Genomic DNA, 461,373 nt, shown 5'->3' with positions numbered 1-461,373 from the left:
TGACCTGGACAATCAGCGCTGTGGTGCCCAGGAAATGCTGGAATTGCTGGAAATTCCAGCCATTCAGAGACGCTTCCAGATTGATGAAAAGGGCTTTGAACTCCTGCGCCGATGGATCGCTGAATCAGGCATTCGTTGGGGATTAAGCCCTGAACACCAGAGTGGCTTTGGCGTCCCGCCAAGAGAAAGTAACTCCTGGCTCTTTGGCCTCAAGCGGATGCTGCTGGGTTATGCGCTGCCAGAAGATGCCGGACTTTTCTCGGGCATACTGTCAATGGATTCTTCACAGGGAATGAATGCGGTTCTGAGCGGAAAGTTGGCAGCTTTTGTTGAAGAAGCCTCTGAACTGATTCTGCAACTTAACGAATCTCGCTCCATTGAAAGCTGGACACTTTTTATCAATCAGATACTGGAAAACTTCTTTCAACCCGATGAAGAAGACGAATACGCACTGAAACTGGTCCGAAGCTCACTGGAACACCTGACAGAGCAAGTTCGGGATGCAGGTTATAGCGACAGGTTATCCCGGCCTGTCTTACTGGATTACCTGACAGAACGACTCACCAGCGAACGGAGCAGCCAGAAATTCCTTTCAGGCCGAGTCAATTTCTGCACCCTGATGCCCATGCGATCCATTCCTTTTAAAGTGGTGTGTCTGCTGGGTATGAATGACGGTGCTTATCCAAGAAGCATTGCTCCAGCCGGTTTTGACCTGATGACAGAAAGCCCCCGACGGGGTGATCGCTCTCGCCGTGAAGACGACCGTTACCTGTTTCTGGAAGCCTTGCTATCGGCCCGCCAGACTCTCTACATCAGTTATACGGGTCGAAGCATTAAAGACAACAGTGAACGTATACCCTCAGTACTGGTAACGGAACTGCAGGAATATTGCAGCCAGTTTTTCACCGATAGTGAAGCTTTTCAGAACCTGATCACAGAACACCGGCTACAACCCTTCAGTCAGGAGAACTTCACCCCGGACAGCGGTCTGTTCAGTTACGCCAAAGAGTGGTTACCGAATGCCAACAATCCTACTGAATCATCCGCTCCTTTTCTGGCTTCACCACTAAGCACTCGAGAAACGCCGGAAGCACTTGAAGTCCCGGAATTATTGAGATTCTTTCGTAATCCCAGCCAATATTTCTGTAACCGAAGATTAAAAGTTTTCTTCGAGCAGGAAGACACCCTGCTGGTGGAAACCGAACCTTTTGCCCTGGATGCACTGGACACCTATTGGCTCAAAACGTCCATGCTGGACACTCTTCTTGCAGATAACAGGCTGGACAGCCTCCGGGAAAAATTAAACGCCACTGGCACACTACCCCATGGTGCCTTTGGTGAGCTGCTTCTGGAAGACCAGCAGAATACCGTCTCACCACTCGTGGAAAAGCTGAAAGATGCCACCCTTGCCCCCCTGGATGATGTTGAGGTTAATCTGTCAGTAGCCGGTATCAAGGTCACTGGCTGGCTGAAACAGCATTACTCATTTGCAGGTCAGAATTCCGGATTGCTGCGCTACCGGGCTGCAGGGCTTAAGGCAAAAGACAAACTCTTCGCCTGGATTGAACATCTCTTGTATTGCGCTTCCCTGGAAAGTGAATCACATAGCGGTGGCCATACCCGGTTAATGGGACTGGATGATGAGATCCTGTTTACCCCCATTGCCCGACAACAGGCCAGAGCCTACCTTGGCGATCTGGTGTCTCTCTACCTGCAGGGGCAAACCCGACCTGTTCCCTTCTTCCCAACCACCTCACAGGCGTGGCTGGAAAAAGAAGACGACGAAGAAAAAGCACGCAAAGCGGCTGAAACGGCCTTTTATGGGGGTTTTAAGATTTATGGCGAAGTTGAGAATGTATACATCCACAGGACGTTTCCTGAACTGGAACCCATCTTTGACGAATTTACTAACCTGAGTCGTCTTATTCTTGAGCCCATGGCCCGGACGATAGAAGTGGTTTCAAAAGGAAGCCGCAAATGACTGATACCACTCAACAGCCTGCAGCGGAAAGCCAGCCCATGGCAGAAATAGCCAATCCACCACTACAGCTGGATGCCCGAACCTTCCCCCTGCATGGAAACCGCTTGATCGAAGCCAGTGCAGGAACAGGCAAAACCTACACAATTGCCAACCTTTTCCTCAGGCTGGTCCTTGGCCACGGACCTGAGCATAACCATAAAATATCAGCCCACTGTCAGCCTTTAACAGTGGACCAGATCCTGGTAGTCACCTTCACCGAGGCAGCCACTGAAGAGCTGAGAGACCGAATTCGTGCCCGGCTTCACCAGGCCAGAGAAGCGTTTGAAAAAGGTCTGAAGGATGATGACTTCATAGCAACATTGATGAACGACCTTGATCGTCACTCAGAAAGAGCAAAACTATTGCTGGCCGCAGAGCGTCAGATGGATGAGGCAGCGGTATTCACCATACACGGCTTCTGTCAGAGAATGCTGAAACAACATGCCTTTGAAAGTGGTACGCTGTTTACCAATGAGTTAATTACCGACGAATCCCACCTGCTGGAGCAGTCAGCCGCAGACTTCTGGCGCACCGAACTTTACCCACTGGACAAGCCTCTGGCACGACTGGCGCGATCTGTCTGGAAAACCCCCGGCGATCTGCTTAACGATCTGCGAGGGCTATTGGGTAAACCGGGGCTGCAAATCAAAACCGGTGCAATGCCTGATAACCTTGAACGTTTCAACCAAAAGTTTGTTGAACCCGCTGTGGCCATCAGAAATTTATGGCGTGACGATCGCAATGCCATAGAAGATCAGCTGCTGTCTTGTGGTCTCACTAAAAGAAGCAAACCTTTCACGCGAATAGCTAAAATGGCGGCTTTTGCCGATAGTGATGCCCTCTTCCCGGTTCTTGGTAAAAACGAGAGCTGGGAAATCTATGGCAGGGAGATTCTGGAAAAGGCCCTGTCCAAAAAAGGCCAGCTGCCCGGGCACAGGGTTTTTGGCCTCATCGAAGATCTGCTGGATCAGCCCTTCAGCATACAGGATGCCTTCAAAAGCATGATGCTGGCCAGAGCCCTGTCCAGCATTCAGCAGAGAAGCCTGTCGATCAAAAACCTGAAGCATCAGATGTCTTTTAACGACCTTCTGACCCGCCTCCATCTGGCACTGCACCAAGGTTACGGCGAACAGTTGGCAAACAGGCTGCGAATCCAGTTTCCGGTGGCCATGATTGATGAGTTTCAGGATACCGACCCACTGCAGTATGCTATTTTCAGCCTAATCTATCCCGGTGATTCCAGCCCCAACCGTGATGCCGGGCTGTTTATGATAGGCGACCCAAAACAGGCTATCTATGCTTTCAGGGGCGCCGATATTTTCACTTACATGCAGGCAAGAAAGCAGGTTTCGGCTCACTACTCACTGGATACCAACTGGCGTTCCAGCAGCAATATGGTGCAAAGTGTGAACCGGATTTTTGAGCAATGTCTCAAAACATCCGCTGACACAGGTCGCCCACCTTTTATCTACCAGGACATTCCCTTTTTATCCGTCAAACCTTCACCGAAAGCCGACCGTCAACGTCTGTTGGAAGCAAACTCTGAGGTTCCGGCTCTGACAATCTGGTGGCAGGATAATGAAGGCACTACGGTGGGCAAAACAGATTATGAGCAGACCATGACTCTGGCGACAGCCAGTGAAGTCAACCGATTGCTGAGCCAGGCTCAGGCTGCCATTCATTCAGACCAACAGCAAAAGTCTTTAAAAGCCGGAGATATTGCCATTCTGGTAAGAACTGGCCGACAAGGCCTGATGATCAGGGAAGCCCTGGCAAAACAGGGGATTCCCAGTGTTTATCTGAGCAGCAGTGACTCGGTGTTTACCTCAAATGAAGCGGTTGATGTGCTGAGAATTCTCACCGCCTGCCTCAATCCGGGCCACGACAGAACCTTGAGATCCGCCCTGGCAACGCCATTGTTGGATCTGACGGCTGAGGCCCTGGATGCACTGAATGAAAATGAGCTTGCCTGGGAAGAAGCCGTTGAAGAGTTTTCCAACTACCACCAGATCTGGATGAAGCAGGGTGTTTTGCCCATGCTCAGAGTCATGGTGCAAAAACGCAAACTGGCAGAAAAGCTGTTAGCAAAAGACCATGGCGAGCGACGTCTGACAGACCTGCTGCATGTGGGTGAGCTGCTGGCAGCAACCAGCCTTGAGCTGCAGAGCCCCCACGCTCTGCAGAGATGGCTGTCTGAACACATCAGCAAGCCGGACACCCATGCCGATGAGCAGCAGCTGCATCTTGAAAGCGAACGCAACCGGGTCCAGATTGTCACCATCCATAAATCCAAGGGGCTGGAATACCCTGTCGTGTTTTTGCCCCATATCTGCAGTTTCAGGGAAGCGGAAGAGCCGGTTTATCATGACAGCCAGCACACCACCTTAGACCTGTCTGGTGATGATCAGGCCCTGATTAAAGCCGATGAAGAAAGACTGGCTGAAGACATTCGATTGTTGTATGTAGCACTCACCCGTTCAGTTCATCGTTGCTACATGGGCATGGCTCCCGTCAAAAGTGGTTCGGGACGAAAAGGTGATCTGACCGATCTGCACAGAACCGCCATTGGCTGGTTGTTGAACGGCCCTGAAGAGCTTGATTATGCGACGCTGGAGCAACAACTGAAACATCTGGCCGAAAGCCACCCTGGCATTACTTTCCAGCCCGTTGAAGACCTTCAGCTACCTGATTACCAGAGCGAATCTGAAGAGACTCCTCATCTTGTCGCAGAAGAGTTCAGGGGTGACATCCAGAAGAACTGGTGGGTCACCAGCTACTCCGCATTGTCCAGAACCTCGCAGTCTCATAAAAAAGAGCAGAGTCACCACAAAGCTCAGGAGCCTGATGCCTCTCTGGAAACAGCCGGTCTGGATATCGAAGTAACCAATGAGGCAGAAGCAGCTTTTAGCAATGAGCAAGAGCCCGAAGCGGAAACATTGGATATTTTCACATTTCCAAAAGGCGCTCGACCCGGTACCTTTCTGCACGCCCTGTTCGAAAACCTCGAAGATCTGACAGCAGATACACTGAATGACCTGCCCCGGGATTTATCTGGCTATGTGCTCGAACAATTGCAAATGGAAGGCTTTGATGAGAAGTGGTGCCCTACCCTCGAAAATATGCTGGATCATTGCCTGAAAGCACCATTGAACGACAACGGACTCACTTTGGGTGATCTGCCCAAGCGTTGCAAAAAAGTCGAGATGGAGTTTTATCTGCCGGTGTGCAGGCTCAGAGCCAGGGAACTAAACGCCATCCTGCAGTCAGAAGACAGACTGTCAGCCGAGGCGGGATTACTGGACTTTGTAACCGTGAAAGGCATGTTAAAAGGCTTTATCGATCTGACCTTTGAACAAGATGGCCGCTGGTATGTTCTCGATTACAAGTCAAACTGGCTGGGTGACCAGCTCGTCGATTACACCCGGGAGAACATGCAGAAAGTCATGATTGAGCACCGATACGATCTTCAATACCAGCTCTATTCACTGGCATTGCACAGGCTACTGAGTAGCAGGCTGCCAGATTATGACTTTGAGCAACATTTCGGGGGGGGTTATTACCTGTTTCTCAGGGGTATACGAAAAGATGAGCCAGGCCAGCCGGGCATTTTCCACTGTCGCCCCAGTAAAATCCTGATTGAAAAACTGGATCGTCTTTTTTATGGAGACTCTGCCCTAAGTGAAGAAGGCTCCACCAAAACCGGAGTCTCTTCATGATCAATGCCATTAAGCATCTTTACCAACAAGGCAAGATTCGCCCCCTGGATTACCAGTTTGCCCGTTTTATTCATGAACTGGACGACACGCCCTGTGTTGTAATGGTGGCAGCCCTCATCAGTCATGAGCTGGGTCGAGGCAACCTCTGTCTGGAGTTCAGTCATTTATTCCATAAGCCATTGTTCGAATTGAGTCTGGCAAACAGCAATGCACTCAGGGCTTTAGCAGACATTGACAGTCAATCCGAAGACAAGCTGATCAGTCTTCTACTCTCAAGTCCGGTTATCAGCAAGGGTGAAACCAATTCGCCTCTGATTCTGGACGCTAAGCGACTCTATCTCTATCGATACTGGCAACATGAGTGTCTGGTTGCCCGACACCTGCTCAAAGAGGGAAAACAGTCAGAAGACTTTCAGGAAACCCGAGCCATTCTGGATCGGCTGTTTCAGCGAAACTATTCCGCTCTTCTTGAGAATCGTCCCGATACCAGCGATTCGAAAGCCCTCCAGGAATACCTCATAAAATGGCTCGATGTAGAATTTCCTGAGGCCATTGACTGGCAAGAATGTATCCAGACGCTGCTGTCTGCCAGAGAGACTGGAGACCTTAAGGTTTTCGATCAAACAATCCCGCAACACTATTGCCTGAACTGGCAGAAAGTTGCAGCGGCCATGGCAGCGACTCAACCCCTGGTCATCATCAGCGGTGGACCCGGTACAGGTAAAACAACAACGGTCACAAGACTGCTGGCCATGCTGGTTGAGAAAGGACTGAAGAGTGACAAAATACCGGACATCCGACTGGTGGCACCCACTGGTAAAGCCTCTGCCCGGCTCACTGAATCGATGGGGGGCGCCCTGCCCGCTCTTCACTGCAATGAAGAGGTGCGTAAGTTGATCCCAACTCAGGCAGGAACGATTCATCGGCTCTTGGGTGTTATCCCTAACCGCCCGGAATTTCGCCACAACGCCAACAACCCACTGCATCTGGATGTTCTGGTGGTGGATGAAGCCTCCATGGTTGATCTGACACTCATGCGTCAGCTGCTGGACGCACTGCCTGACCATGCCCGAGTTATTCTGCTGGGTGACAGAGATCAGCTGGCTTCTGTGGATGCTGGCAGTGTGCTGGGTGATATTTGTTCCGCTGCCGAAGGTGGTTACTCACAGGCCCAGGCTAATACACTGGAACAATTAACCGGCTTTGATCTGAAATCATGGACAAGACAACAAATGTCCACAGTAAAAGAGAACGATATGACAGCCTGTTTTTCAGAAAAAAGTCGGGCTATCAATGACCGCTTCTGTCAGCTTCAGAAAAGTTACCGATTTGATGACCGATCGGGCATAGGCACGCTGGCCAAAGCCGTCAATAAAGGCGACACCAGACTTATAAAGAAGATATTTCAGCAAACATTTGCTGATATTGCCCTGCACCCTGTAGACGATAGCAGCTACTCCCAACTGATGTCACTCTGTGCACAGGGCTATACCCTCTATCTTCAGGCCATTAATGATCAGCAAGATGAAAAAACAGTTCTCGCTGCCTTTAACCATTTTCGCTTGCTCTGTGCATTGCGGGAAGGACGCTGGGGTGTTGAAGGACTCAATGATGGCATTCGCTCAGCTCTGGCAAGGAGCAACCTGATTCCATCAGAAGGCTTATGGTATCCGGGCCGCCCGGTTCTGATTACCCGAAATGCCCATGACCTCGGCCTGTACAACGGTGATATTGGCATTGCTCTTCCTGATTGCAATGGCCGCCTGAAAGTGGTCTTTGAATTACCCGACGGTAGCCTCAAACATCTATTGCCCAGTCGCTTGCCAGAGCACCAGACGGTCTTTGCCATGACCATACACAAAAGCCAGGGGTCAGAATTCCCCCACACCGTCATGGCACTTCCAGAACAGATGACACCGGTTCTTACCCGGGAACTGGTTTATACCGGCATCACCCGGGCCAAGGCCAGACTGGATCTGTTTGCACTGCCGCAGATTCTGGTCAAAGCCATTCAACAGAAGACCCTGCGTTCATCAGGATTGAAAGACCGACTCATTAACCATTAAAGCCCCTGAAATTGCTGTTATGACCAAGAAAATCTACGTTATTTACACCGGCGGCACCATCGGCATGAAACCCACTGATTCGGGTTATGCCCCCTCTGGTAATATGCAGGCGCTTCTGGATGAAAAACTGCCTCCCCATGTCCGTCAGGGTCTGCCCGACTTTGGCCTGGTGGAGTATGGGGAGTTGATCGACTCCAGTAATATCCGCCCAAAAAACTGGAAGCAGATAGCAACGGACATTGCTGATCACTATGAAGACTACGATGGTTTTGTAGTTCTGCACGGTACCGACACCATGGCATTTTCCAGCTCCATGCTGTCTTTTATGCTTCGCAATCTGGATAAACCGGTTGTCTTTACCGGCTCCCAGATCCCTCTGTGTGAACCTCGTAGTGACGGACTGGAAAACTTTGTCGGCGCCCTGAGTATCGCCGCTGATGAGCGCATCAATGAAGTATGCCTGTACTTTAACGGTCGTTTAATGCGCGGCAACCGGGCTCGCAAACAAAACGCCTATCTTTTTGATGCTTTTGACTCTCCCAACTTCCCCTGGTTGGGACGTGCCGATATCAATATCGAGATCAATGATCTACTGTTGTTGAAGCCTGAAAAAAAACCAGAATTTCATCTTGAATGCTCTGAAGATACCCAGGTCGGCATTGTGCAACTCTTCCCCGGTATCACAGCCCAGTGGCTGGAAGCGGCCCTGAACCAGCCTCAAAAAGCCTTTATCATAAGGACTTATGGCGCAGGGAATGGCCCTGATGACGACCCGGCCCTGCTGAACGCACTGAAAAAGGCGACAGATGCCGGAAAAATCATCGTCAATCTGACCCAATGCCACAGGGGCGCTGTCCATCAAGGCAGTTATGCCGCAGGCTCTGCACTGGCCAAAGCGGGGGTAACTGGTGGTCTGGACACCACGACTGAAGCCATGTTCTGTAAGCTTCATCACTTACTGTCAAAAGGCCTCTCAACACAAGAGATCAGAGAACTGGTCGGAAAGAGTATTTCTGGTGAGCTGACGATCTGAAAAAAGATGAGGACTTTCGAGTCCTCATTCAGTCGCTATCATGGCAGCTGCCAGTCGATGGGCTGAACGCCTCTGGAAGTCAGATAATCATTAGCCTGCGAGAAAGGTCGGCTGCCAAAGAAGCCCCGATGTGCTGACAGTGGCGAAGGGTGCACAGTCTGCAATACCCGATGTTTGCTGCGGTCAATGAATTGCCCTTTACGCTGGGCATAACTACCCCAGAGGATAAACACCAGCCCTTCTCTCTTATTGTTCAGCTCTGCAATCACTCTGTCGGTAAACTGCTCCCAGCCTCGCTTTTGATGGGAAGCAGCCTGCTTGTGTTCAACAGTCAAGACGCTGTTGAGCAGCAAAACCCCTTGCTCAGCCCAGTGTTCGAGGCAACCGTGACTGGCTGGGGGAATCCCGAGATCATTTTGCAGCTCTTTGTACATATTGATCAGTGAAGGAGGAATACGAACATCTGGACGCACCGAGAAACTAAGTCCATGAGCCTGACCCGGGCCATGATAGGGGTCCTGTCCAAGAATCACCACCTTGACCTGTTCAAAAGGTGTCAGCTCCATAGCCCGAAAATATTCACTGCCCTTAGGATAAATCGTTTTACCAGCGGCCTTTTCATTCAACAGAAAGCTACGCAAAACCTGCATATACTCCTTGTTGAACTCACTCTGCAAATGAGACTTCCAGGAGGGCTCCAGTCTGATTTCCTGCATAGGACTTCCCCGGTTCTGTAAATATTAACAATAAGAGTTGAATGATAATCGAGTCAGCAAGTAACTGACCAGTTGGTTTTGCATATAGTGGCGAGTGGATTTCTTCATCCCTCGTGGCACAGCCACGACCCCATAGCCAGGGCAGGTTAACAGAATTGAAACGCAGAAGGATCGATTAAGACGTCGCCCAGAGAGGCAGAACCAACAAGGCAGGCACTTATACATACGATTGATGTTAAACTGACTTGATAAAATAGTTTCGTACACCCGTTAGCAGAGAGGTGTACGGTATTTTTAACTTTACAGAATGCCTGTTGACAGTCCGTGATTAATCAATGTTTGAACATCAACATTATCTGGCGATGTAGTCTTTCTTTAATCGGTGTCATATCCAGTCCACCTTTCTGCAACAGCCCCTCATACTCAACCTGCGCAATGAACGAGGCAAGCAGTTGTGCATCGGTTTCTGGCTGTGAAGAGCCTGTGCGCCTGAAGAGTGAAGTCAGGCTGTTCAACAGATAGGTCTGATGTTTAAAAGCGATGGGACGCAAATTTTCATTTCTCAGGCACTCCAGCTGGAAAGCCCGCTCTGCGATCAGGTAATCACGATGCTCAGTCAGCTGGTTGCCAACATAATCAACGGCCAGATCCAGCATCTGATCAACAAACTGATCCCTGGAATCACTGGAGTCATCCAGCAGTGAAAGCGCTTTTTGCAGCTGATCATCAGACTCTTCCCAGAATGCCTTGAAAGTTTCAGCCCCCATTTCCACAAACAGGGTAAAGGTGTCTGTTATGAGGTCGGAAATATCTTTGAAGTAATAAGTAGTCGCAGAGAGAGGTACTTGAGCTTCTTTTGCGACTGCGCGGTGTCTTACACCACGAACGCCATCTCTTACTACGATTCTCAGTGCTGCCTCCAGTATGGTTCGACGGCGCTGTTCACTATTGGCCCGACTGGTTTTACGCCCTTGGTATTTCAGAGTTCCATTTCCGAGAGCTGCTCCTTCATTCCGGGCCATCTGCGTTAGGACGCAGTTTCTTTCGTCACTGTACGTTGCTTCCATGATTAAATGCCTTGCAGTTGCCTGTTAGTCTTAAGACGTTTGAAACCATCGCTTGAAAGAGAGGTTTCAGCTACGCCAATCTTCTTGTACTTCAGCCTGAAAATGACGGTTAAAGTGTCATTGTCCAGGCTTGGTCAATGGCCGCTGAAGACTGGGCTGCAGGCTAGGAGGCAGACAGATCAACTGTCTGCCATGATTCCAGCCGGGATTACTGCTGGGGTCGCATGTGCGGGAACAACAGTACATCACGGATAGAAGGTGCATCAGTAAACAGCATGACCAGACGGTCTATGCCGATACCTTCGCCCGCCGTTGGCGGCAAACCGTACTCCAGAGCGTTGATGTAGTCTGCATCGAAATGCATGGCTTCATCATCACCAGCGTCTTTTTCTGTGACTTGCTGATGAAAACGCTCAGCCTGATCTTCAGAGTCGTTCAACTCGGAGAAACCATTGGCCACTTCACGACCGCCCACGAAAAACTCAAAGCGGTCAGAAATGAATGGATTGTCATCATTACGACGAGCCAGAGGCGAAACCTCTGTCGGGTATTCGGTAATGAATGTCGGATCCATCAGCCGGTGTTCAACCGTTTCCTCAAATATTTCGATCTGAACCTTGCCCAGGCCCCAGGTACCCTTGACCTCGATACCCAGCTTTTCCGCAACCCGGGTTGCTGAATCAATCGTATCGATGTCAGCAGCCTCAAGATCCGGATTGAAGTGCAGTATAGAATCGAAAACGGACATACGCACAAATGGCTTGCCGAAATCGATCTCCTTACCCTGGTAAGTCACTGAGGTTCCACCGGTCACGTCTTTTGCCAGACGCTTAAAGAGGGCTTCCGTGTGATCCATCATATCAATGTAGTCTGCGTAAGCCTGATAGAACTCAATCATCGTAAATTCAGGGTTATGACGTGTAGACAATCCTTCGTTACGAAAGTTCCGATTAATTTCAAACACTCGTTCAAATCCGCCCACCACCAGACGCTTCAAATAGAGCTCTGGAGCAATACGCAAGTACATATCAATATCCAGCGCATTATGATGAGTCACGAACGGACGAGCGCTTGCACCACCCGGTATCACCTGTAGCATCGGGGTTTCCACTTCCATGTAATCCTGCTCATGGAAATAGTCACGAATCACCTGAACAATACGGGAACGAACACGAAATGCTTCCCGGGACTCTTCGCGGGTAATCAGGTCCACATAACGCTGACGATAACGCATTTCGGTGTCAGTCAGACCCTTGTGCTTCTCGGGCAATGGGCGCAGGGATTTGGTCAGCAACTCAACCTGCTCCATGTCGACATAAAGATCCCCCTTGCCGGAACGCTGCAGGGTGCCTTCAGCACCGATGATGTCACCCAGGTCCCAGGTCTTGGCTTCCTTCAGCACTTCTTTAGCCAGCACCTTGCGATTCACGTACACCTGGATACGACCAGACATATCCTGAATTTCCATGAATGCACCACGGTTCAGCATGATACGGCCAGCTATCTTGACCTTCTTTCCAGCTTCCAGCAGCGCTTCCTTGCTGGCATCTGCAAACTCTTTTTGAAGATCAGCAGCCAGTGCATCACGACGGAATTTGTTTGGAAAAGCGACCCGTTCAGCACGAATGGCAGTGAGTTTTTCTCGGCGAAGAGCCACCAGCCGGTTCTCTTCCTGGGTATCTAAGATCTGTTCTTCAAACATAGTTTCTCCGGTTCAACCCCAGGGGGGGGCGGGAGTTAACAGTTGCCTGCTACTCCTTTGCGTAAACTTTTGCGTAAACTGTTCTCTGCCAACGGCTGACTTTAAAGGCCTTTCTTGAGACTTGCCTCGATAAACTTATCGAGATCTCCGTCAAGAACGGCCTGGGTATTTCGGGTTTCCACGCTGGTTCTCAAATCCTTGATTCGGGAATCATCCAGAACGTAGGAACGAATCTGACTGCCCCAACCAATATCGGACTTGGAATCTTCCAGAGCCTGGGCGTCAGCACTGCGCTTCTGCATCTCCAGCTCATACAGCTTGGCTTTTAACTGCTGCATAGCCTTGTCCTTGTTCTGATGCTGGGAACGCTGATTCTGACACTGCACCACAATACCGGAGGGCTCGTGAGTAATACGAACCGCAGAATCGGTGGTGTTTACGTGCTGACCACCGGCACCACTGGAGCGGTAGGTATCAATTCGAAGGTCGGCCGGATTAATCTCAATCTCGACATTATCGTCTATCTCCGGAGAGACAAAAACCGATGAGAAGGAGGTATGACGACGGTTACCAGAATCAAATGGAGACTTTCGTACCAGACGATGCACACCTGTTTCTGTTCTCAACCAGCCAAAAGCATATTCACCAGTAAACTGAACCGTAGCCGACTTGATACCAGCTACTTCGCCCGCAGATACTTCAATGATTTCTGTTTTGAAGCCTTTCTGCTCACCCCATCGCAGGTACATCCGCAACAGCATATTGGCCCAGTCCTGGGCCTCGGTACCACCGGAACCCGACTGAATGTCCAGATAGGCATTGTTGGGGTCCATTGCTCCGGAAAACATACGCCGGAATTCCAACTCTGCCAGTTTTTCGCCCAGCTGGTCCAGCTCTTCCACAACGCCTTCGACGCCGTCTTCGTCCTGCTCTTCTACCGACATTTCCAGCAGTTCAATGGAATCTGCCAGGCCTGATGTCAGCTGATCAATGGTAGCAACGATGCCTTCCAGCATGGAACGCTCTTTGCCCAGGGCCTGGGCACGCTCCGGTTCATTCCAGACATCCGGATCTTCAAGCTCCCGCTCTACTTCCTGCAGACGCTCACTCTTGTGAGCGTAGTCAAAGATACCCCCTAAGCACGTCAGTACGCGCTGTCAGATCCTTAATACGCTCCTTGATAGGGTTTACTTCAAGCATGGTTTATCGCTCAATATCGTTCAGTGTTCGATGAAAAATCGGGAAATATCACTTCGGCTGCCGGTATTGACCATGAGTAAGGCAAATGCCTGAACAGGAACAGAACCGGATGGCTTGCCCCGGGCAGTGACAGGAAAGAATGATTTCCACAATAAAAAACAGCCGAACATTCTACCTGATCAGCCCAAGTGTTGGAATGAGAGAAAAACAAAAGCTAGCCCCCGAATGTCTGGCCAGGAGACTATTCAGGGAACCTTTTCAGCATCTGGCAGTCAAATGTAATGAGAACAGAAAAAAAGCAACCAACAAGAGGTGTACATCATGATCAAACAGAAATTGACGGCCCTGGCCCTGATACTGCCCCTGACCGCTGTAGCCCTGTCCGGCTTTGCTGATGAAGAAGAGCCAAAGCAGGATGAGAGCAATAAAAGCGAGAAGGTTCTGATCCTTCAAAGCCTGATGGCTAAAAATGAAGAGACAAACACCGAAGAAGAGTCTGCGGAGGATGAAAAAACATCGACAGAACAAAACAACCGTTTTGAACTGCTGTAAAAAGATGGCGAAGCCGGAACAAAGTCAAAAGCTGGCATCCGGCAACTGCTTCTGCCGTCGATGAACCCCATCGACAGCAGAAGCAACGCTCTCTGCAAGATTCAGAAAACTGTATGCTCTATGGCTCTTCTGAAAGGCGGCAGAGAGTCCAGAATCATACGACCATACCTCGCTGTGACCACTCTTCGATCCAGCAGGGTGATCTGGCCGGTATCCTGCTCTGTTCTTAACAAACGACCGCAGGCCTGTACCAGCTTGATGGCTGCATCTGGAACGGTTATTTCCATAAACGGATTCCGGCCCTGAGCCTCAAGCCATTCTGACAGTGCCGATTCCACAGGATCATCGGGAACCGCAAAAGGAATTTTGGCGATAATAACATGCTCACAATATTCACCAGGCAGGTCGATCCCTTCCGCCAGACTGGCCAGACCGAAGAGAATACTGTCTTTGCCTTCATCAATATGCTTGCGATGCAGTTTCAGAAGTTCCGCCCGGGAATAATCATCCTGCAAAAGGATCTTCTTGCGCCAGGCATCATCGAGACCAAAATGCACATCTTTCATCTGCTTGCGTGATGAAAAAAGTACCAACGTACCTTTTTGTCTGGCCATCAGATCGGGCAGCTTCTCAACGATTTCTTCCGTGTGCTCTTCACTCTGACGAGGATCAGACAACATACCCGGTACCACCAGCTGTGCAGCGAGACTGTGCTGAAAAGGGCTGGGAACCACAACGCAACGGGATTCAGACGGAACCCCTGAGCGCATGCGGAAACGATTGAAGTTGCCCAATGAAGTGAGTGTGGCCGACGTAACAATCGATGCATAACCCGGATTCCAGAGCGTCTGCCAGAGTGTTGCCGAAGAAAGTATTGGGCTGCTGAAAACCTCCAGTTCCTCACCAAAGGGCCCTTCACTCCACTTCAGCCAGCGGGCACTGGGTGGCTCACCCTCAGGGTCTTTCATGGTGTAGGTCAACCAGAGCTTAAACTGGTTTTCCAGACGCATTTGCATTGCACCCATTTCCGGATACAGTTGCTCGGCCTGCCAACGGTCAATACCCGGGACATCACCGTCCATGGCATCGTCCAGTTCCCTGGTAATTTTTTCTACCATACCACTGCAACGACTGAAAACGGCTTTGAGTACTTCAGCCTGCTGACGGAGTGCTTCAGGTATTTTCCCTTGCTCAAAGCGATAGACAGCAACCGTCGTATCACCCTGAATTCGAGGTTCAAAGGTTGCAACACCCTGTAACAGAGTATGGGTGTGACCCAGGGCATTCACCAGTTCATCAAACTCAGGCATGAGTTTTTCGAGTCTTTCACCCAACTCACCGGGCAAGGCGTTTTGGGACAGGGTTTTCTGTAGAGACTTACTGGCTTTCTCCAGCCAGCTGGCCGTTCCTTTTATTCTCGAATGACAGGCGAAATGATCGATCGCCTTGTCAGGCAGATGATGGCCCTCATCGAAGACGTAAACGGTATCTTTCGGATCAGGCAGAATAGCGCCACCGCCCAGGGCCAGATCAGCCAGCACCAGATCATGATTGGTTACCACCACATCGGCCTGTTCAAGATCTGCCCGGGCTTTATAGAAAGGACACTGATTGAAATAGCCACAGCGGCGGCCACTGCACTGGGAATGATCCGTGGTAATCATTCGCCATTGTTGATCTTCCAATGCATCGGGCCAGCTGTCGCGATCACCCTCCCAACTGGAAGCGGCAAAGTCTTCCAACATAGTTTGATAGAGCTTCAGGGAAGTCTCGTCCTGCGCCAGTGTGAAACCTTCTGCGGCAAACATATCCATTAATGAGGCCGTTGACTGCTCTTCCTGCAACAACCGATCAAGCTTGCTAAGACAAGCATACCGCCCACGACCCTTGGCCAGGGTAAAAGAGAACTTAAGTCCGGTTTTCAGGATAATATCGGGCAGGTCCTTGCCGATAATCTGCTCCTGCAGCGTCACAGTGGCTGTAGAGATTACCAGTCTTTTATCAGCAGCCTGCGCCATCACCACAGCAGGCAGAACATAGCCCACCGTTTTACCGGTACCGGTACCAGCCTCGACGACAATCACGGAAGGATCCGAGGTTCTGCGCCCTTCACTGTCGGTCTTGACCTCACCCAGGGAACGGGCGACTTCTGCAATCATCTGTTTCTGACCGGGCCGGGCCTTCAGCTTTTTGCTGGTCAGAAACGTGCTGTAAGCCTTCTGGATCTTTTTTTTCTGTGAATCTTCAAGCACTGTGCTGATCACCCACCGGCTGGGTTGGAATTTTTTTCATCAGACTCATCAGGTGAAAGCCGCCAAAGATCAGAATCATGTAGCGATCTTTCATGGACAGCGGCGCGCCCATAGCGGCAAAACGGCGACTGAAGAAGAAATGCTCTGCCGTGTGCAACAGCAGCAACAGGGGCGCAGCCCAATTCAATACGGACCCCATGGGTTCTGCCACGGGCACAAAGAGATTCCACAGTGCTGAAAGCCAGAATAAAACCACCACCGCTTTGCCAAAGCCCATGTATCTGATCCTGTAATTTAAGTAAAATGATATTCTATCGAAAACCCATCACTCCTGCTCGAAGAATTCTATGACTGAAAACAGCCCTGAGCTTAAAAACAGCCTTGAGCACAAACATCCTTATTCAGACGCCTCTATCAACCATTGCCCTTGTGGTTCAGGCCAAACCTATAAAGCATGCTGTGGCCCTTACCATTCGGGGCAAGCGGCTCCAACCGCAGAAGCCCTGATGCGTTCCCGCTTTTCAGCCTATTATCTTAAAAACACGGATTATCTGCTGGCCACCACCTGGCAGCGCCAGATCAATGGCTTGGATAAAGCCGACATTCACCGAGAGACAGACGCCACCCGGTGGACCCGACTGGACGTGGTCAGCACTGAAGCTGGCGGCAGTGCTGACAGCCGGGGAAAAGTGGAATTCAAAGCCTGGTTCCTGAACCCCGCCACCGGCAGGGAAGAAGCGCACCATGAGCACTCAGACTTCATCAGGGAACAGGGTCACTGGTATTTTATTTATCCGGATATACCTGCCAGACTGCCTGGAAGAAACGACCCTTGTCTCTGCGGCAGTGGCAAAAAATACAAAAAGTGCTGCGGTTGATTCTCTCTCAGCTTTATCAAAAGACAGCAAAATTTAATTAAGAGAGGTGAGGTGAAACTTGTTTTTAATTGCTAAACCTTCCGGTTCAACCTGCCAGTACACTGTCGTTCTTGTGTTGCTCTGCTTACTGTTGCTGCCCTTACAACTACTGGCTTTGACTTGTCACAAATGCGGCTTCAATTACAATCGAAAAGACTTCTCGTTCTGCCCAATGTGTGGGGAAGAAGCTGAAAATGAAGATCTTCTGCATCGCACAATGCCTTCCCAATCAGCAGCGCCAGTAAGTCCTGGTGCACAGGTGGATGAATCGCTGAGAAATCTGGAGTTTGCCGTAAAAGTATTTAGCCGTGCAGCCCCCAATATCCCTGAAAATTTTGTATTATCCCCTGATAGTCTTTTTCAGACACTGGCATTGTTAGTATTAAATGCGGGTCCTGACGGTGCGATCGAGCAATGGCGTCAAAATTGTCTGAGTGAGGATCATTCTAAGCCATCCGGTGCAGCAGCCCATGAACAGAACAAAAACCCTTCTTAACAAAAAATAAGACACCCATAAAAAAAAGGCCTCGTCAGAAAAAAAATAAGACACCCATAAAAAATGTCTCTTCAAGGGAAAAAATAAAAAAATAAGACATTCAAAAATCTGTACTCCCAAAAAGGATCAGAAAAATCTATCTTCAAGTAGCGTATCAACGAGCCACACAGCGCCACCCAACGAACAGAGGCTGTTCAAGCCATAATTCAGACAAAAAAAAATAAGACACCCATAAAAAATGTCTCTTCAAGGGAAAAAATAAAAAAAATAAGACATTCAAAAATCTGTACTCCCAAAAAGGATCAGAAAAATCTATCTTCAAGTAGCGTATCAACGAGCCACACAGCGCCACCCAACGAACAGAGGCTGTTCAAGCCATAATTCAGACAATGCAAATTCATTCCGACATAAGTCGAAGAGAGATAAAGAGAGGGTCTTTGACGTCTTAACTGATTTCTACGCTAACCTGTCAGGTACAAACGACTGCAGGCGTTTAAACCTCGAAGCCACTTCTGTCCGGCTTCAAGTGCATAAGCCTTCATCGCCTCCAGACGGCCAACTGCCCGATAAAAACGATTATTCCATTGCATGGTTTTCAGCCACTCATCCGGATCAATGTCCAACCTTTGAAGAATCGGAGGGGTACACGACGGGATGGAACCTTTCTTGTCTGCCCTGACAATGCGGCCACTCCAGTCAACCAGTTCCAGATAATCGTGAAGAAGGTATGGAAGGGCAACATCCGTATTCTGGCCCTGCAAACAAAAAAGTTTCAGGGTCAGCGGCTGATTTTTAGTCTCAGAGTGTGTAACCTGCTCCACGCGTTCCTGAATCGACGTGTAGTCTGATTCTTCCGGTGTTTCTACCTTACCAGCCCGAATCGGATTCAAGTCAACGTAGGTCATGCAGGTCAGTAACGCTGCTTCGTCCAGCAATGCCTGGCTTTTAAAGCGTCCTTCCCAGAAGCGTCCTTTACATTCGTCTTCTTTGTTGGCCTCACGAGCAAGATATTCATTCAGGCAGCGCATAAACCAGCTGATATCCGTTAAACGACGCCGGTATTCCTCAGCATATTCATCAATACGGGCCAATTCAGCGCTGCTCAGTTTGTCAGCAGCCAGATGCCTTTGCACCAGAAGTGGACCTCTGAACAAGGTCGTCCAACGATGCAGCACTTCATTCCGTGACCAGCTCCTGGCAGATGACTGATTGATATGCAAAACCACATGATAATGATTCGACATGACAGCGTAAGCGCAAACTTCGATAGCAAAGACTGAAACCAGTTCCTGAAGTTTATCCACCACCCATTGGCGGCGATGCTCGTAATTCTTGCCAGTCAGGTGGTTCTCTCCGCAGAGGTAAGCCTGACGAACACATCTTGCCATACAGTGGTAATAAGGCGTTGAGCCGGGGTCAATCAGAGTATTGCGGGCCTGAGCCATGAACTCACCTGTCTGGGTAAAAAATCAGTGATGGGTGAAAAAGTAGACCAGGTGGATGGTAAAGCAAATTTATGGGTGTCTTTTTAATTTAATTTTTTTAATTTTAATGGGTGTCTTTTTAATTTTTTGTACTGGGCAAGCTGCCCGAACCAGAAATGCCCCACAGATATTGCTGACGAGGCAACTTTTTAAACTGACCGTCAAATCCAATGGCTATGTAATTACCCGACGAGTGGATTGAATTCTGGATGGGATACAACCAGGAAACTATCCTATAGTAAGCGCCAAATAAACCAGCGTACTGGCTGCCGCCCCCAAGATTTCTTATTCTTTGCCTGTCTTAACATTCCAGGGGAGAAGCTGTTCCAGTTTCTCAACGGTATCGGCGTAAGGCAGCTCTTTTAAAATATGGTTCAGGTAATTGAAAGGCTCCAGACCATTCACCTTTGCGCTTTCAATCAGGCTGTATAAAAGGGCACTGGCTTGCGCCCCTTTTGGCGTGTCTGCAAACATCCAGTTCTTGCGGCCAATAGCGAAGGGGCGGATGGTGTTTTCCGCTGCGGCATTACTGATATCCAGGTGGCCGTTGTCACAGTAAACGACCAGTTTTGGCCATTGGTTCAATGCATAGCTCATGGCTTGGTGCGACAGGCTGCCCGGGTCTAGCCTGGTTATGTTTTTCTCCAGCCATACATGAAAGTCGTCCAGTAGTGGCTTACTCTTTTGCTGACGCAGGATGGCTTTTTCTGATGGAGGAAGATCTCCTATTTCTTTCTCAATGGCGTAAAGCTTACCGATTTTGCCTAAAGCGACATTCGCCTTGCTAACGCGGGTGTTTTTCACCTTTTTGCCCGGTTTGGCTTCGCCCTTCCTGGCATCCAGAAATTTCCTGCGAACGTGGTCGAAGCAACCCGCCTGGGTGATGCCTTCTTGTTTGCATACAGCGTCGTAACTGGCATACCCGTCAGTTTGCAGGTAACCGCTGAACCCTTCGAACAGACGCAGGGGAACCTCCTTGCCTCTTGAGGGATCGTATTCAAACACCACCGATGTTTGTCCGGGTGGCCCACCAAGGCTGACCCACATATATTTGTCAGAGTTGATGGACTTGCTGGTTTCCTTGATCACCTGAATTCGGGTTTCGTCAGCATGGATCACCGAACCGGTCTTTTGATGATCTCTCATCAAATTGATGAGTGGCCGCAGTTCTGTAGACAGCCGAATCAAAGAGTTGGCCATCGTCGTCCGGGTGACAGAGCCACCGTATCGCTTGAGGATATTCTCTTGCCTGTACAAAGGCAGTGCGTCGCAGTACTTGGAGACAATGATCCAGGCCAGTGTGCAAACAGAGAGTGAAGATTTGGGCAGTGGGTGTTTTGGCAGCTCTGCAACTTTAATGACCCGCTTCTCCTGTCCATGCTCATCGACTTCTGGAAAGACTGCTTTCTCTTGCAGAATTTCTTTCACCTGAACCTTGGTCGGAACGATATCAAGCTCTTCACGGACTTTGACAAAGAAGGTATCAATGGCTCCGGCTTTTTCTTCTTCACTGAGTTCAGAGCGTTCCTGCACTCTGGGCAGAGACTCTGAAAATGACTTGCGCCCTGTTTTCTTTTTGCGTGGTTTTGGAGGCTCTTGCTCTGGCTGACCTTCAGCTTCGTCTTGCTCTCCGGTGCAGCCTTCCAGCTCCACCTCGTTGAAAATGTCGACCTGGCTGTTGTTTTTTTCAGTGCTTCTTCCGTACAGGCGGGATCGGGAGAGCCTCAGGTACTCTTCCAGTTGCGCAATGCGTTTTTTTTGAGAATCGATGACCTCTGACTTCTTTTGAATAATGTCGTCTTTTTCAAGAAGGGCATTTTCTTTTTCAAGAAGGGCATTTTCTTTTTCAAGAAGGGCATTTTCTTTTTCAAGAATGACACTTTCCTGCGAATGGATCGCCTCAAACAAGGCGACCATTTCAGGGTTAGTCTCAGCCTGATGAAAGGGCAAATCCAGTGCGGATTTCGGCTGAAAAATCAGAGTGTCGGCGGTCGATTTCATGGTCGCTATTTTACCATAAAACCCTGAAAAACAGGACTAAAAACAGCTCTCATAATGCCTTTTTTTATGGGGTTGCATGGCATTGAGATTGTAGCCGTCCAGCAGCCAGTTTAATTGTTTCCCGGTTAATGTAACCAGCTCTTCGTCCGGTTTGGGCCAGTGGAATTTGTCCTCAGACAGGCTCTTGTAATAAAGCACAAAACCATTATCTTCCCAGAACAGGCACTTGATTTTATTACGCTGCCGGTTGGTAAACGCATATAAATAGCCGTCAAAGGGGTTGTGCCCCAGCTCTTGTTCAACCAACACAGCAAGCCCACGAAATGACTTGCGAAAGTCAATCGGCTCCCGGTAGAGAAACACCTTTGGTAATACCTCTGACGGTCGCATAACCGGGGTGTTCATAGCATATCCCTCACCAGTTGCTCACAAAGCGACAGGTTACTTTCATCAATACCGGACACTGTTACACCACTGGGTAGGGTGATGGAGAGTGGTGTTATCCGAGAAGGCGCACCAGGTTCTGGTTGGGGTGTTACCTGGACAAAGCCAGAGTTGTTCGGGGTCGGTTTTACGCTGGGGGTTGTGTCGAGTTTACGCTTCCAGTATCCGAATTTGGATACCCTTATACCATGCTGTTGGCACCACGCACTCTGAGTCAAACCTGAATCCCGCCACGACTGAACACGCTCTAGCCATTCACTGTCTGCGGGTAATTTCTTTGACATATTGGCCTCCTTATATCGGGAGGCTAATCATTTCAAATGGGGTTTTGATTCTGAAGGGCGTGGGTTTATTTGGCGTTTACATCCTATATTGAATTTCGGATTTCGTATTCAGTTGATCGCATCCATAGGGCAAGGGTTCGGTAGACAGAGAGGTTATGGCAAGTAAAAAACCTTAAACCAAGGTAAGAAGGTACAGACGTGGTTTTGCTCAGTCATTTTTTCAATTCAGTCTGTCATTACAGGATCCTTCTGGTATTGCTCTGCTTATTCTATTTATCGTTGCCAGCCTCACACCTTCTGGCTGTGACTTGTGGAAATTGCGGTCTGGATTACGATGATGAAACCCTTTCATCCTGCCAAACACCGTCGTGTAACATAGAAGCTGAGAGTGAGCCCCCTCAACATGACACAGCACCTCCTGAAAGGGCAACACCAGTTAACCCTGATTCAAATCCTGTTGCACAAGTGGATGGATCCCAGGGAAATTTTGATTTTGCAATGAAGGTATTTTACCAGGCATCAGCAAATATCCTTAAAGATTTTGTCATGTCCCCTGACAGCCTTTTGCAGACAATGACGCTGTTACTGTTACAAGCGGGTACCAACAGTACGGACGAGCAATTGCGTCGAATTTATTGGCCAGGCTATGATTATGAGCCATCCGGTGCAGGCGCAACAGCCGGTGGAAAGAACAAAGACCCTTCTTCGATTATCATGCTCGCAGCCAGTCAACCTGAGGCTTTGGCAGTTTATAGAGAAAGACTTAAACAAGTCGACAATACTCCTGGTAATGTCGACTGCACCAATCGCGGACAAACCCAAACCCTTGGCCAACTGCTTAACAGACTATTTTGCCAATTAACCCATGGTATTGTTCAAGATTATTGCACTCCCGATGCTTACTCCTTTCAGTTATCTTCCTCCATAGAACACGCATGCTATTTATACTTCATAGGGATGTGGAGAAAGTCTTTTGGGACCGATAGTGCCTATTTATTTAACTTACCCAATGATCAAGCAGACGCTTTAAAAAGAATTATCGAAGGAAAAACCAATCCTTCTCAATACGCACGTCACAATAATTGGAAAGCATTTAACTTTCCCTTCCGGGAAGACAATGAAATAATTTTGGTTTTACCCCCGGCAGGGGTGTTTCTTTATGGGCTAAAGTGTAACATAATATCGGCCTTGGTATCCTCGTTCGACTCCAAGGAACCCTTTTCATCCAGTTCAACGACAACTACCGAATTCCCACCCTCTGAAGTTGATAAAAACACTGACTTGAGTGAAGCTCTAAGTCGATCGGGTTCAGGTTTACTTTCTATTGCTAGCAGTGATCTGGGCTCAGGAGCTATGCCAGATCTGACAGTTCGTTCGAATATGCTTAGTGAACAGGGTACCCGGGGCGCAGCTTTAACACACGCTGATTCTGACAGAAACCATGAGAGAGATACAATACAACCAATCCGGTTCGATCTGCCCTTTATTTATATCTTGCGTAATAGAATAACAAAAAGAATCATCTACATTGGTCGGTTATTTTATCCCAGAGACGCCTCATGATTGTGAACCCGCTGACCGGGATCAGGAGAGCCTCATAAATCCCTCGCTGATTTCCTCGCAAGCGAAGGTCAATGGGACTTCCAAAGATTTAATGAGGGATATAAGCAATCAAAAGACAATGGACATTTGTTTTATACGACGTCGACACTCTATGTCCTTCAAATTGTTTTAGTTTTTATCTGGACGCTGATCAGAAAACCACCCTATATTGGACTATGGATTTCACACTCGATTGAGTGTTCGGCAAAATAACGTTCCATAAAAAAACAGGAAGGTTATTCCAGCTCACCCTAAAACTTCAGGCAGCATGGTACAAGCGTGGTTTTACTCAGAAAATCTTCCGATCCAGACTGCCATTACAGAGTCGACCTGGTATTGGTCTGTTTACTCCACATATTCTTATTGCCTTCGCAACTTCTGGCTGTGACTTGTGAGCAATGCGGCTTCAATTACGATCAGGAAGACTTTAAATTTTGCCCAACAGCGTCATGTAATAGAGAAGCTGAGAGTCAGCCCCCTCAACATGACACAGCACCTCCCCAGGGGGCGACAGGAGTAAACCCTGATTCAGATCCTGGTGCGCAAGTGAATGGATCCCAGAGAAATCTTGATTATGCCATCAATGTACTTGGCCATGTTGCCGCAAATATTCGTGGAGATTTTGTCATTTCCCCCGATGGCCTTTTTCAGACAGTGGCAATGTTGCTGCTACATGTGGGTGCTGACGGTGCGGCCGAGCAATTGCGTCAAATTTATGTGGGAGAGTATTCTTCTGAGCCAACCGGTGCAGCATCATCACGCGCTACAGAATCCGGACAGGAGAAAAACCGGAATATGACTGACTGGCTCGCAGCCAGTCAGCCTGATCCTCTGGCAATTTACAGAGAGAGACTTGAAGAAGCAAACCGCCATGCTCGTAGTAATGTCAACTTCACCAACCGTGGGCCTATAAAAAACTTAGCCCTGTTGCTCAACAGTCTATTTTGCCAGTTAACCAGCGGTATAATTCAACGTTTCTGCAACTCCAACGTCTGGCCCCGATCCTGGTCCACAGAACTCATAAGTGCTTATTACTTCATAGGGCTGCGTGAAAGGTCTTTTGGGACCCAAAATGCAGCAGGTTTATTTACCTCATTACCTAACGACCAGGCCGCCACTTTGCGTAGAATTGTGGATGAAGAAATCAGACCTTCCCAATACGCCCATCACAATGATTGGGAGGCATTTTCCTTTCCCTACCCCAACTGGGGAAATGAAGAAATGGTATTGATTATACCACCGGCAGGGATAGTGCTTTATGGACTAAGTTCAGAAATAATAAAGGCATTATTATCGTCATTAGACTCCGAAAAATCCATTTCAACGACAACTCACGGACTTCCACCCTCTCGCGTTGATACAAGCACTCACTTGAGCGAAGCTTTAAGTCGTTCAGGTTCAGGTTTACTTTCAGTTGTTACCAGTGATCTGAGTTCAGGAGCTATACCAACGATGCCTGCTCGTATGAATGTGTATAGTGACCAGGCAGCCCCGGACGCAACCTTAACGCACACTGATTTTGAGAGAACACACGAGGGAGATACAATACGACCAATCCAATTTGATCGACCCTTTATTTATATCTTGCGTAACAGAATGACAAAAATAATCATCTATATTGGGCGGATATTTTATCTCAGAGACACTTCATGATCCTGAACCCGTTAATCGGGATCAGGAGATCCTCTTGGCTCCCTCGCTGATTTTGTATAAAGTCAACACACTCTGATTTGAGACCAACCCTAAAATTAAGTCAACAAGGTACAAACGTGGTTTTACTAAGCAAATATTCCGATAGGGTCTGGCTTTCGATAAAGGCATTGACTCAAACAACTTTACATTCTCTTTTTACAAATACACTCAGCTTAGGAACCATGCTATCGGAGCCTGTACCTGTTTTAATTAATGTGTTTAATCAACACAGCGCCATAGAAGTTAACGAACAAGGAACCGAAGCCGCTGCTGTAACACACATCGGTTGTTCGAGAGGATTTAGTATGAATAGCCCTAAGCCCATTGAATTTACACGGCCATTTATTTATATATTGCGTAATAAAATAACAAAAAAAATCATCTTCATCGGGCAGATACTTGATCCCCGGAAATCAGGAGCAGGTACTTCAGGATCGGGTACCCAGTAATCGGGGTTGGGGGAGCCTCACGACCCCCCCACCCTTTGTTGCAAACGAAGAAGAATGTGGCTTAGAAAGATTTTAATCTTCAAACTGATTTGTTTTTTTGGCGCTAACCAGGAAACCATCCTATATTGAGTGCCTGATTTAACACTAGGTTGACCATTCTGCAGGGTAGCGGTTCATAAGATAGGGACGATATTCCTAACCGAAGATTAAGACGACAAGGTACATACATGGCTTCACCAGGCAAGGCTTCCAATATAGCCAGGCAATGCAGGTCCGTCTCAGTGTTATCCTGTTTGCTCTGCTTCCTGTTCGTACCCTCACAACTTCTGGCAGTGAACTGTATAAAGTGCGACCGTGAGTACAGTGATGACTTATTTAAAGAATCTGAACCCTGCTATTTATGTCGAACAAAAGACGGTTCTGATTCTGCTGATGAGGGTCATGATTTAAATCCCGGTGCACAGGCAGATGAATCACACGGGACTCTGGGTCTTGCCATAGATATATTCAGGCGTGCAGCACAGGCAACTCCTGAAAATCTGGTCCTGTCCCCTGATGGCATTTTTCAGACACTGTCACTGTTACTGATGGGGGCCACTGATGAAACCCGGCAATTGCTTCAAAAGTGTCTGGGAGAGGATTATTCTGAGCCATCCGGTGCCACAGCATCAGGCGCGACAGCCTCTGGACAGGACCAATACTGTATTGCCAATTGCCTGCTTGTCTCCAATAGGCATACTCTTCAGGAAACTTATAAAAAAAAGCTTGAACAAATAAACGCCGATATTCGAGATAACGTCAACTTCTCCGACCGTGCATCATTACAAAGCCTTGCTCAAGAACTCAACGATCTATTTTGCCAATTAACCCATGGATTGGTTCGAGAATTTTGCCAGGACAATGATTGGCATTCCAATACTTCCATGGCACTCATAAATTCTGTTTACTTCAAAGGCCTCTGGGAAACGTTTTTCAGGAAACGAATTGGAGGATCAACATTTACTTTACCCGACAATCAAAGAGTTGTTTTAGACGGGTTTATGGATGGAACAATTAATGCTGACCAGGAGGCTGAATATAATGATTGGAGGGCAGCTGCCGTCCCCTACCAGGGAGATCATGAAATGATTTTGGTTTTACCCCCGGAAGGGATAATGCCCCACGAGGTATCGCCAGAAATAATAATGGCACTATTCTCATCATTAGACTCCAAAGAGCTATTATTTTCAAGCTCATCAGTTCCTCTTGGTCTTGGACTCCCGACTTTTAGTGTTGACTCGGACACTAAATTGATAAATACATTAGCTCAAACAACTTTACACTCTCTTTTTACAGGCACACTCAGCTTAGGATCTATGCTATCCAATCCAGCACCTGTTTTTATTAATATGTTTAATCAACACAGCGTCATAGAAGTTGATGAACAAGGAACCGAAGCCGCAGCTGTAACACACGTCGGTTTTTTTACATCAACGGGTATGAGTTTTCCGAAGCCCATTAACTTTACACGACCATTCATTTATATATTGCGTAATAAAATAACAAAAAAAATCATCTTCATTGGACAGATACTTGATCCCCGGACTTGAAAGAAGACTCTTCAGGTTCGGGTCCCAATAATTGACATGGGGAGCCTCACGACTCCCCCTCACCCTTTCTTTGCAAGCCAGATGGAATAGGGTTCTCAGAGATTTTTGGGTAAATAGCCATCGGTAAACATTGAATCTTTAAATTTTACAGCATCAATTCCCTCTGACCCTTGAGCAGGTATAGTTTTTTAGGCACTCACCAAAAAACCACCCTATATTGTATTACGTATTCCGTTCACCACTCCTCAGGGCAACTGTCCAGTGAACAGGAAGATCATCTTGAGACAATCCCTGAAATCGGGAAGTTATGAGGTGCCAACATGGCTCGAGTAATGAAATCTCCCGCTATAGCCTTGCAGCACAGGCGCATTTTGCTCTTGGTCAGTTTGCTTTATTTCCTGTTGCTACCCTCACAACTCTGGGCTGCGCCCTATGACCACTTCGACGACAACGAAGATCCTGAAAAATCTTCACCCTACCCGGTGTTTCAAGAAGAGGATTCTGACGACGAGCTTCACGGTGAGACAATGCCTTACCAATCGGTAACACCAGAAAACCCTGATTCAGACCTTGGTCCGCGAGCGGCTGAGTCCAACCGGGATGTGGAGCTTGGCATAAGTCTATTTATTCAGGCAGCAAAAGAAACTCCTGGAAATTTTCTTATCTCCCCTGATGGCCTTTTTCGCGCGCTGGAACCAGTACTCATGGGGGCTTCTGGAGAAACTAGGCAATTGCTTCAAAGCTACATGGGAGATAAATATTCTGAGCCATCCCCTGCAGCAGCAACCGCAACATCTTCTGCACAGGACGACTACTTCGTCTCGAACACTATACTCTTGTCCGAAGAACTTGCAGTTCAGGAGAATTATCGTGGGAGAGCTAAACAAGTAAACGTCGATCTTCGTGAAAGGATCAGGTTCTACGACGGTGTATCTTTAAAAATCCTTGCTGATGAGCTCAACAGACTATTTAGCAAATTAACCCATGGCATGGTTCCAAAATTTTGCAGCGCCAACGAATGGTCGGCAGATACCACCTTGGGACTCGTAAGTTCTGTTTACTTCAAAGCGCTTTGGAAAGACTCTTTTAAAGTCGATATGACAGGTTTATTTACTGTACCCGGCGAAGAATGGAGAGCCATTTTGGACAAATGGCTGGTGGGTGAAATCAGTTCCTCCCAATACACAAGTCACAAACATTGGCAAGCAGTCACCGTTCCTTACCGGGGAACCCATGAAATGATTTTTGTTTTACCTCCCGAAGGGATAATGCCCCATGAGATATCAGCAGAAATAATAATGGCATTACTTTCATCATTAAACTCCGAAGAATCATGTCCATCATGTTCAAAAATCTCTATCGGACTTCCACCCTTTAAGGTTGATTCGGACATGAATTTGAGCTATTTCTTAAGAAAAACGCCTCTACGTCCTGTTTTTACAGCCGCCGTCCTTGATAAAGGCCCCCTCCAATTGGGAGCTATGCTACGTGATCCTCGAGGTGCTTCTATTAATATGGTTCGTCAACATTGCGCAATTGAGGTCAATGAAGCTGGGACCCGAGCCGCAGCTATCACACGCGTCTCTTCAACGAGATCGTTTGGAGCAGGAGGTCATGATAAAAAATCCGTCAAATTTGATCGACCATTTAGTTATTTCTTGCGTGATAAAAACACAGGAAGAATCCTCTTTATTGGGCAGATACTTGATCCTCGTAAATCAGGAACAGGTACTTCAGGATCGGGTACCCGGTAATCGGGACAGGGGGAGCCTCGCGACTCCCTCGCCCTTTGTTGCAAGCGAAGAAGAATGTGGCTTTGAAAGATTTTAATCTTCAAACTTTTTTTTATTGGCGCTAACCAGGAAACCATCCTGTATGATCATCTTGAGACAACCCCTGAAATCATGAAGTTATAAGGTGCCAACATGGCTCAGGTAATTAAATCTCCCGATATGGCCTTGCAGCACAGGCGCATTCTGCTCTTGGTCAGTTTGCTTTATTTCCTGTTGCTATCCTCACAACTCAGGGCTGTGACCAATGACAACTGCGACATCAATCAGGATCGTGAAAAATTTTCAGCCTGCACGGCGTTTCATGAAGAAGATTCTGACGACGAGCTTAAAGGTGACACAATGCCTTTCCAATCGGCAACACCAGAAAGCCCTGATTCGGATCCTGGTAGACGGGCGGCTGAGTCCAAGGGGAATCTGGAGCTTGCCATAAGTGTATTTAGTCAGGCAGCAAAAGTAACGCCTGAAAATTTTCTTATCTCCCCTGATGGCCTTTTTCGAGCTCTGGCACCACTACTCATGGGGGCTACTGGAGAAACCAGGCGGTTGCTTCAAAGCTACCTGGGAGATAATTATTCTGAGCCATCCCTTGCAGCAGCACCAACCGCAACATCTTCTGCACAGGACGAATACTCCATCTCGAACACTATGCTCTTGTCCAGTGGACTTGAACTTAAGGAAACTTATCGTGAGAGACTAAAACAAGTAAACGTCGATGTTCGTGATAACATCAACTTCTTCGACCGTCTATCTTTAGAAAGCCTTGCTGATGAGCTCAACAAACTATTTAGCCAGTTAACCCATGGCATGGTTCCACAATTTTGCTACGCCGACCAATGGTCGCCAGATACCACCATGGCACTCATAAATTCTATTTACTTCAAAGGGCTTTGGGAAAGGTCTTTTAATGTCCGAAAAGCTAAATTTACTTTACCCGACGGTCAGAGAGTCAATTTGAACGAATTTATGGTGGGTGAAATCAGTTCCTCCCAGTACACAAATCACAATGATTGGGAAGCAGTCACCGTTCCTTACCAGGGAGCCCATGAAATGATTTTAGTTTTACCTCCCCAAGGGATAATGCCCCATGAGATATCAGCAGAAATAATAATGGCATTATTTTCATCATTAAACTCCGGGGAATCATGTCCATCATGTTCAAAAATCTCTATTGGACTTCCACCCTTTAAAGTGGATTCGGACATTGAGTTGAGCGATTTTTTAAGTAAAACAGCTTTACACCCTCTTTTTACAAGACCCCTGGAATTAGGCGCTATGCTATCCAATCCTCTAGCTGTTTCTATTGATGAGGCTCATCAACATTGTGCGATTGAGCTTAATGAAAATGGGACCCGAGCCGCAGCTGTCACACACCTTATTTCTACGAGATCGACCAAGGACAATCAGAGAAAATCCGTCCAATTTAATCGACCATTTCTTTATGTATTGCATAATAAAATAACAAAAAGAATCCTCTTTATTGGGCAGACACTTGACCCTCGAAGCACTTCGGAATCGGGTACAGATACCCATTAATCGGGTAAGCGGAGCCTCAGGATTCCCCTCACCTTTTGTCGTGGGCAACGGGGGAGTCGTTTAATTGCGAGCAACCAGTTTCTTCACACACTCTGGTCCCTTGTTAGAAACATGATTTACCGTTCTGCCCACTTTATAAAAAGACAGTTTACTGACCGTTTCAGTCGGTTTGCCCAGACTCGCAAGAACCGTCTTATAGCGCTCACCCAGCCACTCCTTAGCCTGTTTTTGTTGCAGCAAAACCGGCATTCTCTCGGTCAGCGGTGTAATATCACTGATAGCAGGACGAGTAAGAATCGCGCAGGACTCGAAACTCAACTGGTCGTCCACAGGATAACTCTCCCAGAGACCGGCAAACAGGCACAAACCACCCGACTTTGGACGTATATACCATGGCTGACTGTGATCCCCTACCCTCTGCCAGTCGAACCAGCCATCGGCCAGAATCAGACAACGCTGCTTTCTGAGGGCGCTGCGAAACATTGGTTTATCGGCAGCGGTTTCGATTCTGGCATTGATCTGGGCTCTGGAAAAATCCTGCAGCCAGTGAGGAACCAGACCCCACTTAACCCGCGCGGTTTCAACACCGCCCTGCTCATTATTTTTGACAATAAGTACCTGTTCACCAGGCGCAACATTATAGGAGGGAATATTGACTTCCGTCTGGCGGATACCCAGACACCCCAGGTTGATCTGATCAGCCATCAGCGTGTAACGACCACACATAATCATTCTTCCTGAATGTGATCAGATTCTTCCAGAACGGGGGACGCCTTGAGGTAATCCTCGATCATTTCTTTGGCCAGACCGGCATCGTAGTCGTCTACATAGAGAGCCAGCAGACCGGTAGCGGGTAGTTCACCCACGGCACCCGCCAGATAGCTACCTCCCAGATGGCAGGCAATGCCATGGCTCTCCAGAACATCCTTGAGGCATTGAGCCTCAAGGAGATTTTCAGGGCTGAATATCTTGATCATACTTTTAATAAAAACACGACTATCGTCGTAAAGCAAGCTTACTTCAGGTAGACCGTCCTGATCTGGCTGACCAGCTCGTTCGCTTTAGCTCTCTGGGCAGGGGTAAGCAGTTCAGACAGCTCCTGCTTCTGTTTACGGGCCGCTGTCAGAAAGTCCCCCTCGGAATCTTCCAGACTCAGGGCAGTCCACATATAAGCAGCAATCAGGTTGCGGTCTGTGCCTGCCCCTTTATAATAGGATTTCCCCAGTTCGTACTGAGCCTCTGCACTCTTGCCCTGTCGACCTGCGGCCCGTTCGATCAGTTGAAAACCTTTTTTGGGATCTTTAGCTACGCCCCCCAGACCCTCTCGATAGGCCTTGCCCAACAAAAGTTCTGCCTGAACATTACCTCTGTTCGCCAGAGGTTCCAGCAGAGAAAGGGTTTGACTGGGATTTTCCGGCCTGACTTTACCAGCAACCAACAGGCTGCCCGCTTCAAGCACGGCCTGTTCATCACCTGAGCTGGCCCGCTTCAACAGACTGGAAAAGTCAGCAGCCCAGCCACTCAGGGAAAACAGTAATGTAATGGCCAGTAGCCCACCCTGGCACTTTCTACTCAATAACATCTATTACCTCTAGCCATTTTGAGCAGTCGACTGCCCAATGATTGCATTTTTGAAACACTGATTTTTTCGATTGCGCAGAGTATACACACTCAAGACAGGGAATTCTGCAAGCTTTCAATTATCAATAACCCGTTAAACCCACATCAACAAACATTCATACGTACGGCTATTCTCAAACCGTTACAAAGTGCCACACCCCGGCTACAGACCCTTTGTTTTAATAACTATATACTCATGGTTTTACTCACCGCTGTTATAAAAGGCAACCACCCGGAACAGATGGAACGTTTTGAAGAAATCCGCCCCTATCACGATCAGGAAGTAAGGCCCGTCCTGGACCGCCTGTTGCAAGACCCTGAACTTATTCAGGCACTGGTGCGTCATCAATACCCTGACATGCCAGTTTTCCTTAATGGCATTGCAGGCTGGCTGACAGCCATGGGATTGCGCTACAAACTAAAGAACATACATGACATTGATGGACTGCAACAGGTCATTGAACCTTACCTGACCCGTGTCATTGAAGGCAGTACTTCCGGCATCAGCTTTTCCGGACTGGATCAGCTCAACAAAGAGCAGGCTTATCTGTTCCTGTCCAATCACCGGGACATTGTCATGGACCCGGCTTTTGTCAATCTGGCTGTTTACAAACAGGGCATGCAAACCGTTCGAATAGCCATTGGTGACAACCTGCTGCAAAGACCTTTTGTCAGCGACCTGATGCGTCTTAACAAAAGCTTTATCGTCAAACGCTCTGTGGAAGGCCGCCGGGAAAAACTCAGGTCTTATCAGACACTGTCAGCCTATATTCATCACTCCATAGATACCGGGCATCCCGTCTGGATCGCTCAAAGTGAAGGCCGGGCAAAAGACGGTGACGACAAAACCGACTCTGCTATCATCAAAATGCTCCACATGAGCCGAAAGGCTGCGGAAACCTCTTTTGCCGACAGCATTCGCTCCATGAACCTGGTACCGGTTTCGATTGCTTACGAATACGACCCCTGCGATATGGCCAAAGCCAGAGAACTCCACGCCACTGAAACCTGGGGTAATTACGAAAAATTTAAAGGAGAAGACCTGCAAAGCATAGTGACAGGCATCGAAGGCTTCAAAGGCAAGGTTCATGTGGCTTTCGGTACACCGCTGTTCGACGAGTATGAAAATGCCAATCAGGTTGTTGAAGAGGTAGATCGTCAGGTTCATCAAAACTACCATCTGTTCGCTTCCAATCTGATTGCCTTTGATCGGCTCCGCAGTGGCTATCCCAATGTCACAGAGTGCACTTTAGAAGCTCTGTTTGAAAGGTTTTGCCCGGAAGAATCGCTCGACGATAAAGTCACAGACTTCAATGATCGCATAACCCAGTGCCCGGAGGCTCATCAACCCTGGTTCCTGAGGATGTACGCCAATCCTGTTATCAATCATTTTGCTGGAAAACGACATGTCTTTGCATAAGCTTTGTTTTTTTGTCCCTGAAAGTCATCTTGAATCAGTGAAGACTGCCGTCTTTGCTGCGGGTGCCGGTCGTTATGAAAAGTACGACAACTGTTGCTGGCAAACGTTAGGTCAGGGACAGTTCAGAGCGCTGGATGGCAGCGATCCTTTTATCGGTAGCCAGGGTAAGCTGGAAACCGTTCAGGAATTCAAGGTTGAAATGATCTGCGAGGACCAGTATCTGAAAGCCGCCATTGCAGCGTTGAAATCGGCACACCCTTATGAAGAGCCAGCCTTTGAAAGCTGGCCGCTTGGAGCCTGAGTCTAAAAGCCGGGAAACGCCTCACCGAGAAAACGAATAAAGTTTCTTTTAGCCTTGTGCTTTTCGCGCAGCTCTTCAAACCAATGACTGAATGCCCGCTGCTGATTCAGTCCAGTCAATATCTGCTGACACTCGGCCATTAGCTCGACCGCCTCTTTATAACTATTATTCGTTTTTTTCTGTAGACAAGCTTCAACCAGCTTCCCATAGAGAGCAAAAGAGCGTTCTCCATCCTGCCGAAAATGTTTCCTCAGCTCGTAGAGCAATGCCACATCCGGTTCTGAATCTGTAACCAGTTGCCAGGCCGACTCCAGATCGGACTCGGCAAGAAAAGTCATCATCAGTGTGTTTAACACACGGTGGTGGAGATACCCCTTAGTACTAACGACACGCTCTTTCATCCAGTCTATGGCTTTTTGCCGCCAGTCTTGCTGACTGTTCAGGTCTTGTGAAAGCTCCTGCAAATACTCAAAAGTGGACAGTGTTGGTGACTCTTTAAATTGCTCCCAAACATCCTGCAAAGCTTCAGAGCTTCGCCCCGTTTTCAAAAGCAGCAACTGTTGCAGTTCATGAATCTCAGCTGATTCACCGAAACGACTGCTCTGCCGAGCTCTATCAAGATAATTGTGGACTTCGTCATGCTCATCCAGCTCCAGATAACAGCGCGCAATAACCAGATAGTCTTTCTCAGTCATGGCAATCTTTTTATAGAGCTGAATCAATGTCTTGTAGTCATTTTCCAGTTCGGGTTCGACTTGCAGGACACTGAGCAACCGTTCATAAATGAGGCGATCCCGCCAGTTATCACTTTTCAGCCTGGGTAACTCATCCCAACGAGCCCGGGCGATCTCCAGGAAAGTCTTCTGACACTCTGGCGTCATAACTTCACTGAAATCATCCGGGACGCGGCCATGCCATTCATCTTCATCCTTGAGCAGCAACTCCAACAGATGCTGAGCCTTGGACGCTTCAGACCAGTTCAGTGAAGCAAAGGCCTCAACATACATCCTCTGTAACTGAGCGACAGCCTCAAACCTGAAACCTCCGGAATCATCCACTGTCTCCAGCGCACGGACGATTCGTGACATAGCATAGTCCAGCAACGCCAACTGATCAGTAGCTGCCAGCTTTTTTAAAGGTGGTTCAAGATTAAAGAGAACCTGTTCGACATTGGCAAAATACTGCCTGACTTGAGCGTATCTAAAGTAATGTCGATTGTAGGGGATAGCGGCGGTTATTCGTTTACGGATGGTTTTTCGGTCCATAATGCCCAGTGCTGTTTCAGCCTTGAGCAACCAGTGCTCTCGCACTGAACGACTGGCGTCTATCATTTCAACAAAGTGCCCCACCAGTTCTTCTTTGGGCATCTGCAATAAATAAGCGGCCAATACGTCTGTGGCCTGTGCGCCTTTTTTCACCCGGGGAACAGAGACTTTATCTCGCAACACCATAGCCACAGCAACACAGTGTTTGCAAAAGTCGATGCCATCAGAAGCCGGACAGTTACAACTGCCGTCCAGGGCACTCTGGGTATAAACCAGATTGACCTGATAAACCTCGCTGCCCATAACACTGGCTGAAATCCTCTGGCCCCGGATCGTCAGGTCTGTGACCCGTCCTTCCTGGTAGTACCCCTTCCCCCGGGAAAAAGCTTTCTCGCCTGCCAGTTTCACTAACTGCTGATCGGTAATTTCCGGCTTGTCATTCACGCTGCTTCAACCTGGTAAAATACCCCTGAAATTCAGGAAGCCACTCTACGGCCCGGCAGGGCAATATCTTCCATCCGCTGAGGGAAATCACCTGTCTGACGATCACTGAAGTAATGGCGAAGGGTGCGACTGATGGTGTTGAAAGCCAGCTGATCCCAGGGAATCTCTTCTTCACTGAAAAGGGCCACCGCTTCACTTTCTTCACCGGCGCTGTATTCGGGTTTATCAAGATGAGCCAGAAAAAATACCGAGAGTTGGCTCACATGAACAATATTAAACAGGGTATATAGTGATTGCAGAGTAACCTCGGCTCCGGCCTCTTCCATGGTTTCCCGCAGGGCAGCCTGCTCAAGGGTTTCTCCCAGCTCCATAAAACCGCCGGGTAATGTCCAGTAACCCCTGCGTGGTTCGATAGAGCGTTTGCAAAGGAGCACTTTACCTTCATAGACTGGCAGACAACCGGCAACGATTAACGGATTTTGATAGTGAATTTTGCCACAGTTGTCACAAACATCACGTAACCGGTTATCGCCACAAGGAACTTTCTTACTGACCTTAGCACCACACTCACTGCAGAAATTCACTGTTTTTCCTTCTAACTATGAAAATCTTTCTTCACCTTAACCTGATTCATACCTGAAGTCACTTGAATCAGAGTTGGTGTAGAAAATGCTTATCATTTCTTTACCAGATGGATCATGCCGTAAAAAATATCTGTGTTATGATCTTTTCAAAGCCTGAAAAATTAGTGTTGCACCCACGGAAGCTTAGCTCTGCCTGGTGTTACTGGCAGTCTGGTACCCAAGGTCGATAACAATAATGTTCCAACGGCGCCTTTTTTCAATGTCACTAAGTACTCAGCCTTACGGAATCGAATACTTCCGGCTTATTGGGCAGGTGCTCTGCAAGGCGCAACGCCGGGAGCATAGCAAGCTATGTGACCAGGATTGCAACGCAGTCTGAGTGCCTGAACAATGAGTCGGAAAATATGATTCCGTATGGTTGAGTACTTATGTTTTCTGAGCATCTGAATGTCGCCAAGAAAGCCAGAGATTCACTTGTTATATGTTGATTACAGATATAGAACGAAGACTCCACAAACATCAGCCAAGAAGTATAGACACTCCTCTACCGGAAGCCGCAGTACTGATACCTCTGGTGACTAATGGCCAGGGACAGGCCACCGAAATAATCCTTACCCGAAGGGCTTCGCACATGAACAAGCATAGCGGTGAAGTGGCATTTCCCGGTGGCAAACGGGAAGATGACGATCATAATCTGATTCAGACCGCCCTGAGAGAATCCCAGGAAGAGATTGATCTGAACCCTGCTTCCGTCCATATATTGGGCACCATGGGTCCAGTTATTTCCCGCTTTGGCATCAAGGTGATCCCTGTCGTCGGTTCTGTACCGGAAAACCTGTCACTCAGCGCAAACATTGAAGAGCTGGACCGCATTTTTCACGTCCCACTGGAGTTTTTCACCAATCTGGACAACCTGCAGTTTCACCATTGGAGCATGAACGATAAAACCTACTCCATGCCCTCTTATCAATACGATGAATATCTGATCTGGGGATTGACGGCCATTATGCTGGTAGAATTTCTGAATGTGGGATTAAACACCACTATTCCACTGGATGCCCCTCAGTTTCATGCCAGCCACAGTTTTACGCAAAACCGCTAACTTTCGGATGGCCTGAGGTTAAAGTCCATTTTACAGAATAAGTGACTCAGGTTAAGCAGTGAAAATTTTCACTGCTTTTACTCGATTGTCCTTGACCTGCATAATCTCAAACCGGTATTCGCCTACTTTGAGACAGACACTGGACTCCGGTATAAACTGCATCATCTCGGTGATCAAACCATTAATTGTTCTGGCATCCCCGGTGGGTAATTTCCAACCCAGAGAACGGTTAATGTCTCTTATGGATGCAGAACCATCAATGATGTAAGTGCCGTCTTCCTGAGGGGTAATATCCTGGCTGGAGTCGGAAACATCGGTAGTAAAGTCACCCACAATTTCTTCCAGAATATCTTCCAGCGTCACCAGGCCCAGAACATCGCCATATTCATCGACTATCAGCGCTACACGCTCTTTTGACTTCTGGAAATTAAACAGCTGGGTATGCAGGGGGGTGCTTTCAGGAACATAATAAGGCTCTGTGGTTTCCTGCAGGAGAAGCGCTTTGTTGACTTCTTCCTGACTCAATAGTCGCGCCACCTTTCGCATATGCAACATGCCCACAAGATTGTTCACATCGCCACGATAGACTGGCAAGCGGGTGTGCTGACAGGCCCTTAACTGCTCCAGGATATCCTTGATGTCATCGTCAATATCAATTCCGAAAATTTCATTTCGGGGTACCATGATATCGTCTACCCGGACTTTCTCCAGATCCAGAATACCCAGTAACATTCCCCGTCTTTTCTGCGGCAATAACATGCCGGGGTCGGTCACAATGGTGCGCAGCTCTTCAGCGTTCAACTGATCCTCGGCAGCCTGACCGGGTTTGATACCAAAAGGTCTCAGCAGGAAACCACAGACCCAGTTTAAAACGACCACCATGGGATAGAAGAGTTTCAGCAGCGGCGTCAGAATAAAAGAGGCAGGAAAAGCAATCTTTTCAGGATAGAGCGCGGCAACTGTCTTGGGTGTTACCTCACCGAAAATCAGTACTGCCACCGTCAGACCCAGAGTAGCAATTGCAATACCGCTATCCCCCCAGAGTCTCACTGCCACCAGAGTGGCCAGGGCAGAAGCCAGGATATTGACAAAGTTGTTGCCAATCAGAATCACACCAATCAGTCTGTCGGGGCGTTCGAGCAGTTTATGAGTCCGCATGGCCGCTTTGTGATTCTTGCGAACCAGATGGCGAAGGCGATAACGGTTGATCGCCATCATGCCGGTTTCCGAACTGGAAAAAAAAGCCGACAGCAACATTAAAAGGGCCAATATGGTTAAAAGAAGACTGGTAGATGCTTCGCTCAAGGCTGAAATCGCTCGTTAAGATTCTGTTTATGAAAGCGCTGATTCTAACGTTTCATACTCTAAACCCCAAACACTTTTATCGCTCTTCCTGACTCAAATAGAGCAAGGTCAAAAAAAACAATGTGGCCACCCTGAAGCCTGGCTGAATACCACTCCAGCTGCGAGACTGCCAGGCCAGAAACCACTCTCCCGAAATTCCCATAAAGGCCAGAAACCAGAGCATGATGCCCAGAGTCAAACCCAGCAGAGCCAGACACTTGCTTTCATGGAAATTCTCACCGTGCAGATTGAAGAACATACAAGCGACACCCGTCCAACATAAAAGGGTTATAATGGCTTCAATAGCAATAATCAGTCTGTAAGCAATTTTCCAGACCATGGGATCATGAATTGCTCGCCATTCTGCCTGAGCATGGTTCCCGGTTGTATCCATACTCATCACATGCTGGACATAAAGGTAATTGCTCTGGTAGTCCATCAGATTATTAAACACAACCAACGTACTAAATAGAGCAACACCCGCCGTCAAGAAAATTTTACTGAGCTTGGTGGCTATTATCATTTTCATAGCCATAAACAATAGACCGACTTACAGACATCTCAAGCTGCCGGAAAAAAAAAGAAGTACCAAGAGAGATTAAGAGGAGCAGGAAACAGAGTCTGCCCCGAAAAGGCTCATCTAACCAGGATAAAGTCAACAACCGTCCGCCAGCCAAAGTAAGCCACCAACAACAGGACAAAACCGGCAACCGTCCAACGCATGGCCTTTTGTCCTCGCCAGCCATTGACCCAGCGCCCAATCAGCAGTGTCGTAAACAGCACCCAGGCCACCAGAGAAAGCACTGTTTTGTGGAACATATCACTGGCAAACATATTATCGATATACAGGAAGCCTGAAATCAGCGAGAGGGTCAGCAGGATCACTCCTACAGATAGAAACTCGAACAGCAATTTTTCCATAGTCTGCAGGGGCGGCAGGGCTTTTAGCAGACGCTTTTGATTGTGACTCCTCAGCTGCTTCTCCTGATAGGCCAGTAGCAGTGACTGACACACGGCCACCATCAACAAACCATAGGCCAATACCGACAGCAGAACATGCACCACCATCAGGGTGGGTGAATGAAAAATGTGTTCCAACGGAGCCAGCCAGTCCGCCAGAACCGAGATGATGGTAAAAGGCAGAATCGTAACCAGCAGACTTTCAGAAGGCTTTCGCAAACTGCTGAGCAGTACTACCAGTGTGACTATCAGTGTCGTCAAAGAACCGATCGTGAGAATACCAAGGTTGGTCCCTTTATCGGTGTGAATAGAAAAATAGAGCGAAAAAGCATGTAAAGCAGCTCCGACTGTGGTTGCCAGCAACACCACCTTTCGAGCGCCACCGCGACCAGTAATTCTTCCCCATTGGCAGACCATTCCCACCGCATAAAAAATAATGGCACCGATGCTGACGAGCATGAAATTCATTGATTCTTTTATAACCTCCATCTGAAATTTTCCTGATGGCGAAACCGTCACAAAGCCACTTAGGAAGATGCAAACCAGAGCTTGCCATGTCCAAATCTACACAAGAACCACTTTGTTTTCATCCATCAAGTGGAAATACTGTCTCTGCCGGGACCCGATACTGCCCCTTTTGCGCTGGATTGGATATAATGACTGCCAATTACGTACTTGCACCTTACTTCAAGGTATTTCCAAGGTAACTGGATGTTCGAGAATTTAACCGAACGCCTGTCGCAGACGCTTCGTAACGTCACCGGCAAGGCGAAACTGTCTGAAGACAATATTAAAGATACCCTGCGCGAGGTTCGCAAGGCTCTGTTGGAGGCTGACGTTGCGCTGCCGGTGGTCAAAGAGTTCATCAACCGGATCAGAGAGCGGGCGATTGGTCAGGAGGTACAGGCCAGCCTGAGCCCCGGCCAGGCCTTCGTCAAGATTGTTCAGGCAGAACTGATTTCGGTCATGGGCGAAGCCAATGACCAGCTGAACCTGTCGACCCAGCCACCTGCCGTCCTGCTGATGGCCGGTCTGCAGGGTGCCGGTAAAACCACCTCTGTGGCGAAACTGGGCAAGTTCCTCAAGGAACGCCACAAAAAATCTGTGATGGTCGTCAGTGCCGACATTTACCGTCCGGCAGCGATCAAGCAATTGGAAACGCTGGCGGGTGAAGTCGGCGTCGATTTCTTCCCATCCAGCAGCGAACAAAAACCCGTTGATATTGCCACAGCAGCCATTCAGGAAGCTCGCCTGAAACACATTGACGTGGTCATTGTCGATACCGCCGGTCGTCTGCACATCGACAGCGATATGATGGCTGAAATCCAGGCATTGCACGGTGCCATTAATCCTGTCGAAACCCTGTTTGTGGTTGACGCCATGACCGGCCAGGATGCCGCCAATACCGCCAAAGCCTTTGGTGATGCGCTGCCCCTGACCGGTGTCATTCTGACCAAGGCAGATGGTGACGCACGCGGAGGTGCCGCCCTGTCAGTTCGCCATATTACCGGCAAGCCAATCAAGTTCATGGGTGTCGGTGAAAAGACAGACGCTCTGGACCCCTTCCACCCTGACCGTATCGCTTCCCGAATCCTGGGCATGGGTGACGTTCTCTCCCTGATTGAAGAAGCTGAACAGAAGCTCGACAAAAAGAAAGCCGACAAACTGGCCAGCAAACTGAAAAAGGGTAAAGGCTTTGACCTGGAAGACTTCCGTGACCAGCTTCAGCAGATGAAGAAAATGGGCGGCCTTGCAGGCGTTATGGACAAACTCCCCGGCATGCCGGGTATGCCAGCCAACATGCCCGGCCAGATGGACAACAGGATTTTTGTCCAGATGGAAGCAATCATCAACTCCATGACCCCGGCTGAACGTGCAAATCCGGATATTATGAACGGCTCTCGCAAGAAGCGCATTGCCTCAGGTTCCGGCACCCAGATCCAGGACATCAACCGTCTGATCAAGCAGCACAAGCAGATGAGCAAGATGATGAAGAAAGTCACCAAGAAAGGCGGCATAAGCAAGCTAATGCGCGGCCTCGGTGGTATGAAAGGTCAGATGCCCGGCGGCATGGGCGGCATGATGCCTCCAGGCGGCGGTAAGAAGTTTCCATTCTAGCCCTTCCCGAAAACTTTATGGCCAGCCTGACCCACTCGCTCCCTCGCTCTGAGGCTGTCGCAAAACTCTAACAACTCGTTCCCACGCTCTGCGTGGGAATGCATACCTCCCCTGAAAAGCGGACTCACGCGAGATGGGTATGGGTTCCCACGCTGGGACCCACAGGACCTGAAAGCAAGGGAACCAGAGTCAAATCATAACAAGCCCGTCGTTTTAGCCCACAGAAACTGCCCTCCCCTCATTCCATAAGACTTTCCGCAACAAGATAAGTGTCGGGCATATTGTCAGCGGGACAGTTATTCCTTAGAATATGCGCCCTTCATGGCTCACTGCATGTGCTCCATGAACCTGAAAGCGGTGAATGCTGCTTTCAGAGACAAGTGTTGCCGGACATCACGATTACAGGAAATTATTCCATGGTAACAATTCGTTTAGCTCGCGGCGGTTCCAAAAAGCGTCCGTTCTACCACCTGACTGTTGCTGACAGCCGTAAGGCTCAAGGTGGCCGTTTCATCGAGCGTGTAGGTTTCTTCAACCCCACTGCCCGTGGTCAGGAAGAGCGTCTGCGTGTGGATCAGGAGCGTGTTGAGTTCTGGCTGAGCCAGGGCGCTACCGTATCCGACCGCGTTAGCAAGCTGCTGAAAGACGCCAAAGCAGCCTGAGGTCAGATTTGAACAACCCTGAGCCGTTTAGAACAGCCCCGGGCCGTTTAAACAACCACCTCAAAAAGGAACAGAACCAGTGAAAAAAGCATCAGCAACCGCTCAACCCAAACAGGTTGTCCTCGGAAGTATTACTGGTGTGTACGGAGTAAAAGGCTGGGTGAAAGTGTATTCACACACCAATCCCATGACCAATATTCTGAACTACAAACACTGGATTTTGCGCCAGGATGGTCGCCAGCAGACCATTGAAGTCGATCAGGGCCGCCGTCAGGGCAAGGGACTGGTCGCACACATCGCCGGATGCGATGACCGGGATATCGCCCGCCAGTTCACTGGCTCAGAAATCCTCATCGCTGAGAGCGAACTGCCCCCACTGGCTGATGACGAGATATACTGGCATCAGCTTGAAGGTCTGGAAGTGAAAACCGCTGACGAGGCGGGCAAGGAGCTTCTGCTGGGCAAAGCCAGCCACCTGATGGAGACAGGAGCCAACGACGTATTGGTCATCAAAGCCTGCAAGGGCAGCATCGACCGACGCGAACGACTGGTCCCCTGGTTACTGGATCAGGTGATTATGGAAGTGAATCCGGAAGCAGGATTCATTCGGATTGACTGGGATCCGGAATTTTAACCGTTATGAGTGAAACTGACATGGACAGCCCTGGTCTGATTAAAAGCCCAGAGCCTGCGGACAGCCTTGAGCCATTAAACAGCCCTGAGCCGTTAGACAGTCCTGAGCCGCAGAACAGCCATGAACAATCACCCGTAACAGCAGATATGTGGTTCGGTGTAGTCACCCTCTTCCCGGAAATGTTTCGGGCCATTACCGATCACGGCATATCCGGCCGTGCTGTAAAGGAGGGAATTGTCTCGGTAGAAACCTGGAATCCCAGGGACTTCACCCACGACAGACACCGGACTGTGGATGACCGACCTTACGGCGGTGGTCCCGGCATGTTGATGAAAATTCAACCTCTGCGTGACGCCATCCATGCAGCCAAGAAGGCTGCAGGAGCCGATGCCACGGTAGTATACCTGTCTCCCCAGGGACGCCTGCTTGACCAGGCCGGGGTTCAGGAGCTGGCCGCCAGAAAGCGGCTTATTCTGGTATCGGGGCGGTATGAAGGTATTGATGAGCGTGTAATCAACGAAGAAGTCGACGAGGAATGGTCGATCGGTGATTACGTGTTAAGTGGTGGCGAACTCGCCTCCATGACTCTGATTGATGCAGTTTCACGCTTTGTACCGGGCACCCTGGGTCACAAGGATTCCGCATTAGAGGATTCCTTTGCTGATGGCCTGCTGGATTGTCCGCACTACACCCGCCCTGAGGTTTTCAAGGGGCAGAGAGTGCCGGAAGTCCTGTTGTCTGGGGATCATGCAAAAATTCGTGCATGGCGCCTCAAACAGGCACTGGGCAGAACCTGGTTGAGAAGACCGGACCTGTTGCAAGACAGAAAACTGACCCGTGAAGAGGAAAAACTGTTGTCTGAATTTATTCAGGAGCATCATTCTTCGGATAGCCACAGCAAGGCAGACTCGACGAGCGGAACACTTGACTAACGGGAGCAAGATTTAAAATGAGCAAGAACAGAATCATTGAAGCGCTCGAACAAGAGCAGATGACCAAGGAAATCCCGAGCTTCGGCCCTGGTGATACCCTGGTCGTACAAGTTAAGGTTAAAGAAGGTAACCGTGAGCGTCTGCAGGCGTTCGAAGGTGTCTGCATTGCCAAGCGTAATCGTGGCCTGAACTCCGCTTTCACCGTTCGCAAGATTTCCAGCGGTGTTGGCGTTGAGCGTGTTTTCCAGACATACAGCCCTCTGGTCGCTTCTATCAATGTGAAGCGTCGCGGTGACGTACGTCAAGCCAAGCTGTATTACCTGCGCGCTCTGAGCGGTAAAGCGGCTCGTATCAAGGAAAAGCTCAACTAAGGGACGCTTTTCGCCTCGCGCGGAAAAACTCTTTAGGGTTCTCCAAAACCCTGAGCATGACGCCCAGGGTCATAAAAGTTCTGACAATCCGGCAACCTTGTCAGTCCATAAAAAAAGCGACGAAAGTCGCTTTTTTTATGCCTTCAAAACAGAAAACAGCTTTTCATTTTCAGGCTTGTACTGTTTTCTTTACGATCCTTCCATATGCCGCAATAATGGAGACCTGAACCTGATATACAGATAATAATGGCCAATACCTCCATCGAACTGTTTCTCAACCACCTCTGGCTTGAGAAAGGCCTTAGCGAAAACACCCGCACGGCCTATAAAAACGATATAGAACAATTCGCTTCCTGGCTTTCTCAGAACAGACTCACACTTGAGAAATCATCTACTTCGGACCTGAGAAACTATCTGGCCTGGCGACACCAGCAAAAGTTTCAACCCAGCTCAACAGCCAGAGCACTATCCAGCCTGCGCGGCTATTACCGTTACCTTTTAAGAGAAAACATGGTCAGTCAGGACATTACTCAAAATATTGAGATGCCCAAACAGGGACGGCCTCTGCCCAAATCCCTGACAGAGACTGACGTTGAAAACCTGCTTGCAGCCCCTGATCTTGATACCGATTTAGGAGTTAGAGATCGATGTATGCTGGAGCTACTTTACGCCTGCGGACTCAGAGTATCGGAGCTGGTCAACCTCAACCTGAATCAAATCAACCAAAGGCAGGGCATCGTTCGTATTCAGGGCAAGGGTAATAAAGAGAGGCTGGTGCCTATGGGTGAAGAGGCCCTGAACTGGCTTCACCTCTACCTGAAAGACAGCAGACCCTTTCTGATCAGTGACCCGGAGAATCGGGTACTGTTTCCCGGCCGAAACGGCAGCCCGATGACACGTCAGACCTTTTGGCACCGGATCAAACAACATGCCATAACAGCTAACATTCAAAGCACGGTTTCCCCCCACGTTCTTCGACACGCCTTTGCTACCCACCTGTTGAACCATGGAGCCGACCTCCGGGTGGTCCAACTGCTACTGGGACACAGCGACCTTTCAACGACCCAGATATATACCCATATTGCCCGGCAGCGGTTGAGCGAACTGCATGAATCTCACCATCCCAGAGGCTGAATGCAGGTTCAGCCTTTTTAAACAGTAAAATACAAGACTAAGCTTCATTTGACAGACACCCATTGAACATCCGAATCCGGCTTCATCAGACCCAAAAAAAACAGATATTAAGTATTTAAAAGCATCACTATTTAGCAATTATAAGACCTAAGCCTTTTAATTTAGCCATTCGGATTAAAATCAGAAAACATTGTGTAGGCTTGCGCTTTGAACTTACCGGATACCATCAGGCTCTACCTGAGACCCTGGGCAGTTACAGCACTGCTGGTTTTGCCTTCTGCCATCCTGTCAACAGCCCAGGCAGCTGACAGATATGAAAAGTTAGCTAACATGTGTCGTGCCTGCCATGGTCAGGATGGTAGTAATAAGTTCAATACCATCCCGAATCTCAAGTGGCAGAATCGCCAGTACCTTTTCGCTCAATTACAGGCTTTCAAAAGCGGTAAACGACAGGACATCACCATGACTAAAGTCGCTCAACTGTTAAGTGAAGAAGATATGCTGCGTCTGGCTGACTTTTTCTACGAAGGCAAAAAGCCTTGAGCATACCCAAAGCCTCTGCAATCTGAACAAACCAGACACCAAAAGGTTAACCGGATACCAGACAATGAACAGAAGAAAGTTTCTACAGCAGGCACTGACCGCATCCGCTGCTTCCATTCTGTCTGTGAGGTGGGTTTTTGCTCAAAACCGTCCCCCGGGTCTGGAGCCTGTTGACATCTCAACAATGAAATGGGTCAGGGCGGAAGATCTGCCAGATTATTACACGGTATTGAATACCAACCCGTTAAATGCCCATCCTGCTGAGCATCTGCTGGACCCGGCAGTCACACCGGCAAACATAGCCTTTACACGCTGGAATGGTCAGATGCCGGATTTTGACAAGATAGACCCGAAGACCTGGACATTTACTGTCGACGGGGAATCCGTCGTCAAATCCAGGACTTATACCATTGATGAACTCAAAAGCAGGTTCAAACACCACAAACAGAACCTGGTTCTGGAATGTGGCGGCAATAGCCGTAAAAATTTTTTTCCCAACACCAAAGGCAACCAATGGAATAACGCTGCCGTTTTTTGCTCACAATGGACCGGCGTCCTGCTCAGCGATGTACTGAAAGACTGTGGCGTGAAAGACGACGCAGTTTACACCGGTAACCATGGGATTGATAAACAACTGAGCGGCACAGGACCTGCGATTTCGCGGGGTGTACCCATTGCCGCAGCCATGAATGATAACGCCCTGATCGCCTGGGCTATGAATGGCGAAGATATTCCATTTCGCCACGGTTTCCCCCTGCGCATTGTCTTTGCTGGCCGCCCGGCTTCTGTCTCCCAGAAGGCAGCCACAGGTATCAGTGTTCGTAACAAGGTGCATGATGGCACCAAGATGGCAGCACCGGCCTATCAGGTTCCCAGATACCCTATAGCACCCGGAGAGAAAGTGCCCAATGAAGATTATGAAATTATCGAAGAGATGATCGTCAAATCTCTGATCACTTTCCCGCAGAGCGGGATTGAACTGTCACTGGGTAAAACCCAGGAAGTGAGGGGGCACGCCTGGGCCGGTTTGCGAAAAGTCGTCAAGGTTGAAGTCAGTTATGACTATGGTACTCGCTGGCATCAGGCCGAATTGAGTCAACCGGTCAACAAGGGTGCCTGGCAACAGTGGCGCATAAATCTGAAGCTGCCAGAGCAGGGTTACTACGAAATCTGGGCCAAAGCCACGGACAGTGAAGGAGATTCCCAGCCTGTGGTACAACCCCAGTGGAATCCGAAAGGCTACCTCTTCAATGGCTGTCACCGAATTGCTGTGAGGGTTGCCTGATGCCGGACTTAAAAAAGCTCAAAATATTGATAGTCTCGGCGTTACTTTGTGGAGCAAGCCTGGCCGCACCCGATGAAGTGCCAAAAAAAGAGTACCCGGTTGATCCCGGGTCCGGACTGATAATGGCTCCGGGCTGGGAGATGGTTAACGCTCAGTGTAACGTCTGCCATAGCAGTCTTATTATCAGCCAGAACAGTGGTGACAAAAAAGCCTGGCGTGAGACCCTGCAGTGGATGATAGATACCCAGGGACTCTGGGATCTTTCTGAAACCTGGGAACCGATCCTGGACTATCTCAGCACCAACTATGGTGTGGCATATATTGATAGGGAGACTTTTCGAAGGCTCCCCCTGGACCCGGCATTAATGCCTCCACCCAGAAAGTAAAGACCCAACTCCGAACGGGTCATGGTTTATGTCGCCGCCTGTTAGAGCACTCACCACTCGTTCCCACGCTCTGAGGGTGTCGCAAAACACTGATTCCCACACTTTCAGGCCCTGTGGGTCCCAGCGTGGGAACGAGTTGTCTTCACTCCCGTCATTCCCGCGAAGGAGGCTGTCGTAGTCGGGCTGGTCTGTGACACCTTCATAATCGGCGAGGATGGCCAACAGAGGCTATGTTGGACGCTCTGCAGAAGTTCAAGAGACCTGACGGAACACAAAAGGAGATATCACAACCAACCAGTAGTCAATTTTCTGATTCATGACAGCTAAAACTGACAATTCCAATAAAGTGTCTAAACTTCTGCCCCAGAACCTACGATCATATTGGCAGTAGCTACCTGACTTGCTTCACACTGTCGGTCGAGAAAAAAACAATACCCAGGAGGATGACTCATGCGCCTAAGCACCCTGATCTTATCTGCCACTCTGGCGACTGCCCCCTTTTTGCGGGCTGCGCCATTAGCAGACCAGGTCACTCAAGAAGTACAAAATGCCATTACCAGTGAACTGAAAGGTCTGGATCCCAACATTCCCATTAAAAAGATTGAAAAGACTGGCTGGGAAGGCGTGTTCAGAATAACGCTGGAAGGCGGCAGCGTGATCCATTCCAATGAAACCGGCAAACTCCTGCTGCGTGGTGACATGCTGGAAATTAACAATGGCCAGATCGTTAACCTGACAGAAGAACTCCGTAATAAAGCCGTGGCAGACCAACTGAAGTCTCTGAAAAAAGAAGATCAGATTGTCTTTTCACCCGAAGAGGTCAAAGGCGTTGTTTATATCTTTACAGATACCGACTGTGGTTACTGCCGAAAGCTCCACCAGGAAGTGCCTGAACTCAATAATATGGGGATAGAAGTACGTTATCTGGCTTTCCCCAGAGGCGGAAAACAATCCCCCGCCTACGCCAAAATGGTTAATGCCTGGTGTTCACCTGAGAGAACGCAAGCCCTTTCAGAGCTGAAAAACGGCAAAGAGATTACTCATCAAGCTTCCAAAGAAGACAAAGATCAAACCCGATGCGAAGTTCTCGTTGAAGAGCAATTCGAGCAGGGCCTGAAGCTGGGTGTGAGCGGAACCCCTGCTCTGTTTCTTGAGAGCGGCAAAGCCATACCCGGTTACCGCCCAGCGGTGGAGCTTGCCAAAATTATGGGCATTACACCTCCTCCTGCCCCTGAACCAGCTCCTGACACTAAAGCTGACTCTGCGCCAAAGTCATAGAGTACTTCAGGGTGCGAACCTGCTTCGCACCTGCTTCCCAAATCAGTCATACCGCCATACATTAATAGCCTCTGATCGTCAGCAGGAACAGCGAAGAACCTGCAAACAGTTCGGGCAAACTATCGCTCTTAAGGCCGGTTTATGGCTATAATCCCCCATCCATTGATAATAAATCAGAGCGCTTTCTGTTTCTGAAAGCCGTCGACACAGACAGTGAGTTGAGATCAGCTCACGGGGGATAACAGTTTGAAACCGGTCAAAGTAGGAATATGTGGCCTGGGTACCGTAGGCAGCGGTACGTTTAATGTACTGACACGCAATGCCAGTAGCATTGCTGCACGAACTGGCAGACCCATTATTGTAGAGCAGATTGGTGCCCGTCGGGACAATCCTGCTGCTGATACCTCGACCACCCAAGTCACCCGTGACATCTTTGATGTCGCCCGTAATCCCGAAGTGGATATTCTTGTCGAAACCATTGGCGGATACGATGTTGCCAAGGAGTTGATTCTCACAGCGATCCAACACGGCAAACATGTTGTTACGGCCAACAAAGCGCTGATAGCCGAACATGGCAATGAGATCTTTCAGGCAGCCCGTGAAAAGAATGTCGTGGTTGCCTATGAAGCGGCAGTGGCTGGCGGCATCCCTGTCATCAAGTGCCTGAGAGAGGGTCTGGCAGGCAACCAGGTTAAATGGCTGGCCGGCATCATCAATGGAACCGGTAATTTTATTCTGACTGAAATGGGCGACAAAAATCGTTCATTTGAAGAAGTACTCGCCGAGGCCCAGGCCCTGGGGTACGCAGAAGCTGACCCCACCTTTGATGTAGAAGGCATTGATGCCTGCCACAAACTGACCATTATGGCTTCTATTGCCTTTGGTATCCCTCTGAACTTTGAGCGCGCCTATACAGAAGGTATCAGCCGTATAACTCCGGCCGATATTCAATACGCGCAAGAGCTGGGCTACCGCATAAAACATCTGGGCATTGCCCGACAGACTGATGAAGGCGTTGAACTCAGAGTTCATCCGACCCTGATTCCGGCTTCCCGACCACTGGCCAATATCAACGGCGTTCTGAACTCTGTTGTAATCAATGCAGATGCCATCGGTGAAACCATGATGGTGGGACCCGGTGCTGGCGCCGAGCCAACAGCCTCTTCTGTTGTTGCCGATATTATGGACATTGCCAGAGCACTGGCAACGCCAGAAGCAGCCCCTAACCCACTGGGTTTCTCCGAAGATCAGTTACAAAGCATTCCAGTTCTGGCCATCGGTGAAACACTGAGTCCCAATTATCTGCGCATCCATGCTGACGATCACCCTGGTGTCATGAATGCCATTACCCGGATTCTCAGTGACCGTGGGATCAATATGGATGCCATCACCCAAAAAGCGATCCGTGAAAGCGATGGCTTCGCTGACATTGTTATCCTGACCCAGACCATCAAAGAATCGGAGCTGGATAAGGCCATTGCCGAAATTGAAAGCCTGAGCGATATCCAGGCACCTGTCACACGCATTCGTGTTGAGACCATGGCTTGAAAACTGTCGTTTGTCAGACAGCTACAGATTAAGTCCTGAGTGCATAAGCCCCGGAAGGAGTGAGATTCAAGTCTCACCCTTCATGGGAAAGCAGCCATGAACTCATAAACAATAGATGGAATAGACCGTGAAATACATCAGTACCCGGGGACAGGGTGGAGAAAAGAGTTTTAAGGAAGTACTTCTGGCCGGTCTGGCCGAAGACGGTGGCTTGTACATCCCTGCCGAACTGCCCCAGTTTGATCAAGATAAAATCCGCTCACTGAGGGGCCTGCCTTACAACGAACTGGCCTTTGAAGTGATTAAACCTTTTGTGGCAGGTGAAATTCCTGACCCCAAACTGAAGGAAATGATTGATGACAGCTACGCAACCTTTGCTCATGAAGCAGTTGCACCGCTAACTCAACTAAAAAGTCACCAGTGGGTCATGGAGCTGTTCCACGGCCCTACCCTGGCTTTTAAAGATTTTGCCCTGCAACTGCTTGGCCGATTACTGGATTACACTCTTACCGAAAGAGGTGAACGTGCTGTCGTTCTGGGTGCCACCTCCGGTGACACAGGTTCGGCAGCTATCGAAGGCTGTCGGCACAGTAAAGCGCTGGATATTTTCATCCTTCACCCCTACCAGAGAGTCTCTGAAGTCCAGAGACGACAAATGACTACTATTTTGGACAACAACGTCAACAATATCGCTGTTCAGGGTAACTTTGATGACTGTCAGGCGATGGTCAAACGGTGCTTTGCCGATCAGTCCTTCCTGCCAGACTCGCCAGGAAAAAAGACCCGCCTGGTGGCTGTCAACTCCATCAACTGGGCCCGCATCATGGCTCAGGTCGTATACTACTTCCATGCAGCATTGGAGTTGGGTGGCCCGGACAGAGAGGTTTCCTTCTCGGTACCCACCGGCAACTTCGGTGACATCTTCGCAGGTTACATCGCCCGGGGTATGGGACTGCCAATCAATAAGCTGATTGTTGCAACTAACCGTAACGATATTCTGCACCGCTTTTTCCAGAGCAACGATTACAGCAAACAAGGCCTCGAACACACCCTGTCGCCCAGTATGGATATTATGGTGTCAAGCAACTTTGAGCGCCTGCTGTTCGACCTTCAGGATCGTGATGGCCAGGCCCTTGCCGCACAGATGGCAGCCTTTGAAGAAACCGGCAAGCTCTCGGTTTCAGAACAGCGCTGGCAGAAAATCCGCGAGTTGTTCGACAGCAGTCGTAGTGCCGACCAGGATACCTGCAATGCCATCAAAGACCTGTTTGATCGCACTGAATACCTGGCCGACCCTCATACTATTACCGCTATCAGAGCACTGACAGAAGTTGAAACGGACAGCCGTATTCCCAATGTCGTTCTGGCAACCGCTCACCCTGTGAAGTTTCCCGAAGCCATTGAAAAAGCCGGACTGGACGCCCCGGAGCTGCCACATCATCTGAAGGACCTTCTGGAACGTGAAGAGCGTTATGAGGTTCTGCCTGACGACCTGAACGCTGTGAAAAGCTTTATTCAGAATCATCTGGCACAATAAAGCTTACCGCAGGCAGCTTATCCTGAGCTGCCTGCTCTCATTTAGCCAATAACCCTCCTGTGCTCTGACGCTCTCTGTGATAGAGTAAACCGATACTTTTTACTGCAGACAGCCCAGAACTTCCATGCCGCTTCAGATCATTAGACGCACCAGCACCCCTCTCTCTTTAACTGATGGCATAGACCCGCTTCTCGCCCGAATATACAGTGCCCGGGGCATCAGCCACCCTTCGGAAATCAATCGTCAGCTAAAGGGTCTTCAGAGCTATAAAAGTCTCAAGGATATTGAAAAAGCAGCCAGTCTTCTGACTGACGCTGTTTATGGCCAGCAACGTATTTTAATCGTCGGAGACTTTGATTGTGACGGAGCCACCAGCAGTGCGCTGGGTGTCCTGGCCATGAGAGAAATGGGTGCAATAGTGGATTACCTGGTGCCTAACCGATTTGAATATGGTTATGGTCTGACACCGGAGATTGTTCAGGTCGCCAGACAATATCAGCCTGACGTTCTGGTCACCGTCGACAATGGCATCTCCAGCATAGAAGGCGTAGCAGCTGCAAAATCTCTGGGCTGGAAGGTCATCGTCACGGATCACCATCTGGCCGGCGAACAGATTCCTCAAGCCGACGCTATCGTCAACCCCAATCAGCCTGACTGCCCTTTCATCGGTAAAAATACCGCCGGGGTGGGCATTATTTTTTACGTCATGTGCGCACTGAGAACCGAGTTGCGCAGGCGGGGCTGGTTTGCAGGAAAAACCGAGTTCAACCCTTTTCAATTACTGGATCTCGTTGCCTTGGGTACCATTGCTGACGTTGTCAGTCTGGACGCCAACAATCGCATTCTCGCCTATCAGGGTCTGGCAAGAATTCGTGCTGGCCATTGTCGTCCGGGGATTCAGGCACTGATTGAGATCTCAGGCCGACAACAATCACGCCTGACCTCTTCCGACCTGGGATTTGCCCTGGGACCTCGCCTCAATGCAGCGGGACGCCTGGATGACATGTCCACCGGTATCGAATTATTACTGACAGAGCGTATCGAGACAGCACGGGAACTGGCTGCTGAGCTGGACGGTCTTAACCGGGACAGAAAAGAGATTGAAGCAGGAATGCAAGTAGAGGCCATGAGCCACTTGTCCAGCCTGAAACTGGATCAGCATTCCGACTTGCCCTGGGGGGTCAGTCTTTTCCGCGAAGGCTGGCATCAGGGTGTGGTAGGCATTCTGGCCTCAAGGGTGAAAGAGAAATTACACCGCCCGGTGATCGCCTTTGCAGAAGCCGACAATGACGAAATCAAAGGTTCGGCAAGGTCCATAAAAGGTTTGCACATGCGCGACGCTCTGGACAGTGTTGCCCGGGAAAACCCCGGCCTCATCATCAAATTCGGCGGTCATGCCATGGCAGCAGGTCTGAGCATTTATAAAAAAGATTTCGAGACGTTCGCGGCTGCTTTTGACCGGATTGTAAAACAGGAGCTCTCTGCTGAGCAGCTTGAAGCAGAGATCCATACCGATGGCGAACTGGGTGTCTCCGAGCTGACAATGGATACGGCTCAACTGCTACGCGATAGCGGGCCATGGGGACAGAATTTCCCGGAACCTTCATTCGATGGCCGGTTTCAGATCATTCAGCAGCGGCTGGTAGGCCAGAAACATCTGAAAATGGTGCTCAAGCTGCCTTCGTCAGAATATTATGTAGATGCCATTGCCTTCAACATTGACCCGGGGCAGTGGCCAAACCAGAACATAACAACCGTTAAAGCGGTTTATAAACTGGACATTAACGAGTTTCGGGGTCAACAGAGCCTTCAGTTGATTGTTGACCACCTTGAATCAGCCTGATAGCAGGGGGACTGCCCTCATTGGCATATCATTGTTCTTTGCAGGTTTCTCAACTATTTTAGTGACAAGATAACTCTTTCCAGAAGACACAAGAAAAATGACTGAGCCCCGAAATTTCAGTATTGCTGCCCCCCTGATTGTTTTAATCATTTCACTAGGTTTATTGATTCCCGGAATCACCCAACCCATGATCACACTTCAAGCGGATATGAACCGACAGGCCCTGGTCAAGGAAGGTCAAAAAATTATGGAACAACAGTCCATTCACCCGGCACTGCTGACTATGGCCAACCAGTTTCTCTCTAATCTGAAGGTGGAAGGCCAGAGCCGGGTTTATGACAAGACCCGAAGCATTCTTGGCACTGCCAGCGACCTCTGGAATTTTGGCTACAAATTTGTCGCCATTCTGATTCTTACCTTCAGTGTCCTGATACCTGCTATCAAAAGCTTACTCTTGCTGGCATCCTGTCACTCGCCATCACGAAGAGTTGCACTTAAAGTCAACGCTGCGCTCGGTAAATGGTCTATGGCAGACGTGTTCGCAATGGGGATCATCATTGCCATGCTGGCTGCCAACGCCACTGCGTCGGAAAGCGCTCTGCTGAATTTTCAGGCAGAACTGCACTGTGGATTCTATCTCTTTGTCGCCTACTGCCTGGTTTCAGGATTGACAGGGCAGCTGTTATTGAAAGAGCAGCCATAAACTGCTCAATCTTCCATCTCACTTACCTGAAGTTCGAGCGCATCAATCGAAATTTTAATTTCGGCCAGACAGATGATCAGGGAAATCAATAAAGCCAGCAGGCTTATACCAAAAATGATAAAACCCACCTGATATTGACCCAGGTGAAGAAGAAACATAACCAGAACACAGCAGATAAAGCTGACAATTCCAGCCCCCTGCATGTGTTTGATGAGTATCATTCGTCGCCTGAGGTTTTCCATCTGCCCTTTGATGTGAGGGTTATCCGGATGTTTCTTGAACTCACCGTGAAGATTTCTGATCAATGTAGCCAGCGCCAGAAACTTGTTGGTATAGGCAAGGAACAATAGAGAAATGGCCGGAAACAACAGGGCGGGAGTTGTCAGATTCAGCTCCATGGGACCTTATCAGAGTTTAAATATTGAGAGATACCATACTATATCCTTCTACCCCTGCGTTCAAACAACTCCAATTGCTGCATCTGCCCCGAGGTTCTCAAATCCAGCAGCCTTACGCCAACACCCAGTAGACGAACAGGTTTATTCCCCCTTTGCCAGGCTCGAATCAGCAATGCCTGGAAGTGTGCCTCGGGTGCCAGATCATCGGACTCTATCATTTCCTCAAGTGTTGTCTGGGTGAAATCGTTGAACTTCACTTTTACAAACCGCTTGGTGACCGAATATTCATTCCTGATTGCCTGAAAACGTTGCGACAGATCCTCAACCAGGGGTTTTACCTGAGTCAGTATCGACTGTTCGTCCTGCAAATCTGCATCAAAAGTGTGCTCAACAGATAACGACTTCCGTCTTCTATCCAGCTCCAGTGCACGATTGTCCTCGCCTCTGGCAAGCTCCCAGAGGCGCTCGCCGAAACTGCCAAACCAACGACACAACTCAACCGGAGAGTATTGTCGCAACATGCCACAGGTCATAATCCCTTTGCTATGTAGCTTTTGAGCAGTGACCTTACCGACACCGTGTATCTTCTCAACCGGTAATTCAAAAACAAAATCCTGAACCTGGTCAGGCGTGATCACACAAAGACCGTTTGGCTTGTTCCAGTCCGATGCCACCTTGGCCAGAAATTTGTTTGGAGCCACACCAACAGAGACAGAAATCCCCACCTCTTCCAGGACAGACTGCATAATCTCCCGGGCCATAAGCGTGCCACTGCCCTGGCAGTGACTGGAGAGGGAAACATCCAGATAGGCCTCATCCAGCGACAAGGGCTCAATCATCTCAGTGTAACGATGAAAAATGGCATGCATCTGCCGTGAAGCGGCTTTATAGACATCAAACCGGGCTGGCAAAATAATCAGATCAGGACAAAGCCTGAGTGCTCGATAGGAGGCCATAGCAGAATGCACGCCCGACTTTCGCGCCGCATAACTGCATGTGGCAATCACTCCCCGACGTTCAGCTTTACCCCCCACAGCAAAAGCCTTGCCTTTTAGCGTGGGGTCATCCCTCTCCTCTACAGAGCAGTAAAAGGCATCTGCATCAACATGGAGAATTTTTCTCTGAACGGATTGATTCGTTTCCTGCATACTGTGATCGAAAAATAGTGCGAAAAAATTGAATCTGCCTGTAAAGACTAACGACAGGAGAAGTAGGAAACAATGATTTCTTACTGACTTTTTATACGACTTTGATCGGTCTCTTCACTCTGGACATGTCTGATACCAATCGTATTTTCTAACTCCCGCAATGAGCATGGAGATTTGAGCCTTAAGACAAGGCGGCGTGAGGAGTCATAGCCTTAGCTATGGCGACGATCGCCAACGCAGGATTAAGGCTCAAATCTTCAGCGCAATAGGGAGTTAGAAAGTTCGATTGGTATGACCTCAAAAATGTTCAGCAAAGTCTTAATGACGCAGAAAGATGCCATGTCACCCCAAGAGAGATGTCGCAACGCTGAATATTTAGGTATTTTCAAATGATCGATAAAAAACGAGGGAAATTTCCGGTCTGCTTCAGCCCGGTTCTATCCAGCAATCAGGAAAAACGACAATATTTTCACTGATCAGGGTTCTCAGAATAGATCAGACCTTATCTCCAGAAATAAGCAGAGTAATGATTTTTAGCCCGTTGGCTGGCATATTTCGGCCCATGCTCTCGCAAGACATTATTGAGCTTTTCTTTATTAACTGAAAGTGGCTGAACCGGTAGAAGATAAAACTCCAGTTTGTAGCTGAAGGATGGATTGATCACAAAGTAGTGGTTTTTATAGCCAAACACCAACTCAACCACTCGAACAGCGTATTCGGGATGTAACAATACATAATGATGCAAGAACTCCCAGCGAATGTCCTCAGCGATCTCATCATTCAAGAACATCTCCCTCAGACTATCTACTGTTTTTTTCCTCTGAAATACTAACGAATCACACGAACCTAACTGCCGGGCCCAGCGAACAAACTGTTGCAGTCGGTTGCTTAATAACTGGCAGCATTCGCTGGAAATCCTGAACCCACCGCAGTAAAACATTGAGAAAAGGCAATGTTGAAAGGCAAATCTGTCAGCTGCTGTTGCAACATCGCGATTAAGGCGTTGTGCAAGCAAGTTGAAGTCCCACTGATCTCCTTCAAAAATACGTAAGTCCTCTAAATGTCTATCCAGATTATACATGGAATCTAACGCAATCATCAGTTTTTCAAAGGCATGCTGCATGGTTTGATGCAATTTCATTCGCGGGCATTCGACGACAATTTCACCCGCTATGGCATTGCAACTTACCTTCATACCACCAGCATTTTTATTCAGTTCGATCGCTTTCAGCAACTGCACCAGAAACCACATACGCTTTAACTTGGCGCTGACATCGACACCATCATTGCCATCAAATTGGTCAGAAAACTTAAGCCGCAAGGTTCGTCCTTTTCCCCCCTCTGCGTTTTCCAGTAGCTCGATAAGGCACAGATGAACGCCAAGCTTCAGGTTAACAATCGTGGCACTGTCCATACTGAAGACAGTCCCCGTAGACCCGGAATTTTCAATGGATGATCTGTCGGACGGCCTCAGTAGCGATACTTTGTCACTCGGGGTCGTGCAGTCAACATAGGTGATTTTCTTTACTCTCGATACCCTGCCCTGAACCGAATCCAGAGCAATCGGAGCCAGCGCGTTTACGAAACGCTGATGCAAGGCAAAAATCAGTTCATGAATACTTCTGACCTGCTCAGCCTCTTTAAGATTCAATGATTGCAGAACGGATTGTAGTTGCTGACAGTCTGTAACCCACTGACGGAAGGACCCCTGCCTTTTTTCAGCAGCTTTCAGGGGCAGCATAATAGCCTCCAGGCCTGACAGGACGCTCTCTTTGACTGTCATGAACCGTTTGATTAATTGTCGTGCTTCATCCTGCAAAGGTCTGACACTGCTTCTCCCCAGCTGCAAGAATGCATGGTAGCCATCCAGAAATGCTTCAGCCCCCTGAACCAGCCGATTTACCCTGACTCTGATCTCTGCCAGCAACTCTGCCCGTTGCGGCGACATGCTCAGTTTTATGGGATTTGCCAGACAATCCAGTCCGCCACCGGAGGCAAAAAATGCCAACAAACGGGCATTTTGATCCGTGAGCCACTGAAAACCGCTGGCGATATTAAGGAATGTGCCTTCAGGGGGGGACAAATCACTCCGTGACGGGACGGCTCCGGTGAGCGGCACATCAGAAAATGCAGAGGACAGACTTCTGTGACTGGCAAGTTTACCGCTAAGGTCACCAGCAACAATAAAGGCGCCAGGCTTTCCTTTGAAGCGGGCAAAGGCGAGCGTCGCCTGTTGGCCAACCTGAGCGGCCACGACCGCAAACTGCCCACCGGCCAGCATCAAGGTTTTCCTTCCTGTTTCATAACGATCGCGACATGATCGTTGAAGCCTCCTTCGGCAAAGACAAACCCCCCTGCCCGCTTCAGGAACTCTGGCTCAAGCATCCAGTCTGCAGCGTGTTGGGCCACAACAATGGCACCCTCTGGCATAGAGTCCGCCGCTTGTTCTTCAGCCTGCCAGAGTGTTCCGGTGCAATGGCCTTCGCTGACGCCCTGACCAACGGTCAGGGTCTTTTTGGGTATCGGCATCGCAAAATCCATGCCGCCAGAAAGCCGGGTAACAGGGCGCACCTGCAACAGGAACAGGTTACCCTGATGATCAATGGCAAACTCCACATCCACGGGGCAAAGCAACAGGTTCTCCAACTCCGTCACCGCCTGACTGAGTTTTACCACCAAATGATCACTGAGTTTATGAATACTGTCGTCTGATTGGTCGTCCGCATCATAAATTTCTGTTTCCAAATAGCCGTTATTGTTTTTGTGCAGGGCGAAGTGACTTGAAACCTTGCCGGGAAAGTATTGAAAGTGTTCAGCGCCTTCCTTGTGATAAATATCGATACGGTGGGGCGTATTACCGGACTGACCTGCCACTACGCCTCTGGGCTGACCCTTTGTGTACTCAATCCTGACGGTATCATTCTGAAAGGATTGAAAGCTCATGATGACTCCACCATATCGACAGTCAATACACTGTTGGATGATCAGCGCCATGGGTTGCGGTATGCCTTCGGGACAGACTTCAGGACGGTAACCTGAGGCCATGACCTTGAGACAGGTTCTGAAAACATCGCCTCCTGCCTGAATGACAGAGAGGTATTTGCCCGCCTGGGCATCGCCGTAGTTATCTTCATTGATGCCAGAACTGCGAACAATAACGGGCTGTGATGCAGAGAGTCGGTCCACCTGACGGTATAGCTCCCTGATTTTTCGGGCCGCTTCAGAATCTTTAACCCGTTCGTAAAAGTCATCACTGGCAATAAATGTTGCCATACCTGACAGCCAGTCATCCCTTTTGGTTTGCTCTGAAGGCGGCAGGGTATTGAGGTATTCCCGGAGGTTCTTCAGGCTGGTCTTAGCCAGCGGTTCAGCAACAAACCCGGGCAAATAGTGGTCTAACCGATGGGTATCAAGAGGGTGTTGTTCCAGCGCATTCATGATTTGAGCAGTCACACATTCGAAGGGCGGAACAGACAGACCGGCTGCTTTCATGCGCCACAAAAACATCCCCTTGCCCCCGAGCAGTTCCCGTTTGCAGGAAGAATGGTAAGCAGCCTGATCTGAAACAGCTGAATGACAGTTGCGCTTGACCAGCAACCTTGGGTCGGGTGTACCACTGATATCAAGATTATCGAAATACCTTTTAGCTGGATGACCAGCCTCATTGGATCGAGTGCCAGCTCCGGTATTCTGAATTGGATTGGTTGTCAGGCTTTCAGGACATGATGCTCTGAAAGTAACATGATTCATTAGACATCCCTCTCATAATGTTCACCTATGACTCAATAGCTGATGAGTCATTAATTAATTTCGTTGGACATTGATATTTTTATAAAGTTCATGAAGTTTTCACGAAATTCGGGATTGCTTTGTTTCGCTGGCAAAGAATAAGGGAGAAATACTATCGGCAATTGCCATTTGCCAATTGAATAATGTCTTTATCGCTTCGGAGCCCTTCACCGGCATAACACAAAACTCCGGGAGATTCTGCGACAGCGGCCATAACGATATCTCTATCATTCCTCAGCACCTCATTCAAATATCTCAGTTCCATGGGATATTTTGAAATGACGGGTAATACAAAGTCTTTATCATTCCAGACTGGTTGGCTGGCATATTCCAATCCATGTTTGAGCAGGGCATTCCTGACCTTTTCTTTGTGATCCCCAAGCGGTTGGCCTGGTGCCGCATAAAACTCCAATTCGTGACTGAACGATGGCTTAATAACAAAGTATTGATTTCCCAGGTCATACACTTGCTCAACCAATCTGGTAGCACTTTTAGGTTCGAATAATAAAAAATGATGTAACAGCTCCCTGCGGATGTCCTCACTCATCTCTTCAGTCATAAAGATGTCCTGCAGACTCTCTTCGGGTTCTCTATTAAAAAACAATGACCACTGATGCGCGCCTAACCGCCGGGCATGATGGGTAAGCTGTTGGTGGTGGTTGCTTAATAAACTGCAGAAAGCGGCAGTAGTGTAGCGGCCACCCCTGAGCCAATAAAACATTACGAAAAGGCAATGTTGAAAAGCGAATCTATCTGCGTCTGTCGCAACACCACGATCAAGACGTTGTGCAAGCAAGTTAAAGTCCCACTGACCGCCTTCAAAAATGGGTGAGCACTTCAACCGAATATCCATATTATACATAGCACGTAACACAATGATCAGCTTTTGAAAGGCATTCTGCATGGTTTTTGGTAATTTCATTCGGGAGCATTCGACAATAATCTCACCCGCAACTGCGTTGCAACTTAGCTTCATGCTGTCAGCATTTTGATCCAGTTTGATCTCTTTCAGTAATTGCGCCAGAAACCACATGCGTCTGAACTTGCCGGATTTATCACGGTCCTCAGGCCTGTCAAATTGATCAGAAAATGTCAGCCGCAAGGTTCGACCTTTCCCCCCCTCTGCACACTCAAGCAGCTCGATAAGGCCCACATGACTTCCAAGTTCCAGGTTAACAATCGAGGCTTCATTCATAATGATGACAGTCCCTATAAGCCTTAACTCTTCCATAAGTGCTCTGAGGACCGGACTCAATATCGGTGTTTTTTCACCCGGGATCGTGCAATCAACGTAGTTGATTGCCCTTTTCCTTGTCAGATTGCCCTGACCCGAGGCCGAAGTGACCGGTGCCAGCCCTTTTATGAAGCGCTGATGCAGGGCAAAAATAAGCTCATGGACACTCCGGACCTGGTCAGCCTCACCGGGGATGAGTGCCTTAAGACAGGATTGCAACTGATGGCAGTCTGTCACCCATTGACTAAAAATTATCGGGGATAGCTGTCTTTTTTCAGTAGTCTGCATTGGCAGGATGAAACGCTTTAACCCTGATCCGATGATCCGTTTCAGTGTTTCGAACCGGTTGCTCAGTTGCGGTAATTCTTCCTGCAGTGATTTGAGTTGAGGTGAATCGCTTTTACCCGCCAGCGACAAGAATGCCCTGTAGCCATCAAGCAGTTTTTCAGCCCCGTAAACCAACCGATTAACGATGTCTCTGATCTCTTCCATAATCTTGAGTCGTTGCGGCGACATGCTCAGTTTTATCGGGTTTGCCAGACAATCCAAACCGCTGCCGGAGGCAAAAAATGACAGCAGGCGGGCATTTTGATCCGTGAGCCACTGAAAACCACTGGCAACCTTAAGGAAAGTGCCTTCAGGGGGGGACAAATCATCCCGCGACGGGACGGCTTTGTGTAACTGCACATCAGCAAAAGCAGAGGCCAGGCTTCTATAACTGGCCAGTTTTCCGGTAAGGTCACCGGAAACAATAAAGGCACCCGGCTTACCCTTAAAGCGGGCGCAGGCCAGCGTCGCCTGTTGGCCTTCCCCGGCGGCTATAGCTGCAAACTTTTCACCGGCCAGCATTAACGTTTTTCCTCTCTCTTTCATGAGGATCGCTGCATGATCATTGAATCCTCCTTCAGCCATGAAAAAACCTCCCGCCCGCTCCAGAAACTCAGGCTTCAGCATCCACTCTTCAGCATGGTGGGCCACGACAATGGCTCCCTGTGGCATAGAGTCGGCCTGTTGTTGTTTGGCCAGCCAGAGGGGACCGGTGCAAAAGCCTTCGCTGACACCCTCGCCAATGGCCAGAGTCTCTTCGGGTACAGGCATGGCAAAATCCATACCACCAGAAAGTCGGGTAACAGGACGCACCTGTAACAGGAAAAGTTGACCCTGATGATCGATGGCAAACTCCAAATCCACGGGGCAGAGCAACAGGTCTTCCAGCGTTGTCACCGCTTCCATGAGCTCTGAAACCGTTTCATCACTGAGTTTCTGTCCGCCGTCGTCTGATTGAGCACCAGCATTATCAATTGCTACTTCCGAATAGCCGTTATTCTTCTTTTGCAGGACGAAATGACTTGAGATCGTGCCGACAAAGTATTGATAGCTGTCAGCTTCTTCTTTACGATCCTTGCGATAAATATCAATGCGGTGGGGCCTGTTACCGGACTGCCCTGCTACCACACCTCTGGGTTGACCTGGTGTGTACTCAACCCTGACGGTATCATCCTGAAAGGATTGAAAGCTCATGACGACGCCACCATATCGACAGTCAATACACTGTTGGATAATCAGCGCCATGGGTTGCGGTATGCCTTCGGGACAGACTTCAGGACGATAACCTGAGGCCATGACCTTGAGACAGGTACTTAAAACATCGCCTTCTGCCTGAACGACAGAGAGGTATTTGCCCGCCTGGGCATCGCCGTAGTTATCTTCGTTGATGCCGGAACTGCGGACAATCACGGGCTGTGATGCAGAGAGTCGGTCCACCCGACGGTGCAGCTCCCTGATTTTTCGGGCCGCTTCAGAATCTTTAACCTGTTCGTAAAAGTCATCACTGGCAATAAATTCTGCCATACCTGACAGCCAGTCATCCCTCTTGGTTTGCTCTGAAGGCGGTAAGGTATTGAGGTATTCCCGGATGTTCTTCAGGCTGATCTCCGTCAGCGGTTCATCAACAAACCCGGGCAAATAGTGGTCTAAAAGATGGGTATCGAGAGGGTGTTGTGCCAGCGCATTGATGATTTGAACAGTAACACATTCGAAGGGCGGAACAGACAGACCGGCTGCTTTCATGCGCCACAAAAACATCCCCTTGCCCCCGAGTAGTTCTCGTTTACAGGGAGAATGCTCAGCAGCCTGATCTGAAACCGCTGAATGACAGTTGCGCCTGACCAGCAAGCTTGAGTCGGGCGTACCACGGGTATCAAGATTATCGAAATACCTTCTGGCTGGATGAACAGCCTCATTGGATCGAGTACCTGCTCCGGTATTCTGATCAGGATTGGTTGTCAGGCTTTCAGGACATGATGCTCTGAAAGTAACATGATTCATTAGACATCCCTCTCATAATGTTCACCTGTGACCCAATAGTTGATGAGTCAATTAATTACTGTCCTTGGACATTGATATTTTTATAAAGTTCAACCGTCGGCCAAAAGCACGCATTAGAAAAAAAGCCAATAAGCTGGCAAAACGGCTTGTGCCGGTCAACGATGTCAGAATTGATCAGACCTTATTCGCAGATTACTCGACGTATTCACGAACTTCGGGGTTTCTTTGTATTGCTGCCTCAATAAAATCCTCACCATCTTCAAATTCGAAAGCAACAAAATTGAAAACATCAGAATTCTGTTCAATCAAGTCCAGCATATAGTCACGATCCTTCAATAGCGTTTTATTGGCATATCTCAAGATATTAAAATTGATAGCCACTAAGGTTTTAATTATGTTTTTATCGCTTCGGATTCTTTCACTGGCATATCTGAGGGCTGCCGGATAATTTTTGATAGCGGCCATTACAACTTCTTCATTATCCTGTGGTTTCGGGCTGGCGTATCGCAGTTGATAGCCTTCTTGGGTGACTGCAGCCAGAACGACCTCGTTATCACTCTTCAGTTCTTCACTCAAATGTATCAGATTATAGGGGTTTGATGAAATGGCTGCTAATGCAAGGTCTTTATCATTTCGAATCCGTTGGCTGGCATATTTCAATCCTCCCCTGAGCAAGACACTCCTGATCTTTTCTTCGTGATCCCCAAGCGACTGCGCCGGTGGAAAATAAAACTCCAGGCTGTAAAGATAGGACGGCTTGATCACGTAGTATTGATCTTTCAAATCAGGATACACAAGATCAACCCATCCCATAGCCTTACCGGGATGTAACAATAAAAAATGATGCAGCAGCTCCTTGCCGATGTCCTCAGCGTTTTTATCACTCATCAATACTTCCCGAAGATTGTCCTTCGAATTAATGAGCCGTCGACTATGACCAATAAAGTCTTGTTGATGACTGTTTAATAACTGGTAGCAACCGGGATTAATGCCATTTCTGTGACTATCAACCATTAAGAAAAGGCAATGTTGAAAAACGAATCTATTGGCTTCTGCCGAAAAATCGCTATCAAGGCGTTGTGCAAGCAAGTTAAAGCTCCACAGATCTTCTTCAAAAATGCTTCTTAGCTCTAAAAACTCATCCAGATCATAAATGACATCTAACGCCGTTATCAGCTTTAAAAAGGCATCCTGCATGATTTCAGGTGATGTCAATCGGGAGCATTCGACGATCATTTCTCCCGCTGCAGCGTTGCAACTCAGCTTCATGCTATCAGCATATTTATCCAGTTCGATCGCTTTCAGTAACTGCGCCAGAAACCACATACGTTTCAACTTGCCGGGTGCATCACTGCCATCAGTGGCATAAAATTCCTCAGAAAATGTCAGCCGCAAGGTTCGCCCTTTTCCGCCCTCTGCGTTTTCAAGAAGCTCAATAACGCTCGCAGTATTATCTAAATCCAAATTAACAGTCAGGGTATTATCCATACGGATGGCAGTCCCTTTAAGAAGCCTTAACTCTCTCAGACCTGCCCTGCAGGACGAACTCAATACCGGTGCTTTTTCACCCGAGCCATCCGCTGTCGTACAGTCAACATAGATCACGCCCTCGTCCATGGCCAGCATGCCCTGAGCCGAGACCGGAGTATCTGGTGCCCGGGACTTTACCAGGCACTCGTACAACGCAAGCATCAGGCCATTGACACTCAGGACCTCTCCGGTCTTCATGGGATAGAGTGCCTGAATACAGGACAGGACGACTTCTCTGTCACTCTTCAGTGCTTCACTCACATATTCCAGATTATATGGATGTACGGCAATGGCCGCCAATACCAGATCTTTATCATTTCGAACCCGTTGGCTGGCATATTTCAGTCCTCGCCTGCGCAAGACATTTTTAATCTTTTCCGTTTGATCCCCAAGCGACTGAACCGCTGGAACCTCAAAATTCTGGCTGTAACTGAGGGATGGATCGATAACAAAGTATTGATCTCTCAGGCTATACACTTCCTCAAACAATGGAGTAGCTTTATTGGGCTCTAACAATAAAAGATGCTGTAAGAGTTCCCTGCGGTTGTCCTCAGCGATCCTGTCACTCATTAACACTTCCCGAAGATTGTCCTTTGATTGAGCTAAGCGTCGACTATGCTGAATAAACTGTTTTTGGTGTTTCCTCAATAACCGTTTTAATAACCGGAAGCAGTCCTGAATAATGCAATCTCGACTCCCATAAACCATTAAGAACAGGCAGTGTTGAAAAGCGAATCTGTTGGCTTCAGCCGCAACATCGCTTCCAAGGCGTTGTACTAACAAGTTAAAGCTCCACTGATCTCCTTCAAAAATGGCTGTTGACTTTAGGTCCATATCCAGATTCTTGATGACACGTAAAGCCGTTATCAACTTTACAAAGGCATCCTGCATGATTTCACGTGATTCCATTCGCGGACATTCAACAATCATTTCACCTGCTATGGCATTGCAACCCAGCTTCATACTACCAGCGTGTTTATTCAGCTCGATCACTTTCAGCAAGTGCGCCAGAAACCACATACGTTTCAATTTGCCGGGGGCGTCACGGCCATCAGCCCTGACAAACTGGTCAGAAAATTTCAGTCTCAAGGTACGTCCTTTCCCCCCCTCTGCATGTTCAAGCATTTCGATAATGCCCATATGATGTCCTAACTCAAGGTTAACAATCAAAGCATCATCCATACTGATAACCGTCGCTGAACGCTTTGACTTTTTGAGGGATGCTTTGCAGGGGTAACTCAATAGTGGTCCCATTTCATCCGCGCCACCCGGAGTCCTGCAATCAACATAAGTGATGTCCTTTTTCCTGGATATCCTGCCCTGACCCGAAGCCAGAACGACCGGTGCCATTGCCTCTACAAAGCGCTGATGCAGGGTAAAAATCAGTTCATGGACACTTCGGACCTGATCAGCCTCCCCGGGGTTGAGTTCTTGAAGACAGGATTGTAGCTGATGGCAGGCGGCCAGCCACTGGCGAAAAGTTCCAGCAGGTACCAGGCCTTTTGCAACGGATTGCAGGGGCAGGATGACATCCTCTAGCCTTGACCGGATAATCTGTTTCAGCGTCCCGAACCGATCGATCAATTGCTGTGATTCTTCCCACATTGACTTGAGCTGAGATGAATCACCTTCATCCGCCAGCCACAGGATTGCCCGGTATCCCTCCAGCAAGGCTTGCGCACCAAAAATCAGCCGATTTATGCTGTCTCTGGTCTCTGACAATAGCTCTGATCGCTGTGGCGAAATACTCAGTTTGATTGGGTTTGCCAGACAATCCAGTCCGCCGCCGGTGGCAAAAAATGCCAACAGCCGGGCATTTTGATCCGTTAGCCATTTAAAACCGCTGGCCACCTCACAGAATGTGCCTTCGGGGGGGGACAAATCATCCCGTGAGGGGAGGTTTTTTGCTACCGGCATATCAGAAGCAGCAGAAGGCAGGCTTCTGTAACTGGCCAGTTTACCGGTCATGTCACCGCTCACGACGAAAGCACCGGGCTCACCGTCAAAGCAAGCACAGGCCAGTGTCGCCTGCTGCCCATTATGATTCACTACTGACGTATACTTTTTACCGGCAAGCATTAAAGCTATTTTTTTCTGTTTCATGAGGATGGCTACATGGTCATTGAATCCTCCTTCAGCAAAGACAAAACCCCCTGTTCGCTTCAGGAACTCAGGCTCAAGCATCCAGTCTTCAGCGTGCGGGGCCACGACAATAGCTCCGTATGGCATAGAGTCTGCCTCTGGTTTTTTGGCCAGCCAGATGGGGCCGGTGCAATAACCTTCGCTGACGCTCTCGCCAGTGGCCAGGGTCTCTTCGGGTATGGGCATGGCAAAAACCATGTCGCCGGAGAGTCGGGTAACAGGGCGTACCTGCAACAGGAATAGCTGTCCCTGATGATCGATAGCAAACTCCACATCCACGGGGCAGAGCAACAGGTTTTCCAGCTCTGTTACCGCCTCCCTGAGTTTTGAAATACTGTCATCAGTGAGTGAATGCCCAGTGACCTTTGATTGCGGATTGGCATCATCAATTCTTGTTTCCGAATAGCCGTTATCATCCTTGTTCCTGTGCAGGATAAAGTGACTGGAGATGGTCCCGGGAAAGTATTGGTAGCTGTCAGTTTCTTCTTTAACACCCCCGCGATAAATATCAATGCGGTGAGGCCTGTTACCGGACTGCCCTGCCACCACGCCTCTGGGCTGACCCTGTGTATACTCAAGCCTGACGGTATTATCCAGATAAGATTGAAAGCTCATGGCGACACCACCATATTCGCAGTCAATGCACTGTTGGATGATCAGCGCCATGGGTTGTGGTATAGCTTCGGCGCAAACTTCAGGTTGGTAAGCTGAAGCCATGACCTTAAGGCAGGTTCGCAAAATATCCTCTTCTCCCTGAACTAAAGAGAGGTATTTGCCCGCCTGGGCATCGCCGTAATTATCTTCATTGATGCCAGAACTGCGGACAATAACGGGCTGCGATCTGGTGAGTCTGTCCAGCTCGGTGCGCAGATCCCTGATTTTTTGAGCTGCTTCAGAATCTTTAACCTGCTGGTAATAATCATCACTGGCTACAAATTCTGCCAGACCCGTCAGCCAGTCATTCCTTTTGGTTTGCTCTGAGGGCGGCATGGCACTGAGGTATTCCCGGATGCTCTTCAGGCTGGTCTCGGCATCCGGTTCACGGTCAATCCCGGGGAGATAGCGGCCTGAAAGATGGCTATCCAGAGGGTGTTTGTCCAGAGGGTATTGTGCAAGCGCATTCATGACCCGGACTGTCACACATCGGAACGGTGGAACAGACAGACCGGCGCTCATCATGCGCTGCAAAAACATTCCCTTGCCCCCAAATTCTTCCCGTTTGGCGGATGAACGATCAGCAGGCTGATCTGAGACAGCTGAACGGCAGGTGCGCTTGGCTAGCGGCGTCCGGTCCGGAACGTCACCGGGATGAAGATCACTGAAATGCCTTTTGTGTGAATGCTTAGCCTCATTATCCTGATCAGGAACAGTTGTCAGGCCACTGGGACCTGGTATGTCTCTAGCAGGAGGTAACATCAAAATATCCCTCTCAGGTTCTTATTCATCCATGACTTTATCGCTATGGCATAAAACGTTTGGTACTTTTGACAATGATATTTTTATGAAGTTCACCACTCAGGCTGAAGAGCACAACAGGAAAACGGCAATAATACCAATCGTACTCTCTAACTCCCGTGATGAGCATGGAGATTTGAGCCTTAAGACAAGGCGGCGTGAGGAGTCATAGCCTTAGCTATGGCGACGATCGCCAACGCAGGATTAGGGCTCAAATCTTCAGCGCAATAGGGAGTTAGAAAGTTCGATTGGTATAAGTACCTGGCCAGACGATTTGAACCGGTCAACGTTTTCAGAGCCAATCAGACCTTATCCGAAAGTTTCCTGATGTATTTAATAACTTTGGGGTTTCTGTGTCTTGCTGCCTCAATAAAATCCTTATCCTTTTCAAGCTCTGAAGCAACATATTTGAAAGCTCGATGATTTTTTGCAATTAAGTCCAGCATAAAATCGCGATCACTCAATACACTTTCACTGGCATATTCTGAGTATTGAATATCATTGGCCATTGCGATTTTAATAATATTTTGATTGCTTCGCATTTTTTCACTGGCATACCTCAGAGCATCTGGATATTGTTCGACAGCCGCCATTACCACCCCGACATTATTCTTAAGTTCTGGACTGGCATGTTGCAGCTGACTGCCATCTCGAGTGACTGATGCCATGACGACATCACTATCATCCCTCAGTTCTTCATTCACGTATTGCAGTTGTTCGGGATGTTTTGTAATGGCGGCTAGTACAAGTTCTTTATCATTCAAAACCCGTTGGCTGGCATACATCAACCCATGCATGAGCAGGGCATTCCTGACCTTTTCTTTATGATCCCCGGACGGCTGCCCCGGTGGAGCATAAAACTCCAATCTGTAACTGCAAGATGGATTGATCACAAAGTATTGATTTTCCAGGCCATACAGACGTTCAACCAATCGAGTGGCGTAACTGAAGTTTACCAATAAAAAATGATGCAGGAGTTCCCAGCGAGTGTCCTCAGCGATCTCATCACTCATTAACATTTCCTGCAGGCTGTCCTCCGATTTTCGTCGCCAAAAAATTGCCCGCGCGCACTCACCTAACCGCTGTGCATGCTCAGCAAAACGTTGACACTGATCGCTCAATAACTCCTGGCAAGCGGGAGTGATGCTCCAACCTCGCTGGTGAAACTGTAAGAAAAGGCAATGTTGAAAGGCGAATCTATCGGCTTCTGTCGCAACATCTCGATTAAGCCGTTCTACAAGCAAGCTAAAGTCCCACTGGCCTCCTTCAAAAATAACCTTTTTATGAAACCGTCGATCCAGTTCAGCCATTGAATCTAACACAATGATCAGTTTTTCAAAGGCATGCTGCATGGTTTCACGTGATGCTATTCCCGTGCATTCAACAGTGATTTCACCTGCTACAGCATTGCCATTCAGATTCATGCTATCGGCATCTTTGTTCAGCCCGATCGCTTTCAGTAACTGCACCAGAAACCACATACGATTAAACTTGCCGGTTTTTTCAACACCATCAGATATATTGAATTGGTCAGAAAATTTCAGTCGCAGAGTTCGTCCTTTACCTCCCTCTGCATTCTCAAGCAGCTCGATAAGGCCCACGTGAGATCCTAACTTGAGGTTAACAATCAAGGCTTCATCCGTACTGATGACAGTCCCTGGAAGCCTCAACCCGTCCAAGGATGCTTTGCCTGACAGTCCCAATAGCGGTAACTCTCCACCCGGAGTGGTAAAATCAAAATAGGTGATGTGCTTATTTGTAGATACCTTGCCCTGAACAGAAGCCAGAGTGACGGGGGCCAGTGCCTCTACAAAACGTCGATGCAAGGCAAAAATCAGCTCATGGACACTCCGTACCTGTTCAGCCTGCTCAGGGTCCAGTGCCTGAAGACAAGATTGCAGCTGATGGCAATCTGCCACCCACTGACTCAGGATGCCCGGGGATACATCCCCTTCTTCAGCGGCCTGGATTGGCAGGATAATACTATCTAACACTGATCCTATGGTCTGTTGCAGCGTCTTGAAGCGTTTCTCCAGTTGCTGTAATTCATCCCGCAATGACGTGGTCAGGTATGGTCGACTTTCCAGAGCCAGACCCAGAAATGCTTTGTATCCAGCTAACAGTGCTTCAGATCCATGAATCAGCCGCTTCACGCTGTCTCTGGTCTCTGCCAATAGTTTTAAGCGATCTGGCGACATGCTCAGTTTTACCGGGTTTGCCAGGCAATCCAGTCCACCACCGGAGGCAAAAAATGCCAAAAGCCTGGCATTTTGATCCGTTAGCCATTTGAAGCCGCTGGCGACATGACAGAACTTGCCCTCAGGAATTGATAAATCCTCCCAGGACGGAATCGCATTCGCGGAAGGCAGATCAGAAAAAACGCTGGACAGGCTTCTGTGGCTGACCAGTTTTTCTGTCATGTCACCGGCAACAATAAAGGCTCCGGGCTTGCCTTTAAAGCGGCCGCAGGCCAGTGTCGTCTGTTGGCCATTGTCAGTGGCAAATACCGGACACTGATCATTGGCCCGCATTAAGGTTATTCTTTGCTGTTTCATGAGGATCGCTACATGATCATTGAATCCTGCTTTGGCAAAGACAAAGCCCCTCACTTGCTTCAGGAAGTCAGGCTCAAGCATCCAGTCTTCAGCGTGGTCGGCGACGACAATGGCGCCTTGTGGCATAGCGTCTTTTGCTCTTTTTTCAGCCCGCCAGAGGGGACCGGTGCAATAGCCTTCACTGATGCTGTCGCCAATGGCCAGGGTCTCTTCGGGTATGGGCATGGCAAAAACCATGTCGCCAGCGAGCCGGGTAACAGGGCGTACCTGCAGCATGAACAGGCGCCCCTGATGATCAACGGCAAACTCCACATCCACAGGACAAAGCAACAGGTTTTCCAGCTGTATCACCGCCTCCATGAGTTCTGAAACCGTTGCATCCGTGAGTTGCAGTCCACCGTCGCATGATTGAGCATCAACATTATCAGTTATTGTTTCCGAATAGCCGTTATTGTTCTTGTGCAAGACAAAGTGACTTGAGATTGTCCCGGGAAAGTATTGATAGCTGACAGCATCTTCTTTGCGATCCTTGCGATAAATGTCGATGCGGTGGGGCGTGTTACCGGTCTGCCCTGCCACCACGCCTCTGGGTTGACCCGATGTAAACTCTGCCCTGAGGGTATTATTCTGAAAAGATTGAAAGCTCATGGCGACACCGCCGTGGCGACAGTCAATGCACTGTTGGATGATCAGGGCCATAGGTTGCGGTATACCTTCGGAGCAGACTTCAGGCCGGTAAGCTGAAGCCATGACCTTAAGACAGGTTCGCAAAATATCCTCTTCTCCCTGAACTAAAGAGAGGTATTTGCCCGCCTGAGCGTCGCCGTAATTATCTTCATTGATGCCGGAACTGCGAACAATCACGGGTTGTGATGCAGAGAGTCCGCCCACCTGACTGTGCAGCCCCCTGATTTTTCCGGCCGCTTCAGAATCTTTAACCTGTTGGTAATAGTCTTCGCTGGCAATAAATTCTGCCAGACCCGCCAGCCAGTTATTCCTTTTGGTCTGCTGTGAAGGTGGCAAGGCATTGAGGCATGCCCTGATGTTCGTCAGGCTGATCTCTTTCTCTGCCTCAAGTTCACATGCAATCATTGGGAGATAGCGGGCTAAAAGTCTGCTATCCAGAGAGTGTTGCTCAAGCGCGTTCATGACCCGGGCTGGCACACATTCAAATGGCGGAACAGACAAACCGGCTTTTTTCATGCGCCACAAAAACATTCCCTTACCCCCCAGTTCTTCGCGGTTGAGGGGAGTCTGATCTGAAACAGATAAACAACAGTGACGTTTGGCTAAAGGCGTATTGCTGATGGAAACGCCACTGGAATCAGAATCATCGAGATGCTTTTTGGGTGAACTATCAGTTCCTCTGGATGGACTGCCAGCCCGGTTATTCTGACTTGAATAAGCTGTCAGGAGTCCATCATTCGATTTATCAGAATTGACATTTAACATTAAGATATCCCTTTCATAAATAACCGGCACATCAATAAAGTTCAACCTTCAGTCTGAAACAGGCACCAGTAAAAATGGCAATAAGCCGTTAAGGTCAAGGTTGTCAGAATAGATCAGAGCTGATTCACAAAATTATTGATCGTACCTAAAAGCAAAGTATTCATTTCGCAGCCGTTGACTGGCATATAGAAGCCCATTCCTCTGAAAGGCTTTCTCGACTTTCTCTTTATGCTCACTGAACAGCTGATCAGTTGAAACGACAAAATTCAACTGGTAATCTTCTGATGGTTCGATAATAAAACTTTTACCCTTCAAATGGGGATACACATCCTCAACCAACGGAGTCACCCATCCGGGATCTACTAATAAAGAATGATGCAAAAGTTCCCTGCGAGTGGCCTCACCGATATCATCACTCATCAGCACTTTTTCATAAGCATTCTCCAAATTAACTAACCGCCGGGAATGATCAATAAATTGCATCTGCTGGTGGTTTAATAACCGGTAGCAACTGGGAAGAATGTCATATTGCTGACTAAGAACCATTAAGAAAAGACAATGTTGAAAGGCGAATCTATCTGTTTCTGTCACAACATCACTATCAAGGCGTTGTGCAAGCAGGTTAAAGTTCCACTCAACCTCTTCAAAAATGCTTTTATCCTCTAAAAAAAGATCCAGATTCTGAACAGCACGTAAAGCTGTTATCAGTTTTCCAAAGGCCTCCTGCATGGTTTCAGGTGATGTCATTCGGGGGCATTCGACAATAATCTGCCCTGCAACGGCGTTGCAGCTTAGCTTCATGCTATCAGCATTTTTGTCCAGTTCGATGGCTTTCAGTAACTGCACCAGAAACCACATACGTTTCAACTTACCGGGTTCTTCACTACCATCCGATGGATGAAATGCGTCAGAAAATTTCAGCCGCAAGGTTCGTCCTTTCCCCCCCTCTGCCTTTTCAAGCAGCTCAATCAACCCCCAGTGTTCGCCAAACTTCATGTTAACAATAAATGCTCCCTCCATAGTGACGACCGTCGCATGACGCACTAATCTCTTGAGGGATGTTCTGCAGGATGCACTGATCAGCGGGACTGTTTCACCCGGGGTCGAGCACTCAACATAAGTGACGTTCTTATCCATAGATATCTTGCCCTGACCCGAGGTCAGTGTGACCGGTGCCAGCGCCTCTACGAAGCGCTTATGCAGAGCAAAAATCAGCTCATGGACACTTCGAACCTGCTCAGCTTCTCTGGGGTTGAGTGCTTGCAGACAAGATTGCAGCTGGTGGCAAGCAAACACCCACTGCCGAAACACTAACGGGGAAACCAGTCTTTCTTTAGCGACTTGCATTGGCAGAATGACACTGTCTAACTTTGATTCCACGGTCTCTTTCAGCTCCACAAACCGTTCCCTCAGGAGTGGAAATTCATCCTGCAATAACTTGACATGGGGTGAATCTTTTTTCCCGGCCAGCCGCAAGAATGCCTGGTAGCCCTTCAACAGGGCTTCAGCTCCATAAATCAGCCTGTTAACCCTGTCTCTGGTCTCTGCCAGTAGCTCTGAACGTTGTGCCGACATGCTCAGTTTTATCGGGTTTGCCAGACAATCCAGTTCGCTGCCGGAGTTAAAGAATGACAGGAGCCGGGCGTTTTGGTCGGTGAGCCATTGAAAGGCACTGGTGACCCTGGAGAATGTGCCTGGAGGGGGGGACAAATCATCCCGTGACGGGAGAGTTTTTGCTAAGGGCATATCCGCAAAATCAGAGGACAGACTGCTGTGACACGCCAGTTTTTCGGTACAGTCACCGGCGACAATAAAGGCGCCGGGCTTACCCCTGAAACGGGCACAGGCCAGCGTCGCCTGTTGGCCAACAAGAGTATCCATTGCCGCAAACTGACCAGCAACCAGCATCAAAGTTTTTCGTTTCTGTTTCATGAGAATGGCTACATGGTCATTGAATCCTCCTTCGAGAAGGACAAAACCCCCTGCCCGATCCAGGAACCCGGGCTCAAGCATCCAGTCTTCAGCGTGGTGGGCCACGACAATGGCTCTCTCTGGCATAGAGCCTGCGTGTCGTTTTTTGGCCAGCCAGATGGGTCCGGTACAGTAGCCTTCGCTGACGCTTTCGCCAATGGCCAGGGTCTGTTCGGGTATGGGCATGTTAAAATCCATGCCGCCAGAGAGTCGGGTAACAGGGCGCACCTGTAACAGGATCGGACGACCCAGACGATCGATGGCAAACTCCACATCCACCGGGCAGCACAGCAGGTTTTCCAGTCTTGTTACATAGTCACTGAGTTTTGAAACCATGTCATCAGTGAGTGCATGTCTGGCGTCGTCGGATTGGGCATCGGCATCAAAAACCTCAGTTTCCGAATAACCGTTATCATTTTTTTTCAGGATAAAGTAACTGGAGATCCTCCCTGGAAAGTATCGGAAACTGTTAACTTCTTCTACGCGATCCTCACGATAAATATCAATACGGTGGGGCCTGTTACCGGACTGCCCTGACACGACACCTTTGGGCTGACCATATGTGTACTCAAGCCTGACGGTATTCTCCTGAAAGGATTGGTAACTCATGGCAACCCCGCCATATCGACAATCAATGCACTGTTGGATGATCAGTGCCATAGGTTGGGGTACGCCTTCGGAGCAGACTTCAGGCCGGTAAGCTGAAGCCATGACCTCAAGGCAGGTTCGCAATACATCCTCTTCTCCCTGAAGTTTCGAGAGGTATTTGCCCGCCTGGGCATTGCCGTAGTTGTCTTCATTAACGCCAGAACTGCGAACAATAACCGGCTGTGATGGGCAGAGTTTTTCCAGCTGACAGCGCAGGTCTCTGATTTCCCGGGCTGCTTCAGAATCTTTAAGCTGTTCGTAATAGTCATCACTGGCAATAAATGTTGCCAGACCCGCCAGCCAGTCTTTCCTTTTGGCTTGCTCAGAAGGTGGCAAAGTAGCGACGTATTTCCTGATCTGCGACAGGCTGGTCTCTGCCTCCGGTTGATCAGGAATCCAGGGGAGATAGGGGGCCAGGCAGCGGCGATCCAGAGGCTCATGTTCAAGTGCATTCATGACCTGGATTGTCACACATTCAAAGGGTGGAACAGGCAGGTCGGCTTCCTTCATGCGCTGCAAAAACATTCCCTTACCCCCCAGCTGATGGCGGCTGGGGGGAGAATAGTCATCAGCCTGATCTGAAACAGGTGAACGGCAAAGACGATCGGCTAACGATGTCTGGACGGGAACGCCAGTGAGATCAGGATCACTGAAATAGCTTTTGTGTGGACTCTCGGCCCCGTCGGATAGACCCTCAGCCCCGGGAATCTGATTTGAATTCGTTGCCGGAGTCGGAGAATCTGCCCTTTGATAACAAGCGGGTAACATCAAAATATCCCTCTCATGTTAATATTCATCCATGTGACTCAATGACTGGGAGGTCAATAAACCTTTGACAATAGTTTTTTTATAAAGTTCACCCCTCAGGCTGAACCACGCAATAGGGGGAACAACAATGAGCTGTCAACACAGTTGGCACTGTTTAAGTACTCAGCCATACGGAATCGAATATTTCTGGCTTATTGGGCAGGTGCTCTGCAAGGCGCAACGACGGGAACATAGCAAGCTATGTGACCAGAGTTGCAACGCAGTCAGAGTGCCTGAACAATGAGTCAGAAAATATGATTTCGTATGGTTGAGTACTTAGCGTTGTCAGAATAAATGAAACCTTGTTCGGAGATTACTTGAGGTGTCGAATCACTTCGGGGTTTCTTTTTTTTGCTGCCTCAATAAAAGCCTTATATTGTTTAAGCTCATCAGACGCATACAAAAAAGCAAAAGAGTCCTGTTCAATTAAGTCCAGCATACACTCCCGATCATTCAATAATGTTTTCCTGACATTTCGTAGAATTTCAATATTAACGGCTATCAGGTTTTTAATAATGTTTTTATCGCTTCGGATTCTTTCACTGGCATAAGACACAGGTCCTGAATAAACTGCGACTGCAGCCCTGACTATCTCTTCATTATCCCGAAGTCTCGGGCTGGCATATTTGAGATGTATACCATCCCGTTTGATTGCAACCATGACAATTTCATAATTATCCCGAAGTCTCGGGCTGGCAAATTCCAGATAACTGCCATGAATAGTGACTGCAGCCATGACAATTTCATAATTATCCTGAAGTTTCGGGCTGGCATATTTCAGAGAAAAGCCATTTTGAGTGACTGCAGCCATGACAATTTCATAATTATCCCGAAGTCTCGGGCTGGCAAATTCCAGATAACTGCCATGAATAGTGACTGCAGCCATGACAATTTCATAATTATCCTGAAGTTTCGGGCTGGCATATTTCAGACAAAAGCCATTTTGAGTGACTGCAGCCATGACGACCACTTTATCACTCTTGAGTTTTTCACTCGCATATTTCAGGTTATCTGGATGTCTTGCAAGGGTCGCTAATACAAGGCTTTTATCATTTCGAACCTGCTGGCTGGCATATGTCAGCCCTTCCTTCACCACAACGTTCCTGACCTTTTCTTTGTGATCGGGAAGCGGCTGCCCCGGTGGCACATCAAACATCAGCGTGTAATCCCATGATGGCTTAATAATATAGTATTGGCCTCTCAAACGAGGATAGACAAGCTCAAACAATGGAGTCGCCTCATCGGGATTGAGCCATAAAAAATGATGCAGTACCTCCCTGCGGGTGTCCTCATCCACCTCATCACTCATTAACACTTCCGAAAAATTCTTCTCCGATAGAAAGAACCGCCGACTATGATAAACAAACTGCTGTTGATGGTCGCTTAAGAACGAGTAGCAAGCATCTGAAATACCGATCGCAACGGAGTAATGTAGTGAGCATAAGCCATGTTGAATTAAGCATTGTTGAAAGGCGAATCGATCGGCTTCTGTCACAACATCGCTATCAAGGCGTTGTGCAAGCAAATTAAAGCTCCACTGATCTCCTTCAAAAAGGGCTATATTACGTATGTACAGATCCAGACTATAGGTTGAATACAATGCCATTATCAGTTTTTCAAAAGCCTGCTGCAGGATTTTACGTGATGACATTCGAGAGCATTCAACAATCATTTCACCCACTGCAGGATTGACACTGATCTTCATACCATCTGCCTCTTTATCCAGTTCAATTGCCTTCAGCAACCGCGCCAGAAACCACATACGCTTCAACTTGCCGGGTTCCTGATAGCCATCAGGGCTCCGAAACCGGTCTGTAAACCTAAGCCGCAAGGTTCTTTCTTTCCCTCCTTCTGCGCATTCAAGTGCCTCAATAAGGCCTAAATGATGCCCAAGCTCCAGGTTAACCAACAAGGCATCATCCAGACTGACGACAGTTACCGGGTGCCTTGATTGTTCAATCAATGCTTTGCCGGACTGCCTCAATAACGGCACCTTTCCACCTGAGCCGCCCGGAGTCGTGCAATCGACATAGGTGATTTTCTTTTCTGTAGATATCATGCCCTGCCCCGAAGCCAAAGTGACCGGTGCCAGTGCCTCTACAAAGCGCTGATGCAGGGTAAAAATCAGCTCATGGACACTTAGGACCTGCTCAGCTGCGCTGGGGTTGAGCGCCTGAAGATCGGATTGTAGCTTATGGCAATCGGCCAGCCATTGACGAAAGATACCGGGGAATGGCCACCCTTCTTCAGCGGCTTGCATGGGCAGAATGACACTCTCCAGCCCTGATTGGATAGTCTTTTGCAAGGTCTCGAACCGGCTGATCAGTTGCTGCAATTCATCCCGCAATAACTGAACCTCGGGCGAACCTTTCTCACCCGACAGCTGTAAGAAGGCCCAGTAACCCTGCAACAAGGCTTCGGCCCCATAAACCAGCCGATTTACGCTGACTTTAGTCTCTGCCAGTATCCTGGATCGTTGTGGCGACATGCTGAGTTTTAGCGGGTTTGTCAAACCATCCAGTCCGCCACCGGGGGCAAAAAATGCCAGCAGGCGGGCATTTTGATCCGTGAGCCATTTGAAACTGCTGGCAACCTGAAGGAATGTACCTTCAGGAAAGGACAAATCATTCCGTGAGGGGACGGCTTTGGCTAGCGGCACATCAGAAACAGCTGAGGACAGGCTTTTGTGCCTGGCCAATGTTCCGGTAAGGTCACCGGCAACAATAAAGGCACCGGGCTTATCGTTAAAGCGGGCACAGGCCAGCGTCGCCTGTTGCCCAACCTGAGCTTCCACTGCCGCAAGCTGCCCACCGGCCAGCATCAACGCTTTTTGTTCTTGTTTCATAAGGATCGCAAAATGATCATTGAATCCTCCTTTGGCAATGACAAAACCACCAACCCGCTTCAGGAACCCAGGCTCAAGCATCCAGTCTTCAGCGTGTGGGGCCACGACAATGGCACCCTCTGGCATAGAGTCTGCCTTTTGTCGTCTGGCCAGCCAGAGCGTTCCGGTGCAAAAGCCTTCACTGACACCGGCACCTGTGGCAATGGTCTCTTCGGGTATGGGCAGGGCAAAATCCATGCCACCAGAGAGTCGGGTAACAGGGCGCACCTGCACCGGGAACAGCTGCCACTTACGATTGATGGCAAACTCGGCATCCACGGGGCAGAACAACAGGTTTTCCAGCGTTATCGCCATCTCTCTGAGATCTGAGACCGTTTGATCACCAAGTAACTGTTCACCGTCGTCTGGCTGGGCACCGACATTATCAATTCTTGTTTCTGAATAACCATGATTGTTTTTGTTCAGGACAAAGTGACTTGAAATCGTACCGGGAAAATATTGATAGCTGTCAGGGCCTTCCTCATGAGAAATATCGATACGGTGAGGCGTGTTACCGGACTGCCCCGCAACCACACCTCTGGGCTGACCCTGAGTAAACTCAACCCTGATGGTTCCATCCTGAAAAGATTGAAAGCTCATGACGACACCGCCGTATTGGCAGTCAATACACTCCTGGATGATCAGAGCCATGGGTTGTGGTATGCCTTCGGGGCAGACTTCAGGGCGGTAGCCTGAAGCCATGACTTTCAGACAGGTACGCAAAACATCGTCTTCTTCCTGAACCAAAGAGAGGTATTTGCCTGCCTGGGCATCGCCGTAATTATCTTCGTTGACGCCAGAACTGCGGACAATAATCGGTTGTGATAAAGAGAGATTGTCCAGCTGACGACGCAGGTCTGTGATTTGTTGGGCCGCTTCAGACTCTTTAACCTGCTGATAAAAGTCATCACTGGCAATAAATTCCGCCAGCCCCGTCAGCACCCCGGCTCTTTTGACGGGTTCTGAAGGTGGCAGAGTATTGAGGTATTCCCTGATGAGCGTCAGGCTGCTGTGCACACCCGGCTCACAGGCGATATCGGGAAGATAGCGAGTTAAAGAGTGAGGATCCAGAGGGTGTTGTTCAAGCGCATGAACGAGCTGAGTTGTCACACATCTGAACGCTGGAACACGCAGACCAGCTTCCTTCATGCGTTGCAAAAACAGTCCCTTACCCCCAAGCTGATGCCGGATGGGGGGAGAATAGTCATCAGCCTGATCTGAAACAGATGAACAGCAGGTGCGTTTGCCAAGGCACGTCGGGTCTGGAATGGAAGTGCTATCAGGATAACTGAAATAACTTTTGAGGTAATTAACAGCCCTGCCGTATAAACTACCAACCCTGCCGGATGAACTACCAGTCCCGGTAATCTCATCTGGATTCGTTGTTGGACTCCGAAGCGCTGACATATGAGAATTAGCAGGTAACATCAAGATATCCCTCCCATGTTAATATTCATCCATGATTCATCTAGCAGCCTGTCGGACTTAAGACTGTCCTACTGCGGTTGCAATAAATTGGTCTAAAAATCCCTGTTTCTTCGTCAAATAGCTCGCTATTCTCCTCAGAAACAGAGATTTTTATCCTCAATTTCTTGCAATCCTCGCTACGGACGCTTAAGTCCGACAGGCTGCTAGAAAAAACATCAATTAATCTTTTGACAATAATTTTTTTATAAAGTTCAACCTGTACGATCCTTCAACACCGCTTTACTGACATATCTTAAGTTATCAAAACTGACAGCCATTAAGGCTTTGATAATGTTTTTTTATCGCTTCGAATTCTGTCACTGGCATATTCCAGGGCTGCTGAATCATGTTTGATAGCGGCTTTGACAACCTCTTCATTATCCCGCAGTTTGGTGCTGGCGTATTGCAGGCTACAACCATCTCCGCTGACTGCAGTGAGGACGACCTGTTTATCACTCCTCAGCTTTTCACTGACATATTTCAGGCTATACGGATGTATTGCAAGAGCCGCTAACATAAGGTCTTTGTCATTTCGAATTCGTTGGCTGGCACATTTTATGCCATGCTTGAGCAAGAAACTCCTGACCCTTTCTTTTTGCCCCCTGAGCAACGGCATCGGTGGCACATCAAACTCCAGACTGTAACTATAGGAACGTTTGATAATGTAGTATTGATCTTTAAGATGAGGATACAAAAGCTCAACCCATTGACTGGCGTTACCAGGATATGACAATAAAAAATGATGTAATAGCTCCCTTAAGATATCTTCAGAGACCTGATCACTCATTAATAGTTCCCAAACATTGTCCTTCGATTTGACCAGACATCGACCTTGATCCATGAACTCTTGTTGATGCTTGCTTAATAACGGGTAACACTCTGGAGCAATGCCATCTCGGACACTATTAACCATTGAGAAAAGGCAATGCTGAAAGGCGAATCTATTAGCTTCTGCCGAAGCATCGCTGTCAAGGCGCTGCGCAAGCCAGTTAAAGCTCCACCGACCTCCTTCAAACAGAGTTATCCGACTTAAGTATTGATCCAGACTAACTAATGAATATAATGCCTTGGTCAGTTTTACAAAGGCCTCCTGCATGTTTTCACGTGATCTCATGCGAGTGCATTCAACGATAATTTCACCCGCTACAGCGTTACAACTTGTCTTCATGCTACCCGCATTTTTATTGAGTTCGAACGCTTTCAGTAACTCCACCAGAAACCACATACGTTTTAATTTGCCGGGTGAATCACTGCCATCATCACTGTCAAAAGAGTCAGAAAATTTCAGCCGCAGGGTTCGTCCTTTCCCCCCCTCTGCACGATCAAGTAGCTCGATAAGACTCACATGAGTGCCTAACTTCAGGTTAACAATCAAGGCTTCATCCATACAGACGACAATCGCTTTACGAAACAATAATCCTTCGAGGGATGCTTTGCAGGCTGGACTCAGTAGCGGTGCCGTTTCACTCGGAGTCCTGTGATCAATGTAGGTGATGCGCTTTTCCCGAGAGACCCTGCCCTGACTCGAGGCAAGAGTGATCGGTGCAAGCGCATTTACGAAGCGCTGATGTACAGCAAAAATCAGTTCATGGACACTCTGTACCTGCTCAGCCCTCCAGGGGTTGAGAGCTTGAAGATAGGATTGCAGCTGATCGCAGTCTGCCAGCCAATGACGAAACATTACCGGAGATAGCTGCCCGTCTTCAGCAGCTTGCATTGGCATAATGATACTCTTCAAGCCAGATAGGATGGTCTGTTTCAGCGTCTCAAAGCGGTTGGACAGGTGCAGAAATTCATCCAGCAATGGCTCAACCCGGGATGAACTACTGTCGCCCGCCAGCCGCAGGAATGCCTCATAACCCTGCAACAGCTTTTCAGCTCCATAAATCAGTCGGCTTATGTTCTCTCTGGCGTCTGCCAGTAACTCTGATCGTTGCGGCGACATGCTTAGTTTTATGGGGTTTGCCAGACAATCCAGTCCGCCGCCGGAGGCAAAAAATGCCAGCAGGCGAGCATTTTGATCCGTGAGCCATTGAAAACCGCTGGCGACCTGACAAAGTGTATCTTCAGAGGGAGACAAATCAGCCCGCGACGGGACGGCTTTACCCGGCAGCACATCAGAGAAGGCAGAGGATAAATTTCTGTGACTGGCCAGTTTTCCGGCAAGGTCACCGACAACAATAAAGGCGCCGGGCTCACCGTTAAAGCGAGCGCAGGCCAGTGTCGCCTGTTGGCCATCCTGAGCGATCACAGCCGCATACTCATCACCGGCCCGCATCAAGGCTATTTTTTCCTGTTTCATGAGGATCGCTACATGATCATTGAATCCGGCTTCGGCCAGCACAAAACCTCCTGCCCGTTTCAGCAAGCCGGGCTCAAGCATCCAGTCTTCTGCCTGCCGGGCGACGACAATAGCGCCCTTTGGCATAGAGTCTGCCTGTGTTTTTTTAGCCAACCAGAGTGGCCCGGTGCAGAAGCCTTCACTGATGCCCTCGCCAATGGCCAGAGTCTCTTCGGGTATGGGCATGGCAAAAACCATGTCGCCGGAGAGTCGGGTAACAGGGCGCACCTGCAACAGGAACAGACGATCCTGATGATCGATAGCAAACTCCACATCCACGGGGCAGAGCAAAAGGTCTTCCAGTTTTGTCACCGCATCCCTGAGATCTGAAACCATTTTATCAGTAAGTTCCTGTCCACTGTCGTCTGATTGAGCATCGGCATTAGCAATGATTGTTTCCGAATAGCCGTTATTATTCTTATGCAAGACAAAGTGACTGGAGATTGTTCCGGGAAAGTACTGATAGCTGTGAGCTTCTTCTTTGTGATCTTCGCGATAAATATCAATGCGATGGGGCCGGTTACCGGACTGCCCTGCCACTGCGCCTCTGGGCTGACCACGTGTGTACTCAACCCTGATGGTATCTTCCTGAAAAGATTGAAAGCTCATGACGACACCGCCGTATCGGCAATCAATGCACTGTTGGATGATCAGTGCCATGGGTTGTGGTATGCCTTCGGAACAGACTTCAGCCCGGTAACCTGAGGCCATGACCTTTAGGCAGGTGCGCAATACATCCTCTTCTCCCTGAACTTCCGAGAGGTATTTGCCCGCCTGGGCATCGCCGTAGTTATCTTCGTTGATGCCGGAACTGCGGACAATAACAGGTTGTGATCTGGAGAGTTTGTCCAGCTGATGGCGAAGAGTCCTGATGTGTCGGGCCGCTTCAGAATCTTTAACCTGTTCGTAATAGTCATCACTGGCAACAAATTGCGCCAGACCCAGCAGCCAGTTATCCCTTTTGCTTTGCTCTGAAGGCGGCAAGGCATTGAGGTGTTCACGGATGTTCTTGAGACAGGTCTCTGCCTTCAGTTCACGGTCAATCCCGGGGAGATAGCGGTCAAGGTTATCCAGAGGCTGTTGTTCAAGAGCACTCATGACTTGAGCAGTAACACATTCGAACGGTGGCACAGACAGACCGGCTTTCTTCATGCGCTGCAAATACATTCCCTTGCCACCAAGTTGTTTCCGGCTGGCGGCAGAACAGTCAGCAGCCTGGCCTGAAACAGGGGAACAGCAGGTGCGCTTGTTTAGCCACGTTGGGTCGGGAACGTCACTGAGATCAAGATGACTGAAATACCTTTTGAGGCAACTACCAGCCCCGCTGGATGAACTACCAGCCCCGGTATTCTGCCCTGGGTTCGTCTTCGATATTTGAGGATCAAAAGTTTCAGGCAACATCAAGATATCCCTCTCATATTAATATTTATCCATAATTCAATGGCTAACGCCTAAAAAATCACCTATCTCACATTTGACAATAATTTTTTTATAAAGTTCAGCACTCAGGCTGAACCAGACAAAAGGTCAAACAACAATGAGCTGTCAACACAGTTGGCACTGTTTAGCGTTGTCGGAACAAACGCGTTAACTCTCTTAAGGGCGAGTCACCATAGGCTGTCCGTCGTCGCTCTTGACTACTATAAATTGGACATAGGCAGTTCCTATCGATGACTTATAGGGAGTACCATTGCCAAGGTCATAGGCACTGACGGTAATTTCGTGTACCAGACATGCGCCTCGAGAAGGTGCAGTAAATGCCCCCCAGGAAGCGAGTGCATAGGTTTGTGTCTCACATTCCCAAGCGGATCCGCCAATGTATTTGATTTCACCATATACCTCGAGGTCAGTTTTATTAACGATACGGACATGAGACCAGGCAAAAACCTGAGTTGCAAACAGAAGCAAGATGCCCGCGATCATGCTTCCTGACTGTTTTACCTTTAACATATTTCGTAGCCTTAAGACTTAAATGCCTGATTATATCACTCAGGCTTCTGACCCGCTCTCAGGGCAGTATCCGTGCCGCCGTCTGCTTAAACGACACACTGCAAACCAGAAACCACCAGACCGGGTTATATCATCCTTACCGGAGATATGCGTTGCGTAAGGCGAGGTGTTGACTCACTTCGGGGTTTCTGTTTTTTGCTGCCTCAATAAAAGCCTCATTCTGTTTAAGCTCGGGAGCAACAAAAATAAAAGCAGCAGAATCCTTTGCAATTAAGTCCAGCATATACTCAGGATCCTCCAATATCGTTTTATTGACGTATATCAGGTTATTAATGTTGATAGCTATCAAGGTTTTAATAATGTTTTTATCGCTTCGAATTCTTTCACTGGCAAATTTCAGAGCGCCTGAAGAATTTGTAACAGCGGCTATGACAACCTTCTCATCATCCTGAAGTGTCGGGCTGGCATATTGCAGATAATAACCATCTTTAGTGACTGCATGCATGACGACCTCAGCAACACTCTTCAGCTCCTCACTTACATATTCCAGGCTATGTGGATGTATTGCAAGGGCTTCTATCACAAGGTCTTTATCATTGCGAATCCTTTGGCTGGCACATTCCAGTCCATCCCTGTGCAAGATATTCCTGACCCTTTCTTTATGATTACCAAGCGCCTGAACCGGTAAAAAATCAAACTTCAGGCTGTAACTGCAGGATAGCTTGATAACAAAGTAATGATCTTTCAAATGAGGATACACAAGATCAATCCATCGATTAGCCTCACCGGGATCTGACAATAAAAAATGATGCAGTAGCTCCCTGCGGGTGTCCTCAGGGAGTTCATTTCTCATTAATACGTCGCCAGGATTACCCTCCAATTTAAACAACCGATGACCATTATCAATAAACTGTTGTTGATGACTGCTTAATAACAAGTAGCAACTGAGATCAATGGCATATCGGTAACGTTCAGCCATTAAGAAAAGGCAATGTTGAAAGGCAAATTTATTGGCTTCTGCAGCAACATCGCTATCAAGGCGTTGCGCAAGCATGTTAAAGCTCCACTGCTCCCCTTCAAAAACAGGTCTTGGGCCTAAAAACATATCCAAAGATCTAACAGCCTCTAATGCCCTTATCAGTTTCACAAAGGCACCCTGCATGACTTGAGTTGATGTTATTTGCGGGCATTCGACGATCACTTCAGCCGCTGCGACGTTGCAACCAGGCTTCATGCTGGCAGCATTTTTATCCAGCTCTATCGCTTTCAGTAACTGCACAAGAAACCACATACGTTTTAACTTGCCAGGTGCATCACTACCATCAGAGTAGGAAAAATTGTCAGAAATTTTCAACCGCAAGGTACATCCTTTTGCCTCTTCTTCGTTTTTAAGTAGCTCGATAACGCCTACAAGATCGGTTATCTTAAAGTTAACAATCAAAGTATCGTCCATACTGGTAACAGTTCCTTCAAAAAGTCCTGATTCTCCAAGGACTGCTATGCAGGACCGATTCAATAACGTTGACTTTTCACCCGCGCCACCCGGAGTCGTGCAATCAACATATATGACCTTATCATCTCTGGATAGCATGCTCAGAGCTGAGGCCCTGGTAACCGGTCTCCGGGCCTCTGTCACGGACCTATACAAGTCAGAGACCAGGTGATTGACACTGCGTACCTCTTCAGTCTTCAAAAAATTGAGCGCTTTAAAACAGGTTAGAACGACTTCTTTATCACACTTCAGTTCTTCACTCACATATTTCAGGCTGTATGGATGTACGGCAATGGTCGCTAATACAAGATCTTTATCATTGCGAACCCGTTGGCTGGCATATTTCAGTCCCTGCCTGCTTAAAACATTCTTCATATTTTCTCTTTGAGCCCCAAGGAACTGAATGGGTGAAACCTCGAAATTTACACTGCAACTGCAGGATGGATTGATAACAAAGTACTGATCTTCCAGCTCATACACCTCTTCAAACAATGGCGCAGCGTCATCAGGCTTTAACAACAAAAAATGCTGCAAGAGTTCCCTGCGGGTGTCCCCGGGGATCTTATCACTCATTAACGTTTCCAGAGGGGGGGGTATTGATTCAGCAAGACGTCGACTATGACGAATAAACTGTTCTTGATGATTGTTCAAGAACTTTATTAATAATCGGTAACAATCCTCATTAATGTTATGTCGAGCAGAATAAGCCATTAAGAAAAGGCAGTGTTGAAAGGCAAATCTATGGGCTTCTGTCGTAACATCGCTATCAATGCGTTGCATAAGGCTGTTAAAGCTCCACTGATCTCCATCAAAAATGGCTGCTGAGTTTAAGTCCATATCCAGGTTTCTAATGACAGATAACGCCGCTGTCAGTTTTACAAAAGCTTCCTGCATGATTTGAGGTGATTTCATTCGGGGGCATTCGACAATCATTTCACCCGCTACGGCATTGCAACTGAACTTCATAGGACCCGCTTGTTCGTCCAGATTGATCGCTTTCAGTAACTGCATCAGAAACCACATACGTTTCAATTTGCCGGAGCCATCACTGCCATCAGCTGTGGCAAACCGGTCAGAAAATTTCAGCCGCAGGGTACGTCCTTTCCCGCCTTCTGCTTCTTCAAGTAGCTCGATAAGGCCCACATGATGTCCTAGTTGTAGGTTAACAATCAAAGCAGCATCCATAATGATGACAGTCGCTTCACACTCTGATCTTACGAGGCATGCATTGTAGGAGTGAGTGAATAGCGGTACCTTTTTAGCCGAGTCACCCGGAGTCCTGCAATCTACATAGGTGATGGGCCATATCCTGGTGATCTTGCCCTGACCCGATGCCAGGGTAACCGGTGCCAGTGCCTTGACGAAGCGCTCATGCAAGGCAAAAATCAGTTCATGGAGACTTCGGAGCTGCTCGGGCGCATTGGGATTGAGTGCCTGAAGAGATGACTTTAGTTGCTGACACGCCGTCAACCAGTGTCGAAAAATGCCCATGGATTTCTGACCTTCTTCACCGACTTGCAGGGGAAGGAGCATCATTTCTAACTCTGATTGGATTTTCTCTTTCAACGTCTTGAACCGGCTGGTCAGTTCCGGTAATTCATTCAGCCATGGCCCGATTTCGGATGGGTCCTTTACGCTCGCAAGCTGCAGGAATGACTTGTACCCATTCAGCAATGCTTCAGCCCCATGAATCAGCCGGTTTACACTGTCCCTGGTCCCTGCCAGCAACTTTGAGCGTTGTGACGACATACTCAGTTTTACCGGGTTTGCCAGACAATCCAGTCCGCCGCCTGAGGCAAAAAATGCCAACAGGCGGGCGTTTTGATCTGTGAGCCACTGAAAACCGCTGGCAACCTGATCGAATGTACCTTCAGCGGGGGACAAATCCTGCCGTGACGGAACGGCTTTGGTTAACGGCACCTCAGAAACAACAGAGGTCAGGCTTCTGTAACTGGCCAGTTTTTCGCTGAGGTCACCAGCAACAATAAAGGCTCCGGGCTTACCTTTAAAGCGTGCACAGGCCAGCGTCGCCTGTTGCCCAACCTGAGCTTCCACTGCCGCAAGCTGCCCACCGGCCAGCATCAACGTTTTTCCTCCCTGTTTCATGAGGATTGCTACATGATCATTGAATCCTCCTTCGGCGATGACAAAGCCTCCTGCCTGCTTCAGGAACTCAGGCTCGAGCATCCAGTCTCCAGCATGATGGGCCACGACAATGGCACCCTCTGGCATAGAGTCTGCCTTTTGTTCACTGGCCAGCCAGATGGGTCCGGTACAGTAGCCTTCGCTGACGCTCTCGCCAGAGGCAATAGTCTCTTCCGGTATGGGCATGGCGAAATCCATGTCGCCAGAGAGTCGGGTAACAGGGCGCACCTGCAACAGGAACACGCGACCCCGGTGATCAATGGCAAACTCCGCATCCACGGGGCAGAGCAACAGGTCTTCCAGTTCTGTCACCGCGTCCCTGATATCTGAAAGCATTTTATCCGTGAGTTTCAGTCCACCGTCGCCTGATTGAGCATCGACAGTATCAATTCTTGTTTCCGAATAGCCGTTATTGTGCTTGTACAGGATGAAGTGACTTGAGATGGTCCCAGGGTAGTATTGAACGTCTTCGGCACCTTCCTTGCGATAAATATCGATGCGGTGGGGCGTATTACCGAATTGTCCTGCCACTACGCCTTTGGGCTGACCCTTTGTGTACTCAACCCTGACGGTTTTATCCTGAAAGGATTGAAAGCTCGTAAAGACCCCGCCGTATAGGCAATCAATGCACTGTTGGATAACCAGCGCCATGGGTTGTGGTATGCCTTCGGGACAGACTTCAGGCCGGTAACCCGAGGCCATGACCTTAAGACAGGTTCGCAAAATATCCTCTTCCCCCTGAACTAAAGAGAGGTATTTGCCCGCCTGGGCATCGCCGTAATTATCTTCATTGATGCCGGAACTGCGGACAATCACGGGCTGTAATTTGGAGACTTTGCCCAGCTGAGAGCGCAGAGCCCTGATTTGTCGGGCCGCTTCAGAATCTTTAATCTGTTCGTAATAGTCATTACTGGCAATTAATTTCGCCATACCCGACAGCCATTCATCCCTTTTGGTTTGCTCTGAAGGCGGTAGGGCATTGAGGTATTTCCTGATGCTCGCCAGGCTGGTTCCCACCTCCGGTTCATAAATAATTCCGGGGAAGTAGCATTCTAAAAGATGGGCATCCAGAGGGTGTTGTTCAAGCGCATTCATGACTTGAGCACTAACACATTCGAAGGGCGGAACAGACAGACCGGCTGCTTTCATGCGCAACAAAAACATTCCCTTGCCCCCGAACTGTTCCCGTTCGGAGGGAGAACAGCCAGCAGCCTGTTCTGAAACAGCTAGACGGCAGAGACGCTTGGTTAAAGGGGTTTCGCTGATCGAAACGCCAGAGGGAACAGGGTTATCGAAATGCCTTTTGGTTGCACTGCGACCGCTGTTGGATAGACTGCCAGCCCCGGTGTTCTGATTTGAACAGGTGCCCGGGCTTCGGGGATCTAATTTGCCAAAATTTTCAGATAAAGGTAACATCGCGACATCCTCGTCATACTAATACCAATCGTATTTTCTAACTCCCGCAATGAGCATGGAGATTTGAGCCTTAAGACAAGGCGGCGTGAGGAGTCATAGCCTTAGCTATGGCGACGATCGCCAACGCAGGATTAAGGCTCAAATCTTCAGCGCAATAGGGAGTTAGAAAGTTCGATTGGTATAAGTACTCATCCATAATTTAATTGCCAGAAATTCAATGTATCACCCTGTTCAGACAATGATATTTTTATAAAGTTCCCCCCGTCAGACTGAAATACGAAATAAAAAGAATGCCAATAAGCTGGCAACAGGGTTTGCACTGACTAACTTTTCAGAGCCGTTCAGACCTTATCCAAAAGCTCTCTGGTGTATTGAATAACTGCGGGATTTCTTTGTTTTGCTGCCTCGATAAAAGCCTTATTAAGTTTAAGCCCGGGAGCAGCAAATTCAAAAGCACGTGGATTTTGTTCAATAAAATCGAGCATAGAATGGTAATTATTCAACACCGTATTACTGGCATATGCCAGGTAATCAATATTATGAGTAATGACACTTTGAATAATGTTTTTATCACTTCGGATTTTCTCACTGGCATACCTCACAACTGCTGGACGCTTTGCGATAGCCGCTATCACCACCTCATCATAATTTGGGAGTTCCGGGCTGACGCAGCTCATACAATAGCTCTTCTGAGTAACTGCGGCTACGATGACATCTTTATCACTCTTCAGTTCTGCACCTACATATTTCAGGTTAAATGGATGTACTGCAATGGCTTCTAATACAAGGTCTTTATCATTTCGAACCCGTTGGCTGGCATATTCCAGCCCATCTTTCAGCAAAGCTTGCCTGACCTTTTCTTTAATATCCGAAAGCGACTGAAACGGTGGAACAACAAACGTCAGCGTGTAAGTGTGTGATGGCTTGATAATAAAGTATTGGCCTCTCAAATGGTGATAAAAATCCTCAACCGGGCCAACAGAGTAATAGGGATCTAGCAATAAAAAATGATGTAAGAGTTCCCTGCGCATGCTCTCATTCATGTCATCACTCATAAATATTTCCTTCAGACTCGCCTCCGGTTTTTTCCCTGAATAGACTAAAGACCGACACTCCCCTAATCGCTCAGTATGATGAACAAACTGTTTAAGATCGTTACTGAGTAACTGGCAACAAGCGGGACTCATCCAATAATCGTTCTTATAAAACATTGAAAAAAGGCAATGTTGAAAGGTGAATCTATCAGCTTCTGTCGCAGCAACGGGATTAAGACGTTGTGCAAGCAAGTTAAAATCCCAATGAGGTTCTTCAAAAATGTCTTCGTAATCAAAGAGAATATCAAGATCAGTCATAGAATCTAAAACAACCATCAGCTTTTCAAAGGCATACTGCATAGCTTGAGGTGATTGCATTTGCGTACATTCGACAATAACTTCACGCGCTACCGCATTGTAACTGAGCCTCATGGGATCAGCATTTTCATCCAGTTCGATGGCCTTCAGAAACTGTGTCAGAAACCAGACCCGCTGTAACTTGCCGGATTTATATAAGCCACCAGGTCTATCGAATTGGTCAGAAAATTTCAGCCGCAAGGTTCGTCCTTTCCCACCCTCTGCGTTTTCAAATAATTCGACAAGGCTGACATGAACGCCTAATCCCAGATTAACCAACAAGGCATCATCCATAATGACAACAGTCCCTGAAAGCTCTAATTCATTCATAATGGCTTTACCGGTTGGACTCAATAGCGACGCATTTTCATCAGGATTACCCTGGGTCGTGTAATCAACATAGGTGATTCGCTTATCCCTGGATAACCGGCCCTGACCCGAGTCCAGAGTGATCGGTGCCAGTGCTTTTATAAAGCGCAGATGCAGCGCAAAAATCACTTCATGAACACTTCGGAACTGCTCAGCCTCCCTGGGATTGAGTGCTTGAAGACAAGATTGCAGTTGTTGGCAAGCTGACAGCCAATCACGAAACGATAACTGCCGTTCTTCATCGTCATCCTGGGGCAGGATGATAGCCTCCAGCAATGATTGGATGGTCTGTTTCAGTGTCTTGAACCGGTTGCTTAATAGTGGTACTTCATCCTGCAATAACTGAACCTCTGATGAACTGCTGTTTCCCGCCAGCAGCAGGAATGCCCGGTACCCTTCCAGCATTGCCTCAGCGCCATGAACCAGCCTGTTTACACTGTCTCTGATCTTTGCCAGTATCCCGGATCGTTGTCGAGACATGCTCAGTTTTACCGGATTTGCCAGACAATCCAGTCCGCCGCAGGAGGCAAACATTGCCAACAGACGGGCATTCTGATCTGTGAGCCATTGAAAACCGTCGGCAACCTGAAGGAATGTGCCTTCAGGGGGGGACAAATCATCCCGTGACGGGACGGCCTTTGCCAACGATAAATCAGAAAATGCAGAGGACAGGCTTCTGCAACTGGCCAGTTTTCCGCTAAGGTCACCGGCAACAATAAAGGCTCCGGGTTTTTCGTTAAAGCGGGCGCAGGCCAGCGTCGCCTGTTGCCCAACCTGAGCGACCACTGCCGTAAACTGGCCACCGGCCAGCATCAAAGCTATTTCTGCCTGTTTCATGAAGATTGCTACGTGATCATTGAATCCTCCCTCAGCAATGACAAAACCACCAACCCTCTTCAGAAACTCAGGCCCAAGCATCCAGTCTTCAGCATGGTGGGCCACGACAATGGCTCCCTCTGGCATAGAGCCTGCCTCTGGCTGACTGGCCAACCAGAGTGGACCGGTGCAGAAGCCTTCGCTGACGCCCTCGCCAATGGCCAGGGTCTCTTCGGGTATGGACATGACAAAATCCATGCCACCAGAGAGGCGGGTAACAGGGCGCACCTGCAAAAGGAACAGACACCCCTGATGATCAATAGCAAACTCCACATCCACAGGGCAGAGTAATAAGTTTTCCAGCTCTGTCAGCCACTCCATGAGTGTCGAAACCGTGTCATCACTGAGTTGTTGTCCAACGTCGCCTGACTGGGCATCGGCATTATCAATTCTTGTTTCCGAATAGCCGTTATCGTTCTTTTGCAGGATGAAGCGACTTGAGATCGTCCCCGGAAAGTATTGAGAGCTGGCAGCTTCTTCTTCACGATCCTCGCGATAAATATCAATACGGTGGGGCCTGTTTCCGGACTGCCCTGCCACTGCGCCTCTGGGCTGACCCCGTGTGTACTCAATCCTGACGGTATCATCCTGAAAGGATTGAAAACTCATGGCGACTCCGCCATATCGACAATCAATGCACTGTTGGATAATGAGCGCCATGGGTTGCGGTATGCCTTCGGGACAGATTTCAGGCCGGTAAGCTGAAGCCATGACCTTGAGACAGGTTCGCAAAATATCTTCTTCTCCCTGAACCAAAGAGAGGTATTTGCCCGCCTGGGCATCGCCGTAATTATCCTCATTGATGCCAGAGCTGCGGACAATAACCGCTTGTGATGCAAGGAGTACACCCAGCTGACGGCGCAAACCAGCTATTTGTCGAGCCGCTTCAGAATCTTTAACCTGTTGGTAATAATCATTACTGGCAATAAATTCTGCCAGACCCGACAGCCAGTCATCCCTTTTGGTTTGCTCTGAAGGCGGCAAGGTATTGAGGTAGTCACGAATGTTCCTCAGGCTGTTCCCTGTGTCCCACTCATGGACAATCCCGGGAAAATAGCGGTCTAAAAGATGGCTATCCAGAGGGTGTTGTTCAAGCGTATTCATGACTTGAGCAGTCACACATTCGAAAGGCGGAACAGACAGACCAGCCTTTTTCATGCGCCACAAAAACATCCCCTTGCCCCCGAGTTGTTCCCGATTCTGAGGCGAGTAGCCAGCAGTCTGATCTGCAACAGATGGACGGCAGTGACGCTTGGTCAGGGGAGTTTCGCTGGTCGCAACGCCACAGGGATAAGGATCACTGGAATGCCTTTTAGATAAACTGCTAATCCCCTTGGATGAACTGTCGGCGCCAGCATCCCGATTTGGATCAGTTTTCGGGATTTGACCCTCTGAACGGCCAGAATGAGCAGGAAACATCAAGACTTCCCTCCGTTATTGATATTCATCCATGATTCAATCGCTGACGAATAAACAAATCTCTTTCTATTGACAATAATTTTTTTGTAAAGTTCAGCCTGAAGCACGCAACAGGATAAATAAGTACCTGGCCAGTTGGTTTCACATATTATCGCGAGTGGATTTTTTCATCCTTCAAGGCGCAACGACGGGCGCGTAGCCTTAGCTACGCAACCAGCGTTGGAACGCAGAAGGATGTAAAAAGCCGCCGTCCAGAATATGTGAAACCAACTGGTTAGGTACTTAACAACTCGGTTTGTACTGGAGGGCGTTATCTGATGAGAAAATTGTTGCTTGCCTGCTTAAAAAAACCGGTAGCAACTGGCTGATAATCAAGCTTAGAGGATGTTACACAGAATGCTATGGTCCTCAGCGTTTTCGGGCTGATTTTTCTGTTGTGAACTTGCACTCCCAGTATTAATACACATTCTTAAAGTCTTCTCGGAGAGGTATTGAACAACATCAGGGTTCCTGTAGATTGCTGATCGGATAAAATCCCTATCGCGCCTGAGTTCATCTACAGCATAATTGAAAACACAACAATGATGTTCAATCAGGTTCAGCAGATACTCGCGATCACTCAGTATTCTTTTACTGGCACATTTTAAGTTCACAATATTATCATCGATAACCATTTTTATAATGTTTTTATCACTTCGGATTCTTTCACTTGCAAAACTCAGCGCTGCTGGATAACTGGCGATAGCGGTCTTTACAATATTTTCATCATCCCGCATTTCCGGGCCAGCATCATCCAGCCAAATGCCATGCTCTTTGACTGCAGTCATGACAACCTCTTTATCATTCTTCATTTTTTCACTAGCAAACTCAAGGTCTCCTTGACGTTCTGCAATGATTGGTAATACCAGGTCTTTATCATTCCGAACCCGCTGACTGCCATATTGCAGTCCGTGCTTCAGCAAGGCTTTTTTGAATGTTTCTTTATCACCAGAAAGCCACAGATCCGGAGGGACTTCAAAACTTAGCCGGTAACTGTAGGATGATGGTTTTATAACATAGTATTTATCTCTCAAATCGGGATAAATATCTTCAACCAATGGAGCCGTTCTTTTGGCATCGAGGAATAACAAATGATGTAAAAATTCCCTGCGGGTTTCTTCAGTGATCTCATTGCTCATCAATATTTGCCGATAGTCATCCTCCGATTTATTACGACACTCATCAAACCGTTGGGCATAATTAATAAATTGCTGGTAGTGATCGGGTAATAACAGCAAATAATCAGGATTGTAGGAGAAATGCTTCTCATAATACATTGCGAAAAGGCAATGTTGAAAGGCGAACCTGTCAGCTTCTGCCGCAACATCGCCGCTCAGGCGTTGTGCCAGTGAGCTAAAGTTCCACTGATCTCCTTCAAAAACCTTAATGTACTGCATTTTACAATCCACATTACACATATCACGTAATACAATAATCAGTTTTTCAAAGGCATCCTGCATGTTTTCAGTTGCTTTTATTCGAGTGCATTCGACGATAATGCCTCCTGCTACCGCATTGCAAAACAGCTTCATGCTATCAGCATTTTCATCCAGTTGGAGCACTTTCAGTAACTGCACCAGAAACCACATACGCTTTAACTTGGCGGTTGTATCAACACCATCATCTTTATAAAACTGGTCAGAGAATTTCAGCCGTAAGGTTCGTTCTTTGCCTCCCTCTGCGCATTCAAGCAGCTCAATAAGGCACACATGACTTCCAAGCTTCAGGTTAACAATCAAGACATCATCCATGATGACGACAGTCCCTGAACAAGCAAACTTTTCAATTAATGCTTTCGAGGACGGCCTCAATAGCAGTGCCTTTTCTCCCGGGTTGCACTGAGTTGTGTAATCAAGGTAGGTAATATTCGCTTCTTTTGATAGCTTGCCCTGACCGGAAAGCTGAGTGATCGGTGCCAGTGCAGATACAAAGCGCCAGTGCAAGGCAAAAATCAGCTCATGAACACTCCGGACCTGCTCAGCCTCTTTAGGATTCAGTGCTTGCAGAGAGGATTGCAGTTGCTGACAGGCAGTCAGCCATTGATGAAATGTTATCTGCCTGTTTTTACCATCATCCAGAAGCAGGATAATAGCCTCCAAACTGGATCGGATGGTTTGTTTCAGCGCCTCGAGCCGGTTGCACAATGTCGGTATTTCATTCCGCAATAACCGAACCTCGTAAGCACCTGTTTTTCCCGCCAGCAACAAGAACGCATGGTAGCCATCCAGAAAAGCTTCAGCCCCCTGAACCAGCCGATTTACCCTGACTCTGATCTCTGCCAGCAACTCTGAACGTTGTGGTGACATGCTCAGTTTTATGGGATTTGCCAGATAATCCAGTCCGCCACCAGAGGCAAAAAATGCCAACAAACGGGCATTTTGATCCGTGAGCCACTGAAAACCGCTGGCGACATTAAGGAATGTGCCTTCAGGGGGGGACAAATCATCCCGTGACGGGACGGCTCTGAGCAGCGACACATCAGAAAATGCAGAGGACAGGCTTCTGCGACTGGCAAGTTCACCGCTAAGGTCACCGACAACAACAAAGGCGCCAGGCTCACCTTTGAAGCGGGCAAAGGCCAGCGTCGCCTGTTGGCCAACCTGAGCGGCCACGACCGAGAACTGTCCACCGGCCAGCATCAAGGTTTTTCCTTCCTGTTTCAGAAGGATCGCGACATGATCATTGAAGCCTCCTTCGGCAAAGACAAAACCCCCTGCCCGTTTCAGGAACTCTGGCTCAAGCATCCAGTCTGCAGCATGGTGAGCTACGACAATGGCCCCCTCTGGCATGGAGTCTGCCGCTTGTTCTTCAGCCAGCCAGAGTGTTCCGGTGCAATGGCCTTCGCTGACGCCCTCACCAATGGTCAGGGTCTCTTTGGGTATAGGCATCGCAAAGTCCATACCGCCAGAAAGCCGGGTAACAGGGCGCACCTGCAACAGGAACAGGTTACCCAGATGATCGATGGCAAACTCCACATCCACCGGACAGAGCAACAGCTTTTCCAGCTCTGTCACCGCCTGACTCAGTTTTGCAACCAAATGATCACTGAGTTTATGAACACTGTCGTCTGATTGGGCGTCCGCATCATAAATTTCTGTTTCCAGATAGCCATCATTGTTTTTGTGCAAGACAAAGTGACTTGAGACCTTGCCGGGAAAGTATTGAAAGTTTTCAGCGCCTTCCTTGCGACAAATATTAATACGATGGGGCGTGTTACCGGACTGCCCTGCCACTATGCCTTTGGGCTGACCCTTTGTGTACTCAATCCTGATGGTATCATCCTGAAAGGACTGAAAGCTCATGACGACTCCACCATATCGACAGTCAATACACTGTTGGATGATCAGCGCCATGGGTTGCGGTATGCCTTCGGGACAGACTTCAGGCCGGTAACCTGAGGCCATGACCATGAGACAGGTTCTGAAAACATCGCCTCCTGCCTGAATGACAGAGAGGTATTTGCCTGCCTGGGCATCGCCGTAGTTATCTTCGTTGATGCCGGAACTGCGGACAATCACGGGCTGTGATCCAGAGAGTCGGTCCACCTGACGGTGCAGCCCCCGGATTTTTCGGGCCGCTTCAGAATCTTTCACCTGTTCGTAAAAGTCATCACTGGCAATAAATGCTGCCATAGCTGACAGCCAGTCATCCCTTTTGGTTTGCTCTGAAGGTGGCAAGGTATTAAGGTATTCCCGGATGTTCCTTAGGCTGGTCTTTGCCAGCGATTTATCAACAAACCCGGGGAAATAGTGGTCTAAAGCATGGGTATCGAGAGGGTGTTGTGCCAGCGCATTCATGATTTGAGCAGTCACACATTGGAAGGGCGGAACAGACAGGCCCGCTTCTTTCATGCGCTGCAAAAACATCCCCTTGCCGCCGAGTTGTTCCCGATTGGGAGGAGAATAGCCAGCAGTCTGATCAGCAACAGATGGACGACAGTCACGCTTGGCCAGTGGAGTTTCGCTGGTCAGAGCGCCCGAGGGACCAAGATCACTGAAATGCCGCTTGGATAGGCTGCGAGCCTCACTGGATGGACCGCCAGCGTCGGCATTTCGATTTGGATCAGTTTTCAGGATTTGACCCTCTGAACGGCCAAAATTAGCATGAAACATCAAGATATCCCTCTATTATTAACATTCATCCATGGTTCAATGGCTGTGGCATTAATCAATTACTTTGTTTGGACAATACTATTTTTATAAAGTTCAGCCTGAAGCACGCAATAGGATAAATAACAACTCGGTTTGCACTGGAGGGCGTTATCTGATGAGAAAACTGTTGCTTGCCTGCTTAAAAAAACCGGTAGCAACTGGCTGATAATCAGGCTTAGAGGATGTTACACAGAACGTTATGGTCCTCAGCGTTTTCGGGCTGATTTTTCTGTTGTGAACTTGCACTCCCAGTACTCAGACACATTCTTAAAGTCTCCGCAGAGAGGTATTGAACAACATCAGGGTTTCTGTGGATTGCTGATCGGATAAAATCCTTATCGCGTTTAAGTTCATTAGCAGCAGAGTCGAAAGCACGATAATTATGTTCAATCAAGTTCAGCAAATAGTCGCGATCACTCCGTACTCTTTTGCTGGCACATTGTAAGCAACAGATATCATCAACAATTGCCATTTGTATAATGTTTTTGTCGCTTCGGATTCTTTCACTTGCAAAACTCAGTGCTGGTGGATAACTGGCGATAGCGACCTTTACAATGTTTTCATCATCCAGCATTTCCGGGCTGGCATATCGCAGCCAAACGCCATGCTCTTTGACTGCAGTCATGACAACCTCTTTATCATTCTTCATTTTTTCACCAGCAAACTCAAGGTCTCCTTGACGTTCTGCAATGATTGGTAATACCAGATCTTTATCATTCCGAACCCGTTGACTGCCATATTGCAGTCCGTGCTTCAGCAAGGCTTTTTTGAATGTTTCTTTATCATCAGAAAGCCACAGATCCGGAGGGACTTCAAAACTTAGCCGGTAACTGTAGGATGATGGTTTTATAACATAGTATTTATCTCTCAAATCGGGATAAATATCTTCAACCAATGGAGCCGTTCTTTTGGCATCGAGGAATAACAAATGATGTAAAAATTCCCTGCGGGTTTCTTCAGTGATCTCATTGCTCATCAATATTTGCCGATAGTCATCCTCCGATTTATTACGACACTCATCAAACCGTTGGGCATAATTAATAAATTGCTGGTAGTGATCGGGTAATAACAGGAAATAATCAGGATTGTAGGAGAAATGCTTCTCATAATACATTGCGAAAAGGCAATGTTGAAAGGCGAACCTGTCAGCTTCTGCCGCAACATCGCCGCTCAGGCGTTGTGCCAGTGAGCTAAAGTTCCACTGATCTCCTTCAAAAACCTTAATGTACTGCATTTTACAATCCACATTACACATATCACGTAATACAATAATCAGTTTTTCAAAGGCATCCTGCATGTTTTCAGTTGCTTTTATTCGAGTGCATTCGACGATAATGCCTCCTGCTACCGCATTGCAAAACAGCTTCATGCTATCAGCATTTTCATCCAGTTGGAGCACTTTCAGTAACTGCACCAGAAACCACATACGCTTTAACTTGGCGGTTGTATCAACACCATCATCTTTATAAAACTGGTCAGAGAATTTCAGCCGTAAGGTTCGTTCTTTGCCTCCCTCTGCGCATTCAAGCAGCTCAATAAGGCACACATGACTTCCGAGCTTCAGGTTAACAATCAAGACATCATCCATAACGACCACAGTCCCATAACAACTACACTTTTCGATTAATGGTTTCGAGGACGGCCTCAATAGCGGTACCTTTTCTCCCGGGTTGCGCTGAGTTGTGTAATCAAGGTAGGTAATTTTGTTTTCTTTTGATAGCTTGCCCTGACCGGAAAGCAGAGTGATCGGTGCCAGTGCATCTACAAAGCGCCAGTGCAAGGCAAAAATCAGCTCATGAACACTCCTGACCTGCTCAGCCTCTTTAGGATTCAGTGCTTGCAGAGAGGATTGCAGTTGCTGACAGGCAGTCAGCCATTGATGAAATGTTATCTGCCTGTTTTTACCATCATCCAGAAGCAGGATGATAGCCTCTAAACTGGATCGGATGGTCTGTTTCAGCGCCTCGAACCGGTTGCTCAATGTCGGTATTTCATCCCGCAATAACTGAACCTTGTCATCATCTGTTTTACCCGCCAGCAACAAGAACGCATGGTAGCCATCCAGAAATGCTTCAGCCCCCTGAACCAGCCGATTTACCCTGACTCTGATCTCTGCCAGCAACTCTGAACGTTGTGGTGACATGCTCAGTTTTATGGGAATTGCCAGATAATCCAGTCCGCCACCAGAGGCAAAAAATGCCAACAAACGGGCATTTTGATCCGTGAGCCACTGAAAACCGCTGGCGACATTAAGGAATGTGCCTTCAGGTGGGGACAAATCATCCCGTGACGGGACGGCTCTGAGCAGCGACACATCAGAAAATGCAGAGGACAGGCTTCTGCGACTGGCAAGTTCACCGCTAAGGTCACCGACAACAACAAAGGCGCCAGGCTCACCTTTGAAGCGGGCAAAGGCCAGCGTCGCCTGTTGGCCAACCTGAGCGGCCACGACCGCGAACTGTCCACCGGCGAGCATCAAGGTTTTTCCTTCCTGTTTCATAACGATCGCGACATGATCATTGAAGCCTCCTTCGGCAAAGACAAACCCCCCTGCCCGTTTCAGGAACTCTGGCTCAAGCATCCAGTCTGCAGCATGGTGGGCTAAGACAATGGCTCCTTCTGGCATAGAGTCTGCCGCTTGTTCTTCAGCCAGCCAGAGTGTTCCGGTGCAATGGCCTTCGCTGACACCCTCGCCAATGGCCAGGGTCTTTTTGGGTATAGGCATCGCAAAATCCATGCCGCCAGAAAGCCGGGTAACAGGGCGCACCTGCAACAGGAACAGGTTACCCAGATGATCGATGGCAAACTCCACATCCACCGGGCAGAGCAACAGCTTTTCCAGCTCTGTCACCGCCTGACTGAGTTTTGCAACCAAATGATCACTGAGTTTATGCTCACTGTCGTCTGATTGGGCGTCCGCATCATAAATTTCTGTTTCCAGATAGCCATCATTGTTTTTGTGCAGGACAAAGTGACTGGAGACCTTCCCGGGAAAGTATTGATAACTGTCATTGCCTTCCCTACCCTTGCGAGAAATATCGATACGGTGGGGCGTGTTACCGGACTGTCCTGCCACTATGCCTCTGGGCTGACCCCGTGTGTACTCAATCCTGATGGTATCATCCTGAAAAGATTGAAAGCTCATGACGACTCCACCATATCGACAGTCAATACACTGCTGGATGATCAGCGCCATGGGTTGCGGTATGCCTTCGGGACAGACTTCAGGCCGGTAACCTGAGGCCATGACCATGAGACAGGTTCTGAAAACATCGCCTCCTGCCTGAATGACAGAGAGGTATTTGCCTGCCTGGGCATCGCCGTAGTTATCTTCGTTGATGCCGGAACTGCGGACAATCACGGGCTGTGATCCAGAGAGTCGGTCCACCTGACGGTGCAGCTCCCGGATTTTTCGGGCCGCTTCAGAATCTTTAACCTGTTCGTAAAAGTCATCACTGGCAATAAATGTTGCCATAGCTGACAGCCAGTCATCCCTTTTGGTTTGCTCTGAAGGCGGCAAGGTATTGAGGTATTCCCGGATGTTCCTGAGGCTGGTCTTTGCCAGCGATTTATCAACAAACCTGGGGAAATAGTGGTCTAAAGCATGGGGATCGAGAGGGTGTTGTGCCAGCGCATTCATGATTTGAGCAGTCACACATTGGAACGGCGGAACAGACAGGCCCGCTTCTTTCATGCGCTGCAAAAACATCCCCTTGCCGCCCAGTTGTTCCCGATTGGGAGGAGAATAGCCAGCAGTCTGATCAGCAACAGATGGACGACAGTCACGCTTGGCCAGTGGAGTTTCGCTGGTCAGAGCGCCCGAGGGACCAAGATCACTGAAATGCCGCTTGGATAGGCTGCGAGCCTCCCTGGATGGACCGCCAGCGTCGGCATTTCGATTTGGATCAGTTTTCAGGATTTGACCCTCTGAACGGCCAAAATTAGCATGAAACATCAAGATATCCCTCTATTATTAACATTCATCCATGGTTCAATGGCTGTGGCATTAATCAATTACTTTGTTTCGACAATAATTTTTTTAAAAAGTTCAGCAATCAGCCTGAAACAAACAACAGAAAAAACAACAACACGGTTGGCACTGGCAGAAGTTGTCTGGATAAGTCAGACGTTAATCGCAGATTATCTGGAGTATTCTCGAAGCTCGGGGCTTCTGAGGGTTGCTTCATCCATAAAAACCGGATCAGCTTTAAGCTCTGAAGCAGCATATCGGAAAGCTTGATGATTCTTTGCAATTAACTCCAGCATATATTCACGATCATTCAATAACGTTTCGCTGGCATAACAGAGAGCTCTGGGATTTTTTTTGACAGCGGCCATGACTATAGCTCTATCATTCCTCAGCTCCTCGCTCAAATATTTGAGCTCTAAGGGATATTCTGAAATGAAGGGTAATACAGAGTCTTTATCATTCCAAACCCGCTGGCTGGCATAATCCAATCCATGTTCCAGCATGACATTCCTGACCTTTTCCTTATAGTCCCCAAACGGTTGACCTGGTGACAAATAAAACTCCAGTCTGTAACTGTAAGACGGCTTGATAACAAAGTATTGATTTCCCAAGACATACACTTGCTCAATGAATCTGGTAGCGCTTTTGGGCTCAAACAATAAATAGTGATGCAAGAGCTCCCTGCGGGTGTTCTCACTCATCTTATGACTCATTAAGATTTCCTGCAGACTCTCTTCCGGTGTTTCATGAAAAAACAATGACGACTGATACGCACCTAACCGCCGGGCATGATGGGCAAACTGCTGGTGATGGTCGCTCAATAACTGGCAGCAAACGGCAGTATAGTGCCAACCATTCCAATTCCGATAAGACATTACAAAAAGGCCATGTTGAAAGGCAAACCTATCGGCTTCTGTCGCAACATCACAATTAAGACGTTGCGCAAGCAGGTTAAAGTCCCACCGACCTCCTTCAAAAATGGGTCTGGAACGCAAATCAAGATCCAGATCAAACATAGCACGTAACACAATGATGAGTTTTTCAAAGGCATACTGCATGGTTTGACGTAATTTCATTCGGGAGCATTCGACGATCATTTCACCCGCTACGGCGTTGCAACTCAGCTTCATAGGATCAGCATTTTCATCCAGTTTGATTGCTTTCAGTAATTGCGCCAGAAACCACATGCGCCTGAACTTGCCGGATTTATCAGCGTAATCAGTTCTGTTAAATTGGTCAGAAAATGTCAGCCGCAGGGTTCGTCCTTTCCCCCCCTCTGCCTGTTCAAGCAACTCGATAAGGCCCACATGACTGCCAAGTTTCAGGTTAACAATCAAGGCTTCATCCATGGTGATAACAGTCCCTGAAAGCTTTGACTCTGCAATAAGTACTTTGTCGGACGGCCTCAGCAGCGGTGCCTCTGCACCCGGTGTCGTGTAATCGACATAGGTGATTTCCCCTTTTCTGGACAGAATGCCCTGACCCGAGTCCAGAGTGACCGGAGCCAGCGCTTTTACGAAGCGCTGATGCAGAGCAAAAATCAGCTCATGGACACTTCGCACCTGCTCAGCGCTTTCAGGGTTGAGCGCTTGAAGACAGGATTGTAGCTGATGACAGTCTGCCACCCACTGACGAAAGCTTACCGAGGATACCTTCTCTTCTTCAGCGGCTTGCATGAGAAGAGTGATACGCTCTAACCCGGATTGAATGGTCTGTTTCAGCATCACGAACCGGTCGATCAGTTGTGGTAATTCATGCCGCAATGACTCGACTCTGTGTGAACTTTTCTTAACAGCCAGTTGCAAGAATGCCCCGTACCCATCCAGCAGCGCTTCAGCCCCATAAACCAGCCGATTTATGCTGTCCAGGGTCTCTGCCAGCAGCTTAGATCGTTGTGGTGACATGCTCAGTTTTACCGGGTTTGCCAGGCAATCCAGTCCGCCGCCGGAGGCAAAAAATGCCAACAGGCGGGCATTTTGATCCGTGAGCCACTGAAAACCGCTGGCGACCTGACGGAATGCGTCTTCAGAGAGGGACACATCATCCCATGACGGGACGGCTTTTTCTTGCGGCACATCAGAAACAGCAGAGGATAGACTTCCATGACTCACCAGCTTCCCGGTCATGTCACCGGCAACAATAAAGGCACCGGGCTCACCGTTAAAGCGGGCACAGGCCAGTGTCGTCTTTTGTCCAACACGGGTGACCAGGGTCGCAAATTGATCACCGGCCAGCATCAGGGTTTTTCGTTGCTGTTTCATCAGGATCGCTACATGATCATTGAATCCTCCTGTGGCAGTAACAAAGCCTCCTGCCCGCTTCAGGAACCCGTGCTCAAGCATCCAGTTTTCAGCGTGTCGGGCCACGACAATAGCGCCCTCTGGCATGGAGTCTGCCGCTGATTCTTCAGCCAGCCAGAGTGGTCCCGTGCAATAGCCTTCGCTGACACCCTCGCCAATGGCCAGGGTCTCTTCGGGTATGGGCATGGCGAAATCCAGGCCGCCGGAGAGTCGGGTGACAGGACGCACCTGCAACAGGAAAAGGCGACCCTGATGGTTTATGGCAAACTCCACATCCACGGGGCAGAGCAACAGCTTTTCCAGCTTTGTCACCATCACCCTGAGGTCTGCAACCATGTCATCAGTGAGTTGTTGTTCAACGTCGTTTGATTGGGCATCGGCATCATCCATTCTTATTTCCGAATAGCCGTTATTGTCTTTACGCAGGATGTAATGACTTGAGATGGTCCCGGGAAAGTATTGATAGCTGTCGGCGCCTTCCTTGCGAAAAATATCAATACGATGGGGCCTGTTACCGGACTGCCCGGCCACTATCCCTCTGGGCTGCCCCCGTGTGAACTCAACCCTGACGGTATCATCATCAAAGGATTGAAAACTCATGGCGACTCCGCCGTGCAGGCAGTCAATACACTCCTGGATAATCAGCGCCATGGGTTGCGGTATGCCTTCGGAACAGACTTCAGGCCGGTAAGCTGAGGCCATAACCTTTAGACAGGTTCGCAAAATATCCTCATCTCCCTGAACTTCCGAAAGGTATTTGCCCGCCTGGGCGTCGCCGTAGTTATCTTCATTGATGCCGGAACTGCGGACAATAAGCGGCCCTGATGTTGATAGTCCGTGATCCCTGATGTGTTGGGCCGCTTCAGAATCTCTAACCTGCTCATAAAAATCATCACTGGCAATAAAGTTCGCCAGACCTGCCAGCCAGCTGTCTCTTCTGATTTGTTCTGAAGGCAGGAACGCATTGAGGCATTCCCTGATGTTTGCCAGACTGATCTCCGACTCCGGTTCATTGCCGATCCCGGGGAAATAGGGTTCCAGACGCTGGCTATCCAGAGGGTATTGTTCCAGCGCATTGGTGACCTGAGTTGTCACACACTGAAACGCCGGCACAGACAAACCGGCTGCTTTCATGCGCTGCAAAAACATTCCCTTGCCGCCCAGTAGTGCCCGGTTGGCAACAGAACAATGAGCAGCCTGATCTGCAACAGGTGAGTGGCATTTGCGCCTGGCTAGTGACCTTGTATCGGGAATGACAACGGGTTCAGTATCACCAAAATACCTTTTGGCTGAACTATAAGCCTTAGTATTCTGATCGGGGGTTGCCAGACTTTGAGAATCTGATCTGCCAGTGGTTGCAGGCGGTAAAGGTAACATAAAGATATCCCTCTCATGTAAATCCATGATTCAACAGCGAGTCATTACCTTCACGTTCGACAATAAGGTTTTTATAAAGTTCCCCCGTCAACGCATTAGAAAAAAAACAACATTTCCTCATGGTCTCAGACGGTTGATCTGTTAGCGCATAACACTTCAGTCTGTAACTTTAAGACGGCTTGATAACAAATATTGACTTCCCGAGCCATACACTTGCTTAATCAATCGGGTAGCGCTTATGGGCTCGAAAAATAAAAAATGATCTAAGAGTTCCCTGCGAGTGTCCTCACTCATCTCATCACTCATCAAGATTTCCCGCGCAGTTTCTTCACATTTTACCCGAGTTTTCAATGACAAAAGATAAACAAATAACCGATGAGCATAATCAATAAATTGTTGCTGGTGTTTGCTCAATAACTGGCGCCAGGCGGCAGTTTTGTGCCAACCACTATTACTCCGATAAGACATTAAGAAAAGGCCATGTTGAAAGGCGAATCTATCCGCTTCTGTCGCAACATCACGATCAAGGCGTTGTGCAAGCACGTTAAAGTCCCAATGGCTTCTTTCAAAAATGGGCCTGTTCTGCAACCGAACATCCAGATCATACATAGCGTGTAAGACAATGATCAGTTTTTCGAAGGCATACTGCATGGTTTGACTTAATTTTATTCGAGAGTATTCGACGATCATTTCACCGGCTACGGCGTTGCAACTCAGCTTCATGGGATCAGCATTTTCATCCAGTTTGATCTCTTTCAAAAATTGCGCCAGAAACCACATACGCCTGAACTTGCCGGAATTTTCAGCGTTATCATCTTTGTCAAATTCGTCAGAAAATGTCAACCGCAGGGTTCGTCCTTTCCCCCCTTCTGCCCGTTCAAGAAACTCGATAAGGCTCACGTGACTGCCAAGATGCAGGTTAACAATCACAGCTTCATCCATAGTGATAACAGTCCCTCGTTTCCTCAATGCTTTAATTAATGTTTTGCAGTAGGGGCTCAGTATCGCTGCCTCCTCATCCAGGTTACCCCGAACTGTGCAATCAACGTAGTCAACAAAACCTTCCCTGGAAAGCCTGCCCTGACCCGAAGCCAGACTGACCGGTGCCAATGCCTCCACAAAACGCTGATGCAGGGCAAAAATCAGTTCATGGACACTTCGCACCTGCTCAGCGCTTTCAGGGTTGAGTGCTTGAAGACAGGATTGTAGCTGATGACAGTCTGCCAGCCACTGACGAAAGCTTACCGGGGATACCTTCTCTTTTTCAGCGGCTTGCATGGGAGGAGTGATACGCTCTAACCCGGATTGAATGGTCTGTTTCAGCATCCCGAACCGGTCGCTCAGCAGCGGTAATTCTTGCCGCAATGACTCGACTCTGTCTGAACTCTTCTTAACAGCCAGTTGCAGGAATGCCTCGTACCCATCCAGCAGCGCTTGAGCCCCATGAACCAGTCGATTTACGCTGTCCAGGGTCTCTGCCAATAGCTTTGATCGTTGTGGCGACATGCTCAGTTTTACCGGGTTTGCCAGACAATCCAGCCCGCCGCCGGAGGCAAAAAATGCCAACAGGCGGGCATTTTGATCCGTGAGCCATTGAAATCCGCTGGCGACCTGACGGAGTGCGCCTTCTGAAAGGGACAATTCATCCCATGCAGGGATGGCTTTTGCTGAAGGTTCATCAGAAACAGCAGAGGATAGAATGCCGTGACTCAACAGTTTCCCGGTCATGTCACCGGCAACAATAAAGGCACCGGGCTTACCGTTAAAGCGGGCACAGGCCAGCGTCGCCTTTTGACCAACCTGAGCGACCAGGGTCGCAAACTGGTCACCGGCCAGCATCAGGGTTTTGCGTTGCTGTTTCATCAGGATCGCTACATGATCATTGAATCCGCCTGTGGCAGTAACAAAGCCTCCTGCCCGCTTCAGGAACCGGTGCTCAAGCATCCAGTCTTTAGCGTGTCGGGCCACGACTATGGCTCCCTCTGGCATAGAGTCTGCCGCTTGTTCTTCAGCCAGCCAGAGTGTTCCTGTGCAATAGCCTTCGCTGACACCCTCACCAGTGGCCAGAGTCTCTTCAGGTATGGGCATGGCGAAATCCAGGTCGCCGGAGAGTCGGGTGACAGGACGCACCTGCAACAGGAACAGACGACCTTGATGGTCTATGGCAAACTCCACATCCACGGGGCAGAGCAACAGTTTTTCCAGCTTTATCACCATCGCCCTGAGGTCTGAAATCATGTCATCAGTGAGTTGATGTTCAACGTCGTTTGATTGGGCATCGGCATCATCCATTCTTATTTCCGAATAGCCATTATTGTCTTTGCGCAGGATGTAATGATTCGAGATGGTCCCGGGAAAGTATTGATAGCTGTCGGCGCCTTCCTTGCGAAAAATATCAATACGATGGGGCCTGTTACCGGACTGCCCGGCCACTATCCCTCTGGGCTGCCCCCGTGTGAACTCAACCCTGACGGTATCATCATCAAAGGATTGAAAACTCATGGCGACTCCGCCGTGCAGGCAGTCAATACACTCCTGGATAATCAGCGCCATGGGTTGCGGTATGCCTTCGGAACAGACTTCAGGCCGGTAAGCTGAGGCCATAACCTTTAGACAGGTTCGCAAAATATCCTCATCTCCCTGAACTTCCGAAAGGTATTTGCCCGCCTGGGCGTCGCCGTAGTTATCTTCATTGATGCCGGAACTGCGGACAATAAGCGGCCCTGATGTTAATAGTCCATGATCCCTGATGTGTCGGGCCGCTTCAGAATCTTTAACCTGCTCATAAAAGTCATCACTGGCAATAAAATTCGCCAGACCCGCCAGCCAGCTGTCTCTTCTGGCTTGCTCTGAAGGCAGCATCACATTGAGGCATTCCCTGATGTTTGCCAGACTGATCTCCGCCTCCGGTTCATTGCCGATCCCGGGGAAATAGGGTTCCAGACGCTGGCTATCCAGAGGGTATTGTTCCAGCGCATTGGTGACCTGAGTTGTCACACACTGAAACGCCGGCACAGACAAACCGGCTGCTTTCATGCGCTGCAAAAACATTCCCTTGCCGCCAACTAGTGCCCGGTTGGCAGGAGAACAATGATCAGCCTGATCTTGAACAGGAGAACAGCATTTGCGCTTGGCTAGTGACCTTGTGTCGGGAACGCCAGTGGCTTCAGGATCACCAAGATACCTTTTGGCTGGACGATCAGCCTCAGTCTTATGATTGGGGTCAATTGCCAGACTTTGAAAATCTGATCTGCCAATGGTTGCAGGTGGTAAAGGTAACATAAAGATATCCCTCTCACGTTAATATTCATCCATGAATCAACAACTGGTCATTACCTTTACATTTGACAATCATGTTTTTATAAAGTTCCCCCGTCAGCTTCAGGCACGCAGTAGAAAAAACAACAACAGGCTGGCAACAGGGTTGGCACTGGTCAGCGTTGTCTGAATCGATCAGACCTTGTTCGCAGATTATCTGAGGTATTTACGAAGTTCGGGGTTTCTTTGTTTTGCTGCATTAATGAAAGCTTCATTATCTTTAAGCTCGGAAGCAGCATAATGGAAAGCTTCATGATTCTTTGCAATTAAGTCCAGCATATACTCAGGATCACTCAATACCGTATCACTGGCAAATGTTAAGGCATCAATGCCATCAGCAATTGCCACTCCGATAACGCTTTTATCGCTTCGAAGTCTTCTACTGGCATAACGCAAAGCTCCCGGATACTTTTCGACAGCGGCTATGACAATCTCTCTATCATCCCGCAGCTTTTCATTCAAATTTCGCAGCTCCAGGGGATGTTCGGACATGGCGGGTAATACAAAGTCTTTATCATTTCGAACCCGTTGGCTGGCACAGTCCAGACCATGCTTCAGCAGAGCACTCCTGACCTTTTCTTTATGATCCCCGAGCGGTGGGCCCGGTGGCGCATAAAACTCCAATCTGTGACGGAAAGATGGATTGATAACAAAGCATTGATTTTCCAGGTTATACACTTGCTCAACCAATCGGGTGGCGCTTATGGGATTTAATAATAAAAAATGATGTAATAGCTCCCTGCGGATATCCTCACTTATCTCATCACTCATTAACATTTCCCGCAGGCTGTCCTCCGGTTTTTCCCGGAGAAATACTGAGAACTGACAGGCACCCAGGCGCCGGGCATGATGAATAAACTGTTGGTAGTGTTTGCTTAATAACCGGCTGCAGGCAGCAGTAATGTACCAACTACCCCCACTCCGATAAGACATTACAAAAAGGCAATGTTGAAAGGCGAATCTATCCGCTTCTGTCGCAACATCACGACCAAGGCGCTGTGCAAGCCGGTTAAAGTCCCACTGGCCGCCTTCAAAAATAAGTTTATCCCCGAACTGACGATCGAGATTATACATGGCACGTAACACAATGATCAGATGTTCAAAGGCATACTGCATGGATTTACGTGATTTCATTCGCGGACATTCGACGATCATTTCACCCGCTGCGGCATTGCAGCTCAGCTTCATGCTACCCGCATTTTCATCCAGCCTGATCTCTCTCAAAAGTTGCGCCAGAAACCACATACGCCTGAACTTGCCGGATCTACCATAGTCAAAAGGTCTATCAAATTTGTCAGAAAAGGTTAGCCGCAAGGTTCTTTCTTTACCTCCCTCTGCCTGTTCAAGTAGCTCGATCACGCCCACATGACTGCCAAGATTCAGGTTAACAATTATGGCTTCATCCATACTGATAACCGTCCCTGAGAGCCCCAACTCTTCCATGTATGCTCTGCCGGTCGGCCTCAATAGCGGTTCCTCATCACTTGAGGTTGTACAATCGACATAGGTAATTTTCCTTTCACTGGACAGTCGGCCCTGACCCGAGGCTATTGTGACCGGTGCCAGTGCCTTTACGAAGCGCTGATGCAGGGCAAAAATCAGCTCATGGACACTCCGGACCTGATCAGCCTGCTTGGGGTTAAGTGCCTGAAGGCAAGATTGCAGCTGCTGGCAGGCGGCCAGCCAGTGACGAAAAGCGCCCTTGGATTTCTGGTCTTCTTCACCGGCTTGCGAGGGGAGAATGATACTCTCCAAACCATATCGGATGGTCTTTTTCAGAGCCTCGAAGCGGTTGACCAGTTGCGGTAACTCTTCCCGCCATGACTTGAGCGGAGATAAATCACTGTTACCCGCCAGCCCCAGGAATGCCCGGTACCCAGCCAACAGTGACTGAGTCCCAAGCACCAGCCGATTGACGCTCTCCCTGGTCTCAGCCAGTAGCTTTGATCGTTGTGGCGACATGCTTAGTTTTATCGGGTTTGCCAGACAATCCAGTCCGCTGCCGGAGGCAAAAAATGCCAACAGTCGGGCGTTTTGTTCCGTGAGCCATTTAAATCCGCTGGCAACCTCAAGGAATGTGCCTTCAGGGGGAGACAAATCCTCCCGTGAGGGGATGGCCTTTGCCAGGGGTGCATCAGCAACAGCAGAGGCCAGGCTTCTGCGACTGGCCAGTTTTCCGGTAAGATCACCAACAACAATAAAGGCTCCGGGCTCACCGTTAAAGCGGGCGCAGGCCAGCGTCGCCTGCTGGCCATTCTGAGGGGCCAATGCCGCAAACTCTTCAGCGCACCGCATTAAGGTTATTTTTTCCTGTTTCATGAGGATCGCTACATGATCATTGAATCCCGCTTTAGCAAAGACAAAACCCCCTGCTCGCTTCAGGAACTCAGGCTCAAGCATCCACTCTTCAGCGTGGTCGGCCACGACAATGGCTCCCTTTGGCATAGAGTCAGCCGCTTGTTCCCGGCCCAGCCAAAGTGTTCCGGTGCAATAGCCTTCGCTGATGCCCTCACCAATGGTCAGAGTCTCTTTGGGTATGAGCATGGCAAAATCCATGCTGCCAGAGAGTCGGGTAACAGGGCGCACCTGTAACAGCAACAGGCAACCCCGGCGATCAATGGCAAACTCCACATCCACAGGACAGAGCAACAGGTCTTCCAGCTTTGTCACCGCCTCTATGAGTTCTGAAACCGTTTCATCAGTGAGTTTCTGTCCACCGTCGTCTGATTGAGCATTAACATTATCAATTGATATTTCCGAGTAGCCGTTGTTCTTTTTGTGCAGAACGAAATGACTTGAGATCGTCCCGACAAAGTATTGATAGCTGTCAGCTTCTTCTTTACGATCCTCGCGATAAATATCAATACGGTGGGGCCTGTTGCCGGACTGCCCTGCTACCACACCTTTGGGTTGACCGTATGTGTACTCAACCCTGACGGTATCATCCTGAAAAGATTGAAAGCTCATGACAACCCCGCCGTATTTGCAGTCAATACACTGCTGGATGATCAGTGCCATCGGTTTTGGTATGCCTTCGGGACAGACTTCAGGCCGATAAGCTGAAGCCATGACCTTAAGGCAGGTACTTAAAACATCCTCTTCTTCCTGAATTAAAGAAAGGTATTTGCCCGCCTGGGCATCGCCGTAGTTATCTTCATTAATGCCAGAGCTGCGCACAATCACGGGCTGTGATTTAGAAAGCTCTTCCAGCTGGCGGCGCAAAGCCCTGATTTGCCGGGCCGCGTCGGAATCTTTAACCTGTTGGTAATAGTCATCACTGGCAATAAATTGCGCCAGACCCACCAGCCATTCATCCCTTCTGGTTTGCTCTGAAGGCAGCAAGGCATTGATAGACTCCCGGATGCTTTTGACACTGGTTTCAGCCAGGGGTTCACAAACAAACTCCAGTAAATAGCGGTCTAAAAGATGGGTATCCAAAGGGTGTTGTTCAAGCCCATTCATGATCTGGGCAGTAACACATTCAAAGGGCGGAACAGACAGACCGGCTTTTTTCATGCGCCGCAAAAACATTCCCTTGCCCCCAAATTGTTCCCGGTTGCCGGCAAAACAGTCAGCGGCCTGATCTGAATCAGGTGAACGGCAGGTGCGCTCGGTCAGTGACTTTGGATCGGGAACGACAGTGGTATCATGACCAGCCAAATAGCCTTCGGATGAACCATTAGCCCCTATGGATGGAATTGCAGTCCCGGCATTCTGATCCGGATTCGTTGTCAGGCTGCAAAGGTCTGATTTATCAACTAGAGCAGTAGGTAACATCAAGAAATCCCTCTCATATTAATATCCATCCCAGAGTTATTGGTTAGCATTGAATCCTCCCTGCCCTAAAGAGGGTGTCGCAAAACTCTCTCCAGCGTGGGAACGATTTGACTCCCGTCATTCCCGGCTTCATTCTCGTCATTCCCGCGAAAGCGGGAATCCACACTGACTGACCACCAGAACCATACTGACCGGTGCCCCCCTGGCCTTGTCATCCCCGAGAAGGCAGAGATCCACCGTCGGCGCTGGATTCCCGCCTTCGCGGGAATGACGACCTAAGAGCATGGGAACGAGCTGTTGGAGTTTTGCGACACCCTCTAAAGGACGGGGATTCCTACGGCTAGACGGTCATGCCCGACCGCAGTGTATACCTTACCCTATAGCGGCGGCATACACCTTATTCGACAATCTGCTCTACCTTTCGGATTGTCTAGGCGACCCCGTTAACAAACACGGGCAGAAAGCGGAAAGTATTTTACTTTTCCTGTCAGGTAGCGTAACCGCTAAAAACACCTGACGGATAGTAAAGTAGCACAAGGGGCTTGCTCTGCAAGCCGAGCTTTCATCCCCGTCATCAAAGTACGGGGTTTTACGCTCATTCGATAACTGCCTTTCACCACAGCGACTGATATTTACCTAAGTACCCGTCTGAGAACCTCAACCACCCTGGCTTGATTGCCACTATGGTGTCGGGAGTTAAAGATAACATAAACCTTATAATTGCTTTTCACAAACGACTAATGCACGATTGTAGGAGGCATTATGAGTATAAGAAAAGCAATGGACACAACGGTTACACGGACGACATTCTGCTATTCATACCAGCGCATCTCATCCACAAGACAGCTTAGAGGAAGTGGGATAAAACGCCAGCTTGAAGCAAGTCAAAAGATCTGTGAGGAAAAAGGCTGGAGGTTAGACACCTCTTTTCACCTCACGGATGTTGGAAAATCCGCTTATCATGGCAGGCATTTAGACGATAAAGCGGCGCTAGGTGGTTTTTTGAAGGCTGTGGATGATGGGCTGATCAAACGGCCTGCTGTTTTATTGGTTGAGAGCCTGGACAGGCTCAGTCGCGAAAATATCATGGATGCTCTGGAGTTATTTATCCGGATATTGAACTCAGGGATTACCATCTATACCTCTGTTGACCGAATTACTTATAACCGTGAGGATATCAAGTCAAACTTCGGCCCCCTCATTATTTCAATAACCATCCTGTGCAGAGCCCATGAGGAAAGTCTGATCAAAGCGGAGCGAACAAAGAAAAGCTGGAAGTATAAACGACAAAAAATTGCTGACGGCGAACTTGGCCATAAAAATATTTATCCCTGGTGGATTGATATCTCATTGGGAAAGCCTGTTGTCATTAAGAGCAAGGCAAAAATCGTCAAAGAGCTATTTCACCTCTGCACTGAAAAAAACTTGAGCTATGCCTCAATCACACAAATGATGGAAGAGAAATATGGCGAGGAATATAGATTCCCTTCAGCAACTTTAAACAATATTTTTAGCTCAAAACGAGTGTTAGGTATTTATGAGCCTGGAGAAGTTTTTTATACCAATGGTGTTAAAAAAGTTGCTGATATAAATGACGAAATTAAAGCATATCCAGCAATCATTGATGAAAACACATTTTATGCTGCACAGGCAGCCATAAAAAGCAGATTGACAAGAGAGTTGGGCAGGCCCAGCAAAACGCAGTATGTCAATTTTTTTAAATCCATGATGTTTTGTCAATGTGGCAGTTCTTTTGTGGTCTCGACATCTGGCCGAAATGACTACCGTGTCTATCGGTGCAATAACCGATACCGCTACAAGAACTGCGAAAACAAAACCTGCTTGAATTCTAATCACTTTCAGCAAGTACTAATGAAGGTCATTGCTGTCATTGATAAAGACGATATGCTGGTGAGTGCATCGAACAATAAAAAGGCGACACTGACAAAGACACTTGCCGCATTGCAGGCTGAGCTGCATGAGAAACAACAAAGGATAGAAAACCTGGCAGAGCTGGTGGAGGCTGGATCAAGATCAGGGGTTCAGAGAGTGGTCAAACTTGAAAATGATATTGAAGCCATTAACGAGAAAATAGGCCGGATAGAAAATGACTTGGACGCTCTTACTTCTCCGACAATGGCTGCAAGTATTGATCACATCAATGCTTTCCATAAACGGTTCCAATTAGGAAAGGCCACCAAAGAAGATCAAATACCATTTATCGAAGCACTGAGGGGGACCGTGGAGAAAATCGTCATCCAATTACCGGAAAAAGAAGGTCAGCGAGCCATTGCGATTATTCACCTTCTATCCGGTGTTAATATCAGGATTACGGTATTTAAAGATTACTCCGCCGACGTTTATAAAGGGAAAAAACGCATTCTTAAGCTGGAGAAAGGCAAGTAACATGGTTACATGCCTTGCTCTTCCAACCATTCAAGAATCAGCTTTTCGACTTCATTAGAGCCGTTAAGCTTTTTCTTTTTTATGGCTTTCTCAAATCGGATTACCAGCTGTTCGCTGAATTCAAAGCAGTGGATCATAGTTTCATCTCTTTCGCATTTTTGCACAATATCCATATTTTGGGCTCCTAAAAATCAATGTCCGTATCAAATACATCAAAGTGGTCAGTATTAAATGCTGGTGGTTTTGGCCTGCTAGCCGGGTTGTCGTTCCACTCACTTGGGGTGCCTGCTTTTACTGTGAAATCGTAAGCCTTTACCCGCTGCCATCGTCCTTCCTGGATCACTTCTATGCGACAGGGTTCTTGTCTATCCTGAATCTCATTGATTCGATGCAGAGCGTCCTCGGTTAGCTCAGGACAGGCTTCATGACCAAAGCGTTTCACCCACCAGATCACGGCTTTCTGTCGTGCATAACCGCCATGTTCAAAGCAAACCCATTCACGGATGGTTTCCAGACCACATCGATAAGAGACCTGCATTGAAGGTGGCTTACCGTTTTTCTCGTGCAGGTTGTATAGGATTTCATCCACATCCAGCCATTCCGGTTCAATCTGGTTGGCTAGCAGTGCAGCGTTGGAAGCTTCTGCTTCATGCTTCTCCTGTTCCGGGAATTCATAGTTGCAGGCGGGGCAAACCCTCATGCCTGCAAGAATTAGCTCAAAACATTCCGGACACTCCTTAACCGGCGGTTCTCCGGAAGCTTTGCCAGCTTTTATGTGGTCAACGGTTATACGGTCAATCGGTCCGTGGCGTTCGACATTGCCGCCATAATCCAGAACCAGACAATCCGTCTTGCCGGTTTCCGGGCTGATGCGAAGACCACGGCCTAATATCTGTACATACAGGCCGGGTGATTTGGTGGCTCGAAGCAGAGCGATCATATCGGTTAAGGGCGCGTCGAAACCGGTGGTCAGAACACCCTGGCTGGTGAGAGCTTTTATCTTTCCTGATTTGTAGTCAGCCAGTATCCGGGCACGGTTTTCTTTTGGGGTTTCTCCAGTGATGCATTCGGCCTCGATCCCTTCATCTATCAACAGTTTTTTCACCTGTTCCGCATGAGCCACACTGACGCAGAAGATCAGCCATGCCTTCCGCTCCTGACCGTACTGGATAATTTCAGCCACGGCTTTTTCGGTGACATCGTTCTTGTTGACTGCTTCCTCCATATCACTGGTGAGATAATCGCCCTGCCGGGTTCTGACTCCATCAAGGTTAATCTTGTCCTTTCCAGCCTTGGAGCGCAGGGGAGATAGAAAACCATCGTCAATTAATCGCTGAATATCGGTCTCATAGACAATTTCATCAAACAGTGGGTTCTTGCCTTCCGTGAGCAGGCCCTGTTTCATTCGGTAAGGTGTGGCGGTGAAGCCGACGATTTTGAGCGCCGGGTTGATTTCCCGCAGGCCTGCAATCAGGCGCGAGTACATGGTCTCCGAGCTTTCGCTATTAAGAAGATGGCATTCATCAATAATAAGCAGATCAAAGTGTCCCAGCTCTACCGCTCGTTTATGAACACTCTGGATACTCGCAAATAGTATCTGAGCATCGGTATCTCTGGACTGCATTGAGGCCGAGTAAATTCCCGTTGGTGCCTCTGGCCATTGGGCGATAATCTTTTCATGGTTCTGCTCAATGATCTCTTTTACATGGGATAGAATCAGAAACCGCTGGTCAGGCCAGTACCGCAAAACACCATGGATAAAGTCAGCAATGATCACTGACTTGCCGCCACCAGTACTCACGCAAACCAACGGATTGCCATCAGAGGCACTGAAATATTGATAGATGGCATCAATGGCCTCCTGCTGATACCAGCGGAGTTCAAAAGCCATGGTCAAAGCCCTTCATCTGATTGATGATCTTATTGGCAACCCGCTCGGTGGCTTTACGATCAAAAGACGTTGGTTTACTGTCGTCAGCCTCCCTTGCCATTAGCATCTTATCTGCAATGGTGTAAGCAAAGTTCACCGCAGGCTCTATGGCAGTTCCACGTTTGCAGACGAACTCTCCCACCAATGCAGCAATGGCAAACAAATCCCTGAGCTGGATGGTTTGGCTTTGAAATTGCTCTAACTGTTTTTCCAGATCATTGATGGTTTCATCACAAGCCGCCTGAGCGTATTGATCAAAAGAAGCCGTATCTTCTATCAGGTAGTGGGTAACCCGAGGGTAGAAGTTACCTTGTTGATAATCCGTTATGCAGAGCCCGCTGTCTGGATTAAGGCCGATCAGATCAATCTGATCTGCAGCAGGTGGTTTGCTGACTGGTATGAAGCGATAGCGTTTTGAATGATCCATTTCTTGGTGTCCTTTCTTGTTCGAGTGCAACAGGTTGCGGAGCCTGGTGTCCGTTGATAATTAGCGATTTCTGAAGCGGCCGACGACAGGGTGCTCCTTGTAGCAGCGGGATATCTGTTTGGCTTCTTCTTCCACCAATGCTGCAGCGGTCATAAAATCCTCAATATTGTATGAGCGGACTGGATATCGCTCGCCCTCTGCGGATTGGGTGATGTAATAAACTGGCGGAAGTTTGAAGTAGCGGACAGTCTTTTTCACAAAGGAAAAGCTGTAGGGGATAAACTCCTGTAATACCGAAGCGCAAGCATAACCTTCTGGTGGTTCAGTCAGGTGGATACGGTTGGTTGGGTCTTCCAGTTGCTTCTCAATATCATCAATTTTCTGTTCTACTGATAACAGTCGCGCTGAATCAATCTCGGTTGCATATTGTGGTTGAACCCTGCCAGTCTCAAGGTCAAACCAGCGTTGCAATGCTTTTGCCCGACGCTGCACATCATAACCAGTAATCAGAACCTCAAACTCAAATCGTGGTAGTAAATATTCAGTTTGCTTCCGATTACTGCCATCTAAGTAGGTCTGCTCATATTTGAGCGCATCTATTCCAAGCTCTTTGAACATCACCTGGATATCCCGCTTAACATTCCGGTGAGCCTTGCCAGTCACGACCGCAATCTCCCGGCTGGACATGGTCTGTTCTTTCTGACTACTTACACTTTGCTGGTTCACACTAAATGAAATGACTTTATTCATAATGGCTTTCCTTATTGGTTGCTTTGAATGGTTCCATCAAACTGCGTTTTCAACCCTGCCAGCTTTTTATCAGTCAGCAGGCTCTTGTCTTCTACTGCCTGAATTTCTTGAGAGGAGAACTGGCCTTTATCTCTGCCAGTTATGAATTCCTCACCCGTTGATTTCAGGCGGTAGCGTATCCAGAACTCACCGCTATCAATGGGCTCAGCGAATTGCTCTAACAGGTACGGGTTATAAAGGTGGAGCTCACAACCGGATTTCTGAACAGACTCGGGTATGTCCATATCGTGCCGGGCGCAGTGCCACTGCTCATCTTCTACCGGGGTGCTGTGCAGGCAGGTACGACAATTAACGGCAGGTGCCTCTTGGCTATGGCAGATTGAATGATGGTCACAGAATTTGCAGAGGTACCAACTAGGGTCTTCGCTGATTTTGCTCAGAGGGCGGTCACTGGCAATAATACATTCCGCTCTCTCAACGACAGCTTTACCAATAACAGGATCAAGCCGAATCCGCTCACCATAAAGCTCATCTGTATTTTTATTCACGGCTATATAGAAGGCTCTGGTCAGCTGAGGATTGGCCAGATACATATAGACTTGCATCTGAATAAAGTGCTCTGGCTTGGCTTCCTCTACGCCTTTTTTAACCAGGTTATTAAAAGACTTCTCATTGTGGGTTTTCATCTCGATCAAGTGCCAGGTCTTGGGGGCTTCAATAAAACCCTGACCCACACCATCAAATGAACCACCAAAATGCCCATTGCAGGCAGAAACCCTGAACTGTTTACCGGTGGCCGGATCGGTTTCAAATACTTTGATGCCTACATTGCGCAGGTCAGACACAAACCGTTCTTCTGCCAGATGGCCCGTCTGAAAAAGTCGCAGCAATTGGCCACCATGCTTTACATCAGAGCACCATCGAAAGGTATACCAGAGCGCCCGGTCACAGGGGCGACCAATAATAGAACCACCCAGATGAGCCCGGAATGCATCGCCCTGGTCGTCCTCATAATGCTGGACAATTGCCTTGATGGTTGTACGGTTGGATTCGGGGATTTTCACAATGATTCACCTTCCCAGGCTCCGGGCCTGGTTCTGCTTTCTGTTTAACCGTCTGGCAATTTCCTTGAATGAAGGGGGCAAGCCCCCTTGGTGAATGATTATTTTTGTCCCCACGGTGGTGCGGCGTACTGAGTTGCTGGGTGAGGCGCTTGTTGAGCGGGGGCTGGATTGTGGGCGGGTGTCTGCTGCTGAGGTGCTGGAGCACTCTGCATTGTCTGGCCACCCACATTGATCCATTTTTTCACTTCATTTTTAGGGCCGTAGCCCGGATCATTCTTAACCACCACCCGAATCCGAACTACTTGATTCAATAGTTGATCAGTGTCGCTGATCATGGGCTGGCCGATAGCGTGAGCGATCCGGCTTAGCTCCTTCCTGCCGATTTCCTCTGCCTTGGGACTACGATTTTCAATATTGTGTTGTGACCAGAGTTTCCGACTCTCATACTGCCCTTCCATAATGGTGTAGGTCAGCTTCACCATACGACCGCCCGTTTTGGTATTTTCCAGCGACGATTCAGTGATCATGGTCAGGTACTCGCCAGCCGGTAATGGCTCAAACTCATCGGTTGGATCGTAGTCACCAGCGTTAAAACCTAACTGTGCCATGGGTAATCTCCTTGTTTATTGGCTTGAGTTATTGGTCAGTGCGTCACTAAATGCCTGCCAGTTCAGGGGGAGTTCTGCCGGCAGACCATAGCGATTTTTGGCAACGAAACTCGGACGAGCTTCGGTATAGAGGTAGCGTTGGCCAGTGCTGATGCCACGGGTTTTCACCTTATTGAAACCGCCTTCTTCCTTCTCAATGACGGTTTTGTAATCCGCGAACATCACACAATCGACGGATTCCTGGATAAGGTCGCTGGCACGTTTATGGAGTTTGATCTGGTAGCGGTCATAACTGTCGGTCATCGGGCTTTCAAACCGCTTGATCTCCGAATGGGCAATCAAGATGAAGGCGATACCCTTTTCATTACGCAGGGCATCCAGACCTTCCAACAGCTGGCGCCACAAATCCAGCGCCAGAAGAAAGCCCTTGCCGTAACCGAAGTCCTCAACAGACTGGTAACGCTCACCTTTTGGCCCCACATAGGTTTCACACAGATGCTGCCAGACCAGCGGTTCCAGATGGTCGAGGCTATCGATAATGACGGTTTGATAGTTGTGTTCGGACGTATACAAAGCAGAAAGCGCATCCAGCACATCCTGAAATGAGGTCATCATGGGGAAAGCATCTACCTCTAACTTTCCCAAACCATCCTCAGTCTGAATAAAGATAGGATTAGGCGCACCACAACCTAATGTAGTTTTGCCGACACCGGCTGGGCCATGCACCACAATGCGTGGAGCTTTAATACCAGAGGAACGGCTAATGGATTCCAGGGAGATGGCCATCACTTCACCTCCAGTCGTTCATATTTCACGGCTACTTTCTTGGGTTTGGTGGTAATGGCCTCCGCCACCATGTTGTAGTGGGCGGGATCAAGACCCCGCAGGCTTTTCAACTGGCGGGTATCTACCTCCAGTTTGGTTCTGACCACTTTTTCAGCAATATGAGTTGGGAGCCGGTTTTTCAGTGTTTGCCACTTCTCTACATCTAATGCGCGGGTGAAGCCCGAGACGGTGGTGACTTTGTAGTAGTCACCCTTTACGGAGTAGCTGCCCTCATCTTTTACACCCACGAACTCACATAACTGCTGTTCAATCGTCAGGCGGTGGTCCTTTGCCTGCTGTTCAGCTTGCTTGGCCAGCTCTAACTCGTAGGCGAGTTTGTCCAGCCGTGAAGCATCATTGCTTTCGGTCATCGCAATTTCCTATTGTTTAGCGGGAGGGGTGGAACTCAGTCAGTCACTGAGCAGCTCGCTGAGTTCCGGGATGGACGTCACCGCCACTTGCTGATCATTGGTCAGATCAATCAGTAACTCCCCGAGACGAAAACGACGGGGGATGACTGTCAGCTGATTGGCTGGCACTTCTGAATCATTGAGTTGGCGGTTGTAGTCCTGGATCACATCAAGCAGAGCCTCAACAGCGGACTGAGACTCGGAATGGACAGCGGTGATTTCTTGAGAGAGGCGTTGGGCTTCACCGTGTAGCGAAACCACTTGTTCTGCAAGTGTGCTGATTACATCCTGAACAGCTGAAAAATCCGTTTTGTTCATGACTGATTAGGCGATCTGTTATTTATTGTTAAATACAGACTGCCTATCAGATAGTAGAATGTCAATGTTTGTTTAATATTTTGTAGTGATCTGTTTTAGTATTGCTTGACCATAGTAAACGTTCCGATCACTGTGCCGTGATACTTCAGGCTTTCTACCTGCAAGCGAGGTGAATTGGGGTTGAGGAACACCACGGTATCCTGACCGTTGACCCGTTCATAGATGCCGAGCATGATCTCTTTATCTTCCAATACACAGATATTGCCTTCTTTCATAGGCAGTTTGGGATCAACGTAAATCATACTTCCAGTGGGAAAAGTGGCACCAGAGCGACCTTGACTATCCATGGCACTACCACGCACTTCCAGAGCGTAACTCATTGGGCTGCAAGGAACAGGGCAGAACATCAATGTCGTATTTTCATGGCAGGCATTCTCATCCATCCAGCGGTTAATGGCTTCATAGGACAGCACGGGTACGCCGCGCCCTTCAGGCTTATTAATGTCACTTCCCTTGGCCAGGTACTCTTTGGGAACGTCCAGTGCCGCAGCAATCTTGTACTGAATTTTGGCTACATTGTAATCGGTGTAGTTGCTGGAATCCCCGAGCCAGAGAGAGATGGTGGCGCGGGTAACACCCAGTGCTCTGGACAGGTCCGATTGTGACATTCCTCTTTCTGCCAGTAACTCTTTGGTGCGCTGCTTCCAATTCACGTTTCTTTTCCTTATTGGTTTTGGCAAATATTGACGAACTGTTGTCTATAACCATTATGGGGAAAAAATAGCGCCTTAAACATACTGTATAAATAGCCAATATTTTATTAAACATTTATTGACAATTTAAACAAGCAAATTCAATAATTTGATTTCCATAACTTCCAAAAGGAACCGGAAGATGGTGATCAAACGAGAACCTACGCAACCGAAAACCCCGGGGCAGTTGATCCGGGCCTATCGCCTTGAACGGGGCATCAGCATGGAGCAGATGGCGGAATTCCTCTGCTGCTCAAAAGGCGAACTCTCCCAGATAGAGAATGGTCATAAGTCCATTTCCCGCATGAAGCAGTTGCTCTGGTCCTGCATGGTGCCGCACTGGACGCCTGAGATGCTGCAATCCGTCAAGCCCCGCTCATAAACCCCGTATTGCATAACAAATAAAAAGGAACTCATTGTATGGAAGCGAGCTTGCCCAACACCGCAACAGAAGCCTGGAAACTGAACGAAGCCGGTTTATCCATTGTCCCGCTCGGCTCTCCATTTGAAGAACCTCCTGCCTGGTTTGTCGATGGCCGTTGTTCTGGGGATAAAGAGAAAGCAAAAACTGAATGGCCAAAAGCCCCCCGGTTTCGCTGGAAGCAATACCAGGAAGAAGCACCGGATGACAGTGCCATCGAGAACTGGATCAAACTCTACCCACACACCAATTGGGCAGTAATCACCGGATATGGTGTCGTAGTCGTCGATGCAGACAGTGCTGAAGCGGTGCAGTTTATCGAAGAAGGCGCCATTACCCGCACACCATTAAGAGCCATCACCAGTAAAGGCAAGCACTACTACTTTCAGGTCAATTCGGACTATCCCGTTCATAACTCCGTGAGAAAGAACAAAATCGATTTGCGGGGCATTGGCGGTTATGTAGTGGCTCCCGGCAGTACCCATGCTGACGGTACGCTTTATCAGTGGGAAACGGATGGGTATATGGATATAGCCGACCTTCACGATCTGCCTATGCTCTCCCCGGATGATATTGCCACCATCAATGGTTTTAATGGCCAGGCTGCTGAAGAAAGACCAACGGGTAATCTGGGGTTCTCTACTGATCAGTACCCATTACCACACGACGGAAGTAATCTGGCAGAAGGTCAGGGTCGCAATAATGCCGCCGCCAGTATGGCCGGACAGTTGCTGCGCCAGAATTTCTCTCTCAGGGAAGTGAAGGCAATCCTTGATCAATGGAATCAGTCCAATCATCCACCCTTGTCTGATGCAGAGCTGAATACCACGATTGCCAGCATTTCCTGCACCCATAACAACAATAACCCCGGTTCGTCTATTCTTGTTGAGCCACTGCCCGTTACTAAACCTGAGTTTGCCTTCAGCCATGTTAAAGAATTGGTCAAGGGCGTGAAGCCGATTAACTGGCTTATCAAGGGCTTTCTGGAAATGGACAGCTTGTCACTGATGTTTGGTGAGCCAGCCTGCGGTAAATCCTTTTCTGCCATCGATCTGGCGTGCTGCGTTGCTACAGGCAAAGACTGGCATGGCAAGCCGGTCAAACGTCCGGGGCCCGTGTTCTATATCGCAGGAGAAGGCTTTAATGGTCTTTCCCGGCGTTTAATGGCATGGCAGGTATCCCATGGTTACAACCTGCGTAATGCCCCGATTTATATCAGCCAGTGCGCTGCCTCCCTCACGGACCTGGGTAATGCCCGGCTGGTCAGTGCCAGCATTGAGGAAATTGTGGAAGAAACCGGGGGTGTAATTCCCTCCATGATTGTTATTGATACTCTGGCGAGAAACTTCGGCCCTGCTGACGAGAATGCCACCAAGGAGATGAATACCTTTATCAACCACATCGACCAATTGCTCCGGGCCAAGTATTCCTGCAACGTGCTGATCGTTCACCATACAGGAGTTGGTAGTAAGGATCGGGCTCGTGGTAACAGTGCTCTCAAAGGTGCACTGGATGCTGAGTATGCAGTGGTGAAATCAGACGACGAAATCACTATAACCGCCAAGAAGATGAAGGACGCAGATGAACCAGACCCCATCAAATTTCTGTTTCACCCTGTCCGGCTGCCCTTCGTGGATGAGGAAGGTGAGCCTCAATACAGCTGTGTTTTAAAGCATTATGACCCGAATATGACCGACGGGTTCAAATCCAAAAATGCCCCTGAAAACCGGATTGGAGAGCGTCAGGTCAAAATTATTGAAGCCCTGAATCGCCTAATTGAAAACGCACAGGAGACTCTTCATAAAAGTGGTCGTGATCCGTTGAATGCTCGGATAGAACTTCAAAACCTCAAGGATGATTGCTATGAGCAAGGTTTTATCTGTTCCAAGCACTGGCGGAGAACCATCGATACGATGATTTACCGGGGCTTTTTAGCGGTTGATGCGCCTTTTGTTACGGTCACTGAAAAGGGGCAGGAGGCAATCAAAAGTGACTAGTCAAACTGATCAAAATCTAACCAAAAAAGTACCCCCTACTGGCATTTTTTAGATGGCCTTATATTTTAACCCCCTCCATCCCCCTGGACCCCTTTATTTTCAAGGCCTCCAGGTAGGTTGATGCCTTTAGCCGACCCACACCCCCCACCCCGCTCTCTCCTTTAGGAGAGCGGAGGTAAAAGGGGGAGGGGCGAGGGAAGCATGGCGAAAGCATAAGGGCGGGAGGTTCAAGAGACAATTTCAAGGATAAGAAGAGAAGAAAAGTTATGGACAAAATTATTATAGGAATTGATCCGGGGCTTACGGGAGGTATAGCAGTTCTGGACAGTCAGAATAAGGAACTCATCAAATTGGAAGATATGCCCATTATCCCTGAGGGAGGAAAGAAAAAAGTAAGCGGTCATGGCCTGATGAAAATCATTGGTGGCTATTCCCGGCAACAGGTAGAGATGGTCTATCTGGAAAAAGTAGGAGCAAGACCCGGACAAGGCGTGGTCTCCATGTTCAATTTTGGCCGTTCCTATGGCGCTGTGGAAGCCGCTGTCAGCTTAATGGGTTTTCCTCTGACCTATGTGACTCCCCAGCGTTGGAAACGCTCTGCAGGTCTGATGGGTGCTCACAAGGATGCCTCTCGGGGAAAAGTGTTAGACCTCTATCCAGAGGCCGATGTTCATCGAAAAAAAGACAATGGTCGTGCTGATGCTGTGCTCATTGCCCGATATGGAGACTCAGCATGAAATTCTATTCAGCAAGACAGGCTATTCACGATGCCTATGCCATTCACTTTACCAGCAAAGGGTTTGAGGCTAATCCGTTGGCATTTCGGGCTGGTAGTCAATCGAGCAAGTTGGACAACAACCTGCTGATCTGCAATGCCGTGGAAGCTGGTAAGGTGATAGCGGCAGTGGAAAACCTTGATGAGCCATTTCGTTCCTGGGCAAAGTGGGCGTACGGGCCAAGAACGGAGCACTGGTTACCTGAGCAAAGACGTTTCTTTGAATGGTTGGAGCAGGATGTTACAGAGAAACTGGCGGAGAGTGAGCGGGATTATCGGGAGGCGACACAACAGAAGATCAGAGATGTGGTGGCCTATACCGTTCTGGATTATCGGAGTTATGTGACTAATGGTCGGCATCTCTACCCTGTCAGTTTGGTGATAAAAAAATGTCGGATTTGTCGGCAGAATTGGAGGCGTGATTTCCAAATTTGGCATGAATATTACTGGGCTCTATGCGATAAAGACTTGGATAGAGAAGCTTTAGTTGCTATCAGGCTGGATTCAACCAATAAGCAAAGCTCCATTATCTATTGATGTTGTTATTGAGATGTAACAGTTTAAATCATATATTGGTTCGAATAATTTTAAGCAAGGAAAGGATAACAGTGAAACCAATAAAAATTCTGTTCTTTATGGTATTTTCAGCTCTGATATTGACAGGTTGTGGCTCTACCTCAAAACGAGGTTATACCAATCCTAATTTTTCGCTGTCAGAGGTTGATCGTATTGCAGTCTTGCCGTTTGATGGTGTTCCAGATGCCAATACTGCTGCGGATATGATCGCAATGGTCATAGCAAATAGAGATGTTTTTGATGCTGTAGTTGATCGCGCTCAGACAGGCGCAATTGTTTCTGAACATCGTTTACCTTCAGAATTGCTTGATGAAAATACAATAATTGCCAAGAAGAGATTGATAAATGCTGATGCCCTCTTAAAAGGGAGGGTAACACGCTTTGCACAGGGCGAAGCTCAATTCCCATTAGCCACGCCTACAAAAATAGCAATGTCTCTGAAACTGATTAGTGCTGAAACAGGACAAACAATTTGGACGCAATTATACTCCAAATCTTCAGCTACCAGGGGGGTGTTAGCTCCAAGCGTAGATGAAATGATGATTGACATGGCAGAGGAAATTGCAAACGATTTAGCTGATCTAAAATAGCATTATCTGTAAGTTGAACTTGCCAATGATTACTGAATAGGGCATAGTTTCTCAAAATGCAAAACCTCACCCAGAAATGGCGTGGGGTTTTTTATTGCCCCAATTTTTTCCCTGTGCAGGACGCACTCATGACTGACCTCTCCGACCGTCTGGATCGCATCGATGTGAAGCTGGACAAGCTGAGCGAGGCAGTATCCCAGCTTGCTCGGATTGAAGAGCGTATCGCCCACCAAAACGACAATATGAATCAGCTGGATTCCAAACTGAGTGAGATGGAAGCCCGGATCAGAGCACTGGAACTCCAGGGCAGTTCCCGTGGTGTCCTGTTGGCCGGTATTGAACGACTTGGCTGGTTGGTTGTGTCTGCACTGATTGGCCTGGTGGCCTTCTTTTTCAAAAAATAGCCTTCAGGAAATGAAGCGATGATTCCAAGGACGGAAACTAATTTCATTGTGATTCATTGCTCGGCAACCCGGGCAGATCAGGAAGTCACAGCAGTCGATATCCGACGCTGGCATGTGGAAGAGAATGACTGGCTGGATATCGGCTATCACTGGATTATTGAACGGGATGGCAAGCTTCAGCATGGCAGACATTCTCAGGTTCAGGGTGCTCACGTTCGAGGTCATAACCATGAATCCATTGGTATCTGTATGGTGGGTGGCATCAACCAAAATGGCGAACCGGAAGATAACTTCACATCTGCCCAGTGGTTGATGCTGGAAATGTTGGTTGAATCTTTACAGCTGCGTTATCCAGAGGCTCAGGTCGTTGGCCATTACTATTTCACGCCTTACAAAACTTGCCCGAACTTTGTCGTTGAGCACTGGCTGGAGACTATCAAATGAGCTGGGCTGCTGCTATTCCGGTCTTAAGTAAAGTTATTGAGCGAATCATTCCTGATCCTGACAAAGCGGCCCAAGCTAAAAACCAACTGGTGGATATGGCGGTCAAAGGGGAGCTGGATGAACTGGTTCAGCGTGCCGGGGTTATCAAGGCTGAGGCTCAGGGTGATGGTTGGCTACAACGATCCTGGCGTCCCATTGTGATGCTGGTATTTACTGCCCTGATCGTCGCTCGCTGGCTTGGCTGGTCGGCACCGGATTTATCAGAAGCGGTTGAACTTAAACTGTTCTCTATCGTTCAGTTGGGTATTGGCGGGTATATCGCCAGCCGGGGCATTGAGAAGGTGGCAGACAAAATAAGGCGCTAAGGATGGCAGCGAAAAAATACAAAATGTTGGACCGTAAGGTCAGCGAACTGATTCCGTATATTAACAACTCCCGGGTTCACGATGAAGAGCAGATCATCCAGATTTGTTCGTCTATCAAGGAGTTTGGCTTTACCAATCCAGTGTTGATTGATGAGGAAAATGGTATTATTGCTGGCCATGGTCGTTTGATGGCAGCGAAGAAACTGAATCTCAAAACCGTTCCCTGTATCGTGCTTGCTGGTTTGTCTGAGGCCCAGAAGAAGGCTTACGTCATAGCGGATAATTCCATAGCTCTGAACTCAAGCTGGAATATGGACGTACTATCCAGGGAAGTCGAAGCCCTGCAAGCGGAAGACTTTGATCTGAATCTGCTCGGTTTTAAAGACGATTTTATAGTAACGCTCTTTGATGATCCTGCCCCTGAACCAGAGCAGAAACCCAATGGTGAGGAATACACCGAAATCTTCAATATCCTGGTAGAGTGTGACAACGAAGTCCATCAGCAGGAAATCTACGACGAACTGACACAAAAGGGACTGAAATGCCGAGTTCAAAGTTTGTAGTGGAGTCCGCTATCAAGCCTTCTTTCCGCACTGAGAAAGTCAAAGGGATGTTTGATATTGATATGCAGTCCGTCAAAAAGGAGTTTGACGTTGATATTCCCATTGAGGACAAACCGTGGAATATCGGCCTGATCGTTGGTGCCAGTGGTTCCGGTAAGACGACCATTGCCAGAGAAGTCTTCAAGGACTTTGAACTGTTCTCAGGGTTTGACTGGTCAGATCGCTCCGTAGTGGATGATTTCAGTGAGGACCTGAGCGCCAAGCAAATTACCGAATCTCTAAGCAAAGTGGGTTTTTCTTCGCCCCCGGATTGGCTGAAGCCGTTTGCGGTACTCTCCAACGGCCAGAAGATGCGAGCCGAACTTGCCAGGCTAATATTGGAATCCGATAAGCCCGTCATCTACGACGAGTTCACTTCGGTGGTGGATCGACAGGTGGCCAAGATCGGCAGTGCTGCTATCCAGAAGTTTATCCGAAAGGAGGACAAGCAGTTCATTGCGGTCAGCTGTCATTACGACATTGTGGAGTGGTTGCAACCGGATTGGGTCTATGACTGCAACAAGCATACCTTCAAACGGAGGCGTCTTCGGCGACCCGAAATCCGCATCGATGTCCGCAAAGCCGACCAATCAGAGTGGCCATTATTTAGGCCATTTCACTATCTGAGCAGTGTTCACAATCGTTCTGCCCATAAATACATTGCTGAAATTAACGGTGAACCTGTGGGTTGGTGCAGCGTCTTGCACTTTCCTCATCCGAGCAATAAGAAGCTGAAACGACTGCACAGAACGGTGGTATTGCCCGATTATCAGGGCCTGGGGATTGGCTTTCAGTTGCGCTGCTATATCTGCGAGTTGTACCGGAAACAGGGTTACAAGGTGAATACCGTCACCACGTCGCCTGCCTTGATCCATGCCATGAACAAATCGGACCGTTGGATAATGACTCGCAAGCCGGGGCGAGTCGGCATGCCTGCCCAGTCGATATTAAGCAAGCACTCGTTTGATCGGTTGACCTGTTCATTTCAATATGTGGGTAAAGATTAAACATCATATAGGCTCGTTACTACGTCGATCTGGCGGGTCATTCGATCATCGCAATAGGGTACATAATCAATATTGAAAACGTCGAATGGTGACGATTTACCGGTGTTTAGTGATGTTCCGATAGTGCAGGAATAATCATCAAACTCAAAAAAGCAGGCATTATCGCCTGCTTCGTTATAGGTTGATTGGTTGATTAAATGCGGAATACCTCCTCATCCTTTTTGCCTCCGTTTTTAAAGCATTCAGACAGATCATCAACAGCGGATTTCAAAGCGCTGGTAATGGCGGTAGATTGGGCTTCGGTGTACTCATATTTGTCATCGTTGGCCAATGATGAAATGGATTTCAATATCCGAAGAGCTTTGGGTACACGGATGTTTGCCAGTTCAGCAAACTTTTCAGAGTCGGACTTTTTAGTTTTCTTTTCAGTGCTTTTATTAGCCATGGTTTTATCTCCTTTTGCGTTCTTTTTATCAGTAGTTTTAGCGGTATTTTTATTAGTAGCCATGATGTTTCTCCTTTGCGTTGTTTAATGTTTTTACACTTTAACTATGGGTGATCTGCCGTATATCTCAAACTTTATTCTGCTTTTTAAATCTCTCTATATGGTTGATATAACAATGTTTTTTTCAGTAGGTAACGGCTTTCAAACTGTCAAATTAAAAACAACGTGGGTCCCTGCAATGTTTAACTTTTTGCGGGTACGAACGGGCGCGGTTTTTCGTTAGTGGCAAGTCTGAAAACGAGGTATACCCTTGGTATACTTTTTGGCATTAACCTGCTGATAATTAACAAGAAATCCCGGTTTTAAAAATGGCGCAACAGGTATACTTTTTTGTTCGAACTGGCGCCATCCGTGGCGTTTGAGTTACTGTCGTTTCTCCAGCCATTGCTGAATCGTTAACTCTCTGGGAAGGCGCTGCTTAAGCCAGTCATCAATTAGCTGTTCTAACAGATTTCTGAATTGGCTTTCATCAGGAAAATCCCAGGGCTCAAATTCCGGGTGCTGCTCACACAAGGCAATCCAGAGTTGAGCGGCCAGCATTTCAGAGACTTCATAATCAAATACTCCGGGAAAGCCTTCTTCGTCATTTTTTGATTGTTCGATCTCACTGATGATCTGGCTATAACGGCAAAGGTTATAAATCAGTTCCAGCTCCCCATCCCCAAACAATTCTGCCGGTGTGCGGGTCTGGTCACTTAATTGATCCAGAATTCCGGCACAGGAATAGTAATGAGTGATCAATTGGGCTTCATTATTCATGGTTGTTTTTCTTCGTCGTTAATAATCGATGGCCAGCATAATGGTCAGCACCCGGATGGTTTTGGTTAAATCCGAAGCATCTTCAGAGCCGTGTTCCATATCCGGGGCGTAATAATCAAATTTTGCAATGATCCACTCATTTTCGAATTTGAAGCGGAAACAGTCGTGCTCGCCATAGGGATCATTCTGCTCATTGAACTGATTAAATTCGGCAATGGCTTTCAGCAAACCGACTTTGTTTTCAATGGTATGTTGCAGGTTAGCGGTCATCATGATTTCAAACCGGCAATTGATCAGAGCAAGACTGTTTTTTACCTCCAGATTCACCAGTGACTTTCGCACTGCATCATTTAACGTGGCAATTTCGTTCATAAGTACATCCTTTATTGATTCATTTTTTGTTGTCGCAGTAGCTCTATAGGGGATGGCCACGATAAGTCGAGAAAATTTAAGATGAATGCCCATATTGAATGAGATGGCTGTAGGTATGACTTCCCATGGCACTGATTTCACAAGCGGAATTTGCCAGACAGCAAGGCTTTACCAAAGGCTATGTCACCAAGCTGATCAAAAAAGGGATTGTGAAACTGAAAAATGGCAAGGTGGATTCAGTGCAGGCACAGCAGGCCATGAAAGCCAATGCTGATCCAGTAACGCTTATCCGTTCCGATCAATCCACCGACCTTGCACCCACACAACCAGGAGCCGTTGACTTTGTGACTGCCCGCACTATGCGGGAAGCGTTCAAAGCCAAGATGGCTAAGCTGGAGTATGAGGAAAAAAGTGGCACCCTGACTGATGCAGCAAAGGTAAAGCAGGATGCTTTCAAGGCGGGGCGGATTATAAGGGATGGACTGCTGGCCATTCCTGATCGAATGGCGGATGTGCTTGCGGCAGAGGATGATCCAAGAAAAGTCGGGGAGCTACTTCAGGAAGAGTTGGAAGCGATACTCAATGAACTCACTTGATGACAAGGTAATAAAGCTTATTAAGAAAGACCTCAGATTTATGGAAGTAAAACAAGGAAAAACGAATAACTCATAAGTATGTCTATACTTAGAAAAAAATCAAGTCAAGGGCTGTATATATGCCGGTTAATCAGATTCGAACTGCAGACAATAGTAAATTACAGGAAATAAACCCCGATAATTTTGATCCAAAATCACCTGCCCAAAATGGAGAAGCTGAACGACTGGCATTTTCTAGGACCGTGAAAGCCCATGATGGCGATAAACAAGTCAAGCATAATAAGTCACTTGAAATATTTGAAAATACAACTAAAGCTGTTTCAATTAGAGATTATTCCCAAATTAATACTTATTTAAAAAAACACTCACCACCTTTTAAAACGTGCTCTAATGCTGCTGTTGTTTGTTCATATCTGGAAAATAAATTGCCAATTTCCGATGAGGAAATGCATGCAATATCTACTAATAACTTGCGCAGTGAAGCACGAATGAGGAAGCAGCTAAGCAATCACTTCAAAGTGTCAAGAGTTTTATTTGATTCTGAAAAAAGTACTGAAGAAAACATCAATTCAATCAAAGGTGACTGTGGTTTAATTGTCAGATACACCCACAACGATATAGCACATACAGAATTCATTAGTGCTGACAGGTCTTTAGTTTCAACTGCTTTAGAGTGGGGTAAAAACCACGAGAGAAAGTCATATATTACTACACCTGCAAACAAAAATGCTTGGTACAATATGTGTAGAGGTAGAGGGTATTTTAATGGAGATAAGTGGATAAAATTTGATCGACTTTACGAAGGTGTTGGAATTGAAATATTTAAGTTAGAAATGAAATGAATATGAAATATTTTTGTGTGAACAGAATGCATTTATCTCAAGGCTTTTTATTATTATTTTTGTTGCAACAAAATACTATTAATTAGTTGTTAAAGTTGTAAGGATTCATATAGCGACTTTCTGTTGCGTCTGATTTTTCAAAAAAATTAAATACTCTATGAACAGCCCCTATCTTTCAGGCTTTTTTGCTGGTTTAAAACCAGACACTCGCCTGAGCGTTTCCGAGTGGGCTGACCAGAAACGAATTCTTCCTGCCAAAGCCACCAAAGAAGCAGGTCGCTGGCGAACTTCCCGCACACCGTATCTGAAAGAGATCATGGATTGCCTGTCGCCATCGTCGCCTGTTGAGCAGGTGGTATTTATGAAAGGTGCCCAGGTAGGCGGCACTGAATGTGGCAATAACTGGCTGGGCTATGTGATTGACCATACGCCGGGTCCCATGATGTATGTGCTGCCCACGCTGGATATGGCAAAGCGAACCTCCAAGCAGCGCATTGCTCCGATGATCGATGAAATGCCTGATCTTCGGGAGAAGGTAAAAGATCCACGGAGCCGTGACAGTGGCAATACATTGCTGACCAAAGAGTTTCCCAATGGTGTGCTGATCTTTACCGGAGCCAACTCAGCGGCAGGGTTGCGCTCGATGCCCGCCCGTTTTCTCTTCATGGATGAGGTAGATGCCTACGACGATGATGTGGATGGCGAAGGCAGTCCTATCAATCTGGCGATCAAGCGAACAGCCACTTTTAGCCGTAACCGTAAGATATTGATGGTCAGTACGCCCAATATTGCAGAAACCAGCAAGATTGAAGCGGCTTATGAAAGCAGTGATAAACGACGCTATCTGGTTCCCTGCAATAGCTGTGGACACTACCAACCGATCGTCTGGGCTCAGATCATCTTTGATAACCATGATCCGGCAACCACTCGGTTTGAGTGTGTGCAGTGTGGCCACAAGCATTATGAAAAAGACAAACCCAAACTGCTCACTAATGGCCATTGGCAGGCTGAAACTGAAAAGAGTAGCAAGGTAGCCGGTTTTCACCTGAGTTCGCTCTACAGCCCTAATGGCTGGTACAGCTGGCAAAATGCAGTAGAGGACTTTCTCGCCGCCAAAAGTAACCCGGTACAGTTCAAGGACTGGACCAATACTGTTCTCGGTGAGACATGGACGGAAAGAGGTGAAACGGTAGAACATACCTTGCTCTACCAGCGAAGGGAACATTACCCGGCAGAGTTGCCTTGGTGGGTGGAGATACTGACGGTTGGCTGTGATGTCCAGGATGACCGCTTTGAGTTTGAAGTGACGGGTTGGGGAGCTGGAGAGGAAAGCTGGTCTATTGATTATGTCCGTTTATACGGTGACTTATCCCGTCAGCCAATATGGGATGCCCTGACGGATATGCTGCACAAAACTTACACCCGGCAGGATGGCATCAAAATGAATGTAGCTCAGGTCTGCATTGACTCTGGTGGTCACTACACCGATGAGGTGTATGCTTTCTGTCGTAAGCAAGGAGCCGATTGGGCAATTCCAGTTAAGGGTTCATCTCAGGCTGGCAAACCTATCGCCACATTTCCCAAAACCAAAAACAAGAAAGGGGTCTACCTGACATTGGTCGGCACCGATACTGCGAAAGAGCTTATCTATCAGCGTTACCGAGTTTTAGAGCCCGGGCAGGGTTACTGTCACTGGCCAGTCAAGGATTGCTTTGATGAAGATTATTTCAAACAGGCCACTGCAGAAGAAAAGATAAAGAAGTACCGGCTCGGTGTGCCCTACTTTACTTGGGATGCCAAGAACCGCAGAAATGAAGCGTTGGATTGTAGGGTCTATTCGCTGGCAGCAATCCGTATCCTCCAGCAGCACCGAGGTATCAACCTGGAATTGCTCGCTAAAGGTCGACCAGCACCAGAAGATACGCCTGATCCAGAATTAGAAGAAACCAACAACAAGCCAAAAGCAGTTCGCCGTTCATCCCGCAGCTCCTATCTTCAGAGATAACCTCCATGATTACTGAGGCAGAATATCAGGCCCTGAAACGGGCAGTGCTTTTGCGTGAGACCCGTACTGTGGAATTTGAAGGCCGCCGGGTTGAATACAGCAGCTTCGCCGAAATGGAAAGGCGATTGCAAGCCATTGAGCGTGAATTGATTAAACAACAGAAACGGCCAAAGCAATACGGCATCTATTCATCCAAGGGAGTTTGAGCATGGGATTGCTCACCAACCTTTTTCTTCGTTTCAAAAACTCAGCCTACACCGCCGCGGGCATGGGACGACGAGCCAAAAGCTGGTATGCACCAGGACTTTCCCCGAATACCGCACTCACTGCTGATCTGTCCAAACTGATTAACCGTTCCCGGGCAGCAATCCGCAATGACCCCTGGGCCAGCAGTGGTTTGGAAAAGCTGGTCAGTAATGTGATTGGTCGTGGCATTACGCCCAAATCTCTGGTGGACGACGACGGTTTACGGATACAGCTGCAAAACCTCTTTCTGCAATGGTCCGATGAATCGGATGCTGATGGTTTGCTAAGTTTCACCGGACAGCAATCGCTGATTACCCGCGCCATGTTTGAAGGTGGTGAGTGTTTTGTCAGGCTTCGTCCCCGAAGGCCAGAAGATGGGCTATCCGTTCCCTTGCAACTTCAGGTGCTGGAATCCGAGTTTGTCCCCATCAGCTATAACGAGACATTAGACAATGGCCATGTGATTAAGGCCGGGATTGAGTTCAATAAGTTGGGTCAGCGGGTGGCTTACTACTTTCACCGGGAGCATCCAGCTGAGTTTGCTTTTGACAGCACCAAGCTGGTCAGGGTGAAGGCCGAAAATGTGCTTCATATATTTGAAGCCCTGCGTCCGGGACAATTGAGAGGCCAGCCATTGCTGACTCAGGTATTAGTCAGACTCTACCATCTGGATAAATTTGATGATGCCACGCTATTACGACAGGAAATAGCCAACCTGTTCACCGGTTTTATTAAGAAACCATCACCAGAACAAGACCCCATTGATCCTCTGACTGGCAAGCCGTTGGTCTTTGGCGACAATGGTCTGCCCATGGTGGCAATGGAACCTGGAACCATGCAAGAACTGGCACCGGGTGAAGAGGTCGAGTTCAATAACCCGCCGGGTACCGCCGCAGACTACCCCAATTTTATGAAACAGCAGTTAATGGCGATTGCCGCAGGTATTGGTCTGCCCTATGAACTGCTTTCCGGCGATATGGCTGGAGTCAGCGATCGGGCACTGCGTCTGATCATCAATGAGTTCCGCCGTCGCATCCAGCAGATTCAGCATAACCAGATCATCTTTCAGTTCTGCCGGCCAGTCTGGAATCGCTGGCTGGATATGGCGGTGCTTAATGGCTCAGTATCCATTCCTGACTATGGCAATCAACCAAGAAACTATCGTCGTGTGAAGTGGATTGCTCATGGCTGGCCGTATATGCATCCAGTTCAGGATATGCAGGCACAGAAAATGGCAGTGCGCTCTGGTTTCAAGTCCCGTTCCGAAGTGGTCAGCGAGCTGGGTTTTGACAGTGAGCAAATGGATGGCGAAATTGCCGCTGATAATCGCCGGGCAGATGGCCACTCATTAAGATACGACAGCGATGGCCGTGACCCGGAAAACAATAAAGCTTCCAATCAACCAGAAAAGGATGACAGGGATGAGTCATAGTCGACAGTGGTACACCTTTAAGAATGAAGCGAATCAGACACCAGAGCTGTTTATCTTTGATGATATTGATGACTGGTACGGCGTTTCGGCACAGAGTGTGGTGGATCAAATCCGCAATCTGGATGCCACAGAGATCAATGTCCGCCTCAATAGTCGGGGCGGAATGGTGTTTGAAGGTATTGCCATCTATAACGCTCTGCGTCTGCATAAAGCCAATATCCATGTCACCATCGAAGGGTTGGCGGCCAGCATTGCCAGTGTCATTGCCATGGCCGGAGATACTATCACCATCGCTGAGAATGCCATGATGATGATCCATAACCCCTATGGCTGGGCACAGGGCGACGCGGAAGCCATGCGAAAAACCGCCGATGTTATGGATAAGATCGCCGACAGTATTGCCGTCTCTTACACTGCCCGAACCGGGAAAACCATTGAGGAAATGAAAGCCCTGATGGATAGCGAGACTTGGTACACGGCAACTGAAGCAATGACTGCAGGCTTGGTTGATCAGGTGGATACTCCCATCAAGGCTGCTGCCCGGTTTGATGTTTCCATGTTCAGTAATGCACCGGACAGCTATGGACCAGCTCAAGGTCAGACAGAACCAGTTAAGCCGCAACCTCAACTTGATTCTGTGGCTATTGCAGATCTTTGCAGTCAGGCTGGTTATCCAGAAAAAACCTCTGCAATTCTTAAAGCGTCACTGTCGGAAGATGAAGTCAAGGTTCGACTCGCCAGCTATGACCAGATTAAGAACCTCTGCCAGACAGCAGGCTTCCCAGATAAAGCTGCGGATTTCATAAGAGACGATCTATCAGTATTCGACGTTCAAAATACCCTGTTTGAACTAGTGACCGCTGAAGATGAACCCATCAATACAGCCCTTACCCCACAGCAGCAGGGCTTAAAGCAAACCACTGTCGCTATTGATACGCAGGCTATTTACAGCCGACGCAACAGAGCATAACCCCTCCATATAAATCCTCAAAAAAGGACTTTAACGATGAGTGTAAAAACGGAATCGGTCTACACCGGTGAATTTCTCGTGTCTGAAGGAAACAACACCATTAGTCGTGAGCAGGTCCCACTGGCTGCGAACCTGACGATGGAGCCTGGAACTGTGGTCGGCAAGGCTTCTGCAGATGGTATCTACAGCCCTCTTGATCCTGCCGCAGCGGATGGCACCGAAACCGCTGCGGGCATTCTCTACGCTGGCAAAGTGACGGATGCCTCGGGTGCTGATGGTGTCATTATCGCCCGCCTGGCAGAAGTAGTGGACAGCCTGCTGATCTGGCCTGCCGGTATCACCGATGAGCAAAAGGCAACGGCCGTGGATCAACTGGCCGGGCTGGATATTATCCTGCGCACCGAATAACCCGTCCTGATTTTTCTGCTGTAACTCTTTCTTCACACATTCCTATTTCCGTTATCAAGGAGCGAGAACATGCTGGATATTTTTAATGACGATGCATTCAGCCTTACCAGTCTGACCGCCACCATCAATGAGATGGACTACAAGCCTGGTCGTCTTGGGCAACTGGGACTCTTTCAAGAGAGCGGTATCAATACCACAACCGTCGTGGTGGAAAGCATTAACGGTGAACTCCGCTTGCTGCCATCGACCGAGCGAGGCGCACCGGCGACTCAGGCTATTGGCGATAAACGTCAGCTGCGTAGTTTTGTTGTGCCCCATATTCCTCACGACAGCACTATTCTTGCTGCCGAAGTGCAGAATGTCCGTCAGTTTGGCAGTGAAGATGCCATGCAGGGTGTTCAGGCCGTCGTTAACCAGCGTTTACAAAAGATGAACGCCAACCACGAGGTGACGCTGGAGTTTCTGCGTATGGGTGCCCTCAAGGGTGAAATCCTGGATGGCGATGGCAGCACCATACTCTACAACCTGTTTGATGAGTTTGGTGTCACTCAGCAGACCCATGACTTCAAGTTCAGCAGCACTACCACGGATGTTCGAGCCCAGGGCGTCAAAGCCCGTCGTCTGGTTGATGATGCTTTGGGTGCATTACCCTACAGCGGCCTCCATGCATTCTGTGGCTCTGACTTCTTTGATGGGCTGGTTGGTCACAAGTCGGTCAAAGAAGCTTATCAACGTTGGCAGGATGGCGAAGCACTGCGTATCGATCCCAAGGGCCGATTCCGTTTTGCCGATATTGATTGGGAGGAATACCGGGGTTCAGTGGGCGGCAAAGATTTTGTCGCAGCCAATGAAGCGTACCTTTACCCAACGGGTGCAGATATCTTCAGAACCTGGTTTGCACCGGCAGACTTTGTCGAGACCGTCAACACCATCGGCCTGCCACGCTATGCCAAGCAGAAGGTAATGGATTTTGAGAAAGGCGTGATTGTTCATACCCAGTCTAATCCGCTGCCAATCAATCTACGACCACGGGCAGTCATCAAACTGACCATGAGCTAAGAAAGGAGACTGCTCAAATGGATGAAGCATTCAAAGTGATGGATCACACCCTTCTTTCAACTTTTGGGCAGTCGGTTTTACTGACGCTTTCTGATCAGTCATCTCTGGAAACTCGGGGCATTATCAGCAGGGAACTGGTGGAACTTGGCCAGTATGAAGCTGTTCAGGGTGAAGTCACCGTTCTCTCAGTAGATAGTGCTATCCGGCTCAAGCGTGGCGATACCCTGTCGGTCAATGGTCAGGTTTATGAGGTGGATCGCAAACTAAAAGACGATGGCTATTTAGCAAAATGGAATATCTATGCTCATTGAACAGGAAGTCAGTGGTGACATTGAAGCGTTAACCAAACTGTTCAAAGACTCACCGAAAAAAACTGAGCAAGCTATTCAAAGGGCGTTGACCAAGTTAAGTCGCTGGGCTGAACGTCAGGTATTACGGGATTTATCCCGGCAACTGAACCTATCACAAAAACAAATTAAAGCACTGAACCGGATTGTCGTACGCAGCAACAGAACCCCAGGTAAGGAACGTTATATGACGGTCTGGATTGGTACCAACCCAGTGGGAGCCCATCGCTTTGGCAATCCAAGGCAAACCCGCCAAGGCATTCAGGTTGGCAGTCGTTTTTGGCAAGGCAGTTTTTTGTTGCAACCGCACAATACCGATAAAACTCTGGTTTTTCAGCGCCAGGCAAACTGGCAGCACCGTTACCAGCAATCCAAACGCTCTGGCCGCTGGATGTGGATGGGCTTACCGCTGGAAAAGCAAACCGTACCTATCGAAGCGAAGGCCGAAGCGTCTTTGAAAAAACTGGGCCCAGTGCTGTTGGATCGTTTTGCTGAACTGCTTTATCAGGAATTGAATTATGCCTTCAACGTTGAATCCTGAACGACAGATTATTGAGAGTCTGTTATCGCATCTACAGCAGGTTTCTGAAAATACCCTCCTTGGTTATTCAGCTACAGGTCAGGAACAGGATTTAGACCTCCCGGCCATACTGGTGCAGTTGGAATCCATCAATGAAGAACAACGACAGGGCCAACGAGCCAAGTACCGGATGGAATTCAATATCAGTGCCGTGGCCAAAACCAACAAGGATACGACTTACACACTGCTGAATTTAACCCGCTCTATCCGTGAGCTATTCACCACTGGGCAACGCTTCACTCCAGAAGCCCGAAATATCAGCTTCAGTGAAACCCGGTTTGATATTGCCCCAAGCAATGCCCATCTTTCGTTTGCTGACTTGCAGCTACACATTGAAGTCGTCGTTTAATAACAATCCAATGCCATCTGCTCCAGCGTCGCCAAGTCAACCATTTCAAGCGCTGCCATATTGGTCGCAGCCAGGTAAACCGGCGGAGCGACACCTGCCTTATGAGCCTCCACCCAGCGACTTACGCACAGACACCAACGGTCACCGGCTTTCAGGCCGGGAAAGCCAAACGCAGGATTAGGTGTGATGAGGTCGTTACCTTTGGACAGGGAAAATTGCAGGAACTCATCGGTCATCCGGGCGCAGACCGTATGACTGCCGGAGTCCTGTGGACAGGTATGGCAATATCCGTTCCGAAAGAAGCCAGTCATTGGACTCAGACAACAAACCTCTAACTGTCTACCAAATACATTGAGCTGTTCAAACAGCATTTCTAACATGTAAAACCCTCCCATGATTAACCCATGGCCTACAAGATAGGAGAAAAACCATGTCTACGATGGACCGCAGTTTTATTGGTGCCGGAAGCATCTACCTCAAACCTGCCGATGACACCGCACCTCTGTTGCCGGTTGGTAACGTCAGCGAGTTCAAGTTCAGTTTTGAAGAAGATAAAAAGGAACTGAAAAACTACCTGGGCGGTGGCGGTAACCGAAACACTATCAGCCGGATCTCGTCTATTTCTGCCAGCCTCACTGCCCACGACTTTACGGCAGATAATCTGGCTATGGCGCTACGTGGATCAGCTACAGCCGGATCAACCACGGCAGTTACCGATGAACCCCACACGTCTTTTGGTGTGGCTGATGAATTGATTCCGTTCGATAAAATGCCTGACCTGACCAAAACCATTACGGTTAAAGACAGCCTGAGTACCACTCTGGTCGCAGGCGTTGACTACACACTGACCAAGGCCGGAATCAAAGTCGTTGCAGGCGGAGGTATTGATAACCTTGGTATTACAGTCAGCTATACGCCACTGGCTTCTGATATGGTGCAGGCTTTGATCGAATCCGGAAAGGAGTTCGTGCTGTTCATGGAAGGCCTGAACGATGCACAGGATGGCAAGGCATTTAATATCCGTGTGCATCGGGTGAAGTTTTCCCCAGTGCAGAATCTGGATTTTATTTCCGATGATTTTGCCAGTATTCCGCTGGAACTTGATGTGCTGGCAGACAGCACCATCACTGTCTCTGGCTTGAGCACATTTATGCAAATTGATCTCGCGCAGTAACTCCCTTATCTATAAAGCCTCGTTTCCGGGGCTTATTTCTCTATAAAAAAAGACCATGGCCTCACTCAAACAGTCCGCCATTCAGTTAGTCCTGAAGGCAAAAGATGCGCTGTCAGGCAAGGTGAAACAGTCGGCTAAATCCCTTGATTATCTGAAGGGCGAAGCGGCAGACCTGAAAGACCAGCTTGGCAAACTGAAAGACCAAAAAGAATTACTCACGTCTTTTGAAAAGCAAACCAGGGCGACTTTTGAGGCCGGGAAAGCCTTTCGAGCAGCCCAGACGAAAGTGGCTGCACTGGCAAAAGAAGTAGATCGTGCCGAGCAGCCCACCAAGGCGATGAAAACCGCTCTGGCCAAAGCAAGGCAAGAGGTCAGAAAGAGTAGCACTGCTTATGGTCGTCAACGTGAAGCACTGGCCAATCTGAGGAACCAGCTGAATAAGGCAGGACTGTCCAGTGCCAGACTGGCACAGCAACAGCAAAAACTCAGCGGTGAATTAGAAAAAACCGGTTATGCCTTTGAGAAGGCCAATAAAAAGGCAAAAGCTGCTGACCGAACCCTCAAGAAAGATACCCTGAAGAAAGTAGCCAAAGATGCAGAGCAGGCATCATCGGGTATTGGTCGTCTAACCAGACGATTCGCTGCCCTGGTTGCAGCGGGTGCAGGCCTTTACACCATCAAGCGTGGCATTGAGTCCATGTTGACTACAGGCGATAAGTTTGAGCGTTTGAGTGTTCAGCTGGAGGCCGTTATGGGCTCCATGACTGAAGGTGAACGGGCGCTGGCGTGGATTAAAGACTTCACCCGCAACACACCATTCCAGTTAGAAGAAGTCTCCGAGGCGTTTGTCCGACTAAAAGCCTTTGGCCTTGATCCCATGGATGGCAGCATGCAGACCATTGTGGATCAGGCTTCCAAACTCGGCGGTGGCATGGAGAGGCTGAATGGCATCACGCTGGCAGTTGGTCAGGCGTGGGCAAAACAGAAACTACAGGGAGAGGAAATTTTACAACTGGTGGAGCGAGGTGTTCCCGTTTGGGAATTGCTGGAAAAGGCCACCGGGAAAAATGTGCAGGAATTGCAGAAGCTGTCGTCTGCCGGAAAGCTGGGGCGGGATAACATTGCTCTGCTGATTGCCGAAATAGGCAAAAGTGCTGAAGGAGCAGCAGCCAAGAATATGTCACTGCTGTCCGGTTATGTTAGCAACCTGAAAGACAGCTGGCAGAACTTTCTGGATGAAGTGGCCCAGAGTGGCGCATTGTCTTATGCCAAGGATCAACTCAAAAGCCTTTCCGACCAGATCAGTATTATGTCTGAAGATGGTCGTTTGTCTCGATTGGCTCAGTCCATCAGCGATGCGTTTGTGCAGATGGGGGAGGCGATCAAGGCTAACTTCACTGGGCTGACGTTTGAAGGAGTGGTGGCCAGCCTTCAGTCTGCCAGTCAGCGTATTGCTTCTACCCTGGCCAGTCTCAATAACACCTTTACTCTGACCGGTAATTCAATCCAACTGTTCTTTAATGGCTTTACCCTGGCCGTTAAGTCTTTTGGACTGGTGTTCAGCGAAGTTATCTCATCCGTTTCCCGAGGGATGGGCAGTATGTTGAATGCATTAGGTGCGACAGAGTCGGCCCAAAAACTCCAGTCCTTTAGTGAATCACTGAAAGCAGTGACGGCGGGTTTCAGGGAAGCAGTAAAAGAAGATGTGCAGGACATTAACAACAACTGGCAGTCGCTGGGTGAAGCGATTGTTCAATCCAGCCAAAGTACCCAGCAAGCCATCCGTAATGAAAGCCAAAAAACGACAGCATCCGTCGAACAAGATGTCGTCAAGCTTAATTCGGTCTACGTTGAATCCGGCCAGACCGCCAAGAAAGCCTTTACCGACGCTGCTGATGCCCTGAAGCAGATCAACGCCGCAGAAACCCGCACAGAGCTTGCTGATCTGGCCGTAAAACTGTCTCAAGCTTTCGCGGACGGTACCCTGACCCAAGAACAATACAACGAAGCATTAGTGGCCAGCAGAGAGAAGCTGGCCGAGCTGGAAGACGGTGCCCGGTCTGCAGCAGGGGCTGCCCGGTCATTGGGTGATGCCGTGGATGAGGCCGGTGATAAACAGGCACAGGGGGCAGAACGTGCATCGGGCACACTCAATGGTTTAATCGGTTTTTACAACAACATTACCTCGGAGCTCTACGGTCTGAGTGCTCAGGCAGAGGACACCTTTCTGTCCATGCAAGGCGCTGCACAGATCGATACCACTGACACTCTGGGTGAGCTGGGACAGCTGAAAGCGACACTGGCTGAAACCAAAGAGGAACTCCAGGCTCTGGCCACTGCCAATGTCGGACTGGATACCACCGGTCTCGGAAGGTGGATGAAGGAAACAGCCACCAATGCCGCTTCAGTAAGAGCTGAATTCTATGAACAGAAAATCGCTCTGGAAGACCTGGTACAGAGCTACGAAAACGGCTCTGTGTCGGCGCAACAGATGGCCAGCGATGGTCAGCACCTGGCTGAGAGTCTGAACCTGCTCGACCAGCAAGACCTGGATCGTTTGAATCAATCCATTGAGCAAGCCAACGACAGTATGCAACGGCTGTCAGACAGCACCCAAGGCACACTGAACAGCCTTCAGGATGAACTGGATCGCCTTCAGGGTAGGCAGGGCGATATCGAGCAACGCCGCTACGAAGCCCGAAAGAAAGACCTCGAGCTGGAGCTGGCCATCGCCAAACAGGACGGTGACTTTCAGGCGGTGAGTAACCTGCAGAAGGCGCTCTCGCTGAATCAATCGATCCGGGCCGAGAAGCAGCGACAGTACCAGCTTCAGCAACAAGAGAAAGTACAAAAGCAAAGGGAGCAGCAAGCTCAACAGGAAAAATCACGTATTCAAACCCAAAGGCAACCCACCCAAAGTAGATCACCAGAGAAAGTCATTCGTCTGGAATACCCGGGAGGCCAAGTGGATGTGGGCGTTAAGCCCGGTGATGAAAGACGACTGCTGGAAGCTCTGAAAAATGCCGGAATGAGGTCTGCCTGATGACACTGGATAGCATCACACTGCCCGACGATTTGTTATGGATTAATGAGTTCGACTGGAACCCTGTGGAGCAGAGCCAGGACCGCAGCCTGACCGGAGGCTTGCTGATCCAGGAGCAGAGCAAAAGCTATGGCCGATCTATCGAGCTGAACGGTGGCGAGGACGCCGCCTGGGTATCACGCTCCGTGGTGGTCAATCTGCTCGCACTGAGCCAGATCGCCAACAAAGTCATGACTCTGACCTTGCCGGATCTAAGACAGTACTCAGTGATCTTTGATCGCAGCTCGGGTGCGCCCGTCGAAGCCCGACAGATTCTGCCCTATGCCTATCCGGGTGATGACTACCAATACAGCCTGATTATTCGACTACTGACCGTCCAATAAGCAATAAAATATTACCAGGAGCAAGGGATGCCCATTAACAACGATGATGTAAAACTCTTTGAAAGCCAGCGTCTCAGTGACGAGGAGGACGGCGGTGGCCGGGCCACTGGCACTGTGGTGATCGACGGAAATGTGAATAACCTCTTTCAGGACATCTCCCGGATTGACCGCACCATCGGCGATGTCGCCCTGCGTAAAGCCTACATCGGCATCAGCACCGACAACAACGATGCTTATCTGGGCAGTCATATCATCCTCACCGACGCACCGGATGACGACAATGTCAGTGTGCTGCTGTTCAACACCGACAGCCAGACCGATGAGCGCAATGCTGCCCGGGACCGGATCGAAGCCTATGTGGTGCCGGGCACATCAGCCAGCTTTGAACTGCTGGGTGATCAGCTGGTAGGCCAGCGCAGCATTGTCGGCATTCAGCGAGAAGAAAAAGCCCTGCCGGAGATTGGGGAAGTTTATCGGCTGTACAACAGCGATAGCAAAAAGGAGCAGTACGTCCGCATCACCAAAGTGGAACACCGCATCGAAACCTTCACCTATGCATACAGCGCAGGCAGCTATGTCGACTTTGAACGTCGGCGGCTGGATATGGAGATCAGTGTGGCACTGATAGATCGTTTTCCAGGCGGCACTGCCACACCAGCAGGGACCGTTATGCCTGTGGATGGCCAGGGAGCCAGCGAAGCGAAGACCTCAGTTCAGTCGACCCAGATTGCAGACACCTCTCGCTACTACGGCATCCAGCCAACCAAAGCAGCCATTAACCAGGGCGATCTGACTCTGAAGGTCAACAGCGTTTATTCACCTCTGGTGCCCAGCGCCCGAGTAGAAAGTCCGGTGGTTGATCAGTATGGCGGCTACACCGCCAAAAGGATGGTGGCCACCTCTGCCGCACAACGCAATGTCAGCATCTCTTTTGTGCACTTGTCCGGTAACCAGAGCCGGGTCTTTCTGCAGACGGGAGCACTACCAGGAACCGTGACTCTGTCGTTAGAAGGCGGCACCTTTGAAGACGACAAAACCGGCCAGCTGGTACACAAAAGCGGGGCCAATAACTACAGCAACCTGACCATTGACTATGACAGCGGTGAGCTGAACGTCTGGCGAAACAGCAGTTACTATACCAGTACGGCTACTGCCCTATACCAGCCTGCCACTGGCATCACCGGAGCCGCCATCAGTGGCACCCTGGACATCACCTCCCAGAACCGTGGCTTTAACTATACCTTCAACTTTGCCGGGGCCAAGCCCAAGCCTGGCACCCTGGTGGTGAGCTATATCTCTCTGGGCAAGTGGCAAGACCTGAGCGATCCGGGCAATGGTCTGCTGGCTGGTTCAGGCTCGGGCACTATGGATTTCAGCACTGGCAGCGTGGCGGTGACTCTGGACGGATTGCCCGATCCCGACAGCAAGCTGGTGTTCAGTTATATCGCCCAGGCGGATGACGAAATCACTCTGCGAACTGGCTCGGTGGCGGTGGATAAATTTTCGTTTCGGCACACCACTGCGAAGCCAGGTATCAAGCCAGGCAGTGTCGTCATCACCTATCTGGCCAGTGAGCAAACCAAGACCCTGACTGATCAGGGCAACGGCCTGTTGACGGGCGATGGCTCAGGCAGTGTCTATTATGCCCCGGGTGAGCTGGGCTTTGTGTTGAATGCCTTGCCAGACCAGGGCACCGAGATCGAGATTCAGTACGAAGAAGGCGCAGTAGCCGGTGGCATTGTGGATGTGACAGTGGATGGTTCCGGTTTAATAACCGGCACCATTGCGGGTGCACCGCTCTTGCCAGGCTCCGTTCAGGTTCAGTTTTTGGTGGATCGACAAAGTAATGTGCCACAGCACGCCAGCAGTCGCAGCAGTGACTATACCACCTACCAGACCAAGTCTCAGCGATTTAAAAGTTACACTGACGATGGTAACGGCAACTGGCGTGATATTGTCGGCACGATTGATTATCAGACGGGGAATTTCACCCTGCAGGCGACAGAAAACTACAGCTATCCGGAGTACACACTCAGTAGAGAGTCCTACAAATACAGACTGAGTTACACCAACACCACCAAGACTGAAGTTTTCTCTGGCAGCACAGTAACCAGCAAGGCCCAGAGCAACAGCCTCAGCCATCAGGCAAATACCGATACTCTGAGTACGCCAGAGCTGACCATCGACCTGCTGCCACTGATTGAAGATCCACTGCTGCCCGGCAGTGTCATTCTGGAATGGAACGGTGAGCTCTACTTTGATCGAGACGGTGTGCTGTACAAAAACGTCAGCAGTCAGACGAATGCCGGATCATCGGTAGGCACCCTTGATTACACCGGAGGCGTGGCGACGCTGGCCGTCTATCCCTCTGGCACCGTCAACACAGCAACAGTCCAAGCGGCTGCCACCATCTCCGGAGGCTTTAAAGTCGATGCAGTGGCTTTCAGGACACCAGGTGCACCCATCCGGACCGGAAGCCTTCAGCTCACCGCAGTGCGGGTGGATAATGCCGAGATCATCACCGCCACCGCAGACTTTAACGGCGACATCAACACGTCAGAGGTTCAGGGATCCATGGATGCCAACACTGGCTGGTGTGAGCTGATCTTCACCGATGGCACCGATCCTATCTATGTCATCCCTCAAAGTGTGCGCTACAACTGCATAGTGGAAACCAGCCTGCCACTGGATGCCGAGCTGATTGGTCTGGACCCGGTAAGGCTGCCACCCGATGGCCAAGTACCGATTTATCGCCCGGGGGATATTGTGGTCATCAGTCATAGCCAAAACACTGATGCAGGCACGCCCATAGCGGGCCAACTGATCACCTTGAACCGTGATCATCAGGCAGAGATCACTGTGGAGGACAGCCAGGGCCAAACCCTCGATCCAGCCCAATACACGACGGATCGTGAAGCAGGTACCGTTACCTTTGCCGATCCACTGCTGCTTCAGGATGCAGAGAGCAACAGTCTGACTGCGCCGTTTACCATCAAAGACCGGGTCGAGCATATGAGCGTGGCCAGCGACGTGCAGATTAATGGCGAGATCACCATCATCGCTCCGGTGCCCTGGGACTTACCAGCCAATGAAACACAGGTCAGCAGCGCCGTGGTTTATGGTGACCTGCAAGCTAGGGTTCACAACTTCTTCAGTCAGAAAGTCTGGGACGGTGGCGATCCCAACTGGACCGATGAGCGCATCGGCGATAACACGACTGCCCAGTACAACACCATTAACTATCCATTGGTGGTGACCAACAAGGGAGCCATCTTCGGCAAGTGGGCGATTATTTTCACGTCCGGTAGCGCCTTCCAGATTGTGGAAGAGAAACTCGGGATTATTGATACGGCCACGACTGCTACTGATGCTGCACCCATTAATCCGGAAACCGGTACACCCTACTTCACCATCAAATCTGAGGGTTGGGGAACCGGATGGGCTGTGGGCAATGTTATTCGTTTTGATACTGACGGTTGTCTGGCTCCGGTGTGGATTTGTCGAACTGTGCTGGCCGGACAGGGCACCGAAACCAGTGACCAGTTTACATTGCAGATTCGGGGGGATGCTGACTGATGGCCGCAATATGGTTTACTCCAGAAAACCTCTTAGGACGGCTGGAAAGTCCGTCAGCCAATGCCAGTAACAATGAAGGCTTCTATGGCAGAAGAGATTTTTCTTTTCATGCGTTTCTGCAGGTGGATTCCAGTCAAGCAGACCAGAACATCCCTCTACTGCGAATATTTGCAGATAACAGCAGTGCTGCCGGTAGTAATTATCAGACCTTGATCTGGATAGAAAGCGGCATCGTCAAAGTGCTGGGTTACTACGGCACTCGGCTGGGATGCCGTGGGTATAGCGAGTTGAGTATTCCCTTTGATGAATTATTCGAGCTGGTGGTGACCTTCAATCCTGCCAAAAATAATGTTCAGGATAGAGTCGTCATTAAAATCAATGGCGTAACCCAGACAGTTCAATCAATCTATGGACACTCTAGCATGAATACATTTGCTAACTTCACTCGGGTTATTTTAGGAGGGGATGGTTCAGCTTCTGGTAATGCTAAAGGTCTGCTTGTAGTGCAGGCAACACTGACCAATGCCTATAACAATTCACCGATACCTGTCACTTCGTCTTCTAGCTCCACTATGACCGTTTGGCATTGGGACTTTGAAGACAGTGGCAACCCACTGAAAATCATCACCAGCCGTAACAATATTGCCTCAGAACTGCAGTGGACTAACACTGACGACACCACTGTCGTTTGGAGCGACAACAATGGTCCACCTTCTTCAGACAATGGCGGCGGTATCATCATCCCGGGAAACGGCAACACCACCTGCATCCAGGGCACCGTTACGGAAGACGATCTGCCGGTGGCTCGCCGGGTCTTTGCCATCACTCAGGCACAACTGGAAGTCGATGGCAGCCAGGAAACAAAACACGCCGTTTTAAACAGTGTGCTCAGCGACAGCGTCAGTGGCAGCTACTCCCTGGACACCAGCCCCTATGAAGGAGCCGTGATCGTGGTGGCCATGGACGACTATGGAGAAGTCTGGCAAGCCAACACCACCTACGCAGTGGGCCAAGTAATCCGTCCTGCCAACTTCCAAGGCTATGTCTATATCTGCACAGTGGCAGGCACAGGTGACAGCACCGAACCCACCTGGTGGTTTGATGACAGTATCAAGGTCATCGGCACCGCTCAATTCAAAGCCAAGCCCTATGCTCGTCCTCTGGCCCATGGCCCTGTGACACCCGAGATCGAACCGGTGGTTTAAGTGGCTTACTTTCCAGAGAAGACTCAGGACTTCAACTTTACCCGGGAGGCTTATCAACCCGCCTCCCACTTTAAGTTTTATCCGCAGCCCAGCTATGCCTTTATTCCACCGCCGACTGTCGTCAGTGCCTGCCAGAGCCAGTGGCAGACAGGCAACGCCTACCAGGTATCTGCCAGGGGAACGTTCCAGAACTCAGTGACGATTCAGGCCAGTGTTCAGCAAAGTAGTCATCAGGCCAACACTCTGGAAAGCTCGCAGTTAGGACTGTTCTGGGGCAAGGTGCCTGAATTGGAGGAAGCCGTCAGAATCAGTCACCAGCAAGCCAGTGATCGCCAGACTCAGCAACAGGCTCTCTGGCAGCAACCACCAGCGAAAGAACTTAGCATCAGTGAGTCCAGGGACCAGAGTATCCAGGCAAGAGAGCAGCAAAGCTCTGAACACTGGCAGCAAGGTACGCAGAGAGACAGAGAGAACACCGAGCGGTTTGATCGCAGTGATGAGTACGGCCCAACGCATCAGAACACCGTCGGCGACTACCAGATACCAGCACCCGCACTGCTGAACTTCAGTTTTCAGGCTCGACGTTACTCACCAGTGTCCACCCCAGATGTGTATTTCAATCTGGGCGAGAGAACAGCCAACCGAGCCATTCAGCCAAGAGACTCCCTGCAGCAGTCAGCCTTCAGCAGTAACGGCACTCAGGATGAGCCCGTTATCATCCCATGGGGACCCGGCAGAAAAGCTAAAGATGAAACGCTCACAGGTGACTATGGAGGTGAGATCGATGTCATCGAAAAGCCACAACCCGAACAACCAGAGAACAGGGTCACTTATCTACTTATGAACACCATCAGCGTGGTGACACTGCCCACCAGAACGCCTATCGAGATGAGCAACATGGACATCAGCCTCGACATCGACAGTTTCAGCTGGGCACTCAACGGAGAGCTTTGGGGAGCCAGTAGCCTGGCATTAGTGGAACCGGATCAGAACGGGCCCAAGCAGATCGAGGTCGACATTAATGGCTGGAAGTGGGTCTTCATTGTGGAACGCTACACCGGCTCAAGAGCATTCGGCCAAGAACAATACACCATCTACGGAACCAGCCGTACACAATTGCTGGCAGCACCTTATGCACCCAAGCGCAGCAAGTCCAACAGCAGCAACCTCAACGCAAAACAGGCAATCACTGAAGAGCTGGCCAACACCGGCTTCTCTGCCATCTATCCGCTACTCGATGCCTACAGCACACCCGACTGGATCATCCCTGGTGGCAGCTTCAGCTACCAGAGTGAAACCGCCATGACCGTCATCGCTCGACTGGCCAGCACTGCAGGTGCCGTGATCATTCCTTCCAGGGATGCCGACCAGCTGAACATCAAACCCCGTTATCCGGCCAGCCCCTGGAGCTGGAATACTGCCACCATGGACAAGATCGTACCGGCCAGCATGGTCATTAACCTCAGCGCCAGCTGGAGGCCAGAGCCGGAATACAATGCCGTCTATGTGTCAGGCACCCATGCAGGCGTAGCGGTCAATGTAAAACGGCAGGGCACTGCAGGAGATAAACCAGCGCCGGATATTCTGGAAGACTGGCTGACGGAAACACAAGTGAATACTGAGCGAGGCAGAAACGAACTGGCCAAAGGTGGCCATCAAAGTATTACCACATTGGAGATGCCTCTAACGGACAGCAATACTGCGCCCGGGCTGATTGAACCGGGTATGCTGGTTGAGGTGCAGGATGTTTCTGGTAATTGGCGAGCTTTGTGTCTGTCCACGAATGTGAGAAGTGCAATAGGTAAAGTGCTCCAGTCAATTGAGCTCGAGAGGCATTATTAAGTCAAAAAGAAACAGCTCAACACTTCCACTGTGCTGAGCTGGCTGATGAAACTCTTGCCTGAAGGACTAATGGCTGCGCTTGGCCCACACTGAAGTGGAAGTTTCATGCCCGTTATCATCCGGGACAGGCTGATTACTCTCGAACTCATTAATGCCTAAGCGGTCTTCGTTACTTTTTAGGATTTTTCCAAATTGAGCATTAAAGGAGAAAGAGGCTGGTGTTTCTTTGTTAGAAAAGAAGCCTCCACTATAACGCCTGATCACATCAGTAGTGTTAAATTGAGCATCGTCAAAAGAGTCAATAATTGACTTCACACGATCCAGGTTGATGTTTATTTGATCTTTCATTAGCAACAGCCTCCTGCTTAGGTTTGTATCTGAAAATATTAGCAGTGTGGCTAATCTGTGTAGGGTGTCTGATCATAAGAAAAGCACCGCATATCCAAAATCGAAGAGAAGGTCGTGGCCACTACCAACATCTGGCAAAAGTTCAAGGCTCTAATACCTGAAGGCGTAAGAATTGTCGCCACCATTACCGCCAATAATGGCAATGGTACCAGTCAGGCAGAGTTAAGGGATGGTTCGGTTATAACCGTCAGAGGGGAGTCAATTTCTGCCGGACGGAGAGCATTTATTCAGGATGGCGAGATTAAAGGCACTGCGCCGGGTTTGGCGCAGTATGAGGTGGAGGTTTAAGTAGAGGCGTCATTTGATCTGAGTTCAGCCAATATACGCTCAGCCTCTCTGATAATCTCTTGATTAGGAAAACCAAATACCATACACACTGCATGATCTGGCGCTGATTCAGTTTTTTCTTCCCTGTAAAGCCTTAAGAAAATCTCTGGAGTGAGGTTTTCAAGAGGGATGTTCATCACTATTTGGGACTTAAATGTTGCACGGCAAGGAGAGCAGTAAAGAAGAACCCTACCTGAATTGGTGGATTGATCATAACGAAGCGTAACGAGGTTTAACGTCTCTAAACTGCCGCAACGGGAGCATGTTTGATTTTCTTTTTCTTGGAAGCTGATATCTCCATTTTCCATAGTTAAAGACCTAGAGATTTCTTCGTCACTCTTTCCAACCCAAGATTCCTCTCGGTTTCCCGGCAAAGTTTGACCAGTGGTTTGTGTGTCTGCTGAACATTGAATGCATTAGCACGGCTATCAAATCGGTATAACTGCCTGAACAGACCTTCCAGTTCCTGAATCTCGGTATCACTGATATTGTCCCAAACTTCATAGTATGAAAAGTGAGACCAGTCTTTCAGAGAATCACGTTTATGACTGAAGAGCCGCTTTCGTATTTTTCCATTAGCCCCTTTGCCAGACATCCCTATGTATACCAGATTGTAGGATTTTGCCTGCTTTTTGTAGAGAGCATAAATACCCCTGAGTTCCTTCGGAACAACATCCAGCTCGTCAACAGGGCGGTATTCCAGGGCATTTTTTATCAGGCGCATTGGGCTTTTCAATGGTGACAATCCTTCACTGGTACATTGAGAAAATAGCGGAAGATAAGAGGAATTCTTGAGGGTGGGATTATGTTTCTGCAGCGGTCGAAGCTCCGCGTCAGGAACTGTAAGAGTCGGAGATTTGAAAAAATTATGTTGCTGTTCAGATTTTTCAAAAATATTTTTAATTCTAAGTACAATTGTTCTAAATAAACGCATCATGCTGTATAATCGTATTTCTTATTACAAGTTTTTTAACATTCATGAAATTGATAAACACCTACGATACCCGCGAAGAAGGCGAGTCCGCTGAACAGAAATTAGTCGGCGAACGTCGCCTTGCCAGTGAGCGGGACGGTACAGAAACCATTTACAACCTGTTCGGTATTCCATCCTGGGCCAACTTTTATCGTCTTGGTATGTATAACTTGGACCAGTTACAAAATATCGTTGAACAGAGAAAAAATAATCTTGACTATGACAATATAAAGCATCAAGAAATTATTAACTTGCTGAGAGTAGTCGCCAAAAACTATGACCTTAATATTCCGGCTCACTGGCTTTAAGTGGTTTAAATCCTGCCAAATTTACAGACATGGAATTGAAATGTAGGGTTCAAATGGTTTCCAATCCATCTATACTGCCCAATATCTACTCTTGGATCTACTATTCCTCACCCCAGTAGTCTGGCTCTAACTCACCAAAGTCAATTACCTCTGGGCTTGCCAGAACTTCAATATCAATAACTTCAACATCTTCGATACCCTTGTCAAAATCCCCCTCCAGTGTTAATAAAATATCAGTATTATATTTAAATTCTTTAGAGACTGTAGAACAACCAATAAAAACATCGTCTTTATTTATTGAATCATGAACTGATAAAGAAAAGGAACAGCTAGCTTGAGCCGTGATTACCAGTTTAGTTTCTATAACAACAGATGCGTCATTAATCTCAACCAATCGTAACTTTGGTTTTTCAAAGCCACCTTTAAAGAAATTAAAGTGTGTATAGCTCACTTCCACAGAATCATTTTGCTCCCAAAAGAAATTAGATGATGCTTCAGGATTAAGATACAATTCTGATGTGTGATCACTTACAGCTTCCTCAATCTGGGAAACTATATGTTCGCTTGCCTTAGATGATATTGCATCAGCCAATAAGCTACAAAATTGATACGGAGCCGTTTTAGGCTGAAAAATTGAAATTGCTTCTGCCAAATCTTTTTCAATGAATAGCCATTCAGAATTTTCACAAAAAGAAGCCCAGTCATTGTCACTTGAGACTGCTAGAATCTTTATATTTTCCTTTTTAGCCCACGATTCAAGAGAAAGTAGGGCAATAGCATCAGGGAATTCATTCTTCTTCGGTCCAGAATCACTAAAAGGTGCCTGTTTAGAGAAATAATTAAAAATCAACTCGTCTACGTTAAGATGTTCAGAGGAAAAAACTGTAGCAGCACCAGTATTGTATTTAAACTTCTCAATTCTTTTCCTAGAGATTTCTTCAGGTGAAAGCTTAGGGGTCAACATATTCTTGGCATCTGAAAATCTACCATCATCTAAGCACAAATGAGTTTCTGTATCTCTTAAACTTCGATCAAGACTATTTTTAACATCCGTTATTTTAGATGTTAAATGATTTTCAACTTCGTTAAGTACAATGTCAGAGAGAATAAACTCAATATCTGATGGCTTAAACTGATCAAGTTTTTTAAAGAGACCTGACTCAAGCCTTATTCCGTGATTGTCAAAAATTGAGGTATCTATCGTTATACAACCAAAGTCATCAATTAGCTTACTCACATTTCAACCTTGCTTAAAAATTTCAAAATAATATTTCTGTCTGAAATGGTATGCAGTATCAGGATATATAAATTGACCTTTAAATGTAATTAAAAAATCTCCATCAATAGTAACATGTACTAATAGCAACCAGACGATACCAAGAATGTCGCAGCTGTATAAATCCAACTCTTGTCAAAAATCTCACCCACCCAGATCGTACAATCCGGGTAAGCCTAATCTAATCACATAACCTCAACCCACCCAACCAGCTGATTCGTATAAGTCTGCCCCTGCTTCACAATCCCTCTATGATTCAGCTCCCGGCTGATAGATTCCTGTGCCAGCGTCAATAACTCTCCACCATTACCTTCAGAAATAGCAGGCGGCTGTTGAAAAAGAAGATCCGGCTGATGCTGCCACCGTGAAACCCGTGCACCTTCCGTGTCCAAAGCAAGAGTGACCAGATTCCGCTTTATTTGCCCACGCTCCCCCGTGGTTTCCACTTTCCAGATAGACAGGCAACCTTTAGTACCATCCGGCGACTGAACGGCAATCCCCAAAGCCTCAGCAGGCAGCTCGGCATACTCACCAATCAGGCGACTAACCATAGAATGATCAAGGCCAATAAGCTGCAATGCATCATCTTCATTGGCAAGCTCACGACTATCCGTAAAGTGCAGCAGCTTGCCGGTTTTTGAATCCATTACCTGATAACAATGCTCTGCCACCCGGCTTAAAGAATTACCTTCGAACTCAATACTTGTATTGAAGAATCGCATTAACTCATTCATGCCCGCTTCAACATCAGAGAGCGGTGAATAATCATCCAGGCTAAACCGGTCCAGATCCTGAAACAGCTCAAATACCACCTCCTGCGCCTCAGAAGCATTTTGCATCGCCGCATCCAGCTCCAGAGAGGTTCTCTGTAATTGAGGGTCATCCAAGGCCTGGGCATAAAGACTCTGGTAATTCACCTGCTCAGACAGCTGCCCCAAAATCTGGGAGCGCAAATCTTCAGCCACATTGCCGTGCTCATCCACCTTACCAACGGCCTTGGCAATATCCGTCAGCTTGTCATCCAGCAGCAGGAAAATCTTGCCTTCAATGGTGTCAGACAGCACAAGGTTATAAACCTGGGCAGTATCCCGCTGGCCATAACGGTGGATTCGACCAATCCGCTGCTCCACATCCATCGGGTTCCAGGGCAGGTCGAAGTTAAACAAAATCCGGGCATGCTGCAGGTTGATCCCTTCACGGCCTGCCGCCGTACAGATCATCACCCTTGGTCCCTCTTTCTGTTTGAACTTCTTCTCTGCGGCCGTCTTGCTGCCATGGTCACCACCCTTGAGCACCACCACGCCCTGACCGGGGTAAGACTGCTCAATCTTGGTACCCAGCATCTCCACGGTGCCAAGGTAAGTGGCAAAGATCACCACCCGTTCATCCGGGTTCTGCTGCCAGAGAACACCCAATGCCTGAATCAGTTTGGCAACCTTGGTCTCTGTCGCTTCCGGAAAGTAAGTGAGCAGGTCCTTAATCCGTAACCGCTCCTCTGGCAACGCCAGGGCCACCGTATTCATGGCGGCATCTTCAGCGGCAGAAGTATCCAGTTCATTACTGAACTCATTGGCCGCCAGCGCCAGCTCATCCTCTTTCATGGTCTTCAGCTGCCGACGTTTCAGGTCATTAAGGATATGGTCAATATCAATGGCCGCTAACTTATCATCCCCCAAACCAAATTCTGTGCGAATCAGCTCTCTGGCTTCGTTAAAGGCTTCATCCCGCTGGTCAATATCCAGGTTACTGTCATGCACCAGCCCTTCCTGAACCGACAGGGCAATCAGGCGACGCCTTAAAGTACGGTTAACCGCCGCAAAACTGGAGGCCGCAATCTTCTGGAAGATGGTCATCACAAACCCCAGCGCCCGGCCTTTGCCGCCTTGCTGTTTTGCCAGGGCAAAACCATCCCGGAGGTATTCATTCAGTCGCTGATAAAACAGCTCCTCCTCCGGGTTCATCAAAAACGATTCCGTATGCACCCACCGACGGGCAAACAGCGTTGAGCCATCGGCATTACAGGCATCCGCTTTTGTACGCCGGAAAATCAAGGTGTTCAGGCGATGACGGTGCTCAACCATCTCGTCATGGCTTCTGAACAGGGCCGGCTCCAGAAGCTGAACCAATTTCCAGAAACGGAAATGATCTCCCTGGTGCGGCGTGGCCGAAAGCAGCAGTAAATCACGGGCATGGTCTCGCAGCACCTCGCCCAGTTTATAGTTTTCCGTCTTTCTGACTTTATTGCCGGAGCGGTATGCCGTCAGGTGGTGAGCTTCATCAAACACCACCAGGTCCCATCGGGGCGCATCCAGCAGTTTTTTGATTCGGGCAGGTCGCTTCAGGGTATCAATACTGGCAATCAGCCGATTATGCTTGGCAAAGGCATTGGTTTTCCGGTCACTCACATCACCCTGATGCCCAAACACCTCAAAGTTCAGGTTGAATACTTCATTGAGTTCCCGGTGCCAGTTATTCACCAGCCCGGCAGGCACCACCATCAATGCCCGGTCCAGCTCACCCCGGCTGGCCAGTTCCCGAAGAATCAATGCAGTCTCAATGGTTTTGCCAAGCCCCACCTCATCGGCAATCAAAAAACGACGGGGGGAGGCCGTGGCAACCCGGTGAGTCAGCACCACCTGATGGGGCAGCAAATCAATCCTGGCAGACGTCAGGGAACTCGCCGCTTCCAATAAAGGCAGGGCATGCGCCTTCCAGCTTAGCCAGGCTTTACGGGCTCGCTGCTCATCACCCCGGGTATTGGCGACAATAAACGCATTGCGTTCAAGGGCTGGCTGAAGAGCGTCCAGCGGTATTTGCCGCTCACCACTCTGGAAGAAAACCCGAACGTAATTTTCACCGGCAAGGGCAACAACAATGCCCTCGCCAAAGTCAGGATGGCGGACGCGTTCACCGGGGTTAAAAGCCATGTATCCGATTATTCCTCAAGAAATCTGTAAATTGTAAAGGCCAACCCAATTCCCTTTACCCTTGTGATCCAGTGGTTCAATCAGCTGAGTACCGGTTTCAGCACCATTCCAGAGACAGCGTCCTAACGGTAATTTAGTTCCCTTATACTGGCCACCACAACGCCAGAAAAAGCGATCATCACTACTGCGATGGTGCCAGCGATTGCCGTCAGCCATCCAGAAAATCAATCCACCGTTTGTCTCGATGGTTCTCTGGTAATTAATAATGGCTGGATAAAGTGTCTTCTCCAGCCAGCTTTCTGCCTCTTTTGGTGAGAGGGCATCAATCGCTGCATCCAGACCAGCCACCACAATGGTTTCACTATCTTCATTGATTCTGGGATGGCCTTCCTCTGGCCACCCGGCACTGTAGAGATCAAAAAAATAGCGCAGGCTGATCACCTGTTCCTGGGAGGCAAACTGATTGAATGCCTCACCATCCCAGAGCACACTGATGCCCCGGCGTGTCCAGACATCGTCCCTAACCGGCGTTGCCATTATTTAAGCCTCCGCTTCCTCAAGGTCAAACATGCTGAACTGCTGGCGCAGAACAGGCTTATGCTCATCCTTCCATTTGTTATAGATGGAGCGTGCCACCGTCGCCGCCTGTCGCACTTCCGGAGAAGGGCCAAAGCGAATCAGCCAGCCGGTCAAATCGCCCAGTGCCGGGTGCGGTTTGAACTCTTCACTAAGCACTTTGTTCGCATTGACGCCACTGTCCTTAATACAGGCACCCACCAACAGCAATGCCTGATCAAGATCGGTTTTGTAGGCTTTGGGCTTCTCTTTCCACTCCTGGGCTATTTCCAGTGCTGATGTCCAGTGGAATTCTTTCTTATGTTCATAACACCAACCGCGAGCAACGAAATCACTAGGAGCTGAGCCAGTTCCTCGAAGATATTTCTGCATTTGATCCCGGGGAACCGAAGGCTGTCCGGCAAAAATTCGCAGAAATTGTCGGGTCATAGGCTCCACATTGGTGGGGATTGCGCCTACTTCTTCAGTTTGTGCCTGATCGTCCAGCAGCTGATTTATACCCACTAGTGCTTCTAATACTGAGAAATTACGTCCTTCTTCCACATAAACCTGTCCATAGTGCTTGGAAAAATACTCCAATGCTTTTCCCCGTTTAATCACCTGGACATCGGCTTTTGGCAAGCCTTCACTTTGATGACGCTCCAGCATTTCCTTTAATTCACGCACATCTTTCATAATCTGTCGGCGTAATCGGGGCCAACTGATTTTTTTCGGTGCTTCCACTCGTTTTCGACATACATGAATAATGTCGTGTTCAATTTTTTGTGAGCCAAACTGAGCTTTGTCTCCTTTCGTCTCATCACTAAGAACAGGATAAGTAGCCTCTAAATAGAAACCAGCATCAAATAGGCTTTCCAATACATCTACCCAAGGCTCATCCTCATTGTGATGAAAAGTGAACGACATCAGTCCACCTGGCTTCAGAATGCGATAAGCCTCTCTCCAACACTCAGTTAGCAGCCTTTTGTAGTACTTATCTGCATCACCTGGGTTACGAGCTTCGTTTGCAACAGCTTCAAGTGTCTTTGGTGTAAACTCTAGACTGTAATAATCAGGTTGCATTTTTGATAAGTGCAACCGAAGCCAAACATAAAAGAAGTCAGAAAATTCAGCATACTGAAACAACCCGCTAAATGGGGGGTCTGTAACCACTAAGTCGAAGCTGCCACTTTCATAGTTGATTAGATCTGTGGATGAGCCACAAGTTACTACTTCCTTACTTAACAACTTATCTTTTGGATATACCTTTTCACTTTTACCATCCAAGTCTTTAGCAAACTCTGGGAATTCTTCGATTAATTTGGCACTAGTCGCAAGATCCCAAGGATTCTGCTTCCAATCAAGGGCTTTAAATACTGGTTCGGATGCCGATCTCCATGGGCCATAACCCTTGTTCACGAATGCCCCAACTTCGATTGCAGTGTTTTTCTGGTTTAGATTATTGTTGGACAGGAAAGGTGCAAAATGATCTTTAGATCTGTGCCAAAATGAAAACAGGTTATTGTAGGCTAGGTATTGCTGAAATGCCCCTAATGCAAACTCTTTTTCTTTCTCCCCAAAGCCATGAGCGGTCGAAATAGACTTGAGAATCAAGGCATGTATGAGAAGCTGCCTCTGGTTAAACATCATCCACCAATGAGTGTAACCATGTTTTGGTAGTGGATCTTTAATGTGGGCTTTTAACCCATAAGGTATTTCAGATTTTGGCCAGAATGGTTCAAGGTCTGTAATGCTTCGTTGACTCCACTCTATACAAGCAGCATTTAATCTCTTAACTTCTTCACCTGTTGCAGGTAAAAAATAGCGGCCACTATATGGAGCTCCTGATTGCTCTCGCGCTGGTGAGTAACATTGAATTGCATACATCGCCATTGGAGCGTTTTTTTCTGTTTCCATGACTGATTGAAGAGTTTTCTGTTGTCGCCCGCATGTAGCATTTTGACAATCAAAGTAGGCATCTTTAGGTGCTGTACCTCCTTGTTTTCCTGTATCTATAGTTATACCAGTAATAGGGCAGGTAATATGACCGGGCAATACACCGCGGACCTCAATAAAGCTGAGTGTTTCCGCTCTTTTATTATTCCAGTTAATTGTACTTTCTATCGAGTCAATAGATGATCCTCCGTAGGAATTACCCTGCTCGTCTGTTGAGGGGGCTCCTTTCAACCAGCTTGGGTGAACCAATAGATGCATTTCTATCTTTTTGTTTTTAGGTTTATCCAAATTGGATGATTTGCCCTTAGTGTAAGCGGCCATATCTTGCTTGGTAACTTGGCAGCTTGGACAGGTAAAATGCCCATGTTTATCCATCACTGCAAAGGGCTTTTCAGTTTCAGCAACAACCTGCGGTACGCTAGGTGCCATACGCACATCACCCCGCTCAATATCAAAATGAGCACCACACTGGCACTCATAGTCTTGCCAGGTTTTAACCGAGAGCGTTTTCATTGCCATCACCGGGCTGGTCATCAGCGGTGTGCGATGACCACAGCCTTTCGCCGCACAGGGGCCATGTTTCGCCCAGAAGGTGTAGATGATTTCCGGACCTTCGTAGCTGTAGTCTTTACGCTCTTCCGGCTGCAGGGTTAGCGGGTCAAAGTTTTCTGGCATCACTTCATTGGTGGGCAGATAGGTCCATGTTCCCTTTTCCCCATCAGGGCCTTCACAGGCATAAAATGGCATAATCTGCGGTTTTACTTCCTGCTCAATATGGTCAAAGAGTTTCTTCACTTCTTCGATATCCACATCCGCCAGTTCGTTTTTCACCACCAGCCAGGCCACCGGGTTCAGGTCATTACCGTACATCTGCATGCCCAGCCGGGAACCTTCCACCAGCGTGGTACCACCACCCATAAAGATATCCGCCACCTTCAGGTTTCTGAACGCTTCATTCTCCTGATGGTTACCGTAATAGGCACTCCAGACGGTTTTACTGGCCTCAAGAGGATCTTCCGGGGCTTTGGTGGCCGCTGCCAGCAGTGTGGAGCGGAACACACTGGAACGTCGGCGAGCCCACCATTTGGACATCTGGTAAATCGGCTTGCCAGCATTGCCCTCAATCTGGGCAATCTGGTTAATGGGCAGTATGGGGAAGTCCACTTCCAGACAGGTTTTCGGCCGGTTCGGGTCTGAGAAATCCACAGATTCCAGTTGCAGCTTCTTACCAGCGCCAACGGCTTCCGCCACCTGTTCAGCAATAATTTCGGCTTTGGTTTTGCCGGTGGGTTTACGAGCCATTTCTATAATCCATCATTACAGGGCAAGGCACTCAGGCCTTGCTTAATTCAATAAAGGGAACAAACACTTCCAGAAGGGAGAGACCACCGTGGGTCAACGTGGGATAGCCGCCCTGGCTTCGCCATTTTTTACGGCCAAGGGCAAACTCCATCTCACCATGGGGTGTGTTCAGAATGCGGGTCAGAGGGGGAAGCCAGTAATTGCCGTACCCTTCTTTATGGGCAGGACAAGCCCGGCCACTTTTAAACCTGCTTTTCAGGTAATCGGTCTGGTCACTTTTGGAAACATCCGGAAACAGGCCGGTGGTGGCATAGCCGTGGTCGGATGTGATAACCAGCTCACGACCGGTCGCCAACCGATCAATAAATGCCCAGAAGTCATCCGAGCAGAGGCTGTCATGCACTTCGCCTGCCAGTTGGGAAGCGCCGTCGCCCGAACTTAAATGATGCATCCGCTCATCTGGCCATTGGTGCCAGTAGACAATATTGGACTGAGCTTTGATCTGTTTGGCGCAATCCAGCCAGGGCTGATCATCACACTCAGTCCAGGCACCGACGAGTTTATGGCTGCTCCCCGCACCATCGTTACCCAGTGCAGAGCGCTGGGGAAAACCGAGACTTTTGGCAAATGGGGTCGTATTGCCGGGCAGTTCAGAAGCGGTTGCTTCGCTCCGCTTAATGGTGAAGCCTCGTTGTTCTGCCTGAGACAGAATCCAGAGAGCTTCCCGAAGAGACAAGCCATCCAGAATCAGAATGGCTTTACCGCTGCTGCGGTTTTCCCAGAATGATTGCAGTTCCCGGGAAGTGGCGCGTGTGTTTTCAACAAAATGATCCCACAGCTCCCATGCGGTGCCTGCTATCAGGTTATCCAACGGTGCAATGGCACGATCCCGTTTCAGTATGGCGGCTGATATATCCCCGGAGGTTTCGACCGGTGCTGAAAAGTGTTGCCAGAGGTGCTCGGCAATCAGTTGCCACACCACCTCCGGTTTTTTTGAGTAAATATCTGACAGAAGTTCTGCGTTCATTGTCGTATCCTTACTACTTATCCAGTTCAAGCCCGTAGCGAATACCCTCTGGCAGTTTTCTGACCAGCTCTTGCAGCTGGGCGCCGGTCATACTGGAAATATTGATAGATACGTTCTGTACTGGCGTTCCTGGTGTAACGCCCCAGTTCTCAATCTTACCAAGAAGGTTCAACCCAGATGTCGGCTCATTCGTTTTTTGCCTTGTTGGGGTTGGGGTCGATCCGCCACTGCCGCCAACAAAGAGTTCATCACCAAATGGTGGTGTACCACCACCGTTTTCGGATTTCTCGCCGGTTGTGCCTCCACTAAAAGAAGTATCGTCAGAGTCATTCTGGCCACCCGTTTTACTGGTTTCACCAGAGCCTGTCGCCGTTTGGCCCTCTTCTGCTGGCTTGGGTGCAGAGCCACCGCTTTCTACGCCACTGCCGGGCGTGAGCAGCTTGGTGCTTTCCAAATCACGGCCCTGGCCCAGCTTGCCTTTCATCCGGTGCCAGGCTTCTTCTTCGTCGTGACTTTTCGCCTGGAGCATTTCGGTGCCCCGGAGGTTGATATCAATTTTGCCCTGGGCGCAGAGGCGGAGTATGCGCTCTTTGAGTTCGATTTCACCAAGCCATGGGATACAGGTTTCTCCTCCACCCATGGGTTCTTTGAGTTCGTTTAGTAGTGAAAGCACCGACTGGCTTTTATTGGCGGCTTCCAATACAAAATCTTCAAACTCTTCCGGGATAAACTCGGAATGGATGATCTCATCCTGAATTTTGGGAAGGATTTGCACGCCTTCCGATTTATGGCTGGGAATCAGGAATTCGCACTTTTCCGGTTCTCCAAAGTTCCACTTTTCCAGGATTGCAAAGCGATCAAAACGTTTCTTCAACAATTCTCGCAGTTCTTTCTGGTGGCGTGTCAGCAGGGCGTTGTATTCACCATTACTGCCTTTCCACTCGGTAGCCAGATAAACGGCTCTGGCCAGTACCAGCAACTGTTTGTCGAAAAAGATCGACCTTGACGCAGCGTTAGGCAGCAGAAAGCGCACCGTGTTTCGCTGTGTGGACATATGATTTTTCAACCAGGTGCCAAGCTCTTTATTGCCTGCATTGGGTTGTGGAACGACGATGACCGGAATGCGTGCATCGCTCCAGTTTTGCGGCTGATCTCTTTCGTCAATGCCATCCCAGGGGTTGTTAAGCCAGTCTGACCTTAACACGATACAGCGATAGTGACTGCTGACCGTATCATTCGGGCCAACCAATACATAGCGTATCTCTTTTGCCAGTTGCTCAATATCCTGACCTTCGGTAAACAGCTTGTCGTTTTTGGCATTGGCCATCAGCTTGGCTTGCGGGTTTTCCTCGTTGAGGAATATCAGGCGACTTTCACGGCGGTGAATGTTAAAGCTGTTTTCTTCAACGGTGGCCAATTCTGCCTGAAATAGATTGTCGTCGACTGCTGATTTACGGGTAATATCAATTTGTAAGTCTTCGGGGAGAGCTCCGGCTACCTTTTCTAGCGATAAGGAGCGCAACCATAAAGCACTGAGCAAATCCGTCAGGTTGGGTACCAGATGTGAAGTAGCAGCGTTTTGCACCGCTTCAATATTCCGGATGGCTTTAGTTCGAAGGTCACGATGCAGATCATTGGATACAGAATCCAGCAGTGATGCAACACCACTTTTTTTCTCGCCCAGAGTAAAGTCTGCAGCCGTGATAACAGGCACGTTTTTTTTCGATGCATATTTAAATACATCAACAAGAATACGCAGAAGGTCTCGGGTTTCCTGAGTTTGTGTAGCAATTAATACCTGGTCTTCGAGCAACTGCATCAGGTGTGGTGCGTAAGGCCAGGATTCCAGAAACTCAGCCCTGACTTTTTCATGCTCTGCCCCAGGAATGTGCTTAAGGCGCAGGAACTCATTGACATGTGGTTCGATCAATGCGGCGATGTCGGCAGATGACACCTGCAGCCGATTCTCAAATAAGCGATAAAGCAGAAGGCGCTGGCGGTCACGTTTCGCCTGCGGGCCTCTAAAATCGATTTTAATGGGGTTAACACGGTAGACTTGCTGAGCAGCATCGGATTTACCGTCACGTACAGATATTACCAGGGTTAAAAGGTCTGTATGTTTCTCGGCTATCTCTGAAAGAATCTGGATAAAATTAAATGCCCAGTTACGAATTGGGTGCTGCTTGGTATTGGTCAGCCCTTCAAACCATGTCTGGAATTCATCAAGAATTAGTGCGGTCGGTTGATCTTTCAGCATGCTCAGCATCAGATCAATGTCGGGAACATTGGTTTTGTCTGCCCCCTTTGCTTCCCATTGACCTTTGTAATACTCACCTTTAGGGTGCTGGTCAAAAAGGATATCCCAGAGATTTTTGTAGCGCTGTAAGTGAAGGCTTTCTGCAATAACAAGAAGCCCCTCGCTTAAGGTGAGCTTGCTGGTAGTTTCTGTACCCAGTCTTGGACTCCATTCGTTGATCCATTTCTCACCGGCTTCTTTATTTTTGAGCATATGAGACAGGGCTGCCATCAAGTGAGATTTACCCTGTCCCCGTGCACCGATAATAACTACAGGCCGCGCCTTACCCGGTGCAACAGCCTCTATGGTTTTGAGCATATCGGTTGAGGGGTAAGTTATATCGAGAAACTCTGAGGCAGATTTGTCGAGTGCACCCGATCCTCTGGAGTTATGAAGCTCGATCATAGTGCCGCTCATGCGACTGCTCTTAAATTCTTCGCGAAGTCTGAGACCTAACATATTTTTCCTAGACCTAGTAAGACCTAGCCCTGCGATTACTGATGGTTAAACCCGCACAGTGCGAACCTACGCAAAGAGCCAGCAATGGATCATTATCCTGCTTACGCTACCGCTCATGGATTTTACCGTCGCCTGTTATTGACTTCGGGGGGCATGGGACCAGATAGCTGAGAGTTGGAGTTTTGAGTAAGCCGTCATTGTACGCTTGTGAGGAGAAAGTCGGTAGTCGTGTTTTTGCGAAGCAAGAAGCAAGGAAAAATTTTGCAAAAATGGTTTGCATGCGACACAACTCGTCGCAGGGTTGTTTTATGATGTGATTCTAAAACTGGAAAGCGTTGCCGAATGAGTGGCGTTGAAGTGTGCTTTCCATGCTACACCTGTTTTGCGGGGTCTGACAATAGCATGAATAAACGACAATCTTCTCTGGAAACCACCATTCTGATCATTGAGTTACTGAAGCGCATCCCCAAAAGCTGGTGGATTACTGCCCTTGAACTTAAGCAGCAGTTGGCTGAGATCGGCATGAATCGGGATATCCACACCATACAACGACATTTGAAATCACTGATGGAAAGCAGTCATTTCCCCATTGATATGAATGACCGCAGCAAGCCTTATGGTTACCGGTGGAGCCAACAGGCAGTCGGCTTTACGGTAAATGCCCTGAGTATTCAGGAGTCACTGATCCTGCAAATGGCACATAAGACGTTGAAGAACCTATTACCCAGCAGCTTGATGGATTCCATGTCTGGTTTTTTTGAAGAGGCAAACCGCAATATCAGCCATGCTCAGGATCCCACCAAGGAGATTCAGTGGTTATCCAAAGTGGTTGTGGCGCCTGAGATGCAGCCATTGTTACCGCCCGAGTTACAACCGGATGTATTCAATGAAGTCAGCTGCGCTCTCTACAACAACTGCTGGCTGGATATTGCGTACAGGAATGCTGGTGGAGAGGTAAAAGAAAAAATCGTCATGCCCCTGGGGCTGGCTCAACAAGGGCCTCGGTTGTACCTGGTCTGCCGGTTCAAGGGCTATGACGATGAGCGGAATTTGGCGATGCACAGGATGTTAACCGCTCGCTCAACCTCAGTGACCTTTGAACGACCAGAGGGCTTTGACCTGAAGCAATACAATGACGAGGCGCGGTTCGCATTCGGGGAAGGCAGAAAAGTAAAACTGTCTTTCTGCGTCAATAAGAAAGCTGGGCTTCATGTTCTCGAATCCCAACTATCAGAAGATCAAACCTACATTGAGCATGAGGACTGCTATGAAATCAGTGCTACCGCTATGGACTCGCTTCAGCTCAAGTTCTGGCTTAACGGTTTTGGCAAAGACGCCTGGAACATCGATTACCAAGCAGTTGATGAGGAAATAGCTGAATAAATCGGTTGCGGGTTATCTCTGGCGATCAAATTCAAAAACATAACAATAGGGACAACGTTATGATGGCAGACTATATCAAGGAGTACTTTCAACACTTCGGAGTAACCCCAAAAGTTCAGGAGGTAACCCTGCATCCGCTTCCAGCATCCATTCAAAAACTGGATATTCCGGTTACTCCCCATAACAGCTACAAGACTGCTGCTGACTATCTGCTCAACCTGCATGAACAGGACTTTAATGACATACACTATGTGCTTGGCATCAGCCGTGATCACTGCCTCTTTGGTAAAGCGGTTATTCGTGTAAGAGATGATTACTACGACCCGACAGTTATCGGCAAAAACTGCTTCCTGCCGAAAGAGCAGTTCGTCAGCATTTACGAGATGCAAGTGAACGACCTGAAGGACTTTATGGTGGAGAACGATAACGAGCTACCGTCTATCCTGAACCTGAAAGTCGTGGAAATGCTGAGTCAAGGGCCTACAAAAAACCTCTAAGCACCATAGATCAGCGTTGCTGAAAGTTCCTTTCTGAACGAGCCTGAAACACAGGCTCTGAATAAAATCCATGCAAAATCATACAGTTAAAAAATAATTATAATATTCTTGCAATGAAGATAGCCGAATATATCGATGCCCGTATCACAAATGACTCTGATGTTCGTAATGTCACTATTGGACAAGCTGTAGTTGCAATGATCATCAATGGCTTGGGCTCTATAAACTCTGTACATAGCAGTAATTCATTGTTTACCGTCACTGAGTAACGACATTCTGCCTATGCAGAAAGACGGACACTTTGCTCGTTTCGGTCAACAATAGAATGAACTTTCTTTTCAAAACCGACTCTAACCGACGAGATTATTGTTCGACATCCTTAACTATCGGGAATAAATATTTACTCTCAGGGAACCAGGCATGAATGGAATAGATACTGACTTCAGTAGTGAAAGTCACAACTCACCACCACCCGGGCAAGAGGAATCGGCAACAACAACGGGCACCATTGCAGGCAGGAGTGTTACTGTAGCAATCAGGGAAAAAAAGGATAAACCCTCACTGCTGGACTTATCCTCATTACCCATGATTTTTCGCTGTCTGGAACTTCGGGATATCTGCCGTTTAAAACAGGCATGTACCCTCCTGCGCGATGCAATCAAAGAGGATAATGCTGAGGCAAAAGCCTGGTATCGCCGTTTTCCTTCCTCGCACCAGAATCAGCTGAGGATAGCCATCAATACAAAAAACAAGGATCAACTTCGTGATTGGTTTGAATCCTTCACGAATGATCAGGCGTTGGTGAAGTCACTCACAGATCGCAACCCGGAGGGGGCTTATGTGCCTGCTCTGTTTTTTTTCACCAAAGCCAGGCTGATGGCTGAATGTAAAACATTTAAATTAGTCACAACGTCAACCATTCACGAACATAAATTCCTGATATCAGCCAGCCTCAGTTTCGATGGCTGCTACTTGGTCACCGCCTGTCAAGATCACTCAGCAAAAATCTACTTTCATAAGGATGTTGGATTATGGGAACTAAAACTCGTCATTCGCCATGCCCATTGGGTCTTTTCAGCCACCTTCAGCCCCAATAGTCTGCATCTGGTGACTACCAGTTATGATGGCAAGGCCTTAATTCACAGCCACAAGGCCGATGGGTCCTGGGAACTGGCAGGCATCATTGCTCATACTGATGGTGTCCTCTCAGCCAGCTTCAGCGCTGATAGCCGCCATCTGGTGACTGCCAGTAAAGATAAAACGGCAAAAGTCTATGGCCTCAGGGACGATGGATCATGGGGAAGCGAAGCTACTATCTTGCAGAAAAGTCCGATCAAATTTGCCAGCTTCAGCTCCGATGGCCAGCATCTGGTGACCGCCTGTAAAGATAAAACGGCAAAAATCCTTAGTCAGCAGGCCGATGAATCATGGTTAGAAAAAGTCAGCATCGACCATCATGGCAGCGTCCAATCAGCCACCTTCAGCCCCAATAGCCACCATCTAGTCACTACCAGTAAAGATGGCAAGGCTGTAATCTACGGTCATAAGGCCGATGGATCATGGCAACCAGAAGACACCATTCACCATACTGACTGTGTCTGCGATGCCAACTTTAGCCCCGATAGCCGTTATCTGGTAACTGCCAGTAGTGATAACACGATAAAAATCTGTGCCCGGAAAACCGATGGATCATGGGAGCCTGTCGCCAACATCAGCCATAAAAACGAAGTCATCTCAGCCACTTTCAGCCCTGATGGCCGTCATGTGGTGACTGGCAGTAGTGACGAAACAGCGAAAATAATTGGTCAGGAGGCCGATGGGACATGGTTAGAAAAAGCCAGCATTTCCCACCATAACAGCATTAACCCTCATGGTTGCTGCGTCACCTCAGCAGCCTTCAGTGCCGATGGCAGCCATGTAATCACCGCAGGTTCCGACGGCGCAGTCAAAATCACTGAACTACGGAGTAGCAATTCATTGTTTACTGTCACTGAGTAACGACATTCTGCCTGTGCAGAAAGACGTACACTTTGCTCGTTTCGCTTAACAATAGGATGAACTTTCTTTTCAAAGCCGACTCTAACCAACGAGATTATTGTTCGAAATCCTTAACTATCGGGAATAAATATTTACTCTCAGGGAACCAGGCATGAATGGAATAGATACTAACTTCAGTAGCAAAGGTCACACCTCACCACCACCCGGGCAAGTGGAATCGGCAACAACAACGGACACCATTGCAGGCAGGTGTGTCACTGTAGCAATCAGGGAAAAAAAGGATAAACCCTCACTGCTGGACTTATCCTCATTACCTATGATTTTTCGCTGTCTGGAACTTCGGGATATCTGCCGTTTAAAACAGGTATGTACCCTCCTGCGCGATGCAATCAAAGAGGATAATGCTGAGGCAAAAGCCTGGTATCGCCGTTTTCCTTCATCACACCAGAATCAAATGAGGATGGCCATCAATACAAAAAATAAGGATCAACTTCGTGATTGGTTTGAATCGTTCACGAATGATCAGGCGTTGGTGAAGTCACTCACAGATCGCAACCCGGAGGGGGCTTATGTGCCTGCTCTGTTTTTTTTCACCAAAGCCAGGCTGATGGCTGAATGTAAAACATTTAAATTAGTCACAACATCGACCATTCACGAACATAAAGCACTGATCTCAGCCAGCCTCAGTGTCGATGGCTGCCACTTGGTCACCGCCTGTCAAGATCACACAGCAAAAATCTACTTTCATAAGGATGCTGGATTGTGGGAACTAAAACTCGTCGTTCGCCATGCCCACTGGGTCAATTCAGCCACCTTCAGCCCCGATAGTCAGCATCTGGTGACTACCAGTTATGATGGCACGGCCTTAATTCACAGCCACAAGGCCGATAGGTCCTGGGAACTGGCAGGCATCATTGCTCATACTGATGATGTCGTCTCAGCCAGCTTCAGCGCTGATAGCCGCCATCTGGTGACTGCCAGCAAAGATAAAACGGCAAAAGTCTATGGCTTCAGGGACGATGGATCATGGGAAAGCGAAGCTACTATCTTGCAGAAAAGTAAGATCAAATTTGCCAGCTTCAGCTCCGATGGCCAGCACCTGGTGACCGCCTGTAAAGATAAAACGGCAAAAATCCTTAGTCAGCAGGCCGATGAATCATGGTTAGAAAAAGTCAGCATCGACCATCATGGCAGCATCCAATCAGCCACCTTCAGCCCCAATAGCCACTATGTAGTCACTACCAGTAAAGACGGCAAGGCTGTAATCTACGGTCATAAGGCCGATGGATCATGGGAACCAGAAGACACCATTCACCATACTGACCGTGTCTACGGCAACTTTAGCCCCGATAGCCGTTATCTGGTAACTGCCAGTAGTGATAACACGATAAAAATCTTTGCCCGGAAAACCAATGGATCATGGAAACCTGTCGCCAACATCAGCCATGAAGACGCAGTCTTACTAGCCACTTTCAGCCCTGATGGCCGTCATGTGGTGACTGGCAGTGACGACGTAACAGCGAAAATAATTGGTCAGAAGGCCGATGGCACATGGTTAGAAAAAGCCAGCATTTCCCACCGTAACAGCATTGACCCTGATGATGGCTGGATCACCTCAGCAGCCTTCAGCGCCGATGGCAGCCATGTGATCACCGCCGGTTCCGACGGCGCAGTCAAAATCACTGAACTACGGAGTAGCAATTCATTGTTTACTGTCACTGAGTAACGACATTCTGCCTGTGCAGAAAGACGTACACTTTGCTCGTTTCGCTTAACAATAGGATGAACTTTCTTTTCAAAGCCGACTCCAACCAACGAGATTATTGTTCGACATCCTTAACTATCGGGAATAAATATTTACTCTCAGGGAACCAGGCATGAATGGAATAGATACTGACTTCAGTAGTGAAAGTCACACCTCACCACCACCCGGGCAAGTGGAATCGGCAACAACAACGGGCACCATTGCAGGCAGGTGTGTCACTGTAGCAATCAGGGAAAAAAAGGATAAACCCTCACTGCTGGACTTATCGTCATTACCCATGATTTTTCGCTGTCTGGAACTTCGGGATATATGCCGTTTAAAACAGGTATGTACCCTCCTGCGCGATGCAATCAAAGAGGATAATGCTGAGGCAAAAGCCTGGTATCGCCGTTTTCCTTCCTCGCACCAGAATCAGCTGAGGATAGCCATCAATACAAAAAACAAGGATCAACTTCGTGATTGGTTTGAATCCTTCACGAATGATCAGGCGTTGGTGAAGTCACTCACAGATCGCAGCCCGGAGGGGGCTTATGTGCCTGCTCTGTTTTTTTTCACCAAAGCCAGGCTGATGGCTGAATGCAAAACATTTAACTTAGTGACTAGATCAACCATCAAACTAAATAGCCGCATCGACTCGGCCAGTCTCAGTGTCGATGGCTGCCACCTGGTCATTACCCGTTACGATAACGACACAGCACAAATCTACGTTCACAAGGGTGCTGGCTTATGGGAAGTAAAAGACATCATTCACCATGCCGATTGGCTCAGATCAGCCACCTTCAGCCCCGATGGTCAGCATATGGTAACTGCCAGTACCGATGGCACGGCTGTAATCTGTGGCCATCAGGCCGATGGGTCCTGGGAAAGAGTAGGCTGCATTACCCATACTGCCCGTGTCAGCTCAGCCCGTTTCAGCACCGATGGTCGCCGTGTGGTAACCGCCAGTAGAGATAAAACGGCAAAAATCTATGGCCTCAGGGACGATGGATCATGGAAAAGTGAAGCCACTATCCAACAGGACAGTCCGATCAAAAGAGCCAGCTTCAGCTCCGATGGCCGCCATCTGGTCATAGCCAATAAGCATCGTACGGCAACAATCCTCAGCCAGCAGGCCGATGAATCATGGTTAGAAAATACCAGCTTTAAACACGGTAACAGCATCAAATCAGCGACCTTCAGCCCCGATGGTCACTATATGGTGACCGCCAGTTGCGATGGCACGGCTGTAATCTTTGGTCATAAGGCCGATGGATCATGGGAACGAGAAGACACCATTCACCATAATCACTGGGTCTTCGAAGCCAACTTTAGCCCCGATAGCCACTATCTGGTGACTGCTTCTGTGGGTGGTATAGGAACTTTTGCGAATGGTAGAGTAATAATTTATAGCCAGAAAGCCGGTGGGTCATGGCAACCAGAAACCAGCATTTTCCATGAAGGCGGAGTCTTATCAGCCACTTTCAGCCCTGATGGCCGCCATGTGGTGACTGCCAGCAAAGACGGAACTGCGAAAATAATTGGTCAGGAGACCGATGGGTCATGGTTAGAAAAAGCCGGCATTTCACACGATAACGGCATTGATTTTAATGATTGCGGTTTAAAATCAGCCGCCTTCAGCGCCGATGGTCGCTATGTGGTAACAGTCTCCAGAGACCTTTCGGTGAAAATCACTGAACTACGGAGTAATCATTAATGGCTCTCTAGCAGCCTGTCGGACTTAAGCGTCCGTAGCGAGGATTGCAAGAAATTGAGGATAAAAATCTCTGTTTCTGAGGAGAATAGCGAGCTATTTGACGAAGAAACAGAGATTTTTAGACCAATTTATTGCAACCGCACGACTGCATGGATGCAGGAGCTAGAGCAACGCAGGAGCAGTTGCCGTGTAGGACAGTCTTAAGTCCGACAGGCTGCTAGGAGCCTGACCGAGAATAGACTGCCCTACTGCGGCGGCAGCAAATTGGTCTGAAAATCCGCTTTTGTTCGTCAAATAGCTCGCTATTCTCCTCACAAAACCGAATTTTCATCCTCAATTTTCTGCCGTCCTCGCTACGGGCGCTATTCTCGGTCAGGCTCCTAGGGGACAATTTCGAGACAAAGCTTGATATGAAAGGATGAACAGGTGGCTGGCTTGAAGGAAAAGGGGTGGTGAAAGGTGGTTTTACGCTCTTTCCGGTGAAAAATTGACGGCTTACTCAGAACCCGTAGCTGACTTTGGCAATAAAACCATAGGCCTTGAAGCTGTCCATCCAGTCATAGTGATAGCTGATAGTAAAGGCCAGGTTGCTGTGGCTCTCCATATTAATCACTGCATCGAACTGGTAACGGCTTTGTTCACGTTTGGCCCCGCTCATCAGAAAAGCACTGCCACCTTGGGCAAATTGCGCGGTCATGCTCACCGGGTCATCCTTGAAATCGTGGAAGGCCATCAGGCTGACTTCAGGTTTGACGGTCATACTGGCTGTGGTGATATCGCCCGACAGTTTCAGACCAGCGCCCAGTTCCAGTATCTCGTAAGTGTCGCTTTTGACTCTTGCAAACCGCAGGATATCTGACCAATCGTTAACGCTTGCCTCCCGGTAGTCGTCTGGCTTGATGCTGGCATAGTTGAAGGCCAGTTGTGGCAACCAGTGCCATTCTCCTGACTGACCCAATGGCATTTTATAGCCAGTCAGAAGACCAACATCCCACGAATTGAGATCATGTTTGGCCTTGATCTCATTGCCGACAACGTTACGTTTACCATCATTATTACTCCAGCTGTAACCTATACGGCCATCGACAAACACGGAGCCCTGCGCAAAGCTCGAATAGACGCTGAAGGTATGCCCTTCGGTATCAATCCTGCTGCTTGAGCCATCGGTCCCGTAAACATCACCCTTTGAGTAGGTATAGGCGACACCTAACGTCATGCGTTCATTCAGATCAGAGTCAACACCCATTGTGAAGCCGTGGGTTTTGGCTTCATAGCCGTTGTACCCGTCCTTTTTATCCTGCCTGGCATCCGTGTTGGCATACTGCATCCAGACATTACCGGAGGCAACCATATCACCCGCAGCAATACCGTTGCGAAGGCCAGTCTGTCGGGCGCCAACGGCAGTACGGGCCTGTCTGATCGAAGCGTTGGCAGAACTTATGGACGCACCGGACAGGTCCGGAGTCATCTGGTTGACAATTTTGGCGACTTCGGCAGTGTTGTTTTTGATCATCTTGACCTGACTCAGGATCCAGTTTTTCAATGGTTCACTGTCGTTTGATTGACGGGTAGTCAGTGCTATTTCAATCGCTTTCAAGGCTGAATCGTTGGCAACACCGGATCTGGCAAGATCCGCAACAAATGTCGCTACATGGTAGCTGACAAGGAACAGCTGTCTGGCCGTCAGGCGAAGGTAGTAAAGGGTATGAGGAGTGAACGAAGTCGTTACCAGGGAGGGCATTGTTTTAATGTCGCAGTCGCTTGATTGCATCAAAAGATATTCGCCGCTGTCACCGATATCCGGTTGATTATTCAGTAAAACATCGGCTTCAGGACCGACTTCAATTCTGGTGGCTTTGATGTAAGGTGCTTTCAGGTCACGCAGTTCATCCAGAGTCACTACCAGTGTGCCCTCTTGCTTATAAAGACCTGCCACTTCCAAGGCACTGTCACGTCTGGACGACAGAGCTGCAGAAGGTGCCTTCGGGTATAAAGTACCGCCTTTGTTAATATGGACAGTTGTCTTGGCCAAGGCGGTTGAGGTATCAGATTCAGCCTCTGAAACAGATTGTAAAAATTTGACGGGAGTGACAGACAATTTCAGGTTTGAGGTCAGGGTCAGTTTGCCTGAAATGCTCACTGTTCCCATAGTCTCAATCAGCTGACCACCGAATTGAGCTTCCGGACCGCTGAAGGTCAGGGTGTCTAGCCCGATAATGTTGCCCTCTACGATGCCGTTCTGAACATCCAGACTGTCTCCTTTACCCGGTAGGCTCAGGATGCCGCTAATGGTGCCACCCTCTTGAATAATGTTGATGGGTGGGCGTTTAGTGGAGACGGAGTCATCAAACTTGATCTCTCCTATTGTGCCACGGGTGTTTAATGTCAGCTTCTTGAAAGGTACCGCTGATTTGATGAATTTAAGAGGTAATTTTAAAGCAGCGCCAGCAGGGTCTATGGTTCTGGTCGTTATTAGTCTGGCTGTACCGTTTTCAGTCACCGTGATGCTTAATGGGTTCTGTATGGCAATGGTTTCCCATTGTTTGCCGGTGATCCAGACATTATCTATGCCGCTGACCGATTGAGTGATCTTGCCACCGTTGAGGAACAGATTATCGCCGTAGCCTGGTTGCCCTTTAATGTTTCCGGTGATGCCATTGACATGGTTCAGGGAGAGCTGCGGACGGGCGGAGTCTGGTCTTGAGAAGTCGATTTCATAGATTTTACCGCCTTCATTATTGATAGCAAAGGCTGACCGTTTGAGCAAAGACTTGGTAAAGTCTAATAGCAGACGAGCAGTTCCTTTTTTATCCTTCGTGTCATCGCTGATTCTGGCAACGACACCGCCTTTAACAAGGTTCACAGTGTCAAGATTTTCCATTCTCAAAAAGCCCCATTTATCTCCCTGCAGGATCAGGTTATCAAAGCCGCTCTGTTCCCTGAGAGTGCCTGAAACCATTATAAGAGTGTCGTTCATTCCAGGGCGTGCTTTTACCAGGTCAGCATTACCACTGGATTGGACAAATTGCAGTGAAGGGCGCTGAGCGTCGCTGGAAAAGTCCAGGCTTGCCAGAGTTCCATGGTTATCCACTTTAAAGAAATCGTTGTTGCTAAAGGTGCCGTTAAATGCCACAGCTAAGGTTTTATTGCCATAGGTGGAACGAGTATTGATGTTGCTGACCTGGGCATCAGGATTTATGGTTATGGAACTGGGGTTGTTGACTTGCCCTGACACCGACCAGGCATCTGCACTGTCCAGCAGGATGTGTCTGGCTCCTTGAAGCTTTCTGATCTGGGCTTCACCTTTCAGCCATAGATCTGCCTGTTTATCGGCATGACTGGTAATAATGACTGGATGATTCTTATCACTGATGATGCTCAGGGTCTCTTCTGGAACTGTTTCCTGATCTTTTTTGTCGTAAACACGGATCTGATGAATGGGGCTTTCCAGAGTCACTTGTCGTGTATTTGTGGCCCAGTCCAGAAAATCCCATTTTTTACCTGTTACCCTGATGGTATGGATGCTATCAACCGCTCCTTTTACTGAGCCGGAGTCCAGTATCAGCTCATCATTTTTATCAGAGCGACCTTTGATTTCTTTAACTATTTCACCGCCTTTCTGAGAGAGCTTTAAAGAAGGGCGCTGAGCATGAGCGGACAAGTCCAGGCTCTCCAGTGTTCCATAGTTATCCACTTTAAAGTCATCGTCGGCATCAATACTTTTAAACACCAGAGCCAGAGATTGAGTCCCGAATCCGGAGTGGGTACTGATATTCTTGACCTGTGCACCCGGTCTTATGGTTATGGAGTCAGGGTTTAGTACTTGCCCCGTCACCGACCAGTCTTTAGCGCTGTCCAGCCAGATACCCCGGGCTCCTTCAAGATCGGTGATCCGGGCCTCACCTTGTAACCATAGATCGGTTTGTTTATCGGCATGACTGGTGATACTGACTGGATTGCTACGGGTGATGATGCCCAGGGTCGCTGCTGGCAAGCCTTTTTTCCCTTCCTCGCCTGCCTGCTCTCTCTGGTCTGAAACACGGATCTGCTGAATAGGGCTGTGCAGATCCACTTTCTGAGTGCCGGTGGCCCAATTCAGAAAAGTCCATTCCCGACCTGTTACCCTGATGGTATGAATATCATTAACCGCTTCTGCCACCAAACCCTTGTCAAGTATCAGTTCATCATTTTTACCAGAACGACCCTTGATTTCTTTTACTTCACCCCCTTTCAGAGAAAACTGCAGTGGAGGGCGGTTAGCGTTACTGGAAAAGTCGAGGCTTCCCAATGTTCCACTATTATCTACTTTAAAGACATTGTCGTCTGTGTAGCTGCCGTTAAATGACAGGTTTAAGGTTTTATCCGAGCTTCCCCTGTTTAAGTGGGTGGAGTGGGTATTGATACTGCTGACCTGTGTTTCAGGGCTTATGGTGATAGCATTGGGGTTGCAGACTGAGCCATTTACCGACCAGTCTTCAGCACTGTCAAGCAGGATATTTCTGACACCCTCAAGATGGCTGATTTTAGCTTTTCCCCGCAACCATAGATCCGCTTGTTGATCAGCATGACTGCTAATACTGACTGGACTGTCGCTGGTGATCAGGTTCAGGGTGGCGCCTGGCACGGCTTTCTGTTGTTTCTTGTCGGAAACCCGGATCTGATGAATAGGACTTTCCAGGATCACTTGTCGTGTGCCGACGGCCCAGTTCAGAAACGTCCATGCTTTACCCGTCACATTGATGGTACGGATATTATTAACTTCGCCTGTTACTAAGCCGGTGTTCAGTATAAGTTGATCGTCCCGATCAGGATGGCCTTCGATTGCTCCCATCTCAACCCCTTTCAGAGAGAGCTGTAGAGGAGGTCGTTTAGCGCCGTTCGAAAAGTCCAGTCTCTGCAGTGTTCCGCGGTTATCTACTTTAAAAAAGTTATCGTCAGTATGGGTGCCATTAAATGTCAGGGTTAACGTTTTATCGCCATGACTGAGGCGGGTATTGATGCTGCTGACCTTGGCATGGGGGGTAATGGTTATGGACTTGGGGTTGGGGACTGATCCTGTCACTGACCAAACGTCAGCAGTGTCCAGCAGAATATTCCTGGCTCCCTGAAGATCGCTGATCTGAGCTTTACCTCGCAACCACAGATCCGTTTGTTGATCAACATGGCTGGTGATACTGATTGGACTTTTGCTGTTGACCAGGCCCAGAGTGCTGCCTGGCAAGGTTCCCTGTTCTTTCTTGTCGGAAATACGGATCTGATGAATAGGGCTTTGCAGATCCACTTTCTGTGTGCCGGTGAGCCAGTTCAGAACAGTCCAATCCCCACCTGTTACCCTGACGGTATGGATATTATCAACCGTTCCTTTCACTGAACCCGTCTTCAATTCAAGTTCATCCTGTTTATCGGAACGACCTTTGATGACTGCTGTTTGACCTTGTTGCAGAAACCTCAGCCTGGGACGTTCAGCGTCACTCGAGAAGTCCAGACTCCCTAATTTCCCCTGATTATCCACTTTAATGAAGTCGTTTTTGTTATTGGTGCTGTTAAATGCCAGACTTAAAGCACCATGGTCACTGCCATGGCTGGAGTGGGTATTGATGCTGTTGATCTGCGCACCGTCGTTTATATTTATGGAATCGGGGTTGTAGACTGGCCCTGTCACTGACCAGGCGTTAGTATTGTCACTTGTTACCGTAATGGTAGAGATATCATTAACCGCTGCTGTTACTAACCCCTTATTCAGTACAAATTTATCATTCAGGTCAGAACGGCCCTTGATGGTTCCTGTTTCCCCCCCTTCCAGAAACAACAATAGAGGTTTTCGGTCGTCTTTTGACGATAGATCAATCGTCTTGATGATGCTCTCAGGCAAGCTATGAACAACCAGATCACGAGCAACCAAAGTTGATTGGCTGAACGACAGATAGAGTGATTTGGATTTGTTCGAGGGACGTTTAGTAGTTATCTCTTCAATCTGACCTCCTGAACCTGCTGTAATGGTGAGCAGGTCAGGCAAAGGTGCAACAGGCGAGACTGACCAGTTCCCGGAATGGTAAACAGCTATATGTTTTAGCTCCGGTAAATGATTAAGCTGAGCGCTACCGAAAAGGTTCAGACTCTCTACCTTCCCTCCCCCTTCAGTATTTATGTCCAGTTTGTTCTTGCTCTCACTTGTAGTAGCAAACCTTAAGGAAGCGTCAGGGGCTTCATGGGAGGATGCTATTGTATCGCTCACAAACAAGCTATTGATTTGACTGGATGTATCAAACCTTGTCGCCTCTGAAATCCAGCCACTCAGACTCCAGCCTGATCCGGAAATCTTAATGGTGGAAAAGCCGGAAATATTGCCCTTTATGGATAATGTCGTATTTTTACCCGGAACTTCTTCAGGAAGAGCAATATAAAGAGTGTTGTCTTCGCCACCAGCACTCTCGATGTTTCCTGTTATGAATCCTCCGTGCAAATACAGAGGGGATTGACTTGCCTGCTCCATTTTAATGGCAGGCGACCCCTCAATGACGTATCCGGGTTTAATGCTAAGGCCTCTTGGAAAATTACCAGAATAAAGCAATCCGGTGCCAGTACCTCTTACGGTTCCCGCATTCACTAACTGACCATTGCCTGAGATTTTGATGCCAATAGCATTATCTTTGGTAAAAATATCACCACTGTTGTCTACTTTAGCTCGATCTGTGTCTGTGCTCATACCAACACTATCGTCGCCAGAAACGTTGATAGTGGCCCAGTTGGCAGCGGTGGAGGAGTAACCGACCGGGGGAGGGTTACTGGCATCGGCGGTTGCCGCCATACCATAATTGTTTTTGCCATTAACGTTGAGGGTGCCTCTATTGCGAACTTCTGCATTACCCTGTTCTACTCCGAAGTCGTGGACATTTTGATTTCTGGCTTTCATTCCATAGGACGGTTGGTCGCTTGAGGACTGGCTAGACAAGTTAAGAGTGCCACTGTTTGTACCCAAACCGTTGATAATGAGAAAGCCCATTGCGGGAGCGCTTAAAATATTAAAGGTTCCATTTATCTCATTAGCGGCCTCAGAAGCTTTGTGCGCAGCCTGAAAGGCTGTGGGTGCAGTTCGTCTCTTTATCCCCTGAATAGTGACTATGCCCTCGTTGCTGATAGTATCCCCATATTTGGTCAGGGCCATGACGACGTCTGCAGCGTAACCCTTCTTCTCCCGTGCACTGCTGAGTATGCCTTTGTTAGTGACTCTATTATTCATGCCTACAGCGCTGACGATCATATGAACCCCGGCCTGCACTTTATTGCCACTGGGTAATTCGCTCGTCAGAGAACCTTCGATGTTTAATGTTCCATTCACCATTTTTATGTAATTTATCTCGTCGGGTTTGGATGGATCAGCGGGACCTATGGTAACGGTACTATCTTTTGGGATGGATTCTACCCACTCTACAACTTTGGTTTTATGGGGGGGCCATTCCTTGGGGTCAAAGCGGCTGCCGCCGCTATCATCTCCCAAAACCCACCCGGAAATCACAGAAACAACGGCAAAAGCCAGAATAATCTTCGAGTAAAAAACATTAGGCCAAGGATGACTCATTGATAAACCTTCAAAAGTCATTGGAATATCAGCAGGAGGCGTATTATGGGAAAGAGGCGGCAGACAGTTTGGGAGAAACCACCGCTGAAAATCTGATTTGGCGTTCGAAAGATGACCGGAGCTTTACCACACTCATTCTAGGTAATCAAAGGAATGTTTTGAAATACCCATTAATTTTTAAAAAACAGGTTTTTAGCCCGAAAAACGACACAGTTTACGTATTCCGGGGCTGACTTTGATCCCTCATCTGCTGTTTAACAGCCCGGCTTCAAGTCATAATGAAGTGACTTGAGTGAATGTTGTCATGACGACATAGCTGCCATTCTTGGGCTCTTCACTCACATATTGGCGTTCTTTGGGATCTTCAGAGATAGTGAGTATAAAACTTTCTATCATTTCGAACCGCTTGGCTGGCATATTCCAGCCCATGCATTCGTATGGCATTCGCAATCTTTTCTTTGTGATCCCCAACCGGCAAACCCGGTGGCACATAAAACGCCAGACGCTCACTGAAGGAGGGCTTGATAACATAATATTGACCTTTCAATTGAGGATACATAATGTCAAAAAATGGCACAGCTGCTTCAGGATTTCTGAATAAAAAATGCTGCAACAGTTCCCTGCGGTTGTTATCACTGCGCTCATCACTCATTAAAAGCGCCTGAAGATCGTCCTTTGATTTTATCGCGCACCGGGATAAACGTTGAACATCATCAATAAACTGTTGGTATTGCTTGCTTAATAACGGGTAGCAAAGAGTAACTTTGTGTAAATAGGTATAACTGATTGAGAAAAGGCACCGTCGAAAGGCGAATCTATCGGCTTCTGTCGCAATATCGCGATCAAGCCGTTGTTCAAGCAAGTTAAAGTCCCACTGGTCCCCTTCAAAAATGGGTTTATCGTCCAAATTCATATCCACATCTTTAATATCACGTAACACTATGATTAGTTTTTGAAAGGCATTTTGCAGGGTTTCAGGTGATCTTATTCGGGGACATTCGATGATAACTTCACTGGCTACGGCATTGATACTTGTCTTTAAGCCATCGGTATTATTATCGAGTACTATCTCTTTCAGTAACTGCACCATAAACCACACACGCTTTAATTTGCCGACTACAAAGTCCCATTCTTTACCAAAGGTGTCAGCAAATTTAAGCCGCAAGGTTCGTCCTTTGCCCCCTTCTGCATGTTCAAGCAGCTCAATAACACTCATATGATTGCCAAGCCTCAGGTTAACAATCAAGGCATCGTTCAGACTGACGACAGTGGCTGTAAAATTAAATGCTTCCATGGCTGCTGCTGCGGAAGGCGTCAGTAGCGGCGGCCTTTCACAAGGGGTCGTACAATCAACATAAGTGATATCCTTTCTCTTGGATATACTGCCTTGCCCCGAGCCCAGAGTCACCGGAGCCAGCGCCTCGACAAAGCGCTGGTGCAGGGCAAAAATCAGGTCATGAACACTTTGGACCTGGTCCGCCTCCTTTGGGTTGAGTGTTTGCAAACAGGATTCCAGTTCCTGGCAGTCTGCCAGCCACTGACGAAATATTACCAGGGAGAGCCGCCCTTCTTCAGCGGTTTGTATTGCAGAAATAATACTCTCCAACCCTGATTCGATGGCCCATTTCAACGCACCGAATCGGCTGCTCAGTTGCGGGAATTCAACCCGCAATGAGTTGACCAGAGGCGAATCCGTTTTACCAGCCAGCCGCAAGAACGCCTGATACCCCTCCAACATGACTTCAGCTCCACGAATCAACTGGTTTACGTCGTCCCTGATCTCCGCCAGTCGTTGCAATCGTGCTGGCGACATGCTCAGTTTTACGGGATTCGCCAGACAACCCAATCGGCCATCGGAGGCAAAAAATGCCAACAAACGGGCATTTTGGTCTGTGAGCCAGTGAAAGCAGCTGGCGACCCGACGGAAAATGCATCTGTGAGGGGACAATTCATCCCTTGACAGGCTGGCTTGCTTCGGGGGCGCATCAGAAAAAGCTGAGGACAGGCTTCTGTGACTGACCAGTTTTTCTGTCATGTCACCGGCAACAATAAAGGCTCCGGGCTCACCCGTGAAGCGGGCACAGGCCAGGGTCGCCTGTTGCCCAACCTGAGCGGCCAACGCCGAATACTGGCCACTGGCCCGCATTAAAGTGACTTTTAGCTGTCTCATGAGGATCGCTACATGATCATTGAATCCGGCATAGGCAAAGACAAAGCCACCTGCCCGCTTCAGGAACCCGGACTCAAGCATCCAGTCTTTAGCCTGTTGAGCCACGACAATGGCGCCCTTTGGCATAGCGTCTGCCTGTCGTTCATTGGCCAGCCAGATTGGCCCTGTGCAATAGCCTTCGCTGATGCTCTCGCCAATGGCAAGACTCTCTTCGGGTATGGGCATGACAAAATCCATACCGCCCGAGAGCTGGGTAACAGGGCGCACCTGCAACAGGAATAAATTACCCTGATGATCGATGGCAAACTCGACATCCACGGGGCAGAGCAACAGGTTTTCCAGCTCTGTCACCGCCTGGCTGAGTTTTGTAACCAAATGATCACTGAGTTTATGCCTGCCGTCGTCTGTTTGTGCGTCAGCATTCTGAATAGCTGTTTCTGAATAACCCTTGTTGTTTTTGTGCAAGACAAAGTGACTTGAGATCGTACCCGGAAAGTATTGAATGCTGTCAGCTCCTTCCACGCGAGAAATGTCAATGCGGTGTGGTGTGTTACCAGACTGCCCTGCCACTGCCCCCCTGGGTTGACCGGGTGTGTACTCAACCCTGATGGTACCATCCTGAAAAGATCGAAAACTCATGGCGACCCCGCCGTATTGGCAATCAATGCACTGCTGGATGATCAGCGCCATGGGTTGCGGTATGCCTTCTGGACAGACTTCAGGCCGGTAAGCTGAGGCCATGACCTTCAGGCAGGTACTTAAAACATCGTCTTCTTTCTGGACGACAGAGAGGTATTTGCCCGCCTGGGCATCGCCGTAGTTATCTTCGTTAATACCAGAGCTGCGGATAATAATCGGTTGAGAGGTGGGGCACCCGTCCAGCTGAAGACGCAGATCCCTGATTTTTTGCGCCGCTTCAGAGTCTTTAACCTGTTGGTAATAGTCTTCACTGGCAATAAATTCCGCCAGACCTGCCAGCCAGTCATCCTTTTTGCTTTGCTCTGAAGGTGGCAAGGTATTAAGGTATTCCCGGATGTTCGTCAGGCTGGTCAGTGCATCCGGTTCATCAACATTCACAGGGAGATAGCGGACTAACAGCTGTCTATCCAGAGGGTGTTTTTCGAGCATACTTATGACCTGGGCTGTCACACATTCAAAGGGCGGAACAGACAGACCGGCTTTTTCCATGCGCATCAAAAACATCCCCTTGCCCCCCAATTGTTCCCGGTCGGAGAAAGAATGGTCAGCAGCCTGACCTGGAACAGGCGAACTACAAATGCGCTTGACCAGCAAAGTCGAGGCGGGAATACCGCTGGGATCAAGGGCACCGAAATATCTTTTAGGTGAATCACCAGCCCTATTGGATCGAGTGCCAGCCAGGGTATTCTGATTTGGATTTGTTATCGGGTTTTTAGGATCTGATGTCTCAGAAGTAGCACAATGCATAAAGTATCCCTTTCATTATGTTCATCTATGAATCAACGGTTGATACGTTAATTGATTGCTTCCTATAGACATTGATGTTTTTATAAAGTTCAACCGTACGGCTGAAGTGGGCAAAACGAAGTCTGCTGGCCAATGCTGCCAGAGCCGGTCAGACCTTGTTAGCAGGGTATTTCGAAGAATTCAAAAACTGCCGGGTTTCTTATGGTTGCTGCATTGATAAAGTCATAATCCATTTGAAGCCTTGAATCAGCAAATTCGAAAGCAATAGAGTTCTTCTCAATTAAGCCCAGCATGTACTCTCGATCATTCAGTAAGGTTTCACTGGCATAATATAAGCTACGAACATCACCAGAGCTTGCGATTTGTATAATTTTTTTATCGCCTCGTAATCTTTCACTGGCATGACGCAGAGCTTGCGGAAACGTCTCAACAGCGGCCATGACCACCGTTTCATCATCCCGAAGTGTTGCGCTGGCATATTCCAGCATACGACCATTCTGAGAGACTGCGGCCATGACAACCTCTTTATTGTCAAGAAGTTCCGGGCTGGTATATTGCAACTGTCCGGCCTTCTGAGTCACTGCGGCCATTACAACCTCTTTATCATTTTTCAGTTCTGTACTCACATATTCCAGGTCACCTGGATAAACTCTAATGGTGGGTAACACAACCTCTTTGTCACTTCGAACCCGTTGGCTGGCATATTTCAGCCCATGCATGAGTAAGACATTCCTGACCTTTTCTTTATCATCCGGAACTGGCTGACCCGGAGGAATATCAAACTCCAGTCTGACATTAAGGGATGGTTTGATAACATAGTATTGACCTTCCAGATGGGGATACACATGGGCAAACAATGGCATAGCATGTTCCGGATGTATCAATAAAAGATGCTGTAAAAGTTCCCTGCGACTGTCTTCACCGATCTCATCACTCATTAACACTTTCCCAAGATTGCTCTCTGATTCACCTAAACTTCGACAATGATCAATAAACTGTCGTTGTTGGTGGTTGTTCAATAACTGGTCGCAGGGAATAAGGCATTTGTAATAAATGTATAATTTCCAATCATAAAACATTGAGAAAAGACATTGATGAAAAGCGAATCTATCGGCTTCTGTCGTAATATCACGATTGAGGCGTTGTGCCAGCAGGTTAAAGTCCCACTGATCTCCTTCAAAGATGGGCAGGTCCGACAATTGTAGATCCAGATTATAGGTACTGTTTAATACAGTGATCAGTTTTTCAAAGGCACCCTGCAGGACTGGACGTGATTTTATTCGGGAGCATTCGACGATCATTTCACCTGCTACTTCGTTGCAGCTCAGCTTCATGCTCTCGGTATTTTCTCCCAGTTCGATCGCTCTCAGTAACTGTGCCAGAAACCACATGCGCTTTAACTTGCCGGGATTATAAAGACCTGATGCACGATGCTTACGAAATTTGTCAGAAAATTTCAGTCGCAAGGTTCGTCCTTTACCCCCCTCTGCCTGTTCGAGCAGTTCGACAAGGCCTACATGACTTCCTAATTTCAGGTTAACAATCAAGGCATCATTCATACTGATGACAGTCGCTTTATTCGCTGATTTTCCGATGGACTCCTTGCCGAACGGAGTCAATAGCGGTGCCTTTTCACCCGACTTACCCGGAGTGGTGCAATCAACAAAGGTGGCATGCCCTATTTCGGATAGCCTGCCCTGACCCGACCCCAAAGTGACCGCTGCCAGAGCCTCTACAAAGCGCTGATGCAGAGCAAAAATCAGTTCATGGACACTACGCACCTGCTCGGCCTTCCCGAAGTTGAGCGCTTGAAGACAGGATTGCAGCTGCTGGCAGTCTGCCACCCACTGACGAAACATTAGCGGGGAAAGCTGCCCGTCTTCAGCAGCTTGCATTCGCATAATGATACTCTCCAAGCCAGATCGAATGGTCTGTTTCAGCGTCTCAAAGCGTTTGTTCATTTGCGGTAATTCATCTCGCAATGTCTCAATCAGGGATGAACTGCTGTTGCCCGCCAGCTGCAGGAATGCCCGGTACACCTCCAACAGCTTTTCAGCCCCATAAATCAGTCGTTTAATGTTCTCTCTGGTCTCAGCCAGTAGCTCTGATCGTTGCCGCGACATGCTCAGTTTTATCGGGTTGGCCAGGCAATCCAGTCCGCCACCGGAGGCAAAAAATGCCAACAGGCGGGCGTTTTGGTCCGACAGCCACTGAAAACCGCTGGCGACCTGACGAAGTGTGTCTTCAGAGGGAGACAAATCATCCCGTGACGGGACAGCATTTCCCAGGGGCATATCTGAGAAGGCCGAGGATAAACTTCTGTGGCTGGCCAGTTTTCCGGTAAGGTCACCGGCAACAACAAAGGCTCCGGGCTGACCGTTAAAGCGGGCGCAGCCCAGTGTCGTCTGTTGGCCATTCTGAGCGGCCAATGCCGGAAACTGATCATCGGCCCGCATTAAGGTTATTTTTTCCTGCCTCATGAGGATCGCTACATGATCATTGAATCCTGCTTTGGCAAAGACAAAGCCCCTCACTCGCTTCAGGAACTCAGGCTCAAGCATCCAATCTTCGGCATGGTCGGCCACGACAATGGCTCCTTCTGGCATTGAATCTGCCGCTTGTTCTTCCGCCAGCCAGAGTGTTCCGGTGCAATAGCCTTCGCTGATGCCCTGACCACTGGCCAGGGTCTCTTCTGGTATAGGCATGGCAAAATCCATGCCGCCAGAGAGTCGGGTAACAGGGCGCACCTGTAACAGAAACAGGCGACCCTGGCGATCAATGGCAAACTCCACATCCACGGGGCAAAGCAACAGGTCTTCCAGCTTTGTCACCGCCTCCATGAGTTCTGAAACCGTTTCATCAGTGAGTTGCAGTCCACCGTCGCCTGATTGAGCATCAACATGATCAATTCTTACTTCCGAATAGCCGTTATTATTCTTGTGCAAGACAAAGTGACTTGAGAGGGTTCCGGGAAAGTATTGATAGCTGAGAGCTTCTTCTTTGTGATTCTTGCGATAAATATCGAGGCGGTGGGGCGTGTTACCGGACTGCCCTGCCACTGCGCCTCTGGGTTGACCCGATGTAAACTCTGCCCTGACAGTATTATCCTGAAAAGATTGAAAACTCATGGCGACCCCACCATATTGACAGTCAATGCACTCCTGGATGATCAGCGCCATGGGTGGGGGTATGACTTCGGGACAGACTTCAGGCCGATAACCTGAGGCCATGACCTTGAGGCAGGTGCGCAAAATATCCTCATCTGCCTGCACTACCGAGAGGTATTTACCCGCCTGGGAATCGCCGTAGTTATCTTCGTTGATGCCGGAACTGCGGACAATAACCGGCTGTGATGTGGAGAGTCGGTCCAGCTGACGAAGCAGACCTCTGATCTCCCCGGCCGCTTCAGAATCTTTAACCTGTTCGTAAAAGTCATCACTGGCCACAAATTGCGCCAGACCCGGCAACCACTTATCCCTTTTGCTTTGCTCTGAAGGCGGCAAGGCATTGAGGTGTTCACGGATGTTCTTCAGGCTGGTCTCTGCCCTCAGTTCACGGTCAATCCCGGGGAGATAGCGGTCAAGGCTATCCAGAGGGTGTTGTTCAAGGGCATTCATGACTTGAGCAGCAACACACTTGAACGGTGGCACAGACAGACCGGCTTTCTTCATGCGCTGCAAAAACATTCCCTTGCCCCCAAATTGTTCCCGGTTGGAGGGGGAACAGTCAGCAGCCTGACCTGAATCAGCTGGTCGGCAGGTGCGCCTGGCGAGCGACTCTGGGTCAGAAACGCCACCGGGATCAGAATTACCGAAATACCTTTTGTGAGAATCATCAGTCCCGATGGATGGACTACCATCCTGGATATTATGATTTGGAATCCTTGTCAGGCTTTTAGAATCTGACGCCTCAGCAGTAGCAGGTAACATCAAGACATCCCTCACATGTTAAAATCATCCATGATTTAATCGCTAAAGTTCAATAGATTACTTTCTTTTGACAATGATATTGTTATAAAGTTCAACCGACAGCATGAAGCTGACAATAGAAAAAAAGTAATGAGCTGGTAACAACCTTTGCACCGGTCAATGTACCCGGAGTTGAAAAGAACTTATTTGCAGATCACCTGACGTATTTACGAACTTCGGGGTTTCTGGAGATTGCTAAATTGATAAACTGGGTATCATGTTGAAGGCTGTTAGTAATATTTGAGAAAGCAAATGAATCGATTGCAATCAAGTCCAGCAAAAACTCGCGATCATTTAATATCTGTTCACCGGCCCCTCTTAAATAATACATACTTTTAGCAACGGCTATTCGAACAATATTTTTATCGCTTCGCAATCTTTCACTGGCATACTCCAGGGCTCCGGCACACTGTTTGACAGCAGCCATGACCACTTCCTCATTATCCTTAACTTTCTGGCTGGCGTATTGTAGCTGAGAACCATTCTGAGTGACTGATGCCATGACAATATCGCTGTCATTCCTCAACTCTTTACTGACATATCCCAGTTGTTCAGGATGTTTTAAAATGGCGGGCAACACAAGGTCTTTATCATTGAGAACCGCCTGGCTGGCATATTTCAACCCATGCTTGAGCAGGGCATTTTTGAACTTTTCTTTGTGACCCCCAGATGGCTGACCTGGCGGAACATAAAACTTCAGACGTGTACCGCAGGATGGTTTGATAACATAATGTTGACCTTTCAAGTGAGGATACATAATCTCAAAAAATGGCATAGCGGTTTTAGCATATGTCAATAAAAAATGCTGTAAGAGTTCAATACGAGTGCCCTCACCGATCTCATCACGCATTAACTTTTTCAGAAAATGGTCCGCCGATGTTCTCATGCACGTTTCCAAGCGTTGAACACAACGAATAAACTGCTGGTGTTGTTTACTTAATAAATGATAAAAACGCGGAACTCTATGTAAATAAGTTCTGGCAATTGAGAAAAGGCAGTCTTCAAAGGCAAATCGATCGGCTTCTGTGACAACATCGCTATCAAGGCGCTGTGCAAGTGTGTTAAAGCACCAGTGATCTTCTTCAAAAATGGCTCTGTCCAGAAAAACATCTAATTGATCAGTAGCACCTAGCACTGTTAGCAATTTTTCAAAGGCATACTGCATGTTTTTCGTTGATGTCATTCGGTGGCATTCAAGGATAATTTTTCCCGCTGCGGCGTTGCAACTGAGCTTCATGCTATCAGAATCTTTATCCAGTTCGACCACTTTCAGTAACTTGGCCAGAAACCACATACGCTTTAACTTGCCCGGTTGATCACTGCCATCAGGTTTCTGAAACTGGTCAGAAAATGTCATCCGCAAGGTTCGTCCTTTACCCCCCTCTGCGTGTTCAAGTAGTTCGATAACATTCATATGTTGACAGAGCGACAGGTTAACAATCAAGGCATCGTCCAAACTGACAACAGACCCTGAAAGCCATAATTTATTCAACATTGCTTTGCCGGCCGAGTTCAATAGCGGTGTCGCCTGACTGCGGGTCGTCCAATCAACATAGGTGATGTTATTTCCCTCAGATATCCTGTCCTGACACAAATCCCGAGTAACCGGCTCCAATGCCCCTACGAAACGCTGATGCAGGGCAAAAATCAGCTCATGGACACTACGGATCTGTTTAGCCTCATCAAGGTTGAGTGCCTGAAGACAGGATTGCAGCTGATGGCAGTCTGCCACCCACTGACGAAACACTCCCGGGGATAACTGCCCTTTTTCAGCGGCTTGCAGTGGCAGAACGACACTCTTTAGCCCTGATTGAATGGTCTCTTTCAGCATCTCGAAGCGGTTGTCCAGTTGCGATAATTCATCCCACCTTGACTTGACCTCGGATGAAGGCCATTTACCCGCCAACTGCAAGAAGGCCCGATACCCATCCAGCATTGCTTCAGCCCCATCAACCAGCCGATTTACACTGTCCTCAGTTTTTGTGAGTAGCTCTGATCGTTGTGGCGACATACTCAGTTTTACCGGGTTCGCCAGATAATCCAGTCCACCACCAGAAGCAAAAAATGCCAACAGCCGGGCATTTTGATCCGTGAGCCATTGAAAACCGCTGGCGACCTGATGGAATGTGCCTTCAGGTGGGGACAGATCCTCCCGGGACGGGGCAACTTTTGCAAACAGCGCATCAGGAACAGCAGAGACCAGACTTTTGTGACTGGCCAGTTTTTCGACAATGTCACCGGCAACAATAAAGGCTCCGGGCTCACCGTTAAAGCGTGCGCAGGCCAGCGTCGCCTGTTGGCCATAGTGTGCTGCCAACGCCAAATATTGGCCACCAGCCCGCATCAGGGTTATTTTTCTCTGCCTCATGACTATCGCGACATGATCATTGCATCCTGCTTCGGCCAGGACAAAACCCCCTGCCCGCTTCAGGAAGCCAGGCCCAAGCATCCAGTCTTCAGCGTGGTGGGCCACGACAATGGCGCCCTCTGGCATAGATTCTGCGTGTTGTTTATTGGCCTGCCAGAGTGGTCCGGTACAGAAGCCTTCGCTGATACCCTCGCCAATGGCCAGGGTCTCTTCCGGTATGGACATGGTAAAAACCATATCGCCAGAGAGTCGGGTAACAGGGCGCACCTGCAAGATGAACAGACGACCCCAATGATCGATGGCGAACTCAACATCCACGGGGCAGAACAACAGGTTTTCCAGCTCTGTCACGATATTTCTGAGTTTTGAAATCATCTTATCAGTGAGTCGCTGCCCGCCGTCGTTTGATTGGACATCAGCGCCAGCAATTCTTTTTTCCGAATAACCGTTATTGTTCTTGTGCAGAATAAATTGGCTTGAGATCGTCCCGGCAAAGTATTGATAACTGTCAGCTCCTTCTCGACCCTCGCGAGAAATATCAATACGGTGAGGCGTATTACCAGACTGCCCTGCCACCGCACCTCTGGGTTGACCGGATGTGTACTCAACCATGAGGTTATCATTCTGAAAGGATTGAAAGCTCATGGCGACGCCGCCATACAGGCAGTCAATACACTGCTGGATGATCAGTGCCATGGGTTGCGGTATTCCTTCGGCACAGACTTCAGGCCGGTAGGCTGAGGCCATGACCTTAAGGCAGGTGCTTAAAACATCGTCTTCTTCCTGAACGACAGAGAGGTATTTGCCCGCCTGGGCATCGCCGTAGTTATCTTCATTGATGCCAGAGCTGCGAACAATCACGGGCTGTGATAGGGAGAATCCGTTTAACTCCTGGTGCAGATCCCTGATGTGTTGCGCCGCTTCAGAACCTTTAACCTGTTCGTAATAGTCATCACTGGCAATAAATTCTGCCAGACCCGCCAGCCAGTTATTCTTTTTGGTTTGCTCTGAAGCGGACAAGGTATTGAGATGTTCCCGGATGTTCGTCAGGCTGGTCTCTGCGCCCCATCCATGGGCGATCCCGGGGAGATAGTGGGCTAAACGATGGGGGTCCAGAGGCTGTTGTGCAAGCGCATTCATAACTTGAGCAGTGACACATTTGAAGGGTGGAACAGACAGACCGGCTTGCACCATGCGCAGCAAAAACATGCCCTTACCCCCAAATTGTTCCCTGTTGGCGCTAAAACAGTCAGCAGCCTGATCTGAAACAGGTGAACGGCAGGTGCGCTTGGTTAGCGACCTTGGGTCGGGAACGCCACCGGGATCAAGATTCCTGAAGTGCCTTTTAGGCAATTCATTGACCTCAGTATTCTGATTGGGGTCGGTCGCCAGGTTTTGATGATTTGAAATTTCAACAGTAGCAGTAGCATTTAGCATCAAGATATCCCTCTAATGATATTATTCATCCATGATTCAAGTGCAAACGTTTAAAGCGATTACCTGACATTTGACAATGAGACTTTGATAAAGTTCACCCGTCCGTCTGAAACAGATAACAGGAAAGACGATAATAAGCTGTTGAGGTGAACGTTTTCAGAATAGATCTGAACCTATTCTAAGAATCTGACCTATTTACCAAGTAAGGGGTTTCTCAGGGTTGCTTCATTGATAAAATCTGTATCAATTTTAAGCTCCAGATCTGCATATTGGAAAGCCTGATGATTCTTTGCAATTAAGTCCAGCATGAACTCGCGATCACTCAATAAGGTGTCACTGCCATATTTTAAGACATTAACATCGACAGCCATTAAGCTTTCAATAATGCTTTTATCGCTTCGGATTGTGTTACTGGCATAGGACAGAACTTTTGCACACACTGCAGCAGAGGCCATGACAACATCTCTGTCACTCCTCAGCTTTGCACTCAAAAATTGCAGTTCCTCGGGATGTCGTGAAATGGCCGGTAATACAAAGTCTTTATCATTTCGGACCCGTTGGCTGGCATATCTCAGTCCATACTTAAGCAAGGCATTATTAACCTCTTCTTTATGATCCCCAAGCGGTTGACCCGGTGGCACATAAAACTCCAGTCTGTAACTGTAAGATGGATTGATAACAAAGCATTGATTTTCCAAATCGTACAGTTGCTCAATCAATCGGGTAGCGGTTCTGGGATTTAATAATAAAAGATGATGTAAGAGCTCCGTACGAGTGTTCTCACTGATCTTCATTAACCTTTCCCTCATAGCGTCCCATGGATTCCCCCTGATAAACTTTGACCTCCGACACATACCTAAGTGCCGGGCATGATGAGCAAACTGTTGGTGGTGTGTGCTTAAAAACTGGCAGCACATAGCAGTAACGGACCAAATGCTCCCAGCCCGATAAGCCATTATGAAGAGGCAATGTTGGAAGGCGAATCTATCCGATTCTGTCGCAACATCACGATTAAGACGCTGTGCAAGCAGGTTAAAGTCCCACTGACCTCCTTCAAAAATGGGTCTGGAATTCAAATCAAGATCCAGATCAAACATAGCACGTAACACAATGATCAGTCTTGCAAAGGCATACTGCATGGTTTTACGTAATTTCATTCGGGGGCATTCGACGATCATTTCACCCGCTACGGCGTTGCAACTCAGCTTCATGTTATCGGCATCATTATCCAGTTCAATCTCTCTCAATAATTGCGCCAGAAACCACATACGCCTGAACTTGCCGGGTCTGTCATAGTCATACTTTGCATCAAATTTGTCTGAGAATGTCAGCCGCAAGGTTCGTCCTTTACCCCCATCTGCCTGTTCCAGTAGCTCGATAATGCCCACATGACTTCCCAGCTCCAGGTTAACAATCACGGCTTCATCCATACTGATGACGGTCCCGGAAAGCTCCAGCTCTTCCATAGAGGCTTTGTCGGAGGGTCTCAATAGCGGTGCCTCTTCACCCGGTGTCGTACAATCGACATAGGTGATGTTTTTTTCCCCGGATATCCTGCCCTGACCCGAAGCCAGAGTGACCGGTGCCAATGCTTTTACAAAGCGCTGGTGCAGGGCAAAAATCAGTTCATGGACACTCCGCACCAGATCAGCCTCTTGTGGATTGAGCGCTTGAAGAAAGGATTTTAGCTGATGGCAGTCTGCTATCCACGGACGAAACATTCCCGGGGATAGCTGCCCGTCTTCAGCGACTTGCATTGGCTTAATGATTTTCTCCAGGCCGGACTGGATGGCCTGTTTCAACGCCTCGAAACGGTCGCTCAGTTCCAGCCATTCTTCCTGTAATTGCCTGACCTCAGGTGAACCGCGTTGTCCTGCCAGCTGCAAGAACGCCTGATAGCCAGCCAACAGAGCTTCAGCGCCATAAATCAGCCGATTTACGTCATTCCTGGTCTCAGCCAGTAACTTTGATCGTTGCGGCGACATACTCAATTTTATCGGGTTTACCAGATAATCCAGACCACTGCCGGGGGCAAAAAGTGCCAACAGCCGGGCATTTTGATCCGTGAGCCATTGAAAACCGCTGGCGACCTGACGGAATGTGCCTTCAGATGGAGACAAAGCTTCCCGGGACGGGAAGGCTTTTGTTGATGGTGCATCAGAAAATGCAGAGGACAGGCTTCTGTGACTGGCCAGTTCTTCGCTAAGGTCATCGGCAACAATAAAGGCTCTGGGCTTGCCTTTGAAGCGGCCACAGGCCAGCGTCGTCTGCTGGCCAACCCTGGCAGCCAGGGTGTCAAACTGCCCGCCGGCCAGCATTAAGGGCTTTTTTTCCTGTCTCATGAGTATCGCCACATGATCATTGAATCCTCCTTTTGCAATGACAAAACCTCCTGCCCGCATCAGGAAGCCGGACTCAAGCATCCAGTCTTCGGTGTGCTGCGCCACAACAATGGCTTTATCTGGCATAGCGCCTGCCTCTTGTTTTTTGGCCAGCCAGAGTGGTCCGGTGCAATAGCCTTCGCTGATACCGTCGCCAATGGCCAGTGTCTTTTTGGGTATGGACATGGCAAAATCCATGCCGCCAGAGAGTTGCGTGATGGGGCGCACCTGCAACAGGAACAGGCGACCCTGTTTGTCTATGGCAAACTCCACATCCACGGGGCAGAGCAACAGGTTTTCCAGCTCTGTCACCGCCTTCCTGAGATCTGAAACCATTTCATCAGTGAGTTTCTGTCCACCGTCGTCTGATTGAGCAGCAACATGATCAATTCTTGTTTCCGAATAGCCGTTATTGTTCTTTTGCAGGATAAAGTGAATTGAGATCGTACCGGGAAAGTATTGAGAGCCTGCAGCTGCTTCTTTGCAATCCTCACGATAAATATCAATGCGATGGGGTGTGTTACCGGACTGCCCTGCCACAACACCTCTGGGTTGACCCCGTGTGTACTCAACCCTGACGGTATCATCCTGAAAAGATTGAAAGCTCATGGCGACACCACCGTATTGGCAATCAACGCAGTTTTGGATAATCAACGCCATGGGTTGCGGTATGCCTTCGGGACAAACTTCAGGCCGGTAACCTGAGGCCATGACCTTGAGGCAGGTTCGCAAAATATCCTCTTCTCCCTGAACTAAAGAGAGGTATTTGCCTGCCTGGGCATCGCCGTAGTTATCTTCATTGATGCCGGAACTGCGAACAATAATCGGCTGTGCCATGGAAAGTCGGTCCAGCTGACGACGCAGATCCCTGATTTGCCGGGCCGCTTCAGAATCTTTAACCTGTTCGTAATAGTCATCACTGACAATGAATTCAGCCAAACCCGCCAGCCAGTCATTCCTTTTGGTTGGCTCTGAAGGCAGCAGGGTATTGAGGTATTCCCGGATGTTCGTCCGGCTGGTCTCTGCCTCCGGTTCACGCTCAGTCTTCTTTAGATAGCGGTCTAAACGATGCCTGTCCAGAGGATGTTGCTCAAGAGCATTCATGACTTGCGCAGTGACACATTTGAAGGGTGGAACAAGCAGATCAGCTTTCTTCATGCGCTGCACAAACATCCCCTTGCCCCCAACCTGTTCCCTGCTGAGGGGAAAACAGTCAGCAGCCTGATCTGAATCAGCTGGACAACAGGTGCGCCTGATAAGTGGCTCCGGGTCGGGAATGCCATCGGGATCAGAATGGCCGAGATACCTTTTGGGCACATCATCAGCCCCGATGGATGGACTGCCAGCCCGGGTATTATGATTTGGATTCGTTGTCAGACTCTGAGGATCTGACGTCTCAGAAATAGCAGGTAACATCAGGATATCCCTCTCTAACGTTAACAATGATGTTTTTATAAAGTTCGCCAATCAGCCTGAAGCAAGCAAATTGATCAGGCTATAAAATAAGCTCTTGTAGGCTCATCAAAGTATTTAAAAGGTGAAAATCTTTACAAACAGCTATGGGCTTTGGTTTTTCAGGCTGCTGTTTGTATTACGAACCGGCAAATTCACTACTGTAGTATTTTTCTAAACTTTCCTCGTCTACGTGTTTAACAACACCCCGGTTCCTGTGGATTGCTGACCTGATAAAATCCATATCACGTTTAAGATTATGCGCAACAGATATGAAGGCACGGGAATTATGTGCAATTAAATCCAGCAAATACTTGCGATCATTCAATACCCTTTCACTGGCATAATATAAGTGGTCAATATGCTTATCAATTACCATTTGAATAATGTTTTTATCGCTTCGGATTCTTTCACTTGCATACACGAGAGCCTCTGGATAATCGGTGATGGCAGCCTTTACAACCTCTTCATTATCTTTAATTTTCGGGCCGGCATATTGCAGATAAAAGCCATGTTGGTTGATTGCAGTCATGACGACCTTTTTACTATTCTTTAGTTTCTCACTGGCAAATTCAAGGCATTTGGGACGTGCTGCAATAATTGTTAATATCAGTTCTTTATCATTCCGAAGCTGTTGGCTGGCATATTGCAGTCCATGCTTCAGCAAGGCTTTTGTGATCTTTTCTCTATTATCCGCAAGCGACTGACCCGGTGGAACATCAAAACTTAGCCTGTAACCGTAGGAGAATGGTTTTAGAACATAGCATTGATGTCTCAAATCGGGATAAACATCTTCAACCAATGGAGCAGTCCTTTGGGCATCCAGGTATAACAGATGATGTAAAAGTTCCTTTCGGGTTTGCTCTGTGATTTCATTGCTCATTAATATTTCCCGAAAGTTGTCCTCAGTTTTATCACGAGACTCTTTATCACGAGACTCTTTATCACGAGACTCTTTATCACGACATTCTGCAAACCGTTTGGCATAATGAATAAACTGTTGATGGTGGCTTGGTAATAACTTGAAACAATCGGGAATATAGAAGAAGATTCGTACCTTATAATACATTGCGAAAAGGCAATGTTGAAAGGCGAACCTGTCAGCTTCTGCCGTAATATCGCCATTAAGCCTTTGTGCCAGCAAGCTAAAGTTCCACTGGTTGCCTTCAAAAATGTCAATGTGCAGCATCTTACAATCCAAATCACACATACCACATAACACAGTGAGCAGTTTTTCAACGGCATCCTGCATAGTTTTAGTTGTTTTCATTCGAGTGCATTCGACGATAATTTCTCCCACTACCGCATTGCAACACAGCTTCATGCTATCAGCATCTTTATCCAGTTCGAGCACTTTCAGTAACTGCACCAGAAGCCACATACGCTTTAACTTGGCAGCTGAATCAATACCATCATCTTTATAAAACTGGTCAGAGAATTTCAGCCGCAAGGTCCGTCCTTTACCCCCCTCTGCGTTTTCAAATAGCTCGATAAGACACAGATGACTTCCAAGTTTCAGGTTAACAATCAAAACGCCATCGGCAATGATGACCGTTCCTGAGCACCCTAACTTTTCAATTAATACTTTGCAGGACGGCTTCAATAGCGGCATCTTTTCATTCGGATTACCCGAAACCGCACAATCAACATATTTGATGCTCCCGCTACTGGATTGCCTGCCCTGACCCGAAGCCAGAGTAACCTTCGCCAGGGCACTTACAAAGCGCCGATGCAGGACAAAAATCAGCTCATGAACACTGCGGATCTTCTCAGCCTTCTCAGGGTTGAGTGCCTGAAGACAGGATTTCAGCTGGTGGCAGGTGTCCAGCCACTCAGGAAAAGTTACGGTGGACAACGGCTCTTCAACATCGACTTTCAGAGGAAGCCTGATCGTTTCCAACATTGATCGGATGGTCTTTTTCAGTGTCTTGAAGCGCTTGTTTAATTGCGGTAATTCTGCCAGAGCTGGCTTGATCCAGATTGAATCGCTGTCACCCGATAGCAGCAGGAAGGCCCGGTACCCCTCCAGCAGGACTTCAGCTCCATAGAGCAGGCGTTTTAAGTTGTACTTAGCCTCTGCCAGTATCTCTGATCGTTGTGGCGACATGCTCAGTTTTACCGGATTTGCCAGACAATCCAGTCCGCCTCCGGAGGCAAAAAATGCCAACAGCCGGGCATTTTGATCCGTAAGCCATTGAAAACCGCTGGCGACCCGGTCGAATGTGCCTTCAGGTGGCGACAAATCCTCCCGTGACGGGACGGGTTTTGTTGACGATGCATCAGAAACAGCTGAAGTCAGGCTTCTGTAACTGGCCAGTGTTTCGGCAATGTCACCGGCAACAATAAAGGCACCGGGCTTATTTTTAAAACGGGCGCAGGCCAGCGTCGCCTGTTGACCATCCTGAGCGAACAATGCCGAATATTGGCCACCAGCCCGCATCAAGGTTATTTTTTCCTGTTTCATAAGGATTGCTACATGATCATTGAATCCTGCTTCGGCCAGGACAAAACCCCCAACCCGTTTCAGAAACTCAGGCACAAGCATCCAGTCTTCAGCGTGGTGGGCCACGACAATGGCTCCCTGTGGCATAGAGGCTGCCTCTGGTTTTCTGGCCAGCCAGAGCGGTCCGGTGCAGAAGCCTTCGCTGACGCCCTCGCCAATGGCCAGGGTTTCTTTGGGTATGGGCATAGCAAAAACCATATCGCCAGAGAGTCGGGTAACAGGACGTACCTGCAACAGGAACAGGCGATCCGAATGATCGATGGCGAACTCGACATCCACGGGGCAGAACAACAGTTTTTCCAGCTTTTTCACCAGTTTCCTGAGTTTTGATACCATCTCATCACTGATTAGCTGCCCGCCGTCGTTTGCCTGGACATCGACAGCATCCATTCTTTTTTCCGAATAACCGTTATTGTTCCTGTGCAGGGTAAATTGGCTTGAGATAGTCCCGGGAAAATATTGATAACTGTCAGCTCTTTTTCGACCCTTGCGACTAATATCAATGCGGTGAGGCGTGTTACCAGACTGCCCTGCCACTGCACCTCTGGGTTGACCGGGTGTGAACTCAACACTGATGGTATCATCATCAAAAGATTTATAGCTCATGGCGACCCCGCCGCATCGGCAATGAATACACTGCTGGATAATCAGTGCCATGGGTTCTGGTATGCCTTCGGGACAGACTTCAGACCGGTAACCTGAGGCCATGACCTTAAGGCAGGTACGCAAAATATCCTCATTTCCCTGAACCAGTGAAAGGTATTTGCCCGCCTGGGCATCGCCGTAGTTATCTTCATTGATGCCAGAACTGCGGACAATAACCGGCTGTGATATGCAGAGTCTGTCCAGCTCATGGCGCAGCCCCCTGATTTGCCGGGCCGCTTCAGACTCTTTAACCTGTTCGTAATAGTCATCACTGACAATAAATTCAGCCAGACCCGCCAGCCAGTTGTTCCTTTTGGTTTGCTCTGAAGGCGGCAAGCTATTGAGGTATTCCCGAATGTTCGTCAGGCTGATCTCTGCCTCCGGATCATAAACAATCCCGGGGAAATAGCGGTCTAAAAGCCGGGTATCCAAAGGCTGTTGTTCAAGCGCATTCATGACCTGAGCTGTCACACATTCGAAGGGTGGAACAGGCAGATCGGCTTTCTTCATACGCTGTAAAAACATTCCCTTGCCGCCAACTTGTTCCCGGCTGCAGGGAAAACTGTCAGCCGCCTGATCTGAAACAGGTGAACGGCAGGAGCGCATGGTTAGCGACCTTGGCTCTGGAAAACTACGGGTGCCATGGTCACTAAAATGCGTTTTGGATGAACTACCAGCCCTGCTGGATGAACTTCCAGTCACCGTATTCTGATTTGAATTTGCTTTCGGAGTTTGAGCATCAAATGTAGTGGGAAACATCAAGATATCCTTCGTGTATTAACATTCATCCATTATTCACTAACAGCTAATTAATAAGCCTCTTTCTTTGACAATGATGTTTTTATAAAGTTCACCCGTCACCCGTCAGGCTAAAACACGCAAAAAAACAACAACAAGCCGACAACACAGCTTGCACTGACCAACCTTGTCTGAATCGATCAGTTTTAACTCGCAGGCTTCTTCACGTATCTTTGAACTTCGGCGTTTTTCCGGATTGCCACCTCAATAAAGGCCCTCTCACGAAGAAGCTCTTTGTAGGCATATTTAACAGCAAGAGCATTATCTTTAATTAAGGCCAGCATAGACTTGCGATCACTCAATATCCTGTCACTGGCCCATGACAAGCGATCAATATCATCAGCAATCACCCTTTTAATAATGTTTATATCGCTTCTGATTCTCCAACTTGCAAAACGAAAAGCTTTCGGATGCGAAGCGAAAGCGGTCATTACAACTTCATCATCATCCCGCATTTCCTCGCCGGCATATGCCAATCCAATGCCAGATTGAGTAACGACAGACATAACGATCTCTTTATCATTCCTCAGTTCTTCACTAGCATATGTCAGGTCACCCGGATGCACTTTAACTGTTGCCAATACAAGCTCTCTATCATCTCGAACCCGCTGACTGGCATATTTAAGCCCATGCTTCAGCAGATTTTTTTTAATCTCTTCTCTACCACCCGGAAACAACTGACCCGGTGGAGCAAAAAACCTTAGCTCGTAGCTGTAAGCCGGGTCGATAATAAAGTAATCATTCCTCAAATTGGGATACTCATCTTCAACAAACCAAATAACCTCTTGGGGACGTGATAATAAAAGATGATGTAACAATTCCCTGCGGATGTTTTCAGCCATCTTATCACTCATTAGCACTTCCACAGAATACGAAAAAACTAACTCTCGACACTGATCAATAAACTGTTGTTGGTGATGGCTTAATAAATGGTAGAAAACGGGGGTTGTTCTGTCTTCTCTATATAAATCACTGGCTATCAAGAACAGGATATGTTGAAAGGAGAATCTGTCAGTTTCAGTAACCGCATCACTATCGAGGCGTTGTGCCAGCATGTTAAAGTTCCACTGTTCTACTTCATCTCTTTCAAAAACAGCTCTGTCCGCCAAGTAAAGATCCATGTCACGGGTAGCACGCAACGCTGTCAACAGTTTTCCAAAGCCCTCCTGCATGGTTTCAGGTGATGTCATACGGGCACATTCGACGATCATGTCTCCAGCTATGGCGTTAAAACTGACCTTGATGGTTTCGCCCTCTTTATTCAGTCCGATCGTTTTCAGTAACTGCACCAGAAACCACATACGTTTTAAAGCACCGGGATTGTCACTGCCATCAGGTTTATCAAACCGGTCGGAGAATTTCAGTCGCAGGGTATGGCCTTTCCCCCCTTCTGCGTCCCTGAATAGCTCAATAACGGCCACATGATAGCCAAGCTTCAGGTTAACAATCAAAGCATCATTCATACTGAGAACAGTCCCTCTGCGCCCTGATTGCTGGATGGATGCTTTGTCGCACGGTCTTAAGAGCGGTGCTTCTGCACCCGGAGTCGTGCAATCGACATAGGTGATCCTGTTTTCCGTAGATATCCGGCCCTGACCCGAAGCCAGAGCGACCGGTGCCAATGCCTCCACAAAACGCTGATGCAAGGAAAAAATAAGCTCATGAACACTCCCTACCTGCTCAGTCTCCCTGGGGTTAAGTGCCTGAAGAGAGAATTGCAGCTGGTGGCAGTTAGCCACCCACTGACGAAAAGCTCCCGTGGATAACTGCTCTTTTTCATCGGATTGCAGGGAACGGATGATCGTTTTTAACCCTGATAGGATGGTCTCTTTCAGCGTCGCGAAGCGGTTGATTAGCAGCTGCAATTCATTCAGCAATGGCTGCACCTTTTGTAAATCTTTGTCACCCGCCAGGTTCAGGAAGGCCCGGTAACCCTCCAACATTGCATCAGCCCCATGAATCAGCTGATTGATGTTGTCACTGGTCTCTGCCAATAGTTCTGAGCGTCGTGGCGACATGCTAAGTTTTATGGGGTTTGCCAAACAATCCAGTCCCCTGCCGGGGGCAAAGAATGCCAACAAACGGGCATTTTGATCCGTGAGCCATTCAAAACCGCTGGTGACCTGGCGGAATGTGCCTTCAGGGGGGGACAAATCATCCCTTAACGGGATGGCTTTTACTGACGGCACATCAGCAACAGCAAAGGACAGGCTTCTGTGACTGGCAAGTTTTTCGCTCATGTCACCGGCAACAATGAAGGCTCCGGACTCACCTTTGAAGCGGGCGCAGGCCAATGTCGCCTGATGGCCATCCCGCTCGGCCAGGGTCGTAAACTCTTCGCCGGCCAGCATAAAGGGTGTTTTTTTCTGTCTCATAAGGATGGCCATGTGGTCATTGAATGCACCTGAGGCAAAGACGACACCTCCAGCCCGATCCAGACATTTGGACGTAAGCATCCAGTCTTCAGCATGTCGGGCCACGAGAATGGCTCCCTCTGGCATACAGCCTGCCTGTTGTTTTTTAGCCAGCCAGAGTGGTGCGGTGCAATAGCCTTCACTGATGCCCTCGCCACTGGCCAGGCTGTGTTCGGGCATGGACATGGTAAAAACCATGTCGCCAGAGAGTTGGGTTATAGGGCGCACCTGCAACACGAACAGGCACCCCTGATGATCGATAGCAAACTCCACGTCCACGGGGCAGTGCAACAGGTCTTCCAGCTTTGCCACCACGTCCTTAAGTTGTGAGATTATGTCGTTACTGAGTATTTGACCATTACTGAGTTTTTGACCATCGTCGTCTGATAGCGCATCCCCATCATCAATTCTTATTTCCGAATAGCCGCAATTATCTGTGTTTTTGTGCAGAATGAAGTGACTTGAAATCTTTCCGGGAAAGTATTGAACGTTTTCGGCGCCTTCTTTGCGAGAAATATCAATACGGTGGGGCGTGTTACCGGACTGTCCTGCCACTACCCCCCTTGGTTGACCGTGTGTGAACTCAACCCTGAGGGTATCATCATCAAAGGATTGAAAGCTGCTGGCGACTCCGCCTTGCAGGCAGTTAATACACTCCTGGATAATCAGCGCCATGGGTTGCGGTATGCCTTCGGAACAGACTTCAGGCCGGTAAGCTGAAGCCATAACCTTGAGACAGGTTCGCAAAATATCCTCATCTCCCTGAACTTCCGAGAGGTATTTGCCTGCCTGGGCATCGCCGTAGTTGTCTTCATTAATGCCGGAACTGCGGACAATAAGCGGCCCTGATGTTGATAGTCCGTGATCTCTGATGTGTCGGGCCACTTCAGAATCTTTAACCTGCTCATAAAAGTCATCACTGGCAATAAATTTCGCCAGACCTGCCAGCCAGCACTCTCTTCTGGTTTGCTCTGAAGGCAGCAACGCATTGAGGCGTTCCCTGATGTTCGCCAGACTGATCTTTGCCTGCGGTTCATCGCCGATCCCGGGGAAAAAGGGTTCCAGACCCTGGCTATCCAGAGGGTGGTGTTCAAGCGCATTGGTGACTTGGGTTGTCACACACTGAAACGGTGGCACAGACACACCAGCTGCTTTCATGCGCTGCAAAAACATTCCCTTGCCGCCCAGTAATTCCCGGTTGGCAGGAGAACAATGAGCAGCCTGATCTGCAACAGGTGTGCTGCATTTGCGCTTGGCTAGTGGCGTTGCGTCGGGCTCGCCAATGGGTTCAGGGTCACCAAGATACATTTTGGCTAAACGATCAGCCAAAGTCTCCTGATCGGGGAGAGTTGCCAGGCTTTGAGAACCTGATCTGTCAATATTTACAAGTGGCAAAGGTAGCATAGTGATATCCCTCTCACGTTAATATTCATCCATGATTCAACAGCGAGTCATTATCATTGGTTTGACAAGAATATTTTTATAAAGTTCCACCATTAGCCTTAAGCACATAACTTAATCAGGATAAAAGATGGAGCATTCCGAACTTATGCGCCAGACCATTACTCCACAAATGCAGCTTGGCTAGGTTGATATCTCTGCCATTACATTCAATCTCAGTTAATCTCTATGGGGGTTGTTGACGCTGTAGTGGGTGTAGATTGAATGGTCAGGGGCAGTAACAGAAATACAGGAGCGATGAACAGGACCGAATAGTGCCGCAACTTAATCATTTTCAGGACTCCTTGGAAAAGCCGACAGAAAGCCCAGGAGCCTGACCGAGAATAGCGCCCGTCTAGGCGACCCCGTAGCGAGGACGGCAGAAAATTGAGGATGAAAATTCGGTTTTGTGAGGAGGATAGCGAGCTATTTGACGAACAAATAGCGGATTTTCAGACCAATTTGCTGTCGCCGCACGACTGCATGGATGCAGGAGCTAGAGCAACGCAGGAGCAGTTGCCGTGTAGGGCAGTCTATTCTCGGTCAGGCTCCTAGGCCAGCTTATTGGAGATCTGGGTTAGTATGTCTTCCATCTTGCCAAAACGTCGGTCCATCTTGTCAAAACGTTGGTCATGATTTTCTAAATTATCGTAGATTTGCATTAACAGGTCTTCCATCTTGTCAAAACGACGGTCATGATCGTCAAAACGACGGTCATGATCGTCAAAACGCCCGTCATGTTCGGCCAAACGTTTGTCGATATTATCAAAACGACGGTCATGATCGTCAAAACGCCCGTCATGTTCGGTCAAACGTTTGTCGATATTATCAAAACGACGGTCATGATCGTCAAAACGCCGGTCATGATCTTTTAAATGATTGACGACCTGTATTAACACATTTTCCATATTGTCAGAACGTCGGTCCTGATGTTCTAAATAGGTTTCAATCCTGACAAAATGCTGGTCAACCTTCTTGAAACCTTGGTCAACTTTGTCAAAACGCTGCCCGATCGACGTAAATTTCCGGTCATGTATCGTCAGGTGACGCTTTAATTCCTGATGAAAATTAAGCAAAAACGACAGGCTGTTGCTCAAGCTTCCGGTGGTTTTAAACCAGTTCTCTTGTTGTTCTTCCAGTACCGTGACTCTTGCCTCAAGGCTCATACTGCTTTCCTATGTGGTTTTTTGTTCGCCAGGTGAGCATAGCAGTTGAAAAGCAGGGTCAAGATTTTTATTTACAAACTGCCATCCCCCCCGTTCCCATGCTCTGCGTGGGAGTGCATACTGCGGACTGGACACACTCCGATGCTGAAATATGGTAGCGAGTTGAAAGGGTACGGATATTAACCCTTAGCTACGTCGGCTTGTTGGGCAAGGCATTCATTCCCACGCTGGTGCGTGGGAACGAGGGGGTATCACTCAGGCTATAGATTCAACAGTATGGCCAGAGAGGTTATGACCTCCAAAGCATTGGTCACTGGAGTTGTATCCGCTGATGAAGTGATGTGAAGGTTTTTTCTTTGTTCGAAGGTCATACCGAATGGATCAGCAAAGGTAAGGCTGGAACTCCTGTGGAGCTTGGCCTCAGAGTCTGCGTATTGCAGGATCAGTTTGGCTTTACCCTGCATCATCTGGTCATGGAAAAACAGACGGACGACCAAGTAACTGTACCTATTGCGGAAGGTGCCAAACAGTGATCTCCCCAGGTATCACAAGTCAGTTATGACCGGGGTTTCTGGTCACAGCATGGGCTGGATCGATGCCCGGATACTGGCATTGATGGCTTCCGTCGTTATGTGTCGCTGGCAGCCCAGACAAGGATTCAGCTTCTGCTATTGTTAAGAATTTTTAACGGAATTAGATATGTTTTCTGTATTGCAGATCTGGTTATACCGATTTCCAATAATATTGTCCGCTTTCTGCATCAATGCCGGCTATTGCTGTACTCACCATAGAGCTGAAGTTCAGACTCGTTGTGAAAAGGTTTTAAAAGCATTTCCGGGTGTGTTTACTAATGTTGTTTTTCATGACGTTCCGGGTGAGAGTCTGGGGAGTATTCAGGAATCACAAAATACGCTGCATATTGTGACCAGTGATTACGCTCTGAATGCTCCGATTACCGTACCAGACAATGCCATCAATGTGGGGATTGTTGGTGTTGCAACTGATGGCAAGTATCCAACCTTGTCATTAAAAGGGACAAGGTTTTCCACCGGTGTTGATGAATTCATTCGAGTTTCAGGCACTCGGTTATTGTATGTTGATGGGTTTGAACTGGATGCCGGTGGCAGCTTTGCTAATGTTTACGGCAATCTTAATCATTTTATTCATGCCAGGAGCGACAGGGTTACACTGAAGAATCTGAAATTACACAAAGCTAACGAATATGTTGATAGTGCTATCTATGTGGAGCGCTCCAAAAAATTGGAAGGCAGCCATTTGGAAATCTGGAGAGATGGCTACAAAAAACCACCATTGATTGAAACCAAAGGGGTTTTTGAAGTGCAATTCAGCGACAGTACAGTGCATGGGTTCCCATCAGAATGTACACTGATTTTGCATGAAAATAGTCATAAGGTGTCGTATTCGAACTTTACCTACCCTGTTAAGCATTCACAGTCCTGGCAATCTGGAGTTACCCCGGGGATTTTTATCGTTTATAAAGATCCCGAAATACACGCTGCCAAATTGAGTTTTGAAAATATAAGCACCAAGCCATCCGCATCCCATGATTCCGCTTTTGATGAAGTTCAGGTTCCTTTATGGGTAAATGGTCATGATAAGGTTCTTGCTAGCGTCAACTATAAAAATAACACTTTTGACCGGGCAAATACTCCCATGTTTCTTACTGATGTTCATTGGGAGGGAGATGCTGCAGCCATACCCATCCTGAAAACACCTCAATATCAGGCATTTTTAACGAAAGATTTTGTGCCAAAGTGTCTTCGGGAAAGATATACACCCGAGTCCATAGAAAGAAATACAGAATCATTAGATTTGTCTAATACTGCTAGCCATACTAATGAATTAGACGATACCAGGACTACTTTGATAGTGCTTGGTTTTTATACATTATTTTTTTTACCCCAGGTCATTTTAATATCATTATTACATTTCTTACCGGATCGCCATGTGCGGCACTATCACCTTGAACGAAAACGAGGGTAAATAATACCAGCTGCTGGGTAAGAGTCTGGATGGCCAAAATTTTCTATAAAGCCTATCCATTGCAGATTTAATCTTTGTGAATGCTCCCCGCCCTGTCGGGCGAGGCTTCTGACTTCTCAGACAGCAACCGGCAATGTGCCGGATTTACGCTCGCCTCCATCAGCAGAGACGGACAAACCTTCCGCCTTTAACTTCAAAATGCCTTGATGTTTTATGTTGATAGCGGCGTTAATATCCCGATCATGGACAGCACCGCATTCACACGTCCATGAGCGAGTTTTGAGCGGTATTTCCTCTCGCTTGCGACCGCAGCAGGAACAGGTTTTTGATGAGGCAAACCACTGGTCAATTTTCACCAGATGTTTACCGGCCTGTTTTGCTTTGTAGTCGAGCTTGGTCACAAGGGAGTGCCAACCTGCATCAGCAATGGATCGGGCAAGGCAATGGTTCTTGAGCATGTTCTTGACCTTCAGCGTCTCCACAATCACCGCTTGGTTGTCGTCGGGGCCGCCTAGGTAATGAGTTGTCTGGACAGTTTGTGCTGGAAGTCGTTACGGGCAAAGGCGACACGCTCATGCGCCTTTGCTACAAGGAGTCTGGCTTTGGCTCTGCCTTTAGAGCCTTTCTTGCATCGCGATAGTTTTTTCTGTTTTCGCTTCAGGTTGCGTTGTGCTTTCTTCAGAAAGCGGGGATTGCCAGTCTTATGGTCGGTACTGGTAATGGCAATGTCAGTTAACCCAACATCCACACCGACTATGCAAGAACTTTGCAGATCGGCTACTGGCTTCGCTTCAGACGCACCATCTTCAGCCAGTACAGAAGCGTAGAACTTACCTGTCGGTGTTTTGCTCAGGGTAATCGACTTGAGTTGTCCGGTAATTTCCCGGTGTATCCTTGCTTTAATTGGCTCGCACTTGGGTACTTTGATCCAGTCATCACCTGTGGAAACAGAAGTGCAATGGTAGCTGCTTTGCTTACCATGCTTTGACTTGAAACGAGGAAAACGAGCTTGCAGCTTCGGATTAAAGAAGTTCTGAAATGCCTTGTCCAGATTGATAATTGACTGCTGCAAGGCAATCGAATCAGCTTCTTTCAACCATGAGTATTTTCGGCTTTTCTTAGCAATTACCAACAAGGGTTTCAAGTCTTTTTTCGGAGCAAGGTTCTGATCTCGCACCTTGTAGTAATGGTTCTTGATGGCCAGAGCTTTATTCCAAACCTTACGCACAGCACCAAATTGACGGTTTAAAAAATCCGCCTGCTCTGGTGTTGGGTAGATGCGTACTTTAGTGGCTTTCAACATAACTCTTTACAAGTGAGTACTCATTATTACAATGCCTGAAATAATAGACTTATTACAGGTTATTTCAATTGACTGCGTACCAGCTTGCAGGCGGAACGCTCTGCGTTCCCGTCTTATATCCCCGCCCGATTGAGGGTGTCGCAAAACTCTGGTTCCCATGCTCCAGCGTGGGAACCCATACCCATCTCGCGCCGCAGAGTCCGCTTTTCAGGGGAGGTATGCATTCCCACGAAGAGCGTGGGAACGAGTTGTTAAAAGCGGCTTAAATGGTACGCAAAAAAAAGTATGGAAAGCATGTGGTTGATTGCAACGAAGCCTATACATCCAAGACTCGATCATGGAGCGGGACCATTGACGAAAAATTAGGTTCTTCCAAGGTTATTAAGGGTGAGGGCTTCACCGTTGATCGTGACATCAACGGTGCCAGAAATGTCTTTCTTAAGTGTTTGACAAGGTAGCTTGAACCTTAGCCATAACAGCGAGTGTTGCGCTCGTTGCGGTTTTAATCAAGAGTACCCAGTCCACATGTGAAAAACTGCCGTCTGTTTGTATTCATCATGCTCATCCCTTTCCATCGAATATCTAACATGAGTCAGAGAGTTCATGAACTTTTCAAAGTCTTGTCTGATATGTTCACAAGACAGAAGCTCCGATATATCCTGTATCAATACGTTCTTTAGACATTGTTTGTTTACTCTCTAAATCATTACTCAGCCTCTCTTTGGTGCCGTACAGCTAGTACCGTTGTTGGTTCGCCATCAGTACGATACAAGGCAACATAACCACTGCTACCTAAGTCAATCAGCCACTCCATAAACTCAGGCTCCATGCCATCAACAAGCCGACCAACTTCAGGTTGATGGGCTAAAATTTTCACATTAGAACGGATTGTTTTGATAGCACGGCTGGCAGACTTTCCACCTTTGCTTGCCAGAAACCGATGAAGTCGCTGAACATCTCTAAGGGCAGAAGGTGACCATATCAATCGTGACACTCAGGAATCTCCGCATCTTCTCCGGCTTCAAGTTTGGCCAGCCATGCATCTGCCTCTTCAAGCGTCAGGTGCATGCCATTTTCCTGATAGGCTTCCCAAGCATTGAGAGCATCCTGCTTGAAGGCTTCTTTCTTTTCCTCACAAGCCACATAGTGACGAATTGCCTCACACATAATCCAGTGGGCTGATCGGTGTCTGGCTTCAGCCAAGTGCTGAACCCTCCTTTTCAAGTCTTCATCAAGTTTAACTGAGGTGGTGGCCATCCTCTTCTCCTTTGGTATTAAAAGGTGTTACCTATTAACACTACACCACTACACCACTACAACAGAAAGTAAAGAAAACCCTCGTTTTATTTACTTTTGTACTGGGTGTCCAGAGTGAGCCTTTAAGTACCTGGCCAGTTGGTTTCGCATATTCTGGCGAGTCGATTTTTTCATCCTTCAAGGCGCAACGACGGGCGTGTAGCCATAGCCAGGCAACCAGAGTTGGAATGCAGAAGGATGGAAAAAGCCGCCGTCCAGAATATACGAAACCTACTGGTTAGCTACTTACCTTTGATTTGACAAGAGAATTTTTATAGAGTTCCGCCATTCGCTTCAAGCACAGAGCTTAATCAGGATAAAAAATGGAGCATTCCGAACTTCTTACTTGCCTATGTATTTAAGAACTTCGCAATTTTTTTGGACTGCTGCATCAATAAAGTCCTCATCCTCTTGAAGTCTGTAGGCAGCATATTCGAAAGCCAGAGGATATTCCTGAATTAAGTCCAGCATATACTCGCGATCATGAAATACCGCTCTATGGGCATGTCTTAAGTGAGTGATATCATCAGCTATCAAGATTTTAATCATGTTTTTATCGCTTCGTATTCTTGGACTTGCGTACTTAAAAGCGCCTGGATACTGTGCGATAGCAGCAATGACAACCTCATCATCATCCTGAAGTCCCGAGCTGGCATATTCCAGCAGACCGCCATCTCCAGTGACAGCGGCCAGGACGACCTCTTTATCACTTTTCAGTTCTTCACTCAAATACTTCAGGTTATGCGGATGTGCTGCAGTGATGGCTAATACCAGATGTTTATCTTTTTGAGCCCGTTGGCTGGCGTATTCCAGCCCATATTTCAGAAAGAAACTCTTGACCTTTTCTCTATCTTCCGGAAGCGACTGACCTGATGGAACATCAAACTCCAGGCTATAACTGCAGGCTGATGGTTTTACAATATAGTATTGGTCTCTCAAATCGGGATAAACAGCCTCAACCAATGGCATAGCGTTTTGGGCATCTATCAATAACAGATGATGTAAAAGCTCCCTGCGGGTGTCTTCACTGATCTCATTACTCATTAACACTTCCCGAAAATGGTTCTCCGACTTTCTCCACCACTCTTCTAACCGTTGAACATAATCAATAAATTGTTGGTGTTGTTTACTTAATAACTGGCAACAATCGGGAGTCATCGTGGAATAGTCATAAATCGTTGAGAAAAGACAATGTTGAAAGGCAAATCTATCAGCTTCTGTGGCTGAGTCTCTATCAAGACGTTGCGCAAGCAAATCAAAATTCCACTGATCCCCTTCAAAAAGGCTGCAGTCTTCTAAATAAATATCCATATCCTGAATAGCATGCAAAGCTGTCATCAGTTTTTCAAAGGCATCCTGCATGGTTTGACGTGATGTCATTCGGGTGTATTCGACAATAATTTCTCCCGCTACGGCGTTGCTACTGAGCTTCATACCGGCAGCATTTTTATCCAGTTCGATCGTTTTCAGTAATTGCACCAGAAACCACATGCGTTTCAATTTGCCGGGTGCATCAGTGCCATCAATGGCATCAAACTCGTCAGAAAATTTCAGTCGCAAGGTTCGTCCTTTACCTCCCTCTGCGTTTTCAAGTAGCTCGATAAGCGCCAGGTGATGTCCTAACTTAAGGTTCACAATCAAGGCATCATCCATACTGATGACCGTTGCCGGACGGGCTAATTTTTTGAGGGATGCCTTGCAGGAGGGACTCAATAGCGGAGTCCTTTCACCTGAGCCAACCGGAGTCGTGCAATCAACATAAGCGACTTCTTCCTCCTTGAACAATCTGCCCTGACCCGAGGCCAGAGTGACCGGTGCCAGCGCCTCTACAAAGCGCTTATGCAGGGCAAAAATCAGCTCATGGACACTCCGCACCTGCTCAGCCTCTGAAGGGTTGAGTGCCTGAAGACAGGATTGTAGCCGGTGGCAGGCGACCAGCCACTGACGAAACGATATCTTCCCATCTTCATCGTCATCCAGTGGCAGGATGATAGCCTCCAGTTCTGCTCGGATGGTCTGTTTCAGCGTCTCGAACCGGTTGATTAGTAGCGGTAATTCATCCAGCAATCGCCCGACCTTGGGTGCCCTGCTCTTACGCGCCAGCAGCAGGAAGGCCAGGTAACCCTCCAACAGGGCTTTTGCGCCATAAATCAGCCGATTTACGCACTCCCTGGTCTCTGCCAGTATCTTTGCCCGTTGTGGCGACATACTTAGTTTTACCGGGTTTGCCAGACAATCCAGGCCACTACCCGGGGCGAAGAGCGACAGCAGTCGGGCATTTTGATCTGTAAGCCACTTAAAGCCAGTGGCGACCTGACGAAATGTGTCTTCAGGGGGGGACAAATCATCCCGTGACGGGATGATTTTCGGTAAGGGTTCATCGAAAAAAGCAGTGGATGGCGTTCTGTAACTGGCCAGTTTTACGGTATGGTCACCGACAACAATAAAGGCACCGGGCGTCCCTTTAAAGCGAGCGCAGGCCAGCGTAACCTGTTGGCCGTCCTGAGCGACTATGGCCGGGTACTGGCCAGCAGCCAGCATCAAAGTTTTTGCTTTCTGTCTCAGGAGGATCGCTACATGATCATTGAATCCTCCTTCATCAAAGACAAACCCTCCTGCCCGCTTCAGGAACTCAGGCTCAAGCATCCACTCTTGCGCGTGGTGGGCCAGGACAACGGCTCCCTCTGGCATCAAGTCTGCCTTTTGTTTTTTGGCCAGCCAGAGTGCTCCGGTGCAATAGCCTTCGCTGACAACCTCGCCGATAGCCAGAGTCTCTTCCGGTATCGGCATGGCAAAACTCATGCCACCAGAGAGTCGGGTAACAGGGCGCACCTGCAACAGGAACAGGCGCCCCTTATAATCAATGGCAAACTCCACATCCACAGGACAGAGCAAGAGGTTTTCGAGCTTTGTAACCATCTCCCTGAGTGCTGAAACCGTGTCATCACTTAGTTGCTGACTGAAGTCGTCTGATTGAGTATCCGCATCGTGAATTCTTTTTTCTGAATAGCCGTTATTATTCGTGTTTTTGCGCAGGATGAAGCGACTTGAAATCGTTCCGGGAAAATATTGAGCGCTGTCAGCGCTTTCTTTGCGAGAAATATCTATGCGATGAGGCCTGTTACCGGACTGGCCTGTCACAACACCTCTGGGCTGACCCGGTGTGTATTCGACCCTGAGGGTATCATCCTGAAAGGATTGAAAGCTCATGACGACCCCACCATATTGGCAGTCAATGCACTGTTGGAGGATCAGCGCCATGGGGGGTGGTATAACTCCGGGACAGACTTCTGGCCGGTAACCTGAGGCCATAACCTCAAGGCAGGTTCGCACAACATCCTCTTCTCCCTGAACTTTCGAGAGGTATTTGCCCGCCTGGGCATCGCCGTAATTATCTTCCCTGATGCCAGAGCTGCGAACCATCACCGGCTGTGTCCATGGTCCGTCCAGCTGAGCGCGCAGTTCACCGATGTGCCGGGCCGCTTCAGAATCTTTCACCTGTTCGTAAAAGTCATTACTGGCAATAAATTTCGCCAGACCCGCCAGCCCGATATCCCTTTTCACTTGTTCTGAAGATGGCAAGGCATTGAGGTATATCCGGATGCTCATCAGGCTGGTCACAGGCTCCTGTTGATGAACAATCCCCGGGAGACAGCGAGCAAGATGATGGCTCTCCAGAGGATATTGTTCAAGCGCATTCATAATTTGAGCAGTAACACACTTGAAGGGTGGAACAGGCAGACCTGCTGCCTTCATGCGCTGCAAAAACATTCCCTTGCCCCCAAGTAGTGCCCGGTTGGGGCGAGGCTGGTCAACAGCCTGATTGAGTGGAACTGAAGTCTGTATACGACAGACACGATTGGCCAGTAGTGTCTGGCAGGGAATGGGACTGGCAACCAGATAACTGAAATATCTTTTGGCTAAAAGGTTAGCCCTGTTAACTGAACTGAGAGCCCCGGTAATCCGATTTGGAATGGTTGTCGGGATTTGCTGATTTGAACGATCAGAATTGGCATGTAACTGAGACATCCCTCTGATGTTTATGTTCATCCTCCGGGCTTGCATCTGCCAGCCCGTTGCCATACCAAGTGACCGCAGCCATGACGACGTACTTATCATTCTCTGGTTTCCCACTAATACCAATTGAACTTTCTAATTCCCTATTGCGCACTTCATTAAAAGGTAACATCAAGATATCCCTTTCCCCCCCTTTGACAATGGCGTTTTTATAAAGTTCACCCGTCAGCTTCAGGTACGCAGTAGCAAAAGCAACTACAAACTGGCAACAGGGATGGCAATGATCAGGATTTTCAGAGGTATTTACGAACCTTGGGGTTTCTTTGTTCTGCTGCATTGATAAAAGCCGTATTTTTTTTAAGCCTGGAAGCTGCAAACAGGAAAGCTCCGGGATTCTTTGCGATTAAATCCAACATATATTCGCGATCATTCAATATCTCCTCACTGGTATATGATAAGGGATCAGTACTCTCAGCAATGAGCATTCGAATAATGTTTTTATCGTTTCGGAATCTTTCTGATGCATAACGCAGGGCTTTGGGAGACTTTTTGATAGCGGCCATGACAATATCGTTGTCATCCCTCAGCGCCTCACTCAACTCTCGCAGTTCTTCGGGATAATCTGAAATGACGGGTAATACCAGGTCTCTATCATCCCGAACCCTTTGGCTGGCATATTTCAGTCCATGCGTCAGCAAGGCATTCCTGATCTTTTCTTTACAATCCTCACGCCGCTGGCCTGGTGGTACGTAAAACTCTAACAGGTAATTGTCAGATGGATTGATAACAAAGAATTGATACTCCATTTCATACACTTGCTCAATCAATCGAATAGCGCATTCGGGATTATATAATAAAAAATGATGTAAGAGCTCTCTGCGGATGCTCTCACTCATTTCATCACTCATGAACATTTCCCGAAGTCTGTCGTCCGGATTTTTACTGAAAAATCTCAGCATCTGACACGCCCCTAACCGCCCGGCATAATTAATAAACTGTTGCAGGTGGTTGCTTAATAACATGCCGCATTCGGGAGTAATGCTATGAAAACTACACTTATAAAACATTGAGAAAAGACAATGTTGAAAGGCGAATCTATCGGCTTCTGTCACAACACCGGGATTAAGTCGTTGTGCAAGCAGGTTAAAGTCCCAATAATATTCTTTGAAAACATTTGCGGACTGAAAGTATAGATCGAGGTTATTTACAGCTTTTAACACAATCATCAGTTTTACAAAGGCATCCTGCATGGTTTGACGTAATGGTAACCGGGGATATTCGACGATAATTTCACCCGCCACAGCGTTACAACTCAGCTTCATGCCATCAGCTTCTTTATCCAGTTTGATCGCTTTCAGTAGCTGCACTAAAAACCACATACGTTTTAATTTACCGTGCTCACTACTGCCATCAAGGTTCTGAAACTGGTCAGAAAATTTCAGCCGCAAGGTTCGCCCTTTACCCCCCTCTGCGTTTTCAAGCAGCTCGACAAGGCTCATATGACTGCCAAGCTTCAGGTTAACAATCAGAGCATCATCCATACTGACGACAGTCCCTGAGCGCCCTGATTCTTCAATGAATATTTTGTCGGACGGCCTCAATAACGGCGCCCCTGCACCCGGAGTCGTGCAATCAACATAGGTGATGTTATTTTCCGTAGATACCTCACCCGGGCCCGAAGCCAGAGTGACCGGTGCCAATGCCTCCACAAAACGCTGATGCAGGGTAAAAATCAGCTCATGGACACTTCGCACCTGCTCAGCGCTTTTAGTGTTGAGTGCTTGAAGACAGGATTGCAGCTGATGACAGTCTGCCAGCCACTGACGAAAGCTTACCGGGGATAACTTCTCTTCTTCGGCAGCTTGCATGGGAAGAGTGATACGCTCTAACCCGTATTGAATGGTCTGTTTCAACATCTCGAACCGGTTGCTCAGCAGCGGTAATTCTTGCCGCAATGACTCGACTCTGTCTGAACTTTGCTTAACAGCCAGTTGCAGGAATGCCCCGTACCCATCCAGCAGCGCTTGAGCCCCATGAACCAGTCGATTTACGCTGTCCAAGGTCTCTGCCAATAGCTTTGATCGTTGTGGTGACATGCTCAGTTTTACCGGGTTTGCCAGACAATCCAGCCCGCCGCCGGTGGCAAAAAATGCCAACAGGCGGGCATTTTGATCCGTGAGCCATTGAAATCCGCTGGCGACCTGACGGAGTGCGCCTTCTGAGAGGGACAATTCATCCCATGCAGGGATGGCTTTTACTGAAGGTTCATCAGAAACAGCAGAGGATAGAATGCCGTGACTCAACAGTTTCCCGGTCATGTCACCGGCAACAATAAAGGCACCGGGCTTACCGTTAAAGCGGGCACAGGCCAGCGTCGCCTGTTGGCCAACCTGAGCGGCCACGGACTCAAACTGGTCACCGGCCAGCATCAGGGTTTTTCGTTGCTGTTTCATCAGGATCGCGACATGATCATTGAATCCGCCTGTGGCAGTAACAAAGCCTCCTGCCCGCTTCAGGAACCCGGGCTCAAGCATCCAGTCTTTAGCGTGTTGGGCCACAACAATAGCGCCCTCTGGCATAGAGTCTGCCGCTGATTCTTCAGCCAGCCAGAGTGGTCCCGTGCAATAGCCTTCGCTGACACCCTCGCCAATGGCCAGGATCTCTTCGGGTATGGGCATGGCGAAATCCAGGCCGCCGGAGAGTCGGGTGACAGGACGCACCTGCAACAGGAAAAGGCGACCCTGATGGTTTATGGCAAACTCCACATCCACGGGGCAGAGCAACAGCTTTTCCAGCTTTGTCACCATCACCCTGAGGTCTGCAACCATGTCATCAGTGAGTTGTTGTTCAACGTCGTTTGATTGGGCATCGGCATCATCCATTCTTATTTCCGAATAGCCGTTATTGTCTTTACGCAGGATGTAATGACTTGAGATGGTCCCGGGAAAGTATTGATAGCTGTCGGCGCCTTCCTTGCGAAAAATATCAATACGATGGGGCCTGTTACCGGACTGCCCGGCCACTATCCCTCTGGGCTGCCCCCGTGTGAACTCAACCCTGACGGTATCATCATCAAAGGATTGAAAACTCATGGCGACTCCGCCGTGCAGGCAGTCAATACACTCCTGGATAATCAGCGCCATGGGTTGCGGTATGCCTTCGGAACAGACTTCAGGCCGGTAAGCTGAGGCCATAACCTTTAGACAGGTTCGCAAAATATCCTCATCTCCCTGAACTTCCGAAAGGTATTTGCCCGCCTGGGCGTCGCCGTAGTTATCTTCATTGATGCCGGAACTGCGGACAATAAGCGGCCCTGATGTTAATAGTCCATGATCCCTGATGTGTCGGGCCGCTTCAGAATCTTTAACCTGCTCATAAAAGTCATCACTGGCAATAAAGTTCGCCAGACCCGCCAGCCAGCTGTCTCTTCTGATTTGTTCTGAAGGCAGGAACGCATTGAGGCGTTCCCTGATGTTTGCCAGACTGATCCCCGCCTCCGGTTCATTGCCGATCCCGGGGAAACAGGGTTCCAGACGCTGGCTATCCAGAGGGTGTTGTTCCAGCGCATTGGTGACCTGAGTTGTCACACACTGAAACGGTGGCACAGACAAACCGGCTGCTTTCATACGCTGCAAAAACATTCCCTTGCCGCCCAGCAGTGCCCGGTTGGCAACAGAACAATGAGTAGCCTGATCTGCGACAGGTGAGTGACATTTGCGCCTGGCTAGTGACCTTGTGTCGGGAATGACAATGGGTTCAGGATCGCCAAAATACCTTTTGACTGAACGATCAGCCTTAGTATTCTGATCGGGAACAGTTGCCAGACTTTGAGAATCTGATCTGCCAATGGTCGCAGGTGGTAAAGGTAACATAAAGATATCCCTCTCACGTTAATATTCATCCATGAATCAACAACTGGTCATTACCTTTACATTTGACAATCATGTTTTTATAAAGTTCCCCCGTCAGCTTCAGGCACGCAGTAGAAAAATAACAACAACGGGGTTGGCACTGGTCAACATTATCTGAATCGATCAGACCTGGTTCGCAGATTATCTGAGGAATTCATGAACTTCAGGGTTTCTTTGTTTTGCTGCATTGATGAAAGCTTTATTACCTTTAAGCTCAGAAGCAGCATAATTGAAAGCCTGAGGATTTATTTCAATTAATTCGAGCATACACTCGCGATCCTTCAAAATCTTTTCACTGGCCAATGATAAGCTGGAAATATTCTTAGCAATGGCCACTCGAATAACCTTTATATCCCCTCGGGCTCTCTCACCTGCATGAAACAGAAATATGGAAGACATTGCGATAGCGGCCTTGACGACATCGCTATCATTTCTCAGCTCCTCACTCAAATCTCGCAGTTGTAAGGGATCTTTTGTAATGGCGGGTAATACAAAGTATTTATCATTTCGAACCCGTTGACTGGCATATTTCAATCCATGCTTCAGCACGGCATTCCTGATCTTTTCTCTACGATCCTCAAGTGGCTGGTCCGGTGGTACATAAAACTCCAATTTGTAATTGCAAGATGGATTGATAACAAAGCATTGATATCCGATGTCATACACTTCCTCAATCAATCTAATAGTACTTATGGGATTAAATAATATAGAATGGTGCAAGAGTTCCCTGCGGGTCTGTTCACTCATCTCATCACTCATCAAGATTTCCCGCGCAGTTTCTTCAGGTTTTTCCCGACTTTCCAATGACAAAAAATAAACACATAAGCGATGAGCATAATAAATAAACTGTTGATGGTATCTGCTTAATAACTGACAGCAAGGAGCAATATGGGACCACTCTCTTTTATTCTGAAAAGACATTAAGAAAAGGCAACGTTGAAAGGCGAATCTATCCGCTTCTGTCGCAATATCACGATTAAGGCGCTGGGCAAGCAGGTCAAAGTCCCACTGGCCTCCTTCAAAAATGGGTCCGTAATTCAAACGAATATCCAAATTACTCAAAGCACGTAACACAATCATCAGTTTTTTAAAGGCAGCCTGCATGGTTTGAGTTGATTTCATTCGGGGGCATTCGACGGTCATTATACCCGCAACAGCGTTGCAACTCAGCTTCATGCTATCAGCATTTTCATCCAGTTTGATCTCTCTCAATAATTGCGCCAGAAACCACATGCGCCGGAACTTGCCGGATATATCAAAATCATCAGATATATCAAAATCATCAGATCTATCAAATTGATCAGAAAATGTCAGTCGCAAGGTTCGTTTTTTACCTCCCTCTGCGTGTTCAAGCAGCTCGACAAGGCTCATATGAGTGCCAAGCTTCAGGTTAACAATCAGAGCATCATCCATACTGACGACAGTCCCTGAGCGCCTTGATCCTTCAATGAATATTTTGTCGGACGGCTTCAATAACGGCGCCCCTGCGCCCGCACTCGTGCAATCAACATAGGTGATGTCGTTGATCGTAGATATCTCACCCTGACCCGAAGCCAGAGTGACCGGTGCCAGCGCTTTTACGAAACGCTGATGCAAGGCAAAAATCAGCTCATGGACACTTCGCACCTGCTCAGCACTTTTAGGGTTGAGTGCTTGAAGACAGGATTGCAGCTGATGACAGTCTGCCAGCCACTGACGAAAGCTTACCGGGGATACCTTCTCTTTTTCAGCGGCTTGCATGGGAGGAGTGATACGCTCTAACCCGGATTGAATGGTCTGTTTCAGCATCCCGAACCGGTCGCTCAGCAGCGGTAATTCTTGCCGCAATGACTCGACTCTGTCTGAACTCTTCTTAACAGCCAGTTGCAGGAATGCCTCGTACCCATCCAGCAGCGCTTGAGCCCCATGAACCAGTCGATTTACGCTGCCCAAGGTCTCTGCCAATAGCTTTGATCGTTGTGGCGACATGCTCAGTTTTACCGGGTTTGCCAGACAATCCAGCCCGCCGCCGGAGGCAAAAAATGCCAACAGGCGGGCATTTTGATCCGTGAGCCATTGAAATCCGCTGGCGACCTGACGGAGTGCGCCTTCTGAGAGGGACAATTCATCCCATGCAGGGATGGCTTTTGCTGAAGGCTCATCAGAAACAGCAGAGGATAGAATGCCGTGACTCAATAGTTTCCCGGTCATGTCACCGGCAACAATAAAGGCACCGGGCTTACCTTCAAAGCGGGCACAGGCCAGCGTCGCCTGTTGGCCAACCTGAGCGGCCACGGACTCAAACTGGTCACCGGCCAGCATCAGGGTTTTGCGTTGCTGTTTCATCAGGATCGCGACATGATCATTGAAGCCGCCTGTGGCAGTAACAAAGCCTCCTGCCCGCTCCAGGAACCGGTGCTCAAACATCCAGTCTTTAGCGTGTCGGGCAACGACTATGGCTCCCTCTGGCATAGAGTCTGCCGCTTGTTCTTCAGCCAGCCAGAGTGTTCCGGTGCAATAGCCTTCGCTGACACCCTCGCCAATGGCCAGGGTCTCTTTGGGTATGGGCATGGCGAAATCCAGGCCGCCGGAGAGTCGGGTGACAGGACGCACCTGCAACAGGAACAGACGACCTTGATGGTCTATGGCAAACTCCACATCCACGGGGCAGAGCAACAGTTTTTCCAGCTTTGTCACCATCGCCCTGAGGTCTGAAATCATGTCATCAGTGAGTTGATGTTCAACGTCGTTTGATTGGGCATCGGCATCATCCATTCTTATTTCCGAATAGCCATTATTGTCTTTGCGCAGGATGTAATGATTCGAGATGGTCCCGGGAAAGTATTGATAGCTGTCGGCGCCTTCCTTGCGAAAAATATCAATACGATGGGGCCTGTTACCGGACTGCCCGGCCACTATCCCTCTGGGCTGCCCCCGTGTGAACTCAACCCTGACGGTATCATCATCAAAGGATTGAAAACTCATGGCGACTCCGCCGTGCAGGCAGTCAATACACTCCTGGATAATCAGCGCCATGGGTTGCGGTATGCCTTCGGAACAGACTTCAGGCCGGTAAGCTGAGGCCATAACCTTTAGACAGGTTCGCAAAATATCCTCATCTCCCTGAACTTCCGAAAGGTATTTGCCCGCCTGGGCATCGCCATAGTTATCTTCATGAATGCCGGAACTGCGGACAATAAGCGGCCCTGATGTTGATAGTCCATGATCCCTGATCTGTCGGGCCGCTTCAGAATCTTTAACCTGCTCATAAAAGTCATCACTGGCAATAAAGTTCGCCAGACCCGCCAGCCAGCTGTCTCTTCTGATTTGTTCTGAAGGCAGGAACGCATTGAGGCGTTCCCTGATGTTTGCCAGACTGATCCCCGCCTCCGGTTCATTGCCGATCCCGGGGAAACAGGGTTCCAGACGCTGGCTATCCAGAGGGTATTGTTCCAGCGCATTGGTGACCTGAGTTGTCACACACTGAAACGGTGGCACAGACAAACCGGCTGCTTTCATGCGCTGCAAAAACATTCCCTTGCCACCAAGCAGTTCCCGGTTGGCAACAGAACAATGAGCAGCCTGATCTGCAACAGGTGAGCTGCATTTGCGCCTGGCTAGTGACCTTGTGTCGGGAACGCCAGCGGGTTCAGGATCACCAAGATACTTTTTGGCTGAACGATCAGCCTCAGTCTTATGATTGGGGACAATTGACAGACTTTGAAAATCTGATCTGCCAATGGTTGCAGGTGGTAAAGGTAACATAAAGATATCCCTCTCACGTTAATATTCATCCATGAATCAACGACTGGTGATTATCTTTACGTTTGACAATCATGTTTTTATAAAGTTCCCCCGTCAGCTTCAGGCACGCAGTAGAAACAACAACAGGGTTGGCACTGGTCCACATTTTCTGAATCGGTCAGGCCTTATTTGCAGATTATCTGAGGTATTTACGAAGTTCGGGGTTTCTTTGTTTTGCGGCATTGATAAATTTTTTATCATCTTTAAGCTTTACAGCAGCATAATGGAAAGCCTGAGGATTTTTTGCAATTAAGTCGAGCATGCACTCGCGATCACTCAAAACCTTTTCGCTGGCAAATGATAAGGGATAAGTACTCTCAGCAATGGCCATTCGAATAATGTTTTTATCGTTTCGGAGTCTTTCACTGGCATAATTCAGAGCTAAGGGATTTTTTTCGACAGCGGCCATAACAATATCGCTGTCATTCCTCAGCTCCACACTCAAATATTGCAGTTGTTTGGGATGTTTTGAAATGGCGGGTAATACAAAGTCTCTATCATTGCGAACCCGTTGGCTGGCATATTCCAAACCATGCTTCAGCACGGCATTCCTGACCTTTTCTTTATGATCTCCAGACAGTGGCTGAGGTGGCGCATAAAATTCCAATCTGTAACCATAAGATGGCTTGATAACAAAGTATTGATCTCCCAGGTCATACAGTTGTTCAACCAATCGGGTAGCGCTTTTGGGATCGAATAATAAAAAATGATGTAAGAGTTCCTTGCGGATATCCTCACTCATCTCATCACTCATTAAGATTTCCCGCAGACTCTCTTTCGGTTTGTTCTTAAGCAACAACGACCACTGACACGCGCCCAACCGGCGGGCATGATGAGCAACCTCTTGCTGGTGTTTGCTTAACAGCCAGCAGAAAGCGGCAGTCGAGTATTGACCACCCGCAATCCGATAAAACATGACAAAAAGGCAATGTTGAAAGGCAAATTTATCCGCTCCTGTGGCAACATCACGTTCAAGGCGTTGTGCAAGCAGGTTAAAGTCCCACTGACTTCCTTCAAAAATGGGACTGCACTTCAAATGCAGATCCAGATCAGACATAGCAGGTAAGACAGTGATCAGTTTTTCAAAGGCATCCTGCATAGCTGGACGTGTTGTCATTCGGGAACATTCGACGATAATTTCACCCGCTACGGCGTTATAACTTAGCTTCATGTTATCAGGATTATCAGCCAGTTTGATCTCTCTCAGTAATTGCGCGAGAAACCACATACGCATTAACTTGCCGGATTTACCTGCGTAATCAGTGCTAACAAACTGGTCAGAAAATGTCAGCCGCAAGGTGCGTCCTTTCCCTCCCTCTGCGCGTTCAAGCAGTTCGATAAGGCCAACATGGCTGCCAAGATCCAGGTTAACAATCAAGGCTTCATCCATACTGATAAGAGTCCCTGAAAGCCCTGACTCTTCCATGAATGCTCTGCTGGACTGCCTCAACAGCGGCGCCTCTTCACCCTGGGTCGTGCAATCAACGTAGGTGATTTTCCTTTTTATGGACAGACTGTCCTGACCCCAGGCCAGAGTGACTGGTGCCAGCGCTTTCACGAAACGCTGATGCAGGGCAAAAATCAGCTCATGGACACTCCGGACCTGCTCAGCCTCCTCAGGGTTAAGTGTTTGAAGACAGGATTGTAGCCGACAACAGTCTGCTACCCACTGACGAAACATTACCGGGGATAGCTTCCCTTTTTCAGTGGCTTGCATGGGAAGAATAATACGCTTTAACCCGGATAGAATGTTTTTTTTCAACATTGCGAACCGGTCGTTCAATTGCGGTACTTCTTGTCGCAATGACCTGACCCTGTGTGAACACCTCTTACCAGCCAGTTGCAAGAATGTCCCATACCCATCCAGCAGAGCTTGAGCCCCATCAACCAGCCGATTTACACTGTCGCAGGTCTCTGCCAGTCGCTTTGATCGTTGTGGCGACATACTCAGTTTTACCGGATTTGCCAGACAGTCCAGCCCGCCGCTGGAGGCAAAAAATGCCAACAGCCGGGCATTTTGATCCGTGAGCCATTGAAAACCGCTGGCGACCGTATGGAATGTGTCGTCTGAGGGGGACAAATCATCCCGTGACGGGACGGCTTTTACTGGCGGCAGATCAGACAGGCTTCCATGACTCACAAGCTCCCCGGTAATGTCACCGGCAACAATAAAGGCTCCGGACTTTCCGTTAAAGTGGGCACAGGCCAGCGTCACCTGTTGGCCAGGCTTAGCGGCCACTGCCGCGAACTGACTAGCGGCCAGCATCAGGGCTTTTCGTTTCTGTTTCATGGCAATCGCTACATGATCATTGAACCCTCCTGTGGCAGTGACAAAGCCTCCTGCCCGCTTCAGGAACCCGGGCTCAAGCATCCAGTCTTCAGCGTGTCGGGCCACCACTATGGCTCCGTCTGGCATAGAGTCTGCCGCTGCTTCTTCAGCCAGCCAGAGCGGTCCGGTGCAATAGCCTTCGCTGACACCCTCGCCGATGGCCAGGGTCTCTTCGGGTATGGGTATGGCGAAATCCAGGCCGCCAGAGAGTCGGGTGACAGGACGCACCTGCAACAGAAACAGGCGACCTTGATGGTCTATGGCAAACTCCACATCCACGGGGCAGAGCAAAAGTTTTTCCAGCTCTGTCACCATCTGCCTGAGGTCTGAAACCATGTCATCAGTGAGTTGTTGCTCAACGTCGTTTGATTGGGCATCGGCATCATCAATTCTTGTTTCTGAATAGCCGTTATTGTCCTTTTGCAGGATAAAGTGACTCGAGACCGTCCCGGGAAAGAATTGAAAGCGGTCAGTTTCTTCTTTGCTATCCCCGCGATAAATATCGATGCGGTGGGGCCTGTTACCAGACTGCCCTGCCACTACGCCTCTGGGCTGCCCCTTTGTGTACTCAACCCTGACGGTACCATCGTTAAAGGATTGAAAGCTCATGGCAACCCCGCCGTATTGGCAGTCAATGCACTGTTGGATGACCAGTGCCATGGGGGAGGGTATGCCTTCGGAACAGACTTCAGGTCGGTAAGCTGAAGCCATAACCCTGAGGCAGGTACGCAAAACATCCTCATCTCCCTGAACGTCCGAGAGGTATTTGCCCGCCTGGGCATCGCCGAAGTTATCTTCATTAATGCCGGAACTGCGGACAATAACCGGCTGTGATGTGCAGGGTCCATCCAGCTGACGACGCAGATCCCTGATTTTTTGAGCTGCTTCAGAATTTTTAACCTGTTCGTAACAGTCATCACTGGCAATAAATTCTGCCAGACCCGCCAACCATTTATCTCTTTTGGTTTGCTCCGAAGGTGGCAAGGCATTGAGGTATTCCCTGATCTTCGTCAGGCTGGTCTGTGCCTGCTGTCCGTGGTCAATCCCGGGAAGATAGCGGGATAAACGACGGGTATCCAGAGAATAACGTGCAAGAGCAGCCATGACCCCGGTTGGAACACATTGGAATGGCGGAACAGATAAACCGGTTTTGCTCATGCGCCACAAAAACATCCCCTTGCCTCCAAGTTGTTCGCGGAGTGTGTCAGCCTGATCTGAATCAGACAAACCACAGAGACGCCGGGATAAAGGAGTTTGAATGGATCGAATGCCAAAGGACTGAGGGTCAATGAAATACTTTTCGGGTGAACTATCAGCTCGGTTATTCTGATTGGGAATCCTTCTCAGAATTGGAGGCTTTGATGTACCAAAATCAGCATTTAACATTATGACATCTCTCTTATGTTAATGTTTTCTGTTGTTTATTAGCTGACCCCGGAGTTTTTTATGATCTTACAACCAATAAGTTAGCAACGCAGCTTGCACTGGCCATTGCTGTCAGAACAGATCAGACACTATCTAAAAAATATCTGATGTATTTATCAACTTTGGGGTTTCTAAACATTACTGAATCGATAAAATTCTGATCACTTTTAAGCCCGGAAGCCACATATTGGAATGCTTCAGGATACTCTGCAATTAAGTCAAGCATATACTCGCGATCATTTAACAAAGTTTCACTGGCATCTTGCAAGTAAAAAACGCCATGTTTAATCACACTATTAATAATGCTTTTATCCCTTCGGATTCTTTCACTGGCAAACTCCAGAGCACCTGGATTCTGTTTGATAGCGGCTTTGATAACGTCATCATCATCCTGAAGTTTCGAGTTGACGTCAAACAGGAGACAGCCTCTCCGGGTGACTGCGGCTATGGCAACCTGTTTATCACCCCTCAGCTCCTTACCCGCATATTTCACATCAGATGGATGCCCTGCCAGGGCTTCTAATACAAGCTCTTTATCACTTCGAATCCCTTGGCTGACATATTCCAGCCCACCCTTCACCAAGGCTTCCTTCAACGTTCCTTTGATATCCAGCAGCGACTGAGACGGTGGAACATCAAAGGTCAGCGCGTAATCGCGTGATGGTTTGATAATAAAGTATTGACCTCTCAAATCCGGATAAAAATACTCAATCAGTCCTATAGAGTAATGGCGTTCTGATAATAAAAAATGATGCAAGAGCTCCCTGCGGAGATCCTCACTAATCTCAACACTCATTAAAATTTCCCTCAGACTGTCCTCCGGATTTTTCTCGGAATAGACCAACGCGCAACACTTCCCCAACTGCTCAGCATAATAAACAAACTGTTGAAGGTGGTTGCTTAACAACTGGCAGCATTCGGGATTAATACGGCAAAAATCCCTCAGATAATACATTGTAAAAAGACAATATTGAAAAGTGAATCTGTCGGCTTCTGTCATAACATCGGGATTAAGGCTTTGCGCTAGCAAGCTAAAGTCCCAATGATCTTCTGCAAATGTTTGCCTGTCCCTGAAGAAAAAATCAAGCTCAGCCATACCATTTAACACAATCATCAGTTTTTCAAAGGCATCCTGCATGGCTTTACGTGATTTCATACCGGGGTACTCGACGATAATTTCACCCGCCACGGTGTTACAACCCAGCTTCATGCTATCAGCCTCTTCACCCAGGTTGATCACTTTCAGTAGCTGCACTAAAAACCACATACGCTTTAACTTACCTTGCTCACCACTGCCATCAGGGCTTCGAAACTGGTCAGAAAATTTCAGCCGCAAGGTTCGTCCCTTACCCCCCTCTGTGTGTTCAAGCAGCTCGACAAGGCTCATATGACTTCCAAGCTTCAGGTTAACAATCAAGGCATCATCCATACTGACGACAGTTCCTGAAAGCTCTAAACCTTCTATGTACGCTCTTCCGGATGGCCTCAATAACGGTGCCTCTGCACCCGGTGTCGTGCAATCAACATAGATGATCTCATCAATCGTGGATACCTCACCCTGACCCGAAGCCAGAGTGACCGGTGCCAATGCCTCCACAAAACGTTGATGCAAGGCAAAAATCAGCTCATGGACACTTCGCACCTGCTCAGCGCTTTTCGGGTTGAGTGCTTGAAGACAGGATTGTAGCTGATGACAGTCTGCCACCCACTGACGAAAGTTTACGGGGGATACCTTCTCTGCTTCGGCAGCTTGCATGGGAAGAGTGATACGCTCTAACCCGAATTGAATGGCCTGTTTCAACATCCCGAACCGGTCGATCAGTTGCGGTAATTCATGCCGCAATGACTCGACTCTGTCTGAACTTTGCTTAACAGCCAGTTGCAGGAATGCCCCGTAACCATCCAGCAGCGCTTGAGCCCCATGAACCAATCGATTTACGCTGACACAGGTCTCAGCCAGTCGCTCTGATCGTTGTGGCGACATGCTCAGTTTTACCGGGTTTGCCAGACAATCCAGCCCGCCGCCGGAGGCAAAAAATGCCAACAGGCGGGCATTTTGATCCGTGAGCCATTGAAATCCGCTGGCGACCTGACGGAGTGCGCCTTCTGAGAGGGACAAATCATCCCATGAAAGGATGGCTTTTGCTGAAGGTTCATCAGAAACAGCAGAGGATAGAATGCCGTGACTCAACAGTTTCCCGGTCATGTCACCGGCAACAATAAAGGCACCGGGCTTACCTTCAAAGCGGGCACAGGCCAGCGTCGCCTGTTGGCCAACCTGAGCGGCCACGGACTCAAACTGGTCACCGGCCAGCATCAGGGTTTTGCGTTGCTGTTTCATCAGGATCGCTACATGATCATTGAAGCCGCCTGTGGCAGTAACAAAGCCTCCTGCCCGCTTCAGGAACCCGGGCTCAAGCATCCAGTCTTTAGCGTGTCGGGCCACGACAATGGCTCCCTCTGGCATAGAGCCTGCGGCTTGTTCTTCAGCCAGCCAGAGTGGTCCGGTGCAATAGCCTTCGCTGACACCCTCGCCAATGGCCAGAGTCTCTTCAGGTATGGGCATGGCGAAATCCAGGCCGCCAGAGAGTCGGGTGACAGGACGCACCTGCAACAGAAACAGGCGACCATGATTGTCTATGGAAAACTCCACATCCACAGGGCAGAGCAAAAGTTTTTCCAGCTCTGTCACCATCTGCCTGAGGTCTGCAACCATGTCATCAGTGAGTTGTTGCTCAACGTCGTTCGATTGGGCATCGGCATCATCCATTCTTGTTTCCGAATAGCCATTATCATTTTTGCGCAGGATGTAACGACTCGAGATCGTCCCGGGAAAGAATTGAAAGCTGTTAGTTTCTTCTTCACTATCCCCGCGATAAATATCGATGCGGTGGGGCCTGTTACCAGACTGCCCTGCCACTACACCTCTGGGCTGACCCATTGTGTACTCAACCCTGACGGTACCATCCTCAAAGGATTGAAAGCTCATGGCGACCCCGCCGTATTGGCAGTCAATGCACGCTTGGATGACCAGCGCCATGGGGGATGATATGCCTTCGGAACAGACTTCAGGTCGGTAAGCTGAAGCCATAACCCTGAGGCAGGTACGCAAAACATCCTCATCTCCCTGAACTTCCGAGAGGTATTTACCCGCCTGGGCATCGCCGTAGTTATCTTCATTAATGCCGGAACTGCGGACAATAACGGGCTGCGATTTGGAGGATCGGTCCAACTGTCGGCGCAGCCCCTTGATGTGTTGGGCCGCTTCAGAATCTTTAACCTGCTGGTAATAGTCATCACTGACAATAAATTGCACCAGACCCGCCAGCCAGTCATCCCTTTTGGTTTGCTCTGAAGGCAACATGGTATTGAGGTAGTCCCGGATGTTCTTCAGGCTGGTCTCCGTCGCCGGTTCATAAACAAACCCGGGAAAATAGCGCTCTAAAAGATGGCGATCGAGAGGGTGTTGTTCAAGCGCATGCATGACTTGAGTCGTAACACATTCGAAGTGCGGAACAGACAGACCGGCTTCTTTCATGCGCAACAAAAACATCCCCTTGCCCCCGAGTTGTTCCCGTTTGGAGGGAGAATAGCCAGCAGCCTGATCTGAAGCAGGAGAACGGCAGGTGCGCCCGGTAATCGACGTTGGGTCGCGAACGCAACTGGGATCAAGACCACTGAAATATCTTTCCGGTGATCTGTTGACCTCAGTATTCTGATTGGGAACGGTTGCCACGCTTTGAGAGTTTGAAATGTCAAATCTAGTTGCAGGTAACATCAAGATATCCCTTTCATGTTATGTATTCGTTTCGCACCCTTTGACTGGCACCCGGATCGAAGGCACCAGACTCATCGTTAAAACAGGGGCAGACCAGCGTTAACGTCCAGCATCAAAATTTTTCCTTTCTCTTTCATGAGGGTCGCTACAGTGTCAGTGATGAGTTCTGCTTTGGCCAGGACAAAGCCGCCTGCCCGTTCCAGGAACTCAGGCTCAAGCATCCAGTCTTCAATGTATGGGGCCGAGACAATGGCACCATCTGGCATAGATTCTGCGTCCCATTTTTTGGCCAACCAGATTGGTCTGGTGCACAAGCCTTCGCTGCCCTCCTCGCCGATGGCCAGGGTCGCTTCGGAATGTTTAACCTGTACGTAATAGTCATCACTGGCAACAGGTGGTGCCAGGCCCTGGATATTGCGCTTGGCTAGTGGCGTTGCTTCGGGAACACCAGTGGCTTTAAGATCGCCAAAATACCTTTTGTGTGAACTATCAGCACCGGTATTCTGATCGGGGACAGTAGCCAGACTTTCAGAGTCTGATCTGACAATGTTTGCAGGTGGTAAAGTGAACATAAAGACATCCCTCTCACGTTAATATTCATCCATGACTCAATGGCGAGCCGCTACTTTAATTTGACAATCACGTTTTTATAAAGTTCCCCCGACAGCTTCAGGCACGCAGTAGTAAAAACAACAACAGACTGGTAACAGGCTTTGCACCGGTAGAATTCGCAAATTCACCGATCAAATAAAAACCAGTATTCTTTTCGCACCCTTTGACTGGCATGTTCAATCTCATGCTTCAGCAAGGCTTTTTCGACTTTTTCTCTATTTTGCCGCCAAAGCGGCTGATCCGGTGAAACAGCAAACCTCAGTTCGTAACCTTGTGATGGTTCGACAACAAAGTATTTATCTCTCAAATGGGGATACACATCCTCAGTCAATTGACTAGCGATGCTGGGCTTATACGTTAAAAGATGATGAAAGAGTTTCCTGCGCGTGTCATCAGTAATCTTGTCATTCATTAAAACTTCCCGAAGCTGGCGCAGCGGTTTACAATCATACTCTGCCAACCGGCGAGCCTGATCAATAAACTGTTGGTAGGGGTTGGTTAATAATCGGTAGCAATCTTCAGTGATGTAATTTCGTGTACCATGAACCAGTACGAAGAGGCATTGTTGAAAGACGAATCTATCAGTTTCTGTCGTAACATCGCCATTAAGGCGTTGTTCAAGCAAGTTAAAGTTCCACTGATCTCTTTCAAAAATGACTTTTCCATTTAAATATAAATCCAGATTGCTAATGACCTTTAATGCCGTCATCAGTTCTACAATAATATCCTGCCTGGTTTTAACCAGTGGCATTCGAGCGCATTCGACAGTAATTTCTCCCACTACGGCATTGCAGCTTAGCTTCATAGCATCAGCATTTTTATCCAGTTCGATTGCTTTCAGTAACCGCGCCAAAAACCACATACGTTTTAACTTCCCAGGTGCATCACTGCCATCAGGGCTATAAAATTTGTCAGAGAATTTTAGCCGAAAGGTTCGACCTTTTCCCCCCTCTGCATGCTCGAATAGCTCGATAACAGTCTTATGATCACCAAGATCCAGGGTAACAATAAAGGCATCATCCATACTGACGACAGTCGCTTTAGACTCTAACTTATCGATGGATGCAACGGTCGGGCTCAATAGCGGAGCCTCTTCACCCCGGGTCGTGCAATCAGCATAGGTGATGTCATTTATTTTAGATAGCCTGCCCTGACCCGAGTCCAGAGTAACCTGTCCCAACGCCTTTACGAAGCGCTGATGCAAAGCAAAAATCAGCTCATGGACACTACGGACCCACTCAGCCTTCCGGGGACTGAGTGCCTGAAGACAGGATTGTAGCTGATAACAGTCTGCCACCCACTGATGAAATATTCCCGGGGATAGCTGTCCTTTGTCGGAGGCTTGCATGGGAAGAGTGATACGCTTCAACCCGGATTGAATGGTCTTTTTCAGCTTCTCGAACCGGTTGATCAGTTGCGTTACTTCATGCTGCAATGACACGACACTGTATGAACATCTCTCTCCAGCCAGTTGCAAGAATAAACCGTACCCATCCAGCAGCGCTTCAGCCCCATGAACCAGTAGATTTACGCTGTCACAGGTCTCTGCCAGTCGCTTTGATCTTTGCGGCGACATGCTCAGTTTTACCGGGTTTGCCAGACAATCCAGTCCGCCGCCGGAGGCAAAAAATGCCAACAGGCGGGCATTTTGATCCGTGAGCCATTGAAAACCACTCGCGACCTGACGGAGTGCGCCTTTCGGGAGGGACAAATCATCCCATGAAGGGATGGCTTTTGCTGGCGGCACATCAGAAACAGCAGAGGATAGACTTTGGTGACTCAGCAGTTTCCCGGTCATGTCACCGACAACAATAAAAGCTCCGGGTTTACCGTTAAAGCGGGCACAGGCCAGCGTCGCCAGTTTGCCAACCAGAGCGGCCACAGCCTCAAACTGGCCAGCCGCCAGCATCAGGGTTTTTTGTTGCTGTTTCATCAGGATCGCTACATGATCATTGAATCCTCCTGTAGCGGTGACAAAGCCTCCTGCACGCTTCAGGAACCCGGGCTCAAGCATCCAGTCTTGAGCGTGTCGGGCCACGACAATGGCTCCCTCTGGCATGGAGTCTGCCGCTGATTCTTGAGCCAGCCAGAGTGATCCGGTGCAGTAGCCTTCGCTGACACCTTCGCCGATGGCCAAGGTCTCTTCGGGTATGGGCATGGCAAAGTCGAGGCCGCCGGAGAGTCGGGTGACAGGGCGCACCTGCAACAAGAGCAGGCGGCCCTGATGATCTATGGCAAACTCCACATCCACGGGGCAGAGCAACAGTTTTTCCAGCTTTGTCACCATCTCCTTCAGGTCTGAAATCATGCCATCAGTAAGTTGTTGTTCAACGTCGTTTGATTGGCTATCGCCATCATCAATTCTGGTTTCCGAGTAGCCGTTATTGTCCTTATGCAGGATAAAGTGACTCGAGATCTTCCCGGGAAAGAATTGAAAGCTTTTAGTTTCTTCTTTGCTATCCCCGCGATAAATATCGATGCGGTGGGGCGTGTTGCCGGACTGCCCTGCTACTACGCCTTTGGGCTGACCCTTTGTGTACTCAACCCTGATGGTGCCATCCTCAAAGGATTGAAAGCTCATGGCGACCCCACCGTATTTGCAGTCAATGCATTGTTGGATGACCAGTGGCATGGGGGAGGGTACGCCTTCGGAACAGACTTCAGGCCGGTAAGCTGAAGCCATAATCTTGAGGCAGGTACGCACAATATCCTCTTCTCCCTGAACTTCTGAGCGGTATTTGCCCGCCTGGGCATCGCCGTAGTTATCTTCATTGATGCCGGAACTGCGGACAATAACGGGCTTTGATTTGGAGGATCGGTGCAACTGTCGGCACAGCCCCCTGATATGTTGGGCCGCTTCAGAATCTTTAACCTGCTGGTAATAGTCATCACTGGCAATAAATTGTTCCAGACCCGCCAGCCAGTGATTCCTTTTAGTTTGCTCTGACGGCGGCAAGGCATTGAGGCATTGCCTGATGCTCGTCAGGCTGGGCTCTGCCTTCAATACACAGCCAATCTCAGGGAGATAGCGGTCTAAACGATGGCTATCCAGAGGCTGTTGTTCAAGGGCATTCATGACTTGAGCAGTAACACACTCAAATGCTGGAACAGACAGACCGGCTTTCTTCATGCGCCACAAAAACATTCCCTTGCCCCCAAGTTGCTCCCGGTCGCCGGGAGAACAGTCAGCAGCCGGTGAACGGCAACTGCGTTCGGCCAGTGGCGCTGGATCGACAACAACTCCGGGACTAACATTACCGAAATGTCTTTTGGGTGAACTATTAGCCCCGTTATTCTGATTGGAATGAGTTGCCGGGCTTTGTGGATCCGTTTTTTTTAAAAAAGTTGTATCTAACATCAACCACCGCCATTAAATAAATTGATTACTTAACTTTCGACAACGGTTTTTTTATAAAGTTCACCCATTGGCCTTAAGAAATACCACAACGCATTTCATCGACCAATGTTGTCAGAGTCAATCTGATATTCTCCAAACGGCCCCCGATGTATCTAATAACTTTGGGATTTCTTAGCTTTGCTGCATCGATAAAAGTCTGATCATACATAAACTTGAGAGCTGCATATTCGATAGCACCAGGATCCACTGCAATTAAGTCGAGCATATACTCGCGATCACTCAACAGGCTTTCCCTGACATCCTTTAAACATTCAACATCTATAGCAACCAGCTCTTTAATAAAGTCTTTATCGCTTCGGATTCTTTCACTGGCAAACTGCAGAGATCTTGAAAACTTTTTGACAGCAGCCTTGACAACATCATAATCATCCTTGAATTTCGGTCGGAGGTATCCCAGTTCACAATCACAATTAGACACTAAGGCGATGGCGACATCTTTATCTTCCTTCAGTTCTTCACTAAAATGCCTCTGTTTTTCCGGACTTGTTATAATGGCTTCCAATACAAGTTCTTTATCACCTCGAATCCTTTGGCTGACGTCTTTCAGCCCATTCTTCACCAGGGCTTTGCTGACCTCTTCTTTAATATCCGAAAGAGACTGACTCGGTGGCACAGCAAACGTCGGCTTGAAATCGCGTGTTGGTTTGAGAATATAGTATTGGTCTCTATAACGGTCATAAAAATCCTCAAACGGTGGAATAGAGTAATGGGCTTCTAACAAAAAAAAATGATGTATCAGCTGCCTGCGGGTGCTCTCACTCAACTCATCACTTCTGAATATCTCCCTCAGACTGTCCTGCGGTTTTTCCCCGCGAACGACTAATTCCCGACACTCATGTAACTGCTCAGCAAAATGAACAATCTGTTGAAGGTGGTTGTTTAATAACTGGCGGCAAGCGGGACTAATAGTAATGCGGCTAACCTTCAGATAAGGTATTGCGAAAATGCAGTGTTGAAAGTTGAATGCATCAGTTTCTATTGTAACATCGGGATTAAGACGTTGCGCAAGCAGGTTAAAATCCCAACGAGATTCCTCCAGAATGACTGCTCTTTCAAAGGCTATATCGAAAGCATATATAGCTTCTAAGACAATCATCAGTTTTTTAAAGGCAGCCTGCATAGCTTCACGTGTTTTCATTCCCGGATATTCGACAATTAATTCACGCGCCACAGGGTTGCACGCGAGTTTCATGCCAGCAGCATTTTCATCCAGTTTGATCGCTTTCAGAAGTTGTGCCAGAAACCACACACGCTGAAACTTGCCATTACTACAAGCTGCATCGAAATCGTCAGAAAATTTCAGCCGCAAGGTTCGTCCTTTTCCACCCTCTGCGTTTTCAAGTAATTCAACAAGGCCCACATGCCCCCCTGCCCCTAATTTCAGATTAACGATCAATGCATCATCCATGCTGATGACAGTCGTTTTACGCCCTAACTGCCAGATGGATTCCTTGACGGACGGACTCAATAGTGGTGCCTTTTCACCCGACTTGCCCGGAGTTGTGCAATCAACAAAGGTGATGCGCTGTTTGTAGTTTGAGCTATCCCTAACCTGCTCCTCAGGTAGCCTGCCCTGACCCGACTCCAAAGTGACCGGTGCCAGGGCATCTATGAAGCGCTGATGCAGGGCAAAAATCAGCTCATGGACACTTCGCACCTGCACAGCGCTCTCGGGATTCAGTGCCTGAAGACAGGATCGCAGCTGATGACAGTCTGCCACCCAGTGACAAAAATCTCTCGGGTATGCCTGCCCCTTTTCAGCGGTTTGCATTGGCAGAATAATTCTCTCTAACACTGATTGAATAGTCTGTTTCAGCATTTCGAAACGTTTGCTCAGTTGCGGTAATTCTTTCCTCTTTGGCTTGAGCTGAGATAGATCACCGTTACCCGCCAGACTCAGGAAGGCCCGATACCCATCCAGCAGAGCTTCAGCCCCACCAACCAGTCGAATTACGCTGTCCTGAGTTTTTGCGAGTAGCTCTGATCGTTGTGGCGACATGCTTAATTTTACCGGGTTTGCCAGGCAATCCAGTCCGCCGCCGGGGGCAAACAATGCCAACAGGCGGGCATTTTGATCTGAAAGCCATTGAAAAGCACTGGCCACCTGAAGGAATGTGCCTTCAGGTGGGGTCAAATCATCCCTTGAGGGGACGGCCTCTGCTAAAAGTTCATCAGAAAATGCAGTAGACAGGCTTCTGTGACTGGTCAGCTTTCCGGAAAGGTCACCCGCAACGATAAAGGCTCCGGGCTCACCGTTAAAACGGGCGCAGGCCAGCGTCGCCTGTTGGCCACCCTGAGCGGCCAATGCCGCAAACTGTTCACCGGCCCGCATTAAGGGTACTTTTTCCTGTTTCAGGGAGATCGCTACATGATCATTGAACCCTGCTTCGGCCAGGACAAACCCTCCTGCCCGTTCCAGGAATTTGCGCTCAAGCATCCAATCTTCAGCGTGGTCAGCTACGACAATGGCTCCCTTCGGCATAGAGTCTGCCGCTTGTCGTTTGGCCAGCCAGAGTGGTCCGGTGCAGAAGCCTTCGCTGATACCCTCGCCAATGGCCAGAGCCTCTTCAGGTATGGGCATGGCAAAAACCATATCGCCAGAAAGTTGGGTAACAGGGCGCACCTGCACCACGAAACAGCGACCCTCAGGGTCGATAGCAAACTCTGCATCCACAGGGCAGAGCAACAGATTTTCGAGCTTTGTCAGCGCCTTTCTGAGTTTAGAAACCATTTTATCAGTGAGTCGCTGTCCACCTTCGTTTGATTGGACATCGGCATCATCAATTCTTTTTTCCGAATAGCCGTTATTGTTCTTTTCCAGGATAAAGTGGCTTGAGATCGTCCCGGGAAAGTATTGACAGCGGCCAGCCTCTTTTTTGCGATCCTCGCGAAAAATATCGATGCGGTGAGGCGTGTTACCAAACTGCCCTGCCACTGCGCCTCTGGGTTGACCGCGCGTGTACTCAATCCTGATGGTTTTATCCTGAGAGGATTGAAAACTCGTGCCGACCCCGCCATACAGGCAGTCAATACACTCCTGGATAATCAGCGCCATGGGTTGCGGTACACCTTCGGGGCAGACTTCAGGCCGGTAACCCGAGGCCATAACCTCAAGACAGGTACGCAAAACATCGTCTTCATTCTGAACTTTAGAGAGGTACTTGCCCGCCTGGGCATCGCCGTAGTTATCTTCATTGATGCCGGAACTGCGGACAATAACGGGCTTTGATTTGGAGGATCGGTCCAACTGTCGGCGCAGCCCCCTGATATGTTGGGCCGCTTCAGAATCTTTAACCTGTTGGTAATAGTCATCACTGGCAATAAATTCTGCCAGACCCGCCAACCAGTTATTCCTTTTGGTTTGCTCCGAAGGCGGCAAGGTATTGAGGTATTCCCGGATGTTCGTCAGGCTGGTCTCTGAGCCCCATTGAGGGTCGATTCCAGGAAGATAGCGGGCTAAACGATGGCTATCCAGAGGGTGTTGTTCCAGAGCATTCATAACCTGGGCAGTAACACATTTGAAGGGGGGAACAGACAGACCGGCTTCTTTCATACGCTGCAAAAACATACCCTTGCCGCCGAGCTGTTCCCGGTTGCCAGGAGAACGGTCAGCAGCCTGACGTGAGCGGCAGGTGCGCCTGGTGAGTGACTTTGGATCGGGTACGCCATCGGGATCAAGAACACTGAAATACTTTTTTGCAGGTGCACGATTAACCTCAGCAACCTGATCGGATTGAGTTGTCGGGCTTTGACGATTTAACAGGCCACAAGTAAAGGTAGATAGTTGCATCAGGATTCCCCCCCTATGTTATTGTTCTTCCCCGATTTAATCGCTACTGCAAAGAACGATTACTTATATAACTTTCGACAATGATTTTTTTATAAAGTTCACCCGTCGTCCTGAAGTACGCAATTTGATCAGGATAAAGAATCCAGTCTTCTGAATGCCAATGAAAAGACTCTTGAGAAAATCCCGACAGGTTCCAAAAACCAAAGATCCAAACAACTGCGGCCGATACAAACATTGTTCAGGACACAGCCGGGACGTGATGTCAGGGTCGGCTTGCAAAACAATAACAACGGTCAGCCTCCATCACTGACCAGGTAATTGGCACTCTGAGTCCATGGAATACAAGATCATCATTGCAGACGACCACCCTCTGTTCAGGGCCGCATTACAGGCAGCTCTGCGTCAGGGGCTGGATAATCCTGAAATTTATGAAGCCGGGTCCATCGCAGCCCTGCAGAATGTCCTTGAACAGGTGCCATCGCCTGACTTGATCCTTCTTGATCTCAACATGCCGGGTGCTCATGGCCTTTCTGGTCTGATCTTTCTCAGGGGACAGTATCCGCAGGTCCCTGTTGTTATTGTTTCCGCTTCTGAGGATGCCCAGATCATCCATCGCTCACTGCATCATGGCGCTCAGGGTTTTATCCCGAAATCCTCACCACTGGATGTTCTGAAGAATGCCGTGAGCCGGGTGCTTGAGGGAGATACCTGGCTACCAGAATCGCTGCCCGAACTGCCAGAACAGGGACAGCTGTCCGAACTGGAAGAAAAGCTCGCCACACTAACGCCACAACAGTTCAGAGTTCTGGGCATGATTAGTGAAGGTCTGTTGAACAAACAAATTGCTTACGAACTGGAAGTATCAGAAGCCACGATAAAGGCACATATCACAGCTATTTTCAAAAAACTGGGCGTTCGCAGCAGAACCCAGGCTGTGATTGCCATGAACGAGCTGGAAATTGATCAGCCTTTCGCAGGTGACAACGGCTCGTCTGCTGTCCCTCCTCCTGCTTAATCAACTCACGGTCAAATATAGCCCTGACGGATACAGGCGCTGTGAGCGATGAGAATAGAATTATGGTGACAAAGTCTGATTTCTTTATGGAAGTATCGCCTTAAGATGACATTCAGACACCACAATGCTAAAAACTACAAACACCGTATCAATACACTGCCAGAAGAACAATCAGAAGAACAATCACAAGAACAATTAAAATAAACCAGGGATTCATTATGAACGAAGTGCGTGTGTACCCGGTAACTGAGGTCCAACGAGAGAATACATTGGCAGATAACAAACGTTATCTTGAGATGTACCAGCAATCAGTCGTCAGCCCCGAAAAGTTTTGGCGAGAGCATGGCAAGAGAATCGACTGGTTCACTCCATACACTCAGATCAGGAAGGTGTCGTTCGATCATGAAAATGTCGATATCAAATGGTTCTTCGACGGCACCACCAACGCCTCTTTCAACTGTCTGGATCGTCACCTCAACAAAAAAGCCGATCAGGTTGCCATCATCTGGGAACCGGATGAAGAAGGCAATGCCCCCAGAAAAGTGACATACCAGGAGCTTCACGAACAAGTTTGTCGGTTAGCCAATGGGCTTAAGAGTCAGGGCATTGGCAAAGGTGATGTTGTCGCCATATACATGCCAATGGTCATAGAGGCCACAGTGGCGATGCTGGCCTGTTCACGCATTGGCGCCATTCACTCAGTCATCTTCGGTGGCTTTTCACCCGAAGCCCTGGCGGGAAGAATAATCGACGCCAACGCCAGGCTGGTTATTACCGCTGATGAAGGCATTCGGGGTGGACGAAAAGTTCCTCTCAAAAAGAACGTTGATCAAGCTCTCGAAAACCCGGAAGTGACCAGCGTTGAAAAGGTCATTGTTTTGCGACACACCGGTGAAACGGTTTACTGGCAGGATGGTCGTGATCTGAGCTGGCAGGATCTGACGACCATGGCTTCACCTCACTGCACGCCTGAAGCGATGAACGCGGAAGACCCACTGTTTATACTCTACACTTCCGGCTCCACGGGCAAACCTAAAGGCATTCTTCACACCACTGGCGGTTATCTGGTTTATGCATCCATGACCCATCAGTATGTCTTTGACTATCGGGAGGGTGAAGTATTCTGGTGTAACGCTGACATTGGCTGGATTACAGGCCATACCTATGTCACCTATGGCCCACTTCTGAATGGCGCCACCATGGTTATGCATGAAGGTGTACCCAACTACCCGGCCTGCAACAGAGTCAGCAAGGTCATCGACAAACATCAGGTTAATATTCTTTACACCGCCCCCACGGCAATACGGGCGCTAATGGCTGAAGGTGATGCGGCTATTGCAGACACTCATCGCTCCAGTCTCAGACTTCTGGGCACCGTAGGAGAACCGATCAACCCCGAGGCATGGAACTGGTACTACAAAACCATCGGCAATGAAAACTGCCCCATAGTAGATACCTGGTGGCAGACAGAAACGGGAGGGGCTATGCTGACACCTCTCCCCGGCGCCACCGATCTGAAACCCGGTTCTGCAACTCGCCCATTCTTTGGTATCAGACCCGCCCTGGTTGATAACGATGGTCGTATTCTCGAAGGCGAACAGGAAGGCAACCTGGTTATTCTCGATAGCTGGCCCGGACAAGCCCGGACCGTCTTTAATGACCATGAGCGCTTTGTTCAAACCTACTTCTCCAGCTTTAAGGGTATGTACACCACGGGTGATGGCGCCCGCAGGGATGATGATGGCTATTACTGGATCACGGGGCGTGTTGATGACGTTCTCAATGTCTCCGGTCACCGCATGGGCACTGCTGAAATTGAGTCCGCTCTGGTTTCTCATCATGATGTTGCCGAAGCTGCTGTTGTTGGCTTCCCTCACGATATCAAGGGGCAGGGAATATACGTCTACGTAACACTGATAGCCGAGTCTGAGTATTCAGAAGAGCTCCAGAGTGAATTAAGACAGTGGGTTCGCAAGGAAATCGGCCCTATAGCCTCACCGGATATCATCCAGTGGGCTCCGGGACTCCCCAAAACCCGATCCGGCAAAATTATGCGCCGAATCCTGCGCAAAATTGCCTCAGGCGAGTATGAAAGTCTGGGAGATACATCGACACTGGCGGATCCTTCTGTTGTAGAAACGCTCATCAGGGACCGCGCATTAGCGGGCTGACCTTGTTCCCGGACTGAGATTTTAAACCCACAGAGAGCTCTGCATTCCGGAGCTCTTTGTCTCACCCTTGGTATAGTTATTAACCGCAGCATTTTAATCTTTTATTGACTTTAGGGATCATCGTCCATACTATGCGCTCCTCGTTGATGCGGGGTGGAGCAGCCTGGTAGCTCGTCGGGCTCATAACCCGAAGGTCGTCGGTTCGAATCCGGCCCCCGCTACCAACTTACAACGGCAGTTGACCACCAGACAACTGTTGCACAGATTTCGGTGCGGGATGGAGCAGCCTGGTAGCTCGTCGGGCTCATAACCCGAAGGTCGTCGGTTCGAATCCGGCTCCCGCTACCAACTTACAACGACAGTTGACCACCAGACAACTGTTGCACAGATTTCGGTGCGGGATGGAGCAGCCTGGTAGCTCGTCGGGCTCATAACCCGAAGGTCGTCGGTTCGAATCCGGCTCCCGCTACCAACTTACAACGACAGTTGACCACCAGACAACTGTTGCACAGATTTCGATGCGGGATGGAGCAGCCTGGTAGCTCGTCGGGCTCATAACCCGAAGGTCGTCGGTTCGAATCCGGCTCCCGCTACCAAATACAAGCCGGATTTTCCGGCTTTATTTTTTTTGCAGAAAAAACTTTTAATGCCTGCATCAGGCAGGGATAAAAGATTTCTCTTCCGTTCGTGACTGTTTGGGATCTCAATGCAGAAAAAAGAGGCCAGCTCACTCACAAAAACGGCACTTGTCGTTGAGGGCGGAGGAATGCGTGGTATATACTCCGCCGGCATTCTGGACGCCTTCATGGACAAACGCCATCGGCAGTTCAATGGCTTCTATGGAGCTTCGGCCGGTGCGCTCAACCTGGTTTCCTTTATTGCCGGTCAACGGGGTCGTAACCTCGACATCTACACAGGCGCCTGTCTGGAAACCCATTTCATCAGCCTCAAGCGCCACATGAAAGGCGGTAATCTGTTTGACCTCGACTGGCTGTTTGATCGCATCCAGAGACAGCACATGAATATTGACAAGTTTCGAAACCATCTTCGAGACAAAACATTCACGGTGGTTACCAGCTGCGCAAGTTCAGGTTACCCTATCTACCACAAGTTCGATGAATACTTTGAACTGGAACAACTGTTCACAGTTCTGAAGGCCTCCAGCGCACTTCCCATGATTTATCGTAGTACCATAACCATTAATGAAAAAAATCATGTAGATGGAAGTCTTGCCGACCCCCTGCCAGTTATGAAAGCTGCCGAGGATGGCTATGAACACATAGTTGTGTTGAGGAGTCGCGAAAGCCATTATCGCAAGAAGGCTTCGTCGAGCAATAGATTGCTGGCCTGGCAATTCCGAAAGCAACCTGAAGTGGCCGAGCTGATTCGCCAGCAGTACTCAATCTATAACGAAACTCTGGACAGCTTTGATCAGTTAAAACGTAATGGTATATCCATTACAGAAATTGCTCCGGATACTTCCCTGAGTTCAACCAGAAGCACGCGAGACCGTGCCAGACTGGTTTCCGACTATCACAAAGGCTATTCCGCAGGGTTTTCGTTCCTCCAACAGCTTAATCAGGCCTGACTGACCTGATCCTGGTGATCATGCCGATTTACAAACTCTATAACATACTCTCTGGCTTTATTAACCATCCCTACTAGGCTTATGAATCTGTGGAACTGACGATTGTCTCAATCAGCTCGACAGGCTAAGCAGTGCCTGTTCTAAAACCGCCAGATTCAGAGCAGGTTGTATACTTGCATTCCGAAGGTTCAACCATAGAGGTTTCATTATGCCAAGGCAGATTCTCGTTCCAGTTGCTCATGGCTGTGAGGAAATTGAAGCCGTCACTATTATCGATACCCTTCGCAGGGCCGGAGCCCAGGTCTCTGTCGCTGCCTGCACTTCCGATGGCAATCTGGAAATTGAGGCATCCAGAGGTATCAAGCTGATAGCCGACGACCACATCGAAGTATTTCTCAATAAAAACTTCCACCTGATAGCCCTGCCCGGGGGCATGCCCGGGGCAGCCAACCTCAGAGACAACCCCCACCTTACGGAACTTTTGCACCGGCAACACAAAGCCCAACGCTGGTATGCCGCTATCTGTGCCTCATCAGCTGTTGTTCTGGCTCATCACTCACTTCTCGATAATGTGCGTGCTACCTGCTACCCCACTTTTTTTGATCAGCTGGAGGGGGCTCTGCCACAACCGGAAAGCCCGGTGGTCGTCGATCAGAAAAACCGGGTAATTACCGCTCAGGGGCCCGGCTGCGCCATGAATTTCAGCTTCGCTCTGATTGATGCGGTATACGGTAAAGACGCCTACCGCCCTATAGCCAAACAGATGCTGGCAGACTGGGCACTCTGAGCACAACATCCAGACAGTGGATGTTATGACATTAAGCTGCCATGAACAGCAGTGTATTTCGTTAAGCCTGAACTCAAAAAACTCAGCGCCCTCTTTCGTCCGGAAAAAGTATTCCCCAGTAAGCCACACCTCATAATGGCTTTCAGCTGCGCCGCAGGCGCTCTGAGGTAGAATTTTGTGTTTTATGTTCTTTCCAGGTGGTTAGTAAAACTCACACTTTATGAACTTTGGTTTGAGATCAGAGTCTAAATCATATATCTAATGATTAAAGGGTCTTGATATATGGATGGCATAGGAAAAGGAACTGATTTTCAAGTCGGAGTCATGAACAGCTCATTGCTCAGGTCATACAGAGATGAACCATTGTGGAATGGAATTCCTGTTTGCACAGTAAACTGTACAGAAAAACATATTTCATTTTGTCCAGACCACGAACGCTCTACCCGCTTGTTCAATCGCTCAATTGAATTGCCCTTGAGTAATTCTTGCATTGATTTCATCAAGTACTCTGTCGGAGAAAAATGGCAGTTAATGGCATCATCTTTAGGCTTCACTGATGCTGAAATTCAAGAACTTCAGTGTACCTATATCCGTGGAACCGAATCTCATCACAACAAGCTTCACTCTAAACTGCCTGACTTTGTTTTTTTAATTGAAGCTATGATACGAAAAGCACAAATTGATAAAAATATGGATGCAGAAGCTATCTTTAATGCTATCGAAAGAAGTGGGCATTTTAACAAAAAATTTTACCCATTTCGGGAAATAAACAATCAAGAAAAAATCCAGACAAATCCTTTTCCTGATAAATCAGGATGCTTTACATCATATATTTTTCTTATTTGGATTAAAAAAGATGAAAGCTCACTCACTTTACCAAACACAACGGATTGCCCGGTAAAACAAAGATGTTATGACTGGGCTCAACACAATAATGATAAACTGGTTGTTTTATGGTACAGCTCATCAATGTTAGATCGAAAAGAAGAAAAAAGTACATTCTCCGATTTTCAAAGGAATATTCTATCTGATGGAATTAAAAATATATTGATCCTGGATATTGATAATATCAACTGGGGTGATGAGGAAAGATATACCTACTGGCATATAGGAAAATCCAGAATTTCTGAAACATTGGTTTTCAACAAGGAACTAGCTTTCGATGAAGTTATAGATGGCTTAAGACCTGTGCTTTTATCAAGGGGAAGCTCTTATATAAAATCTGCGATGAGAGAATCACATATCCATGAAGCGCAAATTCCAACTATGGGGGCTTATTTTGATGTGGATTATATACCTGTCCCATTCAAATCATTTTATCATCCCTATAGAAAAATTTGTAGAGACGGTACTTTTGATACAATATTTTTTTTTGAAGGATCGCTTTCTATTAGTGGCATGGTGCCTAACAGCTTTCTTGCCACTTATGAAGATAATAATGATTTAATAACAGATTACCCAATGTGCGGCGCATATGGAATGTTGTCTTTTTACGCGGATTACAGACCCCACCTTGTTGCAACAACCAGACTTTTCAGGATGTCTGACTGTAAATATGAAGACAATGGGCAATTACTGGAATGGGAAAGGCAAGCTACCTGGACTGAAAAATATTCAGACGAAACATTCTGCAGCACTTTATCTGAAGATAAACCATCTTTACCTGACTACTTGGTAAAATACAAAGCATCAGGCAGCTCAGGATCTGACCCAATGGTGCAGGATTAATGTTGATTACATAGCGCCAAATTCAGCAGTAGAGCCACTTGCACTGTCTGCCGGAATTTTTACGGATTTGTTTTTCTCATATGCACCCTCATTTATGACAATGGTATGAAATTCAGGCTGGCCTTCAGCATTGATAAAATTCACTTCAACCCAACGCTGACCAGGTTATACCAGATTCGCCACAAAAATTGTCAATCTATCAACACTCTACTCTGAAGCCGTATCTTCTGATGCCTCAAGTAAATCTGAAAGTCATCGAAAACACTAATTATACCAATCGTGCTTTCTAACTCCCGTGATGAGCATGGAGATTTGAGCCTTAAGACAAGGCGGCGTGAGGAGTCATAGCCTTAGCTATGGCGACGATCGGCAACGCAGGATTAAGGCTCAAATCTTCAGCGCAATAGGGAGTTAGAAAGTTCGATTGGTATTACATAATCAATCATAAGCTTCCCTAAGCCAGGGATATATGGTTTGATTGAAAAAGAGGTTAGAAAAAGCAGGTAAGGACGCTTGCACTTATTAATAAAGCCTTGAGGTACTCATTATGGAAAGCGTAATCATTCTGTTCTTATGTGGACTGGCTCTCTATCAGTTGAGTCTGAGACAAGACAAAATGGCTGAACAGCTGATCGCTCAGACGTTTAACCGGTTTGAACGACGCTACAACGATATTACCTACTCCTGCCTGAACTCTACAGTTGTCAAAAAACAACTGCATGGCTTCCCTGCAGTCCCCCTGGTACCATCTGTTAACTACACGGCCAGAGCCTTGTGTTATTCGGAGAATAAAAACTGGTTCTGGTTTGATGCCAGTATCCGCAACATGAAGCTCTACTCGACCAGCATCACTCCTGTTTCACAACCAGAAGCCTGCGATGCACTTAGCAGTGACCCAGAGGTACTCAGCCAGTATTTTCCGGAGAATAAAAGCAACGAATCCAAGGCTGAGACAAGTACCTGATAAACTATCTACTCAAAATATTTTCAGGTACTCATAAAAAAACCAGCGCAAAGCCGGTTTTTTTATGAGTACCTGAATGGATATCAGGCGTTTTTTTCCAGCTCTTCCTTACGCAAATCTTTCCTCAGAATTTTTCCGACCGGTGTCATGGGTAGCTCCTGACGGAATTCTATATCCTTGGGCACTTTGTATGCAGTCAGATGATCCCTGCAATAAGCCACCACATCTTCTTTCTTCAATTCGTCGTCTGCAGGAACCACAAACAACTTGATTCTCTCTCCGGTGACGTCATCAGGAATGCCGATGGCGGCACAATTCTCTACCCGGTCAAAGCTGGCCACTATATCTTCAATCTCATTGGGATAAACATTAAAGCCGGAAACCAGAATCATATCCTTGATTCTGTCAACAATTTCAACAAAGCCGTCTTCTTTAATAACGGCCACGTCGCCGGTTCTCAGCCAGCCATCCTCAGACAGCACCTCGGCAGTGGCTTCTGCCCTTTTCCAGTACCCCTGCATGACCTGGGGTCCTCGCACACACAGTTCCCCCCTTTCTCCTACAGCCTGAGCTTCGCCGCCATCATTAATCACTTTCAGTTCAGTACTGGGCAATGGCAGTCCGGCAGTGCCCAGTTGGGCAGTATCGCCAAAAGGATTCATGCAAACTGCTGGAGAGCACTCCGTCAAACCATAGGCTTCCGAGACATAACATCCGGTAAATTTCCGCCAGCGAATTCCGGTTTCTTTCTGCAAAGCCGTACCACCGGAAAGGGTGAGTTTTAGTTTACTGAAATCGCACCCCCTGAAGTCTGGGTGATTGAGCAAACTGACAAACAGCGTATTCAAACCAATGAAGCCAGTAAACTGCCAGGGCTTAATAAATTTGATAAAGGTTTTGGTATCCCTGGGATTGGCAATCAGGACATTCTGATTTCCCATATACGGCATGCAGAGCAGATGCACGGTAAACGCATAAATATGATAAAGAGGCAGTGGCGCCACGAGAATTTCATTGCCGAGCTGCTGAACCGGCTGACCACTTTCATCCAGCTGTGACAGAGCTGACGCAGCCTGAAGCATATTGGCAATCAGGTTGCGTTGAGTCAGTACCGCCCCCTTCGCAACCCCTGTGGTTCCGCCCGTGTACTGGAAAACAGCAGGGTCCTCAGGTGCAGGAGGATTTTCAAGAGGTACAGCCTGACAGGCTTCGCCTTTTGCCAGTGCATCCCTGAAAGACACCGCCTTTGGCAGATTAAAAGGTTCCACCATCTTCTTGACATGTTTTGCAGCAAAGTTAATCAGGGTACGTTTTGCAAATGGCAGCATGTCGGCCACGCGGGTTACAATCAGGTGCTCAATGCCGGTTTTTTCTACAACCTCTTCAACCAGATGGCCAAAGTTGTCCATAAACACCAAAGCTTTGGCACCGGAATCATTGAACTGATGCAACATTTCCCGATCGGTGTAAAGAGGGTTGGTATTAACTATGACAAGACCTGCTCTGATGGCTCCGTAGACGGCTATAGGATACTGAAGCAGATTCGGCATCTGGATGGCAATTCTGTCGCCAGGCTTCAGGGATGTGTGCTCACGAAGATAGTTGGCAAACTGCTGACTGTAGCGGTCCAGATCACCGTAAGTCAGAGTATACCCAATACCTGTAAATGCCGGTCGGGAGGCATTTTTTTCAAGAAGCTCCTCTATAATCGCCAAAAGATTGGGGTAGCGATCGGGATCAATAGTTTCAGCAACGCCAGCCGGACGCTTATCGCTCCAGAAAGATGCTTCCATAAGTACCTGCTCTCTTCTTGTTATCATGCGACGACTTCTGGCGCACACAAGTGATCGTTCGCCTGCTGCCGCATACATCACCATTTATATAAGAGTGTTCGCACTTTTGGGTCTGGCCGACTTCTGTCGTCAACCGTCAACTACCAGCCCCATAGGCTCTTTGCTCTTACAGCCGCTTTGGTGCATTTGTAGGGTAAATACGCTAAAAATGCACCTGCACTCATATAGCCGCTAAGGGAGTTTTACCAGCTTTTCGTGGTTGATACTAACCTTATCAGCACTTTGTTCGAAGATGTAGACCAAATAAAGAACTCTGGAAAAGACAGGTAGTTTCACTTAACCTAGGATTTAAATCACCTGAAAATCAAAGTTTATAAAATCTTTATCAGGGGAAAGATAGCCCAAAAAAACCATTTCACTTTTTAAACTTAAGAACGATGAAATGAGATAGGCTCTGGGAAAGTGAAAATAACCATTAGCCCATACGGAACCATTAGCTAAGGAAAGCATTTCGGGTAGACGGCCATGATCGAGTTTTACCTCAAAATACTCTCTGGCAATCACCAGGGGGCTGAAATTCCACTTGAACCCGGAAGCCACTCTCTGGGTAAAAGCGATCAGTCTGATCTGGTCCTGACCGATGAATCGCTCAATGATCTGGAACTGATAATAAACATCAGCCCTCAGGGTCAGATAAAAATATCCAGCCAGTCTAAAGACGGATTACTCTACAGTAACGGCCTGCCCAGGGGCTCAGAGCTGAACGCCAATCATTTTGACATCATAACCTCCAGTCAACTGTTTTTTTCTCTGGGCCCTGTAGATGCCGACTGGCCCGATCAACCACTGCCTGAGCTTCAGAGACCTGAGCCAGAACCGGAAGAACATCAGAACAGAGGCCCTGAGCAAGATGAAGATGATGAATTCCCTGATGCTCCAGACATCCTGACGGACGATGAGGATGAAGAGTTCAACAGCGATGACCTCAATAACCTCAGCAATGATCTGGATGGCATTAATGACTCTCAGGCAAATGACGAAGAGGCTGAAGACGACTCAGAGGAGTTTGAGAACCCCCTGAAAAATATTGACCGGAAATGGCTGATAGGAATCCCGGCAGGCATGTTTGCACTTTTCCTGCTTCTTATAGTTTTACTTTCAGGAGGCTCTGACGAAGCGCCTGCTGAAACAAGCCATCTTGATCAGGCCAAAGAGATCCGCAATCGACTGAACCAGAAAAACATCAAACTGAAAGAGCTTCCTGACCAGAGCATCCTGATCTCTGGCTACACCCTGACAATGAGTGATAAACAGACAATCCAGCGTGAACTTCGTGAGCAGGGGATTCCTTTCAGCTCACAGCTGGTGGTCATGAGTGAATTAAGGGCTAACGCCGATGTACTTTTAAAGAATCAGGGGCATACGTCTCTCAGTCTGGAGCTGGATAACTCTCCTGGCTCACTGGTTATGACCGGTTATGTTCCCACCTCAGAAGAGCTGCAGAAAATAACTGCCGCCCTGAAACAGGAGGTTCACGGACTGGTTTCCATTGTCGATCAGGTAGAAAATCAGGCAGGTCGTCTTAACACGCTCAAGTCCATGCTCAGGGAGAAAGGCCTTAGCCCCCGCATACATTTGATACAAAAACCTAATCAAATCACTTTAGAAGGCCACCTCTTGGACGATGAACAAGTATATAACCTGAACGATGTGGTCACACGATTCAGAAAACAGTATGGCAATCAGCCCCAGCTGAAACTCGCTACCAAAACAGCTGGAGCACCTGCCAAAGTATTAAACACCCCACTGGCCCCTTCTCTGAAGATTCGGTCAGTGAGTATGGGAAGGGTGCCCTTTGTAACCATGGAAGATGGTGCCAAATACCTGATCGGCGCAAAACTGGCCAACGGGTATATAATTGAAGATATTAATCTTGACTATCTTTTATTATCAAAAGGCACAGATCGGATCAAATATCGTCTTGGAGGCAACAGTGAAGGACCCACAAACCGACAATGAGAAAGTCCATCTCTCCGACCTCGAAGATCGCCTGATTCAAGACGCTGACGGTGAACTCAAGGAGCAGGTGCTGAAGGAATTAGTGGATGAAGCCTTTCGCCTGAAGTCGGAACGGGACAAAGGGCTTTCTCCTGGTGAGTTTGAAATCAACGACAAGATGATCACTGCCCTGATCGCCGCTGCTGAAGTCGTTGACAAGACCTGGAATACTCATCACAAGAAACGCGCTGATTAAACACCTTCTGACAGCTACGTCCAACAGGGAGAGGGATCATGGCAGAGCAGCGAGCCAACCATTTAAACTTCGATCATGTACAGAACGTATTTGGTAAAACGGCTGAAAATCTTGATCAGGCTCTGAAAAGCAAAATATCGAGCATGGACCCGAACAATACCAAAGACATGGTGGAGTTTCAGGTTGAGTTCAATAAATACATGATTATTGAGGGTTTGAGATCCAGCATCATCAAATCCATCAAAGACACACTCCAGAGTATTATCCAGAAGTTGTAAGCCGGGTAAACAGCAAGAGGCCTGAAACATGACCGATGAAAAAATAATCAAAACCCTGGCAGATGTAGGCTTTATGGCCTCCAGCGTGGGTATGTCAAAACATGCTTTCGGTATTTTCAGCGCTCTGGAGAAAGCCAGACCTGAGAGCATCCTGCCTACTCTGGGCTTTGCCCTGACCTTCATTAATAAAAAGATGAATCAGGAAGCCCTCGAGATTCTTCATAAGGAAGCCATCCCAAAAGATCCTGACAACCCGACGGTTAAAGCCTTTATCGGTATGGCTCTGATGATGGAAGGAAGGAATAAGGAAAGTGAAGATTACCTGACCACAGCCAACAAAGAAGGTGACCAAGAGACCACCATCATGGCCAAAGAGCTATTGGAGAACATCAGAAAGGGTTAAGTCTTTCTCTCCCTGTCAGCCAACGCTTCCAAAACCCCATGCCTGAGCTCTTCAGGCATTCCTTCTCCCGCATTGATATGTTGCTCAAACCAACCTTCAATCATCTGCTGACAGGCATTCAGGAATCGATCCCTGAGCTTGTGATCCGTCAGGCTGGCAATCAACTCTGACTGTTTTTCTATGGTATTTGCAGAGAAGTAATGACGACTTATTTCTTCCAAAGTTCCATCGTATCGCTGGACAAATACCCCGAGCTCTCCAAGCTTTCTGACAAATTCACGCTGCTCCAGAGCCAGCCACCCATCGGTCACCGACTCAGCCAGAGCACTGACCGGTTCCTGCCACGGAACATCAAGCCAGCGCTGACTGAGCTCGGCGGCCAGCGTGATGCGTCTTGCCAGTCGCAGAAAATATCCTCTGCGGCGCTCTCTGGAAATATCCTGCAACTCTCTAGCGACATGAAGGTCACGAAACTGTTTGCGAGCATCATTCAGATTCCAGCGCGGTTGATACCTCACCTCACAGCCCGCCATCGACTTCAGGTAATCACACCACTGCTGTGAATGTTGAGAAATAGCAGACACTGAACTTCTAAAGCCTTCCACAAACGCCTTGCTATATTGAGAGGCCACTGGTGGATGATGATTATCCAGAGAGTGTCGACCCTCTTCCATCAGCAGATGATCCAGAAAAGGGGTGATTTTTTGCGGTTGTTCCGCCACCAGCTCACCATTTTCCAGTTTAACGGAACGGTAATGAGTCTGACAGGTATGGAAATTTTCCCAGATTTTCATCAAACCGGTCAGGCCCAGGCTGGAATCCCGAATGCCTCTTAAAAAACCCAGCTCGGGATTTTGCAACTCTGCCTGCAATTGCATAATCACAGCACTGTGCAGTGCTGTCTCAGCATCAATAAGGTAAGGCTTGTTACCATTGATATGAAGATTTTTGCTGTGAATATCTGCCAGACCCGACATAAGACAGAAGCCGCCTGCCACCCCCATGCGACGATGGTAAGTTGCCGGATCATTACACTCAGAAAGAGTTTCCGGAGCAATAAACTCAACATAACCGTAGGAAGACTTATTCAGTATCCTGAATACACCCAGAGCTTCCGAGTCCTGCAACCAGCCATTCAGTGACTGGGCCATGCTCCGCTTATCACCCAGTAATAACTGGTCAATGGCAAGATCCCTGAGTTTGTATACCAGATGCTCACCATTGTTAAACGTCAACTGGTAAACGGGCGATCCAGCGTCTGATTGCAAATGACGGATAGAAATCAGACCAGAAGCCAGCTTACGGCTCTCTTTAAACTGAGGGCTCTCTTTAAGCTGAGGGTTTCCTGAAAAAAAGTAATGATTGATCTCTGACAAGTCCTGCTTTACCCGACTCAGCAGTGTACGAATCACTCTGACTTGCTGGAAAAACTCCTTCTGAATGTTTCGATACCAGTGAGGATAAGCTTCAATCAGTGCCTCCACCCCTTTGGATTCCAGCAGCTTTAGCACTTCACCGTAACTGGTCAGTGTATGATCTTCTGCAAACCAGCCTATGGCCTGCAGCAACCTGTCATCCATCCATTCAATGACTGCCTGGGCAATGGATTGAATCAAGCTATTTTCGGAACCCTTTTCAGAACTATCAATGTCATTCACATAACTCTGAATGAGTTGGACGTATTGAGTGATAACGGGCTTGATCCATTTGGATCTCAGCTGCTCGGGAAAGACCAGGCCACACACCGGGCAGGGATCTTCAACCTTGAACCAGTCCGGTAATCCGGCGAAAGAGGGCTTGCGCCCCTCTGCCTCATCGGAAAAAGAGACCAGCTGATACTTCAACATCCAGGATAATAGAAATAATAAGGTCTGCCTTTCAGGAAACAGCTTCTGCATGTTGCTGACGCTTTGAGGTGTCACCAGTTTACTGATCACCTCTCTTATTTCGTTTTTATCAAGGAGATGATTCAGCTGATTGAAAAAGAAACCTCTCTCCGACATCAACAGAACCCGGAGACCTCTGTCGGTGGCTACAAGGAAGTCCGTTTCCTGCAGAGCCACAGACGCATAATGCCCAAACACGTCCTGGTAGGGCATACCCACTGCCCTACCCTGATGATGTCGTATTCTTGATGCTTCCAGCCTCAAATCGTCTACCAGCCGGTGATACTGATCAATCAGCAAAGGCCAGCTGAAGGTTTCATTCACCCTCCGGATGGCCGCATCGGACATTTCTTTCCGGGTAGATTCATCCATTAATAATGTCGACAAGGCTGTTTTCAACGCTTCTATATCTACAGCGACTCCCTGAGCCTGAATCAACTGAGCCTGAGTTTTGCTGACAAGGCTGAGAGAACGGGAAATAGCATCATGGTCAGCCGAGGTGGTTTTGATCAGAAAACCTTCCTGCCCGGAAACAATCAAGTCTCGATAGCCATTCCAGTCTGAAAGAATCACCGGAATACCTGCCCTCATTGCTTCTAACGGAGCCAGCCCAAAGCTCTCCTGAACATTATCTGCAAGAGAAACAAACACATCCGCTTCAGCCAGCAACTGCTCCCGCTTCTCATCATCAACGGTGAGTTCAAAGCGAATACAATCTTCAAGATTAAACTCATAGGCCTGAGCCAGTAATGAGCGAACATATTCGCCGGAGGCATCACCAGCCCCTGCAATCACCAACTGAAACCGGGAAACGGTTCCTTCCTCAAACAGATCATTCAATGCCAGTAATAATGGATGAAGGTCCATTTTATCGGCTGCTGACAGCCTGCCAAGACAGAGTATCTGAAGCACATTACCTTCTCTGGAAGAGACAGCCTCTTGTCTGGCCGGCTCAATACCCAGCGGAATAAGACTCACCTGCCCACGATAAGGAACAGCCCTGCCCACAGTATCACTGACACTGGCACTGGCCGAAGAGATCAGACGCTTCATCACGGTTTTCTGAGCTGTGGAACTGCAGAGGATGGAGTCACAAGGTTTAACGGAAGAGAAGATCAAATCCCTGACCCGGGATAAACGGGCATCATCACTGAGACTGTGAGCCCTGCCAGTGATAGGGAATAAACTGGACGCATGTCTTTCTCGCAGAGTGGCGAGGTCTGATATATAGGGATCGCCGCAATGAAAAACGGTATAAGCATGTCTCTGAAAACAGGAAGGCAGATCGTGAACCGGCAGAATAGTGATGTTTTTACCCGCCCCGTACTGGCGCAGGTATTCTTTCCAGTCTTGCCTGAAAGCAGAAATCTGCCCTTCATGAAGAAACAGATGCAGTTCGTTAAAACAGCTGTATCGGATCACCGCCTTCAAAAAAGCTTCATTGGCCTTACGAAGTCCGTTATACCCATCGTTTGAGTTTTCTGCCCAGGTTACAAGACAGCCAAATAAGGAATGATTAGAAACCTGATCCATCATGGCATGATCATCGTTGGCATGGTCGGCACAACAGTCTGCTCCTGACTGATTTCTTTGAGGTAATACTCAAAGTTATTGGCAAACTCAGCCAGAGCTTCCTCAACGAGGTTGTCATCCATCCCCTGAAGCGGGCAGGAGTAATGTAAAGCTAATGCATCTTTCTCAGGCTCTATGGACAAAATAACCCGCTGGGTAGTCGCCAGACCCACAGTTTTGGCCATCAGATTTCGGAGGATATTTTCCCGATCTTTTTCGCCGGGTGGCAGCTGGGCAATGACGCCATGGATAAAGAATCGCCCATTGGCCTGAAAACAGGTGAACTCAATGCGGCTGTCGATGGTGAGATAATAGCGGTTATCGCGAAAGTCCAGTTCACCCAGCTGATTATTGCGGGCAACGGCTTTCATAAGATTGTCGAAACTCATAGCTTCCCTGCTCCGGGTGAAGGCATCCATGCCTTCTGATGGGGTATTAATTACAGTTTACTATGAAATACTGTTTCGGCAGGTACCGGAAAAAATCTCCCGGTATTAAGTACTCAGCCATACGGAATCGAATATTTCTGGCTTATTGGGCAGGTGCTCTGCAAGGCGCAACGACGGGAGCATAGCAAGCTATGTGACCAGAGTTGCAACGCATCACGACTGCATGGATGCAGGAGCTAGAGCAACGCAGGAGCAGTTGCCGCGAGTGCCTGAACAATAAGTCAGAAAATATGATTTCGTATGGTTGAGTACTTATAACCTGTAAACACCGTCTGAGCTTATTCTGCCACCAGGTGATCTTCAGATTTAGCCATCTGCCTGACGGACATCTTGCGAAAGACAAGCACAAGCAGAATAAAACCAGCTCCGGAAGCAAAAAAGCCCATGATTGAAGAATCCGTCAGCCCCATCACCAGATAGCCCAGCATAGCCACAACAGCAATACTGAGGGCATAAGGAAGCTGAGTCATCACATGATCAATGTGGTGACAGGAGGCCCCTGTAGACGACAAAATCGTGGTATCGGAAATCGGTGAGCAGTGATCGCCAAACACCGCACCGGCCAGAACAGCGGCCAACATCGGCAGAATCATGGCAATATCTGCTGCAGCAGCCATATCTCCCGCTATGGGCAACATAATGCCGAAAGTGCCCCAGCTGGTGCCGGTTGAGAAAGCCATAGCGCCGGAGACCACAAACAGAATCAAAGGTAAATAGCCAGTATCAATCTTCGAGCTGCTGACCAGGTGAGCCAGGTACTTGCCGGTTTCCAGAGAGCTGATGATATCCACCAGCACCCAAGCCAGTACCAGAATGTAAATGGCAGGCAGCATGGAGCGTGTACCTTCTAAAACCGCCTTTCCCCAGGTGGAGGCATCGAGATTATGGCTGAGCATTCTGAGCGCCGTGACCAGAAGGCCAGCAAGACCACCATAGATAAGCGAATTGACCACATTGGTGTTTTCAAAAGCGCCCAGAATAGAGAACGGCGTACCGGCTTCCAGGAGCGCAGAAGCGCCCGTAGCAATCAGGGAAGCCGTCGTCGCGATCACCAGAGAGAGAACAGGAATCACAAGATCGGCAACCGTTCCTTTTACACTGCTACTGATGGCCTCAGAAGATCCGGGAGGAGTCCCCTTTCGGCTGTCATACAGTTCACCGGCTCGAGCACGGCGCTCATGGGTCCGCATAGGACCGATGTTTAAATCCATGGCCGCAGTAAAAAACACCAGCGCCAGAGCAAAGACAGCGTAGAGGTTCATCGGCACCATGCTGACAAAAGCACCAATAGCAGTGATATCGGTCACTTCATGGGCCACCAGAATAGTGCCAATCAGGGCAATAATGTAGGCACCCCAGCTGGAAACTGGTGTAATAACACAGACCGGTGCAGCCGTTGAGTCAATCAGATAAGCCAGCTTGGCTCTGGAGACACCCTGACGATCTGTCATGGGACGACCAATATTGCCAACGGCCAGAGCGTTGAAGTAATCATCAATAAAGATAATGATACCCAGCAACACAGTCACCAGTTGTGATCCCTGACGGGATTTTACTCTCTGACGAGCCCAGTCACCAAAGGCTCTGGCGCCACCAGAAACACCTATAAGGGTGGTAATGATGCCAAGTATCACCAGAAAGAGCAGAATAAAGACAGTGCCTGTATTGAGACCATTATCCCAAAATATCCCGGCAAAACTGTTGAGCAAGTAAGAAAACGTTCTGCCGGCGCTGAAGTCAGTCAGCAGCAGCGTACCGGCAAGGATACCTGCGCCAAGAGAAAACAGGACGTGACGAGTCAGAATCGCCAGGATAATAGCCACTGCCGGAGCGACTAATGACAAGGATGATGTGCTGTAACTGAGTAATTCCATAAATACTGATCTTTTGGGTGAACACGTCCGGAGGGCAGAATATTCATGACTGCCGACTTTAAGCTTAATTCACGAGACAGGATCAGGAGGGCAATGGATTGAAGCAGAATACGACCGGATAGAGCCCGTATCTGCCTGTTGCTGAGCAACCTGCCTTTTGGGCAAAGTCCTTCAGAAACGATTGTCCAGTAGCGCTCCACAGTAAAAAACTGTGACAATGATACACCTCTTCGATGTACCACCAGCAGATGAGTTTGACGACGACTCTGCTTCGGCACCTTTTCCTTTCATCCGGCTCTCTGTCCTGGTCAATCCAGGACATACGGAGTCACCCTGCTACGGATTACTGATAAACGGTGCGCCTCTACTTTTAGTCTTGATCCATGGATTCCAGAGATCAAGGCTGATTATTGTGGGAAATTCCTCTGCCATTTGCAGAGAAACACCCTTTCACTCATAACCGCTCTCTTACAGGCTCTGTAACCTGAAACGAACCCGGCTTATGGTGTTTATTAAGAGGATCACAGGCAGAAGTGTAGCGACAGCATCCTGCCACGTCACTCCTGCTGATGGGCGGTAATTATGCACATCGCTGGATGATTGACAATTGTGAGATTTAGCTAATGAAGTTTTTGCTCTCTACAAAAAATATTTTCCGGTTATTTAGCCTGTCAGGCATTCCACCTATACAGCAATTGATGTGCTTAGAACATAATTTTTATGTTTTTCGTTCTCAAGCTCAAAATAGGTCAAGCCAATTTCTTTGAACCCGTGTTTCTCATAAAACTTCAGTGCTCGTGTATTTTCATGAAATACAGTCAGCCACAATTGTTCGAGCCCAGCCGAGCTGCAAAATGTTAAGGCTTCTTGCAGAAGCTTGGAGCCCAAACCCTTTCCAGTGAAGCTCTCCTGAATATACAACCTGTCAAGTTCAGGTTTTTTGCTACCTGTAACAGGGCATCTAGCAGAAACGTTCAGAGAGAGATACTCTACCAAATGATCATCTTCGATGGCTATAAAGTAGACTTCATTTTCAGAGCTGAGCTTGATCTCAATATTTTGCTCTGTGAACTCACTCAATACGTACTGAGAAATGGATTTTCTAACCCCTCGTTTTGCGTAGGTATCGAGCCAAATCTGTATTGAAAGTGCTGCGATATCAGAACTGTCTTTAGTTTCTGCAATTCTTATCATTTTTCTTGATGTTCACTGTGATGTTGATTGTGGTTGGCTAGTACAACTCGCTCCCTCTCTAGAGTGGGTGTCACAAATCTCTTTTGTCACAAATCTCTGTTTGCGCAGAGCAAGCCCATGAACTATCTTTCCTGACGTCTCTTGCAGACCTACCTCCGGGCTGGAGGAATGTGACTCGTTCCCACGCTCCAGCGTGGGAATGCATACCTGACTCACCATAACCGATCCACCTCCAACAAACCTTCGACGCCGACGTAATTACTTGCGCTGGAATAACGCCAGTACTCCGCCCTATCGACATAACCTCTTTTCACCGGGTTTTGATGAATATATTCAACTTTCTGTTTCATCATGCTTTCACTCTGGATTAACTCAGGATGTACACCTTCCTGCCAGAATTGATAGGCCCTGTCGCCCTTGTGTGCTTTTTTGTAGAAAGCCAGCTGATCCAGTAATGTTGTTACATTCCGCTCTGTCAACCATTTGAGCAGTTGTCTGGCTGTATATGCTTTGAATTTTGCTATGTCTCTATCCAGCTCTTGACTTTGAGCTAGAAGGTGAAGATGGTTTTCAAGAATCACATAAGCGTGTATTTTCATCCCCTGACTCATCATGTACCTCATTGAGTCGAGAAGTATGGCGACAGTCTCAGGTCTGGTAAAAACTGAGATCCAGTGCAGAACGGTTATTGTCATAAAATGAGGTTGGTCTGGCTCCGTAAATTTGTATCGACTTCTACCCATATTTAATTCCGAGTGAACTGTCAGTCTGATATGCATTCCCACGCTGGAGCGTGGGAACGAGCCAAATATCAGAAAGTACTGCAATTTTTTTCATATTCTTGGTTCTGCAATTTACTCAAATGTTTGATTTGGCCATGTAACAGCTTACTTGCCGACTCAGTTTCGCATAACACACTTAGTGTGAAAGCCAGAGTTTTGCGGCATCCTCTGGTGCGTGGGAACAACTCAAAAAAAACGGCTCATCCTTAGACAAGCCGTTCCATTTCACTCAACCAGTCAATACCCGATTCTATTCCCACTCAATCGTCGCAGGTGGCTTGCTGGATACGTCGTAAGTCACCCGGGAAACATGCTCTATCTCGTTGATGATCCGGCTGGAAACCTTCTCCAACAGTTCATAAGGCAGGTGGGCCCAACGAGCCGTCATAAAGTCGATGGTTTCTACCGCGCGTAAAGCCACCACATACTCGTAACGACGACCGTCACCAACCACACCTACGGATTTAACCGGCAGGAAGACAGCAAAGGCCTGACTGGTCTTGTGATACCAGTCGGCTTTATGCAGTTCTTCAATAAAAATGGCATCTGCCTCACGGAGAATATCGCAGTACTCTTTCCTGACCTCTGCCAGTACCCTTACGCCCAGACCCGGGCCGGGGAATGGGTGGCGATAAACCATGTCATAGGGCAGTCCAAGCTCAAGACCAATCTTGCGCACCTCATCCTTGAACAGTTCACGCAGAGGCTCAACCAGCTCCATCGCCATATCTTCAGGTAAACCACCCACATTGTGGTGTGACTTGATGACATGGGCCTTGCCAGACTTGGCGCCTGCTGATTCGATTACATCAGGATAGATAGTGCCCTGAGCCAGGAACTGGACATTATCCAGGGCAGCAGCCTGCTGATCAAAGACTTCAATAAAGGTGTTACCGATAATTTTTCGCTTGGCCTCAGGGTCCTGAACACCTCTTAGCTTGTCCAGAAAAAGCTCTTCAGCATCAGCGCGAATAACACGTACCCCCATGTTCTCAGCGAACATGGCCATCACCTGATCACCTTCATTCAGACGCAGCAGACCATTATCGACAAAGACACAAACCAGCTGATCACCGATAGCCTTGTGCAACAGCGCTGCCACGACACTGGAATCAACACCGCCAGAAAGACCCAGCAGTACGGTTTTATCACCCACCTGTTCCCGAACGCGGGCAATGGCATCCTCAATAATTTGTCCCGGAGTCCAAAGCTTTTGGCAGCCGGCAATATCAATGACAAAACGTTCCAGGATGCGACCGCCCTGTTTGGTGTGAGTCACTTCGGGGTGAAACTGGACACCGTAGTATTGCTTCTCTTCACAGGCTATGGCTGCAAGAGGACAGGAATCGGTAGAAGCCGCTACCACAAAGCCTTCAGGCAGCTGGGAAACCTTGTCGCCGTGACTCATCCAGACATCCAGACTCAGACGACCCTGCTCATTCACATGGTCTTCAATGCCATCGAACAGTCTGACCTTGTTTTCCAGATTCACTTTGGCATAACCGAATTCACGCAGATTTGAGGTCGATACCTTGCCACCCATCTGCCCTGCCATAGTCTGCATGCCATAGCAGATACCCAACACAGGAACCCCCAGATCAAAAACAGTCTTCGGCGCGCGAGGCGAAGCATCACCGGTCACAGATTCAGGCCCACCGGAAAGAATCACCGCCCTGGGGGCAAACTCGACAATAGCCTGCTCATCCATATCATAGGGATGCAGCTCACAATAAACGCCTATCTCACGTACACGTCGGGCGATCAGCTGTGTGTACTGGGAACCAAAATCCAGAATCAGAATTCGTTCGGCGTGGATATCCTCTAACATGTGTCTTCTCAAAATTAGATAACTGCTACGACAAGCAACAAGCGGTCTTCGAGGTGGATGAAGGCCTGTTACTGATACGACATTCATTAAACTGCGGATGATAGAGCCAACAGTTCAAGGGATAATCAAATTAACCCACCCGGTAATTGGGTGCTTCTTTGGTAATGGTTACATCATGGACATGAGACTCTTTCATACCCGCATTGGTCACCCGAACGAACTCAGGCACCGTGCGCATGGTCTTCATATCTGCCGAGCCGGTGTATCCCATTGCAGCACGCAGACCGCCTACCATCTGATGGACAATGGCATTCAGCGGCCCTTTGTAGGGTACACGACCTTCAATACCTTCCGGGACCAGCTTCTCGGCACCGGCTTCCGCACTCTGGAAGTAACGATCACTGGAGCCGGAAGCCTGAGCCATGGCACCCAGGGAACCCATGCCACGATAGGCTTTGTAACTTCTGCCCTGATACAGTTCAACTTCGCCGGGAGCTTCCTCGGTACCTGCCAGCATACTTCCCAGCATGACCGCACTGGCACCCGCTACGATGGCTTTAGCCAGATCACCGGAGAAGCGAATCCCGCCGTCGGCAATCACCGGAATACCCGTTCCTTCCAAGGCTGCCACAACGTTGGCTACCGCAGAAATCTGCGGTACACCGATACCGGTCACGATGCGAGTAGTACAGATTGAGCCGGGACCGATACCCACTTTCACACCATCGGCACCTGCATCAGCCAGGGCCCTGGCTGCTGCACCGGTAGCAATATTACCGCCAACAACCTGAACCTGTGGATAGGTTTCCTTAACCCAGCGAACCCTCTCGATAACCCCTTTGGAGTGACCGTGAGCGGTATCAACGATCACAACGTCAACACCAGCATCGACCAGAGCAGCGACTCGCTCCGGGGTTTCAGGTCCGGTACCAACTGCCGCACCCACTCTCAGCTGACCATGGGAATCTTTACTGGCGTTAGGGTAGTCCTGGGCTTTCTTGATATCTTTTACGGTCATCATACCGACCAGATTAAACGCCTCATTAACCACCAGCACTTTCTCGATACGATGTTTATGAAGCAGCTTGCGAACGGCCTCCTGGTCAGTTCCTTCCTTCACAGTGACCAGTCTCTCTTTAGGGGTCATGATATCAGCCACAATCTTGTCCAGATTGGAGACAAAACGAACGTCACGGCTGGTGACAATACCGACCAGATCACTGCCATCCAGGACAGGAACTCCGGATATCTTATGACGACCGGTCAGTTCAAGAAGATCTCTGACCGACGCTGCCGAGTCAATCGTAATAGGGTCCTTGACCACACCACTTTCATGCTTTTTAACCTTGCGAACTTCATTGGCCTGTTGAGCAACAGTCATATTCTTGTGAATGATGCCAATCCCACCCTCCTGAGCCATGGCAATGGCCAGACGAGCTTCAGTCACGGTATCCATGGCTGCCGAAATCAGGGGGGTTTTCAGCTCGATTTCGCGAGTCAGTTTTGTGGTCAGAGAAACATCTTTGGGGAGAACTTCTGAATATCCGGGCAGAAGCAGGACGTCATCGAAAGTGAGGGCTTCTTGGGCGATTCTCAGCATTACCTGTTACCGATCCGAGTGTATTGAGTGGATGGAAAGAATCCCGTGGATTATACATCAAGATCATTATCAATAAAACAGAAAATCCATTCAAATAGTTTGAATGCGCATACAAAAATACCAAGAGGCGGCTCAAGATCTTTTTCCCTTGAGAAATCAGGGTATAAGAGGGTAGCAGCCCGGCAATATCAGCCGCGAACAGTGTCAGCTTCTTCTTGCTCTCGAAAGCGCTGCAGACAGTCAGGTCCTGTACCATCGATCTTTACAATTTTTTTGTGTTCTGTTCTGTCTACGTCTACACAAACGGACACCGACTCAGATTTTGAGAATCCGGACTATCGGCTGGTCTGCTAAACAAGATAACCGACACAGTACATGAGTTTACGATTATTGATCATCACCCGAAGGTGTTGTTTCAAGAAACGTTTGGTATTTTCATCAGGATTTTTGCAAAGCTAAACGACTGACTGTTGCCTAAATTGAAAAGTGTCATCAATGCGTCAACCCCATTCTGGAAAAAGCAGACTCAGTGGGCATCCCTTTGGTTACTTTTGACTCTGATGTTAATTCTGATATTCCAAAAACATGTATCGCAGCTCACAATAAAAAGACAGGACCAATGGCCCGGTAACTTTCAAGGTAGATGTCGCCTCAACTTATGCAGCTAAATCACAATGCTGCTGATTCTCTGATCGCTCAGGGTGTTGCTCTTTTGCTTTACGGTAAACTCTTTCACGATTCAGAACCTTTTTCTGAGCCTTCCCTGTGTGTCTGTCGTAGGGGGTCTGGAACTTGATGCCACTGTGCTTATGCTCCATGTTGTACCAGTTTACGAACCCGTACACCCACTTTCTGGCTGACTCCAGACTGGAGAAGTGATTCGGATACCCGGGACGATATTTCATGGTTCTGAAGCCTGACTCTGAGTATGAGTTATCGTTACTCACGCGTGGCCTGCTGAACGATGTCTGTACACCCAGTTGCTGAAGAGTACTCAGCATGGTCGCCCCCTTCATCGGACTGCCATTATCCGAATGCAGGACCAGCGGTTGTTCCTTAAGGCTGATCTTATGCTGCATGAACGCTTTTCGGATCATCTGAGCAGCCAGATCAGAAGACTCCCTCTCATGGACTTCCCAGGTCACAATCATGCGGCTATAGACGTCCAGAACCAAATAGAGGTAATAATATTTACCCCTGATGGGTGACCCTAAAAAGGTTATATCCCACGACCAGAGCTGATTTGGTCCCGTGGCCCGATGCGATGTTGGCTTCCGCTTTCCGGGCTTCCGACTGCGACCGCGGTGATGCTGTTGATTATAGGCCTTGAGCACTCGATAAAAGCTTGACTCAGAAGCCATATAAACACCTTCGTCGGCCAGTGTCGGTACAATCTGGCTTGGCGACTTACTTTTAAATCGCTCGCTGTTACAGACTTTCAGAATCTCGTTCTGCTCACTCTTGGTCAGTTGGTTGGCAGGTATTCGCCGGTCTGCGTATTGACGCTGATCTTCCCGTACCTGTTCCACATCCGTTTGCCAGCGCTGAACCGTGCGTATCGACAGGTTGAGCGCAGCACAGGCTTTCACTTTACGTGCACCCTGTGAAACAGCTTCCTGGATTAAAGCAACGGCTTCCTTGCGATCAGGGAGAGGAATCAATCGTCCTCGCGCTCCCCCCAGATCGCGTTTGCCTTTTTTGTTAGAACCAACAATGCTGCGGTTTCAGCAAGTGCTTTGTCTTTGCGTTTGAGTTCTTTTTCCAGTTTCAGGATGCGCTTCTTGTCATCTCGTCTGGCAGCGGCCTGTACCTGACGGGATTCAGCAGGCTTTGTGCTGCCTGCGATAAAATCAGCTTTCCACTGCTGCAAGTCTTCGTAGTAGAGGCCCTTCTTACGACAGTATTCGGATAGCTCTGTTGTGTTCATGTTGGCGGTTTCCATCAGAACCGCGAACTTGTTTTCAGCACTCCACTGCTGAGGATTCTTACCATCACCGGGCACGGCTACACCTTGCGCTTTTGCCTGTTTGCGCCAAGTATACAGGGTTGCATCAGTAATGCCGGTTTCTCTTTTAAGCTGAGTCACGGAAACATTATTGGGCGGCATCATCTTCTGGATAATGGACTCTTTCATTTCTTTGGAATAGCGAGCCATAACAGCCTCTTTCTGAATGCTCTCAGTTATTGAGAGTCATGAATCAAAAGAGGCGACATCTAGCCTGACACAGAGGGGGCCCTTGAAACCTTAGCTGAGATCATTAGAGATCAGACAAGTTAGCCATTATTTTTCGCAATGCCTGCATTTCGTCTGCTACTAATTGCATTGAAAATTTTGTTAAGCAGATCAAAAAGAACTTCCCATCTATCGAGCTGATTAGTTTTCTTTATTCAAATAGAGAACCACAAAAAGTAATGAACCAGACCATGAAAACTGTTCTTATCAGTCCTGACCTGAAACCAATTTATGCCAGTAATAAGTGGTACTTATTCAGATGTAGCCAGTGCCAATCAAAGCCGATGACTGGCTGGAAAAATCAAGTTAGCTGGTTTTGATGTCGTTGATGCCGTCATTAACTTGGTTTTAACGTTCCGCAGGGACTCATTATTCAGGATACCCATCATAATGACTTCCTTGACCTTACGAACTTGAATATTGAGAAGGTAATCCATGTATCTCCAAAACTTGTAAACATTAGAAAAACACGCAGCCCTGAAAAAAATAATTTTATCAAGCCATCAGGTTAATAGATTACAAACTGTTAAAGAAAAAATATCCTCCTCCGGCTTTTCTATGACTACCGGCATTCACTAGCCGTTCTGACATCAATCGATTTATTCCTGATCGGGATGGTGAATATCACCGGTTCAAAACCAACACCCAAACTACATACAGAGCCAATCTTGCTACATCCTGAACCCACTGCTATTTTTTCTCAGACTCCATGGATATCAAAACAATACAGTCGGTAAAAATAAAAACTGTTATTTAACAGGTCAACTTTGATTGACAAATTAATAATTATCAAATGGGATCTACGGCAATTCTATGCTTGTTTGTCACAGAAGACTGTTAAAACTTCTCTTAATTGCCCTGCTATTCATAATTGAAATGAACGTACAATCAGGTCATACCTCCGGCCACCAGAATGAACCCGGGCACAAGGCACCAGAAATCCGCTTTTTGGGTCTCTACGCCGGATTTAAAGCCAATAATTTCCACCTCAAGCTGGGTAACCATTATCACGTAATACACGACGTTGGCAGCCCCAAAAAGCTGTCCCTTTTTTTCCAGAATCAATGGTTGAGTCATCTGCCCGGGTTTCTGTTAGCAAAGCTGCTTCCTCCTTCAACCGTACCCTACCCTTCTTTCAGTCGCGGCTTCCCCTCACTGTCCCGGGCTTTTGGTGATGCCCCCGATTGCAACCCTCATCCGGTGATTATCGATCACTCTTTGCTGAAAAGCCGCTTATCAGTGCAAACCACTTGCATTGAAAATCATCCTGTATGGCAGATTACGGCTTCACCCTCGACATCATCGTCAGAGACTCAGGCCGTCGAGGGTGATTCTCTGTCTGCCTGGCTGTCGCTTTGGAAACTACTAAACGACACCCATACCAGTACCCTTTTCCTGCGTCCCTGGCGAGAAAGTCAGCAGAATCGCCTGCAGGCCATTATCTGCCAGACCAATCCGCTTACAGAGCATAAAAAGTGTCAGAGCGTTCTTATTGATTTCCCGCTGAATCACGCAAAACCCTGGCTATTGCCCGAACTGGCTAGAAAAGACAGTATCAGCGCTGACGGGCAAACCGCTTTGGACAGTAGTTATATTAAGCCGGTCAATCAGGCTATTGATTGCCTCTCTTCCCACGATAAGTTGTTTGGAGAACCCAATAAAAGCAAGCCAGCTGACAAAGAAAAAATACACGCTTGCCAAAATAATCACTGGCTTTATCAGTGGTCAGATCAAAACTGGGTTTATCAACCTGGCATTCCCGAGACTGCAATAAACCCTGGCCCGACACTCATGACCGGGAAGTACTTTAACCTCTGGGCACTGGAAAAGGTATCGCCCGGCAATGATACCTACCCGGCCTGGTCGAGATCTTCTTTATTCATCACCCGCAACGACAGACATCGGAAATACCATTTCTGGGGAGCAGGTGACCCGGTGCTGCTGATGCGGTTCGCTGATGCCCCTTATAATGTCGAGGATCATTACGCCGGTTGGGATGGACCAGAGATTGGCACCCTGGTAGAAAGTGAGCATCTCAACCTGGCTGCCCTGCTTATGAGCACGGTGACCAATACGCCCTTTAATCTCTATCAGTGGCGGGGAATTCTCTCAGGGTTCACATCACCCATCCCGAAAAGCCTCAGTGCCCTGGTAAGGGAGCAGATTCTGAGCGACCCTGGTTCACTTTACCAGTTTGTTAAACGGCGGCCTGAGTTACTGAACAATGTGTTGACCTATTTAAACCGTGAGTTTCCGGGCCACCCTGTCCACTCATACTTTTCCGGTCGTGTATCACCTTTTTTTAGCCATCAAACAAACGGAAAACCATTGGCTTTGGTGCCCGAAACAAGCAACGCGTTCGACCGTTTTCCTACCCTTGCCCCCCCTCATCAATCAGATGCATCACTCCCTTCAACAGAGTTAGCTTCGGGCATAATGACTGTTTCTGGTATTCAAGGGAGTAGTGAGCCGCCTGTAGCCCAAGCCTGCCCAGCTTTTTGCTCTGACCAAAAAGCGCAACAAGGCGGCAACAGAAGTCAACGAAGTGCTAAATCGGACGCCAGGAAAAATAACGATAATGAGCCGCCACCACCGGACGGCAACCATCCGGTCACACCAGCAGACGCAGTGTACTCAGCCTCCCTGCTTAAACGTCTATTGTATTTGTACAGGTGCTCCGGGCTTCGGCCTGAAAGAGTGACTCAAAGATCAGACTTTCTTTCAGAACAGCTTGGTGTCACATCCAGGGAAAAATTTGAAACCCTGCTCCGTCTGTGCCAACCACCCGATTGTGGAAGTGAAACATTATATAACCAAATGCTCCGGGGTTTTGACCCAAAAGACCAACAACACATGATGCTGGCATCAAAAGCTTTGCAAAATTCGATAAAAGTCATCGTTCATGATGGTCAGGAATATCGCTGCTATGACCATGATAAAAACCACGATCATGCTCCTCGTCGGCTTCTGGAAAGGCTTGAAGATCGCTATATCTTCCTGTTTCACAACAATCACGCTGTAAAACTGTCTTCTCACAGTGACAACAAACTATGGTTCACTCACTTCCTGACCAACTCCCGCTTAAATACTGAGGAAAATGACTGGCTGGTAGCCAATTGGGTTGAAAAGGCTTTATGGGATCTGTTTCCACAATGGCAGAAAGACGTCTTATTATGCCGGGAAAGTCTTGAAAACCCATCCACAAAATTTGCCAGCGAAGCACTAAAACGGGCATTTACTTCACCTGCTGAATTCATGCGGGGAGGACACGAAAATAACCAGTTCAGGTTTTACAATAAATTAGGCCTTGTTTGCTACCCCTTCGAGGATACAGAGAACCCCGATGGAATGTTTTACATTAGTAAAAACGTGCTTGGAGCAGTGATTTTTTTCTGGGAAGACTCTGCCAGCAAATATATTTCCTTTATAGCGCCGGATCTCTCCACATCAGCAATAAACGACAAAATACAGTCTTTGGATACTCATTTAAAAGATTATTCCGAGGGTGCATTTTTAGTAAAAAAACAGGATATCCGCTATGTAATTCCTGCACTGATAGTGCTCGCACCTGTTTTTAGAAAAACCTATACAGAAGCCGAAAAAATTATATCCGATACTGAAGGTGCTCTCGTTTACGGTGGTTTAGCCAGGTGGCAGCACCTCAGGTCATCGGTTAAACCCACTGAACTGGGCAAGGTACCTGTTACCAATGATATTGACCTGGCAGTCAAAGATACCACAAGCCTGGAAAACATTTCGGCTTCTATGGAGGCAAAGCTAAGAGGTGTCCTGCCTGGCACTACCGTTAGACGCAACAACATTTACGGTACGGTTTTAGACAGCCCAAAGATCTTGCAGCGCCAAGGGCTACTGCACACCTTAAAGATCAATTGCTTTCCCGATACGAACGAAGAAAACACCATCGGGTTCGCCAGTTACGAGGCGAAAAAATGGCGAATCTTATCAATCGATATTTCTGCCGGTCCTGAAGGGTATTTCGATTTCATACATGTAGAACCTTTTGCCACAGGCTCCAGACTGGCTATGCCAAACCTGCCCACAATGGTTGAAAAACTGTTGCAGGATACCCAACTCGATCAAACCTACCCGGGTATTGATTCAAAGCGACGGATGAAAAATGCTCAAAATGCATTAAAAATATTGCTATCAAGTGACACTGAGCAACAGGTACAGACAATGATTCAAAAGTCGGTATTCAGCAGCTCTTCAGAGTCATCCGGGTTACCGGAATTTCTGCATCCGTATATCAAGCCTGAACCCGAAAATGAACAGAAAAGCACTATTGAGTTAGAGAATAAGGCAGAGAATAAGGCAGAGAATAAGGCAGAGAATAAGGCAGAGAATAAGGCAGAGAATGATGCGAATAATCAACATCCTTTAGTTGCTGCCAAAACCAAAACAACAACTCCCGCTGTCAATGAGCCTCTGAAAGACAATGTACCGGGACAGACAACTATTGCCGCACATGCTGCAATTGCCAGTACTGCTAATGTCAAAGGTACAGAATCGATAACTCATGATCCGACTTTAAATTCCCGTAGGAAGAAAAAGAAACAGAGACAAAAGCTGAAAAAAACGGTTCAGCCAAAAGCAGGCAACATTGCAACTGCGACAGACGAGGGCGATATCAAAGTAGAAGCCAGCCCTGATAATCAAAGCGCTACAGTAGTTCATAACAGCAAGACAACAGCCCCTGATACTACTGAACTCTCAAACAAAAGAAAGAAGGAAGCCGTCGCCCAAAAGCCAATCTCGAATCTGATCGACTTAGAAACGGCACTGTCCTGGTCCGTAGAAATATCAAACTGGCTTAAGGAGATGGAATATAACTTTTCGGGAGAGCTAAACAAGGCAATAAAGACACGACATTGTGGTCCCACTGAAGAAAGGGAAGCCTCTGATGAAAACAAAGCCACAGCAGAAAAACCTGCCACCAATACAGAACTGGATACACTGCAAAATCAACTGCAGGAGGGAAAAGCAAAAATCTTGAAAATACTGGCCTGTACCGGGGCTTCTGCTGATACATCCGGATATCAACCTTTCATCACCATCAATCTGACTAATATCCTGAGTAGAGAGCAGCACATAGAGTTAAAACAGGCAGCTTATGAGGACCACTTTCCCTATGCCCAACTGGTTCAGGCGTTGTTCATTTTGAACAAAAAATTACCCTCTGGAAAATCAGAAGCACTTCAGATCTATGAACATGCCTTCGAGCTATTGTTACCGGCAGCTATTGCCGGTATACCACTTGCCTATCAATTATTAATCGCAATGCAATTGCACAGCAACCATCCGGCGGGCTGGCCCCAGATAGAACCTGTAAACCGATTGTTACGTAGTATGACTTCCAGAGAGACAAGCTTGAACCAGGTAAAGATTAAAGGCTTGTTGAATGGTGGATTTCTGGAACAGCTCTATCAGGATACAGATGTTACCGCCCTGTTAAAGATTGAGCAGGGTTTCGCCAAAGCGTCAGACCTCTCAGGCAGAGGCAGAGAAGTGAGGGCCATACTCAATGCCCTGAGAGAACCGGATACCCCCTCTACATTAAAAGCCCTGAAAGCTGTCCGCCCCGGAACCCGGGAACTGCAACAAACCATCGCTTCACTGAAACTGATTCTGGAAAGAAAAAAAGAACCAGCGGCAGGTCAGATACATAGTGAGCTTTGGGCCTGCACCCTCAACACCCTGCAGATCCAGGGAGCCTCCAGGAAAAAAACTCAGTTCATTGATATAACGAGTTTCCCGCAGGTGCTGGCGATGACTGACCTGAAAGTATTCACGGGCGCTGAGCGTACCGGACAATCGTTCAGAAGTAATCAACCCAAATTCATAGCTTTTTGGAAAATGAGTTTTTGGGAGGACTATCTCAAAGCTTCGTTGAGCAAAGACAGGAAGAATGAAAGGGAAGTATTTGAGGAGTATCATGACAAAATAGGCCATAAAGCGACTGATAAATTCAGGCCCTATTTAATTAACGACTGGATTCTTGCCCGATCTTTTCTGTTTTCAAGGAGCTTTGTTCAAACCAGAGAAGTTCCGGTTTCGATCTCCTCCACTCCACCAGTCATTTCGAAGCAAGTAACTTCTGGAACAGGCACAAATTCTGGAAAAACAAAAAACTCAGCCAGACCGTCAAAAGGACCAAAGCCAGGCATCAGAATATCAAAAGACCAATTCAATGAACACGCTCACATCCAGTATTTATTACAGCTGGATATCAATATTATTCAGGAAGTCAGATTTATTCAGGAAAATCCGGAAAATTTTTTGCAACAGGTAGAAAAGCAGATCTCTGCATTCAGAAGGTCTTTACTAAAAAACAAAAATCCAACAAACGAGCTGGGAATAGGATATTACTATTTTCTAAAGGCACTGGCACTGATGAGGGCAAAAGTGTCAGGTGATAACAGAACCATTGAATTGTCCTTTAGCCCGGAAGTCAGGCTCAACGCCAAAAACATAAAGGAAACTATTATACACTCTCAACATTTCTACTTCCCTTATGCAAGGATGCTCATGCTGTTTTTCGATTATGCTATTAAAGGAGAGCCTGACGTTAAATTACAAGCCTGTATCTCTGCATTCTCCGGAGTGTCACAGTCTATTGAGATTTTATTAGAAATGGAATCAGATTCAGCAGCTCTGGCCGGAATCTTACTCAAGTGGCTACTGCTGATTCCAAAGCCTTTCGAACTGAGACTGGCCCTTGCTGCAGATACTAACCTGAAAAACCCGCAAAGCAAGATTCCGGGCAGGATAACACCTTCCATACTTGTAATCAGAGAGTTTTTGGATCAGCTTCCGCTAAAAAGCACTGATGACGCAGTTGATCTTGCCTTGAAGCGAATAAGCGAGATGTTTCTGAATATCCAACAGCTGCCAAAAGGACAGCACGAACAAGTGCTGGCGGTAGCGGCATGTTTAGCGGCAACGGAAGCAGCGCAAATGGAATCGGCGGCAATGAAAGCGCATGAGGAAGCACAGAAGCGTGCAGATACAATCAAAATCAATGAAGCAGCGTTGGCATTTGTGGTAGCGAAAGCAGCAGCAAAAGAGGCATCGGAGGCTATTGCAGAAGTGGAAATGCGAATGGAAATAGAGGTAGGAGATGGTTCTAAAGCGGCAGCATCAGTGGCAGCTCAATCGGAACTGTCAACAGCGGCAATATTGAGACTGGAAGTGGCATCGGAGAAAGCAGTGGAAGCAGAAAAAGTAATGCAAGAGGAAGCGAAAAAGGAAGCAATATTAAAATTGGTGCTGCACTTTGCCACTGATCGAATAGACTTGCTTCACTTTAATAGTCTGGATTTATCCTCAGTTATCTTGCGTCTTACTGTGCCAGGCATTCTTTACGCAACCTCATTGGGATCCGCATTCCTCACCAAAAAAAAGGCGCAACTCGCTGAAGATATTAATCCAGAGAAGCGGGCAATTGCAGACATCATTAAACTTGCTTTTCATCTGATCGGTTCATCTGAAGAAGTAGAGCCCGTTTTTCCTCATCTTGAAGCCCTTCCCCTCGATACCCAAGTCAACTTAACCGCTAATCATTTTGGCCATGACATACAGCTTCTAAAAAAATTAATTAGCTTATTCCCTGAACTGGCTGCCGAGAATAAGTTACAATGGTACAATATTTATTTGCTGATTCACGAGTACACGATCAGGCAGTTCGGTGGCAATGCAGAACAGGTAAAACAACTGCAGAATGATTCAGAAGATTGGAAAAAAACACGTAAATGGCTTGAAAACCATATATGGTATAAGCCATTCCAAACGGGTGATACTTATTTTACACCAAAGAACGTCGACTATGCTATTTTTGACATTGCTTTGATTAAAGAGTTCAAAAGTGGGGACGAAAGAGCTTTTATTTTTGCTATTGAGCAAAGCAGCAGAGTTGGCTATCAGAAATTGTCACAACGGATAAACCAATATAAAGATAAAAATGACCCTGAATCAGTAGATATTTTAAGCTGGCTTCATTGCCTGGCTGGCTTGACACTTCTGGAGGCGGAAATAAGTTCTGATCACCAGCGGGTAATACTAAACGGCGACAAAAGAGTCCTGCGCATTGCTTATGATCATTTCTTCAAGTCACGTAAAATTGGCTTTCAATATGCTGGTTATCTGGAATCACTGGTACTTATGCGACTAATAAACCACTACCAGCATTATCAGGACGAGACATCCGAAGCCTGGCAAACTGACTCGATCAACAAGCCTGTTACTGAATATGCATCGACCAAAAGACCGGAGGAAAAAATCTTTATTGAAGCGGATAAGATTGTTACGGAAGTTTTGCCTGGCTTGTTATCAAGCTCTATATTTGGTGTACGTTTTGCCGCTGAAACAGCCATCAGAATATTTACTGACAAACGCTTTAATCTTCTGCATATCCCACAGGCTGGCTGGCCGGCAATGATCATAAGACATCTTCTGGTTACCCCTGTAAATCATCACCTCCAGTTTCTGTTCAGCAATGGTGAGTCTGAAGCTGAAAAAGCGTTATTTCCCATGATAAGTGACCCAGACAGTATTGAAGGAATACTTATGAAACGACTGGAGGAAACAAGGCAGGTAACCATTAATGAAAGACTGAAAGATTATGGTATTTTCCTGGACAATGAAATCGAAAATAGCAACAGGCCAGAAAATATTAAAAAGTATTTAAGTCTTGTCAAGGCTTTTGTATTGGATAAACCAGAGGTTCTGAATACAGTATCCGAGGCAACAGCCTCTGATAGTGATCAACTCTCAGAGAATATTGCAAGCTATGAGTTAAGCCGTTATGACTATACAAAATTGTTTGAAGCACTTCAGGAAACACCACATCCTGAAACCGGTTTTGATGAATTCGTTTATAACCTGCCCCAGCTGGAATCTCACCCAAATTATGAGGCTATAAGCAATGCTCTTTTGAAGAAACATCGCACAAAGTCAGCCTTGGTTCACTATTATTTATGGGCTTATGAGACCCTCAATGATAACAGTGATAACGAGCGAGACCTGTTCTGGGATGGGATAATGACACAGGAGATTGAAAAAAATGAACCAATGAAAAGAGCTTTTCTTGCACTTCTGGCAACTGCCGATCTAACTGTTATGTATGAAGAGAAGCGGGAAGCCATGATTACCGCATTCAAACGATACAATATAGATATTGCTTCCTGGTTGGCCTTTTTACACTCGATTACAGCCACTTCCGCCTTCCTTCTGGGAGAGAAGCAAAAAGCAGATTTCCATTTCAAGCGTTTTTCAATACAAAAAGAAATATTACCTCAAACCGGATTAATATATTAAGTACCTAACCAGTAAGAGTACCAATAAGGCCAAATGCTTAGGTTCGACAACCCGGCACCGGGCATCCGGCAGATTAACGTATCACCTCTAAGAGTCTATTCGCACAGGTACAAAGCCATCAGGTTCATAGCTTATAAACTGACCGGAGATATTTATTCTCCGACTTTTCAAGAACTACCAGCGTTGACTGACCGGGATGGTGAATATCTCCGGTTCAAAACCAACACCCAAACTACATTCAGAGCCATCCTTGCTACATCCTGAACCCACTGCTATTTTTTCTCAGACTCCATGGATATCAAAACAATACAGTCGGCAAAAATAAAAACTGTTATTTAACAGGTCAACTTTGATTGACAAATTAATAATTATCAAATCGGATCTACGGCAATTCTATGCTTGTTTGTCACAGAAGACTGTTAAAACTTCTCTTAATTGCCCTGCTATTCATAATTGAAATGAACGTACAATCAGGTCATGCCTCCGGCTACCAGAATGAACCCGGGCACAAGGCACCAGAAATCCGCTTTTTGGGTCTCTACGCGGGATTTAAAGCCAATAATTTCCACCTCAAGCTAGGTAACCATTATCACGTAATACACGACGTTGGCACCCCCACAAAACTGTCCCTTTTTTTCAGGAATCAATGGTTGAGTCATCTGCCCGGGTTCCTGTTTGCAAAACTGCTTCCGCCTTCAATCATACCCTACCCTTCTTTCAGTCGCGGCTTCCCCTCACTGTCCCGGGCTTTTGGTGATGCCCCCGATTGCAACCCTCATCCGGTGATGATCGATCACTCTTTGCTGAAAAGCCGCTTATCAGTGCAAACCACTTGCATCGAAAATCATCCTGTATGGCAGATTACGGCTTCACCCTCGACATCATCGTCAGAGACTCAAGCCGTCGAGGGTGATTCTCTGTCTGCCTGGCTGTCGCTTTGGAAACTACTAAACGACACCCATACCAGTACCCTTTTCCTGCGCCCCTGGCGGGAAAGTCAGCAGAATCGCCTGCAGGCTATTATCTGCCAGACTAATCCGCTTACAGAGCATAAAAAGTGTCAGAGCGTTCTTATTGACTTCCCGCTGAACCACGCAAAACCCTGGCTATTGCCCGAACTGGCTAAAAAAGACATCATCAGCACTGACGGGCAAACCGCTTTAGACAGTGGCTATATCAAGCGGGTCAATCAGGCTATTCACTGTCTCTCTTCCCACAATAAGTTGTTTGGAGAATCCAATAAAAGCAAGACAACTGACAAAGAAAAAATTCACGCCTGCCAGAATAATCACTGGCTTTATCAATGGTCGGATCAAAGCTGGCTTTACCAACCGGGTATTCCCGAGACTGCGGTAGAACCCAGCCCGGCACTCATGACCGGGAAGTACTTTAACCTCTGGGCACTGGAAAAAGTATCGCCTGGCAATGATACCTGTCCAGCCTGGTCAAGATCTTCTTTATTCATCGCCCGCAACGACAGACATCGGAAATACCATTTCTGGGGAGCAGGTGATCCGGTGCTGCTGATGCGGTTCGCTGATGCCCCTTATAATGTCGAGGATCACTACGCCGGTTGGGACGGACCTGAGATTGGCACCCTGGTAGAAAGTGAGCACCTTAACCTGGCCGCCCTGCTTATGAGCACGGTGACCAGTACGCCCTTTAATCTCTATCAATGGCGGGGAATTCTCTCAGGGTTCATACCACCCATCCCCAAAAGCCTCAGTGCCCGGGTAAGGGAGCAGATTCTGAGCGACCCCGGTTCACTTTACCAGTTTGTTAAACGGCGGCCTGAGTTAATGAACAATGTGTTGACCTATTTAAACCGGGAGTTTCCGGGGCACCCTGTCCACTCACACTTTTCCGATCGTGTATCACCTTATTTTACCCGTCAAACAAACGGAAACCCACTGGCTTTGGTGCCCCAAACAAGCAACGCATTCGACGGTTTTCATCCTCCTGCCATCCCTCATCAGCCAGATGTGTCACTCCCCTCTATAGGGTTTGCATCAGGCATAATGACTGCTTCTGGTGTCCAGGGGAATAATGGACCGCCTGAATCTCAGTCCTCCCCGAGTAATCCCTCTGCACAAAAAGCCGAACAAAGTGGCAACAAAAGTAAACGAACTGCCAGCTCTGTCGGTAGGAACAATATTGACGACAATGAGCCACCACCGGGCGGCAAGCATCCGGTCACACCAGCAGACGCAGTACCCTCAGCATCCTTGCTTAAACATCTATTCTATTTGTACAGGCGCTCCGGGCTTCGGCCTGAAAGAGTGACTCATAGATCAGACTTTCTTTCAGAACAGCTTGGTGTCACATCCAGGGAAAAATTTGAAACCCTGCTCCGTCTGTGCAAACCGTCCGATTGTGGAAGTGAAACATTATATAACCAGATGCTCCGGGGTTTTGACCCGAAAGACCAACAACACATGATGCTGGCATCAAAAGCTTTGCAAAATTCGATACAAGTCATCGTTCATGATGGTCAGGAATATCGCTGCTATGACCATGACAAAAACCACGATCATACTTCTCGTCGGCTTCTGGAAAGGCTTGAAGATCGCCATATCTTCCTGTTTCACAACAATCACGCTGTAAAACTGTCTTCTCACAGTGACAACAAACTATGGTTCACCCACTTCCTGACCAACTCCCGCTTAAATACTGAGGAAAATGACTGGCTGGCAGCCAATTGGGTTGAAAAGGCTTTATGGGATCTGTTTCCACAATGGCAGAAAGACGTCTTATTATGCCGGGAAAGTCTTGAAAACCCATCCATAAAATTTGCCAGCAAAACACTAAAGCAAGCATTTACTTCACCTGCAGAATTCATGCGGGGAGGACACGAAAATAACCAGTTCAGGTTTTACAATAAATTAGGCCTTGTTTGCTACCCCTTCGACGATACAGAGAACCCCGATGGAATGTTTTACATTAGCAAAAACGTGCTTGGAGCAGTGATTTTTTTCTGGGAAGACTCTGCCAGCAAATATATTTCCTTTATAGCGCCGGATCTCTCCACATCAGCAATAAACGACAAAATACAGTCTTTGGGCAATCATTTAAAAGATTATTCCGAGGGCGCATTTTTAGTAAAAAAACAGGATATCCGCTATATAATTCCTGCACTGATAGTGCTTGAAGCTGTTTTCAGAAAAACTTATACAGAAGCCGAAAAAATTATATCCGATACTGAAGATGCTCTCGTTTACGGTGGTTTAGCCAGGTGGCAACACCTTACGTCATCGCTTAAACCCTCCGAACTGGGCAAAGTACCTGTTACCAATGATATTGACCTGGCAGTCACGGATATCAAAAGCCTGGAAAACATTTCGGCTTCTATAGAGAAAAAGCTAAGAGGCGTCCTGCCTGGCACTGCTGTTAGACGCAACAACATTCACACCTTAGTTCTAGCCAGCCCGGGAGAATTGCAGCACGGAGGGCTCCTGCACACCTTAAAGATCAATTGTTTTCCCGATACAAATGAAGAAAATACCATCCGGTTCGCCAGTTACGAGGCAAAAAAATGGCGAATCTTATCGATCGATATTTCTGCCGGTCCTGAAGGATATTTCGATTTCATACGTGTAGAACCTTTTGCCACGGGCTCCAAAATGGTTATGCAAAGCCTGCCCGCAATGGTTGAAAAACTGTTGCAGGATACACAACTTGATCAAACCTACCCGGGTATTGATTCAAAGCGACGGATGCAAAATGCTCAAAATGCATTAAAAATATTGCTATCAAGTGACACTGAGCAACAGATACAGACAATTATTCAAAAGTCAGTATTCAGCCGTTTTTCAGAGTCGTCCAGGTTACCGGAATTTCTGCATCCTTATATCAGGCGTAAACCTGACAATGAACAGAAAAGCACTACTAAGGTAGAGAATAAGGCAGAAAATGATACGAATAATCAACATCCTTTAGTTGCTGCCAAAGCCAAAACAACAGCACCCACTGTCGATGAGCCTCTGAAAGACAATGCACCAGGACAGACAACTATTGCCGCACATGCTGCATTTGCCAGTACTGCTAATGTCAAAGGTGCAGAATCGATAACCCATGATTCGGCTTTAAATTCCCGTAAGAAGAAAAAGAAACAGAGACAAAAGCTGAAAAAAACGGTTCAACGAAAAGCAGGCGACACTGCAACTACGCCAGACGAGGGCGATATCAAAGTAGAAGCCAGCCCTGATAATCAAAGCGCTACAGTAGTTCATAACAGCAAGACAACAGCACCTGATAATGCTGAACGCTCAAACAAAAGAAAGAAGGAAACCACCGCCCAAAAGCCAATCTCGAATCTGATCGATTTCGAAACAGCATTGTCCAGGTCCGTAGAAATATCAAACTGGCTTAAGGAGGTGGATTATAACTTTTCAGGAGAGTTGAATAGAGCAATAAAGACACAAAATTGCGATGCCACTGAAGAAAACAAAGCCACTACAGAAAATCCTGCGCTCGATACAGAACTCGATACACTACAAAAACAACTGAAGGAAGGAAAGACAAAAACACTGCAAATACTGGCCAGTTCCGGAGCTTCTGCTGATACATCCGGAGACCAGCCGGTCATTACCATCAATCTGACTAATATCCCGGACAGTCAGCAACGCAGGCGTTTAGAGCAGGCGGCTTACGAGGACCACTTCCCCTATGCCCAACTGGTTCAGGCGTTGTTCATTTTGAACAAAAAATTACCCTCTGGAAAATCAGAAGCACTTCAGATCTATGAACATGCCTTCGAGCTATTGTTACCGGCAGCTATTGCCGGTATACCACTTGCCTATCAATTATTAATCCCAATGCAATTGCACAGCCACCATCCGGCGGGCTGGCCTCAGATAGAACCTGTAAATCGATTGTTGCGTAGTATGACTTCCAGAGAGACAAGCTTGAACCAGGTAAAGATTGAAGGCCTGTTGAATGGTGGATTTCTCGAACAGCTCTATCAGGATACAGATGTTGCCGCCCTGTCAAAGATTGAGCAGGGTTTAGCCAAAGAGTCAGAACTCTCAGGCAAAGGCAGAGAAGTGAAGGCCATACTCAATGCCCTGAGAGAACCGGATACACCCTCCACATTAACAGCCCTGAAAGCTGTTCGTCCCGGGTCTCGGGAACTGCAACAAACCATCGCTTCACTGAAACTGATTCTGGATAGAAAAAAAGAACCAGCGGCAGGTCAGATACATAGTGAGCTTTGGATCTACACCCTCAACACCCTGCAGATTCAGGGAGCCTCCAGGAAAAAAACTCAGTTCATTGATATAACGAGTTTCCCGCAGGTGCTGGCGATGACTGACCTGAAAGTATTCATGGGCACTGAGCGTACCGGACAATCGTTCAGAAGTCATCAACCCAAATTCATAGCTTTTTGGAAAATGAGCTTTTGGGAAGGCTATCTCAAAGCTTCATTGAGCAAGGACAGAAACAATGAAAAGGAAATGCTCTACGAATATCATGAAAAAATAAGGAATAAAGCGATTGAAAAGTCCAGATCTGATTTAATAAAAGACTGGGTTCTAGCTCGATCTTTGCTGCTGTCAAGAGATTTCATTCAAACCAAAGAGGTGACGGTTCCGGCTACCACTAAACCAGCCACTTCAACTCAACTCACTTCGGCAACAGTTACAAATACTGAAAAAGCAAAAAAAACAATAAATGCCACCAGACGACCAACGGAGCTGAAGCCAGGCATCAGACCCTCTACAGAACAAGTCAATGAACAAGTACATACACAGTATTTGTTGCAACTGGATAACAATATTATTCAGGAAGTCAAATGTATTCATGAGAACCCGGAAGTTTTTTTGCAACAGGTGGAAAAGCACATTACTGCATTCAGAAAAGTTTTATTAAGAAATCATGACCATACAACAAACAAGCTTGGAATGGGTTATTACTACTTTCTGAAAGCACTGGCCATGTTAGGGGCCAAAATGTCGGATGACAACAAAACTATTGAGTTGTCCTTTAGTCCCGAAGTCAAGCTCAACGCCAAAAAGATAAAAGAGGCTATTGTATTGTCTAATAGTCATTTTTTCCCTTATGCCCCGATACTCTTGCTATTTTTTGAACATGGTATGGAAGGCAACCCCAGCGCAGTCACGCAAGCTCACCTCTCTGCATTCTCGGGGGTATCTCAGTCTATTGAGATTTTATTCGAATCGGACTCAGACTCAGCGGTTCAGGCCGGAATGTTACTCAAGTGGCTGGTGCTGATTCCAAGGACTTTCGAACTGAAACTGGCCTTTGATCCAGACACATACCTGAAAAACCCCCATAGCCAGATGCCGGGAAGGGTAACACCTTCCATAAGTGTACTCAGAGAGTTTCTGGAGCAGCTTTCAATAAAAGGCTCTGATGGAGCAGTTGATTTTGTTTTGAATCGAATGAGCCAGAAATTTAAAAATACCCGACATTTTTCAAACATACAGTATGAACGAGTGTTAGTAAAACCGGAATCAACTGCAGCTGTGCTTGCCGCAAAAGAGGCTAATGCAGCGGCAGAATTAGCCGTAAATGAAGAGCAAACGAAAGCGAGAGCGTTCAAGGAAGCGAAAGAGTTAGAGGAAGTGAAAGCAAAAATCTTATCGGCAGTGGATTTAACAGCGAAAGTGCAAGTACTAACAGCAAAAAAAGCAGCTCAAAAAGCAGCACAGGAAGCAAAAGCAAAACTGACAGCAGCAAAGAAAGCGATAGCGGCAGCTGAAGAGGCAGCGACAAAGAAAGCGATAGCGGCAGCTGAAGAGGCAGCGGCAGCTGAAGAGGTAACTAAAGTGAAAGCGGCAGAGAGGGCGGAAGCAACAATAAGATTGATATTGTACTTCGCAACCGGTCGAATGGAACTGTTGGATTTTGGTTGCCTGGATTTATCCCTGTACATCATTAACTTTTCTATATTCGGCTCTGAAGCAAACCCGGAGATTCCCATATTCCTTAGAAAAGCTCAGAGGACGCTCTCTAAAGATATTGACCGTCATAATCGGGCATTGGCAGATATTATAGAACTTGCTTTTTATCTGGTTGGTGCATCAACAGAAGCAGAGCCGACTCTCCCCCATCTTAAAGCCCTCCCCTTCGTTAACCAGGCTCGCTTAACATCCCTTCATTTTGGTCATGATGTACAACATCTGACAAAGTTAATTGGTTTTTCTCGTGAACTGGTTACCGAGGATAACACGTCGTATTGTTATAACACCCTTTCGCTGATACATCAGCATATCATCACGCTCATCGGTGGAAATGCAGAAAATGCACGAAAACTCCAGATTGATTCAGGTGATTGGGAAGAATTACGCAAAATATTTAAGCTCTTTATATGGCATAAGCCAGTAAAGGCTGTTGCACGTAATGTTCAATCAAAATTCATCGACTACTTTGTCTTTAACAGTGAAAATTTGAAAAGGTTCGCAGATGGAGACGAAATTGCTTTTTTTCTTGCCATTGAACAAGCCAAACAAGCTGGCTATCAGAAATTAAAACAGAAGTTAAGTCTGTATGAAGATAAAATGGATTCCGAATCATTGCAGATGTCAGGCTGGCTTCATTGCCTGGCTGGATTGACGCTTCTGGAGGCAGAATTAAGATCTTTCCAAGAGCCGATAGTATTAACCAGTCGCAAAAGAGTTCTGCCCAGTGCACATGATCATTTCAGGAAAGCACGTCAACTTGGCTTCCCTTATGGTGGTTATCTGGAATCACTGGTGAGTATGCGGCTAAACAACTACCAGCATTATCAGACCGAAACATCAGAAGCCCTGCAAAAAGACTCGACCAATGGGCTTGTCATTCAATACGCATCGACCATAAAACCAGGGGAAAAGCTCTTTATTGAAGCGGGCAAAATTGTTACGGACACATTGCCCGGATTGTTATCAAGCTCTCTAATGGGTGTGAGTTTTGCTGCCGAAGCAGCCATAAGAGTATTTACTAATGAACGGTTTAATCTTCTGCATATTCCTCAGGCTGGTTGGTCGGCACTGATCACAAAGCAATTTTTGATTACCCCCGTAAACCATAACCTCCAATTTGTGTTCAATAATGATGGCACTGAAGTTGAAAAAGCGTTATTTCCCAGGATAATTGATCCAGACAGTATTGAAGGAATACTTCTGAAACCACTGGAAAAAATAAAGCATTTTTCCATTAAAAAAAGACCGAAACACTATGGTATTTGGCTGGATGGTGAAATCAAAAGTGGTGGCAGGTCAGAAAATATTAAAAAGTATTTAAGACTTGTCAAATCTTTTGTATTGGGTGAATCAGACGCACTGGATATATCATCAGAGGCAGCAGCTTCTGATGTTGAACAACTCTCAGAAAATACTGCAAGCTATGAGCTAAGCCGATATGATTATGCAACATCGTTTGAAGTACTGCGGGAAACACCAAAACCTGAAACCTATTTCGATGAGTTCGTTTATAACCTTCCCCGGCTGGAATCTCACCCAAATTATGAGGCTATAAGTAATGCTCTTTTGAAGAAACATCGCACAAAGTCAGCCCTGGTTCATTATTACTTATGGGCTTACGAGACCCTTAATGATCACTTTGATAACGAACGGGATCTGTTCTGGGATGAGATAATGACAAAGAAGATTGACGAAAATGAACCAATGAAACGTGCTTTCCTGGCAGTTCTGGCAACGTCCGACTTAACGGTTATGTACGATAAAAACCGGGAGGCCATGAACATTGCATTTCAAACGTATAATAGAGATCTTGCCTCCTGGCTGGCCTTTTTTCACAGGATCTCGGCCAATTCCGCCTTTATTCTGGGAGAGACACAAAAAGCAGATTTCCATCAAAAGCATTATGATAACCAAAAAGCAATATTACTTTATTCAGTACCTGACCCGTAAGATTACCAGAAAGACCAAAGGCTAAGTTAGCCTTATCTGTTGTTTGAACTATAATACAACGGTCTCCTACTGTAAGGGATGCCGTTATGCAATATGCTCCCTTCAAGTCATTTCTTGATGCCATTTCGACATTGACCAGCCATCAGAAGAATATTCTTAACAAAGCTCTTTCTCCAGAGGTTGAGACCAAGACGCATCAACCGAACCTGAGCACCACCATTCAACAGAAATTCTCTGAGCACCCGAGGTGCCCTCATTGTGAAAGTGATCAGATAAAACGCTGGGGTAGCAGTGATGGCAAGCAGCGCTACCGTTGCAAGTCATGCCACAAAACATTTAATGCATTAACAGCAACCCCGTTAGCCCGGCTTCGACATCCTGAAAAGTGGCAGACTTATCTGAATGGAATGAGCCACTCCACAACCCTGCGAGTGGCAGCATCTGAATGTGGCGTCACTCTGCGCACCTCTTTCCGCTGGCGACACCGCTTCCTTGTCGTGCTGGAGGATGACCAAGGAAATGATCTGGGTGATATTGTTGAACTGGATGAAACATTTTTGCGTGAGTCCTTCAAAGGGCAGAGATCAGAGCTACCAAGACCAGCAAGACAAGGAGGTAATGATAAAAAAACGGACAGCCACTTGAAAGGATGGATTCATGGTGTTTTTCACGGGATTGCGACCAAATACTTGAAACATTATCTGGGCTGGCGGCGAGTGCTGACAGAGGCTACCGAGCTAACAGGTGAACGGCTTTCTGAAAAAATTGCGGGACACTGGTTCAAACAACAGATAAAAGCAACTTAGCCAAGACCAAATGTGTAAATTGAAGACTTGGGTTCAGTTTACGCTCATTATTTTCTATAAACGGCGATAGTTTTCTAACCAGTCAAATAAGGGATCTACAACCCAGCGTTCGGCAGAATTACATAAACCCCATTAAAAGCTATTCACGCAGATACAAAGCCACTCTTGCTACATCTTGGTCCCACTGCTATTTTTTCTCAGTCTCCGTAGAGATCAGAACAATTTATTCAATCAGTATCAATAAAAGCTGTTATTTAACAGGTCAACTCTGATTAACAAATTATCAAATGGGGTCTACGGCAGCTCTATGCCTGTTTGTCACAGAAGACTGTTAAAACTTCACTTAATTGCGCTGCTATTCACGATTGAAATGAACGTACATTCAGGTCATGCCTCCAGCTACAAGAATGAACCTGGGTACAAGGCGCCAGAAATCCGCTTTTTAGGTCTCTACGCAGGATTTAAAGCCAATAACTTTCACCTCAAGCTGAGTAATCATTATCACGTAATACACGACGTTGGCACCCCCAAAAAGCTGTCCCTTTTTTTCCAGAATCAATGGTTGAGTCATCTGCCCGGGTTTCTGTTAGCAAAACTGCTTCCACCTTCAACCGTACCCTACCCTTCTTTCAGTCGCGGCTTCCCCTCACTGTCCCGGGCTTTTGGTGATGCCCCCGATTGCAACCCTCATCCGGTGATGATCGATCACTCTTTGCTGAAAGGCCAACTGTCAATACAAACCACTTGTATCGAAAATCATCCTGTCTGGCAGATTACGGCCTCACCCTCGACATCATCGTCAGAGACTCAGGCCGTCGAGGGTGATTCTCTGTCTGCCTGGCTGTCGCTTTGGAAACTACTAAACGACACCCATACCAGTACCCTTTTCCTGCGTCCCTGGCGAGAAAGTCAGCAGAATCGCCTGCAGGCCATTATCTGCCAGACCAATCCGCTTACAGAGCATAAAAAGTGTCAGAGCGTTCTTATTGATTTCCCGCTGAATCACGCAAAACCCTGGCTATTGCCCGAACTGGCTAGAAAAGACAGTATCAGCGCTGACGGGCAAACCGCTTTGGACAGTAGTTATATTAAGCCGGTCAATCAGGCTATTGATTGCCTCTCTTCCCACGATAAGTTGTTTGGAGAACCCAATAAAAGCAAGCCAGCTGACAAAGAAAAAATACACGCTTGCCAAAATAATCACTGGCTTTATCAGTGGTCAGATCAAAACTGGGTTTATCAACCTGGCATTCCCGAGACTGCAATAAACCCCGGCCCGGCACTCATGACCGGGAAGTACTTTAACCTCTGGGCACTGGAAAAGGTATCGCCCGGCAATGATACCTACCCGGCCTGGTCGGGATCTTCTTTGTTCATCGCCCGCAACGACAGACATCGGAAATACCATTTCTGGGGAGCAGGTGACCCGGTGCTGCTGATGCGGTTCGCTGATGCCCCTTATAATGTCGAGGATCATTACGCCGGTTGGGATGGACCAGAGATTGGCACCCTGGTAGAAAGTGAGCATCTCAACCTGGCTGCCCTGCTTATGAGCACGGTGACCAATACGCCCTTTAATCTCTATCAGTGGCGGGGAATTCTCTCAGGGTTCACATCACCCATCCCGAAAAGCCTCAGTGCCCTGGTAAGGGAGCAGATTCTGAGCGACCCTGGTTCACTTTACCAGTTTGTTAAACGGCGGCCTGAGTTACTGAACAATGTGTTGACCTATTTAAACCGTGAGTTTCCGGGCCACCCTGTCCACTCATACTTTTCCGGTCGTGTATCACCTTTTTTTAGCCATCAAACAAACGGAAAACCATTGGCTTTGGTGCCCGAAACAAGCAACGCATTCGACGGTTTTCATCCTCCTGCCATCCCTCATCAACCAGATATGTCACTCCCCTATATTGGGTTTGCATCAGGCATAATGACTGCTTCTGGTGTCCAGGGGAATAATGGACTGCCTGAATTCCAATCCTGCCCGGCTTTTTCCTCTGAACAAAAAGCGCAACAAAGCAGCAACAGAAGTCAACGAAGTGCTAAATCAAATGGTGAGAACAATATTGACGACAATGAGCCACCACCGGGCGGCAGCCATCGGGTCACATTGGCAAACGCAGTATCTTCGGCATCCTTGCTTAACCATCTATTGTATTTTTACCGGCGCTTCGAGCTCAGGCCCGGAAGAGTGATTGGTGTGTCCGATTTTCTTCAGGAAGAACTTGATATTAAATCCAGTGGAAGATTTGAAACATTGGTCAGTGAATGCCAACCACCTGACTGCGACAGTGAAACATTATATGACCAGATACTCCAGGGTTTTGATCCGAAAAACCAACAACACATGGAATTGGCATCAAAAGCCTTGCAAAATTCTATAAAGGTCATCGTGCCTGGTGGTCAGAAATATCGCTACTACAGCCATGATATAAACCATGCTCATACGCCTCAACAGCCTCTGGAGGAGTTTGAAGGTATTCATACGTTCCTCTTTAGCGAGAATCACGCGGTAAGACTGTCCCGTCACGGTGACAACGACCTGTGGTTCAATCACTTCCTGAACCGCCCCCACTTAAGCAAACAGGAAAACAAATGGCTGCGAGGCAGTGAGTTTGAAAATGCGTTATGGGAGCTGTTTCCACAATGGCAAAAAGATATTTTATTATGCCGGGAAAGTCTTCAGTGCAACACTATAAAATCTGCCAGCAAGCTGCTAAAACAGGCGTTTACTGCACCCGATAAATTCATGCAGGGAGAATACGGACACAACCTATTCAGTTTTTACAACAAATTACGCCTTGTTTGTTACCCGTTCGACGATACAGGGAACCCCGACGGAACATTTTACATCAGCAAAAACCTGCTTGGAGCAGTGATTTTTTTCTGGGAAGATTCTGCCAGTAAATATATCGCCCTTATAGCTCCGGATCTCTCGACATCAACAATAAACTACAAAATGCAATTTTTGGATATTCATGTAAAAGCTTATTACGAGGGCGCCTTTTTAGTAAAAAAACAGGATGTCCGCTATGTAATTCCTGCACTATTGGTGCTCGCACCTGTTTTTAGAAACATCTATACAGAAATCTGGAGTGTTATATCAGATATTGGTGGTGCTCTTGTTTATGGGGGTATAGCCAGGTGGCAACATCTTTCATTGTTGGTTAAGCCCACCGAACTTGGCAAGGTCCCTGTTATTAATGATATTGATTTGGCAGTTGAGGATATCAAAAGTCTGAAAACCATTTCAGCCGCTTTAGAGAAAAAGCTAAAAAGTACCCTGTCTGGCCCCATTGTTAGAAGCGGCAACATTCATGCTATGGCTCTAGCCAACCCAAAAGAATTGCAGCGCAAACGGCTACTGCATAACGTAAAGATCACCTGCCTTCACGATAAAAACAATGAAAAGACACTGGGGGACGTCCGTTACAAGACAAAAAAATGGCGAATCTTATCGATCGATATTTCTGCTGGCCCTGAAGGGTATTTCGATTTCACGCGTGTAGAACCTTTTGCCAGGAATTCCAAACTGCTTATGCCAAGCCTGCCCGCTATGGTTGAACAACTGCTTCAGGACACACAACCTGATCAAACCTACCCGGGTATTGTTGCAAATCGACGGGTGCAAAATGCCCGAAATGCATTGAAAATATTGCTATCAAGTGACGCTGAGCAACAGGTACAGACAATTATTCAACAGTCAGTGTTCAGCGGTTCTTCAGAATTATCCAGGTTACCGGAATTTCTGCATCCTTATATTAAGCCGCAGTCTTACAATGAACAGGAAAGCACTATCAAGGTAGAGAATAAGGCAGAAAACGATGCCAGAGATCAACACTCTACAGTTGCTCATGACAGTAAGGTGGTGGCACCTGATCCTGCTGAAGGGTCAAAAAAGGGAAAGAATAAAACCGCCGCACAAAAGCCAATCCCGAATAAGATCAATTTCGAATCTGCATTGTCACAGTCCGTAGAAATATCAGACTGGCTTAAAGAGATGGATTATAACTTTCCGGACGAGCTTAATAAGGCAATAAAGATGCAACATTGCGATGCCACAGGAGAAGGCGAAACCCCTGAAGAAAGCCCTGCGCGAGATACAGAACTCAATACACTGCAAAATCAGCTGGAAGACGGAAAAACAAAAACCCTGCAAATACTGGCCTGCTCCGGAGCTTCTGCAGATAAATCCGGTGACCAACCGGTCATCACCATCAATCTCACTAATACCCCGGGCAGTCAGCAGCGCAGAGACTTGGAACAGGCCGCTTATGAGAGCCACTTCCCCTATGCACAACTGGTTCAGGCGTTGTTCATTTTGAACCAGAAACTCCCATCTGGAAAACCAGAAGTACTTCAGATCTATGAAAAAACCTTCGAGCTGCTGTTACCGGCAGCCATTGCCGGTATACCGCTTTCGTACCAATTATTAATCGGGATGCAATTACACAACAAACATCCGGCAGGCTGGCCCCAGATCGAACCTGTCAACCGGCTGTTACGCAGCATGGCTACCAGAGCGACAAGCTTCAACCAGATAAAGGTTGAAGGCCTGTTGAAAGGTGGATTTCTGGAGCAGCTCTATCAGGATACTGACGTCACTACCCTGACCAGGATTGAGCAGGGGTTAGCCAGAGAGTCAGACCTCTCAGACAGAGGCAGTCAAGTAAAGGCCATTGTCAATGCCCTGAGAGAACCGGATAACCCCTCCACACTAACAGCACTAAAGACAATCCACTTCGGGGCTCGGGAACTGGAACAAACCATCGGGTCGCTGATACTGATACTGGAGAGAAAAAAAGAACCCGCAGTCGGTCAGATTCACAGTGAACTTTGGTCGTACAGCCTCAACGCCCTGCAAATTAAGGGCGCCTCGAAAAAAAAACCTCAGTTCATGGATATATCTTATTTCCCAAACGTACTGGCCATGACTGACCTGAAAGCATTCATGGATACTGAGCAAACCGGACAACTGCTCAAATATCATCAACCCAGATTCATAGCCTTTTGGAAAATGGGCTTTTGGGAAAGCTATCTCAAAGCGTCGTTAAGCAAAGACAGCAAGACTGAAAAGGAAATATTTGACGAGCATCATGACCAAATAAATAATAAGGCGATTAAAAAGTCCAGACCCGATTTAATAGAAGACTGGATTCTTGCCCGATCTTTGCTGCTTTCAAGAGACTTTATTCAAATCAAAGAAGATCCGCCTCACCCTACTCCATCGACTTCGGCACAACTAACGTCTGAAACAGATAAAAAACCTGAAAAAGCAAAAAAAACCGCAAACGCAGCCGCTCAACCAACAGCACTGAAGCCAGGTATCCGACCCTCGGCAGGACCATTCAATCGGGAAGAACATCTCCAGAATTTGTTTCAACTGGATGACAAGATTATTCTGGAAGTCAAATTTATTCAGGAAAACCCGGCATTTTTTTTGCCGCAGGTGGAAAAGCAGATTTCTGTATTCAGAAGGGCTTTACTAAAAAATAAAAATCAGACAAACGAGCTGGGAATGGGTTATTACTATTTTCTAAAGGCACTGACACTGATGGGGGCAAAAATACCAGAGGATTACGAAACGATTGAGTTGCCCTTTAGCCCGGAAATTAAACTCAACGCCAAAAAGTTAAAAGAGACTATTGTGTTGACCGGTCACAAAAGTGCACTGGCCAGTGCTTATGATCATTTCATGAAAGCACGTCAACTCGGCTTCCCTTATGGTGGTTATCTGGAATCATTAGTGGCTATGCGGCTAGACGACTATCAGTATTATCAGGACGAGACATCAGAAGCCTGGCAAACAGACTTGGCCAATAAGCCTGTTATTCAATACTCATCGATCATAAAACCCGGGGAAAAGATCTTTATTGAAGCAGGTAAGATAGTTACGGACATTTTGCCCGGGCTATTAGCAAGCTCTCTACATGGTGTACGTTTTGCCACTGAAGCAGCCATCAGAGTCTTTACTAATGAACGGTTTAATCTTCTGCATATTCCTCAGGCTGGTTGGCCAGCACTGATGGCAAAGTTTTTTTTGATTAACCCCTTTGAACATAACATCCAATTTGTGTTCAGCAATGATGGCCCTGAAGTTGAAGAAGCGTTATTTTCCAGGATAGTTGACCCAGGCAGTATTGAAGGAATGCTTTTGAGGCCACTGGAGAAAAAAAGGGAATTTACAATTAAAGAAAGACCAAAACAATATTGTATTTGGCTGGACAGTGAAATCGAAAATAGTGACAGGCCAGAAAATATTAAAAAGTATTTAAGTCTTGTCAAAGCTTTTATATTGGACACATCAAAGGTGCAGACTACATCATCTGGGAAAACAGCTTCTGATATTGATAAATTGTTGGAGGATATTGCCAGCTATAAGCTAAGCCGGACAAAATTGTTTGAAGTGTTGAAGGAAACATCACATTCTGAAAACAATTTAGATGAATTCTTTTATAACTTGTCCTGGCACCAACCCCACCCGAATTGTATGGATTTAAGTTATGCTCTTTTGGAAAAACATCGCACAAATTCTGCCCTGGTTCACTATTATTTGTCGGCTTACGATACCATCACTGATAGCCGTTACAACGCACAGGTTCTGTTCTGGAACGCGATAATGAAACAGGCGATTGAAGAAAATGAACCAATGAGAGAGGCTTTTTTCGCACTTCTGGCAACCGCCGATCTGACGGTTATGTACGATGATAACCGGGAGGCCATGAGCATCACATTTAAACCATACAAAAAAGACCTTAATTCCTGGTTGTCTTTTTATCACTGTATGTCAGCCCAAATCGCCACTATTCTGGAAGAGGCGCAAAATACAGATTTCAATTCCACTTATTTTGAAGTCTCAAAAAAATATAAAATCATTAAGCACCGGATCCGTTGATTCTGTCGCATAGTGATTGAGTTTACTGCGTTGACCCGATGCTGTCAGTCTGGCCTCTGTAGACATAGCCGCTCACTGCAGCAACATAAAAAAGTTATCACAAGATTCGCAGCCAGCAGCCAATCCGAACACGGAACCATTCTTGCTACATCCTGAACCCACTGCTATTTTTTCTCAGACTCCATGGATATCAAAACAATACAGTCGGTAAAAATAAAAACTGTTATTTAACAGGTCAACTTTGATTGACAAATTAATAATTATCAAATGGGATCTACGGCAATTCTATGCTTGTTTGTCACAGAAGACTGTTAAAACTTCTCTTAATTGCCCTGCTATTCATAATTGAAATGAACGTACAATCAGGTCATACCTCCGGCCACCAGAATGAACCCGGGCACAAGGCACCAGAAATCCGCTTTTTGGGTCTCTACGCCGGATTTAAAGCCAATAATTTCCACCTCAAGCTGGGTAACCATTATCACGTAATACACGACGTTGGCAGCCCCAAAAAGCTGTCCCTTTTTTTCCAGAATCAATGGTTGAGTCATCTGCCCGGGTTTCTGTTAGCAAAGCTGCTTCCTCCTTCAACCGTACCCTACCCTTCTTTCAGTCGCGGCTTCCCCTCACTGTCCCGGGCTTTTGGTGATGCCCCCGATTGCAACCCTCATCCGGTGATTATCGATCACTCTTTGCTGAAAAGCCGCTTATCAGTGCAAACCACTTGCATTGAAAATCATCCTGTATGGCAGATTACGGCTTCACCCTCGACATCATCGTCAGAGACTCAGGCCGTCGAGGGTGATTCTCTGTCTGCCTGGCTGTCGCTTTGGAAACTACTAAACGACACCCATACCAGTACCCTTTTCCTGCGTCCCTGGCGAGAAAGTCAGCAGAATCGCCTGCAGGCCATTATCTGCCAGACCAATCCGCTTACAGAGCATAAAAAGTGTCAGAGCGTTCTTATTGATTTCCCGCTGAATCACGCAAAACCCTGGCTATTGCCCGAACTGGCTAGAAAAGACAGTATCAGCGCTGACGGGCAAACCGCTTTGGACAGTAGTTATATTAAGCCGGTCAATCAGGCTATTGATTGCCTCTCTTCCCACGATAAGTTGTTTGGAGAACCCAATAAAAGCAAGCCAGCTGACAAAGAAAAAATACACGCTTGCCAAAATAATCACTGGCTTTATCAGTGGTCAGATCAAAACTGGGTTTATCAACCTGGCATTCCCGAGACTGCAATAAACCCTGGCCCGACACTCATGACCGGGAAGTACTTTAACCTCTGGGCACTGGAAAAGGTATCGCCCGGCAATGATACTTACCCGGCCTGGTCGAGATCTTCTTTGTTCATCGCCCGCAACGACAGACATCGGAAATACCATTTCTGGGGAGCAGGTGACCCGGTGCTGCTGATGCGGTTCGCTGATGCCCCTTATAATGTCGAGGATCATTACGCCGGTTGGGATGGACCAGAGATTGGCACCCTGGTAGAAAGTGAGCATCTCAACCTGGCTGCCCTGCTTATGAGCACGGTGACCAATACGCCCTTTAATCTCTATCAGTGGCGGGGAATTCTCTCAGGGTTCACATCACCCATCCCGAAAAGCCTCAGTGCCCTGGTAAGGGAGCAGATTCTGAGCGACCCTGGTTCACTTTACCAGTTTGTTAAACGGCGGCCTGAGTTACTGAACAATGTGTTGACCTATTTAAACCGTGAGTTTCCGGGCCACCCTGTCCACTCATACTTTTCCGGTCGTGTATCACCTTTTTTTAGCCATCAAGCAAACGGAAACCCATTGGCTTTGGTGCCCGAAACAAGCAACGCGTTCGACGGCTTTAATCCTCCTGCCATCCCTCATCAGCCAGATATGTCACTCCCCTCTACAGGGTTTGTATCAGGCATAATGACTGCTTCTGGTGTCCAGGGGAATAATGGACCGCCTGAATCTCAATCCTGCCCGAGTTATCACTCTGCACAAAAAGCGGAACAAAGTGGCAACAAAAGTAGACGAACTGCGAGCCCTGACGGCAGGAATAATATTGACGATAATGAGCCGCCACCACCGGACGACAGCCACCCGGTCACACTGGCAGACGCAGTAACCTCAGAATCCTTGCTTAACCATCTATTGTATTTCTACGGGTGCGCTGGACTCCGGCCTGAAAAAATAGGTGATATATCGGATTTTCTTCCGGAACAGCTTGGTATCACATCCAATAAAAAATTTGAAACCCTGTTCCATCAATGCCAAATACCCGATTGCGATAGTGAAACATTATATAATCAGATGTTCTGGCGTTTTGATCCGAATAATCAACGACACATGATTCTGGCATCAAAAGCACTGGAAAATTCTATACGGATTTTTGTTTCTGATGGTCAGGGATATCACTCCCACAACTACCATGATCGTACGCCTCAACAACTGGACAAGTTTGAAGATGTCGTTACGTTTCTGTTTCACGAAAATCACGCTGTAAAACTGTCTCATCTCAGTGACAACAACCTGTGGTTCACCCACTTCCTGATCAGCTCCTGCTTGAATAAGCAGGAAAACGAATGGCTGCAAGACAGTGATTTTGAGAATGCATTATGGGAACTGTTTCCACAATGGCAAAAAGACATTTTGTTATGCCGGGAAAGTCTTCAGTGCAACGCCATAAAATCTACCAGCGAACAGCCAAAAGAGAGGTCCATAAAATCTGCCAGCCGAGTGCTAAAACAGGCATTTACTGCACCCGATAAATTCATGCAGGGAAAACAGGGACAGAACCTGTTCAGGTTTTATAATAAATTAGGTTTGGTTTGTTACCCGTTCGACGCTACAGAGAAACCCGATGGAACGTTTTACATTAGTAGAAACGTGCTTGGCGCGGTGATTTTCTTCTGGGAAGAATCTGCCAGTAAATATATCGCTTTTATAGCGCCCGATCTCTCCACATCAGCAATAAACAACGAAATGCAATCTTTGGATATTCATGTAAAAGCTTATTACGAGAGCGCATTTTTAGTAAAAAAACAGGATATCCGCTACGTAATTCCTGCACTATTGGTGCTCGCACCTGTTTTTAGAAAAACCTATACAGAGGTCGATAGAGTTATATCCGATATTGGAAATGTTCTTGTTTATGGTGGTTTAGCACGATGGCAACATCTTTCGTCATTGGTTGGCCCTACCGAACTTGGCAAGTTACCTGTTACCAATAATATTGATTTGGCAGTCGATAATATCAAAAGTCTGGAAACCATTTCGGCCTTTTTAGAGGAACAGCTAAGCAGCGCACTGGCTGGCACCGTCGTAACACGCAGCTACATTCATACTATGATTTTAGCTAACCCCAAAGAATTGCAGCACAGTCGGCTACTGCATAACGTAAAGATCAGCTGCACTCCCTGTAAAAACAATGAAAAGGCAATGGGGTTCGTCACTTGCAAAGCAAAAAAATGGCGAATCTTCTCGATCGATATTTCTGCTGGTCCTGAAGGCTATTTCGATTTCACCCGAGTAGAACCTTTTGCCAGGGGTTCCAAACTGCTTATGCCAAGCCTGCCCGCTTTGGTTGAAAAACTGCTTCAGGACACGCAACCTGATCAAACCTACCCGGGTATTAATGCAAATCGACGGATGCATAATGCTCAAAATGCATTAAAAATCTTACTCGCGAGTGACACTGGGCAACAGGTTCAGGCGATTATTCAACAGTCACTGCTCAGCCGATCTTCAGAATCATCCGGGTTACCGGAATTTCTGCTTCCTTATATCAAGCCCGAACCTGACAAGGCACTGGATAGCAATAGTGATATTGACGAACAGGCAACAGTTTCTACTGCTAATTATGCCGAAGGTGCAGAGGCGATAACAAAAGATTCTTCTTTCAATTCCCATGAGAAGGAACAGAAACAACAAGAAATAAGCGACATTGCCACTGTGCCGGAAAAAAACGATATCACAGTAGAAGCAAGCCCTGATGATCAACGCTCTACAGTTGCTCATATTAGCGAGGCAGTGGCACCTGATACTGCTGAGCACTCAAATAAAGGAAAGAATAAAACCGCAGCCCAAAAGTCAATCTCGAATACGATCAATTTCGAAACAGCCTTATCTCAGTCCGTAGAAATATCAAACTGGCTTAAGGAGATGGATCATCGCTTTGCGGACGAGCTGAACAGGGCAATAAAGACGCAAGATTGCAAAGCCCCTGCAGAAAACCCTGCGCCCGATACAGAATTCGATACACTGCAAAAACAACTGCAGGACGGAAAAACAAAAACCCTGAAAATACTGGCCTGTTCCGGAGCATCTGCTGATACATCCACAGACCAACCGGTCATCACCATCAACCTGGCCAATACCCTGGGCAGTCAACCGCGCAAAGACTTAGAGCAGGCGGCTTATGAGAACCACTTCCCCTATGCGCAACTGGTTCAGGCGTTGTTCATTCTGAACCAGAAATGCCCATCTGGAAAATCAGAAATACTGCAGATCTATGAGAAGGCTTTCGAGCTACTGTTACCGTCAGCCATTGCCGGTATACCGCTTGCCTACCAATTATTAATCGGAATGCAATTGCGCAACCAACATCCGGCAGGCTGGCCCCAGCTGGAACCTGTCAACCGGCTGCTACGCAGCATGGCTTCCAGAGCGACAAGCTTAACCCGGATAAAGGTTGAAGGCCTGTTGAGCGGTGGATTTCTAGAGCAGCTCTATCAGGATACAGACGCCATCACCCTGACCAGGATTGAGCAGGGGTTAGCCAAAGAGTCAGACCTCTCAGACAGAGGCAGAGAGGTGAAGCACATTGTCAGTGCCCTGAGAGAACCAAATACTGCGTCCATATTAACAGCCCTGAAAACAGTTCGACCCAGGGCTCGGGAGCTGCAACAAACCATCGGCTCACTGATACTGATACTGGAGAGAAAAAAAGAACCCGCAGTCGGTCAGATTCACAATGAACTTTGGTCTTACAGTCTCAACGCCCTGCAAATTAAGGGCGCCTCGAAAAAAAAACCTCAGCACATGGATATATCTTATTTCCCACAGGTACTGGCCATGACTGACCTGAAAGCCTTCATGGATACTGAGCAAACCGGACAACTGCTCAAATATCATCAACCCAGATTCATAGCCTTTTGGAAAATGGGTTTTTGGGAAAGCTATCTCAAGGCTTCGTTAAGCAAAGACAGCAAGACTGAAAGGGAAATATTTGACGAGCATCATAACCAAATAAATAACAAGGCGATTAAAAAGTCCAGACTCGATTTAATAGAAGACTGGATTCTTGCCCGCTCTTTGCTGCTTTCAAGAGACTTTATTCAAATCAAAGAGGCTCCTGCCTGCCCCACTCCGGCGCAACTAACGTCTAAAACAGGTACACATTCTGAAAAAGCAAAAAGAACCGTAAATGCGGCCAGGCAGTCAAAAAAAATGAAGCCTGTTATCCGACCATCAACAGGACCACACAATGAACAAGTACATACCGGGTATTTACTTCAACTGGATAACAATATTATTCAGGAAGTCAGATTTATGCAGAAAAGCCCGAAATTATTTTTGCAACAGGTAGAAGAGCACATCACAGCATTCAGCGTAGCTCAGGTACAAAATGGCAATGATTCAACAAACAAGCTGGGAATAGGTTATTACCACTTTTTGAAGGCACTGGCCTTGATAGGGGCCAAAATGTCAGATGACAACAAAACTATTGAGTTGTCCTTTGGACCGGGAGTCAAACTTAACGCGAAAAAGATAAAAGAGTCTATTTTAATCTCTAAAGAGTATTACTTCCCCTATGCTCCAATGCTCTCTCTGTTTTTTGAACATGGTATGGAAGAAAAGCTTAAAACACCAAAGCAGGCCCTCTACTCTGCATTCTCCGGGGTGTCACAGTCCATTGAGATTTTATTAGAATTGCAAACATATGCACCGGTTCTGTCCGGACTGTTACTCAAGTGGCTGATACTGATTCCAAAGACTTTCGAACTGAAACTGGCCTTTGATGCAGAGACTTACCTGAAAAACCCGCAAGTCAATATTCCGGGCAGGGTAACACCTTCCATTCGTCTACTCAGAGAGTTTCTGGAGCAGCTTCCGGTAAAAGGCTCTGATGGCGCAGTTGATGTTGTTTTGAATCGAATGGGTCAGCAATTTACCAATACCCGGCATCTGCAAAACGTACAGCATGAACAAGCGAAAGCGACTGAGTCCGTGTCAGCAGAAGCAGCTACGACAAGTGCAGCAGATGCCATAGCTGAATTAGCCATAGAGGTAGCGATAGCAGAAGCAAACTCGCACTTGTGCCCGAGCTCGAACTCGAACTCGAACTCGAACTCGAACTCAACAGAAAACGCTATAGTGTTAGCGGAAGCAATAGCGGAATCGAAAGCAAACGTCAAAGCGAAAGCGATAGCCCTGGCGGAAGCGACAGAGAAAGTGACAGCAGAAACGAACTCGAACGCGACAGCGTTAGATAAAACGACAGCGGTAGTGGCAGCGTTAGATAAAGCGGCAGAGACAGGTAAAGCGGCAGCGATCACGGTTCTGGAAAGGTTAAAGGAAGCGAAAGCGAAAGCAATTAAGGAAACGATAGACGAAACGGTAAACGAGACGGTTAAGGTAGCAGTAAAGGAAACGGCAGAGAGTAGAGCAGCAACATTAAGATTGGTACTGTACTTCGCTACTGGTCGAACGGAATTGATTGATTTTGTTTACCTGGATTTATCCACATTGACCATTGTTTTTTCTATAATTGGCTCTGAATCACACTCGGGACTCTTCGAGTACCTGAAAAAGGCTCATAGGCAGCTCTCTAAAGATACTAATTTTGATGATCAGATGATGGCAGATATTATAGAACTTGCTTTTCATCTGGTTAGTGTATCATCAGAAACAGAGCCGACCCTTTCTTGTCTTAAAGCCCAACCCTTCAATGCCCAGGCCCTTTTAACCGCAATGCATTTCGGTCATGACTTACAACTTCTGACAAAATTAATCGGTTTTTCTCGCGAACTGGTTACCCAAGATACCAAATTGTATATTTACAACATTCTTTTGCTGGTTCACCAGTATATTCTCGAGCTTATCGGTGGGAATGCAGAAAAGGCAAAAAAACTTCAGGTTGACTCAGATGGTTGGCAAACACTACATACATGTTTTAGGAACTATGTATGGCATAAGCCAGTCAAGGCTGTTGCACATAATATGCAATCAAAAGTCATAGACCATGTTGTCTTTAACAGCGACAGCGTAAAAAATTTCACAGATGGAGACGAAAATACTTTTCTTGTTGCTATTGAGCAAGCCAGAAAAATTGGCTATCAAAAATTAAAACAGCAGTTAAACAAATATGAGGGAAAAGTGGATTCTCAATCTACAGCGATGTCAGGCTGGCTTCATTGCCTGGCTGGATTGACGCTTCTGAAGGCACAAACAAGTTCTGATGACCAGCGGGTAATATTGACCGGTCGCAAAAAAGTACTGACCATTGCTCATGAGCATTTCGCAAAAGCACGTCATCTCGGCTTCCCCTATGGAGGTTATCTGAAATCACTGGTGGACATGCGGCTAGACAACTACCAGTATTACCAGAACGAGACATCAGAAGCCTGGCAAAGAGATCTGACCAATAAGCCTGTTATTCAATACGCATCGATCAAAAAACCAGGGGATAAGATCTTTATAGACGCGGGTAAAATTGTCACGGACATCTTGCCCGGGCTATTATCAAGCTCTCTATATGGTGTACGTTTTGCCGTTGAAGCAGCCATCAGAATCTTTACTAATGAACGGTTTAATCTTCTGCAGATGCCTCAAGCTGGTTGGCCGACACTGATCGCAAAGCACTTTTTAATTCTCCCCGTAAACCATAGCTTACAGTTTGTCTTCAACAATGATGTCACTGAAGTTGAAGAAGCGTTATTTCCAAGGATAAGTGATCCTGACAGTATTGAAAGAATACTTCTGGAACCAATGGAGAGAACCAGGCAATTTGCCACTGAAAAAAGACCAGAACAATATGGTATTTGGCTGGACAGTGAAATCGAAAATGGCGACAGGCCAGAAAGTATTAAAAAGTATTTAAGCCTTGTCAAAGCTTTTTTATTAGATAAATCAGATCTGCTGGAAACACCGGCAACAGTTTCTGATAGTGATCAATTATCAGAGAGTACTGCAAGCTATAAGCTACGCCGACTTGACTATACAGCATTGTTGGAAGAACTACAGGAAACACCACAACCTGAAACCGGTTTCGATGAATTCGTTTATAACCTGCCCAGACTGGAGTCTCACCCAAATTACGAGGCTATCAGTAATGCTCTTTTGAAAAAACATCGCACAAAGTCAGCCCTGATTCACTATTATTTATGGGCTTACGAGATCCTCAATGATAGTCGTAACAACGAACGGTATTCGTTCTGGAATAGGATAATGACACAGAAGATTGAAGAAAATGAACCAATAAAAAAGGCTTTTTTCGCACTTCTTGCAACCGCTGATCTAACGGCTATGTACGATGATAACCGGGAGGCTATGTGCACCGCATTTAAAAAATACAAAAAAGATCTTAATTCCTGGTTGTCTTTATTTCACTGTATATCGGCTGAAATCGCCTCTTTTCTGGGAGACGACCTAAAGAAAGATCACCATTATCTCGAGCATTTTAGAGCCTTGACAGAATATTAAGTCATTAAGTAACAGCCCCCTTATTCTCATCTATCTGAATACCAACTTTTTCCATCCCTCTGCGTTCCAACTCAGTTTAATTGGCTGAAGCTATTCGCCTGTTGTTGTCACCAAAGCTATAAACGCCTTAAAGGATGAAAACCTTCTGAAAAATATTAGTGTTAGGCACCCTACGGTTGCCACTCATTTCAACTTCGACGGCCCAAAAGAATTCATCAATGAACATGAAACAAACTGACGTACGATTCTCAATCGTATATCAATTTAGCAAATAGATTTTTGTCGTATAATTATTGAGTCTGCTGCTTTAACCCGAAGTTGCCAGCCTCACCTCCGGAAACAGAGCCGCTACCTTCAGCAGCAACATAAAAACGTTATCACAAGATTCGAAACCAGCAGCCAAACCGAACGCGGGACCATTCTTGCTACATCATGAACCCACTGCTATTTTTCCTCAGTCTCCATAGAGACCAGAACAATTCATTCAATCAGTATTAATAAAAACTGTTATTTAACAGGTCAACTCTGATTGACAAATTAATAATTATCAAATGGGATCTACGGCAATTCTATGCTTGTTTGTCACAGAAGACTGTTAAAACTTCTCATTGTTTCGCTGCTGTTCATGATTGCAATGAACGTACAAACAGGTCATGCCTCCGGCCACCAGAACGAACCCGGGTACAAGGCACCAGAAATCCGCTTTTTGGGTCTCTACGCCGGATTTAAAGCCAATAATTTCCACCTCAAGCTGGGTAACCATTATCACGTAATACACGACGTTGGCAGCCCCAAAAAGCTGTCCCTTTTTTTCCAGAATCAATGGTTGAGTCATCTGCCCGGGTTTCTGTTAGCAAAGCTGCTTCCTCCTTCAACCGTACCCTACCCTTCTTTCAGTCGCGGATTTCCCTCACTGTCCCGGGCTTTTGGTGATGCCCCCGATTGCAACCCTCATCCGGTGATGATCGATCACTCTTTGCTGAAAGGCCAACTGTCAATTCAAACCACTTGTATCGAAAATCATCCTGTCTGGCAGATTACGGCCTCACCCTCGACATCATCGTCAGAGACTCAGGCCGTCGAGGGTGATTCTCTGTCTGCCTGGCTGTCGCTTTGGAAACTACTAAACGACACCCATACCAGTACCCTTTTCCTGCGTCCCTGGCGAGAAAGTCAGCAGAATCGCCTGCAGGCTATTATCTGCCAGACCAATCCGCTTACAGAACATAAAAAGTGTCAGAGCGTTCTTATTGATTTCCCGCTGAATCACGCAAAACCCTGGCTATTGCCCGAACTGGCTGGAAAAGACAGTATCAGCGCTGACGGGCAAACCGCTTTGGACAGTAGTTATATCAAGCGGGTCAATCAGGCTATTCACTGCCTCTCTTCCCACGATAAGTTGTTTGGAGAACCCAATAAAAGCAAGCCAGCTGACAAAGAAAAAATACACGCTTGCCAAAATAATCACTGGCTTTATCAGTGGTCAGATCAAAACTGGGTTTATCAACCTGGCATTCCCGAGACTGCAATAAACCCTGGCCCGACACTCATGACCGGGAAGTACTTTAACCTCTGGGCACTGGAAAAGGTATCGCCCGGCAATGATACCTACCCGGCCTGGTCGGGATCTTCTTTGTTCATCGCCCGCAACGACAGACATCGGAAATACCATTTCTGGGGAGCAGGTGACCCGGTGCTGCTGATGCGGTTCGCTGATGCCCCTTATAATGTCGAGGATCATTACGCCGGTTGGGATGGACCAGAGATTGGCACCCTGGTAGAAAGTGAGCATCTCAACCTGGCTGCCCTGCTTATGAGCACGGTGACCAATACGCCCTTTAATCTCTATCAGTGGCGGGGAATTCTCTCAGGGTTCACATCACCCATCCCGAAAAGCCTCAGTGCCCTGGTAAGGGAGCAGATTCTGAGCGACCCTGGTTCACTTTACCAGTTTGTTAAACGGCAGCCTGAGTTACTGAACAATGTATTGACCTATTTAAACCGTGAGTTTCCGGGCCACCCTGTCCACTCATACTTTTCCGGTCGTGTATCACCTTTTTTTAGCCATCAAACAAACGGAAACCCATTGGCTTTGGTGCCCGAAACAAGCAACGTGTTCGACGGCTTTAATCCTCCTGCCATCCCTCATCAGCCAGATATGTCACTCTCTTCTACAGGGTTTGTATCAGGCATAATGACTGCTTCTGGTGTCCAGGGAAATAATGGACCGCCTGAATCTCAGTCCTGCCCGAGTAATCCCTCTGCACAAAAAGCCGAACAAAGTGGCAACAAAAGTAGACGAACTGCGAGCCCTGACGGCAGGAACAATATTGACGACAACGAGCCACCACCGGGCGGTAACCATCCGGTCACACCAGCAGACGCAGTGCACTCAACATCCTTGCTTAAACATCTATTGCATTTTTACAGACACTGCGGACTTTGGCCTGGAAGAGTAATCCATGGCTCGGATTTTCTTCCAGAGCACCTCGATATCACATCCAGTGAAAATTTTGAAACCCTGGCCCGCCAATGCCAACCACCTGACAGTGAAAGTGAAGCATTATATAACCAGATGTTCCGGGGTTTTGATCCAAAAAACCAACAACACCTGGTGCTGGCATCAAAAGCCCTGCAAAACTCTATACTGGCCATCGTTCCTGACGGTCAGAAATATCGCTGTTATAGCCATGATATAAAACATGATCACATGCCTCAACAACCTCTGGAAGGGCTTGAAGATTGTCATACGTTCCTGTTTCACGAGAATCACGCTGTAAGACTGTTTCATCACAGTGACAGCAACCTGTGGTTCACTCACTTCCTGATCCGATCCCAATTAAACGAAGAGGAAAACCAATGGCTGCAAGACAGTGAGTTTGAAAATGCTTTGTGGGAGTTGTTTCCACAATGGCAAACAGACATTTTATTATGCCGGGAAAGTCTTCATTGCAACGCCATAAAATCTACCAGCGATCAGCTAAAAGAGGCGTCCATAAAATCGGCCAGCAAACAGCTAAAACAAGCGTTTACTGCACCCGATAGATTCATAGAGGGAGAACACGGACATAACCTACTCAGTTTTTACAATAAATTACGCCTTGTTTGTTACCTGTTCGATGATACAGAGACTATCGATGAAACTTTTTACATTAGCAAAAACCTGCTTGGAGCCGTGATTTTTTTCTGGGAAAACTCTGCCAGTAACTATATCGCCTTTATAGCTCCAGATCTCTCGGCATCAACGATAAACAACAAAATGAAATCTTTGGATAATCATTTAAAAGCCTGTTTCGAGGGCGCATTTTTAGTAAAAAAACAGGATATCCGCTATGTAATTCCTGCACTGTTGGTGCTCGCACCTGTTTTTAAAAAAACCTATGCAGAAATCGAAAGTGTTTTATCCGATACTGGAGATGCTCTTGTTTATGGGGGTTTAGCCAGGTCGCAACATCTTTCATCAGTGGTTAAACCCACCGAAATTGGCAAGATACCTGTTACCAATGATATTGAATTGGCAGTCAGGGATATCAAAAATCTGGAAACCATTTCGGAGTCTATAGAGAGTAAACTAAGAAGCGCTCTGTCTGGTACCATCGTTAGGCGCAGCAATATTCACACTATGGTTTTAAACCCAAAAAAATCGCAGCGCAGACGGCTAAGGAACACCGTAAAGATCAACGGCTATCCTGATAAAAACAATGAAAAGGCCATGGGGTTGAGCCGTTGCAAAGCAAAAGAGTGGCGAATCATATCAATCGATATTTCTGCCGGTCCTGACGGGTACTTCGATTTCATCCGTGTAGAACCTTTTGCCAAGGGTTCCAAACTGCTTATGCCAAGCCTGCCCGCTATAGTTGAAAAACTACTTCAGGACACGCAACTTGATCAAACTTACCCGGGTAGTAATGCAACAAAGCGACAGGCGCAAAATGCTCAAAATGTATTAAAGATCTTGCTCGCAAGTGACACTCAACGACAGGTTGAGGAGATTATTCAGCAGTCAGTGTTCAGCAGCTACTCAAAATCATCCAGGTTACCCGAATTTCTGATGCCTTATATCAAGCCACAACCTGACAACGAACAGGAAAGCACTATTAATGTAGAGAATAAGACAGAAAATGATGCGAGCGATGAACACTCTACAGTAGCTCATGACAGTAAGCCAGTGGCACCAGTCCTGGCTGAACATTCAAAAAAGAAAAAAAACGAAACCTCCGCCAAAAAGTCAATTTCCGATACGATCGATTTCGAAACGGCTTTGTCTCAGTCCATAGAAATATCAAACTGGCTTAAGGAGATGGATTATAACTTCCCGAGTGAGCTGAATAGGGCAACAAAGGCACAAGATTGCGAAGGCTTTGAAGAAAACGAAGCCTCTAAAGAAAACCCTGCGTCCGATATAGAATTCAATACACTGCAAAATCAACTTAAGGAAGGAAAAACAAAAACCCTGCAAATACTGTCTTGTTCAGGGGCTTCTGCAGATACATCCGGTGAGCAACCGGTCATCACCATCAATATGGCAAATACCCCGGACAGTCAACAGCGCTCAGGGTTAGAACAGGCTGCTTATGAAAACCACTTTCCCTATGCACAACTGATTCAGGCGTTGTTCATTCTGAACCAAAAAATCCCATCCGGAAAACCGGAAGCACTTCAGATCTATGAAAATGCTTTCGAGCTGCTGTTACCGGCGGCCCTTGCCGGTATACCGCTTGCCTACCAATTATTAATCGCGATGCAATTACACAACCAACATCCGGCAGGCTGGCCCCAGATAGAACCTGTAAACCGGCTGTTACGCAGCATGGCTTCCAGACAAACCAGCATCAATCAGGTGAAGGTTGAAGGCCTGTTGAGTGGTGGATTTCTGGAGCAGCTCTATCAGGATACAGACGTCACCACCCTGACCAGGATTGAGCAAGGCTTAGCCAAAGAGTCAGAACTCTCAGACAAAGGCAGAGAAGTGAAGCACATTGTCAATGCCCTGAGACAACCGGATACCCCCTCTATATTAACAGCCCTGAAAGCAGTTCATCCCAGGACTCGGGAGCTGCAACAAACCATCGGGTCACTGATACTGATACTTGAGAAAAAAAAAGAACCCGCAGTCGGTCAGATTCATAATGAACTTTGGTCGTACAGCCTCAACGCCCTGCAAATCAAGGGAGCCTTGAAAAAAAAATCTCAGGTCATTGATATATCGTGTTTCCCATATGTGCTGGCCATGACTGACCTGAAGGCATTCATGGATACTGAGCGCACCGGACAATTGCTCAAAAATCATCAACCCAGATTCATAGCCTTTTGGAAAGTGGGTTTTTGGGAAAGCTATCTCAAAACTTCGTTAAGCAAAGACAGCAAGACAGAAAAGGAAAGATTTGACCGGCATCATGAAAAAATAAGCAATAAAGCGATTAAAAAGTCCAGATCCAATTTAATAAAAGACTGGATTCTTGCCCGATCTTTTCTGCTTTCAAGAGATTTTATCCAAATCAAAAAGGTTCAGGCTTCACCCACTCCATCCACTTTAACGCAGCTATCATCTGGAACAGCTACAAACTCTGAAAAAGCAAAAAGAACCGTAAATGCAGCCAGACAGTCAACAGAACTGAAGCCAGGCATTCAACCATCAAAAGGACTATTCAATGAACAACTACATAACCAGTATTTATTTCAGCTGGATAACAACATTATTCAGGAAGTCAGATTTATGCAGGAAAACCCGAAAAGATTTTTGCAACAGGTAGAAGACCGCATTACCGCATTCAGAAAGGCTCTGGTAAAAAATAGCAATAACTCAACAAACAAGCTGGGAACAGGTTATTACTATTTTCTGAAGGCACTGGCCATGATAGGGGCCAAAATGTCAGATGACAACAAAACTATTGAACTGTCCTTTAGCCCGGAAGCCAGACTCAACGCGATAAAGATAAGGGAGTCTATTTTAGTGTCCAAAGATCTTAACTTCCCTTATGCCTCGATGCTCTTTCTGTTTTTTGAACATGGCATGGGAAGAAAGCCTAATCAAGTAATCCAGGCCTATTGCTCTGCATTCTCCGGGGTATCACAGTCTATTGAGTTTTTATTAGAATCGCGCGCAGATACACCGGTTCTGGCCGGACTATTACTCAAATGGCTGGTGCTGATTCCAAAGCCTTTCGCACTGAAACTGGCCTTTGATGCCGACACTTACCTCAAAAACCCGCAAAGCAAGATTCCAGGCAGGCTAACACCTTCTATACATATACTAAGAGAATTTCTGGAGGAGCTTCCGGTAAAAGGTCCTGATGGTGCAGTTGATGTTGTATTGAATCGATTGAGCCAGCTATTTACAAATACCGCGTATCTGCTAAACGAACAGCATGAACAAGGGGAATCGTCTCAGTCAGCCTCAGTGGCAGCAATTGAGGCCAAGAAAGCGGCAGAAGAAGCCATAGTAGAAGTAGCCATAGCAGTAGCGGTAGCGGTAGCGAACGAGAACGAGAACGAGAACGAGTTAGCGAACGAGATAGTAAAAGTGAAGGCGACCGCAAAAGAGAAAGCGATGGCGTTAACGAAAGCAACAAGGAAACTGACACTAATAACGAAGTCGAACGCTACAGGGTTGGAGATATCGACAGAGGTGGTAACGGCGATAGGTAAGCTGGTAGACGCAGCTAAAGCGGCAGCGCATACGATAATAGAAGTGTTAACGGACGAGAAAGCGAAAGCGGTAGAGGAAGCGGTAGAGGAGGCGGTAGACGATACGCTAAGGGAAACAGTATTAGAGGCGGAAGAAAGAACAGAAGCAGCATTAAGATTGATACTTTACTTCGCCACTGACCGAACGGAATTGATTGATTTTATTTGCCTGGACCTATCCATATTGACCATTGTCTTTTCTATAATTGGCCCTGAATTAGACACGGAGCTCCCCACATACCTGAAAAAAGCCCAGAGGAATCTCTCTGAAGATAGTGAACCTGAAAATCGGGCAATGGCAGATGTTATAGAGCTTGCTTTTCATCTGGTTGGTGCATCACCAGAAGCAGAGCTGGCCCTCCCTCATCTTAAAACCCAATCCTTCGATAACCAGGCTCTCTTAACCGCTATGCATTTTGGTCATGACTTACAATTTTTGACAAAATTAATTGGCTTGTCTCGCGAACTGGTTACCGAAGATAGCCATTCGTTTTATAACATTCTTTTGCTGGTTCACCAGCATATTCTCACTCTTATCGGTGTAAATGCAGAAAAGGCAAAAAAACTCCAGGCTAACTCAATGGGCTGGAAAATATTAGGCACCGGGTTAAAGAACTCTGTATGGTATAAGCCGGTCAAGACTGCTTCCCATAATATGCAATCAAAAGTCATGGACTATGTTGTCTTTAAAAATGACAGCGTGAAAAAGTTCTGGGATGGAGACGAAAGTATTTTTATTCTTGCTACCGAGCAAGCCAGAAAAGTTGGCTATCGGAAATTAAAACAGCAGTTAAACCAATACGAGGGTAAATTGGATTATCAATCTTTACAGATGTCAGGCTGGCTTCATTGTCTAGCTGGATTGACACTTCTGGAAGCAAAAGTAAGTTCTGATCACCAGAAGATAATATTAACCGATCGCAAAAGCGTCCTGATCAGTGCTCATAATCATTTTATGAAAGCACGTGAAATTGGCTTTCATTATGGTGGTTATCTGGAATCTCTGGTATTTATGCGACTAGCAAACCACTACCAGTATTATCAGAACGAGACATCAGAAACCTGGCAAAAAGACTCAATCTATAAGCCTGTTATTCAATACACATCGACCAAAAGACCAGGAGAGAAGATTTTTATTGAAGCGGGAAAGATTGTTACGGAAATTTTGCCCGGTTTGCTGGCAAGTTCTTTACTTGGTGTACGTTTTTCGGCCGAAACAGCCATCAGAATCTTTACTGATAAACGGTTTAACCTTCTGCATATCCCACAGGCTGGTTGGCCGACAATGCTCACAAAGTACCTTTTGAGTTGCCCTGCAAACTATCGCATCCAGTTTCTGTTCAGCAATGACGGTCCTGAAGCTGAAAATGCGCTATTTCCCAGGACAAATGATCCAGACAGTATTGAGGGAATACTTCTGAAACCACTAGATAAAACAAGACAGGTATCCATTAGCGAAAGACCAGAGTATTATGGTATTTTTCTGGACAGTGAAATCGAGAATGGTGACAGGCCAGAAAGTATTAAAAAGTATTTAAGCCTTGTCAAAGCTTTTTTATTCAATAAATCAGATCTGTTGGATACACCATACGAGGCAACAGTTTCTGACAGTGATCAATTATCAGAGAGTATTGCAAGCTATAAGCTAAGCTGGTTCGACTATACAACATTGTTGAAAGAACAACAGGAAACACCACAACCTGAAACCGGTTTGGATGAATTCGTTTATAACCTGCCCAGGCTGGAATCTCACCCAAATTACGAGGCTATAACGAATGCTCTTTTGAATAAGCATCGTAAAAAGTCAGCCCTGATTCATTATTATTTATGGGCTTACGAGACCCTCAATGATAGCCTTGAAAACGAAAGGGATCTGTTCTGGAGTGAGATAATGACAAAGAAAATCGAAGAAAATAAACCAATGAAAAAAGCTTTCTTGGCACTTCTGGCAACCGCCGATCTAACGGTTATGTACGATGATAACCGGGAGGCAATGATCAATGCATTCAAACAATACAATATAGATCTTTCTAGCTGGCTGGCCTTTTTACACTCGATCTCAGCCACTTCCGCCTTATTTCTGGGCGAGAAGCAAAAGGCAGATTATCATTTCGAGCTTTTTGAAAAACTAAAAGGCATGTAACTTCATTAATTAACTAATCAGCAGGAATAGCAGGAAGACCAAATCCGTAAATTGAAGGCATGTGTTCAGTTTACGCTTAGCTACAAAGCCACTCTTGCTACATCCTGAACCCACTGCTATTTTTCCTCAGGCTCCATAGAGATCAGAACAATTCAATAAATAAAATCTGTTGTTTAACAGGTCAATTCTGATTAATAAATTAATAATCATCAGTTGGGATCTATGGCAACTCTATGCTCGTTTGTCACAGAAGACTGTTAAAACTTCTCTTTATTTCGCTGCTGTTCATGATTGCAATGAACATACAAACAGGTCATGCCTCCGGCCACCAGAGTGAACCCGGATACAAGGCACCAGAAATCCGCTTTTTGGGTCTCTACGCCGGATTTAAAGCCAATAACTTTCACCTCAAGCTGGGTAACCATTATCACGTAATACACGACGTTGGCACCCCCAAAAAACTGTCCCTTTTTTTCAGGAATCAATGGTTGAGTCATCTGCCCGGGTTCCTGTTTGCAAAACTGCTTCCGCCTTCAATCATACCCTACCCTTCTTTCAGTCGCGGCTTCCCCTCACTGTCCCGGGCTTTTGGTGATGCCCCCGATTGCAACCCTCATCCGGTGATGATCGATCACTCTTTGCTGAAAGGCCGACTGTCAGTACAAACCGCTTGTATCGAAAATCATCCTGTATGGCAGATTACGGCTTCACCCTCGACATCATCGTCAGAGACTCAGGCCGTCGAGGGTGATTCTCTGTCTGCCTGGCTGTCGCTTTGGAAACTACTAAACGACACCCATACCAGTACCCTTTTCCTGCGCCCCTGGCGGGAAAGTCAGCAGAATCGCCTGCAGGCCATTATCTGCCAGACTAATCCGCTTACAGAGCATAAAAAGTGTCAGAGCGTTCTTATTGACTTCCCGCTGAACCACGCAAAACCCTGGCTATTGCCCGAACTGGCTAAAAAAGACATCATCAGCACTGACGGGCAAACCGCTTTAGACAGTGGCTATATCAAGCGGGTCAATCAGGCTATTCACTGTCTCTCTTCCCACAATAAGTTGTTTGGAGAATCCAATAAAAGCAAGACAACTGACAAAGAAAAAATTCACGCCTGCCAGAATAATCACTGGCTTTATCAATGGTCGGATCAAAGCTGGCTTTACCAACCGGGTATTCCCGAGACTGCGGTAGAACCCAGCCCGGCACTCATGAACGGGAAGTACTTTAACCTCTGGGCACTGGAAAAAGTATCGCCTGGCAATGATACCTGTCCAGCCTGGTCAAGATCTTCTTTATTCATCGCCCGCAACGACAGACATCGGAAATACCATTTCTGGGGAGCAGGTGACCCGGTGCTGCTGATGCGGTTCGCTGATGCCCCTTATAATGTCGAGGATCACTACGCCGGTTGGGACGGACCTGAGATTGGCACCCTGGTAGAAAGTGAGCACCTTAACCTGGCCGCCCTGCTTATGAGCACGGTGACCAGTACGCCCTTTAATCTCTATCAATGGCGGGGAATTCTCTCAGGGTTCATATCACCCATCCCCAAAAGCCTCAGTGCCCGGGTAAGGGAGCAGATTCAGAGCGACCCCGGTTCACTTTACCAGTTTGTTAAACGGCGGCCTGAGTTACTGAACAATGTGCTGACCTATTTAAACCGGGAGTTTCCGGGGCACCCTGTCCACTCACACTTTTCCGGTCGTGTATCACCTTATTTTAGCCGTCAAACAGACGGAAACCCACTGGCTTTGGTGCCCCAAACAAGCAACGCATTCGACGGTTTTCATCCTCCTGCCATCCCTCATCAGCCAGATGTGTCACTCCCCTCTATGGGGTTTGCATCAGGCATAATGACTGCTTCTGGTGTCCAGGGGAATAATGGACCGCCTGAATCTCAGTCCTCCCCGAGTAATCCCTCTGCACAAACAGCCGAACAAAGTGGCAACAAAAGTAAACGAACTGCCAGCTCTGTCGGTAGGAACAATATTGACGACAATGAGCCACCACCACCGGGCGGCAAGCATCCGGTCACACCAGCAGACGCAGTACCCTCAGCATCCTTGCTTAAACATCTATTCTATTTGTACAGGCGCTCCGGACTTCGGCCTGAAAGAGTGACCCGTAGATCGGACTTTCTTTCAGAACAGCTTGGTATCACATCCAGGGAAAAATTTGACACCCTGCTCCGTCTATGCAAACCACCCGATTGTGGAAGTGAAACATTATATAACCAGATGCTTCGGGGTTTTGATCCAAAAAACCAACAACACATGATGCTGGCATCCAAAGCACTGGCAAATTCTATACAGGTCATTGTTACTGATGGTCGGGGATATCTCTCCCATAGCTACCATGACCACACCCCTCAAGAGCCTCTGGACGGGCTTGAAAATATCGATATGTTCCTGTTTCACGAGAATCACACGGTAAAACTGTCTCATCAAAGTGACAACGACCCCTGGTTCACTCACTTCCTGATCAGCTCCTACCTGAACAAGCAGGAAAACGAATGGCTGGAAGACAGTACGCTTGAAAATGCTTTATGGGAACTGTTTCCACAATGGCAGAAGGATGTTTTGTTATGCCGGGAAACGCTCCAGTGCAACGCCATAAAATCTGCCAGCGAGCGGCTGGAGGAGGCATCCACAAAATCTGCCAGCGCACTGCTGGAAGCGGCGTCCATACAATCTGCCAGCGAAATGCTACAACAGGCGTTTATTGCACCCGATAAATTCATGCAGGGAGATCTCGGACAGAACCTGTTCAGGTTTTACAATAAATTACGCCTTGTTTGTTACCCGTTCGACGATACAGAGAACCCTGATGGAACATTTTACGTTAGCAAAAACGTGCTTGGAGCAGTGGTTTTTTTCTGGGAAGAGTCTGCCAGTAAATATATCGCCTTTATAGCCCCTGATCTCTCCACATCTGCAATAAACGACAAAATACAGTCTTTGGATAATCATGTAAAAGATTATTCCGAGGGCGTATTTTTAGTAAAAAAACAGGATATCCGCTATGTGATTCCTGCACTCCTGGTGCTGGCACCTGTTTTTAGAAAAACCTATGCAGAAGCCGAGAGTATTATATCCGATACTGAAGATGCTTTTGTTTATGGGAGTTTAGCCAGATGGCAACATCTCTCGTCATTGTTTAAACCCACCGAACTGGGCAAGGTACCTGCTACCAATAATATTGATCTGGCAGTTGAGAATATTCAAAGTCTGGAAAAGATTTCGGCCTCCCTTGAGGAAAAGCTGACACGCGCCCTGCCTGGCACTACCGTGAGACGCAACAACTTTCACACCATAGCTTTAGCCAGCCCGAAAGAATTGCGGCGCACAGGGTTACTGCACACTTTAAAGATCCATTGCTTTCCCGATAACGGCAAAGAAAATACGATAAGATTCGCCGCTTGCAAGACCAAAAAATGGCGCATCTTATCGATCAATATTTCTGCCGGCCCTCAAGGGTATTTCGATTTCACCCGTGTAGAACCTTTTGCCAAGAGTTCCAGGCTACTTATGCCAAGCCTGCCCGCTATGGTTGAAAAACTGCTTCAGGACACACAACTTGATCAAACCTGCCCGGGCATTGATGCAAAGAAAAGGGGGCAAAATGCTCAAAATATATTAAAAATCTTGCTGGTGAGTGACACTGAGCAACAGGTTCAGGCGATTATTCAACAGTCACTGCTCAGCCGTTCTTCAGAATCATCCGGGTTACCGGAATTTCTGCTTCCTTATATCAAGCCCGAACCTGACAAGGCACTGGAAAGCAATAGTGATATTGACGAACAGGCAACAGTTTCTACCGCTGCTTATGTCGAAGCTAGAGAAGCGATAACAAAAGATTCTTCTTTCGATTCCCATGAGAACAAACAGAAACAACAAGAAATAAGCGACATTGCCACGGTACCAGAAAAAAACGATATCACAGTAGAAGCAAGCCCTGATGATCAACGCTCTGTAGTTGCTGATAACAGTGAGGCAATGGCACCTGATCCTGCTGAACGCTCAAATAAAAGAAAGAATAACACCCCAGCCCAAAAGTCAATCTCGAATACGATCGATTTCGAAACGGCCTTGTCTCAGTCCGTAGAAATATCAAACTGGCTTAAGGAGATGGATCATAGCTTTGCGGACGAGCTGAACAGGGCAACAAAGACACAAGATTGCAAAGCCTCTGCAGAAAGCGAAGCCCCGGCAGAAAATCCTGCGCCCGATAAAGAATCCAATACACTGCAAAAGCAACTGCATGACGGAAAAACAAAAACCCTGAAAACACTGGCCTGTTCCGGAGCATCGGCTGATACATCTACAGACCAGCCAGTCATCACCATCAACCTGGCCCATACCCCGGCCAAAAGCTTAGAACAGGCGGCTTATGAGAACCACTTTCCTTATGCGCAACTGGTTCAGGCGTTATTCATTCTGAACCAGAAATTCCCAGCTGGAAAATCAGAAGTATTGCAGATCTACGAAAAAACCTTCGAGCTACTGCTACCGGCAGCCATTGCCGGTATACCGCTTGCCTACCAATTATTAATCGGGATGCAATTGCGCAACCAACATCCGGCAGGCTGGCCTCAGATGGAACCTGTCAACCGGCTGTTACGCAGCATGGCTTCCAGAGCGACAAGCTTCAACCAGGTAAAAGTTGAAGGTCTATTGAAGGGTGGATTTCTGGAGCAGCTCTATCAGGATACAGACGCCATAACCCTGACCAGGATTGAGCAGGGGTTAGCCAAAGAGTCAGACCTCTCAGACAGAGGCAAAGAGGTGAAGCACATTGTCAATGCCCTGAGAGAACCGGATACCGCCTCTGTATTAACAGCCCTGAAAGCAGTTCGACCCCGGACTCGTGAACTGCAACAAACCATCGGTTCACTGATACTGATACTGGAGAGAAAAAAAGAACCCGCAGTCGCTCAGATTCACAGTGAACTTTGGTCGTACAGCCTTAACGCCCTGCAAATTAAAGGCGCCTCGAAAAAAAAAGCTCAGCTCATGGATATATCTTATTTCCCAAACGTACTGGCCATGACTGACCTGAAGGCATTCATGGATACTGAGCAAACCGGACAACTGCTCAAATATCATCAACCCAGATTCATAGCCTTTTGGAAAATGGGTTTTTGGGAAAGCTATCTCAAGGCTTCTTTGAGCAAAGACAGTAAGGGTGAAAAGGAAATTTTTGACGGGCATCATAACAAAATAAGCAATAAAGCGATTAAAAAGTCCAGATCCGATTTAATAAAAGACTGGATGCTTGCCCGCTCTTTGCTGCTTGCAAGAGACTTTATTCAAATCAAAAAGGTTCCGGTTTCCCCCACTCCGGCGCAACTAACCTCTGGAACAGGTACACATTCTGAAAAAGCAAAAAGAACCGTAAAAGCAGCCAAACAACCAAAAGACCTGAGGCCTGGCATCCGACCATCAACAGGATCGCACAATGAACAATTATATATCCGGTATTTAGTACAACTGGATAACAATATTATTCAGGAACTCAGACTTATTCAGACCAACCCGGAGAATTTTTTACAACAGGTAGAAGCTCACATCACTGCATTCAGAAAAGCTCTGGTAAGAAATGGCAACGATTTAACAGACAATCTGGGAATCGGTTATTACTATTTTCTGAAGGCACTGGCCATGATGGGGGCCAAAATGTCAGATGATGAAAAAACCATTGAGTTGTCTTTTACCCCTGAAGTCAAACTCAACGCTAAAAAGATAAAAGAGACTATTAGATTGTCTGATAAACATTTCTTCCCCTATGCCCCATTGCTCTTGCTGTTTTTTGAGCATGGCATGGGAGGAAATACTAATACAATAGCGAAGGCCCATTACTCTGCATTCTCCGGAGTGTCGCAGTCTATTGAGATTTTATTAGAATCGCTCTCAATCCCACAGGTTATGGCCGGACTATTACTCAAGTGGCTGATACTGATTCCAAAGCCTTTCAAACTGAAACTGGCCTTTGATGCAAACACCTACCTGAAAAGCCCGCAAAGCAATATTCTCGGCAGGGTTACACCTTCCATACGAATACTCAGAGAATTTATGGATCAGCTAACGGTAAAAGGCTCTGACGGCGCAGTTGATGTTGTTTTGAGTCGAATGGGCCAGAAACATACCATTAGCCAGCATCTGCCAAACAAACAGAATGAAAAAGCGGAAAAGAAATCGGCTGCAGCCGAGTCAGGCAAAGCAGGAGTGGCTGGAGTACTGTTAGCGGCAACGAAAGAAGCTCTGAAAGCTTTAGAAGTAGCGAAAAATGCTTCGAAAGCAGCAGCAGTAGCTCTGGAGACAGCAAATGCAGAAGCGAGAGAGGCTTCGAGAGCGGCTGCAGTTGCCTTAGAGGTAGCGAATACAGAAGCGAAAGAGGCTTCGACAGCGGCAGCAGTAGCCTTAGAGATAGCGAATACAGAAGCGAGAGTATTAACGTTAAATACGGAGTTAGCAAAAGCTAAAGCGGAAGTGATAGCTGCAGAAAAAGCGCTGGCGGCAGCGAATTTGGAAACAGTAGAGACAGCGGAAGCAGAATTAAGATTGACACTTTACATCGCTACTGGCCGAACGGAACTGTTGGATTTTGATAGCCTGGATCTTTCGACATTGATCATTAGCTTTTCTATATTAGGCTATGTTTCAGACTTGGAGGTTACCACATTCCTGAGACAGGTTCAGAGCGAGCTCACTAAAAATATTGATCCGGAGAGGCGGGCACTGGCAGATATTATAGAACTTGCTTTTTATCTGGTTCTGTATAATCCATCACCAGAAGAAGAGCCGGATCTCCATCATCTTAAGGCCCTTCCATTCTCTTCCCAGGCTAACATGACCATTCTTCATTTTGGTCATGACTTACGACTTCTGGCAAAAATAATTCATTTGCTTCCTGAAATAGCTGTCCACGATACCATGTCGTATTATTACAACACCTTTTTTCTGATTCACGAGTATATTCTCACGCTCATTGGTGGAAATGCAGAAAAGGCAAAAAAACTCCAGATTGATTCAGTTGGTTGGCAAACATTACACGATTGGTTTAGGCACTATACATGGTATAAGCCAGCAAATACTGTCGCAAGTCGTATTGAATCAAAAATCATTGAACAGGTTGTCTTTAACTATGACAGCTTGGAAATATTCATAGCTGGAAACGAACGTATTTTTATTCTTGCTATTGAGCAAGCCAGAAAAGTTGGCTATCAGAAATTAAAACAGCAGTTAAACGAATATGATGGTAAATTGGATATTCAATCTGTACAGATGTCAGGCTGGCTTCATTGTCTGGCTGGATTGACGCTTCTGGAGGCACAAGTAAGTTCTGGCTTGCAGCGGGTAGTATTAAACGGTCGCAAAAGCGTTCTGGGCAGTGCTTATTATCATTTCGAAAGAGCACATCGACTCGGCTTTGTTTATGGTGGTTACCTGGCATCACTGGTGCATATGCGTCTGGATGAGCACTTTCAGTATTATCAGGGCGAGACATCCGAAGCCTCGCGAACAGACTCCACCAATAACCCTGTTATTCAATACCCATCGACCAGAAAACCAGGGGAAACGATCTTTATTGAAGCAGGTAAAATTGTTAACGATATTTTGCCAAGCTTAATAACAAGCTCTAGATTGGGTGTGCGTTTTGCGGCTGAAGCAGCTATCAGAGTCTTTACTGACAATCGGTTTAATCTTCTGCAAACTCCTCAGGCCGGTTGGCCAGCACTGATCGCAAAGCATTTTTTGATTACCCCCGTAATCCATAACCTGCAATTTGTATTCAGCAATCATGGCCCGGAAGTTGAAGAAGCGTTATTTCCCGAGATAAGTAATCCTGACAGCATTGAGAGAATACTTATGGAACCACTGGAGAAAACAAGGCATTTCCCCATTAAAAAAAGACCAAAACAATATGGTATTGCTCTGGACAACAAAATCAAAAGCAGTAGCAGGCCAGAAAATAGTAAAAAGTATTTGAGCCTTGTCAAAGCTTTTGTATTGGGTAAATCAGAGGTGCCGGATATATCATCCCTGACAACAACTTCTGATGTTGATCAATTATCAGAGAATATCGCAAGCTATGAGCTAAGTCGGTTTGACTATACAACGTCGTTTGGATTGCTACATGAAACACCACAACCTGAAACCGGTTTGGATGAATTCGTTTTTAATCTGCCCCGGCTAAAATCTCACCCAAAGTATGAGGCTATCAGTAATGCTCTTTTGAAGAAACATCGTACAAAATCAGCCCTGGTTCACTATTATTTATGGGCTTACGAGACCCTCGATAACAGCTATGACAACGAACGGCAGCTGTTCTGGGAAGAAATAATGACAAAGAAGATTGAAGAAAATGAATCAATGAAAACAGCTTTCCTGACACTCCTGGCAACCGCCGACCTAACGGTTATGTACGATGATAACCGGGAGGCCATGAACACTGCATTCAAACAATACAATACGGATTTTGCTCCCTGGTTGGTCGTTTTTCACGGGTTCTCGGCCAATTCCGCTTTTGCTCTGGGAGAGACACAAAAAGCAGATTTCCATCAAAAGCATCATGAAAACCAACAAAAACTAGTACTTCATTCATTATCTGGCCCGTTAGGAACACTGGAAAGACCAAGTGAGTAAATTGAAGGCATGTGTTCAGTTTACGCTCAGCTACAAAGCCACTCTTGCTACATCCTGAACCCACTGCTATTTTTCCTCAGACTCCATAGAGATCAGAACAATTCAATAAATAAAAACTGTTGTTTAACAGGTCAATTCTGATTAATAAATTAATAATCATCAATTGGGATCTATGGCAACTCTATGCTTGTTTGTCACAGAAGACTGTTAAAACTTCTCTTTATTTCGCTGCTGTTCATGATTGCAATGAACGTACAAACAGGTCATGCCTCCGGCCACCAGAGTGAACCCGGATACAAGGCACCAGAAATCCGCTTTTTGGGTCTCTACGCCGGATTTAAAGCCAATAACTTTCACCTCAAGCTGGGTAACCATTATCACGTAATACACGACGTTGGAACCCCCAAAAAACTGTCCCTTTTTTTCAGGAATCAATGGTTGAGTCATCTGCCCGGGTTCCTGTTTGCAAAACTGCTTCCGCCTTCAATCATACCCTACCCTTCTTTCAGTCGCGGCTTCCCCTCACTGTCCCGGGCTTTTGGTGATGCCCCCGATTGCAATCCTCATCCGGTGATGATCGATCACTCTTTGCTGAAAAGCCGCTTATCAGTGCAAACCACTTGCATCGAAAATCATCCTGTATGGCAGATTACGGCTTCACCCTCGACATCATCGTCAGAGACTCAGGCCGTCGAGGGTGATTCTCTGTCTGCCTGGCTGTCGCTTTGGAAACTACTAAACGACACCCATACCAGTACCCTTTTCCTGCGTCCCTGGCGGGAAAGTCAGCAGAATCGCCTGCAGGCTATTATCTGCCAGACTAATCTGCTTACAGAGCATAAAAAGTGTCAGAGCGTTCTTATTGACTTCCCGCTGAACCACGCAAAACCCTGGCTATTGCCCGAACTGGCTAAAAAAGACATCATCAGCACTGACGGGCAAACCGCTTTAGACAGTGGCTATATCAAGCGGGTCAATCAGGCTATTCACTGTCTCTCTTCCCACAATAAGTTGTTTGGAGAACCCAATAAAAGCAAGTCAGCTGACAAAGCAAAAGTACACGCCTGCCAGAATAATCACTGGCTTTATCAGTGGTCGGATCAAAGCTGGCTTTACCAACCGGGTATTCCCGAGACTGCGGTAGAACCCAGCCCGGCGCTCATGACCGGGAAGTACTTTAACCTCTGGGCACTGGAAAAAGTATCGCCTGGCAATGATACCTGTCCAGCCTGGTCAAGATCTTCTTTATTCATCGCCCGCAACGACAGACATCGGAAATACCATTTCTGGGGAGCAGGTGACCCGGTGCTGCTGATGCGGTTCGCTGATGCCCCTTATAATGTCGAGGATCATTACGCCGGTTGGGACGGACCTGAAATTGGCACCCTGGTAGAAAGTGAGCACCTTAACCTGGCCGCCCTGCTTATGAGCACGGTGACCAGTACGCCCTTTAATCTCTATCAATGGCGGGGAATTCTCTCAGGGTTCATATCACCCATCCCCAAAAGCCTCAGTGCCCGGGTAAGGGAGCAGATTCAGAGCGACCCCGGTTCACTTTACCAGTTTGTTAAACGGCGGCCTGAGTTACTGAACAATGTGCTGACCTATTTAAACCGGGAGTTTCCGGGGCACCCTGTCCACTCACACTTTTCCGGTCGTGTATCACCTTATTTTACCCGTCAAACAGACGGAAACCCACTGGCTTTGGTGCCCCAAACAAGCAACGCATTCGACGGTTTTCATCCTCCTGCCATCCCTCATCAGCCAGATGTGTCACTCCCCTCTATGGGGTTTGCATCAGGCATAATGACTGCTTCTGGTGTCCAGGGGAATAATGGACCGCCTGAATCTCAGTCCTCCCCGAGTAATCCCTCTGCACAAAAAGCCGAACAAAGTGGCAACAAAAGTAAACGAACTGCCAGCTCTGTCGGTAGGAACAATATTGACGACAATGAGCCACCACCACCGGGCGGCAAGCATCCGGTCACACCAGCAGACGCAGTACCCTCAGCATCCTTGCTTAAACATCTATTCTATTTGTACAGGCGCTCCGGACTTCGGCCTGAAAGAATGGCCCATAGATCGGACTTTCTTTCAGAACAGCTTGGTATCACATCCAGGGAAAAATTTGACACCCTGCTCCGTCTATGCAAACCACCCGACTGTGGCAGTGAAACATTATATAACCAGATGCTCCGGGGTTTTGATCCAAAAAACCAACAACACATGATGCTGGCATCCAAAGCACTGGAAAATTCTATACAGGTCATTGTTACTGATGGTCGGGGATATCTCTCCTATAGCTACCATGACCACACACCTCAAGAGCCTCTGGATGGGCTTGAAAATATCCATATGTTTCTGTTTCACGAGAATCACACGGTAAAACTGTCTCATCAAAGTGACACCCCCCCCTGGTTCACTCACTTCCTGATCAGCTCCTACTTAAACAAGCAGGAAAACGAATGGCTGGAAGACAGTGCGTTTGAAAATACTTTATGGGAACTGTTTCCACAATGGCAGAAGGATATTTTGTTATGCCGGGAAACGCTCCAGTGCAACGCCATAAAATCTGCCAGCGAACGGCTGGAGGAGGCGTCCATAAAATCTGCCAGCGAAATACTACAACAGGCGTTCACTGCACCCGATACATTCATGCAGGGAGATCTCGGACAGAACCTGTTCAGGTTTTACAATAAATTACGCCTTGTTTGTTACCCGTTCGACGGTACAGAGAACCCTGATGGAACATTTTACGTTAGCAAAAACGTGCTTGGAGCAGTGGTTTTTTTCTGGGAAGAGTCTGCCAGTAAATATATCGCCTTTATAGCCCCTGATCTCTCCACATCTGCAATAAACGACAAAATACAGTCTTTGGATAATCATGTAAAAGATTATTCCGAGGGCGTATTTTTAGTAAAAAAACAGGATATCCGCTATGTGATTCCTGCACTCCTGGTGCTGGCACCTGTTTTTAGAAAAACCTATGCAGAAGCCGAGAGTATTATATCCGATACTGAAGATGCTTTTGTTTATGGGAGTTTAGCCAGATGGCAACATCTCTCGTCATTGTTTAAACCCACCGAACTGGGCAAGGTACCTGCTACCAATAATATTGATCTGGCAGTTGAGAATATTCAAAGTCTGGAAAAGATTTCGGCCTCCCTTGAGGAAAAGCTGACACGCGCCCTGCCTGGCACTACCGTGAGACGCAACAACTTTCACACCATAGCTTTAGCCAGCCCGAAAGAATTGCGGCGCACAGGGTTACTGCACACTTTAAAGATCCATTGCTTTCCCGATAACGGCAAAGAAAATACGATAAGATTCGCCGCTTGCAAGACCAAAAAATGGCGCATCTTATCGATCAATATTTCTGCCGGCCCTCAAGGGTATTTCGATTTCACCCGTGTAGAACCTTTTGCCAAGAGTTCCAGGCTACTTATGCCAAGCCTGCCCGCTATGGTTGAAAAACTGCTTCAGGACACACAACTTGATCAAACCTGCCCGGGCATTGATGCAAAGAAAAGGGGGCAAAATGCTCAAAATATATTAAAAATCTTGCTGGTGAGTGACACTGAGCAACAGGTTCAGGCGATTATTCAACAGTCACTGCTCAGCCGTTCTTCAGAATCATCCGGGTTACCGGAATTTCTGCTTCCTTATATCAAGCCCGAACCTGACAAGGCACTGGAAAGCAATAGTGATATTGACGAACAGGCAACAGTTTCTACCGCTGCTTATGTCGAAGCTAGAGAAGCGATAACAAAAGATTCTTCTTTCGATTCCCATGAGAACAAACAGAAACAACAAGAAATAAGCGACATTGCCACGGTACCAGAAAAAAACGATATCACAGTAGAAGCAAGCCCTGATGATCAACGCTCTGTAGTTGCTGATAACAGTGAGGCAATGGCACCTGATCCTGCTGAACGCTCAAATAAAAGAAAGAATAACACCCCAGCCCAAAAGTCAATCTCGAATACGATCGATTTCGAAACGGCCTTGTCTCAGTCCGTAGAAATATCAAACTGGCTTAAGGAGATGGATCATAGCTTTGCGGACGAGCTGAACAGGGCAACAAAGACACAAGATTGCAAAGCCTCTGCAGAAAGCGAAGCCCCGGCAGAAAATCCTGCGCCCGATAAAGAATCCAATACACTGCAAAAGCAACTGCATGACGGAAAAACAAAAACCCTGAAAACACTGGCCTGTTCCGGAGCATCGGCTGATACATCTACAGACCAGCCAGTCATCACCATCAACCTGGCCCATACCCCGGCCAAAAGCTTAGAACAGGCGGCTTATGAGAACCACTTTCCTTATGCGCAACTGGTTCAGGCGTTATTCATTCTGAACCAGAAATTCCCAGCTGGAAAATCAGAAGTATTGCAGATCTACGAAAAAACCTTCGAGCTACTGCTACCGGCAGCCATTGCCGGTATACCGCTTGCCTACCAATTATTAATCGGGATGCAATTGCGCAACCAACATCCGGCAGGCTGGCCTCAGATGGAACCTGTCAGCCGGCTGTTACGCAGCATGGCTTCCAGAGCGACAAGCTTCAACCAGGTAAAAGTTGAAGGTCTATTGAAGGGTGGATTTCTGGAGCAGCTCTATCAGGATACAGACGCCATAACCCTGACCAGGATTGAGCAGGGGTTAGCCAAAGAGTCAGACCTCTCAGACAGAGGCAAAGAGGTGAAGCACATTGTCAATGCCCTGAGAGAACCGGATACCGCCTCTGTATTAACAGCCCTGAAAGCAGTTCGACCCCGGACTCGTGAACTGCAACAAACCATCGGTTCACTGATACTGATACTGGAGAGAAAAAAAGAACCCGCAGTCGCTCAGATTCACAGTGAACTTTGGTCGTACAGCCTTAACGCCCTGCAAATTAAAGGCGCCTCGAAAAAAAAAGCTCAGCTCATGGATATATCTTATTTCCCAAACGTACTGGCCATGACTGACCTGAAGGCATTCATGGATACTGAGCAAACCGGACAACTGCTCAAATATCATCAACCCAGATTCATAGCCTTTTGGAAAATGGGTTTTTGGGAAAGCTATCTCAAGGCTTCTTTGAGCAAAGACAGTAAGGGTGAAAAGGAAATTTTTGACGGGCATCATAACAAAATAAGCAATAAAGCGATTAAAAAGTCCAGATCCGATTTAATAAAAGACTGGATGCTTGCCCGCTCTTTGCTGCTTGCAAGAGACTTTATTCAAATCAAAAAGGTTCCGGTTTCCCCCACTCCGGCGCAACTAACCTCTGGAACAGGTACACATTCTGAAAAGGCAAAAAGAACCGTAAAAGCAGCCAGGCAACCAAAAGACCTGAGGCCTGGCATCCGACCGTCAACAGGACCATACGATGAACAAATTTATAACCAGTATTTATTACAACTGGATAACAATATTATTCAGGAACTCAGACTTATTCAGAGCAACCCGGAGAAATTTTTGCAACAGGCAGAAAAGCAAATCACTGCATTCCGAAAGGCAATAATAAGAAATGGTAACCATTTAACAAACAGACTGGGAATCGGTTATTACTATTTTATGAAGGCACTGGCCATGATGGGTGCCAAAATGTCAGATGACAACAAAACCATTGAGTTACCCTTTGGCCCGGAAGTGAAACTCAACGCCAAAAGGATAAACGAAACTATTTTATTGTCTGGTGATCATGGCTTCCCTTATGCCCCGATACTCTTGCTGTTTTTTGAATATGCTATGGAAATAGAGTCCAGTGCAACATCCAGAGCCATTTACTCTGCATTCTCCGGGGTGTCACAGTCTATTGAGATTTTATTAGAATCGGATTCAAACCTAATGGTTATGATCGGAGTATTGCTCAAGTGGCTGATACTGATTCCAAAGCCTTTCGAACTGAAACTGGCCTTTGGTGCAGAGACTTACACGAAAAACCCGCAAAGCAATATTCCTGGCAGGGTAACAACTTCCATACGAATACTCAGAGAATTTATGGATCAGCTAACGGTAAAAGGCTCTGACGGCGCAGTTGATGTTGTTTTGAATCGAATGGACCAACAATATACTATTACCCAGCATCTGCGTAACGGACAGAATGAACGATCGTTAGTGAAAGCGGGAACTGCTGTGGCAGTGATAGCGACGTTGAGAGAGGCTGCGGCAGAGAGAGAGGCTTCGGCAGTCAGGGAAGCTGAGAATGCGGCAGCAGTAGCCATAGAGTTAGCAGATACAAAAGCGACAGCAGCAGCGATAGCGCTGGCAGAAGCTACAGTGGAAAAGAAACCTCAAAGGAGAGCGCCAGAGGAATCGGGAACGGTAGCGACAGCAATAGCGGAAACGAAAGCGGCAGTGACAGCGGCAGCGAAAGCAAAAGTAGCAGCGGAATCGAAAGCAGCAGAGAAAGCAAAAGTAGCAGCGAAATCGAAAGCAGTAACAAAAGCGGCAGCAGAAGCAGAAGCAAAATTGCAAGCGGAAGCTGATAAGGAAGCAATATTAAGACTGATTCTCTACCTCGCTTCTGGTCGATCGGATTTGTTGGATTCTGATTATCTGGATTTATCTATGTTGACCATTTACTATTCAGTCTTCGGCCTGGCATCAGACTCGAACGTGTACGTATCCCTGAAAGAGGCTCAGGGCAAGCTCTCTAAAGATACTGATCCTGATATTCGGGTAATGGCAGATATTATAGAACTTGCTTTTTATCTGGTTAGTGAATCACCAGAAGCAGAACCGGATCTCCCTCATCTTAAAGCTCTTCCCTTTGAAATCCAGGCCCGCACAACCGCACTTCATTTTGGTCATGACTTACGACTTCTGAAAAAAATAATTCATTTGCTTCCCGAAATGACTGCCCACGATAAAGAATCCTACTGGTACAACACCTTTTTTCTGATTCATGAGTATATTCTCAGGCTCATTGGTGGAAATGCAGAAAAGGCAAAAAAACTCCAGATTAAGTCCTACGACTGGGAAACATTTCTCGCACGTTTTCAACACTTTGTATGGCATAAGCCAGTAAACACTATTGCAAGTCATATTGAATCAAGAATCATCGAACATATTGTCTTTAATCATGAACACTTGAAAATGTTCACAGCTGGAAACGAAAATATTTTTATTATAGCTATTCAACAAGCGAGAAAAGCTGGCTACGAGGAATTAAAACAGCAGTTAGAAGAATATGAAGATAGAATGGACTCTCAATCATCAGAGATGTCAGGCTGGCTTCATTGTCTGGCTGGCCTGACACTTCTGGAGGCACAAATAAATTTGGACTCTCAGCAGGTAATATTAACCGGTCACAAAAGAGTTATGCTCAGCGCACATGCCCATTTCCAGAAAGCACGCCATCTCAACTTTCCTTATGCCGGTTATCTGGAATCACTAGTGGCTATGCGACTGGATAACTACCAGTATTATCAGGACGAGACATCAGAAGCCTGGCAAACAGACCTGGACAATAAGCCTGTTATTCAATACGCATCGACCAGAAAACCAGGGGAAAAGATCTTTATTGAAGCGGGTAAGATTGTCACGGACATCTTGCCAGGGCTATTAGCAAGCTCTCTATATGGTGTACGTTTTGCCGTTGAGGCAGCCATCAGAGTCTTTACTGATAAACGCTTTAATCTTTTGCATATCCCCCAAGCTGGTTGGCCGACAGTGATCGCAAAGCATTTTTTAATTAGCCCCATACACCATAACATCCAATTTGTGTTCAGCAATGATGTCCCTGAAGTTGAAGAAGCGTTATTTCAGAGTAAAAGTGATCCTGAAAGTATTGAGCAAATACTTCTGGAACCACTGGAGAAAACAAGGCTTTTTCCCATTAACCAAAGAATAAAGCAATATAGTTTTTGGCTGAACAGTGAAATCAAAAGTGGTGACAGGCCAAAAAATATTAAAAACTATTTAAGCCTTGTTAACGTTTTTTTGTCGGATAAATCAGAGGCGCCTGATACATCATCTGAGGCAACTGCTGCTGATATTGACCAATTACCAGAGGCTATTGCCAGCTACGAGCTAAGCCGATATGACTATACAAACCTGTTTAAAGCACTGCGGGAAACACCACAACCTGACACCGGTTTTGATGAATACGTTTATAACCTTCCGCAACTTAAATCGCACCCGGATTATGAAGCTATAAGCCATGTTCTTTTGAAAAAACATCGCACAAAGTCGGCCCTGATTCACTATTATTTTTGGGCGTACGAGACCCTCAATGATAGCAGTGACAACGAACGGGATCTGTTCTGGGATGGGATCATGAGACAGAAGATTGAAAAAGATGAAAAAATGAGAAACGTTTTTTTGGCACTGCTGGCAACCGCCGATCTAACACTTAAGTACGATGATAACCGGATGGCCGTGAGGACCGCATTCAAAGAATACAATCTGGAAATTAGTTTCTGGATGACTTTGTTTCACTTTTTCACACACGCTTCCGAGCTTTTTTTGCAAGGCTTAGAACAGACAAATGGCGATGAGATAATGACGTTTATTGAAAACCAAATAAGAATGTTGGATCTTTAAAAAGTTGTTGATAATCTACTCAGTAAGGTATACTGAAATGCCCAACCTGGCATCAATAAGTGTATAGTTTGCCCGGGAATAATCCGGTATATTGTTGTTCAGCCTTATCTCATCTCTCAAACACTGTGGCATCAACATCCTCATGCAAGGCCAGAATTTATTTCATGCTGAGCCGGGGTCTCCCGCTCAATCAGAGAATCAGCGTCCTCTGACGGTAACAGAGCTGAACAGCCAAACCCGGAGAATGCTGGAAACGCGCTTCGCAAACGTCAGGGTGGAAGGCGAACTTTCCGGCCTTGCCCGACCCGGGTCAGGACACTGGTACTTCACCCTTAAAGATGCCAATGCCCAGATTCGCTGTGCGATGTTCAAAAACCGCAATCGCGGCATTCGTTTTGTTCCGGCTGAAGGCATGCAACTGATTGTCAGGGGTCGGGTGAGCCTTTATGAGGGCCGGGGCGACTACCAGTTGATTGTCGATCACATGGAAGAAGGCGGTGCCGGTGCTCTTCAACGTGCTTTTGAGGCGCTTAAGCTGAAGCTGGACAACGAGGGTCTGTTCAATGCGGAGCGGAAAAGGCCTCTGCCTGCCCTGCCCTCCCATATTGGTGTTGTGACCTCTCCAACAGGCGCGGCTATCCGCGACATCCTGGCGGTATTAAAAAGACGCTTCCCCTCCATACCCATCACAGTCATTCCCAGTTCGGTTCAAGGGAAAGAAGCTGCCGACGAGCTGGTCAGAGGCATTGAAATGGCCAATCGCAGTGGGTTGTTTGACGTTTTGATTGTCGGTCGTGGGGGTGGTTCACTGGAAGACCTCTGGCCTTTCAATGAGGAAAGAGTCGCCAGAGCCATAGCGGCTTCTCAAGTTCCCGTGGTCAGTGCTGTGGGCCATGAAATTGATTTTACCATTGCTGATTTTGTCGCTGATTACCGGGCACCGACACCATCGGCGGCGGCTGAAGTACTCAGTCCGGACCAACAGGAAATTCTCAATAAGCTCGGTCTGCTGAATCGAAAGCTACAGACTCTGATGAAGCATCGTCTGCAGGCCCTGTCCCAGCGGCTTGATAACACCAGTCTGCGCCTGCGTCATCCGGGGGAACGCCTGAGAGAGCTCAACCAGCGGCTGAAAGATCTGGACATTCGTCTGCAACAATCGATGACCATAGCCCTTCAGGCTCAGGCTGCAAAGTATCAAAGGCTAAACGACAGGCTTTTACAGTCTTCACCTTCAAGACGCATTGAGCGGCTGCAAGGAGAGTTGAATCTGCTGAAAAGCCAGCTTGATTCATCTCTGCAGGTACTTTTAAAACAGAAAGAAAATCGCTTGAAACAACTGACAGGCATGCTGGATGCTGTCAGCCCTCTGGCAACCCTGTCTCGAGGCTACAGCATTGTCGCCAGAGGCGAAGAATTTATTCGGGATGCCGGACAACTGACTGAAGGTGAACAGCTGACAGCCCGATTCAGCCAGGGTTCAGCAGATTGTCAGGTGATTGAGATCCACAAATCCTAGTGGTTAGCGTTTTACAACGCCTTCTTCATGAAAAAGATAAAGAAACACTCTTGTGTTCTTAATCTATCCTTCTTCTCTGTAAACCTGAGGGCAAGGATAGAATTATTAAACACTCACTTTTTGCGGCACTGCTGTTACTGTCTTTTTCTGTCGTCTGCCAGACTAAAGCGTTGGCAAGACGTTTTGTTATCGAGGTTGAACAGAATGTAGATTTTCCTGATCAGAACTTTGCTATAAAGCTTAACCGACCAACATTTTCAGGCAACCCATCAGACATTGTCGACACAAACAGCAATGTAGCACCAGACTCATCAGCCGATGACAAACGACACGAGCCTTACAGTAAGGAAGCGCAAACGACTCTTATAGAGTCGATTTCGTGGCCATGGCTTTATGCGACGAATCTGCTGGTAGCTTGCGAGTTCATTCTGAGCACCAGAGACGCCTCTCCAAGCTCAAACCCTTATTCATCCTCAGCTATAGAAGCAGTTATCACCGTTGGTTGGCTTTTAAAAAACTATTGGAATGCCAATTCACTGCGGTTTAACTCTATTGAGCAACAGGAAGCGAGTGAAAATTACCAGCTTGCTATCACTGCTGTGATGCCAGGCTCTGAACAAGGCCAACCCCATTATCAAGCACCGGAATCATCAGGCCAGTGTGCCCCACAAGCCAGCACTTACACCACAAGCTATTTCACCAGTCTCCTGTTTTCTGACTCTGCCGACGGTGACGAGGATCCTGAACAACAACTGCATACTTTGGGTTTAAATTGTTATACCTATCCCTGTAATGGTGTTTGTCGATTCCGACAATCTTCCGACTCATCCGATAGCATAGAGCCAGATTGTGAAGAAAGTTCAACATACGACAATGAAGAAACATCCGGAGAAAGTTCATGCTCCCATCTGGCCAATAGACACTGCCATCGTTGCAGCCCTTTAGAAGGGGTCGCCTCAGAAGGGGTCGCCTCAGACTCAACAGGTGCAGGGGCCGCCAGTACAATTGACACTACTACCGGGCGAGCAACCTGCAACGTGATCTTAGTCGGCGAGGATGGCCAACAGTGGCAATGCCGGAAAGTCTACAAGAATCAAAAAACACTTTCGACTCACAAAAGCCAATACCATACCGGACAAAAAACCTGTTACGTCACAATAGTCGGGGAGGATGGGCAGTCACGGCCTTGCGGAATGGTCTGCCAGAATGTTGTAGCCCTCAAGTATCACAGGAGAAGCGTCCACACCAGGCAACAAACCTGTAACGAAACCATAGTTGGCCAAGATGGCCAGCAGCGACCATGCGAAAGAACCTACAAAAGTCTTCAAGCCCTGTCGAATCACAAAAGCTTGTACCACAGCGGGGAAAAAACCTGTGGCGTAAAAGTAGTCGGAAAGGATGGCCAGCCAAGACCATGCGGAATGGTCTACCGAAATATTGGTGCCCTGTCGAGTCACAAAAGTAGATTCCATACCGGGCAAAAAACCTGTGTCGTGATGGTGATCGGGAAGAATGGCCAGTCGCAGCCATGCGGAGCAGTCTGCAGCAATGCTAAAGCCCTGTCAGCTCACAAAACCGATCACCATAGCAGGCAACGAACCTGTGACGTAACCGTGATAGGGGAAGATGGCCAGTCTCGCCGATGCGGGGCGCTCTGCACAACTTCTAAAGCCCTGACGGATCACAAAAGAACCTTCCACACTGGACAACGAACCTGTGACGCAACCTTAGTTGGGGAAGATGGCCAGAAGCGACTATGCGGAACAGTCTGCAAGAACGCTCAAACTCTGTCTAATCACAAAAGCAGAATGCACAGCGGGAAACGAACCTGTGGAGTGACCATGGCCGGAGAGGATGGCCAGCAGCAGGCATGCGGGAAGGTCTACAAGAGTTATCAGAACCTGAGGGATCACATAAGAAAAGATCACACCGGGCAACAAACCTGTAAGGAAACTGTCATTGGGAAAGATGGGCAGCAGCGTCCGTGCGGGGTAGTGTGTAAGAATGCTATGTTCCTGTCGAGTCACAAGAGCACATACCATACCGGATCAAAAACTTGCGACTTAACACTAATCGGAGTGGATGGCCGACCACGGCCATGCAGAAAGCTCTTCAATAATTCCAATGCCCTATCGATCCACAAAAGAAGAGACCACAGCGAACCACAGACCTGCGATGTAACAGTGATCGGAGAGGATGGTCTGCAGAGACCATGTGAGACTGTCTGCAAGAGTGCTTTTGACCTGTCGAATCATAAAAGAAGACATCGAAAACGCCAGCTTGTTGATGTAAACCGGAACAATCACCTCAATCCTTGAAATGGCACCCGCCCTTGAGGGGGTATCGCAAAATTCCCTTGTCGCCAGAGGCGATGAATTTATTCGGGATGCCGGACAACTGACTGAAGGTGAACGGGTGACGGCCCGATTCAGCCAGGGTTCAGCAGACTGTCAGGTGATTGAGATCCACAAATCCTGGTTGTTGGCGTTTTACAACGCCTTCTTGATGAAAAAGATAAAGAAACACTCTTGTGTTCTTAATCTATCCTTCTTCTCTGTAAACCACAGGGCAAGGATAGAATTATTAAACACTCACTTTTTGCGGCACTGCTGTTACTGTCGTTTTCTGTCGTCTGCCAGACTAAAGCGTTGGCAAGACGTTTTGTTATCGAGGTTGAACAGAATGCAGATTTTCCTGACCAGAACTTTTCTATAAAGCTTAACCGACCAACATTTACAGGCAACCCATCAGACATTGTCGACACAAACGGCAATGTAGAACCAGACTCATCAGCTGATGACAAACGACACAAGCCTGACAGTCAGGAAGTGCAAACGACTCTTATAGAATCGATTTCGTGGCCATGGCTTTATGCGACGAATCTGCTGGTTGCTTGTGAGTTCATTCTGAGCACCAGAGATGCCTCCCCAAGCTCAAACCCTTGTTCATCCTTAGCTATAGAAGCAGTTATCACCGTTGGTTGGCTTTTAAAAAGCTATTGGAACGCCAATTCACTGCTGTTTAACTCTATTGAGCAACAGGAAGCGAGTGAAAATTACCGGCTTGCTATCACCGCCGTGACGCCAGGCTCTGAACAAGGCCAACCCCATTATCAAGCACCGGAATCATCAGGCCGTGCTCCACAAGCCAGCACTTACAGCACAGGCTATTTCACCAGTCTCCTGTTTTCTGACTCTGCCGACGGTGACGAAGATCCTGAACAACACCTGCATACTTTAGGTTTAAATTGTTATATCCATCCCTGTAATGGTGTTTGTCGATTCCGACAATCTTCCGAACCATCCGATAGCATAGTGCCAGATTGTGAAGAAAGTTCGACATACGACACTGAAGAAACATCCGGAGAAAGTACATGCTCCCACGTGGCCAATAGACACTGCTATCGTTGCAGCTCTGAAGACGGGGTCGCCTCAGACGGGGTCGCAGACTCAATGGGTTCAGGCGCAGCCGGTACAACTGACTACAGCGGGCGAGCAATCTGCAACGTGATCCTAGTCTGCGAGGATGGCCAACTGCGGCAATGCCGGAAAGTTTTTAAGAATCAAAAAATACTTTTGTCGCACAAAAAAAGATACCATTCCGGACAAAAGACCTGTGACGTAACACTCGTCGGGGACGATGGCCAACCAAGGCCATGCGGAATGGTCTGCCAGAATGTTGCAGCTCTCGCGTATCACAAAAGAAGCGTCCACACCGGGCAGCAAACCTGTAACCTGACCATGGTTGGGAAAAATGGCCAACAGCGACCATGCGGAAAGTCCTACAACAGTCTTCAAGCCCTGTCGAGTCACAAAAGCTTATACCATAGCGGGCAAAAAACCTGTGGCGTAAAAGTAGTCGGAGAGGATGGCAAGCCACGACCATGCGGAATGGTCTGCCGAAGTGCTGGCGCCCTGTCGGGTCACAAAAGAAGATTCCATACCGGGCAAAAAACCTGTGCCGTGATGATGATCGGGAAGAATGGCCAGCCGCAGCCTTGCGGGGCAGTCTGCAATAATGCTAAAGCCCTGTCAGCTCACAAAAACAATCACCATAGCGGGCAACGAACCTGTGATGTAACCGTGATCGGGGACGATGGCAAGCCTCGCCGATGCGGGGCGCTCTGCATAACTTCTAAAGCCCTGACGGATCACAAAAGAACCTTCCATACTGGACAACAAACCTGTGACGCAACCGTAGTTGGGGAAGATGGCCAGAAGCGACTATGCGGGACAGTCTGCAAGAACGCTCAAACCCTGTCGAGTCACAAAAGCAGAATCCACAGCGGAAAACGAATCTGTGGCGTGGCCGTGGCCGGAGAGGATGGCCAGCAGCAGCTATGCGTCAAGACCTACAAGAATTCTCAGGACCTGAGTGATCACATAAGAAGAGATCACACCCGGCAACAAACCTGTAAGGAAACTGTCATTGGGAAGGACGGGCAGCGGCGGCCATGCGGGTCGGTGTGTAAAAGTGCTTCAAGCCTGTCTATTCACAAAAGCACATACCATACCGGACCAAAAACCTGCCACCTGACACAAGTCGGTAAGGATGGCCGACCATGGCCATGCGGAAAGCTCTTCGATAATACCAAAGCCCTGTCGAACCACAAAAGGAAAGACCATAGCGAACCACAAACCTGCGATATGACAGTGGTCTCAGAGGATGGTCTGCAGAGACCATGCGGGACTGTTTGCAAGAACGCTTTTGACTTGACGAATCATAAAAGAATGCATCGAAAACACAAGCTTGCTGATGTAAACCGGAACAATGACCTTACTCCTTGAAATGACGCCCGCCCTTCATGAAGAAGACACAAAAACACTCTTATTATCTTGATCTATCCTTCAACTCTTTAAACTGGAAGGCTGACCTGGAATGGTGCTTGTTCTCGCTACGGGCGAACCATATAAGCCTCCTAGGAGCCTTATATGGTCCGCCCCGTTTTGCAAGAGCCTGTTTTGTTAATTAGCAAACAAAGATAACTGCAATCATATATACGGCCTATTCATGAGGTCTAACCCTCTGGCCCTGATGGGTATCCGCGCAACCTGGCCTTATCAGTCCGACGGCCTCAAGGGTCAAGGCTCCTATCAGGTTTCAGGTTGCCGGTTTTTACCTGTTTGCCATCAACTGTACATGCTCATCGCAATCTGCGGGGGGGTCCCCTTTGATTAAGCTTATGCTTTACTTTGCCGCTGCCGCCTTTACTTCATTATGCAGCCTTGTAAACTTCATTTCGGGTCATGATGACCCAGACAATCCGAGCCATTTTATTAGCCAGACCAACGGCGGCAACGTTGTGATTGCTGCGCTCATTAAGTTGGCTAACCCATTTTTTACAGCGGTCATCCTTATTTTTGAGGCAGTGGAGTACCGAACGTGCGCCGTGTATCAATAATGTGCGCAGGTATTTATCACCCCGTTTACTGATGCCCAGCAGGACTGACTTACCGCCTGTGGAATGCTGTCTTGGAACTAATCCCATCCATGCGGCAAGGTGTCGACCAGATTTAAAATACGTCGCATCACCAATGGCTGCCTTCAATGCTGTGGCAGTGATGGCTCCGATACCCGGCATAGTCATCATTCGACGACATTCGTCGTCGTTTTTTGCTAGCTCCTGAATTTTCTGGTCATACTGTTGAATACGCTTGTCAAGACTGGCCAACTCTTCTGATAAACCATGTAGCAGCTCACGAGTCAGCGAATGGAGTCCATTTTCAGCATCTTCCAGAATTCGTGGAAGCTGTGCACGAACTTTACCAATACCCTGGGCAACTACAATACCTTCTTCCAATAGTGACCCCCGGATCTGGTTAACCAGGGCAGTTCTCTGATCAACCGCTTGTTGACGATAGCGGTGCAGAAGTTGCCAGGCCTGCTGCTCTGACGTTTTAACAGGTACAAAACGCATGCTGGGCCGTGAAGCTGCTTCTGCAATCGCTTCAGCATCGTTGTAGTCATTTTTGTTGGTCTTGACATAAGGCTTGACAAATTGAGGTGAAATCAGCTTGACAGTATGCTCATAGTTCTTGAATAACCGAGCCAAATAGTGAGCACCACCACAAGCTTCCATAGCGATAATGCATGGCTCCAGATTTGCCACGTACTCTAGAAGGTTCTTCCTGGACGACTTCTTTCTGATGACTTTGCTACCCTGCTCATCAACACCAAACAGGTGAAAGTTGTTCTTGCCAATATCGATACCAAGTACTGAAATAGTCATGGGTGGTTCGCTCCGGTTAATCCTGTTTAAATGGTTAACTCCATTTTGGCTCATTTGAAGCCGTTTAGGAGGGGCGGACCATCCCATTAGACCGAGAATAGCGCCCGTAGCGAGGACGGCAGAAAATTGAGGATGAAAATTCGGTTTTGTGAGGAGAATAGCGAGCTATTTGACGAACAAAAGCGGATTTTCAGACCAATTTGCTGCCGCCGCACGACTGCATGGATGCAGGAGCTAGAGCAACGCAGGAGCAGTTGCCGCGTAGGGCAGTCTATTCTCGGTGAGGCTCCTAGAGAAGTGCTACCCGAAATTCTTGAAGAGTACCGCCGAAACCCTGGGCAACAGAAGGACCCCACCAAGTAGCTCAACTCAGACATTTAGCAGATCGCCAGCCAGAAAACTGGCTGGCCAGAAGGATCAGAGCAAAATTCCCAACATCCGACGCAGAGGCTCTGCAGCCCCCCACAACAACTGGTCACCTACCGTAAAGGCAGACAGATATTCAGGACCCATATTCAATTTGCGAATACGACCCACAGGAATATCCAGATTGCCGGTCACGGCTGCCGGTGTCAGCTTCTCCATGGTCACCTCACGATCATTGGGAATCAGAGAAACCCAGTCGTTGGCATTGGCAACAAGGCTTTCGATATCAGCCATTGGCACATTTTTGTTCAGCTTGATTGTCAACGCCTGACTGTGGCAACGCATGGCACCGACACGAACACAGACACCATCAACCGGCACCAGAGACTGACCGTCCAGACCGAGAATCTTATTGGTCTCTGCCTGAGCTTTCCACTCCTCACGGCTCTGCCCGTTCTCCAGTTGACGATCAATGTAGGGAATCAGACTGCTTGCCAGAGGCACCCCGAACTCACTTTGTGGTAAATCCGAGCTGCGCAGCAGATCAGATGTCTTACGATCAATATCAAGAATGGCACTGGCTGGATCGGCCAGCTCCCGGGCAACGTTATCGCGAATCACACCCATCTGAGCGATCAATTCACGCATGTTTCGGGCACCGGCGCCACTGGCAGCCTGATAAGTCATGGCGCTGACCCAGTCCACCAGCCCCTCACGAAACAGACCACCAATGGCCATCAGCATCAGGCTGACAGTACAGTTACCACCGATAAAATTCCTGACACCGGCATCAATGGCCCGATCGATAACAGGACGATTGACCGGATCCAAAACAATAACACTGTCGTCCTTCATCCTCAGAGAAGAAGCGGCATCAATCCAGTAGCCGTGCCAACCACTGTCACGCAATGGCTGAATAACCTTATTGGTGTAATCGCCACCCTGACAGGAAATAATGATATCCATAGCGGCCAGCGCTTCAATTGAGTGAGCGTCCTGAAGCGCTGTAGCAGGTCTGCCTGCATCCTGACCTACGAGTGGACCAGGCTGACCCTGCTGGGAAGTGGTAAAGAAGACCGGGTCAATATTCGCAAAGTCGTTTTCTTCACGCATACGATCCATCAAAACCGAGCCGACCATTCCCCGCCAGCCAACAAAACCGACCTTTTTCATAACTAGCCTCCCTAAATGCTCAACCCTTCAAACAAGCCACTAGGGCATCGCCCATTTCAGAGGTGCTTACCTGTTTGCAATCTGCTGATGCAATATCTCCGGTACGCAGTCCCTGATCCAGAACATCGCTGACGGCTTTTTCAATCGCATCTGCCGCTGCAATTTCCCCCAGGGAGTATCGGAGCAGCATCGCCAGAGAAAGAATCTGAGCCAGCGGGTTCGCTTTACCCTGACCGGCAATGTCGGGGGCAGAACCATGCACAGGCTCATACATCCCCTGGTTGGCTTCGTTCAGGGAAGCCGATGGCAACATACCAATGGAGCCAGTCAACATAGCAGCACAGTCGCTGAGAATGTCGCCAAACATGTTGCCGGTGACCATTACATCAAACTGTTTGGGTTCACGCACCAGCTGCATTGCCGCATTATCAACATACATATGACTCAGTTCCACATCGGTGTAGTCAGAGCCCATATCTGACACTATTTCACGCCAGAGAGCGGTCACTTCAAGCACATTGGATTTATCAACCGATGTCAGTCGACCACCACGCTTTTGAGCCGCTTCAAAAGCCACTTTGGCAATACGCTTGATTTCAGATTCACGGTAGACATAGGTGTTGTAACCTTCCCGCTCTCCGCTCTCGAGGGTACGAACACCTCTTGGCTCACCAAAGTAGATACCACCGGTCAGTTCACGGACGATCAGAATATCCAGACCCGCCACCCGTTCGTGCTTGAGACTGGATGCTTCTGCCAACTGGGGAAACAGCATTGCTGGTCGCAGATTGGCGAACAGTCCCATTTCGGAACGCAGCTTCAGCAGTCCACGCTCAGGACGGTTCATCATCGGCTGGTCATCCCACTTGGGACCACCCACAGAACCAAAGAGAATCGCGTCAGATTTTTTCGCTTCGGCCAGAGTCTCGTCGGTCAGGGGAACACCATGAACATCCAGCGAAGCACCACCCACCAAACCTTCACTGATTTCAATAGCCAACCCAAAGCGGGTTTTAACGACATCCAGAACTTTCAGCGCTTCTGCCACAATCTCAGGGCCAATGCCGTCACCGGGCAGGCATAAAATCTGTTTACTCACTTCCCTTTACCTCTCATTAAAAACAGTGTTTTGTAAGCTCGATTTGACACTGGGCAGGCTGTTGAAAAACTCCCCCCGGGCTCCGGCGGCTGTCACAAAAAGCTGATTCCCACGCTCTCAGGCCCTTTGGACCCCGGCGCGGGAGTGAGAGCTTTGCAATAGCCTCTGGTGTATGGGAGCAAGAGTCGACTTACTTTGTTATTTGTTAAACTGGCAAAATTTAATGAATAGCATCAAACAGCCAGGGCTGACTGTTGCGATGGTGCCCTTCAAAGGCTTTGATCGCATCAGCGTCCTGCAATGTCAGACCTATGTCGTCCAGACCATTGAGCAGACAGTGACGTCTGAACTCATCAATCGAAAAGCTGAGTTCACTGCCATCAGGCTTGATCACTTTTTCACGTTCCAGATCCACTTTCAGCTGATAGCCTTCCTGCGCATCAATTTCACTGAACAGCTCGTCAACAGCCTCTTCCGAGAGAGTGATCGGCAGAATGCCATTTTTGAAACAGTTGTTGTAAAAAATATCAGCAAAGCTCGGCGCAATGACGCAGCGAAAACCAAAATCATCCAGAGCCCATGGAGCGTGCTCCCGACTGGAGCCACAACCAAAGTTTTGACGGGCGATCAGTACCGATGCCCCCTGATAACGATCCTGATTCAGCACAAAGTCAGGATTCACCGGACGCTTTGAACAATCCTGGCCGGGCTGGCCCTCATCAAGGTAGCGCAACTCATCAAACAGATTGGGACCAAAGCCACTGCGCTTGATGGACTTGAGAAACTGCTTGGGAATGATCATGTCGGTATCAACATTGGCACGATCAAGAGGTGCTACCAAACCTTTATGAATAGTAAATGCCTTCATGGTGTCTTAAGCCCCCTGCCCCATCATCTGACGCACATCAACAAAATGGCCGGTTACCGCAGCCGCTGCGGCCATAGCCGGGCTTACCAGATGGGTTCGACCACCAAAACCCTGACGACCTTCAAAATTGCGGTTTGAAGTGGATGCGCAATGCTCACCGGCACCCAGTTTGTCGGCATTCATGGCCAGACACATGGAGCAACCCGGCTCACGCCATTGCAGACCGGCCGCTTCAAAGATTTTGTCCAACCCTTCATTTTCTGCCTGTTCTTTTACCAGACCCGAGCCCGGGACAACCAGAGCTTCCTTAACGGTGTCAGCTACCTTTCGACCTTTTACGACAGCAGCCGCCTCTCTGAGGTCTTCAATTCTGGAGTTAGTACAGGAACCAATGAAAACACGATCAACAGGGATATCCGTGATCGGCATGCCTGCTGTCAGCCCCATGTACTCGAGGGCTCTTGCATAACCTTCCGCATCTGCCGGGGACGGTACATTAGCATCCACAGGCAGAACCATTTCAGGTGAGGTACCCCAGGTCACCTGAGGTTTGATGTCTTCACCTTTTAAAACAACCACTTCATCAAAAACAGCATCAGCATCAGAGTGCAGATCGGACCAGGCCTCTACCGCCTTGTTCCAGAGCTCGCCTTTGGGTGCAAAAGGACGACCTTTTACATAATCGACCGTGGTCTGATCGACCGCAACCATACCTGCACGGGCACCTGCTTCAATAGCCATATTGCAGACAGTCATTCGACCTTCCATACTCATGGCTCGCAGAACGTCGCCACCAAATTCGACAGCAAAGCCGGTACCACCAGCGGTTCCGATCTTGCCAATAATGGCCAGAACCACGTCTTTCGGCGTAACACCCAAACCCAGCTCGCCATCAACACGCACCAGCATGTTTTTCATTTTCTTGGCAACCAGGCACTGGGTAGCCATGACGTGTTCGACTTCGGAGGTACCAATACCATGGGCCAGCGCGCCGAAAGCACCGTGAGTAGAGGTATGGGAATCACCACAGACTACGGTCATACCTGGCAGAGTTGCGCCCTGTTCAGGACCCACAACATGGACAATCCCCTGGCGGGTATCCATCATATCGAACTGGACGATATCGAAATCGTGGCAATTATCATCCAGCGTTTTAACCTGAATTTTCGAGATAGGATCTTCGATACCATCAATGCCGGTTTTGCGCTCATTAACGGTAGTTGGCACATTATGATCAGGCGTTGCCAGGTTGGCATCAATTCGCCAGGGTCGGCGGCCAGCAAGACGCAGACCTTCAAACGCCTGGGGAGAGGTGACTTCATGAAGTAGCTGTCGATCAATGTAGATCAAAGACGAACCATCGTCTCGTTGACGAACAAGGTGGTTGTCCCACAACTTGTCATAGAGCGTCTTACCTGCCATTGGTTGAATCCTCATTACAGCGTTTCCGTTTTATGGGTATCCTAGAACGACAGAACAGATTACTCAAATTCATCTTTTTCATGCTATTAATAACTATAAGTTATCAATCATTTACCCCTTACAAAAAACTGAACCATGGATATACCCAGCCTCACCGCATTTCTGACCGTTGCTGAGTGCAAGTCTTTCTCCCAGGCGGCAGAAAAGCTGCATTTAACCCAGCCGGCCGTCAGCAAGCGCATTGCTTCGCTTGAGAGCCAATTAGGCACCCAGTTATTTGATCGCATGGGTCGACAGATCAATTTGAACGAAGCTGGACGCATCCTTATGCCCAAAGCCAGACAAATGCTGGACTTGATGAAGGACTCCCGTCAAGAAATCAGTAACCTGAAGACTCAGGTAAAAGGGACTCTGGCCATAGCCACCAGTCACCATATAGGCTTACGCAGGCTCCCTGACATCTTGAGGGAATACTCCCGCCGCTACCCGGATGTCAAGCTCGACATTCGCTTTGTGGATTCGGAGGTGGCTTATGAAATGCTGAGTCGTGGTGAAATTGAATTCGGTATCGTAACACTCTCTCCTGACAACCCGGATCGATTTGAATCCCGTCTGGTCTGGAATGACCCGCTGATTTTTATGGCGGCCAGAGACCACCCCTTATCCAGCCTGAAAAAAGTCACCACCCAGCAGTTAAGTGAACATCAGGCAATTCTGCCAAGCTCAAACACATTCACTCACCGGCTGGTTCGCACACTGTTTGAAGAAGAAGGTCTGTCTTTGCAAACCACCATGTCTTCCAATTACCTCGAAACAATCCGTATGCTGGCTTCCATCGGTCTGGCATGGACCATTTTGCCCGCCTCGATGCTGGACGACGATCTCATTGCATTGAACACACAATGCCATACGCCTTCAAGAAAGTTGGGGTATATCATCCACAAAGAGCGAACCCTGTCGAATGCGGCCAATGCGCTTCTGGACCTTCTGAATCAGGAAACCGGCTGATCATTGTTATTCGCCAACTTGTCCCTATAATTCCACTATCGATTTCACTACCTTTCACAGAACTGACGGAGTGTTGTATGTTCAAGGCGCTGTTGCTGGAGCAGGAAGGCCAAGCCACTGTATCTTCTGTCCGGGAACTGGACGACAGTCGTTTACCCGAAGGGGAGGTCACGGTAGCCGTCGAATATTCCTCGCTGAACTATAAGGACGGTCTGGCCATCACTGGCAAGGGCAAGATTATCCGCAACTTTCCCATGGTACCGGGCATTGATTTTGCGGGTACAGTCATTGATTCTGACAATCCTGAATTTTCAGAAGGTGACAAAGTTATCCTCACCGGCTGGGGCGTGGGTGAAAACCACTGGGGTGGTATGTCTGAAAGAGCCAGGGTCAAAGCCAGTCAACTGGTAAAAATGCCAAAGGGACTCAACAGCCAGAAAGCCATGATAATCGGCACAGCAGGTCTGACAGCAATGTTGTGCGTAATGGCTCTGGAACACTCAGGTGTCACACCTGAAAAAGGTGAAATTCTGGTCACCGGTGCCAGTGGTGGCGTGGGCAGTACTTCTGTCGCCCTGCTGGCAAAATTGCATTACGATGTTGTCGCTGTATCAGGTCGTCCGGAAAACTCCGGCATGCTGGTCAACCTGGGAGCCAAACTGATCCTGCCAAGAAGCCGTTTTGAGGAGCCCGCCCGCCCGCTGGATAAACAAATGTGGGCGGGTGCAATTGATACGGTTGGCAGCAAGCTGCTCGCCAGGGTTCTCTCAGAAATGAACTATGGCGGTGCCGTTGCAGCCTGTGGACTGGCAGGAGGTTTTGACCTTCCGACTACGGTGATGCCATTCATCTTGAGGGGCGTAAACCTCCAGGGCGTCGACTCTGTGATGTGTCCAACAGAAAAACGTACTCAGGCCTGGGAGCGACTGGTGGACCTGTTACCTGCTGATTTTTACAACTCTGCCTGTCAGGAAGTGACACTGGAAGAAATTGCTGAGTACGCTGAAGCCATCACGGTGGGTCAGGTGACCGGTCGTGTGATCGTGAAAATCTAACCCGTTCTTTTTATAAGTCATTTTTATAAGCAGCCTTTACAAAAGGCATCGAATTTTTCGCTCTGCTGTTTTTCAGCTGACTCATTTTCTCATCCTCTTGATGTTGTCGTGCTGTTCATGATCGCTCCATGAATCTTGCGGCAACATGCTTTCTTGGCAAAAATTGAGGATACACTCATTGAAGCCATGTACTGGTATTAACCCCTAATTACTTCGAACCCTTTAAGTGCAATAGTTCGAGGTTTGACTGATTAAACAAAAACAACCATGAATTTGCGCCCCGTTCTGCTTGTCATAGGCCTGTTTCTGATGATGCTGTCAGTATTGATGCTACTGCCAGCCCTGCATGATTTCGTCATTGGCGAGGAAGGAATTTATTCATTCGGCTTGTCGGCCCTGATCACCCTGTTGGCAGGCGCACCACTTTACTACTTTTGTCGTGTACATGTATTCAGCCTGCAACCAAGGCAAATATTTCTGCTGACCAACGCATCCTGGTTGACACTGAGTGCCTTCGCAGCTCTGCCTCTCTACATACAGCTGGATATCAGCTACACCGACGCATTCTTTGAAACCATGTCCGGGATTACAACCACCGGTTCTACCGTGCTCAGTGGACTTGACCAGATGAATACCGGGGTCCTGCTGTGGCGCTCTCTACTTCAATGGCTCGGCGGCATTGGCTTTATTGTCCTGGCTGTAGCGGTACTGCCTTTTCTGAAAGTCGGTGGTATGCGTCTGTTCCAAAGCGAATCTTCCGACTGGTCAGACAAAGCCATGCCCCGTTCAGGCAGCATCGCCAAACGTATTGTTTGTATCTACTTGGGTATGACCATTTTTTGTGCGTATCTCTATTTTCTCGGAGGCATGCATGGCTTTGAAGCCATCAACCACGCCATGACCACGCTTTCCACCGGAGGCTACTCAACTTCCGACAGCTCCATGGATCACTTCAAAAACCCCTTCATTCACTGGGTTGCTATAGTGTTCATGATTTTTGGATCGCTTCCCTTTGTCCTTTTTGTCAAATTTCTCAGGGGTGATTCTCAGTCTTTGTTGAGGGATAACCAGGTTCAGGCTTTTCTCAAATTCCTGCTCATACTCTGGGGCTTTTTGACTCTGCGACTGTTTATAAACAGTGATTATTCACTGCTCAAGTCTTTGACCCTGGTCGCCTTTAATACTACTTCTGTGATCACGACGACAGGTTTCGCATTGACTGACTACGAGTCATGGGGAGGGTTTGCAGCCGCCCTCTTCCTCTGCCTGACGGTCATTGGTGGCTGCTCAGGCTCCACAGCAGGAGGAATAAAGGTTTTCCGTTTTCAGATTGCAGCACGTTTGCTGGGCATTCAACTGAAACAACTGGCTCATCCGAGAGCCTGTTTTGTACAAAGCTACAACGGCCATCAAATCAGTAGCGACATATTGAGATCTCTGATCGCTTTCTGCTTCTTTTTCGCACTCCTGACCACTATTCTCACCCTGCTTTTGAGCTTTCTGGGGCTGGATCTTGTCACCAGTCTCAGTGGTGCATTGACAGCAGTTGCCAACGTAGGTCCCGGACTTGGAGATATTATCGGACCTGCGGGCAACTTTTCATCACTGCCTGATGCCGCCAAATGGTTCCTGAGCGTGGGAATGCTGCTAGGCAGACTGGAAGTTATTACCGTTTTGGTACTCTTCACTCCAGCATTCTGGAAGCACTAGCAGCCTGTAGGACTTAAGACTGTCCTACACGGCAACTGCTCCTGCGTTGCTCTAGCTCCTGCATCCATGCAGTCGTGCGGTTGCAATAAATTGGTCTAAAAATCCCTGTTTCTTCGTCAAATAGCTCGCTATTCTCCTCAGAAACAGAGATTTTTATCCTCAATTTCTTGCAATCCTCGCTACGGACGCTTAAGTCCGACAGGCTGCTAGAAAACTGATATAAATCAAATAGTATTTATCGTTACTCCTGTAATATTCTTCGCCGCAAACGAAAGCATTGAAAACAGGCTGCAACCTGTTTGATGCTAAATAAAATCAGCCATAAGCAGAAAGTGTCGTTTTTTGAACCGAGAAAACAGTCACTTCTATAATATGTATATTGCTTGCCAATGAATGATAATCCTCCGTCGCACCTTGTCAGCCTGATTCGTCAGCGCTCAAATAACCATTCCCGTCAAACGGCTATTCGTTTCTCTGAAAATCATCAATGGCAATCCATTAACTGGCAGCAGCTCGGAGAAAAGATCGATTGCGTTTCTCGCTCTCTGCTAACAGACAATCTGCCGATTCAGACTAATATCGGGATCTGGTCGCAGAACCTTCCCGAATGGACTATTGCAGACCTTGGCATTTTGCAGACTCGCTGCGTCACTGTGCCCATTTACCCAACCAATACCGCTGAGCAGGCTCGCTACATTATTGAAGATGCCGGAATTTCCATTTTGTTTGTCGGCGAACAGGAGCAGTTCGATAGCGCGCTGAAGCTTCTGGACCATTGTGAATGTCTGGAGAAAGTTATTGTATTTGACTCCCGGACTAACCTGAAAGGCTGCGATAAAGCACTGTATTTCAGTGATTTTATGGCCAGTGCTCCCACTGAGTCCGAATTATTGACAGAACGCCTGAAAAATCAGGCTCTGGACGACCTCTACACCCTGATCTATACCTCGGGCACCACCGGTCAACCAAAAGGCGTTATGCTCGATTACAACAGCATCGGTGCATCGTTTGAGTCACATGATCTTCTGATTCATATTGACCATACCGATGTATCCATAGCGTTTTTGCCTCTGAGCCATATTTTTGAAAGGGCCTGGAGTTATTACGTTCTGACCCGGGGCGCTGTTAACTGCTACCTGAAAGATCCGACCAAAATTGCAGAAATATTGCCCACACTGAAGCCAACGGTGGTCTGTGCAGTACCACGCTTCTACGAGAAGATTTATACCGGCGTGAACACCATGGTACAAAAGGGCTCTCCGCTTAAGCGCTTTATTTTCAATACGGCTATGAAAGTCGGTCTCACCACCATGGAATTGAAGCGCCAGGGCAAGACAGTACCCGGTTATCTGACAAGCCTGAACCAGCTGGCTGACAGAATGGTGTTCAGCAAAATCAAAGAAAAGCTGGGAGGGCGTATCCGTTTCATGCCCTGTGGTGGTGCCCGGCTGGATGACGAAATCAACCGTTTTTTCCATGCCCTTGGCATCAATGTCAAAGTGGGTTATGGCATGACTGAAACCACGGCAACTGTTACCTGCTTTCGCGATACGGGTTACCAGTTTGGCAGCTGCGGCTCACCGCTCCCCGGCACTCAGGTTAAAATCGGGCAGGAAGGCGAGATACTGGTGAAAGGCCCAACCGTCATGCGCGGCTACTACAAAAAGCCGGATGAAACAGCCAAAGCCTTTGATGCCGATGGCTGGCTAAAAACCGGCGATGCAGGTCTGATCGATGAGACAGGGCAGCTTCGCATCACCGAGCGCATCAAGGAGCTGATGAAAACGTCCAACGGCAAATATATTGCACCTCAATACATAGAAGGCACTTTGGGCAAGGATCGGTTTATTGAACAGGTTGCCATCATTGCTGATGCCAAAAACTATGTTTCTGCTTTGATAGTACCTGCTTTTGAAGCATTGGAAGAGTACGCAAAAAGCACTGACCTGAAATACGAAAACAAAATGGATCTGATCCGCAATGCGGATATCCGGGCTATGTTCCAGAAACGCCTGGATCACATTCAGAAAGAACTGGCCCGGTACGAGCAGGTTAAGAAATTCACTCTGCTGCCTCGTGAATTCTCCATCGAAACGGGAGAGATCACGCCAACACTGAAATTGCGCAGAAAGATTATCATGGAACGTTTCCGCAAGGAAATCGAAGCCATGTACCAACCGGTCACGTCACCCTGACACCAAGGCAGGCCATTCTCAAACCGGATGGCCTCTTAATGCTGCAGTGGAAAGCCCTACTTGGCTTATCAATATTAAATCGCCTATCCTTCCCTGCTTCAGTTTTATTAGCCTGTCAAAAGACTCTTCATTCATCTAAAGGTTTAAGTGCTCATGGAGCAATATAATTTCACCTATAACGATATCCATAACACCATTCGCGCCTCAGCGGAAAAGATCAGAGCCTCCGGATTTGAGCCTGATTATCTCCTGGCCATTGGTGGCGGTGGTCTGATTCCAGCACGCATCATGCGCACCTATATCAACAAACCGATTCTGATTGTATCCCTCTCCCGCTACAGTGACGAGACAGGTACGGCGCCATCAGAGACACCGGTCAAACTACAATGGCTGGAAACAGACACCAACCTGGATGGTAAAAAAGTTCTGGTCATTGATGAGGTCGATGATGAAAGAACCACTCTGCAGTTCACACTGAATCATCTGTACGACACACACCCTGAAACCGAGTTTGCTGCCTTCGTCGTGCACAATAAACTGAAAGAAAAGAAAGGCACACTGCCAGAGAGGCTGAGCCACTTCTTCACTGGTGAGGACATCCACGACCACTGGATTAACTACGCCTGGGATGCTGAAGACATTGATCAGTTTGGCAAAAAGTAAGCCACTGAAAGCCGTTGAATACTCATAACACAACCCCCGACCCCTGACAGAGGGCCGGGGAACGGAACGGTTCAGGCCTGACCCTGAATAACCGGAGCCGGACTGACCACATCAGCATTCTGGGCACGTTGACGCATCAGGTGATCCATCAGGGTGATAGCCATCATGGCTTCAGCAATGGGTACAGCACGAATTCCGACACAGGGATCGTGACGTCCCTTTGTGACCACTTCAACAGGTTCGCCTTCCATATTGATGCTCTTGCCAGGCGCAGTCATGCTGGAAGTGGGTTTCAGGGCAATATGGGCAACAATATCCTGACCTGAGCTGATACCGCCAAGAACACCACCGGCTGAATTGGACAGGAAGCCTTCTGGCGTCAACTCATCACGATGCTCTGTTCCCTTCTGGGCTACAGAGTCGAAGCCATCGCCTATCTCAATACCTTTGACGGCATTAATGCTCATCAGAGAATGAGCCAGGTCGGCATCCAGACGATCAAAAACCGGTTCACCCAGTCCCGGCATCACACCTGTAGCCATCACGGTCACTTTGGCCCCGGTAGAATTACCATCACGACGCAAATCATCGATCAGTTTTTCCATGGCGGGCACTTTATCCGCATCCGGGCAGAAGAAAGGATTGTTGCGAACTTCATCCCAGTCAATCTTGTCGATACTGATCGTGCCCAGCTGGGACAGATAACCTTTAATTTCGATGCCCTGACTTTCCAGGTATTTCCGGGCAATCGCACCGGCTGCAACACGCATGGCGGTTTCACGAGCAGACGAGCGCCCGCCGCCACGGTAGTCACGAAAGCCGTATTTGTGGGTGTAGGTATAGTCAGCATGGCCAGGACGAAAACGATCCATGATATTGGAATAATCTTTGGAACGCTGATCCACATTTTCGATAAGCAAACCAATGGGGGTGCCGGTGGTTTTACCTTCAAAAACGCCGGACAAAATCCTGACCTGATCCGGCTCACGACGCTGCGTCGTATATTTAGAGGTACCGGGCTTGCGCAGATCGAGATCCTTTTGCAGATCGGCCTCACTCAGAGGTATGCCCGGAGGGCAGCCATCCACTATACACCCCAGGGCAATACCATGGGACTCACCAAAGGTCGTAACCCTGAAAACCTGGCCTATGCTGTTGCCTGCCATTTCAACTTCCCCCTCCTCTGACAGTTGTCCGTCGTTGCTCCCGTCAGGGATTTAATGCTCTACTGTGAAACCTTTTTCCAGAAAAAGGTTTCAGTCATTCATAGCTGTTTCAGCCTGCTTTCTTTGCTCACGGCTGCTAAACAGAGGCTGATATTTACGACAGCTTCCGGCATCCAGTATCAGGATGCCATGACCACCTGCTTCAAACTCCGGCCAGATAAACGGCACATCAGGATACTCATCTCTCAGGGCCCAATGACTGTTACCTACTTCCAGAACCAGCAAACCCTTTTCATCCAGAAAGTCTGCGGCACGTGCCAGAATAACGCGGGCCATATCCAAACCGTCTTCTCCCGCTGCCAGACCGAGCTCCGGCTCGTGGCTGAACTCATCCGGAAAATCGGCCATATCTTCAGCATCCACGTAGGGTGGATTGCTGACAATCAGCTGATACTTTGGCTTTTCCGGAGCATGATCGATCGCTTCAAAAAGATCAGAACGAATGGCCTGAACCCTGCCCCAGAGTTCATGACTGTCGATATTGATACCCGCCACTTCCAGAGCGTCTTCTGATATATCCAGTAAGTCGACTGTGGCTTGAGGAAACTCATGGGCCACAGCAATACCAATACAGCCGGAACCTGAACAAAGATCCAGCACCCTTTCAACCCGGATGTCCATCAACCAGGGTTGAAACTGATGCTGAATCAGCTCGGCAATCGGTGAACGAGGTACCAACACTCGCTCATCAACGTAATAGGGTTGACCACAGAACCAGGCCTGATTGACAAGGTAAGCCAAGGGTTTGCGTTCTGAAATTCTGCGCTCGATCAGCCCTGCCACTCTCTCCTGCTCATTCAGGGAAAGTCGGCAGTCCATGTAGGGTTCCGGCAATTCCCAGGGCAGCTGTAGCACCTGAAACACCAGATGAAAAGCCTCATCCAGAGCATTATCACTTCCATGCCCGAAAAACAGCCCGGCTTCGTTAAATCGTGATGCCGCCCAGCGAATGAAGTCCCGGATACTGACCAGACCATCATAGGGCTTGATGGCTCTGTAGGACTTGCCAGTACGCGTGTCACTGATTTCAGTCACTCTCTCTCCTCTGGGTCACTTTCAGGATCTCCCCTGCAAAACCGCCATAAGGTAGCATATTCAGGCACAGGCAAAGAACCACTTTTTCGCCGCAAACGGCTCCGAACAGCTGCCACGGTATTAGTCAGACCACAATTAGGGTTAGAATACCTCTATTTCAGGCTGCCAGGAGCCTGTTAAGTCTGTTTAAAAATGAGCGCAGAGTCATGACCGAAAACGATAACGACGATCAGGAAGGCCTTTTCAAAGAAGCCATGATGGACGTGCGGCCATTGAAGAAAACCAACCGCTCTGCCGAGCTCAAAAAACCAGCGACTAAAGTGCCCGACTGTACACTCAGAGCTCGTCGGCAGTCTGCTCAGATGGAAGACAAGCCGGGCGGAGCCGCTCTTTCGGAAGCCTGGGTTGAACCTATAGAACCAGAGCAAAAACTGGTATACAGCAGATCAGGCATTCAACATACCCGTATGCGCCAGTTACGCCAGGGATTACTGCCTATCCAGTATCAACTGGATCTCCACGGTTACAGGATCGAGGAAGCCAGGGAGCTGATTTCAGAATTTCTATTGTTCTGCCGTAATGAAGGCATGCAATGCGTTCGAATTATCCATGGCAAATCACACCGCAGTACCAATCGCCAGAACACCCTGAAAAGTCATGTCAATCACTGGCTGCGACAGCTTCCGGAAGTCCTGGCATTTTGTTCAGCACCCCCTTCAGAAGGCGGGACCGGGTCGCTTCTTGTGCTTTTGAAGAGAAAAGCCTGATAACCCTTCACAAACACCTTCAGCACTCAGCCTCACTAATAGGTTGAGATTTTTTTCAAACAGAGGAAACTTATGCTTCCAGGAGAATGGCAGACTCCTCCTGGTGACGGGATTCCCATTGATCCAGGGCATCAATAGCCAATTGTCTGCCCACAGCCGCGATCTCGTTAAAGCGATGGAATTCGTAGAACTGACAGATGTTTCGAGGCACATTGACCAGGACATCTGGCTGATAGCCCGCCGTTTTATATCGGGAAAGTGACTCCTGCATCACTTCCATGGATTGGTTGGAAATTTCCATCAGGCTCATGGAAGCACTGAGTTCATCCTGAGACTTTTTACTCTCGTTGACACCTACAAACTTATCAATAAGCCCGTCAAAAATGGATTTTTTCTCCTTCTCTCTCTCTTCAGCCCCGTCATTTTTCTGAAAAGGTTTGCCCAACAGATCAACAGCCACCACCATATCGGCCAGAGCGGACCCCGCAGGCGCCATTGGCAAAGGATTAAGCACACCGCCGTCTACCAGCACCTGACCATGTATTTCTACCGGACTGAACAAAGAAGGAATGGCACTGGAAGCACGAATAGCCGTCACCAGATCACCACGCTGAAACCAGATTTCCTTGCGATAAGTCAAGCTGGTAGCCACCGCTGTATAGGGAATCGGCAGATCTTCTATACGACAGTCACCAATAATATCGCGCATGCGTTCAAAAAGACGGTCACCCTTGATGACGCCCGGACGCCCCAAAGAAATATCCAACAAACGGATAATCTCGAACGAATCAAGGGTCTCGGCCCATTGACAGTACTCATTCAGTTTACCCGTAGCCCATAGACCACCGATCAGTGAGCCCATGGAAGAACCGGCTATTGCCGTAATTTTGTACCCTCTGGCCTCCAGCTCCCGAATGACCCCGACATGGGCATAACCCCGGGCACCACCACTGCCCAAGACCAGAGCTACTCTTTTTGTCATTGCTCTTGTGTCCTTTGAATTGCTTGCGTTGGGCAATAGCATGAACCCTGTCAGCCCTCAGGTCTATAGGGTCTGGATACTTTAGTTATCGGTAATGACTGAAGTCAACCAGCGCTCTGTTTCGATCCAGACAGCAGGTTTACTCATACTGTTTTTTTGTTTTTTTCCCGGGAGATGGCAAGGTATTGCGATGAGTATGGTCGAAACTGTCAGGCGAGCCTGCCCGCACTCTGAGCTACACTCAGCCCTGACTAAAGAAAGATGGAAATTTGAGTGCAAATTAAAACAGTGATCTTTCTTATAATCGGGACGCTCTTGATCTCTTTGGCGGTCAGTGGATTTGGTGATAGCCGTTTTCAAGGACGTCTGCTCATCGTCACAAACAGGGCGCTTGACCAGGAGGCTTATCTGATAACAGATTTTGTCTTCTTTGTGCCTGAAGACTCTCTGGCCTTGTTTGAAGAAATGCTGGTCGCTGCAAATGCTACCCATATTGGCAGGGTGCCAATAGACGAAGTTTCATTCAACTGTTATCTACTCAATCGCGATAATATTGAAACCCCATCAACGGAACAAGGAAACTTCTTGTGTATCAGCCCTGAATTGCAACTGGATAGAACTGACAGTGACGAGGGTGACCTGGCTACAAGTAAGGTTTCTGAGGAAGCAGAGAAAAATGGCATGAGCTTCCCATTGCCAGAATGGCCCGCATTAATACCTGAACCCAACTTGCGATTATCAGGGGGAGGCTTTCCATTTGACCCACCACCACCTTCTCCTCCTTTTATGCCGGGCATTCCTGCCAAGGGATTTTTTAATCTGCCCGACTGGCAGTTTGACTACCTGTTAGCTTTGGCCCGGATCAGCCAGTGGCTGAAACAATGGCTTCATAATGGGTATCCCACCACTTCCGGTAAATCCCGACAATTCGTCAGGGCAACAGATTTATCTGCGGCTTTGGATGGAATTAAAAAGGCACACAATAAATCCTTATTCAGCCAGATGCCGTTAGATGCCTCAGAACTGCTTGCACATCTTCAAGGGAAAGGTTTGTCCGGCTATTCGCAGGTACATCAGTCAGAAACAGTTATGTTGTATCCCGTATTTGTACTACCAGAGTCTGCGTCGAACAGCCTTGATGAAGCGCAAGGGGTTGAATATGTTGGAAGAACTTGCAGCATATGTCTGACTAATTTTGAGGAATCTGAGGACGTGGTGAAAACGTCATGTTCGCATTTGTTTCATGTAGACTGTCTGAAACTGTGGTTAACGACAGAAATTGATGAGCGAACAGTTAATTCCTGCCCGGAATGTCGGCATGATCAGGGCGTTTTACATGGTTTTTTGATCCATAAAGAAAACACTGTCAACCAAGAGAGACTAGTCAGCTCTGCTCGTATCGCACTCCAGGAGGTTGCTCAAATTGTAACGGAAATGCAGGCAGGGAGAAGAACCTGGCCTGAAGATGACGAATGTACCTATGCAAGGTTGAGCAGTGCAATACGTAGCAATGATCCGGCCATTACTGAGCAGGCACGAGCACTTAGGCCATTGGTTAATTTTTACTCTGTGCAGCATCTGATGTCACAACTGCGGGCAGGGAGAGGAACCTGGCCTGAAGATGACGAATATATCTATTTAAGGTTGGGTAGTGCAGAACGTCGCAATGATCCGGCTATTGCTTTGCAGGCACAGGCACTCAGGCCATTGGTTAATTTGCACTCTGTGCAGCATCTGGTGTCACAAATGCAGGATGGGAGAGGAACCTGGCCTGAAGATGACGAATATATCTATTTAAGGTTGAGAGGTGCAGAACGCAGCAATGATCCGGCCATTGCTGAGCAGGCACAGGCACTCAGGCCATTGGTTAATTTGTACTCTGTGCAGCATCTGGTGTCAGAAATGCTGGCAGGAAGACGAACCTGGCCTGAAGATAACAAACATATCCATGCAAGGTTGAAAAGTGCAGTACGCAGCAATGATCCAGCCATTGCTGAGCAGGCACAGGTACTCAGGCCATTGGTTAATTTGTACTCTGTGCAGCATCTGGTGTCACAAATGCAGGATGGGAGAGGAAACTGGCCTGAAGATGACAACCCTGTCTATGCAAGGTTGAGAAGTGCAGAACGCAGCAATGATCCTGCCATTGCTGAGCAGGCACAGGCACTCAGGACATTGGTTAATTTGTACTCTGTGCAGCATCTGGTGTCACAAATGCAGGATGGGAGAGGAACCTGGCCTGAAGATGACGACCCTATCTATGCAAGGTTGAGTAGTGCAGAACATAGCAATGATCCTGCCATTGCTGAGCAGGCACAGGCACTCAGGCCATCGGTTAATTTGTACTCTGTGCAGCATCTGGTGACACAAGTGCTGGCAAGGAGAGGAACATGGCCTGAAGATGACAACCCTATCTATGTAAGGTTGAGTAGTGCAGAACGAAACAATGATCCGGCCATTGCTGAGCAGGCACAGACACTCAGGCCATACGTTAGTTTGTTACACCGTGAAGCATCCGGTGTCACAAGTGCAGGCAGGGAGAGGAACCTGACCAGAAGATGACAACCCTATCTATGCAAGATTGACCAGTGCGGAACCTGGTAATGATCCGGTCATTGCTGAGCAGGCACGGGCACTCAGGCCGCTGGTTGATAAATACCGTCGTAAGTCGTCAGGCAATTGATACATATAATTCAAACCGGCACACTAATTCGATTTACACACCTGAAAAAATAAGCTGAGAAAGTGATCAAATCTTCACTCCATTTCGAATACCCGAAACTTTTCCTGAACCGTAATTATTAATGAAAGCAGTAACAACAGAAGCAGAACTCATTTTTTCGCTGGCTGGAATTCAAGTGTCATGGAAATCCACCCCAGTGTCATTTTGTCAGTCAAGTGCTTCCCTGAAGATAGCCATCGCTTCGAGCAACAGACAACTACCTTGGCAAAAGCTGGTGGAGAGCGTTTAAAGCACTTTCAAGTCCGATGGTCACTGGCCTTGTTATCATGGTTTGACGGCTGTTTTTAAATAAGAAGTAATTTGTGGTTTCACGACCAGCTTCATTGTCAACTTAATAGTGAATTCAGCAGCTACTGCCGCTACTTTTACCTTTCGGTCAGGTAATTTCCCACAAGAATTAGCGGCTGCAGCGAGGCTTTTAGAAATATTCACCAAACCTCTGGTGGCGGACCGGAATGTTATGTCAGAGACGCCCTTTGGCATCAAATTCTCTTCAACTTGACAACTCCTTACCTCTCGGACCCGGAATCTTCCTGAGTTACCCTGGGCAATGCCATTAACCTGACAGCCCGAGTTTGTTCTTAAATGGGCAGGCCAGTTTTGACCGCAAAGTTTTTCCAAGATCATACTAACATCCTTGTCATAAGACTTAGCTTCGATACTTTAACAATAGGAATTTGGTTCAGATCTCACAATTAGATCAAAGTATTACTTGTTGCCTCTCCTGATGTGGGCTGGTAGTGCTTTATTTACTGACTGACTAAATATTAAACAGTGAAAACGGGGCGTTAAAAACATTCTCTGTCTGTTGCTTAGAACCTTCTCAGCATAAGAGCTTTTCTAAGTACCTGGCCAGTTGGTTTCGCATATTCTGGCGAGTGGATTTTTTCATCCTTCAAGGCGCAACGACGGGCGCGTAGCCGTAGCTACGCAACCAGAGTTGGAACGCAGAAGGGTGGAAAAAGCCGCCGTCCAGAATATGCGAAACCAACTGGTTAGGTACTTATATGCACAGGGAACTAAATGCATAGACAATGATCTAAAACTATAAGCCATTTGAAAAATCAGAGACAGGAGTATGAGATATGAACGGAACCAGACCACCCGGCACACCACCCGGCACACCACCCAGCACACCAAGTCCGTCAGCACCTTATCAAGAGCCCACCGACAATTGCCCTGTTTGTCTCGAATCCTTTGCCGATAGGGAAGTCAGTGTTCTCGAAGATTGCCGACATATGTTTCACAAAGACTGCGTGGCGAAGTGGCTATCGGCCAATAGTATCTGTCCTGTGTGCAGAACCAGTCTCAGGGCAAGGGAAGCACAACCAGTGCCTGCCATGCCGTTGAGCTTTCAAGTTTTTTCGTCTGCGCAGGCATATGTAGACTTCTCTCAAAATGGGCTGCTGACATCGCGAGGGAATATTGTCGATGACTCAGTCAGAGTTGAATACTTGCCTGCGCCGTTAGATTCAAGCTTCTCTCAACATGGGCTGCTGACATGACGTCCGGCAGGGAATTTAGTCGATGACTCAGTCAGAGTTGAATATACCGCTAATTAAAAGAAATCACTGGTGAATTCCCGTGGTGGAGGCGCTTGGGTTGCTGCTTTCTCGGGATTTCGCAGTTATTCCTGCTTTGACGAATGAATGGGATCGGGCCACTCTTTTTCTATCTGGAAACTGTTGTACCATTAGCCCGACTTGGAGTTAATGGTGCATTTCGCCTTTATCTGTGATGCTTTATTCTAAAAGTTAAAAGTAAAAACGGGGCATTAGAGACATTCGCTGCCTGTTGCTTTCAGAACCTTCTCAGCAAAAGAGCTTTTCTAAGTACCTGGCCAGTTGGTTTCGCATATTCTGGCGAGTGGATTTTTTCATTCTTCAAGGCGCAACGACGGGCACGTAGCCGTAGCTACGCAACCAGAGTTGGAACGCAGAAGGGTGGAAAAAGCCGCCGTCCAGAATATGCGAAACCAACTGGTTAGGTACTTATATGCACAGGGAACTAAATGCATAGACAATGATCTAAAACTATAAGCCATTTGAAAAATCAGAGACAGGAGTATGAGATATGAACGGAACCAGACCACTCGGCACACCACCCAGCACACCAAGTCCGTCAGCACCTTATCAAGAGCCCACCGACAATTGCCCTGTTTGTCTCGAATCCTTTGACGGAAGGGAAGTCAGGGTTCTCGAAGATTGCCACCATATGTTTCACAAAGACTGCGTGGCGAGGTGGCTATCGGCCAATAGTATCTGTCCTTTGTGCAGAACCAGTCTCAGGGGAAGGGAAGTACAACCAGTGCCTGCCATGCCATTGAACTTTCTAGATTTGTTGCTTAATCAGCCAATCGACTACGAGTTCACTCTATCTAGGCAACAGACATTGAGTTGGCCAAGGCATTCAATCAACTCACTCAGAGTTGACGTTCATTACGGCTAATTAAAAGAAAACACTGTGAAATTCCCTTGGGCCACTTGGGTTGCTACTTTCTCAAGTTTTCGCAGTTATTCCTGCTTTGACGAATGAATGGGATCGGGCCACTCTTTTTCTATCTGGAAACTTTTGTACCATTAGCCCGACTTGGAGGTAATGGTGCATTTCGCCTTTATCTGTGATGCTTTATTCTGAAAAACCGCCCTATTCCGGCAAAAGCGGGCTGAGGTAAATCATGCGTCTTGAAAATGTGCGTCTGCATCAACAGGAAGGCCTGTTTGATATCCTTTTTAATCAGGGCATGATCCTGAGCGTTACTCCCGCCGGTACTCAACGCCAGCCTGACACTGATAGCCTTGACGCCGGGGGTAAGCTGGCACTCCCTCCCTTCATTGATCCTCATGTCCATCTGGATACCTGCCTAACGGCAGGTGAACCCGTCTGGAATCGCACTGGCACCCTCTTTGAAGGGATTCAAAACTGGTCTGAGCGCAAGAAAAACCTGACTCACGACGACGTCAGGCAAAGAGCCAGAAAAGCACTTGCCTGGTATGCAGGTCAGGGCGTGCAGCATGTTCGCAGTCATGTTGACACTACCGATCCGGGTCTTACCGCCGTTCATACTCTGCTCGAGGTGAAAGAAGAAGTTAAAGATCTGATTGATATCCAGCTGGTCGCCTTTCCGCAGGAAGGCATCCCATCTTTTCCTAAAGGTGCAGAGCTTCTCGAAGAAGCCATGAAGTTGGGCTGTGATGCCGTCGGTGCTATTCCCCATTTTGAATACACCCGTGAATATGCTCTGGACTCTCTCAATACCGTCTTTGACCTTGCCGAAAAATACGACAGCCTGATCGACATTCACTGCGATGAGATAGACGACGAACAATCCCGATTTGTCGAGACTGTTGCCTGTCTGGCTCTGGAACGCAACATGGGTCAGCGTGTGACTGCCAGTCATACTACTGCCATGCATTCCTATAACAACGCCTATGTCGTGAAGCTGATGCGGCTGTTGAAACGGTCAGGCATACACTTTATCGCCAACCCGGTAACCAACCTGAACCTTCAGGGGCGAATGGATTCTTACCCGAAACGCCGTGGTATTACTCGTATACCAGAACTGCTTGAGGCCGGTGTAAATGCTTGCTTTGGTCAGGACGACATTGTTGACCAATGGTTCCCGATGCAGGGCTGTAATATGCTACAAGTGTTGTTTACAGGTCTGGTGGGCTGTCAAATGACAGGGCTGGATCAGATAAATCAGGGCATCGACCTGATTACCACTAACAGTGCGAAATGCCTGAATATTCACGACCAATACGGGATTGAAGAAGGGAAACCCGGCAACCTGATTGTTTTGGACTCCGAGACCGTCTTTGATGCCATCAGACGTCAGTCAGTGGTAACCCACTCTTTCCGCAACGGCCAGCTGATTGCAGAAACCAGACCCGCAGAGTCGTGCATCAGGGCTAATCACTCGCTGTCTGGCCCTATCGATTATTCTTTCTGCCCTCAATAAGCTTTTTATCTGATAGACACCAGGAGAAGCAGATACTTAGAATCTGCCTGCTGAAAAAATACTTGCCTCCCTCTTGGGGAGGCAATGTTATTCACGGTAGAATAACTGCCTTAAAATTAAAACATAGCCCGGTGCAGTCGCATCCGGGGCAGTCAACCCGCCCTTTTTAATCGTAACCAAACCATGAAAAACAGCGATTTACAGGCTCGCTTCAACGCCATACGCTCCAACAAGATATTTGAACTCTTTGTCGTTAGTATCATCATCTTCTCTGCCCTGGTCATTGGCGCGAAGACTTATAAGCTGCCACCGTACCTTGAAGGCACTATCAGCGTGCTGGATATCGGTATTACACTCTTTTTTCTGGTGGAAATACTAATCCGCTTTTTTGGCGAAGAGAACAAAAAGAATTTCTTCAAGTCCGGCTGGAATCTCTTTGAATCTCTTTGACACCCTGATTGTGATCGTCAGCCTGATCCCGGTCAGCGATACCGAGATGGCTCTTGTGGGTCGATTAATCAGAATTTTCCGGGTACTGCGGATGATATCTGTCATCCCCGAGCTTCGACTGCTACTGAACTCACTGCTGAAAGCTCTGCCACAACTGGGTTATGTCATGTTGCTGATGTTCATCATTTTTTATATCTACGCCGCTGTTGGCAGCACCTTCTTCCTGAATATCAATCCTGAACTCTGGGGTAATATCTCCATCAGTATGCTGACCCTGTTCAGGGTCATGACTTTCGAAGACTGGACCGATGTCATGTACGAAACCATGGCTGTCTACCCACTGAGCTGGGCCTACTATCTCAGTTTTATTTTCTTCACGACCTTCGCCTTTCTGAACATGATCATTGGTATTGTCGTCAACGTTCTGGAGGAAGAGCGTCAAAAGGTGCGCAGTGAAGAAGAAGCTATTAAGAATGAGGGTCAACCCAACCTTGAAGATTTGCAGCAACAGCTGACCGAAATCAAATGCCTCCTGCAAAAGAAAAGCTAATCATCGGGTCTCTGCCAGACTGTTTAGCCTGGCAGGTTGGAGATACTCAGAACAAACGGTTCAAACCATCCAGAGTAGCCACACGGTAGGCTTCGGCCATAGTGGGATAGTTGAATGTGGTGTTCAGGAAGTAGCGGATATTGTTAGCTTCCCCTTTTTGGGACATCACAGCCTGACCGATGTGTACGATCTCCGATGCCTGGTCACCAAAACAATGGATACCCAGCACTTCACCGGTCTCGCGGTGGAACAGGATTTTTAGCATACCCACTGTTTCGCCGGTAATCTGGGCCCGGGCCAGCCTCGAGAAGAAAGCTTTGCCCACTTCATAGGGCACAGCAGCAGCTGTCAACTCTTCTTCGGTTTTACCCAGCGAGCTGATTTCCGGAATGGTATAGATACCGGTCGGTACTTCGTTGACAAAACGCCACTGTCCGATATTTTCCATATTACCAGCAGCGGACCTGCCCTGATCATAAGCAGCACTGGCCAGGCTGGGCCACCCAATCACATCGCCCGCTGCATAGATATGATCAATCTCTGTCTGATAATTCTCATTAACAGACAGCTGTCCGCGGCTGTTCGGCTTCAGACCTATCAGTTCAAGGCCCATATCCTGAGTATTGCCCGTTCTGCCATTGGCCCACAATAGAATATCCGCTTTCAGCTTCTTGCCTGATTTCAGGTGCATCACTACGCCGTCATCCAGCATTTCCACTTTCTGGTATTCTTCATTGTGACGAATAATGACGTTCATTTTCCGCAGCTGGTAGCCCAGAGCATCGGAAATCTCCTTATCCAGAAAAGAGAGCAGACGATCACGGGTATCCACCAGATCCACCAGCACACCCAGACCAGAGAAAATGGAGGCATACTCGGAACCGATAACACCCGCTCCATAAATGATCATCCGGCGTGGAGTAGTGGTTAGCTGAAGAATAGAATCACTGTCGTGAATCCGTGGATGACGGAAGTTAACATCTGCAGGCTGGTAAGGACGGGAGCCGGTGGCAATCAGAATATTGGACCCGTGAAGTTTTTCGACATGGCCATTATCCTGCTGAACCTCAATAGTATGCTCGTCAACAAAGGAGGCATGGCCAAAATAAAGATCAATCCGGTTTCGGGCATAATATAAGGTGCGGGACTGCACCTGCTTCTGAATGACGCGTTCAGCCGTTTTCAAAACCTTGGGAAAACTGAACCAGCGGGGCTCACCAATTTCACGGAACATGGGATTGGTATTGAAGTCCATGATCTGTTTGACTGAGTGCCGCAGAGACTTGGAAGGTATGGTACCCAGATGGGTACAGTTACCACCTACAAAGGCATTCTGCTCAACGACTGCAACCTTCTTGCCCAGCTTGACAGCATTCATTGCCGCCCCTTCGCCCGACGGCCCGGAACCCAGCACAACCAGATCGTAGTGACTTACACCCATCCTTTAACCCCTCAAAGCGATCCGGGCAGCATTGCATCAGGTCATGAACTCTGTGCCCAGAGGTTCATGACACTGCAAGGCTCCCATATTTTTATTAATTTTCTCAGAGGCTGCCCACAAACTTTAAGGGAACAGCCTCTTAACCTTCAATACAGAAACAATCGGTCATCCGTATTGGGAAACTCCGGTTTTTTCCGGATATTGCTCGCACTCTTCCTGCAGAGCAGAAAGCCCGTTCAGAGAGCAAATCAACTCTTCTTAACAGTCTTTTCGGCAGTCGCATCGTAAAACAGATGCTCCATATCCCTATGCTGACCTTCAGAGAAAGGATCGTTCTTGTCCCCGCCGCCACAGATCATGCAGCCATCCTTCAGGCCAAGGGTGCTCAAACCACCACAGGACCCCTTGATCGGCTTGTTGGCAACAATTACACCAATGGCCATCAGGGCCATCAGTAGCAAAAAGATTCCAAATGTAATCAGCATCAGTGTCATGATATTGCCCTCCTGAGAAGAGGCCCGTAGCTAAAGAAAACACTCTTATTTATCTAGCACCGCTCGGGCACTGTTAATTTTATATGACAGTTTTTCACTGCAATAAGTGCTCTGTCGTTTGCAATGGCAGCCAGGGTTATCGGCCTGGTCATCACTCAATTCTGTTCTGGCAGAAAGGGTTTGAATGCATCACTGCTGACCGCTTCAAAACCCTTTTCAGTATGATAGGTGAAGTAGGCTGAGATTCCCTCCCTGTTGGCCAGCTTCAGACCTTCTTTATCACCTAAAACCATAAACAGGGTGGCCAGTGCATCAGCCTCAGCAGCATTATCCTCAATCACAGCCACTTCGGCCAGACGCCCCATTTCAGGATGGCCGGTTCGGGGATTGATCGTATGGGAATACTTCTGGCCATCCACTTCAAAATAATTCAGGTAGTCGCCCGATGTCGCCATGGCCCTGTTTTCCAGCTCAACAATCAGGGCCGGATTACTGCCGATCATAGCTGGACCACGGATACCCAACTTCCAGAGAGAGCCATCCGGTTTAGGGTCACCGACTATGACCTCACCACCAATCTCAACCAGATAACTGTTGATGCCTTCTGACTTGAGCAGATAAGCCACTTTGTCGACACCATAACCTTTGGCAATGGAGCTGAGATCCACAAAGACGTCTTTGGTTCGGGTCAGCTCATCGTTTCGGGTATCTGCGATAACCGCCTGATAACCCACTTTAGCCTGAGCTGCAGCAATCTCTTCATCAGAAGGCAGTTCAGCCGGATAATTATTGATCATCCATTCTATGTATTCCGGAGCTTTTTTATCACCGGAACCGGACGATTCTTCTTTACTTTGTGAGGCTTGCCTGCTGGCATCGGAAGGGCCAAAACCCCACAGATTTACCAGAGGACCCACAGTCACATCGTAGGCACCATCCGACATGCGGGAAACCACCAGACTTCTCTCGACAAGATCCACCAGCTCATCGGAAGCCTTGAATGGCTTCCCGATTTCGGCGCGGTTGAATTGCATCAACTCGGAGTCTTCACGGTAGGTAGACATGCTGTCGTTGATCTCTTCCAGCAGCCTATCCACCTGCTTTTTAACACTCCCTGTCGAATGGGAAAAAGGCGTTGAAACGTAAGTAATACTGTAGGTAGTGCCCATGGTCTCACCCTTTATATGCTTCAGGGTAGGACGCAAAGACAGAGCATAAAAGCCAGCAGCCAGAAGAATTAAGCCGATCAACAGTGACCACTTATAGGATTTGGACAACAACCTGTTCTCTCCCGTAGACACTGGAAATGCCGTTCTGACACCTCCAGAATTCGTTCAAGGGGACGCAGTGTACCACCGGGAGTGTTGCATCGTCATCCGTACAGAGCACCAGAGCGCTTTCTTATCTGACCAGACCATCAATATTGACTGGTCTGCCAGCCGGAGCACATCTGAATACCCTTCTCCAGATTGCTCTCAGGTGTCTTTCCGATCAGGTTCATGATCGATCCCGATCATCCAACCTGCCCTCAACAACCTCACCTGTTACGAGGTTAAATCGCCAGCGATACAGCTTCGGCTGAAGATGATTCAGGGCCAGCTGAGCCATCAGTTTACCAGCGCCTTTGGGCAAGCCAGGAATGGGACCCGGATTGGGGTTTTCCTGAAAATATCCTTCCAGAATAACTTCATCACCCTCTTCGTAGGCATTAAGCCAGTGCAAAACATAAGTCGGCTTTGCTTCAAACTGAACAATGTCTTTCTCGTTACCGAACCTGGGAATGATAGAAAATCGCGAAGGCAACTCAGGGTAATAGCAAGGGAAGTGAATATTGTCTTCCAGCAGCACGGGGTCCCAAAACAGTGGCAGGTCGGCAAAAATCGAGTAGTTTTCAGAGAATGCCATGTCATGGGGCAAGCGGGGACCGGGTAGCGGCACCGGTGTGAAGTGCACCAACTTGCCGTCACGATTAACGACACCGTAGTGTTGATAAGGTGGATACCTGGAATAATTGAAGAACAGCATCTCACCCGTCTTTTCATCGACTTTCGGATGGGCAGATATCCCATCAATGGGCGCCCAGCTAAATGTGCCCAACTGTTCAAGGGTATAGGGGTCCAGCTGATACCCGTCACCGCATTGCCAAAACGTGGAAATGATCTTGCCTGCGTGAACCACCACGTCCGTTGATGAACCATCTTTGGAACTGCCCTGAGCACCAATCCCCGGACGCTTTGACATCTTGTGGTCATTGATAAAACCAGCCCAAAGCGCTTCTCCGGCCTCCTGCTCGGCGACAAACCCCTTGGTGCGAACAAAGCGGTTACTGTATTCAGCCTTTCCATCGCGAAATGACACCGCATGAATCATGCCGTCAGCATCAAAAGGGTGGTAATGACCGATGGGTTCCTGCACAGGATTTTCAGTATTTCTTACATATACGCCGTCTATATCGGTCGGTATTTCCCCAATAACCTCCATATCACTGGCCGTGTATTCCGTGAAATTGGGAGTCCAGACACCACTTAGATAGGGGTGTAGACTGGGCTTCAGACTGTGTTTGACCTCGTTCTTATGGGTAATCTTCATCATTTACCCCCTCTTCTAGGAGCCTGACCGAGAATAGCGCCCGTAGCGAGGACGGCAGAAAATTGAGGATGAAAATTCGGTTTTGTGAGGAGAATAGCGAGCTATTTGACGAACAAAAGCGGATTTTCAGACCAATTTGCTGCCGCCGCAGTAGGGCAGTCTATTCTCGGTCAGGCTCCTAGTGAAATACTGGGCTCTGAAGGAGCGTGGGAACCCATACCTATCTCGCGCTGCAGAGTCCGCTTTTCAGGGGAGAAGCGTGGCGTCGCCTGGCTTTCAAGTGAATGTTGCAAAATTACTGCCTGCGTACAATAAACCAGTCCGTAACGTAATTGACCTGGGGCTTTCACAGTCCTTGTTGCTCCAGTGTAATAAAGAGTTTTCAACAGTCTGGATAGCAATAGGACCATCTGTACCAAACATACCGATACAGAAACCGGAGCCTATGTAGGTCATGGAGTGAATCCACTCTTGTGTAAAGGTACCTGCCAAGTTTAGATAGCTGAATGGCTTAACTGTTTTTATATCAGTGACTATTGCTTCGTTGTAACAGGTTATAACGTTTTTAATAGAGAATTTTTTTACTCCGCAATGCAAAAAATGCTCGAACTGATGACATGATGGAAGCTGATCCTTATCGTCTTCGCAAGTCGTACAGTAATTGGCCCCTAGTGAAATCCACTGAGCAAATCGTTTTCCCCAGAGAGCCGGAGGGTGATATTCACGCTCAATGTCATCCTGCTCTTTGACAACAAAAGAAATATCGTCATCTTTGTCTTGAAAAAGTGATCTTATGTACTCATTAGCGCCCTCATCACAAAATGAGCCATAAGCTCTGCCTCCGATTTCAAAGCTATGGAGGGTTGTTTTGTTGGTAATAGAGGGATTTATTAATGACTGTTCTGCCTGTATAAACGAATCCTTTATATAAACCCTGACAGTTTTTGCATGGCCTGTTTTTTTACCGGCAAATGAGGTGTTGCTGTTTTCCTCTGGACTATCGTTCACGGTTTTTTCGGGGCGAAACACAGAGGTTGTGGAAGATGATATGTTCATCATATTTCCTGTTTTTTTGCGCAAGTACGATTGCATTGCCAATTGGCCATAAGTACTCAACCATACGAAATCATATTTTCTGACTCATTGTTCAGGCACTCGCGGCAACTGCTCCTGCGTTGCTCTAGCTCCTGCATCCATGCAGTCGTGATGCGTTGCAACTCTGGTCACATAGCTTGCTATGTTCCCGTCGTTGCACCTTGCAGAGCACCTGCCAATAAGCCAGAAATATTCGATTCCGTATGGCTGAGTACTTAAGAGCGCCCCCAGCCTTGTTAACCAACTGGTTAGGTACTTAGAGTTCATCCCTTGAATCAGGGAGGTTAGGATCAACAACGCCTTTCTCATCCACCACCCGGGTAGTAAAAGAATGAAAATAGTTTAATCCGTTTAATGGATAGCCCAGCCCCTCCAGCTTGTCGGGCCGCGTGTAGTGCGCAGAAGCTTTTTCCCACTGGCATTGCCTTGGCTCTATCCAGGCACCTTTTGTCCAGGCTTCTCCAGAGGTCAAACCGGTATCGCATTGATAGACGAACTGCCCAAAACCTTCAAAGTCCGCTTCTGCAGAATAGATAATGCCCTTTTTCATGCTGATCATATGATGATGCGCATAACGCTTCTTCTTCTCTTTAGTGGCTGGCAGTAGATCAGATTTATCCTGAAAGTCATGGGTGACTCTGAATGTTTTGGGATAACCATCTTCAAGCAGCGGTGGTTCTTTACCGTCCAATATCTCTGAACTCACCGTTTTTCCCCAGGCTCCAATATAGGCCATGCTCACGGGTTCCACGGGGTATCGAACAATAACCAACTTGTGATGCTTGCCTCTGAGCACCATTGAACGGGTGTAAGGGTCAACATTAAGGCCACTGAAGTCTCCTCTCAAAGTGGAAGGCACACGAGCGTGAATTTCTAACATATCGCTCGTTATATAGATGGTTTCGCCGAACTGTAAGAGACCATCCCCTTTCGCATTGATCGGTTCATCTTTTATATCATCCCAACGGCTGGCAGGCTTGCCATTATTGAGGTTGACACTTTGCAGGAGCGCTCTGGAGTAATAACTCTCAGATTTCTTCAGATTTCTTTGCATGATACCCAGTACATGGAAAGTTCCTTCATTATCTTGGTAAATATCCAGCCCGGTCATGGGTTTGGAGTGATCAACCCCCTTGCGGAAATCTTCCATTGGAAGGTAGGTTCGGTGTTCCCAGCCCGGTACTGTCACCAGCTCTTTCTTGTCAATATCGATGATAAACAGATGTCCATGCTGAGCGGCAAACAACCAGTTTTTCTTATAGCGCTGGTTAAATTCAGCACTATGCGCCAGATAAACAGGCGAGTTGGCATAGGATAAATTGAAGAAACCAAGATTTGGTGATGGAGAATCGATTGAGAAAGGCTCCTCTCCTTCGCCCCCAACAAATACCAAACCGTTGGAACAACCAAAAGCAAACCGGTTATTTCCCAGAGGCTTATGGAATGAACTCAGACTGTGATGATGAGCCATGGTTTTTCCGGTTAGAGGGATATTGGTAAATTCATTCATAAGACAACCGGGAAGGTTACCATTAAAAACCGTTTTCCAGGCCTTGCTGCCTGGCCTGCTTTCGATAACAACTGCATTACCGTCACTATTGACAGCTCCAAGCTGAAATACCAGGGTGTCCTCAGCATGTGAATTCAGTGAGGATACCAGCGTGACAGACGACAACAACAGGGCTTTAAGTGTCCGGATCATACAAACCTCCTTATCAGGGTAATAATGTAATGGCCTCTATGAGTTTTGACTCAGTAAATTGCCAAGGGTTCAATGAAACCGACAATTTTAGACGAGCGGGCTGAATAGGCCACACACTGCAAAAGTTAAGAAAGGCAGGTCAGGCTGACCGGGCACAGACCGTCGTTTTGCAGGACACCACCTTCTTGCCCGACAACCCGGTAGCCAGCTGTTCATGTTCATAGGTGATGGGATGTGGATGCCCCTGCCCTTTTCGGGGAGTCCTGTTAGAGTTCATCTCTTGGCTTGGGATCATTGGGATGAATAACGCCCGTTTCGTCCTCCACCCGATCGCTGAAGAAATGGATTTCGTCCATCACTCGGGCCGTGAAGGAATGGTAGTAGTTCAATCCGGTTAATCGATAGTTCAGCCCCTCCAGCTTGTCGGGCCGGGTGAATCTGGCAGAAGCTTTTTCCCAATTGCATTGCCTGGGCTCTATCCAGGCACCTTTTTTCCAGGCTTCTCCGGAGGTCAGACCGGTATCGCATTGATAGACGTACTGCCCAAAACCTTCGGAGTCTGCTTCTGCAGAAAAGATAATGCCTTTTTTCATACTGATCATATGGTGATGCGCATAGCGTTTCTTCTTATCTTCATTGACCGGCAGTAGATCAGAATCATACTGAAAGTCATGGTTGACTCTGAATGTCTTGGAATAACCATCTTTAAGCAATGGAGGCTCTTTGCCATCCAGTTTTTTTGAGCTCACCAATTTTCCCCAAGCACCGATATAGGCCACGTTTACGGGTTCTTCAGGGTATCGAACAATGACCAGCTGATGATGCCTGCCCCTTAGCACCATTGCCCGGGTATAAGGGTCAACATTGAGGCCACTGAGGTCTCCTCTTAAAGAGGTATTCGTACCAGGGTGGTGTATCCCATTTTCTTCATCTGCTATAAACAGGGTTTCACCAAACTGTAACAGACCATCTCCTGCCCTGTTGATCGATTCATCGTCAATATCATCCCAATAGCTGTAAGGGATTCCATCTTCGAGCGTTACATGTTGCAGGAGTGCTCTGGAATAATGACGCTTTTTTTTCTCCAGATTTCTTTGCATGACACCCAACACATGGAAAGTCCCTTTTTTGTCCTGGTAGATATCCAGCCCGGTCATGGGCATAGAGTAATCAACACCCATGCGGAAATCCCACATAGAGAGGTAGTTTCCTTCTATCCAATGCGGAAACCTAACCAGCTGCCTCTTGTCGATATCGATAATAAACAGGTGTCCATGCTGGGCAGCAAACAACCAGTTTTTCTTGTAGCGCTGATTAAATTCGGCACTGTGGGCGAGATAAACAGGCGAGTTGGCATAGGATAAATTGAAGTAACCAAGATTAGGAGATGGAGAATTTACCGAGAAAGGCTCCTCTCCTTCGCCCCCAACAAACACCAAACCGTTGGAACAACCAAAAGCGAACCGATTGCTTCCCAGAGGTATGTGAAAAGAGCTCAGACTGTAACGATGAGCCATAGTTTTGCTGGTCAGGGGAATATTGGTAAATTCATTCATTAAACAACCGGGAAGGTTGCCATTAAAAACCGTTTTCCAAGCCTTGCTACCTGGCCTGCTTTCGATAACAACTGCGTTACCGTCGCTGTTGACTGCACCAAGCTGAAACACCAAGGTTTCCTTAGCTTGTGAATTCGGTGAGGAAAGCAGCGTGACAGATGAAAACAACAGGGCTTTAAAAGTCCGAATCATAAAAACCTCGAAATCAGGGCAATGGATAAAGCCATAAGTGCTTGGCCTTTATGAAATTTGACTCAACAAATTGCCAAGGGCTCAATAAAACGGATAAGTTTAGACAAGCGGGCTGAATACGCCACGCATCAGGAAAGGCAGGTCAGGCGGTCACCCAAAGAATAACGGCATCTTCCTCACTGAGGGAAATCAGAGCATGTCCCATCTCAGCATCGTAATAGGTGCTGTCACCCTCATTGAGTTCTACCGGTTGATAAAACTCTGTGTAAAGCATGATTTTGCCACTGAGAACCAGCAAAAATTCCTCACCCTCATGCCTTACCCAATCCTGATAATCCTCAAATGACCGGGCACAAACCGTTGTTTTGAAGGGCACCATCTTCTTGCCCGACAACTCAGTCGCCAGCAGCTCATGTTCGTAAGTGGTGGTGGGGTGTGGGCGCCCCTGCCCTTTTCGGGTAATGTCCCGGCGACCGCTGGCGGCCTTCTTTTCCGAAGGTTGGGTGAACAACTGGGGGATATCAATACCCAGACCCCTTACCAGTTTGGTCACAGCAGTAAAGGTGGGCGATATCTGCTCATTTTCTATCTTGGAGAGGGTTGATCGGGCCAGGCCGGTTTTCTGGCTGGCTTCTTCCAGTGTCAGATTGAGGCTCAGACGGATTTCACGGACTCGCTGTCCCAGTTGCAACGGCTCAACAGCAGCCTCCCTGTTACTGCGGGAGAGGATGACCGACTGTTTTTCCTGCTTCAGAAAGTGCGCCTGCTCTGATATTTCCTGTTCTGACATTTATAGTTATCTCTACTTCCAGACGTACTTGATACTATATAAGCTTCCCGTAAAAAGAAATAAGCTTCCCGGAAATTAAATTCCCCTAAAATCTGTCAAAAAACATTCAGCGTTGTATTTACTCAATTAATTCATTAAGTTAGGCGTACCGTCAGGATAAGAAACCTTTGTACTGCAGGTCTCGTCCTGACCCTGATCATCTGTCTGAGCTGACACCCTTTAGTGTCGTATAACAAAGACCTGAAAATAATAACAGAACATCCAATAGCGTGGAGTGAAGTTTCATAATGGAAACACTGACCGAAATCATCGGTGCCATTAATGGCGTCGTTTGGGGACCCATGATGCTGGTCCTCATGCTGGGGATAGGACTATTCCTGATGCTGGGCCTGCGACTGATGCCCATCCTGAAGCTGGGCACCGGCTTTAAACTCCTCTGGCAAGGCCGCAGTGCCGGGTCCGGCGACTCCGGTGAAATCCCTCCTTTCCAGGCCCTGATGACCGCCCTTTCTGCCACCATCGGTACCGGTAACATTGCCGGTGTTGCAACGGCCGTCTTCATGGGGGGTCCCGGTGCGCTGTTCTGGATGTGGTGTACTGCTCTGGTGGGTATGGCCACCAAATTCTCGGAAGCCGTATTGGCCGTAAAATACCGTGAGGTCGACGAAAACGGCAAGCACTACGGTGGCCCTATGTACTACATCAAGAATGGTCTGGGTTCACGCTGGGCTTGGCTGGGTACAGCCTTCGCTATTTTCGGTGCGATCGCCGGCTTCGGTATCGGCAACACCGTTCAGTCCAACTCGGTGGCTGACGTCCTGCAAAGTAACTTCAGCCTGCCTCCCGTCGTGACCGGTTTTATTCTGATGTTCCTGGTGGGTGCTGTACTGATTGGCGGCATCCGTAGAATTGGCGCAGTGGCCAGTACTCTGGTTCCCCTGATGGCCATTGCCTACCTGGTCGCCGGTCTGGTTGTTCTGGCTATCAATGCTGAGCAAATTCCTGCCGCCCTGAGCCTGGTCTTCACCCACGCCTTTACACCTACTGCGGCTACCGGTGGTTTTGCTGGCGCTGCGGTATGGGCTGCTATCCGCTTTGGTGTCGCTCGTGGTGTGTTTTCTAACGAAGCCGGTCTGGGTTCTGCGCCTATCGCTCACGCGGCAGCAAAAACCAACGACCCCGTTCGTCAGGGCCTGATTGCCATGCTGGGTACTTTCCTGGACACCATCATCGTCTGCTCCATCACCGGCCTGGTCATCATTACTTCCGGTGCCTGGACCTCAGGTGTGACAGGGGCCGCGTTAACTTCTGCCGCATTTGCTGAGGCACTGCCGGGTGTCGGTAACTATGTGGTTGCCATTTCTCTGGCTATCTTCGCCTTTACAACCATTCTGGGCTGGAGCTTCTACGGCGAGCGTTGCATAGTATTCCTGATGGGCCCAAGAGCGGTAAAAGCCTATCGCTTCCTTTGGATTGTCGCCGTTCCAGTGGGCGCTACTGTGAGCCTGGATTTCATCTGGCTTGTAGCTGACACTATGAACGCTATGATGGCTATTCCCAACCTGATTGCCCTGGCGCTGCTAAGCCCCGTTGTATTCAAGCTGGTGCGTGAATACTTCGGCAAGCAATCTGAAGCATCAGAGGCAGTGACTGAGTAAACAGTGCCTCTAATCAGCTCCAACGAAGCTGCAAACAGATCGACCATCTGTTTGCAGCTTTCTTTCCCACCCTCTCATTCTTGAGTACTTCACGCCTTACCCAAACCCTGAAACATATTCAGAGGGCCATAAAAAAGCGCTACCCGACAGCCCTGTCACTGCTACTATTCCAGAATCTGTCGTTTCAGTTACCGGTCAGGAGTCTTTTTTATGACCAGTAAAGATATCAGGAACCATCGAATGTCTGACGAGGTTTATCAGGAGAACTTTTCTGATATCAAGCCTCCGTTATCCTGCTATCAGGCCAATATGGAAGCCAGTCGTTGCCTTTATTGTCACGATGCCCCCTGCATTTCTGCCTGCCCGACAGGTATCAATATTCCCTCGTTTATCCACCGAATCGCTGATCATAATGAAGACGGCGCCGCCCGGGTTATTCTGGAAGAAAACATTCTGGGGGGGAGCTGTGCCCGGGTCTGTCCAACAGAAGTCCTTTGTGAGCAGGCTTGCGTTCGAAACCACTCGCCAGAATGCAAACCGGTGATGATTGGCCGTTTACAAAGGTACGCTATTGACCACCGACAGAAAGCTGCTCACCCATTTACCCGCGCACAAAAAACAGGCCGAAACGTCGCAGTTGTGGGTGCGGGTCCTGCCGGTCTGGCCTGTGCACACAAATTAGCCAGACTGGGACATGACATCACCGTCTTCGATGCTCACAGCAAACCCGGCGGGCTCAACGAGTACGGCATAGCTGCCTACAAACTGGTAGAGGATTATGCCCAGGAAGAAATCCGATTCATTTTCGAAATCGGCGGCATAAACCTTGAGACAGGGAGCAGAATCGACCTTGAGAAACAGCTTCCCGACCTGACCATTCAGTTTGATGCCGTCTTTCTTGCCATTGGACTAGGGTCTGCGAAAGCCATTGGATTGCCCTGTGAGCAATCCAGAGGCATCCAGGAAGCGCTTGGCACCATTGAAACCATTCGTCAAACCAAAAACCTCGCCGAACTGCCCGTGGCTGCAAAGGTCGTTGTGATCGGCGGAGGTAATACGGCCATTGATGTGGCCAGCCAAATGCGCCGACTGGGAGCCGATGAAGTGACGATCGCTTATCGAAGAGGTCTTCAACAGATGTCGGCAACTCATCATGAACAATCATTCGCGAAAGAAAGCGGTGTTCGCATTATTCCCTGGTTGAAGCCCAAAGGTTTTGAGACAAAAGCCGGGCAATTGCATGGCATCCGCTTTGTGAAAACCACTCAGGACTCTGCTGGCCAACTGATTGAAACCGGCGAACAGACAGTGATTCCCGCTGACCGGGTTTACAAGGCCATTGGCCAGACATTAACAGCAGAGTGCTTTTCTTCTGGAAAGCTTGACCGGAGTCAAAACGGAAAAATCAGAGTGGACGATCAATTCAGGACCTCTATCGGTAATGTCTGGGCAGGAGGTGACTGTGTTGATAAAGGAGAGGATCTCACCGTCCATGCAGTCCAGCATGGCAAACTGGCTGCTGAAGCCATCAACCGGTTTCTGCAACCGCTCGAAGTATAGGCAGTAAAAGATGATGGCAGACCTTAGCACCGGTTTTCTCGGGATTCGGTCCCCCAATCCATTCTGGTTAGCCTCAGCACCGCCCACGGATAAGGCATACAACATTTACCGGGCATTTTCTGCAGGCTGGGGAGGTGCCGTTTGGAAAACTCTGGGTGAAGACCCGGCGCCGGCCAATGTTTGCTCAAGGTACTCTGCTCATCGGGATACTCACGGGCGGATTCTGGGCATCAATAACATTGAGCTGATTTCAGATCGCCCGTTACAAGTCAATCTGGATGAAATCAAACAGACCAAAAAAGACTGGCCCGACCGGGCTTTAATTGTCTCCCTGATGGTACCCTGCGAAGAAGCGAGCTGGCAACGTATTCTCAATCAGGTTGAAGCAACCGGCTGTGACGGCGTCGAACTCAATTTTGGTTGCCCCCATGGCATGCCGGAGCTCGGTATGGGCGCGGCGGTAGGGCAAGTCCCCGAGCTCATTACCAAAGTCACCGGATGGTGTAAACAACATACACGACTGCCGGTTATTGTTAAGCTGACGCCTAATGTCACCGATATTGTCCAGACTGCCAGTGCCGCTCTCGCTGGCGGGGCAGACGCTGTCTCACTGATCAATACCATTAACTCCATTACCAGCATCAATCTCGATACCATGGTCGGCTACCCGGCCGTCGGCAATTATTACACCAGCGGTGGTTATAGCGGCCAGGCCGTCAAACCTGTTGCCCTGAATATGGTGGGACAACTGGCACGACACGATGAAACAGCCAAACTCACGATATCCGCCATGGGCGGAATCACGACCTGGCGGGATGCTGCAGAATATCTGTCACTGGGGGCAACAAGCCTGCAAGTCTGCACAGCGGTGATGCTGAATGGATTCAAGATCATTGATGAACTGGTTGACGGACTCTCAAGATGGATGGATCAGAAAGGTTACCGGGCGCTGTCTGAATTTCGTGGGGCTGCCGTTGCCAGCCTTACCGACTGGAACAGACTGGATCTGAGCTACAAAAGTGTTGCTCATATTGACCAGAATCAGTGTATTCGGTGTGGCCGTTGTTTTGCGGCCTGCGAAGATACTGAACATCAGGCCATAGCCTTGCAAACATCTGATGACGGAAAAGACCGAACCTTTGAAGTCATTCCGGGGGAGTGCGTCGGTTGCAACCTTTGCCAGATCACCTGTCCCGTTCAGGGGTGCATCACGATGATCAGTCTTCCTGGCTCAAATCCAGAGCTGTAGGTCATTTGAGCCTGTTGGATTTAATTCGTTCGGGCATTGTGTACAATTCGCCATATATCCATAAACACAACATGAGTGTCGCCTCCCAAAGCATCTTCATATTTTCCATATCTCTCTTCTGCTATTTTTATGGCAGGTTTGGGGTCTGCTCCATGATATAAAAGGCATCTGGCGATTTTATAAAACTCTCTCAAATCCTCATCAGTTAATTCACAGTCTGAAATACGAAACATTACTAATCTTAAAGGCGTAATCGGTTGTATAAACCCGTTTGGATCGTCCTGATCTGTGGACTGCCTGTAACTTGGATCAGCCCCTCTGTTCAAACAGTCTTCAACTCTTTCAAAATCATAATTACTTACCGCCTCCATTAATTCTTCGTCAACGGCTCTCTTCTGACTTGCTATTACTACCAAGCCTGGATCCGAGGTCAGTAATACTGTGTCAGAACTGCTCGCCGCAACATGTGTAGTCGCGGATGCTACCGGAAACCCTGAATTGAATGTTGCTAAAGAATAATCATTTGATGAAATTGTTTCTGTGCTACCAGCAGTGGTGCTTTCAGCATAACTGCCTGTACTCGATGGGGCCAACCTAACCGTAAAGGTAAACGGACTGTCATCTTCACTACTGCTATATGGCGCGCTTGAACTCGGCATGATCCTTGAGCTATCAAGCCCGGCACCTAAAAATAAAGCACCCGCCCATAACCGTCCAGCCATCGCTGGAGTTGGAGGCAGCGACGAATCGAAAACCTGAGTAAAGCCTGACTGTAAAGTTAAAGTGGACATCAAAGGCAATAGATAGGAAGCGGAGTGTTTCATAATGACGGAATTCCTCTCAACAGCTACAACCTCTGTAGCCAGAACGAAGCCAAACTCTCAATATTAATCAAAACTCAGGATTTTTCTATTTAACAACTCGTTCCCACGCTCTGCGTGGGAATGCATACCTCCCCTGATGTTGGAGTTTTGCGACAGCCTCAAAGGCGGGAATCATTCAGATTGAGTTAATAAGCTTGCAGTTGTAACTGCTGGCGAGTACCCACTCTCCCTATAACAAAGTTGTCAGATTTACTGTCAGAAACGGAACATTCCATGTATGGAGAGTGTCTAGGTTTTATCAGTCATAAATAAACAGAGACAGCAACAATGAATATATCTTCGACTCCGAGCACTTCCTCATTGAATCTTGTGTCGACAAAAGACGCTGAGGGCAGTAGTGATGAAACTGATAAGGCTGATGCAAAATGCAGTATTGTGGCACTGGATCATTGTTATGCCAGTCTTTCGCAGGAGCTTACTGATACTCTAACGACCACAGAAGAAATACCTGTGCTGGAAAGGGTGGCAACTTCTCACGTCACCCCAGAGCCTGCAAAAAAAATATCGATTTGCCCGCAGAATTTTTCATTGACAGGCAAGAGCCTGTCGAGTTGGAGCTCCATCACTGCCTGCCAGCTGGATCAAGTTGTTCAGGTAGCTTGTGTCGTAGAAGTCGAAACAGCAACAGGGCCTTCTTCATCCGCAGCAGTCAGAAGCAAGAAGTCAAGGAATAAAAAAGCAAGATCACCTGAAACAAGAAGGCTGAAGAACAGGGAGTCTGCTCGAAGAACCAGACAAAAGGCAAAAACTCGTTTGGCATACCTGGAAGAAGAATTACAAAACATTAAAATGGAAAATTTGTACCTGCAGGTTAAGAACACTGAAATGGCAAAGCACATTTCCGACACGAAAGCAGAAAATAAGATTTTAAGAGGAGCATTGCCAGGGGAGAGATTTGTAACTGTTGCTGACAATTATAAATTGGATTCTGACAAAATGGGCGACCCGGAGGATGAAGACGAGTGTGCAGAGAAAATACCGCCAAAGAAGGAAATTGTATCTGCTCCTGAGTACTTCGAACTGGATGATCAAGCAATACTTGATAGCGATGATGATGCCAGCTAGACCATACGAACTATTCGATTCCGAATGGCTGGGTGCTTAGTCTCAACTACCAGATGCAATGACATTAAGTGGTGCAAGCGTGAATGAATGGGCTCATACAAGAGTGGACAAGACAGCAGCACTGTTACCATTGCTTTTCCCGAAATCTTATAAATCATTGATTTTTATAAATTTTTACCCACTTCGTTTCCTATAGGAAACAAATGGGTTGATGTGAAACCTCCAGATTTGCTACTCTGCCAATTCTCTGAATGTATGTTGAATTTTTTTAGTCGTTTAATTCAGGGATCTTATCGTGGAAAAACAACGGCTTCTTTCAGACCAGAATCGTTAGTCCGATAAAAATCTAAAATACAAAAGGTTTTTATGAGATAAGAATACAGAGGGAGCAGATCATGGGACTGAGCATTTTCGACCTTTTTAAAATTGGCATCGGGCCTTCATCCTCACATACCGTGGGTCCCATGGTGGCTGCCAACCGTTTTCTGGATGAACTCCACACCAACCAGCACTTCGAGCAGACACACCGCATTAAGGCCGACCTCTATGGTTCTCTGGCCATGACCGGAGAAGGACACGCTACAGATGTTGCCGTCCTTCTGGGACTTCTGGGCGAACACCCTGATAGCGTGAGTCCCGACAAAGTGCCTGAATACGTCTCTGACATTAAGAACAACGATCGACTCAAGCTGGGTGGAATCAGGACTATAACATTTCATTTCGATACTGATCTGCAATTTCATTTTGGAAACTCCCTGCCCAATCACCCCAATGGCATGTCACTTACGGCTCTCGATGCCGATGGGCAAGTCCTTTACAAGAACCGATATTACTCGGTAGGTGGCGGTTTTGTTCTCAACGAGCAGGAAGCCTCTTCCAATCTATCCACCAACCTTCAAGCTGCCCCCATTCCCTACCCTTTTGAAAAAGGTCAGGACCTACTGGACCACGGCAAAAACAGTGGTTTATCCATCGCCGAGCTGGTGCTTGAAAACGAAAAACATCTGGGTCGCAGTCAGGATATTTCCGGGGATCTGATGGCCATCTGGCAGGTGATGGATCAATGCATCCAGCGCGGTTGCCAGCAAACCGGGAAACTGCCCGGGGGACTGGATGTTGCCCGCCGCGCCAGTGACATACACAAACGCTTAATCAACAAGCCAAAAGAGCATTGGGATGACCTGCAAAGCATGGACTGGGTAAGTCTTTTTGCCCTGGCCGTGAATGAAGAAAATGCAGCAGGGGGCCGGGTCGTCACCGCACCGACTAATGGTGCTGCCGGTGTCATACCCGCCGTTCTGGCTTATTATGATCGCTTTGTTCCCGGCAGCTGCGAACAGGGCATTCAGGCTTTTCTGGCTACCGCAGCCGCCATTGGTATGCTGTACAAAAAAAATGCCTCCATTTCAGCCGCTGAAGTGGGCTGTCAGGGCGAGATCGGGGTAGCCTGCTCCATGGCAGCAGGGGCACTCTGCGCCGTTCTGGGCGGCACCAATGAACAGATAGAAAATGCGGCAGAAATTGGTATGGAACATAACCTGGGACTGACCTGTGACCCGGTTGGAGGTCTGGTTCAGGTGCCATGCATAGAGCGAAACACTATGGGTGCAGTCAAAGCCATTAATGCGGCACGACTCGCCCTACAGGGTACCGGCCAGCATCGGGTCTCACTGGACAGCGTGATAGAAACCATGCACCAGACTGGCCTGGACATGCAGGATAAGTACAAGGAAACCGCCACTGGCGGACTGGCAGTCAATGTTGTCGTGTGCTGAGACTCGTGACAGATGCCAATAAAAGCAAAAATAATCAGCACAAATACCCGGAATGCTCCGTATAACCCGGAGCATTCCCATGGGAGCATGGGCCGAGGTCCGTGGTTCAGGTATTTTCAGACCATCACAGGGCTGTCCCATCCACCGACGGCCGTCAGAGAAAGGTAGAAACATGGCTGTTGATAAACAGGCACTCAGCGCTCTGGAACAGAGCAACGCATTTACCGGTCGTCACATTGGCCCGGATCAGGCTCAGCAACAGGCAATGCTGTCCGAACTGAAACTGGAGTCACTGTCTGATCTGATTGAACAGACCGTTCCCAAAGCCATTCGCCCATCCACTACCCCAGGAGAGAACACCCTGGCGGTTGCAGCGGGCAAGACAGAAGTTCAGGCGCTGGAATACCTGCGTTCGCTGGCTGACCAGAACAAGGTGAACAAGTCCTACATAGGTATGGGCTACTACAACACCCATATTCCAAACGTCATCCTCAGAAACGTTCTGGAAAACCCCGGCTGGTACACTGCCTACACGCCTTATCAACCCGAAATCTCCCAGGGCCGTCTGGAAGCTTTGCTGAACTTCCAGCAAATGGTCATGGACCTGACCGGCATGGAAGTCGCCAACGCTTCCCTGCTGGACGAAGCCACCGCCGCTGCAGAAGCGATGGCACTTTGCCATAGATCCAGCCGCAGCAAGAACAGGGTGTTCTTTGTTGCAGACGACGTCCACCCGCAAACCATCGACGTCATCAAAACCCGTGCTGAGCACATGGGCATCCGGGTAGAAGTCGGCAACCCAGTTACCGATCTCGAAAAACACGACATCTTCGGTGTACAGCTGCAGTACCCTGGCACTTACGGACAGATTACCGATGTCGCCAGCATCGTCGCCAAAGCCAAAGAACAAAAAGCCATGGTGTCTGTCGCCACCGACCTGATGGCTCTGATGCTGCTGAAGTCACCCGGTGAGCTGGGGGCTGACATTGCTCTGGGAAGCAGCCAGCGATTTGGTGTCCCTATGGGCTTTGGTGGTCCGCACGCCGCTTTCTTTGCTGCCAGTGAAAAACTGAAGCGCTCCATTCCCGGTCGTATTATTGGTGTTTCCATCGACCGCCGTGGTAACCAGGCTTACCGCATGGCGATGCAGACTCGTGAGCAGCACATCCGTCGTGAAAAAGCGACGTCCAACATCTGTACTGCCCAGGCTCTGCTGGCCAACATTTCTGCGTTCTATGCCGTTTATCACGGGCCACAAGGTCTGAAGACCATTGCTGAGCGCATCCACCGCCTGACCACTATTCTGCATAAAGGCCTGACCACTCTGGGCGTTCAGTGTAATAATACTTTCTTCGACACCCTGACCCTGAAAGTGGGCAGCCAGCAGGAAGCGATCTATAACCGCGCCCTCGAAGCTGACTGCAATCTGCGTCGCATCAGCTTCGATCAACTGGGCATCAGCATTGATGAGACCACAACAGCGGAAGACATCACACAGCTGTTCAATATCATTCTGGGACAGGGTCAGGATCTGGATATTCAGACCATTGACAGCCAGTTTGCAGTGTCCGGCCTCAAAGACGAGCATCGTCGTACTGATGCCGTACTGACTCACCCGAATTTCAACAGCTATCATTCCGAAACCGATATGATGCGCTACCTGAAGCGTCTGGAGAACAAGGATTACTCCCTGACCCACGGCATGATTCCTCTGGGCTCCTGCACCATGAAACTGAATGCCGCTGCTGAAATGATTCCGGTGTCATGGCCTGAATTTGCCAACATCCACCCGTTTGCGCCCAGAGAACAGGTCAAGGGTTATATGACCATGATCAACGAACTGGAAGCGGCACTGGAAGAAATCACCGGTTACGACAAAATCTCCATGCAGCCCAATTCCGGTGCCCAAGGCGAGTATGCCGGTCTGCTGGCCATCCGTAACTATCAGGAGGCCAATGATCAGGCACACAGAAATATCTGCCTGATCCCCTCTTCCGCTCATGGCACCAACCCAGCTTCTGCCGCTATGGTCGGCATGAAAGTGGTGGTCGTTGACTGTGACGAGAATGGTAACGTCGATGTTGCCGATCTTCAGGCCAAAGCTGAACAGCACAGTGAAAACCTGTCCTGCCTGATGGTGACCTACCCTTCCACCCACGGTGTTTATGAAGAAGAGATTCGCAATATCTGCGACATCGTTCACGAGCACGGGGGTCAAGTGTACATGGACGGCGCCAACATGAACGCTCTGGTCGGCATCGCCAAACCTGGCAAGTTCGGCTCCGACGTTTCGCACCTGAACCTGCATAAAACCTTCGCTATTCCTCACGGTGGCGGTGGTCCCGGCATGGGCCCCATCGGCGTCAGAAGTCATCTGGCGCCTTACCTGCCAAACCACTGCGTCAGCCCGATTGAAGGCGATAACGAAGGTATGGGTGCAGTATCAGCAGCGCCATTTGGCAGCGCCTCTATCCTGCCCATCAGTTATCTGTACATTGTCATGTTGGGACAGCAGGGTCTGCAACAATCCAGTGAAGTCGCCATTCTCAACGCCAACTACATGGCTGAGAAACTGGCTGCTCATTACGACGTTCTGTATCGTGGTCGCAACAACAAGGTGGCTCATGAGTGCATTATCGATATTCGTCCGATCAAAGAAGCCTGCGGTGTCACCGAAGAAGACATTGCCAAGCGCCTGATGGATTACGGTTTCCATGCACCGACCATGTCCTTCCCGGTTGCCGGCACTCTGATGATTGAGCCGACCGAATCCGAGTCCAAAGACGAGATCGATCGTTTCGTGAGTGCCATGATTGCGATCCGCAAAGAAGTTCGCAAGGTACAGGAAGGCGAATGGCCTGCCGAAGATAACCCGCTGTGCAACGCTCCGCACACTATGGAAGATCTGGTAGACAGCGAATGGAGCCATCCGTACAGTCGTGAAGAAGCCGTCTTCCCGTTGAAAGGCTCTATCGATGGCAAATACTGGCCCACTGCCAACCGTATCGATAATGTCTACGGCGATCGCAACTTTATCTGCTCCTGCCCATCTATCGAAAGCTATCAAGAACAAGACTAAAGTCGTCTGAGAACCAGCATTGAAACGGGGAAGTCACTTCCCCGGCTTCTTCACAATTTCAGGGAGTATCCCTAATGACCGAACTTAAAAAAACACCACTGCATAGCCTGCACCAGGAGCTGGGCGCGAAAATGGTTCCTTTCGCAGGCTTCGATATGCCGGTTCAATATCCTCTGGGGGTTAAAGCCGAGCATCTGCACACCCGTGCAAAAGCGGGTTTGTTCGATGTCTCCCACATGGGGCAGGTTCGTCTGACAGGCAACAATCCGGCCAGGGCTCTGGAAGCTCTGGTACCTGTCGACATTATTGATCTGCCTGAGCGCAAGCAACGCTACGCCCTGTTCACCAATGAACAGGGGGGCGTAATGGACGATCTGATGGTCACCAACGAAGGCAATGACAGCCTGTACATTGTTGTCAACGCCGCCTGTAAGGATCAGGACATTGCTCACATGAAGGCTCATCTGCCTGAGGATGTTAAGCTGGAGGTTCTGGATGACCGTGCTCTGGTCGCTATTCAGGGTCCTGAAGCAAAATCCGTTATGACCCGTTTTGCGCCTGAAACAGAAAAGATGGTTTTCATGGACTCTGTTCACATGACCATTGAAGGCGTTGACGTATACATCAGCCGCTCGGGTTACACCGGTGAAGATGGTTTTGAAATCTCAATCCCTGAAGCAGACGCTGACAAATTCTGTCGTATGCTGCTGGATCAGCCGGAAGTCGAGTTCATTGGTCTGGGTGCCCGTGACTCCCTGCGTCTGGAAAGTGGACTCTGCCTGTACGGTCACGATCTGGATACAGATACCACTCCCATCGAAAGCAGCCTGATCTGGGCCATCAGCAAAAACCGTCGTAAGGATGGTGAGCGTGCTGGCCGCTTCCCCGGTGCAGACAAGATCCTGAGCCAGATTGAAAACAAAGACTTCACCCGCAAACGTGTTGGCTTGATCGGCAGCAGTCGTGCACCGGTTCGTGAAGGAACTGAAATCGTCAACGCCGATGGCGAGAAGATCGGCGTTGTGACTTCGGGAACCTTTGGACCCACTGTTGGTGCTCCTGTCGCAATGGCCTACGTTACAACTGAATATGCTGCCTTGGAAACAGAAGTTTTCGCGCAGGTGCGCGGCAAAAAATTGCCTATGACTGTGAGTCGTATGCCGTTTATTGAACAGCGTTACTATCGCGGCTAAGCTCTGCGAAAAAGCCCGGTTAACCGGGCTTTTTTTATCAGTGATAAGCTGGTTTCTGTTTTGCCCGCTTTAAATAACCATTGGCGCAAAAACAAAACCAAAGGCAACACAAAGTGCAATACAGACAGTGCCCGGCATAAAGAATGGGTGGTTAAATACCAGTTTGCCGATACGGGTAGACCCGGTCTCGTCCATTTCTACGGCTGCCAGCAGTGTTGGATAAGTAGGCAGAACAAACAGAGCGGATACCGCTGCGAAAGAAGCGATAGCGGTCACAGGATCAACCAGAGCCAGAGCAGCAGGCATTAGGGCTCGAGTGGTAGCAGCCTGAGAGTATAGAAGCATGGAGGCGAAGAACAGTGTAACCGCCAGCAGCCATGGGTAGCTGTTCAGTACATTACCCGCCAGAGCCTGGATAGAATCGATATGCGCCCCGACAAACGTATTACCCAGCCAGGCAACACCCAGTACGCAGACACAGGCACTCATACCGGACTTGAAGGTCTGGGCATTGAGGATATTGCCAGAATCAATCCTGCAGAAGATAGTAATCAGACCAGCCGCAATCATCATAAATACCATGATGGCAGAGTCGCGGGGCAAAACAGGATTTTCAATCAGACCGACGTTACCGCTGATAGCCGTAGCGTATAGCACCACAGCCAAAATACTGAGTGCAAAAATACCCACAGAGAGGCCAGCGCCTTTCCTGCTGCCCTGACGGGCTTTAGTCTCACGCAAGGTAATCAGACCGGCTTTCAATCTTTCCTGATAGATAGAATCCTTGTCCAGATCCACGCCCATGAAATTACAGATAACAGCGGTCAGCATAACTGCGGCATAAGTAGTAGGAATGCAGATGGCCAGCAGTTGCAGGTAATCAATGCCATAGGGCTCAAGAAAGCCACTAAACACGACAACTGCAGCAGAGACAGGTGACGCAGTAATGGCAATCTGGGAAGCAATCACAGCGATACTCAGTGGGCGAGATGGACGAACACCGTTTTCTTTAGCCACTTCTGCAATTACCGGCAGAGTAGAATAAGAAGTATGACCTGTACCTGCCAGCAGAGTCATAACGTAAGTGACAGTCGGTGCAAGAAAGGTAATATACTTTGGCTTACTGCGAAGGAGCTTCTCGGCCAGCTCAACCAGATAATCCAGACCCCCAGCCACTTGCATGGCAGCCACTGCACCGATCACCGACATAATGATCAGGATAACATCTATAGGTATTGCCCCGGGTTCGAGCCCCAGGCCCAGAGTCAATACCAGTACCCCCATACCACCAGCAAAACCAATCCCGATACTACCCAGCCGAGCCCCAAGAAAAATAGCCCCAAGTACAACCGCTAACTGAACCCAAAGCATGAAGAGGTCCCCTCTATCTATCTTAATAATGCTTCACCCAGGCAATGGCAGTGCCACTGCTTGAAATAAACAATCTTAGCATTAACATATTAACTAGTTTTCAACAGAGAAATAATAGGTTTATATGCTAACTATTTACGGATTGCCGAAACATCTTTCTCCACTCTGCCTACGAATAAAACTCGACTTCCTGTTAAGTCTTTTCCCGTCTTATCAGCATTTAGTCGTCAGATCCATAAAAAAATAAATAGGAGGGCAAAATCCTTCAGTCGAAAAATAGCAGAGCGAGAAGCCCGACAGGTTATGAAATTTATAGGTCAACTGTGGGCCACCGCCACAGTTTTTGAAGATAATGCCTGATAGAACTGAGCATCGACATAACTCATGGGCGAAAATGTCATCAGCACCTACTCTGCCTCAACCTACAAGTCGATGTTATATGGCTCGCGCTGGTAATGTGTTCTAGCCTTATGTCTTCGATTTTCATAATTCGAAGGTAAGTACATGAATTTGCTGAAACTTGTGTTCACATTTTTTATCTTATGTTACCCAATGCAGTTGTTGGCAAGAGACAGGGTGGAAAGGTACACTGATCCAGCAGAAGTAGTTCCCATAGGGCAGCTTCCCTGGATTGTACAGCTAAATAATATTTTTGATCCCTGTTGTATAATAAGGTGTACCGCATTTTTGATCACTCAAAGACATGTTTTAAGTGCTGCTCACTGTTTCCTTTCTGAAAAAGAAGCATTAGATTCATATGTCGATCTCAAAAACATGGATAGCAAAAAAAGAATTAAAGTTAAAAGATTCATTCTTCATCCGAATCTTGAAATCCCAAAAACAGATATTGCAATTATGGAGCTTTCAGAAAATGTCATTCTTGACAACCATCCCCTTCTTGATTTTTCAATATATAATTGTTCAAATCTAGCCAGTTCTATAAGAACCCCTTTTGCAGCAGGCTACCAGGGAACCTCAGTACTTAAAAAAGTGAGCTTATCATGGCTAACACGGCGGATGTGCCAACATAAGGATCTTAGATATATCTTAAACTATCCAGGGGATGGAAAAGATGGAGATTCAGGCTCACCGCTATTTTATAAGTTTAATAATACTGAATATCTAATTGGTATACATTCAACCGGGTCTAATTACAATGGAAGCCCGATAATCTACACGCCAATATTCACTAACGCTGATTTTATAACCAAAAACATTTACCTTAATTCATCAGCTAATCAAACATACTTTTATGATGCATTGACATCAAATGATTCTGAGTGGACTGATTTAGTTACTTCAACTGCTCCAGCTACTTCAACTACCTCAACTGCTTCAACTACCTCAACTGCTTCAACTGCTTCAACTGCTTCAACTGCTTCAACTGCTTCAGCCACTTCAACTACCTCCATTACTTCTGCTAGTCGAATTTACACATTGATTATACCAATAGCTATTATTTTTTTTGCTGAGTGACGTGATTATCTCTTGAGGTAATTCACGCTAATGGAGAGAGTGTCTTCGGTTTTGTCAAAATGTTTATCAATTTTGTCAAAGCGTTCATCAACCTTAATCTCGAGCTTTTTAATATTGCTATTTGCTTCACCTAATGAGCTAATCACGTCTGTCAAGATGTCTCGAAGGTGATCTAGCTCTGTCGTAGATTGGTGCCTGGACTTTAAACTCAACGTAATTACTCTTCTTCAATGGTAAAAGGAGTGGCGTAGCAGAGATCAAAATATAGAGGGCAACATGAAAATAGTCATGGGCAAAAAGTTTCTGAAGTTAACCGTCGGATATTGGTTCAATGATAAATCCAACAAAAAAACCGGTGAACTCTGAGAGTATCACCGGTTTTTTGTATCGAGAACAACTGAGCGCTCACGAATAAACATCTGCATCAGACTGCTGGATTAACCACCGAAGTGATTAACCACCAAAGTCGTCCAGCATGATGTTTTCAGGTTCAACGCCCTGATCTTCAAGCATCTTGATTACCGCAGCATTCATCATGGGAGGTCCACACATATAGAACTCACAGTCTTCAGGTGCAGCGTGTTGCTTCAGGTAGTTGTCAAACAGCACCTGGTGAATAAAGCCGGTGTAACCTTCCCAATTGTCTTCTGGCTGAGGATCAGACAGAGCTAAATGCCAGGTGAAGTTAGGGTTATCTTTTGCCAGCTTGTCGAACTCGTCTACGTAGAATGCTTCACGCAGGGAGCGGGCACCGTACCAGAAAGAGATCTTGCGGGTAGAAGACAGACGCTTCAGCTGATCGAAGATATGAGAACGCATAGGCGCCATACCTGCACCACCGCCGACAAAGACCATTTCGTTGTTGGTGTCTTTCGCGAAGAATTCACCGAAGGGTCCATAAACAGTCATCTTATCACCTGGCTTCAGGTTAAAGACGTAAGAAGACATCTTGCCCGGCTCAAAGTCAGTACCCGGAGGCGGTGAAGCGATACGGATATTGAATTTGAGGATACCTTTCTCTTCAGGGTAGTTAGCCATGGAGTAGGCACGGATGGTCTCTTCATCCACCTTGGAAACGTACTTCCACTGGTCAAACTTGTCCCAGTCGCCACGGTACTCATCCTGAATATCGAAGTTCTTGTACTCAACCGTGTGCGCAGGCGCTTCCAGCTGCACATAACCACCGGCGCGGAAGTTAACGTCTTCTCCCTCTGGCAGTTTCAGAACCAGCTCTTTGATGAAGGTGGCAACGTTCTCGTTGGAAACAACTTCACACTCCCACTTCTTAACACCGAAGAGTTCTTCTTCAACTTCGATTTCCATGTCCTGCTTGACGTTCACCTGACAGGACAGGCGCCAGCCTTCCTTCTCTTCACGCTTGGTGAAGTGAGAACGTTCGGTGGGCAACATCTCGCCGCCACCATCGAGTACTTTACACTTGCACTGTGCACAGGTACCACCACCACCACAGGCAGATGGCAGGAAGACGCCCGCACCTGACAGAGTCGTCAGAAGCTTGCCACCGGCCACCGTGGTGACGGCCTTATCGGGGTCTTCGTTGATGTTGATGGTCACATCACCGGTGCTGACCAGCCGCGAGCGAGCTGCCAGAATGACCGCTACGAGCGTCAGCACGATAACGGTAAACATGACTACGCCCAATACGATAGTAGAATCCATATTTACACGACCTCCTTACAGCTGTACGCCAGAGAATGACAGGAAGCCCAGTGACATCAGACCAACAGTTATGAAGGTGATGCCCAGGCCACGCAGGCCCGAAGGCACGTCACTGTACTTCAGCTTTTCACGGATACCGGCCAGGGCGGCGATTGCCAGAGCCCAGCCAACGCCAGCTCCCAGCCCATATACCGCAGACTCGCCAAGATTATAGTCACGCTCAACCATGAACAGGGAAGCTCCCATAATAGCGCAGTTCACGGTAATCAGCGGCAGGAATACACCCAGCGCGTTATAAAGTGACGGTACAAACTTGTCCAGGAACATTTCCAGAATCTGGACCAGAGCGGCGATAACACCGATGTAGGTGATCAGACCCAGGAAGCTCAGATCGATACCGGGTGCCAGCGCCCCATCTTTCAGGATATTCTGATAAATCAGATTGTTAATGGGTACAGTAATGGTCAATACGGCCACTACAGCAACTCCCAGACCCAGAGCTGTTTTCACCTGCTTGGACACCGCCAGGAAGGTACACATACCCAGGAAGAAAGCCAATGCCATGTTTTCCACGAACACTGCTTTCACAAAAAGTGAGATGAAATGTTCCATGGCTTAGTGGGCCTCGCTGAACTTGGTGTTAGGAGCCATTTTGAACTCGTTGTCTTCAACCTGATCCGGCTTGCGACTGCGAATCACCCAGATCAGCAGACCGATCAGGAAGAACGCGCTTGGAGCCAGCAGCATCAGGCCGTTAGGCTGGTACCAGCCACCGTTGTTAACAGTCTTGAGGATTTCAACACCGAACAGGTTGCCGGCACCGAACAGTTCACGGAAGAATGCCACAATCAGCAGCACCGCACCGTAACCCAGACCGTTGCCAATACCGTCCAGGAACGACAGCCTGGGACCGTTCTTCATAGCGAAGGCCTCAGCACGCCCCATCACGATACAGTTGGTAATGATCAGACCTACAAACACAGACAGCTGCTTGGAGATATCGTAAGCGTAAGCTTTCAGAATCTGATCTACCACGATTACCAGGGAAGCAATTACGGTCATCTGACAGATGATACGAATGCTGTTGGGAATGTGGTTACGAATCAGAGATACCGCCAGGTTGGAACAGGCGGTAACACCGATTACCGCCATGGCCATTACCAGGCTGACCTGCATGCTGGTGGTCACCGCCAGTGCCGAGCAGATACCGAGGATCTGCAGGGTTATGGGGTTGTTGTTAACGACCGGTTCCAGCAGGATATCCTTAGTCTTCTCAGACATTATGCATCCCCCGCTTTCAAATTAGTAAGGAACGGTTTGAAGCCATCTTTACCCATCCAGAAATGAATCAGATTGGTTACACCGTTACTGGTCAGAGTGGCGCCGGAAAGACCGTCGACCTTGTAAGGAGACCTGGGATCCGCACCGCCTTTTACCAGGCCTGCTTCCACTACACCTTTATTGTCGTAGATCTTCTTGCCAGGCCATTTGTCCTTCCAAAGTGGGTTGTCTACTTCGCCACCCAGTCCCGGAGTTTCCTTCTGGTCGTAGAAACCGAATCCCTTAACGGTGTTCAGGTCGCTATCCAGAGCCATAAAGCCATACATGGTAGACCAGAGTCCGTAGCCGTGTACGGGCAGAATGATGGTTTCCAGCTTGCCATTTTTCTCAACGATATAGACCTTGGCAATGTCAGCCTGACGCTTGATGCTGGCAATATCTTCAGCACCACTCAGGGCACGGGACTCATCAGGAATCTTGGCTGCAACACGCTGGTCGTAGTTATCAGCGGTTTGACCTTCAGGTGTTTCCTCAACGAACTTGCCTGTTTTGAGGTCAACCAGTCGCGGCTGAACCTGTTTGTAAAGTTCGGCCACTTCGCTGTTGCTCAGCGCCTTGGCATCTTTGGTGAGACCAGAAATACTCAGAATGTTGCGCTGAACGTCGAGCTCAACATTCTGGGTCTGCTGCGGCTTCAGGAAAACAGCTGCAGCAGATACCACAACGGAGCACACCAGAGAGAGCAGAATCGTTACAAATAACGTCTTCTTGATACTATCGTTACCCATCAGGCACGAGCCTCCCTACGCTTGATGTTGGCTTCAACCACGAAGTGGTCAATCAGCGGCGCAAACAGGTTGGCGAACAGAATGGCCAACATCATACCCTCTGGGTAAGCCGGGTTAACGGTACGGATCAGGATGACCATGATGCCAATCAGAATACCGTAATACCAGCGACCGGTATTGGTCATGGAAGCGGATACAGGGTCGGTTGTCATAAAGATCAGACCGAAAGCAAAACCACCCATAACCAGGTGCCAGTACCATGGAGTACTGAACATCATGTTGGTTTCGGAACCAATCATGTTAAACAGGGTTGCCGTTGCAATCATACCCAGCATGGTACCGGCGACGATTCTCCAGGAAGCAATACGTGTCGCCAGCAACACAGCACCACCAATGAAAATTGCCAGAGTAGAGGTCTCACCGACAGAACCCTGGATGGTACCCAGGAAAGCGTCAAACCAGGTAATGCCATTGGAGACTACCTGATCTATACCTCCCTGCTGCGCCAGACTCAGGGCAGTCGCACCGGAGAAACCGTCTACAGCAGTCCAGACCAGGTCACCGGAAATCTGTGCAGGGTAAGCGAAGAACAGGAACGCACGACCCGTCAGCGCCGGGTTAAGGAAGTTCTTGCCGGTACCACCAAACACTTCCTTACCGATTACAACACCGAAGGAAATACCCAGGGCTACCTGCCAAAGCGGAATACTGGGGGGAACAATCAGGGCGAACAGGACAGAAGTGACAAAGAAACCTTCGTTGACTTCGTGACCACGAACGATAGCGAACAGTACTTCCCAGAAACCGCCGACCAGGAATGTCACGGCATAAATAGGCAGGAAATAAACAGCACCATAGATGAAGTTATCCCACAGACTTGCCGGATCATGACCCGCCAGCAGGCTGATCAGGGCACCGTGCCAGTCAGCAGGAGCAGCCAGACCACCAGCAATAGCCGTGTTGGCCTGGAAGCCAACATTCCACATACCAAAGAACATGGCCGGGAAGGTGCAGAGCCAAACCATGCCCATCATACGCTTCAGGTCGATCGCATCGCGAACGTGAGCGGTGTTATGGGTCTTGTTAGGAGCTGTATAGAGCAGAGTGTCTACTGCCTCATACAGTGCATACCACTTCTCGTGCTTGCCACCTTTGACAAAGTGGGGCTCGAGGGAGTTAAGGAGTTTTCTCAAAGCCATTTCTCAGCCCTCCAGCTCGATACGGGTCAGGTTGTCGCGCAGGATGGGACCGTATTCATACTTGCCGGCACACACGTATGTACACAGTGCCAGATCGTCTTCTTCCAGTTCCAGGGCGCCCAGTTTCTGGGCCATTTCCGTATCGCCAACCACAATCGCACGCAGCAATTGTGTCGCCAGGATATCCAGAGGCATGACTTTTTCATACTGTCCCACTGGTACCATGGCACGTTCACTGCCGTTGGTGGTGGTTGTAAAGTTGAACAGCTTGCTTCTGCTCAAGCCGGAAGTCAGAACATTCAGCACAGAGTAACGGTTCACAGTAGGGTTTATCCACCCCATGAACAAACGCTCATTGCCTTCTTCCAGAACGGAAACCTGTGTGTGATAACGACCCAGGAATGCAAAGGAGCCTTTAGCAGTACGGCCACCAAACACAGAACCAGAGATAATACGGTTATCACCCTCTTTCAGTTCACCTGCAGACAGCTCATCAGTGCTGGCACCCAGTCGGGTCCGCATCAGACGAGGCTTCTCAACCTGAGGACCTGCCAGAGCTACAACACGATCAGTAAAGAGTTTACCAGTGGTGAACAGTTTGCCAACGGCAATAACGTCCTGGTAGTTAATCTGCCAAACGGTCTTTTCAGCACTCACCGGATCCAGAAAGTGAATATGGGTACTGGGCTGTCCAGCCGGATGAGGCCCATCAAACTCTTCAGCAGTCGCAATACCGGCCGGAATACGAGCACCGGGTGCTTTACACAGGAAGATTTTGCCACCGCTGAGTTTGCCGAGGATATTGATGCCCTGTTCAAACGCTTCAGCATGCTCACTGATAATGACTTCCGGGTTAGCTGAGAGAGGATTGGTATCGATGGCAGTAACAAAAATGGAAACCGGGCGAGAACCCAAGGCTGGCACTTTACTGAAGGGTCGGGTGCGAAGGGCAGTCCACAATCCGGATTCATTCAGTTGTGCTTCTACCTGATCAGCAGTCAAAGCTGACAGTGCTTCTGGCTTGTGCTCAGTAAACGAGACTTCATCGTCACCATCGACATCAATAACAACGGATTGTAGTAACCGCTTTTCACCACGATTAATCGCAGCAACCACACCGCCGGCAGGCGCAGTGTAGCGCACACCCGGTGTTTTCTTATCAGTAAAGAGCTCTTGCCCTTTTTTAACTCGATCTCCGACAGCGACGGCCATTGTAGGTTTCATACCTACATAATCAGAGCCAATCACGGCGACAGAGCGAACTGCTCGGCCATCGGATATGCTTTGATCAGGCACCCCTGTAATCGGAAGATCCAGCCCCTGTTTGATTTTGATCATACCTTTCGCCTAATCAATCAATTTTCAGGTCCGGAATAAACCCGCCTCTCCAGTGATAACCGACAACTGACCAGAACAAACCCGAATACACAGCTTTTCTCCAACCGGAAAGTCAGAATTCAAGCTATGATCTCTACTTCAATCAGATACACAGAAGGGTGTCAGTCAGACCTGAGTCCGTCCTGCAGGCTCCCTGAAGAACGCACCCCGGTAGAATGAACCCTGTTTGGCAGTATTCTGATCCAAGCAAAATGACGATTAACATCCCCAAGCCTCATGCTGTCGAAGAGCGTGTCGGCTTCATGCTTGAAAGCATAAGTCCGAAAGGCTTCTGTCTGAGACTCAAGTAAAATCGCACATCAATTCATCGTTATGTGGCCGCAGCGGCTCACCATTGAAAAAAAATGGTTGCGCAATTATAAAGACAGTCTTCTGGATATGCCATAGGCGAATGATCGTGGAATCCCTTAATGTAGAAAGAAGTCACCATTATCTTGATAGTGGAGATCGACTCAGTGAATATCCACTCATTGATCGTTACCGACAATCTGGAGAGTCGGCTAATTGATTGGATGCCTGCATTTACAACCAACCCTCTCTTCAGTCAGAAGCCGCTTTGGGGAACAACCGGAAAAAATTTTCAGAAGTGACTTCAGCCAGCTTTTCTGGTGAGATACCTTTTAACTCTGCCACACATTTTGCAACATCAGGCAGATAGCGAGGCTCATTGGGTTTGCCTCGATGAGGAACGGGTGCCAGGTAAGGGGAGTCGGTTTCAATCAGCAGCCGATCCAGAGGCACCTTCTTGACGACCTCTCTTAATTCAGTCGCATTCCTGAAGGTTACGATGCCGGAAATAGAGATGAAGTAGTTCAACTCCATCGCCTCTTTCGCCATCTCCCAGCTCTCTGTAAAGCAGTGCAGCACTCCTGCTTTTTCCAGATCGCCATGCTGGCGTATCAACTTAAGGGTATCCTCTCTTGCGTCTCTGGTATGGACAATCATTGGAAGTTGTGACCGCTGAGCTGCCTGCAAATGAATTCTGAACCGTTCCTGCTGCTTTTCTTTATTGTCAGCCGAGTAATAATAATCAAGACCACTCTCACCCAGTGCAATCACTTTTGGGTGTGCCGCATAATGCAACAGGGTTTGCAGATCCGGCTCGGCGGCCTCTTTTTCGAGAGGGTGTATTCCAACCGAGGCATACACATCCTGATATTTGTCAGCCAGACCAACCACAGCATCTGCATGCTCAAGATCAATCCCCACGCAAAGTATTCTTTCAACCCCCGCCTGCCTTGCCGCATTGAGTGCTGCTTCCAGATCACCGTCGTAGCTGTCGAGCTTGAGACGGTCGAGATGGCAATGTGAATCAATCAACATATTCAGTCGCAATAAATTCAATGGTATTCAGATAAGATGATCGGTCATGATACCTTATGCGCCCTCTCCTTTCCTCAACTGCCGTGCAGAATTGAGCTCAAACCTTTGTTCTGTATATCATGCTGTTCTGGGCGACAACCCTGCAGGGCCGTCAACTGGATCAGTATTCATGCTGCAGTGATGATAGCGGAATGGGAGGATGATCTGGATGAGGAAGTTTATAACGGTGAATGAATACCTGTCCCGGTAATTACAACCTCAGGCAGAGAAACTGCCTGAGGTCAAAGCTCTACATGGTACTGGTTTCGCGATCGGACTTGAGCGCCCCCGCCAAATACATTTCTATTTTAGTTCTGACCGTGTCTGTTGCGTCAGTAAACTGAACACCTATCCCGGCCATTCGGGCAGAGCCCTGGGGTGTGATCCAGACCACTTTGCCGGGAACAGGTAATTTATCCGCTTCATCCATCAGAGTCAGACGAATAAAAACCTCATCTCCCAGTGAGTAACGCTTTGAAGTCGGAATAAATAACCCACCACCCGTTATAAAAGGCATATAGGATGAATAGAGAGAAGAGGAGTCTTTGATCGTCAATGACAAAATGCCTGACATACCACCCTTTGCACGGTTCATCATTCTTCTCCTGTTATTGTGATTCTTCTTTTTCCCATAGCCCAGACTGAATTTGAGCTTATCTTTCAGTCAGTGTAACCCGTCCATCGATGAGTTGACAGAGACTATTTTCACAAGAAAAACTCCGATTTGTGCGCACAAAAAGATCTGGTCGACACTTCCTGTCGCACCGTCAGTGATGACTTGGGAGCTTTCAGGAGCATTGCCGATGCAGGACATCATCACTGCATCGTGAGGGTGATGGTCATGAGTCGATAATGACCCTCTGTCTGATAGTCTATCCTGCTATCTGGCATCGAATTCGTTATGGACTGAACGCATTCATCTCTGAACAACTGTTCGGACGGAAAAGCACCTGGCTGGCATTGCGGAAAGTTCTTTGACTGTAATTTTCATGTTCGGTGATTGAAGCCTGAACAGGATAGTGTATGACGGATACCAGAGTGATATGAAAAAAACATATTACGCACTTGCTGTTTGCAAATTTCTTTCGTCCTGTTTTATGGTGCAACTGGCAACGATTCAGCTGGCAGTGGCCGTCAATAGCATCTCCGGGCAGATGTCATTAAGTTCGCTTTTGCCTCTTATGGCCACTGTTTACCGGACTATTCCCGAAACAAAACACCATTTGCCTGACCTGAATACGCCACCACAGCCTGCTCAGCATGTCGGAAGTAGCTCATGTCCTTTTGATAAAAAGCTTTCTGTCGTTTCTCCACAATACGCTCAGATAAAATTACCAGTCACTCTGGCTGCAGGCAGTGGTTTTGATAGCTCTGAAAACAATGACCTTGACGCAGTCGAAAACCCGTTAATCTGTCTCCTTCGTAGCCCCTTGCCTCTGTCAATCCGTTATGTTGAATCCGGTATTCCGGTTTTATTTCAGGATGAAATCTGGCTGAGGTTTGATCAAGAAGAATCGCTGATTCTTGCGCCTTCTGAGTTTGCTGCTGCGGCGAGAGTCAGCGATATTGCCGGGGAAAACTGGCCGCAATTCATTGCGGCTGAATCTGTTCAGAGTGACACCGGCAGTGTCAGATCTGTCTTCAGATGGGCTAATAAACTGACACTGGACTCATTATTCGATGACCCGCTATTAAGATTTCTCGCATTCACCCATGGCACCGCTTTTTATATTCAGGACAGTAATGGGCAACCGTCATACATCATCCAGGACAACGGCAAGCTGTTATTTATCAGCAGGATTGAGGCCTGCTTGCGGTTCAGTCAGTTCAGCCAGAACTTTCTTGAGTCATTGTATCCGGAGATTTTCGGCCCATCGCTGCCAGCGGGTGGTGGTTGGCATGAATGGAACCGCTGCATTCGCAAGAAGCCTTTCCATCCTGATCATTCAGAACGCCCCTCGGAACCCGACACAGCCTCTAACGAAAGGCATGGCAGGCAAATACGGATCAACCCACAGAAAAATACGGCTGCTGGTGGTGGTCTGTCCTCTGGAGACGGTCGTATGTTCTCCGGAGACGGTCGTCTGTTACAAGTGGAGTACGCTGGAGAGGCTGTCGGTCTTGGTCTCTGCGTGGTCGGAGTAAAGTCTGCCGATACCGTCGTCCTGGCTGTGAGAAAGAAGTCGTTGCAGCTGCTGGAGAGCCACACTATCGGTAAAATCGTCAGGCTTGATGAGCACGCTCATCTGGCCTTCGCTGGTCTGTCTGCTGACGCCCGTATTCTGATCCGGAAGGCTCAGCTGGAGTGCCAGAGCTACCGTTTGTCCTACGAGGACGCTATGGATATCAACTGCATAGCCCGTCATATTGCTGAAATCCAGCAGAAAGCTACTCACTCTGCAGGTTGTCGCCCTTTCGGTGTTGCCTGTGTCATTGGTGGCTTCAACATGGATGGTACCCCTCAGCTCTGGCAGACTGAGCCCGCCGGTGTCTGCGCCAGCTGGAAGGCCTGCTCTGTCGGACAGAAGAGTAAGGCTGTGTTGGAGCTTTTGGAGAAAGAATACAGGGATGACATGAGCCGCGATGAAACGATTAAATTCGCCCTGAAGGGCCTGCTGGAGGTTGCCGACTCTGGTGCTCGCAACGTTGAGCTGTTAGTCCTTGAACGTGATCACTCCTCCAGGTGGTTGGATGACACCGAGCTTGAGCAGCTGGTGACTACTCTGAACAAGGAGCGTGAAGAGGAGGCCGCCAAGAAGAAGCGCCCCCGTGATGAGCAAAAATCAGCAGCGAACTGATTACCCGGATGCGACGATGCGTTTTTATTTTCCTGCCGCCACTTTTTGGGAGGACGTAAGGTTAAGAGGGCGTTTGTAGGGCTCTAATCCTGAACTTGCAGTCTGTCTGATGAAAAACTGACATTGTTCATTCGACATCATTTACAACACCCACTCAAGACAGCGACAGAAGACACCTTCCATTAATATCTGCGGGTTAAGATTCCCCCCTTCGAGTAGTGACTGTCTTTGCGACATCAACCACTCCCTCTCCTGCAGAAGTGCTTTGGCATCGCTTTTTCGAGCCAGATACTCGAGCATTTTCAACTGGTCGCGATTTCGAAGGTCTGAAGGGTCGCCGTTTAAACCCAGCTTAACGGCATCATCGAGCCAACCAATGATCCAGCTGATCGTAAGAGTCAAATCTGCTGACTGCCAGTTTTTTGCCAATTCAACAGGGGTTAGCTTTCCCTTGAAAAGTCCTTTTATGCCATCAGCCAGGGCTTCTCTTTTTTCAAGGAGTCCCTGATCGGCAAATCGTTTGGCCTCCAAAGGCGAGTTAGCGGTGAGATCCAACAATTGCGATACCAGACTTGAGTCTTCCAGCTGCAAAGCTAACCATTGCTCCGCTTCTGATCTTTTGGGAGTCGCAAAGTTTAATTGCTGGCAACGACTGCGTATGGTGGGCAACATATCGCCGGAGCGAGCACTGACCAGCAGGAAAATGGTATCTTCTCCCGGCTCTTCGAGACACTTGAGCAGCGCGTTGGCCGCATTGACATTCATCGCCTCTGCCGGACTCAGGATAATCACCCTGCGCCCCCCCTGCTGAGCTGTTTTATGGGCAAACTCGTTCAACTTTCGAATACTGTCAATCCGGATAGGTCGACCGGGATCATCAGGCTCCAGCACTGTAAAATCAGGATGCGTGCCGGCCTTCAGTAGCTCACACTCCTTGCAGTGACCACAAGCCCCTGTCGCCTGAGGATTCATACACAACAGATAAGCCGCTAATGCTTTGGCAAACTGGAGCTTTCCGGTACCTGGCAGACCTCTTAACAAATAGGCATGGGCCAGGTTGTCCGACTGCTGACAGTGAACCATCTGCTCCCACTGAGCGTTTTGCCAGGGAAAAATACTCCAGTCTTTCATTATCGACCTCCCAGTCTTCTCTCAAGCACTTCCAGCAACTGTTGTTGAACACTTTCAAGAGACTGTCCGGCAGCAATCACTTCAAACCGCCCCGGAGACTGCTTTGCCCTTTCCAGATAGGCATTACGAACCCGGATAAAAAAGTCCATTTTTTCTTGCTCAATCCGATCCAGCCTGCCGCCTCGTCCTTTGGCTCTGGCCATACCGGTTTCAGGATCAACATCTAGCAGAATGGTCATGTCCGGACGCAGGGAGCCCTGCACCAGGTTCTCCAACATCTCAACCGGTTGCGTATTCAGACCACGACCGCCCCCCTGATAGGCATAGGTGGCATCGGTAAAGCGATCACAGAGTACGATTTTTCCCGCTTCCAGCCCGGGCAAAATATTATGAAACATATTTTGCGAGCGAGCGGCAAACATCATCAGCAATTCAGTCATATCAGACAAGGGTTCGCCATGATGCCCCAGCAAAAGCGAGCGAAGCTCTTCAGCTACCAGGGTACCGCCGGGCTCACGGGTTTCAGTAAATGCCAGCTGATGCTTAGTCATCCAGCTCTTGATAAAATCAACCGCCGTCGTTTTACCCGCACCTTCGCCACCTTCAATCGTCAGGAAAAAACCGGAGGGAGCATTAGCCATTATTGAGTCTCCACAGTCGATCGGTAATCCTCTCGACGCTGTTCGATCTGATACTTTCTGACAGCACGATTATGCTCTGCCAGAGTTTTCGAAAAATAGTGAGTACCGTCACCCTTGGCGACAAAATAGAGTGTTTTGCCATCTTTCGGATGCAAAGCAGCATGAATCGCTTCCCGACCGGCCATGGCAATAGGCGACGGAGGTAATCCTTTTATCAAATAAGTGTTGTATGGAGTGGCTCTGCGAAGCATTTGACGACTAATGTTTCCTTTATAGCTATCCCCCAGGCCATAAATCACGGTGGGATCAGTTTGCAGCCTCATACCTTTTTGCAAACGCCTGACAAAAACACCTGCTATTTCACCTCGCTCATAAACGACACCCGTCTCTTTTTCCACCAAAGAAGCCATAATCAGTGCCTCGTAAGGATTTTTGTAAGGGAGTCCTTCGGCACGTTTTCCCCATTCTTCGCCGAGTACTGAATCCATCCGGTTATATGCTCGCCTGAGTATGGATTCAACAGAAGCACCGGACTGGAAGAAATAAGTATCAGGAAAAAACAGACCTTCCGGGTTCAATTCTATTGCCAGACTTTTGTAAAGTGATTGCAACGCCTTGTCGTCCATAGGTGAGGATAGTTTTTCGTGTTGATTCAAGGCAGTCACGACCTCTTCCAGCGTATGACCTTCAACCAGTGTCACGTTGTAGTAGCGCACCTGGCCAGAAGTAAAAATCTTCAGCAACTCCCTGTGACTAATGCCAGCCGGAATCAGATAATCCCCGGCGTGAATCCCGGCGGCAGCCTTCTCTATTCGAGCCAGCAGTACAAAGATTTTCGGGTGTTGAAGCCAGCCCAACTCAGCCAGACTGTCTGCTACAGCAGTCATGGACTCGCCCTGAGAAATAGTAAACTCCAGGTTATCATTACCGTCGGGCACCATCACAGGTTGATCACCGTACCAACCCAACGCCTCCCAAAACACGACGGCTGTCAGCAACCCTGCAAGACAGAGACCTACCACAACAAACAACAACTTCTTAAGCATTCAAAACTTCCTGAACCTTGTCTCTGAATGTCCGGGTCACACTGCCTACTGACCAGTGTAAATGTCCGCAGGCGATCACCGGCCAGACTCCATTAACGCTGTTACAAACGAATACTTCATCGGCCTTTGCAAGATCTTGCAGGCGATAATCCCCCACCTCTGCTTGAAAACCCCATTGACAGGCCTGCTCCAGAATCAGATCCCTGCAAACCCCTTTGACACCTGATTTGTCGAGAGCGGGCGTCCTCAAGGTTTTACCCGATACCAGGAATAAATTGCTCATGGTTCCTTCTATAAGCCTGTCGTCCATACCCAGCAATAAACCTTCCAGGCATTCGGTACCCTGCCATTCAGAGCGAGCCATGACGTTCTCAAGACGATTAAGGTGTTTAATTCCTGCAAAGACATTATCACCGAGCCTGATTTTACATTGATGCAATCTGACACCTGTGATGGCGGGGTCGTCAGGATAGACCGGAAATGGATGAAAGGAGAGAATCCGACTGGGACGGTCACAACCCTCCGGGTTGTACCCACGACCGCCAGAACCACGGGTCACTATCGCTTTGAGCACTCCTTCCTTCAGATTCTGCTTTTGCAGAAAGCCTCTGACTTCATTTTTAAACGCTTCCAGATCAAAAGGAATACCCAGCACAGCAATACCGTAACAGAGCCTTTTACAATGAAGATCAAAAAGAGTGGGGACCCCGGCCTGAACCCGGATGGTCTCAAAAAGACCATCTCCATAAGCCAGACCTCTGTCGCTGACCAATACTTCAGAAGCTGGCTCTCCATTGACCCAGCTGACAGGATGATGATTATCCAAAGTTTTTAACCCAGTTTCGAGAAAGCCAGAGTCACATTAGTACCCCCGAACCCAAAGGAGTTGGTGAGCACATGCTCCATCTCAATGGATCTGGCTTTTCCGGGCACATAATCCAGATCACAACCTTCACCCGGATTTTCCAGATTAATCGTGGGAGGTGCCATATTATCCTGCAGCGATTTCACTGCAAACACGGCCTCCAACGAACCGGCCGCCCCCAGCAAATGACCGGTCATGGATTTGGTGGAGCTGACGGCAACCTGCCTGGCAGCCTGACCAAAAACAGTGTGCACTGCCCTGGTTTCAGCGATATCACCGGCAGGCGTGGAGGTACCATGGGCATTAATATAGGCCACCTGTTCTGCCTTGAGGCCGGCATCATCCAATGCTGATTGCATGGCCCTGGCGGCTCCACGACCATCTTCAGGTGGTGATGTCATGTGGTAAGCATCACCACTCATTCCTACGCCACTGAGCTCAGCATAAATAGTGGCTCCACGTCGTACAGCATGTTCGTATTCTTCCAACACCACAACACCAGCACCATCACCCAGCACAAAGCCATCGCGATCCTTATCCCATGGGCGGCTGGCCGCTTCAGGCTGGTCATTCCTGGTAGACAGGGCTCTGGCCGCCGCAAAACCAGCCATCCCCAGTGCTGAAGAGGCTTTCTCAGCACCGCCGGAGACCATAATGTCAGCATCACCGTAGGCAATGGTTCTGGCAGCCAGAGCAAGGGCATGACTACCCGTTGCACAGGCAGTGGAGGTGGAAAAATTAGGTCCTTGCAAGTTGTAGTGCATGGACAACCAGCCCGCCGCCATATTGATAATAGCCGCTGGTATGAAGAAGGGAGATATACGACGAGGGCCAGACTTCTGAAGCGTATCATAGCTCTGTTCAATAGAAGTGATACCACCAATACCGGAACCAATGACAACACCATAGCGACCAACATTATCGCCTTTCAGCAAATCACTGCCATCAAGCCCTGCATCTTTCATCGCTTCAACAGAAGCCGCCAGTGCGTACTGAATAAAGACATCCATTTTTCGGGCATCTTTAGGGTTGAAGTGATCACCTGCTCGAAAGCCTTTTACTGTACCACAGATACTGACGCTGAATTTCTCAGTATCCAGATGATCGATGGTATGAATACCACTGCGACCAGCCAACACTGACTGCCAGCTCTGATCAACACCCAGACCTACCGGAGATAAAGCTCCAAGCCCTGTTACCACTACCCTTCTGTGCGACAAAACAATTCACTCCTGCATCAGATCTTCTGACTTTCTTTTTTTATACCCGGGCATTGGGGGCGCTGACAATTAATCATCGAGCTCAGCCCTTTCATGAGTCATAAACCAGTTAAGGCCACAGGTTTACAAAAAATCATGCTAAATGATTATGTAAAAATGATGACATTATCTTTGTGTGAGTAGCTTATACCAATCGTGCTTTCTAACTCCCGTGATAAGCACGGAGATTTTTGCCTCAAGACAAGGCTACGATCGTCAACGCAGGATTAAGGCTCAAATCTTCAGCGCAATAGGGAGTTAGAAAGTTCGATTGGCATTATATCCCAGTCAGGTTACTCACTGTAAAAACACAAAAGCCGCACGCATTTTATTGCGTACGGCTTTTTCAGGACACATTTACTCGCATGCAACCCGGACAGAATCAGGAATGAGCAACAACGTAATCAATGGCTTCCTGAACCGTAGTGATCTTTTCAGCTTCCTCGTCCGGAATCTCAGTTTCAAACTCTTCTTCCAGAGCCATTACCAGCTCAACAGTGTCCAGAGAGTCCGCGCCGAGGTCCTCTACGAATGACGCACTGTTGGTGACTTCCTCTGCTTTTACGCCAAGCTGTTCGCAAACGATCTTTTTGACGCGCTCTTCAATGGTACTCATACCTGGTTGTGCTCCTATGGATATTCGGGTGCAGTAGGGTGATTCAAAGCCACCCTGTCTGCGGTCAATTACTATATATAAACGCTTGCGGTAATTTCAAGGACAGGCCTGTTATATTACCGAAAATTTCATCTTTATCGGAGGGGTTTTTGACACGAGTCAAGTGCAAATAACACCAAACACTAGCCCATGTACATCCCACCATTCACGTGAATGGTTTCTCCGGTAATGTAACCGGCTGCGTCACTGGCCAGAAAAGCCACCACACCGGAAATTTCTTCGGGCTGCCCAAGGCGAGCCATAGGCACCTGGGACTGCAAAAAGGTTCTTTGCTCTTCCGGCAACTCACGGGTCATATCGGTATCAATAAAGCCCGGAGCTACTGTATTCACAGAGATCTGGCGAGAGCCAATTTCTCTGGCCAGAGAGCGACTGAAGCCTTCTATTCCGGCCTTGGCCGCCGCATAGTTGGATTGCCCCTGATTGCCCATGGAACCTACCACGGAACTGATGTTGATGATACGACCCCAACGGGCTTTGGTCATGCCTCTCAATACCGCCTTACTCATTCTGTATATGGAGCTCAGGTTAGTATTGACGACATCGTCCCACTCATCATCCTTCATTCTCATCAGGATATTGTCACGAGTAATGCCAGCATTATTAACCAGAATTTGCGGGGCACCAAATTCGGATGTCACTGCTTTTACCACTTCAGTACAGCTTCCAGTCTCAGAGACATTCAAGACCATACCGCAGCCCTTTATTCCCTCAGCCTGCAGCATTTCAGTGATTCTTGCAGCACCCGGGCCGGAAGTAGCGGTACCTACCACTACAGCCCCCTGCTGGCCCAGATCAAAGGCAATGGCCTTGCCAATTCCGCGACTGGCGCCGGTAACCAGAGCCACCTTGCCTTCAAGGTTCGACATAGTTATATCCTGTTGTTCTAGTGCGAAACTACTTCTTCCAAGCGCCTAAAATAAGCACGTTTTTTCGCTTATAGCTATCAGTCACAGAAGTGCGTACCAGTCAGCCCTGCAGACTTGAATGTAATGCAAGTCCGACAAACTGCCAGATACCGCATACCTGAAAATGACAATCAAGAATGACCTGGCAAATCATCGAAAGAGGATGCCGATTCAAGAGTCAGTACAGGTGACCTGCGCAGAATCCGCTTGTTAAGCCCAGCAAGCACCTTGCCAGCACCACACTCAACAAACCGAGCCACTCCCGCTCCATTCAGATACTGAATCGTCTCCACCCAACGAACAGGACTATAGAGCTGCCTGACCAGGTTTTCACGCATTTTATCCGGCTCTGAACAAGGCTCTGCAGTGACATTCTGAATCACAGCGATTGAAGGTTGGCTCAACTCAACAAGCTCCAGCTCAACAGCCAGCTTCTGTGCCGCTGGCTTCATCAGTGCGCAGTGAGAGGGCACGCTCACTGGCAAAGGCATTGCCTTTCTGGCACCCACCTCCTTAGCCAGATCAACTGCACGGGCCACTGCTTCTTTTTCACCGGCAATAACCACCTGGCCCGGAGAATTAAAGTTAACCGCTTCGACCACACTTCCCCGGGCAGCATTCTGACAGAGTGAAATCACCTGCTGATCTTCAAGTCCGAGGATGGCAGCCATGGCGCCCGTACCGGTCGGAACGGCCTCTTGCATAAAGAGACCACGTTGACGAACAACCCGAACGGCATCGGCAAACTTCATTACCCCCGAACAGACCAGTGCCGAGTACTCCCCCAGACTGTGACCCGCCATAAAGACAGGCTGCTCACCGCCCTTCTCAAGCCAGAGACGCCACAAAGCTACACTCGCAGTGAGCAGTGCTGGCTGGGTATTCTCCGTTTTGTTGAGTTCCTCTGCAGGCCCCTCACTGATCAGCCTCAGCACATCAAACCCGAGCACTCCAGCAGCCTCAGTGAATGTTTGCACGACAACAGGGTCGTCGATATGGTCAGCAAGCATGCCCACCGACTGGGATCCCTGCCCCGGAAAAACAAATGCAAGTAAATCCGTCATTGCTTTGGGTCTAATCCTGATATAGCCAACCTTTGAAAGAAGCACGCCCTTCCCGGCGATTCAGTTCTTCCTGAAAATCCTGACAATTATAGAAAAAGTCGAACCTCAGGTTGGTAAATTTATGTTTACTTCTGAAACAGCCATGCACGCTATGAAATTAATCCATGACTTTTAAGCTCAATGTCTATGTTTGCCGATAGCCTGCAACAAAGCGGACGAGCAGAGACCAGTTGCGAGAAACAAGCCTGTGAACTACCTTTTTTCCTGCCCCTTGCAGACCTGCCGAGACACCCGGGAGAAGCGATAACACCCCGGAGGAACTCACCACCGGGATCATAACATTCTGTAAATTGCTTCAGAAACAGTTTATCTCCCCGCCTGCGCACCGGATGACCAGACTTCAAATCAGGAGAATGACTCAAATGAACTATCTAAAAGGCTTTGCCGGAGAATTTATAGGCACGTTTATCCTTGTGTTATTTGGCTGCGGCTCAGTGGCCGTCACGGTGCTATTTTCTGCCCATGCCGGACTCTTTCAGGTGGCCATGGTCTGGGGACTGGCAGTGATGCTGGCGATTTACGCCACCCGACGTCTTTCCTGCGCGCATCTCAATCCGGCAGTGAGTATTGCTATGGTGATCAGTCGTCGAATGCCATTGACCTTGCTACCCTGCTATCTGATTGCCCAGTTTGCCGGAGCATTTGCGGCAGCCGCCCTGCTTTACCTGCTTTTCTCCAGTTCAATCGTGCAATATGAATTAGCCCATGACATTGTCCGCGGTTCCGAGTCATCCATAGCCAGTGCAATGATATTCGGTGACTACTACCCCAACCCGATGGCCGGAGAAACAGCCTCTGTTTCCACTACCAATGCTTTTTTTGCCGAGTGTACAGGCACATTCACTCTGGTATTTATGATTCTCGCCCTTACCGAAACCTGCAACACAGGGCGGCCGGATCAGGCTCTGGCCCCGCTATTTATCGGTTTAACCGTTGCCGCCATTATCTCAATTATTGCGCCACTGACCCAGGCAGGACTCAACCCGGCCAGAGATTTATCCCCTCGTCTGTTAGCCTCAATGTCCGGCTGGGCGAGCGCGGCGTTTCCCGATAACCATTATGGCTTTTTGACGGTGTATGTTTTGGGCCCAATTACCGGAGGAATCATGGCCGCCTTGTGTTTCACGGGGATTATTGAACCACTGATGAACAAAGCACCAGCTGAAGAACGTGGCAAAAGCAACAAAGCAGCAGCCCCTGACAAATAACAATCCTCTGACTGTGTCTGCCAGCAGCTCCGGGAGGCTGAGCAAGCGAAAAGGGTAGCCAGACAAACAGGCTCTCTCAGAGCAACCGCTCTTCAACCTCTCGGGCAATCCTTGCCGGAACATCATTTTGTGCTTCTTTTACTGCCTGAAGAATCGCTCGATAGAAACCCTCTTCATCGGCCCCACCGTGACTTTTGATGACAACCCCCTGCAAACCGAGCAAACTGGCACCATTATGCAACACTGGGTCAACCTTGCGATTAAATTCCTTCAGCAGAGGTGATATTAAAAAATAAAGACATCGGTTTAACAGAGAGCGCTGAAAAATAGCCCTCAGGCCATCACGCACCAGGTTCGCAACTCCCTCTCCGGTTTTAAGGGCAACATTACCGACAAAACCATCACAGACAATCACGTCAGCCCGGCCACTGAAAATATCATGCCCTTCAACAAAACCGATATAATCCAGCCCCTGCTGTACCTCAAGCTTTTCCAGCAACAGATGGTGAGCCAGCCTGACCTGCTCGTTCCCCTTCATTTCCTCAGAACCAATATTCAGCAAAGCTACTTTCGGAGACTCCACACCATAAACTGACGAGGCTAACTGAGCCCCCATAATGGCAAACTGGTAGAGATGCATCGAAGTGCAGTCAACATTTGCGCCCATATCCATTAGCAGAGCACTGCCATTAGAGGTAGGCACACTGGCCGCTATTGCCGGACGATCAATACCAGCAAAGGTTTTAAGCACATAACGCCCCATAGCCATCAGCGCTCCGGTATTACCTGCACTTACACAGGCTTGCGCCTCACCTTTTGAGACTGTCTCAAGCACCTTCCACATAGAGGAATCTTTTTTTCCACGAAGTGCCAGCGAAGGCCTGTCATGCATGGCTACCGTTTTATTGGCATGAATCAGGGTATAACGTGACTGATCAGAAAATTCGATATCGGAAATATAATCTTCCATGAGCTGTCGATCGCCGACAAGCAGAAGATGGAGAGAAGAATAATGCTTGAGCGACCTGACAGCCGCCTGGATACGAGAACGGGGACTATCGTCCCCGCTCATTACATCAAGCGCAACCGTTATTGTTCTATCTTCGTTTGCACCTGATGTCATTTTATCTCATGCCTTTGAAAGACAGCGAAACAGTCACTGTATCACTCCTTTGGGCAAACAGCCTGGGGCTTAATCTTCGCTGCTTTCAACCACTTTCTTGCCACGGTAGAAACCTTCAGCAGAAACATGGTGACGACGATGAGTTTCGCCGGAAGCTGCTTCTACAGACAGCTGAGCAGAAGTCAGACTGTCGTGGGAACGGCGCATATTACGCTTTGAACGGGTTTTACGGTTTTGCTGAACAGCCATGTGTCAACTCTCCTGGGTCGTAGTATCTTTTTTCAATTTGGCCAGAACGCTGAAAGGGTTACTGCTCCTGCGTTCTTTATCTGCCTCAATGGCAGCAGCCTGAGCCTCTTCTTCAGACTCAGTGGTGTAATATTGCTGAGCTGAACAGTCTTCAGGCGGATGATAGGCCACCAGCGGAAGTGCCAGAATCAGCTCTTCCTCGAGAATAGGCAATAATTCTACCGGCTCATCACCGTACATTAACGGTTCAAAGTCTTCCGGCAGGGCTTTGGCCTGCTCGTCGGTCAGTACCCCCATCAAATGGAGATCAGCTCGCACCGATAGCTTGGCCACATCCAGACAGCGCTGGCAGATCATGCTCAGTTCCGCCTCAACATGCCCCTCCAGCACAACCCGGTTGTTTTCGCTCAATGAAAAGCGAAGGTCAACCTGGACTTCGCCTCTGTCATCAACCAGACTGCTTACCAGCCGGTCGAATTGACTCAGCGCCAGCGAACCTTGAAACTGCCTGCCTTGACGCGCGAATTTACGCGGATCAAAGGTTTTGGGTAATTGTCCGATAGCCATGAGCTCACGGGTTGGTTGTCATAAGCGCGCAATAATAGGGGCAAGAAAAGTCTCTGTCAAAGGGTTTAACCGCTTTAGACTGTTTAAGGCTCAGACATGGGGCCAGCAGACTCCAGAGCAACAAAAACAATAGGTAATTTCCGCCCCTGTCACGTCTTATTCTGGCCTTCCGGGTAGTTATCCCTTAACGTTTGGAATGACTGCCAAAAACCTCTATCAATGAAAGCTTTTCCAACCTGAACAACCAAAATTTATGAAAATCATTCTGGCTTCCAGCTCTCCCTATCGAAAATCCTTATTGGCAAGGCTTGACCTCGCGTTTGAATGTCATTCACCTGATATTGATGAAACACCCGTTGCAGGCGAATCCGCAGAAATGCTGACCCAACGACTTGCCAGGAAAAAAGCCGATACGCTCAAAGCTCACTATCCCGAGCATCTGATTATCGCTTCAGACCAGGCAGCACAACTCAACAATATCACTCTTGGAAAGCCCGGAACCGAACAGCAAGCCATAGAGCAACTGCTGAAGTGCAACGGCCAGTCAGTGACCTTCTACACCAGCCTTTGCCTACTCAACACCCAAACTGACCGATATCAGCTTGCTGTAGTGCCTTACACCGTTCATTTCAGAACTCTGAAAAGGGTCGAAGTTGAGAACTATATAAAGAAGGAAAAACCACTGGATTGCGCAGGCAGCTTTAAGTGTGAAGGACTGGGCATCAGCCTTTTTTCCAGAATGGAGGGGAATGACCCAAACAGCCTGATTGGGTTACCCCTGATTCAACTAAACCACATGCTGATCAACGAAGGCATCAATCCTCTGCTTAGTCATTAGTTAAGAATTTAACAATCAAGAAAAAAGTTGACCCGGATCAATACCCTGCGCCATTCCCCGCTCTATCCTGTGGAAAACAAAAACTCAGGAGAATCAATTATGTATATGGACACGGTCGTGGTCGCAGGATTATTGGTGGTTGCAGCCACACTTATTTTTGGTTGTGCAGTAGCGGGCTTCATTATCAACGATAACCGTAAAAACCGGGGCAAATAAGCCCTGGTTCACCAGCTCAAAGTCCTTCGACCGGTTTGAAAAATTCCTGGAATTTACTTAACAGAAAGCTTCTCATCCACTGATGCGCCTGGTTAAACTGCCAATGCTCTGGCCACACCAGTTCAAATGTCAGGGGTGGAGAATCTGACAAAATAGGGAGGAGGACATAATCCTCAAACAGGTCCATTGCCAGGTACTCTACATTGGTGACAATAGTAAATGCGTCATTGGATCGAATCGCCTTCAAGGCAGCTTCGAGGCTTGGCAGCTTCAGCCATGGGTTCTGTAAAAAGGCATACTGTTCACGCAATCCATTAATATACGGACTGGCGGCAATCACCGCCTGGGTTACAACAAAAGGATACTGGTCCATCTCGGTCAGATCGAGTGTGTCCCGACCACTCATCGGATGCCCCTTGCGCATCAGAACATTAAACGACGCTGAGGTAATCACTTCTTTGCAGAGATTCTCAGTGGTATCAGGAAAAGCAACAATGGCCCCGAGATCTAACTCGCCCGACTCCATTGAGTAAATTGTTACCTCATTCGGCAGCGACACCGAACTGCTGATACCAGGCGCAACCTGCTTAAGCTCAATCAAAGCCTGAATGAGAAAATTATCAAGAACAACCGAACTTGTCCCTATCCGGAAATGATGTTCACTGGTTGCAGGGTCAAAGCTCTGATTCTCAAACAGCGTCTCAGAGTCTGCCATCAGTTTTGAAACCAACGGCTGAATCTGACGCGCTTTTTCGGAAAGAAAAATATGATTCCCTTCCCTGACCAGAATGGGGTCATTCAAGGCTTCTCGCAGCTGTGACAAAGTCCTGCTCATAGTGGATTGGGTCACATGCATCTGATCTGCTGCGCGGGTTACACTTCCGGTATCCAGAATTGCCTGTAAAGCGGGCAGCAAACTCATTTTCAGCCGATTACTGGCCATGAGTACAACTCTCTCTGTTAGACATTGAAATGCCCATATCGCAAAAAAGGTTGCCTGGCAGCCTGACGGACAACTCATTCGATCCACTGAAACAAACTGTTTTTACGCTCTATGAAAGCACTTTGTTTTAGCCTCTTGCAATAAAGAGGAGAAGACAAAACCCTTTCACCAATCCGATTATGCCGGAAACACTTTAAAGACAATAAACCCTGAAAACAAAAAAGCCGGCATCAATGACTCTGGGTTGATGCCGGCAAATACACACAACACATGAACCGGAGTAGACGATTCATGAGGATTAGATTACCCACCCCGACTCCTCTCAGCCAGTGAAAGAAATCACTCAGCCCATTGAACTGACCAATAAGTAATTTACACGGTAAGCGGCCAACTAACACATTCGCGATTTCGATATAACCATTGATGCTTTCAACGTGACCCGTTAGTACAACTACATAACAATCTTGGCTCAACATTAAACACACAATCAGTTGGGATACGTAACCATGCACAAAAAGATTCTGGCCGCAGCAGTAGCCACCGCAGTGGCAGGTCCAGCAATGGCAGTGAACGTTTTTGACGACGGCACAAGCAGCCTGAGTATTGGTGGCCGTGTTGGTGTTGTTGCCAAGAATAAGAATGGCGATAACACCCTGAACAACGACAGCGCTCGTATTAATTTTAAATTCGCGCACAAGTTTGACAGTGGATGGACCGGCCAGGGTGTTGCAGAGTGGGGCTTCCGCGCTCAAGATGAATACGAAAATGGTGAGAAGAAAGACACTTTCTTTAACCGTCTGGGCTATGTTGGCCTGAGCCATGAAGAAATGGGTGCATTCGCTGCCGGTAAAAACTGGAGCGTAACTTATGACGTTTCCGGCTGGACAGACATGTATGCCATCGGTGGTGGTAGCGCTCTGGGTATCTATGACGGTCGCAAAGGCGGCGACTTCGACGGTACTGCCCGAGCCGATGATGTTATCCAGTACCGCAACAGCTTCGGTGGTCTGAACATCGGCCTTCAATACCAAATGGAAGATCACACGGTATCAGATGCCCAGCGTGATTCTGGTTACGGCATCTCTGCCAGCTATGATCTGGCCATGGGCCTCTCTCTGGGTGCCACCTACTCTGAAACCAAGTATAAAGACCAGGAAAAGTCCAAGTCTGCCACTGCCGGTCTGAAATTTGAAAACGAAAGACTGTACCTGGCTGCCATGTACGGCGAGCTGACAAATAAAACTCAACTGAATGGCAACGACGACGTCTACGCCGACGCCAAGTCCAAGGGTATTGAACTTTATGGTCGACTGGCTATGAACAATGTTCTGCAGGGTTTCTCTCTGGAAGCAGGTTATAATGAGCTGAAAGACAACAGTTCAGCAAACGATGACCAGTTTAAGGAAACTCTGAAAGAAACCATGATTGGCGCCATTTATGAAACTGGCCCAATGCAGTTTGCCGTTGAATACGCCATCGACGACAGCAAAAATAATCTTGGCAAGAAGGAGGGTGACAACACCCTGTCTCTGCAGGCGCGTTACTACTTCTAATTGCCCATCAGGCACAGCACGAAAAAGGCCAGCAAATCGCTGGCTTTTTTTTACAGAAATCCATTTCAGCCTTTATTTCTCAAGCACTCAATTACAAAGACACATTCTGACCTTTAAAGAAAAAAACATAAGAATCATTAATCAATACTCATTCTTAATGGCAAATCAGCATACCAGCAACTTTGCATGTGGCTCTATTTTTTGAACTATTGTCCCAAAAAAGACTCTAATCTATTAAACCAACTCTGAATATCATTCTTGATTGCAGGAAAATATCTATCCAGGGAGGGAGCAAGTATGACTCGCATAAATGATAATTACGGCATTGTTGGCCTGTCAGAACCAAAGCAATCCCGGTCAGAGACAACGACCGGAGTCAGTTCGGGAAAGCATGTAACAGCACCTGATAAGCCACAACATTCATTGGCAAATTTGCCCCCCTTGGCACAATCGGAAATTTTTAAATATCTGGATCTTCGCTCTGTTAGCAGCTTGGAAAGGGCATCCCGCCTTTTTCAGGGCGCTACCAAACAAGGCGATACTCTGGCAAAGAATTGGTATGGCCGGTTTCCCTCTTCACACCAGACTCAATTAAAGAGAATACTCAGTAACAAAGATGACAAACAGCTCACTGAATGGTTGCAGCGCTTTACCGATGATGAGGCGTTAATCGATTCAGTCATGAAACGCCGCGAGAGTGTTTATTTTCCTGCTCTGTTCTTTTTCACTGTCAGTAAAGTGATGTCTCAATGTAAAACATTTAAATTAGAGACAACCAGCATTTCCCATAACAGCAGCATCAACTCAGCGTCCTTAAGCGCCGATGGCCGCCATATGATAACTGTTGGTGACGATCATAGGGTGAAAATCTATGCTCTGGGAGAGGATGGAACACTGGAAGAAAAACTCACCATTTCCCATAGTGGCCGTATCAAATCAGCCAGATTCAGCGACGATGGCAGCAAGGTCGTGACCATCAGCGACGATCACAGTGTGAAAATCCTTGGCCAGGAGGTCGATGGATCATGGCAAGAAAAAATCACCATTCACCATACTCGCAATATCAGGTCAGCTGAGCTCAGCCCCGATGGAAGCCATCTGGTGACCGCCAGTGACGATCACACGGCGAAAATCTATGGCCAGAACGTCGATGGATCATGGGAAGAAAAAACCACCATTTACCATACTGATAAGGTCAACTCAGCCACCTTCAGCGCCGACAACCAACATGTCGTAACCACCAGTGACGATCATACGGTGAAAATCCACAGCCATAAAGCTGGGGGATCATGGGTAGAAAAAACCACCATTTCCAATAATGGTTTGGACAAACCAACAATCTTTAGTGCCGATGGCTGTCGTGTAGTGACCTTCAGTAGCGATAACACGGCGAAAATCTATCTGAAACTCAATGGATTATGGGTCGAAGAAGATACCATTTTGCATAATGCTCCCATGAAGTCAGCCAGCTTTAGTGACGATGGTCGCCATTTGATAATCCTCAGTGGCGATAACAGGTTGAGAATGTATACCCGGGGGGCCAGTGGATCATGGATAGAAGAAGACACCGTCGCCGTGACTGGTTGGAGCCGCTCAACGGTCTATAGCGAGCAAGGCCTCTATGCAATTGATATCAAGGACAATGGCACTGCGACAATCCTTGGCCGGAACGGCGATGGATCATGGGTAGAAAAAACCACCATTTCTAATAAAGGTCCTGTCAACTCAGCCAGCTTCAGCATCAAGGGCCACCACCTGGTGACCATCAGTAACGACTACAGAGCGAAAATCTACGACTGGGGTATCGATGGATCATGGAAAGCAAAAACCATCGTTTCCCATAATGATAAGATCAACTCAGCCACCTTCAGCGCCGATGGTCGCCATCTGGCAACCGCCAGTGACGATCACACAGCAAAAATTTATGGCAGGGAGACCGATGGATCATGGGTAGAAAAAGCCACTATTTTCCATAAGGACAAGGTCAGATCAGCCATCTTCAGCGCTGATGGTTGTCACTTAGTGACCATCTGTGACGATCACACGGCCAAAGTCTATGACAAGATGGCCGACGGATCATGGGTAGAAAGAGTCACCATTACCCATGAGGGTCGAATCAGTTCAGCTGCTTTCAGCGCCAATGGCCGCCATCTGGTGACCACCAGTGACGATTGCACGGCGAAAATTTATGAACTGGGGGCCGATGAATTATGGACAGAAAAAGTCACCATTTCCCATAATGACAAGGTCATATCAGCCAACATCAGCGCTGATGGGAACCATGTGGTAACGGCCAGTGACGATCACACAGCAATAGTCTACGGCAAGATGGCCGACGGATCATGGGTAAAAAAAGCCACCATTTCCCACGAGGGGCCCATCACATCAGCCTTCTTCAGCGCCGACCAACGCCATGTGGTGACCACCAGTAAGGACAAAACAGTACGAGTCACTAAATTGCTGAGGAGCGTGGGCAAGCAGCCAAATTGATTCAATCCAGAAGACATGGGTGACGACTGGATTCAGGGTGAGTGGAACTTCAAAGAGAGACTGGAAAACGACCAGAAGACAGAGGTTCCGTTGTACGCTGGAAAAGCTGATCTCAACTGGATCTGCAACAAACAAGGCCAGCAAATCGCTGGCCTTTCCAGGTTTAATTATACCAATCGAACTTTCTAATTCCCTATTGCACTGAAGATTTGAGCCTTAATCCTGCGTTGGCGATCGTCGCCTTGCCTTAAGGCTCAAATATCCATGCTCATCCCGGGAGTTAGAAAGCACGATGGGTCTTACTCGAAAAACATCACTGCAACGATAAGGAGTTCAACCCAAGCACCTTAACCGCAGTCGAAGCAACCCCGGCACCAAAATCTCTCGCAAAACGCTCGAAAGGAGTCAAACGCAGAGAAAAGTCGACAATTTCTTCTTCACCAATTACTTCGCGTGCTACATAACCGGCACTACCCAGACCATCCAGCAAACCCAGTTTTATTGCCTGTTCTCCTGTCCAGACCATGCCGGAAAAGATATCTTTATTATCAGACAGACGATCACCACGCCCCTGTTTTACGACATTAATAAATTGATTGTGGATCGTATCCAGAGACTGCTGCCAGCGCTGAGTCGCTTCAAAGTCCTCGGGCTGAAAGGGGTCATTGAAGGCTTTGAACTCACCTGCCGTATAGTTACGGCGGGTCACGCCCAGCTTTTTCATAGCCTCGACAAAGCCAAAACCGGAAGAAATCACTCCAATGGAACCGACCAGACTGGCTTTATCTGCATAAATCTTATCTGCCGCCGCCGCCACGTAGTAGCCACCAGAAGCACCGATATCCATGACTACTGCGTAGAGGGGAGTCTTAGGATACAAGCCTCTCAGCCGCCTGATCTCGTCATAGATATAGCCAGACTGAACCGGGCTGCCACCGGGGCTGTTAATACGAAGAATAACCCCCTTGGTACCTTTATCTTCAAAGGCTGCACGCAGCCCGGTAACCACAGAGTCGGCATTGACATCATCGGTTCCGATAACACCGTCCAACTCTACAAGGGCAGTATGGGATGCACTGGCTGGAGCACCAGAAAGATCTACATGCATGGCGTTGTAGAAAACACCAACGGATACAAACAACCAGATAAAAGTCAGAAGCTTGAAGAAAATCCCCCAGCGACGTGCACGACGCTGCTCTTTCAAAGCACCCTGGGCCAGGTTCTCAACCAGCTTCCAGGCACGCCCTTCTTTATCACCTGACTGTTCATAGTCATCACTCTCATTCCATGAACTACTCACTCAACTCACTCCTGCTATTTTCAACAAACTTCTCTGTCCCTTATTCGAACGGAGCACAAAAAAAGTTCTTTTTCTATGGCTGTCAGTGTTTGCCCAGCCAATCAATCAAATCATCAAAAGAGTCCACCGTATACACCGGATCATACTCTTTCAGCTTGCTTTCATCCTGAGCGCCATAAGTGACTGCCACACTATCCATACCAGCATTGGCAGCCATGGCCATATCAAACCCGGAATCTCCAACCATAAGCGCCTGATCTGCAGTTACACCGAACTCAGCAAGCAACTGTTCAAGCATCATCGGATGAGGTTTGGAATGGGCATCATCGGCTGTCCGACTGGCCTCGAAGAATGACTGGTAACCGTTAGCGGTCATTGAGCGCTCCAGGCCCGCTCTTTTTTTACCCGTAGCCACCGCCATTTTGATCCTCGTACCTTTCAGATGCTCCAACCCCCGGGTAACCCCGGGGAAAGGACGGGATGGCTTCTGCTCCAGCTTAAGATGAAAGAACCGGTACGCTTCACGATAAGCGGCGACCTGCCCGTCATCCAGCTCAGGATAGAGTCTTGCAACCGCCTCCCCCAGGCTCAGTCCAATTATGCTTTTATAAGTCTCATTTGAAAGAACAGGCAACGCCATGTTCTCTGCCGCCCTGACCAGGGCGGTTACGATATTGGGCACAGAATCAATCAAGGTTCCATCCCAGTCAAATACAACCAGTGAATACTCTTTTCTTTCCTTCATACCTGATCAATCTTCTACTGCTTGTCCAGATGTCTGTAACACGAGAAAAAAGACGCCATCAATATCCAAAAAAATATTAATTCCTGATCGTCTCAAGTAAATCCTCAAGATCTTTCGGCAAAGGGGCATCAATTGTCAAAGGCTGGCCATCTGGCAGAACCAGCTTAAGTTTGGCGGCATGAAGAAACAGTCGCTTCAGCCCGAACTGCCTGAATCGTTTATTATCTTCATCTGGCGTGTATTTATCATCTCCAAGAATCGGGTACCCGGCGTGCAGACAATGCACCCTGATCTGGTGCGTTCTACCAGTAACCGGACTGGCCTCTACCAGAGTGGCTGCTTCATTGGCGTAACTGAATCTCTCAAGCACCTGATAAAGGGTTTTTGAACGCTTACCCTCTATATCCACCGTCACCATCCGCTCTCCGGATCGAAGGGTATTTTTCAGCAAAGGGGCATTCACAAGAACTTTCCTGCTCGGCCAGCGACCCAGGACGAGGGCGTTGTAGATTTTACTGATTTTATCTTCCTTCAGCTGAGCATGAAGATAACGAAGCATGCTTCGCTTTCTGGCAATCATCAGGCAGCCCGAAGTATCCCGGTCCAAACGATGCACCAGTTCCAAACTTCGATCCTGAGGGCGGATGTTTCTCAGAGTCTCAATAACGCCATAAGAGATACCACTGCCACCATGAACAGCAATACCGGCTGGCTTATTGATGATAATCAGAGATTTGTCTTCATAGAGGATGGCATCTTCCAGCTTCTGGATAATAACAGCCCCAGGCGTTGCCATGAGAGCCTTTTCAGAAATCCTGACAGGTGGAACCCTTAACAGATCTCCATCCTGAAGCCGGTAATCTGCAGTTACGCGCTTTTTGTTTACTCGTACTTCACCTTTACGGATGATTCTGTAAACCCGGGTTTTAGGCACACCTTTGAGAATCCGTACCAGATAATTATCGACCCGTTGCCCGGCATCTTCGCTGTCAATATTGATCATTTTTACCGCTGGGCGGGGTTCTCCGGCTTGCCGGGAGTCGTTCTGATGTCTATCCATTGCGCTATAGTATCAGCTTTCCGTCATTTGAAGCACTTACAGATTACTGGTATAGTTGTTGCACTGCCTTATGCATATACGAGTAGGCAGTTCGATTTACGAATCCTGAGAGCGGCCGACAGCGGAATTGGCAAGTACGAAAGAGCCATAAAGCCACTTGAACCAGAGCCGATGACACTCAGGACAGATGAAACACCATCACGGCCCAGCCGTGTAAGATAAACAGCGCTACTCTCTGTCAAGCAGTGCACCCCCGGATTCCGGGCGTGAGGAGAACTCCGGGAAGATTGACATTATAATCGGCCTACTTTTTTATCGAGCCAATCGCTATCGATAAACGCCGAAAATTCCCGGTAAAACTGAATTTCCCCGCCCAGGGTGACCCGTCTGAATTAAGACCTGGTCACCGGTTTGATGCTAAATAGTTACAAAGCTGGTTAAAGAAGTACTGGGAAGTAACCCTGATAGCACAGATTATAAACCGGCAGTTCCGCATCAGTGACGGACCGGAAGACAAGAAAACGGGCAGTGCCGGCTTGAGAGGATAGCCTCTTAATGTATTCGGTACTCTATGAAGAGAATGTTAATCAACGCAACTCAGTCTGAAGAGTTGCGCGTCGCGCTGGTTGATGGCCAGCGCCTTTACGATCTGGACATCGAGTCCGGCGCTCGTAAACAGAAAAAAGCTAACATCTACAAAGGAAAAATCACCCGGGTTGAACCCAGCCTGGAAGCAGCTTTTGTCGATTTTGGTGCTGAACGTCACGGATTCCTCCCCCTTAAGGAGATCTCCAGGGAATACTTCAGCTCCCCTCATCAAGGTGGTCGCCCCAACATCAGGGACGTTATCAAAGAGGGGCAGGAAGTCATTGTTCAGGTAGATAAGGAAGAGCGCGGCAATAAGGGCGCTGCTCTCACGACGCTGGTCAGTCTGGCCGGTCGTTATCTGGTTCTGATGCCCAACAACCCAAGAGCCGGCGGCATTTCGCGTCGCATCGAGGGTAATGAACGGGCTGAACTCCGTGAAATCCTGAGCAACCTCAAGATCCCTTCCGAAATGGGTGTTATTGTCCGCACAGCAGGTCTCGGTTGCTCCGGAGATGAACTGCAGTGGGACCTCGATTACCTGCTTCAACTCTGGAGTTCCATCAAGGATGCGGCACAAAAGCCAGCACCTATGCTGATTTACCAGGAAAGCAACGTCATTATCCGGGCAATCAGGGACTATCTGCGTCAGGACATTGGCGAAGTTCTGATCGACAAATCCAGCGTATTTGACGAAGCAGTGGATTTCATCACGCAGGTTATGCCCCAGTACCAGCACAAGGTCAAGCTATACAAAGACAGCATCCCGCTGTTCAACCGCTTCCAGATCGAATCTCAGATCGAAACAGCTTTTCAGCGTGAAGTTGAGCTGCCTTCGGGTGGTTCCATTGTCATTGACCCCACTGAAGCCCTGGTTTCCATAGATATTAACTCCGCCCGGGCAACCCGTGGTGGCGATATTGAAGAAACGGCACTCAACACCAACCTGGAAGCGGCCGATGAAATCGCCCGTCAGCTCAGGCTCCGTGATATCGGCGGGCTGATCGTGATCGACTTCATCGACATGAGCCACAACCGCAATCAGCGTGAAGTCGAGAATCGCATTCGTCAGGCACTCTCCATGGATCGCGCACGCGTGCAGACCGGACGTATTTCTCTTTTCGGACTGCTGGAAATGTCTCGCCAGCGTCTGCGCCCGTCACTGGGTGAAACCAGCGGTGTGGTCTGCCCAAGATGCTCTGGCCAGGGCACTATCCGTGATATTGAATCCCTGGCCCTGTCAATCCTGCGCCTGATGGAAGAAGAAGCTCTCAAAGACAAGACTTCTGAAATCCGTGCCCAGGTGCCGGTCGCTGTTGCTGCCTTCCTGTTGAATGAGAAACGCCAGACCATCGCCAAGATTGAGAAGCGTCACAAGATTCGCATTGTTGCGATTCCCAATCCAAACCTGGAAACACCGCATTACGACGTACAGCGTCTGAGAGATGATCACGTGCTGGAAGGCTCCGAGAGCAGCTACGAAATCATCACTGCTGACGAGCCACAGGAAGAAAAAGTAACCTCTTCACAGACCAGGGCAACTCCACGTCAGGAAGCGGCGGTTAAAAACCTAGCTCCATCTCAACCCGCACCCGCTCTGGCTGAAAAACAAGGCCTGCTGAAGTCTTTTGTCAAAGCAATTGGTGGTCTTTTTACGGCCGAAGAAGCCTCACAAAAGCCTACCCAGGCTGAAACCCAAAAGCCTGCTCCTCAGCAGCGCCAGCCAAGAGATCGCAATAGTCAACAGCGCGACTCTCAGCAGCGAGATCATCGTGGCCAACGCCAGCAACGCAACAAGCCACCGCACCGCAAAGAGCAGGCTGATGATCGTCAGGCTCGGAATGAGCGCCGTCGCAGTAGTCGCCAACAGGACGAGAGAAGAGAGAACTCGCCCCGTCAGGAACGCGTTGCTCGCCAGCAGCCGGAGGAGCGCAGCTCTCGTCGCCAGCAACAGGAAAGAAGAGATCGCCGTGAGCCTCTGACAGATCAGAAACATCAGGATCAGGCCATTTCCGAGCAGCAGGAAGATAACCGTCGCCGTCGTCGTCCCGGCTCTGCACATCGCAGAAGAAACAACCGTCCCTCCCAGAGAGATCGTAGCCAACTGGAACAGCCCTCACTACCCTCTCTGTCTCAGCCTGAAGAAGGCAAGACGGAAGTACCATCGCAACCTGCTGCCGCCAGAACGAGTGCAGCTGTAAAAGAACCTGTAGAACAGACCTCTCAAAAACAGAGTGCTAAACCGGCTCTTCAGCAGGACCTAAGGGCCTCTCAGGAAGTAGAAGCCCCACTGGAAGCACCGACTGAAAAGATGGCTGCCAGAGAATCTGAACAGAAAGCATCCCACCAGCCAGAAAGGGTCGATGCTATTGCCGAAACGCCAGCAACAAGACAGGCTGAGGAAGCGGTTAGCAAGGCAGCTCCTGCCAACGGGCAGAAGCCTCAGGCTGAAGATACCCGACCTGCTAACCCACCAGTTGTTGAGGCACCTGAAACTGCAGCGCCTCGCATGACTGAAATGGCCAAGGCAGTCGCTGCCAGCAGCCACAGGGATGCAGTCCCTCTCCAGAAGCCAAATGTTCCGGTTCAACAAAGCGTTGAACCCACAGTCGCAAAAGCAGAAGAACCTGCCAAGCCCGCAACTCCAGCAATTGAGAGCAGCAGGGAAACCGCTCCGGCACCGGTTGCTGAAGCAGCACCTCAACAGCAGGAAGCACGCAAAGCTGCCGAACCCGAAGCAGCAGCCGAGCCAACATCAAATGTTGTTGAGTTCAGCAAGAAAGAAGAACCTGCCCCCCGCCGCAGACGCAGCAGGGCTCACAACGACCCTCGCATGAAGCGTCGTCAGGAGCAACAGCAGGCTTCAACAGCCCAGCAGCCCGAAAGCAAGCCATCTGAAGATGAGCAACCTGCTGTCTCTGCATCACAGGAAAATTAATCATCAAGCCCGGTGGACTATCATCGGGCTGTTATGACTCCAGTGATGAGAGTTCATCATTTCAAGCTGTCATGTTGCAATGACGCCCATAGAAAAAGGAGAGGCAATGCCCCTCCTTTCTTGTCTTAAAACTCATATCTTCATGCTTATTACGGGAGTTGGAAAACACGATTGACGTTGCAACTCCGATTACATCGTTACCGCTTTCAATAACCACAAAAAATACAGAGGATCAGGGAACTAAAAGAGATAACGCAAGTCAGATAAATATAAGCCAAGCAAACAGGAGTAAATATCATGAACGGAATCACAACCCCTTCTGACCAATATTACTGGCCCGCTACTGAATATATGCAAGAGGACGAATGTGCTATTTGTTATTTTAGTTTTGCAGAAAAAGAAGTATCGGTTACCAAATGCGCCAACAATTTTCACACATCCTGTCTGGAAACCTGGCTAGAGCATGGAGATGTATGTGCTATGTGTAGGACTCCCCTCAAGGATAGGACTATCCAGCAAGAGGACCCATTTGTTCAGATCTTAAGAGAGGCTGGTAACTTCACACCTATCCTGCACTTGGTGGACCCTGACCTCAATGACTTGCATTTTTTAAATTTGTTGATTGAAGCTCGCTACAGCTGAAGGAATGGCGATAGTATGTAAACCAACGGGCCTTACTCATTGAGATAAGAGCTTGATCCTCTTTACCTGAAAGTCCGCCGGATTCTGGCTGGTGTATGGCTGAAAGTCCTTAGACAGATGAAGGTTGAATCTTGTATGGCTATAAGGGCGATTTGGTGCTCTTTAACCATTAACCTTTTTTGAAAAAAACACTTTTTATGCGCAACAATGATCCGTTATTCGCAAATTACCATCTCTATCGCGCAATTTGCCATAACCTCTTTAAGCGGCTCAGGAGGCTCAACATCCGTGAATAAGACATCAATCTGCTCAAGATGACCCAGCCTGACCATAGCACTGCGACCATATTTACTGTGATCCGCTGCCAGGAAACAGTGTTTGGCATTACCAATCATGGCCTGAGCGACCCTGACTTCATGGTAATCGAAGTCCATCAGGGCACCGTCCATATCGATGCCACTGATGCCCATGACGGCATAATCCACTCTGAATTGCTCAATAAAATCCCGGGTTGCCTGACCGACAATACCGCCATCACGATTACGGACTTCCCCCCCTGCAATGACAACGGTAAAGTCTTCGCGCTGCAGCAAAATTGACGCCACATGAAGGTTATTGGTAACGACTCTTAACGCCTTGTGATTCAACAATGCCCTGGCCACAGCTTCAGTTGAAGTACCGATATTGATAAACAGTGATGCACCATCGGGGATTCTTTTTACCAGCTCGGCAGCAATACAAGCCTTTTCTTCACTCAGGCTCATCTTGCGCTCTGAATAAGCCGTGTTGACTGTACTACTGGACGGCATACCTGCACCACCGTGATGCCTTGAGATCAGGTTCTTTTTGTCCAGCTCATTCAAATCTCTGCGAATCGTTTGGGCAGCCACTTTAAAGTGTTGCACCAATTCATCGGTCGTCATAAAGCCATGCTGACGAATCAAATCAACAATCAATTCCTGACGATGGGTCTGAGGTATAGAAGATACAGCAGCTGTCTTGGCAGTCATCCGAAAACTCTTGTCAGCTAAAACACCCTGCGCAGCAGAGTGTCAATCCATGGAGATATTCCAATCAATCCCTTCAGGATACCAACTTCAAATGCTCGTGGCGAAGAAAATTCGAACGTCTCCAGTGGTTGCAATTACAGTCCGGACAGCAATGCATCATCCAGATTGTAGATATCCTGCCTGAAGCGGACACGACCATGACTGTCTGGCCAGGCAGTGAAGTAAACAAAATAGAGTGGAACAGGCTTTCTGAGTTTTAACTTGCCCGTCTCCGAAGTGGCTTGCAAAGTCCTTGCTTCATTTTCCATTCCCTGGCTTTTAAGAATATTGCCAATTAAATGTTCAATATTTTCAACCCGGGTGCAACCGGAACTGAAGGCTCTGACAGATTCCTTAAAAAGATCCGGCTTGTCAGTATCATGCAGGTAAATACTGTAGGCATTGGGAGAGTCGAGCTTATATTTGCCCAGTGGATTCACCTTCCCCGGCTTCTGCTCCAGACGATAGGGAAAGACTCTGCGATTGTATTTTTTCCAGTTAATCGTGTCAGGATCCAGCTCTCTTGCAGTTGACTTCCAACTTTCATACACAGAAAAACCCTCACGTTTCAGGAATGCAGGATCTTTCTGAGCCCTCCTCAATATCGAAGTCGAGGAAATAGAGCTAGGTACCCGCCAGTATGGATTCACTGTAATACTCTCTATACTTTCCTGAAAAATCGGAGTCTGGCGAGAAGGCTTGCCAACAATGGCGCGATAAAGCCTCTGTTTTCTTTGACTCGTCACCCAGGCCACATTAAAACCGGCAATATCCACCAGCACATGAGGATAAGGCAAGGATCTGGGCATCCACCTCATTCGCTCCATATTCACCTTCAGGACTTTGATTCTCTGAAGGGTTAATGCAATCAGAGCCTGACGAGTGCGCTCACCTACATATCCGTCTGCACGAATTCGATACTGCTTCTGTAATGTCTTGACCACTGACATGTGGGATCGACTGTAATACCCTGTCGGCAGACGATCAGCCAGATCCAGATCAAATAACCATTGGTTCAGAATCAAAATGGAAGGATGCCGATCCCCTTCTTGCAGCACCATACTGGACGGAAAGTGATCAGCAGCCGCCTCCAGATAGGTATAAAACCGTTGTAGCGCTCTCATCAACAACTCATATTGCGGCAGCCTGGGCTCAATCATATCAAGCGAGTTAGAGTCCATATGCTCCTGCAATACAGGCAAAGTAGCTGTGTCTGCAATTCTCCACCCCGGCTGATAAACCCTTCTGTCCAGTCGCCCGGTATCCAGATAAGCTGCAAATTCGTAAGCGACTTTTCGAACATTCTGCTCGGAGGGATCAATCGCCAGCTGCAACCACTGACTCTGTGGAAATTCAATACCATGCAGGGGTGCTGTCGACATCCAGCTGATCAACTGCTCACTGGAAGCAGCTTGTGAATACCCTTCACTCTTGATTTGGATTTCGGGATCTGAAGATACTGAAGGGACTGATAACCAGTCCTCGGCGGACACGGTTGTAGCAGATAGGTTAACAAAGAGGTACGGCAATACTAACGATAGAAAACCACGCATGAAAGCTCCATTTACAGTACAAGCCTCACTGCATAAAAGGCTTTCATCGAACAGAAAACATCTCGTACTTTCTTAAGAGTAGACAGCCTGAAAAAGGGAGTTTTTCTTTATCATCAGAAGGGAAGGGGAATGCCAGAAAACTGGCACTCGTGATTGGAAAAGCTCAAGAAATTAATAGACTCTTGGCTCCATCTCCAGCTCGACGCCAAATTTATTACGAACCACAGACTGAATATGCTTGGCCAGCCCCAGCAAATCATCGGGCTCTGCTCCACCATGATTGACCAGTACCAGAGCCTGCTTGTGATAAGTGCCTACCGATCCCTGACGAAAACCTTTCAGACCCGCCCTGTCGATCAGCCAGCCAGCGGCCAGCTTCCAGCGGCCTTCAAAGGGATAAGCGACGATATCAGGGTAATCTGCCTGCATCTTCTTCAAAAGTGCTTCATTCACTACAGGATTCTTAAAGAAGCTACCGGCATTACCCAGTTTCAGAGGGTCAGGCAATTTTTCCCTGCGAATATCAGAGACAGCTTCACTGATCACAAAAGCGTCTGGGCTCCCGTCTGAGCGCCGCTCTGCTTCCTGTTGTAAATCGCCATAAGAGAGTCTGGGCGACCACCTGGCATCAAGAGCAAACGAAACAGACGTGATAATAAAGCGATCTCGAGCTGATTGCTTGAAGATCGAGTCACGATAGCCAAACCGGCAATCCTCAAGAGAAAAGCTTTTCAGTTCTCCGGACTGGATATCCAGTGCATCCAAACTCCGGAAGTAATCTTTGATTTCAACACCATAGGCACCAATGTTCTGAATCGGTGCTGCACCCACACTCCCCGGAATCAGGGAAAGATTCTCAAAACCGAAAGCCTGTTCAGACAGAGTCCAGCGGACAAACTCATGCCAATTCTCACCCGCTCCCGCAGTCACGGTGACACATTCATCTTCACGAGAGATGACCTTTTTGCCAGGAATATTGATATGGACAAACAGAGCCTCCTGATCACCACTTAACACCAGATTGCTACCACCACCCAGGGGGACGAGGGGTAGATTCTTTGTGCTTGCAAAAGCAATGGCCTCACGGAGATTCTCAACCGAAACGGCATCAACAAAATAACGGGCATTGACCCTGAAACCAAAGGTATTCAGGGCCTGGAGGGAATAATTTTCAAGAATTCTCATGAACTACTGCAATTTGCTCCGATCATGATCTGTGATGTGCTCCAACAGTGACGCCCCTCCTTTCTCAACCAGAGACAACACTTCGGTAAAACCCTGCGCCCCACCATAATAGGGATCAGGCACTTCACGTTCAGAAACATCACTGAAAGACAGAAAAAGTTGTACTTTATGGCGGTACTCAGGCGGGCATATATCCAGCAAATCCCCGAGATTACTCTCATCCATGGCCAACACATAGTCAAACTCTTGAAAATCGGAGGTCAAGACCTGCCGTGAACGAATAAACGACAGATCATAGCCCAGACGTGAAGCTTCTGCTATTGACCGGCCATCGGGCTCTGCTCCCTTGTGCCAGCTACTGGTACCGGCTGAATCCACCCCGATCTGACCAGATAAACCGGCCTGCTCCACTAAATGAACAAACACACCGTGAGCGGTGGGAGAACGACAAATATTACCCAGACAGACAAAAAGTACCCGAATCATTCTTTTACCCTTGCTTGGCTGCCAATCAGGAAATATCTGCCAGCCTGTTCTCCATAAGCCCCCTGATCACTTCAAGATCATCTTCCGTATCAACCCCATGGGGAGGTGACTCCATGGCGTCGGCCACATGAATACGATGACCATTCCAAAGCAGCCGCAACTGCTCAAGCGACTCAGCGGACTCAACCGGACTCTGTTGCCACTGCACGTATTGATTCAACAGGTTGACACGATAGGCATAGATACCGATATGGCGTCTGAAAATATCCACCTTAGGCAGAGCTTTAGCACTGTCAGCAAAGTCATCTCTGGCCCATGGCACAGGAGCACGACTGAAGTAGAGAGCAAACCCTTCATGATCAGTTACTACCTTGACTACATTGGGATTAAACAGATCTTCCCGATTTCGCACAGGCTCCGAAAGGGTCGCAGCACCGGCCGAGTCAGCCTGGATGAGATTATTAGCCACCTGATTAATGACTTTTGCCGGAATCAATGGCTCATCCCCCTGCACGTTAACAATCACCTCATTGTCACCCATCTCATAAAGGCGGGTAACCTCCTGAAGACGATCGGTTCCGGAAGGATGGCCGGAGAGCGTCATGCAGGCCTCGGCATCGAAACTTTCAGCCACTTTGACAATACGCTCATCATCCGTCGCGATAATGACGCGAGTGGCGTGGCTCTCACAGGCCCGCTCATAGACGTGCTGAATCATGGGCTTACCACAGATATCAATCAGCGGCTTGCCGGGCAGACGACTGGAGCTGAATCGGGCAGGAATAACAACAGTAAACGCAGCATTGGAAGCACTCATCAGGCTGACGTATCCTCTTGGGAAGAAGTCGCCTCACCACCTTCAAGCCGCTCATCAGCAGTCAGGGTGCGGGCTTCGTTTTCCAGCATAACAGGAATACCATCACGAATGGGATAGGCCATGCCGCAGGGACGACAAATCAGCTCAGCCGCTGATTTGTCGTATTTCAGATCGCCCTTGCAGTGGGGACAGGCCAGAATCTCAAACAGCTTCTTGTCCATGGGTATCCTTATCAGGCCGGCTCTGCGGCCCTCGAGTTTCAATCAGTGTCAGAATTCGTTCAAAAACCGGCTCAGGCACCTGTGCCTGGACCGGCAGAAACCAGAAACGGGATTCTGCGAAAGCAGAACATTTTACTGCATCCTTGGCCGTCATGATAACGGGCAGATTGTCCCGAAACTGAAAATCTTCTTTCCTGAACCCATAATGATCGGGAAAAGGATGGGGAATCACCTCATACCCGAGCTTTTCCAGCGTTCTGAAAAAGCGCTCAGGATTACCTATGCCTGCCACTGCATGTATTTTTCCGGAGGCAGGAGGCAGACCTGCTTTTTGCCCATTGACAGGCTTAAGCGCACCTGGCTCAAGGGAAAAATGCTCAGAGTGACAATCCAGCGTTCCGGAGGGCTCGCCATTGATCAGCACCTGATCCACTTCCCGGAGTCTGCCGGGGGGTTCCCTGAGAGGTCCGGCAGGCAGAATAAGACCATTACCCAGCATTCTCTGGCCATCAATCACCACCAATTCAACATGGCGATCAAGATTATAGTGCTGAAGGCCATCATCAGCGATGATCAGATTACAATTTTTCTGTTCAATCAACGCCTTCGCTGCTGAAACCCGATCCGGGTCGATCATAATCGGAATATTCAACTGCTGAGCCAACATCACAGGCTCATCCCCGACCAGAGCAGGATCAGAGTCAGGCAATACTTCTGCGGGTAAATGAATACCCTTTCCGGCCCCAAAGCCCCGACTGGCAATCCCGGGCTTGAATCCCTGCTGGATTAATTTTGCCACCAGACTGGCCACAAAAGGCGTTTTACCGGTGCCCCCTACCGTAATGTTGCCAACGATAACAACAGGAACAGGCGACTGCCAGCGCTCGGAGCGCTCTAGTTTTAACCTGCGGTTTTGGGCTATTCGAGCGTATAAAAAGGACAATGGAAGCAACAGTCGGGTCCAGCACCCACGGCCATACCATGACTTGAGAACCGAGTCACTGAGTACTGCCTGCCAACGACGAGATTCCTTGCTTTCCATGAGGGGTCAGTTGCTCTCATAAAGAAAAAAATGCCAACGCAGTCTTTCGTGACTGCGTTTGTACCAGAGGTAACAGGCCTTTCAGGCTCATTTACCCTTACTGTTCCGATTCTACTGGTTTGCGCGTTGTCATACTGAGGTTGGCAAAACCGAGCTGACCGGCAGCATCCATGGCGGTGACTACTGACTGATAAGGTGTCTTGGCGTCTGCCGTAATAGTAAGAGGCAGATTGGAGTCTCCCTCACTGACTTTTGCCAGAGCGTTTTTCAATGTCTCCAAACCACTGTTCACAAGAGACTGGCCATTCACCGCATAATGACCTTCACGGCTGATGGTAATTTCCACCTGAGTTTTCTCAACAGACGCGCTCTGCTCGCCACTGGCTTCCGGTAAATCAATGGCCAGCTGGGTCTCTTTGGTGAAGGTCGTCGAGACCATAAAGAAGATCAGCAACAGAAAGACCACATCAATCAGCGGTGTCAGGTTCAGCGAGACTTCTTCCCGGGACTGGCGACGAAATTTCATCACTTGCCCTCGCGGTCTTTCAGCTTACGCTCTCCCTGAAGCACTTCCACCAGCTTGGTGGCTTCCTGCTCCATGGTCACCACCAGCTCATCCACACGACGGGTAAAATAACGGTGAAAGATCAGACTGGGAATCGCAACGGTCAGACCGGCTGCAGTGGTGATCAGGGCTTTGGAGATCCCCCCGGCCAGCACACCGGCATTACCTGTCCCTTCCAGCATGATCACTGTAAACACATCAATCATGCCAATAACCGTGCCCAGCAGGCCCAGTAAAGGGGCAATGGCAGCCACCGTTCCCAAAGTATTGAGATAACGCTCCAGCTCATGGATAACCCTGCCAGCCTGCTCCTCAATACTTTCTTTCATGATATCGCGGCCATAGCGGGCATTACTGATGCCTGCAGCAAGGATTTCACCCAACGGAGACCCACCCCTCAAGCCACTGACTTTCTTGTTGTCCAGATCATTATTCTTTATCCACTTCCAGACCTGAGACAAGGTATTTCTGGGCGCAATACGCGACGGTCTGAGTGTCCAGAGACGTTCAAAAATAATCGCCATGGCAATGACAGAACTAAGCAGGATTGGCAACATCAGCCAACCACCGGATTTCACCAACTCGAACACAGCTCATTCCCTTCCAGAAGCCTGTTTAATGGAAAGACTTTATCACAGAGCATCGGTTTAAAACCACGCACACCTGCGTATCAACCCTAATATTGCCAACAACACGAGTGCAAACATTGGAGACCCCCTCCTCAGCGCCACCAGTATCTGGCACTTTCACTTTTGTATTTCTTCACGGTCTCAGGCTCCTTCCCCATAACAAAGCTGAGGGTTCCTGAACTGGCCGTGCTGAAGAGAGTCGCTCCCAGTTGTTCAACCCGGCTCAGGGTCTCTGCCGCCGGGTGTCCAAATGGATTTCGATAACCCGATGACACCAATACCTGTGATGGGTTGACCTGAGATAGAAACGCCTTTGAGCCTGAAAAGCGGCTGCCATGATGGGGAAGCAGAAGATAATCTGCCTCAAGGTTTTCAACCTGACTGATTAAATAAGACTCGGTTTTTTTGCCAATATCGCCGGTCAGGAGCAACTTTTCAGTGCCTGCTGTCACTTTCAAAACACAGGATCGCTCATTATCAGTCACCGATAAACGACTGCCTGACAACACCTCGAACGCCACTCCATCCCATTGCCATTTCATTCCGGGCAGACAGGGACTCATTGCCCCTTCAAACCCGGCAACCGCAGAGCCTGAAATAATCTCTGCTTCAGGATATCGCTGATGAATCACGTCAAGCCCACCGGAATGATCATTGTCACCATGGGAAATCATGACACGGTTCACCCGGTCAATACCAAAGCGATTAAGGTAAGGAACAATGATGCCATCCACCGAGTTGAAACGACCTCTGGAAGCCACTCCGGTATCATACAGCAGTGTCTTTCGACGAGTTTGCAAGACCACTGCAACACCCTGCCCCACATCCAGTACGGCTACTTTCACTTCACCTGTTTCAGGATAATCCTTGATGGGGAAAAACAGAGGCAGAAGAAAAAAGGGGAAAAGCACTCTTAACCCAAGCCCTCTGGGTGAAGCCAGAATCAATACAGCTGCTGCCATCAGGACAACTTGTATCAGTCCTATGCTGGCCTCGGGCAAAAAGACTGGTAATGATGACACGGCGGCTAATCCCATATCCCATAACCTGAAAGCACCATCCAGAAAATGAAGAATCCCGTTAGAGACCGAAGTGAAAACTGGCTGAAGGGCCAAAGCAAGAAAAGCTGCAGGCACGACCAGCAGTCCCATAACAGGAATCGCAACGAGATTAATCAGCGGTGAAAACAGAGATACTGACTGCTCATTGAATAACAACATGGGAGCCAGCATCAGGAAAACCAGCCATTGAGGCCTCAGCCAAAGCTTCGACCTGCCTCCCATACTGACATCGTCATCAGCTTTCATGCAAAGCCGTCCACAACAACCGAAAAGCAAAATACCCACCGCCGAAAAGGAATACCAGAATCCGGCACTGGTTATAGCCAGAGGTTCGATAGACAATACGACACAAAGCGCCAACAGGAACAACGTCAGGGGTCTGGCTTTAATACCCAGTAAAGGGCCTGATAATGCCAGACCGGTCATCACCAGTGCTCTCTGAACCGGTACCGTAAAACCTGCCATAAAGGCATACATCAGGGCAAACAGGAGCCCTGCTCCAGCGGCGTACCGGGGTAAGGTAATCTTCCTCAGAGGAACAACGCCTGTTCGTGCCAGCATCATCATTAACCAGTAACCTGCTGCTGCCATAAGACCTATGTGCAGACCCGAGATCACCATTAAATGAGTGGTACCCGTCTGATTCAACCACTGCCATTGCTGCTGAGAGATTCCTGACTTGTCACCAATTAACAGCGCCGATAACAAGCCAGCAGAATGCTCGCTGCAATGTTGATAGAGCCAGTGTCGCACAGCACTTCTAAGGCGACTTCTGAAGAAAACCATGCTATCTGAAGTCGCTATTTTCTCGCCTGTTTTGACATACCCCGTAGCCTGAATATTCTCTCTGGCTGCCCAGGCCTCTCTGTCGAAAGCCCCGGGACTTCGATTGCCGTGAGGGTGCTTGATCCGAACCTGTAATGTCCATAACTCTCCAGCCTGAACTTCAGGTGCCCGGTACCAGCTGAGTCGAATCTTTTTAAGATACCCGGCAGTCTCTCCCTCCAGCGTTTTCACATTAAAATCAAAGCGGGTAAGATGCGGGTGATAAGCAGGAATATCAGAGATAAACCCTGTTACTATCATCGCTCTACTTTCTTGCTCCGTGTTGATCCAGCTCTTCTTAAGCCCATCAGCATGTAAAAATCCTGTAAAGATTCCTGTTAACCCCAACCCGACATAAAGGAGAACAGGCACCGAAAAATCATTCGGGAAATAACTAGCACCGGGCAAAATGCTCCGAAGGCTTCGATAAACTTTATAAAACCTCCGGAATCTCGACACTCTGCTTAATGGCACTGAATCTGCGGTTTGGGCGGCTCCAGCCTCCATGATGACAGACAGCAGCCCCGTTATAATCAACAGCACGCCCAGGACGCCGATAACCCTGATAGACATATCGCCTGGTATTGTCGGAAAAAGAACCGTCAGCACTATTCCCGATAAATAGCTACAGTACCCTGTGGGAAGATTGATAGTGTGTTTCATTTAATCAGTGCATAATGTCGCGCTTTTTGCAGAGAAGACAAGGGTCAGACCCATGATGAGTTTAACGCTTGGATCAGGCTCTCAGCATAGTCATCAAGATTGGATTATGCTGAAAGGTGTGCTGGTTAGATGGCTTTTAACCAACCAATTCTGCAAGGCAATGACAGGCTGAGTGATAAACACTCACAAGATTGCCTGATCAAAACAACCGGAGACGACCGACTTTTAAGGTGAGAATCACTAAACTTGATTCGCTGCTTATGGAACGGTATTTCCACACTGAAGACTGGAAGTCAGTCTCAGATCAAAGAAAGAGTACAGTTAAGGGACATGGCGAGGAAACTGATAAAACGCTATCTGCCGGATCCGGGAACCATTAAGAACAACCGACATCTTCGGTTTCTGGGCAGTACTATCCATGACGCCAACCTCTGGCACCTGAATCGACGCTCTGCAGCCAGTGCTTTTTTTGTGGGTGTGTTTTGTGCTTTTATCCCCATCCCTTTCCAAATGGTTGTGGCTGCTGCCATGGCCGTTGTATTCCGCTGCAACCTGCCCCTCTCGGTGGCTCTGGTCTGGATCACCAATCCGGTCACTATGCCAGCCATATTTTATTTCACCTATAAGGTGGGATGCTACATTCTGGATGTCCCCATCAGCGAAACCTCTTTTGAGCTCTCGGCACATAGCGTGGGTGTTGAATTGGCCAGAATCTGGAAACCTCTGTATCTGGGTTCATTAGTTACCGGTGTAATTCTGGGTTTTCTTGGCTACCTGCTGATCAGGCTATACTGGCGCTGGAATGTCGTTCACAATTGGCGCCAGCGACGCAAACGTACAATATGCAAAAAGTCATAGACCCTTCTTTGCCCAAGTTTCCCTATGGCCAGTATTCCAGTCCAGGGTTATAAAAGGGTAAATTTCACTTAAAATGCGACATTTTTATTCTATTACTATGGACAGGAGATCGCTGTCTTCCTATAGTTATCGCCATGAGTTAAAGCACTCACGTTTCGAAAACTTTTTTTGACTTCTCGGTAATCCAAATACTGCCATGCAAAGAAGCTTCCAAAAGCGCAAGCCAAAGCTGGAAGGTCGCGGTGTGCTTGAGAACATCAGCACCGAAGGCCCTCACAGTGACTGGCTGGGTATGCCCGATTATTACATTCATACACTGACCATATCCGATGATGAGTATAAGTACCTCTCAGCCGACAAGACCTTGGATGTTAATGTGGGCGATACCATCGTCTTCCGCTATAAAGAACAGAGCAATGAAAAGCGTATCGACAAACGCTCGCTGGGTATCTACATTGATCCAAGCCAGTATATGAACGATAGCTGATCGATACTTCCCGATCTGCACTTCCGCTGAAGTGCAGTTTGTGCTGGGTGCCAATCCATATAGCCTTCCTTCCAGCAAGCTCCCCATTGATGGACCCGATAAAATTCAGGGCTACAGCTGCATGCCCAAACATAAGTCCCACATCATCGTTATTGATAGCCATCCATGGCTCCACCCTTATTCTACGTAAGGATATGCAAGCGTCATTCGATGGTTAGAAAGCTTTATAGTCACCTTTGATTGCCATGAAGGATCATACCTCTCCACAACACCTCGCACTGTCAGATAACTCTTAGAACCCTTTCCTGTGAATTCACCATTAATCTCCCCACTTAGCGTCTTCCCATAAAGATTGATGTTCTGAAACCAAAAGCTGAAATGATTGCCATTGCACAGGTTGGCCAAATCCGCTGAGTTACCATAGGGATTAACCAAAAAATACTCTTCTCTGCCATCAGGGACCAGTTGCAGAGTCAAAATCATAAGACCGCCAGGATTCACATGCAGTTTCAGGAGGAGTTTGTTAATGCCTATGTTATGCACTTTGGCCAGATATTTAGCATCAAGCCTGTAGGTCCCTGCTGGAATAGCGCAGGGAGTAATCGCATGTCCAAATACATGTGGCGGGGGCATTGTGTCGTAGTTAGGATAAGGTGGGAACTCAAAGCCAATGGCAAAAACCAGCTGTGGAATAGCCCATAGGCTGTACCAGTATCTTTTCATGATATTTTACCTTTTCGTCAGGAATCAGAGCGTTAATGCGTATTGACCAGATGCTTCAGGATAGGCGAAAGATAAGGTCTGTTCTGCTAATACAGGGTGGTTATTATTGTCTCGATCGAAAGCCAACGAATTCTGGCATAAATCCATCAGTACCATAATCATCAATTCGTTGGCGATGCTGCCGAGGACGTAAAGGTCAATAATCTTTCTGGACAGAGGGGAAACCCCATCTTCACGACAATAGATGTTTAATTGCTTCCAATCCCCTAAAATCCCCATATCATTACCATGAATAAAAAGAGGATGACTACTTGTGAAACTCATTGCCTGCCTGGCTATGTTCGCACTACTTTCAGGCTGCACAGGAATTCCTGAACACGTAAAGCCAGTAAAACCTTTTGACATCGAAAAATATATGGGCAAGTGGTTTGAAATTGCCCGACTGGATCACTCCTTTGAGCGAGGACTGAGTCATGTCACTGCCGAATACACCCTACAACGGGATGGTTCTGTCAAAGTGATCAACTCTGGCTACTCTGAAAAAGACGATGAATACCGTCAGGCAACAGGCACGGCAAAGTTCGTTCGACACAGTGATGAAGGCTATTTAAAAGTCTCTTTCTTTGGCCCCTTTTATGCCTCTTATGTCATCTTCGAACTGGACCAGAAGGACTACCAGTACGCTTTTGTCAGCGGTTATAACAAGCATTATCTATGGCTTTTGTCCCGAACCCCTGAAGTGAGCCAGAAGTTAAAAGAACGGTTTATCCAACAATCCGCCAAGCTCAGATTTGATACTGACCAGTTAATATGGGTCAAACAGTGATAGTCAGAAACAAAACCGTCAGGGCTGAGAACGCGCAACTTTCTCAATCCCTCGGCTGGCCACCTACCCAGCTGGATCATGCTTAACATATTCAAATATCTGACACTCCCCGCTCATCGCTTCACTCTGGGCGAGGATTCTCGATCGCTCAAATTACCATTGGTCGCCAGCACAGTCACAATCAGCTTTCCAGTATTCGACTGGAAATGAATTCCTATCATTTTATTTATTTTCAAACGGAAGATTACAGCGAGGTAAAATACGGAATCTATGTCTCAGCGGGTGGAAACATTTACTTTATTGCCAGATCTGGCGTTCATCAATTCAGGGATGGGGGCACTCTTTGCCTTCATGTTCACGCGATGCTCTACCGTTTTAAAGTTCGGCAAGTAAGGTATGTAATAAACATTATCAGGCGCAAGTACTCACTTCTACGTTTAAAGACAGTTGTTCTTTGATTCCGACAAACTGGATTAAGCACCAATGGCATACCTTGTGAAAGTTCAACTACCGGCAACACCCCTAAAGCAAAGACGAAAAGAAAATTTCTAATACAGCAACTCAAGATACGTTGAGTGATAGAGACGAAAACATAAGCCTATGACTTTTATTTTTTTGTCGAAGCTCTGATTACTTCCATAAATTTATCTCCGGACTCAGAGTCATACATTTTATTTTCTGTTAGAATTTGATCTATTTCTGCCACCTTGAAAGACAAGGCGATAGATTCCTCTTTAGTAATATTCGCCAAAAGCAGCCTTAAAAAACACATAGCTGTTTTTACCTTCATACGATCAATTTTGGCTAATGCTACACAGGCAGAAGTGATATTATCTGCATCAGATCCATTCGTACCGGAAAACAGATTTATCTTACATAAAGCCCTTGATTTATTTATTTTATGCAATCGGTCAAAAAATAAATCTTTCCTGCTGGTACCAGTATGGTGGTGAGTTGAAAGAAGGGAAGAATAAGCACAAACTGCATCTTCAGCGAGAGGCATAGCTCTCATGTAAGCGGTACTTTCCAGCCCCTTAACCAATCCAACATAAGGGTTCATGTCATAGAAATCAAACAAGTATTCATAGGCATTGGAAATATTGAAATAAGACACTTCAAGTCCTTCTCCCACCAGTATTTTAAATAAACTAGCCATGTCTTTTTCTGAAAAATAGTTTGCTTCTAGAGCCTGTATATAGCATTTTTCAAGGCTGACTTAAATTCATCAAATCGTCTTTGAGATGAAAAGCAGTGTAGCTCTCCCATTGCTTCTTTGTACATTTCAGCAGATTTCAGAACTTTTGATTCGTATATCTCAATGGGAATCCCTTTACGCTTTAAAAAATCCAAAGATAAATGAACCACCTCATAATACTTTTTTGAATTAACCGAAGTTAAATTACTTAAATTCTTTAGCAACTCTCCAGTAAAATTCAAAAGTACTGGATCAATGTCAACTTGTATTATTAATTCTGATATGGATGAAAGCTCAGGAATACAAGATAATAAGCCTGACTCACCCGTGACAATTGATACTCTTCTTGCGCTTATGGGGCATAATTCACGAAGCCCGGTTATCGTCCTGACTAATGAAAGTTCACTGCCTCTAATACCACCCGGATACTCGTTAGTGAACCAGAAAGTTGTTTCTGGAGTAAGATTTGTTATTTCCGAAATAGGAAAACGCTTTGCAAGCTTCTCAGCAACCCCTCTCACAGTATAATGTGAAAAATTACCAGAAAATTCTTGTTTAGAAGCTGAATTACAATGCTCTCTTGTTATACTTTCCGTACTTTTGGCTGATATGCTTAGGTCAAGATTCATTTTTGATTACTACCTTATAAACCACCTATTCCTTTAGACAATGTTTTTATTCTTTTGTTCAAAATAACAAAACGAGGAGGTAAGTCCTGCACCGTATGTAACAGAACCCCGGAAGCTTTCTGATTTGTCGCAATTCCAAGCCACGTGCCTGAGAGTCAGGTAGCGGGGATAAGCTCGGAAGCTTTGTCCACTTTAACAAGGAAACGTTGTAACAGTGTTTTCCAACAGTTGCTCAGGGCTATTCCCCCGACACCAGTTCCAGAAGATCATCGATCGTCATAATAGCGTCCATCAACCCAGAACATGGGATGCTCCCCCTCCCAAACGGCTTTAAATGAGCCCAAAATGGAGTTAACCATTTAAACTGGATTAGTCCGAGCGAACCACCCATGACTATTTCAGTACTGGGTATCAATATTGGCAAGAACAGCTACCATCGTTTGGTGTTGATGAACAGGGTCGCAAAGTTATCAGAAAGAAGTTGTCCAGGAAACATCTGCTGGAATACTAAGCCAATCTTGAGCCATGTATTATTATCGTGAAAGCCTGTGGCAGTGCTCATTGCCAGGATCAGTTACTTAAGACATATGAGCATACTGTCAAGTTAATCTCATCCCAGTTTGTTAAGCCTTATGTCAAAACCAACAAGAACGAGTGCAACTATTTTTCATCATTTATCAAACAGTAATTGCACCGTTTTCATGGACAAGAACATACGTTCCCGGTCGCTTTCTTTCGTTAAGGATTCAAAGCCAAACTGTTCATATAAGGCCGCAATATTATCATTCAAACAATCAACAATAACAGCATAAGCCCCCATATGAGCATTAATGTCGTATAAGTATTCAAGAGCTTTGATCAAAGCAATCTTTCCAAGCCCCCTACCCTTGAAGCCTTTATGAACCGCAAGTTGTGCTAGCAAAAAAACAGGCACAGGATAGCCCGGTAGTTTTTTGGCTAACGACGCTGGAAGCGTTTTTCTCGAAATAGAGCCCGGCGCAATGGTGTAAAATGCACAAATCGGGTATTTACCATCCGGCATAGGTTTAGCGGTTGGCAAAAGCATTGTCCGGCTGATAAAGAATCTAATGAGCCGGTTCAAAGCTGAGAGTAGTGGCGCCAAAGAAACCTTGACTATTGGGCTCCACGCAAGAGGCCATTAAAACAGCCAGATCCATACAAGCTTTCAGATCGGCAGGAACATCTGCATGAAAATGTAACTAAACGCCCTCATCTGCAGTTTTCATCAACTCATATTTCTTAACCGACAATTGTCGTTAGCCGAGTCGATCTAACGGGCAGGTCTCTGTGATCTGCCAGAAGCAAACATCTACCCCTTACTTCTTCACTAACGATGAATAAAGTTCAGGCAGCTCATCCCATCCATAACCTGCTGTCAGGTCATCCCTGGAGACCAGTTTTAACTCAAAATGCACCTTACGCTCTTGCCACAACGGTATTTTCAAACGTAAGGCAGATCCCAGGCTAAATAGCCAGAACCACTCATCCGGGCTGGAAACAACCGGAGTACCCGTCTGTTCTTCCGTGAGGTTCCCCCTTTGCACACGCTCTGCTTTCAGGATCGGATAAATATAGTTCACCCGTCGCTGAACACCATCAGCATCATCCAGAGCCACTGCAAGGTAACGAGCTTCGGTAGCGATATGTTGCTGGATTTTCTCTCGCTCAAAGGCAACGAGCTTTGTGTGATAAAACCGGGCATCGCCGTTTTTAAACTGGTTTATATACTCCTGATTCCGGTCAGGTCCCAACTGATTTGCCAGAATAGTCAGCCCCTGATAATGGGCGATCGAATAACCTTTACCCGGAATTCGTGCAGCGTCCTCCGCAAAATACCGTTCACTGGTCGCATACGGATATTTTGTCTCAGGAACACCCAGTTTTCGTTGCAAAAAAACAGATAGCCAATGACTCCCCTTGTTATCAACCTGAGGTAACAGACTAAAAGCACCGATGCCCACTTCATTAATCGCGACACTGTATGGGTTGCATTCACAAAGCTGATTGAAATAGCCCGGATACAACACATAGGCACCAAACACCGGACGGGTTTTCACAAACCCTCTGTCATCAAACTTACAACGATGAATCAGGGCATCCCGATAACGATGCATTTGATTGATGGCATCATCAGGCACCCGGTCGTAACCTGAGGGGATTCCCTGATCATCCGCAGGCGTCTCAATCCGATACTTGGCATCAAATAACCAGATAATCCCGGCCCCGTCAGGAAAGGTAGCCTCGAGCAAAATATCCGGTTTTTGAGTCACCAACCAGGTTCTGATCTGACCGTCTTTCTTTCTGAATATCGGTTCATGAGCCAAACGGATTTTCACCCCGTCAGACCGCCTGAAATGAAAAGCTCCGGCCATACCATCCTTTAACGAAACACGGATTCCACTGTCTACCAGAGGTATCCGCCCACAAGGAACCTCCTCAAAGCCCAGGTCCACAATAATCCTGCGTATCTCCAGAAAACACCAGACTTCATACATCTCTGCCACATTGCGCAAGGAGAGTTGATCGGCCCCATCCAGAAGCTCGAGATACCATTTAAGCTGTTGCCAGATTTTATAAACTTTCGAGTAACCAGGCTTTTGCTGTAATACCAACGACTCACGCTTCAGCCCCCGGTATTCTCCAACGTCCCTGAAAAACGGCTGTTTCTGAAAATGCCGCAAAGCCTTCTGCCAACTTTCCAGCTCTTTCATAAAGCTGGCGGAAAAACGCACTTTACCGGATTCCGGAGCCAGACACGCCAGCTGTTGAACCCGGGTCAGCCTGGTGACGCCATGACCAATCACCGCTTTAATAAAACGGTTTTCCGGCGTATCCACGTGGAGTCGCTTTTTGCTCAGCGTAAAAGACTTCTCATAATTTTTATTGGCCTTTTCCAGCGCCAGCCGCTCTTCCTGCTGTCTGGATAGTCTGCCCCTCAACCGACTCATCGGAACGGTGTGCTTATACTCCATCAACCGACTATGCGGCGCATTCACCACATGCTTCAGCCCGGCCAACAACTCCTTATGAAGGGATTCAAATCGTGCAAACCACAACAGCAAGAATTGGGAGTGCGGCTTTTTAACGGCGCTTAATAAATGACTGGTGCCTTCTGCCAATGAGTAACGCCACAGTGGAAACGCAGCATCAACAGCCTCGTTCATTGCCCTGAAATCCGACTGCATATCCATCTTCACCGGCAAAATATCGAAAGCAATCGACTGTTCTATTAGCCGTCCCTGGTAGGAATAGGCCAGTTTAAACTGAAAAGTGCCGACATGGTTGCCCGCATTGATACTTCCCCGTAAAGAGCAGCTACGGGGACTGAAACGAAAAGACTCTTCAATAACCTTTAGCTTATGTTGCACCGTCGGCAGCGGATCACCCGCTTCCGGTGGCTGGTGAAACAGAAACTCAATCTCGTAATATTTGTTTTCAAAGAAGACCGCTTCACCAAGACATAATTCAAACACCGGCTCTGTGGCATGTTTTAACAATAACGGGGGAGAAAACCGCACCTCAGAAGTCGGCACGGCATTGCCACGCTCCGTCAGCGTTCGTTCCAGCCGCCGCTGACTGGTACGAATATCTTTTGACCAAATGACGCAATCAAAATGCCCGGTTTCAATAACGGCCAGTTCCGGCATAATCTCTACTCACTCAGGGCCAATAACTGGTAAAGGTATGACTCTCAAGCCGCGCTTTCATCCACTCCAATTTTTTGCGGGAGCGACACGGGATGCCTTTTTCCACATCACGGAACAGGTCCGGACGCTGCCCATCCCAGATATCGGGCAGTAAGCCTTTGAGCTCGTCGGTCAGTTTATCCAACAGGTTAACCGCATCCTCATCGATCACCACTCGCAGCTTATCCTCATCACCATCAATGCGGGGCAGTACCTTGGTCATCATGAAATCATCCCAAACCGCTTGCAGCGCTTGCTCATCTCCGGGTTGCAAACACGCCACATAGAGCAACAACTCGTTCAGGGCGCGATAGGCCAACTCAAAAGGGGTTCGTTTAAGCACCTGATTCACCCGCTCAAGAAAGGCAACCGTACGCTTTCCATCAGTGTCGAAGGTACCTGTCAGCTGCTCCCGCCTGGCCGAGGTCAACACTGACCAGTGAAATACTCTATTCTCCGGTTGTCCCTCAAAGAACTGACCATAATCATTAGGATAAAACTCGCCATAATCCAAAGTCAGTGCCCGGTCAATCACCTTGCGGGAAAAACCATGAGTGGTTTCATCCATATTAACGGTACCGGCCACCAACAGATTGGGTGGTATGCCGATGCCGTGCTGTTGAAAGTAACCCCACAGCGGATCATCCATCAGCCCTAAATCCGCCTGAAGCTCCAGGTCACCGGATTGATTCAGTGCCTGCAAGTCCAGCAACGGTTCACAACAATACTCTCCAACCTCGTTGAAATCCCGTGTTTCCAATACCGATAGGTAATCCGCAAAATATTGCTCCACCGGTGCCAAATTCATCTCATCCAGACAGAGCCAATAGGGAGGCGAAGCAGAATTCAGAGTTCCGGTTCCGGCTGCGGAGGCATCAGGCGCAACCGACTTCCAGGCACGGATAATAAACGCGAGCACTTTGGTGGCAATGTATTTCGGTTTATCAACCCGGGAGACATAACCTAACAGATCAGAAGGCTCATGCCAGTCAGGCCTTACCGGGATCAGACAGAAGTTCCCTTCAGGGTCATCCGGATCATGGAACTCTGCCTGCTTTCTGATAAAACGGGATTTACCGGTGCCGGAGATTCCGGCCAGAAGGAGGAAGGGTTTGGGGAGGTTGAGTCGATTGTTTTCAGATACTTCTGCAGGTTCAACCGCACTCAACTCGTACTCACATATCCTCTTGATAGTTGAGTCATAACCAAGAATATACTTGTCAAAATCAATATGAAGATAATCAAATAAAGGGGGTAGATCATGTTCTTTACGATATGTTCGATCAATGTCCCGGAGCGTAATTTTTCCTGTTTCCAACGCTTTTAACAACGCCCCAACAACGATGACCGGTATGATGCGCAATTGGTTACCTTGCGCCATTCGTATATAGATATTTTCCGCGTTTATTTTTTCTATTGTTAGTGATCTGCCCCCTTCACCGAGAACAACACCTTGCTTAATCTTCATCCGTTAACCGACGTTAGGCCAATAACAGGTAAGAGTATAGAAAAAAACAGCTGAAACATAGACGTTTATTAAAGCGTGATCAAGATTACTCAAACAAGGTTAATAAACATATTGAACTCCCTCCAAAGCTTCCTCTGCTCTGGTCAAAAAATCATTTAACATAGACTATCGTACATGTTTAGCCGGATAGGAAAAAACACTTGATAGCGTGTACGACTCAGTATCTCAGTCTTTTCTTAATACAAGCAATACAGTAGCCAGCTTGACCCACAACAGTTAACAACAAGCTTATGCAACCAGCCACAATCAGTAACCGACTGATGGCTGTCAACCATGTGACACTCCCCCGCCTTGTCAGGCGAGGCTTCTCACTTCACAGGCTACAGCCAGCCTATAGCGACTGGACTTACACAGAAGCCTCCATCAGCAGTAACCGGGTGCCCCTCGGTTATTTATTGGTCTTTTGTTTGATTTGCCGCAGCCTTAACGGGTCACTCAGGTATGGGCTCGTCTGGTTCTTCAAGGGCGGTTGGGCAGTTTTCTCTGCCTTAATTTTTTGTTAACAGTGCTTGGTTTTCGTCACCGTGAGTCTCTGCATAGAGACAGACCGATGGAAAATATAACCAACTACGTACAAATACTCAACCGGAACGCTCTGCGTTCCCGTCTTATATCCCCGCCCGATTGAGGGTGTCGCAAAACTTCAACAGCTCGTTCTCACGCTCTGAAGTCGTCATTCCCGCGAAGGCGGGAATCCAGCGCCAACGGTGGATCTCTGCCTTTTCGGGGATGACAAGGCTAGGGGGACACCGGGCAGTATGGTTCTGGTGGAGAGTCATTGTGGATTCCCGCCTTCGCGGGAATGACGAGAATGAAGCCGGCAATGACGGGAGTCAACGCGTTCCCTCGCCGGAGAGAGTTTTGCGACACCCTCGATTGGGCGAGGGTTTACGACGATTTTGCTAAACTGATCGCCCTGCCAACCCTGGCCTGGTGCTTTACGCCATGACTGATGGCCGTTTTGCGGTGTGGGACCCTCACCGCAATTATTGGCTGCCGCAAAAGAACGGTGAAGATATTCAGGAGCGAACCCCGGCTTTTGTGTTCTCACCCTCAGACGTGTGGGATGGACTGGCGGGGGCTGGCAATGCTTCCCTTTGCAACGGGTTGATTCGGGATTGGGCCAGTTGGCAGAAAGAAAAGAAGAAGCCTTATCAGCAGTTGAAGGCACTATTGGCATGGCGGAGCATACCTTTGTGATCAATTTTTCACCCGATGAAATATCACCTAACCCAGCCCTGCCAGCCAAGCAAAAGGCACTGGCTCGAAAAACCATTACCCGCCTGAAGCTTGATAGTCATCAGAATGATAAAATGGTGGACGACAGCATTGGCGGCATTGATATAGGCAGAAGCCTGAATGGTACAAATATGAATGACTCCCTGGATTCCGATATGCATGGCTCTTTAAGTTCATCATTTGATGGCTCATTTGGTTCTTCATACGATGACAGTTTCAGTTCAGGAGGGGGAATAAACAATGACGGGTAATAATAAATTTACGAGAACCTGAATTGCGCCCTGATGCCTGATGTTCTCAAACCTCCACCTCATGCAGCGCCAAATCCGGCGCAGCCCCCTTTACCTCTCCCCCTGAATAAAAGCCTTCTGCCCTAGTCCCACAGACTCTCTTCTCACTGTCACGACTGAACCACCGCTTAGCTCTGACTGACTCGTTCCATTGCCATTGAGCGCGGTGATTGTAGCTATAACCTTGCTTCCTTCCGGGATAAGCGCCTGAACTGTTGCCAGATGTTGGTAGTGGCCATGGTCTTCCCTTTTACTCTTCCCTGAACGCAAAAAAGGCAACACCCTGAGGCATTGCCTTTTCACCTTCACCAATGTGAAGCATCTCAGCTACATAGTACGTAGCTCAATCTTTACAGAGGACGGATGTCTTCTGCCTGAGGACCTTTCTGACCCTGGGTCACTCGAAATTCAACCTGCTGGCCTTCAGTCAGGGTTTTGAAACCGTCGCCAACGATCTGACGGAAATGGGCGAACACGTCAGGACCATTCTCCTGAGCGATGAAACCAAAACCTTTCTCTTCGTTGAACCACTTAACAGTACCGGTAGTAGTAGACATAATCATATCCTGATTTTTTTAAGCAAAATACCTTGCCGTGTATGCCACGGATAAGGCGGTAAAGCTAGAAGTTTTGTTATCGCTTATGAAGAACAGGACGAGCCACTACGCTCAGAACACTAAATCTATACATAAAGAATCAAACGCACTTATAACCTGGTGCCCATTTTACACGGCTTCGAGCTTTTAACAACGAGTATAAAACAATCATTAACGGTGGTAACTACTCAATTAGCATTAATTCTGTGAGTAGTGCCTTTCTGGCTCGATGATTTGTACCACTCGTCCAGAATCTGCCTTTACGCTTGCTGAAAGGCACAATGTCCTCCAACTCTCTGCATCCTCCTGAACCTCGACCAGGGCGCGTTATTATCCAACCGACCGAACAGATAAAAACATCAGTAACCTGACCGGAAAGACACCTGAAAGTGATCTAGAATGCGGCGTTTAGGTCTGCTACAACTCGCACAGTACTCAAAGATAAACAATGGGATCGGGTCAAAGACATGCTGCCGGGTAAAGTCTCTGACCCCGGACCAACAGCTGACAACAGGTTATTCATTGAGTCGATTCTCTGGCTTGCTCGTACCGGAGTACCGTGGAGAGACATGCCTGAAGAGTTCGGTGATTGGCACAATAATATACAACCGATTCAGTCGCTGGAGCTCGAAAGGAATATGCAATCAAGTCTTTGAAGAACTGAGTCAGGATTGTGATACGGAATACCTCATGGTTGACGGATCAATCACCCGTGTTCATCAACACGGTGCTCCAAAAAAACGGATAACAGTGCCGAAGCAGTTGGAAAATCAAGGGGAGGTTTAACAACCAGGATCCACACTGCAACGGATGCACTTGGTAATCCTGTTCGCTTCATTCTCACAGCTGGACAAGCATCAGAGTAAGAACAGGCAAATGCCATGATAGAGGGATTTTCAGCGGACTTCGTTCTTGCTGACAAGGGATATGACTCAAATGCACTCCTCCTCGAGGTCAAGAAGTCAGGTGCTGAAGCAGTGATTCCTCCGAAGCGAAATCGGATAGATCAGCGAAAATATGACAAAGAAATCTACAAGTAGCGAAATCTAATTGAGCGACTATTCCAAAAGCTCAAGAACTTTCGGCGAGTTGCAACTCGCTATGAACGCTTGGCACGCAATTATATGAAAATGCTTCAGATAGCAGCCATCATGATCTGGTTAGCTTGACAACATCAGTAAATTGATTGTCTGGTTAGAAAAGAACGCTCCCTGGCATCAAGCAGCTGGCTGAGAAAGAGAAGGTGGACAAGGCCAGGATCTCAAAGTGCATCCGCCTGACCTGTCTGGCCCCGGATATTCAGGAGGATATTCTGTGCTACCAGGGTAAGTGGCAGCTGTCGATGAAAGACTGTATGAAACCCTTCCCAATGCTTTGGTCTGAGCAGCGGGAACATTTTAGAAAGCAAACCACCGCAACATTAGTAGACTCTGGTTTGTAATCAGTTTTATCTGCCCACCATAAAATCGCCCACGAACCCGACATCGACCTCCAGCCCAAAAACCAAACTAACGTACTGATTTGAAAAGAAAAACCAAAGTGGAGGAAGTGACACCCCAGTTCCTCCAAAAAAACCGAGAAGAGAGAAAAACAGAGAGGAACAGGAGGAAAAACAGTGAAAAAGCCCGTTTTGCAAAACCGGCAAAAGTTGCAAAAACCCTTTAAACGTAGGGCCAAAACAGAAAAACCCTGTAGACGACAGACTACAGGGTTTTTGATATATGGCGGACCGGACGGGACTCGAACCCGCGACCTCCGGCGTGACAGGCCGGCATTCTAACCAACTGAACTACCGGTCCGCTGAACCCTTCACATACCGCCCAAAGTAGCCAGTATGCGGTCACGCAACCCCTTTAGAGAAACTGGTGGGTGATGACGGGATCGAACCGCCGACCCTCTGCTTGTAAGGCAGATGCTCTCCCAGCTGAGCTAATCACCCGACTTCTCTCTCTGCGCGGTGCAGTGCGCTGAAGTGGAGCGAATGTTATGCAGATCAGATGAAAGTGTCAAGGAAAAAAACACGTAAAAAGAAGAACTTTTGTGTTCTAGCTGAGAGTTTTTCTGTGTTTTCAATATCAGCGATATGCTATCAATGAGTTTACAAAAACATGAGTCTATTTTTGACAACTCAAACTCTCCTTTAAAACCAAGAAGAAAGCACCAAAATTCAATCTTAAAGCTGTCGTTTATTCAGAGATACGAAAGCTTTTGATGGAGCCCCCGTATCTGCCAGAATCAATTTGCAAGATGCATATAGACTTTCACTCGACCCTCTTCTTTACCTCGATCGATTTTTATCTGCTGAATAGTCACTTCATAACGGGTATCCAATGCAACCATCCAAGCCAGAAGCTTCTGATAGGCCGCATCTTCTATCCAGACTCCCAAACCTTTACGATCAGGTTGAACACGACTTAATGTCAGTTCTGATTGTCTGGCACTGCCCGATACAATAGTAGAAAGGTCTTTTTTTGCACCTGCAGCCCTTTGTTTCCTTTGAGCTTGTTTTGCTTGATCAACATTATCTGCCATCCATTCATAAATGGATTGTTGGTGAGTGAACTCTTCCTGCTGCTTTTCACTCCATTCGGTTATAGGCTTCCAAACGAACAGATAGACTGAAGCCAACAAAAGGAGTGCTGTCAGAAGATGCAATGCTCTTCGATCTTTCTCCGGCATCAGCTCGTACTTAGCCCGAAGCTGGAGCCAGAGCGGACTTCTCTCGAGTAGATGAGTCAGTTTCATCAGCTTCACCTGCCTATCGTCATTCGAGCATTGACGCCCGTTTTTTCCTGGTTGGCACTATCCAGGCGTGCGCTTAGCCCGGATGATTTTACTGCCGCCAACAGCTTATCAACCCCTTCAAGATTGTCTGCTTTCAACTCCAGCACCAGTGCTCCTGTCGCTTCATTGAAATCCATGCTGACCGGCTTCAGCTTAAAATCTGACAAAGAAGATGACACAGCAGAAACCTGTTGCAGCAAAGGTAAAAAGGCTTCTCCAGTGGCACTTTGACCAACATTTTTCAATCGACTTTCCATACGCCCCTTCAGGTTAATGCTTCCAACTGAATGTGTCTGGGCCTCAAGCACCTGCTGATCCTGTGGAAAGACTTCCAAGTAGAGCTCTGCGCTATCCTGCCAGTACTCTTGGGCTTTCTGTTGATACAAAACTCCTTCCCCGACTTTTAAACCCAGCTCAAGCAGCAACCAGATGGAAGCCACCAGGGCCAGAGGCTTCCAGCGGCGCATCTTGCGGGTGGCTCTTTTAGGGCATTGATAAGGGCCATAACGAAGGTCAACTAAGTCGGCAGATCTTTTGGATGAAAAATACAACGCCGCCAGATACTCAAAAACAGTGCCAGTCAATGGTTCTTCTTCCACCAGCCAGCCGTTTTCTTCCAGCCATTGTTTCACCTGATCTCTCTTCTCAGTAGCCAATGACACCAGACCATCAGCAAATCTTATTCTGGCACTAACAAGAGCCTCAGCATCTTCAGCTATCAGCTCCTCATCCGTGTGAATAATATCTTCACTGACCTTTTCCCCCCAATGACCCAAAACAAACTTGAGAGCTTCGTAGTCGAGACAAACACTGGCTTGGTCGGGTGCAGAAAGAATAGAGGAATCATTTTCAAGAAGGAGGTTTAATTCTCGCGGAACGCCCTGAAAAAACTGTAGCTCAGCCATAACTTGCTGGGCGGAAACCCCCTGCTCGTCAAGACAGGCTAATAGAGATTGCATCTGCTCATGGGGAACAGCCGACACGTAAACTTGTTCACTTTTCCTGTTTAGATAACTGGCCAGGTGCATAGACTCGATGTCATCGGCTAGTTCCTCTTCAATCATAAAGGGCAGCGCGGTTGAAAGATGCTTTCGCTGACCACTGTTAATAGGCAGCCGCTTGTGCATGACCAGAGTCCCTGGCAAAAGCACTAACACCTGGTCCGGCATTTCATCTTCCAGAGTGGTCTCGTCCAGCTCTTTGTTATCAGGCTTATGGATAACAAACTGGACCCAGTCATTTTTGACTTGACCCAGCTCCGAGATATGGACATCTCCCAAGAGCTCTCCGTTACTGGCAAAAGCCCCCCACTGAACTCGAGTGTTCGTCTCAATCCGGGAAACCGGCGGTGGTATCCGAATCAACAGGATGTTTTTCATTATTAGACCTCAGGATTCCTTCTTGGCACTTACCCAGTAGTCGTTGGGTCCAATCTCACGACCAGCGATTTGAACCTGTCCCTCTGTATTACGATACATAAGGGTTTTTAAATAGAATGACGTATCTCGATACGTTGCCTTGATGTAAGCAGTAAAATATTGACTGGCAACATCCAGAGGCACTTCTTTAAGAGCGGCAGTTTTATCTTTCAGGGCCGGCAGCCTGGCCAGATCTTCCAGTCTGACGAACCCTTCTGCACTCTGAGCATCAATAATAGTCTCTACATCACTTTCTGTGAGTTTATCAGACAGTGAACGCATTACTTCAGGCAGCACCGTATTGACGTTGATACTGGTAGTGTCTGGCAAAGCGGTTACCAGAGGAGCTAACAATTCAAACTCATCAATACCAACGCCCTTAATCAGTCTTAACTCGGATAATGAAACAAACGGAGCATCAGAAGTTCTTCTCGGCGGATCCATGGACAGATAATTATTATCTTCTCCACCGTCTTCTGAGGGTTCCTGGTCATGATCAATCCAGTCCTTGATGGCTGAGGCAATCTGTACATTCAGGCCCAGATTTTGCAGTATGATCTCGAACATTCCACGAAACTTTTGTCCGTCCAGTGCATCTGCGGCGAGCCAGTTCAGGTTAAACCGACTGGTTTCATCAACAATGACCAACTCGATATCCCCCTGATCAACGGCATAGCCCACTTCTTGTATATTCCAGCGTTCACTTTCGTGATCCATGATTTTTTTCTTTTTCTTGTCTTCTTCCGCATCCTGCTCTAGCAATAAAGCAACATAGTTTTCAGCCCCCAGAGCCAGATGTCTGGCCTGTATACGCTCCAGATAATGGGTATTTTTTTCAGTGTGGAGCCAGAGACTGGTCATCATCTGGGAAGCCATCAAGGTAATCATCGCGAAGATCAAGAGCACATAGATCAGGGCAATGCCACGCTGCCGGTTAACTGGCCTCATCGTTCTTCCTCTTTCTCATCACCTTCTTCATAGTCACTCTCATACAGCTCTGGTATGAAAGACATTCGCCCTGCTCTATTCTGATCTTTACCCTGTTCCTGATCCGGTTTTGTATGAGCATTCGGGGACTTGTAGTCTAGAGCTGGCAAAATCGTTACCAGTTTTCCAAAATTCCCGTGCTGCATCGTCAGCTCTATTGCGTGGGGCATCACCGGATCTTCTGTTTTCTTTGCTCCAGTTGCCGGTTTCGGTCTCCGGGATTTTTTTTCCGGTGGCCAGCTGTTCTTCCAGCGCTTCTTTTCGTCCATAAAACGGACTTTCAATGCCTGCACATTGTCGAGAATAACCTGCCTTATCAGAACCGGATCAGGAGCCCTGTCCAACATTAACCAGTAGTAACGAACCAGCTCATCGTCTTCCAGGTTATAAGCAACTCGTTGCAGGTTGCTCCTCAGCTCCATCAGCGGGTTACGCCAGCCAGCACGGGTAAATTCCAGAACAAAGCCATCAAGACTGGGAGACTTGACGGCTGGTAGAATCTCACCAAATTCATCCCGTACCGGTCTTGCCGCCAACTGGAACAGATCTTTCTCCAGAATCAGCTTCGCCCGCTGAATTTCATCCAAACTGTCCAGAATGCCATCGGTCACCTGCTGAGCCCGACTCACTGAATCGAACAACTTGTAGGCCGCCGTGCTGATCATGGCAAAGAGCATTATGGCTATCATCAGCTCAAGCAGTGTAAACCCCTTGCTTCCGTTCATTTTCTGGGCTTCCTCAGATAGGACTCCAGAGAGAATATCGGAATATCGTCACCATCAGGCTTCTGAACACCCACAAAGACATCCACAACAATTTTTCTGAAGTCTCTCTTGGTGGTATCCCTAACGGTTTGACGAACGTACCAGTCATACCCAACATAGTTTTCAACCTTTCCTCTGACACCTTTATCAGGCCAGTTTTTTTCTGCCTGGATACGGCTCAGATACTGGTCAGCCAGCTGTGCAGCCAAAACCTTTTCCTGCATATAGCGGGTTTGGCGGATACTGTTACCGTCTGCCAGCATCAACATGGAAGCGGCTAAAGCAAAAATGACCACAGCCACCATCACCTCAATAAGGGTGAAACCAAAAATACTAGCGGACGACTTCGACATCGGACAAGCCATCGGTTATCAGCACCACCCTCTGCTTTTTGTTTTCACTGGGGATCACGAATAGAGAAAAAGGGGTCACCTGATAGTCTGAATAAAAAACAACATCAGGGCCGACATCTGTGGGTTCGAGAAAGGGTAGATCGTCCTCATCTGTATACAGATAAACATCCAGACTTTCCGGCATCCTGTAGGGCTGAAAAGGTGTCTCTGTGATCACAATCCATTCATTACTTTCCAGTGGCAATACCCACCAGTAGTACTGCCCATTCTCATCAATAGAAAAACCGTATTCGGCATTATCCAGGAGCGCTTTGTCCCTGACCTGAGAGAATAAAATCTGTAATCTTGCCGCCTGTTCCTGAACTGTTTTTTGTACATTGCCGGTCATTGGGCTTAATAGCGTAATACCCAGCAATATGCCTATGATCAGAATGACAACGAGCAATTCTACCAGAGTAAAACCCTGTTTTTTGTTACTACCTGCCCTGCTTACTTCCGATACCATACTGTTCACTGAGCCCCGTTAACTTTGAATTAATCCGATATCAAAATTGAGTTCAAGACTCTTCCCAGTTGGTAATATCTGCATTAAGACCTTCACCGCCTTCACGGCCATCAGCCCCCTGAGAATAGAGATCGTATTTTCCATGACTACCAGGCTGCAGATAAATGTAGGCATTTCCCCAAGGGTCAACCGGAGATTTTTTCAAATAGCCATCCGGATTCCAGTTTCTAGGCTCAGGAGCGATGGTAGGCTTCTTGATCAGGGCATCCAGACCCTGATCCGTCGAAGGATAAAAACCATTGTCCAGTCTGTATAATTCAAGCGCCTGGGAGAGCGTTTCAATATCCGACCTGGCCACTGTAACCTTGGCCTGATCAGGACGGCTGAGAATTTTTGGCGCCACCATGGCAGCCAGTATCCCCAGGATCACAACAACCACCATGATCTCTATGAGGGTAAAACCTCTTTGTACCTGTCTTGTCATCATTTTCACGACCTCATCAATGGATTCCGTACCGAGGAAATGGGATCACTGCCTCCATTTCCAGAAATCTGTCAGTCAATCGGCAGATTCTGTCGTGTACGTCCTGTTTCAACCTTTACGAACATTGCTGTAAAAGTCATGCTCACCGCATTCAGTTTAAAAGCTGGTTCATGTTAAGAATGGGCAGCAGAATGGCTAATACAATCATCATGACTACACCGCCCATAACCACCAACATTAAGGGTTCAAAAAGTCCGAGCAGGAGGGATATTCTTCCATCCAGCTCCATCTGCTGATTCTGGGCTGTTCTGTCCAGCATTTCGTCCAGCTCACCTGTCGATTCACCACTGCCAATCATGTGAAGCATCAAAGGTGGGAAATAACCGGTTTCAGCCAAGGCTCGATTCAGACTGGAACCTTCACTGACCCTTCGGGCAACATCTTTAACCGCATCACAAATTGCCCGATTATCGATAACCTGTGCCGCAATGATCAGGGCTTCCACCAGCGAAACACCGCTTCGGGTGAGTATGCTTAGAGTGCTGGCAAATCTTGCAGCACTTAATGTTCTACTGAAGCGACCAAGAATGGGTAAGCGTAAAAAGAAACGATCCCATGACATCCGGACGGCCGGCTTCTTCAGCGCCTGCCTGAAGGCAACAATCCCAAAGAAAATAATACCGAAAATAACAGGCCAGTAGGTCTGGAATCCTTCACTGGCAGCGATCAGTGCAACCGTAATGCCGGGCAAATCCTGACCCGTGTCGACGAAGACCTTTACGACATCCGGCACCACATAGCCCAGAAGGAAACTAACGATCCCCAGAGCCGCCATCAACAATATGACGGGGTACAAAAGAGCCTGTTGAATTTTCTGGGTGGATTTCATTCTGGCTTCGGTGTAGTCCGCCAACCGATTCAGCACCTTGTCCAAATATCCAGCATGCTCACCGGCTGCCACCGTGGCCCGGAACATCTGGGGGAAAATATGAGGAAAATCTTCAAGGCTCTGGGCCAATGTGAAACCTTCAAGTACCCTGGAACGAATCGCCAACAGAATATTTTTAAGCCTGCGCTTTTCCTGCTGGGAAGCGACACCATAAAGCGCTTCCTCAACGGGCATGGCCGCCTGAATGAGAGTGGCTAACTGACGAGTCAGAGTCGCTAGCTCAACAGCAGAAACACCGCGTTGAAAGAACGTGGACAACCCACCGGCGGCATTCTGTTTCTGCTCTGAGACCTGATTGACCGATAGGGGGGTCAACTCTTTATCACGAAGCATCTGCCGGACATGCCGGTTACTGTCGGCTTCCAGTGTTCCCTTATGCTGTTTGCCCTGCTGGTCGAGGGCGATGTATTCATATGCAGCCATGTCGTGCGGTGATCCGCCTCCGATACGGATTAATCTTTCTGGGTCACTCTGAGCACTTCTTCCAGTGTTGTCAGACCAGCCAATACTTTCTTGGCACCATCTTCCCTTATGCCAGGAGAGCTCTTTCTGACATAGTCAGTAATCACCTGCTCTCCCTCTCCTGCATGAATCATTCTTCTGACCTGCTCGTCGACCATGACCACTTCGTAGATGCCGGTCCGGCCCCGGTATCCACTGTGATTGCAATCTTTACAGCCTTTTGCGTGGTACAGTTCAGGCGCATTGGCTAACTCAACCCCCAACTCCCTGCATTCAGCCTCATCAGGTTGGTAGGGCTGTTTACATTGATTACAGAGAACTCTGACCAGACGCTGAGCCATCACACCCAGCAAGCTGGAAGAGAGTAGAAAAGGTTCAATTCCCATATCCTGCAAGCGGGTCAATGCACCAATGGCAGTATTGGTATGAAGTGTCGATAACACGAGGTGACCGGTCAAACTGGCCTGCACGGCAATTTCAGCTGTTTCTGTATCGCGTATTTCCCCCACCATGACCACATCCGGGTCCTGACGTAGGATGGCTCTCAGCCCCCTTGCAAACGTCATATCAACCTTGGTATTCACCTGAGTCTGGCCAATACCTTCGAGGTTGTATTCGATGGGATCTTCTACGGTGAGAATATTTCGACATTTATCATTCAATGAGGTCAAGCAACCATAGAGAGAGGTGGTTTTACCAGAACCGGTAGGCCCCGTGACTAGAATAATGCCATAGGGTTTGGCCAGCAGGCTTGATACGCATTGGAGATCCTGATTTTCCATACCCAGATGCTTCAGTTCAAGACGACCGGCTGCCTTATCAAGAAGACGCAGTACCACTCTCTCACCATTACTGGAAGGTAGTGTTGAGACCCTGACATCCACCTCTTTACCCGCAACTTTCAGAGAGATACGGCCATCCTGGGGAATGCGTTTTTCAGCAATATCCAGACGAGCCATAACCTTGATCCTCGAAACAAGGAGTGCAGCCAGTGTTCGTTGCAGACTGAGAATCTCTCTCAGAACACCATCTACCCGCACCCTGACAACCAGAATATTTTCGAAAGTTTCGATATGGACATCCGATGCGCCTTCCTTGATCGCTTCCGTCAATAAAGCATTGATCAGGCGAATCACCGGGGCATCGTCACTCTGCTCAAGCAGGTCTTCTGTTACCGGCACTGCTTCAGCAAGACTACTCAGATCCAGATCATCACTAATACCGGCAGCATTCTGCAGAGCTTCGGAACTGTCATTGTGATAACACTCGGACAAGACTTCGGAGAGCCGGTCTGCTCCCACCTTGCGATAAACAGGAGACTGGCAGGAAATTCGTGTGACTTCAGAGAAGATATCAGCTGAAGGCACCGAGCGAAAATAGAGCACCGGCTGTTCCTGCTCCCAGACCAACACCACCCCATGCCTTTTGGCAAAAGTAAATGGCAGACGACGCAAAATCAGTCCCTGATTTTGGGATGCCTGATCTTCTGGAAGGCTGGCTGTGTCAGTCAAGGCTAACTCCTTGGATAATTAATAATTCCAGAACTTCTATTAGGTTGATCGAGGACAACCAGAAACAATCCGATATTTTTTGCTCTGAACCCTGGAAATTGAATTATTCTTCAAGCACGTCACAGGAAGTGTGATCCAATATCCAAATTTTACAACTGAATTTTAAAAATGATTCAAACACAAACCCAACTTTTTTGATCCAGAAGATATTCCTGATCAAAAATGATTAATTAAAAACTGTTTTTAGTGAAAGCATCAGCTTTTAAAAATAGCACTCTTATGCTTTATTTAGGTTAAGAATAGCCCATGACCCATAACGCTTTCCTTAATCAAGTACACATCAAATAGAGAAATTAGAGAACAGTATGAATTCAGAGGTCATAGCCACCTACTTAAAATGGGGCCATCGAAAAAATTGCATAGCACTGACCTGCCTTCTGGCGATCACCATGATTGTTTCATTAGGCGCTCAGTCATTTTTCTTTTATGAATCACTGGCGAAGGAAGATGCTTTTGATAATTATGAACAAGTGTACCAAAATCAACCAAAAGAAAAAATTCTTACTCCTAAAGACTTCGAATTACTCTTTGGTGCCAATCATCAGCCTGAAGTCGCGAAACAGTCCGCCGATATTCCTAAAACAAAGTTAAATCTGGTACTCAGAGGTACTCTTGGAGAACGTGACCAGAAGAATAAGTATTCAAGTGCTATTATCCAAGGCAACAATCAGGACAAGCTTTATGGCATCGAAGACACACTGCCCGGTGGTGCCATACTCAGGGAAGTGCATTCAGATCATGTGGTTTTAAGTCGCAATGGCCAGCTTGAAATCCTTTATTTTCCGGATGCAGGTAAAGATGACAGGGCTTTGCAGGAATTCAAGAGCCCCTCAGACACTACGGATAAGAATACAGAACGCCCCGGCTTCACTCAGGAGCCGGATGGAAAATCACTTGAACAGCGCATGCAGGAGTTGAGAGATAAACTTCAGCAGGCTAATCAAGGGATTTGATACAAGAATTAAAACTTTTTCATATGGTTAAGTGATGAAAACTAAAGACTGTCCATTTGTATGCATGGCCTTCAGACCTCTGTTTGCTGCATTGCTTGCCCTTAGCCTTCAGAGCAATGTATCAGCGGCCCCTTCTGCTGAAACTGCTGTAGTCAATCTGGCTGCACCCCCTCCCACAAAAGCCCTCAAGGCTGAAACGGCCAGGGACAAAAAGTGGACTCTGAATCATCAGAACGCTGACATTCGTGAATTCATTGGCCAAATCGCCAAGATCACTGGTGAGACCTTTGTCATAGACCCCAGAATCAAGGGGGGTAACACTGTAACGGTTATTTCTTCCAAACCGTTGAGCAGCGACGAAGTTTACGATGTTTTCCTCGAAGTACTGTCAGCTAATGGCTACGCCGTAATACCCAAGGGCAATATCATCAATATAGTGCCCAGTACTACAGCAAAAACCAGCTCTCCCAGTGGAAATCAGAAGCCACGTAATGCTGTCATGACCACACGGGTTCTGGAACTTCACAGTGTATCGGCTATTGAACTGATACCCATTATTCGCCCTCTGATCGCCCAGTATGGGCACGCAGCCGCTTCCGCATCCAGTAACGCTGTTATAGTCAGTGACCTTGCAGACAACGTTGAGCGAATCACCAAGCTGGTGAGGGAGCTGGACAAGACAGGTAATAATGATTACGAAGTGCTTCAGTTGAAGCATGCCTGGGTGGGTGATGTTTCCAAAATCATTCAGGACACACTGATAGCTGCCAAGGGGCAAATGCCAAGCGGACTGCAAGTCATTGCTGATGAGCGCAGCAACCGACTGGTCATCAAAGGTAACTCCAGTAAGCGCCAGAGAGTCAGGAAACTGGTAGAAACGCTGGACAAGGAAGGTATTCGCAAGTCCACTACCAAGGTGATCTTCCTCAGCTATGGCGATGCCAAGAATATTTCAGAAATCCTTGCAGAAGCATCTACCACGATTCAGGAGAGTCAGGAAAAGAAATCCAATTCTTCGGCTTCATCACAACAGCCTGTTCCACCGCACCCCTCTGTTCCCAAGGTTCAGACCAAAGGTCAGCCTTCCGGAAAAAGCAGGGGTTCCGGAGCAGCACCGAACGTGTTCGTTAAAGCCGACGAATCCCAGAACGCCCTCATCATGATTGCTGATCCGGACACTCTGGCAGAGATGGAGCATATCGTTCGGCAGCTTGATGTACCAAGATCACAGGTACTTTTGGAAGCCGTCATCGTAGAAGTCTCTGGCGGTATAGATGATGCTCTGGGTGTCCAGTGGGGTATTGATGGCAAGGAAACCATTCGCGGCTCAACCGAGACAGACCCTTCTGGTAAATCAACCAAAACCGTTGTCGGCAGCAAGAGCAGCATAACAGGACACATTCTCGATAACGCGGCAATCACCCTGGGCTCTCTGGCTTTGAGAGCGGATAATTTTGGTGTGCTGGTATCTGCCTTGAGTTCAAAGTCTAACAACGACATTCTATCTACACCCAGTATGCTGACGCTGGACAACCAGGAAGCTGAATTCCTTGTAGGTCAGAATATTCCTATCAAGACAGGCTCTTATCAAACCTCAGCCGGTGGTGGCAGCAACAACCCGTTCACTACGACTGACCGGAAGGATGTCGGCATTAAGCTAAAGATCACCCCTCACCTCAGTGAAGGTAACGGCATCAGGCTAGAGCTGGAGCAGGAGGTTTCTTCTCTGGACACTCGTACTTCAGAATCCCTTTTAAAGAATGATGACCTGATCTTCAATAACAGAACTCTGAAAACCACCGTTCTGGTAGATGATGGCCAGACCATTGTCATTGGTGGCCTGATTGAAAACGTCAAGAGTCAGACCAAGAAGAAAATCCCGCTTCTGGGTGATATCCCTATCATCGGAAACCTGTTCCGCTTCGAACAGGATAAGAACCAGAAGCGAAATCTCATGTTGTTTATAAGACCGACCATCATGAGAAACTCTGAAACACTGGCCAAAGCCACCAAAGATCGTTACACCAAGTTGAAAGTGATTCAGCACAACAAAAAGGCACCTGACATGCTACCGGAAGAGCCATCTACCCTGTTCGAACCAGAAGCCTTTGATCTGCGCAAGAAAGATAAAAAAGCCTGGCAAAGTAGTGACTGATACTGGATTCAAGTAATAGTTTCCAGTTAGAAAAAGCCAGATTATGAAGTCTGGCTTTTTCTGTTTTTCATAAAAGGCTTACTGCCTTAAAATTATTTGCAAACTTTTGACTTATAATTTTCACAAAACTGACAATAAAAAAGAAAAAAGTCGTCTATTTTGAAATCTATCCGTCGAAACTAAATTAATTCACCATTCTGATTTTTTTTAACAAAGAGCCCTTCATCAGACGTTCATTCCCAAGAAGGTCTAAACACACTCAATATGAAGCAGATACCGAACACCAGAAAAAAACGTCCAGACAAAGGCGGCAATTTGTTTAGCTCGTAATCACCCGGCGAACACCTTAACAATTTAATCGGCTGCAAGATGAGTAATAACGAAAATATCAGGTAAACAGGTTTTATCAGCAAGTTGTTTAGGTAGAGGTAATAGCTGATCGGGTATACCGACAGCAACAATATAGCGTATAGTTTCTTACTTGTATCAAACCCTATTCTGACAGTCAGGGTTCTGATGTTGGAAGACTGATCTTCCAGATAATCTCGGATTTCATTCGACACCAGTAGAGCAGCTGTTAAAAGACTCACGGGTATAGAAACCCAAAGTAGCTTATTATTCCAGACACCAGAAACCGCATAGTAAGACCCGCTTACCATCAGCACACCAGTCAGAATAAAAGCGGCTGGAACCCCAAGACCGAGATGTTTATAGACGACAGGTTCTCCTGTATAGAAGTACCCTGCAGTCACACCTAAAAGTCCCAGTAAGAATAAAGGCCAGCCCGTTTTCCAGACAAGCCAGAGTCCTATAGCAGTTGCTACCATGGCAAAAAGTCCGGCAAAAGCAAAGTTCCTGCGAATTTGCTGAATCACCTGCTCTGCCAATTGGCCTGTCTTGCCATCCCAGAAATGTAAGTCAGCATGATCATTGGCCAGATTACTGGCTGCCTGTAAAAAAAAACCCGCAATCATAACAGCCACAGCTCTGGCAATGTCACCCTCTCCCTTTGAGAAAGCCACGGCGACCCCTAATCCACAAGTGATCAGTGCAACAGAGAAGGAAAAAGGCCTAAGCGCCCTCGCAAAACGGTATTTATCAGGATTAAGATTGGGTGTATCCACTGGAGGATTCCCTGAGGGTGGCGATAAATGCGGGACTATGCAGTACCATTGAGCGGCTGGAGCCTACGGTGATATTCCGAAACCCGGATAGCATGTAGGTAAACAGGAAAGAGATTAGTCACTCAGGAACTCATAAAAGTGGGCCCATCTCCTCTGAGATGAGCCGTATAATGAGCCAAAGCTAATTTGATCGGACTCTTACCAACCTGTTTTCTCTTTCAGAGCTTGACCGATTTCTGCCAGAGAGCGAACGGTTTTTACACCGGCTTCTTCCAGAGCAGCAAACTTCTCGTCAGCAGTCCCTTTACCACCAGAAATAATTGCACCCGCATGACCCATACGCTTACCCGGAGGTGCAGTAACACCGGCAATGTAGGAAACAACTGGCTTGGTTACATTTTCTTTGATGTAAGCAGCCGCTTCTTCTTCAGCTGTACCACCGATTTCGCCGATCATAACGATCGCTTCAGTCTGTGGATCTTCTTGAAACAGCTTCAGAATGTCGATGAAGTTAGAGCCAGGAATCGGGTCACCACCGATACCGACACAGGTGGACTGACCAAAACCAAAGTCAGTGGTCTGCTTAACCGCTTCATAAGTGAGGGTCCCGGAACGGGAAACGATACCAACTTTGCCTGGTTTATGAATGTGTCCTGGCATAATGCCGATCTTACACTCACCCGGAGTGATAACACCCGGGCAGTTGGGACCAATCAGAGTAACACCCAGCTCGTCGCAGCGAACCTTGCAGTCCAACATATCCAGAGTTGGAATACCTTCAGTAATGCAGACAATCAGCTTAATACCGGCATTGGCAGCTTCGAGGATGGAATCCTTACAGAAAGCGGCAGGCACGTAGATTACAGAGGCTTCAGCGCCGGTTGTAGCCACTGCCTCGGCAACCGTGTTGAATACAGGTAGACCCAGATGCTCCTGCCCCCCCTTACCTGGAGTAACTCCACCGACCATACGAGTACCATAAGCAATCGCCTGTTCGGAGTGGAAAGTTCCCTGAGAGCCAGTAAAGCCCTGGCAGATCACCTTGGTCTCTTTATTAATCAGGACACTCATTCTTATTTACCCTCCGCTGCTTTTACTACCTGGTCTGCAGCGTCGGAGAGACTGCTTGCAGCGATAATATCGAGTCCACTTTCAGCCAGTTTCTGCGCACCAAGCTCAGCGTTGTTACCTTCCAGACGCACAACAACAGACACTTCAACACCGACTTCTTTTACTGCACCGATGATGCCGTCAGCAATCAGGTCACAGCGAACGATGCCGCCGAAGATGTTAACCAGTACCGCTTTAACACTATCGTCAGACAGAATAATCTTGAAAGCTTCACTGACACGTTCTTTGGTAGCACCGCCACCCACGTCCAGGAAGTTTGCGGGAGCACCACCGGACAGCTTAACGATGTCCATGGTACCCATAGCCAGACCAGCGCCGTTTACCATGCAGCCGATGTTACCATCCAGGGCTACGTAGTTGAGTTCCCACTGAGCCGCGTGGGCTTCGCGTGCGTCTTCCTGAGAAGGATCGTGCATGGTCTTCAGACGAGGCTGACGGTAAAGGGCGTTGCTATCAATGTTCAGCTTGGCATCCAGGCAGTGCAGATCGCCAGCTTCAGTGATAACCAATGGATTGATTTCCAGCAGAGCCAAATCCAGATCCTGGAACAGTTTCGCCAGACCCAGGAAGATCTTGGTAAACTGCTTAACCTGTGTAGCGTTCAGACCCAGTTTGAAAGCCAGTTCACGGCCCTGATAGGGCTGAGCACCGACCAGAGGGTCAATAGTTGCCTTCAGAATCTTTTCTGGCGTTTCTTCTGCCACCTTCTCGATTTCAACGCCACCTTCGGTGGAGGCCATAAAAACGATCCGGCGGGTAGAACGGTCTACAACAGCACCCAGGTAAAGTTCCTGAGCGATGTCGGTGCAACTTTCTACCAGAATCTTGCTAACTGGCTGACCATTTTCGTCTGTCTGGTAAGTGACCAGATTATTACCCAGCCACTTCTCGGCAAATTCACGAATTTGGTCCTTGGAGCTGACCAGCTTTACGCCCCCAGCCTTACCGCGTCCACCTGCATGAACCTGTGCTTTAACAACCCACTGATTTCCGCCAATTTGGTCTGCGGCTGCAGCTGCTTCTTCCGGTGTATCGCAGGCAATACCCTTGGATACCGGCAGGCCATACTCAGCAAATAGCTGCTTACCCTGATATTCATGGAGATTCATACTGACAATACCATTGTTGTTTTAATCAAATTCCTATCCACATCCGTGGATAAAAAGGTTTCTTTGTTTCGACCCCAACTCTTCAGGCATCGAAATTAAACTTTGGGTCCTGACGCCTGTCTAACTTGTACTTTCGATATGAAATTGTCTCAAGTCCTACAGGCTAAGATTCCCTCTGACACTTCTTCGAATCAGTTTATCCATTGAGAAAGCTTACTGATACAAGTAGGTCTTACACACATCAGTAAATGATTCCCGTAAGCTCAGCTAGCGACGTTTACGATTAGGAATATGAATCGCATGACCGTCTACAGCCAGAACTGCTTCGTGCAAAGCTTCACTCAGTGTTGGGTGAGAGAAGATAGTCAGAGCCAGATCTTCAGTGCTGGCAGCAAACTCCATGGCAATAACTCCCTGCTGAACCAATTCAGCAGCACTTGGGCCTACTACGTGCACACCCAGAACACGATCAGTTGCCTTGTCAGCAATTACCTTAACCATACCTTCCGTATCATTAGCAGCCAGCGCACGACCACTGGCTACAAATGGGAAAGTGCCTACTTTGTAATCGACACCTTCGGCTTTCAGTTCCTGCTCGGTCTTGCCAACCCATGCAATTTCAGGATGGGTATAGATCACAGAAGGAATTAAATCGTAGTTCATATGGCCTTTCTGACCAGCGATGATTTCAGCAACCATAATGCCTTCTTCACTGCCCTTGTGCGCCAACATTGGACCGCGAACCACATCACCAACGGCGTATACACCGGGTACGTCAGTAGCACAGTGATCATCGACAAAAATAAAGCCACGCTCATCCAGGTTCACACCACAGTCTGCAGCCAGCAGGCTCTCTGTGTATGGACGACGGCCTACAGCAACAATCAGTTTGTCGAATACAACAACCTGTTCATTGCCATCAGAATCCGCATAGGTAACGTGTACTTCTTTATCCTTGATTTCAGATCCAGTGACACGGGCACCCAAGCAGATATCCAGTCCTTGCTTCTTGAAGATTTTCATGGATTCTTTGGAGATCTGCTCGTCGGCAGCTGCCAGGAAACGATCCATGGCTTCCAGAACAATGACTTCAGAGCCAAGACGACCCCAAACGCTACCCAGCTCGAGGCCGATAACACCAGCACCAATGACCCCCAGACGTTTGGGTATTTCCTGGAATTCAAGGGCTCCGGTGGAATCAACAATCAAATCACCATCAGTCGGTGCAGGGGGAATTTCTACCGGACGGGAGCCAGTAGCAATAACAACATTACCCGCTTCATAAACTTCAACAGTGCCATCAGCCTTGGTCAGCTCAACCTGCTTGTTCGCCAGAACTTTACCAGCACCTTCCAGCAGAGTTACACCATTTGCTTTAAACAGACCACCGACGCCGGTAGTGAGGGTTTTAACGATCTTGCTCTTGCGGGCGATCATTTGCGGCACGTCCATTTCCACACCAGAGTGATTGATACCGTGCAGCTTGAAGTCTTTTTGAGCTTCAACAAATTTGTGAGAACTGTCCAGCAGCGCCTTGGAGGGAATGCAACCTACGTTCAGACAGGTTCCGCCCAGAGCTGTTTTTCCTTTGTCATCAGTCCACTTTTCAATACAAGCAGTCTTAAGGCCCAGCTGCGCTGCACGAATTGCACAAACGTAACCTGCAGGACCTGCTCCGATGACAACAACGTCAAACTGATTCGCCATATCTTCTATTCCAAGAAAATGAGAATGGCGGCCTTGTGAGCCACCGCATAACCCATGAAAACTTACAATTCCAACAGGATTCTGGCTGGATCTTCCAACAGCTCCTTGATGGTAACGAGGAAAGTGACTGCTTCCTTGCCATCCAGCAACCTGTGGTCATAGGACAAAGCCAGATTCATCATGGGCAGAATCTCCACCTGACCGTTGACGGCCATGGGGCGCTCCTGAATTTTGTGCATACCCAGAATAGCGGACTGAGGTGGATTCAGAATCGGTGTAGACAAGAGCGAACCAAACACACCGCCGTTGGAAATAGTAAAGGTTCCACCGGTCATGTCCTCAATATCCAGTTTGCCACCCTGGGCTTTTTTACCGTATTCACGGATTTTGGCCTCAACGTCGGCGAGGCTCATGTTTTCAGCATTACGCAGAATAGGTACTACCAGACCACGATCGCTGGAGACAGCAACGCCAATATCCTGATAGCCGTGGTAAACGATATCATTACCATCAATGGAGGCATTAACTGCAGGATAACGACGCAGGGCTTCAGCACAGGCTTTGACAAAGAAGGACATGAACCCGAGACGAACACCGTGCCGCTTCTCGAACTGATCTTTATAACGGGCTCTCAGTTCCATAACCGGCTTCATATTGACCTCATTGAAGGTGGTCAGCATGGCGGCTGTCTGCTGTGCTTCTACCAGACGCTGGGCAACTCTAGCACGCAGACGTGTCATTGGTACACGTTTTTCCGTGCGCTCGCCAGCAAATACCGGTGTTGTAGCTTCTACCACAGGCGCAGAAGAAGCATGGACTGTTGGAGCAGGAGCAGCTACCTGAGCTGGCCGCTGCTCTGCATGACGAACGACATCTTCCTTGGTGACACGACCGCCCCTGCCAGTGCCAGAAATAGTCGTTGGGTCAATGCCTTTTTCATTAGCGATCTTACGAGCAGCGGGGCTCAATACTGGCTCTTCCGTACTAGGTGACACTTCACTGGTTGCCGACGCTGATTCAGCTGCTGGAACGGAGGCTGTGGATGCTGCACCGGCTTCAAAAACGGCAATAACCTCTTCGCTCAGGACCGTCTCGTCTTCATTCTTGAGAATCTCTTTCAGCACGCCATCCGCTGGAGCAACAACTTCCAGTACTACCTTATCGGTCTCTATATCGACCAGCAGCTCATCACGAGAGCAAGCTTCTCCAGGCTTCTTGTGCCAAGTGGCAACCACACCGTCAGCGACAGATTCCGGAAACGTTGGTGCTTTTATTTCAGTGGCCATTATGGATCCTTTCGGGGTTGCGACCGATCGCCCCGGAGCTACCGGGGCATCATCAATTAAACGTTAAAAGCGTCTTCTACCAGCTTTTCTTGCTCTTCTACATGCTTGGACATATAACCACATGCTGGTGCCGCTGAAGCATCACGACCTGAATAGGCCAGACGCAGGTTGTTAGAGTGATTATCGAGAGCACGGCGCATATGATGCTGGCTGCAATACCAGGCGCCCTGGTTCATCGGCTCTTCCTGGCACCAGACAACATCCTTCAGGTTTGGATAGTGCGCAATCACCTCATCAAGGTCATCCTGAGGAAAAGGATACAGCTGCTCGATACGAATGATGGCTGAATTTTTCAGTTCATTTGCACGCTTATACTCAAGCAGATCGTAATAGACCTTACCGCTGCACATGACAAGACGGGTAATTTCCGCTGCTTCATGCACATCAACCTCTGGAATGATGGTCTGGAAGCTGCCTTCAGCCAGCTCTTCCAACGTGGAAACTGCCAGCTTGTGCCTAAGCAGGCTCTTGGGAGTAAAAGCTATTAATGGCTTTCGCAGCGGACGCAACACCTGACGACGCAGCATGTGAAACACCTGAGCCGGAGTGGTTGGCACACACACCTGGATATTGTGCTCTGCACACAGTTGCAGATAACGCTCAAGACGGGCTGAAGAGTGCTCCGGGCCCTGACCTTCATAACCGTGAGGCAACAGCATGGTCAGGCCACAGAGACGCCCCCACTTGTGCTCACCACTGGTAATAAACTGGTCAATAACTACCTGACAGCCGTTAGCAAAGTCACCAAACTGGGCTTCCCAGATAACCAGTGCGCCCGGTGTCGTAGTCGCATAACCATATTCGAAAGCCAGCACAGCCTCTTCCGAGAGCAAAGAGTCCCAGATCTGGAAGTCAGGCTGTTTTTCGGAAATATTGGCCAGTGGTACATAGGTAGAACCGTCTTTCTGATTGTGCAGCACCGCATGACGGTGAGAGAAAGTGCCTCGACCAACATCCTGACCGGTAATACGTACCGGATGACCTTCCATAATCAGGGTACCGTATGCCAATGTTTCAGCTGCACCCCAGTTGATGGATTGTGCTCCCGCAGCCATTTTCAGTCGATCATCTATAATCTTGCTGACCTGACGCTGAACAACAAAACCTTCAGGCACCTTGCACAGCTTCTGCCCCAGTCCCTGCAGAGTAGCCAGAGCTACGCGGGTATCGTGACGCGCAGTCCATTCATGTCCAAGATAAGGAGCCCAATCAACAAACAGTTCTTTGTTGGGTTCTTTTACCAGCGACTTAACAACATGACCACCGTTGTCCAAAGCATTACGGTAGCTGTCTACCAGCGCCTTGTCCTTCTCTGCATCCATGATGCCTGCTTCCATCAGTCTCTCTGCATACAGATCACGGGTAGTCTTGTGATTCTTGATAATCTGATACATCAGTGGCTGGGTACCGGAAGGTTCATCGGCTTCATTGTGGCCACGGCGACGGTAGCAGACCATGTCAATAACAACATCGCGCTTGAATTCCATTCGGTAATCCAGCGCCATTTTGGTCGCAAAGTGGACGGCTTCAGGATCATCACCATTCACATGAAGGATAGGAGCACCGACAATCTTGGCTACATCCGTACAGTACTCTGTAGAACGGGCATCTTCCTGTTTACTGGTTGTAAAACCCACCTGGTTGTTGACGATAATATGCAGAGTACCACCGGTCTTATAAGCACGGGTCTGGGACATCTGCAGGGTTTCCATGACTACCCCCTGACCAGCAAATGCGGCATCACCGTGAATGGCAATCGGTATAACCTGACCACGGGCAGAATCGTTACGACGATCCTGACGAGCACGCACAGAGCCCTCTACTACAGGGGACACTATTTCCAGATGAGAAGGGTTGAATGCCAGTGCCAGGTGAACTTCACCACCCGGTGTCATGACGTTGGAGGAAAAGCCCTGGTGATACTTCACGTCACCAGAGCCGGTATCGGCCATTTTCTTACCCTCGAACTCGTCAAACAGTTCAGAAGGGTTCTTTCCGAGAATATTAACCAATACGTTGAGTCGACCACGGTGGGCCATGCCGATCACGATTTCCTTGGCGCCGTAAGAACCGGAGCGCTGGATAATTTCGTCCAGCATGGGAATCAATGATTCCCCTCCTTCCAAACCAAAACGTTTGGTGCCCGGGTACTTGGTTCCCAGGTATTTTTCCAGACCTTCTGCCGCAGTCAGGCGTTCCAGCAGATGCTGCCGACCTTCAAGGCCCAAATCCGGACGACCTCGAACACTTTCCATGCGGCTTTGGAACCAGCGACGTTCTTCAGTGTTGACAATGTGCATGTATTCAACACCAATGGAGCCGCAGTAGGTGGCCATGAGAGAGTCGATAATCTCGCGCAGCGTTGCCCGCTCTTTACCGATAAAAATGGTACTGGTCTGAAATTCAGTATCCAGATCTGCTTCGCTCAGCCCGTGATACTCAAGGCTCAGATCGGGAAACTGTTCACGCTGCATACAACCCAATGGGTCTATTCTGGCCTGCTGATGCCCCCGGATTCGGAAGGCACTGATCAAACGCAACACCTGAATCTGCTTGCGCTCATGATCGCTGGAAATGGTGCCGGCTTGGATTGGGCGGGTGCTCTGACGCTGACGCGCCATCAGGACAAAATTTTCCTGGATGGTGGAGTGAGGTACATCCGGACCACCACCATTGACCTGAGGAAGTTTTTCAAAATAATCACGCCACTCCTCAGAGACCGAATTCGGATCGCGAAGGAATTGTTCGTAAAGTTCTTCGACGTATGCAGCATTCCCCCCGGATATATGTGAGGTATCCCACATTTGCTGCATCACACCTTCTTGCATCATCACTACCCCGTGAATGAAGGGCTGTCTAATCATGAGAGTCGCACTGTGGTCTGCCTGTCTGTTGTCCTGACAGGCAGAGCGCTGAAAACCGGGGCTTTCGCCTCCCCCGCTTATTCAAACTCCACAGATAGACCGGTGATTGACCGGCCGTCCCGCTGATAAAACCTGCCTGACCTGCCCTTCATTGGTTTGGAGAGTCAGAAGTCAGTCAGGCTTAGAATAAACTACAGTTCCACTTAATTCGTGCGACAGTGGGACCATAGCCAGAAATTCTCTTTGGATCGTCAGCTCCTCCAGAATTCTGGCGTCAGCGTCAGACCCTTTATGTTGAAAATTAGTTTTGAAAACCAGTGTAGATACTGCTGATAGAAAAAACGTGCGCTCACATAACATTCGCACATTTCATGTAATCGGACCACCCTCAAATTGATCTAAAATCGAGTTCTCCGACAACTTCCTCTTCCAGGGAGTCTCTTGTGCAGCAATAAAAGAGCCCCCCCTGTTGTCTGCTTAATCGCTTAAGGCCGCCTTTTAGAGTAACCGATCAGGATGCACTATCAAACAACATCTGTTTAATATGACCAATTGCCTTGGTTGGATTCAGGCCTTTTGGACACACAGCCACACAGTTCATGATACCACGGCAACGGAAAACGCTGAACGGATCATCCAGTTCCGCGAGTCGTTCCTGAGTCGCAGTATCACGGCTGTCAGCCAGAAAACGATAGGCCTGCAGCAGGCCGGATGGACCAACAAACTTGTCGGGATTCCACCAGAAAGATGGACAGGCTGTGGAGCAGCATGCACAGAGAATACACTCATACAGGCCATCCAGCTTCTCACGATCTTCAGGACTCTGCAGACGCTCTATGGCCGGTGCAGGCTCTTCATTGATCAAGAAGGGCTTGATCTTTTCGTACTGCTTATAGAAAAGACTCATATCCACGATCAAGTCACGGATGACCGGCAGTCCAGGCAAGGGACGCAAAATCAACTTCTTCTTGCTACCCATGGCTTCCGACAAAGATGTTACGCAAGCCAGACCATTAGTACCATTAATGCTCATACCATCGGAACCGCAAACACCTTCACGACAGGAGCGACGATACACTAAGGTTTCGTCTTTTTCCTTGATCAGGTTTAATACATCGAGCACCATCAGGTCTTTGCCTTCAGGAATATCCACCTCAATGTCTTTCATGTAAGGTTTGGAGTCAGTCTCCGGATTGTAGCGATAGACACTGACACTTAATGAACTACCCAACATATTCCTGCCTCCTCCTCAGTAGGTTCTGGCTTTCGGTGGAAAAGCGTCCATGGTTTTAGGAGCAAAGTTGACCTGACGCTTGCCGACCCGTTTTTCAGCCGGAAAATACACGGAATGTGCCAACCAGTTTTCATCATCACGCTCGGTAAAGTCGTTCCGGGCATGAGCACCACGAGACTCCTTACGCTCTTCGGCAGAAACCGCAGTAGCATAAGCTACTTCATAGAGATTCTCGAGTTCAAGAGCTTCAATGCGGGCTGTATTAAATGCCTGACTCTTGTCTTCGAGGTGAGTATTTTTCAGACGCTCACCCAACTCATTCAGCTTCTTCAGACCTTCCTGCATACTATCGCCTTCACGGAATACACCGAAGTAGAGCTGCATAGTGTTTTGCAAATCCTTACGGACGTCGGCAACCTTTTCACCGCTACCGGACTTGTTCAGCCGATCCAGACGGGACATGGCCGCTTCAACATCACTGTCAGAAGCATCAACACCATCGAAACCCTCTCTCAGGTTTTTCTCGATCTGGATACCTGCTGCACGACCAAACACGACCAGATCCAGGAGAGAGTTACCACCCAGACGGTTAGCACCGTGAACAGATACACATGCAGCTTCACCGCAGGCATAGAGACCTTCTACAACTTTATCGTTACCTTCAGCATCCGGAAACAGAGCCTGCCCACCCACATTGGTAGGAATACCACCCATCATATAGTGACAGGTTGGAACGACCGGAACAGGCACTTTAACCGGATCAGCATGAGCGAAGGTCTTGGACAGTTCACAGATACCTGGCAGACGCAGATTCAGAGTTTCTTCACCCAGATGATCAAGTTTCAGCAGCACGTGGTCCTTATCCGGTCCACAGCCACGTCCTTCCAGAATTTCGAGAATCATGGAGCGAGCTACTACATCACGGCCAGCCAGATCTTTGGCATTGGGCGCATAACGCTCCATAAAACGCTCACCTTCACTGTTGATCAGGTAACCACCTTCACCACGACAACCCTCAGTCACCAGAACCCCCGCACCGTGAATACCGGTTGGGTGGAACTGCCACATTTCCATATCCTGCATTGGGTAGCCAGCACGCAGAGCCATACCAATACCGTCACCGGTATTGATCAGGGCGTTAGTGGTGGAAGCATAGATACGTCCAGCACCGCCGGTAGCCATAACAGTTGCTTTGGATTTAACATAAACGGTTTCGCCTGTTTCCATGCAAATCGCAATAACACCGGCCACCTGACCATTCTGATTCTTCACCAGATCTACGGCGTACCATTCGTTCAGAAATGTAGTACCACCTTTCAGGTTGGCCTGATACAGAGTATGCAGAAGAGCGTGCCCTGTGCGGTCAGCAGCCGCACAGGTTCGAGCAGCCTGACCACCCTTACCGAATTCTTTGGATTGACCACCGAATGGTCGCTGGTAGATACGCCCTTCTTCAGTACGAGAAAAAGGCAACCCCATATGCTCCAGTTCAAACACAGCCTGGGGACCTACTGAACACATATACTCGATTGCATCCTGGTCACCGATATAGTCCGAACCTTTTACGGTATCGAACATATGCCAGCGCCAGTCATCCTGAGGATCTGCACTGGCAATAGCACAGGTAATACCACCCTGGGCAGATACAGTATGAGAGCGAGTTGGAAACACTTTGGTCACACAGGCCGTTTTAATACCGGCCTGAGTCAGTTGCAGTGCAGCGCGCATGCCAGCGCCACCGCCGCCGATTACGATGGCGTCGTAAGTCAGTGTGCGAAGAGC

At 48.1% G+C, this 461,373-nt stretch carries 294 protein-coding genes, 6 tRNA genes, 3 pseudogenes and 1 riboswitch (2 of these 304 running past the window's edge); of the genes and pseudogenes, 131 read left to right on the top strand and 172 right to left on the bottom strand.

The annotated features are described in order from the left end of the window. The 4 genes in view from recC to ansA are tightly spaced (at most 19 nt apart) and all read left to right on the top strand, a layout consistent with a single transcriptional unit that may run on beyond the window. Positions 1-1,981, top strand: partial view of an exodeoxyribonuclease V subunit gamma gene (gene recC, locus ACOMG9_RS10240; protein ID WP_494530215.1) — the 3' portion only. Its footprint begins 1,352 nt before the window's first position; the window shows 1,981 of its 3,333 coding nt (coding positions 1,353-3,333); the start codon falls outside the window, past its left edge; it ends in the stop codon at positions 1,979-1,981. Continuing rightward, positions 1,978-5,736: an exodeoxyribonuclease V subunit beta gene (gene recB, locus ACOMG9_RS10235; RefSeq protein WP_494530214.1), complete on the top strand. Its 3,759-nt coding sequence runs from the start codon at positions 1,978-1,980 to the stop codon at positions 5,734-5,736. Before recC ends, recB begins: the two co-directional genes overlap by 4 nt. Next, entirely contained in the window at positions 5,733-7,802 is a 2,070-nt protein-coding gene (gene recD, locus ACOMG9_RS10230) for an exodeoxyribonuclease V subunit alpha (RefSeq protein WP_448216808.1), read from the top strand. The genes recB and recD overlap by 4 nt, the downstream gene beginning before the upstream one ends. A 19-nt stretch (positions 7,803-7,821) precedes the next feature. After that, entirely contained in the window at positions 7,822-8,835 is a 1,014-nt protein-coding gene (gene ansA, locus ACOMG9_RS10225; RefSeq protein ID WP_494530213.1) for an asparaginase, read from the top strand. A 38-nt stretch (positions 8,836-8,873) separates the two neighbouring features. Here ansA and ung read toward each other — a convergent pair whose 3' ends face one another. The 5 genes from ung to ACOMG9_RS10200 all read right to left on the bottom strand — a co-directional run bounded on the left by ung (position 8,874) and on the right by ACOMG9_RS10200 (position 13,690). Beyond that, positions 8,874-9,551 (bottom strand): uracil-DNA glycosylase, encoded by a 678-nt coding sequence (ung, locus tag ACOMG9_RS10220; protein WP_422133519.1) that lies wholly within the window; start codon positions 9,549-9,551, stop codon positions 8,874-8,876. A gap of 332 nt (positions 9,552-9,883) precedes the next feature. Beyond that, complete coding sequence (locus ACOMG9_RS10215; protein ID WP_422133518.1) at positions 9,884-10,618, bottom strand: TetR/AcrR family transcriptional regulator; 735 nt, start codon at positions 10,616-10,618, stop codon at positions 9,884-9,886. Between the two features lie 208 nt (positions 10,619-10,826). Then, on the bottom strand, positions 10,827-12,320 hold the full coding sequence (lysS, locus tag ACOMG9_RS10210; protein ID WP_448216806.1) for a lysine--tRNA ligase: 1,494 nt from the start codon (positions 12,318-12,320) through the stop codon (positions 10,827-10,829). Positions 12,321-12,421: 101 nt separating this feature from the next. Further along, positions 12,422-13,520, bottom strand: a protein-coding gene (gene prfB / locus ACOMG9_RS10205) for a peptide chain release factor 2 (RefSeq protein ID WP_448216805.1) whose coding sequence is annotated in 2 segments (ribosomal slippage) — positions 12,422-13,444 and positions 13,446-13,520 — 1,098 coding nt in all. Because the reading frame shifts where the segments join, the coding sequence is not laid out codon by codon here. A gap of 20 nt (positions 13,521-13,540) precedes the next feature. Next, complete coding sequence (locus ACOMG9_RS10200) at positions 13,541-13,690, bottom strand: hypothetical protein (protein ID WP_448216804.1); 150 nt, start codon at positions 13,688-13,690, stop codon at positions 13,541-13,543. Between the two features lie 151 nt (positions 13,691-13,841). Here ACOMG9_RS10200 and ACOMG9_RS10195 point away from each other — a divergent pair, with 151 nt between their 5' ends. After that, a complete protein-coding gene (locus tag ACOMG9_RS10195; protein WP_448216803.1) occupies positions 13,842-14,072 on the top strand; it encodes a hypothetical protein in 231 nt (76 codons plus the stop codon). A gap of 101 nt (positions 14,073-14,173) precedes the next feature. Here ACOMG9_RS10195 and dinG read toward each other — a convergent pair whose 3' ends face one another. Further along, on the bottom strand, positions 14,174-16,324 hold the full coding sequence (gene dinG / locus ACOMG9_RS10190; protein WP_494530212.1) for an ATP-dependent DNA helicase DinG: 2,151 nt from the start codon (positions 16,322-16,324) through the stop codon (positions 14,174-14,176). Further along, positions 16,317-16,601: a DUF1145 domain-containing protein gene (locus ACOMG9_RS10185; RefSeq protein ID WP_422133512.1), complete on the bottom strand. Its 285-nt coding sequence runs from the start codon at positions 16,599-16,601 to the stop codon at positions 16,317-16,319. The genes dinG and ACOMG9_RS10185 overlap by 8 nt, the downstream gene beginning before the upstream one ends. Positions 16,602-16,671: 70 nt before the next feature. Between ACOMG9_RS10185 and ACOMG9_RS10180 the strand changes: the two genes are divergently transcribed. Then, complete coding sequence (locus ACOMG9_RS10180) at positions 16,672-17,202, top strand: YchJ family protein (RefSeq protein ID WP_422137834.1); 531 nt, start codon at positions 16,672-16,674, stop codon at positions 17,200-17,202. Between the two features lie 58 nt (positions 17,203-17,260). Continuing rightward, positions 17,261-17,737, top strand: a complete 477-nt coding sequence (locus ACOMG9_RS10175) for a hypothetical protein (RefSeq protein ID WP_448216801.1) — start codon at positions 17,261-17,263, stop codon at positions 17,735-17,737. 461 nt (positions 17,738-18,198) lie between these two features. On the opposite strand, the gene ACOMG9_RS10170 is transcribed toward ACOMG9_RS10175, so the two are convergent. The 4 genes from ACOMG9_RS10170 to tnpA form a co-directional block, all read right to left on the bottom strand. Further along, complete coding sequence (locus ACOMG9_RS10170) at positions 18,199-19,182, bottom strand: transposase (RefSeq protein ID WP_494530211.1); 984 nt, start codon at positions 19,180-19,182, stop codon at positions 18,199-18,201. A 324-nt stretch (positions 19,183-19,506) separates the two neighbouring features. Then, a complete protein-coding gene (tnpC, locus tag ACOMG9_RS10165; protein WP_448215655.1) occupies positions 19,507-21,222 on the bottom strand; it encodes an IS66 family transposase in 1,716 nt (571 codons plus the stop codon). A 36-nt stretch (positions 21,223-21,258) separates the two neighbouring features. Next, on the bottom strand, positions 21,259-21,627 hold the full coding sequence (tnpB, locus tag ACOMG9_RS10160; protein WP_448215654.1) for an IS66 family insertion sequence element accessory protein TnpB: 369 nt from the start codon (positions 21,625-21,627) through the stop codon (positions 21,259-21,261). Next, a complete protein-coding gene (gene tnpA, locus ACOMG9_RS10155; protein ID WP_448215653.1) occupies positions 21,624-21,950 on the bottom strand; it encodes an IS66 family insertion sequence element accessory protein TnpA in 327 nt (108 codons plus the stop codon). Before tnpA ends, tnpB begins: the two co-directional genes overlap by 4 nt. A 465-nt stretch (positions 21,951-22,415) precedes the next feature. Between tnpA and ACOMG9_RS10150 the strand changes: the two genes are divergently transcribed. The 6 genes from ACOMG9_RS10150 to ACOMG9_RS10125 all read left to right on the top strand — a co-directional run bounded on the left by ACOMG9_RS10150 (position 22,416) and on the right by ACOMG9_RS10125 (position 30,608). Beyond that, a complete protein-coding gene (locus ACOMG9_RS10150; protein ID WP_494530210.1) occupies positions 22,416-23,513 on the top strand; it encodes a serpin family protein in 1,098 nt (365 codons plus the stop codon). 318 nt (positions 23,514-23,831) lie between these two features. Then, on the top strand, positions 23,832-25,205 hold the full coding sequence (locus ACOMG9_RS10145) for a serpin family protein (RefSeq protein ID WP_448216798.1): 1,374 nt from the start codon (positions 23,832-23,834) through the stop codon (positions 25,203-25,205). Positions 25,206-25,321: 116 nt separating this feature from the next. Continuing rightward, positions 25,322-25,693: a serpin family protein gene (locus tag ACOMG9_RS10140; protein ID WP_422137829.1), complete on the top strand. Its 372-nt coding sequence runs from the start codon at positions 25,322-25,324 to the stop codon at positions 25,691-25,693. A 227-nt stretch (positions 25,694-25,920) separates the two neighbouring features. Next, positions 25,921-27,282, top strand: coding sequence for a serpin family protein (locus ACOMG9_RS10135; RefSeq protein WP_494530209.1), 1,362 nt, complete (start codon positions 25,921-25,923; stop codon positions 27,280-27,282). 320 nt (positions 27,283-27,602) lie between these two features. Then, positions 27,603-29,036, top strand: coding sequence for a serpin family protein (locus ACOMG9_RS10130; RefSeq protein WP_448216795.1), 1,434 nt, complete (start codon positions 27,603-27,605; stop codon positions 29,034-29,036). A gap of 171 nt (positions 29,037-29,207) precedes the next feature. Continuing rightward, a complete protein-coding gene (locus ACOMG9_RS10125; RefSeq protein WP_448216794.1) occupies positions 29,208-30,608 on the top strand; it encodes a serpin family protein in 1,401 nt (466 codons plus the stop codon). Positions 30,609-30,668: 60 nt separating this feature from the next. On the opposite strand, the gene ACOMG9_RS10120 is transcribed toward ACOMG9_RS10125, so the two are convergent. From ACOMG9_RS10120 to ACOMG9_RS10110, 3 genes are read right to left on the bottom strand one after another with little or no spacing between them, the layout of a single operon-like run. Further along, positions 30,669-31,334: an SOS response-associated peptidase gene (locus ACOMG9_RS10120; protein WP_448216793.1), complete on the bottom strand. Its 666-nt coding sequence runs from the start codon at positions 31,332-31,334 to the stop codon at positions 30,669-30,671. A gap of 2 nt (positions 31,335-31,336) precedes the next feature. Next, positions 31,337-31,621, bottom strand: a complete 285-nt coding sequence (locus ACOMG9_RS10115; RefSeq protein ID WP_448216792.1) for a putative signal transducing protein — start codon at positions 31,619-31,621, stop codon at positions 31,337-31,339. Between the two features lie 2 nt (positions 31,622-31,623). Beyond that, positions 31,624-32,190 (bottom strand): tetratricopeptide repeat protein, encoded by a 567-nt coding sequence (locus ACOMG9_RS10110; RefSeq protein WP_448216791.1) that lies wholly within the window; start codon positions 32,188-32,190, stop codon positions 31,624-31,626. A 279-nt stretch (positions 32,191-32,469) separates the two neighbouring features. Here ACOMG9_RS10110 and ACOMG9_RS10105 point away from each other — a divergent pair, with 279 nt between their 5' ends. Both ACOMG9_RS10105 and ACOMG9_RS10100 read left to right on the top strand, forming a co-directional pair. Continuing rightward, positions 32,470-33,648: a 1-acyl-sn-glycerol-3-phosphate acyltransferase gene (locus ACOMG9_RS10105; RefSeq protein WP_494530208.1), complete on the top strand. Its 1,179-nt coding sequence runs from the start codon at positions 32,470-32,472 to the stop codon at positions 33,646-33,648. Beyond that, positions 33,635-33,949 (top strand): YqfO family protein, encoded by a 315-nt coding sequence (locus tag ACOMG9_RS10100; RefSeq protein WP_422133498.1) that lies wholly within the window; start codon positions 33,635-33,637, stop codon positions 33,947-33,949. Before ACOMG9_RS10105 ends, ACOMG9_RS10100 begins: the two co-directional genes overlap by 14 nt. Positions 33,950-33,951: 2 nt before the next feature. On the opposite strand, the gene ACOMG9_RS10095 is transcribed toward ACOMG9_RS10100, so the two are convergent. After that, the gene (locus tag ACOMG9_RS10095; protein ID WP_448216789.1) at positions 33,952-35,658 is read right to left on the bottom strand and encodes an SWIM zinc finger family protein; all 1,707 of its coding nucleotides are present in this window, start codon (positions 35,656-35,658) and stop codon (positions 33,952-33,954) included. A 32-nt stretch (positions 35,659-35,690) separates the two neighbouring features. Beyond that, complete coding sequence (locus ACOMG9_RS10090; RefSeq protein ID WP_422133496.1) at positions 35,691-36,242, bottom strand: NUDIX hydrolase; 552 nt, start codon at positions 36,240-36,242, stop codon at positions 35,691-35,693. Between the two features lie 481 nt (positions 36,243-36,723). Between ACOMG9_RS10090 and ACOMG9_RS10085 the strand changes: the two genes are divergently transcribed. Beyond that, complete coding sequence (locus ACOMG9_RS10085) at positions 36,724-37,344, top strand: CoA pyrophosphatase (RefSeq protein WP_422133495.1); 621 nt, start codon at positions 36,724-36,726, stop codon at positions 37,342-37,344. Between the two features lie 51 nt (positions 37,345-37,395). Here ACOMG9_RS10085 and ACOMG9_RS10080 read toward each other — a convergent pair whose 3' ends face one another. From ACOMG9_RS10080 to ACOMG9_RS10070, 3 genes are all read right to left on the bottom strand, one after another. Beyond that, the gene (locus ACOMG9_RS10080) at positions 37,396-38,649 is read right to left on the bottom strand and encodes an HlyC/CorC family transporter (RefSeq protein ID WP_422133494.1); all 1,254 of its coding nucleotides are present in this window, start codon (positions 38,647-38,649) and stop codon (positions 37,396-37,398) included. Between the two features lie 76 nt (positions 38,650-38,725). Then, positions 38,726-39,211, bottom strand: a complete 486-nt coding sequence (locus ACOMG9_RS10075) for a DUF2165 family protein (protein WP_494530207.1) — start codon at positions 39,209-39,211, stop codon at positions 38,726-38,728. 113 nt (positions 39,212-39,324) lie between these two features. Further along, positions 39,325-40,137, bottom strand: a complete 813-nt coding sequence (locus ACOMG9_RS10070; protein WP_422133493.1) for a cytochrome C assembly family protein — start codon at positions 40,135-40,137, stop codon at positions 39,325-39,327. 222 nt (positions 40,138-40,359) lie between these two features. On the opposite strand from ACOMG9_RS10070, the gene ffh reads away from it, so the two are divergent. From ffh to ACOMG9_RS10000, 14 genes are all read left to right on the top strand, one after another. Then, entirely contained in the window at positions 40,360-41,766 is a 1,407-nt protein-coding gene (gene ffh, locus ACOMG9_RS10065; protein ID WP_448216787.1) for a signal recognition particle protein, read from the top strand. Positions 41,767-42,182: 416 nt separating this feature from the next. Beyond that, positions 42,183-42,428 (top strand): 30S ribosomal protein S16, encoded by a 246-nt coding sequence (gene rpsP / locus ACOMG9_RS10060; RefSeq protein ID WP_317141840.1) that lies wholly within the window; start codon positions 42,183-42,185, stop codon positions 42,426-42,428. 79 nt (positions 42,429-42,507) lie between these two features. Further along, on the top strand, positions 42,508-43,062 hold the full coding sequence (gene rimM, locus ACOMG9_RS10055) for a ribosome maturation factor RimM (protein ID WP_422133490.1): 555 nt from the start codon (positions 42,508-42,510) through the stop codon (positions 43,060-43,062). Positions 43,063-43,208: 146 nt separating this feature from the next. After that, a complete protein-coding gene (trmD, locus tag ACOMG9_RS10050) occupies positions 43,209-43,994 on the top strand; it encodes a tRNA (guanosine(37)-N1)-methyltransferase TrmD (RefSeq protein ID WP_422137100.1) in 786 nt (261 codons plus the stop codon). A 17-nt stretch (positions 43,995-44,011) separates the two neighbouring features. Beyond that, positions 44,012-44,365, top strand: a complete 354-nt coding sequence (gene rplS / locus ACOMG9_RS10045; protein ID WP_252180499.1) for a 50S ribosomal protein L19 — start codon at positions 44,012-44,014, stop codon at positions 44,363-44,365. Positions 44,366-44,611: 246 nt separating this feature from the next. Next, on the top strand, positions 44,612-45,499 hold the full coding sequence (xerD, locus tag ACOMG9_RS10040; RefSeq protein ID WP_448216786.1) for a site-specific tyrosine recombinase XerD: 888 nt from the start codon (positions 44,612-44,614) through the stop codon (positions 45,497-45,499). 207 nt (positions 45,500-45,706) lie between these two features. Then, positions 45,707-46,042 (top strand): c-type cytochrome, encoded by a 336-nt coding sequence (locus ACOMG9_RS10035; RefSeq protein ID WP_494530206.1) that lies wholly within the window; start codon positions 45,707-45,709, stop codon positions 46,040-46,042. Between the two features lie 64 nt (positions 46,043-46,106). Then, positions 46,107-47,327: a sulfite oxidase gene (locus ACOMG9_RS10030; protein WP_448216784.1), complete on the top strand. Its 1,221-nt coding sequence runs from the start codon at positions 46,107-46,109 to the stop codon at positions 47,325-47,327. After that, positions 47,327-47,713, top strand: coding sequence for a hypothetical protein (locus ACOMG9_RS10025; RefSeq protein ID WP_448216783.1), 387 nt, complete (start codon positions 47,327-47,329; stop codon positions 47,711-47,713). The genes ACOMG9_RS10030 and ACOMG9_RS10025 overlap by 1 nt, the downstream gene beginning before the upstream one ends. Positions 47,714-48,163: 450 nt before the next feature. Beyond that, positions 48,164-48,991, top strand: coding sequence for a DsbC family protein (locus tag ACOMG9_RS10020; RefSeq protein WP_422137815.1), 828 nt, complete (start codon positions 48,164-48,166; stop codon positions 48,989-48,991). Positions 48,992-49,237: 246 nt separating this feature from the next. After that, entirely contained in the window at positions 49,238-50,539 is a 1,302-nt protein-coding gene (locus ACOMG9_RS10015) for a homoserine dehydrogenase (protein ID WP_448216782.1), read from the top strand. A 127-nt stretch (positions 50,540-50,666) separates the two neighbouring features. Continuing rightward, complete coding sequence (gene thrC, locus ACOMG9_RS10010) at positions 50,667-52,076, top strand: threonine synthase (protein WP_494530205.1); 1,410 nt, start codon at positions 50,667-50,669, stop codon at positions 52,074-52,076. Between the two features lie 124 nt (positions 52,077-52,200). Beyond that, positions 52,201-53,919 carry a single-stranded-DNA-specific exonuclease RecJ gene (gene recJ, locus ACOMG9_RS10005; protein WP_494530204.1) on the top strand — a complete coding sequence of 573 codons (1,719 nt, stop codon included), beginning with the start codon at positions 52,201-52,203 and terminating at the stop codon, positions 53,917-53,919. A gap of 97 nt (positions 53,920-54,016) precedes the next feature. Next, entirely contained in the window at positions 54,017-54,622 is a 606-nt protein-coding gene (locus ACOMG9_RS10000; protein ID WP_422133481.1) for a paraquat-inducible protein A, read from the top strand. A 5-nt stretch (positions 54,623-54,627) separates the two neighbouring features. Here ACOMG9_RS10000 and ACOMG9_RS09995 read toward each other — a convergent pair whose 3' ends face one another. The 19 genes from ACOMG9_RS09995 to ACOMG9_RS09905 form a co-directional block, all read right to left on the bottom strand. Continuing rightward, a complete protein-coding gene (locus ACOMG9_RS09995) occupies positions 54,628-55,020 on the bottom strand; it encodes a DUF2721 domain-containing protein (protein WP_317141854.1) in 393 nt (130 codons plus the stop codon). A gap of 38 nt (positions 55,021-55,058) precedes the next feature. Next, positions 55,059-56,168, bottom strand: a complete 1,110-nt coding sequence (gene dinB, locus ACOMG9_RS09990; RefSeq protein WP_494530203.1) for a DNA polymerase IV — start codon at positions 56,166-56,168, stop codon at positions 55,059-55,061. Positions 56,169-56,670: 502 nt separating this feature from the next. Further along, the gene (locus ACOMG9_RS09985; protein ID WP_494530202.1) at positions 56,671-58,452 is read right to left on the bottom strand and encodes a hypothetical protein; all 1,782 of its coding nucleotides are present in this window, start codon (positions 58,450-58,452) and stop codon (positions 56,671-56,673) included. Further along, positions 58,449-59,918 (bottom strand): PEP/pyruvate-binding domain-containing protein, encoded by a 1,470-nt coding sequence (locus ACOMG9_RS09980; RefSeq protein WP_494530201.1) that lies wholly within the window; start codon positions 59,916-59,918, stop codon positions 58,449-58,451. Before ACOMG9_RS09980 ends, ACOMG9_RS09985 begins: the two co-directional genes overlap by 4 nt. Before the next feature lie 151 nt (positions 59,919-60,069). After that, the gene (locus ACOMG9_RS09975) at positions 60,070-63,519 is read right to left on the bottom strand and encodes a PEP/pyruvate-binding domain-containing protein (protein ID WP_448216777.1); all 3,450 of its coding nucleotides are present in this window, start codon (positions 63,517-63,519) and stop codon (positions 60,070-60,072) included. A gap of 192 nt (positions 63,520-63,711) precedes the next feature. Beyond that, entirely contained in the window at positions 63,712-68,607 is a 4,896-nt protein-coding gene (locus ACOMG9_RS09970; protein WP_448216776.1) for a DUF4116 domain-containing protein, read from the bottom strand. 341 nt (positions 68,608-68,948) lie between these two features. Further along, the gene (locus tag ACOMG9_RS09965; protein ID WP_448216775.1) at positions 68,949-72,653 is read right to left on the bottom strand and encodes a DUF4116 domain-containing protein; all 3,705 of its coding nucleotides are present in this window, start codon (positions 72,651-72,653) and stop codon (positions 68,949-68,951) included. Positions 72,654-72,785: 132 nt separating this feature from the next. Next, positions 72,786-76,040 (bottom strand): PEP/pyruvate-binding domain-containing protein, encoded by a 3,255-nt coding sequence (locus ACOMG9_RS09960; protein ID WP_448216774.1) that lies wholly within the window; start codon positions 76,038-76,040, stop codon positions 72,786-72,788. A gap of 352 nt (positions 76,041-76,392) precedes the next feature. Continuing rightward, a complete protein-coding gene (locus tag ACOMG9_RS09955) occupies positions 76,393-80,391 on the bottom strand; it encodes a DUF4116 domain-containing protein (RefSeq protein ID WP_494530200.1) in 3,999 nt (1,332 codons plus the stop codon). A 316-nt stretch (positions 80,392-80,707) separates the two neighbouring features. Beyond that, positions 80,708-84,172, bottom strand: a complete 3,465-nt coding sequence (locus ACOMG9_RS09950; RefSeq protein ID WP_448216772.1) for a DUF4116 domain-containing protein — start codon at positions 84,170-84,172, stop codon at positions 80,708-80,710. Positions 84,173-84,367: 195 nt separating this feature from the next. Further along, entirely contained in the window at positions 84,368-84,694 is a 327-nt protein-coding gene (locus ACOMG9_RS09945) for a hypothetical protein (protein WP_448216771.1), read from the bottom strand. Positions 84,695-84,857: 163 nt separating this feature from the next. Then, on the bottom strand, positions 84,858-89,774 hold the full coding sequence (locus ACOMG9_RS09940; protein ID WP_494530199.1) for a DUF4116 domain-containing protein: 4,917 nt from the start codon (positions 89,772-89,774) through the stop codon (positions 84,858-84,860). 341 nt (positions 89,775-90,115) lie between these two features. Then, complete coding sequence (locus tag ACOMG9_RS09935) at positions 90,116-93,829, bottom strand: PEP/pyruvate-binding domain-containing protein (RefSeq protein WP_494530198.1); 3,714 nt, start codon at positions 93,827-93,829, stop codon at positions 90,116-90,118. A gap of 377 nt (positions 93,830-94,206) precedes the next feature. Further along, positions 94,207-97,980: a DUF4116 domain-containing protein gene (locus ACOMG9_RS09930; protein ID WP_494530197.1), complete on the bottom strand. Its 3,774-nt coding sequence runs from the start codon at positions 97,978-97,980 to the stop codon at positions 94,207-94,209. A 214-nt stretch (positions 97,981-98,194) separates the two neighbouring features. Then, positions 98,195-101,974: a DUF4116 domain-containing protein gene (locus tag ACOMG9_RS09925; protein WP_494530196.1), complete on the bottom strand. Its 3,780-nt coding sequence runs from the start codon at positions 101,972-101,974 to the stop codon at positions 98,195-98,197. Between the two features lie 185 nt (positions 101,975-102,159). After that, on the bottom strand, positions 102,160-105,666 hold the full coding sequence (locus ACOMG9_RS09920) for a PEP/pyruvate-binding domain-containing protein (RefSeq protein WP_448216766.1): 3,507 nt from the start codon (positions 105,664-105,666) through the stop codon (positions 102,160-102,162). A 156-nt stretch (positions 105,667-105,822) separates the two neighbouring features. Continuing rightward, a complete protein-coding gene (locus ACOMG9_RS09915) occupies positions 105,823-108,948 on the bottom strand; it encodes a PEP/pyruvate-binding domain-containing protein (protein ID WP_494530195.1) in 3,126 nt (1,041 codons plus the stop codon). A gap of 189 nt (positions 108,949-109,137) precedes the next feature. Then, a complete protein-coding gene (locus ACOMG9_RS09910; RefSeq protein WP_494530194.1) occupies positions 109,138-112,761 on the bottom strand; it encodes a PEP/pyruvate-binding domain-containing protein in 3,624 nt (1,207 codons plus the stop codon). 138 nt (positions 112,762-112,899) lie between these two features. Beyond that, positions 112,900-113,046 (bottom strand): hypothetical protein, encoded by a 147-nt coding sequence (locus ACOMG9_RS09905; protein WP_494530193.1) that lies wholly within the window; start codon positions 113,044-113,046, stop codon positions 112,900-112,902. A gap of 477 nt (positions 113,047-113,523) precedes the next feature. On the opposite strand from ACOMG9_RS09905, the gene ACOMG9_RS09900 reads away from it, so the two are divergent. Beyond that, complete coding sequence (locus ACOMG9_RS09900) at positions 113,524-115,167, top strand: recombinase family protein (RefSeq protein WP_494530192.1); 1,644 nt, start codon at positions 113,524-113,526, stop codon at positions 115,165-115,167. Between the two features lie 5 nt (positions 115,168-115,172). On the opposite strand, the gene ACOMG9_RS09895 is transcribed toward ACOMG9_RS09900, so the two are convergent. The 10 genes from ACOMG9_RS09895 to ACOMG9_RS09850 form a co-directional block, all read right to left on the bottom strand. Continuing rightward, the gene (locus tag ACOMG9_RS09895) at positions 115,173-115,340 is read right to left on the bottom strand and encodes a hypothetical protein (protein WP_494530191.1); all 168 of its coding nucleotides are present in this window, start codon (positions 115,338-115,340) and stop codon (positions 115,173-115,175) included. Between the two features lie 11 nt (positions 115,341-115,351). Continuing rightward, positions 115,352-117,058, bottom strand: a complete 1,707-nt coding sequence (locus ACOMG9_RS09890; protein ID WP_494530190.1) for a DEAD/DEAH box helicase — start codon at positions 117,056-117,058, stop codon at positions 115,352-115,354. Further along, positions 117,048-117,524 carry a hypothetical protein gene (locus ACOMG9_RS09885; protein ID WP_494530189.1) on the bottom strand — a complete coding sequence of 159 codons (477 nt, stop codon included), beginning with the start codon at positions 117,522-117,524 and terminating at the stop codon, positions 117,048-117,050. The genes ACOMG9_RS09890 and ACOMG9_RS09885 overlap by 11 nt, the downstream gene beginning before the upstream one ends. A 60-nt stretch (positions 117,525-117,584) precedes the next feature. After that, a complete protein-coding gene (locus tag ACOMG9_RS09880) occupies positions 117,585-118,274 on the bottom strand; it encodes a Rha family transcriptional regulator (protein WP_494530188.1) in 690 nt (229 codons plus the stop codon). Between the two features lie 11 nt (positions 118,275-118,285). Then, on the bottom strand, positions 118,286-119,338 hold the full coding sequence (locus tag ACOMG9_RS09875) for a hypothetical protein (RefSeq protein ID WP_494530187.1): 1,053 nt from the start codon (positions 119,336-119,338) through the stop codon (positions 118,286-118,288). Between the two features lie 98 nt (positions 119,339-119,436). Continuing rightward, positions 119,437-119,946, bottom strand: coding sequence for a DUF669 domain-containing protein (locus tag ACOMG9_RS09870; RefSeq protein ID WP_494530186.1), 510 nt, complete (start codon positions 119,944-119,946; stop codon positions 119,437-119,439). A gap of 15 nt (positions 119,947-119,961) precedes the next feature. Then, the gene (locus tag ACOMG9_RS09865; RefSeq protein WP_494530185.1) at positions 119,962-120,732 is read right to left on the bottom strand and encodes an ATP-binding protein; all 771 of its coding nucleotides are present in this window, start codon (positions 120,730-120,732) and stop codon (positions 119,962-119,964) included. Beyond that, positions 120,732-121,142 (bottom strand): DUF7173 family protein, encoded by a 411-nt coding sequence (locus ACOMG9_RS09860; protein ID WP_494530184.1) that lies wholly within the window; start codon positions 121,140-121,142, stop codon positions 120,732-120,734. The genes ACOMG9_RS09865 and ACOMG9_RS09860 overlap by 1 nt, the downstream gene beginning before the upstream one ends. A 39-nt stretch (positions 121,143-121,181) precedes the next feature. Continuing rightward, entirely contained in the window at positions 121,182-121,499 is a 318-nt protein-coding gene (locus ACOMG9_RS09855) for a hypothetical protein (protein WP_494530183.1), read from the bottom strand. Positions 121,500-121,594: 95 nt separating this feature from the next. Next, a complete protein-coding gene (locus ACOMG9_RS09850; RefSeq protein ID WP_494530182.1) occupies positions 121,595-122,212 on the bottom strand; it encodes a helix-turn-helix domain-containing protein in 618 nt (205 codons plus the stop codon). Between the two features lie 148 nt (positions 122,213-122,360). Between ACOMG9_RS09850 and ACOMG9_RS09845 the strand changes: the two genes are divergently transcribed. The 10 genes from ACOMG9_RS09845 (at position 122,361) to ACOMG9_RS09800 (ending at position 129,432) form a co-directional block, all read left to right on the top strand. Continuing rightward, a complete protein-coding gene (locus tag ACOMG9_RS09845; RefSeq protein WP_494530181.1) occupies positions 122,361-122,633 on the top strand; it encodes a helix-turn-helix domain-containing protein in 273 nt (90 codons plus the stop codon). A gap of 38 nt (positions 122,634-122,671) precedes the next feature. Next, positions 122,672-124,669 carry an AAA family ATPase gene (locus tag ACOMG9_RS09840; RefSeq protein WP_494530180.1) on the top strand — a complete coding sequence of 666 codons (1,998 nt, stop codon included), beginning with the start codon at positions 122,672-122,674 and terminating at the stop codon, positions 124,667-124,669. A gap of 266 nt (positions 124,670-124,935) precedes the next feature. Then, positions 124,936-125,406, top strand: coding sequence for a hypothetical protein (locus ACOMG9_RS09835; RefSeq protein ID WP_494530179.1), 471 nt, complete (start codon positions 124,936-124,938; stop codon positions 125,404-125,406). Next, the gene (locus ACOMG9_RS09830; protein ID WP_494530178.1) at positions 125,403-125,981 is read left to right on the top strand and encodes a bacteriophage antitermination protein Q; all 579 of its coding nucleotides are present in this window, start codon (positions 125,403-125,405) and stop codon (positions 125,979-125,981) included. The genes ACOMG9_RS09835 and ACOMG9_RS09830 overlap by 4 nt, the downstream gene beginning before the upstream one ends. Positions 125,982-126,052: 71 nt before the next feature. Next, positions 126,053-126,610: an LpoB-related protein gene (locus tag ACOMG9_RS09825; RefSeq protein WP_494530177.1), complete on the top strand. Its 558-nt coding sequence runs from the start codon at positions 126,053-126,055 to the stop codon at positions 126,608-126,610. A 128-nt stretch (positions 126,611-126,738) separates the two neighbouring features. After that, the gene (locus tag ACOMG9_RS09820) at positions 126,739-127,014 is read left to right on the top strand and encodes a hypothetical protein (protein ID WP_494530176.1); all 276 of its coding nucleotides are present in this window, start codon (positions 126,739-126,741) and stop codon (positions 127,012-127,014) included. Positions 127,015-127,032: 18 nt separating this feature from the next. Beyond that, positions 127,033-127,458, top strand: a complete 426-nt coding sequence (locus ACOMG9_RS09815) for an N-acetylmuramoyl-L-alanine amidase (protein ID WP_494530175.1) — start codon at positions 127,033-127,035, stop codon at positions 127,456-127,458. Continuing rightward, positions 127,455-127,823, top strand: a complete 369-nt coding sequence (locus ACOMG9_RS09810) for a 3TM-type holin (protein WP_494530174.1) — start codon at positions 127,455-127,457, stop codon at positions 127,821-127,823. Before ACOMG9_RS09815 ends, ACOMG9_RS09810 begins: the two co-directional genes overlap by 4 nt. 2 nt (positions 127,824-127,825) lie before the next feature. Further along, entirely contained in the window at positions 127,826-128,386 is a 561-nt protein-coding gene (locus ACOMG9_RS09805; protein WP_494530173.1) for a ParB/Srx family N-terminal domain-containing protein, read from the top strand. Beyond that, positions 128,365-129,432: a GNAT family N-acetyltransferase gene (locus ACOMG9_RS09800; protein WP_494530172.1), complete on the top strand. Its 1,068-nt coding sequence runs from the start codon at positions 128,365-128,367 to the stop codon at positions 129,430-129,432. The genes ACOMG9_RS09805 and ACOMG9_RS09800 overlap by 22 nt, the downstream gene beginning before the upstream one ends. Before the next feature lie 193 nt (positions 129,433-129,625). Here the strand turns inward: ACOMG9_RS09800 and ACOMG9_RS09795 are convergent, their stop codons facing one another. The 3 genes from ACOMG9_RS09795 to ACOMG9_RS09785 form a co-directional block, all read right to left on the bottom strand. Further along, complete coding sequence (locus tag ACOMG9_RS09795) at positions 129,626-129,940, bottom strand: hypothetical protein (RefSeq protein ID WP_494530171.1); 315 nt, start codon at positions 129,938-129,940, stop codon at positions 129,626-129,628. A gap of 360 nt (positions 129,941-130,300) precedes the next feature. After that, complete coding sequence (locus ACOMG9_RS09790; protein WP_494530170.1) at positions 130,301-130,696, bottom strand: hypothetical protein; 396 nt, start codon at positions 130,694-130,696, stop codon at positions 130,301-130,303. An 18-nt stretch (positions 130,697-130,714) separates the two neighbouring features. Beyond that, entirely contained in the window at positions 130,715-131,068 is a 354-nt protein-coding gene (locus tag ACOMG9_RS09785) for a DUF3768 domain-containing protein (RefSeq protein WP_494530169.1), read from the bottom strand. A 125-nt stretch (positions 131,069-131,193) separates the two neighbouring features. On the opposite strand from ACOMG9_RS09785, the gene ACOMG9_RS09780 reads away from it, so the two are divergent. From ACOMG9_RS09780 to ACOMG9_RS09730, 11 genes are all read left to right on the top strand, one after another. Further along, positions 131,194-131,664 (top strand): hypothetical protein, encoded by a 471-nt coding sequence (locus tag ACOMG9_RS09780; RefSeq protein ID WP_494530168.1) that lies wholly within the window; start codon positions 131,194-131,196, stop codon positions 131,662-131,664. Positions 131,665-131,783: 119 nt separating this feature from the next. Further along, positions 131,784-132,506, top strand: a complete 723-nt coding sequence (locus ACOMG9_RS09775; protein WP_494530167.1) for a hypothetical protein — start codon at positions 131,784-131,786, stop codon at positions 132,504-132,506. A 157-nt stretch (positions 132,507-132,663) separates the two neighbouring features. Continuing rightward, positions 132,664-134,511: a phage terminase large subunit family protein gene (locus ACOMG9_RS09770; protein ID WP_494530166.1), complete on the top strand. Its 1,848-nt coding sequence runs from the start codon at positions 132,664-132,666 to the stop codon at positions 134,509-134,511. 5 nt (positions 134,512-134,516) lie between these two features. Then, positions 134,517-134,717, top strand: a complete 201-nt coding sequence (locus ACOMG9_RS09765) for a phage head-tail joining protein (protein ID WP_066015960.1) — start codon at positions 134,517-134,519, stop codon at positions 134,715-134,717. A 2-nt stretch (positions 134,718-134,719) separates the two neighbouring features. After that, complete coding sequence (locus tag ACOMG9_RS09760; RefSeq protein ID WP_494530165.1) at positions 134,720-136,189, top strand: phage portal protein; 1,470 nt, start codon at positions 134,720-134,722, stop codon at positions 136,187-136,189. After that, positions 136,179-137,159, top strand: coding sequence for a head maturation protease, ClpP-related (locus ACOMG9_RS09755; RefSeq protein ID WP_494530164.1), 981 nt, complete (start codon positions 136,179-136,181; stop codon positions 137,157-137,159). Before ACOMG9_RS09760 ends, ACOMG9_RS09755 begins: the two co-directional genes overlap by 11 nt. Positions 137,160-137,195: 36 nt before the next feature. After that, positions 137,196-137,567, top strand: coding sequence for a head decoration protein (locus tag ACOMG9_RS09750; protein ID WP_494530163.1), 372 nt, complete (start codon positions 137,196-137,198; stop codon positions 137,565-137,567). 69 nt (positions 137,568-137,636) lie between these two features. Then, a complete protein-coding gene (locus tag ACOMG9_RS09745; protein WP_494530162.1) occupies positions 137,637-138,626 on the top strand; it encodes a major capsid protein in 990 nt (329 codons plus the stop codon). A 17-nt stretch (positions 138,627-138,643) separates the two neighbouring features. After that, complete coding sequence (locus ACOMG9_RS09740; RefSeq protein ID WP_494530161.1) at positions 138,644-138,937, top strand: head-tail joining protein; 294 nt, start codon at positions 138,644-138,646, stop codon at positions 138,935-138,937. Continuing rightward, a complete protein-coding gene (locus ACOMG9_RS09735; protein WP_494530160.1) occupies positions 138,927-139,514 on the top strand; it encodes a hypothetical protein in 588 nt (195 codons plus the stop codon). Before ACOMG9_RS09740 ends, ACOMG9_RS09735 begins: the two co-directional genes overlap by 11 nt. Beyond that, positions 139,492-139,902, top strand: coding sequence for a phage tail terminator family protein (locus ACOMG9_RS09730; protein ID WP_494530159.1), 411 nt, complete (start codon positions 139,492-139,494; stop codon positions 139,900-139,902). The genes ACOMG9_RS09735 and ACOMG9_RS09730 overlap by 23 nt, the downstream gene beginning before the upstream one ends. Here the strand turns inward: ACOMG9_RS09730 and ACOMG9_RS09725 are convergent. Beyond that, positions 139,899-140,282, bottom strand: coding sequence for a DUF2237 family protein (locus tag ACOMG9_RS09725; protein WP_494530158.1), 384 nt, complete (start codon positions 140,280-140,282; stop codon positions 139,899-139,901). The genes ACOMG9_RS09730 and ACOMG9_RS09725 overlap by 4 nt on opposite strands. 50 nt (positions 140,283-140,332) lie before the next feature. On the opposite strand from ACOMG9_RS09725, the gene ACOMG9_RS09720 reads away from it, so the two are divergent. Genes ACOMG9_RS09720 through ACOMG9_RS09695 form a run of 6 tightly spaced genes read left to right on the top strand, consistent with a single transcriptional unit; the run spans position 140,333 to position 151,125 of the window. Then, positions 140,333-141,076, top strand: coding sequence for a phage tail tube protein (locus ACOMG9_RS09720; RefSeq protein WP_494530157.1), 744 nt, complete (start codon positions 140,333-140,335; stop codon positions 141,074-141,076). Positions 141,077-141,131: 55 nt separating this feature from the next. Beyond that, on the top strand, positions 141,132-144,119 hold the full coding sequence (locus ACOMG9_RS09715; protein ID WP_494530156.1) for a tape measure protein: 2,988 nt from the start codon (positions 141,132-141,134) through the stop codon (positions 144,117-144,119). Continuing rightward, positions 144,119-144,502 (top strand): hypothetical protein, encoded by a 384-nt coding sequence (locus ACOMG9_RS09710; RefSeq protein WP_494530155.1) that lies wholly within the window; start codon positions 144,119-144,121, stop codon positions 144,500-144,502. The genes ACOMG9_RS09715 and ACOMG9_RS09710 overlap by 1 nt, the downstream gene beginning before the upstream one ends. Before the next feature lie 27 nt (positions 144,503-144,529). Then, the gene (locus ACOMG9_RS09705; protein WP_494530154.1) at positions 144,530-148,078 is read left to right on the top strand and encodes a hypothetical protein; all 3,549 of its coding nucleotides are present in this window, start codon (positions 144,530-144,532) and stop codon (positions 148,076-148,078) included. Further along, a complete protein-coding gene (locus ACOMG9_RS09700) occupies positions 148,078-149,283 on the top strand; it encodes a hypothetical protein (RefSeq protein WP_494530153.1) in 1,206 nt (401 codons plus the stop codon). The genes ACOMG9_RS09705 and ACOMG9_RS09700 overlap by 1 nt, the downstream gene beginning before the upstream one ends. Continuing rightward, on the top strand, positions 149,284-151,125 hold the full coding sequence (locus ACOMG9_RS09695; protein ID WP_494530152.1) for a hypothetical protein: 1,842 nt from the start codon (positions 149,284-149,286) through the stop codon (positions 151,123-151,125). Positions 151,126-151,191: 66 nt separating this feature from the next. Here ACOMG9_RS09695 and ACOMG9_RS09690 read toward each other — a convergent pair whose 3' ends face one another. Next, positions 151,192-151,473 (bottom strand): hypothetical protein, encoded by a 282-nt coding sequence (locus tag ACOMG9_RS09690; protein ID WP_494530151.1) that lies wholly within the window; start codon positions 151,471-151,473, stop codon positions 151,192-151,194. A gap of 114 nt (positions 151,474-151,587) precedes the next feature. Here ACOMG9_RS09690 and ACOMG9_RS09685 point away from each other — a divergent pair, with 114 nt between their 5' ends. Next, complete coding sequence (locus ACOMG9_RS09685) at positions 151,588-151,821, top strand: hypothetical protein (protein WP_494530150.1); 234 nt, start codon at positions 151,588-151,590, stop codon at positions 151,819-151,821. Here the strand turns inward: ACOMG9_RS09685 and ACOMG9_RS09680 are convergent. Together ACOMG9_RS09680 and ACOMG9_RS09675 are read right to left on the bottom strand one after the other, a co-directional pair. Next, entirely contained in the window at positions 151,818-152,168 is a 351-nt protein-coding gene (locus ACOMG9_RS09680; RefSeq protein WP_494530149.1) for a hypothetical protein, read from the bottom strand. The genes ACOMG9_RS09685 and ACOMG9_RS09680 overlap by 4 nt on opposite strands. Before the next feature lie 2 nt (positions 152,169-152,170). Further along, positions 152,171-152,596, bottom strand: coding sequence for a GIY-YIG nuclease family protein (locus tag ACOMG9_RS09675; RefSeq protein WP_494530148.1), 426 nt, complete (start codon positions 152,594-152,596; stop codon positions 152,171-152,173). A gap of 242 nt (positions 152,597-152,838) precedes the next feature. On the opposite strand from ACOMG9_RS09675, the gene ACOMG9_RS09670 reads away from it, so the two are divergent. Beyond that, positions 152,839-153,141, top strand: coding sequence for a hypothetical protein (locus tag ACOMG9_RS09670; RefSeq protein ID WP_494530147.1), 303 nt, complete (start codon positions 152,839-152,841; stop codon positions 153,139-153,141). 100 nt (positions 153,142-153,241) lie between these two features. Here ACOMG9_RS09670 and ACOMG9_RS09665 read toward each other — a convergent pair whose 3' ends face one another. From ACOMG9_RS09665 to ACOMG9_RS09640, 6 genes are all read right to left on the bottom strand, one after another. Beyond that, on the bottom strand, positions 153,242-154,378 hold the full coding sequence (locus ACOMG9_RS09665; protein WP_494530146.1) for a PIN domain-containing protein: 1,137 nt from the start codon (positions 154,376-154,378) through the stop codon (positions 153,242-153,244). 224 nt (positions 154,379-154,602) lie between these two features. Continuing rightward, positions 154,603-157,344 carry a DEAD/DEAH box helicase gene (locus ACOMG9_RS09660; RefSeq protein WP_494530145.1) on the bottom strand — a complete coding sequence of 914 codons (2,742 nt, stop codon included), beginning with the start codon at positions 157,342-157,344 and terminating at the stop codon, positions 154,603-154,605. A gap of 15 nt (positions 157,345-157,359) precedes the next feature. Next, the gene (locus tag ACOMG9_RS09655) at positions 157,360-157,881 is read right to left on the bottom strand and encodes a hypothetical protein (protein ID WP_494530144.1); all 522 of its coding nucleotides are present in this window, start codon (positions 157,879-157,881) and stop codon (positions 157,360-157,362) included. A 3-nt stretch (positions 157,882-157,884) separates the two neighbouring features. Beyond that, positions 157,885-161,157 (bottom strand): hypothetical protein, encoded by a 3,273-nt coding sequence (locus ACOMG9_RS09650; RefSeq protein WP_494530143.1) that lies wholly within the window; start codon positions 161,155-161,157, stop codon positions 157,885-157,887. A 31-nt stretch (positions 161,158-161,188) separates the two neighbouring features. After that, complete coding sequence (locus ACOMG9_RS09645; protein ID WP_494530142.1) at positions 161,189-162,184, bottom strand: hypothetical protein; 996 nt, start codon at positions 162,182-162,184, stop codon at positions 161,189-161,191. A 13-nt stretch (positions 162,185-162,197) separates the two neighbouring features. Then, positions 162,198-164,939 carry a hypothetical protein gene (locus ACOMG9_RS09640; protein ID WP_494530141.1) on the bottom strand — a complete coding sequence of 914 codons (2,742 nt, stop codon included), beginning with the start codon at positions 164,937-164,939 and terminating at the stop codon, positions 162,198-162,200. Between the two features lie 342 nt (positions 164,940-165,281). Between ACOMG9_RS09640 and ACOMG9_RS09635 the strand changes: the two genes are divergently transcribed. The 6 genes and pseudogenes from ACOMG9_RS09635 (at position 165,282) to ACOMG9_RS09610 (ending at position 172,275) form a co-directional block, all read left to right on the top strand. Beyond that, a complete protein-coding gene (locus tag ACOMG9_RS09635) occupies positions 165,282-166,322 on the top strand; it encodes a helix-turn-helix transcriptional regulator (RefSeq protein ID WP_494530140.1) in 1,041 nt (346 codons plus the stop codon). Between the two features lie 59 nt (positions 166,323-166,381). Beyond that, positions 166,382-166,819, top strand: a complete 438-nt coding sequence (locus ACOMG9_RS09630) for a hypothetical protein (protein WP_494530139.1) — start codon at positions 166,382-166,384, stop codon at positions 166,817-166,819. 113 nt (positions 166,820-166,932) lie between these two features. Further along, positions 166,933-167,037, top strand: a pseudogene (locus ACOMG9_RS09625) (DUF4277 domain-containing protein); the annotation flags it as partial. Between the two features lie 202 nt (positions 167,038-167,239). Then, positions 167,240-168,817, top strand: a complete 1,578-nt coding sequence (locus ACOMG9_RS09620; RefSeq protein WP_494530138.1) for an F-box/WD repeat-containing protein — start codon at positions 167,240-167,242, stop codon at positions 168,815-168,817. 151 nt (positions 168,818-168,968) lie between these two features. After that, positions 168,969-170,543, top strand: a complete 1,575-nt coding sequence (locus ACOMG9_RS09615) for an F-box/WD repeat-containing protein (protein WP_494530137.1) — start codon at positions 168,969-168,971, stop codon at positions 170,541-170,543. A 151-nt stretch (positions 170,544-170,694) separates the two neighbouring features. Continuing rightward, positions 170,695-172,275, top strand: a complete 1,581-nt coding sequence (locus ACOMG9_RS09610) for an F-box/WD repeat-containing protein (protein ID WP_448216760.1) — start codon at positions 170,695-170,697, stop codon at positions 172,273-172,275. A gap of 499 nt (positions 172,276-172,774) precedes the next feature. On the opposite strand, the gene ACOMG9_RS09605 is transcribed toward ACOMG9_RS09610, so the two are convergent. Next, a complete protein-coding gene (locus ACOMG9_RS09605) occupies positions 172,775-179,854 on the bottom strand; it encodes an autotransporter outer membrane beta-barrel domain-containing protein (protein WP_494530136.1) in 7,080 nt (2,359 codons plus the stop codon). Between ACOMG9_RS09605 and ACOMG9_RS09600 the strand changes: the two genes are divergently transcribed. Beyond that, the gene (locus ACOMG9_RS09600) at positions 179,854-180,087 is read left to right on the top strand and encodes a hypothetical protein (RefSeq protein ID WP_448216758.1); all 234 of its coding nucleotides are present in this window, start codon (positions 179,854-179,856) and stop codon (positions 180,085-180,087) included. The two genes, ACOMG9_RS09605 and ACOMG9_RS09600, sit on opposite strands and share 1 nt — an antisense overlap. Positions 180,088-180,218: 131 nt before the next feature. On the opposite strand, the gene ACOMG9_RS09595 is transcribed toward ACOMG9_RS09600, so the two are convergent. The 7 genes from ACOMG9_RS09595 to ACOMG9_RS09565 all read right to left on the bottom strand — a co-directional run bounded on the left by ACOMG9_RS09595 (position 180,219) and on the right by ACOMG9_RS09565 (position 204,042). Further along, complete coding sequence (locus tag ACOMG9_RS09595; RefSeq protein WP_494530135.1) at positions 180,219-183,470, bottom strand: PEP/pyruvate-binding domain-containing protein; 3,252 nt, start codon at positions 183,468-183,470, stop codon at positions 180,219-180,221. Between the two features lie 158 nt (positions 183,471-183,628). Next, the gene (locus ACOMG9_RS09590; protein WP_448216756.1) at positions 183,629-187,399 is read right to left on the bottom strand and encodes a DUF4116 domain-containing protein; all 3,771 of its coding nucleotides are present in this window, start codon (positions 187,397-187,399) and stop codon (positions 183,629-183,631) included. Positions 187,400-187,592: 193 nt separating this feature from the next. Continuing rightward, a complete protein-coding gene (locus tag ACOMG9_RS09585; protein WP_494530134.1) occupies positions 187,593-191,243 on the bottom strand; it encodes a DUF4116 domain-containing protein in 3,651 nt (1,216 codons plus the stop codon). 191 nt (positions 191,244-191,434) lie between these two features. Further along, complete coding sequence (locus ACOMG9_RS09580; protein ID WP_448216752.1) at positions 191,435-195,040, bottom strand: PEP/pyruvate-binding domain-containing protein; 3,606 nt, start codon at positions 195,038-195,040, stop codon at positions 191,435-191,437. 175 nt (positions 195,041-195,215) lie between these two features. After that, complete coding sequence (locus ACOMG9_RS09575; protein ID WP_494530133.1) at positions 195,216-198,983, bottom strand: PEP/pyruvate-binding domain-containing protein; 3,768 nt, start codon at positions 198,981-198,983, stop codon at positions 195,216-195,218. Positions 198,984-199,168: 185 nt separating this feature from the next. After that, positions 199,169-202,840: a DUF4116 domain-containing protein gene (locus tag ACOMG9_RS09570; RefSeq protein ID WP_494530132.1), complete on the bottom strand. Its 3,672-nt coding sequence runs from the start codon at positions 202,838-202,840 to the stop codon at positions 199,169-199,171. A 587-nt stretch (positions 202,841-203,427) separates the two neighbouring features. Then, a complete protein-coding gene (locus ACOMG9_RS09565) occupies positions 203,428-204,042 on the bottom strand; it encodes a hypothetical protein (protein ID WP_494530131.1) in 615 nt (204 codons plus the stop codon). Between the two features lie 344 nt (positions 204,043-204,386). On the opposite strand from ACOMG9_RS09565, the pseudogene ACOMG9_RS09560 reads away from it, so the two are divergent. Both ACOMG9_RS09560 and ACOMG9_RS09555 read left to right on the top strand, forming a co-directional pair. After that, positions 204,387-204,833: pseudogene (locus tag ACOMG9_RS09560) on the top strand (hypothetical protein); the annotation flags it as partial. Next, positions 204,742-206,046: a hypothetical protein gene (locus ACOMG9_RS09555; RefSeq protein WP_494530409.1), complete on the top strand. Its 1,305-nt coding sequence runs from the start codon at positions 204,742-204,744 to the stop codon at positions 206,044-206,046. The pseudogene ACOMG9_RS09560 and the gene ACOMG9_RS09555, both read left to right, overlap by 92 nt. 116 nt (positions 206,047-206,162) lie before the next feature. On the opposite strand, the gene ACOMG9_RS09550 is transcribed toward ACOMG9_RS09555, so the two are convergent. After that, positions 206,163-206,504: an RNA-guided endonuclease TnpB family protein gene (locus tag ACOMG9_RS09550; protein WP_494530130.1), complete on the bottom strand. Its 342-nt coding sequence runs from the start codon at positions 206,502-206,504 to the stop codon at positions 206,163-206,165. Between the two features lie 53 nt (positions 206,505-206,557). After that, on the bottom strand, positions 206,558-207,349 hold the full coding sequence (locus ACOMG9_RS09545; protein WP_448216747.1) for an RNA-guided endonuclease InsQ/TnpB family protein: 792 nt from the start codon (positions 207,347-207,349) through the stop codon (positions 206,558-206,560). A 266-nt stretch (positions 207,350-207,615) separates the two neighbouring features. Between ACOMG9_RS09545 and ACOMG9_RS09540 the strand changes: the two genes are divergently transcribed. Further along, positions 207,616-207,807 carry a zinc ribbon domain-containing protein gene (locus ACOMG9_RS09540; protein WP_448216746.1) on the top strand — a complete coding sequence of 64 codons (192 nt, stop codon included), beginning with the start codon at positions 207,616-207,618 and terminating at the stop codon, positions 207,805-207,807. A gap of 248 nt (positions 207,808-208,055) precedes the next feature. Here the strand turns inward: ACOMG9_RS09540 and ACOMG9_RS09535 are convergent, their stop codons facing one another. The 11 genes from ACOMG9_RS09535 to ACOMG9_RS09485 form a co-directional block, all read right to left on the bottom strand. After that, positions 208,056-208,343, bottom strand: a complete 288-nt coding sequence (locus tag ACOMG9_RS09535; protein ID WP_448216745.1) for a type II toxin-antitoxin system RelE/ParE family toxin — start codon at positions 208,341-208,343, stop codon at positions 208,056-208,058. Further along, entirely contained in the window at positions 208,331-208,606 is a 276-nt protein-coding gene (locus tag ACOMG9_RS09530; RefSeq protein WP_448216744.1) for a CopG family ribbon-helix-helix protein, read from the bottom strand. Before ACOMG9_RS09530 ends, ACOMG9_RS09535 begins: the two co-directional genes overlap by 13 nt. A 381-nt stretch (positions 208,607-208,987) precedes the next feature. Further along, entirely contained in the window at positions 208,988-212,674 is a 3,687-nt protein-coding gene (locus tag ACOMG9_RS09525; RefSeq protein WP_494530129.1) for a DUF4116 domain-containing protein, read from the bottom strand. Beyond that, entirely contained in the window at positions 212,649-212,999 is a 351-nt protein-coding gene (locus ACOMG9_RS09520; RefSeq protein WP_494530128.1) for a hypothetical protein, read from the bottom strand. The genes ACOMG9_RS09525 and ACOMG9_RS09520 overlap by 26 nt, the downstream gene beginning before the upstream one ends. Beyond that, positions 212,956-216,534, bottom strand: a complete 3,579-nt coding sequence (locus ACOMG9_RS09515; protein ID WP_494530127.1) for a PEP/pyruvate-binding domain-containing protein — start codon at positions 216,532-216,534, stop codon at positions 212,956-212,958. Before ACOMG9_RS09515 ends, ACOMG9_RS09520 begins: the two co-directional genes overlap by 44 nt. Before the next feature lie 180 nt (positions 216,535-216,714). Next, positions 216,715-220,317, bottom strand: a complete 3,603-nt coding sequence (locus ACOMG9_RS09510; RefSeq protein WP_494530126.1) for a PEP/pyruvate-binding domain-containing protein — start codon at positions 220,315-220,317, stop codon at positions 216,715-216,717. A gap of 175 nt (positions 220,318-220,492) precedes the next feature. Further along, positions 220,493-224,071 (bottom strand): DUF4116 domain-containing protein, encoded by a 3,579-nt coding sequence (locus ACOMG9_RS09505; RefSeq protein ID WP_494530125.1) that lies wholly within the window; start codon positions 224,069-224,071, stop codon positions 220,493-220,495. A gap of 121 nt (positions 224,072-224,192) precedes the next feature. Further along, the gene (locus tag ACOMG9_RS09500) at positions 224,193-227,888 is read right to left on the bottom strand and encodes a PEP/pyruvate-binding domain-containing protein (protein ID WP_494530124.1); all 3,696 of its coding nucleotides are present in this window, start codon (positions 227,886-227,888) and stop codon (positions 224,193-224,195) included. A 77-nt stretch (positions 227,889-227,965) separates the two neighbouring features. Next, complete coding sequence (locus ACOMG9_RS09495; RefSeq protein ID WP_448216736.1) at positions 227,966-228,460, bottom strand: hypothetical protein; 495 nt, start codon at positions 228,458-228,460, stop codon at positions 227,966-227,968. A gap of 164 nt (positions 228,461-228,624) precedes the next feature. Beyond that, entirely contained in the window at positions 228,625-231,858 is a 3,234-nt protein-coding gene (locus ACOMG9_RS09490; RefSeq protein ID WP_494530123.1) for a PEP/pyruvate-binding domain-containing protein, read from the bottom strand. 73 nt (positions 231,859-231,931) lie between these two features. Continuing rightward, on the bottom strand, positions 231,932-235,708 hold the full coding sequence (locus tag ACOMG9_RS09485) for a PEP/pyruvate-binding domain-containing protein (protein WP_448216734.1): 3,777 nt from the start codon (positions 235,706-235,708) through the stop codon (positions 231,932-231,934). Between the two features lie 334 nt (positions 235,709-236,042). Between ACOMG9_RS09485 and ACOMG9_RS09480 the strand changes: the two genes are divergently transcribed. The 10 genes from ACOMG9_RS09480 to ACOMG9_RS09435 all read left to right on the top strand — a co-directional run bounded on the left by ACOMG9_RS09480 (position 236,043) and on the right by ACOMG9_RS09435 (position 243,961). Further along, complete coding sequence (locus ACOMG9_RS09480; RefSeq protein ID WP_448216733.1) at positions 236,043-236,723, top strand: response regulator transcription factor; 681 nt, start codon at positions 236,043-236,045, stop codon at positions 236,721-236,723. A 218-nt stretch (positions 236,724-236,941) separates the two neighbouring features. Continuing rightward, the gene (acs, locus tag ACOMG9_RS09475; protein WP_448216732.1) at positions 236,942-238,894 is read left to right on the top strand and encodes an acetate--CoA ligase; all 1,953 of its coding nucleotides are present in this window, start codon (positions 236,942-236,944) and stop codon (positions 238,892-238,894) included. A gap of 147 nt (positions 238,895-239,041) precedes the next feature. After that, a tRNA-Met gene (locus tag ACOMG9_RS09470) sits at positions 239,042-239,118 on the top strand. A gap of 47 nt (positions 239,119-239,165) precedes the next feature. Then, positions 239,166-239,242: transfer RNA gene (locus ACOMG9_RS09465), tRNA-Met, on the top strand. Positions 239,243-239,289: 47 nt separating this feature from the next. Then, positions 239,290-239,366 (top strand) — tRNA-Met (locus ACOMG9_RS09460). Between the two features lie 47 nt (positions 239,367-239,413). Further along, positions 239,414-239,490, top strand: a tRNA-Met gene (locus ACOMG9_RS09455). Between the two features lie 110 nt (positions 239,491-239,600). After that, on the top strand, positions 239,601-240,482 hold the full coding sequence (locus ACOMG9_RS09450; protein ID WP_448216731.1) for a patatin-like phospholipase family protein: 882 nt from the start codon (positions 239,601-239,603) through the stop codon (positions 240,480-240,482). A 208-nt stretch (positions 240,483-240,690) separates the two neighbouring features. After that, the gene (locus ACOMG9_RS09445) at positions 240,691-241,269 is read left to right on the top strand and encodes a DJ-1 family glyoxalase III (RefSeq protein ID WP_422413319.1); all 579 of its coding nucleotides are present in this window, start codon (positions 240,691-240,693) and stop codon (positions 241,267-241,269) included. 282 nt (positions 241,270-241,551) lie between these two features. Then, positions 241,552-242,997 (top strand): death domain-containing protein, encoded by a 1,446-nt coding sequence (locus ACOMG9_RS09440; protein ID WP_448216730.1) that lies wholly within the window; start codon positions 241,552-241,554, stop codon positions 242,995-242,997. Positions 242,998-243,544: 547 nt separating this feature from the next. Beyond that, entirely contained in the window at positions 243,545-243,961 is a 417-nt protein-coding gene (locus ACOMG9_RS09435) for a hypothetical protein (RefSeq protein ID WP_448216729.1), read from the top strand. Positions 243,962-244,044: 83 nt separating this feature from the next. Here ACOMG9_RS09435 and ACOMG9_RS09430 read toward each other — a convergent pair whose 3' ends face one another. Next, the gene (locus ACOMG9_RS09430; protein WP_448216728.1) at positions 244,045-245,781 is read right to left on the bottom strand and encodes an AMP-binding protein; all 1,737 of its coding nucleotides are present in this window, start codon (positions 245,779-245,781) and stop codon (positions 244,045-244,047) included. A gap of 498 nt (positions 245,782-246,279) precedes the next feature. On the opposite strand from ACOMG9_RS09430, the gene sctD reads away from it, so the two are divergent. Genes sctD through ACOMG9_RS09410 form a run of 4 tightly spaced genes read left to right on the top strand, consistent with a single transcriptional unit; the run spans position 246,280 to position 248,689 of the window. Next, positions 246,280-247,773: a type III secretion system inner membrane ring subunit SctD gene (gene sctD / locus ACOMG9_RS09425; protein WP_448216727.1), complete on the top strand. Its 1,494-nt coding sequence runs from the start codon at positions 246,280-246,282 to the stop codon at positions 247,771-247,773. After that, a complete protein-coding gene (locus ACOMG9_RS09420) occupies positions 247,748-248,008 on the top strand; it encodes a hypothetical protein (protein WP_448216726.1) in 261 nt (86 codons plus the stop codon). Before sctD ends, ACOMG9_RS09420 begins: the two co-directional genes overlap by 26 nt. Before the next feature lie 38 nt (positions 248,009-248,046). Further along, positions 248,047-248,286: a type III secretion system needle filament subunit SctF gene (gene sctF, locus ACOMG9_RS09415; protein WP_422133423.1), complete on the top strand. Its 240-nt coding sequence runs from the start codon at positions 248,047-248,049 to the stop codon at positions 248,284-248,286. A 28-nt stretch (positions 248,287-248,314) separates the two neighbouring features. Further along, complete coding sequence (locus ACOMG9_RS09410) at positions 248,315-248,689, top strand: tetratricopeptide repeat protein (RefSeq protein ID WP_422133422.1); 375 nt, start codon at positions 248,315-248,317, stop codon at positions 248,687-248,689. On the opposite strand, the gene ACOMG9_RS09405 is transcribed toward ACOMG9_RS09410, so the two are convergent. The 9 genes from ACOMG9_RS09405 to ACOMG9_RS09365 form a co-directional block, all read right to left on the bottom strand. After that, the gene (locus ACOMG9_RS09405; protein WP_448216725.1) at positions 248,686-252,111 is read right to left on the bottom strand and encodes a DUF4135 domain-containing protein; all 3,426 of its coding nucleotides are present in this window, start codon (positions 252,109-252,111) and stop codon (positions 248,686-248,688) included. The two genes, ACOMG9_RS09410 and ACOMG9_RS09405, sit on opposite strands and share 4 nt — an antisense overlap. Further along, positions 252,108-252,536: a CesT family type III secretion system chaperone gene (locus tag ACOMG9_RS09400; RefSeq protein WP_448216724.1), complete on the bottom strand. Its 429-nt coding sequence runs from the start codon at positions 252,534-252,536 to the stop codon at positions 252,108-252,110. The genes ACOMG9_RS09405 and ACOMG9_RS09400 overlap by 4 nt, the downstream gene beginning before the upstream one ends. A gap of 338 nt (positions 252,537-252,874) precedes the next feature. After that, positions 252,875-254,470, bottom strand: a complete 1,596-nt coding sequence (locus tag ACOMG9_RS09395; RefSeq protein ID WP_448216723.1) for a Na+/H+ antiporter NhaC family protein — start codon at positions 254,468-254,470, stop codon at positions 252,875-252,877. Between the two features lie 181 nt (positions 254,471-254,651). Beyond that, positions 254,652-254,845: riboswitch (Lysine riboswitch) on the bottom strand. A gap of 309 nt (positions 254,846-255,154) precedes the next feature. Continuing rightward, positions 255,155-255,664 carry a GNAT family N-acetyltransferase gene (locus ACOMG9_RS09390; RefSeq protein ID WP_448216722.1) on the bottom strand — a complete coding sequence of 170 codons (510 nt, stop codon included), beginning with the start codon at positions 255,662-255,664 and terminating at the stop codon, positions 255,155-255,157. A gap of 212 nt (positions 255,665-255,876) precedes the next feature. Then, positions 255,877-256,407 carry an REP-associated tyrosine transposase gene (locus ACOMG9_RS09385; RefSeq protein ID WP_422413704.1) on the bottom strand — a complete coding sequence of 177 codons (531 nt, stop codon included), beginning with the start codon at positions 256,405-256,407 and terminating at the stop codon, positions 255,877-255,879. A gap of 289 nt (positions 256,408-256,696) precedes the next feature. Next, positions 256,697-258,274 carry a glutamine-hydrolyzing GMP synthase gene (gene guaA / locus ACOMG9_RS09380; protein ID WP_448216721.1) on the bottom strand — a complete coding sequence of 526 codons (1,578 nt, stop codon included), beginning with the start codon at positions 258,272-258,274 and terminating at the stop codon, positions 256,697-256,699. A gap of 130 nt (positions 258,275-258,404) precedes the next feature. Next, entirely contained in the window at positions 258,405-259,874 is a 1,470-nt protein-coding gene (guaB, locus tag ACOMG9_RS09375; RefSeq protein ID WP_448216720.1) for an IMP dehydrogenase, read from the bottom strand. A gap of 656 nt (positions 259,875-260,530) precedes the next feature. Beyond that, complete coding sequence (locus tag ACOMG9_RS09370; RefSeq protein WP_448216719.1) at positions 260,531-261,535, bottom strand: IS3 family transposase; 1,005 nt, start codon at positions 261,533-261,535, stop codon at positions 260,531-260,533. After that, positions 261,532-262,029: a transposase gene (locus tag ACOMG9_RS09365; RefSeq protein WP_448216718.1), complete on the bottom strand. Its 498-nt coding sequence runs from the start codon at positions 262,027-262,029 to the stop codon at positions 261,532-261,534. Before ACOMG9_RS09365 ends, ACOMG9_RS09370 begins: the two co-directional genes overlap by 4 nt. Before the next feature lie 954 nt (positions 262,030-262,983). On the opposite strand from ACOMG9_RS09365, the gene ACOMG9_RS09360 reads away from it, so the two are divergent. The 11 genes from ACOMG9_RS09360 (at position 262,984) to ACOMG9_RS09310 (ending at position 329,020) form a co-directional block, all read left to right on the top strand. Then, positions 262,984-271,440 carry a cell envelope integrity protein TolA gene (locus ACOMG9_RS09360; RefSeq protein ID WP_494530122.1) on the top strand — a complete coding sequence of 2,819 codons (8,457 nt, stop codon included), beginning with the start codon at positions 262,984-262,986 and terminating at the stop codon, positions 271,438-271,440. 458 nt (positions 271,441-271,898) lie between these two features. After that, on the top strand, positions 271,899-280,313 hold the full coding sequence (locus ACOMG9_RS09355; protein WP_494530121.1) for a hypothetical protein: 8,415 nt from the start codon (positions 271,899-271,901) through the stop codon (positions 280,311-280,313). A gap of 86 nt (positions 280,314-280,399) precedes the next feature. After that, complete coding sequence (locus ACOMG9_RS09350) at positions 280,400-281,119, top strand: transposase (RefSeq protein ID WP_448216715.1); 720 nt, start codon at positions 280,400-280,402, stop codon at positions 281,117-281,119. Between the two features lie 370 nt (positions 281,120-281,489). After that, positions 281,490-288,014 carry a hypothetical protein gene (locus tag ACOMG9_RS09345; protein WP_448216714.1) on the top strand — a complete coding sequence of 2,175 codons (6,525 nt, stop codon included), beginning with the start codon at positions 281,490-281,492 and terminating at the stop codon, positions 288,012-288,014. 350 nt (positions 288,015-288,364) lie between these two features. Further along, positions 288,365-296,701, top strand: coding sequence for a hypothetical protein (locus ACOMG9_RS09340; RefSeq protein ID WP_494530120.1), 8,337 nt, complete (start codon positions 288,365-288,367; stop codon positions 296,699-296,701). A gap of 634 nt (positions 296,702-297,335) precedes the next feature. Then, positions 297,336-305,531 (top strand): hypothetical protein, encoded by an 8,196-nt coding sequence (locus ACOMG9_RS09335; RefSeq protein WP_494530119.1) that lies wholly within the window; start codon positions 297,336-297,338, stop codon positions 305,529-305,531. A 296-nt stretch (positions 305,532-305,827) separates the two neighbouring features. After that, entirely contained in the window at positions 305,828-314,179 is an 8,352-nt protein-coding gene (locus ACOMG9_RS09330; RefSeq protein WP_494530118.1) for a hypothetical protein, read from the top strand. Between the two features lie 246 nt (positions 314,180-314,425). Continuing rightward, positions 314,426-322,714, top strand: a complete 8,289-nt coding sequence (locus ACOMG9_RS09325) for a hypothetical protein (protein WP_494530117.1) — start codon at positions 314,426-314,428, stop codon at positions 322,712-322,714. Between the two features lie 142 nt (positions 322,715-322,856). Further along, the gene (xseA, locus tag ACOMG9_RS09320; RefSeq protein WP_448216709.1) at positions 322,857-324,233 is read left to right on the top strand and encodes an exodeoxyribonuclease VII large subunit; all 1,377 of its coding nucleotides are present in this window, start codon (positions 322,857-322,859) and stop codon (positions 324,231-324,233) included. Positions 324,234-324,403: 170 nt separating this feature from the next. Then, positions 324,404-326,551 (top strand): hypothetical protein, encoded by a 2,148-nt coding sequence (locus ACOMG9_RS09315; protein ID WP_448216708.1) that lies wholly within the window; start codon positions 324,404-324,406, stop codon positions 326,549-326,551. A gap of 330 nt (positions 326,552-326,881) precedes the next feature. Beyond that, positions 326,882-329,020, top strand: a complete 2,139-nt coding sequence (locus ACOMG9_RS09310) for a hypothetical protein (protein ID WP_448216707.1) — start codon at positions 326,882-326,884, stop codon at positions 329,018-329,020. 428 nt (positions 329,021-329,448) lie between these two features. Here the strand turns inward: ACOMG9_RS09310 and ACOMG9_RS09305 are convergent, their stop codons facing one another. The 5 genes from ACOMG9_RS09305 to leuC all read right to left on the bottom strand — a co-directional run bounded on the left by ACOMG9_RS09305 (position 329,449) and on the right by leuC (position 335,390). Further along, a complete protein-coding gene (locus tag ACOMG9_RS09305; RefSeq protein ID WP_448215063.1) occupies positions 329,449-330,462 on the bottom strand; it encodes an IS110 family RNA-guided transposase in 1,014 nt (337 codons plus the stop codon). Positions 330,463-330,879: 417 nt separating this feature from the next. Next, positions 330,880-332,001 (bottom strand): aspartate-semialdehyde dehydrogenase, encoded by a 1,122-nt coding sequence (asd, locus tag ACOMG9_RS09300; protein WP_494530116.1) that lies wholly within the window; start codon positions 331,999-332,001, stop codon positions 330,880-330,882. A gap of 19 nt (positions 332,002-332,020) precedes the next feature. Continuing rightward, positions 332,021-333,100, bottom strand: a complete 1,080-nt coding sequence (gene leuB, locus ACOMG9_RS09295) for a 3-isopropylmalate dehydrogenase (RefSeq protein WP_494530115.1) — start codon at positions 333,098-333,100, stop codon at positions 332,021-332,023. A gap of 220 nt (positions 333,101-333,320) precedes the next feature. Then, positions 333,321-333,968, bottom strand: coding sequence for a 3-isopropylmalate dehydratase small subunit (leuD, locus tag ACOMG9_RS09290; RefSeq protein WP_448216705.1), 648 nt, complete (start codon positions 333,966-333,968; stop codon positions 333,321-333,323). 6 nt (positions 333,969-333,974) lie between these two features. Continuing rightward, positions 333,975-335,390, bottom strand: coding sequence for a 3-isopropylmalate dehydratase large subunit (leuC, locus tag ACOMG9_RS09285; protein WP_422137099.1), 1,416 nt, complete (start codon positions 335,388-335,390; stop codon positions 333,975-333,977). 135 nt (positions 335,391-335,525) lie between these two features. Here leuC and ACOMG9_RS09280 point away from each other — a divergent pair, with 135 nt between their 5' ends. The 5 genes from ACOMG9_RS09280 (at position 335,526) to ACOMG9_RS09260 (ending at position 342,021) form a co-directional block, all read left to right on the top strand. Continuing rightward, positions 335,526-336,398, top strand: a complete 873-nt coding sequence (locus ACOMG9_RS09280) for a LysR family transcriptional regulator (protein ID WP_422133398.1) — start codon at positions 335,526-335,528, stop codon at positions 336,396-336,398. 77 nt (positions 336,399-336,475) lie between these two features. Then, positions 336,476-337,453 (top strand): acrylyl-CoA reductase (NADPH), encoded by a 978-nt coding sequence (gene acuI, locus ACOMG9_RS09275; RefSeq protein WP_448216704.1) that lies wholly within the window; start codon positions 336,476-336,478, stop codon positions 337,451-337,453. Between the two features lie 309 nt (positions 337,454-337,762). Further along, entirely contained in the window at positions 337,763-339,163 is a 1,401-nt protein-coding gene (locus tag ACOMG9_RS09270) for a TrkH family potassium uptake protein (protein ID WP_448216703.1), read from the top strand. Positions 339,164-339,552: 389 nt separating this feature from the next. Next, positions 339,553-341,358: an AMP-dependent synthetase/ligase gene (locus ACOMG9_RS09265; protein WP_494530114.1), complete on the top strand. Its 1,806-nt coding sequence runs from the start codon at positions 339,553-339,555 to the stop codon at positions 341,356-341,358. A 153-nt stretch (positions 341,359-341,511) separates the two neighbouring features. Then, on the top strand, positions 341,512-342,021 hold the full coding sequence (locus ACOMG9_RS09260; protein WP_422133393.1) for a phosphoribosyltransferase: 510 nt from the start codon (positions 341,512-341,514) through the stop codon (positions 342,019-342,021). A gap of 71 nt (positions 342,022-342,092) precedes the next feature. On the opposite strand, the gene aroC is transcribed toward ACOMG9_RS09260, so the two are convergent. Together aroC and prmB are read right to left on the bottom strand one after the other, a co-directional pair. Next, on the bottom strand, positions 342,093-343,187 hold the full coding sequence (gene aroC, locus ACOMG9_RS09255; protein ID WP_422133392.1) for a chorismate synthase: 1,095 nt from the start codon (positions 343,185-343,187) through the stop codon (positions 342,093-342,095). A 90-nt stretch (positions 343,188-343,277) separates the two neighbouring features. Beyond that, positions 343,278-344,282 carry a 50S ribosomal protein L3 N(5)-glutamine methyltransferase gene (gene prmB, locus ACOMG9_RS09250; protein ID WP_448216701.1) on the bottom strand — a complete coding sequence of 335 codons (1,005 nt, stop codon included), beginning with the start codon at positions 344,280-344,282 and terminating at the stop codon, positions 343,278-343,280. A gap of 206 nt (positions 344,283-344,488) precedes the next feature. On the opposite strand from prmB, the gene ACOMG9_RS09245 reads away from it, so the two are divergent. Beyond that, the gene (locus ACOMG9_RS09245; RefSeq protein WP_422133390.1) at positions 344,489-345,049 is read left to right on the top strand and encodes a Smr/MutS family protein; all 561 of its coding nucleotides are present in this window, start codon (positions 344,489-344,491) and stop codon (positions 345,047-345,049) included. A 70-nt stretch (positions 345,050-345,119) separates the two neighbouring features. Here the strand turns inward: ACOMG9_RS09245 and ACOMG9_RS09240 are convergent, their stop codons facing one another. Beyond that, positions 345,120-346,031 carry a patatin-like phospholipase family protein gene (locus tag ACOMG9_RS09240; RefSeq protein WP_448216700.1) on the bottom strand — a complete coding sequence of 304 codons (912 nt, stop codon included), beginning with the start codon at positions 346,029-346,031 and terminating at the stop codon, positions 345,120-345,122. A 273-nt stretch (positions 346,032-346,304) separates the two neighbouring features. Here ACOMG9_RS09240 and ACOMG9_RS09235 point away from each other — a divergent pair, with 273 nt between their 5' ends. Then, on the top strand, positions 346,305-348,593 hold the full coding sequence (locus ACOMG9_RS09235; protein WP_448216699.1) for an RING finger protein: 2,289 nt from the start codon (positions 346,305-346,307) through the stop codon (positions 348,591-348,593). Positions 348,594-349,038: 445 nt separating this feature from the next. Here the strand turns inward: ACOMG9_RS09235 and ACOMG9_RS09230 are convergent, their stop codons facing one another. Beyond that, positions 349,039-349,206 (bottom strand): hypothetical protein, encoded by a 168-nt coding sequence (locus ACOMG9_RS09230; RefSeq protein WP_422442386.1) that lies wholly within the window; start codon positions 349,204-349,206, stop codon positions 349,039-349,041. Positions 349,207-349,859: 653 nt separating this feature from the next. On the opposite strand from ACOMG9_RS09230, the gene ACOMG9_RS09225 reads away from it, so the two are divergent. The 5 genes from ACOMG9_RS09225 (at position 349,860) to ACOMG9_RS09205 (ending at position 353,735) form a co-directional block, all read left to right on the top strand. Beyond that, on the top strand, positions 349,860-350,279 hold the full coding sequence (locus ACOMG9_RS09225) for an RING finger domain-containing protein (RefSeq protein ID WP_448216698.1): 420 nt from the start codon (positions 349,860-349,862) through the stop codon (positions 350,277-350,279). A gap of 568 nt (positions 350,280-350,847) precedes the next feature. Continuing rightward, a complete protein-coding gene (locus ACOMG9_RS09220; protein WP_448216697.1) occupies positions 350,848-351,222 on the top strand; it encodes an RING finger domain-containing protein in 375 nt (124 codons plus the stop codon). 229 nt (positions 351,223-351,451) lie between these two features. Then, positions 351,452-352,735 (top strand): cytosine deaminase, encoded by a 1,284-nt coding sequence (codA, locus tag ACOMG9_RS09215; protein ID WP_448216696.1) that lies wholly within the window; start codon positions 351,452-351,454, stop codon positions 352,733-352,735. Between the two features lie 183 nt (positions 352,736-352,918). Next, on the top strand, positions 352,919-353,185 hold the full coding sequence (locus ACOMG9_RS09210) for an ion transporter (protein ID WP_494530113.1): 267 nt from the start codon (positions 352,919-352,921) through the stop codon (positions 353,183-353,185). Continuing rightward, positions 353,172-353,735 (top strand): ion transporter, encoded by a 564-nt coding sequence (locus ACOMG9_RS09205; RefSeq protein WP_494530112.1) that lies wholly within the window; start codon positions 353,172-353,174, stop codon positions 353,733-353,735. Before ACOMG9_RS09210 ends, ACOMG9_RS09205 begins: the two co-directional genes overlap by 14 nt. Positions 353,736-353,781: 46 nt before the next feature. Here the strand turns inward: ACOMG9_RS09205 and sthA are convergent, their stop codons facing one another. The 8 genes from sthA to ACOMG9_RS09165 all read right to left on the bottom strand — a co-directional run bounded on the left by sthA (position 353,782) and on the right by ACOMG9_RS09165 (position 363,594). Next, complete coding sequence (gene sthA, locus ACOMG9_RS09200) at positions 353,782-355,176, bottom strand: Si-specific NAD(P)(+) transhydrogenase (RefSeq protein WP_422133383.1); 1,395 nt, start codon at positions 355,174-355,176, stop codon at positions 353,782-353,784. A gap of 248 nt (positions 355,177-355,424) precedes the next feature. After that, on the bottom strand, positions 355,425-355,670 hold the full coding sequence (nqrM, locus tag ACOMG9_RS09195) for a (Na+)-NQR maturation NqrM (RefSeq protein ID WP_422133382.1): 246 nt from the start codon (positions 355,668-355,670) through the stop codon (positions 355,425-355,427). Between the two features lie 155 nt (positions 355,671-355,825). Continuing rightward, the gene (locus tag ACOMG9_RS09190) at positions 355,826-356,947 is read right to left on the bottom strand and encodes an FAD:protein FMN transferase (RefSeq protein WP_422133381.1); all 1,122 of its coding nucleotides are present in this window, start codon (positions 356,945-356,947) and stop codon (positions 355,826-355,828) included. Between the two features lie 220 nt (positions 356,948-357,167). Further along, complete coding sequence (locus ACOMG9_RS09185; protein WP_494530111.1) at positions 357,168-358,262, bottom strand: carotenoid oxygenase family protein; 1,095 nt, start codon at positions 358,260-358,262, stop codon at positions 357,168-357,170. 273 nt (positions 358,263-358,535) lie between these two features. Then, positions 358,536-359,339, bottom strand: a complete 804-nt coding sequence (locus ACOMG9_RS09180; RefSeq protein ID WP_494530110.1) for a hypothetical protein — start codon at positions 359,337-359,339, stop codon at positions 358,536-358,538. Between the two features lie 271 nt (positions 359,340-359,610). Beyond that, a complete protein-coding gene (locus tag ACOMG9_RS09175; RefSeq protein WP_494530109.1) occupies positions 359,611-361,056 on the bottom strand; it encodes a hypothetical protein in 1,446 nt (481 codons plus the stop codon). Positions 361,057-361,322: 266 nt separating this feature from the next. After that, complete coding sequence (locus tag ACOMG9_RS09170; protein ID WP_448216691.1) at positions 361,323-362,723, bottom strand: hypothetical protein; 1,401 nt, start codon at positions 362,721-362,723, stop codon at positions 361,323-361,325. 223 nt (positions 362,724-362,946) lie between these two features. Next, complete coding sequence (locus ACOMG9_RS09165) at positions 362,947-363,594, bottom strand: helix-turn-helix domain-containing protein (protein WP_422133376.1); 648 nt, start codon at positions 363,592-363,594, stop codon at positions 362,947-362,949. 287 nt (positions 363,595-363,881) lie between these two features. Between ACOMG9_RS09165 and ACOMG9_RS09160 the strand changes: the two genes are divergently transcribed. From ACOMG9_RS09160 to preA, 3 genes are all read left to right on the top strand, one after another. Next, positions 363,882-365,252, top strand: coding sequence for an alanine/glycine:cation symporter family protein (locus ACOMG9_RS09160; protein ID WP_448216690.1), 1,371 nt, complete (start codon positions 363,882-363,884; stop codon positions 365,250-365,252). Between the two features lie 210 nt (positions 365,253-365,462). Continuing rightward, entirely contained in the window at positions 365,463-366,812 is a 1,350-nt protein-coding gene (locus ACOMG9_RS09155) for an NAD(P)-dependent oxidoreductase (RefSeq protein ID WP_448216689.1), read from the top strand. Between the two features lie 13 nt (positions 366,813-366,825). Continuing rightward, positions 366,826-368,061, top strand: coding sequence for an NAD-dependent dihydropyrimidine dehydrogenase subunit PreA (gene preA, locus ACOMG9_RS09150; RefSeq protein ID WP_448218633.1), 1,236 nt, complete (start codon positions 366,826-366,828; stop codon positions 368,059-368,061). 20 nt (positions 368,062-368,081) lie between these two features. Here the strand turns inward: preA and ACOMG9_RS09145 are convergent, their stop codons facing one another. Further along, the gene (locus tag ACOMG9_RS09145) at positions 368,082-368,885 is read right to left on the bottom strand and encodes a hypothetical protein (RefSeq protein ID WP_448216688.1); all 804 of its coding nucleotides are present in this window, start codon (positions 368,883-368,885) and stop codon (positions 368,082-368,084) included. Between the two features lie 327 nt (positions 368,886-369,212). On the opposite strand from ACOMG9_RS09145, the gene ACOMG9_RS09140 reads away from it, so the two are divergent. From ACOMG9_RS09140 to gcvT, 4 genes are all read left to right on the top strand, one after another. Continuing rightward, the gene (locus tag ACOMG9_RS09140) at positions 369,213-370,010 is read left to right on the top strand and encodes a bZIP transcription factor (protein ID WP_448216687.1); all 798 of its coding nucleotides are present in this window, start codon (positions 369,213-369,215) and stop codon (positions 370,008-370,010) included. Between the two features lie 395 nt (positions 370,011-370,405). Then, positions 370,406-371,785: an L-serine ammonia-lyase gene (locus tag ACOMG9_RS09135; RefSeq protein WP_422137738.1), complete on the top strand. Its 1,380-nt coding sequence runs from the start codon at positions 370,406-370,408 to the stop codon at positions 371,783-371,785. A gap of 172 nt (positions 371,786-371,957) precedes the next feature. Then, on the top strand, positions 371,958-374,864 hold the full coding sequence (gene gcvP / locus ACOMG9_RS09130) for an aminomethyl-transferring glycine dehydrogenase (protein ID WP_448216686.1): 2,907 nt from the start codon (positions 371,958-371,960) through the stop codon (positions 374,862-374,864). Between the two features lie 74 nt (positions 374,865-374,938). Then, positions 374,939-376,057, top strand: a complete 1,119-nt coding sequence (gcvT, locus tag ACOMG9_RS09125; protein ID WP_448216685.1) for a glycine cleavage system aminomethyltransferase GcvT — start codon at positions 374,939-374,941, stop codon at positions 376,055-376,057. A gap of 69 nt (positions 376,058-376,126) precedes the next feature. Here gcvT and ACOMG9_RS09120 read toward each other — a convergent pair whose 3' ends face one another. Then, on the bottom strand, positions 376,127-377,428 hold the full coding sequence (locus tag ACOMG9_RS09120) for an anaerobic C4-dicarboxylate transporter (protein ID WP_448216684.1): 1,302 nt from the start codon (positions 377,426-377,428) through the stop codon (positions 376,127-376,129). Between the two features lie 504 nt (positions 377,429-377,932). On the opposite strand from ACOMG9_RS09120, the gene ACOMG9_RS09115 reads away from it, so the two are divergent. Continuing rightward, positions 377,933-378,904 (top strand): trypsin-like serine protease, encoded by a 972-nt coding sequence (locus tag ACOMG9_RS09115; RefSeq protein ID WP_494530108.1) that lies wholly within the window; start codon positions 377,933-377,935, stop codon positions 378,902-378,904. A 453-nt stretch (positions 378,905-379,357) separates the two neighbouring features. On the opposite strand, the gene nqrF is transcribed toward ACOMG9_RS09115, so the two are convergent. The 8 genes from nqrF to ACOMG9_RS09075 all read right to left on the bottom strand — a co-directional run bounded on the left by nqrF (position 379,358) and on the right by ACOMG9_RS09075 (position 387,207). Then, complete coding sequence (gene nqrF, locus ACOMG9_RS09110; RefSeq protein ID WP_422133365.1) at positions 379,358-380,584, bottom strand: NADH:ubiquinone reductase (Na(+)-transporting) subunit F; 1,227 nt, start codon at positions 380,582-380,584, stop codon at positions 379,358-379,360. Positions 380,585-380,599: 15 nt separating this feature from the next. Then, the gene (nqrE, locus tag ACOMG9_RS09105) at positions 380,600-381,196 is read right to left on the bottom strand and encodes an NADH:ubiquinone reductase (Na(+)-transporting) subunit E (RefSeq protein WP_317141965.1); all 597 of its coding nucleotides are present in this window, start codon (positions 381,194-381,196) and stop codon (positions 380,600-380,602) included. A 3-nt stretch (positions 381,197-381,199) separates the two neighbouring features. Then, complete coding sequence (locus ACOMG9_RS09100; RefSeq protein ID WP_422133364.1) at positions 381,200-381,865, bottom strand: NADH:ubiquinone reductase (Na(+)-transporting) subunit D; 666 nt, start codon at positions 381,863-381,865, stop codon at positions 381,200-381,202. Next, positions 381,865-382,653, bottom strand: coding sequence for a Na(+)-translocating NADH-quinone reductase subunit C (locus ACOMG9_RS09095; protein WP_422137733.1), 789 nt, complete (start codon positions 382,651-382,653; stop codon positions 381,865-381,867). The genes ACOMG9_RS09100 and ACOMG9_RS09095 overlap by 1 nt, the downstream gene beginning before the upstream one ends. After that, positions 382,653-383,852 carry an NADH:ubiquinone reductase (Na(+)-transporting) subunit B gene (locus ACOMG9_RS09090; protein ID WP_422133362.1) on the bottom strand — a complete coding sequence of 400 codons (1,200 nt, stop codon included), beginning with the start codon at positions 383,850-383,852 and terminating at the stop codon, positions 382,653-382,655. Before ACOMG9_RS09090 ends, ACOMG9_RS09095 begins: the two co-directional genes overlap by 1 nt. A 3-nt stretch (positions 383,853-383,855) precedes the next feature. Then, on the bottom strand, positions 383,856-385,190 hold the full coding sequence (locus ACOMG9_RS09085) for a Na(+)-translocating NADH-quinone reductase subunit A (protein WP_448216681.1): 1,335 nt from the start codon (positions 385,188-385,190) through the stop codon (positions 383,856-383,858). Positions 385,191-385,790: 600 nt separating this feature from the next. Then, on the bottom strand, positions 385,791-386,573 hold the full coding sequence (locus tag ACOMG9_RS09080; RefSeq protein WP_448216680.1) for a TatD family hydrolase: 783 nt from the start codon (positions 386,571-386,573) through the stop codon (positions 385,791-385,793). A 289-nt stretch (positions 386,574-386,862) separates the two neighbouring features. Beyond that, on the bottom strand, positions 386,863-387,207 hold the full coding sequence (locus ACOMG9_RS09075) for a PilZ domain-containing protein (protein ID WP_422137097.1): 345 nt from the start codon (positions 387,205-387,207) through the stop codon (positions 386,863-386,865). 448 nt (positions 387,208-387,655) lie between these two features. Here ACOMG9_RS09075 and ACOMG9_RS09070 point away from each other — a divergent pair, with 448 nt between their 5' ends. Continuing rightward, a complete protein-coding gene (locus tag ACOMG9_RS09070) occupies positions 387,656-389,410 on the top strand; it encodes an Ntn hydrolase family protein (RefSeq protein WP_448216679.1) in 1,755 nt (584 codons plus the stop codon). Positions 389,411-389,551: 141 nt separating this feature from the next. Here ACOMG9_RS09070 and ACOMG9_RS09065 read toward each other — a convergent pair whose 3' ends face one another. The 8 genes from ACOMG9_RS09065 to fabD form a co-directional block, all read right to left on the bottom strand. Then, entirely contained in the window at positions 389,552-390,541 is a 990-nt protein-coding gene (locus ACOMG9_RS09065) for a DNA polymerase III subunit delta' (RefSeq protein ID WP_448216678.1), read from the bottom strand. Continuing rightward, positions 390,541-391,182 (bottom strand): dTMP kinase, encoded by a 642-nt coding sequence (gene tmk, locus ACOMG9_RS09060; protein ID WP_448216677.1) that lies wholly within the window; start codon positions 391,180-391,182, stop codon positions 390,541-390,543. Before tmk ends, ACOMG9_RS09065 begins: the two co-directional genes overlap by 1 nt. Further along, entirely contained in the window at positions 391,182-392,228 is a 1,047-nt protein-coding gene (gene mltG, locus ACOMG9_RS09055; protein ID WP_494530107.1) for an endolytic transglycosylase MltG, read from the bottom strand. The genes tmk and mltG overlap by 1 nt, the downstream gene beginning before the upstream one ends. Beyond that, the gene (gene pabC / locus ACOMG9_RS09050) at positions 392,221-393,054 is read right to left on the bottom strand and encodes an aminodeoxychorismate lyase (protein ID WP_448216675.1); all 834 of its coding nucleotides are present in this window, start codon (positions 393,052-393,054) and stop codon (positions 392,221-392,223) included. The genes mltG and pabC overlap by 8 nt, the downstream gene beginning before the upstream one ends. Before the next feature lie 5 nt (positions 393,055-393,059). After that, positions 393,060-394,313 carry a beta-ketoacyl-ACP synthase II gene (gene fabF / locus ACOMG9_RS09045; protein WP_422133354.1) on the bottom strand — a complete coding sequence of 418 codons (1,254 nt, stop codon included), beginning with the start codon at positions 394,311-394,313 and terminating at the stop codon, positions 393,060-393,062. Between the two features lie 421 nt (positions 394,314-394,734). Continuing rightward, positions 394,735-394,968, bottom strand: coding sequence for an acyl carrier protein (gene acpP, locus ACOMG9_RS09040; protein ID WP_034842413.1), 234 nt, complete (start codon positions 394,966-394,968; stop codon positions 394,735-394,737). A gap of 182 nt (positions 394,969-395,150) precedes the next feature. Beyond that, positions 395,151-395,897, bottom strand: coding sequence for a 3-oxoacyl-ACP reductase FabG (gene fabG, locus ACOMG9_RS09035; RefSeq protein WP_422137727.1), 747 nt, complete (start codon positions 395,895-395,897; stop codon positions 395,151-395,153). A 170-nt stretch (positions 395,898-396,067) separates the two neighbouring features. Next, positions 396,068-397,000 (bottom strand): ACP S-malonyltransferase, encoded by a 933-nt coding sequence (fabD, locus tag ACOMG9_RS09030; RefSeq protein WP_422133352.1) that lies wholly within the window; start codon positions 396,998-397,000, stop codon positions 396,068-396,070. Between the two features lie 422 nt (positions 397,001-397,422). Here fabD and ACOMG9_RS09025 point away from each other — a divergent pair, with 422 nt between their 5' ends. After that, the gene (locus ACOMG9_RS09025) at positions 397,423-398,268 is read left to right on the top strand and encodes an MIP/aquaporin family protein (protein ID WP_448216674.1); all 846 of its coding nucleotides are present in this window, start codon (positions 397,423-397,425) and stop codon (positions 398,266-398,268) included. A gap of 76 nt (positions 398,269-398,344) precedes the next feature. Here ACOMG9_RS09025 and plsX read toward each other — a convergent pair whose 3' ends face one another. From plsX to ACOMG9_RS09010, 3 genes are all read right to left on the bottom strand, one after another. Further along, the gene (gene plsX / locus ACOMG9_RS09020) at positions 398,345-399,391 is read right to left on the bottom strand and encodes a phosphate acyltransferase PlsX (RefSeq protein WP_422137726.1); all 1,047 of its coding nucleotides are present in this window, start codon (positions 399,389-399,391) and stop codon (positions 398,345-398,347) included. A gap of 69 nt (positions 399,392-399,460) precedes the next feature. Beyond that, complete coding sequence (gene rpmF, locus ACOMG9_RS09015) at positions 399,461-399,640, bottom strand: 50S ribosomal protein L32 (RefSeq protein WP_422133349.1); 180 nt, start codon at positions 399,638-399,640, stop codon at positions 399,461-399,463. A gap of 3 nt (positions 399,641-399,643) precedes the next feature. Continuing rightward, positions 399,644-400,207: a YceD family protein gene (locus ACOMG9_RS09010; RefSeq protein ID WP_422133348.1), complete on the bottom strand. Its 564-nt coding sequence runs from the start codon at positions 400,205-400,207 to the stop codon at positions 399,644-399,646. Positions 400,208-400,460: 253 nt separating this feature from the next. On the opposite strand from ACOMG9_RS09010, the gene ACOMG9_RS09005 reads away from it, so the two are divergent. Beyond that, positions 400,461-401,045 carry a Maf family protein gene (locus ACOMG9_RS09005; protein ID WP_422133347.1) on the top strand — a complete coding sequence of 195 codons (585 nt, stop codon included), beginning with the start codon at positions 400,461-400,463 and terminating at the stop codon, positions 401,043-401,045. A gap of 99 nt (positions 401,046-401,144) precedes the next feature. After that, on the top strand, positions 401,145-401,261 hold the full coding sequence (ccoM, locus tag ACOMG9_RS09000; protein ID WP_422133346.1) for a cytochrome c oxidase subunit CcoM: 117 nt from the start codon (positions 401,145-401,147) through the stop codon (positions 401,259-401,261). 16 nt (positions 401,262-401,277) lie between these two features. Here the strand turns inward: ccoM and ACOMG9_RS08995 are convergent, their stop codons facing one another. Continuing rightward, positions 401,278-402,204 (bottom strand): LysR family transcriptional regulator, encoded by a 927-nt coding sequence (locus ACOMG9_RS08995; RefSeq protein WP_494530106.1) that lies wholly within the window; start codon positions 402,202-402,204, stop codon positions 401,278-401,280. Positions 402,205-402,710: 506 nt separating this feature from the next. Here ACOMG9_RS08995 and ACOMG9_RS08990 point away from each other — a divergent pair. Beyond that, a complete protein-coding gene (locus ACOMG9_RS08990) occupies positions 402,711-403,757 on the top strand; it encodes a porin (protein ID WP_448216672.1) in 1,047 nt (348 codons plus the stop codon). Between the two features lie 297 nt (positions 403,758-404,054). Next, complete coding sequence (locus ACOMG9_RS08985) at positions 404,055-406,247, top strand: WD40 repeat domain-containing protein (protein ID WP_448216671.1); 2,193 nt, start codon at positions 404,055-404,057, stop codon at positions 406,245-406,247. A 313-nt stretch (positions 406,248-406,560) separates the two neighbouring features. On the opposite strand, the gene ACOMG9_RS08980 is transcribed toward ACOMG9_RS08985, so the two are convergent. The 3 genes from ACOMG9_RS08980 to rluC all read right to left on the bottom strand — a co-directional run bounded on the left by ACOMG9_RS08980 (position 406,561) and on the right by rluC (position 409,352). After that, positions 406,561-407,547, bottom strand: coding sequence for a S49 family peptidase (locus ACOMG9_RS08980; RefSeq protein WP_422133341.1), 987 nt, complete (start codon positions 407,545-407,547; stop codon positions 406,561-406,563). Between the two features lie 82 nt (positions 407,548-407,629). Beyond that, positions 407,630-408,292, bottom strand: coding sequence for an HAD family hydrolase (locus ACOMG9_RS08975; RefSeq protein ID WP_448216670.1), 663 nt, complete (start codon positions 408,290-408,292; stop codon positions 407,630-407,632). Between the two features lie 76 nt (positions 408,293-408,368). Beyond that, positions 408,369-409,352 (bottom strand): 23S rRNA pseudouridine(955/2504/2580) synthase RluC, encoded by a 984-nt coding sequence (gene rluC, locus ACOMG9_RS08970; protein ID WP_448216669.1) that lies wholly within the window; start codon positions 409,350-409,352, stop codon positions 408,369-408,371. Between the two features lie 571 nt (positions 409,353-409,923). On the opposite strand from rluC, the gene rne reads away from it, so the two are divergent. Both rne and ACOMG9_RS08960 read left to right on the top strand, forming a co-directional pair. After that, positions 409,924-412,875: a ribonuclease E gene (gene rne, locus ACOMG9_RS08965; RefSeq protein WP_448216668.1), complete on the top strand. Its 2,952-nt coding sequence runs from the start codon at positions 409,924-409,926 to the stop codon at positions 412,873-412,875. Positions 412,876-413,172: 297 nt separating this feature from the next. Next, positions 413,173-413,517, top strand: coding sequence for an RING finger domain-containing protein (locus ACOMG9_RS08960; RefSeq protein WP_448216667.1), 345 nt, complete (start codon positions 413,173-413,175; stop codon positions 413,515-413,517). 215 nt (positions 413,518-413,732) lie between these two features. On the opposite strand, the gene ACOMG9_RS08955 is transcribed toward ACOMG9_RS08960, so the two are convergent. The 10 genes from ACOMG9_RS08955 to ACOMG9_RS08910 all read right to left on the bottom strand — a co-directional run bounded on the left by ACOMG9_RS08955 (position 413,733) and on the right by ACOMG9_RS08910 (position 423,457). Continuing rightward, positions 413,733-414,497, bottom strand: a complete 765-nt coding sequence (locus tag ACOMG9_RS08955; protein WP_422137096.1) for a DeoR/GlpR family transcriptional regulator — start codon at positions 414,495-414,497, stop codon at positions 413,733-413,735. 164 nt (positions 414,498-414,661) lie between these two features. After that, positions 414,662-416,119, bottom strand: a complete 1,458-nt coding sequence (locus ACOMG9_RS08950; protein WP_494530105.1) for a L,D-transpeptidase family protein — start codon at positions 416,117-416,119, stop codon at positions 414,662-414,664. Between the two features lie 171 nt (positions 416,120-416,290). Beyond that, positions 416,291-417,304, bottom strand: coding sequence for a UDP-N-acetylmuramate dehydrogenase (gene murB, locus ACOMG9_RS08945; RefSeq protein WP_448216665.1), 1,014 nt, complete (start codon positions 417,302-417,304; stop codon positions 416,291-416,293). A gap of 3 nt (positions 417,305-417,307) precedes the next feature. Further along, positions 417,308-417,790, bottom strand: a complete 483-nt coding sequence (locus tag ACOMG9_RS08940) for a low molecular weight protein-tyrosine-phosphatase (protein WP_448216664.1) — start codon at positions 417,788-417,790, stop codon at positions 417,308-417,310. A gap of 25 nt (positions 417,791-417,815) precedes the next feature. Continuing rightward, a complete protein-coding gene (kdsB, locus tag ACOMG9_RS08935; RefSeq protein WP_448216663.1) occupies positions 417,816-418,607 on the bottom strand; it encodes a 3-deoxy-manno-octulosonate cytidylyltransferase in 792 nt (263 codons plus the stop codon). Next, the gene (locus tag ACOMG9_RS08930; protein WP_448216662.1) at positions 418,607-418,828 is read right to left on the bottom strand and encodes a Trm112 family protein; all 222 of its coding nucleotides are present in this window, start codon (positions 418,826-418,828) and stop codon (positions 418,607-418,609) included. Before ACOMG9_RS08930 ends, kdsB begins: the two co-directional genes overlap by 1 nt. Next, positions 418,809-419,870 carry a tetraacyldisaccharide 4'-kinase gene (gene lpxK, locus ACOMG9_RS08925; RefSeq protein WP_448216661.1) on the bottom strand — a complete coding sequence of 354 codons (1,062 nt, stop codon included), beginning with the start codon at positions 419,868-419,870 and terminating at the stop codon, positions 418,809-418,811. Before lpxK ends, ACOMG9_RS08930 begins: the two co-directional genes overlap by 20 nt. A 97-nt stretch (positions 419,871-419,967) precedes the next feature. Further along, positions 419,968-420,396 (bottom strand): ExbD/TolR family protein, encoded by a 429-nt coding sequence (locus ACOMG9_RS08920; protein WP_448216660.1) that lies wholly within the window; start codon positions 420,394-420,396, stop codon positions 419,968-419,970. Beyond that, complete coding sequence (locus tag ACOMG9_RS08915; RefSeq protein ID WP_422133329.1) at positions 420,396-421,025, bottom strand: MotA/TolQ/ExbB proton channel family protein; 630 nt, start codon at positions 421,023-421,025, stop codon at positions 420,396-420,398. The genes ACOMG9_RS08920 and ACOMG9_RS08915 overlap by 1 nt, the downstream gene beginning before the upstream one ends. Positions 421,026-421,156: 131 nt before the next feature. Beyond that, on the bottom strand, positions 421,157-423,457 hold the full coding sequence (locus tag ACOMG9_RS08910) for a DNA internalization-related competence protein ComEC/Rec2 (RefSeq protein ID WP_448218632.1): 2,301 nt from the start codon (positions 423,455-423,457) through the stop codon (positions 421,157-421,159). 486 nt (positions 423,458-423,943) lie between these two features. Between ACOMG9_RS08910 and ACOMG9_RS08905 the strand changes: the two genes are divergently transcribed. Both ACOMG9_RS08905 and ACOMG9_RS08900 read left to right on the top strand, forming a co-directional pair. Beyond that, complete coding sequence (locus ACOMG9_RS08905; RefSeq protein ID WP_422133328.1) at positions 423,944-424,471, top strand: DUF2062 domain-containing protein; 528 nt, start codon at positions 423,944-423,946, stop codon at positions 424,469-424,471. A 196-nt stretch (positions 424,472-424,667) separates the two neighbouring features. After that, a complete protein-coding gene (locus ACOMG9_RS08900) occupies positions 424,668-424,958 on the top strand; it encodes a hypothetical protein (RefSeq protein WP_422133327.1) in 291 nt (96 codons plus the stop codon). A gap of 177 nt (positions 424,959-425,135) precedes the next feature. Here the strand turns inward: ACOMG9_RS08900 and ACOMG9_RS08895 are convergent, their stop codons facing one another. Beyond that, entirely contained in the window at positions 425,136-425,681 is a 546-nt protein-coding gene (locus ACOMG9_RS08895; RefSeq protein ID WP_448216659.1) for a hypothetical protein, read from the bottom strand. A gap of 24 nt (positions 425,682-425,705) precedes the next feature. After that, on the bottom strand, positions 425,706-426,044 hold the full coding sequence (locus ACOMG9_RS08890) for a hypothetical protein (protein WP_448218679.1): 339 nt from the start codon (positions 426,042-426,044) through the stop codon (positions 425,706-425,708). On the opposite strand from ACOMG9_RS08890, the gene ACOMG9_RS08885 reads away from it, so the two are divergent. Then, positions 426,019-426,507 carry a lipocalin family protein gene (locus ACOMG9_RS08885; RefSeq protein WP_448218631.1) on the top strand — a complete coding sequence of 163 codons (489 nt, stop codon included), beginning with the start codon at positions 426,019-426,021 and terminating at the stop codon, positions 426,505-426,507. The two genes, ACOMG9_RS08890 and ACOMG9_RS08885, sit on opposite strands and share 26 nt — an antisense overlap. A gap of 607 nt (positions 426,508-427,114) precedes the next feature. Here the strand turns inward: ACOMG9_RS08885 and ACOMG9_RS08880 are convergent. The 5 genes from ACOMG9_RS08880 to ACOMG9_RS08860 all read right to left on the bottom strand — a co-directional run bounded on the left by ACOMG9_RS08880 (position 427,115) and on the right by ACOMG9_RS08860 (position 433,506). Then, entirely contained in the window at positions 427,115-427,663 is a 549-nt protein-coding gene (locus ACOMG9_RS08880; RefSeq protein WP_448216658.1) for a hypothetical protein, read from the bottom strand. Positions 427,664-427,689: 26 nt separating this feature from the next. Next, a complete protein-coding gene (locus ACOMG9_RS08875; protein WP_448216657.1) occupies positions 427,690-428,331 on the bottom strand; it encodes a hypothetical protein in 642 nt (213 codons plus the stop codon). 670 nt (positions 428,332-429,001) lie between these two features. Continuing rightward, positions 429,002-429,397 (bottom strand): GNAT family N-acetyltransferase, encoded by a 396-nt coding sequence (locus ACOMG9_RS08870; protein WP_448216656.1) that lies wholly within the window; start codon positions 429,395-429,397, stop codon positions 429,002-429,004. A 271-nt stretch (positions 429,398-429,668) separates the two neighbouring features. Further along, positions 429,669-431,999, bottom strand: coding sequence for a DUF2357 domain-containing protein (locus ACOMG9_RS08865; RefSeq protein WP_448216655.1), 2,331 nt, complete (start codon positions 431,997-431,999; stop codon positions 429,669-429,671). 13 nt (positions 432,000-432,012) lie between these two features. Beyond that, complete coding sequence (locus tag ACOMG9_RS08860; RefSeq protein WP_448216654.1) at positions 432,013-433,506, bottom strand: McrB family protein; 1,494 nt, start codon at positions 433,504-433,506, stop codon at positions 432,013-432,015. Between the two features lie 1,005 nt (positions 433,507-434,511). Here ACOMG9_RS08860 and ACOMG9_RS08855 point away from each other — a divergent pair. Beyond that, positions 434,512-434,766: a hypothetical protein gene (locus ACOMG9_RS08855; RefSeq protein WP_494530104.1), complete on the top strand. Its 255-nt coding sequence runs from the start codon at positions 434,512-434,514 to the stop codon at positions 434,764-434,766. After that, entirely contained in the window at positions 434,745-435,056 is a 312-nt protein-coding gene (locus ACOMG9_RS08850) for a hypothetical protein (protein WP_494530103.1), read from the top strand. Before ACOMG9_RS08855 ends, ACOMG9_RS08850 begins: the two co-directional genes overlap by 22 nt. 90 nt (positions 435,057-435,146) lie before the next feature. Here the strand turns inward: ACOMG9_RS08850 and ACOMG9_RS08845 are convergent, their stop codons facing one another. Further along, positions 435,147-435,365, bottom strand: coding sequence for a hypothetical protein (locus tag ACOMG9_RS08845; protein WP_422442369.1), 219 nt, complete (start codon positions 435,363-435,365; stop codon positions 435,147-435,149). A gap of 80 nt (positions 435,366-435,445) precedes the next feature. Next, positions 435,446-435,652 carry a cold-shock protein gene (locus ACOMG9_RS08840; RefSeq protein WP_257275284.1) on the bottom strand — a complete coding sequence of 69 codons (207 nt, stop codon included), beginning with the start codon at positions 435,650-435,652 and terminating at the stop codon, positions 435,446-435,448. A gap of 464 nt (positions 435,653-436,116) precedes the next feature. Here ACOMG9_RS08840 and ACOMG9_RS08835 point away from each other — a divergent pair. Continuing rightward, positions 436,117-436,860 (top strand): annotated as a pseudogene (locus ACOMG9_RS08835) (IS5 family transposase); the annotation flags it as partial. Between the two features lie 553 nt (positions 436,861-437,413). Here ACOMG9_RS08835 and ACOMG9_RS08830 read toward each other — a convergent pair. The 11 genes from ACOMG9_RS08830 to gspE all read right to left on the bottom strand — a co-directional run bounded on the left by ACOMG9_RS08830 (position 437,414) and on the right by gspE (position 445,908). Then, positions 437,414-437,490 (bottom strand) — tRNA-Asp (locus ACOMG9_RS08830). A 64-nt stretch (positions 437,491-437,554) separates the two neighbouring features. Then, positions 437,555-437,630 (bottom strand) — tRNA-Val (locus ACOMG9_RS08825). 296 nt (positions 437,631-437,926) lie between these two features. Next, the gene (locus tag ACOMG9_RS08820; protein WP_422133317.1) at positions 437,927-438,436 is read right to left on the bottom strand and encodes a type II secretion system protein M; all 510 of its coding nucleotides are present in this window, start codon (positions 438,434-438,436) and stop codon (positions 437,927-437,929) included. 5 nt (positions 438,437-438,441) lie between these two features. Then, positions 438,442-439,854: a type II secretion system protein GspL gene (gene gspL, locus ACOMG9_RS08815; protein ID WP_494530102.1), complete on the bottom strand. Its 1,413-nt coding sequence runs from the start codon at positions 439,852-439,854 to the stop codon at positions 438,442-438,444. A gap of 9 nt (positions 439,855-439,863) precedes the next feature. After that, positions 439,864-440,841 (bottom strand): type II secretion system minor pseudopilin GspK, encoded by a 978-nt coding sequence (gspK, locus tag ACOMG9_RS08810; protein WP_422133315.1) that lies wholly within the window; start codon positions 440,839-440,841, stop codon positions 439,864-439,866. Further along, positions 440,838-441,605 (bottom strand): type II secretion system minor pseudopilin GspJ, encoded by a 768-nt coding sequence (gene gspJ, locus ACOMG9_RS08805; RefSeq protein ID WP_422133314.1) that lies wholly within the window; start codon positions 441,603-441,605, stop codon positions 440,838-440,840. Before gspJ ends, gspK begins: the two co-directional genes overlap by 4 nt. Then, positions 441,602-441,997: a type II secretion system minor pseudopilin GspI gene (gspI, locus tag ACOMG9_RS08800; protein ID WP_422133313.1), complete on the bottom strand. Its 396-nt coding sequence runs from the start codon at positions 441,995-441,997 to the stop codon at positions 441,602-441,604. The genes gspJ and gspI overlap by 4 nt, the downstream gene beginning before the upstream one ends. Further along, positions 441,978-442,502 (bottom strand): prepilin-type N-terminal cleavage/methylation domain-containing protein, encoded by a 525-nt coding sequence (locus ACOMG9_RS08795; RefSeq protein WP_448216650.1) that lies wholly within the window; start codon positions 442,500-442,502, stop codon positions 441,978-441,980. Before ACOMG9_RS08795 ends, gspI begins: the two co-directional genes overlap by 20 nt. Before the next feature lie 52 nt (positions 442,503-442,554). Continuing rightward, positions 442,555-442,989, bottom strand: a complete 435-nt coding sequence (gspG, locus tag ACOMG9_RS08790; RefSeq protein ID WP_494530101.1) for a type II secretion system major pseudopilin GspG — start codon at positions 442,987-442,989, stop codon at positions 442,555-442,557. A gap of 148 nt (positions 442,990-443,137) precedes the next feature. Continuing rightward, on the bottom strand, positions 443,138-444,358 hold the full coding sequence (gene gspF / locus ACOMG9_RS08785) for a type II secretion system inner membrane protein GspF (RefSeq protein WP_448216648.1): 1,221 nt from the start codon (positions 444,356-444,358) through the stop codon (positions 443,138-443,140). Positions 444,359-444,387: 29 nt separating this feature from the next. Then, positions 444,388-445,908: a type II secretion system ATPase GspE gene (gene gspE, locus ACOMG9_RS08780; RefSeq protein WP_494530100.1), complete on the bottom strand. Its 1,521-nt coding sequence runs from the start codon at positions 445,906-445,908 to the stop codon at positions 444,388-444,390. Between the two features lie 365 nt (positions 445,909-446,273). On the opposite strand from gspE, the gene ACOMG9_RS08775 reads away from it, so the two are divergent. Continuing rightward, positions 446,274-446,921, top strand: coding sequence for a type II secretion system protein N (locus ACOMG9_RS08775; protein WP_448216646.1), 648 nt, complete (start codon positions 446,274-446,276; stop codon positions 446,919-446,921). A gap of 34 nt (positions 446,922-446,955) precedes the next feature. Next, the gene (gspD, locus tag ACOMG9_RS08770) at positions 446,956-449,076 is read left to right on the top strand and encodes a type II secretion system secretin GspD (RefSeq protein ID WP_448216645.1); all 2,121 of its coding nucleotides are present in this window, start codon (positions 446,956-446,958) and stop codon (positions 449,074-449,076) included. 233 nt (positions 449,077-449,309) lie between these two features. Here the strand turns inward: gspD and ACOMG9_RS08765 are convergent, their stop codons facing one another. From ACOMG9_RS08765 to sdhA, 8 genes are all read right to left on the bottom strand, one after another. After that, positions 449,310-450,200: a prenyltransferase gene (locus tag ACOMG9_RS08765; protein WP_448216644.1), complete on the bottom strand. Its 891-nt coding sequence runs from the start codon at positions 450,198-450,200 to the stop codon at positions 449,310-449,312. Between the two features lie 198 nt (positions 450,201-450,398). After that, entirely contained in the window at positions 450,399-451,271 is an 873-nt protein-coding gene (gene sucD / locus ACOMG9_RS08760) for a succinate--CoA ligase subunit alpha (protein WP_448216643.1), read from the bottom strand. 2 nt (positions 451,272-451,273) lie between these two features. Further along, complete coding sequence (gene sucC, locus ACOMG9_RS08755) at positions 451,274-452,440, bottom strand: ADP-forming succinate--CoA ligase subunit beta (RefSeq protein WP_494530099.1); 1,167 nt, start codon at positions 452,438-452,440, stop codon at positions 451,274-451,276. A 267-nt stretch (positions 452,441-452,707) separates the two neighbouring features. Then, positions 452,708-454,147 (bottom strand): dihydrolipoyl dehydrogenase, encoded by a 1,440-nt coding sequence (gene lpdA, locus ACOMG9_RS08750; RefSeq protein ID WP_448216641.1) that lies wholly within the window; start codon positions 454,145-454,147, stop codon positions 452,708-452,710. 62 nt (positions 454,148-454,209) lie between these two features. Continuing rightward, positions 454,210-455,433: a 2-oxoglutarate dehydrogenase complex dihydrolipoyllysine-residue succinyltransferase gene (odhB, locus tag ACOMG9_RS08745; protein WP_422137654.1), complete on the bottom strand. Its 1,224-nt coding sequence runs from the start codon at positions 455,431-455,433 to the stop codon at positions 454,210-454,212. 56 nt (positions 455,434-455,489) lie between these two features. Beyond that, positions 455,490-458,321 carry a 2-oxoglutarate dehydrogenase E1 component gene (locus tag ACOMG9_RS08740; protein WP_448218630.1) on the bottom strand — a complete coding sequence of 944 codons (2,832 nt, stop codon included), beginning with the start codon at positions 458,319-458,321 and terminating at the stop codon, positions 455,490-455,492. 547 nt (positions 458,322-458,868) lie between these two features. Then, positions 458,869-459,591 (bottom strand): succinate dehydrogenase iron-sulfur subunit, encoded by a 723-nt coding sequence (locus tag ACOMG9_RS08735; RefSeq protein WP_422133301.1) that lies wholly within the window; start codon positions 459,589-459,591, stop codon positions 458,869-458,871. A 15-nt stretch (positions 459,592-459,606) separates the two neighbouring features. Next, positions 459,607-461,373, bottom strand: partial view of a succinate dehydrogenase flavoprotein subunit gene (sdhA, locus tag ACOMG9_RS08730; RefSeq protein ID WP_422133300.1) — the 3' portion only. The gene runs 6 nt beyond the window's last position; 1,767 of the gene's 1,773 nt are visible here — the last part of the coding sequence; its start codon lies off the right edge, out of view; the stop codon is at positions 459,607-459,609.

It is taken from the genome of Endozoicomonas sp. PH6C, assembly GCF_059322965.1.
This window is presented reverse-complemented; position numbering and strand designations above follow the sequence as displayed.

Coding starts and splice junctions, on each gene's coding strand:
- recB (WP_494530214.1), top strand. CDS start 1,978: ATGACTGATACCACTCAACAGCCTGCAGCGGAAAGCCAGCCCATGGCA.
- recD (WP_448216808.1), top strand. CDS start 5,733: ATGATCAATGCCATTAAGCATCTTTACCAACAAGGCAAGATTCGCCCC.
- ansA (WP_494530213.1), top strand. CDS start 7,822: ATGACCAAGAAAATCTACGTTATTTACACCGGCGGCACCATCGGCATG.
- ung (WP_422133519.1), bottom strand. CDS start 9,551: ATGCAGGAAATCAGACTGGAGCCCTCCTGGAAGTCTCATTTGCAGAGT.
- ACOMG9_RS10215 (WP_422133518.1), bottom strand. CDS start 10,618: ATGGAAGCAACGTACAGTGACGAAAGAAACTGCGTCCTAACGCAGATG.
- lysS (WP_448216806.1), bottom strand. CDS start 12,320: ATGTTTGAAGAACAGATCTTAGATACCCAGGAAGAGAACCGGCTGGTG.
- ACOMG9_RS10200 (WP_448216804.1), bottom strand. CDS start 13,690: ATGTTCGGCTGTTTTTTATTGTGGAAATCATTCTTTCCTGTCACTGCC.
- ACOMG9_RS10195 (WP_448216803.1), top strand. CDS start 13,842: ATGATCAAACAGAAATTGACGGCCCTGGCCCTGATACTGCCCCTGACC.
- ACOMG9_RS10185 (WP_422133512.1), bottom strand. CDS start 16,601: ATGGGCTTTGGCAAAGCGGTGGTGGTTTTATTCTGGCTTTCAGCACTG.
- ACOMG9_RS10180 (WP_422137834.1), top strand. CDS start 16,672: ATGACTGAAAACAGCCCTGAGCTTAAAAACAGCCTTGAGCACAAACAT.
- ACOMG9_RS10170 (WP_494530211.1), bottom strand. CDS start 19,182: ATGGCTCAGGCCCGCAATACTCTGATTGACCCCGGCTCAACGCCTTAT.
- tnpC (WP_448215655.1), bottom strand. CDS start 21,222: ATGAAATCGACCGCCGACACTCTGATTTTTCAGCCGAAATCCGCACTG.
- tnpB (WP_448215654.1), bottom strand. CDS start 21,627: ATGAACACCCCGGTTATGCGACCGTCAGAGGTATTACCAAAGGTGTTT.
- tnpA (WP_448215653.1), bottom strand. CDS start 21,950: ATGTCAAAGAAATTACCCGCAGACAGTGAATGGCTAGAGCGTGTTCAG.
- ACOMG9_RS10135 (WP_494530209.1), top strand. CDS start 25,921: ATGGCTTCACCAGGCAAGGCTTCCAATATAGCCAGGCAATGCAGGTCC.
- ACOMG9_RS10130 (WP_448216795.1), top strand. CDS start 27,603: ATGGCTCGAGTAATGAAATCTCCCGCTATAGCCTTGCAGCACAGGCGC.
- ACOMG9_RS10125 (WP_448216794.1), top strand. CDS start 29,208: ATGGCTCAGGTAATTAAATCTCCCGATATGGCCTTGCAGCACAGGCGC.
- ACOMG9_RS10120 (WP_448216793.1), bottom strand. CDS start 31,334: ATGTGTGGTCGTTACACGCTGATGGCTGATCAGATCAACCTGGGGTGT.
- ACOMG9_RS10110 (WP_448216791.1), bottom strand. CDS start 32,190: ATGTTATTGAGTAGAAAGTGCCAGGGTGGGCTACTGGCCATTACATTA.
- ACOMG9_RS10105 (WP_494530208.1), top strand. CDS start 32,470: ATGGAACGTTTTGAAGAAATCCGCCCCTATCACGATCAGGAAGTAAGG.
- ACOMG9_RS10100 (WP_422133498.1), top strand. CDS start 33,635: ATGTCTTTGCATAAGCTTTGTTTTTTTGTCCCTGAAAGTCATCTTGAA.
- ACOMG9_RS10085 (WP_422133495.1), top strand. CDS start 36,724: ATGTTGATTACAGATATAGAACGAAGACTCCACAAACATCAGCCAAGA.
- ACOMG9_RS10075 (WP_494530207.1), bottom strand. CDS start 39,211: ATGATAATAGCCACCAAGCTCAGTAAAATTTTCTTGACGGCGGGTGTT.
- ACOMG9_RS10070 (WP_422133493.1), bottom strand. CDS start 40,137: ATGGAGGTTATAAAAGAATCAATGAATTTCATGCTCGTCAGCATCGGT.
- ffh (WP_448216787.1), top strand. CDS start 40,360: ATGTTCGAGAATTTAACCGAACGCCTGTCGCAGACGCTTCGTAACGTC.
- rpsP (WP_317141840.1), top strand. CDS start 42,183: ATGGTAACAATTCGTTTAGCTCGCGGCGGTTCCAAAAAGCGTCCGTTC.
- trmD (WP_422137100.1), top strand. CDS start 43,209: ATGTGGTTCGGTGTAGTCACCCTCTTCCCGGAAATGTTTCGGGCCATT.
- rplS (WP_252180499.1), top strand. CDS start 44,012: ATGAGCAAGAACAGAATCATTGAAGCGCTCGAACAAGAGCAGATGACC.
- xerD (WP_448216786.1), top strand. CDS start 44,612: ATGGCCAATACCTCCATCGAACTGTTTCTCAACCACCTCTGGCTTGAG.
- ACOMG9_RS10030 (WP_448216784.1), top strand. CDS start 46,107: ATGAACAGAAGAAAGTTTCTACAGCAGGCACTGACCGCATCCGCTGCT.
- ACOMG9_RS10025 (WP_448216783.1), top strand. CDS start 47,327: ATGCCGGACTTAAAAAAGCTCAAAATATTGATAGTCTCGGCGTTACTT.
- ACOMG9_RS10020 (WP_422137815.1), top strand. CDS start 48,164: ATGCGCCTAAGCACCCTGATCTTATCTGCCACTCTGGCGACTGCCCCC.
- recJ (WP_494530204.1), top strand. CDS start 52,201: ATGCCGCTTCAGATCATTAGACGCACCAGCACCCCTCTCTCTTTAACT.
- ACOMG9_RS10000 (WP_422133481.1), top strand. CDS start 54,017: ATGACTGAGCCCCGAAATTTCAGTATTGCTGCCCCCCTGATTGTTTTA.
- ACOMG9_RS09995 (WP_317141854.1), bottom strand. CDS start 55,020: ATGGAGCTGAATCTGACAACTCCCGCCCTGTTGTTTCCGGCCATTTCT.
- dinB (WP_494530203.1), bottom strand. CDS start 56,168: ATGCAGGAAACGAATCAATCCGTTCAGAGAAAAATTCTCCATGTTGAT.
- ACOMG9_RS09980 (WP_494530201.1), bottom strand. CDS start 59,918: ATGAATCATGTTACTTTCAGAGCATCATGTCCTGAAAGCCTGACAACC.
- ACOMG9_RS09975 (WP_448216777.1), bottom strand. CDS start 63,519: ATGAATCATGTTACTTTCAGAGCATCATGTCCTGAAAGCCTGACAACC.
- ACOMG9_RS09970 (WP_448216776.1), bottom strand. CDS start 68,607: ATGTTACCTCCTGCTAGAGACATACCAGGTCCCAGTGGCCTGACAACT.
- ACOMG9_RS09965 (WP_448216775.1), bottom strand. CDS start 72,653: ATGTTAAATGTCAATTCTGATAAATCGAATGATGGACTCCTGACAGCT.
- ACOMG9_RS09960 (WP_448216774.1), bottom strand. CDS start 76,040: ATGTTACCCGCTTGTTATCAAAGGGCAGATTCTCCGACTCCGGCAACG.
- ACOMG9_RS09955 (WP_494530200.1), bottom strand. CDS start 80,391: ATGTTACCTGCTAATTCTCATATGTCAGCGCTTCGGAGTCCAACAACG.
- ACOMG9_RS09950 (WP_448216772.1), bottom strand. CDS start 84,172: ATGTTGCCTGAAACTTTTGATCCTCAAATATCGAAGACGAACCCAGGG.
- ACOMG9_RS09945 (WP_448216771.1), bottom strand. CDS start 84,694: ATGATCGCGGGCATCTTGCTTCTGTTTGCAACTCAGGTTTTTGCCTGG.
- ACOMG9_RS09940 (WP_494530199.1), bottom strand. CDS start 89,774: ATGTTACCTTTATCTGAAAATTTTGGCAAATTAGATCCCCGAAGCCCG.
- ACOMG9_RS09935 (WP_494530198.1), bottom strand. CDS start 93,829: ATGTTTCCTGCTCATTCTGGCCGTTCAGAGGGTCAAATCCCGAAAACT.
- ACOMG9_RS09930 (WP_494530197.1), bottom strand. CDS start 97,980: ATGTTTCATGCTAATTTTGGCCGTTCAGAGGGTCAAATCCTGAAAACT.
- ACOMG9_RS09925 (WP_494530196.1), bottom strand. CDS start 101,974: ATGTTTCATGCTAATTTTGGCCGTTCAGAGGGTCAAATCCTGAAAACT.
- ACOMG9_RS09920 (WP_448216766.1), bottom strand. CDS start 105,666: ATGTTACCTTTACCGCCTGCAACCACTGGCAGATCAGATTCTCAAAGT.
- ACOMG9_RS09915 (WP_494530195.1), bottom strand. CDS start 108,948: ATGTTACCTTTACCACCTGCAACCATTGGCAGATCAGATTTTCAAAGT.
- ACOMG9_RS09910 (WP_494530194.1), bottom strand. CDS start 112,761: ATGTTACCTACTGCTCTAGTTGATAAATCAGACCTTTGCAGCCTGACA.
- ACOMG9_RS09905 (WP_494530193.1), bottom strand. CDS start 113,046: ATGCTCTTAGGTCGTCATTCCCGCGAAGGCGGGAATCCAGCGCCGACG.
- ACOMG9_RS09900 (WP_494530192.1), top strand. CDS start 113,524: ATGAGTATAAGAAAAGCAATGGACACAACGGTTACACGGACGACATTC.
- ACOMG9_RS09895 (WP_494530191.1), bottom strand. CDS start 115,340: ATGGATATTGTGCAAAAATGCGAAAGAGATGAAACTATGATCCACTGC.
- ACOMG9_RS09890 (WP_494530190.1), bottom strand. CDS start 117,058: ATGGCTTTTGAACTCCGCTGGTATCAGCAGGAGGCCATTGATGCCATC.
- ACOMG9_RS09885 (WP_494530189.1), bottom strand. CDS start 117,524: ATGGATCATTCAAAACGCTATCGCTTCATACCAGTCAGCAAACCACCT.
- ACOMG9_RS09880 (WP_494530188.1), bottom strand. CDS start 118,274: ATGAATAAAGTCATTTCATTTAGTGTGAACCAGCAAAGTGTAAGTAGT.
- ACOMG9_RS09870 (WP_494530186.1), bottom strand. CDS start 119,946: ATGGCACAGTTAGGTTTTAACGCTGGTGACTACGATCCAACCGATGAG.
- ACOMG9_RS09865 (WP_494530185.1), bottom strand. CDS start 120,732: ATGGCCATCTCCCTGGAATCCATTAGCCGTTCCTCTGGTATTAAAGCT.
- ACOMG9_RS09860 (WP_494530184.1), bottom strand. CDS start 121,142: ATGACCGAAAGCAATGATGCTTCACGGCTGGACAAACTCGCCTACGAG.
- ACOMG9_RS09855 (WP_494530183.1), bottom strand. CDS start 121,499: ATGAACAAAACGGATTTTTCAGCTGTTCAGGATGTAATCAGCACACTT.
- ACOMG9_RS09840 (WP_494530180.1), top strand. CDS start 122,672: ATGGAAGCGAGCTTGCCCAACACCGCAACAGAAGCCTGGAAACTGAAC.
- ACOMG9_RS09835 (WP_494530179.1), top strand. CDS start 124,936: ATGGACAAAATTATTATAGGAATTGATCCGGGGCTTACGGGAGGTATA.
- ACOMG9_RS09830 (WP_494530178.1), top strand. CDS start 125,403: ATGAAATTCTATTCAGCAAGACAGGCTATTCACGATGCCTATGCCATT.
- ACOMG9_RS09820 (WP_494530176.1), top strand. CDS start 126,739: ATGACTGACCTCTCCGACCGTCTGGATCGCATCGATGTGAAGCTGGAC.
- ACOMG9_RS09815 (WP_494530175.1), top strand. CDS start 127,033: ATGATTCCAAGGACGGAAACTAATTTCATTGTGATTCATTGCTCGGCA.
- ACOMG9_RS09810 (WP_494530174.1), top strand. CDS start 127,455: ATGAGCTGGGCTGCTGCTATTCCGGTCTTAAGTAAAGTTATTGAGCGA.
- ACOMG9_RS09805 (WP_494530173.1), top strand. CDS start 127,826: ATGGCAGCGAAAAAATACAAAATGTTGGACCGTAAGGTCAGCGAACTG.
- ACOMG9_RS09800 (WP_494530172.1), top strand. CDS start 128,365: ATGCCGAGTTCAAAGTTTGTAGTGGAGTCCGCTATCAAGCCTTCTTTC.
- ACOMG9_RS09795 (WP_494530171.1), bottom strand. CDS start 129,940: ATGGCTACTAATAAAAATACCGCTAAAACTACTGATAAAAAGAACGCA.
- ACOMG9_RS09790 (WP_494530170.1), bottom strand. CDS start 130,696: ATGAATAATGAAGCCCAATTGATCACTCATTACTATTCCTGTGCCGGA.
- ACOMG9_RS09785 (WP_494530169.1), bottom strand. CDS start 131,068: ATGAACGAAATTGCCACGTTAAATGATGCAGTGCGAAAGTCACTGGTG.
- ACOMG9_RS09780 (WP_494530168.1), top strand. CDS start 131,194: ATGGCACTGATTTCACAAGCGGAATTTGCCAGACAGCAAGGCTTTACC.
- ACOMG9_RS09775 (WP_494530167.1), top strand. CDS start 131,784: ATGCCGGTTAATCAGATTCGAACTGCAGACAATAGTAAATTACAGGAA.
- ACOMG9_RS09770 (WP_494530166.1), top strand. CDS start 132,664: ATGAACAGCCCCTATCTTTCAGGCTTTTTTGCTGGTTTAAAACCAGAC.
- ACOMG9_RS09765 (WP_066015960.1), top strand. CDS start 134,517: ATGATTACTGAGGCAGAATATCAGGCCCTGAAACGGGCAGTGCTTTTG.
- ACOMG9_RS09760 (WP_494530165.1), top strand. CDS start 134,720: ATGGGATTGCTCACCAACCTTTTTCTTCGTTTCAAAAACTCAGCCTAC.
- ACOMG9_RS09755 (WP_494530164.1), top strand. CDS start 136,179: ATGAGTCATAGTCGACAGTGGTACACCTTTAAGAATGAAGCGAATCAG.
- ACOMG9_RS09750 (WP_494530163.1), top strand. CDS start 137,196: ATGAGTGTAAAAACGGAATCGGTCTACACCGGTGAATTTCTCGTGTCT.
- ACOMG9_RS09745 (WP_494530162.1), top strand. CDS start 137,637: ATGCTGGATATTTTTAATGACGATGCATTCAGCCTTACCAGTCTGACC.
- ACOMG9_RS09740 (WP_494530161.1), top strand. CDS start 138,644: ATGGATGAAGCATTCAAAGTGATGGATCACACCCTTCTTTCAACTTTT.
- ACOMG9_RS09735 (WP_494530160.1), top strand. CDS start 138,927: ATGCTCATTGAACAGGAAGTCAGTGGTGACATTGAAGCGTTAACCAAA.
- ACOMG9_RS09730 (WP_494530159.1), top strand. CDS start 139,492: ATGCCTTCAACGTTGAATCCTGAACGACAGATTATTGAGAGTCTGTTA.
- ACOMG9_RS09725 (WP_494530158.1), bottom strand. CDS start 140,282: ATGTTAGAAATGCTGTTTGAACAGCTCAATGTATTTGGTAGACAGTTA.
- ACOMG9_RS09720 (WP_494530157.1), top strand. CDS start 140,333: ATGTCTACGATGGACCGCAGTTTTATTGGTGCCGGAAGCATCTACCTC.
- ACOMG9_RS09715 (WP_494530156.1), top strand. CDS start 141,132: ATGGCCTCACTCAAACAGTCCGCCATTCAGTTAGTCCTGAAGGCAAAA.
- ACOMG9_RS09710 (WP_494530155.1), top strand. CDS start 144,119: ATGACACTGGATAGCATCACACTGCCCGACGATTTGTTATGGATTAAT.
- ACOMG9_RS09705 (WP_494530154.1), top strand. CDS start 144,530: ATGCCCATTAACAACGATGATGTAAAACTCTTTGAAAGCCAGCGTCTC.
- ACOMG9_RS09700 (WP_494530153.1), top strand. CDS start 148,078: ATGGCCGCAATATGGTTTACTCCAGAAAACCTCTTAGGACGGCTGGAA.
- ACOMG9_RS09690 (WP_494530151.1), bottom strand. CDS start 151,473: ATGAAAGATCAAATAAACATCAACCTGGATCGTGTGAAGTCAATTATT.
- ACOMG9_RS09680 (WP_494530149.1), bottom strand. CDS start 152,168: ATGGAAAATGGAGATATCAGCTTCCAAGAAAAAGAAAATCAAACATGC.
- ACOMG9_RS09670 (WP_494530147.1), top strand. CDS start 152,839: ATGAAATTGATAAACACCTACGATACCCGCGAAGAAGGCGAGTCCGCT.
- ACOMG9_RS09660 (WP_494530145.1), bottom strand. CDS start 157,344: ATGGCTTTTAACCCCGGTGAACGCGTCCGCCATCCTGACTTTGGCGAG.
- ACOMG9_RS09655 (WP_494530144.1), bottom strand. CDS start 157,881: ATGGCAACGCCGGTTAGGGACGATGTCTGGACACGCCGGGGCATCAGT.
- ACOMG9_RS09650 (WP_494530143.1), bottom strand. CDS start 161,157: ATGGCTCGTAAACCCACCGGCAAAACCAAAGCCGAAATTATTGCTGAA.
- ACOMG9_RS09645 (WP_494530142.1), bottom strand. CDS start 162,184: ATGAACGCAGAACTTCTGTCAGATATTTACTCAAAAAAACCGGAGGTG.
- ACOMG9_RS09640 (WP_494530141.1), bottom strand. CDS start 164,939: ATGTTAGGTCTCAGACTTCGCGAAGAATTTAAGAGCAGTCGCATGAGC.
- ACOMG9_RS09635 (WP_494530140.1), top strand. CDS start 165,282: ATGAGTGGCGTTGAAGTGTGCTTTCCATGCTACACCTGTTTTGCGGGG.
- ACOMG9_RS09630 (WP_494530139.1), top strand. CDS start 166,382: ATGATGGCAGACTATATCAAGGAGTACTTTCAACACTTCGGAGTAACC.
- ACOMG9_RS09620 (WP_494530138.1), top strand. CDS start 167,240: ATGAATGGAATAGATACTGACTTCAGTAGTGAAAGTCACAACTCACCA.
- ACOMG9_RS09615 (WP_494530137.1), top strand. CDS start 168,969: ATGAATGGAATAGATACTAACTTCAGTAGCAAAGGTCACACCTCACCA.
- ACOMG9_RS09610 (WP_448216760.1), top strand. CDS start 170,695: ATGAATGGAATAGATACTGACTTCAGTAGTGAAAGTCACACCTCACCA.
- ACOMG9_RS09605 (WP_494530136.1), bottom strand. CDS start 179,854: ATGAGTCATCCTTGGCCTAATGTTTTTTACTCGAAGATTATTCTGGCT.
- ACOMG9_RS09595 (WP_494530135.1), bottom strand. CDS start 183,470: ATGCATTGTGCTACTTCTGAGACATCAGATCCTAAAAACCCGATAACA.
- ACOMG9_RS09590 (WP_448216756.1), bottom strand. CDS start 187,399: ATGTTACCTGCTACTGCTGAGGCGTCAGATTCTAAAAGCCTGACAAGG.
- ACOMG9_RS09585 (WP_494530134.1), bottom strand. CDS start 191,243: ATGCTAAATGCTACTGCTACTGTTGAAATTTCAAATCATCAAAACCTG.
- ACOMG9_RS09580 (WP_448216752.1), bottom strand. CDS start 195,040: ATGTTACCTGCTATTTCTGAGACGTCAGATCCTCAGAGTCTGACAACG.
- ACOMG9_RS09575 (WP_494530133.1), bottom strand. CDS start 198,983: ATGTTTCCCACTACATTTGATGCTCAAACTCCGAAAGCAAATTCAAAT.
- ACOMG9_RS09570 (WP_494530132.1), bottom strand. CDS start 202,840: ATGCTACCTTTGCCACTTGTAAATATTGACAGATCAGGTTCTCAAAGC.
- ACOMG9_RS09565 (WP_494530131.1), bottom strand. CDS start 204,042: ATGAGCCTTGAGGCAAGAGTCACGGTACTGGAAGAACAACAAGAGAAC.
- ACOMG9_RS09555 (WP_494530409.1), top strand. CDS start 204,742: ATGTTTTCTGTATTGCAGATCTGGTTATACCGATTTCCAATAATATTG.
- ACOMG9_RS09550 (WP_494530130.1), bottom strand. CDS start 206,504: ATGCTCAAGAACCATTGCCTTGCCCGATCCATTGCTGATGCAGGTTGG.
- ACOMG9_RS09545 (WP_448216747.1), bottom strand. CDS start 207,349: ATGTTGAAAGCCACTAAAGTACGCATCTACCCAACACCAGAGCAGGCG.
- ACOMG9_RS09540 (WP_448216746.1), top strand. CDS start 207,616: ATGGTACGCAAAAAAAAGTATGGAAAGCATGTGGTTGATTGCAACGAA.
- ACOMG9_RS09530 (WP_448216744.1), bottom strand. CDS start 208,606: ATGGCCACCACCTCAGTTAAACTTGATGAAGACTTGAAAAGGAGGGTT.
- ACOMG9_RS09525 (WP_494530129.1), bottom strand. CDS start 212,674: ATGTCTCAGTTACATGCCAATTCTGATCGTTCAAATCAGCAAATCCCG.
- ACOMG9_RS09520 (WP_494530128.1), bottom strand. CDS start 212,999: ATGCAGCAGAACAAAGAAACCCCAAGGTTCGTAAATACCTCTGAAAAT.
- ACOMG9_RS09515 (WP_494530127.1), bottom strand. CDS start 216,534: ATGTTACCTTTACCACCTGCGACCATTGGCAGATCAGATTCTCAAAGT.
- ACOMG9_RS09510 (WP_494530126.1), bottom strand. CDS start 220,317: ATGTTACCTTTACCACCTGCAACCATTGGCAGATCAGATTTTCAAAGT.
- ACOMG9_RS09505 (WP_494530125.1), bottom strand. CDS start 224,071: ATGTTAAATGCTGATTTTGGTACATCAAAGCCTCCAATTCTGAGAAGG.
- ACOMG9_RS09500 (WP_494530124.1), bottom strand. CDS start 227,888: ATGTTACCTGCAACTAGATTTGACATTTCAAACTCTCAAAGCGTGGCA.
- ACOMG9_RS09495 (WP_448216736.1), bottom strand. CDS start 228,460: ATGTTCACTTTACCACCTGCAAACATTGTCAGATCAGACTCTGAAAGT.
- ACOMG9_RS09490 (WP_494530123.1), bottom strand. CDS start 231,858: ATGTTAGATACAACTTTTTTAAAAAAAACGGATCCACAAAGCCCGGCA.
- ACOMG9_RS09485 (WP_448216734.1), bottom strand. CDS start 235,708: ATGCAACTATCTACCTTTACTTGTGGCCTGTTAAATCGTCAAAGCCCG.
- ACOMG9_RS09480 (WP_448216733.1), top strand. CDS start 236,043: ATGGAATACAAGATCATCATTGCAGACGACCACCCTCTGTTCAGGGCC.
- acs (WP_448216732.1), top strand. CDS start 236,942: ATGAACGAAGTGCGTGTGTACCCGGTAACTGAGGTCCAACGAGAGAAT.
- ACOMG9_RS09450 (WP_448216731.1), top strand. CDS start 239,601: ATGCAGAAAAAAGAGGCCAGCTCACTCACAAAAACGGCACTTGTCGTT.
- ACOMG9_RS09445 (WP_422413319.1), top strand. CDS start 240,691: ATGCCAAGGCAGATTCTCGTTCCAGTTGCTCATGGCTGTGAGGAAATT.
- ACOMG9_RS09440 (WP_448216730.1), top strand. CDS start 241,552: ATGGATGGCATAGGAAAAGGAACTGATTTTCAAGTCGGAGTCATGAAC.
- ACOMG9_RS09435 (WP_448216729.1), top strand. CDS start 243,545: ATGGAAAGCGTAATCATTCTGTTCTTATGTGGACTGGCTCTCTATCAG.
- ACOMG9_RS09430 (WP_448216728.1), bottom strand. CDS start 245,781: ATGATAACAAGAAGAGAGCAGGTACTTATGGAAGCATCTTTCTGGAGC.
- sctD (WP_448216727.1), top strand. CDS start 246,280: ATGATCGAGTTTTACCTCAAAATACTCTCTGGCAATCACCAGGGGGCT.
- sctF (WP_422133423.1), top strand. CDS start 248,047: ATGGCAGAGCAGCGAGCCAACCATTTAAACTTCGATCATGTACAGAAC.
- ACOMG9_RS09410 (WP_422133422.1), top strand. CDS start 248,315: ATGACCGATGAAAAAATAATCAAAACCCTGGCAGATGTAGGCTTTATG.
- ACOMG9_RS09405 (WP_448216725.1), bottom strand. CDS start 252,111: ATGATGGATCAGGTTTCTAATCATTCCTTATTTGGCTGTCTTGTAACC.
- ACOMG9_RS09400 (WP_448216724.1), bottom strand. CDS start 252,536: ATGAGTTTCGACAATCTTATGAAAGCCGTTGCCCGCAATAATCAGCTG.
- ACOMG9_RS09395 (WP_448216723.1), bottom strand. CDS start 254,470: ATGGAATTACTCAGTTACAGCACATCATCCTTGTCATTAGTCGCTCCG.
- ACOMG9_RS09390 (WP_448216722.1), bottom strand. CDS start 255,664: ATGATAAGAATTGCAGAAACTAAAGACAGTTCTGATATCGCAGCACTT.
- ACOMG9_RS09385 (WP_422413704.1), bottom strand. CDS start 256,407: ATGGGTAGAAGTCGATACAAATTTACGGAGCCAGACCAACCTCATTTT.
- guaA (WP_448216721.1), bottom strand. CDS start 258,274: ATGTTAGAGGATATCCACGCCGAACGAATTCTGATTCTGGATTTTGGT.
- guaB (WP_448216720.1), bottom strand. CDS start 259,874: ATGCTGAGAATCGCCCAAGAAGCCCTCACTTTCGATGACGTCCTGCTT.
- ACOMG9_RS09365 (WP_448216718.1), bottom strand. CDS start 262,029: ATGGCTCGCTATTCCAAAGAAATGAAAGAGTCCATTATCCAGAAGATG.
- ACOMG9_RS09360 (WP_494530122.1), top strand. CDS start 262,984: ATGAACGTACAATCAGGTCATACCTCCGGCCACCAGAATGAACCCGGG.
- ACOMG9_RS09355 (WP_494530121.1), top strand. CDS start 271,899: ATGAACGTACAATCAGGTCATGCCTCCGGCTACCAGAATGAACCCGGG.
- ACOMG9_RS09350 (WP_448216715.1), top strand. CDS start 280,400: ATGCAATATGCTCCCTTCAAGTCATTTCTTGATGCCATTTCGACATTG.
- ACOMG9_RS09345 (WP_448216714.1), top strand. CDS start 281,490: ATGAACGTACATTCAGGTCATGCCTCCAGCTACAAGAATGAACCTGGG.
- ACOMG9_RS09340 (WP_494530120.1), top strand. CDS start 288,365: ATGAACGTACAATCAGGTCATACCTCCGGCCACCAGAATGAACCCGGG.
- ACOMG9_RS09335 (WP_494530119.1), top strand. CDS start 297,336: ATGAACGTACAAACAGGTCATGCCTCCGGCCACCAGAACGAACCCGGG.
- ACOMG9_RS09330 (WP_494530118.1), top strand. CDS start 305,828: ATGAACATACAAACAGGTCATGCCTCCGGCCACCAGAGTGAACCCGGA.
- ACOMG9_RS09325 (WP_494530117.1), top strand. CDS start 314,426: ATGAACGTACAAACAGGTCATGCCTCCGGCCACCAGAGTGAACCCGGA.
- xseA (WP_448216709.1), top strand. CDS start 322,857: ATGCAAGGCCAGAATTTATTTCATGCTGAGCCGGGGTCTCCCGCTCAA.
- ACOMG9_RS09305 (WP_448215063.1), bottom strand. CDS start 330,462: ATGACTATTTCAGTACTTGGTATCGATATTGGCAAGAACAACTTTCAC.
- asd (WP_494530116.1), bottom strand. CDS start 332,001: ATGAAAAAGGTCGGTTTTGTTGGCTGGCGGGGAATGGTCGGCTCGGTT.
- leuD (WP_448216705.1), bottom strand. CDS start 333,968: ATGAAGGCATTTACTATTCATAAAGGTTTGGTAGCACCTCTTGATCGT.
- leuC (WP_422137099.1), bottom strand. CDS start 335,390: ATGGCAGGTAAGACGCTCTATGACAAGTTGTGGGACAACCACCTTGTT.
- ACOMG9_RS09280 (WP_422133398.1), top strand. CDS start 335,526: ATGGATATACCCAGCCTCACCGCATTTCTGACCGTTGCTGAGTGCAAG.
- acuI (WP_448216704.1), top strand. CDS start 336,476: ATGTTCAAGGCGCTGTTGCTGGAGCAGGAAGGCCAAGCCACTGTATCT.
- ACOMG9_RS09270 (WP_448216703.1), top strand. CDS start 337,763: ATGATGCTGTCAGTATTGATGCTACTGCCAGCCCTGCATGATTTCGTC.
- ACOMG9_RS09265 (WP_494530114.1), top strand. CDS start 339,553: ATGAATGATAATCCTCCGTCGCACCTTGTCAGCCTGATTCGTCAGCGC.
- ACOMG9_RS09260 (WP_422133393.1), top strand. CDS start 341,512: ATGGAGCAATATAATTTCACCTATAACGATATCCATAACACCATTCGC.
- aroC (WP_422133392.1), bottom strand. CDS start 343,187: ATGGCAGGCAACAGCATAGGCCAGGTTTTCAGGGTTACGACCTTTGGT.
- ACOMG9_RS09245 (WP_422133390.1), top strand. CDS start 344,489: ATGACCGAAAACGATAACGACGATCAGGAAGGCCTTTTCAAAGAAGCC.
- ACOMG9_RS09240 (WP_448216700.1), bottom strand. CDS start 346,031: ATGACAAAAAGAGTAGCTCTGGTCTTGGGCAGTGGTGGTGCCCGGGGT.
- ACOMG9_RS09225 (WP_448216698.1), top strand. CDS start 349,860: ATGAACGGAACCAGACCACCCGGCACACCACCCGGCACACCACCCAGC.
- ACOMG9_RS09220 (WP_448216697.1), top strand. CDS start 350,848: ATGAACGGAACCAGACCACTCGGCACACCACCCAGCACACCAAGTCCG.
- codA (WP_448216696.1), top strand. CDS start 351,452: ATGCGTCTTGAAAATGTGCGTCTGCATCAACAGGAAGGCCTGTTTGAT.
- ACOMG9_RS09210 (WP_494530113.1), top strand. CDS start 352,919: ATGAAAAACAGCGATTTACAGGCTCGCTTCAACGCCATACGCTCCAAC.
- sthA (WP_422133383.1), bottom strand. CDS start 355,176: ATGGGTGTAAGTCACTACGATCTGGTTGTGCTGGGTTCCGGGCCGTCG.
- nqrM (WP_422133382.1), bottom strand. CDS start 355,670: ATGACACTGATGCTGATTACATTTGGAATCTTTTTGCTACTGATGGCC.
- ACOMG9_RS09185 (WP_494530111.1), bottom strand. CDS start 358,262: ATGATGAAGATTACCCATAAGAACGAGGTCAAACACAGTCTGAAGCCC.
- ACOMG9_RS09175 (WP_494530109.1), bottom strand. CDS start 361,056: ATGATCCGGACACTTAAAGCCCTGTTGTTGTCGTCTGTCACGCTGGTA.
- ACOMG9_RS09165 (WP_422133376.1), bottom strand. CDS start 363,594: ATGTCAGAACAGGAAATATCAGAGCAGGCGCACTTTCTGAAGCAGGAA.
- ACOMG9_RS09160 (WP_448216690.1), top strand. CDS start 363,882: ATGGAAACACTGACCGAAATCATCGGTGCCATTAATGGCGTCGTTTGG.
- ACOMG9_RS09155 (WP_448216689.1), top strand. CDS start 365,463: ATGACCAGTAAAGATATCAGGAACCATCGAATGTCTGACGAGGTTTAT.
- preA (WP_448218633.1), top strand. CDS start 366,826: ATGGCAGACCTTAGCACCGGTTTTCTCGGGATTCGGTCCCCCAATCCA.
- ACOMG9_RS09145 (WP_448216688.1), bottom strand. CDS start 368,885: ATGAAACACTCCGCTTCCTATCTATTGCCTTTGATGTCCACTTTAACT.
- ACOMG9_RS09140 (WP_448216687.1), top strand. CDS start 369,213: ATGAATATATCTTCGACTCCGAGCACTTCCTCATTGAATCTTGTGTCG.
- ACOMG9_RS09135 (WP_422137738.1), top strand. CDS start 370,406: ATGGGACTGAGCATTTTCGACCTTTTTAAAATTGGCATCGGGCCTTCA.
- gcvP (WP_448216686.1), top strand. CDS start 371,958: ATGGCTGTTGATAAACAGGCACTCAGCGCTCTGGAACAGAGCAACGCA.
- gcvT (WP_448216685.1), top strand. CDS start 374,939: ATGACCGAACTTAAAAAAACACCACTGCATAGCCTGCACCAGGAGCTG.
- ACOMG9_RS09120 (WP_448216684.1), bottom strand. CDS start 377,428: ATGCTTTGGGTTCAGTTAGCGGTTGTACTTGGGGCTATTTTTCTTGGG.
- ACOMG9_RS09115 (WP_494530108.1), top strand. CDS start 377,933: ATGAATTTGCTGAAACTTGTGTTCACATTTTTTATCTTATGTTACCCA.
- nqrF (WP_422133365.1), bottom strand. CDS start 380,584: ATGGATTCTACTATCGTATTGGGCGTAGTCATGTTTACCGTTATCGTG.
- nqrE (WP_317141965.1), bottom strand. CDS start 381,196: ATGGAACATTTCATCTCACTTTTTGTGAAAGCAGTGTTCGTGGAAAAC.
- ACOMG9_RS09100 (WP_422133364.1), bottom strand. CDS start 381,865: ATGTCTGAGAAGACTAAGGATATCCTGCTGGAACCGGTCGTTAACAAC.
- ACOMG9_RS09095 (WP_422137733.1), bottom strand. CDS start 382,653: ATGGGTAACGATAGTATCAAGAAGACGTTATTTGTAACGATTCTGCTC.
- ACOMG9_RS09090 (WP_422133362.1), bottom strand. CDS start 383,852: ATGGCTTTGAGAAAACTCCTTAACTCCCTCGAGCCCCACTTTGTCAAA.
- ACOMG9_RS09085 (WP_448216681.1), bottom strand. CDS start 385,190: ATGATCAAAATCAAACAGGGGCTGGATCTTCCGATTACAGGGGTGCCT.
- ACOMG9_RS09080 (WP_448216680.1), bottom strand. CDS start 386,573: ATGTTGATTGATTCACATTGCCATCTCGACCGTCTCAAGCTCGACAGC.
- ACOMG9_RS09075 (WP_422137097.1), bottom strand. CDS start 387,207: ATGAACCGTGCAAAGGGTGGTATGTCAGGCATTTTGTCATTGACGATC.
- ACOMG9_RS09070 (WP_448216679.1), top strand. CDS start 387,656: ATGAAAAAAACATATTACGCACTTGCTGTTTGCAAATTTCTTTCGTCC.
- ACOMG9_RS09065 (WP_448216678.1), bottom strand. CDS start 390,541: ATGAAAGACTGGAGTATTTTTCCCTGGCAAAACGCTCAGTGGGAGCAG.
- tmk (WP_448216677.1), bottom strand. CDS start 391,182: ATGGCTAATGCTCCCTCCGGTTTTTTCCTGACGATTGAAGGTGGCGAA.
- mltG (WP_494530107.1), bottom strand. CDS start 392,228: ATGCTTAAGAAGTTGTTGTTTGTTGTGGTAGGTCTCTGTCTTGCAGGG.
- acpP (WP_034842413.1), bottom strand. CDS start 394,968: ATGAGTACCATTGAAGAGCGCGTCAAAAAGATCGTTTGCGAACAGCTT.
- fabG (WP_422137727.1), bottom strand. CDS start 395,897: ATGTCGAACCTTGAAGGCAAGGTGGCTCTGGTTACCGGCGCCAGTCGC.
- fabD (WP_422133352.1), bottom strand. CDS start 397,000: ATGACGGATTTACTTGCATTTGTTTTTCCGGGGCAGGGATCCCAGTCG.
- ACOMG9_RS09025 (WP_448216674.1), top strand. CDS start 397,423: ATGAACTATCTAAAAGGCTTTGCCGGAGAATTTATAGGCACGTTTATC.
- plsX (WP_422137726.1), bottom strand. CDS start 399,391: ATGACATCAGGTGCAAACGAAGATAGAACAATAACGGTTGCGCTTGAT.
- rpmF (WP_422133349.1), bottom strand. CDS start 399,640: ATGGCTGTTCAGCAAAACCGTAAAACCCGTTCAAAGCGTAATATGCGC.
- ACOMG9_RS09010 (WP_422133348.1), bottom strand. CDS start 400,207: ATGGCTATCGGACAATTACCCAAAACCTTTGATCCGCGTAAATTCGCG.
- ACOMG9_RS09005 (WP_422133347.1), top strand. CDS start 400,461: ATGAAAATCATTCTGGCTTCCAGCTCTCCCTATCGAAAATCCTTATTG.
- ccoM (WP_422133346.1), top strand. CDS start 401,145: ATGTATATGGACACGGTCGTGGTCGCAGGATTATTGGTGGTTGCAGCC.
- ACOMG9_RS08995 (WP_494530106.1), bottom strand. CDS start 402,204: ATGGCCAGTAATCGGCTGAAAATGAGTTTGCTGCCCGCTTTACAGGCA.
- ACOMG9_RS08990 (WP_448216672.1), top strand. CDS start 402,711: ATGCACAAAAAGATTCTGGCCGCAGCAGTAGCCACCGCAGTGGCAGGT.
- ACOMG9_RS08985 (WP_448216671.1), top strand. CDS start 404,055: ATGACTCGCATAAATGATAATTACGGCATTGTTGGCCTGTCAGAACCA.
- ACOMG9_RS08975 (WP_448216670.1), bottom strand. CDS start 408,292: ATGAAGGAAAGAAAAGAGTATTCACTGGTTGTATTTGACTGGGATGGA.
- rluC (WP_448216669.1), bottom strand. CDS start 409,352: ATGGATAGACATCAGAACGACTCCCGGCAAGCCGGAGAACCCCGCCCA.
- rne (WP_448216668.1), top strand. CDS start 409,924: ATGAAGAGAATGTTAATCAACGCAACTCAGTCTGAAGAGTTGCGCGTC.
- ACOMG9_RS08960 (WP_448216667.1), top strand. CDS start 413,173: ATGAACGGAATCACAACCCCTTCTGACCAATATTACTGGCCCGCTACT.
- ACOMG9_RS08950 (WP_494530105.1), bottom strand. CDS start 416,119: ATGCGTGGTTTTCTATCGTTAGTATTGCCGTACCTCTTTGTTAACCTA.
- murB (WP_448216665.1), bottom strand. CDS start 417,304: ATGAGAATTCTTGAAAATTATTCCCTCCAGGCCCTGAATACCTTTGGT.
- ACOMG9_RS08940 (WP_448216664.1), bottom strand. CDS start 417,790: ATGATTCGGGTACTTTTTGTCTGTCTGGGTAATATTTGTCGTTCTCCC.
- kdsB (WP_448216663.1), bottom strand. CDS start 418,607: ATGAGTGCTTCCAATGCTGCGTTTACTGTTGTTATTCCTGCCCGATTC.
- ACOMG9_RS08930 (WP_448216662.1), bottom strand. CDS start 418,828: ATGGACAAGAAGCTGTTTGAGATTCTGGCCTGTCCCCACTGCAAGGGC.
- lpxK (WP_448216661.1), bottom strand. CDS start 419,870: ATGGAAAGCAAGGAATCTCGTCGTTGGCAGGCAGTACTCAGTGACTCG.
- ACOMG9_RS08920 (WP_448216660.1), bottom strand. CDS start 420,396: ATGAAATTTCGTCGCCAGTCCCGGGAAGAAGTCTCGCTGAACCTGACA.
- ACOMG9_RS08910 (WP_448218632.1), bottom strand. CDS start 423,457: ATGGAGGCTGGAGCCGCCCAAACCGCAGATTCAGTGCCATTAAGCAGA.
- ACOMG9_RS08905 (WP_422133328.1), top strand. CDS start 423,944: ATGGCGAGGAAACTGATAAAACGCTATCTGCCGGATCCGGGAACCATT.
- ACOMG9_RS08900 (WP_422133327.1), top strand. CDS start 424,668: ATGCAAAGAAGCTTCCAAAAGCGCAAGCCAAAGCTGGAAGGTCGCGGT.
- ACOMG9_RS08895 (WP_448216659.1), bottom strand. CDS start 425,681: ATGAAAAGATACTGGTACAGCCTATGGGCTATTCCACAGCTGGTTTTT.
- ACOMG9_RS08885 (WP_448218631.1), top strand. CDS start 426,019: ATGTTCGCACTACTTTCAGGCTGCACAGGAATTCCTGAACACGTAAAG.
- ACOMG9_RS08880 (WP_448216658.1), bottom strand. CDS start 427,663: ATGGCTAGTTTATTTAAAATACTGGTGGGAGAAGGACTTGAAGTGTCT.
- ACOMG9_RS08875 (WP_448216657.1), bottom strand. CDS start 428,331: ATGAATCTTGACCTAAGCATATCAGCCAAAAGTACGGAAAGTATAACA.
- ACOMG9_RS08870 (WP_448216656.1), bottom strand. CDS start 429,397: ATGCTTTTGCCAACCGCTAAACCTATGCCGGATGGTAAATACCCGATT.
- ACOMG9_RS08865 (WP_448216655.1), bottom strand. CDS start 431,999: ATGCCGGAACTGGCCGTTATTGAAACCGGGCATTTTGATTGCGTCATT.
- ACOMG9_RS08860 (WP_448216654.1), bottom strand. CDS start 433,506: ATGAAGATTAAGCAAGGTGTTGTTCTCGGTGAAGGGGGCAGATCACTA.
- ACOMG9_RS08855 (WP_494530104.1), top strand. CDS start 434,512: ATGACTGATGGCCGTTTTGCGGTGTGGGACCCTCACCGCAATTATTGG.
- ACOMG9_RS08850 (WP_494530103.1), top strand. CDS start 434,745: ATGGCGGAGCATACCTTTGTGATCAATTTTTCACCCGATGAAATATCA.
- ACOMG9_RS08840 (WP_257275284.1), bottom strand. CDS start 435,652: ATGTCTACTACTACCGGTACTGTTAAGTGGTTCAACGAAGAGAAAGGT.
- ACOMG9_RS08820 (WP_422133317.1), bottom strand. CDS start 438,436: ATGAAACTGACTCATCTACTCGAGAGAAGTCCGCTCTGGCTCCAGCTT.
- gspL (WP_494530102.1), bottom strand. CDS start 439,854: ATGAAAAACATCCTGTTGATTCGGATACCACCGCCGGTTTCCCGGATT.
- gspK (WP_422133315.1), bottom strand. CDS start 440,841: ATGAGGCCAGTTAACCGGCAGCGTGGCATTGCCCTGATCTATGTGCTC.
- gspJ (WP_422133314.1), bottom strand. CDS start 441,605: ATGAACGGAAGCAAGGGGTTTACACTGCTTGAGCTGATGATAGCCATA.
- gspI (WP_422133313.1), bottom strand. CDS start 441,997: ATGTCGAAGTCGTCCGCTAGTATTTTTGGTTTCACCCTTATTGAGGTG.
- ACOMG9_RS08795 (WP_448216650.1), bottom strand. CDS start 442,502: ATGGTATCGGAAGTAAGCAGGGCAGGTAGTAACAAAAAACAGGGTTTT.
- gspG (WP_494530101.1), bottom strand. CDS start 442,989: ATGATGACAAGACAGGTACAAAGAGGTTTTACCCTCATAGAGATCATG.
- gspF (WP_448216648.1), bottom strand. CDS start 444,358: ATGGCTGCATATGAATACATCGCCCTCGACCAGCAGGGCAAACAGCAT.
- ACOMG9_RS08775 (WP_448216646.1), top strand. CDS start 446,274: ATGAATTCAGAGGTCATAGCCACCTACTTAAAATGGGGCCATCGAAAA.
- gspD (WP_448216645.1), top strand. CDS start 446,956: ATGAAAACTAAAGACTGTCCATTTGTATGCATGGCCTTCAGACCTCTG.
- sucD (WP_448216643.1), bottom strand. CDS start 451,271: ATGAGTGTCCTGATTAATAAAGAGACCAAGGTGATCTGCCAGGGCTTT.
- sucC (WP_494530099.1), bottom strand. CDS start 452,440: ATGAATCTCCATGAATATCAGGGTAAGCAGCTATTTGCTGAGTATGGC.
- lpdA (WP_448216641.1), bottom strand. CDS start 454,147: ATGGCGAATCAGTTTGACGTTGTTGTCATCGGAGCAGGTCCTGCAGGT.
- odhB (WP_422137654.1), bottom strand. CDS start 455,433: ATGGCCACTGAAATAAAAGCACCAACGTTTCCGGAATCTGTCGCTGAC.
- ACOMG9_RS08740 (WP_448218630.1), bottom strand. CDS start 458,321: ATGCAAGAAGGTGTGATGCAGCAAATGTGGGATACCTCACATATATCC.
- ACOMG9_RS08735 (WP_422133301.1), bottom strand. CDS start 459,591: ATGTTGGGTAGTTCATTAAGTGTCAGTGTCTATCGCTACAATCCGGAG.